Source organism: Mangrovibacter phragmitis, from assembly GCF_040429585.1.
GTDB classification, from domain to species: Bacteria; Pseudomonadota; Gammaproteobacteria; order Enterobacterales; family Enterobacteriaceae; genus Mangrovibacter; species Mangrovibacter phragmitis.
Map to the genome: position 1 here is coordinate 2,645,773 of NZ_CP134782.1, position 461,373 is coordinate 3,107,145.

Consider the following 461,373-nt stretch of genomic DNA (forward strand, 5'->3'; position numbering starts at 1 on the left):
AATTTGCCTTTGAAGCTCTGATGCATGATGCCGCTGAGGCCTACTGCTGTGATATTCCGGCACCACTGAAAGCACTGTTACCTGATTACCGGGAAATAGAGCGCTACGTGGACAGCGTTATCCGGGAAAAATACGGGATACCGGCAGAGCATAGTCAGGTCGTCAAATATGCAGACCTCATCATGCTGGCTACCGAACGCCGGGATCTCGATATTGATGATGGAACTCACTGGCCGTGCCTGGAAGGTATTTCACCTACAGATATGTTCACTGTTAATCCTCTTCGACCCGGCCAGGCATTCTCGCTTTTCATTAACCGGTTTAACGAACTGGAAGGGTTGACCGCATGAAAGCGAACACTGTTATTAAACATCCAGCAATTCGCTATCACGGCGGCAAATTCCGCCTGGCACCATGGATCATTGAGCAGATGCCAGAGCATATCTGCTATGTCGAGCCATTCGGTGGTGCTGCTGGCGTACTTTTACAAAAACCCCGCAGTTACTCAGAGGTTTATAACGACCTGGATAGCGAGGTAGTTAACCTGTTTCGGGTACTGCGTGATCCTGAATTCAGCCTGCGCCTGAGAGATGCCTGTGCCCTGACCCCCTATTCCCGAGACGAGTTTTGTACAGCTCAGCAATTAACTTCAGACCCGGTAGAGCGCGCCCGCCGCATGGTTGTACGCGCATGCATGGGATTCGGTTCTGCTGCAGGTATCGGTGGACAGTCAGGATTTCGCAGTGACAGCAAGCGTAAATATGCAACTGCTGCACATCTCTGGGAAAGGTATCCAGAAAATTTGGCCGCAGTCTGCCAGCGTCTGCAAGGTGTCATCATTGAAAACAAAGATGCTCTGGCAGTAATGCGCGCCCACGATGCAGATACCACCCTGCATTACATAGACCCGCCATATATTCAGGAGACTCGCGTTCAGGGCAACCGCTATTACAACCATGAAATGACAGTCGAAGGGCATGAGCAACTGCTTGCCGTGGCCAGAACGATGAAAGGAATGGTGATGATTAGTGGTTATGACCATGACATTTACAACGATGTGCTGACTGACTGGAAGAAAACAGAAAAAGAATCGCGTATCAGCGCAGGCCGGGGGACAAAAGTACGCACAGAATGCCTCTGGATTAACCCGGCAGCACAACAAAAACAGGAGGATGTAGCATGAATATGCCTCTGAACGATATGCCGATTGAAGAGCTGATCCGGACAGCCCGCAGTTATGCCACCAGCATGACACCAATCACTACGTATACCGAAATCATGCACGAACTGATTAACCGTATAGATGCACTGCGTGTGCGAGGGAAGGTTCTGGTTAACGAAAATGCGGCCATCAAATGCATGAATGACTGCCTTGCGGAAGAGTTGCGTGTCCACCAGCCCGCTGGTGCTGAAATGCATCTTATCTGGAAGCGATGCGAAACCCCGCTTACCGATGAAGCCATTACAGCGATCAGGGCTGAGGGTGTGGGGATGTTTGCAGAAGAAATGGCTGCACAACATACAAAATTGCAGTCTGGAGGTTATTTCGACAGGCAGGTTGCGATCTACGGGAAAGTATCAGAATTGGCGGAATCGTTCGCCACTCAACTCCGCCAGGGGGTGAAAGATGGCAGAGCTTATTGATGAAGCCAACGAACGCGCCGAATTTAATATCAGCATAGCAATAGCCAATGCCCGTATTAATCACAGTGCCGTTTCCGCAACTCACTGCAAAGGCTGTGGTGAACCTATTCCAGAAAAGCGCCGTGTAGCCGTTCCTGGCTGCACCATGTGTATTGAATGCCAGAACTTCACTGATAAACGTAAAAAGGCAGGTATCGCATGAGCCAACCTAAAACCCATACCGGCATTGTTATTACGAAAGAAGGTGAAAAGAAAGTCCAGTTGCGTGAAACACCTACCACCTGGTGTGTCGGGAAAAGTGAAACCTATGACAAATTCACTGGCCGCCGTTGTGGTGCACCACTGACAAAACGCCGACTGATTCTGTCCAGTATTAAGCCTATGGAGTCAAAAGCATGAACAGCCAGAAGATTACAGCGTTACCTGTCGAACGTACTGAGGATGGCTACTTTTGCCATCCGGCCTATTCGGATCTTTTTGGGGGTCGCGATGGTATCAGCCAGGAGGAATACGACAACTGGCTCAAAGAGAACAATCTGGAAGACTGCTGGGCTTATCTTGAAAACAGCGATGACGAAGTAACCCGTAAACGCTTTTTCGAAACTGGCGATCCTGATCTTTCCAGTTGGAATCCTGAAAGGCCAGAGGGCGATGGGTGGTTTATAGGATGTATTGCAGATCATGAAGATGGGCCGTTTTGCGTCTGGTTTAGAGATAAAGGGCCTGCAGCATGAAACAATTCATCGTAATAAACCAATACGCCTGGTGTAACGACAGCGGTTGTGGAATCACCTATGCATCTGACCATGAGGCATTTAATGACCGTGAAAATGCAATTAAACATGGTTTCGAAATTACCGGATCCGACGATTTTAATATCGGTGTAATCGAAGATGAAAAATTAATTTCTTTCGACTGGATGGATAAACCAGTAGGCGAATCGAAAGAAACGATAAATGAAATTGCCGAGGCTATCGGGCTGGATGGTGCCGCATGAGCATAGTAAAAGGCCAGCTTATTAGTAGCCAGCGCTATCTGGACCAGTCGAAGGTGCTCGATAGAGCATCACGATTTAAACGGTTTTTTGTGTCTGTTTACCCCATCGTTCTGCGTGGGGTTCAGTACACCATCCTGGTTGATGGGCATCACAACTATGCGGCAGCAAAACTGGCAGGTGTTACACCTGATTACCGTCCGGCCACTAAAAAGCTGATGAAAATTATCAGTGGTATGTCAGAGCATGAGCGTGAAGCTCTGTTTATCAACAACATCACAGATAGTAATTATTACTACGTTGATACAGGTGAGGTGGTTAAGGAACTGCTGTTGCCAGATACATCATGCAAATTTCAGGCTCATGCTGGTAATCAATGGGTGTTGGGTGGCTCGAAATGACAACCAAAACTACCGCTCGCCTAACTACTGGCGCAACAGTAAACCTGACCATCCAGATCCGTAATCTTGGCTCATGGGCACCTGACTGCCCGTTACACCAGGTGTATTCACAAGCTATTGCTGAGGCAAAGCATCGCGTGATTAAAGCGTTTGAAGGGAAAAATATCTCATTTGTTGGTGAGCCGGTCGTGCGTGCCATCACCACTGATATGGAGAAGAAATAATGGCTAAAGAAATGACTTTTGAAGAGGCAAAAAGCCAGTTACAGGCTGCCATATCAGGCCAGAATGCAAAATACTGGGTCTATACCGATGCAGTTAAAACTATTCTTGACGCTCTCAACCAGGAACCGTTTGGTTTTGTCACCGAAAGATGCGCCAAGGAAATGCATGCCAACGATCACGATGAAAATCACTGGATGTGGTCTATTTCAGCAGTAGTCATTGGATGCGATCCAAAACTCAAGCATGTGGTTCCTGTTTACCTGTGGCCCATCAGCACAGCTACAGCCACTAACTCTCCGGTAATTCCGGATGGTTGGAAGCTTGTGCCGATTGAACCAACAGAGAGCATGATTGTTGATGGTTTTGAATCTGAGCCTGATAGCTTCTTCAGTGCTCCAGATGTATGGAAGGAATACAGTGAAATGAGTGGATGCAGGCAGGCTGCGCACCGGGCGCGTCTTTGTTATAAAGCTATGCTCTCCGCCGCACCTCAACAACCAGTTTCAGACGGCTGGGTTAAGTGTAGCGACAGACTTCCAGAAGAAAATGGTCCTGTCCTGGTTCATCAGGAAGGTGGCATTATTTTCTGCGCTGAGTATGAAGAAGATGACTGGTTCTGTCCCGATGAATTCCCGAATGTTCCAAAACAGGGATGCGAAATCACTCACTGGATGCCATTACCTAACCCACCAGCACCGGAGGCCTGATATGCGATATTCACCAGGCGCTCTCATGTTCATGGGATTTATGGCGGTGGCGTTCTTCACGGCTATCGGTTATCTCACAGTGCTGGTTATGGAGTAAGTAATGCCAAAAATCACATTTGTTGTTGATTTTGAAGATGGTAAAGAACCTCCGGTACATTCAGGAATGAAGATATTTGGTGGAAGCATCGTTTCTGTTGCCTTCTCTGATTTAAACGAACGCATTGAAGATCTGGAATCAAGAACCCTTAAAGTCAGTTTGCCAGATCCAGGACATGCCATCTTCTGGCATCAGAGAGACTTTTTAAGCAACACATATAAACGCTTTGTTGTCGAAGCGATCCAAACAGCAGGTATTATCAACCGCATCGAAACTGAAGTTCGGTAACGGATTTAGAGAGACATAATGAACCACTTAATGATTGATATTGAAAGCATGGGCACTAAATCCAACGCTCCAGTAGTTTCCATTGGTGCCGTATTTTTCGACCCTGATTCCGGTGAGTCAGGGCCTGAGTTTTACCAGGTCATTGACCTTACCAGCGCCATGGCCAGCGGTGCCGTTCCTGATGGCGATACTATCTTGTGGTGGCTTAAGCAATCACCCGAAGCGAGGGCAGCAATTACCACCAGCGATAGCGTCTCTATTAATGCGGCGTTACTCGGCCTGAGCGCGTTTATTAAAGACAACACTAATGCTGACAGAGTCCAGATATGGAGCAATGGCGCGAACTTTGATGGCGTTATTCTTCGATCCAGTTATGAACGTGTTGATATTCCCTGTCCGTGGAAATTCTGGAATGAACTGGATGTACGGACCATTGTCGCTATGGGGCGTGCGGTTGGTTTCGATCCGAAGCGAGATTTACCCTTTGAGGGTGACCAGCACAACGCTCTGGCTGATGCCAGACACCAGGCAAAATACGTATCAGCTATTTGGCAACGCATCGTAAAACCTGAAATTGTTTAAACGCCGGGTGCAGCCGGCTAAGTAGTGGAGGACAGACCATGGCAAAACTAATGAAAGCGAGCGCCTGGGGAAAACGCGAGTTTGTTCCAGGATCAATCCCTGATAATCGAACTATAAAACGCTGGATTGAAGATGGGCTACTGCGTGGCCGGGTTGTTGACGGAGCCGCATGGGTTTGTTCATCCGAAAACTGGGGTGTTGATTCGATGGTAAGTCAGGCAGTTCGCCAGTTGATAAATGAGGATTGACCATGGCGGCAAGGCCAAGAAAAAGGGAGTACAGACACCTCCCTGATTACCTAATCTTTGATAAAGAAAGAGGTGTCTATAAATTTACTCTTATTACAGGGAAAAAGAAGAATCTCGGCAAAGATCGGGTGATGGCTATTGCCATTGCCCGTGAATATAACCAGAGGATGAGATCAGACAATATTCCTTCAATTGAGAAACTGATTCGTGATTCTGGCGGTATTAATGGTGAGGCGCAGCCATTTGCACTTCATGCTGATGCACTTTTAAAACGCGCTATAGAAGATGAAAAGCCAAAATCTGATACTGCCGCCATGTGGTATAACGATATTGAAAGAATCAAAGAATATTTCTCTGATATAGCTGCATGTGATATCGAATTAGAACACGTTAATGGTTACATAAAAAAATATCATCCTGACTCATCGGCAAATGTTCAAAATAGAAAGGTTTCATTTTTAAAAAAACTATTCAGTTATGCAGTTGATGAATCATTAATGTTTGATAACCCAGCGGCAAGAAAGAAGATGCGGCGTGTAGATGGTAAAACAAGGCGTCGTCTGACAATGGATCAATTCATGACTATCCGTCAATCAGCTGAGCCATGGTTAAGAACAGCTATGGACCTGGCACTACAAACAACACAGGCAAGGCTTGAGGTATCACGTATACGTTATTCAATTAAAGAACCTAAAGAGGGGGTTTGCGGATGTGTCTGGTTAGATAATGAGGAAAATGGGATATATGGAACGCTTTATATTCACCGGCAAAAGGTTCAACACAAAGAGGCTTCGCATGTGGCAATCCCTATTGGTGCAGCGTTGAAGATAATTATTGATAACAGTCGTGATAGCGTAGCAAGCCCTTATGTTGTGCATCGTCTACTTGAAAAGCGAAGTAATCCAATCAGCAAGGAAGTCACTCATCCAACACAAATAGCCCCTGACTATCTGAGTCGAGCATTTTCAGCACTCAGGGATAAAATAGGCGTAGCTGCTGAACTCCCTATAGAGGCACGCCCAACCTTTCACGAAATACGAGCGCTAGCGGCTCATTTATTCGAAATGCAGGGCATAGATCCTCAGGCCAGAATGGCCCACAGCGATGCTAAGTCGACAAAGATATACACACAGAATCACGTTGACTGGGTACATGTTCCACATGCTGAGATCGTCTACAAAGCAAGCTAAATCTATGGGGAAAAACTACCCGCTAAGTCATTGATGTATATAGCGTGAATTTTGTTAATTTTGCACTGTTTGTTTATACATGTAAATGCACTAAAAACCCTTTAGCCATGCGGGTTACAAGAGATTTAAAGCGTTGTCATGGGGTGTCGGGGGTCGGAGGTTCAAATCCTCTCGTGCCGACCAAATTCCCCAAGAAAACCAGCCTGTTAAGGCTGGTTTTTTTATGCCTGTGGTTTGGGTGGGGAATCATGGGAGAATAACCTTTGGCGTTACATCTCCAGCCAGTCATCCAACGCGACTTATCCCGGTTTGTTAATGATGCAGACCATTTCCCTGACCACCGGTCTCCCCCGGCTTCATTCACCAAACGCACTGAAGCAGTCGCTGCCACAAATCATCTTCCTTTACATACTATTGGCTGAAGTATCCGCAAATATTGACCAGAACAAAGTCTTCTGGCTATGCTGGCTTTTTAGCACAAATGGTCATTAACCGCTGTTCTGGCACGAAAAGTGTGAACTCTTGTTCTCAATTCGTGGAAAATGGAACCTGACGTGTTGATCCACACGGCGCATCACTTATTTCTTATTTCAGGTAACTCAACATAATGAATGCTAAAAATGCCCCACGTCTTTCTTCATGTGGACTGTTATTGAGCCTTTTACTCACCGGATGCGCAACATCAGAAGGACTTACCACACACAACAGCGTGCTTTCACCTGACTCACTTCAGGCACAAAAAAGCCTCGCTGGTGTTCATTTCAGCCCGGCTGCGTGGCCCCAGCAAGCATGGTGGAAAAACTTTAATGATCCACAGCTAAACCAGTTAATAGACCAGGCTCTCGCCAGCAGCCCTGACCTGCAAATTGTCAATGCCCAGGCAGCAAAAGCCAATGCTGCGGTCGTTGCAGCAGAAGCCGCGCGGATGCCAACCCTTGATGCTGATGGTAGCGTCACCCGTTCACGCATTGCCAGAGTGGATGATCCGTTACTGGAAGGCCACCGTTATTCAACTCTGCGCTCCGCCTACCTCAGCGCCAGCTATACGCTGGATTTGTGGGGTGGGCAGAAAGCCGCCTGGGAATCTGCGTTGGGCGCAGCCCGTGCCAGCGAAGTGGATAAACAAGGTGCCCGGTTGACTCTGGCCGCGAATGTCACTCGCGCCTATATCAACCTGAACCTGAATAAGGAGCTGGAGAAACTGGCAGAAGAGAACGTTAAACGTACTGAATCTATCAGCCAGTTGCAGCAGAAATATTTTGCTAACGGTTTATCCACCCGTTACCAGTACAACCAGGCGCGCGCCACAGCGAAAAGTGCTGAGCAGGCATTAACGGCCGCCAGACAAGCCACTGTGGATGCAGGTATCAAGCTCTCTATTTTGCTTGGGAAAGGGCCAGATGCATGGCGCAGCCTCAGGCAGGTTCAGTTAAGCGTACCGCAAAATATGACGCTTCCTTCCGATATCCCGGCTGAACTGGTTGGCCGCAGGCCTGACGTTGTGGCTGCACGCTGGCGGGTTGAATCCGCTGAAAAAAATATCGCCGCAGTTAAAACCGAGTTTTATCCCAACATTAACCTGGTGGCTGAAGCCGGTAGCCGTAATCTGTTAGGCGATGCGTTCTTTGGCGCACCCAGTCAGTTCTTTAATATTGGGCCAACATTGTCTTTGCCTATCTTCGATGGAGGCAAACGCCGTGCTGACCTCGCCACCAGCAATGCGGACTGGGATCTGGCCGTAGCGCACTATAACAGTACTGTTATCAGTGCGCTGGGTAACATCAGCGACAGTATTGTGTCGATGAAATCCCTCGGTGAGCAAACTGATCAGGCACAGCAGGCGAACCAACTGGTTCACAGTGCGTGGGATGACGTATCCAAAGAGTACAGTGCAGGCCTGAGACCTTTCCTTGATGTGTTATCACTGCAAAGTCAGTTGATTGAATCAGACCAGCAGGTTGCTGAGTTAAAAGCGCAACAACTGAACCAGGCTGTCTTGTTGATTGAACAACTGGGCGGTGGGTTTAAGGCCTGATTTGCTGAGCGATATCTAAATATAACGCCGCCAGTGGCAGAACCTGGCGGCGTTTTTTTATTTCCGAAATAAGGCAAATCAGGCAGGAATTTGCTGAGTGATGCAGTGAATGTTACCGCCACCCAGTAAAATTTCCCGGGCAGGCACACCAGTAACCTGGTAGCCCGGATACATCTCATGGAACAATGCCTGTGCGACGGGATCTGTTTTGGTATCCAGCAACGGGAAAATAATTTGTTGGTTACTTATCAGGTAATTCACATAGGAACCAGCCAGGCGATTCCCCTGCTGGCGTTCAATGGCGCTTCCTGCATGGACACTGGCTGTTTCTTCTTCGCTGGCAAATAACGGGCCTGGAGCTGGTAGTTTCCAGACCTTCAATTTACGGCCACGAGCATCCGTTGACTGTTCGAGCACCGCCAGTGCCGCCTGAGAGCGGGCATACTGTGGGTCCTGTTCATCGTCAGTCCAGTGCAGTGCCACTTCGCCCGGACGCACAAAACAGCACATGTTATCGATATGGCCGTCGGTCTCATCATTAAACACGCCCTCTGGCAGCCAAATGAAACGTTCAACACCCAGGTAGTCATGTAAATGCTGTTCAATTTCGGCTTGTGACAAATGCGGGTTACGATTCGGGTTCAGCAGGCACTCGGCGGTGGTCAGCAATGTGCCTTCGCCATCGACATGAACAGACCCCCCTTCCAGTACCAGTGAAGTCGGATAACCGGCAAAACCATGATATTGCAGCACCTGGCTGGCAACAGCCTGGTCTTTATCCCAGGGTGCATACAGGCCGCCCTGCTCGCCGCCCCAGGCATTGAAAGTCCAGTCCACGCCACGCCGTTCCCCTGCACTGTTGACGACAATGGTTGGCCCGGTATCACGCATCCAGGCATCATCACTTTCCATTTCCACCAGCGTGACACTGGCAGGCATAGTGCCCTGAGCTTTGCCAAGCTCACTCGCAGGCACAGCCATAAACACAGGCGTGGTTTGCGCAATGGCGCCGGCGACTGCGGCAAAAGCCTGCTGCGCTGGCTTACCTTCATTACGCCAGTTGTCTGTGCGGTAAGGCCAGATCATCCACACTGCCTGTTGTGGTGCCCACTCGGCAGGCATCATAAACCCATCACGGCGGGGGGTTGTCATCTCAGACATGGCTTATCTCCGGGTAGTGCCATCAGAAGTGGCAATCGCACCGTACATTTCCGGGCGACGGTCGCGGAACAGCCCCCAGGATGCACGTTGCGCAGCGATAGCGTCCAGGTCAAAGGTATGCACCAGAACAGTTTCATCCGTTTTGTTAGCCTGTTTAACCAGTTCGCCGGTCTGGTCAGCAATAAAAGAAGAACCATAGAATGTCATTTCCAGGCCTTCTATATATTTACTGGCTTCGGTTCCAATACGGTTGGAAGCGATAACCGGCACCAGGTTTGCTGCTGCATGGCCTTGCTGAACGCGAGTCCAGTGCGGCTGGCTGTCGATTTCCGGGTAAGCGGGTTCAGAACCAATTGCAGTTGGGTAGAAGATAACTTCAGCACCCTGCAATGCAAGGCTGCGGGCCGTTTCCGGGAACCACTGGTCCCAACAAATCCCCACTCCCACTTTGGCATAGCGCGTATTCCACACTTTAAAACCCGTGTCACCTGGGATGAAAAATTGTTTCTCCTGATAAGCCGGGCCATTAGGAATATGGGTTTTACGGTAAATGTCCATCACCGTGCCATCGGCATCAATCATGACCAGTGAGTTGTAATAGGCGTTGTTCGCTTTTTCAAAGAAGCTTAGTGGCAGCACCACTTCCAGCTCTTTTGCCAGTGCAGAAAAATGGCTGATTAGCGGGCTGTTCGCAACATCCTGCGCCAGCGCGTAATGTTCCGGGCTTTGATCAATGCAAAAGTAAGGCGCCGCGAAGAGTTCCTGAATCAGGATAATTTGCGCCCCCTGGGCATGGGCTTCACGCACCAGTCGCTCAGCATTGGCAATGTTGTTGTCCAGCTCCCAGCTACAGGCCATTTGAGTGGCAGCGACAGTTACATTTCTCATTAAAAAATCTCCTGATGTTAGAGAATAGTGCTTACCAGGCTGCTTTTGTCCCACAGCCTGCACCCGGTGCAGCATTTGCCCACCAGGCGATAAAAATTCTGTTCAATAGTAGCAGACTCCCCGGGCAGGCCGAAAATATTGCCATTGTGACCAGAGGTTATGCGCGCCTTTTAAACGCAAACCATCAGGTCTTCAGCACCAGCTGCAAGGGGTGAGACACTATACGGATCCCGGCACCCAGACTCAATCTGTCCCGCGGTAAATTCTGACGACTTGCCGTTTTACCCCACAATGCAATGGCACATATACTCAAGAACTTCTAAACAATAGTCACTACGCTAATGTGGCAATGTTGCTAATTTGTTGCACAAGAAAATTACTTACCTTCATGGCAATCAGGTGCATAAAATCTTCAGAAGTCATCTACGCTAATGATATCAGCATGATTTAATAAATTTTTTCTTTTCGAATAAACTTTATCGAAATAATACCTTAGAATTAATAATCGATTTGGAATTATTCCGAATCCATACATCTGAATAAATGTTATCCAGATGCTACAAACAAGAAGCCATCAATAGTCAAGGAGTGCAAATGAAAGCAGCCGTTGTGAACAGTCATCACCATGTTGATGTCGTCGATAAAAAACTTCGCCCACTGGAGCATGGTGAAGCGTTACTGTCGATGGAATGTTGTGGGGTTTGCCACACCGACTTGCATGTAAAGAATGGCGATTTCGGAGACAAAACCGGGGTTATTCTTGGTCATGAAGGGATTGGAGTAGTCAAAGAGATTGGGCCGGGGGTCAGTTCACTGAAAGTGGGCGACCGGGCAAGTGTTGCGTGGTTTTTTGAAGGCTGTGGGCACTGTGAATATTGCACCAGCGGTAACGAGACACTGTGCCGTAACGTGAAGAATGCGGGCTACACCGTTGATGGCGGCATGGCAGAAGAGTGCATTGTGGTGGCAGACTACGCGGTGAAAGTACCCGATGGCCTGGACTCAGCGGCAGCAAGCAGCGTGACCTGCGCGGGTGTGACCACTTACAAAGCGGTGAAAGTGTCAGAGATCAAACCGGGCCAGTGGATTGCCATTTATGGTCTGGGTGGCCTCGGCAACCTCGCATTGCAGTATGCAAAAAATGTTTTCAACGCCAAAGTCATTGCGGTGGATGTCAACGATAAACAACTGGCCTTCGCGAAAGAAATGGGCGCTGACCTGGTGATTAACTCCCGCACAGAAGACGCGGCGAAGTTCATTCAGGAAAAAACGGGGGGTGCACATGCAGCTGTTGTTACGGCGGTGGCTAAAGCAGCTTTTAACTCCGCTGTCGATGCCGTGCGCGCCGGTGCCCGCGTGGTTGCAGTAGGCTTACCGCCAGAATCAATGAGCCTGGACATTCCACGACTGGTGCTGGATGGCATCCAGGTTGTGGGTTCACTGGTTGGCACACGTAAAGACCTGACTGAAGCGTTCCAGTTTGCCGCTGAAGGTAAAGTCGTGCCTAAAGTAACCCGTCGCCCCATTGAAGATATCAACACCATTTTTGAAGAGATGGAACAGGGTAAAATTCAGGGCCGTATGGTAATTGATTTCGGGCAGAAATAACTCTGGTACACAAAGGCGCTGCGGCGCCTTTATTTTTTTAATAAATAGCACTGTATTAATCATTATTAATACGTTAAGAAAACTAAATAATAAATTTAGCGTCAATTAAGAGTTTATACATTAAAAGTCATAGCCTTAGAATTACCTCTTTTTGGGTAATCTTTTAGTAAAGTTCATTCACCATACACCGATAACCTCTTTACGCCTGTAAAAAAGAGGTTGCCACGTATGTCATGGATTTACCGAATATCAATAAGAAATAAGCTGTTACTCGTATTGTCGCCACTGCTTTTAGCATTATTAGGCGTAGCCGGAAATGGGTTTATTTCTCACTACGCTGTTGAACAGCAAATGAAAACTGTTTCCGGGCTTACACAAATTGCCGGAACACTCGGCGACACAATACATGAAATTCAAAAAGAACGCGGCCTCAGTGCCGGCTACCTCGGCAGCAAGGGCCAGCAATTTCGTTCTGAGTTAACCGCGCAGCAGCAACTCACTGACCAGGCGTTAAAAAAAGCCGAACATAGCCTGACACAACTTGCTCAGACTGAGCATTTAAGCAAATTGACTGAACTTGTTGACCAGTTTTCACAGCAACAGCAGACAATAAATACATTGCGAAGTGGTGTCAGTGACTTATCCATCGCAACACCGCAGGCGCTGGCCAGCTATACCAGAATGGTGAATACCCTGCTGGATATTGTCGGCAATATCAGCCACCTGCCCCAGCCAGGGGTAATTCTCAACGACCTGATGACCTATTACGCGCTATTAAACATCAAAGAACAGGCAGGCATTGAGCGCGCACTGCTCGCCAATACCTTCTCAGCCGGTAAATTTATGCCGGGCATGTTCCAGCGTTTCAGTGAGGTTGTCGGAAAACAAACCTCATGGATAACAGCTTACCAAACCTTTGCCACGGCTGATGACCTTAAACTCTGGCAGCAAACCCAAAACCTGCCCGCAACACAAAAAGCTCTTGCCATGCGCCAGCAGGCATTCATTCACGCAACAGATAATCAGTTTGGTATTCAGGGGCCAGACTGGTTCTCTGCCCAGACAGAACGAATTAATTTATTGAAAGAACTGGAAAATACCCTTTCCAGCCAGTTATCTGGCGATGCACAAAAAATTACTGACACTGCCCGTACAGACTGGATGAGTTACCTTGGTGCCACAGTACTCGCGCTGCTGGTTTCGCTGGGGTTCGCATTACTGATTACCCGCAGTATTGACCAGCAACTCAAAACAATTTTGCACAAAATTCACACCATGGGCAACGACCTCACCCAACGGTTACCTGTCCCGGGAACTGACGAACTGTCGCGTATCAGTGGAGCCTGGAACGCGATGACCGATAACCTCAGGTCTACAGTGATGGAAATAAAGCAAGGCGCTGACGTGCTGTTAAGTGCCAGCGATGATATCGCCCAGGGCAACCAGGATTTGGCACAGCGGACTGATGAACAGGCGGCTTCACTGGTAGAAACAGCGGCCAGCATGGAGCAGATATCGACCACCGTTAACCAAACCGCTGAAAGCGCCCGTCAGGCACAATTGCTGACAACGGAAATGGAAAATGAGGTGCAGGAAGCAGACAGTATTGCGATTGAAGCCAGCCGCAGTATTGAAGCCGTGCGTGAGTCCAGCGAACAAATTTCCCACATCATCAGCTCTATTGATGAAATCTCCTTCCAGACAAATTTGCTGGCACTGAATGCTGCCGTGGAGGCTGCGCGAGCAGGCGAATTGGGAAAAGGTTTCGCAGTTGTTGCAACCGAAGTTCGTAATCTGTCCCAGCGTTGCGCACGGGAAGCGGCATCCATAAGAGAGTTGGTAACGGTGACCATGGAGAAAATTAACGAAGGCGTTGAAAAGGTTAATGCTTCGGGCGAAACCCTGCACCTTGCAGCCGCCAATACCAGCAGGATGCGCCAATATGTTACCGATATTGCCCATGCCGCCAGTGAGCAGTCACTGGGCATTCAGCAAATTGATTTGGCTTTACATCAGCTTGAACAGGTGACGCAGCAAAATGCTGCCCGGGTTTCTGAGGCAGCCACCGCCAGCCAGACGCTGAACCAACAATCAGAAGCAATGACTTCACTGGTTAACCGTTTTACTCTGAATTGACCCGGTAACGGATGGCAGCAACAGGCTGCCATCCGCGTTAAAAAAACGTAAAAACTGGTAAATTTCTGGTATTCACTGTAGTATGCCCACCTTTCTCAGGCAGTGTTTGCCTGCCATCGCAGCCATTTCTGGCCCCCCGTCAAAACAACGAAACCTGCACAACAATGAAAACATTATCTGATAACCCGACAACGGCTGTGTCAGTTGCCGATGTCTTACGCTCACCAGGGCGTCTGTTTCGCGAATCCCTTGCCGGTGTACTGACTGCGCTGGCATTAATCCCCGAAGTTATCTCTTTCTCGGTGATTGCTGGTGTGGACCCCAAAGTCAGTCTGGTCGCCTCTATTGTATTATGCCTGTCCATGTCTGTACTGGGGGGACGCCCGGCAATGGTTACGGCGGCTGCGGGTTCTGTCGCGCTGGTGATTGGACCAATGGTGCGCGACCACGGTGTGGGCTATATCATGCCAGCGGTGATTCTTGCCGGTATCATCCAGATAATGTTTGGTACCCTGGGGCTGGCCCGCATGATGCGCTACATTCCCCGCTCGGTGATGACCGGTTTTGTTAATGCGTTAGGGATCCTGATTTTCTTCGCCCAGGTTCCTCATGTGTTAGGGCAAAGTACGCTGGTCTGGGCGCTGTTTGCCGCCACACTTGCCATTGTTATCTTTTTACCCAGAATCTTTAGCGCGATTCCGGCACCACTGGTCGCTGTGGTTCTGATTACCACGATATCGGTTTCTATGGGCCTGGCTTTACCCGTTGTGGGTGATGAAGGCCCAATGCATGCTGGCCTGCCATCCATTAACAGTCTGATGGTTCCCCTGAACCTTGAAACACTGAAAATTATCTGGCCCTGTGCGCTGAGTGTTGCATTTGTTGGCCTGATGGAGTCACTTCTCACTGCCCGCCTGGTGGATGACCTGACTGATACACCGTCCAGTAAACGCCGGGAAAGCTGGGGACTGGGCGTCGCCAACATTTTTGCCGCGTTTTATGGCGGAATAGCCGGTTGCGCCATGATAGGCCAGACAATTGTTAATGTTGAGCTGGGCAAAGCCCGTACCCGGGTTTCCACCATTGCTGCCGGGTTGTTTCTTCTCCTGATGGTGACCGGGCTCAGTGAGATCATGGCGAAAATCCCCATGGTGGTGCTGGCAGGCATCATGATGATTGTGGCGTACAAAACCGTTGACTGGCACAGCCTGCAACCCAAAACGTTACGCCGTATGCCGCTACCAGAAACACTGGTAATGCTTGTGACCGTGATTACCACTGTCTGGACCGGTAACCTGGCAATCGGCGTGGTTGGCGGTGTTATCTTCGCCACCCTGTTATTTGCCCGCCGTGTGGCCCATGTGATTCATGCAGAACGCCAACTGGATGAAGCAGGCCACACGGTGTATTACCAGGTTCGTGGCCCACTGTTTTTCGCGAGCAGTAACGACTTGTTTGAACATTTCAACTATGCGGATGATCCACAGAACGTGGTGATTGATTTAACTCATGCACAAATCTGGGATGCATCCACAGTGGCTGCACTGGATGCCATCGAACACCGTTACCAGAAGCACGGTTGCCAGGTTTCGTTTGAAGGGCTGGATATGCGCAGTAGCGAATTCCACGCACGTCTGTCCGGAAAGGTTTAAGGAAGCACTCAGTCACCGGGCGGGTTCCCTGCCCGGCTCTGATGTTACAACAGGAAAATGGTTGCCAGGCCAAGGAAAATAAAAAAACCGCCGGTATCAGTAATAGCAGTGATCATCACACTGGAACCGACTGCCGGATCACGTCCCAACCGGTACATCGTCAACGGGATCAACACGCCCATGATTGCCGCCACTAACAAGTTAAGCACCATAGCCAGCGTCATCACGCCACCCAGTTGCGGGTCTTGATACAAAAGCCAGGTCACCACGCCCATCAGACCACCCCAAATCAGGCCATTAATCAGCGCAACGCCCATTTCACGAAACAGCAAAAACATAAAGTTCGCTGGCTGAACCTGCTGCAAAGCAAGCGCCCGGACAATCATCGTGATAGTCTGGTTGCCGGTATTCCCGCCAATGCCCGCCACAATTGGCATCAGTGCGGCCAGTGCAACAAGCTGGGCAATCGTGTGCTCAAAGCCATCAATCACCCGGGAAGCGATAAACGCGGTACACAGGTTGATGGCAAGCCAGGCCCAACGGTTTTTTACCGCTTTGCCTACCGGGGCGAAAACATCTTCGCCACTACTTAAGCCCCCCATACGCCGCAGGTCTGAATCTGTTTCTTCGTAAACCACATCAACGATTTCATCAATGGTCAGGCGCCCCATCAGTTTTCCCTGGGCATCCACAACGGCGGCACTGATGAGGTTATCACGTTCGAAGGTGCGGGCTGCTGCTTCGTCGTTGTCCAGCGGAGAAAAGGTGGTTGGATCAGACACCATGACATCACACACCAACGCTTTTGGTGAATGCAATAAAATACTGGTAACGCCCAGCTCACCAATGAGAATACGATCCCGCCCCACCACAAACAGCTTATCGGTGTTTTCCGGCATTTTTCCCCGGCGGCGTAAATAGCGTTGTACGGCTTCCAGCGTGGTATCGGAACGGATGGTGATCACTTCAAACTCCATGATCGCCCCCACGCTGTGTTTATCGTAATCCATCACCTGGCGAACACGATCCCGCTCCTGAGCAGGTAAGGACGCCAGTAAACGGCCGGTAAGATCACGGGGAAGGTGTTGCACCAGATAGATCTGTTCGTCAATATCCAGTGTGCTGAGTGCGGTCATTAATGCCCGGTCACTCATTTCATCAATCAGATCGTCCCAAACACTGGCTGAGGCTTCAACCAGCACTTTACCGCGCTTTTGAACTGCAACCAGATGCCATAAAGCATGGCGTTCTTCAGCCGGTAAACCTTCCAGGGTATCCGCCAGATCAGGCGCAGGCAGGCGGGCCACCAGCTGGTTCATTTCACTGATATCGTCATTTAACCGACCCAGAGTATGCGGTTCACCCTGAGGGAGTTTGCCTAAAATGGCAGGTACCACCATTTTATTAGTGGAAAAGATAGATAAGATGCGCGCACGGTCTTCAGCGCGATGCCGGGCACTTTGATTGATAAGTAATGACATGAATAAGACTTTCCCTGCTGACAGTTATCACCAAATGCTCTCCGGGCAAGTGGCTAAGACATATCGCTGCAGATTAACGTTTTCCCGTTATATTCCGCAACGACAGGCTATAGTGTAACAGTCTGCCCCTCTTCCCCCTATAAACCCTTAACTTTTTCAGTAAAAAAAACCAGCCCTGAGACTGGTTTTTCGCAAAAAATTAATTTGCGGTACGGGCGACGGCATCGCGTGATGCCTGTTCCCGCTCAGTACCGGTTAGTTCACTGAGCCTCCCCTGGCGCATTTCAAGCAAGCGATCAGCATGGATAAAATAGTGATCATCGTGGCTGATGGCAAAAATGGTCTTTCCTTTTTCCTGAATTAAGGGCAGCAAAACCTGGTAAAACTCGCGGCGAAAGTGCGGATCCTGGTCTGCGGCCCACTCATCCAGTAAAAGAATATCGCGCTGCTCAGCCAGTGCCAGCAATAAAGCCACCCGTTTTTTTTGCCCTTTTGAAAGGTTCAGATTATTGATTTTGCCCTGGTCTGTTTGCAATTTCCCCGCCATCTTCAGGCGTTGTAACCACTCATCCACTAATGCCGGGTCGGCGGTTGTTCCCTCCGGCCCGAGCAGCGTGTCAAACAGCCACACATCAGTAAACACGGCTGAAAACAGCTGCCGGTAAGCATCCATATTGCTGTCATTAACCGGTTGCCCGTCCAGCAAAATTGTACCGGAAACCGGCGGGTAAAGCCCAGTTAACAACATTGCCAGCGTGGACTTCCCGCTCCCATTGCCACCAATCAAAAAAACCTTCTCACCACGCTTCAGAGTAAGATTTATCGGCCCGACATGAAACTGGTTATCCGGATAGTGGAACACCACATCCCGCAATTCCAGCGTTTGCCAGGGCTTGCTGCCTCCTGGTCGCGGGAAGCCTGGCTGGTAATCAGCAAGGGAGAACTGTTTTAGTTTATTGAAGGCAACCTGGGCACTCAGCAACGTGGGTAATGCCCCTACAGCAGAAAGCAATGGTGTGCGTAAAAAGAGCAGTGTCAGTGAGTAGGTGGCAGCCACATTGGTATTAGCCCAGCCCAGGCTGTTCGCCATCCAGAAAACCAGACCGATGGCGCCCAGCATCATGATATTCGACCAGTTAACAGCACTGAGGTGAAAGGTGTCTGCACGGATAATATTTTTGCGGTAATGAACGGCGTCCGGCAGATAAATTTGTTGGTAAATATACTCAGCGCGTTCGCGGTTAAGTGCCAGTTCTTTACGCCCTTCCAAAACCGTCTGGTAATCCTGATACAACCGGTCTTCGGTTTCACGCAACACAGCCATATGACGGTAAACCCGTGCAACCAGAACAAAACCGCCCAGAATAGTCACCACCAGCCATATAGCGGTAATCAGCAACATTTTCGCAGACAACCAGGCAAGCCATACGGCAGAGCCCAGGGTTAAAATAATACCCTGAACCAGTTCAGGCAGGCGCACAAACGCAATGGTGATATTGCGCACATCACTGGTCAGACCGGCAAGTAACGAGGCGCTCCCCATACTTTCAATATGTGCTATTGGAGTATCGAGCAAGCGTTTAATAAATTCACCGCGCAGGCGGAAAACGAAATGGTGGCCCAGTGTGGTTAACGCCAGTTGCGACCCTAAAGTCACCGCCATCAGTAACACCAGTAGCCCGAGGAACTCTGGCAACACACTCAAAGCGTTATCTGCCACTTCAATCAACCGCTGGTTAATAAACGCGATTAAACCAATCCCCAACGCCGCACTGGCAAAACTGAGCGCCATGACACCAATAAACGGCCAGCGATATTGCCGCCAGACAACACGTAGTAATTCCATAACGCCTCAAGCGCAATCTGTTAACCAGCGGGCAGTTTAAACGGATCACCTCTCAGGGCAAGAATAATTCTTATTTTAATTCGCTTTAACAGGTTTTGCGGAAGGTCAGATTGTAGCGAACAGCACCAGTATCCGGGTGAGCGCCTTCTTTGAGTGGCTGCACACCATGGTAAAACAGCCGTGATGGCCCACCCCAAACCACAACATCCCCGTGTTCGAGTAACACCCGTTGAACCGGAGACTGCCGGGTTGCCCCACCAAACTGGAATACGGCAGGTAACCCCAATGATACCGACACAATAGGCGCCGCTCTGTCCTGCTCATCTTTGTCCTGGTGCAGTGAAAGCCGTGCCCCTGGCACATAACGGTTAATCAGGCAGGCATCCGGGTGAAAATCGGGGTAACCCGCTTCTTGTGCGGCCCGCTGCGCCAGCAAACGCAAATTAGCAGGCATATCCGGCCAGGGTTTGCCAGATAATGGATCGTGCGTGGTATAGCGATAGCCATGAGCATCACTGTGCCAACCCTTTTGACCACAGTTGGTCATAGCAACTGACATCGTCAGGCCACCTGGAGTAACCAGGTGGCGAAAAGTTGCCTGCGACGCCACTGCCGTAATCGTTTCTAACAACCCTGAAGCCTCATGCAGGGCAAAGCGATGGAGCACCACTGCCCCCGGCACCAGGTCAAAACGCCAGGGGAGTTCATCGGCGAATAAGCTCATCAACAGAGTCCTCTTCCAGTAATGCCTTCTGGTTCTGGTTACGTTCCTTAGCCAGTAATGCCGCTTTGCGGGCAACCCCCCAGCGGTAACCAGCCAGAAGCCCGTCATGACGTACTACGCGATGGCAGGGTATAATCAGTGCCAGTTTATTCGCCGCACAGGCACTGGCAACCGCCCGGAAAGCGGCAGGACGCCCAATTTCCGCTGCTACTTGCTGGTAAGTACGGGTTTCACCATAGGGAATACGCTGTAACTGCTGCCAGACTTGTTGTTGAAATACCGTGCCGCGAATATCCAGCGGCAACTGTGCCAAAAGCGCGTCGCCATGAGATTGTGATTGCGCAACCAGTGCCAGCGCCTGACGAAGTAGTGAGTCCTCAGACAGGTCTGCTGCCAGGCACTGCATTGCCGGAAACATTCCCTGCAGTTGCTCCGCTAATGCGCTGTCGCTGTCACCCAACAATACCGCACATATCCCCCGTTCACTCCTGGCAACCAGGCAACGCCCCAATGGTGAATCTCCGGTAGCCCAGTACAAGGCCTGGCGAGCACTTTGCTGGCGAAACTGCCGCCCGGTCATGCCCAATGCAGTGGCCGCCTGCTGGTAATAAGGTGAGAACGAATTAAACCCGGCATCCAGCACAGCCCGGGTGACCGTTTTCCCTGATACCAGCCCTTCCCGCAAACGTTGGGCACGCAGCGCGCGTTGCCATGCGGCAGGCGTTAACCCGGTAACCGATTTAAACTGGCGGTGAAAATGATATGGGCTGAGTGAGACAGCCTGGGCAACAGCTGCCAAAGAGAGGGTTTTGTCACTTTCAGACATCATTCGGCAGGCCAGCGTGACACGCTCAACCACCGGTGTTGCATCATGCTTCGCTGGCTGGCAGCGCTTGCATGGCCGAAAGCCTTGTTCCTGCGCAGCACCCGCATCCGGGAAGAAACGCACATTTTCCCGCAGCGGGTGCCTTGCCGGGCAGGACGGGCGACAAAAAATGCCCGTGGTAATGACTGCAAAAACAAATTGCCCGTCCTGCCGGGTATCCCGGACCTGTACTGCCTGCCAGCGTTGTTCATCATTCAGTTGCATAATCACGCCTCCTGTATTCAGTACAGTTTGCCGCATGGGCTACAGGATACCTGCTGTTTCTTGCTGTTTAATTTTTCTCACTCAACAAGAACGTTTTGAACTGTGGCGACATCCAGGTTTTAAAACCCGAGCCCTCTTTATAGATAAGGTAGACTGCCAGCCCTTCTTTCTCTGCTACCACTTTCGCTTTTTCAGTACCGAGCACCATCAGCCCAGTATCCCAGCCATCTGCTTCCAGTGCCGTTGGGGAAATCACAGTCGCAGAAACCAGCTTGTGCTGAATAGGACGCCCGGTTGCCGGGTCTATTACATGGGAGATGCGTTTGCCGTCCAGCTCATAATAGTTACGGTAACTGCCAGACGTACTGATACCATGCCCATTCAAATCAACCACCGCCTGAACAGCATTTTCCTGGTCAGTGGGTTTTTGAATAGCAACGCGCCAGGGCTTGCCTTCAGCATTTGTCCCACGCGTCATCACCGCTCCGCCGACAGATACCAGATAGCGCCCGATGCCTTCCTGCTCCATCAACCGGGCAAGGTGATCAGCAGCATACCCTTCCCCCACGGTGGAAAGATCAACATACAAATCAGGGATATCTTTCTGGATCCACTGTTTATCCGCACGATTAATCACCGTCAGGTGTTGCAGGCCTGTTTTTGCTTTAGCGGCATCAATTTCTGCCTGCGTTGGCCATTTTACTGGTTGTTTATCCGGCCCAAATCCCCACAAATTTACCAATGGGCCAACTGTAATATCCATCGCCCCGTCTGTTTTCGCGCCAATACGCAGTGCACCAGTAATGATATCCGCCATCGCTTCACTAACCGGCCAGGGGGCAGTACTGGTGGACTGGTTGAATTTCGACAACGCTGAATCTGGCTTCCAGGTTGAAAGCATCTGGTCATCACCATCCAGTTGCGCCTGAATACGGGTGCGTAATTCAGCGCCCCGTTCAGGGTCTACGCCCGCAAGGCTTACCCGCCAGTAAGTACCCATGGTTTTGCCTTCCAGCACCAGGGCTTGTGAAGCATCAATCCGGCTGCTTTCATCGCAACCGCTCAGTAACAGTGCCGCAGCAAGCAAACCGCAACTTAACATCATCCGCATTTGATTATCTCCATTTAAACCCGCGCAAGAGTACAACAAAACAGACACCTGCGGGTTAAACATCAGGGCAATACAGTGCAAAAAGCATCAGCAGTAAAATTAAACAGGTAATGAGATGAATGGAGTGGGCACCAAATGGGCAGGCAGTGAAGAAGGCGCAAATTTTACTTATTTCGTAAAGCTTATTCCGTAAAAAAGGAGCCATCAGGCTCCTTTCGTAGGCATAACACGCTATTAGAACTGGTAAACTGCGCCCAGACCTACAACGTTATCAGTATTGGTACCAGATGCTCTGGTGAAGTCATTTTCATTGAGCAGGTTGATTTTGTAATCAACATAGGTAGAGAAGTTTTTGTTGAAGTAGTAGGTAGTGCCTACATCAATGTATTTCAGCAGATCCTGGTCGCCGTAGTTGGTCGTACCGTTGCTGATGTCTTTACCGCGAGACTGCAGGTAAGCAATGGACGGACGCAGACCGAAGTCGAACTGATACTGAGCAACCACTTCGAAGTTCTGTGCTTTATCAGCAAAGCCGTAAGCAGCCGAACTTGAGTCACCACCGAAACGAGTTGCGTTGTAAGTTTGGGTATACTGCGCGGCCAGGTAGATGTTGTTAGCATCATATTTCAGGCCACCAGTGTAAGCCTCTGCATGGTCACCGTTACCGTAGATACCGGCCATGTTGTTCTGGTCAGCGGTACGTTTGGAGCTTGCCATTGCACCACCGAGGCTGAAACCACCGCCGATATCATAGGTTGCAGACATTGCAAAGCCGTCACCATTCTGTTTCAACACAGAACGCCCGGTGCTGTCTTCACCACTTACACTACCGTTTTTACCCTGATACTGCAGGGCGAAATTCAGGCCATCAACCAGGCCAAAGAAGTCATTGTTACGATAAGTCAGCAGGCCGTTAGCACGTTGCATCATGAAGTTATCAGAACCGTAGGTATCACCACCGAATTCTGGCAGTACGTCGGTCCAGGATGCGACATCATAGATAGCGCCGTAGTTACGACCATAATCAAGAGAACCCGCATCGCCCACTTTCAAACCAGCGAATGCTACACGAGTCCATGACTGATTCTCGGACTCAGTAGTGTTACCCTGTACCTGATATTCCCACTGACCATAACCGACCAGTTGGTCATTAATTTGGGTTTCACCTTTAAAGCCCAGACGGATATAGGTCTGGTCGCCATCCTGGCTTGGATTGCTGGAAAAATAATGCAGGCCGTCAACTTTACCGTACAGATCCAATTTGTTGCCATCTTTATTATAGATTTCAGCCGCGTGAGCTGCGCCTGCTGCCAGCAGAGCCGGAACCAGCAGAGCCAGTACTTTAGCTTTCATGTTATTACCCTCTGTTATTTGCCTTTATTTATTATTGCCACTGCATACTGATTACGGAACCAGTCGGCAGATACCATTGTCTTAAACCAATACAGATTAATCCAATGGGATTTTGATACTAAAACTTTTGTGGTGTTTCATTACACTTTTCATATGTAACAAAATGTAAAAATGACGGAACTTTTTTTAGCACCAATAGCTAAAAATATTCGCATTAAAAATCAAAAAATATAAAAAAATAAATAAAATCAAATATTTAAACAAAAACAATGTTTGCCGCACTGAATGTTAAACACACCCTCTTAATTCATTCTAAAATTACCGACGCTATCATCATTAATTTTATTTATTACCGTCATTCAGTTCTGAATGTCTGTTTACCCCAATTTCTCGCCGAATGTCTTACATTCGGCTTTTTTTTTGCCTCACGCGGGTAATGCTATAAGATGATAATTAACATATAAAATTGTAACGACTATTAATTATTTGGTTTGATTTTTAGACAAATTGAATTTCGTGAACTATAATTTATTATCTTTTTGTGCTGTTAAATGCCTCTTGTTACATATCCTCGCAACCACCTTCCAAATTTTCAGATTATTCCTTAAAAACAAAACACGAAAAATGAGCTTTATCTGATGGTTAATTTCACAATACAAGGCAAGGTATTGCGCATATCTGATTGCTCGCACATCCGTGCGTCTCGGTATTTTGCGCTATACAATTAGAAGCGATATTCCGTAGCGGTAACCGATAATTGCATCGTCACGAGGCCAGACAACCTGGCTGAAAAAGCCGGATAAAGTTTTGCAAGCTCCAGTCAGTCCGGGTATACACCATGCTGGTATATGTGACAGTTGCCACGACAAAATCCCTTGTACCATGGGAAGGCGGGATATGTGATGATACGCTTTTCAGCCTGGTTTCACGCAATTGCGGTGGCTGGTCTTCACTAACTGATAATAAAGAAACACTCAGAGGCTATGAACCCCAATAAGTTTTCCTTAAAACCAGGCAGCATATCGCGCTACTTCATCCTGTTGATCGTTGTGTTACTGGTTACGCTTGGCGTAACGCTACAGAGTGCGGTCAATACCTGGCTGAAAGACAAGAGCCTGCAGGTTGTGGATGTGGCTCAGGCTATGCATAAACGCATTGAGACCTGGCGTTATGTGACCTGGCAAATTTATGACAATGTTGCCGCAGCCCCTGCCAGTGCCAGTAATGAGATCCAGGAAACGCGACTGCGCCAGGATGTGTATTACCTTGAAAAGCCACGCCGCAAAACCGAAGCGTTGATTTTTGGTTCCCACGACAGCAGTACGCTTGCCATGACGCAAAGGATTTCCAATTATCTGGATATTCTCTGGGGTGCCGAGTCTGCGCCATGGTCAATGTATTATCTGAACGGCCAGGATAACAGTATGGTGCTGGTGTCCACTTTGCCATTAAAGGATTTAACCTCCGGCTTTAAAGAGTCCAGTATCAGCAATATGGTTGATCAACGCCGGGCTGAGATGCTGCAACAGGCAAATGCACTGGATGAACGGGAAAGTTTCTCAGGCCTGCGGCAAATGGAGTGGCAAAACTACGATTACTTCACCGTGCGCACCACGTTTAACCAACCGGGTCATCTGGCGACTGTGGTTGCCTTTGATATGCCAGTCAACGATTTACTTCCCGCCAACATGTCGGTGGATAACTTTCGCCTGGATAACGATGAACAGGCACATTTAAAAACCACCAAGAACCAGTCAGAAAGCCTGGTGAGTATTGGCTTCAATGGTGGTCATATTGAAATCTCAGTACCTGTTGTCACAACAGGTATGAAACTGGTATGGGAAGTGCCCACCGGCACCATGATAATGGAGACATTGCAAAATGTCCTGTTGGGGGTATTGCTGACTATTGGCCTGATTGCACTGGCCATCTTTGGGCTGATTACCTTCCGCCAGCAACCTTCACGTCATGCATCGGATAATGCGCCAGCATCTAACGGGAAGGAATTACAAGCGCTCAGAGCGCTGAATGAAGAGATTCTGTCTGTCGTGCCGTTGGGTATTCTGGTTCAGGATATCGAGAACAATCGCACGGTTATCAGTAATAAAATGGCTGATAACCTGCTCCCCCACCTGAACCTGAAAAATATTATATCTATGGCGGACCAGCACCAGGGCGTTATTCAGGCAACAGTGAATAATGAGCTGTACGAAATTCGCCAGTACCGCAGCCAGATTGTTTCACGGGTACAAATTTTCATTATCCGCGATCAGGACAAAGAGATTCTGGTAACGAAGAAACTGCGCCAGGCACAGCGCCTGTATGAGAAAAACCAACAGGGTCGCAGCGCCTTCATGCAGCATATTTGCCATGCTCTAAAAGGCCCCATTGATGCTCTGGCAGAAAAAGCGTCAGGGCTGCAAACACCCGAGCACCTCGCACTGGCCGATGACGCAGACCGCCTGGCTCACCTGGTGGATGAAATGCAGTTACTGAACATGCTGGAAGATGACAGCTGGAAAAGCAGTACCTCCTGTTTCTCGTTGCAGTCTTTGCTTGATGATGTTGTGCCAGCGATTTTGCCAGTCATTAAGCGTAAGGGTTTGCAATTACTGGTGAATAACCCAATCCCTGCCACAGAAAACCGCCATGGTGACCGGGAAACGTTGCACCGTATGCTACTGATGTTGTTGCACTACGCTGCCACGACCACCGAAATTGGTAAAATAACCCTGGATATTACCCAGGATGAAGGTATGGATGACGGGCTGATTTTCCGTATCACCGATACCGGGAAAGGAATAAGTGATGACGAAGTGGATAATCTGCACTTCCCGTTCCTCAATGCCACCACCGAAGACCGTTATGCACAGGCGAATGGCCTGACATTTTTCTTGTGCAACCAGTTGGCCCGCAAAATGGGCGGCACTCTGAGCATTAAATCAAAAAATGAGCTGGGTACCCGTTATACCCTGCATTTGCAACTGCCACAGGAAGGCAAACAAGCGGTACAGGAACAGGAAGAACGCCTGCTGGATGGTGTTGTCGCCATGGTGGATATTGCTTCACGTGATGTCCGTAACATTGTCACCAGACAGTTAGAAAGCTGGGGTGCCAGCTGTGTTGCGCCTGATGAGCAATCATCAAGTCAAGCATTTGATATATTTTTAACAGATAATCCGTCTAATCTTACTGCATCGGGCTTGCTTTTAAGCGATGATGAGAACGGTTTACGGAAAATCGGAAATGCCCGTTATCGTGTAAACTTCAATATGAGTAATGCAATGCAGGACGCAATACTTCAGCTTATTGAAGCGCAAATGGCTGATGACGATACGCAAGCAAGTGGCTCAGGAGTGAGTGATGAAACGGCCCAACTTCATGCAAGTGGTTATTATGCGCTGTTTGTAGATACCGTGCCTGACGATGTAAAACGTCTGCAAAATGAGTCACAGGCAAACGACTTTTTAGCGCTGGCCCAAACGGCACACAGACTTAAAGGCGTTTTTGCTATGTTGAATCTGGTACCAGGGAAACAGTTGTGTGAAACGCTGGAGCATCACATTCGTGAAAAAGATGCACCTGCCATAGAAAAATACATCAGTGATATTGATACTTACGTCAATAGCTTACTGTAAAAAGGTAACCTAAAACATGAACAATATGAACGTAATTATTGCCGATGACCATCCGATCGTTTTGTTCGGGATTCGCAAATCTCTGGAGCAAATTGAGTGGGTTAATGTTGTTGGTGAATTCGAAGATTCCACAGCGCTTATTAACAATCTTCCAAAACTGGACGCGAATGTCCTGATTACCGACCTTTCCATGCCCGGGGACAAATACGGCGACGGGATCACGCTTATCAAATACATTAAGCGCCATTTCCCATCGATTTCCATTATTGTACTGACAATGAACAATAACCCGGCCATTCTGAGTGCTGTGCTGGACCTGGATATTGAAGGTATCGTACTGAAACAAGGGGCACCGACAGACCTGCCTAAAGCTCTGGCAGCTTTGCAGAAAGGCAAAAAATTCACACCGGAAAGTGTCTCCCGTCTGCTGGAAAAAATCAGCGCCGGTGGCTATGGCGACAAACGCCTGTCACCAAAAGAGAGCGAAGTATTACGCTTGTTTGCTGAAGGCTTCCTGGTGACTGAAATTGCCAAAAAGCTTAACCGCAGTATTAAAACTATCAGTAGCCAGAAGAAATCAGCCATGATGAAACTGGGTGTGGATAACGATATTGCTCTGTTGAATTACTTGTCGTCGGTGACATTAACACCAGCCGATAAAGAGTAAGTTTTTACTTTCCTCTTCACTAAAACAGCAGGGCTTCCCCTGCTGTTTTTCGTTGTACTTTGCCAGCATTCCGCACGGCTTTCCCCTTTCACGCCTTTAATACCTCAGCCAAAAACACACAAAGACTTATCAGGCACCAATCCCACAGCCACTCAGCACAACACAAAAGCCCCGCCACTTGCAGCGGGGACAGTTCGCGTAAGACCGGTGAACCGGAGAAAGGAAGACAAGGTTATTCCGCCCGGACGGCGGAATAAGGCGAAACGAGGCAGGACGCCGAGTCGAGCCGGCCGCAGGCTGACAGCCCGGAGGTGAACGCAGTGCGCAGCACCGGTCGCCCGCGAAAACGGGGATTGCAAAGGGGGCGAGCCCCCTTAGCCCGTTCACTGGCTGTGCAGCCACATTAGTCACCTCACTTCAGGTGAACGGAACTTTCACATCAGTCCAGGTGAATGGAAACAACCACACTGCAAGTGAACGGAACAGTCACCGCAGTAACAGTCATCTGCCAGTACTGAGCCAGTTGCGCGCCGTATCCATCACACTGCTTTCTCTCACCACCAGCGCCCGGCGCCCGCAGGGGGCACTGGCCCCCTGCACCCCCTTTTGTGGCCGGCAAAATCGCCGCTTCGCGGACATTCGGCTTACCCCGGCGGCCTGTTCGGGTACCGCTCCGAGTCGGCATCCTGCCTCCCGTCGCTCTGCCTGCGTCCTGCAGGCAGCCCCGGCCCGCCAGGCACGCCTCAACGATTTAGAGGCCACCCAAACCCACCCGTTTGTAAGCCAGCAGCAAAAAATAAATAAAGACATACCGGGCACAAATCCTCCAGCCACTCAGCACCACACAAAAAAACAGCTACTTGCAGCGAGGGACAGTTCGCGTAAGACCGGTGAACCGGAGAAAGGAAGACAAGGTTATTCCGCCCGGACGGCGGAATAAGGCGAAACGAGGCATGGATGCCGAGTCGAGCCGGCCGCAGGCTGACTGCCCGGAGGTGAACGCAGTGCGCAGCACCGGTCGCCCGCGAAAACGGGGATTGCAAAGGGGGCGAGCCCCCTTTAGCCCGTTCACTGGCTGTGTAGCCACATTAGTCACCTCACTTCAGGTGAACGGAACCCACTACACTGACACACTGCAAGTGAATGAAAACAACCACACCCGGTGAGCACCGGCCACCCGCGAAAACAGGAATAACAAAGGGGCAAGCCCCTTTACTCCCGATGATTCCTCACCCGCTCAGCAAACACCGCCAGCGTCTGCTTCAACACATCCAGCGTCACTGGCTTAGACAAACAACTATCCATCCCCGACTCAAAACAACGCTGCTTCTCTTCTGCCAGCGCATTCGCCGTCACACCAATAACAGGTAATGTCAAACCTAACTGGCGAATACGTTGTGTCAGGCGATAACCATCCATATTTGGCATGTTCACATCGCTCAGAATAATATCGATATGATGCTTGCTGAGCACCTCGAGCGCTTCCACACCATCACCCGCAGTCTTACACTGGTTATACCCAAGCGATGCAAGCTGGTCCGCCAGCAAACGGCGGTTTATCGGGTGATCGTCCACGATCAGAACCATAATGTCATCATTCTGTTCACTGATCTCCGAAGGCTCTGGTAAGTTCACCTCATTGCCGGGAACCTTGACATCCACCTGATAAATTTTCGCCAGCAACGCCACCAAATCATGTGGAGAAGCAACGCTGTGTAGCCAAATACCGGGTTCGCTTTCCAGAGGAATTCCAATATGCCGGCGACAGAACTGAACCACAGCACGCCCGGGCCAGGGGTTACTTAACACGTCATCAGTGATTAACACATCATCCGCGTCTGGCGTTTCTCCTTGCCAGAAACTGGCTTTGATACCTTTACTTGCCAGCAACTTCGCTAAAAAGTCACTCAGGAAAGCATTACTGACAGCCAGCCAGCAATGCTTATGGGTCAGTTCCGATGCCGCCATCACCGGAACCGGTTTAGCTTCATACAACGGAATACGGACCGTAAACTGGCTCCCCATACCGGGTTCGGAATCTACCGCAATATCGCCGTCCATCATGGTGATAAGCTTCTCGCATATTGCCAACCCCAGCCCGGTACCCTGGAAGTTGCGCTGGACCCCTGTTCCCACCTGGAAAAAAGGATCAAACAGGCGCACAACTTCTTTGGCAGCAATCCCTTCTCCGGTATCACGCACCCGGAAGCAGAGATAATCATCTGTACAGCGCACATCAAGAATAATGCAGCCGGTATCGGTGAACTTAATCGCGTTGCTCAGCAAGTTTGAAATCACCTGCTGTAAACGCATTGGGTCGCCACGTAAGGTTAACGGTACGGAAGGCGCGATAAAACAGTAGAGCCCCATTTGTTTACGCACCACCAGAGGTTGGTAGTTTGCAGTAACATGGGTCATCACTTCACGGGGAGAAAACTCACGCGGTTCAATTTTTAACTGCTCTGATTCAATTTTCGAGAAATCGAGAATATCGCTGATTATCTTCAGTAGCAGGCTGGATGAGTTGTTCATTGCTGTGACCAGCCGGTCAACACCATCGGGTAATTCACGGGTTTGCAACAAATCCAGGTTACCGATGATGCCATACAGTGGAGTACGTAATTCGTGGCTTACCGTTGCGAGGAACATCGATTTAGACTGGCTGGCCTGCTCTGCAGCATGGGCCATGTCCTGTAATGACTCTTCCATCTTCACACGAGCGCTGACATCCACCAGCACACAAATCGCCACATTCTCGTTACGATAACGTGAGTGTACAAAACTTATCTGCAGGTTCGTGTTGTCGCTGGTGAGCACGTCAACAAAGTTCACCTGCTGGCCGCAAATGATTTGCGTCAGGCGCTGACGGTCTTCATGGGTCAGCATGTTCAGGTAATTGTGCGCCAGTTCATTACTGAGAATATTGGTGCCATCCAGCGTGCGCAGAATACAAATACCTACTGGTGCTGAAGCCACAATTTTACGGTTAAACTGCTCGTGCTCTTCCAGGCGCTGAGCATCCGTCTCTGCCGGGATAAAAATACGCCGCTCATACATTCTTGCCAGGGTAAACAGCACCACGCCAACCAAAATATTCAGCAACACGGCATTCAGAATAAGAATACGGATTTCATCCAGCACTTTATCAACTGGCACGCTGTACACCACACTGAGCGATGACGGCATCAGGTTTTTTTTCAATGCCAGCTCTTTAAACCCACTGGTGTAACCAAACCAGGTGCGTGCCTGAAGCCAGTCTGGCTGCAGTGATAAATGCCCACTTTCCCCGGTCAGAGATACCAGCGAATGGCCATTTTCATCCATCAGCGTGATATCTACTGGCAAGTTACCCGGTAGCATAAAGTTTTCCTGGCGAATACTCTGTTCAACCCCGAGCAAGGCCTGAACCCGGTTAGCGAGAAACACTGGCGTTAATGTATAAAAATACCCGGTTCCCGGACGGCTACCAGGTGCCACCCAGTAAACGGTATTAATACGCTCATCCATAGGGGCATCACGGTAATGTTTTAACCGCTCATTAAGCACTGAAAGTGCTTTATCCTGGCCAGGCGAAGTATTACGTAATGAAAAATCAGCAATGCACTGGTTATCTCCAGCCACCAAAAATACCCGGTTCAAATCGTAGTTTGCCGAGAAATTATCGCGCCAGTAACGCAGAAAACCTGATAGCGACAGCATGGAGCCTTGCCATGACTGGTCAAGCGCACTGCAATCCACATTATTACCCAGAGGCAAAAATGCGGGTGCGCTACCTCCCCGGTTACTACCTGGCGTTGCGTTATCGGTCGGGCGATTTTCTGTTATGTACTTGAGTTCTTTCACCACATCGGTGGTGCGCTGAATATACCGCTGCGCCTGGTCAAAGCTCAGAGTGAGCTCCTGATGTATTTCCGCTTCTTTATCATGTAACGCGCCTGCGATGTAAAACACCGAAAACAGGGCTATCAGAAGCCATAGTAACAGTGCCAGCGCCCGAAAAAGATAGCGCGAGACTTTAAGCGTGCTGCGGAAAGAGACGGCGTATTTCAATGTAAGCCCGGTAAGAGTCAGTCAGTCAATAATAAAACGTTAACTTAGCGATAAAAGTGAGTGGTCGCAATGGCAAAGAAAAAGGGCCGGTTACCCGGCCCTTCATAATGTGATGATTTCAGATTAATCTTCACTGTCATCGGCAACATCATCATCCTGTTCCGCTTCCGGCGCAATGTCATCATCGCCTTCTGCTACAGAACCATCAATGCTGTCGAGTTCTTCGTCGTCTACTGGTTCAGCAACACGTTGCAGACCCACGACATGCTCATCTTCCGCCGTGCGAATCAGAATCACGCCCTGAGTATTACGGCCCACAACGCTGATTTCAGAAACGCGTGTACGCACCAGCGTACCGGCATCGGTGATCATCATAATCTGGTCAGCGTCATCAACCTGAACAGCACCAACGACTTCCCCATTACGTTCGGTCACTTTGATAGAGATAACCCCCTGAGTCGCACGGGACTTAGTCGGGTACTCTTTCTCACCGGTACGTTTACCGTAACCGTTTTGGGTAACTGTCAGAATGGCACCTTCACCGTGTGGCACAATCAGTGATACCACGCTGTCTTTGTCTGCCAGCTTGATACCACGCACACCGGTGGCAGTACGGCCCATGGCACGTACTGCGTCCTCTTTAAAGCGCACCACCTTGCCAAACGCAGAGAACAACATGACTTCGTCGTCTTTCTGAGTCAGGTTCACACCAATCAGTTCATCGCCTTCGTTAAGGTTCACGGCGATAATACCTGCACTACGTGGGCGACTGAACTCAGTCAGCGCGGTTTTCTTCACAGTACCACTCGCAGTCGCCATAAAGACATTCACGCCTTCTTCGTATTCGCGCACAGGCAAAATCGCGGTAATACGTTCGTCCTGCTCCAGTGGCAACAGGTTGACGATTGGCCTGCCACGCGCGCCACGGCTTGCTTCCGGCAATTGGTAGACTTTCATCCAGTACAGACGGCCCCGGCTGGAGAAGCACAGGATTGTGTCATGAGTATTGGCGACCAGCAGGCGGTCAATAAAGTCTTCTTCTTTAATTCGGGCAGCAGATTTACCCTTACCACCACGGCGCTGCGCTTCATAATCTGACAGCGGCTGGTATTTCACATATCCCTGATGCGACAGCGTAACGACAACATCTTCCTGATTAATAAGATCTTCAATGTTGATGTCGGCACTGTTGGCAGTGATTTCTGTGCGACGTTCGTCACCGAACTGGTCGCGAACGGCTTCCAGCTCTTCACGGATAACTTCCATCAGGCGCTCTGCGCTGGACAGGATATAGAGCAACTCAGCAATTTGATCCAGCAGCTCTTTGTACTCATCGAGCAGTTTTTCATGCTCAAGGCCAGTCAGTTTTTGCAGGCGCAAATCAAGAATTGCCTGAGCCTGTTGCTCGGTCAGGTAGTATTTCCCGTCATGCACCCCAAACTGCGGTTCCAGCCATTCCGGGCGGGCTGCGTCATCACCAGCACGTTCCAGCATCGCAGCCACATTACCCAGATCCCATGCATGCGCCACTAACGCCGCTTTCGCTTCAGCCGGTGTTGGAGCATGGCGAATCAACTCGATAACTGGGTCGATATTCGCCAGCGCAACAGCCAGTGCTTCAAGGATATGTGCACGGTCGCGCGCTTTACGCAGTTCATAGATGGTACGGCGAGTCACTACTTCACGGCGGTGACGCACAAAGGCTTCAAGAATATCTTTCAGCGGCATTATCTTCGGCTGGCCATGGTGCAATGCCACCATGTTGATCCCGAAAGACACCTGCAACTGGGTTTGTGAGTAAAGGTTGTTCAGCACCACTTCACCCACAGCATCGCGTTTGACTTCAATAACAATACGCATCCCGTCTTTATCAGACTCGTCGCGCAGTGCACTGATGCCTTCAACACGTTTCTCTTTCACCAGCTCGGCAATTTTTTCAATCAGGCGCGCTTTGTTCACCTGATAAGGAATTTCATGCACGATAATGGTTTCGCGGCCAGATTTTGCATCGGTTTCCACCTCTGCTTTGGCGCGAATATAAATTTTCCCGCGCCCTGTGCGATACGCTTCTTCAATACCGCGACGGCCATTAATAATTGCTGCGGTCGGGAAATCCGGACCGGGGATGTGTTCCATCAACCCTTCAACGGTGATGTTTTCATCCTCAATATACGCCAGACAGCCGTTAATCACTTCTGTCAGGTTATGGGGAGGTATGTTAGTTGCCATCCCCACCGCAATCCCGGAAGAACCGTTAACCAGCAGGTTCGGGATTTTGGTTGGCATAACATCGGGAATTTTTTCTGTTCCGTCATAGTTGTCCACGAAGTCGACTGTTTCTTTATCAAGATCAGCCATTAACTCATGGGCAATTTTCGCCAGACGAATTTCTGTATAACGCATGGCCGCGGCGGAATCGCCATCGATAGAACCAAAGTTCCCCTGGCCATCGACCAGCATATAACGCAACGAAAATGGCTGCGCCATACGAACAATGGTGTCATACACTGCAGAATCACCATGGGGATGGTATTTACCGATAACGTCACCGACGACACGGGCGGATTTTTTATAGGCTTTATTCCAGTCATTGCCCAACACGTTCATCGCGAACAATACGCGACGGTGTACAGGCTTGAGGCCATCACGGACATCTGGCAATGCGCGGCCGACAATAACCGACATGGCATAATCCAGATATGAGCTTTTCAGCTCTTCCTCAATATTGACCGGTGTAATTTCTCTGGCAAGGTCGCTCATCTGACCGCTATCCCTCTACTGTATCCCGGATTCAAAGGTCGCAAATTATAACACACTCCCGCAGTCTCAGGGAAACTTGTCTGACGGGCGTAGCGCTTTATTCATCTCGCCAGGCTGTTATACTCGGCAGCACCTATTGATGAGGAGTTCTGGCGTCCATGAATGACGAAAATACCCCGGTGTCGCTCAATGTTGACCACAACGAAATAGCTAAATTTGAAGCCATCGCTTCACGCTGGTGGGATCTGGAAGGCGAGTTCAAACCCCTTCACCGGATTAACCCTTTACGCCTGGGCTATATCAATGAACGCAGTGGCGGTGTGTTCGGTAAAAGAGTGCTGGATGTCGGGTGTGGTGGTGGCATTCTGGCAGAGAGCATGGCACGGGAAGGCGCAACAGTAACCGGGCTGGATATGGGGGGGGAACCGCTACAGGTTGCCCGACTGCACGCGCTGGAAAGCGGTATTCAGGTTGATTACCGCCAGGAAACCGTTGAAAACCATGCTGCCGCGAACCCTGGTGCTTATGATGTTGTCACCTGCATGGAGATGCTGGAACATGTGCCGGACCCACAATCTGTGGTGCAGGCCTGCGCGCGCCTCGTCAAACCGGGCGGCCATGTTTTCTTTTCCACTATTAACCGTAATGGTAAAGCCTGGCTGATGGCAGTGGTAGGTGCTGAATACGTGCTGCGCATGGTGCCCAAAGGCACCCACGATATTAAGAAATTTATCAAACCTGCAGAACTGATCCACTGGCTCAGTAACACCGGTTTGCGTGAACGCCATATGACCGGTTTGCATTACAACCCGTTGACGGATCATTTCCGCCTGGCACCGGGTGTTGATGTTAACTATATGTTGCATACAACCACCAGCAGCGCAGTCTGAGATAAGTTTTTGCTATTAAAAATTGCGCAACATCAAGTTGCGCAATTTACTTCACGAGCAAGAAACCAACATTCAGTCATTTTTTTAAAAAAAGTTACTCCAGCTTGACATCCCCTTCAGCCCTTACCATTCGGGCATTCTTACCTGTTCAGCGAAGATGAACCTCAATTTTTCGGCAAAATCAACTCTTGAGATTGAAAGATTCCTTACTAGAATACTCACCATATAGTGATTCAGTTATCCCATACCCCCAACATATAGTATTTATCCACAAAGTTAGCCACAAGGCTGCGTTGTGGATAAGCGGGGGATATTTTTATTTCACGGACAGGTAAACCCCACATGAATCAGAGTCTGCTGGTAACGAAACGTGATGGCCGTACAGAGCGCATCAATCTGGACAAAATTCATCGTGTCCTCGACTGGGCGGCAGAAGGCTTGCACAACGTTTCAGTTTCACAAGTTGAACTGCGTTCCCATATCCAGTTTTATGACGGTATCCGCACTTCAGATATCCATGAAACGATTATCAAAGCAGCCGCGGACCTGATTTCTCGCGACGCCCCGGACTACCAGTATCTCGCTGCCCGTCTGGCTATTTTCCACCTGCGTAAAAAAGCGTTTGGCCAGTTCGAACCGCCCAAACTCTACAACCATATAGTAAAAATGGTTGAAATGGGTAAATACGACACTCATCTGCTGGAAGACTACACGGAAGAAGAGTTCCAGCAGATGGACGGTTTTATCGACCACTGGCGCGATATGACCTTCTCTTACGCGGCTGTAAAACAGCTGGAAGGGAAATACCTGGTGCAAAACCGCGTTACCGGTGAAATTTATGAAAGCGCCCAGTTCTTGTACATTCTGGTTGCGGCCTGCCTGTTCTCACGTTATCCGCGCGCTACTCGCCTGGACTACGTAAAACGTTTCTATGACGCAGTCTCGACTTTCAAGATTTCACTGCCAACACCAATTATGTCTGGTGTGCGTACCCCTACACGTCAGTTCAGCTCCTGTGTGCTGATTGAGTGTGGTGACAGCCTCGACTCTATCAACGCAACATCCAGCGCCATTGTTAAGTATGTGTCTCAGCGTGCCGGTATTGGTATTAATGCGGGCCGCATTCGCGCACTGGGTAGCCCGATTCGTGGTGGTGAAGCATTCCATACCGGGTGCATCCCGTTCTATAAGCACTTCCAGACAGCCGTGAAATCCTGTTCTCAGGGTGGTGTGCGTGGTGGTGCAGCCACACTGTTTTACCCGATGTGGCACCTGGAAGTTGAAAGCCTGCTGGTGTTGAAAAACAACCGTGGTGTGGAAGGTAACCGTGTTCGCCACATGGACTATGGTGTTCAAATTAATAAACTGATGTACACCCGTTTGCTGAAAGGTGGCGATATCACTCTTTTCAGCCCGTCTGATGTGCCCGGGTTGTACGACGCCTTCTTTGCAGACCAGGATGAGTTCGAACGCCTGTACACCCAGTATGAGAACGACGACAGCATTCGCAAACAACGCGTTAAAGCGGCGGAACTGTTCTCTCTGATGATGCAGGAGCGTGCTTCCACTGGCCGTATCTACATCCAGAACGTCGACCACTGCAACACGCACAGCCCGTTTGATGCGACAGTTGCGCCAGTGCGCCAGTCTAACCTGTGTCTGGAAATTGCGCTGCCAACCAAACCGCTGAATGACGTCAATGACGAAAACGGCGAAATTGCGCTGTGTACACTGTCCGCGTTTAACCTGGGTGCAATCAACAGCCTGGATGATTTGGAAGAGTTGGCGGTTCTGGCAGTTCGTGCACTGGATGCCCTGCTGGATTACCAGGATTACCCCATCCCGGCAGCCAAACGTGGTGCCATGGGCCGTCGCACTCTGGGTATTGGCGTGATTAACTTCGCTTATTACCTGGCGAAACATGGCGTGCGCTACTCCGATGGCAGTGCCAACAATCTGACGCACAAAACCTTCGAAGCCATTCAGTATTACCTGCTGAAAGCATCAAATGAGCTGGCGAAAGAGCAAGGCGCATGCCCGTGGTTCAACGAAACCACCTACGCCAAAGGTATTCTGCCGGTTGACACCTACAAAAAAGACCTGGATGCGATTTGCAACGAACCACTGCATTATGACTGGGAAAGCCTGCGTGAATCGATTAAAACCCATGGTCTGCGTAACTCAACGTTGTCTGCTCTGATGCCGTCAGAAACGTCATCACAGATTTCCAATGCCACCAATGGTATTGAACCGCCACGCGGGCATATCAGTGTTAAAGCGTCGAAAGACGGTATTCTGCGCCAGGTGGTGCCAGATTATGAACAACTGAAAGACAAATACGAATTGCTGTGGGAAATGGCAGGTAACGATGGCTACCTGCAACTGGTTGGGCTAATGCAGAAATTTATCGACCAGTCTATTTCTGCCAATACCAATTATGACCCGTCACGTTTCCCGTCAGGAAAAGTGCCCATGCAGCAATTACTGAAGGATTTGCTCACCGCCTATAAATTTGGTGTCAAAACCCTTTACTATCAGAACACCCGTGACGGTGCTGAAGATGCCCAGGACGACCTGGCACCCAGCATTCAGGACGACGGTTGCGAAAGCGGCGCGTGTAAGATTTAACCCAGAGGCAGGCCGGCACCCCGGTCTGCCTGTTTCCCTTTTCACGCGGTAAAGGGCCCGTTTAGAACAGCGAAACGGCACTCAGACAATGGTGGCGTTTTACAGGACAATGTTTATGGCATACACCACATTTTCACAGAAGAAAAATAACCCGCTCAACGAACCCATGTTTTTTGGTCAGCCCGTTAACGTTGCACGCTATGACCAGCAGAAATATGACATTTTCGAAAAACTGATTGAGAAGCAATTGTCATTTTTCTGGCGGCCAGAAGAAGTGGATGTGTCACGCGACCGCATCGATTTCCAGGCGTTACCGGAACACGAAAAACACATATTTATCAGCAATCTGAAATACCAGACACTGCTGGATTCTATTCAGGGTCGCAGCCCTAACGTTGCGTTGCTGCCACTTATCTCAATTCCTGAACTGGAAACCTGGGTAGAAACCTGGGCATTTTCTGAAACGATCCATTCCCGTTCATACACTCACATCATTCGTAATATCGTCAATGACCCGGCGGTGGTGTTTGATGACATCGTAGAAAACGAAGAGATAATCAAACGCGCCAAAGACATCTCCACCTATTACGACGGGCTGATTGAGCTGACCAGCTACTGGCACTTGCTGGGCGAAGGCACTCACACTGTGAATGGTAAAACCGTTACGGTGAACCTGCGCGAATTGAAGAAAAAGCTTTATATGTGCCTGATGAGTGTGAACGCACTGGAAGCCATTCGCTTTTATGTCAGTTTTGCCTGCTCATTCGCCTTTGCTGAACGCGAACTGATGGAAGGCAACGCGAAGATCATTCGCCTGATTGCCCGCGACGAAGCACTGCACCTTACCGGGACTCAGCATATGCTGAACCTGATGCGTAGCGGCGAAGACGACCCGGAAATGGCTGAAATTGCCGAAGAGTGCCAGCAGGAAAGCTATGACCTGTTTGTTATGGCGGCGCAGCAGGAAAAAGACTGGGCGAACTACCTGTTCCGCGATGGCTCAATGATTGGCCTGAACAAAGACATTCTGTGCCAGTATGTTGAGTATATTACCAATATCCGTATGCAGGCTGTTGGGCTGGACTTGCCATTCCAGACACGCTCCAACCCGATCCCGTGGATCAACACATGGCTGGTGTCGGACAACGTACAGGTTGCGCCTCAGGAAGTTGAAGTCAGCTCTTATCTGGTTGGGCAGATAGATTCACAAATCGATGCTGATGACCTGAGTAACTTCCAGTTATAACTATGAGCAACCGTATTACCTTGCATCAGTCTGGCCGCCAGTTAGAGTGCCGTGACGACCACCCTTCACTGCTGGCCGCACTGGAATCGCATAAGGTGGCTGTAGAGTATCAGTGCCGGGAAGGGTATTGCGGCTCGTGTCGTATGCGCCTTCTGGCAGGACAGGTCAAATGGCTGACTCAACCGCTGGCGTTTATACAGCCTGGGGAAATTTTACCTTGTTGCTGCAAAGCACAAGGGGATGTGGAAGTGGATTGCTGAATCTCACCTGACTCACCGCCGTAACGGCGGCTGCGGCTGCATAACACGAAAGGGAAAACATTGTTTTCCCTTTTCTATTTCCACTTTCAGTTGCCAGAAACACTGCTCACAATGATGCTCAGGCTGGATGTGTCAGTTGCTCTTCAATATGGATCCAGCCATGTTCTGCGCTCACATCCCAGCCATTTAACCAGCGGCGCAGCATATTCATTGCCAGCATCGCACAGACAGCCTGGCGGGTTTCCACACTATGACGGCGCCCGGACCAGTTAACCCGCAACCCAACCGTTTTATCAGGTGTATGCAATGCCAGATTTTGCATATTGTCAGCATCAATTGCGCCAGTCACCAGCGCCAGAGAACTGCCCTGCTGTTCAGCCAGTTGCCGGGCACTCTGAACGCAGCCTGCCAGGCTCTCTGGTGCAGAAGAAGGTAAAACTTGCCCCTGAACCACCGCCACCCCGGCATTGGTCAACTGCCAGCACAGCATGCCGGCGGTAAACTGTTCACTCAGTGCCAGGGTCAGATGTTGCTCCTGTAACCGCATGGCAAGCTGTGCAGGTAATCCTTCGGTTCCTTCAAAAATCAGGCTTTCGCCCACCACATCACGAATTTTCTGCCAGGCCTGCTGCATGCCTGTACGCTGTGCAGAAGGGCCAGTCAACTTCAGTTCGATAATCGGCATTGAAGAGCGGTAACCCAGTACCACGCCTTCTGGTAATGGCAGGGGGTCCAGTTGCTGGGCGAGATCGCTTTCAGAACGGCCAAATGTGGTCATACGCAGGCACAACGGCATTTCAATGCTGGGGTAACGCTTGCGCAGGCGCGGTAAAATTTCCTGTTCAACCATCTGCTTAAATTCAGAAGGAACCCCTGGCGTGAAAAAAAACAGGCAACGGTTAAGCTGCATGGCAAACCCGCAGGCAGTCCCAACCGGGTTATCAATCATTTCGCTGCCCGCCGGGATCATCGCCTGCTTGCGGTTACTGGGTGCCATTGGCCTGCCGCGCTCTGCAAAGAAACGCGTCATATGCGCCAGCCACTCTTCATGGATAACCAACTCTGTACCTGCGGCTTTCGCGGCAGCTTCCGCACTCAGGTCGTCACTGGTTGGCCCCAGGCCACCGTTGACTATCAGGATATCCGCCTCGTGGCTGCGCGCCTGCAGTATCGCCACCAGGTCGGCAAATTTATCCCCGACAGTCTGGCGACGTGTCATAGGGAACCCCTGTTCAAATAAGAAATCAGCAAGCCAGGATGCATTGGTATCGACTATCTGCCCATACAGCACTTCATCGCCGGTAGAGAGCATTTCCACATTTAACATCGATATACTCCAGTGGGAGGGAAGCCACCACTATAGCGCAGTGGTTTGGCAAATACACAGATACACCAGTTTCACCTTACGCCGCGCACAAGTTGTTACGCGGCATAAGGTTTGTGGGGAAAGTGACTGAAGGGGGATTAAAACGCCGCACTGACACCCAGATACGGGCCATCAATAATCGTATTCCGGTTGTCGTTCCGGTCTTTCAGGCTCATATAGCGATAACCTGCTTCAACCGTTAACGGGCGGAACACCATCCAGCGGCCACCTGCCTGCACTTCCTGATAGGAATCAATACGTGAAGCAAAAGCATCTGGCGCGTAATAATACTGCCCGAAGACAGAGACGTGGCTCATGACCGGTACACTAAGACCGCCGCCAATTCCCAGCGCGTAACCTGTTTTCCCGTGGTCAGGCTTGATATACACCCCCTTGCCACCCAGAGTTACCATTGCCGGGCCAACGGGCAGGTTGTAGCCCAGCCCCAGGTCAGCGATATAACCATTGTCATTATGACGGGTCCAGTCACCACTGAGCGCCACGCCACTGGTGGAAGTCCCCATACCCACACCAATGCTGGTGTATTTATGCCCGGCCTGGCCGTAAATCCCTATGGCACTGGCTGAGCCAGATACTGCAAAAAGCCCACTGACTGCCAACAATAGATACTTATTCATTTTGTTTTCCTGAATTCAGATACCTGGCAAATTAACCTGTTGAAGCACAAAGCGGATTTTACCCGCTGGAAGGCGACATTCAAGACGGAAATTTGGTGCTTTCTCAACAGAATGTAACAAACACGCCCTGGTGCGTTTATTCTTGTTCTGCAACCCACTGCATCACGGCGTTACGGGCAATTTTAATGCCGCCCTGGCGTAATACATCTGGCAACAGTAACCACTGAACGGGTTGCTGGAAACGTGCCAGTTTATCCCGAACCCAGTCACTTAATGTTACCAGCGCGCTGGCATCAACCAGTTCCACAACAGCTACCGGACGATGCCCAAATTCTTCATCGGCACGGGGTACAACGATGACCTGCTGAACCTGTGGATGTGCCATGATAACCCGCTCAACTTCTTCCGGTTGAATGCTTTCTCCACCACTGAAAAAGAGATTATCGAGCCGCCCGTGTATGGTGAGCGTGTTATCGGTGTAAGTTCCCCGGTCACGGGTGGCAAACCACCCCGCAGAGTTCAACAGTGGCAGTAAATGGCCCTGATGCCAGTAACCGGCCGCCAGACTGTCACCCCGTAACCAGACTTCATTATCCACAATGCATACCTCGCGGCCTGCTAATGGTTGCCCGACATCCCCGCGGCCATTGGCACGTTTTGCTGTCACTGTTGAAGCCATTTCAGTCATGCCATAGCCGCACCAGCAGGCAATACCTCTCTGTTGCGCTTCATCGGTTAATGCGACAGGAATTGCAGCCCCGCCCAGTAGTACCGCTTTTAAATTACCCAATGAAACCGGATTATCGGCCAGTAAACGCCACAACTGAGTAGGAACCAGAGATGCATGCGTACACCCCTGCAATGCCTGGGGCAACGGCTGGTCAGGGCGCAGGGCCATGGCAGCCCCGGTTGCCAGCCAGCGCCATAAAATACCCTGGCCGGAGACATGAAACAGTGGCAGTGACAGTAACCAACAGTCATCACGCTCAAACGACATCAGTGCAGTTACGCCCCTGGCGCTGGCAAGTTGTGCGGTTGCCGTGTGTACAGCGGCCTTTGGTAGCCCGGTAGAGCCAGATGTCAGAGTCATGGAGACAAAGCGCTCTGGTTGCCACGGTTCTGCCCACTCCCCAGTCAGTGGCTGGTAATGTAAAACAACCGGGCCGGGCACCGCATCGCAGTCAAAACTCAGAGCAAAATGAATGGATAACGACGGGATAAGGGCTTCCAGCAAGGTATCCGGCAGTTGCGGGTTGAGCGGCAACACCCGGGCGCCACATTGCAACAGCGCCAGCCAGCTTAATAATAACGGCATACTGTTGCGACCACGCAGGGCAACGCCCATTCCGGCATTCACTCCCTGGTGATGAAAGCTGGTCGCCAGGTTATCCACAAGGTTTGCCAGTTGCTGCCAGCTTATTTCACCATGTTGAGTTTGCAACGCGACTTTTTGCGGCACAAAGCGCGCCCAGTGCCGCCAGGGGTAATTCGCCAGCGTCATTGCACCAACTCCAGCTCAGACGGGCTGACTAGCGGCAATGTGCTTCCCGGCCAGGGTCGTAATAACTGAGCCTGCATTAAAGAGAGCGTGTCCAGCCCCGGAGTCATTTGGGGCGTCAACCATGCAGCGATGCGCGCCAGTTGTGTTAGCCCAAGGCTTGATTCAATCGCCGAACTGATTATCACGTTCATACCACACGCATGAGCCTGATTAACCCATGCCTGTACCTGTTGCAGGCTGCCAGTTAGTGACGGTTTAATGACCACAGTGTTGACTTCCGGACACGGGCTTATCGCCACATGTCCGTCGCGCAGGCTTTCATCCCACGCCAGCTTAATGCCGGTTTCCCGGGCAAAGGCCAGTGATAACTCAGGGGTTTTACAAGGCTCTTCAAAAAAAGCAATTCGCGAGCGTAACGCTTCTGGCACATACCGGGCAAACTGTGCGGCTTTTTCCGCAGACCAGCTCCGGTTGGCATCCAGACGCAACCAGAGATCCGGAATAGCATCCAGCAATAAGCTGACCACCATACCATCGCGTACCGCTTCATAGAGGCCCACTTTTATTTTGGCTTCTTTACGGCCAGGTAACCCCTGCAACAGCGAAAATAACGCATCCGGGTCACCGGTACACAGTGGCACCGAGTGGTAATTTGCCTCCTCAGGCAGTTCACCAGACAACTCCGCCAGTGCGCAACTCAACCCAAAAGCAACCGAAGGTTGTGCCGGAAGTTCAGAAGCCTGCCCTGCCTGCCAGCCAGATAACCAGCGCAGCGCAGCAGCCTGCGCTTCTTCGAGGCTTTCTGTACTCAGGCCGGGCAATGGGGCAATTTCTCCCCATCCCCGTTGATTGCCTTCACACAGTTCAACCACAAACCCTTCACGCATTTTCAGCCTGCGGTCACGAATCACCACTCCAGTGTCCATGGGAATGGTGTAACGCCAGAGTTGTGCCTGTCGCATTTACGGGTTCCGTTTAAATTTCGTGAAATCAGGCTGGCGCTTCTGGTTGAATGCATTGCGCCCTTCCTGGCCTTCTTCCGTCATGTAAAACAGCATCGTGGCATTACCCGCCAGCTCCTGTAACCCGGCCTGACCATCGCAGTCAGCATTCAACGCTGCTTTCAGACAACGTAATGCCATCGGGCTGTTTTTCAACATTTCGCGGCACCAGCGCACTGTCTCTTTTTCAAGACTTTCCAGCGGAACAACTGTATTGACCAGCCCCATATCCAGCGCCTGCTGTGCATCGTACTGACGGCACAAAAACCAGATTTCGCGCGCTTTTTTCTGGCCGACAATGCGTGCCATATAAGATGCGCCCCAGCCGCCATCAAACGAACCAACTTTTGGCCCGGTCTGGCCAAAAACAGCATTTTCAGCCGCAATGGTGAGGTCGCACATCAGGTGTAACACATGCCCGCCACCAATGGAGTAACCAGCAACCATCGCCACGACAGGTTTCGGGCAGGTACGGATTTGGCGTTGAAAATCCAGCACATTCAGGTGGTGCACACCAGAGTCGTCTTTATAACCACCGTAATCGCCGCGCACTTTTTGGTCGCCACCCGAACAAAATGCTTTATCGCCTTCCCCGGTCAGCACAATAACACCAATATTATCGTCATAACGCGCATCAGCCAGGGCCTGAATCATCTCTTTAACGGTCTGTGGGCGAAAGGCGTTACGCACTTGCGGGCGGTTAATGGTGATTTTCGCTATCCCCTCTGCCGATTTGTGGTAGCGGATATCGTCGTAACCTTCAGAGCAGTCCTGCCAGGATATGGGGGCATACAGTTCTTGTTCATCGGGGTAAATCATGGCTGTTCCTCAGAATAGTGAGTCAAAATATCAATAACACACTGGCAATATGCCGCCGGGTTTTCCCGGTGGGCATTGTGCCCGGCATGTTCAATGAGATGAGAAGGCGCGCCCAATGCCCGGGCGATAGCCTGAAATTTTTGGTCTCTCGCGCCACACAGATAATGGAACGGAACGGGCAGTGCTGCTAATGCGTCGCCCAGCCAGGGCTGGCGCCCTAACGACAGGTTGCCAAGGACGCTGGCAAGCGCATCAGGCTTATTGCCAGCACGCTCCTGAATTAATTGCGCGCGAACTGTATCAGAAAGTGAAGCAAATACTGGCTGGCGATACCAGGCATCCAGTACCTTATCCAGAGGCTCAGACATAAACCGCAGAGCCCAGCGCTGGTCTGCTTCAATACGTTGCAACCGCGACGTCTGGTCTGCAAGCCCGGGGTTACCGCCTTCAACAATAATCCCTTCCAGGCCTGCGGGCCGCTGGCAGGCCGTGTACATAGCCAGCCTGCCCCCCAGTGAATACCCTATAAGCCAGTACCGCGTAATATTCCGCTCCGCCAGCGTATGGGTCAGTTGCGTGAAGAACTCAGCGAACCCTTGTGTGGTAATTCCCTGAGATGCGCCATGACCGGGTAAATCAAGGTAGAGTTGTGGCCAGCGAGTAAACGCATTACGGGTCGCCTGCCAGTCATATGCTGAACCAAGGAAACCATGCAGCCAGACCAGATACGTTCGCTGAGGCTGTTCTCCCGGTATAATCTGCCCGGCGAGCTTCATTGCTGGCTGGCCCTGGCAACCAGTTTTTGTAACATCGCGGCGCCTTCTGCTTCTGGTACCTTCAGTTCAATCACTGTTGCTACCGCTGGCCCGGACCAGCACTGTTTCAGGCACCCGGCTAACTCCTCAAGTGACTGCGGTGCAATATATGGCAGGCCAAATAACGCAGCAGCATGGCGAAAATCTACATTCTGCGGCATGGCATAGAATTCGCTTCTTACTTCTGCCGGGGTGGGAAGCAGAGAAAAAATTTGCCCACCGTTGTTATTTACCACCACCAGGGCAACCGGAGCCGGGCTGGCTCTTAACAACGCCAGTGAGTTAAGGTCATACAGTGCGGATAAATCCCCCAGCACAGCAAGCGTTGGCCTGCAGGTTGCCCGTGAAACCCCCGCAAGGGTTGCTACCAGGCCGTCAATACCGCTGGCTCCCCGGTTGCCGTAGACAGGGTAACCACAAGGGAGTTGTGCCAATGCATCCACCAGGCGCACCGATAAACTGTTACCAATAAACAACTGACCTTTTTCCGGTAATAGCCGGGGCAAACTCTTCGCCAGCCCCGCTTCGCCCGAAGCCGGAATTTCTTTATCCACGGCCACTGCCGCCTGCTGCACATAAGCCCGGAGCGCTTCTGCCCAGCCAACCTGCTTGTGTGCCGGGTGTAAATCAAGCCAGGCTTCAACAGTTGCCTGGATACGCCGCCCACGGTGATGCCCCGGGTCAAGCCGCCCGGGTAAAGGGTCCACCAGCCACCAGTTATCCTGATGACCGCTGGCCTGCCACTGGAGCAGGCGTTTACTGGTGAGGCTCGCGCCAAATTGCACAACGATACGCGCCTGTTCCAGTACCTGGAGCGCACCCGGGTTAGCAAGCCAGAGGTCAGCATGAGGCAACGGTTGCCCGGTGTGGGACTGGACATCACTAATCAACGGCCAGCCAAGCGTACTGGCCCAGTTAGCCACTCGCTCCCCTTCCTGAGCAGTCATCCTGCCCGCAATGACCACCCCTTTTTTCTGCCGCCAGCTATGCCAGTCAGGCTGTTGTGTGATACCGCCTGATGCGGTGTAGACTTGCCAGGGTTTTTCACCTTGCCACCAGTTTCCCAGTGCCTGCTGCCAGGTAAGGCCGGTATCGTCCATTTCGCCATATAAAGGCTCTGCAAATGGGCAGTTGATATGCAGCGCACCATGGCGCAATACGCCCATTTCGCTGTCAATGGCACTGGCTAACCAGCGTGCCGGAATGGATTCGGTGGGACGAGGTAAATTCAGCGTGGCGGCAGGGTGTGCGCCATAAATACCTGGCTGAACAATAGCCTGGTTGGCGCCACAATTAATTAATTCCGGCGGTCTGTCAGCGGTCAGTACCACCAGTTTTTCCCCCGTCAGGCCCGCTTCAATTACCGCAGGATAAATATTTGCTACCGCGGTTCCTGAAGTCACAATAACGGCGACTGGTGTGCCACTGGCTTTGGCAAGACCAAGCGCAAGGTGACCCAACCCACGTTCATCAAAATGGGTATGAAAAACAAACCCCGATGTTTGAGTGGCAGCCAGTGTCAGTGGTGTGGAACGGGAACCCGGAGCAATACACACATGCCGGACTCCATTATGGTGTAATGCCTGCAAAATGACGGCAGCCCAGCGCCGGTTGAACGTGCTTAACGACATAACTTGACCCACATTAGCATTTGCAAAAAAGTATAGCGTCAGCAAACCCGCAGACATTGATATACATCGGCTTATCCGCTTTCAGCTGAACAATGAACGTAATGCCGCCACTTTATTTTCAATTTCCTGCCATTCTTCAGCCGGGTCTGACTGCGCGACAATACCCGCACCAGCATAAAGCCTGACTTTATCGTACTGAACCAGCGCAGAGCGAAGTGCCACACAAAACCCAGCGCTTGCCAGGCTGAGATAACCAGCAGACCCGGCATACCAGCCCCGGTTGAAAGGTTCATGTGCATGAATAAAGGCCAGCGCATCTTTGCGTGGCAACCCAGCGACAGCCGCTGTGGGTTGTAGTTGCATCAGGCATGCAGTGTCATCTGCATGGTTGAGGGTGGCAGTGATGGCCCGGTGTAAGTGCTGTACTTTACGCAGGCGGATCACCTGCACAGGCTCCACATCAATCTGCCCGGCTACGGCCTGCAACCGCTGGCAAATATCTTCCACAACCAGCCAGTTTTCATGCTGATTCTTTTTATCTTTCAGCAACCACTGGCTTTGTTGATCTGCCTTACTGTCATCGGCATCACGGCCAACCGTTCCGGCCAGGGCTTCGGTTGATAACTGCCGCCCCGCCCTGTGCCACAGGCGTTCGGGTGAAGAGCCCAAAAAAGCCTTGTGGGAGTCAAAAGCCATATAAAAGTGATAACAGTGGCTATTATGCTTGCGGCTTGCATGCATTAGCCACGCGGGAGACATGGGCCGGGAGAGTTGCACATCTGTTGCCCGTGCCAGCACCACTTTGTCGAAGCGTTTTCGGCCAATCGCCTGTGTTGCCTCAGTTACAAGGCCAGTCCACTGATCTTTTTCAGGCAGATGCACCTGCTCACAGACTCGTGCCGCCAGTGCAGGGATTGCGGTTGCCGGGCATAAACCGGACAACCACGATTCAGCCTCTTGTGCGGCTTCACGCAGGCTGCTTTCACTGTATAAGTTAAGGATTAACCGGGTCTGTGTGCCCTGACGTTGCCAGGTCAGGCGTGGGAGAAACAACTGCCCTTGTTGCGGGTTAAATGCATTGAGCCCCCACAGGCGTAGTTCCGGGTATTCAGGAAAGCGGGAAAGAAAACTCTGCCCTTCAGCCAGAGAGGTGAAGGTGCGCAATGCATACAATACGGCGTATTCTTCATGGCCATCACGGTGCTGCCAGTAAAACTGTGGCCAGCAAGTCTGGCTATTCAGCCAGCATAGCGGGTCCTGGCTATCGGCAAGGCTCAGATGAACCGACAATATTCTTACACCGGGTGTGTCGGGAAGTTCTTCACATAACGCTCGCTGCAACGCCTTTACCGCCTGTGTCAGTTCCATTTTCTGTCCCGCCACGTAAAAACCCCAAATTATACGTGGTCGGAACAGAAAGAGAATGCTGTGAGGCAATTTGGCTACCCAAAAAATGCGGTTACAGAAATGGGGTTATCGCTATGTGAGTAAATGCCCTGGCAGGCTTTATACATAATGGCTGAATGACAGACTCTGTACATCCGGAGGAAGGGGAATCGCTTTGCGAATATGCAGTTGCCGTTGCAGGCGGCCAAGCTGAGCATCGGCCCGCACCAGTAGCAAAGCATATCCGGTTTCAGACCAGCTATCAGGGTAATTCAGCAAAGTCGTAATACACTGGCTCAGGCCTGTAATATTTTGCCGGGCACGGATAACCCGCCGTTGAAGATCGTCGCTCATATGGCGCGCTCACTTTATTTATTTTCCCAGAGTCTGTTTACTATAGTTAACCCTGGTCATTTTGTATATTTTTTATCCATACCATACCGCGATGGGGGATATCATCTTCAAGGTATACATCGGTGATCGGCTCAAAGCCAAATTGCTGGTAAAAATGCTGCAAGTGTGCCTGCGCACTGAGATAAGGGGCAACATCCGGCCAGTGTTGCTGGCATGAAACCATAACGTGTTCCAAAAGCTGGTTACCCAACTTTTGCCCCCGGCAGGCAGGGTCAACTATCACGCGCCCAATCACCAGCGGGTGATGCCTGTCGCTGGTAAGAATTCGGGCGTAAGCCACCAGCTTGCCACCCTGCCAGCCAAGAATATGGCGGTTTTCACCCGATAAATCTTCCCCGTCGACATCCAGGTACGGGCAGTTTTGCTCGACAACAAATACTGCGCAACGCAGATGAAGCAGCGCATATAACTGCGGTACAGTCAGTTCTGAATGGTGTAAGTCCTGCCAGGTTAGCATGCTGTTCTCCCACAATATTTCCGATAAAAAAACCGCCGTTGCCGGCGGTTTAATATTGATGAAAAAGAAGGAAAAAGCGTGGTTTTTCCTTCTTTTTAGTTAGCAGTCGAAAATCAATGAATTGATTTTCCTGGTTTTTTATTGGATGACATCCTCTCGTTCTGTGCGGACATGAGGTTTGTTATCAGACTCAAAAACCGCCGTTGCCGGCGGTTTAATACGGGTAGACCTGTTGTAATACAATGATTACATCAAAGGCTGGGCCAGTTGCACAAGACTAATCAGCGGTTGCGGCCAAATCCCTAACAGCAACACCAGAACAGCAGAGATCAGTACCACAATCCCCCCGGCAGTGAACGCCCAGTTAGATGGGGTATCACGAGCGGGTTGCTGCGGTTTGGACAAGTAGAGGCTGACAGTAACGCGCAGGTAGTAGTACAGGCCTATCGCACTCCCCACCACTACAGCGCCTGTCAGCCACCACAGGTGCGCATGCACACCCACAGCAAGGATATAGAACTTACCGATAAAGCCCAGAGTCATTGGGATCCCGGCCAGGGAAAGCATCATGACAGTCATCACTGCTGCCAGGACAGGACGGTGCCAAAACAGACCACGGTAGGAATACAGGGTATCCGCATCCGGGCCACGGTAAGGGCTGGACATCAGGCTGACAATACCAAACGCGCCCAGGCTGCTGAACAGGTAACCGGTCAGGTAGACACCTACAGCCTCCATGGAGACCTCGCCACTGTGCAGCGCAATCAATGCCACCAGCAAGTACCCCAGGTGGGAAATAGATGAATAACCGAGCAGGCGTTTAATATTGGTCTGACTAAGCGCCATCAGGTTACCGAACAGGATAGAGGCAAATGCGATTATCCCCAGAACAATACGCACCGCTTCGCTGTTACCCATTGGTGCATACAGGAACAGGCGCATCACCACACCAAAAATGGCAATTTTACTGGCGGTCGCCAGGAAGGTAGACACCGGCGCAGGCGCACCCTGATAAACATCAGGCGTCCACAAGTGGAACGGTACCAGCGACAATTTGAAACCTAACCCGACAATCATCAGGCCAAGCCCGGCCAACAACAGTGGTTCATGAAGCATGCTGTCATTGAGGCTCTTGCCAATACTGACAAAAGACAGGCTGCCAGACTCCGCATACAACAGCGCAATACCAAACAACAGGAAAGACGATGCCGCAGCAGACATAATGGTGTATTTGATACTGGCTTCAAGTGAGCGTTTTTGCCGGTATGCATAGCCAATCAGGCCAAATAATGGCAGAGAAATCAGCTCGATACCGATAAACAGTGAAGCCATATGATTAGCGCAGGACAGTAAAATCCCACCCATCGCGGCAATCAAAACCAGTAAGTAAAACTCTTCACGGTTATCCGGATAACCCTGCAACCAGGGATAAGCAAAGGTACAAGTCGCCAGACTTGCCGCCAGCACCAGCCCGGTGTAGAGCGCAGCGTAACCATCGACACGCAACAGTGGCGTGATATCCATCGCGCCGACCTGGGTAGAAAACCACAATGAGACCAGTGCGGCATTCAGCCCGATTACAGATAACGTGGCATTAAGAAAGTGGTCGCGTCGCCACGCAATGGAGAGCATCACAACCACCACTGTCAATCCGACGATCAACAGCGGCAGCAGCGCGATCAGTTGTTGAGCAGTTATTGTCATGGCGAATTACGGCCTTGTAGTTGAAATAGAACTGGTAAACCACTGCTGGATATTACTCACAGCAGCGTGTGAGGTATCCAGAACCGGTTGCGGGAAGAACCCAAGCAGCAGCAGGAGCGCGACCAGCAACAAAATAATAAATAATTCCCGCATCGACAGGCCAGGCATCGGCTTACGTGCCGCTTCACTTTTCGCCTGCCCAAAATAGGCACGGTGCAGCATCGCCAGCGAGTAAACTGATGCGAACACCAGGCCAAAGGTGGAGATAACCGTAATAACCGGCACCACATGGTAGCTACCGAACAGGATCATAAATTCGCCAACGAAGTTACCCGTTCCCGGTAACCCCAGAGTGGCGACAGCAAAGAACATAGACAACGCCGGCAACCAGCGAATGTTACTCCACAGCCCGCCCATCAAACGCATATCACGAGTGTGCATTCTCTCGTAAATCTGACCACACAGGATGAACAACCCGGCAGCAGACAAACCGTGGGCAATCATCTGCACCACAGCGCCCTGATAAGCCAACTGACTGCCGGAATAGATAGCAATCATCACGAAGCCCATATGGGACACCGAGGTGTAAGCGATAAGGCGTTTGATATCTGTCTGGGTGAATGCCATCCACGCACCGTAGAAAATACCAATCACCCCAAGCCACATGGCGACAGGCGCAAACTCAGCTGATGCGTTAGGGAACAATGGCAGAGAGAAACGCAATAAACCGTAAGCTGCGGTTTTCAGCAGGATCCCCGCAAGGTCAACAGAACCCGCAGTCGGTGCCTGAGAGTGGGCATCCGGTAGCCAGCCATGCAGTGGAACCACTGGCATTTTAACCGCAAAGGCAATGAAGAAGCCGAGCATCAACAGCCATTCCACGGTGTGCGACATCGGCGTGTGCAACAGTTCGGTGTAGTTGAACGTCCAGACACCGGTCGCATTGTAGTGCACCAGCACCAACGCCAGAATAGCTATCAGCATCACCAGGCCGCTTGCCTGGGTATAGATGAAGAATTTGGTGGCTGCGCTGATACGTGTCTTCCCGTCGGAGGCTTTATGGCCCCACAGAGCTATCAGGAAGTACATGGGAACCAGCATCATTTCCCAGAAGAAGAAGAACAGGAACATATCAATCGCCAGGAAGACGCCGATCACGCCGCCCAGTATCCACATCAGGTTGAGGTGGAAGAAGCCCTGATATTTTTCAATTTCATTCCAGGAACACAGTACCGCCAAAACACCCAGCAGCGAGGTCAGCACCACCATCAGCAATGACAGCCCATCCAGCGCAAGGTGAATGGAAATGCCAAAACGTGGGATCCACGGCATGGAAAATTCAGATTGCCACTGTGGCAACCCTGTTGCCTGAGTGAGTGAATAACCGCCCTGCAGCCAGAGTTGCAACGACAGCGCGAGTGTCAGCCCCATGGTAATCAACGCTATCCAGCGCGGTGTACGAACGCCAAAACGCTCGGTCTGCCAGCACAGGAAGCCGCCGATAAAGGGAATGAGTATTAGCCAGGGTAATAACATGGCAATTTATTTCCTTATTGATCTATCTGATGGTGAGACTGTGTTGCCACACACCATGCATTGCACGCAGTCACACCATAAGAACAGGAAAAACAGCACAACATAATTTTCAGGGAAACAGGTTTCTCCGCTCCCCTGATATCCATTAATGCAACACCATCAGCAGCGCCAGTACCACAACAGCACCGATGCTCATCGATGCAACATACCAACGTAAATGACCGCTTTCGCTTAACAGCAAACCTCTGCCTGCAAAACGCGACAATATTGCCGGGATGTTCATCAATGCGTTCAGTGGGTCTCGTTGCAGCAACCAGCCAATTGCTTTAAATGGCTTGACGAAAATGGCGTCATATAACCAGTCGAAGCCCCACGCATGGAACCACCATGTGCTGAAGAGACGCCCCGGTGCGCTTTTGGCAATCGCACTGACCAGCGTACGTTTACCCAACCACAGCCAGGCAGCAATCAGGATGCCGATAATCGCAACGGCCCCGGAGGCCATTTCCAGTGTTGTTTTTCCTGCATGCCCCAAATCGCTTTCCGGCAACACGCCAGCCAGCGGTGGCGTAATTAATGCTCCCACGAAAGTAGACAGCACCAGCAACACCAGCAACGGCAGGTGGTGGGTGATGCCTTTCCCGGCATGAGCATGAATTTTTTCTTCGCCATGGAACACGATGAAGATCATACGGAAGGTATAAATTGAGGTGAGGAATGCCCCAACCAGCCCGGCCAGCATCAGGTTCTGGTGACCACTGGCAAGAGCGCCCCACAGAATCTCATCTTTACTGTAGAAACCCGCGGTAATCACAGGCAACGCAGACAACGCCGCGCCACCAACCAGGAAGCAGACATAAACCAGTGGAATCGACTTACGTAAGCCGCCCATTTTGAAGATGTTCTGTTCGTGGTGACATGCCAGGATAACAGAGCCTGAAGACAGGAACAGTAACGCTTTAAAGAACGCGTGGGTCATCAGGTGGAAAATCGCCGCATCCCATGCCTGTACCCCAAGAGCCAGGAACATATAACCAATCTGACTCATGGTTGAATAAGCCAGCACACGTTTGATATCCGTCTGCACCAGGGCAGCAAACCCCGCCAGTACCAGAGTCACTGCACCAACGATACCCACCAGGTGAAGTACTTCTGGCGTCATCAGGAACAGCCCATGGGTACGGGCAATCAAATAAACCCCGGCGGTTACCATGGTTGCTGCGTGGATCAGCGCGGAAACTGGGGTTGGGCCCGCCATGGCATCAGCCAGCCATGTCTGCAACGGCAACTGTGCTGATTTACCCACAGCACCACCCAGCAGCATCAACGTTGCCCACTGCAACATCGTGTTGCCCGCGGCAAAGTGTTGCGGTGCCAGTTCCACCATTTCGCGGAAATTCAGCGTACCGAGTTCGTTATAGAGAATGAACAGCGCGAAAGCCAGGAATACGTCGCCCACGCGGGTAACGATAAAGGCTTTCATGGCTGCCGCTCCATTTTTCGGGTCGGTATAGTAGAAGCCAATCAGCAGGTAAGAGCACAGCCCCACCCCTTCCCAACCCAAATACATCAGCATCAGGTTATCGGCCAGAACCAGAATCACCATGCTGGCAATAAACAAGTTGGTATAGGCAAAAAAGCGTGAATAGCCTTCTTCACCACGCATATACCAGGAAGCGAACATATGGATAAGGAAGCCAACCCCGGTCACGACAGACAGCATCGTCAGTGACAGGCCATCCAGCACCAGGTTGAAAGCGACAGTAAAATTACCGACCGACATCCAGGTCCACAAAGGTAAAGTAAATGCCTGTTTGCCGTGGTTGAAGAAATCCATCCCCACCCAGGCGGTCACTAAAGCGGCAAGACCAACAGAGCCAACCCCTACCGTCGCCGACAGGTTTTCTGACCAGCGCCCACGAGAAAAGGCCAGTAATACATAGCCAAGCAGTGGCAGGAAAAAAGTTAACCAAAGCAGATTCATCCGCGCATCTCACTTACTGAATCGATATTCAGATTCTGGCGACGACGATGGAGCTGCAACAGCAGCGCCAGACCGATACTGGCTTCCGCCGCAGCAAGGGTAATTGCCAGGATGTACATGACCTGCCCTTCCGGCTGCCCCCAATAACTGCCTGCCACGACAAATGCCAGGGCGGCAGCGTTGATCATTACTTCAAGACTAATCAGCATGAACAGCAGGTTACGACGAATCATCAACCCGGTCAGGCCAAGGACAAAGAGAATGGCCGCGAGAATGAGCCCATGTTGTAGCGGTATCATGCGCGTTCCTCCGATTTTCTTGTTGCCATGTCACCAGAGCGGTTACTGAGTACTTCGCCCTGACGCTCTTCCCGGCCAATATGGAAGGCAACAACCAGTCCGGCCAGCAGCAACATGGATGCCAACTCAACAGCCAGAACATATGGGCCAAATAAAGCAATGCCGACCTGTTTGGCGTTAATAGCCACACCATTAATGCCTTGATCATTCAGGCCTGTAATGCCTTTTATGATGACAAACAACAGCACCGCGCTCAGAATGCCCGGGCCAATCCACAATTGAGGTTTGAGCCAGGCGCGTTCTTGTTCCACAACCGAGTTGCCGAGATTAAGCATCATCACCACGAATACGAACAACACCATAATGGCGCCCGCGTAAACGATGATTTCCAGTGCACCGGCAAAATAAGCGCCCATGGAGAAAAACACACCGGCAATAGATAACAACGACACAATCAGATACAGCAATGCGTGCACCGGATTGGTATGCGTGATCACCCTCAGGGTGGTCAGGATGGCCACAAGGGCACAAACATAAAATGAAAATTCCATTCCCGACTCCTTAAGGTAACAGGCTCTTGACGTCGATAGGTTTGGCTTCGTTTTCCGCCTGGCCTTTATCTTTTCCGTCAATTGCCATACCGGCCATACGATAGAAGTTATATTCCGGATATTTACCCGGCCCGGAAATCAACAAATCTTCTTTTTCGTACACCAGGTCCTGACGCTTGAATTCACCCAGCTCAAAATCCGGCGTCAACTGAATCGCGGTTGTAGGACAGGCCTCTTCACACAGGCCGCAAAAGATGCAGCGTGAAAAGTTGATACGGAAAAATTCCGGATACCAGCGACCATCTTTCATCTCTGCTTTTTGCAGCGAGATACAACCTACCGGGCAGGCTACCGCACATAAGTTACAGGCAACGCACCGCTCTTCACCATCCGGGTCACGGGTAAGCACAATGCGCCCACGGTAACGGGGTGGCAGATAAACCGGCTCTTCTGGATACATCCGGGTTTCACGCTTAGCAAAAGCATGCATCCCTATCATCCAGATACTGCGCAGTTGGGTGCCGAAACCAACCACTAATTCTTTCAATGTCATGGTTTTTTCACCCCTTAAGATGCCTGCCAGAGAATAACCGCAGCGGTTACCAACAAGTTAATCAAAGTCAGTGGCAGACACACTTTCCAGCCAAAGGCCATCACCTGGTCATAACGTGGACGCGGCAGTGCGGCACGAATCAGAATAAACATCATCATGAAGAACGCGGTTTTCAGTGCGAACCAGATGAATGGCGGTAACCAGGGACCATTCCAGCCGCCAAAGAACAGAGTGACAATCAACGCTGAGACCGTCACGATGCCGATGTATTCCCCCACAAAGAACAAACCGAATTTCATCCCGGAATATTCAATATGGTAACCATCTGCCAGTTCCTGTTCAGCTTCCGGTTGGTCAAACGGGTGACGGTGACACACCGCCACACCCGCAATCGCAAAGGTGATAAAGCCGAAGAACTGCGGCACGATATTCCACAAATGCGCCTGGCTGTTCACAATGTCGGTCATATTGAATGACCCCGCCTGTGCAACCACACCCATCAGGGACAAACCGAGAAACACTTCATAACTCAGCGTTTGTGCAGAAGCACGCATTGCGCCCAGCAGCGAGTATTTGTTGTTGCTGGACCAACCGGCAAATAACACAGCGTAAACCGCAAGCCCGGCCATCATCAGGAAAAACAGAATCCCGATATTGAGATCAGCCACCACCCATGTGGGGCTGACCGGCACAATCGCGAACGCCAGTAACAATGACGTGAACGCAATCATCGGTGCCAGAGTAAAAATAACCCGGTCGGAGAAGCGCGGGATCCAGTCCTCTTTAAAGAACATTTTGATCATATCGGCCGCTAACTGCAGCGACCCGCCCCACCCCACGCGGTTTGGCCCGTAACGATTCTGGAACAGGCCAAGCAAACGGCGTTCACCAAAACTCATGAAGGCACCGCACACCACTACAACCAAAATAATAACCACCGCTTTCAGCACACTGAAAATGACGGAGAGAACTTCAGGTGTCAGCCAGCTCATGCTTGTGCCTCCTGCAGATTACTCAGTTGCGCCCCGGCCAGAACCGGTGCAACGCCCGGCATCCCCATCGGCAGGCCAACCTGCCCGGCAGCCAGACCGTCACTCAACTGAACCGGCAAGCGCAGGGTTTGCCCGTCGACAGTGAAACTCGCCACCGCGCCTTCGTTAATACCAAGGCTTGCGGCATCCGCAGGGTTCAGGCGCAACACAGCAACCGGCATACGTTTCTGGAAAACCGGTGAACGCTGCGATAACTCATCGCTGCCAAACAGGTGGTAATAAGGGGCAACACGCCACTGACCAGCAACTGGAGCAAACGGCTGTGGCACACTGGTGAACCAGGCTGCCTGCTTGTCTGCTGGTTCAATCAGGCGCACACCCGGGTCGCCAAAGCGTAAGTGTCCGCCCACTTCGTCCTGGAATTTGTTCCAGGCTTGTGGTGAGTTCCATCCCGGAGCCCAGGCAAAAGGTACCTGCTGACGCTCTGCACCAGGTTGGTTGTTCCCTTCCATTGAGAAAGCGAACATGGTGTCCTGGTCTTGTGGCTGGCGAGGCTCATGCACACTGATATTGGCGCGCATCGCCGTGCGGCCACTGTAACGATGAGGTTCACGCGCCAGTTTTTGTCCACGGATACGGAAGCTGGCTTCCGGCGCGGCGTCTTTCATACCAGACAGTTGCGGGAACTTCGCGGTACAGGCATCAATGACGTGATCAAGCTGAGTCCAGTCCACCGCACGGTTTTCTACCATGCTGTGCAACGAATGCAGCCAGCGCCAGCTTTCCAGCATAACCCAGTCACTGTGATAGTAAGCCGGGTCGAATACCTGGAAGAAACGCTGTGCACGACCTTCGTTATTCACCACTGTGCCATCGCTTTCTGCAAAACTTGCCGCAGACAAGACCAAATGTGCGTGATCCATGATTTGGGTGCGCTGATGGTCAATCACCATCACCAGTGGTGCTTTACTGAGCGCGGCATCCACCCGGGATGCACTGGCGTGGCGGTGCAGGTCATTTTCCAGCACAATCACGGCATCTGCGTTGCCGCTTTCCAGCTCGCTGAGTGCGGTATCAAGTGAACCTCCACCCAGCAAACCAAGGCCAACACTGTTCACTGAGCGTGCTACCAGGGTAATACCAACATCGGCACCACGATTTTTCAGCGCTGTCGCCACATTACCTGCCGCTTCCAGCAATGCTTCACTACCGGCGTTAGTGCCGGAAATGATCAGTGGTTTTTTCGCACCAGCCAGTGCCTGAACAATAACATCCACTTTATTTTTCAGGTCATTGTCGGTGAGTTCAACCGCCGGCGCTGCGCTATCCAGCGCACTGGCAATAGCAAAACCGAGTCGCGCCTGGTCTTCAACCGGCGCACGGTAAGTCCATGCGGCAATATCATCCAGCCGGGTACTGTCAACATTGGTTACAAACAGCGGGTGTTTGGCATGCTGCCCAATATTGAGGATGGCGGCAATTTGCCAGTCAGCCACTTTTTGTGCCGCTGCCATTTCGCGCGCTTTGCCTTTTACTGCCTGGCGCACAGCCAGTGCTGCACGGGCTCCGGTTTGTGTGAGGTCTTCACCCAAAATCAGCACCGCGTCATAGCTTTCAATTTCGCGCAGTGACGGAGTGCGAACACCGCCTTCACGCAGAATACTCAACATGCGTTGCAGCCGGGACTGTTCACCCGCGGCAATACCAGTATAGAAGTTGCCTTCCCCCACCAGTTCACGCAGTGCGAAGTTGCTTTCCACACTGGCGCGCGGTGAGCCAATACCAATCACGCGTTTAGACTGGCGGAGAATATCTGCCGCGCCCTGCAAGGCCTGCTCTGCATTAACCGCGATAATATCGTCGCCACGGCGTTGCAGTGGTTGATGTGGACGGTCTTCACGGTTCACATAACCGTAGCCAAAGCGCCCACGGTCACACAGGAAGTAATGGTTCACCGAGCCATTGTAGCGGTTTTCGATGCGGCGCAACTCACCATAACGTTCACCCGGGCTGGTGTTGCACCCCAGGCTGCACTGCTGGCAAATACTCGGCGCAAACTGCATATCCCATTTACGGTTATAGCGCTCTGAGTGGGTTTTATCGGTAAATACACCGGTTGGGCACACTTCCACCAGGTTACCGGAAAATTCACTTTCCAGCGTACCGTCTTCCGGGCGGCCAAAGTAGACGTTGTCGTGCGCGCCATAAACCCCAAGGTCGGTGCCATCGGCATAATCTTTGTAGTAACGGACACAACGATAGCAGGCAATACAGCGGTTCATTTCATGGGAAATAAACGGCCCCAGATCCTGGTTTCTATGTGTACGTTTGGTAAAACGATAACGGCGGAAGCTGTGGCCGGTCATCACTGTCATATCCTGAAGATGGCAGTTCCCACCCTCTTCGCAAACAGGACAATCGTGCGGATGGTTGGTCATTAACCATTCCACCACGCTTTCACGAAATTGCTTCGCTTCTTCATCTGCAATTGAAATAAAGGTACCGTCTGACGCTGGTGTCATACAGGACATCACCAGGCGACCACGGGTATCTTCGGCATTTTGGTATTGCTTCACCGCACACTGGCGGCAGGCACCCACACTCCCCAGTGCCGGGTGCCAGCAAAAGTACGGAATATCAAGGCCGAGAGAGAGACACGCCTGCAACAGGTTGTCTGCACCATCTACCTCATACTCTTTGCCGTCTACATGAATCGTTGCCATAGTCAGCATGCTTCCATCAGGCCTGACGCTGTCAGGCGTTAATCAAAATTCGGTTCGCGGCGCTTACCCGCTTAGGGGTTGCGGCTTACCAGCGCGCTTTCAACAGGTTTGGCTGTATCCCGTTTATCAGTCGGGTATTGTTAAAATCCTGCTTAATACCTGCTTCAAATTCTTCGCGGAAGTATTTAATCGCGCTTTGTAAAGGCTCCACTGCCCCAGGTGCATGAGCGCAGAAGGTTTTGCCCGGGCCCAGTGAACGGCACAACTGCTCAAGCGTTTCGATATCGCCAGGCTGCCCTTCACCTTTTTCAATGGCACGCAAAATTTTTACGCTCCATGGCAAACCATCCCGGCATGGCGTACACCAGCCACAGGATTCTCGCGCGAAAAACTCTTCCAGGTTGCGCACCAGGGAAACCATGTTGATTTCGTGGTCAACCGCCATTGCCAGCGCTGTACCCAAACGACTTCCCGCTTTACCAATACTTTCAAATTCCATTGGTAAATCAAGATGAGCATCAGTAAGGAAGTCAGTACCTGCGCCACCTGGTTGCCAGGCTTTAAACTTCAGGCCATCACGCATGCCGCCGGCATAATCTTCAAGAATTTCACGGGCAGTGGTGCCAAACGGCAGTTCCCAAACGCCGGGGTTTTTTACACGCCCGGAAAAGCCCATCAATTTGGTGCCATTATCTTTGCTCTTGCCCGCCGATATGCCCTGATACCATTCAAGACCGTTAGCCAGAATGGCCGGGACATTACACAGGGTTTCGACATTGTTAACACAAGTCGGCTTACCCCAGACGCCAGCACTGGCTGGGAAAGGTGGCTTGGAACGTGGATTAGCCCTGCGGCCTTCCAGCGAGTTTATCAACGCCGTTTCTTCGCCGCAGATATAGCGCCCGGCACCAGTATGCACGAACAGCTCAAAATCAAAGCCAGAACCGAGAATGTTTTTCCCCAGTAACCCGGCTTCGGTAGCTTCCGCAATGGCACGGCGTAAATGCTGAGCGGCTTCAATATATTCGCCACGCAGGAAGATGTAGCCACGGTAAGCTTTCAGCGCAAATGCCGCAATAAGCATCCCTTCCACCAGCAGATGTGGTTGTTGCTCCATCAGCAACCGGTCTTTGTAGGTGCCAGGTTCCATTTCATCGGCGTTACACAGCAGGTAACGGATATTCATGGATTCGTCTTTCGGCATCAGGCTCCACTTGAGCCCGGTAAGAAAGCCTGCGCCACCACGGCCTTTTAGCCCGGAGTCTTTTACCAGACTGACAATTTCATCAGGTGCCATGCCAGACAAAGCTTTCCGCGCACCCTCGTACCCATTCTTGCTGCGGTATTCATCCAGCCAGACGGGTTGTTTATCATCCCGCATCCGCCAGGTCAGCGGATGGGTTTCGGCAGTACGAATAATCGTCTTCATTTATACTGCTCCAGAAGTTCCGGGATAGCCTCAGGCGTGAGATGGCTGTGGGTATCCTCATCGATCATCATGGTCGGCCCTTTGTCACAGTTACCCAGACAGCAGGTCGGCAGCAGTGTAAAACGGCCATCAAACGTAGTTTGACCCGGTTTGATTTCCAGGTGTTTTTCAATGGCTGACTGAATACCCTGGTAACCGGTGATATGGCACACCACACTGTCACAATAGCGAATCACATGGCGGCCAACAGGCTGACGGAAGATTTGGCTGTAGAATGTCGCCACACCTTCAACATCACTGGCGGGAATACCCAGCAGGTCTGCAATTTCACCAATTGCACCATCAGGCACCCAGCCACGTTGTTTCTGGACGATTTTCAGCGCTTCAATGGACGCCGCACGCGGGTCTTCATAATGATGCTTTTCGTGCTCAATCGCCTCACGCTCTGCGGCACTCAGTGCAAAGGCACCCGTTTGGGGTTGTTGATTATCGTGCATAATTAGCGGTCCACATCTGACATAACAAAATCGATACTCCCCAGATACACAATCAGGTCAGAAACCAGACTGCCGCGGATAACCGACGGGATCTGTTGCAGGTGAGCAAAACTTGGCGTGCGTACACGGGTACGGTAGCTCATCGTGCTGCCATCACTGGTCAGGTAGTAACTGTTTATCCCCTTCGTTGCTTCGATCATCTGGAAGGATTCATTGGCCGGCATTACCGGGCCCCAGGATACCTGCAGGAAGTGGGTGATCAGGGTTTCGATATGTTGCAACGTGCGCTCTTTTGGCGGCGGCGTTGTCAGCGGGTGATCCGCTTTAAACGGCCCTTCCGGCATATTGTTCAGGCACTGTTCCAGAATACGCAGACTCTGGCGCAACTCTTCAACCTTAAGCATGACACGGGTGTAGCAGTCGCTCACACCACCACCAACCGGAACTTCAAAATCGAAGTTTTCGTATCCGGAGTAAGGGCGGGCTTTACGGACGTCGAAATCAATCCCGGTGGCGCGTAACCCGGCACCTGTTGTGCCCCAGGCCAGCGCTTCTTTCGCGCCGTAGGCAGCAACCCCCTGCGAACGTCCTTTAAGAATGGTGTTACGCAGCGCGGCTTTTTCATAGCTGAGCAGGCGCTTTGGCATCCAGTCAAGGAATTCACGCAGTAAACGATCCCAGCCACGAGGCAGGTCATGCGCCACACCACCAATACGGAACCAGGCCGGGTGCATACGGAAACCGGTGATGGCTTCAACTAAATCGTAGATTTTCTGGCGGTCAGTAAAGGCGAAGAACACCGGCGTCATGGCGCCCACGTCCTGAATAAACGTGGAGATATACAGTAAGTGGCTGTTAATGCGGAACAGCTCAGACAGCATAACGCGAATCACGTTAACGCGATCAGGCACTGTTATACCGGCAAGTTTCTCCACTGCCAGCACATAAGGCATTTCGTTAACACAACCGCCCAGGTATTCAATACGGTCGGTGTAGGGAATGTAGCTGTGCCATGACTGGCGCTCACCCATTTTTTCCGCACCGCGGTGGTGGTAACCAATGTCAGGAACACAGTTAACAATTTCTTCGCCATCGAGTTGCAAAATAATGCGAAACGCACCATGCGCGGATGGATGGTTTGGCCCGAGGTTCAGAAACATGAAATCTTCATTTTCCGTGCCGCGCTTCATTCCCCAGTCTTCGGGTTTGAAAGTCAGCGCTTCCATTTCCAGGTCTTCTTTCTGTTTGGTCAGTTCAAACGGATCAAACTCGGTCGCACGGGCCGGGTAATCTTTACGCAGCGGGTGACCAGACCAGGTAGGCGGCATCAGGATACGGCGCAGGTTTGGGTGACCACTGAACGTTATGCCAAACATTTCCCAGGTTTCACGTTCATACCAGTTGGCATTCGGGAACAGGCTGGTGAATGTGGGTACCGTCATATCATTTTCCACCAGCGCCACCTTCAACATAATGTCGCGGTTACGGTCAATGGAAATTAAGTGATAGAAAACGGAGAAGTCCGCAGCAGGCAAACCTTCACGATGAGTTCTGAGGCGCTCATCCATGCCATGCAAGTCAAACAGCATGACATAAGGCTGAGGCAGTTTTTTCAGGAAATCGCCAACTTCGAGTAACTGTTCACGCTTCACCCAAACTACCGGTACACCGGTACGCGTTGCCTGCACAGTAAAGGCATCTGGCCCAAAACGGTTACGCAATTCGCCAATGACCGGATCATCCAAGTGATCCCTGGTTTGCCAGACGGGTAAAACCGCCTCTTGCGTGGTTAAATCGGTCATATTGTTCACCATTGCAAATGGTTTTTTGGTGACCGAAATGTGGCGTTGCGCTATTAATTATTGATATGCAAAAAAATGCCACATTTCGCTGTTCTTTTAAATTTCGTCCGGTGTACGCAGGTTTTTCACCGCAATACGCTCACCGCGTTTGCGTTCACGCTCGGATTGCATATTGGCGCGATAAACCCCCTGGTCACCAACAACCCAGGACAATGGGCGACGTTCTTTTCCGATGGACTCCTGCAACAGCATCAGCGCCTGCATATAGGCTTCAGGACGCGGCGGGCAACCCGGAATGTACACATCGACGGGCAAAAATTTATCCACGCCCTGCACTACTGAGTAAATATCGTACATGCCACCAGAGTTGGCACAAGCCCCCATGGAGATAACCCATTTAGGTTCGAGCATTTGGTCATACAGGCGTTGGATAACCGGTGCCATTTTGGTGAAGCAGGTACCAGCCACAACCATCAGATCCGCCTGACGAGGAGAAGCACGTAATACTTCCGCCCCGAAACGCGCGACATCATGCACGGCAGTGAAAGAGGTCACCATTTCTACATAACAGCAGGAAAGGCCAAAGTTATAAGGCCAAATTGAGTTTTTACGCCCCCAGTTGACCATGTCGTGCAATGCATTTTCCAGTTTGCCCAGATAAACACTGCGATGAACATGCTGCTCCAGGGGATCAGTAACAATCTCCTGTTTTTGAAGGGGGTAACGGTCGTTCTCACCGTTGGGATCTATGCGGGTGAGCGTATAATCCATCTTATTGCCTCGCAGTTAGCGTTGACTAGTGTGGCTGTCAGTTTCCGGGTTAATCATCTGGCGACGGGAACGTGCAGGCGTCCAGTCCAGTGCACCAATACGCACCAGATAAACCAGACCTGCCAGCAGCACTAAAATGAAAATGGCAGCCTCGACAAAACCTACCCATCCGCTTTCGCGAATCGAGGTTGACCAGGCATAAAGATAGAGTGCTTCAACATCAAAGATGACGAAGAACATGGCGACCAGATAGAACTTCGCTGAGAGGCGCAACCGGGCGGACCCAACGGAATCGATACCCGATTCGAACGGTGTGTTTTTGTAACGGGCCCGGGCTCTGCCGCCCAGTAACCAGCCACCAACCAGCATAAAAGCGCAAAGGCCCAATGCTACGATAAAGAAAATTGCAAATGCCCAGTGATGAGCGATGATTTCAGTGGATGTCGACATACTCATTGCTTACTCATCAAAAGTGGTAAACCGGCCTCTGCACAGGTTCACAGAGATTCACCACATCGATTCATGGGGAGGAACAGAAAACCTGACACAGGCTGCTATGATTTTCTTATGACCAGCCTGACGCTGTGGTTTTTTACTCCTTTTCATAACCTTTTGTCAACTTTAACAAAAGTATCATCACATTAGTTTACATTTAACTACGAGCCTTAACATTTAATGCTCAGGTCGTCGTCTTTCCCTGTCAACTGATGAATATTCATACTGTTGAATCGAGTCCGTTCATGGTATGGCCTGCGATGCCCCTTTATTCTGGCAGGAAATTACCGGGATTCCTCCCCCCCGGAACGGGAATTTTCTTGATCTGAGACACGCTTTTGTTAATTCAGCCAATAAATCAGCAACAATACCCCGCCAATATTTAACATAGCCACAGATTTTGCTACCTGCACGAAACTATCTTAATTGAGCAAAAAAATAAACAACAGCCCTGTTTTTATAATGGTTTTTTCCAGAGATTGCCTGGACAGGCAAAAATGATGGGTAAAAAAAAAGCTTTCAAAGCAGAATTTGCCTTAAAAGCTTTTTATTACAAAGTAAGAATTAGCCAGGAAGCGCGTTATCCTGCAACTGCTTTTCCCCATCAAGGGGTTGCGTGTAGTGCCACGAGCTCCGATAATCTTTGAGTGTGTGGAACAGTGTTTGCACTAATTCATTTTCTTTTTTGCCGTTATGGCAAACGCTGTATTCGGTATCTGGCAGTGTGGGCAACCCGTCAGTATCAACCAGCACGCGCAGCTCTGGCCCCATCATTTCCGCAGGCCTGGCGGTTACTCCCAACCCGGCTTTTACCGCTGCCCGCACTGCCGCCAGCGTTGAAGCAACATAAGCCACACGATAATCAACTTGTGCATGCTCCAGGTGTTTAAAAATCATATCCCTGTAAGAACCTGGCTCGTCGAGAACCACCAGCGGCACAGGCTCACCAGCCGGGAAAATAAAATCAGCCGAGCAATACCACAAAGTAGGGGAACGCCGTATAACAAAAGATTCAGCCCACTCTGGCGCAGAAGTAGTCAGAATAAGATCCAGTTCCTGGCTATTGAGCATTTCAACGATATAAGGATTGCGTTTTACACAGATATCCAGAGTAAGCTTTGGGTAAACAAGGCTTATTCTGTCCAGTAAAAATGCAAGCAACGTATCTGCAGACTCGTCTGACGCCCCCAGAGACAGTTTTCCCTGAATATTACTGAATAACAGTGACATACAGGCTTCATCATTAAAACGTAATATTTTACGGGCGTACCCCAGCAGTTGAATACCATGTTCGGTCAGGAGTTTATTACGCCCGTGGCGGACAAATAATTCTTTGCCAACCAATTGTTCCAGGCGCTGCATCTGTTGACTGACAGCAGATTGCGTACGCGAAACAGCCAGAGCGGCCGCAGCAAAAGTATTTAAATCCGCTACGGCAACAAACGTCCTGAGGAGATCGAGGTCAAGGTTTAGTATCGTGCGAGTAGAATTTATCATAATGATTCACTATCCGGGGCTCATAACTGAGTGCCCTTGTCTTTTGCTATGTGAGTGAAACAACAAAGCAATTCCATTTGAACTTGGCTTCCTGCCAGATAAAAACCCACCGAGTTTTCATTTCGTAGTTAATTATGTATTACGAATTTATGAAGCTTTCACACTCTATGGGCGGTAGTAAAGCTTTGCTTTGCCTTCAACAGGAGCTATTTGCTTTGCTTACCTTTAGGCTTTTACGCATTGGCTGCAAAATGTTCCGGGTAAAATGCCTGTTCACCGGGCAATGTACCTGGTACAAGATACCGAGAGTGCAGTCATCGTACCAGTGGAAATAATTAAATAAAGGTAATGTTTGTAAAGGCTGCGCGACATTTCTGGTGAAAGTACAACGGTACTGGCGAAACAAAGCAATAATACCAGTGTGACTAATCAAAGAATAGAAAAGGAACTCACCCAATTCTATTTAGATATCAATGCGCTTATAATAATAAGTATCAGTAATAATCAGATCCACCTCGTTAACCTGATTTTTCTTCAATAACCGTACCATACCCAGGCATTTTTGATACACAAGATTGAACGCATATTGATATCAATTAATTATAATGTGCAGGTCAATCAACGCTGATGAGATGTTTTTTTGGAGACTGTGATGCGCCTGGCTCGCCATTTATCCGTAAAGGCACTGCAATTAATTAAAACTTTTTAACCTTTTGTTTATCTGTTTTCTACCATTTATCTTTATTGACAAAGAAAAATCAACATTCATATCCCCGCCAATTTTCTATCGACAATCAATAACTCTTTTTATTTTAATAAAGTCAACATTAAATACCAATAAAATAGCCATAATCCAATTAATTAGACTACAACCCTTCTGGCAGCCACCATAAAAAACCGACCATGATTATTATTTATCAACGTGTTAGATAACAAAATCCATGCAGATGCCTCCTCCTGCCCTTCAAAAGTACAGCGCCGAAGAGTACATTGTCGCCAGCGGTCTTCCACGGCAGGAAGCGCCGAAAACAAAGTAAGGTGTACCATGTCCCCGATTATTGAAAAATCCAGCAAACTCGATAACGTCTGCTATGACATCCGTGGTCCTGTTCTGAAAGAAGCGAAACGCCTCGAAGAAGAAGGCAACAAAGTTCTCAAGCTCAACATCGGCAACCCAGCACCATTTGGTTTTGAAGCACCTGATGAAATTTTGGTGGATGTAATTCGTAATCTTCCCACATCTCAGGGTTACTCTGATTCCAAAGGGCTTTATTCTGCGCGCAAAGCGATTATGCAGCACTATCAGCAGCGTGGAATGCGGGATGTCACGGTTGAAGATATCTATATTGGTAATGGGGTGTCTGAGCTGATTGTTCAGTCTATGCAGGCCTTACTGAACAGCGGCGACGAAATGTTGGTTCCCGCACCTGACTACCCACTCTGGACTGCTGCTGTTTCCCTCTCCAGCGGTAAAGCGGTGCATTACCTGTGTGACGAATCCGCCGACTGGTTCCCGGATCTGGACGATATTCGCGCTAAAATCACACCGCGTACACGCGGCATTGTGATAATTAACCCCAATAATCCAACCGGTGCTGTGTATTCACTGGATGTGCTCAAAGAGATAGTTGAGATTGCCCGACAGCATAATCTGGTTATCTTCGCCGATGAGATTTACGACAAGATCCTCTACGACGATGCACAACACCACTCTATTGCCGCACTGGCTCCTGACTTGCTCACGGTCACCTTTAACGGGCTATCAAAAACCTACCGGGTTGCTGGTTTCCGCCAGGGCTGGATGGTACTGAATGGGCCGAAAAAGCACGCCAAAGGTTATATTGAAGGTCTGGAAATGCTGGCTTCAATGCGTCTGTGTGCCAATGTGCCGGCTCAACACGCCATTCAAACGGCACTGGGTGGCTACCAGAGTATCAGCGAATTTATCGTGCCGGGTGGGCGGTTGTATGAACAACGTAACCGGGCATGGGAATTAATTAACGACATTCCTGGCGTGAGTTGTGTTAAACCCAACGGGGCGTTATACATGTTCCCGAAAATTGACGCAAAACGCTTTAATATCCACGATGACCAAAAAATGGTGCTGGATTTTCTGTTACAGGAAAAAGTGCTGTTAGTTCAGGGAACGGCTTTTAACTGGCCCTGGCCGGACCATGTGCGCATCGTGACACTGCCACGAGTGGATGAACTGGAACAGGCTATCGAGAAATTTGGCCGTTTCCTTGGGCATTATCACCAGTAGTCTCCACAAGCCAAAAGCATTGCATCTTCGGGGGCGCGGCGACACAATGACCTTCTTTTGTACAGAAGGTCATTGTGAATCATGAGCCAGAGCCATTTTTTTGCCCACCTCTCCCGCCTTAAGTTAATTAACCGCTGGCCGCTGATGCGCAATGTTCGCACCGAAAATGTGTCAGAACACAGTTTACAGGTGGCGATGGTGGCCCATGCGCTGGCCGCTATCAAGAACCGTAAATTTGGCGGGACGCTGAATCAGGAACGTGTTGCTTTACTGGCAATGTACCACGATGCCAGCGAAGTGCTGACCGGTGACCTGCCAACACCCGTCAAATACTTCAATTCGCAAATTGCCCATGAATATAAAGCCATCGAAAAAATCGCCCAGCAAAAATTATTGCAGATGATCCCTGATGAGCTGCAGGATATTTTTACTCCTTTGCTGGATGAGCAGTACTATAGCGATGATGAAAAACACATTGTCAAACAGGCCGATGCGCTGTGTGCTTATCTGAAGTGTCTGGAAGAGCTTTCAGCCGGGAACAATGAATTTTTACTGGCGAAAGGCAGGCTTGAGAAGACGCTCAGTGAGCGCCACAGTGAAGAAATGGAATACTTTATGCGGGTATTTGTACCCAGTTTTCATTTATCCCTTGATGAAATTAGCCAGGACACCCCACTCTGAGTATTGAGTGGCTACGCCCGGCTAATCGCTGCCGGGCGCAAAATTGCCTGCTCATCAGAATGGGAATAACACCGGTACCAGCACCACACACACCACCATGACCAGTAGCGTAAAGGGAACCCCAATTTTTACAAAATCACTGAACTGGTAATTACCCGGCCCCAACACCAGCGTATTTACTGGGGATGAAACTGGCGTCATAAATGCAGCTGACGCGGCCATTGCCACAATCATGGCAAACGGATAAGGCGAAACCCCCATTGATTTGGCCGCAGCCAGCGCGATAGGCGCCATCAGTACTGCTGTTGCCGTATTGGAAATAAATAACCCAATTGCTGCGCACATGACAAACAGGCATACCAGCATAATATAAGGCCCATATCCACCACCGACTTCCATCAGGCCCTTCACAATTAAATCCACCCCGCCCGTTTTCTGTAAAGCAAGTGCGAATGGCATCATACCGACAATTAAAATAATACTGGGCCAGTGAATGGCTTTATAAGCACTTTGCGCATCAATACAACGAAATTTCCCCATCAACAGGCAGGCGATGAGTGCCGCAATCGTGTTAGGAATTTCATCAGTCAGCATCATGGCGACCATAAGCGCCAGGCAGAAAATGGCATGGGGAGCCTGGCTATGTGCAGGTGAAGCGACACTCTCTTCAACCGGTAAATTCAGTACCAGGAAATCACGTTTTTTCTGGCCAAGAATGCGAATCAGCTTCCAGTCTCCCACCACCAGCAGGATATCCCCCAACTGAATGGGCTCATCGAGAATGTTGCCATCCATCGCTTCACCACCGCGTCGCAAACCTACAACATTCAGGCCATAGCGTGAACGAAAGCCAATCTCACGCACGCTTTTCGCCGCCAGTTCAGATTCCGGTAACAACGATATTTCAGCCATGCCCACATCCTGCGCCTGGTCAGAAAAATACTCACCACGCAGAATCATGGGCTCCAGCATTTGTTCAGCACAAAACTGGCGCAAGTCGACATCTGAAGCAGACATATCAATCAGGAGTACATCACGGTCGCGCAGTTCTGTAACCCCATTCACATTCACAATAACCCGGCGGAATTTACGCCAGCGTTCAACACCAATAATATTCGCTCCATAATGCTCACGCAGTTTCAGGTCATCCAGGCGGCGCCCCATCAGCGGCGACCCAGGGCGAATAGCCAGGCGACGGGCGCGCCCACTCAGCCGGTAGTCTTTAATCAGGTCGCGAAAGGTGCGGCGTTTCCAGCGCTCTTTCGTGCCGTCATCACTTTCGCCACGAAACGCAAAACGCACCAGTAACATATAGAAGATACCCAGCACCAGTACGGCCAGACCAATGGGCGTTACACTGAAAAATTGAAAGCCCTGTAAGCCTTCGCGCAATAATTCACTGTTGATAACCAGGTTAGGCGGTGTGGCAACCAGCGTCATCATTCCGCTGATAAGGCCAGCAAATGCCAGTGGCATCATCAAACGGCCGGGAGGAATTTGCATGCGACCAGAAACACTCAGCACTACGGGGATGAAAATCGCGACCACACCGGTTGAACTCATAAAAGCCCCAAGCCCCGCCACGGTGAGCATCAGTAACACCAGCATTTTGGTTTCGCTACTGCCCGCCATTTTTACCAGCCATGCGCCCAGTGCAGTCGCCACACCGGTGCGCACCAGGCCATCGCCAATAATAAACAAAGCCGCTATCAGGACAACATTCGGGTCACTGAAGCCGGACAGTGCTTCATTCAGCGTCAACGTGCCACTCAGTACAAAAGCGACAATCACCAACAATGCCACCGCATCCATACGAATTTTCCCGGTGGCAAAGAAAAAAACAGCAAAGCCCAGTAAGCACACTACCCAAATCAGTTCGCTGTTCACAACTTATCCTTGTTTGCTGAAGAGATGCGGATATTGCCAGTCCGCTGACAACACATCAGTGTAAAAAAACGCCTGAAATAAGAGCTTCAGGCGTTTTAGTGTACAAAAGAAAAGTGTAATAAATAGCGGGCTAAATCAGTATTCGCGCTGTTTTAACACCACTTTGCCTGGAGCCACTACCTCAACAACCAGTTGTTCAAGGCTGGTCAGGCAGAAATCGACGCGGTCAAGCCCGGGAGCATCACCTGGAACGTTGACGGCTGCCACATGGCAACCCGCAGCCAGGCCAGACAACACCCCAGCCGCAGCATCTTCTACTACGAGGCATTCTGAGGCAGGCAAACCAAGTAATTTTGCGCCAAGCAGGTAAGGATCTGGCTCAGGCTTCCCTTTGCTGACCTGCTCTGCAGTAACAAACACTTTTGGTGTGGGCAAACCAGTAGCGCTATGGCGAGCGCTGGCAACGGGCACTGAGCCTGATGTGACGATGGCCCAGGGAATTTCGTTGGCATCTAAATAATTCAGCAATGCAATCGCCCCTGGCAGGGCTGTAATCCCTGTAGTGTCGGATGCTTCTAACGCTTCCAGCGCGTAAAATTCACGCTGGATATCCTCTTCAGAGGCCCCAGCCATAAAATGCCGCAGTGAAGTAATTGCCTGTTTTCCATGAATGAAATCAAGAATATCCTTATGCGGTATGACAAACCTGTCGCCCCAGCTACACCAGGCCCTTTCGACCGCAGGTAACGAGTCAACCAGCGTGCCATCCAAATCGAACAAAAATCCTTTACACTGCACTACAGTATCTCCTGTCAGGCATTAATAATTTGGTTGATTTCATTGCTGCTCAGGTGGTACTGGCGTGGGCAACTTTGCCAGGTTTTGAGCATACGCAGGTATTTTTCCCACATTGGCGTTTGGGCATTAAACCCATGTGTACCTGCATCAAAATGGGTATAACGCCCTTCAGTGTTCACCATGAAGCGAACATAACTCAGAAAACGGGCCTCAGTAGCGGCATCAAACCCGAGGAAAGTTACCCGGCGTTCATCAATGTTTTCGCCATCTTTCAGGTTGCCCCAGGAAACCTGCAACGCATGGTACATTTCCATGATATCGATAATCGTGCGGCAGGTTTCTTCCGTTAACTGGCCAAACTCCCGATCAAGTTCACGCATCTGCAGGCCAAAACCACGCTCAACAATGGTTTGCAGGCGGCGATAACGTTCTGCGTTATCCGGGTCCAGCAGGGTCATCATTTTGTATTGGTTAGAGAGAATAAGCCGTTGGGCATTGGTCATTTCCATTTCACAACTCCTGTATCAGGCTAACGCACTGAAATAACTCTGTTAAACCACAAAAAATACCTGCCTTCTTTATATGCGTAATTAACCGGGATTACAAATCATCAAGAAATGTTTTATCCAGTTGCCTGAAAGCACGCTTCAGGGTGTCAGCCAGTGCCTGGTAATCGGGTTTGCCTTCAACCGGGGCCAGTGCCTGGCCGGCTTCTTCAAGCTTGCTGCGCACTTCATAAAACCAGTTAAGAATGGAGGGTGGTAACGGTGTAACTGAACGTTTCCCCAACCACCATAAGCCCTGCATCGGCAAGCTAACGGCAAATAATGCTGTCGCCACAGCTGGCCCCAACTGGCCGCCGAGTGCGATTTGCCAGGTCAGAGTAAACACGGCAATCGGTGGCATAAAGCGGATAGCAAACCGGGTGGCGCGAATAATGCGATTCTCTACGAACACCGGTGCGAGGCGCTTTTCCATGGGCCACGTTTTCGCATAATGCTGCCCCTTACGAAATAAACTGAGGCCACTGACGGAACGTTTTTCGGGTGTGGACATGGTTTCACCTCAACTTCACATATAAAAATTCAAATTTTTGTGCAAAATACCAACTTATAATGACAAGGTTCAAAATATTTTTCATTTTTGGGTGCAATCAGTTATCCTGTCCGCGCCATGAGGCCGTAGTGGAAAACTGCCGGTTGCCACACTTTCATAAGCGCCAACTCAGGCGGCAAAAAAGTGAAAATGGCGTAAACTCATGAATATTTGTTCGTCGTGCCAAAAAACGTTTCAGGCATGACGTTAATCATAAATGTCAGCGTCATCTTGCGCTACGATGAGAGACTCACTGACGTTTTTTTAGCCACGTATCAAATATAGGTACTTCCATGTCGAGTAAGTTAGTACTGGTTCTGAACTGCGGTAGCTCCTCACTGAAATTCGCAATCATCGATGCAACTAATGGTGACGAGTACCTCTCTGGTTTAGCGGAATGTTTCCACCTGCCAGAAGCGCGCATCAAATGGAAAATGAGCGGTAATAAAGAAGAAGCAGCACTGGGTGCCGGCGCAGCGCACAGCGAAGCGTTGAACTTCATCGTTAATACCATTCTGGCACAAAAACCAGAGCTTTCTGCCCAGTTGGTCGCAATTGGTCACCGTATTGTTCACGGTGGTGAAAAATACACCAAATCAGTTGTCATTGACGATACTGTTGTTCAGGGTATCAAAGATGCGTCTTCTTTTGCACCTTTGCATAACCCGGCGCATCTGATTGGTATCGCAGAAGCCCTGAAATCATTCCCTGGTCTGGCAAACAAAAACGTAGCTGTTTTCGACACCGCGTTCCATCAGACCATGCCGCAGGAATCTTACCTGTACGCGCTGCCTTACAGCCTGTACAAAGAGCACGGCATTCGTCGTTATGGCGCACACGGTACCAGCCACTTCTATGTTACTCAGGAAGCGGCCAAAATGCTGAACAAACCGGTTGAAGAACTGAACATTATCACCTGCCATCTGGGCAATGGTGGTTCTGTTTCTGCAATCCGTAACGGGAAATGCGTTGATACCTCCATGGGTCTGACCCCGCTGGAAGGCCTGGTCATGGGCACACGTTCTGGTGATATCGACCCGGCTATCGTGTTCCATCTGCATGACACACTGGGTATGAGCATTGAACAGATCAACAAACTGCTGACTAAAGAATCTGGTCTGCTTGGTCTGACTGAAGTCACCAGTGACTGCCGTTATGTTGAAGATAACTACCAAACCAAAGATGACGCAAAACGCGCCATGGACGTTTACTGCCACCGTCTGGCGAAATACATCGGCGCGTACACCGCAATGATGGAAGGCCGTCTGGATGGCGTGGTGTTCACTGGTGGTATTGGTGAAAACGCAGCGATGGTTCGTGAACTGTCTCTGGCTAAACTGGGCGTTCTGGGCTTTGAAGTTGACCACGAGCGTAACCTGGCTGCCCGTTTTGGCAAATCTGGTTTCATCAACAAAGAAGGCACCACTCTCGCCATGGTCATTCCGACCAACGAAGAACTGGTTATCGCGCAAGACGCGCTTCGCCTGACTGCTTAATACCTTCACCGCCAGCCTCGCTGGCGGTGCTGTTTTAACGACACTCCCAATGCGCCTGCCTGCAGGTGCCAGTGTGAAAGAGGATTCAACGTGTCCCGTACTATTATGCTTATTCCTACCGGAACCAGCGTAGGTCTGACCAGCGTCAGCCTCGGTGTTATCCGTGCTATGGAACGTAAAGGCGTTCGTTTAAGCGTCTTCAAACCAATCGCTCAGCCTCGTACTGGCGGCAATACGCCGGATCAGACCACCACTATCGTGCGTGCCAACTCCAACGTGACTGCTGCTGAACCGCTGACTATGCACCATGTTGAATCTCTGCTGTCCAGCAACCAGAAAGATGTGCTGATGGAAGAGATTATCGCCCGCTACCACGAAAACACCAAAGATGCGGAAGTGGTGCTGGTTGAAGGTTTGGTGCCAACACGTAAACATCAGTTTGCGCAGTCACTGAACTATGAAATTGCCAAAACCCTGAACGCTGAGATAGTGTTTGTTATGTCTCAGGGTACCGATACCGTTGAGCAAATTCAGGAACGTATTGAACTGACCCACAACTCTTTTGGCGGCAGCAAAAATACCAATATCACTGGCGTGATTGTTAACAAACTGAATGCGCCGGTTGATGAACAAGGTCGTACCCGTCCTGACCTGTCTGAAATCTTCGATGACTCCAGCAAAGCCAAAGTGGTCAGCATCGATGCCAAAGTTCTGGCAGAGAAAAGCCCGCTGCCTGTTCTCGGCGGTATTCCGTGGAGCTTTGATCTGATTGCGACTCGCGCTATCGACATGGCGAAACACCTGAATGCCACCATTATCAACGAAGGTGACATCAATACCCGCCGTGTGAAATCCGTGACTTTCTGTGCCCGCAGCATTCCTCATATGCTGGAACATTTTCGTCCGGGTTCACTGCTGGTGACTTCTGCTGATCGCCCTGACGTTTTGGTTGCAGCCTGCCTGGCCGCCATGAATGGCGTTGAAATTGGCGCACTGCTGCTGACTGGCGGTTACGAAATGGACGAACGCATTGGCAAATTGTGTGAACGTGCTTTCGCCACTGGCCTGCCAGTATTCATGGTGAATACCAACACCTGGCAGACCTCTTTAAGCCTGCAGAGCTTCAACCTCGAAGTACCGGCAGACGACCATGAGCGTGTTGAGAAAGTTCAGGAATACGTTGCCAGCCACATCAGCAGCGACTGGATTGAGTCCCTGACTGCAACTTCTGAACGCAGCCGCCGCCTGTCTCCGCCAGCCTTCCGTTACCAGTTAACTGAACTGGCACGTAAAGCCGGTAAACGTATCGTGCTGCCGGAAGGTGATGAACCGCGTACCATTAAAGCGGCATCTATCTGTGCTGATCGTGGTATCGCCACCTGTATCCTGTTAGGTAACCCGGAAGAAGTGAACCGTGTTGCAGCCTCTCAGGGCGTTGAACTGGGCGCAGGTATCGAAATCGTTGACCCGGATGTAGTACGTGAAAGCTATGTACCGCGCCTGGTTGAACTGCGTAAAAACAAAGGTATGACCGAAGCTGTTGCCCGTGAACAACTGGAAGACAACGTTGTTCTGGGTACTCTGATGCTGGAACAGGATGAAGTTGATGGTCTGGTATCTGGTGCGGTTCACACCACTGCCAACACCATTCGCCCGCCGCTGCAGTTGATTAAAACAGCACCAGGCAGCTCACTGGTTTCTTCTGTTTTCTTCATGTTGCTGCCGGAACAGGTTTATGTTTACGGTGACTGCGCAATCAACCCGGATCCGACTGCCGAACAACTGGCTGAAATCGCAATTCAGTCTGCTGATTCTGCAATTGCTTTCGGTATTGAACCGCGCGTTGCAATGCTTTCCTACTCTACGGGTAACTCTGGTGCCGGTAGCGATGTTGAGAAAGTTCGTGAAGCAACTCGCCTGGCTCAGGAAAAACGCCCGGATCTGGTTATCGATGGGCCGCTGCAATACGACGCAGCTGTTATGGCTGATGTGGCGAAGTCCAAAGCACCGAACTCTCCGGTTGCTGGCCGTGCCACCGTGTTTATCTTCCCAGACCTGAACACGGGTAACACCACTTATAAAGCGGTTCAGCGTTCTGCCGACCTGATTTCTATTGGGCCGATGCTGCAGGGTATGCGCAAACCGGTTAACGACTTGTCCCGTGGCGCGCTGGTAGACGATATTGTTTACACTATCGCACTGACCGCCATTCAGTCTTCTCAACAAAATTAATGAGTTGTTGAAAGCCGTGTGAAAAGGCAGCCTGAAGGCTGCCTTTTTTTATTTGATAACCGCCTACTGTTACTCCAATAATTCACGCGCAGCAGCAACAATATCTGCGCAAGTCAGCCCGTAGGTACGCTGCAGATAGTCCTGAGTACCCACCTGACCATACTGGTCTTTTACTCCGACCCGCCGCAAAGATACCGGACACGTCTCGCTTAATACTTCCGCCACAGCCGAACCCAGCCCATTGTGAATATTATGGTTTTCACAAGTCACCACCCGCCCGGTTTTCTCCGCATAATTTTTTACCAGCATGCGGTCTATCGGCTTCAGGGTGAACATATCAATTACCGCTGCGTCCACGCCCTGGTGTGCCAGTATCGTTGCCGCATCCAGCGCCTCTGCAACCATAATCCCATTGGCTATCAGCGTAATATCACGCCCTTCCCGTAAAACATTTCCTTTGCCAATGGTAAATGTGGTGCCGGGCTCGTAAATGCGCCGGGCCTGTTTGCGAATAGTGCGCACCCAGTAAAACCCATCGAGCCCGATAAGCTGGTGCAGTATGTCATTGAACATCACGCTGTCTGTCACTTCCAGCACAACAGCATGCGCCAGGCCACGCACAATCCCCATATCTTCGAATGACATGTGCGTGCCCCCGTTGTGGCAGGCGGTAACACCGGCATCCGACGCTATCACCTTCACGTTATTGCGCTGGTAATCCAGAGCCATAAACAACTGGTCAAAACAGCGGCGGCTGGCGAACGCGGTAAAGGTATGCACAAAAGGCTTGCGCCCGGCCAGCGATAACCCTGCAGCGGTACCAATCACATTGGCTTCCATAATCCCACAGTTAATCACATCCTGGGGAAACTCAGCCTGCACAGTATCCATAGACATAGAGCTCATCAGGTCTGCTTCCAGCGCGATGATGCCACTATTCTGCTTTATTTGCTCACGGACAAAACCAGAATAGACTTTGCGCATTTCGATACTGTCTTGCTCACCCATAGGTGCCAGTTTAATCATGCATCACCTCCAGTTGCGCCAGCTCACGCTCAAGTGCTGCACGCATCTCAGGGGTTAACCGCAAATGATGTGAGTTCGGCAATGCTTCCAGATACGGTACCCCCTGGCCTTTTTTACTGTCCAGGATAACCACTCGCGGGGCATCGCCAGGTGAAGAAACCGGCGCAATGGCGGCCTGTAATCCGGCAATGTCGTCCCCTTTAACCTGAGTCACCACGAAACCAAATGCCCGAAATTTTGCGCTTAGATCTCCGGGACTAATGATTTCACTCAGCGGCCCGTCCAGTTGCTGCTTATTCCAGTCAACAAACAGCAACAAGTTATTGAGCTTATGGTGGGCAATAAACTGAAATGCTTCCCAGCACTGTCCTTCATTCAGTTCTCCATCGCCCACAATGCAGAACACCCGGTTAGTTTTCCCGGCCAGTTGATGTGCCAGTGCAATACCTCCGGCAATGGAAACGCCTTGCCCCAGTGAACCGGTAGTGGCATCAACGCCACGGGTTTTTAACCTGTCCGGGTGGCTGGGGAAATGGGTGCCGTTTTCATTGAGCGTCAGTAACTGCGAAACCGGGAAATACCCTTTAAGTGCCAGCGTACTGTAAAGTGCCGGCCCGGCATGTCCTTTAGATAACACAAAGTAATCCCGTTCCGGCCAGTCCGGGTGCTGTGGGTCTGTACGCATAACATCACCGTACAACACTGCCAGCGTCTCAACCACAGACATGCTCCCGCCATAATGCCCAAACCCTAAATGATTCAATGCCCGTAAGGTTTCAATGCGAATGCGCCGGGCAAACGTCGTGATTTCATTTACTGAAGCCATTCGAACCTCCACGGTTATCTACTGCGCTGTTTTCCTTGTGTTTGTTTTTCACCAGGTAATTGAAAACCACCAGCAGGGCAAACAACGCTACAACCAGGCCCATAATGATGCCCGGAGAAAAATAACGTGCCAGGTTACCCAGCAGAATACCAATCACGCCAAAGTCCGCATCGGAGAATGTGGTGTTGGCAAACCCCAGCGCCCCCAGAACTGGCAGCAGCAGAACCGGAAGAAAAGTAATCAACAGGCCGTTGGCAAACGCGCCCAACATGGCACCACGGCGCCCACCGGTAGCGTTACCAAAAACACCAGCTGTAGCACCGGTAAAGAAATGCGGCACGACTCCGGGCAGAATCAACACTAACTTGAACTGCCCCAGTAAAAATAACCCAACAAGGCCACCCAGGAAGCTGAACAGAAACCCTATCAGTACCGCATTAGGTGCATAGGGATAAACCACCGGGCAATCCAGTGCCGGGCGAGCATTGGGGACCAGTTTTTCGGAAAACCCGGTAAATGCGGGCACAATCTCCGCCAGAATCAGGCGTACCCCTTGCAAAATAATGAAAACACCTGCCGCGAAAGTAATGGCCTGAATGATGGAGTACACCAGGAAGTTCTGACCGCTACTGAGTTGCGTTTCGACATACCCTTGCCCGGCACAAATAGCGAGGATCATGTAAATAACAATCATGGTCAGAGAAATAGAGATGGAGCTGTCACGTAAGAAACTGAGGTTTTTCGGCAAATTCATCTCTTCCGTCGAGCGAGAGCCTTTACCACATTTGCTGCCAATCCACCCGGATAACACATAACCCAATGTGCCAAAATGACCGAAAGCGATTTCATCGTTTCCGGTGATCTTTTGCATATAACGTTGAGCCAGCGCCGGGAAAAAGGCCATGACCAACCCCAGTGTCAATGCGCCAGTAAATACCAGCCCCACACCTTCAAACCCGGCTACGGTGAGAATCACGCTTATCATACACGCCATATAAAATGTATGATGCCCAGTCAGAAAGATGTATTTCAGACGGGTAAAACGGGCGATGATAATGTTTGCCACCATACCAAACGCCATAATAAGTGCAGTGGAGGCACCATATTTTTCCAGAGCAATAGAGACAACCGCTTCATTGTTTGGGATTATCCCCTGAATATTGAATGCATGTTCAAACATACCGCCCAGTGGATTTAACGAGGTTAATAATACTGATGCACCTCCAGCCAGAACAATAAAACCAAGAATAGTTTTAATGGTACCTTTTACTGTATCTGAAAATGATTTTTTCTGTGCCAGCAAACCAATTAATGCCACGACACCAACCAGAATGGAAGGCACCTTGAGTATGTCGACAATAAAACTGAGTATTCCAGAAAGAAACATATATGCCTCACTTATACTGGTCAGTTAGCGATCTGAAAAATAAGCCGTGAGCTTTGTTTCAAGTTCGTTAATGTCAATAATATTGTTGATGACTAACAGTTGTTGTTCAGGCACACTGGCGCTGGCAGCAATATCTTTTGCCATGACAAATAAGTCTGCCGCACCCGGAGTAGCAGAGGATAAATCTGCATGTTCAACTTCTGCCTCAACATTAATTTTCTTGAGTACTTTTTTAATATTCATCTCAACCATAAAACTACTACCGAGACCTGAACCACATATTGCCATTATCTTCATTATATTTACCTTTCGTAGCGTACAGGAAAGCTGCCCTGATGAGACAGCAGCAGAGTAATACGTAATAAATCTTTTACTTCAAATTACATGCATACAGTTTTTCCAGTAATATTCAAATTATGTATCTCTGGTATATTTTCGTGACTATGTTATATTCCGCCCGCAATAAAAATTAAACCGAATAAACTTATAGTTATTACGTTAATAATGAGAAATAATATCCTGAATACCCTCCACTGAATTAGCATGATGTAGTCTCTGTAAATCTTCATCACAGGAAAACAATTCAGCCAGGGCAGATATCATATTGATATGGCTGTGGCTGTCTGGTGCTGCCAGCATAATAATGGTGGTAACCGGGTCAAAATCAGCTGAACCAAATGCCACACCCTGTTCAAGTTTCAGTAATGACAACCCCATTCCCTGTGCACCATCCTCTGGCCGTGTGTGCGGCATTGCCAGACCTGGGGCCAGTACATAATACGGTCCCAGTTTTTCGTGCTGGGTTATCACCGCCTGAACATATTCTGGGGTAATTACTCCTGCTTTAAGCAGAGGTTCAGCACTCAGAGCCAGTGCCTGTTGCCAGTTTTCTGCATGCTCGCGACACTGTATGGTCCCGGCATGTAACCACTGTGAAAGCATAATGTGCTCCTGTCCCTTCAGTTATGGGCAAACTTTAGGCAAGCCCGCGGGTTCTGACCGTGACAGACATCTCAAAGATAGCGCTATCAGAGTGAATATCGCCAATATGTGATAGCGCTATCAAAAAATGAAAGGTTGCACAAAAAAACAGTAACCGGGCAAGGTTACCCCCTATAATATCGGGGTAATAACCTACGGTTTTTATGCGAGAAGATGGTAAGTGCCACACCTTTGATACAGGAATACGCATGTCTTTAACCCGAAAAAGACGCAGCACCGGCAAAGTTACCCTGGTCGATGTCGCGCAGTTAGCCGGTGTCGGCACCATGACTGTTTCACGCGCACTGCGTACCCCCGATCAGGTTTCTGACAAATTACGGGAAAAAATCAACGCTGCGGTAAATGAACTTGGCTATTTACCCAACCTGGCGGCCAGCGCACTGGCATCTGCATCGTCCTATACCATCGCCATGGTGGTGCCAAATTTGGCTGAGTCTGGCTGTACAGAAATGTTCGCCGGGTTACAACAGGTGTTACAACCGGCAGGCTACCAAATCATGCTGGCGGAATCGCGCCACCGCCTGGAACAGGAAGAAAAACTACTGGAGACCCTGCTCGCTTCCAATCTGGCCGCAGCCATTCTTCTGAGTGTTGAACACAGCGACAATGTCCGCACCTGGCTGGGTAATGCCGGGATCCCGGTGATGGAGATAGGTGCCACGCGGGTTGATCCGGTAGATATGAATATCGGTATTGATAACGTTGCCGCTATGTTTGAACTGACCAGTATGCTGATTGAGCGCGGCTACCAGAATATTGGCCTGCTGTGCGCAAACCAGGAACAATGGATCTTCCAGCAGCATTTGCAGGGCTGGTATAAGGCCATGTTACGCCACCATATCTCACCCAACAGAGTCATTAATGCAGCCGCTCCGCCTACGTTTTCCACTGGTACAGCGCAATTACCTGAATTCCTTCTGGCCTGGCCTGAGCTGGATGCGCTGGTGTGTGTGTCAGATGAGCTGGCCTGCGGCGCATTATATGAATGCCAGCGCCGCAGAATTAAAGTCCCTGATGACCTGGCGATTGTGGGGTTTGGTGACAGCGATGTTGCGAAAGTTTGCCAGCCGCCACTGACTACGTTGTCAGTGCCGCACCGGGAGATAGGTATTGAGGCCGGTAAGGCATTACTGGCAAGGCTTAACGGAGAAAAGCAGCCAAACCAGAAGCCCATCAAATCAACACTGTGTATGCGCGAAAGTTGTTAACCAGGGCCTGATACAGGCCCACAGATTGATGAAAAAGAAGGAAAAAACGTGGTTTTTCCTTCTTTTTAGTTAGTAGCCGAAAATCAATGAATTGATTTTCCTGGTTTTTTATTCGGTGACATCCTCTCGTTTTGTGCGTACATGAGGTTTGTCATCAGCCTAAGGGCCTGATACAGGCCCTTAGGTTCACTGTGCAGCAGGTGAATCTTCTTCGCCAGAAGCTTCAGCCTGTGAAGGCTCAGCAGGTTCCATTTCCGCCGTTTTTCCGGCGGCTGGCTTGTTCTCTGCGCCGCCATTACGGCTCATCCACAATGCCAGCGCTTTGAGTGAATCTGGCGTGAATTCATCACAACGAGCGGTGATTTCTTCTGGCAGCATCCAGCACACTTCACTCACTTCTTCTTCCTGAAGGGCAAATGGCCCGTGAGAGACACAACTGAACAACCCGCCCCAAACCCGGCAATTCTCGTCTTCAAAGTAGAACTGCCCATGTTCAGCGAAAGGGACCCCCGCAATACCCAGCTCTTCCTCTGCTTCGCGGCGTGCGGAATCGAGCAGCACTTCGCCAGACTGCACCACTCCACCTGCTGTGGCATCCAGCATACCCGGCATAAAATCTTTAATTTCTGTACGCCGTTGCACCAGAATTTTTCCCATGCCGTCATGTACCACGATATAAGTGGCGCGATGCCGTAAGCGCTGCGCGCGCATTTGTGCGCGGCTGGCCTGAGCAATCACTTCATTGTCTTCATTGACAATATCCACCCACTCCGTCCCAGAATTTGAGTCCTGTTCCACCATCGGTAACCTTTTTGTTCAGGCGCTCTGTTGGCGCATTTGTTTTGTCAAAGTAAATTACGGTGTTATGCAAACCTGTGCAATAACATCGTGATTTTCCAGATTATGAACCCGCATCTGCTCCCCATCCAGCATGCCATAACTGGCCGGATATCCCCCCTTAGGAATACTCACTGAGCCAGGGTTGAACAGAAAAATATCTCCACGCTGCTCTGCGACCGGAATATGTGTGTGGCCAAATACCAGCACATCACTATGACCCAGCGGAGGTAGCTTCTCTGGATGATACAGGTGTCCGTGTGTCAGAAAAAGTCGTTGTTCAGGAAGCAGCACTTGCTGCCACGGCGCGGTTATCGGGAATGACAACAACATTTGGTCGACTTCACTGTCACAGTTACCGCGCACAGCAATCACCCGCGAGGCCACCGCATTCAGTTGCTCCGCAACCTGAGCAGGCGCATAGCCTTCAGGCAGTGCGTTACGCGGCCCATGGTTGAGCACATCGCCAAGAATAATCAGCCACTGCGCATCACTGGCAGCAAAAATATCCAGCACCTGCTGGCAGGCTGGCAACGCACCATGGATATCAGAGGCAAACATCAATTTCATTACACACTCCTGTGCTTATCATGCTCAGACAGGCTGAGTGGCACGCCATAGTGCCAACGCATCATGTGGATTGTCTGGCGGAAAGTGCGGCATATTGCTGAACGGATGATCGTTGCCACTGGAATGTGGCATATTCAACCAGATTCTCTGGTACAGAGTCACCATGCATGATCAGGCGATTAAGCATCAACGCCAAATCCGTATCGGCAATACACCATTCACCGAATAAATTATGTTGTGACGGCTTGAGCAAAGAGGATGCGAGGTGAATCAGGCGCTGTGCATCCGCTTCCCCCCGGGGAGTCAATGGAGCAAAGTGTTGCCCTGAAAAAATCACCTCCGTGGAGCGTTCCTGACGTAACGCAGCCAAATCGGAACGCAACCATGCCTGAATTTCACGCGCTTTGGCTCGCAGCTGTATATCAACCGGGTAAATTCGTTGCCGGACAGGCGGAGCAAATGCATCTTCCAGATACTCCGTAATGGCAGATGATTCCGCCAGTAAAAAACCGTCTACATCCAGCACGGGTACACGCCGCGTAATATCAAAACCAGCCCAACCGTTCTGATGATTCTGCCCGGAATCCAGGTCGATGGTTTTCAGGGTAAATGACAGCCCTTTTTCTTTTAAAGCAACAAATACGGACATGACATAAGGGCTGTGAAAGCGAGCATCGGACCACAGACAAATTGTTGGCTGACTCATAAGTTTCTCCATTGGCATTGACCCATGAGGAAAAATACAACGAATTTCAGTACCGTGCCAGCCAGCCTGCATGTAAAGCCAGATTTTCTACTCCTGCTCAGACTTGCAATATAACCCACTGCAAAGAAAAGAAATTTCCTGCGTTTATGCCAGCCAACATCTCAGATTTTGACCTCCCATGACCGTAAAAGCTCGTGTATTATGGGGCAATAAAGATAATCAGGAGACACACTTGCATGTCGTACCAGGATGCTATTATTCGAATTAAAAATCTCAGACTACGTACTTTCATTGGCATCAAAGAGGAAGAAATCGCCAACCGCCAGGATATCGTGATTAATATTACGCTGCATTATCCAGCCGATAATGCCCGGCACAGCGAAGATATTAAAGATGCGCTGAATTACCGGACTATTACCAAAGCGGTTATCCAGCACGTTGAGAACCATCGGTTTTCATTATTAGAAAAATTAACTCAGGATGTGCTTGATATCGCACGCCAGCATGACTGGGTCACTTATGCTGAAGTTGAGATAGATAAACTGCACGCTCTGCGTTACGCCGACTCAGTTTCCATGAGCATGAGCTGGCGGCGCGATGGCTGATTAATGCTCACTGGAGGGAATATGCAAATTTTGCTGACTGGTGGTACAGGTTTGATTGGGCGTCACCTCATTCCTCCTTTGATAGAGACAGGACACAGTATTACCGTGGTTACCCGTTCCCCTGAGCGGGCCAGGCAGTTGCTCGACCCCAGGGTTACGCTCTGGCAGAGCCTGGATGAACACCATTCACTGGATGGGTTTGACGCAGTGATTAATCTTGCCGGTGAGCCCATTGCCGATAAACGCTGGTCGGCGGCGCAAAAGCAGCGTTTATGCCAAAGCCGCTGGCGTATCACCCAGCGACTGGTTGAAATGATTCATGGCAGCAACCAGCCCCCGGCTATTTTTCTCTCCGGTTCCGCAGTGGGCTTCTACGGCGATACTGGCGATGAAGTGATAACAGAAGAAGACACTCCCCATAACGAGTTTACTCATGAGCTTTGTGCAAAATGGGAAGCCATTGCGCTACAGGCACAAAGCCCGCATACCCGCGTCTGCCTGCTGCGCACCGGTGTGGTTCTGGCCCCTGATGGCGGCATGCTAAGTAAATTGTTACCCCTGTTTCGCCTGGGGCTGGGGGGCCCGTTGGGTGATGGGCGCCAGTATCTGTCATGGATCCATATTGAAGATATGGTCAACGCTATCCTCTGGCTGCTGGATAACCCACTACAGGGGCCTTTTAACATGGTGGCACCCTATCCGGTCAGAAATGCCCGGTTTACCCAATTACTGGGAGAAGCGGTAAAACGCCCGGCAATTTTACGCGTACCTGCCCGGGTAATAAGCCTGATGATGGGGGAATCCGCCACACTGGTACTCGGTGGTCAGAATGTGCTTCCCCGTCGCCTTGAGCAGTCAGGTTTTGGCTTTCGCTGGTTTCAACTTGAAGATGCTTTACATAATGTGACCTGAGTGGCGCGCTTAAGGCTGTAGAGCACTAAGCGCGCCACGCCAGTTCGGGATTATTTCAGCGCACCACTAAGAAATTGCTGCAAACGGGGGCTTTGCGGGTTAGTAAACACATCTTCAGGCTTCCCTTCTTCCTCAATTTTCCCTTTATGCAGGAAGATAACATGGCTGGAAACATGGCGGGCAAATTCCATTTCGTGGGTAACAACCACCATGGTTTTCCCCTCTTCAGCCAGTTTCTGCATAATGCGCAGCACCTCGCCCACCAGTTCCGGATCCAGTGCAGAAGTCGGTTCATCAAACAGCAACACTTCCGGCTCCATCGCCAGGGCGCGGGCAATAGAGACACGTTGCTGCTGCCCACCAGATAAATGAACCGGATATTTCGCCTGCGCACGCTCATCAATACCCACTTTTTCCAGGTATTTGATAGCACGCTCTTTTGCCTCTGCTTTACTTAAGCCCAGTACCTGTACAGGTGCTTCCATGACGTTTTCCAACACTGTCATGTGCCCCCACAGGTTGAAGTGCTGAAACACCATGGTCAAACGGGTGCGCAGCAGGCGCAACTGATTTTTATCGGCAACTTTCAGTTGCCCGTCTTTGTCGCGTACTAAGGTAATATTCTCATTATTAACGACAATCGTGCCTTCACTGGGTTTTTCCAGGAAGTTAATGCAGCGCAGGAAAGTGCTTTTCCCTGAACCTGACGAGCCAATAATACTGATGACATCTCCGGCATTTGCCTTTAATGAGACCCCTTTCAGCACTTCATGCTCACCGTAATGTTTATGCAGATCAGATACGTTTAATTTATTTTCGGCCATGGCTATCACTTAGTGCGTTGAGGCGGGTTTAACATGCTGGAGCCAGCGTTTTTCAGCTTTGCGGAACAGGCTTATCAGGCAGAACGAAATTGCCAGATAAAGCACAGCGGCAATACCAAACGCAGTAAAAGGTTCGTAGGTTGCTGAGTTAATATCACGGGCTACTTTGAGTAGATCCGGCACCGTCGCAGTAAACGCCAGTGCGGTAGAGTGCAGCATCAGAATGACTTCATTGCTGTATGCCGGAAGCGCAATGCGCAGCGCAGAAGGCAAAATAATGCAGCGATACAACTTAACAGAAGAAAAACCATATGCCCGGGCGGCTTCGATTTCACCGTGTGGCACAGCGCGAATCGCACCAGCGAATATTTCCGTAGTATAAGCACAGGTATTCAGTGTCAGCGCCAGGATCGTACAGTTCAGGCCACTGCGGAAAAACTCATTGAGCAGCATATTGCCTTTCACAACTTCCAGCGTATACATGCCAGAATAGAACACCAGTAACTGTACATACAGCGGTGTACCACGAAAAATATAGGTAAACAGCCACACCGGAAACGCTACAAATTTATTGCTGGAAACACGGGCTATCGACAAAAACAGCGCCATGATGCCCCCCATGACTACCGAAGCGATGAGCAGCCATAAGGTAATGGCAACCCCGGTAAAACGATAGCCGTCAGTCCAGAGCAGTTGCTGCCAGTATTCGTGGATAATATCAATCACAAGTCTGCCCTCTTCACGCCCACTGAATAACGGCGCTCCAGCAAAAGCAGGACCCCATTTGATACCGTGGTGAATACTAAATAGATCAACCCGCAAACAATGGCAAAATAGAACGGTTGCCAGGTGCTTTTACCGGCAAGCTGCGTGGCTTTAACCACGTCTTCAAGGCCAAGCAGTGATACCAGCGCGGTTGCCTTCAAAATAACCTGCCAATTGTTACCAATGCCCGGCAGTGCAAAGCGCATCATCGAGGGGAACAGAATACGGTTGAATACCTGCCAGCTGGTAAAACCGAATGCAGTCGCCGCTTCAATCTGACCTTTGGGAACCGCCAAAAAAGCGCCACGAAAAGTTTCGGTAAAATACGCGCCATAAATGAAGCCCAATGTGATAATCCCGGCGACCATTGGATCGATATCTATCTGCGCCATACCAAAAGCATCAGTCACAGCATTAAGCGCAATTTGCAGACCATAGAAGATCAACAACATCAGGACCAGATCAGGAACACCACGAATCAATGTGGTATAGCACTCAAAGAAAAATGCCAGAGGCTTGCTGCCTGAAAGTTTTCCTCCAGCGCCAACCAACCCAATAATCACTGACAGGAGTACTGAAGTGATTGCCAGTTCAAGGGTGACAATCGCCCCCTGGAAAATAACGTGCGAAAAACCATACAACATGGTGTGTATCCTGCCGTCAGTGTCTTTCCGATACAACCAGCCCCCAATGGAGCTGGTTGTATCACTGGTGACCGTTAACCACCGTAGACATCAAAATCAAAATATTTCTTCGCCAGCTTGTCGTAAGTACCATCTTTACGCATGTCGGCGAAGGCTTTATTGAGCGCTTCCCGCAACTCGTTATCCTCCTTGCGGATCCCCATGCCCGTACCGACGCCAAACAATTTGTCATCTTTTACGGACGGGCCACCGAACTGGTAGTTTTTCCCTTCAGGTTGTTTCAGGAACCCTTCACTGGCAGCCACTTCATCCTGGAAAGCCGCATCAATACGCCCGGCCATCAGGTCTGCGTAAATGGAGTCCTGCCCCTGATACGAAACAATCTCAATGCCTTTTGGCGCCCAGTAAGTATTTCCGTAAGTTTCCTGAACAGTACCCTGCAACACACCAACACGCTTCCCTTTAAGGGATTCAACCGTTGGCTGGATGGGGGAACCTTTTGCCACCACCAAACGAGAATCAGCCGCATACAACTTGTCAGTAAAGGCAATCTGCTGTTGGCGTTTTTCTGTAATGGAGAGTGAAGACATTATGGCGTCTATCTTCTTCGCCTTGAGGGAAGGAATCAGTGCATCCAGCGGGCTTTCTACAAAGGTACACTTGGTATGGATTCGCTTACATAGCTCTTTCGCCAGGTCGATATCAAAACCGACCAGTTCTCCACTGGCATTTTTCGACTCAAAAGGAGCATAGGTTGGGTCGGTCCCAATACGTATGCTCTCAGGATATGCCGCGAATGCTGTGGAAACACTGGAGCACAATAATGCCAGTGAAAGGGCGAAAACCTTCTTATTCATACTCATCCTCAATAGACTGTACTTGTCCTGAATGACAATTTTTGTCAGGGGGTAATAGCAGATTCTGTGCCAGCATGGAAGAAAACAGTGAAGAATAATCTTAGATATCATAATAAGTTATTATTATGGTGACCTGACACCGTAATCCACATGCCACAGCATGGTGCAGACCGCGCACCAAAACCACACAGCAGGGTTTGTTTCTGCACCATAAAGGCACACACCTTACCCACATCCCCGGCCAGCCACCGTTGTGACTGGCCTGACGACAGACTATAGGGTTGGCTTACTCGCCGTAAACATTGAAATCAAAATATTTCTTAGCCAGCTTGTCGTAAGTACCGTCCTTACGAACTTCATCAAATGCTTTATCAAAAGCCGCTTTCAGGTCAGTATCTTCTTTACGCAGACCAACACCGGTGCCATCACCGAAGTATTTCTTATCTTTTACCGACGGGCCGGCAAAGGCAAAGGCTTTACCTGCGGGTTGTTTCAGGAAGCCTTCGCTGGCAGCCACTTCATCCTGGAATGCGGCATCCAGACGACCGGCAACCAGGTCTGAATAGATAAGATCCTGGGTCTGGTAAGAGATAACGTCCACCCCTTCCGGGCGCCATTTCTCGTTGGCATACGCTTCCTGAGTGGACCCTTGCAGCACACCCACATGCTTGCCTTTCAGTGACGCGAGTGTTGGTTTAATCGGTGAGCCTTTGGCAGCAATCAGGCGGGAATCCGCAGCGTAAAGCTTCTCAGAGAAAGCTATTTCCTGCTGGCGTTTTTCAGTGATGGAGAGAGAAGAAATAATAGCGTCGATTTTTTTGGCTTTCAGAGACGGAATAAGCGCATCGAAATCACTGCTAACCCAGGTGCATTTAGCATGCATTTTGGCACACATTGCATCGCCAAGATCGATATCAAAGCCCACAAGTTTACCGCTGGCATCCTTAGAAGAGAAAGGAGCATAAGTTGGGTCGGTACCAATGCGGATATCTTTAGGAATTGCTGCGAAAACACTGCTGGCTGCGGTCAGTCCTAACAGCAAAGACAGTGCAAGAACCTTCTTCTTCATACTTTACCCTCAAGAGTTCAGACGTTTTACGTGATGTGTTGTGTTTTGTAATGTTGTGTTTTGCATACTCAAGCTTGCACTTACCGTGCCACTTTTTTAACTCCCGGCAGATTTGCCAGCTTGTTAAAAAAACGTTGCATCAAAGCCTGCAAATGAAAGATAGCACTTGTGCTTGTGAGGAAAAGCTAATTTTGCGTGTTATCAAAGAGTAAATATCGAGGTTTTGATCGCGCCTGCAAAAACGCGCCATAAGTGTGCGTGAACTGAACTTTTGCACCCAATAAGGGCATGCAGGCCTTTTATGATAAGTACAGAAAACCGTCTTGCACTCATTTCGTACTTATTCGTTCTCTCTTTGCCATAAAAAAAGGCCCCAGTGCAGATTGCTGCACCGGGGCCCAGAAACAAGGGGCGAGTTATAATCAGCCTTCGTTATGCATCTCCAGGCTTTCTACTTCATTCTGGCGCTGCACAGCTTTGGCGTCGTCGTTACGCAATGATTCCAGGTATTCCAGGTAGTTGTGGTCAACATCTTTAGTGACATAAACCCCATTGAACACCGAACATTCAAATTGCTGAATATCCGGGTTCTCTGCGCGTACAGCCTCAATCAGATCATTGAGATCCTGGAAAATCAGCCCATCGGCACCAATTAGCTCGCGGATCTCATCTACTTCACGCCCATGGGCAATCAGCTCGTTTGCGCTCGGCATATCAATGCCGTACACATTTGGAAAACGAATCTCAGGTGCTGCGGATGCCAGATATACTTTTTTTGCCCCGGCTTCACGCGCCATTTCGATAATTTGTTCGGAAGTGGTTCCACGCACGATGGAGTCATCCACCAACAGGACATTTTTATCACGGAACTCAGCACGGTTGGCATTGAGCTTACGGCGTACTGATTTACGGCGTAACTGCTGCCCGGGCATGATAAAAGTACGACCTACATAGCGGTTTTTCACAAACCCTTGACGGTAAGGTTTATTCAGAATACGGGCAATTTCCAGTGCGATATCGCAGGAAGTTTCCGGAATTGGAATCACTACATCGATATCCAGATCTTCCCATTCACGGGCAATTTTCTCACCCAATTTCGTCCCCATACCCACGCGAGCGCTGTAAACGGAAATCTTATCGATGAAAGAGTCCGGACGGGCGAAATAAACATACTCAAACAGGCAAGGGTTGCTGGTAGGGTTATCAGCACACTGGCGGGTAAATAGCTGGCCTTTCTCAGTGATGTACACCGCTTCACCCGGCGCGACGTCACGGATGAAATCAAAACCCAGTGTATCCAGCGCGACGCTTTCCGAAGCAACCATGTACTCGATACGCCCGTCACTGACTTCGCGCTTACCCAGCACCAACGGACGGATACCGTGGGGGTCGCGGAAAGCCACCATACCATGCCCAATTATCATTGCCACACAAGCATACGCACCACGGATCTGGCGGTTAGTCGCGGCAATCGCAGAGAAGATATTATCGGCTTCAAGAGGGTAATGGCGGTAGTTATCCAGTTCGCTGGCAAAAATGTTCAGCAGAATTTCAGAATCTGAGGTGGTGTTGATGTGGCGACGTTTTTCTTCAAACAGCTTTTTACGTAACTCATGAGCATTCGTGAGGTTACCGTTATGCGCCAGGGTAATACCATAAGGAGAGTTCACATAGAACGGCTGTGCTTCAGATGCGCTTGAACTGCCTGCAGTCGGGTAACGAACATGACCGAGCCCCATATTGCCCTGCAAACGTTGCATATGCCGGGCCTCAAATACATCACTCACCAGGCCATTTGCTTTACGCAGGCGAAAACAGTTGTTTTCATCAATGGTGATGATGCCAGCGGCATCCTGCCCACGGTGTTGTAACACCGTTAACGCGTCATAAATCGACTGGTTTACCGGCATAACACCGGCGATACCGACAATACCGCACATGTTGTCTTTTCCTCATCATGAACACACTGCCGCCAGCCCACCTGAACATGACAGGCAAGGACACCGGGTGTGTTCTTTGCCACACCCCCCGATACAATTACCGGGGTAAGAAACTCGACGAGCTTTGCAGGTAGTCAAAAAACCACCTGATGATGAAACTGAACTGCGGAATCAATTGCGATTTTTGCCAGTCTTCACTTTTCGCCATACCGGTAAAGGTATCGAGGAAAAACAGGATAGCGGCAACAATGAGTACACCACGCAAAGCACCAAAACAGATACCCAACACCCGGTCTGTACCGGACAGGCCCGTTTTCTGAACCAGCGTAGCAATGACATAGTTGACAATAGCACCGACTATCAGTGTCGCGACAAACAAAATGCCAATCGCAATTCCATTTCGCACCAGCTCTTCTTCAAAGCCAGTGAACCAGACTGCCAGATACGTATAGTAATGGCTGGCAACAAAGAAAGCGCAGCCCCATGTCACCAACGATAACGCTTCACGTACAAAGCCACGGATCAGGCTGACCAGACAGGAAAAACCTATCACCGCAATAATGGCGTAATCTATCCAGACCATTTCAAGTCCCACGATTAACCGCCCTGACATCCAATTCGGGGCGCATTCTAACAGAAAAAGAAAACGTTTGCGTAGGGATTTCCTTCCCATGCACAAATAAAAATGGCGTTGAAAAAACACTCAACGCCACAACCCTGAGCCCGTGTGACGGGCACTTATCCAGGCAGCAAGCATAACGCTTGCCCCTGATATTCTTTACCGGTCAACGTGTTAATGAACGCTGTAATTCATCACCACACCGTTAAGCCCGGATAAACTGTGCAAATCGCCCAGTGAGGCTTTAAGTTTGTCTTTTGAAACTTCCGGGCCGACCAGAATCCGGGTGATTTTCCCCTGAACCGGGGTGGTTGGCGAGGTATACACCCGGTAACCTGAAGCTCGTAATTTACTGACTATTTCATTCACTTTATCAGCATTTTTCAACGCACCTAACTGCACCACATACGCCTTCCCCTGAGGTAGGGGTGGCGAATTCTCTTTCACCGGTGTTTTTGGTTGTGTGGCCGGTTGGGAAACAGGTTGCTGCGCCGTGGTTTTATCCGCACCGGGTTGGTGAGTGACCACCCGTGTATTGCGCCCGGATGCAGAGGAATCCCTTTCAACAGGAATGGCATCCAGCCCGGCACCAGTATTGGCTGGTAAATTTGCTGTATCTATTGACGAGTTAGACGCATTGCTCGCTCTTACCTCTTCAGCCGCACCCTCAGGTGGTTGAGCCGGAATAGGCTGGCTGGCTGGCGGCAGTAAGTCGTTTTCGTCTTTGTCGCCTGCTTTAGGTACCAGCGGAATTGCTGCAAACTCATCCTGATAGTGTTTTTTTTGACCGTCGAGTAACCCTGGCAGGACAATAACTGCCAGCGCAACCAGCACAACTGTTCCCACTAACCGGTTTTGAAACTTACTTGCCACCCGTCATCCCCGCGTCCATTTCTTCCATTACATGTGCCACAGTATGGAATGAGCCACATACCAGCACGGTATCTTCTGGGGCCGCATCCGCCATTGCCGCCCGCCAGGCGTGCGCAACATCAGGCCAGGTACTGGCTCCGGGGAGATGCGCCACCAGCGTTTCTGCCGAAGCACCACGCGGGCCTTCCAGAGGAGCACAATACCAGCTATCAACCTGTGGTGACAAACATGCCAGCGTCCCCGCGATATCTTTATCGTGCAACATCCCCACCACAGCAAGAACTCGCCCGCTTTTCGGCAGCGACGCTAACCGGCTGGCGAGATACCCTGCCGCGTGTGGATTATGTGCCACATCCAGAATCACCTGCGGCGAGTGAGCCACAACCTGGAAACGTCCTGGTAATGTGGCATTAGACAACCCGTCGCGAATATGCTGTTCAGTGACACTGAGCCCACTGGCGCGCAGTGCGGCCAACGCAGTGGCAGCATTAGGCTGCGGTACCTGGGGAAGCGGAAGGTTAACCAGTTCACCAAACTTATCACTGAAACACCAGTGCTGCCCGTTAACAGAATAGCGCCACTCCTGCCCTACCCGGCTCAATAGCGCGCCTTTATCCTGCACCACTTGCGCGATGGTCGTCGGCATATCAGGCTCGCCGACAATAGCGGGTTTACCGCTACGCAAAATACCGGCCTTTTCCCGGCCAATACTCTCACGATCAGGGCCAAGCCAGTCGGTATGATCCAGCGCAATACTGGTAATGACGCCAACATCGCAATCAACAATATTGGTCGCATCAAGGCGCCCACCCAGACCAACTTCCAGAATAGCGACATCGACGGCAGCCTGTTTAAACAGGTACAACGCCGATAGCGTACCAAATTCAAAATAAGTGAGAGATGTTTCCCCACGCGCTGAGTCTATCGCGGCAAATGAAGCAGTATGTTGCGCGGCATCCAGTTCCTGCCCCTGAATACGCACCCGTTCGGTATAGCGAATCAAATGTGGGGAACTGTAGACGCCAACCCGATACCCGGCGGCAATCAGCGTGGTTTCCAGCATGCGGCAAGTTGTGCCTTTGCCATTCGTTCCGGCAACGGTGAAAACAAAAGGCGCTGGTTTGCGAACACCCATCGTATCCGCGACTTTCGCAACACGCTCAAGCCCCAGATCAATGGTTTTGGTGTGGAGATTTTCCAGATAAGAAAGCCACGTTGCCAAAGGCGACGTGGCTTCAAGATGCAATTCGTGTTTCATAAACGCCGTTCTGCATAACTGTATTCATGAGTAGTACGGGCAGCGCATTACGTACTGCCCGTAAAGTTTTATCAGGCTTCATCGCCTTCTTCGGGAACTGCCGGCGTAATGACGGCGGCTTCATCCGGATTTGGCGCTGGCTGATTAGTCAGTTTCGCCAGAATTTGTGCCAGTTTCAGGCGCATTTCCGGGCGGCGAATAATCATATCAATCGCCCCTTTTTCAATCAGGAACTCACTGCGCTGGAAGCCCGGTGGCAGCTTCTCGCGCACAGTTTGCTCAATAACACGCGGACCAGCAAAGCCAATCAGTGCTTTTGGTTCAGCAATGTTCAAATCACCAAGCATTGCGAAGCTGGCTGATACTCCGCCCATCGTTGGGTCGGTTAATACAGAAATATACGGTAAGCCGCGTTCCTGCATTTTAGCCAGCGCAGCACTGGTTTTCGCCATTTGCATCAGCGACATCAGCGCTTCCTGCATACGTGCGCCCCCGGATGCAGAAAAACAAACCAGCGGACAGTTATCTTCCAGCGCCTGTTCAACAGCACGAATAAAGCGTGCGCCAACGACCGAGCCCATTGAGCCGCCCATAAAAGCAAACTCAAATGCAACCGCAACAACCGGCATGCCAAACAGCGTGCCTTTCATTACTACCAGTGCATCTTTCTCACCCGTTTCTTTCTGGGCGGTTGCCAGACGATCTTTGTATTTCTTGGAATCTTTGAACTTCAGCACATCTTTAGGCTCAAGTTCACTTCCCAACTCTACCAGCGAATCTTCATCTAACAGGGTATGCAGGCGTGCACGCGCAGACATGCGCATATGATGATCACACTTCGGACACACCTCAAGGTTGCGCTCCAGCTCAGCGCGGTACAGAACCTGGCCGCAACTGTCACATTTCGTCCACACCCCTTCCGGGATGTTAGCGCGGCGGGTTGGGGTAATGTTGCTCTTATTGAGAATTCGTTCAATCCAGCTCATTGATGACCTTTCTGCCTGAACCTGGTCGATGCCAGTTTTTCTGTGGGGGCGCATAATGCCATTTTCTCCGCCCACAGACCATAAATGTTGCTCATTAAACCATAACCGGGCCCGACTTTGGATAAAAAAGTGGTCGAACCCCTTCGCTTACTCTTTTATCTGGCGAGCCTGGCGTGCTGCTGCGCGTTTGTGGCGAATAATTTCCACAACACCCGGTAAAACCGACAGCACGATAATTGCCACAATCAACAATTTCAGGTTGTCCTGTACTACCGGCAGGTCTCCAAACCAATAACCGGCATAGCTGAACAGCAACACCCACAAGATTGCGCCAGTGACGTTAAACAATGCGAAATGCCGGTATGACATATGCCCCATGCCAGCAACAAAGGGAGCAAATGTCCGTACGATAGGCACAAAGCGCGCCAGAATTATCGTTTTACCGCCGTGACGTTCATAAAATGCATGGGTTTTATCAAGATAGCTGCGCCGAAAAATCTTTGAATTCGGGTTACTGAACAACCGCTCACCAAACACCCGTCCAATAGTATAGTTGACGGCATCGCCAATAATGGCAGCAGCGACCAACAGCACCACCATAATATGCACATTCAGGTCGTTACCCGGTAAAGCAGACAGCGCCCCGGCAACAAACAGTAACGAATCGCCAGGCAAGAATGGGGTCACAACTAACCCGGTTTCACAAAACAGGATAAGAAACAGTATCCCATAAACCCAGACACCATAGTTAGCGACCAGTTCAGCCAGGTGCACATCAATATGTAAAATAAAATCAATGATAAAGTGGACAAATTCCATAATACATCCTTAACAATCCAGGCTCAGAGATGGCAGGAACAAGGGCCCCATCACCGGTTTTGGTAACGAAAACTCAGCAGGATAATCTACCGCGACTAAATATAACCCTTCCGCTTTGGCTGTTGCCGCCGCCAGGGTTCTGTCTTTCGCCGCCAACAACCAGGCTATCCATTCTTCCGGCTGATTACCACACCCGACTTCCAGCAGACTACCCACTATATTTCGTACCATATGGTGCACAAAAGCGTTGGCTTTAATATCCACCACCACATACTCGCCATACCGGTTTACCCGAATATGGGACACATTACGCCAGGGAGTGCGCGACTGGCACTGTACTGCACGAAACGAGGTGAAGTCATTTTCACCCAACAAACTCTGGGCAGCACGCTGCATTTTTTCTGCATCAAGCGGTTGATAGTAATGCGATACGCCACGCTGCAAAATTGCCGGACGCAGGCGATTATTATAAATCACATAGCGATAACGGCGTGCCGTGGCACTGAAACGTGCATGAAAAGCCTCAGGCACCTGTTTCACCCATTTTACTGCAATGTCGCCAGGTAAATTGGCATTGACGCCCAAAGTCCATGCAGCATCTTTGCGTTGTGCCTGCGTTTCAAAATGCACCACCTGCCCGGTGGCATGCACCCCCGCATCCGTTCTGCCTGCACAGAATACATGGACAGGTTCGTTAGCAACCTGGCTTAATGCATTTTCCAGATTTTCCTGAACACTACGTACTTCCTGCTGACGTTGCCAGCCATAATACTGGCTGCCATCATACTCAATACCCAGCGCTATCTTGCTGCGGCTTGCTGCCATCACATCAGACATTACCAGAAGTACTCCTGCAGGAGTTTTTCTGCTGTTTTCAGTGCCATTAACGCACCACCAAAGCGAACGTTATCAGCAACAGACCAGAACTGGACCTGTTCAGGCAAACCGTAATCATTGCGCACACAACCAATCGACAAGTGCACACTGCCAGAGGCATCCGCCACCTGAGTTGGGAAGTCCTGCTCTTCTGACAAAGCAATATCTTCCTGGCGAGTAAATGCATCACGCGCTTCTTCTGCAGAGAGCGGGCGTAACGCCTCCATCCCTACCATTTGCGCGTGCCCATAAAATACCGGGCTCTGGATACAACTGACCGAAATCATCAGCCCTTCATCCTGCAAGACTTTACGCACCTGATCGACCACCTGGCGCTCCTCCCGCACACTGCCCTGCGCATCAGGCACCAGGGGCAACATATTAAATGCCAGTTGGCGCCCAAAATGGTCATCGCCTTCCAAAGGTAAGCCATTAAGCAGGCGGGCGCTCTGTCCGGCCAGAGCATCCACTGCAACTTTGCCATGAGCAGAGGCCGGTAACAGACTGGTCACCTGGAGGCGGGACAGACCACCTTCTTCAATCAAGGGTTTGACTGCTGAGAGTAACTGGCAAGTCAGGCTGTCTGCCACCGCAACCACGTTACGATTACGGTAATCCGCCAGAACAAACGGGTTTACATCTGGCACCACTAAAGGCACATCTGGCTCCAGTGCAAACAGGCTGCTGGAATCAATCACTACGCAACCCGCATTAGTGGCTTCTTCAACGTATGCAGCCGTTGCCTGTGCACCGGCGACAAAAAATGCCAGTTGAGCCTGCACCCAGTCAAACTCAGCGGCATCCTGTACCTTCAGCGTTTTGCCTGCGAAACGCACGGTGGTACCCGCGCTTTCTGCTGTCGCCAGCAAGTGAAGTTCACCAACAGGGAACTGACGCTCTCCAAGTAACTCAATCAGGGCTTCACCGACCGCGCCGGTCGCCCCGAGGATGGCGATATTCCAACCTTCTGACATAGTGGTTTACTCCAGACAAAATAAAAACACTCCCCGCCGTTTACAGCAGGGAGCGGTAATGACGATTATTGGTGAGGGGAAAATTGCGCGTTAAAACCTAACTGATTCAGCAAGGCCGCTGACGCCTGGTCATCACATTCAACAAGTAAGGAAGACCACTCTCTGCGTTCTTTGTAAAACTTACGCAGCTTATCAAACTCCCCGGCCTGCCCTGCTACTTTGCGCAAGGGGGCATCATCACGGCGCACATCATACACCAGATGCACCAGTCTTTTCAGCGCAGTTTGATCGAGTTTCCCATGCAGGGAAACCCGACTAAATTCCGGAGGTGGAAGCAGTGTATTCAACGACACCGTTTCAGGTTGCCCGATAAACGCACTGAAGGCTTCGAATACCTGTGTAGTACCGCGTGCTTTCCCTTCCAGGGTGTAACCCGCAATATGCGGTGTGCCAATATCCACACGCTCAAGCAGTGCCAGGTTCAGCTCCGGTTCGCCTTCCCATACATCCAGCACAGTAAAAAGCGCCTGGCCGTCGTTCAGGCAGGCCTGTAATGCAGCATTGTCCACTACCGGGCCCCGGCAGGCATTAATTAAAATGGTTCCTGGCTTCAACTGGCGCAATAATGCTTCATCTGCCAGGTGCAGGGTTTTGTAAGGCCCGTCTTTAAACAGTGGGGTGTGAAACGTCAGGATATCCGCTTCCTGCACCAGTGTTTCCAGCGGCAGGAAGGTCTCATCATCACCCTGGTCAGCACGCGGTGGGTCACACAATAATGTTTTAATACCCAGCGCCTCTAAACGTTTTTGTAACCGCCCACCGACATTACCTACCCCAACAATACCGACAGTCCGGTCCTGCAAAGCGAAACCTTCACGCTCAGCGAGCATCAGTAATGCGGAAAAGACATATTCAACCACCGCAATCGCATTACACCCCGGCGCGGCAGAGAAACCGATACCCGCGCTGGATAACCATGCGCTATCAACATGGTCGGTACCTGCGGTTGCAGTACCCACAAATTTTACTGGCGTACCAGCCAGTAACCCGGCGTTGACTTTGGTGACCGAACGCACCATTAACGCATCGGCACCCGTCAATTCACCCTGAGGAATTGGGCGACCGGGTACAGACTGAACTTCCCCCAGCCGGCTGAACAACGCCTGAGCATAGGGCATATTTTCATCAACGAGGATTTTCACGTTACAATACCTGTTATGTGCGGGAATTAACCCGTAAGTGTGCCATAATCCTGGCCTCAGGCCTATTGCTGTACATGCCGTCTGGCTGAACCGACCCGGAAAGATTAAGGATTTGTTATTATGCAACCCATTGTGGGCCATTCACCGCAACCTCCCGGCGAACCGCCAGGCACGCCCAAAACCACACCACCAGCAGGTGAAGCACCGCTGTCCACCATACAGCGTACGGTACTGGAACGCCTGATAACCCGCATCATTGCGCTGACTCAGCAGCAACCGGCGGAAGTGTGGGCCGCAATGAAACATGATCTTGGGTTGAAAAATTCAACGCCAATGCAGTCGCGCCACTTTCCGGCAGCAGAGCAAAACCTGAACCAACGCCTGTCAGGTGCCCAACAAACCCATGAAACACGCCAGGTTCTGCAACAACTGAATAATTTACTTTCGCAAGGCAATAACCGCCAGGCGGTGAGTAATTATATTCGCCAGGAGTTCGGCCATACGGCACTCAGCCAGCTCACGCCAGATCAGTTAAAAACGGTGTTAACGGTATTACAAAAAGGCGAAATAGTTGTTCCGCAGCCAACCACGCGCCCGGCGACAGAGCGGCCGTTGTTACCCGCAGAACACAGCACACTCAATCAACTGGTCAGCAAGCTTGCCGCCAGTTCGGGCGAATCTGTGAAAACCATTTGGCAGAATCTGGTCGAACTCAGTGGCGCCAAATCCAGCGAGCAAATTCCGGCACGCCAGTTCCCGCTGATGGTGACCTGGTTGCAGGCCAGAGAAACACTGGCTCATAACCCGGCGCCCACATTACAGGTTATTCAGGCGGCGTTGAAGCAGCCGATGGAGCCCCACGAATTACAGCGGGTAAGTGACACACTGCAACAACAGTGGCAGGCCACCCCGCAGACAGTTTTAACCGCTGCACAGGTTCAGGAAGTGCTTAGCCAAATTTTCTTTATGCGTGCCGAGCGTGGAGCTGTGCAACTGGATGTCCGTAGTGTTCAGCCAATTTATAACCCGTTTATTGCCTTCATATCCGAGCCGCTGAAAGTGATGTCAGCCCGCCCGGGGCTGACATTGTTCGCGCTGGTACTGGTTTTCTGTCTGGTGTTACTGTTGCTGTGATATTTTTCCTGGGAAGAACGCCTGCGCGGCAGGTAATGTTTTGCACGTTTAGCGCTGTTACTGCGGGTGAAAATGACTCCGGCACATATGTGAGGAAGGAATACCGCTGCCGGGACGTCCAGAAGCGGTATTGAGTGGCTTATCAGAACTGTTTGCGTACCTGCAAAATAACGGTCTGCCCCTGATACTGTTGGCCAAGTTGCACGTTATAGCGGGCATTCAGCGTTAGCGTGTCGGATTTAACCAGAGTGGCGCCAACAGATAAATCCGCGGTATCTTCAACCGGTGAAGCACCAAAGGTCGTGAAGTTGGTTTCCCCCGCTGTTGCCGCTATGTAGCTTGCCGTCGTGCTACTGCGTTGCGGGTTATACTGATGTGTCCAGACAGCCTGAATGAAGGGTACAACATCCCCAAAACCGGTCTGGAATGATTTATCCAGGCGGGCCCCCAGACCACTTCGAACCGCGTTATTGTGGCTGCCGCCTACTGACAGAGCTGAGCCGTTATCGCTACTTTCTTTATAACTCCCGGTGGTTTGATAACTGTAATTCAGGCTGGCGAGTGGTGTCAGTGTGGTATTATCCGCCACGAGCAGCGGGTAACCAAACTCGGCATTAGTAACATATTGCTGACCATTAAACTTGCCCGACGCCCTGTCAGAGTAACCCGTCATACTCACATTACGCGTTGTGTCGTAACGTTGTTGAGTGACACTGGCAGACAGGTTCACATACCACGGGTCACCTGTGTAACTGGCATAACCAATTACTCCCCATGAATCGACACCTGTCTTGTTACCGTAGAGATTGTCCTGGTTACGTACCGAGGTGTAGCTGTAAGTCAGTGCACCACCCATTCGCCAGGCCTCGCCAACAAGCCGGTCGCCCCCCAGAACCAGTCCGCCATAATTTGCTTTATAACCGCTGACATTATCCACCATTCCCTGATTAACATGGCCGCCAAATACCTGCCCCCATGCAGACCAGTCGTCAGGGGAATCACCCGCTGCCACACCGCTCATTCCATGTGATTGCGCCAGGCGTATTGAATCAACCCGCTGGCTAACCACGTTGACAGCGCCAAAAGTAGCCATTGAAGCTGCATGACTGGCCCCGCTGTTCTGTACGGGTGAGAGCTGTTCACCCACTCTGTTTGCTTCCTGGGTTGAATCTATAGCCAGTGAGGCGTTATATAAATCCAGCAGACCTGGCGCAATCCCCGTATAATTCTGCAGCCCCCGCAATGAGGATAACGCATTGGCGGTAGTAGCAAACCCATTACTGGTATTTCCCGGAGTGGAAGGATTGTCTCCTCCTCCTGGCGTTTGCGGTGTCGTGGGCGTTTGGTTACCAAGAGAAACCACCAGGTTACTGGTATTACCGGTATCAACCACCGAACCAGTCGTTTCACCATCATAAGCCGTTATTACATAATTTAGTGAACTGGCATTAAAATTAGTGCCGCTTTTCGCTGCCGATACCACCACGTACCGCTGGCCAGAGGCAAAGCGCCAGGTATTAAGCGACTTGAGTGACACCGTCGAACCACTGCCAATAGTAGCGGTGCCGCTGACAATCAAACGCCCATACCCTGTATCGGTCGTGACACCGTTACTCACCGCTGAATCGCCAACGCCAAGCAATAATGTTGTAGCTGAACTCTGCGCGTAATTTCCGGTGATACTAACAGGGTTGTTAACCTGCAATGTCTGCCCTGTATTTTGCAGGGTAAAGGTACCGACATTGACGTTATCATTGAGCAGTAAATTGCCAGAATTGAAATAGAGATCAGCGGCATTGTTTACGATAGTGCCCATACTGGCACTGTCAATGTTACCACTGGCACCAGTCAGGGTACCCTGGTTCGCACCACTTGCGCCGTTGATGGTCAATCCGGTGCTGCTCAGGTTCGAAATGTCGCCAGCAATAAGGCCATTGTTAGTGACCGGCCCTATGATGCCAGTTGAGGTGTTATAAATAGCATATCCACTGCCTGAGATGCTTCCATTGTTAACCAACGTCCCCAGGGTGCCGGTATTACTGATAGCATCCGCGGCTGTGATGGCGCTGTTGTTTATCAGGCTACTGGTGGTGCCACTATTTTGAATACCTGCCGTCGTACCAGTTATGCTTCCCGTATTGGACAACGTGCCAATATTGCCAGCATTGCCGATACCAACCCCCCCGGTGATGACACTGTTATTAATCAGCGATGTAATAGCAGTGTTGTTCTGAATCCCTGCCGTGGTCCCGGAAATTGTTCCAGTGGTATTATTCAGTGATGTAATCGTGCCGTTATTTTGCAGACCAACTGTCGTTCCGGTTATGCTTCCTGTATTGGACAAGGTGCCAATATCGCCGGTATTGCTGACACCAACTCCGCCGGTCATTATGCCACCATTACTGAGCGACATGATGTAAGTATTGTTTTGAATACCCGCAGTATTACCGGATATCGTACCCCCGGCATTATTGGTCAGTGATAAAATAGTACCGTTATTAAGAATCCCAACAGTGTCACTGAGCATCGCAGTATTATTAACCACGGCGAGACTATTGCTGGTGTTCTCCAGGGCGGCAAATGATGTACCGTAAAGTAGTCCACTGTTAGTTAATGTTTCGGCTAACGCGGATGCAGTTAAGGCCGCAGCACTTGATGAACTGAGCGTGCCATTACTGGTCAGTGTCATATTCCCACCAGACCAGTTAACGCACCCGGTGGAGCCGACTACAGTTACCGAACTACCAACATTTATACAAGCTGCATAGACTTCGGTGGTGGACATCAACGCAATAGCTGACCCAAGAGACACCCCCAAAACCTTACGTCTGTCAAGCTGTGTATCGGCAGATTTATTAATACATTGTCCCATTCCATACCTTATTATTATGTTATCTTTCTTAGTTTAGATGTATTGTATTTAACGCAAACTAATAACCACTTATTATTACATAATTCATCATAGCTGATATTCACGACAGCATGCGTAGTTTAAAGCACAGAACAAGTTTTTTCTCACTTCTCTCACTTCTCTCACTTCTCTCACTTAACTAAAATTTGCGATAAGATTTTTCCAACCATTGAACATAATTAGCCAAAAAACAATAATGACACATTATAATTATGGGTTTATTGCTATAGCCAATCTACCTGATTAATCTGTGGCAGAAGGATTAACCAGGTAAAAATAATCAAGACTACAAGTTCAGGGGGTTAGTGCTTTCCGCTCATGTTCATAGAGGAAGGTGCTGCCATATCAGACTTACCCTTCAATTCTTTTAAAGCAGCGGCAACATTTTGCAGAACGGTTTCCCATTGCCCGGGCACAGGCTGGCGGAACAAGCGCATTCCCGGATACCAGGGTGAATCGTCACGTTGTATTAGCCAGCGCCAGTCATTCAGGAAAGGTAGCAGTACCCAGGCCGGGCGCCCAAGCGCACCAGCCAGATGAACCGGCGATGAGTCTACAGACACCAGGGTATCCACGATGCTCAGGATGGCGGCTGTATCATCAAAATCATCAATTTCGCTACTCAACGACAACAGCGACATACCAGGTGGTGGTGTGGTGGCCTGCCCTGCCGCAGGCCCTTTCTGCAGTGCCAGAAAGGTAATCCCTTCCTGAGCTAATGGAGCCAGGTCAGCCAGTGCTATCGAGCGGCGCTTATCATTGGCATGCGTGGGGCTCCCGGCCCACACCAACCCCACTAACGGACGTGGCAGGCCTGCAAACCGCAATCGCCATTTTTCCACACGCTCAGGATCAGCAAATAAATAAGGTACTCTTCCCGGCAGATGCGACAGTTGCAAACCAAGCGCCGCAGGCAGACTCATCAGCTCACAGTGCAAGTCGAAAGGCGGAGGAAGCGTTCCCCTGACTATCAGCTGGTCATACCCACGGACACTTCGCGCCAGGTTAAAGGCTTCCGGGTTCACTTCCAGTACAATATGAGCACCACTGCGTTCCTGAGCCTGCTCAACCAGCCGCAAAAACTGGAAGGTATCGCCATAACCTTGCTCATCGTGGATCAACAATGTTTTTCCTTTGACAGGCTGCCCTTCCCAGCGCGGTTTTTGCATATGCCGTTCGAACATGCGGGTATGGTCAAGCTTGTAGCGAAAGCGGTATTCGCGCCAGCCACGCGTAAACTCGCCCTGTAGTAACAGCATCTCAGACAGGTCAAACCGTGCACTCATATCGCCCGGCACAACCTGTACAATCATGTCCATCACTTGAGTAGCTGCGACAAATTTACCCTGCTGGCGCAATGCCATGTACAACTGACGCCATAAGGCAACAGGAGCGGTGCCAGAAGACAGTGCCTGACACAACACCCTCTCTGCCTCGGCCCAGCATTCAGCTTTCAGGAGTACATCAACCTGCTGCCAGAGTGCGCTAAGATCTCTCTGTTCCGGGTTCATCTTTTTTCAACACCGAGCACATCCAGCAAAGGACCAAGGTGGGCAGCATGCCTGTGCCATCGCCCAATGGAAGAGGTGTAGATGGGCTGGCGCACCTGAGCCATACTTGCAGTACGTACAATACGCCGGGTTTTGTGGAAGTGCAGACAAGCGTCATTCCAGGGAAGATCGATGAAATCAATCAGACGCCGCGCCTGGCCATCCAGATCATCGACCACCGCTTCATAATCAACTTCGATAAAGCATTCAGGCGGTAATACCTGACAGAAGTGAGCCATCAGCGCCTGGTAGTCGAGATAAAACTGCCCCAGTTCATCCAGTTGGTAAGTAAATAACTGTTCCCCGGAAAAAAGCTTGCTGTAACAGGACAGGCACGTATCCACAGGATCACGACGGCAGTGAATGATACGTGCGCCAGGCATCAGTAGTGGAATCAGGCCGGCATAGAGGAAGTTTCCCGGCAGTTTGTCTACCACTCGCAGTGCATCTGGTGCCAGATGGCTGATCTGTTGAAGATAATCGGTGCCAATATTAAGAAAATGATTACGGCTCCAGTTACCCACATCCTCAGGGAAACGGCCTGCCTGTGCCACTACCCGCCCCAACACGCCTGACTCTCCTGCGCCGTAGACATCGGGGTGTGACGCAAGAATCTGTTCAACCAGGGTGGTGCCGGAGCGGGGCATGCCGATAATAAAAACAGGCCGCCCGGAAACCACGCCTGCGCCTCTGAACCGTGCCATTAATGCCGGGGTAAAAACCTCAGCAATACTTTTCATCCATACGCTAATCTGTTTGGCATCATAATTAAAAGTGGCACGCTTAAAAGTATTACCCTGGTCAAGATGGAAAAATGCACGATCGGAATCCTTGATATCCAGATACGCTTTGCCAAGCGAAAAATGCAGCAATATTTGTTCATGAATGGGCAGTACCGGCTCACGCGCCAACGCATTTTCCATAACCTCAATATCAGGGTCGCCTGCCTGGTAGAATTTATTATCGCAACACGCTGCCAGAACCCGCGGTGAATCAGGAAAACGCTTCAATGCCAGTTGAAACCCGGCAGACGCGGCATCCATGTCGCCAGTCTCCATCAGTAAAACTGCCCGCGCAACAAGCGCTTCTTCGGCAACCGTACCCGGTAACTCCGCCGCCTGGTTATAGGCCTGCTCAGCTTCTTCATACCGCCCAAGGCCCTGCAAGGCTGTCCCCAGAACCTTATGCGTATTCGCATTACCCGCTGCAATAGCCAGGGACTTGCGCGCAACTGCAACGGCTTCCTCATAACGCTCATCAACAATCAAAATTTGGGCAAGTGCGGTCAGCCCTCCCACATGTTGTGGCGCAAACTCCAGCAGTGAATTCACCCAGTGTCTGGCATCAGCGTAACGCATGCGCGATAACTCAATATTCGCCAGGTTTAAATACGCATCCGCCAGTTGCGGGTTGATATCTATCGCCCGCCGCGCAGAAGCCACAGCCTCATCAATACAACCAAGGTCACTCAACAATAAAGTGAGATTACTGTACACTTCCGCATACTCGGGACGCAGTGATAAAGCTCGCTGGTAACTTTCCTGAGCACGGTGCAAATAGCCCAGCCGCTGGCAGGTATTAGCCAGGTTATTGTGCGCTTGAGCATTATCCGGTTGCAAAGATGTAACGTATTCCAGGCACTCCAGGCTTTCCGTGAATTTCCCGGCCTCCTGCAAAATGATGCCAAGATTACTCCATGCCACAATCAGTTCAGGCTCTTGCTCTACTGCAATACGAGCAGCATGCTCGGCCTCTACCAGCAAACCTTTCTGGCGATAAAGCTCCGCCAGATTGCTAAATATTATTGCCGGAGCATCCGGTGAATGGCAGGCCTTATGTATATAATCAATAGCCTTATCCAGCATACCGTAGGCATGCATCATAAGCCCCAGCAGATTAAGGGCATCGTGTTGTAATGGTGCGACTTCCAGCACCCGCAGGCAAAGCTGCTCCGCCTGTGCGGCCTGACCGGCATTCCAGTGAGCATTCGCCAGTTCCAGAGCCTGAAGAACCGTCAACTGCTGCGAATCAAGAGGGTTGCTATTACTCAAAATATTCCTCGGACATAAAAGGCACAGTGGCTGGATTGTGTCTGCAAGCAGATCAGGCTTTTACCTGAAAGCTCCAACGTGGCACACAATCTGAATTGAATGCCATCCCGGATGGCATTCATTAATTATTAGTAATATCTTCGTCATCAGAATAGGTGACGCAAAAATGGAGTGCAACACCTGTTTATTTAGTTTGAAAGCCCGCAGGCAATCTCTTATTTACATGTATGAGAAATGCTTATAGCTGTTTAACTGGCTATTAATAATAGTTAAAGCAAAAGGCGGTATTTATCGCAGCCAGAATAAAAGGAGAGAAAATATTTTAGCGCGGAGCTGGTTGTTCAGTGGAAGGCAGGTGGTTGTGCGAGAGTATGTTGCAGAGAAAACAATACAGAGTATAAAAATAGCAAGACTGCAAAAAAATAAAGGGGCAGTCACCCGCCCCTTATGCAAAAGACATTAAAACGCCTTTATTTGCTGTATTTACGCATTACCAGTGTGGCGTTGGTGCCGCCGAACCCGAAGCTGTTGGACATCACTGTTGTCAGGTCACGTTCAGTCGGTTCAGTAACGATATTCATGCCTTCAGCCAGCGGATCACGCTCGTCAATGTTAATGCTTGGCGCGATAAAACCGTGTTCCAGCATCAGCAGGCTGTAAATTGCTTCCTGAACCCCGGCAGCACCCAGTGAGTGGCCGGTCATGGCTTTAGTTGCAGACAGCGCTGGCGTATTTTCGCCAAACACTTCACGGATCGCACCCAGTTCTTTTACATCACCCACTGGTGTAGACGTACCATGAGTATTCAGGTAATCGACAGGTGTATCCAGACCTTCCATTGCCATTCTCATGCAACGCGCGGCACCTTCACCAGATGGCGCAACCATATCTGCACCATCAGACGTTGCGCCATAACCAACGATTTCTGCATAAATATGAGCGCCACGAGCCAGAGCATGCTCCAGTTCTTCAACCACGACCATGCCGCCGCCGCCAGCGATAACAAAGCCGTCGCGATGTGCGTCATAAGTACGGGAAGCTTTTTCCGGGGTTTCATTGTATTTGGTAGACAGCGCGCCCATGGCATCAAACTCACAGGCCAGTTCCCAGCACAACTCTTCACCACCACCAGCGAACACGATATCTTGCTTACCAAGCTGAATTTGCTCAACCGCATTGCCAATACAGTGTGCTGATGTTGCACAGGCGGAGCTGATAGAGTAGTTCACGCCATGAATTTTAAATGGCGTAGCCAGGCAGGCAGAAACACCTGAGGCCATAGCTTTGGTAACAACGTAGGGGCCAACAGCTTTCAGACCACGAGGGCTGCGCATGGCATCTGCGCCAAAGACCTGAAATTTTGGCGAACCGCCACCAGAACCGGCAATCAGCCCAACGCGTGGGTTGTTCTGGTAAACTTCGTCAGCCAGTTTGGCATCTTTAATTGCCTCATCCATGGACAAGTAAGCATAAACAGAGGCGTCACTCATAAAGCGAACGACTTTGCGATCGATTAAGCCTGTGGTATCCAGCTTGACATTACCCCATACGTGGCTACGCATACCGGAATCTTTCAGTTCTTGAGAGAAAGTGATCCCTGAGCGCCCTTCACGCAGAGATGCCAGGACTTCCTGCTGGTTATTACCGATGCTGGAAACGATACCCAGGCCAGTAATCACTGCACGTTTCATTCAATACCTCTTTCACTGCATATTTTAGATTTCGTGTCGCACAATAGCGTACAGTTGTACGCCGAACAAGTCCGATCAGCCATTTTGTGCAGATAATTTGCGCCAGCTCAGACTAACCCTTAAGATCGTGGCACCCCGTGTTATACGAGCAACTTACGTGAAACAAAACTGCATACAAACTGCCACACTGGACTTCAATGCTGAGGGTACACCTGTTTCCCGACAATTTGATGACGTCTACTTTTCAAATGACAATGGGCTGGAAGAAACCCGCTATGTTTTCCTTGATGGAAACAGGCTGAAAGACCGGTTTTTCAACCACCAGGAAAGCGTGTTTGTGGTGGCTGAAAGCGGTTTTGGGACCGGGCTGAATTTTCTGGCGTTATGGGAACAATTCACCACCTTCCATACCGATAACCCGCAGGCAGCGCTACAGCGGTTGCACTTTATCAGTTTTGAAAAATTTCCGTTACGCCTGGATGACCTCACGAAAGCCCACCAGCAGTGGCCACAACTGGCTACATTCGCCACCCAATTGCAGGCGCAGTGGCCTGATGCGGTTGCCGGCTGCCACCGCCTGGTGCTGGATAATGGGCGCGTAACTGTAGATTTGTGGTTTGGCGATATTAATACCAGCCTCACCCAACTTGACTGCACCCTGAATCAGCAAATTGACGCCTGGTTTCTGGACGGTTTCGCCCCTTCGCGTAATCCAGACATGTGGAATCAGGCATTGTTTGACGGCATGGCTCGCCTGGCGAAACCTGGAGGGACCATGGCGACATTCACCTCCGCGGGTTTTGTTCGCCGTGGGTTACAGCAGGCTGGCTTTCAGGTTGAAAAACGTAAGGGGTTTGGCCGCAAGCGGGAAATGCTGACCGGTGTACTGGCTGAAGCCATCAGCACGCCACTCTCCACACCCTGGTATACCCGCCAGGCGGCAAGCTGCCGCGAGACGGCCATTATTGGTGGTGGTATTGCCAGTGCATTATTAAGCCTCGCGTTATTGCGCCGTGGCTGGGATGTAACCCTGTATTGCGCCGATAGCGCGCCAGCACAAGGCGCATCAGGAAACCGCCAGGGTGCGCTTTACCCATTGCTCAACCAACATGACCCGGCACTGGCCGCGTTTTTCCCTCACGCTTTTGGGTTCGCGCGACGGTTATATGACCGCCTGCCAGTGGCATTCGCCCACGACTGGTGTGGTGTCACTCAGTTAGCGTGGAATGATAAAAGCGCCGATAAACTGGCAAAAATGCTGGATATGCCACTGCCTGAAACACTGATTCATGCAGTCAGTAAAGAAGCGATGCAGGCAACCTGCGGTGTGGAAACAGGGGTTTCTGGTATTTGCTTCCCGCAGGGCGGCTGGCTTTGCCCACAAACCCTGACTCATCAGGTAATTGAGCTGGCTTGCCAGCAAGGCCTGAAAGTGCATTATAACCAGCAGGCTCTGAGTCTGAACCGTAGTGGCGCAGGCTGGGAAATTCACTTTACCGGGGGCCAGACCACGCAGCATAGCAGTCTGGTACTGGCGAATGGACACAACATTACCCAATTTGAACAAACGGCTCATCTCCCTGCCTACCCGGTTGCAGGCCAGGTGAGCCATATCCCCACAACGCCAGGGTTAGGCGCGCTGAAACAAGTTCTGTGTTATGACGGTTACCTGACACCGGTTGACTCTGCCCGCGGGCAACACTGTATTGGTGCCAGTTACCACCGGGGCCAGGCGGCGGCAAATTACAGCGAAGAAGACCAGGCTCAAAACCGGCAACGCCTGGTTGATTGCCTGCCACAGGCTCAATGGGCCAGGGAAGTCGACACCCGCGCAGGTGATGCCCGGTGTGGTGTGCGCTGTGCCACCCGTGATCATCTGCCTATGGTTGGGAATGTCCCGGATTACGCCGCGTTTATGGATGATTATGCCCAGAAGACCCCGGAAGAAATTGCCACAACTCAGCGCCAGCTCCCCGTTCATCCGAACTTATTTATGCTCGGTGCGCTGGGTTCACGTGGGTTATGCAGCGCGCCTCTGGTGGCTGAAATGCTGGCAGCACAAATGAGTGCGGAACCATTACCGTCCGACCAGAAAACACTGGCAGCAATGACACCGTCCAGGTTATGGGTGCGCAAGTGGCTGAAAGGCAGAAAAATAGAGAAGTAAACGCAAGGGTTATGCCCGGCCCTCAGGCCGGGTTGAGTGGATTATGCTTTGGCCTGGTTCCACAATTTGTCCCACATATCCAGAACCAGTACCTGGTCTGGTGGTGACAACTCCCCGGCGTTGATGGCGGTTTCAAGGCTTTGCCCAACATGCTGGTATACCCGCTCGAAGGAGTGGTCATCGCCCTGCTCCACCTCGGCAATAGCCAGAGTCAGGTGCCCACGCAAATACCCGCTGGCAAACAATTCATCGTCAGAGGCATGCTCGACCATATCGTCAATTAAACCCAGAATGCGTGCTTCAAACGCTTCAATCATCTTTCTCTCCTGGTTGGTATGGCGCTCAGCACAAATCTTCGGGCCATGGAAAAGATTCTGCCGTGAAGGGCGCAGAATGATAATACTGTTGTAAAGCGGCAATAAAACGAGCCGGACGGGCAGGAACACTTGCAGATAACCAGTGCATCACCTGCTGGTGAACCCGCCGCTGAAACACAATACGGTCGGGTTCAAAATCTCCACTGAGGTTGTCGCAACTGACATTAAAGGCAAACCCGGCAGCAACACAGAACATCCATTCCAGTGCCTGGGGTTTCACTTCCACATCTTCGAAATGATGCTGTGTTGCTTCATCGCGCCCGTCCGGGCAATACCAGTAACCGAAATCAACCAGCTTGCGCCGCGCTTCACCAGCAATACACCAGTGTGCGATTTCGTGCAGAGCACTGGCATAATAGCCATGAGCAAACACCACACGATGGTAAGAGACTTCACTGTCTGCAGGCAGATAAATCGGCTCGTCCGTGCCTTTGACCAGGCGAGTATTGTAGTCTTCGGCGAAACAACCATTAAAAATCTCAATCAGTTGTTCGTAGTGATGTGTTTCCATTACTTCCATTACTGCATACCTAACCAGTGAAGAATAGTTTGCCCGTGGCTGTCGAACAGTAATTTGGCGCTCATCACCGCCGATACCACCACTATCATAGGGCGAATCAGTTTGTGGCCTTTGCTCAGCACCAGACGGGACCCTATGCGGGCACCGCAAAACTGCCCGGCCATCATGACAAAGCCAGTACCCCATACCACTTTGCCGCCAATAATAAACAACAGTAGCCCGCCAAGGTTAGAAGTGGCATTGAGCAATTTCGCATGAGCCGTGGCTTTGGCAAGATTAAACCCGGCCAGTGCAACAAACGCCAACGCATAAAATGAGCCAGCCCCCGGGCCAAAAAATCCATCATAAAAGCCCACGCATCCCCCCGCGACCAGGGCAAATGGCAGCCCATGTAAACGGCGTTGCCTGTCGGCTTCGCCAAGGCGTGGCATTAACAAAAAATATAAGCCAATGGCGATGACCAGTATGGGCAGGATCTGGCGCAAAATGTCGGCATGCATATGCTGCACCAGTAATGCACCAGATGTAGCGCCAATGAACGTCATCAGCACATTCAGTTTTTGGTCTGCCAGGCTCACCACTTTGCGGCGAATGAAATAGAGCGATGAAGAAACTGAGCCACCGCAAGCCTGTAGTTTATTGGTGGCCAGTGCCTGAGCTGGAGGCAGGCCGGCTGCCAGTAGAGCCGGAACAGTCAACAACCCGCCACCACCAGCCAGAGAATCAATAAAACCAGCAAGCATTGCGACAAAAAATAACACCACCAGCACCAGTGGTGAAACCATGAACCACTCCATGCACTTGTCCCTTATAACAATTTTTTATCCAGTAATGCCTGGCAGGATGCCGGTATCGGTGGCGGTGTTTTTTTACCGGGTTTCACAGCACCAGGTTTAGGCGGCTCGAACCAACTTTGCAGCTCCGCACCACAGCCATCACCCGGTGGTGGTGGCGCCTGGTCAATGCACTCAAGGCTGGTTGCCGGGCAGTTCAGACGCACATGCATATGTGCCCGGTGAGCAAACCAGGGGCGCACTTTGCGCAACCAGGTGCGGTCAGTGCCAGCGGTTTCACACAGTTTTTCTTTGATTGCCGGGTTAACAAAAATCCTTGCGACATCGCTGTCTTCAGCAGCCAGTTTTATCAACTGGCCGATTTCTGGCTGCCAGAGCGATTCAACCACATGTTTTCCGCCCGGTGCGACCAAATCCAGAGCCTGAGGTTTTAACAATTGCGCGCTGGACCAGCGTACTTTGGGCAGTTGCAGGAAAATATCCACATCCAGGCCACTTTGGTGGCTGGCGTGACCGCTACTAAAACGCCCACCCGCTGCCATACCCATATCGCCAATCAACAGCGTTCCCATGCCGTGTTGGTGCACACTGGCAGACAAACGGCCAATAAACGCCAGCAAATCGGGGTGACCAAAGTAACGGTGCTGATCAGTACGCATCACCTGGTAATTATCGGACTGTAGCGGCAATGGCTCGGCACCAATAATACAACCATTGGCATACGCACCGATTGATTGCGGTGAACCGGCAACCGGATGCGTGATTTTCTGCCAGGGTGTCGCGGCCTGAGCAAGGCCGCACACTAACAAACCCGCTAACGCAAAAATGGTTCTGTTCATTCAGATTACCAGCGAGGAAGCGAGCTGGCGACATCCGCATTCTGCGCACGCTGGCGCAACGCGTGGTCCATCAGCACGATTGCCAGCATAGCTTCGGCGATCGGCACTGCACGAATACCTACACAAGGGTCATGACGACCGCGAGTGACCATCTCAACTTCTTCGCCTGCACGGTTAATAGTTTTTCCCGGCACCATAATGCTGGAAGTGGGTTTCAGTGCAATGTTAGCCACTATTTGCTGACCACTGCTGATACCACCCAACACGCCACCAGCATGGTTGCTGGTGAAGCCGGACTGGGTAATTTCATCGCGGTTTTCGCTGCCACGCAGCCCCACCACACCAAAACCATCGCCAATTTCAACACCTTTCACTGCATTAATGCTCATTAGTGCATGGGCGATATCCGCATCCAGTCGGTCGAAAACCGGCTCACCAAAACCAGGAGGGACGTTATCTGCAACAACCGTCACTTTCGCGCCGATTGAATCCCCTTCTTTCTTGAGTGCACGCATCAGTTCATCAAGTGCAGCCACTTTATCCGGATCCGGGCAGAAGAACGCATTTTGCTCAACTTGTTCCCAGTCAACGATATCCAGTGGGACATCGCCCATTTGCGAAAGGCATGCACGCACCACAATGCCGAATTTTTCAGCCAGATATTTCTTGGCAATTGCACCAGCGGCAACTCGCATTGCCGTTTCGCGAGCCGATGAACGGCCTCCGCCACGATAATCGCGCAGGCCATATTTTTGCTCGTAGGTGTAATCTGCATGACCCGGACGGAATACATCCTTAATGGCGCTATAATCCTGAGAGCGCTGATCGGTATTTTCGATAAGCAACCCAATGCTGGTACCGGTGGTGACACCTTCGAATACCCCGGATAAAATTTTTACCTGATCCGGTTCGCGGCGTTGAGTGGTGTAACGTGAAGTCCCCGGACGACGGCGGTCCAGGTCATGTTGCAAGTCCGCTTCAGTCAGCGCAATACCCGGTGGGACGCCATCAACAATGCAGCCCAACGCCAACCCATGAGACTCACCAAACGTGGTTACACGGAATACCTGTCCAATAGTGTTACCTGCCATCACGGCTCCTTACCGTTGTTATCGTTTAAAGGGGCAATTGTGGGCCAGGCGGCCCACAGCAGATTAATCTTTATAAATACTGAAATACTCATGCGCGGCAATAAGCTGCGCTTTGGTCAGCATAAAGACGCCATCACCGCCGTTATCAAATTCAAGCCAGGTGAAAGGGACATCGGGGTATTGTTCTGCCAGATGTACCATGCTGTTGCCGACTTCACAAATCAGGATGCCGCCATCAGCCAGGTAGTCCGGGGAACAGGCCAGTATCCGGCGGGCAAGTTTCAGGCCATCAGTGCCAGCAGCCAGCCCCAGTTCAGGTTCAAAGCGGTATTCACCCGGCAAATCCGCCATATCTTCTGCGTCTACATAGGGCGGGTTGGTCACAATAATGTCGTACTGTACTTTGGGCAAATCACGGAAAAGATCAGAACGAATCGGGGTGACCTGATGCTCCAGCCCATGTTCCGCAATATTGCGCTCCGCCACAGCCAGGGCATCCGGGGAGATATCCACTGCATCCACTTCAGCTTCCGGGAATGCATAAGCACAGGCAATAGCAATACACCCACTACCTGTACACATATCCAGAATATGTGCCGGCTCGCCATCCGCCAGCCCGGCAAAATGTGTGTTGATCAGTTCACCAATCGGGGAACGCGGCACCAGCACCCGTTCGTCAACATAAAACTCATGGCCGCAAAACCAGGCTTTGTTGGTCAGGTAGGCGACCGGTATACGCTCGTTCACACGGCGAATCACCCGTTCAACAATGCGGTGACGTTCGCTGGATGTCAGGCGGCACTGACGCATGTCTTCAGGGATATCCAGTGGCAGGTAGAGAGTGGGTAGCACCAATTGTACGGCTTCATCCCACGGGTTATCCGTACCGTGCCCATACCAAATATTTGCCGCGCTAAAACGGCTGACGGCCCAACGCAGCATATCCTGAATAGTGTGCAGTTCATTGACTGCCTCTTCGACAAAAATTTTATCCACATGCCCTCCGCAGGCCGTTAGCGCTGTTATTTCGGCCGCTAGTTTGCCACGAACCCGGCGATAAATCAGCATCAGGGCGCGCCACAGAGCTGAAATTGGCGGTTTTATTTAATTGCAACCATTAAAGCAGGTAAACTGGCAAGTATTGCATGACAGGAATGAAAAGATATGAAGAAAAAAGCGCAGTTGAGTACAGAAGACCAGGCGCTGTTTCGTGAATTAATGCGTGGCACCCGGAAACTGGCTCAGGACACGATTGTTCACAGACCGGTACGCAAGAAAGTCACTGAAATGCCGGTAAAACGCCTGGTTCAGGAGCAAGTTGACGCCAGCCACTATTTTTCCGATGAATTTCAACCTCTGCTTTCCAGTGAAGGGCCGGTGCGTTATGTCCGTGAAGATATCAGCCATTTTGAGCTGAAAAAACTGCGCCGTGGCGACTACACGCCAGATTTGATGCTGGATTTACATGGGTTAACACAACTGCAGGCCAAACAAGAGCTGGGAGCGCTAATTGCTGCCTGCCGCCGGGAACATGTGTATTGCGCCTGCGTAATGCATGGGCACGGAAAACATATCCTTAAGCAACAGACCCCATTATGGCTGGCCCAGCATCCGCACGTTATGGCGTTTCACCAGGCCCCCAAAGAGTGGGGTGGCGATGCGGCATTACTGGTATTGATTGAAGTGGATGAGTGGCAGCCACCTGAACTTCCCTGAACCCAGAAACACGCAGAGCCGGCAAGCGGCTCTTAAGTGTTCAGGCATTAAATTGCTTTTGCCACTTTTAAATTACACGGGCTGATTTGCCATTCAAATGCCCCTTTGCCCGTTTCCGGCGCAATAGTGACGGAGGCGATCGCCGATGTACAGAACATCGGAGGCGTTTCCTCCGGGCACAGTTCTGATACAAGGTACCCCACCAATGGCAAGTGAGAGATAACCAGCACAGACTTTTCACCCTGCTCTGCCAGTGCCTGGAGATAACACCCCACCAGACCCACATCGCCGCAAGGCATCAACTCAGGCATTGTTTCTTTCTCGCCTGGCAGAGAAAGTTGCTGACTCACAACATCCAGTGTCTGCTCCGCACGCAAAAATGGACTCACCAAAACACGTCCAATTTCTACCTGCTGACCTTTTAACCAGGTCGCCATCATCTGCGATTCGTCAATCCCCACCTGAGTGAGAGGACGAACCGCATCACTGGCGGCATCGAGCGCCGCGTCGCCATGACGCATGATAAAAACTTGCATATTGCACCGCTTTTGTTAACCAGAAACACCTGCTCACCCCGCACGAAACCAACCGCAATCCGTACGCGCTAACAGGGGGTCGGGCATTGTGCCTTATCCATACATCAAATTGAACGGTGTGTTTTACCGCATTGCTGTAAGGATAGTCAATATCCGTTTATAAAATAACCACACTGTCGTTATTTGCAGTCACTTTTACAAAAACTTAGAGTTCTCTGTCACTGGACAGGTTCATTTTTTCGCCAAAAAAACTCACCTTCTTTTGCCATTTGTTGCAAAAGCCCGCACGGCGTAAATCTTTCGCCATAACGTTCGGCAAGCTGGGTCAGACGAGTAGCGACTTCACTTGCCCCAAGGCTGTCCATATAGCGAAATGGTCCACCAAGAAAAGGCGGAAAACCAATACCAAACACCGCGCCAATATCGCCATCACGTACAGAACGCAGCACGTTTTCATCCAGACAACGGGCGGCTTCATTCAGCATCAAAAACAGACAGCGCTCCGCTATTTCTTCGCCAGGTTTACTCACCCGTGGCGTTACGCCCAGCACAGAATAAACCGATGTATCTGGTTGTTTTTTATTCGCTTTAAATGGATTTTTGGTTTTCGCCTGATACAGGTAGAAACCCCGTCCATTTTTACGCCCTTTGCGGTCATCACCTAAAATTGCCCTGACTGCCGACTGCGGCGCAGCAAAACGCTCACCATAAGCAGTTTCCAGTACTGGCATGATTTTCGTGCCAATATCAATACCCACTTCATCCAGCAACTGTAGTGGCCCAACCGGAAATCCTTTTTTAACCAGGGCATTATCAATATGTTCGATGGGCTCACCTTCAGCCAGGCAACGAATCGCCTCGTTAATATAGGGCGCGAGAATACGGTTCACGTAAAACCCGGCGCAGTCGCCCACAACAATCGGCGTTTTCCCTTGTTTTTTAGCCAGTGCCACCACTGTGGAAACCACTTCCGCATCGGTACCAGCATGGGGAATCACTTCCACCAACGGCATTTTATCTACCGGGCTGAAGTAGTGTAGACCGATAACCCTTCCCGGCGCATCAGCCCCGCGGGCTATCTCTGCAATGGGTAATGACGATGTATTTGAAGCAAAGATAGTGTCTGGCGCACAGTGTTCCTGGATTTCACTGACCATTTTTTGCTTCAGCGCCAAATCTTCAAATACCGCCTCTATAACCAACTGACACTGGCCAAATCCACGGTAATCAGTACCACCGGAAATGCGTGCCATTTGCAGATTACGCTCAGAAGCGGTCAGGTGGCGACGGCGAACTTTTTTATCCAGCATTGACCAGGCATATTGCAATGCGTGGTTAATCCCTTTGTCATTGATATCTTTAATGCGCACCGGCAGCCCGGCTTTAGTTGCGGTAACAGTGGCAATGCCACCGCCCATCAACCCACCACCCAACACCCCCACGCGCTTAACGCTGACAGGTGGCGTGGCGCTCCCCGGGTCTTTTTTCAGGTCAGTGCTGGCAAAAAACAGGCTGCGTAGTGCCGCTGATTCTGGCGTCATTGCCAGTTCACCGAATGCCTGAGCTTCCGCAGCAAGGCCATTTGTCATGCCAGATGACAACCCGGTTTCCATCACATCAAGAATGCGCTCTGCCGCCGGGTAGTTGCCCTGAGTCTTTGCCAGGGTCTTTTTACGGGCGGTATTAAAAATAAGCGTTCGTGCCAGCTTCCCCGCTAAGAAACGGGTTTTCAACGGTAGCGGTTGTGCAGGTTGTGAGCCTTTTTTTGCCAGGGAAACCGCCGTTGCCAACAAAATACTTTGTGGTACGACATCATCAACCAGACCACACTTTTTAGCCTGCCGTGGGCGTAACGATTTCCCTGTCAGGATCATGTCCAGTGCGCCAGGAAGCCCAATCAAACGCGGCAGGCGTTGTGTACCGCCCGACCCCGGCAATAAACCTAGTTGCACTTCAGGCAAACCTAACTGGGTTTGCGGGGAATCGGAACATACCCGGCTGTGGCAGGCCAGCGCCAGTTCCAGTCCACCGCCAAGGCAGGCCCCATGAATAGCCGCAACCACCGGAACCCGTAAGCTACTTAATTCCGCCATAACCTGCTGCCCGGCTCGGGCCAACTGGCTGGCCTCCCCGGCGGTCTGGCAGGCTTCAATCATGCGAATATCTGCCCCGGCGACAAAGTTATCTGGCTTACCGGAAATCAGAACCACACCTTCCAGTTCGTTCAGTGCGTTCAGTTCACCCAGCAAATTTTTTACTTCATTAACAAACTCCGCCCGCAGGGTATTCATTTTTTCGCCCGGGACATCAATAGTCACAATGGCAATATTGTCCGGGCTCACCGCCAGGTTAAATGCGGAAATCTGTTCCATTATTCGCTCTCCAGTACCATTGCCGCACCAAGCCCACCCGCGGCACAAGCCGTGACCAGCCCAAGCCCACCACCACGACGGCGTAATTCATTAAGTGTCTGCGTAATCATTCGTGTGCCTGTTGCTGCAAAGGGGTGCCCGTAGGCCAGTGAACCGCCCAGCACATTAAACTTGTCCATATCGACTTCGCCGGTTGCGCCACTCTGCCCCAGCACATCCCGGCCAAATTTATCGCTGGCGAGGCACTTCAGGTTCGTCAACGTTTGTGCGGCGAAGGCTTCGTGCATATCAAACAGCGTCAGGTCGGCAAGAGTTATTCCTGCCCTGGAGAGTGCCAGCGGCGTTGACCAGGCTGGCCCCAACAACATGTCCTGCCAAACATCAATTGCGGTAAACGCATAGCTGCGCAGGTAGCCTAATGGCTGCAAGCCCAGTGATTTTGCCTGTGACTCCGCCATCATAATGACAGCCGATGCTCCGTCAGTGAGCGGCGTACTATTTGCCGCAGTCACACTGCCATGCTTGCGATCAAAGGCCGGGCGCAGGCGGGCATAATCTGCCAGCGAAGTTTCCGGGCGAATATTATTATCCTGGTGAAAAGCGGCTGTATAAGGAGGAATAAAAGCGGTCATGACCTCATCATTCAATTTGCCTTCCTGCCAGGCAAGTGCTGCAAGCTGGTGTGAACGGTAAGCGAGGGCATCCTGATCTTCACGGGAAATACTGTGTGTTTTGGCCATTTGCTCCGCGGTGTCACCCATACGTAAACCCGTGGAGTATTCCGCGACAGCAGGAGGGACTGGCATCAGGTCGCGCAGGCGCAGGCGCGAGAAAAGTTTCAGGCGTTGCGCGACTGAGCGTGTTTTTGTGATGTCAACCAACGTTTTTGCCAGCTTACGGCTCACCCCTATTGGCAGAACAGAAGATGAATCCGCCCCGCCCGCAACTCCAGTATGAATGGTGCCAACCATAATACTTTCGGCAATATTAGCGACAGCCTGGAAACTGGTTGCACAAGCACGGCTGACGCTGTAAGCATCAGTATGCACTGACATCCCGGTTCCCAGGACAATTTCCCGGGCGATATTGGGTGCTTCCGGCATTTGAACCACCTGGCCGAATACCAACTGTTGAACCAGTTGCGGGTCTATTTCATTGCGAGTGAGTAGTTCACTCACCACCATTTTTCCCAGATCAACAGCGGGTATACCATGAAACGCAGTAGCCTGGCGTGCGAACGGTGTTCTTAACCCGGCAATAAATGCAACACGATCCCCCTGGCGAGTAACCAGTGGCAGCGACTGTTTCATAAAGCTCCCCAAATCGAATAATTAGCGCAAAGTGGTCTGACCTGATAAAAGTTTTAACCAAATTTTTACACTACGCCAACTGTAATGAGGGAAAAGTGCGAGGCAAAACACGAAATTGCGCCGGAGAGCAAGGAGTGAAGGACGAGCACATCACCTGCTTCATCTCCCATGGGTGAGGTTATCTGGCAAGATTCCGGCTCCACTTCTTGTTGGAGTCAAATACCCGACACATGGTGGCAACATAATCTGCGTTGTCCTTAATCGTACCCACATCAACACAACTGCATACTGGCATTTGTTGCGCTTTACTCTGGCTCATTACCCCCTCCCTGCGCTCTGGCTGGTGTAACTTAATACTGTTTAATCGTTTATGTAGCCATGAGTTCTTGTGTGCTTTGGTTACTGATAGTGATGAAAATCACACATCATTTCGATGCAAAACAACCCGGAGTTATTCACTTGACCGAATCTGACCTGTTTTTTGCTATGGAGTTCGCGTTTTATTAAACATATTTGAAAAATATTATAAACAAACTTGCAACATAGTGACTGGTCAGACCTATACTCACGCCACTGGTCTGATTTCTCTGTACATCGTCAGACCCTACACTTCGCGCTCCTGTTACCACATGTAACATTGTTTTAATAACAATAATCGATGAGAATGAGGTTTTGGGTATGAGTCAGAAACCCCGTTTTACCAAATGTGCTCTTGCTATTGCAGTGGCTGTCGTATCAACTCAGGCCTGGTCAGCTGGCTTCCAGTTAAATGAGTTTTCTTCTTCTGGCCTTGGCCGGGCTTATTCCGGCGAAGGTGCCATTGGTGATAATGCCGGTTCTGCCAGCCGTAACCCGGCAACTATCATGCTGTTTGACCGCCCGACTATGTCTTTGGGTGCTGTGTTTGTTGACCCGGGCGTTGATATTTCTGGTAAGTCCCCCAGCGGGCAGAGCCTTGATGCCAAAAATATCGCGCCAACAGCCTGGGTGCCCAATTTCCATTTCGTCGCACCTATTAATGACCAGTTCGGTTGGGGGGCATCAATTACCTCCAATTATGGTCTCGCAACCGAATACAGTAATAATTACGCTGCTGGCACCCTGGGCGGTAAAACAGACCTGGAAACCCTTAACCTGAATTTGAGCGGTGCCTACCGTCTGAACCAGCACTGGAGTTTCGGTTTAGGGTTTGACGCGGTATTTGCCAAAGCAAAAATTGAACGTTATGCCGGGGATGCGGGCCTGATGGCTGCAGCGCAATACCCGGCTTACGCACAGTATTTGAATGTTCCGGCAAATACCCAAATTGCCCACCTGAAAGGGGATGCCTGGGGCTTTGGCTGGAATGCCGGTATTTTGTACGAGCTGGATAAAAACAACCGCTACGGCTTTACATACCGCTCTGAAGTGAAAGTCGACTTCGACGGTGATTATAAAAGTTCTCTGCCGCCTTCCAGTGCGCTGCCCAGTAACCTGCAGGCTATCTACGCTGGTATGGGCTTACCTGCCGGAACCAACGGGCAAACTGTCGATGGTTCTTTAACACTGAACCTGCCGGAAATGTGGGAGCTTTCAGGTTATAACCGCGTTGCGCCGAAATGGGCAGTCCACTACAGCCTGACATACACCAGTTGGAGCCAGTTCCAGGAGCTGAAAGCCACAGGTAACGACGGCGGTGTCCTGTTCCAGAAAGACGAAAAATACAAAGATGCGTGGCGTATTGCTCTGGGGACAACCTACTACCTGAATGATACCTGGACGCTGCGTACTGGTATCGCCTTTGATGACAGCCCGGTACCCGCAGCCACCCGCTCCATCTCCATTCCTGACCAGGACCGTTTGTGGCTGAGCGCAGGGGCAACTTATGCCATCACGCCGGATGCGTCTGTTGATGTTGGTATGTCTTACATGCATGGTCAGCACGTTACAATTCAGGAAGGCCCTTACAAGTTTGAATCCAATGGTAAGGCCTGGTTGTACGGCGCTAACTTCAACTACCGCTTCTGATAGTTTTGCCAGACATAACCGCAAAAGGGTGAGCACAGGCTCACCCTTTTAATGTATATCACTTAAATCACGCCATCATGCTGGCAATTACGGTGAATCAATCTCTTTCAGGTCACCCTGAATGGCTGCGGCATTTGGGTTCACTTCAGGTTTCAGTTTGCCGCCACGGGCAATAAAGTCATAACGCTGGAAGTAGGCTTCACGCACCATCACGTAAGGATCGCTGGACTGGCGCAACAGGCCATCGGAATCCAGTAACTGAGCACGGGTTTCAATACCTTCAATAGTCCATTTACCAATAGACATCGGCCAGGTCAGCCAGGACAGAACCGGGTAGAGGTCATCAACAAACTGCCCGCCATCTTCACGTATGGTAAAGCTCCCGTAGAACGGCAATTCTACGTAAGGCCCGTAACCCACGCCATAGTGCCCAAGGGTGCTCCCGAAACGGTGTGGCACTTCACGCTGAAGTTTGGGGTTAGCCATACCCGCCACATCCATAAACCCGCCCATACCCAGCAAGGTGTTCAGGAAGAAACGCGTAAAATGCACGAAGCCTTTATACGGGTCGCCCTGCAGGAAGTAGTTCACCATGGTTGCCGGCTCTTCGAGGTTGCTGGTGAAGTTGCTTAACCCATTACGGGCAGGTTGTGGAACATAATCACGCCAGGCCACAGCGACTGGACGAACCACGTAAGGATCCAGCACATCGTAGTTGAAGGAAAACATCGTGCGGTTGAAACCTTCCAGTGGGTCTGAACGCCCCTGTTCATCAGGATGGCTGGCACACCCGGCCAGAACCGTAACCGCCATCGCCAGGCTGGTCAGGCGAAAATTCATAGGTGTCTCCCTGTTAAATAGCGCAACCACTTATAAGGTGGCAGTGTTGAGCCAAGGATTCTGGTTGTTGCATTATTAATAGTAGCCGTATAAGAAAAATCATACCGGGATTACGGAAAAGTAAAACAGCAAAAACTACACCTATTACTTTTTTTACGGATGTAACAGCCGTAATTCACACTCCGGGCATGTTTTTACTATTACCAGAATGAAAATACGCTGCGATTGTAACACTCTTACTCATTAAGTCTACGCACCGGGTGCTGCGTTTAGTCCGATTAATCTGCATTTTTGCGCCATTCAGGCGAACCCACTACGCTTATATTCTGAACGTTTTGAAGGGAGTACCAACGATGCAGGATAAGTCTTCCCAACCTGATGACGACCGTTTGCAGGTAGACAGTAAAGAACGGGCGCGCGGTTCAGATATTGTGGTGGATGAAGCAAACCTGCCCTCACGGGCGATGGCAACGCATGAAAGTATTCGCCAGGAAGGGGAAAAAGAGCTCGAACGGGAGCCTCTGGCCTTGTTCTGGTCTGGTGTTGCAGCAGGCTTATCCATGGGCGCATCTTTTTTGGCAAGGGGGTTATTCACCCGGTATCTGGAAGGCGTACCAGGGCATTTTTTACTGGAAAATCTGGGTTATTCCTTCGGCTTTATGATTGTTATTTTAGCCCGCCAGCAATTATTTACTGAAAATACCGTTACCGCGGTTTTACCCGTAATGCAACTGCCCACCCGCAGTAATATTTTGCTACTGTTACGCCTGTGGGGGGTTGTCCTTGCCGGGAATTTAATTGGTACCCTGGTGGTCGCCTTTACCTTTTCCGTTATGCCCGGTTTTGATGCCCCAACACAAGAAGCGTTTCTCACTTCTGGCCTGGAGGTGATGCAAAAATCACCCGGTGAAATGCTGGTGAGCGCCATGCTGGCAGGCTGGATTATCGCCACCATGGTATGGATGTTACCCGCCGCCGGTTCAGCCAAAATTGTGGTGATTATTTTGATGACATGGCTGATGGCCTTGAGCCATACCGCGCATATAGTGGTGGGTTCAGTGGAAATTCTCTACCTTGCCATGCGCGATGTCATTCCCTGGCATGACTTTTTCTGGCCATTTGCCCTGCCCACACTGGCTGGCAATATTCTGGGAGGTACTTTTATTTTTGCTTTGTTAAGCCATGTACAAATTCGCAACGACCGTGCGGCAATACCAGCCAGACACCCACAAGGGAAAGAGCCATGGCGGTTTAAAAAACCCCAACGCTGAACCGCTGAGTGGCGAGTTATTAAGCAAACAAACCGCTAAGCGCTTAACGTGGCGGCGAAAACGGGTATACTACTGCCGCCCGTCCCCATAGTTAAATGGATATAACGAGCCCCTCCTAAGGGCTAGTTGCAGGTTCGATTCCTGCTGGGGACGCCATATGTACCTCTTCTGAATCCTGTCACAATCCTCATTCCTTTATAAACAATATATTTTTTAAATTTGCGCGCCTGGTCCAGGCTGCAACGCCCAGAGACACTGCCGGTAAGATCTCAGATGGCAGAGCAGGGTTTGTTGAGCGGATTGCAGAAGAAATTTGAGTTGTTTGTCTAAAATGTATTCACAACAAAGCTTGCAACTAAAATCCCATCTGCTCCCAGTTATCTTCCCAGCCAGCAATACGTTTTACCGAAATGGCATGATGTGTTGACTCGTCGTTTTGAGCACGATGCCCACCATGCTTTTCCAGATAGACCTGATGAGCTTCATAAATATCATTCCTGATCCACGACAGAGGCGTGATATAGAAAGTATTCGGCTCTCGACCAAGATCTATAAACACCCAGAATTCATTGTCATTTTTATCCAATGCACATGGGGCACCGTAGTCCGTAGTGGTTTGCCAGGTCCCTGACGTTTTTGCTCTTGTCGCAACTTTGTACGTTTTACCGTTTGGGGCAATAAATGTGACAAACGTTTTATTGCCTTCTTTCTGAGCGACAATATTGCAGGCCCCAAGGCTCTTGAGTTTTTGCGCTACCGCCAACTGCCCTAGTATTGCTGTGGTCATGCTTTTCTCCGGTACGATTTACACATGCTTTTACTCACATAGCTCTGCGTTCCAGCGGGGGAAGCTACGCTTTAGCTTATCCACCGTATGGCGCCATTTCGGCGTGGTGGGCTTACAGACGGTATTTTGGTTACCGAAGAATCCGACCTCATTCACAGCCTGTTGTTCACTGCGGGTTTCAAGCCATTTCACAGGAACAAAATATTCTGATTTGTCGGGATCGTCAGCATTATCGCGATACAAGTCACCAAACTTGAGTACGTCCATCGCCAGCTTTTCACCGTTATCGGTGTCGACCGTAAAGCTACTGACTGGCTCAACGGCGCTCTGCACTATGCCGACACCGACATAACCTGTTGCCGGGATTTTTACCCACACACGATTACCTGGCTGCAACTGCTTTAATGTCTGGCTATACCAACTTCCGCCACCCGCACTGATAAATCCGTAGCGTCGTGCTTCTTCCCAAACCCGGCTTTGTGGATCACCAAACGAAACGTAAAATTCACCGTTCCAGGGTTCTTTGGCACTAGCGCCGGTGGCAGTAGCCTGTGCGGCATTGGTTTGTGTCTCACTCGGGTCGATAAGCCAGGCGCGACTTAAGAACTGCTCGTCTCCATGCTGGAACACCCTGAAGAACAGCACGTTAATCGAGATTCCGTACTTACTCAGATAATCGACGATACGTTCAGTGGAGGGATCCAGCTCTGCCGCGACGATGATTATCTGGTGTGACTTGTTGATAGCGTCGTCTTCGAGTTCAGCGTTGAAGCGCTGTCTGAATGCGTCGCCAAGATTGCCACCTGAGAATTTTTCATAGATCTGCGAGAGGCGATCGGCGGTTAAGTCATCCACCCAAGAGGCATAATCCAGTGCCTGTGCGACTACCTCACGCGGCGTTCGGTCACGTTTCAGTTCAATCAGGATCAACGAGGCATCCGGCGCGATAGCCAACAGGTCAATACGCCCACTATCGAGCGTATTGACCTCCTCACCGATAATCATCCACTGATCGGATAGTATGGACGGATCTTGAATAATCATCTTCTGCAGCAGTTTTTCACTGGCGAGCTTACTGATGGTTAACGGCTGAGGGTTCTCCCCTATCCGCCAGATTGCATGGTGTACCGGCATCGTCTGATCCTTAGTTTAATGCTGCGTCGGTAAGGGCATCTGCCAGGCGGAGCTGGGTTTGCTGGGCACACAGGAGGCGCGATTTGAGAATATCGCAGATTGAAAATAGTTCATTAACTCTCGAGACTATCCGCTCTTGTTCTAGCCTTGGGGGAAGAGAAACCAAAAAAGACCTGATCAAAGACAAATTTAAATTACCTTGAGATACGCCTTTTCCATATGTGTATTTTGAGGAAAACCCTCTCCCTATCGGAGAATTCAGCCACAACACTAAATAATTTGAATTAATATTTCTTTTCATTGGCTTTATCAATCCAGTACTGACATATATCGCAAATTCTAAATCTGAATCTATTACGGCACTCTCACCAATACCTGCACCAACTCGCGATAGTAAAATATCATTAAATTCTGGCTTTCTATTTTTGATGTATTGTTGATAATCGTCTTCAGAAACAAATCGACAATTCTCAGGCATAAATTTGAATGGTTTTACACATTGGGCAGAAACAAATGGTCTGCCGTTTTCTGTATATTTAGGCGTCTGGTGGGTGCCATCTGTTATTAACTCACTTATATCTTGCATATAAACTGTTTCCCACCCTTCCGGCAACTCAAAAGGTTTATCTCCATCACTCACTGGTGGCAACGATTTTTGCTTTTTAATTTTGCCTTCTTTCACCAGTTGCGCTTTTTCCTGCTCAATACGTTTAAGCAGTTCGGACGCAGGTTCATCGTTAGGATCTTGCGGCACCAGTTTTCCCATCACCGCCAGTTGCAGAATAGTTTGCTTAAGCGCATCGATACTCGCTTCGGTGGTAAATAATGTTTCGAAATGCTGACTAATTCGTGCCCAGTTTTCGGCGAGTTCCCCGGCATTTTGGCTCTCGGTCAGAGTTGACAGCAGGGTTTCCACCAGTTGCTGATGTGCATCCAGACTGGTTAGCGATTGTTGTTCCAGTTGGTCGCAGAGGGACATTAGGGAAGGTGCGAACAAGTCCCTGATATGAGATCATGTTTGTCATCTGGAGCCATGAAAAAGGGTTCATCATGAGTCATCAGCTCACCTTCGCCGACAGTGAATTCAGCAGTAAGCGCCGTCAGACCAGAAAAGAGATTTTCTTGTCCCGCATGGAGCAGATTCTGCCATGGCAAAACATGGTGGAAGTCATCGAGCCGTTTTATCCCAAGGCTGGTAATGGCCGGCGACCTTATCCGCTGGAAACCATGCTACGCATTCACTGCATGCAGCATTGGTACAACCTGAGCGATGGCGCGATGGAAGATGCTCTGTACGAAATCGCCTCCATGCGTCTGTTTGCCCGGTTATCCCTGGATAGCGCCTTGCCGGACCGCACCACCATCATGAATTTCCGCCACCTGCTGGAGCAGCATCAACTGGCCCGCCAATTGTTCAAGACCATCAATCGCTGGCTGGCCGAAGCAGGCGTCATGATGACTCAAGGCACCTTGGTCGATGCTACCATCATTGAGGCACCCAGCTCGACCAAGAACAAAGAGCAGCAACGCGATCCGCAGATGCATCAGACCAAGAAAGGCAATCAGTGGCACTTTGGCATGAAGGCCCACATTGGTGTCGATGCCAAGAGTGGCCTGACCCACAGCCTAGTCACCACCGCGGCCAACGAGCATGACCTCAATCAGCTGGGTAATCTGCTGCATGGAGAGGAGCAATTTGTCTCAGCCGATGCCGGCTACCAAGGGGCGCCACAGCGCGAGGAGCTGGCCGAGGTGGATGTGGACTGGCTGATCGCCGAGCGCCCCGGCAAGGTAAGAACCTTGAAACAGCATCCACGCAAGAACAAAACGGCCATCAACATCGAATACATGAAAGCCAGCATCCGGGCCAAGGTGGAGCACCCATTTCGCATCATCAAGCGACAGTTCGGCTTCGTGAAAGCCAGATACAAGGGGTTGCTGAAAAACGATAACCAACTGGCGATGTTATTCACGCTGGCCAACCTGTTTCGGGCGGACCAAATGATACGTCAGTGGGAGAGATCTCACTAAAAACTGGGAATAACGCCTTAAATGGCGAAGAAACGGTCTAAATAGGCTGATTCAAGGCATTTACGGGAGAAAAAACGGCTCAAACATGAAGAAATGAAATGACTGAGTCAGCCGAGAAGAATTTCCCCGCTTATTCGCACCTTCCTTAGCTCATCAACTTTATTCACAATCCTTGATTGTTCTGCAATTGCTGTTAATTCAACCACTGCATTAATAGCTTTATCGGTTCCTAACCTTGGTAAGTTCATTCCATGCGTTGATTCATTTGCGTAAGCAATAAACCTCGGAGATTTAAGTAAAAGGCGAAGGTAACATGGGAGAATATTACCATAGACTTTTATAGGAATAATTTCAGTTGTACATACACCACTATCATCAGCAACCAAAACTTTATCCAGATACGGTCGTAACTTCCCGTAGAGGACATCATTTTTATTAAATTTATTCTTTAAACTTTTAAATGGACGCTCAGAGAACGTAACTCGATTTATGAGTCTGGATGTACTCTTTTCGATATCTTCAAGTTCAACTATCCACGTATCTGCATCCGCATCTGTTGGTTCTGCTTTATCGCACTCGCCATAATTAGTAATAAAACCTAACCTCACCCACTCCCACCCTACCGGCAGCTCAAACGGTTTCTCATCCTCACTAATTTCTGGCAGCGGCTTCTGCTTTTTGATTTTACCCTGCTTTACCAGCTCCGCTTTCTCGGCAGCAATACGCTTTAACAACTCAGACGCTGGTTCATCATTCGGGTCCTGGGGCACCAGTTTACCGCGCACCGCCAGTTCCAAAATCAGCTCGCGCAGTTTCTTAATGCCATACAGGTCAATTTTACCATTACTGCCGCGCCCGGCTGTGGAGCGGGTTTGCAGCGCAGAGGACCAGATATCGATATGGCCGGTAATCAGTTTCTCAACGGTCATCAGTTCGCCTCCTTGCTGCCCGCCAGTGCCGCACCAAGAATATCGCGCAGTTGGTTACGCAGCTTGCTGATTTCCGCCTGCTGTGTCTGGTACTGCGCCAGTAAGTCGTCCGGATCGTGGCTGATGGTTTCGCCCTGGTATGGGTTTTTAATGTCGAGGTTAAAGTTGCGGGCAATGATGTCGTCGATGCCCACTTTCCACGCCTGGTTATTTTCTTCGCGGCTGGCAAAGCCGTCAGCTTCGTTGCCCCACCAGTCGATTTCCGCCTGGAACTCTTCAAACTTCATCGGCTTGGTTTTGCTGTAGTTCTTCACGCCGTCCGGGTACGGGTGCTCGTAGAACCACACCTCTTTAGTTGGCTTACCCTTGGTGAAGAACAGAATATTGGTTTTGATGCCGGTGTACGGGTTAAACACGCCGTTCGGCAACCGCACAATGGTGTGCAGGTTGCACTCTTCGGTGAGCAGTTTTTTGATTTTGGTTTTCACGCCTTCACCAAACAACGTGCCGTCTGGCAATACCACCGCCGCGCGGCCTTTATCGGCCAGCACTTCGATAATCAGTTGCAGGAACAAGTCAGCGGTTTCACGGGTCTGCATCTCTGCCGGGAAGTTTTTCTCAATACCGTCTTCTTCGGTGCCACCAAACGGTGGGTTGGTAATAATCACATCCAACTGCTCATCCCACGAGGAAAGCGGCTTGTTGAGGGTATTGTCATGGCGAATTTGCACCGGCACTTCAATACCGTGCAGCAGCATATTGGTGGTACACAGCAGGTGCGGAAGCTGTTTTTTCTCCACGCCGTGAATTTGCTGTTGCAGGGTTTTATGGTCTTCGGTGGTTTTAACGTAATGCTCTTTTACGTGATCAAACGCGCAGGCAAGGAAACCCCCGGTGCCGCACGCGGGGTCCATAATTGATTCGCCGAGTTTTGGATCTATACGGTTGACCATAAAACGCGTTACGGCACGCGGGGTATAGAACTCACCGGCATTACCGGCACTTTGCAGGTCGCGCAGGATCTGTTCGTAGATATCGCCAAACAGATGGCGTTCAGAACTGCTGCTAAAGTCGATTTCGTTGAGTTTGTTGATCACCTGGCGCAGCAGCGTGCCGTTTTTCATGTAGTTGTAGGCATCGCTGAACGCCTGTTTGACCACAAAGCCACGCGGGTTCTTATCTACTGGCGCGGTGAGGTTTTTCAACGCCGGGAACAGGTCATCATTCACAAATTCCAGCAACGCATCGCCGGTAATGCCTTCACTGTTCGCCGCCCAGCTACGCCATAAATAGCGCTGCGGGAGCGGGAACTGGTAGTCATCCTGCTCCAGTTCAAGCTCTTCTTCCTGGTTATCAAAAATCTTCAAAAACAACAGCCATGAAAGTTGCCCCAAACGCTGGGCATCGCCGTCCACACCGGCGTCTTTACGCATAATGTCCTGAAGGGATTTAATGACTGAGCTAATCGACATGTTTTCTTTCCATACTTAAAAAAGGATGCCACCGGTCGCAGATGCGGCCAGTGGCAATATATTTATAGGTTATCAGGCTGAGCGCGGCGGTAACTGGTAGATTTCGTTCTCCAGTTCGTTCACGGCTTGCTCATACGCTTTCTTATCACCAAAGCGGGTTTTAATAATTTCGATCGGGCGCCCCAGGGTATCGAATGGTTTCAGTTTGAGTACCTGCACGTCTTCAATTTCCTGTACGCCTTCATCGGCGTATTTGTCCAGCAGGGTATTAAGCACCTGCTGCGCCGGTTCGGCGTATTTCGTAAAATAGTTACGCTTACGCACATTCGCCGCGCGCTCCTGGCGGGTTAACGGCGGCTGACCGTACACCACATGGCAGAGCAAATCAAACGGGTCGAGATCTTTACCCACCTCTTCGGCCAGTACATCCCACAGAACCCCCAATTGCGCCAGTTCTTCAATAATGACCTGTTTTCGTGGCGCATTCTGCCATCTGCGCACGAATCCATCCAGCGAAGCGTAATCACTGTCTTTGAGCATCGTTTTGCGGGTGTAATCCTGGAAAGATTCGGTTACCAGCTTGCCGTCAGAATCGTAGTACTGAACGCGCTTAGCCAGCACTTTCACATCCACGCCGTTCACATAGAATTTGCGGGCTTTGTTTTCGTCATCGCCATGGAAGTGGCCGTTACCGGCGAACTTGTCGCGGTTAACCAGGTATTCGGCTCCATCTTCACGGGCCTGGTGAATGGCATTATCACTTTCATTAGCGCTATCGTCGGCATCCAGACGTTCATTAAAGTCAGAATCTTGATTCGAAATATCGTCGGGTTTTACCACCAACACTTTTTCCGGTACGCCATCAAAGCGCGGGTCGGCAAACAGTTCTGTCGCTTTTTTGAAGTCGAGGATAGTGAACCACAGCTTGCCGTGTTTTTCGTTGATACGCGTACCGCGCCCGATGATCTGTTTGAATTTGGTCATCGACTGAATATTTTGATCCAGCACCACCAGCTTGCAGGTCTGGGCATCAACGCCGGTGGTCATCAATTCTGACGTTGTCGCAATAACGGGGTAAGGTTTTTTAGGGTTAATAAAGTTATCCAGTTGCGCCTTGCCGATATCGTCATCGCCAGTGATTTTCATCACGTACTTTTCGTTTTTCAGCACTTCTTCCGGGTTAAGCACCACCAGCGCGTGGCGCATGCGGTCGGCGTGATCGATGTCGTTGCAAAAAACGATGGTTTTATCCATCGGGTTGGTTCGTTTCAGGTAATCGGTGATAGTCTGCGCCACCAGCATGGTACGCTCATCTATCACCAGCGTGCGGTCAAAATCTTTCAGGTTGTAGATACGGTCTTCAATCTCTTCACCGTATTTATCCAGTTGACCTTTAACAGGCCGCCAGCCCTGCACATCAACGTCGATATCAACGCGCACCACTTTGTAAGGCGCCAGGAAACCGTCTTCAATGCCCTCTTTCAGTGAGTAGGTGTAAACCGGCTCACCGAAGTAATCAATGTTGGACACCTCTTCGGTTTCTTTCGGCGTTGCCGTCAGGCCAATCTGGGTAGCGCTGCCGAAATACTCCAAAATTTCCCGCCAGGCAGAATCTTCAGACGCACTGCCACGGTGGCATTCGTCGATGACTATCAGGTCAAAAAAATCCGCTGCCACCTGCTTATAAGCTTTTTGATGTTCTTCTAGCCCGGTAATCGCCTGGTACAGCGCCAGATGCACTTCATACGCAGGATCAATAGTGCGCCCGGTGACCTTGGTCATCGCGGTGCCGAAAGGCTGGAAGTCATTATTTTTGGTCTGATCGACAAGGATATTGCGATCAGCAAGGAACAGAACGCGCTTTTTGTTTTTCGCTTTCCACAGCCGCCAAATTATCTGGAATGCGGTGTAGGTTTTGCCCGTACCGGTGGCCATGACCAGCAGAATACGATTCTTTCCTGCCGATACGGCATCCACTGTTCGGTTAATCGCCTGCATCTGATAGTAACGGGGAGCTTTTCCGCTGCCGTCGTCGTAATAGTCCTGGCTGATAACCGGCAACTGCTCCTGAGTGAACCCTTTCCATGCGCAATATTTTTGCCAGAGCTGTTCAGGTGTTGGGAAGTCGCTGAGGGCAATTTCGGATTCGAGCTGCTGCGGATTCGTTTTATCGTGGAAGATGAACCCATCACCGTTGGAGGCAAATACAAAGGGAACATCAAGCAGGCTGGCGTAGTCCAGCCCCTGCTGCATCCCTTTACTGATGGCGTGCTTGTTAGCCTTGGCTTCGATAACTGCCAATGGCAAGTTAGGCTTGTGATACAGCACGATATCGGCAGACTTAACTTTGATACGTGAGGCCAGTTTGCCACGCACCACAATTTTGCCATCACGCAGTTTCACTTCCTGACGAATCTGCGCCAAATCATCCCAGCCTGCCTCCTTAACCGCAGGGAGGATAAATTTGCTGATGATATCCGTTTCAGTCAGGTGCGTTTTGTTCACGCCAGCCATAGCAAGGCACTCCACGAAATTGGGTTAGCTCTGATTTTACACAGAATAGTGCGTTTCGTAATGACCTGAAACGAAGTTTTGGGCTGCGACTGGAAAACCATTATTCGTTAGAACCCCTGCGACTGCTAACCGATTCATGTATATGAACAGTTCAATGCCTCGTACGGCATAGAGTCAACCATATGCTATCCTGCCACTGACCCTTAGCTTTTGCTCTTTTCATCACAATAATATTCGTCTGGCATACTACTCAGGAATAGCATATTGATCCTGCGCATATATTGTGCTTTATTATAAAATATTCGTTATTTAACCGGAGCTTATTTTCTCCACACATCTATATTAAGCATTAAGATTCATCCTTTAAACAACCTTTCCGATAACGCATCATTTTTCATCCTTTAAAATTTTTTTCCAATACAGGATAATGTGATCCTCCACATTATCCATCATGCCGCAATACTATAAATTTGCCGCCATAAAAACGAAGTACATCTTTTTTCTTTACCTTATAAAAATTGGATAATTAATATCCAGAGAGGATTATTATGGATACAATTCAAACGGCGACAATTTATACAGATAAAAACCGCTCATGGCGAAAAACCGACACAATCTGGATGCTCGGCTTATACGGCACAGCAATTGGCGCAGGTGTACTTTTTCTGCCGATTAATGCCGGTATTGGCGGCCTTCTTCCACTGATATTTATGGCACTACTTGCTTTCCCGATGACATTTTTTGCTCACCGTGGTTTGTGTCGTTTTGTTTTATCCGGTAAAAATCCGGGTGAAGATATCACCGAGGTCGTTGAAGAACACTTTGGTAGCGGTGCCGGAAAAATCATCACGTTACTGTATTTCTTTGCGATTTACCCTATTTTATTAGTCTACAGTGTTGCCATCACAAATACGGTCGATAGCTTTATTGTTCACCAACTTCACTTACCTTCGCCACCGCGTGCCCTGCTTGCGCTGATATTAATTTTAGGGTTAATGACGATAGTGCGCCTGGGGGAAAAATTTATTGTTCGTGCCATGAGTATTCTGGTATTCCCGTTTGTGGCAACCTTGATGGTGCTGGCCCTTTATCTGGTTCCAGGCTGGAACGGAGCCATTTTCCATAGCATGACATCCAGTGTTTCCGGGCACGGTTTATGGATGACTATGTGGCTGGCGATTCCCGTTATGGTGTTCTCATTTAACCATTCGCCGATTATTTCCGCTTTTGCGGTCGCCAAACGTGAAGAATACGGTGATCAGGCTGAAAGTAAATGTGCCAAAATTCTCTGCTGTGCACATATTATGATGGTCATCACCGTGATGTTTTTTGTGTTCAGCTGTGTACTTAGCCTGAGCCCGGAAAACCTGGCACAAGCCAAAGCACAGAATATTTCTATCCTCTCTTATCTGGCGAACCATTTTAATAATCCGATTATTGCCTGGTCTGCGCCGGTTATTGCATTTGTCGCCATCACCAAATCTTTTTTAGGCCATTATATTGGTGCCAGTGAAGGCTTTAATGGCCTGGTAATTAAGCAATTACGCAGCCGTGGCCGCACTATTGAGCCAACACGCTTATCCCGTTTTACTGCCGTGTTTATGTTGCTGAGCACCTGGGCGGTTGCCACTCTGAACCCGAGTATTTTGGGCATGATAGAAACACTGGGTGGGCCGGTTATTGCCATGCTGCTGTTCCTGATGCCGATGTATGCCATTCATAAAGTACCGGCAATGCGCAAATACAGCGGGAAGCTGTCGAATATTTTCGTTGTACTGGTTGGGCTGATTGCGATGTCGGCTATTCTGTTTGACCTGGTGAAATAACTGGCTGGAGGCCCCTTATGATCAGTATTTTCAGTATATTCAAACCGGGTATTGGTCCTTCAAGTTCCCACACCGTTGGGCCAATGGTGGCAGGCAATTTGTTTATTGATGAAATAATCGAACAAGATTTAATGCCGCTGACACGCAAGATAGAGGTCGATATCTATGGGTCTTTATCGCTGACAGGGAAAGGTCACCATACGGATATCGCCATCATTATGGGGCTTGCCGGTAATAAACCAGAAACCGTGGATATTGATGCCATTCCAGTATTTATTCGTGGAGTGAATGAAACCGGAAAATTGCCAGTTACAGACAAAACGGGCATGCAGTTCACCCCGGAACTGGTTCTCAATTTTCATGACCGCCGCCTGCCACTGCACGAAAACGGGCTGACCTTCACGGCATGGGACGGTCCGCACAAGTTGTACTACAAAACCTGGTACTCGGTGGGCGGCGGTTTTGTGGTCAGTGAAGCGGAATTTGGCCAGCAACAACGGGATGAAGTGGTGGTGCCATTTCCGTTTTACTCAGCAAACCATTTGCTGGAAACCTGCCATACCAATGGCCTGTCTATTTCCGCCGTTATGATGCAAAACGAAAGCGCTTTATACGGGCGTACTGCTGTGGAAGAACGGGTGACACAGTTATGGGACACCATGCGCCAGGCGATTGAACGGGGAATACGCACCGAAGGCGTTTTGCCTGGGCCTCTGCGCGTACCTCGCCGCGCGTCGGCCTTACATCGTGTATTGTCGCCCGGTGAGAGTGCTCGCCCGGATGCTATCAGGGCAATGGACTGGGTGAATATGTTCGCCATGGCGGTGGGGGAGGAAAATGCCGCCGGTGGACGTGTTGTTACGGCACCAACCAATGGGGCCTGTGGCATTATCCCGGCCGTTCTGGCGTACTACGATCACTTTATTCAACCACTCACCCCAGAACTCACGCTGCGTTATTTTCTGGCCGCTGGCGCAGTCGGGATCTTGTACAAAATGAATGCGTCAATTTCTGGTGCAGAAGTAGGTTGCCAGGGGGAAATCGGTGTTGCCTGCTCTATGGCCTCTGCCGGTCTTGCCGAATTACTGGGTGGCAGCCCGGAAAAAGTTTGTAATGCCGCGGAAATAGGTATGGAGCATAACCTTGGGCTTACCTGCGACCCGGTTGCGGGTCAGGTGCAGGTTCCCTGTATTGAGCGTAACGCCATTGCTGCGGTAAAAGCGATTAATGCCGCCAGCATGGCAATGCTGCGCACCAGTGTTCCCCGCGTGTCGCTGGATAAAGTTATCGAAACCATGTACGAAACCGGTAAAGACATGAATGCGAAATACCGGGAAACAGCCCTCGGCGGGCTGGCAATAAAAGTTGCAATTTGCGAGGCGTAAACCACGAAGTTATTTCTTTTCGTCTGGCCAGTGCACCGGCCAGACGACACTATTTTCCATGGCAGTCGCATACCACTCATTCATTTTTTTCCCGCCATCTTTTTCTTTGCCGGACATATCTGGTTCAGCCGCAATTGCGGCTTTTTTGCGAATACGTTGTGGCGGACGAGCCTCGGCAGGATGCAGTTCTGCATTAAACCCGCGTACCTCTGAATCGAACAGGACGGACTCCAGTTGGTGAAGCCGGTCCAGTGCCCGCAAAATTCCTATCAATGTGGTCAAAGTGACCGCTCCCCCCTGCTCCACACGCTTAATTGTCGCAATCCCTACTTGCGCGCGACTGGCAAGCTCAATTTGCGACAAGCGTTGAGAAATACGGGTTTCCTTGATACGGCGGCAAAGTTCCGCCACCACTTCATCGTCTGACAGGGTTGTAAATTTCATTGATGCCTTCTGGGGAATACCGGGCTTTCCATCTGTTTAATAGGAATTTTCACAGAATTACCACGTCGCCAGTGGCTGGATGAAAAGCAAAAAATAAATATCAGGGAGTGACAATAGCAGATTATGCTGGTGCCCAGAAGCCAGCCTCACTCGGGATGTGAGGAGTGATACAGAATTTTCTTAAGAGAAACGGACAGGAGAGTAATAAGTTCCTCCCTCCCCTGTCACAATCAGGCTTAATGCTTATCAGAATGTTGTCCAGCCTTCGTCACTCGTCAGCACCGTTTCTGGACGAGCACTTTCCGGTGATGGCAGGCGGTTTGTACGCCTGCCGGGCAATGCATGAGGATGGGCAGGCTCATTTGTTTCCCCAAGACGGAAACTTGCCACCAGTTGCTCCAGCAGCACCGCCTGCTCTTCCAGCGCATTAGCTGCACTGGATGACTCCATCACCAAAGAGGCATTTTGCTGTGTGGTGGTATCCAACTCAGAAATCGCCTGAGCAATCTGGGCAATTCCACGGCTTTGCTCTTCAGACGCAGAGGAAATCTCGCCAATGATGTCATTCACCCGGCGTACCGATGTAACAATCTGCTCCATGTTTTCCCCAGCCTGCGCCACTAACGAACTACCGGTATTAATACGACTAACCGATTCATCAATCAGTGTGGCGATATCTTTTGCCGCCTGAGAACTGCGCTGAGACAGGCTACGCACTTCGCTGGCGACCACCGCAAATCCACGCCCCTGTTCACCTGCCCGTGCGGCCTCAACTGCCGCGTTCAGCGCCAGAATATTGGTCTGGAATGCAATACTGTTAATCACCGCGGTGATGTCAGAAATTTTCTTCGAGCTGGAGGAGATATCCGCCATCGTAGTGACCACATTACGCACCACTTCCCCGCCCTGTACCGCATTATTAGTTGCCTCAGCCGCAATCTGGCTGGCATGGCGAGCGTTGTCTGCGTTATTACGTACTGTTGAGGTCAACTGTTCCATACTGGCTGCTGTTTCTACTACCGCAGCAGACTGCTGTTCCGTGCGGGCAGACAAATCAGTATTCCCTTCCGCAATGGCGCTTGCTGAACGTGTCACCGACAACACACTATTACGCACTTCACTTATCATAGTGCGCAAGCGTGTGTTCATTTGCCCCATTGCACTGGTCAGTTTACCCAGTTCGTCATTACTGCCAGACTGAATGGTGGCACTGAGGTCCCCGCTGGCAATACGCTGAGCCAGTGACAGATTATGGACCACCGGGCGCGTTATCTGCCGGGTAATATACCAGGTCACAAAAATACCAATCAGAATAGCAATAAGGCCAATTACCACTGTAATACTGGCGGAGCCATATGCCAGTTCATCATTCTGAACTTTTACCGATGCAATTAGCTGTTTAATGATGGCACTACTTTTGTCACCGGACGTTTTAACATTATCTTCGGCCGTTTTCAGGCCATTAAATGCCGCTACGTAGTTATCGTTCACCACCTTATAATCGCTGGTGCTTTTCCATAAACGGGTGAAGGGGGCGAGTTGTTCCGGTGGCAGTACTCCTGATAATTGCTGGTATTTCTCACCAGCCTGCTTCCAGGTTTGCTCAAGTTTAGCCTGTGCGCTTTCAGTGCCACTCAGGCGTAATGCCAGCGACTGGTCATTCACACTGCCTGCCAGTAACAAGAAATCATAAATGGTGTATGCATCCTGAATATTACTGACGGGTGTACGAATCAATTGGGTAAATTCCCCCATCATATCTTTTGCATTGTAATTATCTAATTGTTGCTTCACTGAACGCAAAGCCTGCGTAGCCCGCCCCATCCGGGTAATATTATCCTGAAAACCCTGCAACTGAGTTCCCAGATCATCCACCATTACGGCTTCTTTTGCTGACCAGTGGCGGCCTTTGGCTTCCTGAACCAGTTCCTGGGCATGAGTGATGAACTTCGCCATAATATCCCGGGTTTTATCATCGCCTGAATAGAAATACTTCAGGCGGTTAATCTTCGCCTGGAAAACCTCAATATTGATGTTGTAGATAAGATTTGTTTTATCATAAATATTGGTGATATCCCGAAAGCGCATCGCGCTGAGGGCTGAAGCGATAGCCACCAGCAGCAATACCAGGCCAAACCCGGCATATAATTTTCTTGAAATTTTTATATTTTTTAATCCGCTAACCAAGCTCATACTCACCCCTGTGTGTTTTTTTTGCACTAATAGCCCGGTTATCGGTCAATACAAAGTAGTTATTTAGCAATACTTAAAAAAGAGTTAATAGATTGTGTGCTGAAACCATTTCAACCAGGCAAATGCCCGAAACATACCAGACAAATGCCTGGTAACGTCATATCTGAACCTGGGTGGCGGAACTCGCGCAAAAAAACAGTTAGTCACCTGGAAGAACTAAAAAGTGTCGCCAATAAGTAACACTTAACTTAATGATAAATATTAATTTTTTTATAATTACCCGCAATTATTTTGAGTGTACAAAAAACAACCAAAACGCACTTGCCCCCCATTATTTTACGCAGTACATTACTGGCGAATGGCAGGCCATACTGAAATTTTTTCGCCAAAGACAGCAAACAGAACCAACAAGAAAAATCTCATTATTCAGTCTGGCAACGAGAGCCTTTTATACTTTTACTAAGAGCGTTTTAACAACGTTGTTTAGCGTTACAACTACGCGGAGTGTCAACTGTGAAATACTTTTTTATGGGAATTTCAGTCATCATCCTGGTGTGGGCCGGAACCTTTGTCCTGATGGTGGAATAACACTCTCTATGTGTGTTACTGACAACAAAAAAGGCGCTGATGCGCCTTTTTTGTAATCAGGGTAAATTAACTTTTACTTTTCACCTTCAGCCGCCAGATTCCGGGTAGAAGGCAGCAACCCATCGGCACGAAACATCGCTTTAATGCCACGTACCGCCTGGCGAATCCTGTCGCTGTTTTCAATCAAGGCAAAACGCACATGGGTATCACCATAGTCACCAAACCCAATACCAGGCGACACACACACTTTGGCATCTGCCAGTAATTTCTTAGCAAACTCCAGTGACCCCATGCCGGCATAAGGTTCAGGGATTTTTGCCCAAACGTACATGGACGCTTTGGGGCACTCGACCATCCATCCGGCTTCATGCAGGCCCTTCACCAACACATCGCGGCGGCGCTTATATTCTTCGGCAATCTCATGTACACACGACTGATCCCCCTCAAGAGCGGCGATGGCTGCCACCTGAAGAGGTGTAAAGGTGCCATAGTCGTGATAGCTTTTAATCCTTGCCAGTGCATGTACCAGTTCCGGGTTGCCGACCATAAAGCCAATCCGCCAGCCCGCCATATTGTAGCTTTTGGAAAGTGTGAAAAATTCCACAGCCACTTCCCTGGCTCCAGGCACCTGCATTATTGATGGTGCTTTCCAGCCGTCATAAACAATATCGGCATAGGCCAGGTCGTGAACAACCAGAACATCATAACGGCGTGCCAGCGCCACCACTTTCTCGAAGAAATCCAGCTCAACGCATTGTGCTGTTGGGTTGGAAGGAAAGCCGAGGATAATCATCTTCGGTTTAGGGTAACTTTCCCGAATCGCTCGCTCCAGTTCATTGAAGAAGTCGACACCTTCCACCAGCGGTACCGAACGCACCTGCGCCCCGGCTATCACTGCACCATAAATATGAATGGGATAGCTCGGGTTTGGCACCAGCACCGTATCACCCAGATCCAGTGTTGCCATCATTAAGTGCGCCAGGCCCTCTTTCGAGCCAATAGTCACAATCGCTTCTGTTTCCGGGTCGATGTCCACCTGGTACCTGTCCTGGTACCAGCGCGAGATTGCACGACGTAAACGTGGTATTCCTTTTGAAGTGGAATAGCCGTGTGTATCCGGCCGCTGCGCTACCGTGCATAATTTTTCAACGATATGCGCAGGTGTTGCGCCATCAGGGTTGCCCATACTGAAATCAATAATATCTTCACCGCGCCGACGCGCAGCCATTTTCAGTTCAGCGGTAATGTTAAAAACGTAAGGGGGAAGCCTGTCGATACGCGCAAAACGGCGTTTTGGACTAAAATCAGCCATAGTGTCCTCTGAAATGACGTCAGCGCCCGGACCGTCCGAGCGACGTTGCCGCTGATGCGACCCTTTTACAATGCATCTCTCTTACAGGCATGTCGAGACATCACAGAAAAAAAACACTGTTTGTCTGTTCATAATTGGTTGTTCGCTATATATAACGCCAAAGTAAATCAATATTCAGATGATTAAACCAGATAACAAGAATAATAGTCTGGATTTATGTGGCATAAACTTAACGCAGCCCTCCTGCACTGGTTATTCCCGGCCAGGTTTTTTATCATGATGCCTTCCCCTGCTGGATTCCGGATTTTTACGTGCACGAAATATTCACTATGTTGCTGGCTGTCTTTGACCGGGCAGCACTGATGCTTATCTGCCTGTTTTTTCTGATTCGCCTGCGTTTATTCCGCGAGTTATTGCACAAAACAGCCCACACACCAAAAGAGCGCCTGGCACTGACAGCGCTGTTTTCAATGTTTGCATTGTTCAGTACCTGGTCCGGAGTTCCTGTTGAAGGCTCGCTGGTGAATGTGCGAATTATTGCGGTTATGTCCGGGGGGCTGCTCTTTGGCCCCTGGGTGGGGATAATTACCGGTATTATTGCCGGCGTTCACCGTTATCTGATTGATATTGGTGGTATTACTTCTGTTCCCTGTCTGGTAACCAGTATTCTTGCCGGGTTGATATCCAGCTGGATTAATGTGCGTTTCCCCAAGAAAAGCCACTGGCGCGTCGGGATTCTGGGAGGAATGTTGTGCGAAACACTGACCATGGTTTTGGTGGTCTTATGGGCTCCATCTGTATCTCTGGGGCTGGATATTGTTTCCAAAATAGGCATCCCGATGATTTTGGGGAATGTCTGTATCGGCTTTATTGTGTTACTGGTACAAAGCGTTGAGGGAGAAAAAGAGGCTGTTGCCGCACGCCAGGCAAAACTGGCACTGGAAATTGCCAACAAAACACTGCCATTGTTCCGCCATGTGAATGAGGCCTCATTGCGCAAAGTGTGTGAAATAATCCGGGCAGATATTAATGCTGATGCAGTCGCCATCACTAATAAAGAACAGGTACTGGCTTATGTTGGCGTGGGGGAAAATAACTATCATGAGCATGATGACCAGATCAGCCCGACCACAAGGCAGGCAATGCGCTATGGAAAAATAATAATAAAAAACAATGACGAAGCTTACCGCACGCCAGAGATTCACTCTATGCTGGTTATCCCCTTATGGGAGAAAGGAATTGTAACTGGCACGCTGAAAATCTATTACTGCCATGCTCACCAAATAACCTCATCATTACAGGAAATGGCGATAGGTTTATCGCAAATTATCTCAACACAACTGGAAGTTTCTCGCGCTGAACAATTACGTGAAATGGCAAATAAAGCGGAACTGCGTGCACTGCAGAGTAAAATTAACCCACACTTCTTATTCAATGCACTGAATGCTATTTCGTCATCAATTCGCCTGAATCCGGATACCGCCCGCCAGTTAATCATTAACTTATCCCGTTACCTGAGATATAACCTTGAATTAACGGATGACGAATTGATTGATATTAAAAAAGAGTTGTACCAAATCAAGGACTATATTGCTATTGAACAGGCCAGGTTTGGTGACAAATTAACGGTTATCTATGATATTGACGAAGAAGTCGAATGCCGCATTCCCAGTCTGTTAATTCAGCCGTTGGTAGAAAACGCCATTGTGCATGGTATCCAGCCCTGCCGGGGAAAAGGTGTGGTTACTATCAGTATCGTTGAGCAAGGTAACCAGGTACGTATTGCTGTGCGTGATACTGGCAATGGTATTGATCAGGCCGTTATTGACCGGGTAGAAGCAAATGAAATGCCTGGCAATAAAATTGGCTTACTGAATGTGCACCATCGGGTAAAATTGCTCTATGGCGAAGGGTTGCAAATTTGCCGCCTGGAGCCTGGTACAGAGATTGCGTTTTATGTGAATAGCGGTATCACCTCGTTGCCTGCATCTGTGGGTATTGGCCAGGTGGAGAGGGCGTAATGAAGGCTATTATTGTTGAAGATGAAATACTGGCACAGCAGGAACTGAGCTGGCTTATCAAGGAACACAGTAAAGTTGAGGTTGTCGCAACCTTTGAAGATGGCCTCGATGTATTAAAATACCTGCAGCACCATGATGTTGACGCTATTTTTTTGGATATCAATATTCCGTCACTGGATGGTGTGTTACTGGCACAAAACATCAGCAAGTTTGCCAACAGGCCTTTTATTATTTTCATCACCGCATGGAAAGAGCATGCCGTAGAAGCCTTTGAACTGGAAGCCTTCGACTATATTCTCAAGCCTTACCAGGAATCACGCATTATTGGGATGCTGCAAAAGTTAGAAGCTGCCGGGCAGCAACGCAATACATCCACTCCCGCTAGTTCGGCTGTGCGTGAGAATATCACCATTAACTTGATTAAAGACGAGCGCATTATCGTTACTGACATCAACGATATTTATTATGCAGAAGCCCATGAGAAAATGACGTTTGTCTACACCCGGCGTGAATCCTACGTGATGCCAATGAATATCACAGAATTTTGCAGCCGCCTGCCAGAAAGCTACTTTTTCCGCTGCCACCGTTCTTACTGCGTTAACCTGAATAAAATCCGCGAGATAGAACCCTGGTTTAACAATACCTATATTTTACGCCTGCGAGACCTCGACTTTGAAGTCCCGGTCAGCCGCAGTAAAGTTAAGGAGTTTCGGCAGTTAATGCGCCTGTAAAACCCAGGTAATTCACCCGGCGGCAGTGCAGGCCAACAGGCGCGGACACCACGCCTGCCAGCCAACATAACTATCAGATGATTTGCCCCAGAGTCTGGCGCAAATAGGCACCTGCGCCTAATAAGCCAGGCTGGTCATGAACAATCAAATAGACCGGAATATCTTCAACGTAAGATTTAAATCGCCCTTTGTCTTCAAAACCACCACGGAAACCAGAGGCTTTAAAGAAATCGAGGAAACGCGGCACAATGCCTCCGGCGATGTACACACCGCCAAAGGTCCCCAGGTTAAGCGCCAGGTTGCCACCGAAACGGCCCATAATCACACAAAACAGTGACAATGCACGGCGGCAATCAGTACAACTGTCATCCAGCGCTTTTTCCGTGACATCTTTGGGTTGTAAGTTTTCTGGCAACCGGCCATCTGCTTTCACAATAGCCCGGTAAAGGTTAACCAGCCCGGGGCCAGATAACACGCGCTCGGCGGAGACATGCCCCAGTTCTTCGCGCAGGTGCTCAAGAATAATGCCTTCTTCTTCACTATTGGGGGCGTAATCTACATGCCCGCCTTCACCCGGCAAACTCACCCAGCGTTTGTCTACATGGACCAGGTGCGCCACGCCTAACCCGGTGCCGGCACCGTAAACTGCTATAGGTTTGTTCTCCACCGGCTTATCGCCGCCAAACTGAATCAGATGTTCAGGTTTAAGCACCGGAATCGCCATCGACACAGCAGTGAAATCATTAATGATTTCAAGGTGGTCAAAGCCCAGACTGGCTTTAACTTCTTCAATAGAAAAAGCCCATGAATGGTTGGTCATAGCCACCCAGTCACCATTAATCGGGCAGGCGATGGCGATACAACCATCCGTGACACTGACATTATGTTCTTTCAGGTACACTTTTATGACCGATTCAAGACCGGGGTAATCCAGCCCTGAATACGTTTTCGCCTGCGAGATTTCACCTGTAGCGACATCACACAGAGCTAACCGCGCATTGGTGCCCCCAACATCTCCCACCAAAGCATATTTTGTCATTTGCCATTCGCTCCACTTAAGTCAGAAAAATTCCTGATAACAGAGTAAAATCAAGTCAGTGATATCAACAAACAACATAGCATACCCAGGGTGTGATTATTGAGCCATATCACATAATCTCATTCGCTTTTCCCCCAGGTGCCGGTGTTTCGTCTGGCAGGAGTGGGAAGCCAGCGCAGGGTTACCAGGCTCTGTCACTGGATTCACAACCTGAGGATTCATCTTCTGCTTCCAGTAACACATCAATACGCGTTATTTGACCGTCATCAGCACAATTATTCACCAGCCTGATTTAATTAAAATTCAAGAAATTTCCTTTGCAGTATCTGATAATCAGTTTACCGTTTCAGTTTATTGACCCAGTGTGCTTAGCAATCAGTCTGGAGAATCAGACCGACTTTTACGTAAGGATTTTCTTATGCTGCATCCGCGAGCCCGAACGCTCCTGGTTCTTTCCTGCCCCGCAATATTGATTGGCATTGCCACCAGTCTGGTACTGCACCTGGTTTTGAATGTCTCCTGGGTGATGGAAAAATTCCTGTGGATTGTGCTACCGCAAAGCATGGGTACCTCCGGGGATGCGCCATTTTGGATATTGAGTGTATTAACACTTACTGGCCTTGCTGTAGGGCTCATCATTCGCTATATGCCCGGTGAAGGTGGGCCAGACCCCGCACTTGAGCCGTTGATAAGCCCGCCAATCACCCTCTCAGCCCTGCCAGGATTACTGCTGGCAATGCTGCTGGGTCTGGCTGGTGGTGTCAGCCTTGGGCCTGAGCACCCTATTATGTCGGTTAATATTGCACTGACGGTAGCTCTTGGCGCGCGCGTGCTGCCTAAAGTCAGTGCATTCGACTGGACTATTCTGGCAGCGGCCGGAACCGTTGGCGCACTGTTTGGTGCGCCTGTTGCCGCAGCACTGATTTTTGCCCAGACACTCAATGCTGGCAATGATGCTCCGCTATGGGACCGCCTGTTTGCACCGTTGTTAGCCGCAGCCACTGGCGCAGTCTGTACCCAACTGATGTCTGGCTCACTGTTTATTATTCCCCTGGCCCCCTACCCTGGGTTGCATTTTATTGACCTGATAAGCGGCAGTGTGGTGGCGATAATAGCTATTGCTTTAGGCATGATGGCGGTTTGGGGGTTTCCAAAACTGCACTACCTGATGCGTCAGGTCAATAACCCAATCCTGATGCTAACCGCCGGGGGTTTTGTACTCGGTTTACTGGGTGTAATCGGTGGTGGCGTCACGTTATTCAGTGGGCTGCGCGAAGTGACAACACTGTTTACCGGGAAGTTTACCGTATCAGACTACCTGCTCTTTGTTATTGTAAAACTTCTGGCACTGGTTGTTGCCGCTGCCTGTGGTTTTCGTGGTGGGCGTATATTCCCGGCCATTTTCGTCGGTATTGCTTTGGGAATTATGCTCCACCAACATGTCACAGCTGTACCTCTCGCTGTGACATTATCCTGCTCTGTGCTGGGAATTATGCTGGTTGTTACCCGGGATGGCTGGCTGAGCCTGTTTATTGCGGCCTCAGTCGTGCCTGATTTGCGCCTGTTACCGCTATTGTGTGTGGTCATACTCCCGGCCTGGCTGATACTGACCGGGAGGCCATTAATGACTGCCGACCGCCGCAAACGCGAATAACTAATTAAGACGGGTTATTACGTTGTTCGAGAGAAGTGGTGACAGCACTGAGTAATGCCGGTAGATCATTTTCTGGCAACATCACTTCAATAAAGGATAACCGGTTAGCACAGGATGCGGTTTCCAGTACGCTTTGTAACTGTACAGCTTCACTTACCCGCCAACTTTGCGCCTGGCAGGATTCGCTCATCGCCTGGGCCAGGTGGGTCCAGTTCCATTGAGCAATATCATTATAAGGCTGCTCAGCACCGTGAATGGCCCGTTCAACCGTATAGCCGCGGTTATTGAGCAATAAGATAATGGGCTTCAGGCCATCACGCAGCATGGAACCCAGTTCCTGAATGGTGAGTTGCGCCGCACCATCACCAACAATGACTATCACCCTTCGCCCTGGTAACGCGGTTTGAACACCATATGCCGCAGGCAGAGCAAACCCAATTGAGCCCCATAACGGTTGAACTACCATTTTGGCTCCATGTGGCAACACTAACGAAGCTGCCCCAAATGATGCCGTACCCTGATCGGCAATAACAATATCACCCGGCTTCAGTGCATCCTGCACCACCCGCCATAATGCGTCCTGGTCGAGCAATCCTAACTGGCGCGGTACCCGCGGCTCAGGTGCCGGAATAACAGGTTGTCTGGGCAAGTCTGTGCGGCAAAGTTGTTGCAATATAGTCAGCGTGGTGCTCATGGGAATACCATGGAACCACTGCTCATCAATACGTACAGCATCGGGCTGGACATCCACGGTCTGTTCCAGTGTGAGGTTCTGGCTGAATCCGCAAGTAATTGTGTCAATAAACTTCACCCCTACACAAAACACCAGGTCTGCTTCTTCGATGGCATGTAACACCCGTAAAGTGCTCGATTTACCGCAATAAAGTCCAACAAAGCCGGGGTTGGTTTCATCGAACAGGCCTTTTCCCATTATCAGGCTGGCATGAGGTAATGGGTTTTCATCCATCCATGCCTGCAAAACTGGTTGAGCACCAAAGCGCTGAGCCAAAAAGTCCGCCAACAACGCAACCCGGTGGCTGCCACGAATTTTATCGCGTAATGCATTTCGCAACGCATCAAGCTGTTCGGGATGTGCGGGGGGCAGTGTTGGAGTGATAACGTTTACAGGAGGTTGTACAGAAATTTTTGCAACATCGGCAGGTAACTGCAAGTAACCGGGTTTACGTTGTGTGAGCATGTCATGCAATACCCGGTCAATTTCGCGGCAGGCATTTTCGGGTGTCAGTAACGCCTGACTACAAGTAATTTCCGCAGACATACGCTGAAAGCGCTGAAACTCACCATCTCCCAAAGTGTGATGCACCAGATCTCCGGCCCGTTGTGTTTTCAGACAAGGCGCTCCCACGATATGGATGACTGGCAAGTATTCTGCACAGCTTCCGGCAACCCCATTCAGCGCACTCAACTCACCAACACCAAAGGTGGTAACCAGTGCGGCGGCACCACGCGCCCGGGCATAACCATCTGCGGCATAAGCCGCGTTTAATTCATTTGCACACCCCACCCAGCTTAAATGGGGGTGCGCAACTATATGGTCAAGAAACTGCAAATTATAGTCGCCCGGCACCCCAAAAATATGCGCAATACCACACTCGCTGAGTCTGTCAACGAGGTAATCCGCAACAGTGTAAGAGCCCTGCATAGTAATGATCCTTATAACATTTACCTCCAGTAAGTATTGTGGATGTGTGATCGATGTCCAGAATAAAACTGGAAAAAGTCATGGAACGCGCGCTTTACAATGACTTCAGTTATGCTGGCTTGTGAATGTAAACGTATACACGAAGGATGGAACAATATGGTTTACCACCCGAATCCTGGCCGCTATGAAACAATGCGCTGGCGACGCTGTGGGCGTAGTGGCTTACAATTACCACTGGTTTCTCTGGGGTTGTGGCATAACTTCGGAGAAAACAGCCAGCCAGAGAATTGCCGTCGTTTATTGCGCCGGGCTTTTGATCTGGGTATTACTCATTTTGATTTAGCAAATAATTATGGGCCACCGCCGGGTTCAGCTGAAACCCAGTTTGGTGCTCTGTTGCACAGTGATTTTGCAGCATTACGCGATGAACTGGTCATTTCAACCAAGGCGGGCTACACCATGTGGCCGGGTCCCTATGGTGACTGGGGTTCACGCAAGTACCTTATCTCCAGTCTGAACCAGAGCCTGAAGCGCATGGGGCTGGACTATGTAGATATTTTTTATCATCATCGCCCGGACCCAAATACTCCACTGGAAGAAACAATGGGCGCACTTGACAGTATTGTCCGCCAGGGTAAAGCGCTGTACGTGGGTATTTCTAATTACCCGGCGGAGCTGGCGCGTAATGCCAGCCAGATATTGCGGAAAATGGGCACCCCGTGCCTTATTCATCAGCCACGTTATTCTATGTTTGAACGCACTCCAGAACAGGGGCTGCTGGATGTATTGGGTGAAGAAGGTGTCGGTTGTATTGCTTTTTCGCCGTTAGCTGGAGGGTTACTGACAGACCGTTACCTGAATGGTATTCCTGCAGATTCACGCATCGCCAGTGCCAGCCGTTTCCTGACTCCGGACAACCTTACCCCAGAAAAACTCGCCATTATTGGTCAGTTGAATGACCTGGCTCTGCGCCGGGGACAAAAACTGGCACAAATGGCGCTGGCATGGGTACTCAGAAATGAAAATGTGACCTCGGTTCTGATTGGTGCCAGTAAGACCAGTCAGCTTGATGATGCTGCGGGGATCATGAATAACCTGATTTTTTCTGAGGAAGAAAAAGCTGAGATTGAGACTATTCTTGGCGGTAACAGCCTGAAATAAAAAAAATTAGGTTTTCTCTTATCCCCTTGTCATGACATCTCCGTCATGATGCAGGTATGAGACCGTAAGGTCACGATAGTGAAGGAGTAAACCATGTTAAGGTCCCTGATACTTGCTGCTGCGATTATCACGGCAGTGCCGCTGGCAGCAAGCGCCGCCGAAATTACGCTTTTGCCGGCGATTAAATTACAAATTGGCGACCGCGATAGCTATGGCAACTACTGGGATGGCGGCCACTGGCGCGACCGCGATTACTGGCGCCGTAATTATGAATGGCGTGATGGACGCTGGCGCCATCATGATAATGGTCGCCACCGTGGTTGGGATAATGAGCGGGCCTATAAAGAAGGGTACCGGGACGGCTGGCATGACGGCGACGACCGACGTGGTCCTCCACACCATCACCACTGATCTTTATTCAACCTGTACACAAAGCGCCTGTATACAAAGCACCCGGAAAAACGTTGGCGGGTGCTTTTTTACTTAACAGGTTTACATCCCCGGGAATGCGCCCAGCAACAACCAGATATTTAATGCTACCACCACCAGCACAATCCCCCATCCCAACAGTTTAGTGTTACGGCTGTTCACCAGTTCGCCCATCAATCGTGAATCACTGGTGAATACCAACAACGGAATCAATGCCAGGGCTATACCAAAGCTCAACAGCACCTGGCTCATTACCAAAATCCGTGTAGGTTCCAGCCCCAGCAGGATAACCACAAATGACGGGATCATAGTCACTGCGCGCCGGACCCATAAGGGAATGCTGAAGCGGATAAAGCCTTGCATAACCACCTGCCCGGCCAGTGTGCCCACAACTGTAGAAGACAAACCGGCGGCAATCAGGCTCAAACCAAACACCGTGGCGGCACCGTGGCTGAGTAAGGGTTGCAGAGTGAGGTATGCCTGCTCAAGGTCCGCCACGCCTGCATGCCCATTGAAATGGAAGGCCGCCGCCGCAGTTGCCATCATTGCCAGGTTAACAAAACCTGCAATCGCCATGGCTATCCCGACATCCCACTTGGTAGCACAATAACGCTCTTGCTTACTGCCATCATGCAAGTACTGTGTCAGTGACGAGTGCAGGTAGATAACATGAGGCATAATCGTCGCACCTAACACACCAGCGGCAAGGAATACCGCTTCACCGGTTGGCAATGCAGGAATAATCATTCCTTTTGCGAGGTCTGCAATTCGTGGCTGAGAGAAGATGAGTTCCACAATATATGCAGCCGCTACGAATAGCAGCAACCCACCAATGACACGCTCAAGTGGTTTCTGGCCACGTCGCTGTAACATCAGGATGAGCCAGGTCGCAATGCCTGTCAGCACAGCCCCCTGTAATAAAGACACACCAAAAATCAATTTAAAGCCAATGGCGGCACCGATAAACTCAGCCAGGTCGGTCGCCATCGCAATGATTTCCGCCTGAATCCACCAGAACCAAACCAGCGGGCGTGGATAGTGATCACGAATATGCTCCGCCAGGTTTTTACCCGTTGCGATACCCAGTTTGGCTGAAAGGATCTGAATCAGCATCGCCATCAGGTTTGCCCAGACAACAACCCACAGCAACTGGTAGCCAAAACTGGCCCCTGCCTGAATATTGGTGGCAAAGTTACCCGGGTCGATATAACCAATTGCGGCTATAAAGGCAGGCCCCAGCAAGGTGAGCCTGAGTTTTCTCACACTCCGTCCTTTTGTTTGTACATTGCTGTTGGTCATAATCCGCCTCAAAATATAGCCTTTGCTATGTTTCATGCTAACAAAACGATAATGATTATCAAGTTCATTTGGAGTGATAATCATGATTGTTGTGATAGCCGGGAACAATGGAAAAAGGAAGGTTATACGCGTACTGTTACCTGACAGTACCGTGAGAGAAGGTTAACACAATGTAAATTTTTTGATTGATATACGCAACTTTTATCATCTTTACCTAACATAACATTTCTGTATCACAGCTCACGATTTGGCATTACCACCAAACAAGCGCCTAATAATGTGCTATATGTCTCGTTTTATTCTTTCCTGTTGCATAGAATGTGCACGGAAATTTAACCTGCCTCTAATTTGGAGCAAACATGTCCCGTGTTCTGCATTTTATTCTGGCGCTTGCCATTGTCGCGCTACTGGCTTTGCTGGTCAGCCATGACCGTAAAAGCATTCGGCTTCGATACATCGTTCAGTTACTGGTAATTGAAGTTTTACTGGCCTGGTTTTTCCTGCATTCAGAAGCCGGTCTGGGCTTCGTTAAAGGCTTTTCTGAACTGTTCGAAAAATTGCTCAGTTTTGCAAACCAGGGCACCGACTTTGTCTTTGGGAAAATGAATGATCAGGGACTGGCTTTCTTCTTCCTGAAAGTTCTGTGCCCTATTGTGTTCATCTCCGCATTGATCGGTATTTTGCAGCATATTCGTCTATTGCCGGTGATTATTCGCCTGGTAGGTACTTTGCTGTCCAAAGTTAACGGAATGGGGAAACTGGAATCTTTTAATGCTGTAAGCTCACTGATACTGGGACAATCAGAAAACTTTATTGCTTATAAGGATATCCTCGGCAAAATGTCACGCAATCGCATGTACACCATGGCAGCAACTGCAATGTCCACGGTGTCTATGTCAATTGTTGGCGCTTATATGACAATGCTCCAGCCCAAATATGTTGTTGCCGCACTGGTACTCAACATGTTCAGCACTTTTATTGTACTTTCGTTGATTAACCCTTACCGCGTTGATAAAAGCGAAGAAAACTTGCAAATGTCAAATTTGCACGAAGGACAAAGCTTCTTCGAGATGTTAGGAGAGTACATTCTGGCTGGCTTTAAAGTGGCCATTATTGTTGCAGCCATGCTGATTGGTTTTATCGCGCTGATTTCAGCACTGAATGCATTGTTTGCCACGCTGCTGGGTATCTCCTTCCAGGGCATTTTGGGTTATATCTTCTACCCTGTGGCCTGGGTAATGGGCGTACCTTCCAACGAAGCGCTTCAGGTTGGCAGTATTATGGCGACCAAACTGGTCTCTAATGAGTTTGTTGCCATGATGGATCTGCAAAAAATTGCCAGTTCACTGACACCACGAGCAGAGGGCATTCTGTCTGTCTTTTTGGTGTCTTTCGCCAACTTCTCTTCAATTGGGATTATTGCCGGGGCAATTAAAGGCCTGAATGAAGAGCAAGGAAACGTTGTTTCCCGCTTCGGGCTGAAACTGGTATACGGCTCAACGCTGGTAAGTGTGTTGTCTGCTTCTATTGCTGCACTGGTGCTGTAACCCCGCCTGAGCATGGCCTGACTATTCATGCCTGCTCGCCAAACAGGGAGAGTTGCTGCTTTCCCTGTTTGGCAAAGTGCCACTTCCCGGTACTGAAACTACCTTTGCTGCATCGCACCATCATGTCAGCAGCTCAGGCTTACCCACCAGATACCCTTGCAGGTAATCCACCCCTAGGTTGAACAACAATTCACGCTGTGCCGCTGTTTCAACAAATTCGGCTACAACATCCAGCCCGCGGAATTTTGCCAGTGCACAGATAGACTGAACAATAATCACATCCTCAGTACTGCGCGTGATGTTACGAATAAAACAACCGTCAATTTTGATAATATCGGCATCAAGACGTTTCAGGCGCTCATAGTTAGAATACCCCGTACCAAAGTCATCAATCGCTATCATAAACCCGGCCTGGCGGAGTAACTGAATATTACGCGCGGTATGTTCTGCAGTAGAAAAAGCCTGCTCTTCAGTTACCTCAATTACAATGCGGCTGGCATCCACCTCGCTTTCGGTAAACAGGCGCACAATACGTTGAGCTACGCCATTTTGCATGAGTGTTACGGGCATCAGGTTGACCGAAAAGCGCCGATTTTCTCCACGAGCCACAGAGGATGATAAATAGCTCAGTAACTTAGCCATGACCAGCATGTCAAAATGCACACTTAAATCACATTGTGTGATTATAGGTAAAAACGTATCCGGCATCATGATGCGCCCATCCACCATCAGGCGGCTGAGGATCTCGTCGTACCGTTCCCCTGAGCGCCCGACAATAGGCTGCCCTACCAGCAGCAGTTGCCCGTTATCCAGCGCCTGCTTTATCTTCTGAAACAGTTCAACTTGCCCGGATGTTGCTGACATGACACTTTCGGGTTGCGTATCCAGCCCAATCACTGGTTCAAGAGTATTCGTCTGCTCCGCCAGATAACTCAGTTGCCCCAACAAACGGTTCAGTTCACCGGGTACGGCCATTATCTTGCCCCACGCTGCCATATATTCAATGGTCAGTTGCTGTTCCTTCCAGGGAACCCGACGGGCATTCAGGATACTTACCATCTGACGCAAACGCTTCTCATGGTTTCCTTCGTGTAAATACAATAACACTTCACACCCGATGAACTGGAAAACCCGTTCATTCGCCCGCAAGTGAACCGACAATGTCTGGTCCAGTAACGATTTACAATGTGCCCGCATTAAAAAACCATAGTGGCGCCCGAGGAACTCTAAATTATTGAGCCGAATACAACAAAGTATGCCCCCCGGATGGGTTTTCATATGGGCATCCAGTGCACGCAGGTTGGGTAACCAGGTCATTGGGTCTGTCAGTGCATGGTTGTGCCACACTCGCTGTAACCTCGCACCACGGTTATAGATGCGTATCATGTAATACAGACATACAGTAAATGCGATAAAAATAGATAATGTAAATGCCAGTACCGGCCCATAATTGATGTTGTGAACAAAATTCTTATTGAACTGGATAAGGAAAAAAGCGGAGATCGCCCAAAGAATGGCAATAAAAATTGCTCCCGGGCTGCGAATCCCCACGGTAAAAATAAAAAATAACAACGGCAGCATATAAGCACTAAACAGCTCACTGCTTACCGGGGAGCAAAACACCCACATGAGAGAAGCCAGGGCTGTAAACCAGATAACTGTTTTTGTTCTGATTGCCGGTGAAAAATAAGGTTTAACCCGCACTAACCACATTGCCCGGCGAAATGCAGGACTTAACGACACTCTTAGTGAATAATAAACCGCAGGTGAAAATATTAAAGCAGAAATAATAAGACTTTGTACATCAATGACATTAAACAGATAAGATGTCATACCAAAGTAAGGTGACAGCCCATCAGGGAACGGCACAAACATTCCCGTCAGATACATCAGCGCTTTTATTAAGCACGGAGCAACAAACCCAAGCGCACAGATCAATACTGCGCCATTACGCCCCATCATATCGTGCCGCCAGCGCCGCCCGCCCCACCTTCTCAGTGCACCACAAACAGCGATGACAGGCACCAGCACACAGCCAATAAACAGCAAAATTAGCCAGGGCGATTCAGTGGAAAAAATCCACAAATAGACAGTAACCGTAGCAAAAGTAAGAGGAATGACAGCCATGCGCCCCCAGAGTAATAAAACAGAAATAATAACACTCAGGGGAAGCCAGCTCAGGTAGTTAGGCTCACCATCAATCCAGGTCAAAGGAGAAAAATGGCGGGATACAGCAATAAGAACCGTACTTATTATAAAAATGAACAATTGCTTCCGTATTTTATTAAAAAAAACATCCATATTCATTAACAACTCCCTTTGCCGTTTTAATTACCCTATACCGGCACACCGCTAATTAGTTGCTTAATTACGCTCCCTGTGAACCGTCAATACACCGAAACCGGGTTTAACATGACCTGACAAATCAGGTGTTGGTGATATATTATTTATATTTATAGTTCCGGGCAATAAATCATTTGCCACAATACATAATTAGCTGAATAATAATAAAACACCATAAAAAAAAGAGAAAAAAAGACACAAGAATACAAATAAAGAGATTTTGAATGAAAACGATAAATATTCACATAAGGAAAGTGTCATGACAAACTGGCTACAATAGTTACTATGCCTGCCACTGGTTTCTCATTACGCAGAACCGGGCAAAGTGAAGGAACAACAAAGTTTCCACGGCTTGCCATTTGGTGAATAAAAAAACACCTGTATCTCTAAGAGATACAGGTGTTTTATGTGCTCTGTTATACAGAGCCAAGGAATTTTGGTGGAGCTAAGCGGGATCGAACCGCTGACCTCTTGCATGCCATGCAAGCGCTCTCCCAGCTGAGCTATAGCCCCACGATTTCAGGAAACAACGAGTGTTATATCCGCCAAATTAAGCGTAATACCAACATAAGTTGGTGGAGCTAAGCGGGATCGAACCGCTGACCTCTTGCATGCCATGCAAGCGCTCTCCCAGCTGAGCTATAGCCCCAATCCTGAACACGTTTCCGTGTTGACGGGCGGCATGATATGCAACCCCTTGTCTGGTGTCAACGATGAAAAGGGGCATCCTGAATCAACCGCTGAAAAAGCCAGCAAATCAGACTTTTTTTTCGAGGTCGCCCCTGTTACAGGAATTCGAATCACAGAATCACGTTAAAGGATGCTATAAAATATTCATGTAATGCCAGGTTAACAGAAAAAACAAGGACATTGAGATGCTCAAGGAACAGATAACGCCAGATAAGCTGGCTGTTGTGACCAGCTTTAACCGCCATATAATCAATACATCGGTAACTTCCTGTACGTGGCAAACCACTGCCTACCGGGCTGCGCAAAGCAGCAAGGGGGGTGTAGGCTGCACACAGCAACAGATACGGATTTTTTTGTTTAAACCCTCTCATCAATTCTCACTTTCTTCACTCGCGCGAGTGGTTAAAAACATCAGTGCAGTATTACTCCATAATGTTGTCAGGTATCTCTCTCCGCCAAAGCAACTTCCTCGCCGTACCTTATTGTTATCCAAAGTCCTTCATGATGTTGGGTGCCATTTCGCAACAGGTGAGCAGGTGAGCCGATAATGAATATATTTAAAAGCAAAATGACACCGGCAGAATTAGCGCAAATTGTAGGTTACCAGCCCCAGACCATTAATAAATGGATCAAAAAGCATGGCTGGCAAACGTCACAAATTAAAGGAGTTAAAGGCGGGAAAGCACATGCGATACATATGACTCAGGAGGTACGTCGCTTTATGCTCAGCACCCGTAATTTGCGCCAGGCGGCAGAGCAACCGGAAGCGATTCCTTTGTCACTTATTTCTGCAGAATCCCCACTGATGGATGATGATTTTTTCAGTTCACAACTGATGTCAGTACTGCTTCAAATGTGTGAAGAAGAAAGGCGTTGTTTACTGTCCTTACTGGCGCGAGAAGGTATTTCTGGCATGCTGTCACGCCTGGCAATCCGGTAATTCCCCAATGGCCGGTTTGTTCAGGGGGGCAGTTTAACTCTCTGGCTTACTTTTTTGTTGAAAGGCCGGACTACGCTTAAAGCAGCCCAGTAAAACATGTAAAACAAAAAAACCGGCTCTGTGAGCCGGTTTTCACTAACCTGACCAGTGATTACTGCTGCGCTTCACGCTGTGCAATAAATTCCAGCGCTTGCTGAATACGCGCCAGACTACGGGTTTTACCAATAGCATGCACAGTCACGTCCAGTGCCGGAGATTGCCCCGCACCAGTGACTGCTACACGCAAAGGCATCCCCACTTTCCCCATCCCCACTTCCAGTTCATCTGCCGTTGACTGAATAGCATGGTGAATATTTTCCGCAGTCCAGTCAGTAATTGCAGACAGTTTATCGCTAACCACTTCGAGTGGCTGGCGGGCAACCGGGCGCAGATGTTTCTTCGCAGCATCAGCATCAAATTCACTGAAATCTTCATAGAAGTAACGGCAGCTTTCAGCAATTTCTTTCAGCGTTTTGCAACGCTCGCCCAGTAATTTCACCAGGTCAGCCAGTTGAGGACCAGTCTGAGTATTAATATTTTGCTGTTCAATGTGCCATTGCAAGTGTGTGGCAACATATTCAGCCGGTAACGTATTAATATAGTGGTGATTCAGCCACAACAATTTGTCAGTGTTGAACGCACTGGCAGATTTACTTACCGCTTCCAGCGTGAACAGTTGTTTCATTTCATCAATAGTGAAAATCTCCTGATCACCGTGCGCCCAGCCCAGGCGAACCAGGTAGTTCAACAACGCTTCTGGCAGGTAGCCTTCATCGCGGTACTGCATAACACTGACCGCGCCATGGCGTTTAGATAATTTTTTACCGTCATCACCCAGAATCATAGAAACATGAGCGTACTCCGGCACGGGTGCTTTTAACGCTTTCAGGATGTTTATTTGACGTGGCGTATTGTTGATATGGTCTTCACCACGAATAACATGTGTAATCCCCATATCCCAGTCATCCACCACAACACAGAAGTTATAGGTCGGAGAACCATCGGTGCGGCGGATTATCAGATCATCAAGTTCCTGGTTGCTGAACTCGATAGGGCCACGAATTTTATCATTAAAGATAACGGAGCCTTCCTGCGGGTTAGCAAAACGCACGACATGGGGTTCATTTGCATCATGGTGGGTGTGATCATGGCGGCAGCGCCCGTCATAACGTGGTTTATCACCATTTGCCATCTGTTCTTCGCGCAGTTTTTCCAGGCGCTCTTTAGAGCAATAGCATTTATATGCTGTCCCTTCTTCCAGCATTTCATCAATGACCTGGTTGTAACGGTCAAAACGTTTGGTCTGGTAGTACGGGCCTTCATCCCAGTCCAGGCTCAGCCAGTTCATTGCATCCATAATTGCATCGATAGCGGGCTGAGTGGAGCGTTCAAGGTCGGTATCTTCAATGCGCAGGACGAACTCGCCCCCCAGATTACGGGCATAAAGCCAGGAATATAAGGCAGTACGGGCACCACCAACATGCAGGTAACCAGTTGGGCTTGGCGCAAAGCGGGTTTTGATTTTCATTAAGTGGCCTTAATACGTAAATATGCCGAAACACGGCAAATGCCGGGAAAACAAAGTGGGCAATATTCTACCACTGTATGCTGATTCCTCAATCCAGAGTCTGTCTGTGTGAACAGAAAGGTGACTTTTTGCTGGTTAATCTTATAAAAACGGGCATTTCGTCACCATGATGGCTAAATTTACGACGAACAAATAAAAACTTTAGAAAAGGCGTTGACTCATTTTGTTCTCTCCCTATAATGCGACTCCACACAGCGGGGGTGATTAGCTCAGCTGGGAGAGCACCTCCCTTACAAGGAGGGGGTCGGCGGTTCGATCCCGTCATCACCCACCACTTTTGATGTGGTTCCCGCAGTGTAAAGCAAGAAATTGAGATTGGGTGATTAGCTCAGCTGGGAGAGCACCTCCCTTACAAGGAGGGGGTCGGCGGTTCGATCCCGTCATCACCCACCAATCTCACCAGCTGAATTTCTTGCAATGAAGTATGCAGTACCGAAGTGGGTGATTAGCTCAGCTGGGAGAGCACCTCCCTTACAAGGAGGGGGTCGGCGGTTCGATCCCGTCATCACCCACCACTTCGGGTCGTTAGCTCAGTTGGTAGAGCAGTTGACTTTTAATCAATTGGTCGCAGGTTCGAATCCTGCACGACCCACCAATGTAGAAAGGCGCCCTAAAGGCGCCTTTTTGCTATGCGCAAAAAGTGCAGGATGAGAACCTGCTGCAGGTTCGAGCCGAGCGAAGCGTAGTCGCTGAAATGTTCGCTGCCAGCTCCTGGTTTATTACTCCCCGGACTCATCCCATATCATCCTGTCAGTACAATCCGTATTATCATCAATAAAAAGGATTCAGTCTGTCAGGAAAAACCATGAGTAAATCCATAATCACGCTTAACGGGCTAAAAATTGTCATCATGCTGGGAATGATGGTTATCATCCTCGCCGGCGTGAGAATTGCCGCAGAAATAATTGTACCGTTCGTTCTGGCAATATTTATCGCCGTTATTCTTAACCCCGTCATCCAGTATATGGTGCGCTTACGGGTTCCAAGAGCGCTGGCTATTTTCACACTGATTTCGTTGATAATTTTTTTCGTCGTTGTGCTTCTGGCTTATTTGGGTACCACACTTAATGATTTGGCGCGCACCCTGCCCCGGTACCGCACTTCATTAGTGATACCTCTGCAAACCATTGAACCCTGGTTGCAGCGAGCCGGGATAAAAGTCTCTGTTGAGCAACTTATCAAATACATTGACCCTAATTCCGCCATGACATTTATTTCAACGTTGTTAACTCAGCTATCCAGTGCCATGACCAGTATATTTCTACTGTTACTGACAGTGGTGTTTATGCTGCTCGAAGCACCTCAGTTACCAACAAAACTGCAATATACCTTGTCGCGCCCCAGTGCTGGCATGGCTGCCATGCAACGCGCTATCGACAGCGTGTCTCATTATCTGGTGTTGAAAACAGCCATCAGCCTGCTGACCGGGTTAATCGTCTGGATTATGCTACTGGTGCTTGGTGTACAGTTCTCCTTTATTTGGGGTTTGCTGGCGATGGCGCTGAATTTCATTCCCAATATTGGCTCTGTGCTGGCAGCCATTCCGGCTATTTTGCAAGTACTGGTCTTCCAGGGAGTGTACGATGCACTGACGGTTTTGGCAGGCTATATGGTGATTAACCTGGTTATCGGCAATATTCTCGAGCCGCGCATGATGGGGCGAGGGTTAGGTTTATCCACTTTGGTAGTATTTATGTCGTTGATCTTTTGGGGATGGTTACTGGGAGCTGTGGGGATGCTGCTCTCCGTGCCACTGACTATCGTGGTGAAAATTGCGCTGGAACAGTCTGAAGGGGGCAAGCGCATTGCCATGCTGCTGAATGACGTACCGGACTATAAGTAAAATATGCCCCCTGGAGCAGAGCTTCAGGGGGTTATATATGGGATTACGGGCGGTATACTTTTACGTTCATAAAACCTTGTTCACGCAGATAAAGTGCCTGCAACCGGCTCATCACTCCGCGCTCGCACCACAACAAATAGTTTTTGCTCTGGTCGAGGTCACCGAATTTGGTGCTCAGTTTATAAAACGGCAGCGAAGCCACCTGTACGCCATCCACTGCGAAAGGTTTATCCTCCTGCTCATCAACTGACCGAATATCCAGTAACACATCGTTTGGCCCAAAACCACTTACGGTCTCGACTTCAACCACGACTTCATCGGTTTGCGTGGCGATATCGCGAATATCCATATTCACTGCATTCTCTACCACCTGGTCGAGGATGCTGAAATCAAAATGAGCTTCTTCCGCCTCAATTTTCGCTTTCACGGCTTTTACTGTGGGGCTTTTGGAGATAACACCGCAGTATTCAGGCATGGTACGGGCAAAATCTTCAGTACCAATTTCACGCGCCAAATCGATAATGTGTTCTTTATCCCAGGAGATAAGCGGGCGCAGTACCAGCGTGTCGCTTACATTGTCGATAAGCCGCAAGTTAGTCAGGGTCTGGCTCGATACCTGCCCCAGCGCTTCACCTGTTACAATCGCCTGAACACCGTAGCGCTCCGCGACTTTGGATGCGGCGCGCACCATCATACGTTTCAGTACCACGCCCATCTGGCCGTCATCCACTTTTTCAAGGATTTCGCCCACAACCGGCTCAAAGTTAATCGCGACAAAACGTACACGGTGCGAACTGCCGAAGCGGTTCCACAAGTAGTGCGCTACCTGGCGAACCCCAATTTCATGGGCCGCGCCACCAAGGTTAAAGAAGCAGTAATGCACCCGGCAACCACGGCGCATCAGCATATAGCTGGATACACCTGAATCAAAACCACCTGAAATCAGTGACAACACATCTTCCTGGGTACCAATGGGGAAGCCGCCAATCCCTTCATAGCGCCCTTCAACAACCAACAGCCTGTCGTCTTCAATTTCCAGGTTGACCGTCACATCGGGGTTCGTCAACTTCACTTTAGCTGATTCGATGTGCTGATTCAGCCCACCGCCAACATAGCGCTCAACCTCAATAGAGCTGAACGAATGTTTGCCACGACGTTTAACCCGAACACAAAATGTTTTATTTTCCAGTTGGGAGCGGTAACGTTCGAGAGTCTGCTCGAAAATATTGTGCATGTCGGTGAACGGCAGGTCTTCCACTTCAAGAATATGGTGGATACCAGGAATACGGGTCAGCGCATCACGAATTGTTTCGCGTTGTGTTTCGTCTTTCGCGCGAACAATGATGTGGTCCCAGTGGCGGACAACAGCAAGGTCTTCATCATAATGCTTGAGAACGTTACGGATGTTTCCGGTCAGAATCTTAATGAAGCGCAACCGCACAGATTGGCTTTTGATGGTGATTTCCGGGAACAATTTAATGATAAACTTCATGGCGGCAAGGATTCGTTGGTCAGCCTGCATACGCGGGCAGGAAAATGAAGTACTGCTGGCGAAAGGCCAGCATCCGAAAGCGCGACAGTATATCACCATCATTGTGAAACTGCGCACATAACCTGGCCTGGATACATTATTTGCTTATCATTTTTACTCCGCTACCATGTGGCGTAGTAAAGATGACTTAATCAGGAAGCTGTATTCGTTATGCCGAAGAAAAATGAACAACCCGCCAGTTTTGAAACGGCGCTACAAGAACTGGAAACCATTGTTTCTCGCCTGGAAAATGGCGAACTGCCACTGGAAGACGCGCTCAACGAGTTTGAGCGTGGTGTACAACTTGCCCGCCAGGGCCAGCAAAAATTACAGCAGGCTGAGCAGCGCGTACAAATTTTACTCTCGGAAAGTGAAAACGCACCGTTAACTCCTTTCAAGCCGGATGCCGAATAACAATGGATTTTAATCAGCTGTTAACTGTGTATGCATCCCGGGCAAATACGGCAATAGCCGGTTTTATCAGCACACTGCCTTTTCAGGACTCTGCGCTGGTTGGCGCTATGGAATATGGCGCACTGCTCGGGGGTAAGCGCCTGCGCCCTTTCCTGGTTTATGCCACCGGGCAGATGCTGGGGATGCCACTCAGTGTTCTGGATACGCCTGCTGCAGCCATTGAATGTATCCACGCTTACTCATTGATCCATGATGATCTGCCAGCCATGGATGATGACGATCTGCGCCGTGGGCAACCAACCTGCCATATTCGCTTTGGTGAGGCAACAGCCATTCTCGCGGGTGATGCCCTGCAAACCCTGGCTTTTGCTATCCTGAGTGATACCGCTATGCCCGGTGTTTCTGATGCTTCCCGGGTGGCAATGCTCCGTGAACTGGCCGGAGCCAGTGGCGCGGCAGGAATGTGCGCAGGCCAGGCACTGGATCTTGAAGCAGAAGGTAAACATGTTGATTTAGCTGCACTTGAGTGCATTCATCGCCATAAAACTGGGGCGCTGATTCGCGCGGCGGTGCGCCTTGGTGCGCTGAGTGCCGGTGAAAAAGGGGTTGCGGCATTACCTTTACTGAGCCAGTTTTCAGACAATATCGGGCTTGCTTTCCAGGTCCAGGATGACATTCTGGATGTCATAGGTGATACCGCAACGCTTGGAAAACGCCAGGGTGCAGATATACACCTGGGTAAAAGCACCTACCCGGCTTTACTTGGGCTTGAGCAGGCGCAGGCCCGGGCACATGAATTGTGTACTCAGGCACTTGAGGCCCTGGACGGGTTACGTGAACAACACCTGGATACACAGCCGCTGGAAGCACTTGCACATTTTATCATTCAAAGGGATAAGTAAACACCGGGTTAGCATGATGTAAACCCATGCTGGATGCGGGATAATATCTCTTACCGGGAGGATACCGCCAGGCGGCATCCTGTTTCCCATTATTACCATACGAGTCTCTGATGAGTTTTGATATTGCCAAATACCCGACCCTGGCGCTGGTTGACTCCCCGCAAGAGTTACGGCTGTTACCACGCGAAAGTCTGCCCAAAGTGTGCGATGAATTACGCCGTTACCTGTTGGATAGTGTCAGCCGCTCCAGTGGGCACTTTGCTTCGGGCCTGGGTACCATTGAGCTGACAGTGGCCCTGCACTATGTCTATAACACACCGTTTGATCAGTTGATTTGGGATGTCGGGCACCAGGCATATCCACATAAAATTATCACTGGCCGCCGGGATAATATTGGCACCATTCGTCAGAAAGATGGGCTGCACCCTTTCCCGTGGCGCGAAGAGAGTGAATACGATGTGTTAAGTGTCGGGCATTCATCCACTTCTATTAGTGCCGGGCTGGGCGTTGCTGTCGCCGCAGAGAAAGAAGGCAAAGGTCGCCGTACTGTGTGTGTTATTGGCGATGGCGCCATCACCGCGGGTATGGCGTTTGAAGCGATGAACCACGCGGGTGACATCAAATCCGACATGCTGGTTATTCTCAATGATAACGAAATGTCGATTTCAGAAAACGTCGGCGCGCTGAATAACCACCTTGCACAGTTGCTGTCTGGCAAGCTCTACTCCAGCCTGCGAGAAGGCGGTAAGAAAGTGTTCTCTGGTGTACCACCGATTAAAGAATTACTGAAACGCACTGAAGAACATATTAAAGGCATGGTGGTTCCCGGGACGTTGTTTGAAGAACTGGGCTTTAACTATATTGGCCCGGTTGACGGCCATGATGTGGCAGGGTTGGTGAGTACCCTGAAAAATATGCGCAGCCTGAAAGGGCCGCAATTTCTGCATATCATGACCAAGAAAGGTCGGGGTTACGCACCGGCTGAAAAAGATCCCATTTCATTTCATGCGGTACCTAAATTCGATCCGCAAAGCGGCACCCTGCCGAAAGCAACAGCCGCGCAGCCCAGCTATTCGAAAATCTTTGGTAACTGGTTGTGCGAAACAGCCAAACAGGATGACAAGCTGATGGCGATTACGCCAGCTATGCGGGAGGGTTCCGGTATGGTCGAATTCTCTCGCCAGTATCCTGACCAGTATTTTGATGTCGCCATTGCTGAACAGCACGCCGTGACTTTTGCGGCAGGCCTGGCAATTGGTGGTTATAACCCGGTCGTCGCCATTTACTCGACATTTTTACAGCGCGCTTACGACCAGTTGATTCATGATGTCGCCATTCAGAAACTGCCGGTACTGTTCGCTATAGACCGGGCCGGTATTGTTGGGGCAGATGGCCCAACGCATCAGGGTGCATTTGACCTCAGTTTCCTGCGCTGTATTCCGGGCATGGTTATTATGGCGCCGAGTGATGAAAACGAATGCCGCCTGATGCTGCACACGGGCTACCACTACAAAGACGGGCCGTCTGCGGTGCGCTATCCGCGTGGTAATGCGCGGGGTGTCCCACTTACACCGCTGGAAGTGCTGCCTTTAGGTAAAGGCCGCCTGTTACAGGAAGGCCAGGATATTGCGATTCTGAACTTTGGCACACTGTTGCCAGAGGCTGAACAGGCTGCGCAGGCGTTGAATGCCACCCTGGTGGATATGCGCTTTGTGAAACCCCTGGACGAAAGCCTGATTCTGGAAATGGCAAGCCGCCATTCCGCACTGGTTACACTGGAGGAAAACGCGGTGATGGGTGGTGCCGGGAGTGGGGTTAATGACGTTCTGATGGCACACCGCAAACCAATTCCAGTTCTGAACCTGGGGCTGCCAGATACTTTTATTCCCCAGGCGACACAGGATGAAGCCCGTAGTGCTCTTGGCCTTGATGGCCCGGGAATCACGCAGCGCATCCGTGAATGGCTCGGATAAAACTATCTTTTACTTCTCCTCTTTCCTCTCCTGCTATGCTTAAAGCAAACTTTTTTCTCATTGCAGGAGAGGAGTCATGGAATATACCACGCTGGGTAAAACCCACCTTCGCATTTCCCGTTTGTGTCTTGGTTGTATGACATTTGGTGAGCCAGAGCGTGGGCGACACGCCTGGACCTTACCGGAAGAAAGCAGCCGCGACCTGATTCAGTATGCCCTCGGCAGGGGCATTAATTTTTTCGATACTGCCAACAGTTACTCCGACGGCAGCAGTGAAGAAATCGTTGGCCGGGCATTGCGTGACTTTGCCCGCCGGGAAGATGTGGTGGTGGCAACCAAGGTCTACTTCCCTGTGGGGGATTTAACCGAAGGCCTGTCACGCAAGCAAATTATGCGGTCCATTGATGACAGCCTGAAACGCCTTGGAATGGAGTATGTCGACCTGCTGCAGATCCACCGCTGGGACTACAACACACCACTGGAAGAAACGCTTGAAGCGCTGCATGATGTCGTTCAGTCCGGCAAAGCTCGCTTTATTGGCGCATCATCCATGCATGCCTGGCAATTTGCTAAAGCACTGTTCACCCAACGCCAGCATGGCTGGAATGAGTTTGTTACTATGCAGGACCAGTACAATCTTATTCAGCGTGAAGAAGAACGGGATATGCTGCCATTGTGCTACGACCAGGGGATTGCCGTTATTCCATGGAGCCCGCTGGCTCGTGGGCGTTTAACCCGCCCCTGGGGGGAAACCACAGCCCGTTCAGTGTCAGATGAGTTCGGTAAAAGTCTGTATCAGTCCAGTGAAGCGAATGACGAACAAATTGCGCAGAGAGTGGCCGCAATCGCTCGCGATAAAGAAGTCAGCCGTGCCCAGGTGGCTCTGGCATGGTTGTTAAGTAAACGAGGTATTGCGGCACCAATTATTGGCTCATCACGCAAAGAGCAGCTTGAAGACTTACTGAATGCTGTCGATTTGAAACTCAGTGATGAAGATATTGCCGAGCTGGAAACGCCTTACCAGCCGCATCACGTAGTTGGCTTTCGTTAACTATCGGCACAACCTCATGTCCGCACAGAACGAGAGGATGGCACCCAATAAAAAACCAGGAAAATCAATTCATTGATTTTCGGCTGCTAACTAAAAAGAAGGAAAAATCACGCTTTTTCCTTCTTTTTCACCAATATGAAGCAACCCTGTAAGGGGCTGTTTCATGGCTCAGCTCAGTAAACCAATGGGCCAGTAATGGCCACATAAATACAGGGCTGCTGCAGCGATAACCCCGGCGACAATGTCATCCACCATAATGCCCATACCACCATGCACATTTTTGTCAAACCAGCGGATGGGCCAGGGTTTCCACATATCGAAAATACGGAATAGTACAAACCCTACAGCCACCCAGCGCCAGTCATTGGTGGGCAGTGCCATCAGGGTTATCCACATGCCGATAAATTCATCCCACACAATACTTCCGTGGTCATGGACTCCCATGTCACGGGCTGTTATATGGCATAAATAGACGCCAATGCAGATTCCCAACATCAGCACCAGTACATACAGTTGCCAGGGCAGGAAGCTCAGTAAATACCAGAAAGGAATAGCTGCCAGGGATCCCATCGTGCCGGGGACTATCGGGCTTAAACCACTGCCAAACCCGGTCGCCAACAAATGCCATGGGTTAGATAGCCTAAGCCGGCGTTTGGCCGCGGCTTTTTCAGACGGTCGCAAAGTGGTCATATCCTTGTAACTCCAGTTTTACCGGCTTTCCTTGTTGCATCAGTATCAGCCCGTCATTGGCCACGGTCATTTGCCCCACACAAGTCCAGGGAATACCTAAATGGCCAATCGCTACGTCCAGCGCTCCACGGTTAACTTCCGGCACCGTAAAGCAGAGTTCGTAATCTTCCCCTCCGGCCAGAGCCCACTCCAGCGCCTGCTCCATTGATGTACTGGCCTTGAGCGCGTCGGAAAGCGGCAGGTTATCCAGCTCAAGGCGGGCACCACAACCACTGGCTTTCAGGATGTGGCCCAGGTCAGAGATCAGGCCGTCGGAAAGATCAATAGCACTGCTTGCCAGATCCCGTAACGCCTGGCCGTGGAGAATCCGTGGTTTAGGGCGTAAATGACGGCTTACCAGCCAGTCAGCATGGACCTTATCTTCCACCAGCAAACGTTTCTGAAGAATCGCCAGCCCGGCTGCACTGTCACCGGGTGTCCCGGTCACGTAAATCCAGTCTCCCGGACGTGCACCACTACGCTTCAACGCTCTGCCATGAGGAACAAAACCATGAATACCCAGAGTCATCGACAGTGGACCTTTCGTGGTATCCCCGCCGATTAACTGCATATCATAGTAACTGAGCTGCTCGAACAGGCTGTCACTAAAGGCGGCAAGCCAGCTCTCATCCACATTTGGCAAGGTTAATGCCAGTGTAAGCCAGGCGGGGTCTGCCCCCATCGCCGCAAGATCACTAATATTTACCGCCAGCGCCTTACAGGCAATATCGGCAGGCGCCATATCAGGAAGAAAATGAATACCACTCACCAGCGTATCAGTGCTGATCGCGAGGGTCTGGCGTTCAGGAACAACCAGTAAGGCACAGTCATCGCCAATACCTGTTTCCACATCCCGCCGCGAACTGCTGACACGATTGAAATAGCGGTCTATTAACGAAAATTCACCGCAAGCCATACAAAAAGCCTCAACAGATAAAAAAACAAAGGCCGGGAAACCCGGCCAATGACAACAATGCTGGTGCTGCCTTACAAGACAACACGCCATGTATCAAACTTATTTCCGGTGTGGGCGCACCTGAGGCGCGACTTTGTCGAGAACACCGTTAACAAACTTATGGCTATCTTCTGCACCAAACGTTTTAGCCAGTTCAATCGCTTCATTGATGGCCACTTTATATGGGACATCATCACGTTTAGACAGTTCAAACAACGCAATACGCAATACCGCTTTTTCCACCTGGCCTAACTCTTCAAGCTGGCGAGATAATACAGGCTTCATAAGCTCATCGAGATATGCGCTGTTATTCGCCACCCCGGCCAGCAGTTCACGGAAGTACATGACGTCGACATCTTTCACGTCCTGTTCCGCCAGGAACTGGTATTCAACATCAGCGATGTCGTTCTGGGACAACTGCCAGGAGTAAAGCGCCTGGACGGCACACTCACGGGCGCGGTGACGAGCAGCAGGTTTCACGGAATTCCCCTTACTAAAAAATCAGGCCTTAATGGCTTTCAATACATTAATCATTTCGAGCGCGGTCAGGGCAGCTTCTGCACCTTTATTACCGGCTTTAGTACCAGCACGCTCAATTGCCTGCTCAATACTTTCGGTTGTCAGAACACCGAAGGCTACTGGAATTTCGCTACTCTGGGCGACATGAGACAAACCAGTGCTTGCACCACCTGCGACATATTCGAAATGGGCAGTACCGCCACGAATAACAGTACCCAGCGCAACCACCGCGTCATAACGGCCAGTTTTCGCCAGTGCGCCAGCAGCCAGTGGCAGCTCATACGCACCCGGAACCCAAACCACGGTGATATTTTCATCTTTTACCTGACCAATACGTTTCAGGGCGTCAATCGCACCGTCCAGCAGGCTGTCATTGATGAAGTTATTAAAACGCGCGATTGTGATGGCGACGCGAGCGTCCGGGGTAGCAACGGTAGCTTCAATAATGTTCATACTCTTCCTTACGAGTTTTGTTGTGGCCCCCGCAGGGGGGCGGATTTTATCATAATCTTTCAGGCACTGCTTACTTTTATACACCTTACGCGCTGAATGCCTTCTCTCCTCCGGCATTCCGGTTATGTGCATCCGTTCTGACTCAGTGGCTGGTATCAGGTACCAAATGCAGGCAGAGATCTGGCCCAACCTGGCGAACCTGGCTGAAAACCAGTTGTGGCGCATCAGCCAGCATGGTCAGCCCCGGCAAAGCACACAGCCCACGGGCATCATTACCCAGCAGTTTTGGCGCCATATAGACAATCAGTTCATCCACCAGGCCTGCCTGTAATAATGCGCCGGACAGTTGCGCGCCAGCTTCCACCCATACACTATTAATCTGGCGCTGGCCCAGTTGCATCATCAACGCCACTAAATCCAGATGCCCGTTATGTTCGGGTAGCACTAACTGTTCCACAGCCTCCGGCCATAGCTGTGTATCTGCTATTGTTCTGGCAAGCCAGGTTTGCCCTGGCTGGCTGATAAGCCGGTGAGCCGGCGTCACGCGGTTATGACTGTCGATGATAACCCGGACGGGCTGGCGTAAAGCTGACTGGGGATAATATTGTTGTGTATCAGCGTCGAGCTCCTGCCAGCGTACAGTCAGTGAAGGATCATCGGCCAGAACAGTCGCACTGCTGGAAAGAATTGCGGCACTCTGCGCACGCAAACGCTGCACATCGCGGCGTGATTGCGGTGAAGTAATCCACTGGCTTTCGCCGCTGGACATCGCTGTGCGCCCGTCCAGCGAAGCCCCCAGTTTCACCTGTATCCAGGGAAAACCGGTACGCATACGTTTTAAAAAACCCCGGTTAAGGCTTTCTGCTTCGCTATTCATTAGCCCATGGCTGACATCCACACCAGCCTGCTGCAAATGATACAGCCCGCGCCCGGCAACTTGCGGGTTTGGATCCTGCATCGCCGTCACCACCCGGCTGACACCGGCAGCAACCAGGGCTTCACAACAAGGCGGAGTTCGCCCGTAATGGCTACATGGTTCAAGGGTTACATAGGCTGTCGCACCACGAGCTTTATCGCCTGCCATACGCAATGCATGCACTTCGGCATGAGGTTCACCCGCACGGTAGTGAAAACCTTCACCGACGATTTCACCATCACGCACAAGCACACAGCCAACATTAGGGTTAGGATGAGTGGTAAAACGACCACGGCGCGCCAGCTCTAACGCTCTGGCCATGTAGCCTTCATCGTGCATTATTTAATCCTGTAAACGGGCAATCTCTTCGCCAAATTCGCGAATATCTTCAAAGCTACGGTAGACAGAAGCAAAACGAATATAAGCGACTTTATCAAGCTTACGTAACTGCTCCATTACCAGGTTACCAATCATTTTACTTGGGACTTCACGCTCCCCTGTAGCCCGGAGTTGTGACTTAATATGATTCAGCGCCATTTCAATGTCGTCAGAGCTCACCGGGCGTTTTTCCAGCGCTTTTTGCATACCGCTGCGCAACTTATCTTCGTTGAAGGGCTCACGCACATTGTCACTTTTCACTACGCGCGGCATAACCAGCTCTGCCACCTCAAAGGTGGTGAAGCGTTCATTGCATACCAGACACTGCCGCCGACGCCGAACAGATGAGCCTTCACTCACCAGGCGTGAGTCGATAACTTTAGTATCCACTGCAGAACAAAATGGGCAATGCATAAGGCTTCCTGATTGATTGTTGCAATAGTTGCATAGTTTACCCTGGAGTTTTCAGACGACAAACCCGGATGATTTGAGATAAAGGCGCTATGCCTTTCATTACACGCACGCTACTCTGAACATAATCCCGTAATTATGGATCATTTTTCTATGAAAACCTGTTACCAGTCAGGGCTATTTATGTTGTTCACCACATTGATAGTAAGTGGTTGCACACCACAGGCCGAAGTAACCAGTGTGCATCAGGACGTACAAACCCTGAGCCACGAAATGCGCACACTACAGACAGAAACCCGGGATGTCGCCTGGCAGAACGCACTGAATGCCCGTTCAACTGAAGGCGCCTGGTTAATTCCTGGAGCAAACACACCGGTACGGCTTACCAGCCAGTTGGGGTTATTAACCTTCACGCTTACCCGTACTGAACCAACAGGAAATGGAGTGACTGTTTATATTCATGTCCACCGGGACGGTGATAAAGGTGTACCGGCATTTAACGGTAACCTTGTATGGGGAAAACTCTCTGGCACATTTGAACATTACCAGCAAGTGAATACCCACTCACTGCAATTTCAGTCACCTGCCGCACCGTCAGGACCGGTTGACATTGATCTCGCCATTCACCTGCCGGATACCCAACTCAGCGATGCAGGCTTTATCCGTATTCATGGGCTGGTGCCATCTGATGCCAGTAAAGTCACACCTGGCACAGCACAATAAACCACTGTTACTTATCTGCAGCCACGACGCCGGTTATCCAGCTGGCTGCAACTTCTCCTGGGGTCAGTTCTCCCCCGAACTAAAAATGAGATTTAAATCACATTTTTTACGCAAACATTTAAGCTGATTGCAAAAATGCTTCAGCAAAAAGTATTTTGTATTGGACTGTAAAATTAAACCAGATAGAATTTCGCTGTTTTATTGGCACAAACGTGAACGCAATCGATTTCGCTTATGCAAGTTATATTAACTGAACATATATTTGTGAGGCAGAATAAGAATTGTGACGTGCTAAAAACCAATATATCTGGCAATAGCAACTGCCTTCTCATGCATTTGCGACATCTAAAACAGTGACTACTACATGAAAAAAACACTTTTAGCGGCAGGCGCAGCTGTCGCACTTTCTTACACTGTATCTGCACAGGCTGCAGACAACAGTGGTGAATACCTCTCAGACTGGTGGCATCAGAGTGTTAACGTGGTGGGCAGTTACCACACACGCTTTGGACCACAACTCCGTAATGACACATACCTGGAATACGAAGCTTTTGCCAAAAAAGACTTTTTTGATTTCTATGGTTATGTGGATTTACCCCGCTTCTTTGGCGGCAACTCTACTTCTACGGGTATCTGGAACCACGGCTCCCCGCTGTTTATGGAAATCGAACCACGCTTTTCCATTGATAAGCTGACCGGAACAGACCTGAGTTTTGGGCCGTTCAAAGAGTGGTATTTTGCCAATAACTACATCTACGATATGGGCCGGAATAAATCTGGTCGTCAGAGCACCTGGTATATGGGTTTAGGTACCGATATCGATACCGGCCTGCCAATGGGACTGTCTCTGAATATTTATGCCAAATACCAATGGCAGAACTATCTGGCAGCGAATGAGAACGAATGGGATGGTTATCGCTTCAAAGTGAAATACTTTGTTCCGATTACTGACCTGTGGGGTGGTAAGTTGACTTATATCGGTTTCACCAACTTTGACTGGGGTTCCGATTTAGGCGATCAACCGAACCGCACCAGCAACTCAATTGCTTCCAGCCACATTTTGGCGCTGAACTATGACCACTGGCATTACTCTGTTGTTGCCCGTTATTTCCATAATGGCGGTCAATGGGAGGATGGTGCAGGTTTGAACTTCGGTAAAGGTGATTTCAATGTGAAATCAACTGGCTGGGGTTATTACCTGGTAGTGGGTTATAACTTCTGATAACAGAATGTGATTCCCCTCACCCCATGCCAGCCTGGCTGGTATGGGGTGAGATTTTCCTCTGGCGTTTTAACTTCCATTCACGCTCCCCCCTTATTTTCTTTACCTGTTCTGCTGTTTACCAACAGCCTGCTGATGAAGAGTGTTTTCTACATTGCCTGTGCTCATCAGGTATCTGTTGTTGCTTACTCCCCTTGTAACCCCCTGTGTAACAGGCAAAAAAAACCACGGTGTTTAACCACCGTGGTTTTTATCAGCCAACAACAAAACAGAATTAAGGCAGAATGCGCGGTTGATCCGCCCCTTCTTTCTCAACTTTCTGTTGCAGCATATGCTCACGACGCATGCCCAGTTTCAGGGCCAGCGCAGAAGCCACATAGATTGATGATGCCGTACCGATGGTGACACCAATCAACATGGTCAGCGAGAAGCCTTTCAGCACCGGGCCGCCAAAGAGATACAGCATCAAAATAACCATCAAAGTGGTACCGGACGTAATCAAAGTACGGTGCAGCGTCTGGGTCAATGACACGTTAAAAATTTCGTAAGGTGTACCGCGGCGGATCTTGCGGAAGTTTTCACGAATACGGTCAGAAACCACGATGCTATCGTTCAGTGAATAACCGATAACCGACATCAACGAGGCCACAATAGTCAGGTCTATCTCAATATGAAACAGAGACAGAACCCCCATGGTGATAATCACGTCGTGCGCCAGCGCCAGAACAACCCCAGCTGCCAGACGCCATTCAAAACGGAAACCCACGTAGATAAGGATACAGATAAGCGCAGCAAACAACGCCATACCACCTTTCTGCGCCAAATCAGCACCTACGCTTGGGCCAACAAACTCAATACGTTTTACCGTTGCCTGTTGGTGAGTGGTTTCATTAATTACACTAACCACTTTATTACCCAGTTCCTGGCTGCCATTAGCATTATGCACTGGCGGCATACGAACCATGATGTCTCGGCTGCTACCAAAGTTTTGCAATAGCGGGTCAACGAACCCCGCTTTTTGCAATGCAGAGCGCATCAGATCCATATCGGCAGGTTTTTCGAGGTTAATTTCAATCACCGTACCACCGGTGAAATCCAGCCCCCAGTTAAACCCACGAACCCCCATTACAACCAGGGAAATAACCAGCAGCAAACCAGAGATGCCGAAGGCCAGGTAATCCCAGCGCATAAAGTCCCAGACTTTACGGCCGTGGTTCAATTGTTCAACAGTATATTCCTGTGCCACAACGCACTCCTCAGATAGACAGCTTTTTGACGCGTTTGCCGCCATACAGCAGGTTCACGATGGCGCGGGTACCGACAATTGCGGTAAACATTGACGTTGCCACACCAATACCGGTGGTAATTGCAAAGCCCTTGATTGCCCCGGTGCCCACAGCGTACAGGATAATGACCTTGATAAGGGTGGTAATGTTCGCATCGAAAATCGAGCTGAACGCCCCTCTGTAACCTTCATCAATGGACTGTTGTATTGTACGGCCGTTACTCATTTCTTCTTTGATACGCTCGTTAATCAGCACGTTCGCATCAACGGCCACCGCAAGGGTTAACACTATCCCCGCAATACCAGGCATTGTCAGTGTTGCGCCAGGCAACAAGGACATAATCCCGACAACCAACACCAGGTTAGCCAGCAGTGCAGACGTCGCAATCAGGCCAAATTTCTTGTAGAAGAAGATCATAAAGATGATGGAAATTGCCAAACCTGCCAGGCATGCTTCCAGACCCTGTTGGATGTTTTGCATCCCAAGGGTTGGCCCAATGGTTCTTTCTTCGACAATCTGGATTGGCGCAATCAGCGCACCTGCACGCAACAGCAGTGAAAGCTGACGGGCTTCGGTCGGGTTGCTAATCCCGGTAATACGGAAACTGTTGCCCAGGCGTGACTGAATGTTCGCCACGTTGATAACTTCTTCCTGTTTCACCAGAATGGCGCGACCATGTGCATCTTTCTTACCACTGTCTTTATATTCCACAAACAGCGTCGCCATAGGGCGTCCAATGTTATCTTTTGTGAAATTAGACATAATGCTCCCGCCCGCGCTATCCAGTGAAATATTCACCTGCGGTTGGTTGTATTCGTCCATGCTCGACGTGGAATCAGTGATATGGTCACCAGTGAGAATGACGCGTTTGTACAGCACAATTGGCTGACCATCACGGGTGTATTTCACTTCAGAATCACCCGGTATACGCCCGGCAGCCACCGCTGCCGGATCCACACTGGTATTCACCAGACGGAATTCCAGCGTTGCTGTCGCACCCAGAATTTCTTTCGCACGCGCGGTATCCTGAATCCCGGGTAACTCAACCACAATGCGGTCTGAACCCTGGCGTTGAACCAACGGCTCTGCAACACCCAGCTGGTTTACACGGTTACGCAGAATATTGATGTTCTGCTGCACAGCATATTCCCGGGCTTCACGCAGACGGTCATCGCTCATTACTGCACGTAACCCGTTGTCGCCCTGGCTGGAAATCACCAGATCACGGTGGCGCGGAGAGAGATAAGAGATGGCTTCATCGCGTGCAGATGAATTCGGGAAGGTAATACTGAGCCCGTAGTTATCAGTTTTGCGTACACTGGAGTAAGGAATATTTTTGGTACGCAGATCACTACGCAGTGTATCAATATTCTGTTCCTGCAGTTTGCTCAACGCAGTATCCATATCCACTTCCATCAGGAAGTGCACACCACCACGTAAATCAAGACCGAGTTTCATCGGCTCCGCAGAAATAGCAGACAACCAGCGCGGTGTGGCTGGCGCAAGGTTCAGCGCAACAACATATTGATCGCCTAATGCACTTACCAGTGCTTCCCTGGCGCGTAACTGAGTATCTGTTGAATCAAAGCGGGCAAGAATTGCGCCTTTTTCCAACGCCACAGATTTCGCGGTGATATTATCTTTTTTAAATTCAGACAGGACCTGGTCCAGCGTTTTCTCACTGGCGGCGGCACCGCGCGCACCAGTGATCTGAACAGCCGGATCCTCGCCATAAAGGTTGGGAAGCGCATACAGCAGGCCGACGATAAGTACGACGACCAGCATAATATACTTCCACAAAGGATAACGGTTTAACACGGCAGTTCCCTTTGGGAAAACAGAAGATTACAGCGCCTTCATAGTGCCTTTCGGCAGGACAGCTGCGACAAAGTCACGTTTGATAACGACTTCAGTGGTATCGTTCAGCGCAATGGAAATATAGCCATTTTCGCCTACTTTGTTAACACGACCTACCAGCCCGCCATTAGTCAGCACTTCATCGCCTTTCGCGATAGAGTCCATCAGTTTTTTATGGTCTTTAGTACGTTTTTGCTGTGGGCGCAGAATCATGAAATAGAAAATCAGGCCGAATACCACCAGCATCAGAATCAGTGACATCGGGCTGCCCTGAGCAGGCGCACCAGTTGCCGCTACCGCATCAGAAATAAAAAAGCTCATTAAAAATCCCTCATTTATTTAATTAATCAACATTCAAAGGTGGAACGGGCTTACCCTGACGTTGGTAAAAATCCACAACGAAGTGCTCTAATTTACCCTCTTCGATAGCCTGCCGTAAACCAGCCATTAAACGCTGATAGTACCGCAGGTTATGAATGGTATTGAGACGAGCACCCAGTATTTCGTTGCAACGGTCAAGATGATGCAAGTACGCGCGTGAATAATTGCGACAGGTGTAGCAATCACACTCTTCATCTAACGGGCCAGTATCACTCTTGTACTTCGCGTTACGGATTTTCACCACACCATTAGTCACAAACAGGTGACCGTTACGTGCATTACGTGTAGGCATGACACAGTCGAACATATCAATACCGCGACGAACGCCTTCCACCAAATCTTCCGGTTTCCCGACACCCATCAGGTAGCGAGGTTTATCCGCAGGAATTTGTGGGCAAACATGTTCCAGGATACGGTGCATATCTGCTTTTGGCTCCCCCACAGCCAAACCGCCGACAGCGTAGCCATCAAAACCTATATCTACCAGTCCTTTAACGGAGATATCTCGTAAATCTTCGTAAACACTGCCCTGAATGATGCCAAATAACGCGTTTTTATTCCCGAGGGAATCAAAACGGTCACGGCTACGCTTCGCCCAGCGCAGTGACATTTCCATGGAACGTTTCGCATAATCCCAGTCGGCCGGGTAAGGCGTACATTCATCAAAGATCATCACAATATCAGAACCGAGATCATACTGAATTTCCATCGATTTTTCAGGATCGAGGAAAATAGGATCGCCGTTGATCGGGTTACGGAAATGCACACCGTCTTCAGTTATCTTACGAATGTCGCCGAGGCTAAATACCTGGAAACCACCGGAATCCGTCAGGATCGGGCCTTTCCACTGCATAAAATCGTGCAAATCACCATGCAGTTTCATAATTTCCTGGCCTGGACGCAGCCACAGGTGAAAGGTATTGCCCAAAATAATTTGCGCACCCGTGGCCTCAACTTCTTCCGGAGTCATACCTTTTACGGTGCCATAAGTGCCAACAGGCATAAATGCGGGGGTTTCCACTACCCCACGTTCGAACACCAATTTACCGCGGCGGGCACGGCCATCGGTATTTTTTAATTCAAATTTCACATATCCTCCGCATCAGAGACACAATCTGATGGTTAATCCACCACAAGCAGTAGTGCTGCTTGTGGGCTGTCATTTTTGCCAGGCAACAGGCAAAGGGCTGCCAGAGACAAAAACGCTCCGCATAGCACTACGCGAAGCGTCTGGCTGGCAAAACACCAGGAGAACCTTGCTACAGGTTATTCCCCCGGGCGCTCATTAATGGCCTGAGGATTGTACGTGATAAACATCGCATCCCCATAGCTAAAAAAGCGATACTCAGATTTTACAGCCTCATGGTAGGCATGCATGGTGTGTTGGTAACCGGCAAATGCAGAGACCAGCATAATCAGCGTGGATTCGGGCAAGTGGAAGTTGGTAATCAGCGCATCAATCACCTGATACTGGTAGCCCGGATAAATAAAGATTTGAGTGTCGCCGAAGAAAGGCGCTATCAGCGCCTCTTTTGCTGCCGTGGCCGCACTTTCCAGTGAGCGCACAGAGGTGGTACCTACGGCAATCACCCGGTTACCACGCGCTTTAGCGGCCATAACGGCATCAACGACTTCTTGCGGCACTTCGGCATATTCGGAATGCATAATGTGGTCTTCGATGCTGTCCACCCGCACTGGCTGGAAAGTCCCTGCACCAACATGTAACGTGACAAAGGCCATTTCCACGCCTTTCTCACGCAACGCCGCCAACAAAGGCTCATCAAAGTGCAGGCCTGCGGTAGGCGCCGCGACAGCCCCAGGACGCTCACTGTATACCGTCTGATAAAGCTCTTTATCTGCTTCTTCGTCTGGCCGGTCGATATACGGCGGCAACGGCATATGGCCAATCTGGTTTAATATATCCAGTACCGGACGGCTTTCTTCAAATACCACTTCGAATAATGCATCATGGCGTGCCACCATGGTTGCTTTAATGCTCTCGTCATCTCCCAGCAACAGCTCTGCGCCAGGTTTCGGGGCTTTGGATGCCCGAATATGTGCCAGCACACGGTGCTCATCCAGCATCCGTTCAACCAGCAATTCAATTTTGCCGCCACTGGCTTTTTTGCCAAATAAACGAGCCGGGATCACGCGGGTGTTATTGAACACCAGTAAATCTCCGGGGTTGAGTTTATCGAGCAAGTCGGTGAAAGTACCGTGCGTGAGAGCACCCGTCGGCCCGTCCAGGGACAGTAACCGGCAGGCACTGCGCTGAGCTTGTGGGTAGTGGGCAATTAAGGATTCGGGTAATTCAAAAGAAAAATCGGCAACACGCATGGCTCTTCACTTAGACTTAAAAACAGGCGGCTTAGTCTAGTGCCAGGGGCGTTTCCCTGCAACCACCAGCCGCAAATCCGTTACAGAGTGGTGTTATGAATTTTCTTGCACATTTACACCTGGCGCACCTCGCCGAGAGTTCGCTGCCCGGTAATTTAATGGCTGATTTTGTTCGCGGTAAGCCAGAAGGTATCTACCCACAGGCTTTGTCAGACGGTATTCACCTGCACCGGCGTATTGATGTGTTTACCGATAACTTGCCTGAAGTGAAGCTGGCCTGTACCTGGTTTCGCCCACAAACCCGCCGGGTTGCGCCCATCAGCCTGGATGTCATGTGGGATCACTTCCTTTCCCGCCACTGGGCTCAGCTATCGCCCCAATTTGCACTGAGTGATTTTATTGATCACGCACGGGAAACCATTACCCCTGTATTGCCAGATTCACCAGAGCGTTTTGTTAACCTTAACCAGTATCTTTGGGCTGAGCGCTGGCTGGAACGCTACAGTGATATGGGGTTTATTGCTTCAGTGCTGAATGGGATGGCTAACCGCCGCCCGCGCCTGGCGAGTTTGCGTGACTCCTGGCAGGATTTGGATACCTGTTACCCGCAACTGGAAACCTTGTTCTGGCAGTTTTACCCGGCCATGATGGAAAAAGCCCGGAATAAGCAGCTGTAAAAGCGACGCAGCCATATTGGTGGCAGGTTGTCCTCCTTCACCACGCAGTTTCTGAAACATACCGTTCAAGATCAGGCAAAAAATGCCGATATTGATTCTGGTTATTGCGAAAAAAAGGAGAAAATAATGTCAACCATCAGCTCATCTGTGACATCAGCTGCGCAGAGTAGCTACAGTTCATCGGGTTCATCCGCAAGCAGTTTATCCGGGCAGATAAACCAGATTCGCCAGCAAATCATCCAACTGACCCAGCAACTTAAGGAGTTACCGAACTCTAATACAGATGCTGAACTCAATAAAAAGCAGCAGCAGATTCTTCAGTCCGAAATTGAAATGTTGCAGGCGCAACTGGCACAGCTTGAGCAACAACAGGCTCAAAAAGCCCAGGACAGCCAAACTCAGGCTCAGCAGCAAACCCAGGCCGAATCGGAGAAAAAGCCTGAAGGCGTTAATAATCCATCCTCAGCAAACAAGATTGATCTTTACGTATAACGCATTCCAGACTGATACAAGGGATCGTTTTCCCGGGCCTGGTCAAGCTGACAGGCCTGTTCTGCAATCACCGACCAAATTGCCTCAGCGGCAGCTGATAATGAGCGATTTTTACGCCGAATCAGCATAATTTTGCGCTCAACAACTGGTCTGAGTTGCCTGACAACCAGTGAGTCGCCACCCGGAAGTGGCAGGGCCAGCGCAGGCAAAATACTGATACCAATACCCGCCTCAACCATTGGGAAAAGTGTTGCCGGGTGCCCTATTTGCTGAACAATATGTGGTTCAATATTTTGCCCGGCAAACGCCGCGTCAATGAGCGGCCGGCTACCGGAAGCATAGTCTTGCAAAACCAGTGACTGTCCGGCCAGATCCTGCCAGGAAATATTGGCTTTCTGGTTGAGCGCGTTGTCGCGACGGCACAATAAAAAAAACGGTTCAGATAACACTGTGGTACACAACAAATCAGTGACTGGCCCGGGATCAATCACAATACCAAAATCGACCTCGCCCTGGCGCACACTTTCCAGCACCCACTGTTGTGGGCGGTCATGCAGCATGAAGGTGATGTCAGGAAATTGCCGCTGGCTTTGTGCGATAGACTGCGGCATAAGGTGTGCTGAAATGGTCTGGCTGGCAGCCACTCTGACAATACCGCTTAATGTGTAACTGTGAGCACGGCTGTCGAGTAATACGCTGTGCAGTTCATCCAGCACGCGGGACAGGCGCATCGCCATTTGTTGCCCGGCCTCAGTCAGGACCACTTCGCGGGTGGTTCGGTCCAGCAATTTTACTTCCAGAGCCAGTTCGAGTTCTTTAACACTATGGCTGACAGCCGACTGGCTCAGGCCAATGTCTTCCCCGGCACGGCTAAAACTCTGGGTACGGGCAACTGCCACGAAGATACGTAACTGGCGCAGTGTATAATTCATTTAACTTCCTCATGAATTCATGAAACCAATCAATTTTATTTCTTAAAGATAACCCGGCACAATCCTGACTGTTAGCTTTGCGTTCTCACTGTTTTGCCACTATGTGCAAGGCATTAAATATTAAGAAGGTTATCCTGATGAAATTACTGCGCATACTCGACCCTTTTACACTGACACTGGTATGTACAGTGCTGTTAGCCACCTTTTTGCCTGCACAAGGGCACTATGTGGGCTTTTTCGATGGGCTGACTAATGCGGCAATTGCCCTGCTGTTTTTTATGCATGGTGCCAAGCTTTCCCGCGAAGCGATTATGGCCGGTGGCAGCCACTGGCGTTTGCACCTGTGGGTGATGTGCAGCACGTTCGTCTTATTCCCAATACTGGGCGTGTTATTTGCCTGGTGGGCTCCCTTTCCAGTCAGCCCGGAGTTGTATAACGGTTTTCTCTACCTGTGTATTCTTCCCGCCACAGTACAATCCGCTATCGCGTTTACTTCGCTGGCTGGCGGTAATGTGGCTGCAGCAGTCTGTTCCGCTTCGGCATCCAGTTTACTGGGGATATTCCTGTCGCCGTTACTGGTCGGTTTGGTGATGAACGTACACGGCTCAAGTGGCTCCACCCTGCACCAGGTGGGCATGATTATGCTGCAATTGTTACTGCCTTTTGTTCTGGGGCACTTGTCACGCCCACTAACAGCGGGCTTTGTTACCCGCCATAAAAAATGGATTGGTAAAACAGACCAGACTTCCATATTACTGGTGGTTTACACCGCATTCAGCGAAGCCGTGACCCATGGGATCTGGCATCAGGTTGGGCTGGGCAGCCTGCTGTTTATTATCGGCAGCAGCCTGGTATTACTGGCTATTGTTATCTGCGTGAATATTCAGGTTGCCCGCCGTGCCGGGTTTAATAAAGCAGATGAAATCACCATTGTGTTCTGTGGTTCGAAAAAGAGCCTGGCCAATGGTATTCCCATGGCGAATATTCTGTTTCCGGCAGCAACTGTTGGGATCATGGTGCTGCCACTGATGTTGTTTCACCAAATCCAGCTAATGACATGCGCTATGCTGGCACGCCGGTATAAACGCAAAGCAGAACAGGAAGCCAGTCAGGCAAGCCACAAAGCAGCCCGCCCGGTAATGGAAGGTTAATGAGAGCGGCGTAAGGGCTGCACCAGAGAAGTCAGCCCTTCGGTTTTAATCAACAGCGCCAGCGACATCAGTTCGCCCAGTTGCCCGGCAGGAAACGCTTCCTTGCGGGCAAACCACAACAATTACTCCTCGGGCAGGTCAATCAGAACCCGCCCTTTGTATTTGCCAAACGGCATCACCGTATTGGCAACCTCAATCAGTTGGGCCTTATCCATTGTTATACACCCAATAAACGGAGCATTTCGGCTTCATCAATGACTTCAATACCGAGCTCCTGCGCTTTCTGCAACTTAGAACCTGCCGCCTCACCGGCAATCACCAGGTCAGTTTTCTTCGAAACACTGCCACTGACTTTAGCCCCCAGTGCCGCCAGGCGAGCTTTGGCATCATCACGGGACATCTGGCTTAACGAGCCAGTAAGCACGACGGTTTTCCCGGCGAAGGGGCTGTCTATCTCTTCAGGCTTAACCACCACCGGGTCAGGCCAGCTAATACCCGCTTTATGAACCAGTTGTTCAATGACATCCCGGTTGCGCTGTTCCAGGAAAAAGTTGTGCACATGTGTGGCAACCACAATGCCGACATCCGGAACTTGCTGTAACTGCTCAACCGAAGCCGCCATTAACGCCTCCAGTGTGCCGAAATGAGCCGCAAGACCTGCCGCTGTTGCTTCACCAACTTCGCGAATCCCCAACGCATACAGAAAGCGGGCAAAGGTGGTTTGCTTAGCGTTCTCCAGTGCGTTAATCACATTTTGCGCCGATTTCGGCCCCATACGGTCAAGACCGGTAAGTTTTCCGGCAGTCAGCGTGAACAGGTCAGCCGGATTATCGATGTACTCTTTTTCCACCAACTGGTCGATAATTTTATCGCCCATACCATCAACATCCAGTGCGCGACGTGAGACGAAATGTTTCAGCGCTTCTTTACGCTGTGCTGCGCAAATTAAGCCTCCAGTGCAACGAGCTACGGCTTCACCTTCAACCCGCTCCACATCGGAACCACATACCGGGCAGTGCGCCGGGAACTGGACTTCGCGGGTTTCTTCCGGGCGCTCAGAGAGCACTACGTTCACAACCTGTGGAATTACATCGCCTGCACGGCGAATCACCACTGTATCGCCAATTCGCAGGCCAAGGCGTTCGATTTCATCGGCATTATGCAGCGTGGCATTGCTAACCAACACCCCGGCAACCTGTACCGGCTCAAGGCGAGCCACCGGGGTGATAGCCCCTGTACGCCCTACCTGAAACTCGACATCACGCACCGTCGTCATCTGTTCCTGAGCCGGAAATTTAAAAGCCACAGCCCAGCGTGGAGCGCGTGCCACAAACCCCAGTTGTTCTTGCTGCACTAAAGAATCCACTTTAATCACCACGCCATCGATATCAAAACCGAGGCGGGGGCGAATATCTTCGACGTGACGATAAAACGCCAGCACCGCTTCCGGTGAGTCACACAAACGAATGCGATCACTGACTGGCAGCCCCCAGGCTTTGAATTGCTGCAAACGCGCCATATGGCTCGCAGGAAGCTCACCACCTTCAAGTACACCCACACCGTAGCAGAAGAATGTGAGTGGCCGCTTCGCGGTAATACGGGAATCAAGCTGGCGCAATGAACCTGCAGCTGCATTGCGCGGGTTAGCAAACACTTTCCCGCCAGTGCGGCGGGCTTCATCATTAATTTTCTCGAAACCAGCCTGTGGCAAGAAGACTTCACCGCGCACTTCCACGCGCGCAGGAATGTTGTCGCCCTGTAAGCGCAACGGAATGGCCCGGATAGTTTTAACATTCGCGGTAATGTTTTCCCCGGTAGTTCCATCACCACGGGTCGCCGCCTGAACCAGCACACCATTTTCGTACAGCAAACTGACAGCCAGACCATCCAGTTTGAGTTCACAGCAGTACACCACATCCTGGGTATCACTCAGGCGGTCACGGATACGTTTATTGAAAGCCAGAAAGCTCTCTTCATCGAAGACGTTATCCAGTGAAAGCATGGGAACTTCATGAGTAACCTGAGTAAAAGCAGTTAACGGCGCAGCCCCGACTCGCTGGGTAGGTGAATCAGGTGTTATTTTTTCAGGGTGAGCGCTTTCCAGTTCACGTAATTCACGCATCAGCCTGTCATATTCAGCATCCGGAATTTCCGGTGCATCCATAACATGATAAAGGTATTCGTGATGGCGAAGAGTGGTTCGCAGTTGATTGAGTTTTTGTTCGATAGGTTCCATAACACACCATCAATATAAAAAACCCCCGACTAGCGGGGGCCTTGTTAAGAAAAGCGAAAAAGTTACGCGTTGGCCTCTTTCACTTCGCGAATCAGGTCCTGATACTCGCGCAGTTTCTGTGGCGTCATCATGCGGCGCTGGTCATCCATTACCACGCCACCCATTTCATCAGCAATGTGTTGCGCAGACTGAAGCATCAGTTTGAAGTTTTGCGATGCATCCCCGTAAGAAGGGATCTGCATAAAAATCGTCACACCCGGAGTCATGAACGTGGACATTTCATCAAGGCTGAATGAGCCGGGTTTTACCATGTTTGCCAGGCTAAACAAAACAGGGCCACTACCATCCGGGCTGAGATGCCGGTGGAAAATATTCATTTCACCAAACTGGAAGCCTGCCTGCTGAATGCTGTTGAGCAATGCTTCACCATTGAACTGCCCCCCGGTATGGGAAGAGACGTTCATGATAATGACAGCTTCTTTCGTTTGCGATTTAGTTTCAGGCTGTGGCGCACTGTGTGCCTGAGGTACCGGTTGCGATGCTGGTTCTGCCTGAGGCGCCGGTTCCGGCTCACGATGAGCAGGAGCAGGTTCACGGTAATGTGACACTTCCACGTCAACCGGCTTCTGCGGTTGCGGATGGCGAACAGGTTCCGGCGCTGGTTGCGCATGGCGCACAACTGGCTCGCGGGTTTCAGGTTCCTTCTCTGCCTGAGGCGCAGGTGGCTGCTGCGCTGTCGGCTGGCGACGCGGTTGTGCCGACTCATAAGGCGGCTGATAATTATGCTGAGGTGTGGGTGGAGCTACAGGCTCATTATGGCGCTCAGGGGTTACCCGGTGAACGCGAACCTCGCCGACACCTTCTTCTTCCTCGTCGTCGTAATCTTCACTGTCATCGTCGTCCTGCAACGACTTCATCCGTTTTAAAGGGCGATCGCGAAACACGGAAGAGCGCTCTTTACGGCTGGTCCATAACCCATGGATCAGTAACGCAATAATCGCAATCGCACCAACAATGATTAATATCAGACGCAAATCCTGCATCATTATATTCTCGGTTGTTCTAACACCTTGCCACAGCGGCAAACATTTACTCACTAAGAGTATTTGTCCATCACAACAAGTGCAAGTGCAGGCGTGTTTTTCCAGACAGAAAGATGAAATAAAACGTGTTTTTTGCTGTTTTTTCGACCGTTTTCAGATTCATCTCGCTACCCTGTGCGCAAATTTTTCAGCGTAATCCATACCACCTTAGGAATGAGACGGCTTGAAGTCTGAGCCGGTTTCAGGGTTATGATACACAGGCGATATAATCCGGATGACTCAAGGAGTACCAACCAACATGGTTTCATCATCCCCTGCGGCTTCACGTAGCGGCATTTTTTACTTCTCTCAAGGATGGAAACTCATCACTGCACCAGGCATTCGCCGGTTTGTTTTTCTACCATTACTGGTAAATATTGTGCTGATGGGCACAGCATTTGGCTGGCTATTTACCCGGCTTGACCAGTGGATACCTGCCCTGCTGAGCCATGTTCCCAACTGGTTACAGTGGCTGAGCTATTTACTCTGGCCGTTAGCAGTCATCTCTATTTTACTTATTTTTGGCTACTTTTTTTCAACTATAGCCAACTGGATAGCCGCACCTTTTAATGGATTGCTGGCTGAACAACTGGAAGCACGCCTGACGGGCAATACCCCGCCTGATACTGGCCTTATAGGTATTGCAAAAGATATCCCGCGCATCATGAAACGTGAATGGCAAAAACTGGCATGGTATTTACCAAGAGCATTAGTGCTGCTTCTGCTTTACCTGATCCCGGGTATAGGGCAAACCATTGCGCCGGTGCTGTGGTTCTTGTTCAGTGCCTGGATGCTTTCAATTCAGTACTGTGACTACCCATTTGATAACCACAAAGTGCCTTTTAAAGATATGCGCGTGGCTCTGCGCACCCGCAAAGTAATGAATATGCAATTTGGTGCGCTGGTCAGCCTTTGTACCCTGATTCCGGTGCTTAACCTGGTCATCATGCCGGTTGCAGTATGTGGTGCAACGGCTATGTGGGTGGATCAGTATCGCACTAAACATGGCCGCTGGCCTTCAGCTCAATAAACCGGTTTTCATGGCCCACGGTGGTGTGGGCCAGTTTCTCTGCAACCTGAATCGCTTCGAGGCGCGTTTGCACTCAGGGCAACTTATGCCATCATTTATTTCATTCTGCTTGTTATTATTTCTCATCTGAATATAGATATGCGAAATCCGTCCTTCACCCGCGATGCTGAGCAGGTATGCTGGAACGGTTCCCAAATTTCATACAGTTAAGGACTGGCTATGAGTAAGATTTATGAAGACAACTCACTGACGATTGGTCATACGCCGTTAGTTCGCCTCAACCGCATCGGTAACGGTAAGATTCTGGCTAAAGTCGAATCCCGTAACCCGAGCTTTAGCGTGAAATGCCGTATCGGTGCCAACATGATTTGGGATGCCGAAAAACGTGGCGCACTGAAGCCTGGCGTTGAACTGGTTGAACCTACCAGTGGTAACACAGGTATTGCTCTGGCTTACGTCGCTGCAGCCCGTGGTTACAAGTTAACGCTGACGATGCCTGAAAGCATGAGTATTGAACGACGTAAACTGCTCAAAGCGCTTGGCGCAAACCTGGTGCTGACCGAAGGCCCTAAAGGGATGAAAGGTGCCATTCAGAAAGCAGAAGAAATTGTTGCCAGTAACCCGGAAAAATACCTGCTTTTACAGCAGTTCAGTAACCCGGCAAACCCGGAAATCCATGAAAAAACAACAGGCCCGGAAATCTGGGAAGATACCGATGGCCAGGTGGATGTGTTCATCGCAGGTGTGGGCACTGGCGGTACACTAACTGGTGTGACACGTTACATCAAAAACACCAAAGGCAAGAAAGACCTTATCAGCGTGGCGGTAGAGCCAACTGATTCCCCGGTTATTACTCAGGCGCTGGCTGGGGATGAAATCAAACCGGGTCCGCATAAAATCCAGGGTATTGGCGCAGGCTTTATTCCAGGCAACCTCGACCTGAAACTGGTCGATAAAGTGGTAACTATTACTAACGATGAGGCTATCTCCACCGCACGTCGTCTGATGGAAGAAGAAGGTATCCTTGCCGGGATCTCTTCCGGTGCGGCTGTTGCAGCCGCATTGAAGCTCCAGCAAGATGAAGCCTTTATCAACAAGAATATTGTTGTTATTCTTCCTTCTTCCGGCGAGCGTTATCTCAGCACAGCATTGTTTGCAGACTTGTTCACTGAGAAAGAACTGCAACAGTGATGCCAGACCTGGCAAAATGAGCAAAAAAGCACCCGAATGGGTGCTTTTTTGTGGAGTAGTTCAAATTTTTACGCTACCCGCCATTGCTTCATTTGCCTGGGTCTGGTATTTAACCTGCAACTTTATTTCGAGGCTCGAAATTAATCGCTGATTCGTGATCCCGCCTGCTGAATCGATTTACTGATTTGTTACAGGTTACACATTCGCGGCATAATACATAATGTTTCAGACGAGCGATGTGCAGGGCAGCCAGCCAGCGCTATTTAGCGCTTTTCTGCTTTTGACACGGTTTGTCTACGCGTAAGCGACAGATACAAGCTAAAGTTAAGCCACACGGCTCTACTCTAGATCCAGACACTAAACCTATAAGTTGGGGAAAAACAATGTTCCAGCAAGAAGTTACTATTACCGCTCCGAACGGTCTTCACACCCGCCCTGCCGCCCAGTTTGTGAAAGAAGCAAAAAGCTTTAACGCCGAAATCACTGTGACTTCCAATGGTAAAAGCGCCAGCGCCAAAAGCCTGTTCAAACTGCAGACTCTGGGTCTGACTCAGGGCACCGTTGTTACCATCTCTGCTGAAGGCGACGACGAACAAAAAGCAGTTGAACATCTGGTTAAACTGATGGCGGAACTCGAATAAGTTTTTGTTATTCGAGCGAATTCTCTATATCAGTCACAAGTAAGGTAGGGTTATGATTTCAGGCATTTTAGCATCCCCGGGTATTGCTTTTGGTAAAGCGCTGCTTCTGAAAGAAGATGAGATTGTCATCGACCGGAAAAAGATTTCTGCCGACAAAGTCGACCAGGAGGTTGAGCGCTTTCTGAATGGCCGTGCGCAAGCTGCGGCACAGTTAGAAGCCATCAAAATCAAGGCTGGCGAAACGTTTGGTGAAGAAAAAGAAGCCATCTTCGAAGGCCACATTATGTTGCTGGAAGATGAGGAGCTGGAGCAGGAAATCATAGCCCTGATTAAAGATAAGCTGGTTACTGCTGATGCAGCAGCTAACGAAATTATCGAAGGTCAGGCTACCGCACTGGAAGAGCTGGACGACGAATACCTCAAAGAACGTGCCGCTGACGTTCGTGATATCGGTAAGCGTTTGCTGCGTAACATTCTTGGCCTGGCTATCATCGATTTAAGTGCAATTCAGGACGAAGTTATCCTGGTTGCCGCTGATCTGACTCCTTCAGAAACCGCACAGCTGAACCTGAAAAAAGTTCTCGGTTTTATCACCGATTTAGGTGGCCGTACTTCCCATACCTCCATCATGGCGCGTTCTCTGGAACTGCCTGCTATTGTAGGTACTGGCGATGTGACCTCTCAGGTTAAAAATGGCGATTATCTGGTCCTGGATGCGGTTAACAACAAAGTTTACGTTAACCCGGACAACGACGAGATAGAAGCATTGCGCGCCGCGCAAGCTCAGGTTGCAGAAGAAAAAGCTGAGCTGGCTAAACTGAAAGACCTGCCTGCGATTACCCTTGACGGGCACCAGGTAGAAGTCTGCGCTAATATCGGTACTGTGCGTGATGTCGCAGGTGCTGAACGTAATGGTGCGGAAGGGGTTGGTCTGTACCGTACTGAATTCTTGTTCATGGACCGTGACGCACTGCCCACTGAAGACGAACAATTTGAAGCCTATAAAGCAGTTGCCCAGGCATGCGGTGATCAGGCTGTAATTGTCCGTACCATGGACATTGGCGGCGACAAAGAGCTGCCTTACATGAACTTCCCGAAAGAAGATAACCCGTTCCTTGGGTGGCGTGCGGTACGTATCGCGCTGGATCGCCGCGAAATTCTGCGTGACCAGTTGCGTGCCATTCTGCGTGCATCTGCTTTCGGTAAACTGCGCATCATGTTCCCGATGATTATTTCCGTTGAGGAAGTGCGCGAACTGCGTGCCGCTCTGGAGTCTTACAAAGACGAGCTGCGTGCTGAAGACAAAGCATTTAATGAAAATATTGAAATCGGCGTAATGGTGGAAACACCTGCTGCGGCAACCATTGCCCGCCATCTGGCGAAAGAAGTCGATTTCTTTAGTATCGGTACCAACGATTTAACGCAGTATACGCTGGCGGTTGACCGTGGTAATGATATGATTTCACATCTTTACCAGCCGATGTCACCGTCTGTACTGAACCTGATCAAGCAAGTTATTGATGCATCTCATGCAGAAGGTAAGTGGACAGGTATGTGTGGCGAGCTTGCTGGCGATGAACGTGCTACACTTCTGTTGCTGGGGATGGGCCTCGACGAATTCAGTATGAGTTCCATTTCTATCCCGCGCATTAAGAAGATTATTCGTAACACGAACTTCGAAGATGCCAAGGTTTTAGCAGAGCAGGCTCTTGCTCAACCGACTACGGACGAGTTAATGAAGCTGGTTAACAAGTTCATTGAAGAAAAAACTATCTGCTAATCCACGAGATGCGGCCCAATTACTGCTTAGGAGAAGATCATGGGTTTGTTTGATAAACTGAAATCTCTGGTTTCCGATGATAAAAAAGATACCGGAACTATTGAGATTGTTGCTCCGCTGTCTGGTGAAATCGTTAATATCGAAGACGTACCGGATGTGGTATTTGCTGAAAAAATTGTGGGTGATGGTATTGCTATCAAACCGAATGGCAACAAAATGGTTGCTCCGGTTGACGGCACTATCGGAAAAATTTTTGAAACTAACCATGCCTTCTCTATTGAATCTGACTCTGGCATCGAACTGTTCGTTCACTTCGGTATTGACACAGTCGAACTGAAAGGTGAAGGTTTCAAACGTATTGCTGAAGAAGGTCAGCGCGTGAAAGCCGGTGACGTTGTCATCGAATTCGATCTGCCGCTGCTGGAAGAAAAAGCAAAATCTACTCTGACGCCGGTTGTCATCTCCAATATGGATGAAATCAAAGAGTTGGTGAAACTGACTGGTTCTGTAACTGTGGGCGAAACCCCGGTTATCCGCATCAAAAAATAACCAGGCCTGTTCTGTAAAAACGGCACCTCATGCTTCATGGGTGCCGTTTTTTTATGCCCAAAAGTGAAGCTTTAAATCCCTGCGCCTTGTGTATAGTGCTCTTCACCAAATACACCAGTAGACAAGTAACGGTCTCCCCGGTCACAAATAATGGCCACTACCAGCGCATTGGGGTTTTCTCTGGCCACACGCAATGCGCCGGCCACCGCGCCACCTGAGCTGACACCACAGAACAGGCCCTCTGTTGCGGCCAGTTTACGCATGGTGTTTTCCGCGTCAATCTGGTTTATATCCAGCACCTGGTCAACCAGAGATGCATCAAAAATGCCAGGCATCCAGGCTGCAGGCCAGCGGCGAATACCGGGAATACTACTCCCGTCCTCCGGTTGCAGGCCAACAATACGCACAGTACCAGACTGGCTTTTTAAATAACGGGCCGTGCCTGTAATAGTACCTGTGGTTCCCATACTGGAAACAAAATGGGTTATTCTGCCCTGTGTTTGCTGCCAAATTTCCGGCCCGGTAGTGGTGAAATGCGCCAGTGGGTTATCCGGGTTATTAAACTGGTCGAGAATTTTCCCCTCGCCATTGTCTGCCATGCTCTGAGCCAGTTCCCGCGCGCCTTCCATACCCTGTTCCCGGCTGACCAGAATCAGCTCGGCCCCATAAGCCTGCATGGCGGCTTTACGCTCCTGACTCATATTGGCTGGCATCAGCAGCTTCATTTTGTAGCCTTTCATGGCAGCAATCATCGCCAGCGCAATCCCCGTGTTGCCGCTGGTTGCCTCAATCAGTGTATCGCCAGGCGCGATATCACCGCGCTTTTCAGCCTGAGTAACCATAAACAACGCAGCACGATCTTTTACGGAGCCTGCCGGATTATTGCCTTCCAGTTTTACCCAAATTTCACTGCCATTATTCAGCCCGGTGTGCTGCAAACGCACCAACGGTGTATGACCAATAGTCTGTTCAAGTATCATTAAGCGACTTTTCCCAACAAAAAAGCGGCCTTACGGCCGCTTACAGGTGCTTATAAAACTATCAGGCTGATTGCGCAAGAGCAAGACTCTCAATGCGCAAATCACCGTGATAGATGCGCGCATGCTGGAGCCCCACAAATAAACGCTCACCCCGTTGCGGCACGGTGTCATCACGCATAACAACGGTCAGAGGGTCTGTATACCAACCAACCGGCTGCACAACCAATTGCATATAGTGCCCTTTCGGGCTGACTTCCAGTACCTGAACGGGTAACGGAGAATCCAGGCTGGTTGTGCGGCTTACGTCCACTTCCCAGGGGCGCAGGAACAAGTCTACCGGCCCCTGATAACCAGGGGTAAAACCAAGTGGCCAGCGGTGAGCGCCAACGTGAAACTGGCTACCCTGCACAGATCCTTTTAACCGATTCACTTCACCCAGGAACTCAAGCACAAACCGGGTAGCGGGTTCGTGCCAGACTTGTTGTGGGGCGTCAGCCTGTTCAATATTGCCCTGGCTCATTACGACAACCCGGTCAGCAATTTCCATCGCTTCTTCCTGGTCGTGAGTTACAAAGACGCTGGTAAATTGCAGTTCTTCATGTAACTGGCGCAACCAACGCCGCAACTCCATACGCACCTGGGCATCCAGCGCGCCAAAAGGTTCATCAAGCAGCAGAATTTGCGGCTCTACCGCCAGCGCACGAGCCAGAGCAACACGTTGCTTTTGCCCGCCGGAAAGCTGAGCAGGGAAACGGTCGGCCAGATGTGAAAGCTGGACCATTTCCAGTAAATTAGTCACTTTCTGTTTGATAACCGCCGCAGACGGGCGCTCACGACGTGGCAATACCGATAAACCGAAGGCGATGTTGTCGAACACGGTCATATGGCGAAACAGCGCATAGTGCTGGAACACAAAACCAACCCGCCGGTCGCGCGCATGCAGCTTACTGACATCTTTACCATGAAAGCTGATGCGACCACTGGACTGATGTTCAAGGCCCGCGATTATCCGCAACAGTGTGGTTTTCCCAGAACCGGAAGGACCAAGCAGTGCCACCATTTGCCCCGCAGGAATATCCAGCGAGATATCATTCAGCACCTGAGTCCGGCCAAAAGATTTTTTGATGTTGTTTATCTCAATGCTCACTATTACCTTCCTGTTGCTGGTGCTTTTCCTGGCTGTTCAGGCGCCACTGCACTGCACTTTTCAAAAACAGAGTCAAAATTGCAATTAATGTCAGTAATGCGGCGGCGGTAAAAGCCCCCACCGTATTGTAATCCTGCTCCAGCATTTCTATTTGCAGTGGCAAAGACAGCGTTTCGCCACGAATAGACCCGGAAACCACCGATACCGCGCCGAATTCACCAATTGCGCGCGCATTAGTCAATACCACGCCGTACAGCAATGCCCAACGAATGTTTGGCAGTGTCACCCGACGGAACATTTGCCAGCCAGATGCACCTAACAGAATTGCAGCTTCATCTTCCTGGCTGCCCTGGCTCATCATTACAGGTACCAGCTCACGCACCACAAATGGGCAGGTAACGAACACAGTCACCATAATCATGCCGGGCCAGGCAAACATCAATTGCAGGTTATGTGCCTCAAGCCAGCTACCGGCAATACCGTTCGCACCGTAGAACAACAAGTAAACCAGACCCGCAACCACTGGCGACACCGCAAAGGGTATATCCAGCAGTGTCAGCATCAACTGGCGGCCAGGGAAAGTAAAACGCGTTACCAGCCAGGCAAGCAACGTACCGAACACCAGGTTGACCGGAACAGTGATAACGGCAATCAGCAGCGTTAACCAGATAGCATTACGCATATCGGGATCAACCAAATTTTGCAGCACCGGCATAATGCCTTTAGAAAAGGCGATGGCGAAAATCGATGCCATAGGCACAACAAGAATAAAGGCTGAGATCACCACACCCAGGCCAATCAACGACCACTTGCCCCAGTTAACGGGTTCACGCCGGGGGCGTAATTGTGAAATATTTGCCATTAATGCCCTACCACACGCCGACCAAAGCGACTCTGTAACGTATTAATCCCAAACAATAAAATCAGTGATGCAGCCAGAATAACGGAAGCAATTGCACTGGCTGCCGGGTAATCGAACTCTTGTAAGCGCACAAAAATCATTAATGATGTCACTTCTGTTTTCCAGGCAATGTTCCCGGCAATAAAAATGACTGCGCCAAATTCCCCCAGGCTACGGGTAAACGATAATGCGACCCCGGCAATTAATGCTGGTGATAATTCCGGCATCACTACACGACGGAAAGTCTGCCAGCGGGTGGCGCCCAGGGTTTCTGCCGCTTCTTCATACTCTGGCCCCAACTCTTCCAGCACAGGCTGCACTGTACGCACCACAAAAGGAATACTGGTAAAGGCCATAGCCACAGCAATGCCCAGCCAGGTATAAGTAACTTTGATGCCAAAATGCCCCAGCCATTCGCCATAGATACCATTGACTGAGAACAGCGATGCCAGGGTTAGCCCCGCAACGGCGGTGGGTAACGCAAAAGGTAAATCCATTAAAGCATCCAGCAGGCTGCGCCCGGGAAACTGGTAGCGGGTTAGCACCCAGGCCATCAACAAGCCAAACACACCATTAAACAGGGCTGCAACACCGGCAGACAGCACTGTCACTTTATACGCGGCAACCATCTGCGGGTTTGAAATAACCTGCCAGTACTGCGCCAGTGTCATCTGGCTTAACTGCATCACAAGTGCACTCAGCGGTAATAACAACACCAGGCAAATAAAAAGCAGGCTGGTACCCATACTGAGTGTAAAACCCGGCAAAACACGCCGGGAAGAGATGGCAAACATTAGCTACGCCCTGCTGCTAACAACTGATCCAGTTCACCGCCACTGGCAAAATGCTTGCTCATGGCTTCTTTCCACGAACCAAATTTGTCTTCTACGCGAAACAGTTTGGTTTCTGGAAATTTATCTTTCATTTTGCCCATCAGCTCAGGGTTATTTACCCGGTAGTAATAGCTGGTGATAATTTCCTGCGCTTGTGGGCTATAGAGATAATTCAGGTACGCTTTAGCGGCTTTTTCTGTGCCATTGGCTTTCACGTTACGGTCAACCCAGGTCACCGGGAATTCAGCAAGAATATCCACTTTAGGTACCACAACTTCGAACTGCTCGTTCGGGTACTGTTTACGGATATTGTTCACTTCAGATTCAAAGCTAATCAGCACATCGCCGAGGCCTCGTTCAGCAAATGAAGTCGTTGCCCCACGGCCTCCGGTATCAAATACCTGAACATTTTTCAGAAACTGGGTCATGAACGCTTTGGTTTTGGCTTCATCGCCGCCGTCAGCCTGGTCGGCTGCGCCCCAGGCGGCAAGATAGGTGTAACGGCCATTGCCTGAGGTTTTCGGGTTCGGGAACACCAGTTTTACATCACTACGGGCCAGGTCGCTCCAGTTGTGAATGTTTTTCGGGTTACCTTTGCGCACCAGAAAGGCCATGGTGGAGTAAAACGGTGAGCTGTGGTTTGGCAGGCGGCTTTGCCAGTCTGCGGGGATCAGATTGCCTTTGTCATGCAGGATCTGAACGTCAGTTACCTGGTTATAAGTGACAACATCCGCTTTCAGGCCCTGCAAAATAGCCAGCGCCTGGCGTGATGAACCGGCATGGGATTGTTTGATAGTCAGTTTGTCGCCGTTGTTATCCTGAGCCCATTGTTTCTCAAATGGTGGGTTCAATGAGGCGAATAACTCGCGCGCGACATCATAGGAACTGTTCAGCAGCTCCGTCGCGTGCGCACTGCCCGCCAGGACCAGAGACAGCGCCATTGCACTCAAGACACGTTTTACTGACTTACCCGCCATTTTTGCACCTTCACTCAGACCTTATGGAATAGAGGTTCAGTGTATTGAGAAGCGGGTCAAAAGTTATAACGGTTTTATATACCGTTTCGTGATTTTCAAGCGCAAAAGGGAATAAGAAGAGGGTGAAGAAAACAGCGCATGCGCTGTTTTCTTCAAGGGAATGGAGGGCCAGACCAGGCCCATTCGGTTACGTATCACAACAGTGATTCAGTCTGTTCTGAAGCACTATGCACAAGTGGTCTGGCAACACTGAAGGTGTTTTTCAGGAGAGTAACTGTAAGCAGTAAAACTGCCACTGGGTGTTTCATACAGCAACCAGAACTGGGCTGGGTATCAGTCACCTTTTATGCCCCTCAGGACCAACTGATTATTACCTGCTTCAATAATTCGGAATTTATCCGGGTGAAGGTCATTACGGCTCAACACAACTCGCCAGGTATTATTCACCTGATCGGGCGAGAGAAACATTCCTGCCACCGCCACATATTGGGTACTTTCATTTATTGGCATACTTACCATCACTGTGCCGCCAGGTTGCAGGCGCACCTCTTTTTCTGCCAACAAATCAGTTTTAAGTACCTGACCGCTATGGGTGAACAATGACAAATAATCCGTGCGGTCAAATGCTGTACGGTCTTTAAGCTGGTAGATACGCACTACCGTGGGCAATGCCACACCGCTATCATTAGGGTTGACCGCCTCACGGGCACGAATATCAAGGCGCAGGGTTTTAACCTGCTTATAAAAAATAGATTTTGTCACTGCGGCTGAGCCATTCGAAACGTTCTGCGCCAGCCCACATCCCGCCAGTAATACCGTGATACCTACAACCAGCACAAACCGGGAAACGTTATCCACGATAATCGCCATTTTCGTCGCTCTCCTTACGCTGAATATTCTCCTGAAGCCGCGCATAACGGCCCAGATTAATGGTTATTATTTGTGGCTGTTGGCCTGCCGACCGCTTATGAAAGCGCATAATGGCAGTACGGCCCAGTTGCCCTGCCCCCACATTGGGTTTACAGCTGATAATCGCTTGTGGAAGCTGGTTACTGCCCACGCATAGCTGCAACCGCACATCAAGGCGTGAGCCCAGATAAACATGCAGCAACGCCATTAAGTCCGCATAAAGCTCCCCACCAGGAAGCCAGCCCTGCACTTCCTCCGGGTCAGATGTAGAAAGCTGCATCAGCACCTGGCTGTTCACATCCGTTGCGTAATTCCCCATTACAGGGCGATTTGCCAATGTCACTGGCTGGCTGGCACTCAGAGTAAGGGGCGCTCTGAGCTGCATGCGCTTTTTATCGTGGTGCCAAATTTTTGCCTGCGTCCCTGGTGCCAGCAAGCTCACCAGAGAAACCATTCCTTCTGCTGTTCGGCCAGGTAGCAACATCACCGGTAACAGCGCCAGAAAGCGCGATAACGGTGCAGCCACACTGGCAGTACAGCCATCCACCCCCAGCCCGATAAGGCCCAAAAGGTACTGTGATGTTTTGTCACGCCCACCCGCTTCAAAGGTGGCCGGATAACTGTATTTACGCCATATACGGTAGTACTGCGTAATCAGCCGGTGATTGAAGATATCAAGAAAATCAGCTGTTACTTCATGCCCTTCCCGCTGCTGTGCGATGTCATTGACATAGTGTGTTGGCAACGGAGACGTTACCCCGTACAGCCCCATAAAAGTAATGCGAACTGTTGCGGGTAAATGCGGCTGCTCCGCAGGTTCAAACGCTTTTATTTCTGAGGCAGGAAACCCCATTCCCGGGTGAGGGCGAAAACGCACCGGCTCCTGGCGAACCTGCCAGGTACTGCCCATCACCGGGTTATCTGGCTGGCTTTGCTCCAGCAACTGACAAAGGCGGTAAAAATTAACTAAAGGTAACCTGTCACCGAGGCTTTTTATCAACCTGGCAGACGCGGATTGTGATTCTCTTTCCACCGGATGCACTTTCCTTCTGGCTGAACGATGAGGGTAAGCTGGTTAAACTGATTCATATCGGCATAGAGTGCGAAGAAACGGTTGAGTAATTCCCCAAACAAATGAATGTCCCCTTCTCCGGTAAAACCGTTACTGTCGAGAGTCACTTCAATATCCACCCCACGCAGCAGATAGCCCTGCTCAAAACGCTGCAGGCGGTGATACGCCACATGCTGTATAGCTTCCAGACGGCGGGTATTGCATTCATCTTCCTGCCAGTTATAGAGCGCCAGAGCCCCACGCAGCACTTCTGCGCTCTCCATCATGTTGAGAAAACTTGTTCCCAGGTGACTCATTACTCGCCAGTGAAACCGATCTTCTACAGGGGGATAGACTGGCAGCGTTGGTTTGCACAGGTTAGTGACTGGTAATGGCGTCTGTACCACCTGCTCGCAACGCTCAAGCAGCGTACTTTGCAAGGCCCGGCGCGGTAACTGACCATTGGTACCCGTAATTTGCAGTGATATCGTCTCATGCTCTATGCGCTGTTCTTCCTCCCACTGATGCCCGCCAAGAATCAGCCAGGTGTCATACAGCCCTGTCACGCTGCGTTTCACACGCGTATGGTAATAACGTGGTGGAGCGTGACGCCTCATCATGCCGCCTTTATGGCGAAAACCAGAAAATGGCACATACTCCGTCTGGTTGGTTCGGTTTGAACCTGCCACCTTATCGACAGAATAGATCTCAGTATGCCCATCCTGCAGGCGTTTAGGGCGCAACAGGTATTCTTGTTCAAGCCCAGAGACAGTGAGCGGATCAGCTTCCAGTGTGAACAGATTAATCACCGGTACACAATGCAGCCGGACCGCCTCATGAGTGACAGGCAGGTCTGCCGGCCAGAGGCTACTGAATACCACGTCGATATCAATATATTCAGTTCCCTCCTGTAGTGGCAGAGAATCAAGCCCATGGAGATGGACAAACATAAACTTGTCGCGAAAGACAAAATATTCCAGCAGTAACTGATAGCCACTGAATGCGCTATCTGTTTTTGGCAGCAGACTGTCTTCTGCGCGAAAACCACCAGGCGAGAAATAACCATCCAGCTCTTTACGTTCATGCTCGCCAGACAAACGCACATACATAGCAGCCAGGCGTTTTGTGAGCATCAGGTGCAACTGACTGCCAACAGGTGCATCCGCACCAAGGTACAGGCTCAACCGGCTGAGATCCGCATTTGACCAGTCGGCCTGCTGGCTACAGGTAAAGCGCATGCGCAATACAGAACGGCCGTCAGGCTCAGTTGCCATAGAGACAGAAGAGATACTGAGGGGATTGAGCATCACATCACGGGTAGTGCGATAGCGGCAGATTGTGTTCTTCGGCCCCACCGGGCGGGAATAAATCGCCAGCCCCGCCGGTACATTCTCAGCCATTTTCACGGTATGCACATCTGGAGTGAATGCCACAATGGCGAGAGACGGAATGGTACGCAAATAATGGGGCCAGAGCATACTGACCAGCCCTTCGGTCAGCTCTGGCAAGTCATCATCAATCTTTTCGCGCAAACGCCCCATTGAAAAAGCGAAACCCTCGAACAGGCGTTCAACATAAGGGTCTGGTGTACCTGCTTTATCCAAATCAAGCATGGCAGCTCTGTCGGGATGCGCTTGTGCAAATTCTTTTGCGGCTTCGCGCAGGTAGCGTATTTCCGCCTCATAGTAGCGCAGGGTTAAATCATCCATAACAAACTGAATCCTGAAAATTAAGTGATTGCCCCTGAAACGGATAAACAATCCGCTGCCACAGGGGAAAAAATAAGAACTAATTAAAAAAGATGAGCATCAGGCCTTTTCAGGAAAACCAGAAATATCCACATAGTATTTATTTACGTTATTATGTGCCACATACACCGTAATATTTTCCTCTTTAATATACGGTGAAGGGTCATAATAAAAGTTAGCACTGTTAAACAAAAACACTCTCCCGGATTGGGGGTCCAGCCACTGACACACGATCCTCCAGGGCGAGCGACCATTAATTTGGATAGCCTCATTTAATTCCACACTCACAATAGTGGCCGCCAATGGTTTACCATTGTGGATTAATCGCTGATGACGTTTTCCACTGTTCATCAACCATAAACCAGCCCCCCCAATCAGCAGGAAGACCAGCGCAATACCACCGCAAATGAAAGCACCTAAATAAAGCCCGACAGTGTCATTAATTTTGGCACTCGTCACATCATTCTGGTTATAAATAACATCAATGGTATCTCCCATACGGTCACGATAACTGGAACGTCCGGTAGTGGACTCAAAAACAATACGTTTTCCGGTATTATCGGTAAAGGTAATTTCAGGAAACCAGACTTCAGAAGATGAGTCAGCGTTATAGCTGTAGCGTAGATGGGTTATTTGTCCTTTGGCGTGAATGGCATCACGCTGAAACTGGTGATTAGAATAAGCAAGGTAACCGGCAATGAAAAACAGAACCAGGCTTACAGAAAACATCAGGCCAAAAATTTTTTTCATCTTACTTCCTTTTTACGTTATGACAAAACATCACAATACAGCTGGCGGTATTTCCTCACCGCCAGCCTTAGAACCTATCCCGGTAGAGGTTATTGTTACAGTGATTTTAGCTGCGGACAGCGCGCAAAAGTCGCAGCGTACACGGAGTACGTAAGGATGCTGAGCACTGTCCTGGGCTGAAATAGCAAATAAAATAGCCTCATGGGATAGCGTTTAATTTCTCCAGAAGAGAGACAATGCGTTTATTGCTAACGCGCTGCCTTACAAAACCACACAGAACCCCACTTTGTGAGCAAATACGCAGAGTGATATTCCGGGTCGAAACTCGTTTTCTTAAGCACATCAGTGAAGGCAACCCGTCTGGCGTCTTAGTCTACAATCATGGTGCTACCACTATCATGAATGCCCGGTGCAGATGACGCGCCCTCAGTAATAAAAATCGTTTCCGGCAACCGGAAGCCACGCAGTTTCAGCAGGGCCAGCGGGCCTTCTCCGGCTTCGGTACGCAGGGTGTAGTTCAGCGCCCGCCCGTCCTGAGCCTGCCAGCTCAGGCTGTAGCTGCTGCCAACACCCGGGTACGCACTCACCGTTGCCTGCTCCAGCAGGCGTATCCAGCCCCAGGCTCCCGGTATATCCGCATACAACCGGGTTCCGGCTGGGGTGCTCATCCAGCTTAAACGGGCACCGGCGGCTTCTGTATCCGCAGGCCAGGCGAAACGTTGCCAGACCGGCATCTGGTTCATATACACCAGCGACTGATTGTCAATCACCATGTCGGTCTGCATCACGCCCCCGGCCGTACCCGGACGCAGCTCAAAATGCATACCGGCCTCCCCTTCAGTAAAGGCCACATCAGCGATATGGCTCAGGGTATTGATGGCCCGGAGGAACGCCGGGTTGAACACCAGCCCCTGTGAACCGGCGCTGTCCGGCACCCACTGGCTTCCTTCGCGGTTCAGCACCCCCTGCAGGCGGGTTTGCAGAAACTGCGTGATGCGCCCGGAATCCGTATTCAGGTATTTTGCCAGCAACGGCAGTGACACATCGCTGCCGGTGTTGTTGAACGGATAGCGGCCGCCAAAGGCGCGGTACCACTCACTGACCACCGCCTGCTGCCACTGTGCATTGAGGCTGTCTGCCGCCGGGGCCAGCACCTGCTGCCAGGCCTGCTCCAGCGGGCTGACAAACAGGGTTTCCCCCAACCCCCGCCACTCCTGCCCCAGGCCTGCGGCGAGCAGGCTGCCGTAGTCGCGGGTTTGGGTGAGGTCCACGGTTTTGCCCTGAAAAACGGCCTGCGCAAGGCCCTGCGCCATTGCCTGCGGGTCGGCCGCGTGGGTCACCTGCTGAAGGCGCAGCCGCACCCGGGTGACCCGGGTCAGATACGCCTGCAGGCTGTGTTCCTGCTGCCCGGTGCGGGAGCTGTCCGTCAGCGCCAGTAACGGGCCGAAGGTGTTGTCCAGTGGGCCGGTAACCCCTGTACTCTGGTCAGTAACCCCCTGGCTGCCACTGTTCAGCAGGTTTCGGGCCGATTTCACCAGCGAATCAGAGATGGCTTCCCGGGCCTGCCCGGTACGCCCCTGCACGTTCAGGGTGTTCATCAGGGCAACCAGGGGCGACTGGCGTATATCCGCCATCAGCGTTAACTGGTCAGTGGCATCCGACAGTGTGGCCGGGCGTTGCCAGCGCAGGCTGTTAAGAAACGCCAGCCAGGCACCACTGAAATCCGCAAAGTAGCGGTCCGTCAGTTGTTGTTTCAGTACTTCAGGCGCCATGGCCTCCTGCAACGACACGGACTGCTGGCTGTCTGCCAGTACCCAGTCATGCTCATCACGTCGTGCCGCCACCACGCTGTCAATGGCTGGCTGCACCGCCTGCTCCCAGGCCTGGCGGGTGAACACGCCCGGTACGGTTTCGCCGGTAGTGAACAGCCGTGACACCTCCGTATCGCCGGTCATGTCTTCCAGGCGCATGTCGGCGTACAGGTGCGCCACCTGCGCCAGCATACTCTGGTACAGGGAGGTTTCGCTGTTACGCTGCCCTGTCAGGCGAATAAGCAGGGTGCGCACCTGGCTGACCAGTTGTTTATCCTCTGGTAACGCCCCCTCCGGGTGGGCGGCAAGTTGTGCGCCATAAAACGCCAGCAGTGACGGTGCCATCCCCTGCCAGACCGGGTCTTTAACTCCCTCACGCCCCGGCCAGCGCTGCAACAGGGTGTGCGCGAACCAGTCCGCATCCATATGTTGCGGGCGGGTCAGCATCAGGTAGAGCTTCAGCTGGTCACGGGCGGCTCCGGCCTGCCGCTCACGCTGCGGGCTGCCGGGCGGCTGTGCCGTAAAAGCCTGAAGCTGCGAGCGCAGATGTTCCGCCGCGGCATCCCGCAACAGGGTGTGTGCACTGGCCTGGTAATGGGGCAACAGCGCAGCCAGCAGGGCATCATTCTGGCTGAGGCCGGCGCGTGTATACCAGGGCGCGCCCTGTGCAGCCCGGTACTGTAAACGGTCCAGTGTTTTCTGCAATTCAGCAAGCGCCTGCAGGCGGGCCGCCAGCGGCAGGGTTTGTTGTGCGCTCACCACCACCCGGGCATGGGCATCCGTGATATGGCTGCGGTTACTGACATACGCCAGGCCGGACCACGCTCCCCACGCCAGCAGCAGTCCGCATGCCGCGGGGAATAACACCTTCTGCCGGGGTGTCCCTGTTTTGTGGGGGCGCAGCGGTGGCGGTAATGCCCGGACACCGGCCGGTAACACGTCCCAGCTGTTGTCCATAACCCAGCGGGACGGCGCAGACGGCTGCGGCGGGGAACAGGGCTGGCTGAAGACCACTCCGGCCAGGGGAAACGGACGGTAAGGGCCTGTCATTGCCGACAGCGGCCCGGTGATACTGGCAGGCTGGCGTGTCAGCTGGTCGGCCAGCGCCAGCAGAAAGGGGTGCGGCACCCGGCAGCACACCTGCTGTACGCCCCGGGAAACCAGCTCCGGTACCATGGACGCCAGTGTCTGTGCCAGTGTGTCCAAATCACACCCGGCAGGCAACAGGCAGCCGGTGGCCTGCACGGTGCGGCCTGCCGGCTTCCCGGCCCGCGGGTGCAGCGACCAGACATACACCGGCAGTTGCCAGCCCGCCACCGCCAGGCGTTCACGCAGGGCATGCACCAGCGCGTTCATCTCACTGCCTGAAGGTAGCGGGCGCGGGGGTTCCGGGTTGGTCGTGGCAAGCTGGTCGAAAGCGGAAGTCACCCACACCAGGCCATCTGCCGGGCGGTAACGCAGCTTACCCAGCGCCGCCAGCCAGGCGTTATCGGCAGGCTCAGACGGGTCACCGCCCCACAACAGCAGGGTACCGCCGTCTTCCAGCCAGCGCTCACGGGTGAGGCCCGGCGCCAGTTGCTCCACATCAGAAACCGTCCCGGTTACCAGCAGCATGCGGATTTTGTGCTGCCAGAAACGGCCGTGGAGGTGGTGAAGATACTCACGGATTTGTTTTGCTTTAACGCAGCTTCTGTCGTTTTTCTGCTCGCCCAGATCTGCCTGCGGTCTTTTGCCTGTAAGCAATATATACTTCTGAATAAAATGAGAGGAAACCAGCCATTCCAGTAGCCGTACAAATATTTCATCAAATAGCAGAATCACCAGGCAAATCACAACAACAATAAGTGATACAAACAGTTTCTTTTCCTGATGAATAATTTTAAAAAATGGATTATTCAGCCAAATCAGCCCGGCACTTATCAATAAAATTATCGCAATAATAATCCATGTGCTAATGCGTTTATTCTTTGCCACGCCATTTTCCTTCAATAATCGACTTTGCGTACAATTAGCTGATGCATTGTTTTATTTTCTGCCATTATCCACTGGGGTATGGCGGATGTAACAGCATGTTCACTGGCGCAAATTAAGCTAATATTCCCTGCTGCTGCTCCGGGGTTGCCGAATAAATCATCCAAACTATATTCCTCACGTTTTCCTGGTGAGTACCCCATACTTTCAACCTGTTTGATAACCCGGCTGAGTGTGTTCTGGTTCACCTGAACCCGCCAAATTCCATAGGGCTCTTTTGCAGACAAACCTCCCCAAAGCAGCATATTTCTGGTGGTAGAAATATCTTCCGTTGACACAACCGGGCGATGGATAGCTACTTCAGGTTTAATATCATATCGAGCAAGCCATTCAGGTGAAGCCAGTAACAGAGCGGATACAGATTCCGCCTGATAATCCAGAGGCGTACTGAACAGGTTGATTTCAACAGAGAGCGTCACCCTGGCTTCACCATTATCCAGCCAGGGATCAAGCCAGATTAAACCATCGCACTCAGTCTCAACAATAAGCGAGTTTGTGTGATACTTGTCTGGAAACATACCCTGCCAAATATCTTCAATCACTTTATTATCCAGCGCTCCGTCATGGTGAATACGCACAGAAAAATCACCACCAGGGATCATTAACAAATCTGGCTCCAGCATACGGAGTAGCTGAGACAGGTATCCTGACAGCCTCGATTTGTAACTTGTATTTGAAGGCTTATCCAGGCAGGCAACCGTCTGAACGCGTTGAAAGTCCACAAAGTAGTGTGACTGTAACTGGCTGCCAAATTTCACAAGAGCAGAGGCCAGCTTGTTACATGCTATTGGGGTAATATAAGCTTTTCCCACCAACCCTGCGAAACGTTGCCCCGTATTCACCAGTCTGTCATATTGCTCCTGGTGGAGATTATTCCAATAAGCAATACTGTCACGCGAATTTTCATAAATTCGTAGCCGAATACCATAACAGGCAAAACCGGTAGTAAAAGGTATGACAAGGGTACAAAACCAGAACCATGCTGAGTGAGTTGCCATACCGCCAGGCCATAAATAAAGCGAAAACATCGCACCCACACAGGTAAACAGAATAATAACCAGCGTCCATCGCAATATTTTCGGGTGCTCAGGTGCGGCTTGTTTGTCAGGAATGCTATTAAGATCAATAGGCATAAGCTACCGCCGACCAGCAACAGGCAATGAGGTAATTAACGTACAACCACAGCCACAACGGTGCCCATGAAGCGCTATGGGTTTTCCTTTAATTTTGGAACCTTCATCACCTTCTGCAATAGCGGTTTCTCCGTGTACAGGGCATAACACTTTGTCTCCTTTACAGGAAATAGCCCTCCCCTGAAATATAACACCTGTACTGCCTTGCAAAACCTTCCCACCACTGGATGTCGTGTCACCAATGCGAATAACACCAGGCATAATAAAGCCCTCTTAGCTTTGTTGAATATTCGGATGCAATACTGTTAAAAAAACCAGCCAAATAGCGAAAAACAAATACCATCTGGCTACCTGGTTAAATAAAATATCAAACAGAAAATAATAAGCGTGCAACCACACTTATTTAAAACACAACGCACACCAATATAAATAGCCTGCAAAAGCCACCAATTAGTTATTGCATACCAATAGCAGCAGAAAAGTCCTTTTGTTCATTATTGACTCCGTTACGGTTTTACGGGATTCGGGCTGTTGACCACACAACGAACGGTTGTTGTCAAAAGAACCCCCGTGTCCGGTTTTCTTTTAGACCGGACAATGGTTAGCCCTTCAAATGGACCAGAGAAACCCGCCCCACGGAGTACTTTGGTATACTGGGGCTCCGTATCATCAATCCCATCAAGACTCTTATAGACCGGTTTTTCCGGCCCCCGGGGGTTAACCGCCGGGGAGTGCTGGTAGTAATCCGGGTCATACCAGTCCTGCATCCACTCATAGCCATTCCCTGCCATATCGTAAAGCCCCAGCGGGTTGGGCGGGTAACGGTCTACGGGCATCGCCGCCATGGTGCCACCTTTCAGCCCCATTTGCCGGGCAAACTCCTCACGGTCGAATGCGCCGGAAATATTAATTCCGCGATTGATCCCCTCCATTTCCAGCACGCCACTGTTGGTGCCGACAATAAAAAACTGCCCCCGGCTGCGGGCGGCATATTCCCACTGTGCTTCCGTTGGCAGGGCAAAAGGCAGGCCACTGACTTCCCCCAGCCAGGCACAGTATTGTTCGGCTTCATACCAGTCCACATGCGCCGGGGTGTTGGGTAATTGATTCAGCGAGTCCATCCACTCCTGAAAAAGCCCGCCATCAAACTGTCTTAATGGCAGGTTATGTAATTTAAGGTAGAGCTGGTATTCCTGGTTGGTGGTTTTAAACCGGCTGATGGAGTAACTGCTCAGCGTGACTTTATGCAGCGGTTTGCTGTCTTTATTAACGTCATAGCGCAGTTTTTCCGGCCCATATTCCCGGCCAAAATCCCCCATCAGAAAGTCACCGCCCTCCACAAACACCAGGTTCTGTTTTACCTGGTGCAGCATATTTTGCAGTTCGGGGCTGGACTGTTGATTTTGCGCGGCAGTGGCAGCAGAAGTTGTGGCCGGATGGTTATCGCAGGCACTCAGAAATAAAGGGGCCAGCAACAGAAAAGTCCTTTTGTTCATTATTGACTCCGTTACGGTTTTACGGGATTCGGGCTGTTGACCACACAACGAACGGTTTTATCATCTATTATTTTTGTTCCCGGACTTTGATTAGACCGGACAATGGTTAACCCTTCAAATGGACCAGAGAAACCCGCCCCGCGGAGTACTTTGGTATACTGAGGCTCCGTATCATCAATGTCTACTAAACGCTTGTAGATCGGTTTTTCCGGCCCCCGGGGGTTAACTGCCGGGGAGTGCTGGTAATAGTCCGGGTCATACCAGTCCTGCATCCACTCATAGCCATTCCCTGCCATATCGTAAAGCCCCAGCGGGTTGGGCGGGTAACGGTCTACAGGCATCGCCACCATAATCCCTCCCTTCAGCCCCATTTGCTGGGCAAACTCCTCACGGTCCGATGAACCTGAAATATTAATTCCCCGGTGAATGCTGTCCATTTCCAGCACGCCGCTGTTGGTGCCGACAATAAAAAACTGCCCCCGGCTGCGGGCGGCGTACTCCCACTGTGCTTCCGTTGGCAGGGCAAAAGGCAGGCCACTGACTTCCCCCAGCCAGGCACAGTATTGTTCGGCTTCATACCAGTCCACATGCGCCGGGGTGTTGGGTAATTGATTCAGTGAATCTCTTCGCTCCTGAGTCAGCTCATTATCAACTTTCCTTAATGACAGATTATTTAATTTAAGGTAGAGCTGGTATTCCTGGTTGGTGGTTTTAAACCGGCTGATGGAGTAACTGCTCAGCGTGACTTTATGCAGCGGCTTGCTGTCTTTATTAACGTCATAGCGCAGTTTTTCCGGCCCATATTCCCGGCCAAAATCCCCCATCAAAAAATCACCGCCTTCCACAAACACCAGGTTCTGTTTTACCTGGTGCAGCATATTTTGCAGTTCGGGGCTGGATTGTTGATTTTGCGCGGCAGTGGCAGCAGAAGTTGTGGCCGGATGGTTATCGCAGGCACTCAGAAATAAAAGGGCCAGCAACAGAAAAGTCCTTTTGTTCATTATTGACTCCGTTACGGTTTTACGGGATTCGGGCTGTTGACCACACAACGAACGGTTTTATCATCTATCAGTTTTGTTCCCGGACTTTGTTTAGACCGGACAATGGTTAACCCTTCAAATGGACCAGAATACCCCGCCCCGCGGAGTACTTTGGTATACTGAGGCTCCGTATCATAAATCCCTTCCAAACGCTTATAGATCGGTTTTTCCGGCCCCCGGGGGTTAACTGCCGGGGAGTGCTGGTAGTAGTCCGGGTCATACCAGTCCTGCATCCATTCATAGCCATTCCCTGCCATATCGTAAAGCCCTAGCGGGTTGGGCGGGTAACGGTCTACGGGCATCGCCGCCATGGTGCCACCTTTCAGCCCCATTTGCTGGGCAAACTCTTTCCGGTCCGATGAACCTGAAATATTAATTCCCCGGTGAATGCTGTCCATTTCCAGCACGCCACTGTTAGTGCCGACAATAAAAAACTGCCCCCGGCTGCGGGCGGCGTACTCCCACTGTGCTTCCGTTGGCAGGGCAAAAGGCAGGCCACTGACTTCCCCCAGCCAGGCACAGTATTGTTCGGCTTCATACCAGTCCACATGCGCCGGGGTGTTGGGTAATTTATTCAGTGAATCCCAGATCTCCTGAGTAAGAAAATTTTTTGATTTTTTTAAATGTAACTTTTTAATATTCAGATAAAATTGGTATTCTTGGTTGGTGGTTTTAAACTGGCTGATGGAGTAACTGCTCAGCGTGACTTTATGCAGCGGCTTGCTGTCTTTATTGGCGTCATAGCGCAGTTTTTCCGGCCCATATTCCCGGCCAAAATCCCCCATCAGAAAATCACCGCCTTCCACAAACACCAGGTTCTGTTTTACCTGGTGCAGCATATTTTGCAGTTCGGGGCTGGATTGTTGATTTTGTGCGGCAGTGGCAGCCGAAGTTGTGGCCGGATGGTTATCGCAGGCACTCAGAAATAAAGGGGCCAGCAGCCCAATGGTATATTTATTCATTGCTATATCCTTATAGTTACACTATTAATGCCCCGGTTGATTCACAGGGGCCAAATACACAGCGTTGCGGGAAGTGGGGGTTCGGCATGCGGTTCAGGTTATACCAGGGGGTATTATTCATTGCCAGTGCATAGCCCCAGGAAAGCTCATTCCCGGTTTTCAGGCGGTTATAGATTGTGGTTAACTCCTGCGCCGCCAGCTCTGCTGCATGGCGCTTCATATCCTGGTCGCGGTTAAAGCCCTCCTGCAGGAATTCACGCAACTGGCGCGCCTGTATTTCCACTGCCGCTGCTTCGTCTCCATTTTGTACCAGGCTGGAGCCATCCCGGGTACGGTGGCACATAACTTTGCGCCACTCACGGCGGGTCTGAATGCTGTACAGCACCTGAATAACCGCTTCTTTGCGCTCAGAGTAGATATCCAGTAACAACCGGCCACGGTTAGCCAAATCCACATGGTCCCACTTGCCGTGGCGGGTTAACAGATATAATAAAATACCTTTAGCTTCTGGCGTGAAGGTTAATAACTGCTGGGGGTTACTAATAATATTTTTGGCTAACTGATTTCTTTTTTTAGAGGCTTCGATAATATTTTGACTTTCATCAAGTATACGGATGATGAACGATCTGAATTCATCCGCAACAGATAACAGACTCGATTCAACTTTGTTATACGTCTGGTAGATATCTTTCGTTATATCCGCAATCTGCATAACACATATACGGGTAAATGTTTCAAATGCCGGTTCAGCAACCAGTTCAAAAAAACGGTAATCCAGAGCAAAGAGTTGATAGGCCAGCCAGGCACCAAATTCCACCAGGGTTTTACCTGCCACCTCGCAAATAAACGCCCCTTTGGCCCCTACACCACAACACAGGCTGGCGGCAACTTTAAAGCAAAACTTTCCGTTAATGAAAGTACAATGAAATTTCGCCCCGGCACCGATACCAGCCAGCCCGGCAATACTGGCGCCAATGGTGGCGAAATCCGTAAATTCGCCCACTGTTTTGGCCACTGTGGTGGCGGTTAATGAAGGCGGTGCCGTGGGTTTCAGCCACTGAACTGCCCCCTGAAGCGAATATTCTGCCCGGGCACCGGCAAACAGCTCAGCCGTGACCGAGGCCCCTTCCTCCTCTTGCTTCATTTGTTTATAAAATTGCCCGCTCCTGCCGCCCTGACGCTCCTGGAAACGCGGCAGCCTGCCCTGTGGCAGACCGGCAACAATCTGTTGTTCATCATCTTTAACCATAACCTGAAGCTGGGCTGCCAGTTGTGCGGACGCCCCCACAAAACCAATCAGCTGATTTTCAATATAAAGGCGGATGACCCCCATATTCAGGCCCACCAGTAGCGGTGTGGTCTCTTCTTCACCAGGCACATAGCGCAAATCCCAGCCCAGCCGGTCCGGAATATAGAACACAGCCCGGCCAATACCGGAAGCCACAGAGAGGGAGGCCGTCGCTTCGCCTTTAATACTGACATGCCCTTCACCAGGGTTAAATTCTGCCGCAGCACCAACATTGGAAATAAAACGCATAAACTGGGCAGCGCCAGATACTTCAATACCGTTATCAAAGGTATGTGACCCTGTCAGGCTTTCATTCCAGCTTTCTGCCCAGCCAAATAATGTTTCATCCAGGTTGTAATCATCCAGATTCACATAATCTTTAAGTTCGATTTTTATTTTTGGCAATATTCCCTGAGAAAATTGCTCTTTCATTTTTTTCGTATCTATTGTTCGCCGGCCTTTGCTGTCAACAGAATAAATGCTACCCTGCCCTGTTGCGGTATCTTTATTTTTCAGGGTAACGCTATGCCACTTTTTCTTAGCCCCGCTCTGCGAACGGCCAGCGGAACGTTCAGAGAAATAGCGCTGGCTGGCGTAAACATAACGTTTTCCCAGGTGCTTCCCGCCACCCCGTTTACGGGTGTCGAGTAAGGGAAGTAATTCCACAACATCCTGGTACCCCATATTACTGGTTTCACCATCTTTAAGTTTATCCAGCAAGGCTGCACGCTTGTTTTCCAGCAGAAGCTCTGCGGCAATAACTTCAGCTGCCTGTGGTTCAGTACTGACACCAGGTAACTGCCTTTGCTGGCCATATTTTTCAATTGCAGTTGAATAAGCGTGGCTGGCTTGATGATACTCATCAACACGGCCTAACATATCCAGACAATGGGTTTCAAAATCCCCTGCGTCCAGCGCAGGAACAACAATAATTTCTTCTGTTTCCGGGCGAAAATAAAGCACCCCGGATTCATGGCACACCTGAACAATATTGTTCTCAGATTTATTCAGCTGGCATTCAGCGTCAGCGTTATTTTGAGCATCCATACCCAGTTCACCTTATTATTCAAAAAATAATTTAATATTTTTAGGGTCAATACCATAATGTTGCTGCGTACAGCCATTTTCATCCGTTATGCCGCGCAACACTTTCCCCTCCGGGGTTTCGATACGATAAGCAATCCAGGCTTTCGGTTGCCGGTTTTCCCGATCCACCACCTGAAACCCACCACTCACAGGAAACTGATATTGCGGATCTGCCGCTACAGCAGGCATCAGCGCCCGCTCCAGCGAAGCCGGGCCGCCCCAGTCAAGCATGGGGCTGTTCAGGCTGATTTTACCTGGCGCGCCTATTTCAACCGCGCCATCCTTAATTTTGATATAAGCGCCTCCGGTACTGGTCAGCGTGATACCTTGTGCAGCATTGAGTACTATTTCGCCTTTGGCACTGTTAATTAACATCTGTTGGTCAGACTGAAGCTGCATGGCACCTGACTGCGCCTGGATATCCACCCGGCCACGGGCGGCAAAGATCTTCAACCCCAACTTGTGCGCAAATAAACTGATTGCCTCACCTGCGGCGACAGTGAATCTTTTGAATACGGTCACATCCGCATTTTCACCGGCTGTCGCTGTGAAGGTTTTCCCTGCGGAAAGCTGAATACTCTCCGGCGTAACGGCCGCCACCCCAGCCGGAGCAGACAGCAACAACCCCGCTTCTTTTAGCTGATTCAAAACCCGCGCAAGGTGTTGCTGCGCAGCAATATCTGCATCCAGTGCACCAGATGTACCGGCGCTCTGAGCAAGGGCGGTGACCAGTTGTAATGCATTTTGTAATTGTGCAACTGCAGCATTCATATCCAGCATGTCGCCCTGGGCTTTCGGCTGCTTATCTGCCGTAATAAACACCCCGGCGCCACCGCGGATGGCAACATGCCTGTCGGTACGCAACTCCGCCCCTTCGCCACGCCGTTTTCTTTCAGCATTCACATTGTGGCCCAGGTTCAGCTGGGTCTTGCCGCCGTATTCAGTGCTGAGTTTGACGTGTTCCGCTCCGCGCTTGTCTTCCATGCGCAGCTTATTCCGCCCTGCGGTTCTCACCACATTGCGGGTGCTGTTCAGTTCTGTAACCGGGTCAATATGCCGGGAGTCATGCAGGGCGTGGGCGATATACGGCCGGTCCGGGTCGCCTTCGTGAAAGGCTATCGCCACTTCGGTGCCCTGAACCAGCGGGAAGTGGAAACCATATTTGTGCCCGCTATAAGGTTTCGCCAGACGCACCGGCATACTTTCCATACCTTTGCGTTTGTCGTCGCGGTCGGCATCAAACTTTACCCGGTACAGGCCCGAGGCATCCTGCCAGGCGTAGATGTCGTCGGGTTTGGCGCTGGTCACCCGCGCCATCAGGGTGCCACTGACCACCGGGCGAGGCCTCGCCGCCGGGCGCCAGCAGCGGTTCTCAAAGAAAGGCATGGCTGACCACGCCACCTGCAGGGCGTTCTGGCGGCTGGCGGTGTAAACCGTGCTGATAATCACCACGCCGTTTTCTGTTTCCCGGGGCAGTGTGGGTGGCATGGCCGCCTCAGTGATAACCAGAACCTGCGCCGGGCTGAGTGTATGGTCGGTGCTGCGGCCCGTTACCCGGGTCTGGTCTGATAAAAAGCGTTCATGCTCCAGGCGCGCCCAGAAGTGGCCGGTTTCAGGCGCCGGGTTAATGTTATCTCCGCGCGCCTGGTGCCGTGGCCGGTGGTGGTAGACATCCCCCCAGGTGACACCCTCGCCGTCGCCCCGGGTCATGTCGGCGGGCTCCGAGAGCAACACCCGTTGTGCTTCACGGTGGTTGTAGTCACCGGCGGTAACCGAGCGCACCGCCACATTCTGCGTAACATGAACATCCCATACCGAGTCTGCGCCATTATCGTTAGCGCCGGACGGGCTGTTTAACGGCAGTTTTTTCCCGAAGAACCAGGCGCCCGGCCTGTCGGCAAAGTTCACCACTTCGGTTTGTGTTTCCGGGTGCAGGGTGAAGAAGTAAAAAATCCCCAGTTCAGCCAGCAGGCGCTCAATAAACGCCAGGTCGTTTTCCTGGTACTGGTTAATCTGTTCACGTTTCGGGTAGTCGTGGCTGAGGATAAACTCATATTCCCAGCCATTCAGGCGGTGCTCCCGCAGGACCTCTGCCACCACTTCCGGCACCGATTTGTTGACGAAAAAGCGGTGAGTACGGAACTGGTTAGCCAGCAGTGCAATAAAAGGTTCCAGTACAATGCTGTACTTCGCTTCATCTGCAGAGCCGCCGGTGCGGGTGAAATGCGTGATAACCCCGTGCACCACTTTGCGGTCTGCCAGGGAAAGCAGGTTGCCTGCGCCCATCGTCAGTGTTGCGGGTTTGGCCAGGAGCTGGCGGGCATCAATGTTTTTGTCGGTACTGGTAAACCTGATGGTGTAGCGGTAAAGCGCGCTCATCGCCTCTTCGCCACGGAAATCTTCCACATCGGTGTCAGCGCTGCAGGAAGGTATGGTGAGGCGGTAGCGGTTCAGGGTGTTGCGGGTGAGCGTGTTGCGCATCCCTGTCAGATTCATGGTGTTAACTCCCTTTATATCAGTAAGGTTGCTCTTGATGCGGGCCGCTACCCAGCCGCCGGGCCGGGTAAGTAGCAGGAGCGGGCATCTGAACGTTTCATTTGTGCGGCGCCCCTGCAGGCACGCTACCGCCCGTTGCTTTCCCCTTCACTGGGAGCCAAAGCACATCAGGCGTGGTTTCCGGGTTGTGAGCCCCACATGGCAGCTGTTGGGGATGTTGGGTAGTGCGTTATGCTGCTGTATTTATGTTTGAACCCGGTATCTGGCAGGCATTAGCCCCGGGTAACAGCGTGATTTCAACCCGGCGGTTGCGTGCCCGCCCTTCCGGTGTGCCGTTCGGTGCGACAGGGCGGCTTTCACCATAGCCCTGCACTGCAAAGCAGCTTTCCGGCACCCCACCGGTATCGCGCATCCAGTCACGCACTGCTTCGGCACGCTTCAGCGAGAGCAACTGGTTATGCGCTGGATTGCCGGTGTTATCCGTGTGCCCGGCAATAACAACCAACCCGCCAGGTCTTTCCCGAATAGCAACCAGCGCACTCACCAGCACAGAAGTGGAGCCAGGTTTGAGTTTGTATTTCCCGGAATCGAACAGCGACAGGCTGTCCAGGTTCAGAGTCTCTGGCTCAGGAATAGTGGTTGTGACAACAGGATGAGGTAATGGCAGTGGAGCTTTGTCGGTAAGCGCCGCTTCCAGTAGCGGTAACAGGCGCTCGCCTTGATAAAGGCCCAGGCTATAACGCTGTGGCACACCCTGGCGCTGCCAGGTGCCCAATTGAGCGGCATCAGCCTGCAGGCGTTGCTGTGCGCGTAACACGGGCTCAGCCCATTCACCAGAAGTGCGTTGGTACAGGGCGAGGTGGTCCCCAATATCACGGATAAATTGCTGGTTGTTCACCCAGGATGCCAGCATCGCCAGGGCAAGAAAAGCGCCGCCCAGTAACCCGGCATAACGCCAGAAAACCGATTGCGGTGTAATACCCGGGCGGTGTGGTAACTCAGGCAAAAACAAGTCCGGTAAAGGTAATGAAGATTCAGTGGCAGCAGCACCTGGCGGCAGTGTGGTGTATGAAGCGATATGCTGCTGCCACAGATTACTCTGCTCACCTTGCACTGGTGCCACGCAAACGCCCTGCTGGCAGAATTCCAGAGCGGGTAAATCCCCTGCTGGCACCGACAATACCGGCTGGATGGTGCGTTCGCGCCAGGCCAACAGGCTGCCCAGCCACAGCGCCATGCTCACGCATGGTTGGCGTGAACGGCCGTGTGCATCATTCACCCACTGAGATAACGGCAGGTTCACCTGGCCGGGCTGGTGCACCTGCATTTCCGGATGGTGGTTGAGGGCTGAAAACCAGACTGGCTCTGCCCACGTACCAGCCACTGGCGGCGACACCCAGGTGACACCCCATAAAGGAAGTGCGCAGCCCAGGGGTAAATGGCACTGCCCCACCGCGCGCTGCCACCCGCGCAGGCGGTGGATGAAATCGCCTTCGCAGCAATGGTGCTCTGGAAAGGTTGCCAGCAAAATAGAGAGTTGTGGTACCAGTGCAGGGCGGTACTGATTGAAGAGTTGTACCAACAATGGTAATTGTGGCGCATCCTCCACACGCAAATACCAGCCGTGGCAGGTTTCACGCTGCCAGGAATCAGGGGCGAACAAGGCCGTATTATCGCCACAAACCAGAATGACAGCGCCCTGGTAGCCTTCCGGCGGTAAGTGTTCCTGCCTGGTGCCCTTAACCCTGGTTGCCAGTGCCCGGTTAGTTCCCTGCTGGCGCCAGAGCATGACACCACACACCAGCACAACCAACAGACTAAGCACAGCCTTGCTGGCTTCGGAAAGCGGCCAAAAGCCCAGAATAAGCCACAATGCAAGCACTGCGCCGAGTGCGGTTAACAGCCGCGGGTAAAGATCACGCATCGTTTACCCCGGCAGGATTATCTGGTTAACCAGTTTAGTGAGAGAGGAGGAAAGCACAAACCACAATGCAGCCAGCACCCCGGCCCCGGCTACCCAGAACAACCAGTAGCTATGCCTGTTGCTGTGCTGTTGAGAAGGCATGACCACAATGGGTGCATCCTGAGCCTGGGTGAACCCGGGAACCCGCTCGCCAAGTGCTTTGACTACGTCCTCGCGCTGTTCATCATCTTGCGAGCGATAGTGCCCGACAAACCCAAGTTGTAATGTGCGATACAGACAGGTGAGGACTGCGGTATCTGGCTCGGGATCATTGCGCTTTTCACGAATAAGCGCCCACACCGCCTCACCCGCATTCAGTGAGCCAAAGAAATGTGCCTGTAACGGGTCGTGGTACCAGGCCTGGTAGCCGTCATCAGTTGTTCCCCTGTTCATCACACTCTCATCAAGCAGTGCGCACAGGGCATAGACCATATGGTCACGTCGGGTATCACTGTAACCCGCTTCAGTAAGCGCTGTTCGCGCCTCTTCTACCACCTGGCATGCCCGGCGATAGAGACCTTTGCCATCATGCACCACCTGACCACTACGTAGCTGGCTGGCCATCAGCCACCCCGGGTAGAAGATACGTTCGAGCTCGCGTTGTTCAGTTTTATTCATGTGCGCAGTACCGCGTAAAGTTCAAGTTGCACATCTCCCAGTGAAGCCGGGGTGTAAAAAGAGCAGTTGCCTGTTACCAGCATTTCTCTTGCGGCATCCGAGTGCAGATCCAGCGCGAAATACTGATTCTCCAGGCGTAATGGAATAGCGGCGGGAACATGGGAAAGCGGAATGATGACGATGCCACTCAGCGCCACATTCACTACATCAGACACATCACCAAAACTGCCTGCCTTACACAGTTGTGGGAATTTCACCTGTAACTCATGATTGGGCACAGACGCGCGTACAGAGAGGTAAAAATCTGCCCCCTCTCGCAGGCGGGCATCATGCAGGGAGCCTTTCCAGATTTGGTCGGCATGCTCAAGTTGAATACTGATAACCCGCGATGGCAGGCTGGCTTCCAGCAGTTTGTCGAGCAGTGCCAGTAACGGGGGAAACACCTGTTCAGGCACATCATGCTGATATGCGGGAATATCGGCGGCTTCATGCGCCAGTGAGAAGGTGAGCAGACTGCCCGCGAGGCGCACCAGTTCACGGTAGAACAACTCCGGATGGTGCGATGGCGCCTGTAGCAACGCAGCCAGTACAGGCTCAGCACTGTTCAGGGCATTAAGCAACCAAAACAGGGACACATCCGCCACCGCAAAATCGGCCATACGTGCATTGCTCTCACGACGCATTGCCATCAGGCGACGGCGGCGGGCCTGCAAACGTACCAGCAGTTCATTCAGGGCTGAAACCAGGATGGGGCTTGCTGCAACAGAGAGTAATGGTGGGATAAATGCGCTGTCACGGCACCACTGCCCCTGGGCGTTGCGCACCAGACGGGCAACCGGACAGGTCAGGTATGCGGTATTTTCCTGGCCAGACAACCGCAGGGTGATGGCATGGCGCAATACGGCCAGTTCTGTGCGCTCATGGCCTGCCAGGTCCTGTACCACAACCCGCTCGGACTTCCAGCGCTGTGGACGATCACTGCCCTGCCCGGCTGCCAGATTACCCCCACTGGCACTTAATAACGGTAACGCTGCGACTACCTCAATGGCTTCGATTCCGGTTACAGAAGGTATCTCGCAAACTGGCGGCAGATTGTCTGCAAGACCTGTATCCACAAGAGTACCATCCTGAAACCGCACCACCAGGCGTGTCATATTCAGGCGCGACACCTCCAGCGCAGAGTCATCAAATTCAGCAGCCACTACGCCCCACGGGTGCGAAACCCCCATACGGGCCTGCGAATCAACCAGATACTCTTGCCAGTTAGCCTGCTGCTGAAACTGCTGTGGTGCCAGTATGGCCCCGTCTTCCCAAAGCGGGCGATAAATCTTCATCCCTGTTCTCCTTCACCTTACTGTCACGCCTGATTTCTGTTGACCAGACGCGGCCGGAAGCTGTGTATAGGTTTCACACAGCGACAGTGATAATAGAGCAACATTATATTTTTGATCAAATATTTAGATCTTTGTATTGTAAATAAGGAATTCCTTAGACTTAAACACCAAAAAAATCTTATGCAAAAAACGGAGATAAGAAAAATAGGTAACGCAAAACCATAACCACTGGCTTAGAAAATGCACACAAGTGTTTTAGCGGGGGATTACAGGAACGTGGAACCTAAAAGTGGTCAGCTTTGAGAAGGGCTATTTTCAGGTGAGGAGGGACTTTACCAGGTGAAAACCGTAAGCACAGGTTCAGCAGGCTGATTTACCGGATCACAACCCTGAGCACCAGGTTAGTGATTCAGGCTTATTTTTACCAGAGCACGGAAAAGAAAAATCTTTTTTTGGTGTGTGTATTTGAGCGTTCGCTTATTCCACACCGGCTTTTCACACGCCGGTGTGTTATGCAATGTCAATTACAGGTTAGCCAGGCGCTCACGCGAAGGCGCGAAATAGTAGCCCCCGGTAACAGGCCGGGTAAAACGCAACATCGCATCGCGTTTTCCGTCTGCCTCGCCAAACATACTCAACAGTTGTGCTTCAATGTTGTGTAGCCGTGCGCAGTAAGCACAAAAATAGAGGCCATGAGTACCACTGGCGGTGCCATAAGGCAGGCTCTGGCGCACAATTTTCATGCTTTTGCCGTCTTCTTTCAAATCAACACGGGTCAGGTGCGAAGTCACCGGGCGCTCATCCGGGTCAATTTCTTCATTAGCGACTTTGGTTCGCCCAAACACCATTTCCTGCTCAGAAACCGCCATGTGGTTCAGTTGTTCCAGGTTGTGCTCCCAACGTTGCACCAGAACATAGCTGCCACCCGCATCAATGCCGCTATTGATAACAGCGACTTCACGGCGAAGCGCGTCACCTGCCGGGTTTTCTGTACCATCGACAAAGCCGCTCAGGTCACGGTCTTCAACCCAACGAAAGCCATGAGTTTCTTCGACAAAATTCACCACAGGGCTGAACAATGACACCACAGCCTGCGCCACAGTAAAATTCACGTCATGGCGCAATGACATAATATGAATCATTACATCGTGCTGAGTTGCGGGTGCCAGCCCTTTGCCTAAAGGGGTAAAGTTTTTCAGCTCTTCTGCGCCTTTGCCGCCACTTAATTCACGCCAGGTGTCATGCCCAAATGCCACAACCGCGCCCAAATGCGCATCCGGGAACTGTGCTTCCAGTTCACCCAATTTTTCGCTGAAGCGTTTGCTCGCTTCGCGTAATGCGCCAACCTCTCCCTGAACCCGGCCTTCCAGCCAGATTGCGGCCCGACAATGTTCAGGCAAAATACCACTTTGTGCCTCAGACATAACGCCTCCTGAATAAAATTGCGCCGCCTGATGCGGCACTTTTGGGCATGATTATATTCTTTTTTGAGTAACACTTTTTGCGACTGCGCAAATCAGGGTTTCATCGCGCCCATACAATTTGCGAAACAGTCCAGTTCCTGAGTGTCTCATCCGGTGGAATAAGCCCTTCCGGCCCCTGCCATTCACCACTGAAGATATAATGAATATGCTGGCTGCCGGGAGCCTGGCAATCTACATTTCCCCGTTCATCTCCGGTTCCGGCCAGACAGTGCCCCTGTGCTTTGTCAAAAATTTTACTAAAGGGAGAACCTATCTCCACCCCGGTGTCACTGGTGATTGAAGGGTCGGTAACCACAATACGCGCCAGAGCACCTTTGTCGCCACTAATGACTAACATCACCTTGCTATCTTTGAGCGCTTCAAAGTAGCGCACCACTTCGCCACTTTGCATTTTCATTCCTTCACGCAAGTGGTAGCCACTACCAATAGCAGCACTGATCCTTTCACTGGTTAATGGCGTACTGGCGGTCAGTGTGCCAAGCCCTTGCTCTGTTACAGATAAATCACTGCCAAACCAGTTCCATGGGGCAAGAGAAGACCACTGAAAGGAGGAGAAAGAGGCACAACCACTCAACAACAGCGGTATTGCACAAATCAGAATGCGTTGTTTATTCATTTACAAGGTTCCTTATCCTGCTTGTATTGCTGTACTTCAGGCTTTACTCCATGGGTGCAAAAAAGCACCGCCGTAAGCGGGGGTTTGTCACCCACCAGAAAAGCGCAACCGAGTCAGCAACACAAAACAGCAACGATACCAGTGAACTGGCATCGTCCTGAAAAAAATGGCGCGCCGTCTGGCACATGATAACCACCTGAGCCACCAGCAAAACCCAGTATGCATGGTGCCAAAGCCTCAGAAAATGCTGGCGCCATGCACATAAGAAAAAACCCGCGAGCGCAGGCAGCCCCATTAATAAGCCGCCCCAGAATGCCTGATGATCGGGGTAAAAAAGCGTAAGTAAGGTATCACCTTGCTGGCGGGAGGCGCCAGCCATAATAAACAATACCCAGGTTCGGGCCTGTAGCAGTAACACGCCCCAAAATAATACAGGTAAGCGCAAACGCCCTGCAGCATCGTAATCATCGGGCGTAACCTGAGTATATTTACTTTTCATGGTACTCAACTTGGGGCCAAAGGGATAAATAAGCACCGTGACCAACGGGCTTTACCCTTATTAAAACAAAGGATAAAAGAGTGATTCACCTGCTAACAGATGTAAGAAAACGCCACGAAATATAACAATATTCAGCACGAACAGGCTTAATATTCCTGGTCTTCAATCAGACGTTTCCCCATGCTAATAGAATCCTGCACTTCGTAACCTAAATGTTCATACATTGCCAGCACACTGTCATTTTCTTCACGCACCATCAGATTAATTTTTGGGCAGCCTCGGGCAATTAACTTTTTCTCCAGGCGATTCAATAATGCATTGGCAATACCGCGCCCACGGAATTCAGGGTGAACCCCCAGATAATAGGCTGCGCCGCGATGGCCGTCATAACCCCCCATGACAGAACCGACGATTTCACCACCCACTTCGGCTACCAAAAAAAGCTCCGGGTCGTGATTCATCTTGCGTTCAATATCCATTTCCGGATCATTCCATGGGCGCAAAAGATCACAACGTTCCCACAGGGTGATCACCTCTTCGAAGTCGTCCTGGCGAAAAACGCGTATCTCCATGGTTATCCTCACTAAGTTAACCCAAAGAGATGATTATGAACGTTAGCGCAGCAATAGCCAATATCAGACACATCTATGTTGTAAAAATGGCATAATGCCCGGCCGTCATCCATTGAAATGAAAAGTAAAACTTTTTTAATGCGGCGATTGTCGTTCATGTGTTGACGATACGATATAACAATAATTCAGGAATCCACTTAGCATATATTTCAGGCCGCATGAGTAAATTAAAACTGCTTAAACAACTTACTTCCCGCCGCCAGTTACTTCTGACGGGCCTGGCGGCGCTGACCGTAGCAAGCACTACAAAAGCACTTGCAAAAGAAACGGCTCAGCCACTGAAAACACACAATGCCCACAGCAAGGCAAAAACCAGCCATATACGCGCCCGGCGCATTGTTATGATTGACCCGGGGCACGGTGGTATTGATTCAGGAGCCATTGGCCATCATGGTTCGGAAGAAAAACATGTCGTGCTGGCTATCGCCAAATATGTGCGGGGTATGTTGCGCCAGAAAGGTTTCGATGCCCGTCTGACCCGGACTACCGATACGTTTATTCCGCTGTATGACCGGGTTGAGATAGCGCACAAACATGGCGCTGACCTGTTTTTATCCATTCACGCCGATGGGTTTACCAGCCCACAGGCTTCCGGTGCTTCGGTGTTTGCACTTTCCAACCGTGGTGCCAGTAGTGCCATGGCGAAATATCTTTCCGACCGTGAAAACGCTGCAGATGATGTCGCCGGTAAGCAAGTAAAAGACCGCGACCACTATTTACAGCAGGTGCTGTTTGACCTGGTGCAGACAGATACGATTAAAAACAGTCTGACGCTCGGCTCACATATCATTCGCCAGATAAAACCAATCCACCACCTGCACAGTAACCATACTGAGCAGGCCGCGTTTGTCGTGTTAAAATCACCATCTATTCCTTCAGTTCTGGTTGAAACGTCGTTTATCACCAACCCGGCTGAAGAGCGCCAGCTTGGTACCACAGCGTTTCGCAAAAAGATAGCCACCGCCATTTCCGATGGTGTTGACAGCTACTTTAACTGGTTTGATAACCACAAAGCCCATACGCGGCACGGATAACTTATGGAACAGCCTGATTTCAATGCCGTTAAAAACTGGCTGCTGGGGTTACAGGACCACCTGTGCCAGCAATTAAGCGCCCAGGACACAGCAGAGTTTAGTGAAGATAACTGGGTTCGTGAGGGCGGCGGCGGTGGGCGGAGCCGTGTGCTGCGCGGCACTGTGTTTGAACAGGCTGGTGTGAATTTCTCTCATGTTCATGGCGACACAATGCCTGGCTCGGCTACAGCGCACCGGCCAGAACTGGCCGGGCGGAGCTTTGAAGCTATGGGGGTTTCGCTGGTTGTTCATCCTCACAACCCTTACGTGCCCACCAGCCATGCCAATGTGCGCTTTTTTATGGCAGAAAAACCGGGAGCAGACCCGGTATGGTGGTTTGGTGGCGGGTTTGACCTCACGCCGTTCTATGGTTTTAAAGAAGACGCCGTGCACTGGCATCGCACTGCATACGACTTATGTGCGCCATTTGGCAGTGAGGTGTATCCACGTTATAAAAAATGGTGCGATGAGTACTTCTGGCTGCGCCACCGTAACGAAGCCCGGGGAATTGGCGGCTTATTTTTTGATGACCTGAACACCCCCAACTTCGGGCAGTGTTTTCGCTTTACTCAGGCGGTAGGTGAAGGCTTCTCTCAGGCTTACCTGCCCATTGTTGAACGGCGTAAAGGTATTCCCTTTGGTGAACGTGAACGCCAGTTCCAGTTGTACCGCCGCGGGCGTTATGTTGAATTTAACCTGGTCTGGGACCGTGGCACGTTATTTGGTTTGCAAAGTGGCGGGCGCACGGAGTCAATTTTAATGTCCATGCCACCATTAGTGCGCTGGGAATATGACTGGTCACCAGAAGAAGGTAGCCCGGAGGCCGCGCTGTATACGGATTTTCTGCCCGTCAGGGAGTGGCTGTAATAACACCAAAAAAGCCCCACTACAAAGTGGGGCAAACAGACATCAACGTTGTAAAACGTAAAGCGCGTTATAAAACCTGGCTGTGCCAGTTCAGTAACAGGGATACGCTACGGATTACCGAGTTACAGGCAACCACAGCAAAGTATCCCCGGGTTGGTTAAATAGGTGACGTTTGCGCCTCCACCACAGCCAGTGCCACCATATTCACAATACGCCGTACAGAGGCAATAGGTGTCAGCACATGCACCGGTTTGGCTATGCCCATCAGTACCGGCCCAACGGTGACGCCTTCTGAGCTGGATACCCGCAACAGGTTGTAGCTGATACGTGCAGCCTCCATGTTCGGCATGATGAGAATATTGGCCGCACCTTTCAGTGGGCTGTCTGGCATCCGCTCATGGCGGATACTTTCCGTCAACGCCGCATCGCCATGCATCTCACCATCAATCATCAGGTCAGGTGCCCGCTCGCGTACTCGTTTCAGGGTCTCACGCATTTTCATCGCGGCAGGCGCATCAGAAGATCCGTAATTTGAGTGCGACAGCAGCGCCACGCGTGGTTCAATCCCAAACCGGCGTACTGTTTCAGCCGCCAGCAAAGTGATTTCTGTTAGTTGTTCCGGGTTGGGATCATCATTGACGTAAGTGTCAGCAATAAAGGTGTTACCGCTGGGCAGCAACAACGCATTCATCGCCCCAGCTGCTTTCACTTCATCACGGTAGCCAAACAATTTTTCCAGAATGGTGAAATGTTCGTGGTATTCCCCTACTGTGCCACAAATCAGTCCATCTGCTTCACCACGATGTACCATAATCGCACCAATCACAGTGGTGTTGCTGATAACGGTACGCTGAGCCTGTTCCTGAGTCACGCCACGGCGTTTCATCAGGTTGTAGTATTCTGTCCAGTAGGCTTTAAACCGCGGGTCGGATTCATTGTTAACAATATCGAAATCCTTACCCAGTTCAATTTGCAGGCCCAGTTTTTTGATACGCATGTCGATAACGCCCGGGCGACCAATCAGAATCGGGCGGGCCAGACCAAGGGTGACCAGCTCCTGTGTAGCATGCAGAACGCGTGGTTCTTCCCCTTCAGCCAGCACAATACGTTTTGGGTCTTTACGCGCCTGAGAGAAAATAGGCTTCATGAACAAGTTTGTTTTATAGACAAACTCAGTCAGTTTTTCCCGGTAAGCGTCCATGTCTTCAATAGGGCGTGTAGCCACACCAGAATCCATCGCGGCTTTCGCCACCGCTGGGGCAATCTTAACAATCAGGCGGGGATCAAAAGGTTTCGGGATCAGGTAATCCGGGCCAAAACTCAGCTCCTGGTCGCCATAAGCCGATGCCACAACTTCGCTTTGCTCTGCATGAGCAAGTTCAGCAATAGCACGCACCGCAGCCAGTTTCATCTCTTCGTTAATGGCCGTGGCCCCCACATCCAGCGCACCGCGGAAAATAAACGGGAAACACAAAACATTGTTCACCTGGTTGGGGTAATCGGAGCGGCCTGTACAAATAATGGCATCGGCGCGAACTTCTTTAGCCAGTGGTGGGAGAATTTCTGGCTCCGGGTTCGCCAGGGCAAGAATCAATGGCGCTTCAGCCATTTTTTTCACCATGTCCTGTGTCAGAACTTTCGGGCCAGAACATCCCAGGAAAATATCAGCACCGGCAATGACATCATCCAGTGTACGACGGCCATCATCCACCACAGCGTAGGCTGCTTTAGTTTCCACCATATTCGCATCACGCCCCTGGTAGATAACGCCTTTGGAATCACACACCACAATATTGTGTTTCTGCATGCCCAGCGCCACCAGCAGGTTCATACAGGCAATCGCGGAGGCTCCAGCCCCGGAAACCACCAGACGAACATCGCCAATATTCTTTTTCACTACCCGCAAACCATTTAATACCGCCGCGGTGCAGATGATAGCCGTACCGTGCTGATCATCATGAAAGACAGGGATCTTCATGCGTTCGCGAAGTTTCTTCTCAATGTAGAAACACTCAGGCGCTTTAATATCTTCCAGGTTGATCCCGCCAAACGTTGGCTCCAGGGCCGCTACCACGTCGATCAATTTATCCGGGTCGTGTTCGTCCACTTCAATATCGAACACATCAATACCGGCAAATTTTTTAAACAGAACGCCTTTACCTTCCATTACGGGTTTTCCGGCCAGTGCACCGATATTCCCCAACCCCAGAACGGCTGTACCGTTAGAAACTACTGCCACCAGGTTGCCACGCGCAGTATATTTATGCGCAGCAAGTGGATTTTCGGCAATTTCCAGACAGGGTGCTGCCACTCCAGGTGAATAAGCCAGCGCGAGGTCTCGTTGGGTTGCCAGTGGTTTGGTTGGCGAAACCTGAATTTTCCCCGGAACAGGGAATTCATGAAAATCGAGAGCACTTTGCTTTAGTTGTTCGTCCATTTTGTAATCCTGTTAGTTTCAAGCAGGCGATGAAAAGAAGCGGTACGATATAACCCGCCAGGCCCGACAAGTATTACCTGGCGGTGCAACCTAAACTTTGAAGGCAGTTAGATTCCTGAAAATAGTCAAAGATTTGTTAGCTAATTATAAATCGTATGTTACCCGGCTGCAGAGCCACTGCATGGGTTGTTTGCTACTCTTTTTGTAAACCAGGTCTCGCTTTTTTACCTGGCGTGTGGAGAAAGCGTCGGTTCTGAATACAGGAGAAGTCAACATGAACCAACTTGATGCAATTAAACAGTTTACGACCGTCGTCGCCGACAGTGGCGACATCTCATCTATCCTGCACTACCAGCCGCAGGATGCAACCACCAACCCTTCTTTGTTGCTCAAGGCTGCCAGCTTGCCGCAATATCAACATTTGATTGAAGATGCGCTGGCCTGGGGCAATCAGCAAGGTACAACCCAGGAAGTTCAAATTAAGGCCGCCTGCGACAAACTGGCAGTTAATGTTGGTGCGGAAATTCTGAAAAATATCCCGGGCCGGGTTTCTACCGAAGTGGACGCGCACCTCTCTTTCGATACACAAAAAAGCATTCGTAAGGCACATGAGTTAGTGGAAATGTATGCCGCTCAGGGATTCGATACGTCGCGTATTCTTATCAAGCTGGCGGCAACCTGGGAAGGCATTCTCGCGGCAGAACACCTGGAGCGAGATGGTATTCACTGTAATCTCACTTTGTTGTTTTCACTGGCTCAGGCCAGGGCCTGCGCTGAGGCAGGGGTTTTTCTTATCTCGCCTTTTGTCGGGCGTATTTATGACTGGTTCCAGGCCCGTACACCGTTATCGCCTTACATCGTGGAAGAAGACCCGGGTGTGAAATCGGTGCGTAATATTTATGATTACATGAAACGCCACCGTTACCCGACCATTATCATGGGTGCCAGCTTCCGTCGTGTTGAACAAATTCTGGCCCTGGCCGGTTGCGACCGGTTAACCATTTCACCGGCATTGCTGGAAGAATTGCAGAATAGTGATGAACCGGTTATCCGTAAATTGATCCCGTCTTCTGAAACTTTCTCAACATCACAACCGTTGAGTGAAGCTGCATTCCGCTGGGAACAAAACCAGGATGAAATGGCAACGGATAAACTGGCGGAGGGAATAAGATTATTCGCCGCTGACCAGCGCAAACTGGAAGATTTACTGGCAGCCAAAAACCAGCAGTAACAGGTTCAACAGGTGGCGGGGCCGTTATTCTGTCCGGCCTCAGCCACCTTGCCAGCTCAGGTTTTAGTTTGCCACCCACAGCGTCGGCCAGGCATCTGCGGTTTCCTGCCCGTCACACACCGGCTGGGAAGCCAGGCGCACCAGCCTGAACTGCTCATCAGTATAGCGCCAACGAGTTGTCACCCCGCAATCAGCAAACCCGCGCCCTTTATTCAGGGTAACAAACACCTGGTCATGATCATCAAAACGGGTGTTCATCAGTTCCACATCCCTGTCGTGGCCTTCCCAGTTAAAAGGCAGGCGCAGACGGATACGCCGTGCATGGAACGGTTTTTCACGGTTGAGTATCCAGACCAGATCAACCACGTTATAGGCGCCGGATTCACAACTCACCATCAGAATGGCTTTATTACCGGACAGCGGAGCAACACGAACTTCACGTTGTGAAGGATCCATTGAACAATGGCTGTTTGCCATGCGCCAGGATCCATAATCAAGCAGGCCGTTGAGCTCAGTCGCGCTGAGTGGGGCTACGGGAAGTTCAGGTTTATCGATAGTCACTAACCCTGGTGCAGGGGGAGTTTTCTGTGGCGGTAAGTCACCGGGATCAATCCAGGCGCTTTGGTTACCCTGGCGTTTCTGCGTGGTATCGATAAATTCCAGAGCACGTTTCAGGCCATCAAGGGAAACCGAACCCTGAGCATGAGCAAGCGTGATGGGGGAATTATCCGTGTCTGCCGCCAGTTTGCGTAGCAGAGCCGTTATTACCCCCGGATTGGTGGTTTTTAACCGATGAGGGGTAATTTGCCAGGATTTTTTATCCAGTTGTAAGGGCTTTCCTCGCCATAACAGGCGACCATTAATCGCCGGGAGCTTTGTTGGTGGCGCATAAAGCGAACCCAGCTCGATACGTAAAGACATATCGTCTTTGGCACCAGCACTGCGCGATAGCGCCATTATCAACCCGTGATGGTGGCTGACATTACGCGCCTGGCAAAAATTTTGGTTATTACAGGTGACCAGCCAGTCAGCAAATTGCTGCTGCACGGGGCCAGCCAAAGCGAGCCCCGGCAACATGCCGGATAATAAAATACCCAGAAAAAAGAGATGACCGGATGATAAGCGCACAGACAATCCTGTAAACCAGAAAAGCAAAATAATGTCGCCGTATCTTCGTTCCCCTTGTGGGCTGGCTCAATAAGATTTGTCGGATTGAAAAAAAACGAATCTCAAAATGAAGGTGACCGTTAATCCATATAGCCGCTTAATTTAAGATGTTGCAGTAAAATCACTGTCTTGCCATCGCGAATCTCGCCGTTACGTACTTTTTCCATCGCATCATCAAAAGCCATTTCAATAACATCAATAGCTTCATCATCAACGCCGCCCCCGGCACTTTTCTTCAGTTGCGCGTTATAGGGTGCAATGAAGAAATAAACCACTTCCGTTACCCCACCAGGAGACATATACAGTTCAAAGACTTTTTCGACCTCGCCTACCTGGTAACCGGTTTCTTCCATCGCTTCTTTACGGGCGCAGGCTTCAGGTGCATCGTTGTCCAGTAACCCGGCACAGGCTTCAATCAGCCGTCCATCCTCGTTGCCATTCACCCAGGTTGCCACACGAAACTGGCGGGTCAACACCACACTGCGCTGGTCGCGGTTATACAGCAAGATTGTTGCACCGTTTCCCCGGTCATAGACTTCGCGTTTTTGGCGAATAACTTCACCATTATTACGGGTCAGTTCGTAGGTGATATTACGCAGAATAAAATAATTATCAGAGAGGACTTTGTCTTTGATGATAGTAATTTTTGGCGGCATAGCGGCTCCCGAAATCAGACAAGAGTCACCATACTACGCCGCCAGAGGCAATTTGTCGTTGCCGTTTTATTACCGTTAAAGCGCGATTACAGCCATGACTGCTGGGGTACAATACTGAGGTAATTCATAATCCCCTGCGCCGCATGACGCCCTTCCGCCATTGCTGTTACTACCAGATCGGCTCCGCGTACTGCATCACCACCGGCAAAGATTTTCGGATGGCTGGTCTGGTAACGGTAAGTGCTGGTGACATGTGCCAGAATACGCCCCCGGTTATCCAGAGAAACACCTTGTTCTTCCAGCCACGGTAAACTGTGTGGATGAAACCCAAATGCCATTAACACGGCGTCAGCTGGCAACACGAACTCACTATCTTCAATGGGTACGGGACGCCGCCGCCCGGCACTGTCTGGCTCGCCCATGCAGGTACGCTGCATGCGAATGCCTGCAACACCACCTTGCTCATTAAGCACAATTTCCAGTGGCTGAACGTTAAACTCAAAAGCCGCGCCTTCTTCCCGTGCATTTTTCACCTCTTTTTTCGAACCAGGCATATTGGCTTCATCACGCCGGTAGGCACAGGTGACACTGGCCGCATTCTGCCGCAAAGCAGTGCGCACACAATCCATTGCGGTATCCCCGCCCCCCAGTACCACGACATCTTTCCCGGCCAGATTCGCATATGGCGCATTAGGTGATTCGGGCAGCCCCATAACATTACGCGTGCTGGCAATTAAGTACGGCAGTGCATCATGGACGCCTGGCGCATCTTCATTTGCCAACCCAGCCTTCATTGAGCGATAGGTTCCTACACCAACAAAAACCGCATCGTACTCATCGAGAATATGTTGTAGCGTAATATCCGCCCCCACCTCGCAATTCAGATGAAATGTCACCCCCATTTCAGTGAAGATCTCCCGGCGGCGTTGTAACAACGCTTTATCCAGTTTAAACGCCGGAATACCAAATGTGAGCAACCCACCAATTTCAGGATGGCGATCAAACACAGTTACCGAGACACCGTTGCGAGTCAGAACATCCGCGCAGGCAAGCCCTGCCGGGCCTGCGCCAATCACAGCGACAGATTTATTAGCGGGTGAAATATTACCCAGCTGAGGTTTCCAGCCCGCGGAGAAGGCCTGATCGGTAATATAACGCTCGATGTTACCAATGGTGACGGCTCCGGATTTGTCACGCAGTGTGCACTGGCTTTCGCACAGGCGGTCTTGCGGGCATACACGCCCGGTAATTTCAGGCAGGCTGTTGGTCTGGTGTGAGAGTTCAACGGCTTCCATCACCCTGCCTTCTCTGACCAACTCTATCCACTGTGGAATAGAGTTATGTAACGGGCAGGTCCACTCACAGATGCTATGTTCGCCACAAGTCAGGCAACGACGAGCCGCATTGCTGGCCTGGTTGCGGTCATAAGTCAGGTAAATTTCATCAAAGCAGCGTTTACGCCGCTCTGCATCAAGTTTGGCAGCTTCTTCACGGTGGGCAGTAGTGCGCATTTGCTGAACTTTGGTATTCACACCCGCTTTCATCGGAACACCGCCACCGGCTTCACGCCCGGCAGCTTGCTGGCGGCGTTGTCTGGTAAGGGATGTAAGCGTTTGTGGAGTAATCAGCTTTAATGCCCCGCTTGGGCAATTTTCCACACAGGCGGGGCCAGACTCCCGCCCCGCACATAAATCACATTTCTGAGCAATACCCCGGCCTGCGGCTTCCGGTGCATCAACCACAATGTCCATCGCCCCGAACGGACAGGCGACAACACAAGACTTGCAACCAATACATCTCTGGTTACGCAACTGGATAGTGCCAGCTTCACGATAAATTGCGTCGTTTGGGCAGCTTTGCAGGCAGGGGGCATCTTCGCAGTGGCGGCAGGTTACTGCACTGCGCTGCTCACCTTGCGCAATTACATGAATTCGCGGCAAAAACTGTTCCGGCGCGGCAACATGGCGTTCATTATTATGGGACATCACGCAGGCGACTTCACAGGCATGGCATCCCAGGCAATCCTGGGTGTTGGCAATAACAAAACGATTCATCATTTATTCTGGCCATTATTAACAGGTACAGTTTTTATAAGCGCCCGCACTTCAGCAGAAGAACCACCAGCAGACCAGACTGCCACCTTCCCCTTGCAGGTCACGGTACCCTTCACGAAAAGCCATAAGGGTATAAACTCATTTAATTACCCGACCTGTTTGTGGTAAGGCAATGTTCAGTTGTCCAGGTTTATCTGGAAAATGCAGTTATACTGTGTTGGATCAAATAATTGTCATTTTTTATAAAACATAGTTTTATTTAATATGGAATTTTATGAGGGTACCTCTGTATCACTGGATGCAGCGATATCAAAAAAGATCCTGCAAAAGTGGCGATTCTTCCGACATAATTACTTTCAGGTAACGCTTTACTGATACGTTTGTTAAAAGGACGGCATGTGATCGTTAAGCAATCAGTATCTTCAACCCTTGCCCGTGCATTCCTGTATATTGTTCTGGTTTCACTGCTGTCCACTGGTCTGGCACTGGTAACGCTTTCCAGTAGTCTGCGAGATGCGCAAGCTGTGAATATTGCCGGTTCATTACGCATGCAAAGTTACCGGATGGGCTATGATTTGCAGGCTGCGCCCGACATGCTGCCTGAGCACCAGAAGAAATATACTGCTTCTCTTAACTCCCCTGTTTTTCACGCGCTGGACCATTGGTATGTTCCCACCAATGTACGCAAACAGTATGCTCAAATTCAGGCTGCGTGGAAGGAAATGCAACGCCAGCTTCAGGCGGGAAACCACGACTGGTATCACCAAAATATTGCCAACTATGTTAGCAACATCAACGAATTCGTTTTTGCTCTGCAACTGTATGCGGAAAAGAAAGTGATGCTGGTGGCAATCTTTGCCGCACTCGGTTTTATGACCATCTTACTGGTTATCTTTTTTACGCTGGAACGCATCCGCCTGCATGTCGTGTCTCCGCTTGAGTCACTGGTTACTGCCAGTAAAAAAATTCAGAGTGGCGTGTTCCACATTCCTCCACTGCGTACCGACTTACCGAATGAACTGGGTATGCTGTCGCGCAGTTTTACTGCCATGACAGATGAGTTAAATAAGTTTTACCGTTCGCTGGAAGAAAAGGTCACGGAGAAGACACTGGATTTACAGCAAGCCAACCGTATGCTGGAAGTGTTGTACAACTGCTCCCAGGCAATGAACACCAGCTCGATGGACCCGCTGAGCTTTCGCCACATTTTGCAAATAATCCGCCAGCATGAACATGTTGAGTGTATTGAAATGCTGGTAGGGGAAAACTGGTCCATACGTGAAGGTAGCGAAGTACCAGATTGCGACTGGCAGACCATTCCGGTCACCATGCAGGATACAGTGTTTGGCCAGTTACGCTGGCAGGCTGAGCCCAAAACCCCACCTGCACAGATGATGGAAAGTATCGCTAATATGTTAGGCCGGGGGCTGTTTTTCAACCAGGCGCAAAAACACTATCAGCAACTGTTGTTAATGGAGGAACGAGCTACTATTGCCCGCGAATTGCATGATTCCCTGGCTCAGGTGCTTTCTTACCTGCGCATTCAGATGGCGCTGCTCAACCGGAGTGTTCCTCAGGAAAACCCGATGGCGCGACAAATCATTGAGGATTTTTCTAAAGCGCTGAATGATGCCTACCGGCAATTGCGCGAACTGTTGTCAACATTCCGCCTGACACTGCAACAGGCCGATCTGTCTGCTGCCCTGCATGAAATGATTGAACCTTTACGAGCACAAACTACGGCACAAATCCACCTGGACTGCCGGATGCCCACCCAGGCCCTGGACGCACAGCAACAAGTACACTTACTGCAACTGATACGGGAGGCGGTACTCAATGCCATTAAACACGCCAATGCCAGTGAAATATCGGTAAGTTGTATTTCTTCTCCCGACGGCGGCCACGCTGTTTATGTTCGTGATAATGGCCGGGGGATTCAAAGCCTTGAAGAACCTGCCGGGCATTACGGCTTAAATATTATGCATGAACGGGCACAACGTCTTGGTGGCAAACTGGCTATCTCATGCCCGGTAACGGGTGGGACGCTGGTAAGCCTGAGTTTTTCAACCGATGCCGGCAACACAACCGGTGCTACAACATCGTGATTATCGCAGGGGGAATTATGCCACACACAGATCCATGCCGTATTTTAGTTGTTGATGATCATCCATTAATTCGCAAAGGGGTTCGCCAGCTTATCGAACTGGAAGACGATCTGGTTATCATTGGTGAAGCAGAAGACGGGCAACAGACACTGGATCAGGTTGCTGCGCTGATGCCGGATTTAATCATTCTTGATTTGAATATGAGTGGTATGAGTGGGCTGGAAGCTTTACGCATTTTGCGCGCTCAGCAAACTATTGCCCATGTATTGATTCTTACTATCTCAGATGCTCCGGAAGATATGCAGGCAGCGCTGGCTGCAGGTGCTGATGATTACCTGGTTAAAGATAACGACCCGGAACTATTGCTTTCTGCAATTAAAACAGGTGCGCAAAGAGGGCGGGAGCGCCGCCATCACCAGCAAAAATAACAAACATCACTTTGTGAAAAATCGCACTTTTATCACTTTTTGCTTTTTTGCAAATATGTTATTTAATTGCTCCAGGAAAATAATTGTAAAAATAAAACGTTATTTCTAAAAAACACATACACTGATTCCCTGTTTTCTGCATGCTGTGACTCCAGTATGAAGTTGGCATGCACAGGTAACTGATAATAATGAATTATCTTCTTTGAGGATTCCGCCAACATGGCGAACTTTTTTATTAATCGCCCAATTTTTGCCTGGGTTATCGCCATTCTGTTGTGCCTGACAGGGTTAATGGCCATCATTTCCCTTCCCGTTGAACAATATCCCAGTTTAGCCCCGCCAAATGTTCGTATCACTGCGAATTACCCGGGCGCTTCTGCGCAAACCATGGAAAACACCGTCACGCAGATTATTGAGCAGAACTTAACGGGTATCGATAACCTGATGTATATGTCTTCGCAGAGTACCAGTTCTGGTCAGGCGATTATTACCCTCAGTTTTGAGGCCGGAACCAATCCGGATGAAGCCGTGCAACAGGTCCAGAACCAGTTGCAAACTGCAATGCGTAAATTACCTCAGGCCGTCCAGAACCAGGGAGTAACCGTACGTAAAACAGGTGATACCAATATTCTGACTATCGCATTTGTTTCAACCGATGGCAGTATGGGTAAACAGGATATTGCCGATTACGTCGCCAGTAATATTCAGGACCCGATCAGCCGTATTGATGGCGTGGGTGATATTGATGCCTATGGTTCCCAATACTCCATGCGCATCTGGCTCAACCCGGTAAAACTCAACAGTTACCAGCTCACTACCGCTGATGTGGTCAGTGCAATTACTTCCCAGAACAGCCAGATTGCAGTCGGGCAATTGGGGGGGTTACCTTCCCTCGACACACAGGCGCTGAACGCCACAATTAATGCACAGTCGTTGTTACAAACCCCGGCACAGTTCAGAGCCATCACGCTGAAAGTTAACCAGGATGGTTCGATGGTCACGCTCGGTGATGTCGCCAAAGTGGAACTGGGTGCGGAAAGTTATGACTACTTAAGCCGTTACAATGGGCAGCCGGCATCTGGTCTGGGAATTAAACTGGCATCCGGTGCCAATGAAATGGAAACGGCGAAACGCGTGCTGGCTAAACTTGATGAACTCTCTCCTTATTTCCCGCACGGCCTGGAATACCGGGTTGCTTACGAAACGTCATCATTTGTTAAAGCATCGATTACCGATGTTGTGAAAACCCTGGTCGAAGCGGTTTTCCTGGTATTTTTAGTCATGTACCTGTTTTTGCAAAACTTCAGGGCAACGTTAATCCCCACCATTGCTGTTCCTGTTGTGTTGTCCGGTACGTTTGCGGTGTTGTACACCCTTGGTTACAGCATCAACACACTCACTATGTTTGCGATGGTGCTGGCAATTGGGCTATTGGTTGATGATGCCATTGTGGTGGTGGAAAACGTCGAACGTATTATGGCGGAAGAAGGGCTCTCTCCCAGAGCCGCCACCCGTAAATCGATGAAACAAATCCAAAGTGCGCTGGTCGGGATAACCATGGTGCTTAGCGCGGTGTTTATTCCCATGGCGTTTTTTGGTGGTACCACCGGTGCTATTTACCGGCAGTTTTCCGTTACTATCGTTACCGCCATGGTGCTGTCGGTTCTGGTTGCGATGATTCTTACGCCCGCACTGTGTGCAACGCTGCTTAAGCCACATTCTCAAGGGCATTCCCAAGGGAAGAAAGGTTTCTTTGGCTGGTTCAACCGCACATTTACCAAAAGCACGTTACGCTATGAGCGCGCCGTTGGTCACATTCTGCAACGCAGCCTGCGCTGGATGCTGCTTTATGTGCTACTGATTGGCGCAATGGCTGTCCTGTTTTTACGCTTACCCACTTCGTTTTTACCCACAGAAGACCGGGGGATGTTCCTGGCTTCAGTACAGCTCCCCAGTGGCTCCACGCAACACCAGACTCTGAAGGTGGTTGAAAAAATAGAGCACTACTTCCTGCAAGACGAGAAGAAGAATGTCGTTTCTGTTTTTGCCACAGTTGGCGCAGGGCCGGGGGGGAACGGGCAAAATGTCGCACGGTTGTTTATTCGCCTGAAAGACTGGAGTGAGCGGGAATCTAAAACGGACACCGCATCTGCCATCATTCAACGCGCGACAAAAGCGCTGTCACATATTCGTGAAGCGCGTATTTTTGTGAATAACCCCGCCCCTATCAGTGGGCTGGGGAGCGCTGCCGGGTTCGATATGGAGCTACAGGATCACGCTGGCGCCGGGCACGATGCACTGATGCAGGCCAGAGACCAGCTTCTTGCCATGGCTGCCAACAATCCCGATTTGGTGCGAGTGCGCCACAATGGGCTGGACGACAGCCCGCAACTACGTATTGATGTTGACCAGCGTAAAGCTCAGGCTTTAGGTGTTTCAGTCAATGACATCAACAGTATTTTGCAAACTGCCTGGGGTTCCAGCTATGTGAATGACTTTATGGATCGTGGGCGCGTGAAAAAAGTTTATGTGCAGGGCGAAGCCCGGTATCGCATGCTGCCTGATGACATCAACCAGTGGTATGTTCGTAACAGTAGTGGCGGTATGGTGCCGTTTTCTGCTTTTGCCTCTTCTCACTGGGAAACCGGCTCACCAAGGCTTGAACGTTACAATGGTTATTCTGCGGTGGAGATCCTCGGCGAAGCGGCACCGGGCGTCAGTAGCGGGACGGCCATGAATATCATGGAAGACCTGGTGAGAAAACTACCGGGTAATTTTGGTTTTGAATGGACAGCCTTGTCGTATCAGGAGCGCCTGTCTGGTGCGCAGGCACCAGCATTATATGGTTTATCCTTACTGGTTATCTTCCTGTGCCTAGCAGCACTCTACGAAAGTTGGTCAGTGCCCTTCTCAGTCATGCTGGTGGTTCCACTTGGGGTAATTGGCGCACTGGTTGCCACCTGGTTACGCGGGCTGGAGAACGATGTTTACTTCCAGGTCGGGCTGTTGACTGTGATTGGGATATCCGCGAAGAATGCCATCCTGATTGTGGAGTTTGCCAATGAGCGCAACGCCAGTGGGGCAACATTGCTGGACGCCACTCTGGAAGCCTGTCGCCAGCGCCTGCGCCCTATTCTAATGACCTCACTGGCCTTTGTATTCGGGGTATTACCCATGGCAATGAGTTCTGGCGCGGGCTCTGCCAGCCAGCATGCAGTTGGCACCGGGGTGATGGGAGGGATGATTTCCGCCACTATTCTGGCTATTTTCTTTGTCCCGCTGTTCTTTACGCTTATTCGGCGCCGCTTCCCGCTGCCACCGTCTTATGACGACTGACAGATAACTGGCGCAGTTCGGGCAGAAAACAAAAAGGCGACATTCACGTCGCCTTTTTCATTTCATTGTTTGACCGTTTGTTCGCTATAGCAGCGATGGACGATCACCACACTGCTTCTTCTTTAAAAACAGAAAGATTATTTACGCAACATGCCTGCGATAAAATCTTTCCAGTTCCCCAGTTCGCGTTCAATCATAACAACCTCTCTTATAATTGACTTAATAATACAAAAAATTATCAATGATGTGAAGAAAATTTATCCAATGGTTGTGATAAGTTTTTTCAGTGTTCGCTGGTGATTACCTTTGCGTCTTGCTAATAATATCGGCTTATGATGGAAAACATTATGTGACGCAACGCAATAATTACGCTATGAAATGAAAAAAAAGGTGATCCAGATATGATTATTTTAACCGATAAAAATGATGCCAAAATTAATTGGCAAGAAGTGGCAAACCTTATTGAGTCAGGAGGGTTAAATAAACGTAACCCTTGTGAGGTAGAGCACGCATTTATGCACAGCACCTTTACCTGGTTTGGCTTTGAAGCAGGGGAACTGGTCGCTACTGCCCGTGCAATCAGTGACTTAACCTGGGCGAGTTATTTGGCTGATGTCGTTGTTTCCCCCGCCTTTCAGGGTACCGGACTGGGAAAGCAACTGATGCTTATGATTAAAGAAACCTTGTCACCTTACGGCAAAACTTTCATTTATGCAGTACCAGATAAAATACCCTTTTATGAAAAGCACGGCTTTTGTGTATTGTTAACTGGAATGGTATGCGATAAGAGTGAAAACTTATTCACTCTACGGAAAAACGGATATATTCGATGAAAAGTTTGTCATGTTATTTGAACGGCATGGTTAATTATTTTGATGATGATTTCAGGTGCAAGTATTTCCGCCTCATTTATCGTTGTCATTCTCAGCCAATAATATGAGAAAACATGTAATAACAATATATATAAAGTGGTTATTAGTTTGCGCTCGCACCAGGTTCTTCCTCACATGGTAAGTGCTAACTGGCTGCTTTCACAGGCAACTGACCCTGTGAATACCCTACTGTGGCGGCAAACAGCCGGGGATTATTTAATCAATCTATCGTTCAGTTATGGATCTGCCGCGGTGTGTACGGCATTATCAACGGTCAGGTTTTTACCTATGAGATAAAGACAAAGCACAAACATCCTATATAACAGGTGACACAGATTCATGGTAACCCCGGCAAACTCGACAACATTAATACTTTACGGCATTAAAAATTGCGACACGATTAAAAAAGCCCGCCGCTGGCTGGACGCACATCAGGTGACTTATCAGTTTCATGATTACCGTGCTGATGGTCTGGACGATGTGCTGTTGGATAGCTTTATAGCAGAATTGGGATGGGAAGCGCTGCTCAATACCCGTGGCACAACCTGGCGCAAGCTGGATGAAACGCATCGGGCGTCAATCACATCCGCTGAACCTGCGAAACAATTGATGAAAGAAATGCCAGCCATCATTAAACGCCCATTGCTCTGTGCCCCCGGTAAGCCTATGCTGCTGGGCTTTAGTGAAGAAAAATATCAGCAGTTTGTGAGTGAGGTGTAGTGTATGTCCTGCCCGGTTATTGAACTGACTCAGCAACTTATTCGTCGCCCTTCCCTGAGCCCGGATGATGCCGGTTGCCAGGCACTACTGGCAGAAAGGTTGCGGGCAATTGGTTTTACAGTTGAGCCGATGAATTTTGGCGATACCGAGAATTTTTGGGCCTGGCGTGGCAAAGGTGAAACACTGGCTTTTGCAGGGCACACTGATGTAGTACCGGCTGGCGATTATGACCGCTGGATTAACCCGCCTTTCGAACCAACCATTCGTGATGGCATGCTATTTGGCCGTGGTGCGGCTGATATGAAAGGCTCACTGGCGGCAATGGTTGTTGCAGCTGAACGTTTTGTCGCCCACCACCCCAATCATAAAGGCCGTCTGGCATTTATGATTACGTCCGATGAAGAAGCCAGTGCCACAAATGGCACAGTAAAAGTTGTTGAGGCATTGATGGCGCGCAATGAGCGTCTGGATTACTGCCTGGTTGGTGAACCCTCAAGTAGCGAAGTGGTCGGCGATGTAGTCAAAAATGGCCGTCGGGGTTCTCTGACCTGTAACCTGACAATCCATGGTGTCCAGGGCCATGTTGCGTATCCGCATCTGGCGGACAACCCGGTGCACCGCGCAGCGCCCATGCTCAATGAGCTGGTGAACATCAACTGGGATGATGGCAATGCGTTCTTCCCGCCCACCAGTATGCAGATTGCCAATATTCAGGCTGGCACAGACAGCAACAATGTTATTCCCGGTGATTTGTTCGTGCAGTTTAACTTTCGTTTCAGTACTGAACTGACAGATGAAGACATCAAAAACCAGGTAACAGCACTGCTGGATAAACACCAGTTGCGCTACACCATGGAATGGTGGTTATCCGGGCAGCCTTTTCTTACTTCACGCGGTAAACTGGTGGATGCGGTAGTTAATGCTGTCGAACATTATAATGAAATTAAACCGCAGTTGCTGACTAATGGCGGTACATCTGACGGGCGTTTTATTGCGCGTATGGGTGCCCAGGTAGTTGAACTGGGGCCGGTTAACGCGACCATTCATAAAATTAATGAATGCGTAAAAGCTTCTGACCTGCAGCTCCTTGCCCGCATGTATCAGCGTATTATGGAACACCTGGTTGCGTAACAGCTTCCACTGAAAGAGGAACAAACAATGGAATGGTTATCAAAATACTGGTGGATTATTGTACTGGTGTTTTTACTTGGAGTGTTCATCAACGTTATCAAAGATTTGATGCGCGTTGATCACAAAAAATTCCTCGCCAATAAACCTGATTTGCCACCACATCGTGATTGTAATGATAAGTGGGACGATGACGATAACTGGCCGGATAAAAAAAGCAAATAGAGCAAATAAGGTTTGTAGCCCCTGTTCAGACAGGGGCTACAGCTATGGCAGGCAACAAAACATCTCGTTAACGCAAACCAATCACATCATCTTTACCGGGCGAAACGCTTAACGCGTCGTCAAAGTAACGGCGGGGGATGGTATAACGCAGATGATCCAGCGCAAACTTCATCCCTCGCTCGTCAATAGCGTGGCCAAGATCATCAACAATATCCAGCGTCACATCGCCACCGGCATGCAGCAATGCGACATAGCCTTGCTGCGCCGTGCGAACTTCAACCACATCATCATATTCCCCATGAATAAGGTGGATGGTGGTCTGCGTCGAGGCATGCTCAGGAAGTAAAGCGAAACGGCCACTGAAGCTGATAACCCGACTGGCAAGCCCCGGGCTCGCCTTGATAGCTTCCAGTGCTATTGTCGCGCCCTGGGAAAAACCAATCAGGGCCGTTGCCCCCGCATCCACACCACTTTCACGTTGCCAGTACTTCACCTCGTCAACCACACCAGGCATCACTGCATCAATTTTCTCCTGTAATGCCTGTTCATCAGGTTCATTTAGCTCACCCGTTGGCGCAAACCATGCCCTGCCAGGCGCAGGGCCACTGGCTAATGGCCCGGCAAGGCAGACAACCATGGCGTCAGGAAAGACCGGCGCAAACCAGCGGCCTATTTCTGCCATGGAAACCGGGTTATCACCCGCCGTGTGAAACAACAGCAACAGTTGTTTTGCCGGGAACACAGGGCTTTGTACAACGACATGTTGGTGTTTCATCGGGTCCTCCTTCATCAATATGCTAAGTTTACGACACCTTCCGGCGATAACCATGGCTCTCTCTTGAAGGAGTTAATCGAAAAATTGCAATTGCGCCAGCCAGGTTTTCAGGGTGTGGGCCTGGTTTTCGTCATGCCAGAATAGTATTTGCGCGGCTTCCTGCCGTTGTTGTAATAGCAAAGCTTTACGACCGGACAACCCCAAATTACGACAAAGAACGGCAACTGGCAGACGTGACTGCAATTCACCACGCAAAGCAGGCAATGCTGACGGGCAGATAGCAAGCACCCGCACCAGGCTCGCAAGGCAGGACATTAACGGCCGGTATCCCCAGGCAAAACCGGCAAGCTCCCGCCAGTCACCGGGTAACAGGTTGCGACCGGTATCCGGCTCACCGGGTAGTGGAAATGGCAGCCAGGGCTGCAAACAGGCCAAATTGCGCGACAAGTGCCGGGCTTCACTTGTGGCCAGTGCTTCTCCTTCCGGTGTGAGCGGCAAAAGCGCCATTGCCGTATAACACCCACTACTGGCTTCAAGACTGGTTCCCATCCGCACCAGCCGGAAACCACAGCGTTCCCAAAAGCGCCACAACGCCTGGGTATACCCAAAGCTGACAGAGAGATAATCACAACCGGTTGGTGCCCGGCGTTTTACTTCAGCAATCAATGCCTGGCCCACACCTTTACGCTGAACTCCGGGATACACGGCAATACGAGATACCCGCCAGCCCGTTAACATTGCCGCCTGGGGAGAGCCACCATGGGCAGCCAGAGACTGAGCGACCAGGTTTCCTCGCGGGCGGCGAAATCCGGCCCATACAGCTTCACTTAGCTGTTGAGATAACCCGCCTTCTTTAACCAGCCAGGCTGCCCCAACGGGCTTACCGCCAACTTTCGCGGCAATTACATGCTGGCCCGGCGCATCCAGTAACCGGCGTAAATCCAGAGGAGACGTGCGGTAATGCGCACTGGACAATAACCGGTATACGTCTGTCAGTTCGCCGGGTGAAACAGTGCAAAAATCGGGCGCAGGAAGCGCACCACCATAAACTGGCGTTGTATCCGCGCCTGATTCATCAAACAACAACAGACTGGAGACAAACGTTTCAAGGGGGCAATCAGGAGCCCAGCGTACTGGCGTATTTAGCACATAGCGGCGAGATACCGGCAACTGGCTACAAAGTTTGAGAATAAACCCCTGCCCGGTTCCTTCGTATCCCTGAACCGTACTGATTAGTAATACCCGTGAAAAACCGTCAATCATGGCGGCCAGTTGTGGCAAGGGAATGGCGGCGGCTTCATCCACCACCAGCCAGTCGGCATGCGGAGTTTTACCGGAATGTATTTGTTCCAGCAAAGCATCCGGAGCAATAAACGCCAGTGGTTTATGAGCGTGTTCAGCCATGACATCTGTTGCAACTCGTGCAGGGGCAGTCACTAAAACCGTCCCCGGCCAGGCACGAATCAACATACCGGCAAGTGCTGATTTTCCCCGCCCTCGCCCGGCAGTTACCACAGCAATACCGGATGCCATCGCCAGTAACTCATCGCGAACAGCTGCCTGCTCCTGTAGAGGCTCTCCTTGCACGGGGTGCCAGCAAGCCAGCGGGTGCTGCGCCGGGAATTCGGGTGCCTGCCCCTGCTGCCACACCAGCATCACAGCCGACTGTTTTTTCAGCACAGCAAGAAAGCGGGCAACAAACTGTGGTGAAGTGGTGGGTTGTTGTTGATCGTTCCAGCGCAGGCTGTCACAGTCAGGCTGGTTTGGCCAACCCGCAAACGGTGGAGTCAGCATCACCAGCCAACTGCCTGCACGCAAGGTACCGGCAAGAATGGCGAATGCTTCAGCATCAAACCCTAAACGGGCGTCAAAAACCGCGTGGTGAAATTCCCGCCCTAATAACGTCCGGGCATTGCGTGGGGAACAGGCCCGTGCCTGATTAACTTTATCACTCACCCATAGCCAGTCACCCGGCAGGTGATGTTGCAGGTGCGCGGCCTGTTTTTCACTCCAGGCGTCATCCCCGGCCAGCACCAGTAAGCGGCGCTGACCAGCCAGTGCCATTTGTTGTGTCAAAGCGAGCCAGTTGCCGGTGGGGAAAAGATGTGCCACGAAAAATTATATCCGGGTGTTGCCGAATGTATTACATACAGCCGGATCACCGCTTTGGAAACCACGGCTGAACCAGGTATAACGCTGCTCAGAAGTACCATGAGTGAAACTGTCAGGGATCACCCTTCCCTGGCTTTGCTGCTGCAGGCGATCATCGCCAATAGCTTCGGCAGCGTTCAGCGCTTCCTGAAGGTCACCAGCTTCCAGTACACCTTCTTTTTGCATCGCATGGCCCCAAACGCCTGCAAAGCAGTCTGCCTGCAATTCCATTTTCACTGACAGCCGGTTTGCCTCAACTTTTGTAGCGTGCTGCTGCAACTGGCGCACTTTCGCTTCCACACCCAGCAGTTTCTGCACATGGTGCCCTACTTCATGAGCGATAACATACCCCTGAGCAAAATCCCCTGCGGCACCCAGTTTATGTTTCATATCGTCATAAAATGAGAGGTCAATATAAACCGTGGCATCTGCCGGGCAATAAAACGGCCCCATCACAGACTGCCCGGTACCACAACCGGTATGTGTGGATCCCCGGTACATTACCAGGCGTGGTGGTTGCCAGTTTTTGCCCATTTTTTTGAACAGGCCTTGCCATGTATCTTCCGTGGTAGCCAGAATAACCGAAGTGAATTTCGCAGCTTCATCCTGTTTGGCGCTGGGTCGTGTTGTTTGCTGATGAGCCGGTGAATACACCGGTTCACCGGTTATCAATGCCGTAAGATCGACACCGTAGTACCCCGCCACCGCAACCAGAGCCAAAATAACCAGGCCGCTTTTCCCCCGAGGTAAAGGCAGGCCCCGGCCCCTTCCCTGATACGGCGAGCTGCGTTGTTGATTGCGCCTGTCTTCTACGTTATCGCTCTCGCGACGCCCTTGCCAACGCATAACATCCCCTTTTGGTGCGTATGAGATAACAAGATCCTGGATTATTTGGCCGGTGATTACCACTGAAAATAGACCAGGAAAAGGAAATGAACTTAGGAGAAAGCGAAGGCGGCAAGCCAGGCCAGCACAAAACAGTGTGCCGGCCTGCAACGAAAACGATTGCGTTGTTAGTCTAAATTAACACCCAGACGGTGTGCGACTTCTTCATACGCTTCAATCAAACCACCAAGGCTTTGGCGGAAACGGTCTTTATCCATTTTGTCGAGAGTGTTTTTATCCCACAGACGGCTACCATCCGGTGAAAACTCATCACCCAGTACAACCTGGCCTTTGAACAACCCAAATTCCAGTTTGAAATCCACCAGAATCAGCCCGGCGTCATCAAACAGCTTTTTCAGTACGTCATTGGCTTTGTAGGTCAGTGCCTTCATCTGAGCCAGATGTTCTTTGCTCACCCAACCGAAGGTTTCACAGTAAGATTCGTTCACCATCGGGTCATGCATGGCGTCATTCTTAAGAAACATGTCAAACAGCGGCGGGTTCAGTTCAATGCCTTCTTCAATACCAAGGCGTTTTACCAGAGAGCCAGCGGCACGGTTACGCACAACGCATTCAACAGGAACCATATCCAGTTTTTTCACTAAACACTCAGTGTCGGACAACAGCGCTTCCATCTGGGTTGGAATGCCCGCTTCTGCCAGTTTGGTCATAATGAAATGGTTGAATTTATTATTCACCATACCTTTACGATCAAACTGTTCAATACGCGCGCCATCCCCTGCTGACGTATCATTGCGGAACTCGAGTACCAACAGATCCGGATTCTCGGTGCTGTATACGGTCTTCGCTTTGCCACGATACAACTCAGCTTGCTTTTGCATCTTTAATTACTCCAGGTTTAACGACCACTGAGTGGCCTGATGATGTTGAGCCAGGTAGCCAGACTCTTAACGCGAAATCAAGATACAAAGGGCCGGATAAACCGGCCCTGTGAATTACTTATTAAATGCGGCCTGGAAAACCGCCACCAACGCATCGTTTTGCGACTGCGTAAGTATGTGCCCTTTCGGGTCAGTAAACTGCAGGCTGCTGCGGTTATCTAAATCACCCACCTGGAGTTTGTAATCCCCGGAAGGCAAGTTTGGATCCCGGGCACCCAGTTCACGCCATGCGCTATCAGAAACAGGTTTATACGTCACAGACAGGCTCCCCTGGGAACGTGTTCTGTCTGTTACTTTCATGCCCATTTTTTCCAGTGCGGCTGGCAGTTTATCCCAGACCATATTGAATGGCGCACGCACCACCAACATTGGTAACCCGGTATCATCCGCGCCACTCTGGACATCGATTTCCCGAATCCCATGGTTATTGGCATTCAATTGCGCATTCTGAGATTTATCAATACCCGCAGCAATGTTGTTCAGCATTTCAGTGCTGTAACGCTGCATAGATGCGGCATCTGCCACCGGCTTTTCATTTTGCTCAAGGTTAAGCAGGCGGACAACAACAGCTTGTTGGTAACCTTGAGGTTTCACACTGATTTGATAGCGACCACGATATTGTTCGTCTTCATCGGCACGATGCCACTGAACCCAGTCAGTCGTCAGGGTTTTACCTGCATCATCACGCTTCATTATCGGGTAATTTTGTGCCTGAACCGCACTGACAACCTGCGCCCACAGTGCGTTATCGCTACCACGTTCCACTAATAATGTGGCTGTATCGCCCGTAAACTGAGTACGCGCACCATTGACCAGCGCCAGAGGCTGTGCAGGCGGGCGGATATCCAGAGCCAGACCAACAGAGCCTTTGCTGGCAGCTGGCGGAATGGTGTAATCACCGCTTTCAATCGGTAAAATCATGCCCGATGGCGCGTGCAATTCAGCAAGCGGTGTGGCAGAGAGGTAAGCCTCATTGCCATTTACCTGGCGTTTATAACGGGAATCGGAACTACAGGCTGCCAACAGCATAACCAGCGAAAGGCTGACAACTTTGGCGACCTGCGATTTCTGTACTGAATAAGCCATCAAATCTCCCTAACGTTACAGCAAACCGGCATGTTTGAGTGCGTTGGTAATGACCGGTACACTGGCATCTGTCAGTGGTGTCATTGGCAAACGCATCGTGTCGGTTGCTACAAGACCCAACGCCTTACAGGCCCATTTCACCGGGATTGGATTGGGTTCTACAAATAATTTATGGTGCAACGGCATTAAACGTTTATTGATTTCGCGCGCCTGCGCAAAATGACCTTCGGCAGCCAGACGGCAAACTTCAGCCATCTCACGCGCCGCAACGTTAGCTGTTACGGAAATCACACCATCACCACCAAGTTGCATAAAATCCAGTGCGCTGGCGTCATCACCACTTAACAGGATGAAATCATCCTGAACCAGCTCTTTGATCTGGTTAACGCGACTTAAGTTCCCGGTTGCTTCTTTAATCCCGATTATATTTTTTATTTCAGACAAACGCGCTACTGTCTCTGGCAACATATCGCACCCGGTTCGGGACGGCACATTATACAGAATTTGCGGCAAACTCGTATTTTCTGCGATAGCTTTAAAATGCTGGTATACACCTTCCTGGGTAGGACGGTTGTAATAAGGCGTGACTGTCAGGCAGCCAACAACGCCAGAATCGTTAAAGCGTTGCGTTAAAGAGATGGCCTCGGAAGTGGCATTGGCACCCGTACCTGCAATAACCGGTATACGGCCATCAGCCAGTTCCAGTGTCAACATGACGACATCACCATGCTCATCATGACTCAGTGTGGCAGATTCGCCAGTTGTCCCTACTGAAACAATCGCCGACGTTCCGTTATCGACATGATAATCAACCAGTTTTTTCAGGCTTGACCGACAGACATTACCTTTAGCATCCATCGGTGTAATAAGCGCAACAAGACTTCCCGTGAACATTGCCCATCCTCTCCGCAAACAAGTGCGTCAATGGTACGTTTTGTAATGTCAGAAAAGCAAGCGCACAAAGGCTTATGCGCGGTTGTACACAGGTTTTTTTTGTGCTTTCCTTATGTAACTCCATCGTTTCGCAGGAAGATTTCGTTTGACGCCTTCATCACAACACTATCTGGTCATCACAGCTTTGGGCACAGACCGCCCAGGGATCGTGAACACAATTACCCGCCATGTCAGTAGTTGCGGCTGTAATATTGAAGACAGCCGGCTGGCAATGCTGGGAGAAGAGTTCACTTTCATCATGCTGCTTTCTGGCTCCTGGAATGCCATTACGCTGATTGAGTCAACTCTGCCGCTGAAAGGGGCCGAACTGGATTTACTGATTGTAATGAAGCGCACGGTTGCTCACGACCGCGAAGCGATGCCATCAACCGTGTGGGTTCAGGTGGAAGTTGAAGACTCACCGCATATCATTGAGCGCTTCACCGCTTTATTTGATGAGTGGCACATGAATATTGCTGAACTGGTCTCCCGCACCCAACCTGCACAGGATAATTTGCCGCCACAGTTATATATTCAAATTACGGCGCACAGTCCGGCGTCGCAAAATGCATCAGAAATCGAGCAGGCATTCAAAGACCTGTGTACAGAACTCGATGCACAAGGCACTATTAACGTGGTGAATTACCAACAGCAAGATGAATAAAGACGGAGAGTCGTAATGAACCCACTGAAAGCCGGTGATACCGCACCGAAATTTAGTTTGCCTGATCAGGATGGTGAACAAGTAAATTTGACCGACTTCCAGGGACAGCGTGTTCTGGTCTACTTCTACCCCAAAGCAATGACGCCAGGATGCACCGTACAGGCCTGTGGCTTGCGCGATAACATGGATGAATTAAAACAATTCAATGTTGAAATTTTGGGCATCAGTACAGATAAGCCAGAGAAGCTTTCACGCTTCGCAGAGAAAGAACTTCTGAACTTTACGCTGCTCTCTGATGAAGACCACCAGGTTTGTGAACAATTTGGCATCTGGGGGGAAAAGAGTTTCATGGGGAAAACCTATGACGGTATACACCGCATTAGTTTTCTGGTTAATGCCGACGGTATTATTGAGCATGTCTTTGATGATTTTAAAACCAGCAATCACCACGACATCGTGCTGGGATGGCTGAAAGCAAATAGCTGATTCCTGCCTTCTGGCACTGGGCACTGAATAAATATAAAGCCGGCTGTATGCCGGCTTTTGTCTTACGCATTCACGCCTTTTCAGGACAAGTGTTCTTCACGGCTTACACTCTCCGGCCATGCGTGGACAACGGCTTTTATTAATGTTGCCAGAGGAATCGCGAAAAAAACGCCCCAGAAGCCCCACAGCCCACCAAAAATGACCACCGAAAGAATAATCACCAGTGGATGTAAGTTTACCGCTTCAGAGAATAATACCGGCACCAGCAAGTTACCATCGAGAGCCTGAATAATCAGATAGGCAACAAAACAGGTCCAGAACTCGGTACCGAGGCCAAACTGGAACATTGCCACCCCAACCACAGGCACAGTTACCACAAAAGCGCCAATATAAGGGATCAGTACTGACACCCCAACCAGCACAGCGAGGAGCAACGAATAATTCAGGCCAAATAGCAGGAAGCAGATATACGACACGACCCCTACTATCACCATTTCTACCACTTTACCGCGAATATAATTGGTGATTTGTTGGTTCATTTCTATCCACACCTGGCCTGCCAGACCACGATTTTTGGGTAGCACACGGCGTACCGCGTTAATCATCTGGTCTTTATCTTTCAACAGGAAAAAGACCATCAACGGCACCAACACCAGATAAATGGATAATGTGAGTAACCCCACTAATGAAGCCAGCGAAAATTTCACGACAGAATCGCCCACCGTTATCATCCGGGCACGTAAGTTTTCCGCCATCGCATCAATAATACCGGCATCCATTAATGCCGGATAACGCTTGGGCAGTGTCGCCGCATAGTCCGACAACTTATTGAGCATACCTGGCATGTCGCGAATCAGGTTTATACCTTGCTGCCACGCCACCGGGCCGACAAAAAAGACCATCAACAGCAGAATACCGGCAAAGAGAATCAGCACCACCGAGGTTGCCAAACGGCGTGAACACCCCATGCGTTCAAGGCGTGTTGTGGGCCATTCCAGTAAGTAGGCGAGCACAATGGCAACCAGTAGCGGTGCCAGCAAACTATGGAAAAAGAATAAGATCCCAAAACCACAAACCAGAATTACCAACAATGCAATCGCTTCCGGGTCACTGAACCGGCGACGATACCACTGCATTAACATTTCGAGCATAGCTTTCTTCCCTGTTCTCATTAGCAAGGCATCTGACGAATTGTATCTAAATGTCTCAAAAAAGACTTCGTTTTTTGTTTCTTTGCGCCACGCGATATTCTTTATATATCGATACAGTAGTGTTATGTAATTGCTCTTGTTACCCTGGACGACTGTGCCATACTGCTGGCGCTATCTGTAAAGTGGCATAGCCAGAGTAGAAGACCTGATTACACCATAACAACAGGAAGAAAGTTATGTTCAGTGTGTTAAAAAAATCATTGGTTGCATCGCTGATGCTGAGCACGCTTGCCGGGCAGGTCGCTCCGGCATTTGCCAGTGGTACCGATGATTTACCAGATATGGGCACCTCAGCGGGCAGCACATTATCAATCGGCCAGGAAATGGAGATGGGGGATTACTATGTCCGCCAGTTGCGAGGCAGTGCGCCGCTTATCAATGATCCACTATTAAGCCAGTACATTAACAAGTTGGGTATGCGCCTGGTTTCACATGCCAACTCAGTAAGAACACCGTTCCACTTCTACTTAATTAACAGCGATGAACTCAACGCTTTCGCATTTTTCGGCGGCAACGTTGTTCTGCATTCTGCCTTATTTCGTTTTACAGATAACGAAAGCCAGTTAGCCTCAGTTATGGCGCATGAAATTTCTCACGTCACACAGCGCCACCTGGCCCGTGCCATGGAAGACCAGAAACGCAATGCTCCTCTCACCTGGGTGGGTGCGTTGGGTTCTATTCTGCTGGCAATGGCGAACCCTCAGGCCGGGATGGCAGCACTGACCGGAACCCTGGCGGGCGCGCAACAAGGTATTATCAGCTTCACACAACAAAATGAACAGGAAGCTGACCGTATCGGTATTCAGGTGCTGCAACGCGCAGGCTTTGATCCTCAGGCAATGCCCGCTTTTATGGAAAAATTGCTCGACCAGTCGCGTTATGCATCGCGCCCACCAGAAATTTTACTGACTCACCCATTGCCCGAAAGCCGCCTGGCTGATGCGCGTAACCGGGCTAACCAAATGCCCCATGTCGTGGTGCACTCGTCTGAAGATTTCTACATGGCGAAAGCCCGCGTGCTGGGCATGTATAATTCGGGGCAAAACCAACTGACCAGTGACCTGTTGGATAGCTGGTCAAAAGGGAATATTCGCCAGCAACATGCTGCTCAGTATGGCCGGGCAATTCTGGCACTGGAAGCTAACAAATATGCTGATGCCAATAAACTTCTGCAACCACTACTGTCTGCTCAACCAAACGATCCCTGGTATCTCGATCTCGCGACCGATATAGATCTTGGACTGAAAAAAAACGCCGAAGCCATAGCCAGGTTACAAAAAGCACCCGATTTACGTAACGACCCGGTACTTCAGCTCAACCTGGCTAACGCGCTGATTCAGTCCGGCCAGAATGAGCAGGCAGCACAAATGTTAAACCGCTACACCTTCAGCAACCCCAACGACACCAATGGCTGGGATTTGCTGGCCCAGGCAGAAGCAGCCCTTGGGCATCGTGACCAGGAACTGGCTGCACGGGCGGAAAACCTGGCGCTCACCGGTAAAATAGACCAGGCCATCACAACGCTCAGTTCAGCAAGTTCACAAGTAAAACTGGGTAGCCTGCAACAACAACGCTATGACGCACGCATTGACCAGTTGCGCCAGTTACAGCAGCGTTTTCGGACATATGAAAAGAGGTAACACAGCACAATGAAACCGGCAGTCACTATTTATCACAACCCGCGTTGCTCCAAAAGCCGTGAAACTCTGGCATTGCTGAAAGAAAAACAGGTTGAACCAGAAGTGGTGCTTTATCTGGATACGCCACCTTCTGCCAGCACAATAAAAGAGCTGCTAAGCCAGTTAGGTATGAGCAGTGCCCGTCAGTTAATGCGCACGAAAGAAACGCTGTATAAAGAACTGAGTCTTGCAGATGAAACCAGTGAAGATGCGCTGATTGACGCAATGACCAAACACCCGAAGTTAATTGAGCGTCCAATTGTAATCAGCAACGGGAAAGCCCGGCTGGGCAGGCCGCCTGAACAAGTACTGGATATTATTTAACAGAGATTAACGCAGCGCCTGGCGCTGCGTTTTCATACAGGCATAGCTGTTCAGCGTACTACAGATTGAGAATTTCTTTAACGAAAGGGATTGTCAGTTTTCGCTGTGCAGTAATCGAGGCTTTATCCAAATGATCCAGCGTCTGGAACAGGGTTCGCATTTCCCGGTCAAGGCGTTTAAGCAGAAAACGGCCTACGTCTTCGGGTAATTCAAAACCACGCAACCGGGCCCGCAATTGCAAAGCCTGCAGTTTATCTTCATCAGAAAGTGGCTGAAGCTTGTAGATTTGCCCCCAGTCCAGGCGCGAGGCAAGGTCAGCCAGTTGCAGGTTAAGCTGGCGTGGAGGGCGGTCGCCCGTAATAAATAAGCGCGTTTTACCTGATTCCAGAATGCGGTTATACAGGTTAAAAATCGCCATTTCCCACAATGCATCACCAGCTATACACTCAATATTATCAATGCAGACCAGCGATAGTTGCTCCATGCCATCCAGTACTTCCGGTACAAACCAGGTGCGTTTATCCAGCGGGACATACCCAACCGCTTCACCTCGCTGAGAAAGCTCCGCACATGCAGCGTGCAGCAAGTGGCTGCGCCCACCACCTTCTCGTGACCAAAAATAGATATACCCGCTATGTTCCTGCCGCAGAACATTTTGTACTGCTGCTAACAAAGAAGGGTTATCGCCCGGCCAGAAACTCGCGAAAGTTTCATCGTCAGGCAGATAAAGAGGCAAAGAGAGCTGTGCCGGCGTGTTCAGAAGGACCTCAGTTTGGGCTTACCAAAAAACAGACGCAGTGTAACACAGAATCACATGGCGAATGAACCGGGCAGATCCGGGCTGCCCGTTATCTTATCAGGACTTCGCCGGGGCGTTATCATCACCACTTTCGTCTTCGATAACGTCTTCCGGGCGGAATACAGAAATTACTTTGAAAATCAGACTCAGGCAGACACCAACAATCGTTGCCAGCGCCATCCCTTTTAACTCTGCCGCACCGATATGCACTTTCGCGCCACTCACCCCGATAATCAAAATTACCGCTGTCAGGATAAGGTTTTGCGCTTTACTGTAATCCACTTTAGATTCAATCAGCACCCGGATACCGGATGCACCGATTACGCCGTACAACAGCAGTGAAACGCCCCCCATTACAGGAACAGGTATAATTTGAATCGCTGCGGCCAGTTTACCCACGCAGGACAGCAGAATCGCAAACACTGCTGCACCGCCAATAACCCAGGTGCTGTAAACACGGGTAATAGCCATCACACCAATGTTTTCCCCATAAGTGGTGTTAGGCGTGGAGCCAAAGAACCCGGAAAGTATTGTGGATAGCCCATTCGCCAGCATAGAACGGTGCAGGCCCGGATCACGAATCAAATCTTTTTTAACGATATTCGCAGTCACGACCAGGTGCCCGACATGCTCCGCAATAACCACCAGCGCCGCAGGTAAAATAGTGAAAATCGCAAACCATTCAAAACGCGGAGTATAAAAAGTTGGTAAGGCAAACCAGTGAGCCTCACGAATGGCTGTGGTATCCACCACGCCCATGGCAAATGAAAGTGCGTACCCGGCCAGAACCCCAATCAGAATGGGGATAATGGCAAGAAAACCCCGAAACAGCACTGACCCGAGGATAGTTATAGCTAAAGTCGAGACAGAAATAATCACGGTGGTGCTGTCTGCAGGCTTACCATCTGCCGGTAATAACCCGGCCATATTTGCCGCCACACCGGCAAGCTCCAGCCCGATAACGGCAACAATTGCCCCCATCGCCGCGGGTGGGAACATCACATCCAGCCACCCTGTTCCGGCTTGTTTCACAATCAGCGCGACAATACAAAACAACACGCCGCACATAATGAAACCACCCAGAGCCACTTCATAACCTAAAGGCAACAGCAACAGCACCGGTGAAATAAACGCAAAGCTTGACCCAAGGTATGCCGGAATTTTGCCCTTACAGATAAATAAATAGAGCAATGTCCCCACGCCATTGAACAGCAAAACGGTTGCCGGATTAATATGAAACAGAATAGGCACCAGCACGGTTGCGCCAAACATGGCAAACAAGTGCTGTAAACTAAGGGGGATGGTCTGCAACAACGGTGGTCTTTCGCTCACCCCGATAGCACGGCGCGTCATAGTGTGTTCCTCAGTGAAGTTATGTTGTGTAATAGCGTGGTGATTTCACCAAAAAAAAGCCGACTCATTAGTCGGCTTATTGAATAATTATTTCGTTCCAAAAATCTTATCGCCCGCGTCGCCAAGACCGGGAATAATGTAACCGTGCTCGTTGAGCCCCTGGTCAATAGATGCGGTGTAAAGCTCAACATCCGGATGGGCTTTCTCCAGTGCCGCAAGGCCTTCTGGCGCAGCAACCAGCACCAGCACTTTAATACTGTGGCAGCCTGCTTTCTTCAACAGGTCTATAGTGGCAATCATCGAACCACCCGTTGCAAGCATCGGGTCAACCACCAGCGCCATACGTTCGTCAATGTTAGACACCAGCTTCTGGAAATAAGGAACCGGCTCCAGTGTTTCTTCATTACGGTAGATACCGACAACACTGATTCGGGCACTGGGCACATGCTCAAGCACGCCTTCCATCATGCCAAGGCCTGCACGCAAAATGGGTACAACGGTGATTTTCTTTCCTTTGATTTGCTCAACAGCCACCGGGCCATTCCAGCCTTCAATGGTAACTTTCTCTGTCTCTAAATCGGCTGTTGCTTCGTAAGTCAGCAAACTACCCACCTCAGAGGCCAACTCCCGAAAGCGCTTGGTGCTAATATCATGCTCACGCATCAGACCCAGCTTATGTTTGACGAGTGGGTGTTTCACTTCCACAATCTTCATACTCTTTCTCCCCCAGACAGGTAGCAGCCACAAAAAAAATCGCCGGATTATACCGCTTTTTGTGAACGGTTCCACCTTTCACTCCCGGTTAAGGCTTGATCGGGATCAACTGCGGTGGAATTGGTCAGTAGCAAAGATTTCTGCGTTCAGGTTTCAGAATAGGCTCGCAAACGTTTGCCTGCACTGTTAGAATTGCCGCGATTTTTAGCGCACTACCCGGAACACGCCACATTTGTACGCGCAAGCTTGCCTGAATGCTGGCCTGGGTAGCGCACCAACCGCAACCGCGTGGGGACTTAGCAGTGACCGACAAAACCTCTCTCAGCTATAAAGATGCCGGTGTTGATATTGACGCAGGTAACGCTCTGGTCGACCGAATCAAAGGTGTCGTAAAAAAAACCCGCCGTCCTGAAGTTATGGGTGGTTTGGGCGGATTCGGCGCACTGTGCGCTTTGCCACAGAAATATCGTGAGCCTGTACTGGTTTCCGGGACTGATGGTGTTGGCACCAAACTGCGTCTGGCGATGGATCTTAAACGCCACGATGCCATTGGTATCGATTTGGTTGCTATGTGTGTGAATGACCTGGTGGTGCAAGGTGCTGAACCGCTATTTTTCCTTGATTACTACGCTACAGGTAAGCTGGATGTGGATACAGCCTCTTCTGTTATCACAGGTATCGCTGAAGGTTGTCTGCAATCGGGTTGTGCACTGGTTGGTGGCGAAACGGCAGAAATGCCAGGTATGTACCACGGTGAAGATTATGATGTCGCTGGTTTCTGTGTTGGTGTGGTAGAAAAATCAGAAATCATTGATGGCAGTAAAGTGGCTGACGGTGATGTACTGATAGCGTTGGGTTCAAGCGGCCCGCACTCCAATGGCTACTCACTGGTACGCAAAATTGTTGAAGTGAGTGGTTGCGACCCGTTAACCACTCAACTGGAAGGCAAACCTCTGGCCGACCATTTACTGGAACCTACGCGCATCTACGTTAAACAGGTACTGGAATTAATCAGCAAAGTTGATGTGCATGCGATTGCCCACTTAACGGGTGGCGGGTTCTGGGAAAATATCCCACGCGTGCTACCGGACAACACTCAGGCGGTTATCAATGAAGCCTCCTGGCAGTGGCCTGCTGTTTTCGGCTGGCTACAACAGGCAGGCAATGTCAGCCGTCATGAAATGTATCGCACCTTTAACTGTGGTGTGGGAATGGTGATTGCCGTTGCTGCCTCAGATGCCGCAAAATCCCTGGAGCTGCTACGCAACCTTGGCGAAAATGCCTGGGAGATTGGCACGATTAAAGCATCCAGTGATGAACAGCGTGTGGTTATTGCATAATGAAAAAGATTGTGGTGCTGATTTCAGGTAATGGCAGCAACTTGCAGGCCATTATTGATGCCTGTGACCAGAAAAAAATCAATGGCACCCTTTCTGCTGTTTTCAGTAATAAAGCCAGTGCGTATGGGCTAACCCGTGCCAGCGAGGCAGGTATTCCGGCCTTTTCTCTCGACCCAAAGTCGTTTGAAAGCAGGGAAGCTTTTGATAACGCGTTGATGGAGCAGATTGATGCTTACCAGCCTGATGTCGTTGTGCTGGCTGGGTACATGCGTATTTTAAGCCCGGCCTTTGTCAGCCACTACCTGGGCAAAATGATCAACATCCATCCGTCATTACTGCCTAAGTACCCGGGGCTGCACACGCACCGCCAGGTACTGGAGAATGGAGATAAAGAACACGGAACTTCCGTGCATTTTGTCACTGAGCAGCTTGATGGTGGGCCGGTCATTTTGCAGGCGAAAGTACCTGTTTTCGATGGTGATGATGAGGAGATTATCACCGCACGGGTTCAGGTTCAGGAACATGCCATTTACCCACTGGTCATTAACTGGTTTCTTTCAGAACGTCTGGTGATGCACAGTAACCATGCCTGGCTCGACGGTCAGCGCCTGCCTGCTCATGGCTACGCAGGTGACGAATAATTAAATTACTGGCAGAGGTGCAGCTTTTGCCCTCTGCTTAATTTGCGAAAGCACGCCAGTTACTCTCTTTCTTCTTATCGTCACCCACTCTGCCGGTTCTTTTTTGCGCTTTTATTAGTCAATCAAATCGCTCGCTTTCTTGTCATACTGTTATGACATTATTGGACATTCCCGGACAAAGCTCGCCATAATAGTTGTTGCAGGATGGTCTGGCGTGTCCTCTGTTTTATTTACCGGAGTTGAAGGATTCATGGGTCTGGATAAGTTATATATTGATAAAGAACTGAGCTGGCTGGCTTTCAATGAACGCGTACTCCAGGAAGCCGCAGACAAAAACAACCCACTCATTGAGCGTATGCGCTTTTTAGGCATCTACTCCAACAACCTCGACGAATTTTACAAAGTACGTTTCGCGGAGTTAAAACGGCGCATTCTTATCAGTGAAGAGCAAGGCAGCAATGCTCACTATCGCCACCTGATGGGCAAGATTCAGTCCAGGGTATTAAAGACCGATCAGGAGTTTGATGGGTTGTACAATGAACTGCTGCTGGAGCTGGCGCGCAACCAAATATTTCTCATTAACGAACGTCAGTTGTCAGATAACCAGCAAGTCTGGTTAAGAGAATACTTCAGGCAACATTTGCGCCCCTATATCGCGCCTATTCTTATCACCCGCGAAACCGACCTGGTGCAATTTCTTAAAGATGACTTCACCTATCTTGCAATCGAAATAATTAATGGCGATGTGGTGAACTATGCGCTGCTGGAGATCCCTTCAGATAAAGCGCCACGGTTCGTCAACCTGCCACCAGAAACACCTCGTCGGCGCAAGCCAATGATCTTACTTGATAACATTCTTCGTTATTGTCTGGATGATATTTTTAAAGGCTTTTTTGATTATGACGAACTGAATGCTTACTCCATGAAGATGACCCGTGATGCAGAATATGACCTGGTCACAGAAATGGAATCCAGCTTGCTGGAACTGATGTCCTCCAGCCTGAAGCAACGCTTAACCGCAGAACCTGTGCGTTTTGTTTACCAGCGCGATATGCCAGCAGAAATGGTGGAGTTATTGCGCGAAAAACTCTCTATCTCGCGTTACGACTCCATTATTCCTGGTGGGCGCTACCACAACTTTAAAGACTTTATTGGTTTCCCGAATATTGGCAAACCCAACCTGCTCAATAAACCTTTACCTCGCCTGCGCCATTTGTGGTTCGATAAATTCCGCAATGGGTTTGATGCCATCCGTGAGCGGGATGTATTGCTGTACTACCCTTACCACACTTTTGAACATGTGCTTGAACTGTTCCGCCAGGCCTCGTTTGACCCCAATGTACTGGCTATCAAGATAAACATTTACCGGGTTGCCAAAGATTCGCGCCTGATTGACTCCATGATTCACGCGGCGCACAACGGCAAAAAAGTCACAGTGGTAGTGGAATTGCAGGCGCGGTTTGACGAAGCTGCGAATATTCACTGGGCAAAAAGGCTTACTGAAGCCGGTGTGCATGTTATTTTCTCGGCGCCAGGGTTAAAAATTCACTCCAAACTGTTCCTGATTTCTCGCCGTGAAGGTGATGAAGTGGTGCGCTATGCCCATATCGGTACAGGTAACTTCAACGAAAAAACTGCCCGATTGTATACCGATTATGCTTTGCTTACCGCTGACCAGCGGATAACCAATGAAGTACGGCGCGTATTTAATTTCATTGAAAACCCCTACCGACCGGTAAATTTCGACTACCTGATTGTGTCACCGCAAAACTCCAGGAACATGCTCTACAAACTGGTTGACCAGGAAATTGCTAACGCGCAGCAAGGTATACCTGCAGCCATTACTCTGAAAATCAACAACCTGGTTGATAAAGGTCTGGTGGACCGGCTGTATGCAGCGTCCTCTGCCGGGGTGAAAGTCAACCTGCTTATTCGCGGCATGTGTTCATTAATCCCTGACCTGGAAGGGATTAGCGAAAATATTCGCGTTATCAGTATTGTTGACCGCTACCTTGAGCACGACAGGGTCTATATTTTTGAGAATGGTGGTGACAAAAAAGTCTATTTGTCTTCTGCCGACTGGATGACGCGCAATATTGACTACCGTATCGAAGTGGCTGTCGCGTTACTGGACCCGGTGTTGAAACAGCGCGTTCTGGATATTATTGAGATACTATTTAGTGATACAGTGAAAGCGCGTTTTATTGATAAAGAACTGAGCAATCGCTATGTGCCCCGCGGTAACCGCCGCAAGGTGCAGGCGCAACTGGCGATTTACGATTATCTCAAATCCCTGGAACAACCTGATTAATCTATGCCAATAACCAAACATACTCCCCGCCCTGAAGAATTTGCGGCGGTCGACCTTGGCTCCAACAGCTTCCATATGGTTATCGCGCGTGTGGTCGATGGTGCGATGCAAATCATCGGCCGGCTAAAACAACGTGTACATCTGGCAGATGGCCTGGATGATAACAGCATGCTGAACGAAGAAGCGATGGAGCGTGGTTTATCCTGCCTGGCGCTGTTCGCCGAGCGCCTGCAAGGGTTCAGCCCTGATAATGTTTGTATTGTCGGCACGCATACCTTGCGTCAGGCACGCAATGCCACGGAATTTCTCAAACGTGCGGAAAAAGTGATTCCCTTCCCGATTGAAATTATTCCAGGTAATGAAGAAGCCCGTTTAATATTTATGGGTGTGGAACATACGCAACCGGAAAAAGGCCGCAAGCTGGTTGTGGATATCGGTGGCGGGTCAACTGAACTGGTTATTGGTGAAAACTTCGACCCGGTTCTGGTGGAAAGCCGACGGATGGGATGTGTGAGCTTTGGTCAAACCTTCTTTCCTAACGGAGTTATCAGCCCGGCAGCATTTAACCGGGCAAGGCTCGCCGCAGTGCAGAAACTGGAAACGCTGGCGTGGCAGTACCGCCTGAAAGGTTGGGATGTGGCGATGGGAGCATCAGGCACAATTAAAGCGGCCTGCGAAGTCTTACTCGCCATGGGGGAAAAAGACGGCATGATAACCCCGGAGCGCCTGGACCGACTGACCACTGAAGTGCTGAAGTATAACCATGTACTCAGCCTTTCATTGCCAGGTCTTTCTGATGAACGTCGGGAAGTCTTCCTGCCAGGCCTCGCCATTCTGTGCGGGGTGTTTGATGCACTGAAAATTAAAGAACTACGTTTATCTGATGGGGCGCTGCGCGAAGGTGTTCTGTATGAAATGGAAGGCCGTTTCCGCCACCAGGATATTCGTATTCGCACGGCCCAGAGCCTGGCGAATCAGTACAATATTGACGATGATCAGGCCCGGCGAGTACTGGAAACAACCACATATTTGTTTGATCAATGGCAGGCTGCTAACCCGAAACTCTCCAACCCTCAACTGGCAGCACTCTTGAAATGGGCCGCCATGTTACATGAGATAGGGCTCAATATTAACCATAGTGGTATGCACCGCCATTCTGCCTATATCCTGCAAAACAGCAACCTGCCTGGTTTTAACCAGGAGCAACAAACGCTGATGGCGCTGTTGGTGCGTTTTCATCGTAAAGCCATCAAACTGGATGAGCTACCACGATTTACGCTGTTTAAAAAGAAACAGTACCTGCCATTGATTCAGTTACTGCGCCTGGGCGTATTACTGAATAACCAGCGCCAGGCAACCACCACGCCTCCGTCGCTGGTGCTGACAACAGACGAGAACCACTGGACACTGTGCTTCCCGCATGACTGGTTCAGCCAGAATGCGCTGGTATTACTGGATCTGGAAAAAGAACAGCAATATTGGGAAGCCGTGACGGGCTGGAAACTGACCATTGAAGAAGCACAACCAGAAGAAGCTTCCGCGGCCTGACCCGCACTGGTTACAGTTGTTACTTAATGGTGGGCAATATGTTCTTTGCCCGCCATTATTTTTGCCCAGTGTATTATGTATTACACAGGCTCCGCTACACCGCAGTGAGCCCGTTTATCATGGCCAAATAATTTTTCAATAGGCTCCGGGTGGCCAATATAATACCCTTGCAGGTAATCGACCCCCATCTGTTTGACCGCCTCGCAAATTGCTTCGTTTTCAATATATTCCGCAACGACTTTCATTCGCTTTACCCGTGCTAACTGGCAAATAGACTCAACGATTTGGTAGTCCAGGCTACTGGTTAGTATGTTACGCACAAAGCTGCCGTCAATTTTAAGAATATCGGCGTTCATTTTTTTCAGACGCGCATAGCTTGCATACCCTGAACCGAAATCATCAATCGCGACACTGCACCCCAGGGCCTGTAACCCGGAAAGATTATGCCTTGCCTGTTCCACATTGGTTAATTCATCTGTCTCCGTCACTTCAAGCACCAGTTGCCACGGCTCCACATCAAAACGAGTCAGTTGACGGGAAACTTCTCGCACCAAACCATTATGGCAAACTGATGCAGGTGATAAATTGACAGATAACCGTATGCCGCGCTGGCGGTCTTTATGGCACTGTATAAATGCCAGGCTATGTTCCAGTACCCAGAAGTCCAGGCGAGAAGACAGGCCAAATTCGCAGGCTACCGGGAAAAATACCTCCGGAGATATCACTTTGCCACCTGGCCCCGACATACGCAGAAGCACTTCATACCAGGTATCCCCGCGTACCCCCTGAATGGGCTGCACCAGTAAACGGAAATGATCATGTTCCAGCGCTTCCTGTAGCATATTCATCATGGCCACTTTTTTTCGCATATCTTCCTGCAATGGGTGCAGTTGGCTGTCCAGTAAACCTTCCACACGGTGCGTGGTGAGCGAAAATTCGGCCATGGTGCTCAACTCCCCCAGTAACAAAGGCAGATGATTTACTGGCGGTAAAGCAACACAATAACTAATACCGGTTTGCGGTTGAAAAACCATGCCATCCCATAAGAAGCGAAATTGTTGAATTGCTTCACTCAGGTGATTAAGGCGCTGCTCATCACCATCACTGTTATTCAAACGCAATACCAGGTCATGCCCGGAGAGGTTATACAGGTTTTCGTTTTCCCTCAGGCTTTGGCGTAAATACATTCCCAAATGCTGTTTATAGTGGATGCGAAACAGCAGACCATAGTTGCGCCCCAGAATTTCCAGTTCCGGTATGCGGATAAAGCACAACAGAGAGCTGGCATATTTACTGGTATCGCGTGTCAGAGCCCGTAAATTATGGAGCTGAAAAACGGGGTCAATTAATGCTAACTGGCGCACATGAAAAAATACCGTACGCTGGCGAGTGGTCATCGCCGCCATTAGCGCAATAGTGAAAGAAAAGACCATCCAGCAGGAAGAGGTAATCGCCAGTTGCAGAGCAAAATCTTCGCCAGCAGGTACATAGTTGCCAAAATAGCGGCACAACACTATCAGGGAAATACCCCATACAGTAGTGATAAACAAATAACCAAAACGCATAGCCGCCCACAGCATCAGTGGTAATAACAACGTAAAGGTATAGCTGGTATTAAAAATCGTGCTGGAAGGCCCCGGTTTGGAAATCATCAATGCCATCAGCACGCCGGTGAGAAAAAACCAGGTCAGTATTTCAGGCAGATGCACATGTGGATGAAACTGTTTTTTTAGCCGCCACCAAAAAATTCGGCAAAAGGACGGGTTACGAATGGCACGAATAATGAAATAGCATAAGGGCATCCCGGAGAGTGTGCCCACCATTAATGACTGGAAATTAATCAGCGTGCGAATGTTCAGCGGCTCCGCACCGTTAAGGCTGTAATAACCATCCAGAAAACCGAGGAAAACAGCCAACTGATACCAGACCAGAAAGGTGGAGGAATAAATTAACACCAGCCACATGCAACGCGAAAAAGTAAGGCTCAGCGAGCCAAATATGACCCGGTATCGCCGCCAGACAAACACCCGGTAACCAAACCAGCACAACGCCAGAGGAACCACCATTAACATAATGGCGTTCAGAGTATAGGTAAGACCATAGCCGGGGAAATAACGCACAAAGATAGCCAGCGCTATACCCGGCAGCGCAGCCCAGTCAAAAATCAGCATCAGTGCCATGAACAATGCATGTGGCAGGTAATAGAGCACAGTGCGCCCATCATCAAGAATGGTGAAAGTATTGCACCATGCTGCGAGTGGTAAAAAAAACAATGGCAGAAAACCCGGTAGCGCCCACCACTGGTTTTTATTACGTTGATACCAACTCTTCATATTACCCGCTTAATCTTACCCAAAAATCTGTGATGGCCAGGGCTTCCTTTGTTGCGCCAGGAGCCTGACTGAAATGGCGTGCAATTCTAGTGCCCTCTCCCCCATTTAATTTGATGCAGATCAATTCATGCTGGATTGTTAACCAGCGCAGGCGCTGAATGCACGGTTTTGGCGAAAATACAGATATTTCCCTTTCGAATTATCTGAACTGCACACCACATATCGGGCGCGTGAGATGTCTTTTTAGTGATTAAGAATTGACCTTATAACAGAGCTGTGCCTAAATAAGCATATCGCCCGTTTGGGTTTACTACAGGTTCCATTTCGTGACAAACGCCACCACTATGCGCAGACGACACCGATTTAACAGCCGAATAGCACGAACTGTGTTGTTAATCAGCTTTTTATTCTTCTTTGGTCGTTTTGTTTATTCAGCTATTGGCGCATGGTATCACCACCAAAACAAAATTCAGTCTCAGCAATCAAGCCTGAGTATTGATGCCACTTCCCAGCAACAATCACAGCAGTAGCACGCAATGATTTGAAAATGCTTCAGGGTAAAGACCCGGTTCACAGATATTGGCTGGCTGCCTAATCAAGCAAGAGTGCCATGACACTCAGTCAGTGGAATGAAGCCTGCTGAGTCATACCGCCCGGTAAACTACACCAGCCAGTATAGCTCTGGTTTTAGTGTTGTCCGGGCTTCATTCCACAGTTAGCAATGGTTCCAGATGTACTTCAGGCGTTTCAGGTGACGTTTGCTGAATCCTGGTACGCAGTACAGGGCCAGTAGAAAATTCTGTTTTCTGAATACGCTTATCCAGAACATGGCAACAAACTGTGTTGTAGCGCAGAAAAAACCATCGTAGAGATAATATTGTTATTCAGCGTTAATATGTTGAATTGCTGAAGAAACTTAATTTAAAAATAACACAGCATGCTAATAAACCAGGTAATACAATAGCCTGGCATTGTCTGGTCAGGCAGAAGGGTAAGTAACCACTGGCAGAAAGGTACAGTAAAAATAACCCGCTAAATATAGTTAACTTAAAGTCAAATTAAAGAAGAAAACGAAAACTGAGTATCATTCTTTATGACTAAAATCATGATGAAGTGAACATTAAAGGTTCTTCATGAGCAGATTAAGACACACCGTTCATTTGATTATTGTGCCATCCACTCCTAATCTTTTAGAAAACAATAATCAGGCAGTCACTCAGTAAGGTGTATGCCCGTTTATTATCTACCCAACATTCTGTTACCCGGGGAGATGAGAGTGAAGATACAGCCTGAATATGCCTGTAGCGAATTGATGGACCCTACACTGGCGGTTAGCGAGTTTGCTAATAAAATTGGCAGTAAAGATATTGATCTGGTTATCTTTTTCTGCTCGCCAGATTATGACCTTGATATATTAGGGAAAGCATTAAAAAACACATTTGACTGCCCATGTATTGGTTGTACCGCATCAGGGCAGATAGGTACCAATGGTTTTCAGCACTCAGGTATTGTGGGGCTTGGACTCACAGGCGGTTTTCAGACACATTCATTCCTCATTCAACCACTGACTGACTATAGCGAAGCTATTGCTCACATTGCTGAGGCACTGAGAGTTGACAGTGAGGTCCACCCTGATTTGCATCGTTTTGGACTTTTACTCATAGATGGGCTTTCTATGGCCGAGGAGCGGTTGGTCGCTAACCTGTACCAGCAAATTGGCGATGTACCCATTATTGGTGGTTCTGCAGGTGATGACCTGCGCTTTGAACAAACCATGATTTATGACGGAAATGGTCGGTTTATTCCCAATGCAGCCATATTTTCTGTTATTTCAACTAAGTCACAGATTACGACATTCAAAGTTCAACACTTTATTCCTGGTGAGACAGAGCTGGTTATTACTGAAGCTGACCCGGAAAAACGGCTTATTATAGAGATTAATGGCGAACCGGCGGCACAAGCTTATGCAGAAGCGCTTGGGCTCACCGTACAGGATCTGACACCTGTTGTTTTTTCGCGTAATCCATTAGTACTGACATTTGGAGATGAGCCTTATGTCCGTTCAATTCAAAAAGTAAACGATGATTTCTCACTGACCTGCTATTGCGCAATTGAAGAAGGATTAATCGTCGCCATTGGTGTGGCCGAAGACCCAGTCGATACATTACATCAGGCGTTTGAACACGTTAAAGAAACAATAGACAACCCATGCGTAATTATTGGTTGTGACTGTATTCTGCGAAGACTGCAGTTTGAACAGGAAGGGATTGACCAGGAAATTGGCAAGGTAATGGTTCAAAACCGCGTTATTGGGTTTTCTACCTATGGGGAGCAGTTCAACGGATTACATGTGAATCAGACCTTCACGGGAATCGCGATTGGGGAGTAATATGTCTGAAAACAGAGTTGATGCAGAACCAGTAAGCGCGATTCTATCCGGTGAATTCGCCAGAAAACTCGCTGCCCGCGACAAAACGATTGAAGTGCTTAAACGGCGAATAGCACGGGAATCCCATCTAAGTAATACCACGCCTTTTGCTATCCTTGAGCAAAATGTAGGTTTGGAAAAAGTTGTGGCCCTCAAGACGCAGGAGCTTGAAAAGAAACGTCGAGAACTGGAAACAGCGCTGGATGAATTACGTATTACTCAGTCTCAGCTACTCCAGGCACAAAAAATGGAATCTATTGGCCAACTTGCCGCAGGGATTGCCCATGAAATTAATACACCTGCTCAATATGTCTCAGACAATGTTGGTTTCGTAAAATCAGCCTCAGATTCTCTGTTACACCTACTCGATGCTGCGTTAATACTGGCAGATTCAGTTCGTGAGCAAATGACAGAAATGCCTGCATTACAGGCATTTGATACTGCGTTAAAAAAAACTAAAGTTGATTTTTTTCGCCAACAAGTTCCAAATGCACTGGATGAATCACTCGAAGGACTGGGGCGTATTACTAAAATTGTTTCTGCGATGAAAGAGTTTTCCCATCCATCACAAAATGAAAAAGAATATGCAGACATCCGTGAAATTATTAATACTACAATAACGGTAGCACGTAATGAGTGGAAATATGTTGCCACTCTCAATACTTATTTCGCAGATAATCTACCACAAGTCCCTTGCCTGCGAGATATGATTGGCCAGGTCATTCTTAATCTGGTTATCAACGCTGCTCATGCCATCGCAGATAAAGTACAAGCAGGAGTCAAAGAAAAAGGAAATATTGAGATTTCAGTTATACCGAAAAATGATTATCTTGAAGTAAAAGTTAAGGATGATGGCACTGGTATTCCTGAAAATATTCGTAACCGTATTTTCGAACCTTTCTTTACTACCAAAGCAGTCGGAAAAGGCACAGGCCAGGGGTTGGCTATTGTGTATTCAACCATTGTTGATAAACATAACGGGCAAATCCGTTGTGAATCTGAACCTGGTATTGGTACTACCTTCATAATTGAGCTTCCCTTGCACTACATTGCGGAGGGTAATGAGGCATGCAAGTAATGTTTGTCGATGATGAAAGCCGTGTGCTTTCAGGAATTGAACGAGCACTCATGATGCAGGATACGGGGTGGTTTTACCGTTTTGCCACCAGTGGTCAGGATGCGCTTGCCATGCTAGAAGAACACCCTGCAGATGTAGTGGTATCTGATATGCGCATGCCATTTATGGATGGAGCAGAATTGCTGGCACAAGTGCGGGAACGCTGGCCCAGAGCTATTCGAATCATACTTTCCGGCTATTCGGATGCCGAAGCGACATTGAGAATGCTGGATGTTGCTCACCGTTTTGTGGCGAAGCCCTGCGACAGTAAAACGCTCCTGGCAACAGTTGAGAATGCGCTCGCGCTACGCAATATGTTTCTGGATCCGAAGGTCGCTGAAATCGTAGGCCGCATCAACTATCTTCCCCCGGCACCAAAACTGTTTCTTGAAATATCTCGGCACATCAACAACCCTGGGGCAGATACCCGGAAGATTATTGACTTACTGAGTAGCGACCCGGCCCTGACTGCCAGAATCATGCAACTGGCAAATTCAGCCTGGTTTTCCCGTGGAAACCAGGTTAGTGACATTGGAAAAGCGATAACGAACCTTGGTCTGGAACAAGTAAAGCTACTTGTGCTCGCCTCGCATGTTTTTACTGAGGCAAAAACTGATCCTTATGTTGAACAACTTCAGCAAAAGGCAATGCTTGCTTCAGGGCTTGCCACTCGCATTGCTGGCAAACAAGGGCCAGAACAAACCGCATCCTTGCTTGCTAATACAGGGTTGCTTATCCCTGAATTACGCACACCTGAGTATGTGAAAGAAACGACCGCGTGCAATACCCCATTAAGTGCTGCGATCAGCGCATATCTTTTAACCCTGTGGGGGTTGCCCGCAGAAATTACTGATGCCGTTGCTCATCACCAGCACCCTGCCCGCCTGGAAAATGAAACATTTGGTATCACTGGCGTGGTTCATGTCGCCGTTATGCTCGCAAATGATTGCTCCCCAGACCTGAGTTATCTGGAACAAACAGGCATGCTGAATAAACTGCCACAGTGGCAGGCAATGCTAACTGAATTACAGGAAACGACTAATGACTGAAACCACTTTGCCCAGAGTACTCTGCGTGGATGATGAACCTAATGTACTGGCAGCAATGGAACGCAATCTTTTTGGTGAGTTTGATGTGGTGACAGCCAACAGTGGTGAAGAGGGTTTGGCCCTGCTCGGCCGTGGAGAGGTTTTCTCAGTAATAATGTCTGACATGCGCATGCCTGGTATGGATGGCGCCACTTTTCTTTCACGAGCGAAAGCCATTTGCCCTGACAGCGTTCGGCTACTTTTGACCGGGCAGGCAGATCTTGCTTCATCAATTGCCGCAATCAATAAAGGGGCTATTTTCCGCTATCTCTGTAAACCCTGCCCCAAAGATGAACTGGTTTCTGTATTAAGTGAAGCTGTCAATCAATACCGGCTCATTTGTGCGGAAAAAACATTGCTGGCGACCACGCTCACAGCCTCCGTGAAGACGCTCACTGAAGTCCTTGCCATGGTTGCGCCCTGGGCCTTTCAGCGGGCAGCCTATGCACAGGCTTGTGTTCAGTTCGCGTTACCTAAACTGGGTTGGCCAGATGAATGGATTTACACCATTGCTGCATCATTAAGCCAAATTGGTTGTGTTGGTATTCCCGCAGATATTGTCCAGGCTGACGCGGCGCAGCGTAAACTTAGTGAAGATGAACAGCGACTTCTTCATGATCACCCTGAAATTGCCGCCCGGTTGACTGAGCAAATCCCTCGCCTTGAGCAGGTTGCGGAAATTATACGCTATCAGAATAAATGTGCTCCGCCGGATAGTGCCATTGAAGTTAGCCGGGGAGCACATTTATTGCGTGCCGCACTGGAACTGGAACGCCATGTTTCCAGAGGTCATACCAAGGATAACCAATGGAATATCTTACGTGCAGTGCGCCCTGCTCTGCCTGAATATATCATTAAAGTGCTGGGTGATTTTCGTATTAATGCTGTTGTTACGCGCAGTGCGAACATCCATGAATTAATGCCAGGCTGGGTAGTGGATGAAGACATCCGAACAACAAATGGTTTGATGGTACTGACTAAAGGCCATGAGCTGACAGACACAGCAATATCAGCGCTGAAAAGGCTACTGGACCTTGGTGCTGTTCAGGAACCCGTTCGGGTACGTGGTTTAGTTGAGAATCAGGTCTTATAATAAGACGCCCATAGCAGGAAAGTCCGTTATGAGGCGAGATAAAGCGAGGTGAGTTATCTTCCGTGTGATTTCAATGGCGGCGTAATACACCGCCAAATATATATCTGTGCAATAATCAGGGAACAGCAAGCACCGCGCAATTACACAGGTCATCGCTTTCAAACTGAGTAATATCACCGGCCTGTAACCCGGGAACCGGAAATACGCGCACAGTAAGTGGCTTGTTTAAACGAAAAGCCATTGTCCCGGTATCTCTCATTAAAGCAGCGAGTTTTTCAACAGAGACATCACCAGGGACGGGAACAGTATCCAGGCCAATTCCACAAACAGCGCTGTATGTCAGCAAAGCACGAATATCAAAGTTTGATTTTACAGAGCCATCCGCTAATCCCTTATCTTCAGTTAACGCAAGCATTAACCCGGAAAAACCCACTAAATCGGTTTCCTTGATTGATTTAAATACCTTTGTTAATAAGCCAGAAACTTCAACGGTACCTGCTGCACCAAAGTATTCCACGCCCATTTGTTCATAGACTTCAGCCATACTGGCGCAATTTTTTGATGGCGCAGCTGAGCTATCAAAACCTGAAAATTTGAAAGGTAACTCTATTTCGGCATCAGTAATAATTTGTTGAATTGCAGAGATATGATACTGAAGAGCGGTATGCAGTATTTTATAATAACTACTGAACCTTTCGTTATGGCTGGTGGCTTTTGTTTCTGCATTAAAAGCTTTCAGTGTGCTGACCAGCAAGTCTGGTGTTTCAAGGCCAATGACAAAACAATCGCCTGACTCACTCTGATGATACCCTGCCGGGGAATAAGGAATGAGCGGTTTACAGTTGAAGTTAACGGTGAAATTAAAATTACCTTCCCCACGGGGCGTTATCGCACTGATTTCTTTCACGCACAGAGCAGCCGCGCTTATGAGCTCATTATCGAGAATGCCAGACTCATCAAGAGGAACATTCACGCACGCATTGCATAAATCACCAAATTCATTAATAAGCGCCGGAAGCAACTCAATTTCTCTTGCTGTCTTAGCTTCACCAACAGCAAATCTGACCCGTATTCCTGACTGGCTATGCTCAGCCAGTAACTCACTAATATAACGTAAATCAGTCCGGGCGCTCTCTAAACTGCTTAAATTGAGATACTCCCCAAATGGATTTGTCACAATACGAACAGATTGTACTGTATAGTGATGACTTTGAAACTCAGCAGTTAACTCTGATAAAAACCTCGATGCTTTGCTAATTTCATTTTTCCAGCTTTCTTTATCCTTATTTAAAGATAAAAATGCCGTTATCGTCCGTATGTTACATAGTGTTTTATCTTTATAATCCACCCGACACTCCCTATACATTTTCGCCATAACTGAAAGGGCAACCCAAACAATGGCTGCGATACAAAACCATATCATACTTGTAGCAATCAGGACGAAGATACACTGATAACAACGGGCTTTGCATTCTCCTGGCCAGTAGATTAATACAAATACAGTGGCTTTTCGCATTCTGGCGATATGTGTTACCTGGTTGATACCAATAATGTGGTGGCCCGGTAATGGAGCAGTTATCCGTTATCTGTGCACACTTGCGGAATAACGGATAACAGGCCCCGGATTATCATATTGTAAAACGCCAGCTATTATCTCCTCTTCTGCAATTAGCTATTTCAGCGTTCTATTCCCGATGGATACTGGATTCGGCCATCCACTGTTCAGCATCTTCGCCAGCAGGGATATACAGTGGAGCGGTGCTATCTGTTGCAGCCTGCCAAACAGCTTCAGCCACATCAGATGCATGAGTCACCGGACCGTTATCTTGCTGTACATTCTTTACGAATTGCTCAAACACCGGAGCATAATCAGGGTCATCTATACCACGTATATGTGGACGGGCATTGTCACCGAAACGGGTTTCGGGAGAACGACCAGGCAAAACAATATGCACCCGGACACCGAAAGGTTTCACTTCCATTGCCAGAGATTCAGTAAACGCATTTACCGCTGCTTTACTTGCCCGGTAAACACCAACAATCGGCAATGTTTTCAGGGTTACCGTAGATGTCACGTTAATAACAACCCCAGAGCGACGATGGCGCATTTGTGGAACAAAAGCCTGTATCATAGCCAGTGTTCCAACCGCGTTAGTCTGAAACAAAGCATAAATTGTTTCAGGGTCAGTCAATTCAACCGGAGCTGGGGCCCCGAACCCCGCGTTATTTACCAGCACATCGACAGCCCCTGCGGCCTCCGCTGCCTGTGCAATACTTGCCGGGTCAGTTATGTCGAGTTTTATCAAGCGAAGCCTGTCAGATAAGGGTAATAAACCTTCACGCGGCGTTCGCATCGTTGCAATAACATCCCAGCCTTTTTCAATAAACAACTTCGCTGTTTCCAGGCCAAAACCTGATGAGCAACCTGTAATCAATACCTTAGGCATAATCGTCTCCACTAGAAGTTAACACTGACAGAGTAGTACTTAATGATTGGACGTTATATAATCAAGAATCGCCATTACTTTAGAAATAGTCTCGATAATGACTACAGATCCTCTTGCTCAAATTGTCACTTTGCTACAGCCTGCTGCACGTTTTACAAAACTGGTGGAATGTAGCAGCCTGTGGCGAATTCACCGTGAGGAAACCGGTGAGCCTTTATATTGCGCAATTCTTGAGGGTAGTTGCCGTATGACCTTCGGTGGGGATCAACAATTCACCCTGCATGCCGGAGACTTTATACTCGCGCCGGCAATGAAGGATATGGTCAGTGCCAGCCTTGACGCCCCTGAAAGCATGCCTTTTACCCACCCAATACAAATAAGCGAAGGGTATTTCCGCGTGGGAAGCCAGGATGGCCCGGCTGATCTACGCATGCTGGTTGGGCATTGTAGTTTCGGCGCGCTGGATGCTGCACTGCTTGTTTCGTTATTACCTGAGGTCGTTGTGGTACACAATCAGCCCCGGCTCACCACACTCATGCAGCTCATCAACGAGGAAATGCGTGCACAATGGGCAGCAAAAGAACCCGTCCTGGAACGGTTGCTGGAGGTACTGTTGATTGAGGCGTTACGATCCAGAACGGAAACCACATCTGCACCAGGGCTGATTCGTGGACTGGGTGACGAACGGCTTGCTGCCGCGCTGCGTTCAATGCATTCCCACCCGCAACGGACCTGGACTATTGCAGAACTTGCTACCGAGGCCGCTTTATCCCGTTCAGCCTTCTTCGCGAGGTTTAACCGTATCGTCGGCTTGCCGCCAATGGAATATTTACTGGCCTGGCGTATGACACTCGCTAAGCAGTATTTGCGGGAGCAGCAACTGAACGTTGAACAAGTTGCCATACAGGTGGGTTACCGCTCGGCAAGCAGCTTTAGTGTTGCCTTTGCCAGGTATGTTGGCCTGCCTCCCGCACGCTATGCACGGGGGGCAACACTTTCACCGCAGACAACCCCCGGCAGCCTTGCGCATGGTTAAACCCCAGGTACTTCGTACAGCCTATTTTCAGCAGTTCAGGACAAATCTGGCACTCCAACGGAAACTGACCAGGGGGTACTCGCAAACTGAGTGAGAATATATGCGATAACCGGGTGTGCCCCTACAACAGCACACCGCAGATAGCCCGCGATAGTGTCAATTCTGATTTATCTTTCTCAGAGAGGGTGAGTAGCTTAACAAAGCGATGTATTTTCGCGTTCCTGCCGCAGTATGGGAGAATTGGTTATGGTGGTTCCTCACGAGTGAAAAACAACCCAAAGGCTCATACAATATAAGTAAAGATATCAAGATTGTAAAAATGGGATAATATCATTTTACGTCTGATATCTTTTCTCGGAAAAACACATTAAACCATCTCTTTAATCCATTTTAAAAATGCGTGAATCTTTGGTCTGGTTTCATCACTTTTACGGCAGATAAGATCATATCCAAAACCAGAAGACACATGCTCAAAAGGTGCAACAAGTTCACCCGATTCTACATATGGTTTGATAATATGATATCTACCTAATGCCACCCCCATGGAGTTTCTGGCTGCAACCATTGTAAGCTCCTCATGATTGAAAACGTATTTGTGTTTTAATATATTTGGGTTTCTATTTGTCGATATCAACCAATGTTGCCACTCGTTAAGGGGTGACAAAAACTCCAACGATTCAGTGCAGTGAAGAAAAGTTACATCTTTGAGGTGATTATCGTTTTCAAGTAAGTGAAAACGTTTAGCATATTCAGGTGTACAAACAGGAGTTAGAAACTCATCAAATAAACGCACATGATAGAAATCAGGATGTTTTTCATTTCCATAATAAATAGCAATATCTACAGGTTGATTTTGAAAATCCAGTTTACTGGCCTTAACTCTAATTTTAACATCAAGGTGTGGATATAAGCATTGAAAGGTGGATAATCTGGGAACCAGCCACAAATGTGCAAATGTTGGAGCCACTCCAATATATAACTCACCTCTTAATTCGTTAAATCTAATATCATCTATTTCAGAAAAAATAGCTGAAACAGATTTTGTTAAGATTCTCAACATCCGTTCACCTTCTGCTGTCAATTCAAGTTTCCTTGTCAAACGTATAAAAAGTGCAAAACCGAGATCTACTTCAAGTTTTTTCACTCTTTGACTTACAGCACTCTGCGTTAAACACAATTCTTCTGCAGCAAGGGTAAAACTAAGAAATTTAGCTACCACACTGAAAGTATACAGATTTGCTAAAACATTCTCTTTGTTGGCCATAGGTATTCGCTTCCATGTATAAGCTATTTTAATGCATAAGCTACGCGATGTTGTTTGTCGATATTGGTTGTTTTATGAAAGATTAACATAACAATCTATCTAAGGAATAACCATAATGAGTAATAACTTAAAAGTTGTCGTTATTGGAGGAGGCTCCAGCTATACACCAGAACTGATTGATGGCCTAATAAGTCGTCATACTGAGTTTCCAGTCAGTGAATTATGGCTAGTAGATATAGAAGAAGGAAGAGAAAAAGTTAATATCATTTCTGAACTTGCAAAGCGAATGATAAAACATAAAGGGTTACATATCGATATTAAAGTTACCCTTGATCGCCGCCTTGCTCTCAAAGATGCCGACTTTGTTTGTTCTCAATTTAGAGCAGGTTGTCTGGATGGCCGTATTCGAGATGAACGCATCTCTCTTAAGTACGGAATGATTGGCCAGGAAACTAATGGTTTGGGTGGTTTTGCCAATGCATGTCGTACTATTCCTGTAACACTTGAAATCTGTCGAGAAATGGAAGAACTTTGTCCAGATGCCTGGTTTCTTAACTTCACGAACCCTTCAGGAATGGTCACCGAGGCAATTCTGAAGTACACAAAAATAAAAGCCATTGGATTATGTAATGTACCAGTAATTATGGAGAAAGGAATTTCTCAACTAATTAATGCCCGAGAAGGTGAGTTTATTATGCAAGTGGCTGGCCTTAATCATTTGATATGGGCGCGTAAAGTACTATACCAAGGCGATGATAAGTTAGATTTTGTCATGGATGAAATACTTAAAGGTAATGATCCTCTGGTTCCTTCCAATATTCCTCCGTTTGAATGGCCTGACGATCTCCTGAGGAAAATGGGAATGATCCCATGTGCATATCTACGATATTATTACATGAGTGATGACATTATGAAGCAGGAGCAAATTGAGGCAAATGGTGAAGGAACTCGTGGTGAAGTAGTTAAAGAAATAGAGAAAAAACTTTTTGATATTTATAAGAACCCAGCACTTGAAGAAAAACCTAAGGAACTCGAGAAAAGAGGTGGACAGTATTATTCCGAGGCCGCATGTGAGCTAATGGCCTCCATATATAATGATAAACGAAAAATCATGCATGTTAATACTCGAAACAATGGCGCAATCAGCGGATTGCCCAACGACTGTGTCGTTGAAGTCAGCTCAATCATCACTAAAAATGGTCCATTGCCTCTTAATGTCGAGCCATTTCCTGATGATACACTACGGCTTATCCAGCTTATGAAAGAATTCGAAACGCTGACAGTTGAAGCCGCAGTAAAGGGCGATCTTGTTGCAGCAAAACGAGGTCTAATTCTAAATCCAATCGTAAATACTGGTACGATATTGGATGAGGCTCTCAAAGAAACGGTATTTGAAAACCAAGAATACATGCCTCAATTTCTCTGGATGTTTGACAAAAGTTAAATTTTAATTAATTAGGAACCAATAACACTTTATTTAATTTACATATAAATATTTCAGTGTTGTTAAGAATTGAATGATAGCTTGCTTTTAAATCTAAAGGTTCAAACATGACAAGAGTTATGAATAAATTAACATCATTTCTGGATCGGCATTTTGTCCCATATGCGGCAAAAATTGCTAATCAAAGACATCTACAAGCTATCAGAGATGGCTTAGTTATGTCTATGTCGTTAGTTATCGTTGGTTCAATTTTTTTAATTATCGGTAATATACCGATTCCTAGATATGCCAACCTAATGGCATCTATCTTCGGCAATGGCTGGAAAGAGGCGCTATCTATACCTGTAGGTGCTACCTTTGGCCTGCTCGGTTTATTTGTTAGTTTTGGGGTTGCTTACAGATTGGCTGAGAAATATTCTTTGGATGCCGTTACCTCTGCTCTTGCTTCGGTAACTGCCTTCATGATTGTTTCACCATACGAAATTTCTGTTTTTATTAAGGAGTTAGGTAAAAACATAGATGTATCTGGAATTAATCTAAATTACATGGGTGCCAAAGGAATGTTTGTATCTATTCTGATGGCTATATTTTCCGTTGAAATAATGCGATTCTTTGTTAGAAAAAATCTGGTAATCAAAATGCCAGATAGTGTTCCCTCTGCTGTCTCTAAATCATTCACAGCATTAGTACCCATATTCTTTATAGTTCTATTCGCTCTTGCTTTACGTATTGGAATCCAAAATACCAGCTGGAAAAATATACATATACTCATTCAAACATTCGTATCACAACCACTTTTACATGCTGGTGGTTCCTATTGGGGTGCAATGCTCACTACTTTTTTTATTAGTATACTATGGGCGGTAGGTCTTCATGGCTCAACTATCGTTCAGGCGGTAATGATGCCGATTTGGTTAACCCTGATGGATCAAAACAGGATTGCTTTCGAATCAGGTAAAGAAATACCCAATATAGTTACCTTTGATTTCTTTTACTTCTCAACAAAAATGGGAGGAGCTGGTTCGACATTAGTACTGGTGTTATTTATGGCATTTCTGGCGAAATCTCAACACTTGAAAGAAATTGGTAAATTATCGATAGTACCAGGAATATTCAATATTAACGAACCTGTTATTTTTGGTGTTCCAATTGTACTTAATCCATTACTACTTATCCCTTTTATTATTGCACCGCTTATTGCTACAACGACTACCTATTTTGCTATGGCAACAGATATTGTCCCTAGATTGACCGGGGTCACCCTCCCCTGGACGACTCCAATAGGAGTGTATGGTTTTTTAGCTACTAATGGTAGTGTTGCTGCTGTTATATTGACGGCTGTTAACTTACTGATTGTTGGTGTTATTTATTATCCTTTTTTCGAAGTCTTCGACAGACAAAAATGTCAAGAAGAACTCAAAAAAGAACAAGATATTGCAGTTTAACAATAGAAAATTTATGTGAACTTAATCACCGATGAGGTTATACGATGAAAAAGATAATTTTATGCTGTATGGCAGGTATGTCCACGAGTATGTTGGTTGCTAAAATGCAGCGTGCAGCTAATGAAGCAAACATAGAATGTGAAATATATGCAGTAGCTGCTGACCAACTAAAATCAAATCTAGATGGTGCAAACGCTGTTTTGTTAGGACCACAGATTAGCTATAAATTACCTGAGATAAAACAATTATGTAATAAAGTTAATGTACCATGTGATGTCATAAATATGCTGGATTATGGTTCAATGAATGGTGCCAGGGTTTTAAATTTTGCCATGAAAATGTTTCTTGAGCCTGCTGATTAATTTTTATTAATTGCTATTCTAATTTTTAATTCCGATTATATAAAATATAAGAAGGTGAAAGATGAAAATTAAAGATATAGAAATTTTTTGCGCGGATTTTGAACCGTCCTCACCAAACGAACCTGTTTTTATTAGAATTAATACGGACGAAGGAATTAGCGGTTTTGGTGAAGCAGGCGTTGCCTATGGTAATGCAAAACTCGGTGCCATTGGGCAACTGCAGGACTTTGGCAAGTTGATCATCGGACAAGATCCTTTTGCAATAGAAAAAATTTGGGATCAACTTTACAGAGATACTTTCTGGGGACAAGGTGGAGGTACAATAATTTTTTCAGCCATTAGTGCTATTGATATTGCCCTTTGGGATATCAAAGGTAAGGCATTAAATGTGCCCGTATATGAATTATTAGGAGGGAAAAGTCGAGACAAAGTTAGAGCCTACGCCAGCCAAATTCAATTTGGTTGGGATAATAAAGAAGTACCGTTACCAGGAATTACACAATTATCAGATGCTGCAAAGAAGGCAGTAAGTGAAGGTTATACAGCTATTAAAGTCGATCCTTTACAAAGAGATATTCATGGAAATAAAAATAAGAGAAATGATGGTTTTTTAATTCATGAAAAGTTGAAACTTTGCAGGGATAGACTAGTTGCTATTCGCGAAGCGATTGGCGACGATGTAGATATTATACTGGAGTTACATGCCAAGACAGATTTCAACTCGGCTTTGCAAATTAATAAACTTATTAAGGATCTTAATATCCTTTATATGGAAGAACCATGCGTATCGCTAAATGCAGCACTATTTAAAGAGCTACGTAATAACGTTGATGTTCCACTTGCAGCTGGTGAAAGAATATTCTCTCGATATGGTTTTCGGCCATTTTTAGAGAATCGTTCTCTTGATGTCATTCAACCAGATATTGCTACTTGTGGTGGTATTTCGGAAGCCAAAAAAATCTGTGACATGGCGAGAATATATGATGTGTTAGTTCAGCCACATATTTGTGGTGGCCCAATTTCAGTTGCGGCAGCTTTACAGATAGAAGCAACAATTCCTAATTTCTGCATTCATGAACACCATATAGGAAATTTAAGTAACTTCAGTAGAAACCTGGGGGAATATGATATCCAACCGATTGATGGCTATATCACTATTCCAGACAGACCAGGCATCGGCCAAAACATTCCGGAATTAATCATTAATAAATGCAACAGTATAAAGATAAGTTAATAACTTTCAATTAGTTTGAGGGGGTATTTTGTATAATCATATGAATTTAGAGTCTGCGATCATGGAACTCATTATAAATGCGGGGCAATCGAAGTCCTATGCTTTTGAGGCCTTATCATATGCAAAGAGAGGAGAGTTTGAGAAAGCAAAAGAGTTAATAGAAAAATCAAAGCAAGCTGCTAATAAAGCGCATGTGGTCCAAACTGAATTTATAGGTCTGGATGAAGGCTGTGGAAAATTACCTATAACTCTTATTATGGTTCATGCACAAGACCATATTATGACATCCATTCTGGCTCGTGAGTTAATAGAGGAATTAATAGATGTATATAAAAATAAAAACTAGCAAACTGTTCTAATGATATTCATTTTTTTAAAATGATAATATCCCCCAGAGCAAGTTTAAAAGATAAGCGTAGAATGATGTTTCCTAATTCTCTTTAAGATTCGCAATTTATATGTGTTTAATAATTACTACGCTTACGTACCACTCAGGTCCACTTCTGACACAGGGTAGTCGGCCTAATTAGATTTGGCTATGTACCTGAATGTGCCAGTTTATCTTTGGGTATAAGATTGCGTAGTCTGGTATCAGTCAGCATTTTTCGACCGATTATTACCATACACCATCAAAAACACTCAACATGATAGCGGACGTAATCCATGGCATTACCGATGAATCATCCCCATCAAAATACCACGGTCAAACCGTACCTGGCGTTGCCAGACATTGCTAAAAATGACTAAGCCAAAAACAATAAATATCCTCCGGCATAGCCGGAGGTTTTTCATATGCGCCTGTAAGGCTCTGTTACCAGCCGCGCCCTAACAGGCGCACCGCGATCTGACATTTGCATCTAACGATTACTTACTGCCCGTGAACGGGCTGCCCGGATAAGGGATTGACAGCTGTTCCCCCATTTTATCCTCTGCAAGCTGGTGCTTTATGTATTCTTGTATCCTGGCCGTATTTTTCCCTACCATATCAACGTAATATCCTCGGCACCAAAACTCCCTGTTTCGGTATTTGAACTTCAAATCCCCAAACTGCTCATAAAGCATCAGGCTGCTTTTTCCTTTCAGGTATCCCATAAATCCCGAGACACTCATCTTGGGTGGGATTTCCAGAAGCATATGGATATGATCCACACAGCATTCCGCTTCCAGAATATTCACGTTTTTCCATTCACACAGCTTTCTTAAAATACTGCCAATTACTCGCCGTTTTTCCCCGTAGAACACCTGTCTTCGGTACTTCGGCGCAAAAACCATATGATATTTACAGTTCCATCGCGTGTGCGCTAAGCTCTTTTCGTCCCTCATTGGGACCCCCTTTTGATTTCTTGTTGAACGTTTGCAGTTGCCAGACCGCAACCTGTTTTAACAAATCAAAAGGGGTTTTTATAACTGGCCCAAAGCTGAAAGCTTTACTGAACCCCCAGCCTAGCTGGGGGTTTTCTGTGCACAACAAAAAAAGCCCGCAGTTACGCGGGCTTAAGCTTGATTTAGTGCCTGTGAGCGCCAGACGTTTCTGGTTGGAAACTCATTCCCACTCAATCGTAGCTGGCGGTTTACCGGAAATATCATAAACCACGCGGGAAATACCGTTCACTTCGTTAATAATCCGGTTGGAAACGCGGCCAAGGAAGTCATACGGCAGGTGCGCCCAGTGTGCTGTCATGAAATCGATAGTTTCAACAGCGCGCAGAGAAACCACCCAGTCGTACTTACGGCCATCGCCCATCACACCAACAGAACGTACCGGCAGGAATACAGTGAACGCCTGGCTAACTTTATCGTAGAGATCGGCTTTACGCAGTTCTTCAATAAAGATGGCATCGGCACTACGCAGCAGATCGCAGTATTCTTTCTTCACTTCCCCCAGCACGCGAACACCAAGGCCCGGCCCCGGGAACGGGTGGCGATAGAGCATATCGTATTGCAGACCAAGCTCCAGACCAATTTTGCGGACTTCATCTTTAAAGAGTTCTTTGAGCGGTTCAACCAGGCCCATTTTCATCTCTTTCGGCAAGCCGCCCACATTGTGGTGTGATTTAATCACATGTGCTTTACCGGTTGCAGAAGCAGCCGACTCGATAACATCAGGGTAGATAGTGCCCTGGGCCAGCCACTTCACGTCTTCCAGGCGCAGTGCTTCTTCGTCAAAAACTTCAACAAACACGCGACCAATGGTTTTACGTTTGGCTTCAGGGTCATCAATCCCAGCCAGAGCAGTCAGGAAGCGCTCTTCTGCATTCACATGAACAATGTTGAGACCAAAACGGTCACCGAACATTTCCATCACCTGGCTGGCTTCGTTAAGTCGCAGCAGGCCATTATCTACAAACACGCAAGTCAGGTTCTCACCAATAGCGCGATGCAGCAGCATAGCCGTTACAGATGAATCCACCCCGCCAGACAGGCCAAGGATCACTTTATCTGAACCTACCTGCTCGCGAATGCGGGATACCGCGTCATCAATAATTCGCGCAGGCGTCCACAGAGCTTCACATTGGCAAATATCGCGTACAAAACGGTCCAGAATACGCTGCCCCTGGCGGGTGTGCGTTACTTCCGGATGGAACTGTACACCATAAAAACGTTTTTCTTCGTTAGCCATAATGGCAAACGGGCAACTCTCTGTGCTGGCGACAGTCACAAAGTCAGACGGAATTGCAGTGACTTTATCGCCATGGCTCATCCAGACATCAAGCAACGGGCGGTTTTCGCCGCTCAGGCTGTCTTCGATGCCGTGAATCAGGGCAGAATCCGTCATCACTTCAACCTGAGCATAACCAAACTCACGCTGATTAGAACCTTCTACATGGCCGCCTAACTGCATTGCCATGGTTTGCATGCCGTAGCATACACCCAGTACCGGTACGCCTGCCGTGAAGACATATTCCGGCGCACGAGGGCTGTTTTCTTCTGTGGTGCTCTCCGGGCCGCCAGACAGGATTATCCCGTTCGGATTAAAGGCGCGGATTTGTTCTTCTGTTACATCCCAGGCCCACAGTTCACAATAAACGCCCAGTTCACGCACGCGGCGCGCAACCAACTGAGTGTACTGAGAACCGAAATCAAGAATGAGGATGCGATGGTTATGGATATTTTCCGTCATTGACGCTAATTCCGAGGCAGAGAATAAAGAATCGCCCGGCACAATTGCCGGGCGTGAATAATCATGAGCCCAGACGGTAGTTCGGAGACTCTTTGGTGATGGTCACATCATGAACGTGACTTTCCTGAATCCCGGCACCGCTGATACGTACAAATTCCGCTTTAGTGCGTAATTCATCAATAGTACCACAGCCGGTCAGGCCCATACATGAACGCAGGCCACCCATTTGCTGATGAACGATTTCTTTCAGCCGACCTTTATAGGCAACACGGCCTTCAATTCCTTCTGGTACCAGTTTGTCCGCTGCGTTATCACTCTGGAAATAGCGGTCTGAAGAACCTTTGGACATAGCGCCCAGAGAACCCATCCCACGGTAGGATTTAAAAGAACGGCCCTGATAGAGTTCAATTTCACCCGGAGATTCTTCAGTACCTGCCAGCATGGAACCAACCATAACCGCACTTGCACCAGCAGCCAGCGCTTTCGCTATGTCGCCAGAGAAGCGAATACCGCCATCAGCGATAACCGGAATACCAGTGCCTTCCAGCGCTTCTACTGCGTCGGAAACAGCCGTAATTTGCGGTACACCCACACCGGTTACGATACGGGTAGTACAGATGGAACCTGGGCCAATCCCTACTTTCACTGCGCTGCAACCGGCATCTGCCAGTGCACGAGCACCCGCAGCCGTTGCCACGTTACCACCAATGATTTGCAGGTTAGGATATTTAGCGCGAGTTTCACGAATACGCTGCAGCACACCTTCAGAATGACCATGAGAAGAGTCAATCAGCAGAATATCAACGCCAGCTGCAACCAGTGCATCTACACGCTCTTCGTTGCCGGCACCAGCACCTACCGCCGCACCGACACGCAGACGGCCATGTTCGTCTTTACAGGCGTTCGGTTTACGTTCAGCTTTCTGGAAATCTTTAACGGTTATCATGCCGCGCAAATGGAAGCTTTCGTCCACCACCAGCGCTTTCTCAACACGTTTTTCATGCATTTTAGACAACACAACATCGCGTGACTCGCCTTCACGAACCGTAACCAGTCGTTCTTTCGGCGTCATATAAACGCTGACAGCCTGGTTCAGGTCAGTCACAAAGCGGACATCACGCCCGGTGATGATCCCGACCAGTTCATTATCGGCCGCCACAACCGGGTAGCCCGCGAAACCATTGCGTTCGGTCAGTTCTTTTACTTCACGCAAGGTGGTGGTTGGCAGAACGGTTTGTGGGTCAGTAACAATGCCGCTTTCGTGTTTTTTCACCCGGCGAACTTCTTCTGCCTGGCGTTCAATGGACATGTTCTTGTGGATAAAGCCAATCCCACCTTCCTGAGCCAGTGCAATAGCAAGGCGCGCTTCTGTCACGGTGTCCATGGCAGCAGACAGCATAGGAATATTCAGGCGAATGGTTTTCGTCAATTGAGTACTGAGATCTGCAGTATTCGGCAGGACAGTAGAATGAGCGGGAACAAGGAGAACGTCGTCAAACGTCAGTGCTTCTTTAGCGATACGTAGCATGGCAATATCTCAACCTGGGATGAATGAGAACAGATAAAATATTGCCGCGGCATTATACAGAGCATAAAGGGTGGCGGCTACATTTTTTTACTAAAAAGTCTTGCCTTCACCGACAGGCGGGTTACTATCGACTGAATAACTTGCTGATTTAGAATTTGATCCAGGTCACATGTCACAGTTTAATTCTCCATCAATTTTTTCTGTTAGCCGGCTGAATCAGGCAGTGCGCACGTTGCTGGAGCAAGACCTTGGGCAAATTTGGGTCAGCGGTGAAATATCCAACCTTTCGCAGCCCTCTTCCGGGCACTGGTACTTCACTCTCAAAGATGACAATGCCCAAGTGCGTTGCGCTATGTTTCGCAACAGCAACCGTCGTGTCACTTTCCGCCCACAACACGGGCAACAAGTATTAGTGCGAGCCAGTGTCACTCTCTATGAACCCCGTGGGGACTACCAGCTTATTGCAGAAAGCATACAACCTGCTGGTGAAGGTTTGCTGCAGCAAAAATTTGCTCAGCTCAAGCAACGTCTGGCTGATGAAGGCTTGTTTGACCCGGCTCTCAAGAAACCGCTTCCTGCGCCGGCAACCTGTGTTGGTATCGTGACCTCAGCCACCGGGGCGGCCTTGCAGGATATTCTGCACATTCTCAAACGGCGGGACCCGGCATTGCCGGTGGTTATTTACCCCACAGCCGTTCAGGGGGCAGATGCCACCGGGCAAATAGTGCGGATGATAGAACTGGCCAATAAACGGGCCGAATGTGATGTTCTGATTGTTGGCCGTGGCGGTGGTTCACTGGAAGATTTATGGTGTTTTAACGAAGAAGCGGTGGCGCGGGCTATTGTGGCAAGCAGCATCCCGGTCGTTAGTGCAGTCGGCCATGAAACCGACATCACCATTGCCGATTTCGTTGCCGATTTACGCGCCCCTACCCCTTCCGCAGCCGCCGAAGTTGTCAGCCGTAACCAACAAGAACTGGTGCGCCAGCTCACCAGCCAGCAACAGCGGCTGGAAATGGCAATGGATTATTATATTGCGCAGCGCCAGCAGCATTTCAGCCAGTTGCGTCACCGCCTGGAGCAACAGCACCCACAGTTGCGCCTGGCTCGCCAGCAAACACGGTTACTGGCTCTGCGCCAGCGCCTGTCTTCCGCGCTGGAAACTCGCCTGAAACGCGGCCAGTTGCAACAACAACGCCTTAATCAGCGTTTACAGCAGCAGCACCCCGGCATGCGGATCCAGCGCGCCAGCGCTACACTGCAGCAGGCAAACTTCCGTATGACCCAGGCAATTCGCAGCCAGTTAGGGCAAACCCGTGAGCGCTTTGGTCTGGCGGTTACTCATCTGGAGGCTGTCAGCCCGTTAGCAACGCTTGCCCGCGGTTACAGCGTGACTGTCACCGGGACAGGTGAAGTGGTTAAAGCGGTTACCCAAATTCAGGCTGGCGAGACCTTAACGACCCGGCTCAAAGATGGCGTGGTACAAAGCCAGGTTACTGCGATTTCCCCGGTCAAGAAAGGCCGCCAGCGGGCACGTAAAACACCGCAGGATTAACCGGCTGCAGGTTGCCACTCCACGCGCTTTTTGGAAATCAGCCCGTGGCCGTTCTGGCAGAAATAATCTATTGCACCGCAGGCTTTCAGGACTTCAAGCGGTTTATGGCATTCAGGGCACAACGGCTGTAACACCATAGTTTTATGGCATTTCTCACACACCCAGTGTTCACCCTGTTGGGTGCATTCACCCTGGCATTCGGGGCAACGATACTCCATTTATACTCCCTGGTTATTCTGTATTTCTGGTGGTAGTTTACGCGCCCTGGCCTGCCTGTTCAGTAACATTTTGCGCTGCAAAAGCTTAAAAAAATACAGCACCCACAGGCACTGTATTTTCTGGTTCAATAAACAATATTCGACTGCTTATTTGCTTTTCTTAATGTGCTGAATCAGACGCTTACGCTTACGCATTTGTGTTGGGGTCAGCGTATTGCGCTTATTCGCATACGGGTTATCGCCTTCTTTAAACTGAATACGAATCGGCGTGCCCATGACTTCCAGTGACTTGCGGAAGTAGTTCATCAGGTAGCGTTTGTAGGAATCCGGCAGGTCTTTCACCTGGTTGCCGTGAATTACCACAATAGGTGGGTTGTAACCACCTGCGTGGGCATATTTCAGTTTCACACGGCGACCACGCACCAGAGGTGGCTGATGATCGTCTACTGCCATCGTCATAATACGGGTCAGCATGGCGGTGCTCACACGTTTTGTGGCGCTGTCATAGGCTTCGCGTACTGATTCAAACAAGTTACCCACACCACTACCATGCAGGGCGGAAATAAAGTGAACCCGGGCGAAGTCAATAAAGCCCAGGCGGTAATCCAGAGTTTCTTTTACCTGCTCACGTACTTCCTGACTCAGACCATCCCACTTGTTCACGACAATAACCAGTGAACGCCCACTATTGAGGATAAAGCCCAGCAGGGAAAGATCCTGGTCTGAAATCCCTTCGCGGGCATCAATAACCAGCAGCACTACGTTCGCGTCTTCAATCGCCTGCAGAGTTTTAATCACCGAGAATTTCTCAACGGTGTCGGTGATTTTGCCGCGTTTACGCACACCCGCGGTATCTATCAACACGTATTCACGCTCGTCACGTTGCATCGGGATATAAATACTGTCACGCGTGGTGCCTGGCATGTCGTAAACCACAACCCGGTCTTCACCGAGAATACGGTTAGTTAGTGTTGACTTACCCACATTAGGGCGGCCCACAATGGCCAGTTTGATAGGTAAAGACTGCGGGTCAAAATCATCCTCTGGCTCTTCTTCCGGTTCACCGGCTTCTTTTGCCGCCAGAGCAGCCCAATACTCCGCATCTTCATCAACAGGCTCAGATGGGCTGACATCTTCCATCCAGGGCAGGAGAACCTGTTCGAGCAGGCTGGTAACACCACGGCCATGGGCTGCAGCAATAGGGACAATTTCCCCCATGCCCAAAGCATAGAAATCCGTAACAGCCTGGTCCGGATCAATACCGTCAGTTTTGTTTGCGACGACAAAAGTAGGCTTCTCACGGCTACGCAGGTGTTTGGCGATGGCTTTATCGGCAGGCATCAACCCCGCGCGAGCATCCACCATAAATAACACCACATCCGCTTCTTCAATTGCCAGAAGTGATTGTTCTGCCATCAGCGTTTCTACGCCGTCTTCAGTGCCGTCGATGCCGCCAGTATCAATTACAATGTACTCGCGGCCTTCAATTTCAGCGCGACCATATTTACGGTCCCGGGTTAATCCAGGGAAATCCGCCACCAGTGCATCGCGGGTGCGCGTTAAACGGTTAAATAATGTGGATTTACCCACATTCGGGCGCCCGACCAGCGCGACCACAGGTATCATTTTCAAAGCCTCATAACTTAAAAAAAACCAGCCAGGCACCACCCAAAAAGTGCGCCTGACTATAAACAGGAAACGGCCCCTGGCGAAATCAGGAGCCGTTTAGCTGATATCACACCCGGATAGTTTAGCGGGTTATGGCATATAACGTGCCATCTTTAGCCTGAATCAGCAATTTACCATCCGCGACAATCGGATTGGTCAGGAAGCCTGAGCTGTCCACTTTCTGTTGTGCGACGAAGTGGCCATTGTCAGGGTCTATCCAGTGCATATACCCTTCGCTATCGCCCACAACCAGGTAGCCATTATACAACACTGGCGCAGTCAACAGGCGATGCAGTAAATCACTCTGTGTCCACTGGGTAACGCCACCATCAGTGCTCAAAGCCAGTACACGGTCATTCTGGTCAACCATGTAGATACGACCAGCGTCAACAACTATGTTATTCACTGAACCCAGGTCGCGTTTCCAGATTATCTGGCCGGAACGCAGGTCAAGTGCTGTCAGGTTACCGTTGTATGCCAGCGCATAGATAACTCCGTTAACGATAACTGGCGTGGTATCGACGTCACTCAGGCGATCGATCTCAGTCGGCCCGGTAGCCTGCGAAATGCGTTGTTGCCAAATCATCTGACCTGGTTGCAGTAATACCGCGGTAACACGGCCATTATCGCCACCAACAATCGCAGCACCGTAAGCTGTAGCAGGTGCAGACTCGCCACGCAGTGTCAGCGAAGGCATATCCAGGTTTACAGTCCATTTGATGGCACCACTGTTTTCATCCAGTGCCTGCAACATACCGTTACCTGTGTGAATCAGTACTACGCCATCACTCACAACCGGACTGGATAGTGCTTCACCAGCCACTGTCGTCTGCCAGGCAACGCTGCCGTCGGAAGTATTCAGCGCATAAACTTTCGCTTTTTCACTCCCCACATAAACATGACCACCTGCCACAGTCAGGCCACCAGAAAGCAGAGCGGGCAGGTTACTGGAGAAAAAGCCTGTTTTTTCTGACAAGTCAACCGACCAGACTTCTTTGCCGTCAGATTCACTGAGCGCTTTTACACGACCATGACGGTCTGCGGCATAAACCACGCCCGCATCTGCTGTCGGGTGAAGGTTTGAATAATACTTGCCAATACCGCTTCCAACAGAAACATCCCACACAGTAGAGGGTGTGAACTGATTTTCAACGGTGGGCAGTGGGGACATTTTCACTACGTCTTCCTCACCGTTAAACAGTGAGCACCCACTCAGCAAAGTAACAGACAGCAGCCCTGGCAAAACTAATTTACGCAATTGCATCGGTGCCCTCTCAGCTGGACAAATTATTCATTTTCATTTGCATTATATTACGCAGTGCTGGCGAAGCATCTGCAATGCCCACACCTTTGCTCCACGCTTCGCGGGCAGATTTGGTATCGCCTTTACTTAACAGTGCATCGCCTTTGATGTCAGCAACCATGGCACTCCAGCCAGCACCTTTAATGCTGCCAAGTGTTGCCAGCGCATCATCAGCCTGTTTTAACTCCACCTGAATACGCGCCAGACGCAAGCCAATCAGTGCCTTAAGGTTTTCATCAGAGGTATCAGCCAGCCCTGCCTTCAGTTGTGCGGCAGCATTGGCAAAATCCTTTTTGTTGACGAGTTGTTCTGCTACATCCAGTGATGCCAGAGCACCATAAGTGCCTTTATTATCAGCGACAAATTTTTCCGCAGCAGCAAGGCTGCCAGGTTTATCCGCTTTCAATGCCTGAACCGTGTTCTGATACACCATAGATGACTCACGGGCGGAGTCCACCTGGTGGCTTGCCCAGTAACGCCAGCCTACCAGTGCACCAATACCTAACACAACGCCGACAGCCAGCGCTTTGCCGTTCTCGATGAAGAAGCGTTTGACTGCTTCAACTTGTTCGTTCTCGTTGTCGTAAATCTCCACGCAATCCTTCTCCTTAACGATAAGTTACCGGGATTAGCCCAGCAGCGTTTTCAAATGGCCAGCCACGTCACGTTGAGAAACGGTTTCCTGCTCGCCTGAACGCAAATCTTTCACCACGACTTGCTGGTTTGCGACTTCATTTTCACCCAGAACCAGCGCAACCTGTGCGCCCCATTTATCTGCCCGGGCAAATTGCTTTTTGAAGTTCCCGCCACCGTAGTTGGTCATCAGTTTACAGCCAGGCAAGCTGTCACGTACCTGCTCCGCCAGTTGCATTGCAGGAGACTGGGTACCATTGCCAGATGCCACCAGGTAAATATCGACAACAGAATCTGCAGTAAATTCCGGGTTAACTGCCTGAACCAGCAAAACAAGACGTTCCAGCCCCATAGCGAAGCCAACAGCAGGCGTCGCACGCCCACCCAGTTGTTCAACCAGGCCATCGTAACGCCCACCGGCACAGACAGTCCCCTGGGCTCCAAGACTGTTGGTTACCCATTCAAAGACAGTGCGGTTGTAGTAATCAAGGCCGCGCACCAGGCGCTGATTGACGGTATAGCCGATACCGGCGTCGTCCAGGAAAGCACACAAACCGGCGAAATGTTCACGAGATTCTTCATCCAGATAGTCGCCCAGCGCAGGCGCATCGTTTAACAGAGCCTGAACTTCCGGGTTTTTTGAATCAAGAACGCGCAACGGGTTGGTATACATACGGCGCTTGCAGTCTTCATCCAGCTTATCTTTATACTGTTCCAGATAAGCAATCAGTGCATCACGGTAATTTGCCCGGGCTTCCAGCGAACCAATGGAGTTCAGCTCAAGGCTGACATGCTGGTCGATACCCAGTGCACGCCACCAGCGCGCCGTCAGCATAATCAGCTCAGCGTCAATATCCGGCCCCTGAAGACCAAACACCTCGGCACCTAACTGATGAAACTGGCGATAACGCCCTTTTTGTGGACGCTCATGGCGGAACATCGGCCCGATGTACCACAAGCGCTGTTCCTGATTGTACAGCAGACCATGCTCGATACCGGCACGCACACAGCCCGCCGTACCTTCCGGACGCAGTGTCAGGCTGTCGCCATTACGATCCTCGAAGGTATACATCTCTTTTTCAACCACGTCGGTCACTTCGCCAATCGCGCGTTTGAATAGCGGTGTCTGCTCTACAATCGGCAAACGGATTTCACTATAACCGTAGCTGCCGAGCACCTGCTTTAATGTGCGTTCAATACGCTGCCAGATGGCCGTTTCGCCAGGCAGATAATCGTTCATGCCGCGAATGGCTTGAATATTCTTTGCCACGTTATCTCAGTTCCTGAATACAAAAAAATGAACCCGAACAACCCGGTTATACGTTGCCAGGCTGCTTTGTGGGTTCAATCATACACGGGAAGCATCAGGCTTCCCATGTTTTGTTATTTCTCAACTTGCTGCACGTCAATACGACGGCTTTCGTCCAGTACCGATGCTCTGGCGCGAATTTTCGCTTCGAGCTGGTCTATCATATTGTCGTTATCCAGACGGTCTTTTCGGACACCATCTTCGTAGAAACCACTTTTGCGGTTACCACCTGCGACACCCAGTGTTGAAGCCAGCGCTTCACCGGGCCCGTTCACCACACAGCCAATAATAGAAACATCCATTGGCGTGATGATATCTTCCAGGCGTTGTTCCAGCGCATTCACAGTGCCAATAACATCAAACTCCTGGCGTGAACAGGTTGGACAGGCAATAAAGTTGATCCCACGCGAGCGAATACGCAGGGATTTCAGTATATCGAAGCCAACTTTGATCTCTTCGACCGGATCCGCTGCCAGCGAAACACGCAGTGTGTCGCCAATCCCTTCAGACAACAGCAGGCCAAGCCCGATTGCTGATTTAACTGCGCCGCTTCTTGCTCCGCCTGCTTCGGTTATCCCAAGGTGCAGAGGTTGATCAATGGCCTTTGCCAGCAAACGATAAGCTTCTACAGCCAGAAAAACATCTGAGGCTTTCACACTGACTTTGAACTGATCAAAATTGAGCCTGTCCAGGTAATCAACATGACGCATAGCAGATTCAAGCAACGCCTGTGGTGTTGGCTCACCGTATTTTTCCTGCAGATCTTTTTCAAGGGATCCGGCATTCACACCAATGCGAATAGGAATGTTTTTGTCTTTAGCGCAATCCACCACCTGGCGAATACGCTCTTCATTGCCAATATTGCCGGGGTTAATGCGCAGACAATCCACACCATACTCGGCAACTTTCAGCGCAATGCGGTAATCAAAATGAATATCAGCAACCAGAGGAACGGCAACCTGTTGCTTGATGAGCCGGAAGGCTTCTGCGGCATCCATCGTGGGAACAGATACGCGGACGATATCCGCGCCAACACGCTCCAGCGCCTTAATTTGCTGTACTGTGGCGTCAACATCTGTGGTGCGGGTATTTGTCATAGACTGAACGGCGATGGGCGCACCATCGCCGACTGGCACATTCCCTACGTAAATCCGTTTTGATTTACGGCGCTGAATGGGCGCTTCGTTATGCATAAAAATCTCCGAAAACGCGACGTTACTGCACCTGAGTTGCAGAAGGTTCTGCATTAAGCGTCAGGCGGGCAACCTGGTTGGACCGGATATAGCGGCTCATATCAACGGGTTTACCCTGGAACTGAATAGTGACCGCACGGGGTGCGCCAATTTTCAGTTTATAGGGTGCCTTACCTGCCAGGTTTAAGGTGCTGTCTTTGTGTTGCAAGCCGCTGAACAATTTTTTGCCCGTTGCATCGGACACTTCCAGCCAGCAGTCAGCAGTGAAATTCATTACCAAATCACCACTGGCCGCAGGAGACGTGGTTGCCTGAGCTGCAGGTAATGAGCCGGAATCCTGGCTGGTTGTAGCAGGTGCGGTATTGGTTAAAGAATCGGTGTTCGCCTGCCCAGGAGAAACCACCGCCGCCGTATTATCGGCTGGCGCGGCACTGTTATCTGGCGCAGAAGCTGGCGTATTCGCCTGTGCCGGATCTGTGCCGGTGTTATCAGAAGATGGCGCCGGATTACCCTGCGCGGCAGCAGAGTTTCCATCGCTCCCTGCATTATGCAAAGGCACAAACTGCCCATTATCAGCAGGCGTATCACCCGGCGCAGCTGACTGATCGGCCATTGAATTAATTTCTGCCTGCTGTGCTTTATGGTTTTGCCACCACCAGGCGCCCGTCAGGCCAATAACAACCAGTAATACCAGCCAGGTAAAGCCCATCAGCCAGCCATCGCGCTTTTTACGGCTCTTCCCGATGGCATAACCTTTCATTGGCTGAACTTTAGCGGTTCTGATGGGGGCTTGTTTTGCCAGCGCAGGCAAGAGTTCTTCTTCCGGAACGTGGACGAGGCGGGCATAGGAGCGGATATAGCCACGGAGAAAGGTCGCAGCCAGATCCGAAGGCGCTTTATCGTCCTCGATATCCCGAACTGTAGAAACTTTCAAACACAGGCGTTCAGCCACAATTTGCTGGCTGAGTCCAAGTTGCTCACGTGCGGCCCGGAGGCGTTCGCCCGTGGTTTGTGCGATATTTTGTTCGTGAGTGGCTTCAGTATTCATTAGCTACAACTGCTGGTACTGTTTGAATGAAAAAATTGGCTCCGGCCAGCACTGTCACCAATAGCGACCTCACTGACCCGCGCCGCGAAATTACCTGTTGCGAAGTGTTACACCCCGCTCGCCCGAAACACCCAGCATACCCAGCGCCAGATAACTCTCTGGCTCATTACAACGGTTCCGGGCATATGCCCGCACCTTATCTGGATACTTTCTCACCAAATAACGCCTGCCTGGTGAGCTACGAGGCTAAACTGTTGTTGTGCCGCTACATACTGCCTCAAAGTGCAAAAAAACGCACCGTAATTATTGCGCCAACAGAGACTTTCGTTGTCACAATTGATGACACCCCACAAGCGGTGAACGAAAACCTGAATATTCAGGCCTTCGCCCACAGGTCTGCCTGTCAGACACTTTTCACTGCAATCGGTTCACCCTGCATGCGTTTCCGCATTGTACGCTTGGTCCGGTCAATAACATCACCGGCTAACTGACCACAGGCGGCATCAATATCATCGCCACGCGTTTTACGCACGATGGTGGTAAAACCATACTCCATTAGCACCTTGGAAAAACGGTCAATGCGGCTGTTGGAGCTACGGCCATAAGGTGCCCCAGGGAACGGGTTCCAGGGAATAAGGTTAATTTTACATGGCGTATCTTTCAAACATTCCGCCAATTGATGTGCATGTTCAGTACCGTCATTAACATGATCGAGCATGACATATTCAACTGTGACACGCCCCTGGTTGGCATTTGATTTTTCCAGGTAACGGCGCACACCTGCCAGAAATGTCTCAATATTGTACTTTTTATTAATCGGGACAATTTCATCACGGATTTCATCTGTTGGCGCATGCAGCGATATTGCCAGCGCTACATCAATCATATCGCCCAGCTTATCCAGTGCAGGCACCACACCTGATGTGGATAACGTTACCCGGCGCTTGGATAAGCCAAAGCCAAAATCATCCAGCATGATTTCCATGGCAGGAACCACGTTGGTCAGGTTGAGCAGTGGCTCGCCCATTCCCATCATTACCACGTTAGTAATTGGGCGCTGGCCCGTGACTTTCGCCGCACCAATAATTTTAGCGGCACGCCACACCTGTCCGATAATTTCAGATACCCGTAAATTACGGTTAAAGCCTTGCTGAGCGGTGGAACAGAATTTACATTCCAGTGCGCACCCAACCTGTGAGGAAACACACAGTGTAGCCCGGTCATCTTCAGGGATATACACGGTCTCAACACGCTGGCTGCCAACCTGAATTGCCCATTTAATTGTGCCATCAGAAGAGCGTTGTTCTTCAGCAACTTCTGGTGCGCGAATTTCAGCGACAGCTTTAAGCCGGCCACGTAACACTTTGTTGATGTCGGTCATTTCGTCAAAATCATCACAGCAATAGTGATAGATCCACTTCATGACTTGATCCGCGCGAAACGGTTTTTCACCCATTTCAGTGAAGAAAGCACGCATTTGTTGGCGGTTGAGATCCAGCAGATTGATTTTGCCGGTATTTGAATTTGACAAGTCAGAAACGGTGACGGTTTCAGGTACGGTAATCTGTTGTGACATAAAGTTTTCCGGCCTCGTTGTTACACGTTATGGCCCCAGGTAAATGAGTAAATAGATACGCCCCGGGTGAGCAGGCTCGCTCATCCGGGGCGCAGCATTGTACAAATTCTCTGCCAGTGATGCTACGCCTTAACGCATCACAGCACAAATAAAGGCAGTAATTAACGAGTGCGCGGGCACACTTCGCCTTCGGCAAAGAAAAATGCAATTTCGCGGGCAGCAGACTCAACAGAATCTGAACCGTGAGTACCGTTTTCAGTCAGGCTGTCCGCGTAATCAGCACGCAGTGTACCTGCCAGTGCGTTTGCCGGGTTAGTGGCACCCAGAATTTCACGGTGACGGCGTACTGCGTCTTCACCTTCCAGTGCAGAAACAACAATAGGGCCAGAAGTCATAAACTCAACCAGGCCATCAAAGAACGGCTTACCATCATGCTCAGCATAGAAACCGCGCGCCTGCTCTTGAGTCAGGTGCACCATTTTAGTGGCAACAATTTTCAGCCCGGCGGTTTCAAAACGCGCAAAAATACTGCCAATCACATTCTTTGCAACAGCGTTTGGTTTGATGATAGAAAAAGTACGTTCAATTGCCATGCTTACCTCTGTTTGTTCTCTAAAAATGCCAGGGAAACCCGGCAACAAAGTGGCGCAGATTATAATGACCTGTTACCGCCTTGCCTATGGATAAAGGTAACATTTTTTTAAAATAAGCTGCGTTTTAGCAACAAACCCACACAACCTGATGACCTTGCCATTCATTTGGGCAGCAAAGTAAAGTGCGCTGCCGCAATTTGCCCGCTGTCATCCATTACCAGCACCTGGTATTCCCCTGAATGCTTCAAGGACAAAGTCACATGATTACCCTGTTGTGGCAGGGCATCACCATTCAAAAACCACCACTGTTCATGCCCGCCGCCCTGCGTGGAGAGTGGCATACTCAGCATCGTCTGCCCTGCAGGTGGTTTCACCATAGCGCCATCACGGACACCGAGCAATAACAGTGGGCTGAGGTTTGTCTGCATTACTGGCGGGCACTGGGTGGATACTGCTGGCAAACGCATGTCACGCCGCTCCCTTGCCGGTAACCAGGGCTCCAGTGGCAACGGCCACAACAGCAATGTTGCCGGATGTGCATCTTTGCAATCTGCCCCAACACGTAACCCTTTTGAGTTCAGCCAAAGGCGCTGCACTATACCTGAAGGCCCTTCCTGGCCGGGAGCCAGTAAGGTTGGTGGTTGGCTGTCATTCAGTAACCAGGTGAACACCCGCCGACGGCAATTACTGTCACCTTCAGGCAGGCTCTGGCCGCCAGGCCAACAAATAGTACCGGATGTCACACTACCTGGTCTTGGGTCTGCAGGCTCACGGTTTTGTGCCAGGCCTGTGTTTGCCCTGAGCAGAGTGTTAACCTGGTTCATCACGGGTACGGCACTGGCAAAGCCATACTGCCCGGCAACCGGCGTCGCATCCGGACGCCCGGTCCAGACACCAATCAGGTAACGGGGCGAAATACCAATTGCCCAGGCATCGCGGTAGCCATAACTGGTGCCCGTTTTCCAGGCAAAAGGCGCAACGGCAGGAAGTGCGGCATCTGGCAAGGGTTGTTCTTCTCCGCCCAGGATGCGGCGAATTATCCAGGCTGAACCGGGTGACAATAACCTCCGTTCAACCAACGGCTGCTGTGGCTGCAGGCGCAACCTGGCAACCTTCCCTTCACGGGCGAACGCGCTGTAAGCAGAGACCAGTTCATCCAGCCGGGTTCCTGCCCCACCTAAAATTAATGACAAATTCGGTTCCGCGGCGGCGGGAAGGCGCAGATTTAACCCTATGTTACGCAAATGACCAGCAAAGTTTTTCGGCCCCAGAGCATCCAGAACCTGCACTGCGGGCAGGTTAAGCGAGCGAACCAACGCTTCACTCATGCTTACCGGCCCATTAAAGTCGCTGTCAAAATTTCCCGGGCGATAATCGCCAAAGCGCCGGGGTACATCCTGAAGTAATGAACCGGGGTGTATTAACCCTTCATCCAACGCCAGGCCATACAGAAAAGGTTTCAGTAATGAGCCCGGAGACCTGACTGCCCGTACCATATCAACATGGCCAAACCGACTGTCATCGTTTAAATCGACCGAGCCCACCCAACCGCGCACTTTCATGGTCTGGTGGTCAACCACCAGAATCGCCAACGATGTTTTCGGTGGCAGGCGGTGTTTCCAGTTGAGAGCCAGGGTTTCCAGTTGGCTCTGCAATGTGGCATCAATCGTGGTGACAATCCGCTGGTGATTGTCCTGGGTCAGCAAGTAACGCGCCAATAATGGTGCAAGTTGCGGGCTTTGCCGGGGCGCAAGCCATACAGGTTCCTGCATAGCTTCACGCACCCGTTTGGCAGACCAGATATGCTCTGACTGCATTCGCGCCAACACTTTATCGCGCGCTTTTTGTGCGCGTTCAGACCAACGGTCCGGGCGTAACCGGCTGGGAGCCTGTGGCAACACAGCCAGTAATGCGGCCTCTGCATCTGTCAGATGTGCTGGCGATTTGCCAAGGTATGCCCAACTGGCTGCGCCCACCCCTTCCAGCGTGCCACCAAAAGGTGCACGGTTGAGGTAAAGTGCCAGTATCTGCTTTTTGGAAAGATGCCATTCCAGTTGCAACGCACGGGCAGTTTGAATCAGTTTACCAGTGATTGTACGGGGTTGCGGGTCTATCAGGCGTGCCACCTGCATGGTCAGCGTACTTCCCCCTGACACCACTTCACCATTGCGAACCCATTGCCAGGCTGCGCGAACCAGGCTGAGCGGATTCACGCCAGGATGATGCCAGAACCAGCGGTCTTCATAATTGATTAACGCTTCCAGATAACGGGGGGAAACTTCATCGGGCTCTACCGGATAACGCCAGACTCCGTTTTCATCCGCAAAACGCCACAGCGGGGTGCCGTCTTCTGTCACCACAATACGGGCAGGGCGAACATTGTGTAATGGCAAAGGACAAAGCCTGTCCGCAAGCAACAAACCAGCAATTAGCAAGAAAAAGGCGGCCAGGCAGCCGCCCCACAGTTTCCAGCAAGTTTTATATTTTCCTGGTGGCATCAATCAGGGCACCACATGCAACAGGCCCATCGTATTTCCTGTACTGCGCCACTGCGGCACATACATAGATTCAACCTGAGGCACTGGTACCTGGTAAACACCTGGTGTCACCGCACGGGCAAGGTAGACCAGTGTTGAATGTTGCCCTTCACTAAGGGCCATTGCCGCAACAAAACGGTCATCACGGAACTCAATATGCTGAATATCTTCCTGTTGCATCTGGTTAATCAGGTTTTGCACCTGTGAACCATTCTCACTGAGCGAGGCCGAACTGCTTGCCAGGTTTTGGTTTTCCAGCTCCAGCCCGGCGGGGAGTAAATCAACCACCAGTGCATCAGGAACACGTTTATCCGCCCAGACATCAAGCCATACCAGCACTAATTCACCACTGTGCAAATTACTGAGTGAGCGGGTGTTGCCCTGCGTATCCAGGTAATGGTGCTCAATGTGTACCACATTACTGTAAGGTGCAGGTGATTGTTCAGGGTAACCAGTGCTGTCCATACGCACCCACAGTGGCGCGGTTCCCGTGTTAGTAAGATTCAGAGCAGATTGCTGGGCCGCCGACAGCACAGAAACCTGGTCAGTTTTGCCTGACAGGGTATCACCGTTCTGGTTTTGTACCTTCCAGCCTGCTCCTTGCTGTGCGGTATTATGGGCTGCCAGGAACAGCGCATTATTTTCCTGAGTTGACAACCAGGATTCGCCCCATGCCGCCTGAGAAAGAGCTGACAGTAAGGCAGGCTGCTGGTTTTGCATCAGGTTATTTTCTTCCAGCAGGCTTAATACCAGCGCTGCATCACGCACCGGGCTACCGTAATCACCTAACCAGGCATGCGTCTTACGGGGCATAGCTATACCACTTAACAGTGCCTGCTCACCACGCTCTGTATCCCCCATGCGTTTGAGCGCAATGCCCAACTGCACCAGTGACAAACCAGATGGCGCTGCAGCACGTTTATCCCACAGAGTCCGCAGAGCACCCAACGGTGCTTTCTGCTGGCGGGACAACACCAGAGCCGCATAGCTTTGTACCACGAAACGGCTGGCTGCCAGGTTATCACTGTAGCGCACACTAATCATGCCAGGGTCTTGCAGGTAACGTAATAACCGGTTATTGGCTTTCTCCAGAGCGGCAACTGGCACACTGTAACCTTGCTCACTGGCGCGAATCAGGAAATCAGTGGCGTAAGCGGTAAGCCAGTATTCTTCCGCACTGTCTTTGCTCCACAGACCAAAGCCGCCATTTTCTAGTTGCATTTCAATCAGATGAGCGATACCGCTTTCTACTGCCTCCCGACGTTTTTCATCACTTGACGTTTTGATGCCCAGTGACTGTAACTGCGCCCGGTTGGTATACAGCGACGGGAACAATCCACTGGTGGTTTGTTCAAGGCAGCCATAAGGCCAGGCATACAGTTCGCTGATATAACGGGCCAGATTCAGCGGCGGCTTTCCACTTATCAATAATTTACCTTCCAGTGTTGATGCCGATAATCCGTCCAGCCAGCCTGCAGGCAAGCGCCACTGTTCACCCGGCATCAACTGGGTTCCGGCACTGATAGTTTGTGCAGGAAAAGCAGGACGCACACCAATTTTCCACTGTTTGCTCAGCGGATTGAACGTTTCGCCGGGCAGAGAAATACCGCTAATCGTCACATCCAGCACACCATCGCCATAGCCCTGTCCGGCCTGAACCGGAACAGACAACGCGGTACGTTGCTGTGGTGCCAGCGCCACACTTTGTGTGTTCCCGGCATCCAGGCTGAGCAACCCACTGGCTGCAAAATTGATATTTAAATGCTGGGGCTTGTCGGTCAGGTTGGTGAGATCCAGCATCAGGCGGGAGTGATCGCCTCCGGCCAGAAAGCGCGGAGTACTGAGCTCAGCCACCAGCGGTGCGGCAACAACGACTTTACTTTCGCTACTGCCAAAGCGGTCAGCAGACCACACCTGCGCCATCAGACGCAGTTCACCATTAAAATCTCCGATGGGTAAAGTGACCGTACCTTCCCCTTGTGCATTCAGCGCCACCGGTTGGGCCTGCATGGCAATAATGTTGACGTGATTCACTGGCGGCTTACCACCACGCTTCAGGTCGTCACCGTCACCACCGAACTTCAGTGCCGCCATGCGGCCCTGGCCTTCAATCACATTGCCGTAGATATCATAAATATCGGCGCCATACCGTTTACGGCCCAGGAAGGCCTGCCATGGGTCTGGCGTAACATAGTCAGTGATATTCAGCACACCACTGTCTACAGCGGAGAGCAAAACGTAGATTTTATCCGGCAAAGCACCGTTGGCAGATTTGGCCTGTACCTTCACAGTAAGCGGCTGGTTGGGGCGCATTTTAACCGGTGCCTGCAACGCCACATCCAGGCGACGGCTTTGGTCACCCAGTGGCAAATGAAGCAGGCCAACTGCACGTTTTGGGGTAAGTGCCTGTGTTTTGTCGCCAGGACGGACGACCAGAGCACTGAGATAGAGGTCGTGGCGATGCCAGGTTTTGTCTACCGGAATACTCAGATCCATGCCATCGGCGGGAACATCAATGGCCTGCCACCATAGTGGGCCATCACTGGACTCCACCATAATATATCCCTTCCCGGCTTGTGGCGCTGCCAGATGCAACTGAATAGTGTCGCCAGGTTGATAAGAGGGTTTATCGATTTTCATCGTCACGCGGTCCGGGCGCTGGGCACCGGTGCCGTCACTGTTATCCTGCCAACTGTAACCGGCCCAGAAACGCACGCTACTGAGGTTCCCCTCCGGGTCTTTCACTTCAAGACGGTAAGATCCCCAGCTTACCGGGAAGCTCACTTTGCCGGTTTCACCAGCAGCAAGGTTCAGGGTTTGCTCCCCTTCCACCAGGTCTTTCTGATCGTAGCGCGATGTCCAGCCATCGTCTTCGGACCAGTTCCAGTAATAATCCCGGCGCTCGCGAATAAGGCGCACTGCCAGCCCATTCACTGCCACACGCGTGCCATCAGGGCGGGCATAAACAATATCGAACCCGGCCTGACTGTTCTCATCAACTACCGCCTGGCTGGATTCAGTGCCAGTGCGGTAATCGTAAGTGCTTTTTTTAGCGAACTGCGGGCGAATACCCGGTAACACATCTGCCGGCCAGACAGCCTGTTCACGCTGGCGCGTAACCGGGCGGCCACCTGATTCCAGCAGGCTTGCCTGGAAAATCACTTTTACTGGCGAAGTGGTATCACTCCACTGGCTGGTTTCAGAAATATCTACCCGGCCAGTGTTATCCAGTGTGGTCTGGACTTCATCAAGGCTGCGGCTGAGGTTTGCTTCACTAATGTTGCCAAATTCAAAACCGGGCAACGCAGGAACGGCATCCCGTAATGGGCGCAAGAAGAGTTTCCCTTGCAGGGTGTTACCCGAAGCCGGAGCACCATACAAATAGCGCCCCTGAACACGGAATACCGCATCAGCTCCCGGAGCCAGAGGCTGTGGCTGGACATCCACACGCAACGCCATGCGTTCAGGCATAAAATCTTCAACCTGAAAATCCCAGCTTCGTGCCTGGTTATCGCCCACATTGGCGCGCAGATGCCACTGGCCGGTTAATGCATTTTTATCCAGAGTGACACGGTACTGGTACAGGCCGTTTTGCGGCTGCAAAACAGTGGTGCGCGCTACCTGCCCGTCAGGACGCACGATGTCCAGTTTTATGGGCTGGTCTGCCACAGGTTTACCATCACTGTCACGCAGTAACCCATTGATGACAACAGTCTCTCCTGGGCGGTAAAGGTCCCGCGGGCCAAACATGAAAAACTGTTTGCTGTAACCCGGTTTGCCACCAATGTTGAACTCGGCAAGATCCAGCGCTGGCTGGCTCAAATCGAGCATTGTGGTTTGCCCGTCATGTTTTGCCAGTAACAGTGCAGCACCGTCCGGGGTTTTCAGGCTGGCGTGGCCCTGACTGTCCGTAGTGGCATTCGCCAGTACCTGGCCTTTTTCATTGAGCAACTGAATATCAACGGACTGTTGCCCGCTGCCGTTTTCCAGGCTTTGCGTGAAAATGTCCATTTGCTGGTGATAACGGTGCAGTGACAGCCCGATATCACTCAGGGTAAATAATGTTGCCGGGTTACTGTAGTTGTAATGCCCCGCCGGGTTCATAACTGCAAGGTAAACACCGGGCTGCTGTAACGGAGTGATATCCCCAAGCGGCAGCAGCAGTTTTTCCCGGGTATTGGCTGCCGGGTTGAGTTCAAACCGCCCGGTATACACCAGGTCTGCCATTTTCAGCAGCGTGTCTGATTCCCAGTTACTCAGGCTGTTACGGTATTCCCACTGGCTGATAAATGCCGCCAGAGACTCCGGTTTTACCCGGTAGAAATTAACGTCAACCTGACTGATATTAAGTGCCATTACTGGCAGGCCTTTTACCACTTTTGTCGGGAGCAGTGAGCCACGGCTGGCAAAACCCACAACCGGTTCAATATCACGCGTGGTTAGTGAAGATTGCCAGCGTTTCCCAAAAGCCTGGCCATTAATGTCTTTCAGACCTGGATCGAGAGTAATGGTTAATTCACGGCGTGGCTCAAGGTGACGCAGGCGTAGTTCAGTTAAGTTATCTGATAACTCCCAGGCACCGTCCACTTTCCCTTTTTCTTTATCCACTACATGTGCAAACCGGGAAAAATCCTGGTCAGGGTCGAGTGGAACGGAGAATGTCAAAGCCAGAGTGCTGGCTCCGTCGAGCTGAATTTCAGAGGAATCCTGGAGTGTAAACGGCTTTCCGGCACTCGCTTTCGCCAGTTTTTCCCGTTGCGCAGCATCCGCTTTTTGTTCCTGAGGGGCAGAAACGTGTGACTGCGGCACTGAACCTGACGCAGGCGTTGTATTATCATCGCAACCACTTAGGGCGCTGAGGGCGCAGAATAAGGCGGCCACACAAGCATAGCGGACATATTTCATGAGGATATCCCTGGCCGAAAAAGGCCGGTAAAAAAGATAAACCAGTATTATGCTAAAGATTCGCTTTTTGCCATATCCCTGGATTCGGTATGTTAGCCCGGTCAATGTCATGCGCATGTTGGTTGTAATTACGCACGTAAACGCCGAGAATTAACCGATAAATGATTAAAGGAGGCCAACATGAGTACTGTTTTTTTTGTCACCCCTGAGTGGCTTCTTGAGCACCTGGACGACCCGGAAGTCCAGGTCATTGATGCCCGCATGGCAGCCGTGGGCAATGAAAAGTGCGATATACAGCAAGAGTATCTGGCAGGCCATCTCCCCAACGCGCCTTTTTTTGATATTGAGGCATTATCTGACCACAACAGCCCGTTGCCTCACACTATGCCACGCCCGGAAACCTTTGCGGTTGCGATGCGTGAACTGGGTATTCATCAGGATAAACACCTGGTCGTTTATGATGATGGCAGCCTGTTCTCTGCACCGCGGGCCTGGTGGATGTTGCGGGCATTTGGCGTGGAAACTATTTCGATTCTGTCCGGTGGTCTGGCCGCATGGCGCAAACAAAATTTGCCACTGGAAACGGGCGTAGCGTCTCTTCCAGAAAGCGATTTTGATGTCCATTTCGACCCGGAGGTCATGAAAAACGTCACGGATGTGTTGCTGGCAAGCCACGAAGGCACCGCCCAAATTGTTGATGCCCGGGCAGCTGCGCGTTTCAACGCAGAAGTTGATGAACCCCGTGCAGGTTTACGCCGCGGGCATATACCGGGCTCGTTAAATGTGCCCTGGGGGACTCTGGTTGAGGATGGCAAATTAAAAGCGCCGGAAGAGTTAGCCGCAATATTCACTCGCGCAGGTGTGGATTTTGGCAAGCCGATTATTGCCAGTTGTGGCTCTGGCGTCACTGCCGCGGTGATTGTGCTGGCACTGACTTCACTGGATGTGAATGGTGTATCACTGTATGACGGTTCATGGAGTGAATGGGGCAGCCGAACAGATTTACCGGTTGAACCCTGAGTTAACAGATTCCCCCGGCGGTTTGTACCGGAAACCCTGCCGGGGTGATTTTGCGCAGTGATTTACAGAATACGCTGTGTCTTCAAATCACGCAGGAAACTGCCCCAACGCCGCTCATAAAAAGGCGTCAGGTGGGCCAGCATAAAGTGGCTGATTCCCGCTTCGCCTTCAGCGACCAGGCAAATGTCTACCGGCTCATCGCCCGTAAGCGTATCGGCAGCCACATCCCCGGCTTCATAGATGATAGGTTCAATATCCCCTTCTGCTTCAATACCAATCAGGTAATTACCCGCCTCTTCAGGTGACTCTTTCAGCGTGCACAGAAACGCGCGTTTAACCTGGTTATGGTTTTTAAATAACGTAGTCAGCGATTCAACTAACTGTGCCGGTGGGTTTTCCACAGCAGAAAGTTGCAACTGGCTGCCACCTTCCAGCACCGTGTGCTCTGCCAGTGGTGAGCCTTGCTCACTTAACAAGTGGCGGATTTCGCCGGGCAGGAACTCTTTCCCGGTTGGTAAACGAGCATTCAAAAACAGGGTTTCTCCCAGGGTCATCTCAAACAGCACTCTGGCAGGCATAACAATGAAAGCCTGCTCGTGAGCCACTACCTGTTCGAGCGCCTGTACAGAAGTAAAAAACGGAATCACGGATGTGCCGTCTTCTTTTTCCCAGTGCTGCAGATCGACTACAGAATCTGCCGTAATCACGGCTTCATCAGGCGAAGAGCCCGGCACCCAAACGCTGGCATCAAGTAATTCACGGAAAAATGCCGGACGCCATGCTGGTTCGGTCGCAGCCTGTTCCAGCAATGTTTCCAGTTGATTTTGAGAAGTAGGTTGAGATTGGTTATCGGCCATCGTGCTTTTCATCAAGTACAGGGAAGAAAGGAGCCAGGGAGAATACCCTCAGGCTCCGGATTACACAGGCAGCTCAGTCGTTGGTCAGCAGATTAGCCAGTGTGCGCACACCAATCCCGGTCGCACCAGCAGACCACAGATCAACGGCAGACTTACGGTATGTCGCCGAGCAGTCGATATGCAACCACCCCTGTTGGTAGTTTTCGACAAAATGCGACAGGAAGCCCGCAGCCGTGCTGGCACCCGCTGGGGAAACGGCTCCGGCAGTGTTATTCAGCTCGGCAAAGTTGGATGGCAACTGATGGCGGTGGATCTCCGCAAGCGGCAAACGCCAGAAAGCTTCATTTTCCGCAGTTGCACTGGTCATCAGTTTACTGACCAGTGCATCGTCAAAGCTCAGCAGTGCATGGTAGTCGTTACCCAACGCAGTTTTCGCCGCACCGGTTAATGTCGCGCAATCAATAATCAGCTCTGGCTTTAATGCGCTGGCATCAATCAGGCCATCGGCCAGCACCAGACGGCCTTCGGCGTCAGTATTCATCACTTCAACCGTTTTACCGTTGCGGTAGCGAATGATGTCACCCAGTTTAAACGCGTTACCACTCACCATATTGTCTGCGCAACATAACAGCAGTTTGACGCGTTTTTGCAGGCCACGAGTAATTGCGAAAGCGAGTGAGCCCGCCACCAGCGCGGCACCACCCATGTCAGACTTCATGGAATCCATAAAGCTGCTTTGTTTCAGGCTGTAGCCACCAGAATCAAAGGTGATGCCTTTACCCACCAGGCAGGCATATACCGGAGCGTCTGCATTTCCTGTCGGGTTAAAATCAAGAGTCAGTAACACAGGTGAACGCGAAGAACCACGGCCAACTGTGTGGATACCGGCATAGTTCTGTTCACGTAAATCTTCACCTTTAGTAATACGGTAGCTCACCTGGTCACCCGCCACATCCACTAATAAATCAATAGCACGGGTTGCCAGTTGTTCCGGGCTCAGGTCTTCTGCTGGCAGGTTAATGGTGTCACGCACCCAGTCAATAATCTTGAGGCGATTATTAAGCTCCTGCTGCTCTGCTTCAGGAAGCACCGGCCATGCAACATTGTGCACACCTTTTGGCGCACGGTAGCCCATCCAGAACGCCCAGCTTTTTTCAACATCCCAACCTTCGCCAGCCAGAGCGACCTGTTTAAATCCAAGGCCATCAATTTTGCGACCAGCGCGTTGGATCAACGCATTATCATTGTTGCCGGTTAAATGCAGGGTGATTCCTTCATTATTGATGCTGTACAGTGCTTTTTCGCCCCAGCGCGCATCGGCGGGTGTGCCGGACAGCGTGATGTTCATCACTTCAGTTGTCATTGTTGGTATCCTTAACACTTTGTGTAACGATTCACACAAAAAATTGGCCGCGAACAGACGCAAAAACGGGCCGCTAGCTGCAGCCCGTACCTGGTATCAATCCGCTTCATCCAGCCAAACCAGCAGAATGGCTTCAAGAATTTTTTCATTGGATGCACTGGGATCATCGTCGAATTCATCCAGTTCGCAAATCCACTGATGCATATCGGTAAAGCGTACCGTCTTCGGGTCAACATCCGGGCGGCTGTCGTACAGTGCTTCACCAATTTCACGGCTATCGGTCCATTTTAACCCCATGTCGTTCTCCTGTTAGTGTTCACGAGCATGGTTAATGGTATAGCGCGGGATCTCAACCACCAGGTCTTCATCCGTTACTTTCGCCTGGCAACCCAGGCGGCTTTCTGGTTCCAGACCCCAGGCCTTATCCAGCATATCGTCTTCATCTTCACTGCTTTCTTGCAGGGAATCAAAACCTTCGCGCACAATGCAGTGGCATGTAGTGCAGGCGCAGGATTTCTCACAGGCATGTTCGATTTCGATGCCGTTGCGCAAGGCAACGTCAAGAATCGTCTCACCCGTCTGTGCTTCCAGAACTGCACCATCCGGGCAAAGATCCTGATGAGGCAGAAAAACAATCTTAGGCATATTAAACCTCGTCGACGGAATGGCCTTTCAACGCCCGACGAATGGAGGCATCCATCCGGCGCGCAGCGAATTCCTGGGTTTGCTTATCAACATTTTTTATCGCATTTTCAATGGCGTCAGGGGAATTTCCCTGAGCGGCATCCTGCAGTTGTGCTGCTGCAGCATCTATCGCCTGGCGCTCTTCTTCATCCAGCAAGGCACCATCTGCATCAAGAGCTCCGGCCAGGCTTTCCAGAACACGGGCAGCTTCAACCTTTTGTTCTGCCAGCATGCGGGCGCTGACATCCTGCTCAGCAAAGCTGATGGAATCCTGGATCATGGACGCAATTTCACCATCAGACAGGCCGTAAGAAGGCTTGACCTGAATCGACGCTTCTACTCCGGTCGATTTTTCCATTGCGGTTACACTCAGCAGGCCGTCAGCGTCTACCTGGAAAGTGACGCGAATATGCGCACCACCAGCCGGCATTGCCGGGATACCCCGCAAGGTGAAACGAGCCAGTGAACGGCAATCACTTACCAGCTCACGTTCCCCCTGCAAGACATGAATCGCCATTGCTGTCTGGCCGTCTTTAAAGGTGGTGAACTCCTGGGCGCGGGCCACAGGGATTGTGGTGTTACGCGGAATGACTTTTTCCACCAGGCCGCCCATCGTTTCCAGACCCAGCGACAAGGGGATGACATCCAGCAACAGCATTTCGCTGTCAGGTTTGTTACCCACCAGAATATCTGCCTGAATCGCTGCGCCAACTGCCACAACTTTATCCGGGTCGATTGAAGTCAGCGGGGTTCGGCCAAAAAACTCACCTACCCGTTCACGCACCAGTGGTACACGAGTGGAGCCCCCCACCATCACGACTTCCAGCACTTCACTGGCATCGATACCGGCATCTTTCAACGTGCGGCGGCATGAGAGTAAAGTCCGTTTAACCAGTGCGCTAATCAGTTCGTTAAATTGTGAACGCGTAACTGTGCCCTGCCAGTCGCCAATACGCACATCAGTTTGTTGCGCGTCGCTCAGGGCTATTTTAGTGGCAATCGCCGTATCCAGCACCTGGCGTTGCAGGCGGCTATCCAGCGGAGTATTCAGACCAGCCTGCTCACAGAGCCAGTCTGCCAGCAAATGGTCGAAGTCATCACCACCCAGCGCGGAATCCCCACCGGTTGCCAGCACCTCAAACACGCCGCGATTCAGGCGCAGAACAGAAATATCAAAAGTACCACCGCCCAGGTCATATACGGCAATTACACCTTCCTGGCCGGAATCCAGACCATACGCAATCGCCGCAGCTGTAGGTTCATTCAGCAGACGCAGTACATGCAAACCCGCAAGGCGGGCTGCGTCTTTGGTTGCCTGACGCTGAGCGTCATCAAAATAAGCCGGTACAGTAATAACCACACCATCCAGCTCGCCATTAAGCGTTTCAACCGCCCGTGCCGCCAGTGCTTTGAGAATATCAGCAGAAACCCGTACCGGGTTCAGTGCGCCTGCCGGAGTAACGATTAGCGGCAGGCTATTTTCACTGGACTGGAATTGATAAGGTAAATGCGGGTAGCGAGTCTGAATATCACTCAATGAACGGCCCATAAGGCGTTTTACTGAGCTGATGGTATTGGCAGGGTCTTGTGCGGCATTTGCACGCGCTTCCCAGCCAACCAAATGTTGTGTGGCGCTATAGTGCACCACTGATGGCAGCAAATGACGCCCTTCATGGTCAGCCAGGGTTTCGGTTTGCCCACTACGGACCGTCGCCACCAGCGAGTTTGTGGTCCCCAGGTCAATCCCCGCAGCCAGCTTACGCTGATGCGGCGCAGCACTCATGCCGGGCTCACTGATTTGTAATAAGGCCATGTTAAGCTTCCAAATTCATCACCAGGGTTACCAGGTGGTTGATGGTTGCCGGAAAACACCAGCATCAAATATCGAGCAATTTTTCTTCGAGTTGTTCGGCCTGCGAGCGCAGTTTATCGAGAAAACGCAACTTACGCACACTGTCTGCAGCGTTATCCCACTGCCCGGCATCCAGTAACGCCACCATCTCTTTATGGCGCAAATTATACATTTGCGTAGCGCGTGCTAAAAACGCTTCCAGACGAACCTCATCACGTTTTTGCTCAATGTCATCCAGTTCTTCACGTAATTCCAGTTGCTCCATCAGAAACGCGGTATCACGCACCGTATGTTGTTCACTTGCCAGGTCAAAGCCATGCAAGGACAAAATATATTCTGCCCGGGAAAGAGGATGACGCAGGGTCTGCCACGCCTGATTGATGTTGGCGGACTGCTGAACAGCCAGTAATTGTTCCGCTTGTGGGCGGCTGGCGAATTTATCGGGATGAAACTGACGCTGCAGTTCCTGGTACCGGTCCGCCAGTTGACTGCTGTCGAGCGAATAACTTACCGGCACCCCAAACAGGGTAAAGTAATCCATAAACGTTCCGGAGTTTGCAGACTAAAAGCAATACCCCACAGCAAACATGTCGCTATGGGGTCGGTGGAAGGTGCGCTGTCAGACGTTAAAACTTTCGCCGCAGCCACACTCATTTTTCACGTTAGGGTTAGTGAATTTAAACCCTTCGTTCAGGCCTTCTTTTACGAAGTCCAACTGAGTGCCATCAAGAAAACGCAGGCTTTTCTCGTCGACAACCACTTTGACGCCTTTGTCTTCGAATACCACATCTTCTGCGGCCGCCTCGTCAACAAACTCCAGTACATAAGCCATGCCGGAGCAACCCGAGGTACGCACCCCAAGGCGCAAGCCAAACCCTTTTCCGCGGTTAGCTAAAAAAGTGTTAACTCGAGCAGCAGCACTGTCGCTAAGGGTAATCGACATACAACAACCTCAATAAGCTTTCAAATTTCCGGGTAAGCCCGGAAGACATTATTTTGATTCGCGTTTACTTTTATAATCAGCAATTGCGGCTTTAATGGCATCTTCAGCCAGAATTGAGCAGTGAATTTTCACTGGTGGCAACTCAAGCTCTTCAGCGATGTCAGTATTTTTAATCGCCTGTGCTTCATCCAGGGATTTCCCTTTTACCCACTCAGTAACCAGTGAGCTGGATGCAATTGCGGAGCCGCAGCCATAGGTTTTAAAACGTGCGTCTTCAATCACGCCGTTATCATTTACTTTGATTTGCAGCTTCATGACGTCGCCACATGCCGGGGCGCCAACCATACCACTACCAACGTTTTCGTCGTTGTTATCAAAGGAACCCACGTTACGGGGATTCTCGTAGTGATCAATCACTTTTTCGCTATATGCCATGGTGAATTCTCCTTATGTCCTGCTTATTGATTAATGTTCAGCCCATTCGATGGTGGTCAGATCGATACCTTGTTTAAACATTTCCCACAGCGGAGAAAGTTCACGCAGGCGACCGATAGACTTACGAACCAGTTCGATGGTGTAATCAATTTCTTCTTCTGTCGTAAAACGCCCTAATGAGAAACGAATCGAGCTGTGAGCCAGCTCATCGCTCATACCAAGAGCACGCAGCACATAAGAAGGTTCAAGGCTTGCTGACGTACAGGCGGAACCGGAAGAAACCGCAAGATCTTTCAGTGCCATAATCAGTGACTCACCTTCAACATAGTTAAAGCTGACGTTCAGGATGTTTGGTGCGGTGTGTTCCGGACTGCCATTGAGATAGACTTCTTCAATGTCTTTAATGCCATTCCACAGACGTTCACGCAGTGCGCTAAGGCGCGCAGATTCACTTGCCATTTCTTGTTTAGCAATGTGATACGCTTCACCCATACCAACAATCTGGTGAACCGGCAAAGTACCAGAACGCATACCACGCTCGTGACCACCACCATGCATTTGTGCTTCAATACGCACACGGGGTTTACGGCGAACATACAGTGCGCCAATACCTTTCGGGCCATAGATTTTGTGGCCAGAGAAAGACATCAGGTCAACTTTCAGGTTGCTCAGATCAATAGGTAATTTACCTACACTTTGGGTCGCATCCACATGGTAGATAATGCCACGCGCACGGCACAATTCGCCGATAGCTTCAATATCCTGAACTACGCCGATTTCATTATTCACATGCATAATAGAAACCAGAATGGTGTCATCGCGCATTGCTGCTTCAAGTGCTTTTAAGTCAATAATACCGTTGCTTTGCGGTGCCAGGTAAGTTACTTCAAAACCTTCACGCTCTAACTGGCGGCAGGTATCCAGAACGGCTTTGTGTTCTGTTTTACTGGTAATAATGTGCTTGCCTTTTTTCTGATAGAAGTTTGCAGCACCTTTAATTGCCAGGTTGTCAGATTCTGTTGCACCAGAGGTAAAGACGATTTCGCGTGGGTCTGCACCAACCAGTTCAGCAATCTGGTTACGTGCCACATCCACAGCTTCTTCTGCCTGCCAGCCAAAACGGTGAGAACGGGAAGCCGGGTTGCCGAAAGTCCCATCCATTGTCATAAACTGCATCATCTTCTCAGCAACACGCGGGTCAACCGGCGTTGTGGCTGAGTAATCAAGATAAATCGGTAATTTCATCGCTCTTAAGCTCCGTACATCACTTCAATGCGGCGAATCAGGCCAATATCGGCGTAATATCAGCGGCCAGGTAACCCTGGCCTGATTCGAAATAACTATATTATTACGTTTTTATGCGCGTAATTTAACATTGATGGCGTCTTGCGGACGCGAACTGCGAAGGGTGTTATCGCCATGCTGGCGGTCAGCAACATCCAGCACTTCCTGGTTATTTACCAGTTCACCCAGCGTAATACCGTTGAGGAATTCACTCAGGCGGTCACTCAGATCACGCCATAAAGCATGAGTGAGGCATTTATCTCCGCCCTGGCAGCCGCCTTTACCCTGACAACGGGTGGCATCTACCGATTCGTCTACTGCACTAATCACTTCACCCACAGCGATGGATGTGGCATCTTTACCCAGCAGATACCCACCGCCCGGGCCACGTACACTGGAGACCAGGCCATTTTTACGCAGGCGGGAGAATAACTGCTCCAGATAAGAGAGCGAAATTCCCTGGCGTTCAGAGATATCAGCCAACGGAACGGGGCCCGCTTCGGAGTTAAGTGCAACGTCCAGCATTGCGGTGACGGCATAGCGCCCTTTTGATGTCAGTCTCATGTCTTACTTAACCTCAAAAATGCCCCTCGAACCGGGGGTTTATCCTAGAATAGTTTTGCACAGCGGAGACAAGTCTGACATTCCTGAGTAAATTGGTCAACTATTTACCTGAGTATTTTAGTCAACTATTTTTCGTGCGGATGTTCACCCTGTTCAATCGACGCCAGAATACCACGCAGAATGTTCAATTCCTGGCTTTCCGGGCGCGCCCGGGTAAACAAACGGCGCAGCTTGTTCATTACCTGGCCGGGGTGGTTAGCGCGAATAAACCCAGTATTGAGCAACACCTGTTCCAGGTGCGTATAAAAACGTTCCAGGTCATCCACGAGAGGGTAAGGAGTGGGTTCGGATTCACTTTTATGGGCATCATTCTGCCCCAAAAATGCCATACGCACTTCATAAGCAATAACCTGCACCGCCATAGCCAGGTTAAGGGAGCTGTAATCCGGATTTGCCGCGATAGCAACATGGTAGTGGCATTTTTGCAGTTCATCGTTAGTGAGACCAACGCGCTCACGGCCAAACACGATAGCAACAGGCGCATGTTGCGCTTCCTCTGTAGCCTTCAGACCACATTCGCGTGGGTCCAGCATTGGCCAGGGAAGGGTTCTTGAGCGGGCGCTGGTGCCTACCACCAGGCTGCATCCTGCCAGGGCTTCATCCAGAGTATCCACAATCTGTGCATCACCGATGACATCACTGGCACCCGCAGCAAGTGCAATGGCCTGAGAGTCAGGTTTTACCAATGGATTCACCAGCCAAAGATTGGTTAACCCCATGGTTTTCATGGCACGGGCAACTGAACCCATGTTGCCGGTGTGAGACGTTTCAACCAGTACTACGCGTATGTTTTGCAGCATAATGTTCACAGCAGATTAAGAATATCAGGCCATATTAGCATAAACCTGAGACATATTCCGAACCCTCTGCTATACTCCGCCCGTTTTCCTGTTCTTTAACATCCAGCGAGAGAAACCTGATGCATCCAATGCTCAATATCGCCGTGCGCGCTGCACGCAAGGCGGGTAACCTAATTGCCAAAAATTACGAAACCCCTGATAGCGTTGAAACCAGCCAGAAAGGCACCAACGACTTCGTGACTAACGTGGACAAAGCCGCCGAAAGTCTGATTATTGAGGTTATTCAAAAGTCTTACCCTCAGCACACCATTATTACTGAAGAAAGTGGTGAACTTGCCGGTACTGACGAGGATGTACAATGGGTTATCGATCCGCTGGATGGTACAACCAACTTCGTTAAGCGTTTACCGCACTTCTCCGTTTCTATTGCTGTTCGTATCAAAGGCCGCACTGAAGTGGCTGTTGTTTACGACCCAATGCGCAATGAACTTTTCACTGCCGTTCGTGGCCAGGGCGCACAGCTCAATGGTTACCGTCTGCGTGGCAGCACTGCCCGTGATCTGGACGGAACCATTCTGGCAACCGGCTTCCCGTTCAAGGCCAAACAGTATGCCACCACCTATATGAATATTATGGGTAAACTGTTCATTGAATGTGCTGATTTCCGTCGTACCGGTTCTGCTGCACTGGATCTCGCATACGTTGCCGCTGGCCGCGTAGATGGCTACTTTGAAATTGGCCTGCGCCCGTGGGATTTCGCGGCTGGTGAATTGCTGGTGCGTGAAGCTGGTGGCCTGGTTTGCGACTTTGTTGGAGGTCACAACTACCTGACCACCGGTAACATCGTTGCTGGTAACCCGCGTGTAGTGAAAAACATGCTGTCTACCATGCGCGATGAGCTGAGCGAAGCGCTGAAACGCTAAGTTACGCCGGTCCCTTCCCTGCCATGCAGAGAAGGGACCGTGGATTTTCCCCCAGCCCCGCTCCTTTGGCTGCGTGGAGTGAAGATCAAGGGCATGTCACCTCCACTTTTTTGGCAAAATGCTCACCTGAAGCCAGGTCTTCATCTGGTGCAGACCAGGTTAACTCATGTTGCTGACGAATAGTATCCATGACTTCCTGCGCCAGTTTCTGCCATACAGCTCCACCTTCTGTCGCCTGGACGGCCTCGTCTGGCAAGTCGGCCGCTATTACTTCATTTATCTCCATCTCCCTGCGCATTTGCAGACTGGATAGCTGTGTGTTGCCCACCACATGAGTTTAAATATCAGTAAAACTGTGGGGATGCGCCAGAAGCAGGCCTGTACAGGCCAACGTCACAAGCAAAATCCATTTATATTTCATGACGTTTCTCAAAGCAGCTTTCCTCAACATAAAATTTTGTGAGCCAGTCAAAATTCCGCGGATAAAAACGTATCTGGCTGCCTGACAGCGTATATGCTTAAGTTTACTTAATGTATCTTCAGGAGAGGCAGCATGACAACGACGACGCCAGCGCCAGCAAAAACAGTGCTTACGCGTCAGCAACGCCAGTGCCACTTGTTGTTATTGCTACTGCTCTCAGAACAACATTTCACCGCAGAATTACTTAGCACCATTAATGATACTGATTTAGAAACACTGCATAGCGATATTGCTGATACACATGAAGAAATTCATGCCTGCCACCGGCTGGCTATCCGCCCGCAAGCCACTGGCGGCTACATTATTGAAGGAACCAGTCTCGACAAACAATTGTGCCTGTTTCACTGGTTAAGGCGTGCATTGCGTATCTCACCAGACTTCGTCGAAAACCAGATTATTCCCCGCGTTAAAGCAGGCCTCAAACAGCGAGGCATCGCTCGCGCTTTATATGATGAAATGAATCTGCATGCATTAGTCTCTTTAAGTGCCCGCCGCCTGAACCGGCAGTTTAGCGAGCGTGATGCGCGTTTTTTGCGATTCTGGCTACTCTACAGCCTGCATCACCAGTTGGCAGCCTGTTTACCTGAATTTAATCGCCTCCAGCGAGAATGGATTGAATGCCGTTGCGAGTTTTCAGCAGCCAGTGAAGTTTTCGAACATATCAGTCGGCAATTATCGGTGCCGATGCACAGCGGACATTCTCACCTGCTGGGTTTTATCTTTTCATTACTGAAAATCCCCGATCCAGTCAGCACATCAGGCCGGCATGAAGAGCAATTACATTTCGCAATTCGGCGGATGATCCATGATTTTCGCACACAAACGGGGCTGCACTTTAGTGATGAAGAAGGCCTGCACCGGCAGTTGTATATTCACCTGTTTCAGGCGCTGGAACGGGTGATACTGGGAATTGGTATTGAAACCAACCTGCCTGATGAGATTGTACGCCTGTACCCGCGGTTAATTGGTACAACACAACAAGTGCTGCAACCTTTATCCGGGCAGTACCAGTTGCATTTCTCCGCTCAGGAAACAGGGCTGATTGCCGTGATTTTTGGAGCATGGCTCATGCAGGCTGATGCATTACATGAGAAACAAGTACTGTTACTGACGGGTGATAATCCACCACGAGAAAAAGAACTGGAAAAACAGGTGCGGGAATTAACGCTATTACCATTAAATATCCAGTACCAGACCGTTCAGGCCTTTCACCACGAGGGCACATCAGGGGAAATTGACCTGGTGATTAGCCCCTATGAAACACATTTCCCACTGGTATCACCCCCGCTGATTCACGCGGTGGAGCCTTTAACACTCCACCAGCAACAACGTATCCGCGCTATTCTCGAAGGTTAAGACTGGTTAGCTACCGGGCGCGCCGGACGAATGAATATTGCCGGAAAGGCGACGGCCGCCATCACCCAGAACATCCCCGCGCCCAGATGCTGGTACAGGAAACCGGCAAACAACGTCATTAGCGCGATACTTCCTCCCATCGCAACAGCCGAGTAAACAGCCTGCAGGCGAATGACCTCAGCACCCTGGCGGGCAGAAATATACCGCATCGCTGCCAGATGACAGACTGTAAAGCTGCCGCAATGCAGCACCTGCGCCACCAGTAAAAAAGGCAAAGCGGTAGTTTCAGCAATAATTGACCAGCGAATGACACCACTGAATGCCGAAAGTAATAACAGCTGGCTGGCACTCCAGCGGCGAAACAGGCGGTTACTGAGTGCAAATATGACAATTTCCGCCACCACACCCAGCGACCACAAATACCCGACAGTCGCGGCAGAATAACCGGCATCTTTCCAGTAAATAGCGCTGAAACCGTAATATGCGGCATGCGCGCCCTGCAACAGTGACACACAGGCAATAAAACGCCATGAGCGTACAACCAGCGCCCACCACCCGGCAAAGCCAGTATGATCCTGCTGACGTAACGCCCCTTGAGGCATGACAGACGGGCGGAGCATCATCCCTGCTACCATTGCTCCCGTCCCCAGCATCAGCATAATAAGAATCACATCGGACTGATACAGGCTAACCAGTTTCCCCGTCAGTGCGGAGCCAATAACAAATGCCAGCGATCCCCAAAGGCGTACCCGGCCATAATCCAGAGGGAACTGCCGTTGCCATGTTCCGGCGAGAGAGTCAGTCAGGGGAACCAGTGGCGAGAAGAAAACGTTAAATCCCAGCATGACCAGCAACAACCAAACCACCTGATTCCCGGCCCAAAAACCAAGTGCACAGAAGAAGGTCAGTGAGGCCAGCAGGCGCAGAGCAAAAACCAGACGGGAAGGATCGTTAACACGCGGAGCCAGCAACAGGCTTCCCAGAAAGCGGGCAACCAGCCCACAGCCCAATAATAAACCTATGGTATCGGGCTTAAGCCCACGGCCTTCAAGCCAGACACTCCAGAAAGGCAGGAAAATACCGTAACTGAAAAAATAGGTGAAATAACTGAGCGCCAGCCAGCGCGTAGACTGCATAACCATTTTGCCTCCCTGTGCAAGGGCGATAGTTTCGCTGAGGGGCAACGGGCATGCAAGTAGTAATTAACAGCGTGATAATACATAAAAAAACAGGCCGACTGTGCGACCTGTTGTATGCGTTTTAACAAGCGAAAACGGAATTATGCGTAAACCGGGAAACGAGCGCAGATTGCCAGTACGTTTTGTTTGATACGCTCAATGGTAGCTTCATCATTGAGGTTATCCAGCACATCACACATCCAGCCAGCCAGTTCACGCACTTCAGCTTCTTTAAAGCCACGACGAGTCACCGCAGGTGTACCAACACGGATACCGGAAGTCACAAATGGGCTCTTCGGATCGTTAGGCACGCTGTTTTTGTTTACAGTGATGTTGGCACGCCCCAGAGCGGCATCGGCATCTTTACCAGTGATCTCTTTATCAACCAGATCCAGCAGGAACAAATGGTTATCTGTGCCGCCAGAAACCACTTTATAGCCACGAGACAGGAATACAGACACCATCTCTTTCGCGTTTTTAGCAACCTGTTGCTGGTAAGTTTTGAACGCAGGTTCCATGGCTTCTTTCAGTGCCACCGCTTTACCGGCAATCACATGCATCAACGGACCGCCCTGCCCACCAGGGAACACAGCAGAGTTGAGTTTTTTATACAGCTCTTCGCTGCCGCCTTTCGCCAGAATCAAACCACCACGCGGCCCAGCCAGCGTTTTGTGGGTAGTGGTTGTTACAACGTGAGCGTGAGGAACCGGGTTCGGGTAAACACCTGCAGCAACCAGGCCGGCTACGTGCGCCATATCAACAAACAGATAAGCACCAATGCTGTCAGCGATTTCACGCATTTTCGCCCAGTCAACCACACCGGAGTATGCGGAGAAGCCACCGATGATCATTTTGGGTTTATGGGTTTCTGCCTGTTTGGCTAAATCAGCGTAGTCAATATGACCGGTTTCATCGATACCATAAGGCACGATGTTGTACAGTTTGCCGGAGAAGTTAACCGGCGAACCGTGAGTCAGGTGACCACCATGAGCCAGGTTCATACCCAGCACAGTGTCGCCCGGTTGCAGCAATGCGGTGTAAACGGCAAAGTTTGCCTGAGAACCTGAATGAGGCTGAACGTTAGCGTAGTCTGCGCCGAACAATTCTTTAGCACGGTCAATAGCCAGTTGTTCTACGATATCTACGTATTCACAGCCACCGTAATAACGTTTGCCAGGGTAGCCTTCTGCATATTTGTTGGTTAACTGGGAACCTTGTGCCTGCATAACGCGCGGGCTGGTGTAGTTTTCGGAGGCGATCAGCTCAATGTGTTCTTCCTGACGTACTTTCTCTTGCTCCATGGCCTGCCAAAGTTCGGCATCATAATCGGCAATGTTCATTTCTCGCTTTAACATCCGCATCTCCTGACTCAGCTAACGGTAAAAAATATACTGCTTTAGGGGACCCTTGTGGGCAACGGGCAACAGTTTAAACCGATTCACAAAGGGAAGATAGAGGTTGGCGGAGGTTTTTACGCAAACGTTTGGCATCACGCCACACAAGGCTTTCAACAAAACAATTACAGGCATAAAGAACAGGATATTTTCTCAACATGCCATGCATGTTATTTCATCTTCACCCTCTCTATGTCCAGCAAAAAATAGTCATTTACAACATTGCGGCTTATTCTATAAGATGCATATAAAATACATGTTATAGAATAGAGACAATCTGATGATCGACGCAAAAACCATCGCCATTGTGAAATCCACCATTCCCGCTGTTGTTGAAACCGGACCGGCACTGACTGCACACTTTTACCAGCGCATGTTCAACCATAACCCTGAGCTCAAGGAAATATTCAATATGAGCAATCAGCGTAATGGAGACCAGCGTGAAGCGCTGTTCAATGCGATTTGTGCCTGGGCAAGCCACCTGGAAACACCGGAGGTTCTAACCAACGCCGTTGAGAAAATCGCCCAAAAACACACCAGCTTCAGTATCCAGCCAGCGCAATATGACATTGTTGGTTATCACTTACTGGCAACACTCAAGGAGATGCTCAACCCGGGGCAGGATGTGCTGGATGCATGGGGAAAGGCTTACCAGGTGCTGGCCGGGATATTTATTCGCCGGGAAGCTGAAATCTACCAAAGTAACCAGAATCAGGATGGCGGGTGGCAAGGTACACGCCCTTTTCGCCTTGTCGCCAAAACACGCGAAAGTGAAACCATTACCGGTTTTAGATTTGCCGCAGCAGACGGTGGCCCTGTAATGCCTTACCAGCCAGGCCAGTATACTGCTGTATGGATCAAACCTGTTGGTTTTGAGAACCAGGAAATTCGCCAGTATTCCCTCACCCACCAACCTGACGGGCAACACTACAGCATTGCTGTTAAACGTGACAATAAAGGGCTGGTTTCTCGCTGGCTACATGATTGCGCTGAACCCGGTGATATTATCCATCTGGCTCCTCCGGCTGGCGATTTTTACCTGGATGTTACACCAAAGACACCGGTGAGCTTAATTTCAGCAGGTACCGGGCAAACGCCATTACTCGCCATGCTGGGCTCACTGGCACGACACGAACACCAGGCCCAGGTTAACTGGTTCCATGCTGCGGAAAATGGGCTCCGGCATGCATTTGCTGACCATGTAAACAATACAGGGGGACAACTGCGCCACTTTACACAGCAAGTATGGTACAGCAAGCCAGGCCCGGCAGATATTACCGGGACGGGCAGCATTAAAGCAGGCCATATGGACCTGACTCCTTACATTTCCAGCCTGAATGACTCGCAAATGACCTGGTGGTTGTGCGGCCCGGTTGGATTTATGCAGTTTATTGCCCGGCAGTTAGTGGATAACGGTGTGAATGCCGAACGCATTCGCTACGAATGCTTTGGCCCGCATAAGGTGCTGTAAATACAAAAAGCCCTCGCATATTGCGAGGGCTGGAAAAATGATGATTCAGTAAACGCCAGCGTTGATTATCAGATTGCAGCGTCGTCTTCTTCACCGGTACGAATACGCACCACGCGAGCCACGTCAAAGACAAAAATCTTGCCATCACCAATTTTACCGGTCTGAGCTGTGCGTGTAATGGTATCAACACACATATCAACCAGGTCGTCAGTCACGACAATTTCAATTTTAACTTTCGGCAGGAAATCCACCATGTATTCAGCGCCACGGTAGAGTTCTGTGTGGCCTTTTTGGCGGCCAAAACCTTTCACTTCGGTGACCGTCATCCCTGTGATGCCCACTTCAGCCAGAGCTTCACGCACATCATCCAGTTTGAACGGTTTAATAATCGCATCAATCTTTTTCATGGTGGTTCCTTAAAACGCCACGCAGGGAGGCAACAACGAACAGCATAAGCGGGCGCTAACGGTACCACATACCGGGTGGGCAGCGGTACGTAAATGCGCCAAAAAAAATCATGTACCTTTAAAATCGCTGGCGTCCAGTTCATGGCGGGCCAGTAACTTATAAAACTCAGTACGGTTACGCCCGGCCATTCGCGCGGCCTGAGTAACATTCCCTTTAGTTATTTGTAGTAACTTGCGCAGGTAATTGAGTTCAAACTGGCTGCGGGCATCTGCAAACGTTGGTAATGCCGTGTTTTCCCCTTCCAGCGCCTGAGCGACAAGTGCCTCGTTAATAACCGGTGCGGCAGTCAGCGCCACACACTGCTCAATCACATTCACCAACTGACGCACATTCCCCGGCCAGGCAGCCGCGACGAGCAATTTCATGGCCTCAGTTGAGAAACGGCGAACAAAAGGTTTATTGCGGCCAGCAGCCTGACGCAACAGGTGGTTTGCCAACAAAGGAATATCTTCAGGGCGGGCCTGTAAGGGCGGTATTTTCAGGCTGACAACATTCAGCCGATAGAATAAATCTTCCCGGAATTCACCCAGTTCCATCGCTTTGGGCAGGTCACGGTGCGTGGCAGAAATAATACGCACATCTACAGCAATATCGCTGTTACTCCCTAACGGACGCACCTGACGCTCCTGGAGCACTCGCAGTAACTTAACCTGCAATGCCAGTGGCATATCGCCTATTTCATCGAGAAACAGTGAACCACCCTGAGCCGCCTGGAATAACCCTTCACGAGAACTGACTGCCCCTGTGAAAGCACCTCTGGCATGACCAAACAGTTCCGACTCAAGGAGTTGTTCAGGTAACGCACCACAGTTGATAGCGACAAAGGGCTTGCCTGCCCGTGGACTGGCCGCATGAATGGCCCGGGCAAGCACTTCTTTACCAGTACCACTTTGCCCCTGAATCAAAATACTAACGTCAGACTGCGCAACCATTCGGGCTTGTTCCAGCAGACGTTGCATTAGTGGGCTGCGGGTAACAATGTTTTCCCGCCACGCTTCATCAACCGCACTTCCACTCTGGGATAACGCTTCGTCAATTGCTTTATACAGTGCTTCTCTGTCAACCGGTTTGGTCAGAAAACTGAAGACGCCCTGGCGGGTAGCGGAAACGGCATCGGGTATCGATCCGTGAGCGGTCAGAATGATCACGGGCATACCCGGGCTGCGTTTCTGGATCTCACTGAATAATTGCAGTCCATCCATTTCATCCATGCGCAAGTCGCTGATTACCAGATCAATCTTCTCGCGAGACAGAACCCGCAACCCTTCCTGACCGCTTTCTGCTGTCGAAACCTGGTAACCTTCGCTGGCAAGCCGCATTCCCAGGAGTTTCAATAATCCTGGATCATCATCCACTAATAATAAATGTGCGTTGACCACTAATGTCATGGTGTTTCCTCTCCATCAGAACCTGCCGGCCCTGATGTACTGCCTGATGAGTGCGTAGTACCTGAATGGCCTGAGCCTGTATCAGGGGTATAGGCACCTCCCGCTTTACGTGTTGAAAGCTGGCGCTCAATATCCGTTAAATTTTCCAGCTTGCGTGTTGTAGTTTCCAGTTGCTGGTGCAGGAGTTGCTGCTGCTGGCGCAACGTTTCAAGCTCCTGGTCGGTGTTGCTTTTCAACAGAGCATACTGGCTTTGTTGTTCTGCCAGTTTAAAAGCCAGTTGCTCATTGTCCCACCACATGTTGAATAAAGGAGTGACACTGGCAGGAATCTGTTCATGTACCAGCGATACCTGGTTAAGGTAATTCTGGCGTACTGTGTTTTCCGGCAAAGAGCGGGACAACACAATAGCGGTACGCAAAGTGTTATACCACCCAGACTCAGCCCAGCGGTTTGCAATAACACGGGCTGTATCAGGCTCTGTCTGGCGAGCACAGGAAATAAAAGCCATCCAATAGAGTGGGTTCTCAATGACATTTGTATCCTGGGTACGCATTTGCAGCAAATCAGAGCAACGCATGGCCAGGTAATCTGTCAGTTCGGTTCGCGGTACTGGTGGCGCTTTGAATATGCCGGATGATGAAGTATTTTCTCCACCAGACTGGCAACCGGCCAGCACCAGCAAGATACCTCCCGATAAAACCCGGTATAACATAGCCCGCAAAGGGAACCTGCATACAGGTGAACGACAGGTACTAAAAGAATTAGGCATTTTTTAAGTGTTCCGTCTCAACTTCCGTTTTAACTACAGGCAACGTAATGCGAAAACAGACATCACCTTTTTCGTGTTCCACTATGGTCAGTTCTCCCTGCATACGATGTACACAGTCGCGAGCAATACTGAGGCCAAGCCCACTGCCTTTCACGGCACCTTTGCGTTGCTGACGGCCCTGAAAAAAGGGCTCGAAAATCATATTCTTTTCAGAATCAGGAATGGGCGTACCGGTATTCACTATATCAATACTGATGTACTGACCAGAGCGGGCTGAATGCAGGTAAATACTACCGGATTCATTACCATAGTGCACGGCGTTGGAGTAGAGATTGTCCAGCGCAGTGGTGAGCTGAACAGGATCAGCCAGGCAGTAAGGCGCATCAAGTTCAATTGTGGTATGCATCATTTTCGCTCTTGCAGGCAATGCATTAGCACTGACAACCTGGTTGATTAATACCCCCAAATCGACAGGCATAAGTTCGACCGTGCTTTCTGCTATTTTTCGGTTGTAATCCAGTAATTGCTCAATCAACTTTTGTAACTGGATACTACTTGAATCCAGTATTTGTACGATATCCTGCTGGTCTGCGTTGAGCGGCCCGGCAATTTCATCGGCAAGTAATTCAGTCCCTTCACGCAGGCTGGCAAGAGGCGTTTTTAACTCATGAGAAATATGCCGCAAAAACTCATGGCGCTGAGATTCCAGCCAGGCCAGGCGCTCACTTAACCAGACTATACGCTGGCTTATAACCTGGAGTTCTTTCGGCCCTTTGACACTTTCTTCACTGGAAAGAAATTGCCCTTCACCCAGCCGGTTGATCATTGCTTCTATCGCTTTTACCGGCCCGATGATAGTGCGGGTAAACAGCATCACCAGCACCAGAGTGACAATAAATAAAATTAAGGCTTGCCAGCCAAAGAATTGACCCCGCTCAGCAATTTCTTGCTGGAGTTGCTGACCGCGGGAATAAACCATTGCCCTTGTCGCCTGAACCAGTAAGGCATTGTTATCGGCAAAGGTCTCCAGATTCCGGGCTGACCGCTTCTCCGGCACACTGTTGGTACACTGCAGGTGTGAAAGAGCATCCAGATTCCCCCGCAGTTGCTGCAAAATTGTGCTATCTGGCAACCCACTGTTCCACGCATCCAGCAACGCCAGATATCGGTTGTGCTGTGTCTGGTAAACATTGCGCAATGTCTCATCGTCCAGTACGCAAAACTGGCGGTAACTGCGTTCCATTTCCAGTGCCAGGCTGGTCATCGCTTCACTTCGGCGGGCATCCACCAGAGTATTGCGGTTGGTTTGTGCGGCCTGGTCGCTCAAAGCATTCAGACTCTGCCAGGCTTGCCAGGCCAGAACCAACAAGGGGACCAATACTAACAAGAACGCCATAATAACCAGTTGGCGTAGTGAGCGGGGAGTAAGCTGGCGGGGTAGTAACATGGTTGTCTCACATCATCCTGAATCATTCGATGCTAACTGACCAGTAAGCCAGTGAAAAGCGCCAGGCGGAGAAACAGCAAAGGCAGGGAATAAAACCCCTGCCTTTGTTCAGAATTCAGGCGGTGCCTAACTCAACGTTTCGCCCTGAGCCTGATAAAGCAATGCAATAATCAGTAGTTGGACGGCAGGCACCTTTTTGTGCGTCATTCGAGTTTTATGTAGCGCGGCCAACTAAATGGGGCTGACATAAACAGGTGAATGAGCCACTGGCTTTATTTATGCATATACCATGCCATGTTCAAAAAAACAGCCTAATATACTGATTGTTATCAGATTAATGTCAGAAAAGCGATAAGAAACATCATAGCCGACGGGACGAGGTGTCGCCAAAAAGAGACGGTTTATAATAAAAACCATAAAAATAATTATAATCAATAAGTTAAACGTCTCCAAATGGAGACACTACAATATTCATTCTGTTGGCAAAAAGAGACACACCAGCGACACAGCAAACCAGACTGTACCAGCAAAACAAAAAGAAGCCCTCCCTACGGAAGGCTTCAGACAAATAACAAACCGGCTGACATCACCGGAATACCATTTGGCTACCTGAAACGATATTACCCTAACTGCTTACGGGCATTACGGAAAATCCTCATCCAGGGGCTGTCTTCTCCCCAGTTATCCGGATGCCATGAGTTACTGACAGTACGGAATACGCGCTCCGGGTGTGGCATCATGATAGTCGCACGGCCACTTTCACTGGTAACGGCTGTAATACCATTAGGAGAACCATTCGGGTTAGCCGGGTAGTTTTCAGTTACGCTGCCTGCGTTATCAATAAAGCGCAACGCCACCAGCCCTTTACTTTCCAGCGCGGCCAGGTGTGCGGCATCACGCACTTCCACACGGCCTTCGCCATGGGAAACGGCAACTGGCATATGCGAACCCACCATACCTTCAAGCAACAATGACGGGCTCTGCGCCACTTCAACCAGGCTGAAACGTGCTTCAAAACGATCTGAGTGGTTACGAACAAAGCGCGGCCACAATTCACTGCCAGGAATTAATTCCCGCAGGTTGGACATCATCTGGCAACCGTTACACACCCCCAAAGCCAGGGTTTGTGGACGGTGGAAGAAAGCCTGAAAAGTGTCACGAACGCGTTCGTTAAACAGAATGGATTTTGCCCAGCCTTCCCCGGCGCCTAACACATCACCATAAGAGAAACCGCCACAGGCAACCAGCGCCTGGAAAGCTTCCAGGTCTCGCTTGCCAGACAGTAAGTCGCTCATATGGACATCGATAGCGTCAAAACCTGCACGATGGAATGCTGCGGCCATTTCCACATGTGAGTTGACCCCCTGCTCACGCAGTACTGCCACTTTTGGACGAGCGCCAGTAGCAATATATGGGGCGGCGATATCTTCATTAATATCGAAGGTCAACGCTACATTCAGGCCAGGGTCCTGCTCGTTGGCTTTCGCGTTATGTTCCTGGTCAGCGCAATCCGGGTTATCACGCAGGCGCTGCATCTGCCAGGTTGTTTCCGCCCACCACATGCGCAGTTGAGAGCGTTTTTCGCTATAGACAGTGTCACCGTTGGCGGTCAGGGTAAAGTTGTCCCCTTCCACAGCCTGGCCGAGGTAGTGAACGCAGGTTCCAAGGCCATGGCTTTGCAAACATTGCTCAACAACAGCGCGGTCGGCTTCGGCAACCTGAATAACCGCACCCAGCTCTTCAGTGAACAGGGCTGGCAATGTGTCACCCAGCCCAGAAATATCCGCCTGAACACCGCAGTGCCCTGTAAAGGCCATCTCCGCCAGCGTTACCAGCAGGCCACCATCTGAACGGTCGTGGTAGGCCAGTAATTTACCCTCAGCCACCAGAGCCTGCATGGCATCGTAAAAGCCTTTCAGCTTAGCGGCATCGCGGACATCAGCCGGTTTATCTCCCAGGCCGCGGTAAACCTGCGCCAGTGCCGTTGCGCCCAGGGTGTTTGCCCCTTCACCCAGGTCAACCAGATACAGTGCGTTGGCACCAGTGCGCAATTGTGGCGTTACGGTACTGCGCACGTCTTCCACACGCGCAAAAGCGGAAATAACCAGCGACAGCGGAGAAGTCATTTCGCGCTGTTCGTTGCCCTCCTGCCAGCGGGTCTTCATTGACATGGAGTCTTTACCCACCGGAATGGTCAGCCCTAATTGCGGGCACAGCGTTTCGCCAACGGCTTTCACTGCTTCGTATAACCCGGCGTCTTCGCCCGGGTGCCCGGCTGCGGCCATCCAGTTTGCTGACAATTTAATACGCTTGATATCACCAATGTGCGTAGCGGCGATATTAGTCAGCGCTTCGCCAACAGCCAGACGAGCAGATGCGCCGAAGTCCAGCAGTGCTACCGGAGCACGCTCGCCCATGGACATTGCTTCACCATAGTAGCTGTCCAGACTGGCGGTGGTAACAGCACAGTTTGCCACCGGAACCTGCCACGGACCCACCATCTGATCCCGCGCAACCATTCCGGTTACAGTACGGTCACCAATCGTGACCAGGAAGGTTTTCTCCGCAACCACCGGCAAATGCATTACGCGTTTTACTGCATCGGCAAGATTAATCGCTGAACATGCCAGTGCCTTACCTTCGGCTTTAAGACGGGTTACATTGCGGGTCATCTTCGGTGTTTTGCCCAACAACACATCCAGCGGCATATCAATTGGCTGGTTATCAAAGTGCCGGTCATTCAGGGTCAGATGTTGTTCCTGAGTGGCTTCGCCAATGACTGCATAAGGCGCACGCTCACGGCGGCATAATTCATCAAACAAGGCCAGTTGTTCTGGAGCCACGGCCAGGACATAACGCTCCTGGGACTCGTTACACCATACTTCCAGCGGGCTCATACCGGGTTCATCATTCAGAATATCGCGCAATTCAAAGCGCCCGCCACGCCCGCCGTCACTGACCAGCTCAGGCATCGCATTTGACAGACCACCCGCGCCAACATCGTGAATAAACAGAATCGGGTTGTCAGAGCCCAGTTGCCAGCAGCGGTCAATAACCTCCTGGCAACGGCGTTCCATTTCCGGGTTATCACGCTGAACAGAGGCAAAATCCAGGTCCGCATCAGACTGGCCGGAAGTCATGGAAGATGCAGCGCCACCACCCAGACCAATGTTCATCGCCGGGCCACCCAATACAATCAGTTTGGCCCCCGGAGGAATTTCCCCTTTCTGAACATGATCGGCACGAATATTACCAATACCACCTGCCAGCATAATTGGCTTGTGGTAACCACGCAGTTCTTCACCGTTGTGGCTGGTTACCCGCTCTTCATAAGTACGGAAATAACCATTTAATGCCGGGCGACCAAATTCATTGTTAAACGCAGCGCCACCGAGTGGGCCTTCCAGCATGATATCCAGAGCGGAAACAATGCGATCAGGTTTACCGAAGTCTTCTTCCCACGGCTGTTCAAAACCGGGAATACGCAAATTGGATACTGAGAATCCGACCAGCCCAGCTTTAGGTTTTGCACCACGGCCTGTGGCACCTTCATCACGAATTTCCCCACCGGAACCCGTTGCAGCACCCGGCCATGGCGAAATTGCAGTTGGGTGGTTATGAGTCTCAACTTTCATCAGGATATGCGCTTCTTCCTGGTGAAAATCATAATGGTCAGAACCGCGCTCAGCGAAGAAACGCCCAACCGTTGAACCTTCCATAACCGCTGCGTTGTCTTTGTAAGCTGACAACACATGGTCTGGCGTGGTTTCGAATGTATTCTTGATCATTTTAAACAGCGATTTAGGCTGCTCTTCACCATCAATAACCCAGTCAGCGTTAAAGATTTTATGGCGGCAGTGTTCTGAGTTCGCCTGCGCGAACATATACAGTTCGATGTCGTTCGGGTTGCGGCCTAGCTGAGTAAACGCATCCTGCAGATAATCAATTTCATCTTCAGCTAAAGCAAGGCCAAGACGGATATTGGCATCAACCAACGCCTGACGCCCCTGACTAAGGATATCGACCGACTGAACGGGTGCGGGTTCGTGGTGAGCAAACAGCCGCTCAGCATCGTTCATATTGCTGAATACGGTTTCCATCATTCGGTCATGCAGCAACTCAGACACTTGCTGCCACTGTTGCTCTGTCAGTGAACCCTGAACATAGTAAGCAACACCACGTTCCAGACGACTGACCTGAACCAGAGCGCAGTTATGCGCGATATCGGTCGCTTTAGAAGACCACGGAGAAATAGTGCCAGGACGTGGAGTGACAAGGATTAACTGCCCAACCGGTGCGTTTTCTGTCAGGGTCGGGCCATATTTCAGCAAGCGTTGCAGGCGGGCGAGTTCATCGGCACTGAGTGGTGCTTTGAGGTCAGCAAAGTGAACATACTCGGCGTAAATATTGCTCACTGGCAGATGAGCATCCTTAAAGCGGGACAGCAGTTTGTTAATACGAAATGCCGACAATGCAGGCGAACCACGCAGAATTTCCATCATTAAATCTCTCGTCTTCGAAGGGCCAATAGACGCTTAGCCAGGTATTTCGGGGGAAAACGGGCGTCATTATAGAGAATACCAGCCGCTGACGAAACCGTTTGCGCAGAAATAAAATCCCGCAGCAGTGATGTCTGTTATTGTGGCAATTTGTGCGGACGGGTTGCCAACTGGCGTTTTGTTAAGCAAAATGCCGCTCAGTTCCTCACTGGATACCACTACTGAATGACTATTGTTAGCTGACTGTTTTACACCGTAAAGATTTAACTAATTGAAAAAGTTAAAGATTAATTATCTTCTCATCGGTGTCGTAACCTTGTTGCTTGCAGTGGCATTGTGGCCCTCAATTTCCTGGTTAGGCAAAGCCGAAAATGAAATCGCCGGAATTCAGTCCCGGGGAGTTTTACGCGTCAGCACAATTAGCTCACCACTTACCTGGAACTCCGTCAATGGCAAACCCGATGGACTGGATTACCAGCTTGCCAGCGCGTTTGCCGATTACCTGGGCGTTAAACTTGAAGTAACCGTTCGCCAGAATGTGAATCAACTGTTCGATGACCTGGACAGTGGTAAAGCAGACATTCTTGCTGCCGGGCTTATCTACAGCCCACAGCGCACTAAAAATTACCAGGCAGGGCCAACCTACTATTCAGTTTCACAGCAAATGGTGTATCGCATGGGTAGCCCACACCCACGTTCTCTGGGTGGTGTCAAACCCGGTGAACTGGTGCTCTCCCCAGGCCAGGCAGTAATTGATGACTTGAAGGCGCTGAAGGAAACCCACTACCCGGATCTGACCTGGCAAACCGATGCCCGGCACAACATGACAACGTTGATGGAACAAGTGGTTGAGGGGAAAATTAACTTTACTATTGCCGATTCCGTCGCAATCAGTGTATTTCAGCGGGTGCATCCACAACTGGCGATTGTGCAGGATGTCACCGATGAACAACCTGTCACCTGGTTCAGCCGCAAAGAAAATGATGGCAGCCTTCCTGCCGCTATGCTGGATTTCTTTAACCAAATTGGCGAAGACGGTACCCTTGCGCGCCTGGAAGAAAAATACCTGGGCCACGTAGGTGATTTTGATTATGTTGATACGCGAACTTTTTTGCGCGCGATTGACAATGTATTACCCGATTTACGCCCCCTGTTTGAGAAATATGCCACAGGTATGAACTGGGAATTACTGGCAGCGATTTCCTACCAGGAATCCCACTGGGATCCACTGGCGACGTCGCCAACCGGTGTGCGTGGGTTGATGATGTTAACCCGCAACACAGCACAAAGCATGGGGCTGTCAGACCGGCTAGACCCGGAGCAGAGTATCAGTGGTGGCGCACGTTATCTGACCAAACTGATGGACAAAATTCCGCAAACTATTCCGGAAGATGAGCGGATTTGGTTTGCGCTGGCCGCATACAATATGGGGTATGCGCATATGATGGATGCCAGAGCCCTTACAGCCCGCCAGAAAGGAGACCCTGACAGTTGGTCTGATGTTAAGCAGCGTTTGCCACTACTTAGCCAGAAGCGTTATTACAGTAAAACGACATACGGCTATGCGCGTGGTGATGAAGCTTATAAGTATGTTGAAAATATCCGGCGTTATCAGTTGAGCCTTGCCGGATATCTGCGTGAAAAAGAGAAAGTGGCACAGAGCAACCAGGACAAAACGCAACTGGCAGAATTGATGCCTGAGATAAGGTTGCGTTGATAATCACTGGTCTTCGGATGGTTGCCGGGCTGCCTGTTTATTAGCCTTGTGCACCTGGCGGCGCATACGAAAGAAATCACTCAGTAAACCAGCACACTCTTGCGCCAGCACCCCGCCAGCCACTGATACTTTATGATTCATGCCCGGATGCCCGAGTACATCCATCAGCGAGCCCGCAGCCCCCGTTTTGACATCACTGGCGCCATATATTAATTGCCCTATTCTGCTGTGTACCATAGCCCCTGCACACATCACACAAGGTTCGAGCGTAACATATAGCGTGGTATCAAGCAGACGGTAGTTTTGCAGCACAATTCCGCCCTGGCGCAGGGCCATCATTTCAGCATGGGCTGTTGGGTCATGGTGACCAATCGGCCGGTTCCAGCCCTCGCCAATCACCTGTCCCTGGTAAACCAGCACTGCCCCAACCGGAACCTCACCTTCATCCCAGGCGCGCTGAGCAAGGCTAAGCGCATGGCGCATCCAGCGAATATGGTCGGTTTCACTTTCGGTCACAGTTCTCTCCAGTGAGTAGCAAAAAGATTGGCATGGCAGGTGCCTCCACATGATGGTTCTGGCGGGCAGAACTAAACAAGCAGCCTGATACCCGGCTTCGGGACACCAGCCTGGTACATGGACAACAACGCGGTTACTCCCGCGATGCAAGAATCAAGGCTAAATTTACCAGGCGCCGCGCATTATACACAGGCAGCGCATAAGATGAAGCAGGCAAGCTCAACGCCATTGCTCCAGTTCACCACCAGGTGTAACACGCCAGCGATGCTGGCAAAAAGCCAACAAAGGGTTATCCTGGACACTGTCACTGTAACCACTGTATAGCGCCAGAGGTTCGCCAATACGCAACCTGAGCTGGGTCACTTTTTCTTTACCAAAACAGCGCCGGGACAAGCACCAGGCACCACACTCCCGGGTTATTTTGCTGCCTATCAGGTTAACGGATGCAAACCAGGGTGCCTGCCCATACACTTTGCGTACCAGGCTTTCCGGTGAACCAGTAATTAACCAGATGTCGACATCTTCCTGACGGGCGTAATCTTCGAGCCTTGCCTGAACTTGCTCAAATATTGTCGCCCGTTCGCGAAACGCCAGCGTGAACTGTTGTTCCAGCGCTAACAACCGCGACTGCCTGCGACCAAAAGTTAAACTCCATAGCAGCAGGCTCACTGGCCAGCGCACAGCCCGGCCCTGCAACAAAAAACCAGCCGCCGCCAGCGGCAACACCACGAGTAATAAAAGGGCATTCAATGGCTGGCGGCGGAGTAAAAAAAACATAAATTCACCGAATAGATCTTCCCGGTGCAATGTACCGTCCAGGTCAAAAAAGACAATACGCCGCGCTGCAGATTGTGGTGTTACCACTGGCTGATTTTCCTCAGGTTTTATCATTCAGCGCCTCACGCAGAAAACCGTTATGGAGAGCCAGCCTGTCTTTTGCCGCTGGAGCATTGAGCCCGGAGAGCGCCATCAGAATAGCGGGCTTTGCTTCATACCCTGTTTGTTCCAGTAAGGCTTTTGCCGCCTCATAACTCAGGCCTGTCGCCTCGGTAACAATGCGGCAGGTACGGTCAACCAGTTTCACGTTAGTGGCTTTCACATCCACCATTAAGTTTTGCCAGACCTTGCCAAACCGCACCATCGCACCGGTAGAGATCATGTTCAGTACCAGTTTCTGCGCGGTGCCGGATTTCAGGCGAGTCGACCCGGTAAGTGCTTCTGGACCAACGACAGGTGAAATAGCGATGTCCGCCACCTGCGCAATAGGGGAGTCCGGGTTGCATGAAATGGCCACCGTGCAACACCCCAGGAGACGGGCATACTTCAGGCCGCCAATCACGTAAGGTGTGCGGCCGGAAGCCGCCAGCCCGATAACAATGTCGTTTTCAGTCAAATTAAGGTTTTTCAGGTCAGTTTCGCCCAGCTCCGGAGAGTCTTCTGCACCTTCTACCGCTTTCAGTAACGCAGAGGGGCCACCCGCAATCAGGCCAATAACCAAACCGTGAGGTACCCCAAAAGTTGGCGGGCATTCAGATGCATCCAGCACGCCCAGGCGGCCACTTGTTCCCGCCCCCATGTAGATGATTCGCCCACCGGACTTTAATGCTGCCGCCGCAGCATCAACCGCCTTCGCCACTTCTGGCAATGTAAGCCGGACTGCTGCCGCAACACGCTCATCCTGTTGATTAAAGCGTGTCACCATCTCCAGCGTAGTGAGTGCGTCTAAATCCATGGTTTCGGGATTGCGACTTTCTGATACCAGAGCACCAAGATTCATTTCTTTTCCTCAGAATATTTAATTCACAACAATCGCGTTATAATGGAATATTAAATTCTTTTCTGCGAGATTACTGGCCGCATGCTAAACAACCGGCCCGCATACTGACAAATGGAATGACCATGAATTGCCTGATTCGCATTCGCCAGCGTTACCCAGTACTGGCTCAGAGTGACCGTAAACTTGCTGATTTCATCCTGGCTAATCCTGATCATGCCCGCCATTTAAGCTCACAGCAACTGGCGCAAGAATCCGGTGTCAGCCAGTCCAGTGTGGTAAAGTTTGCGCAGAAGCTCGGATATAAAGGTTTTCCCGCCCTGAAACTGGCAATCAGTGATGCGCTTGCCAATTCGCCTAACCCACATTCTGTGCCAGTTCATAACCAAATTCTGGGCGATGACCCTTTACGCCTGGTGGGTGAAAAACTCATAAAAGATAACGTTGCGGCGATGCATGCCTCGCTGGATGTCAACACCGAAGAAAAACTGACCAGCAGTGTGACTTTATTGCGTCATGCCCGGCAAATCATTCTTACCGGGATTGGCGCATCAGGGTTAGTGGCACAGAATATGGCCTGGAAGATGATGAAAATCGGTTTACGGGCGGCTCCCGTATTAGATACCCACGCATTATTATCCAGCGTGCAGGCAATGAACCAGGAAGATGTGTTTCTGGCTATTTCCTATACGGGAGAGCGGCGTGAGATTAATCTTGCCGCAGATGAAGCATTACGGGTGGGTGCGAAAGTGCTGGCGATTACCGGTTTTACACCGAATAGCCTGCAACAACGGGCAACACACTGCCTGTATACCATTGCCGAAGAACAGGCGACACGCAGTGCGTCGATATCCGCAAATTCCGCTCAAATGATGCTGGCCGATCTCTTATTCATGGGGTTAGTGCAGCAGGACATCGATAATGCCCCAAATCGCATCCGCCACAGTGAGGAACTGGTAAAAAAACTCAGTTAAAGCGTATAATACCAGCCCTTTTTTTCTGCGTTACCGAGACTGCATTATGGCACTACTGATCACTAAAAAATGTATTAACTGCGATATGTGTGAGCCAGAGTGCCCGAATCAGGCTATCTCCATGGGCGCGGATATCTACCAGATTGACGCAGACCGATGCACAGAGTGTATCGGCCACTACGAAACACCAACCTGCCAGAAAGTGTGCCCCATCCCCAATACAATTATTATTAACCCGGCACACCAGGAAAGTGAGGAGCAGTTATGGGATAAATTCGTCCTGCTCCATCATGCGGATAAAATCTAACGCTCAAATATCACTGAAGCACAGGCGTAATGCCGTTCGTCGGCAATAGTGACATGGATGGAACTCACCCCCAACCTTTCAGCCAGTGCTGCTGCTTCACCATGTAAGCAAAGTTGTGGTTTGCCAAGCGCATCGTTAACCACCTCAAACTGCTCAAACGCCAGGCCATTGCGAATACCTGTCCCCATGGCTTTCGATGCGGCTTCTTTCACTGCAAAGCGCTTTGCCAGAAAGCGTGCTGGCTGCTGGTGAGCAGCAAACTGTTGCCATTCATTTGCATGAAGAATTCGCTTTGCAAAACGTTCACCAGTGCGCGCCATCACAGCTTCGATACGCGCGATTTCAACGATATCCGTACCAATACCAACAATAGCCATCAGCCACGGGCTTCCAGCATCAGGCGTTTCATTTCGCTGACAGCGTCTTTCAGACCGGACATCACCGCACGGCCAATAATCGCATGGCCAATGTTCAGTTCATGCATTTCAGGAATGGCCGCTATCGCCTGGACATTGTGGTAAGTCAGCCCGTGCCCGGCATTCACTTTCAGGCCTTTGCTTGCTGCGTACTGAGCAGCCTCTTTAATACGGGCCAGCTCTTTCGCCTGCGTGACTTCATCTTCTGCATCAGCATAGCAACCCGTATGCAGTTCAATATAAGGGGCACCTGCCGCCACTGCGGCATCAATTTGGGCATGCTCAGGGTCGATAAACAAAGAAACCTGAATGCCTGCAGCAGCCAGACGTTTGCAGGCATCTGCCAGTTTCTCAGGTTGCCCGGCGACATCCAGCCCCCCTTCCGTTGTTACTTCCTGGCGTTTCTCTGGCACCAGGCAGCAAAAATGTGGGCGGGTTTCACAGGCAATGCCAACCATCTCTTCTGTTACCGCCATTTCAAGATTCATTCGGGTATGCAGTGTCTGGCGTAAAATACGCACATCGCGATCGGTAATATGGCGGCGATCCTCACGCAAATGCACCGTGATACCATCGGCTCCTGCCTGCTCAGCAATAAATGCGGCCTGAACTGGATCCGGGTATGCGGTTCCGCGTGCATTACGCAACGTTGCAATGTGATCAATGTTAACGCCTAACAACAAATCAGCCATGACAGCTCTCCGTTATGAATACGATATTAGCGGAGTGTACACCGCGCAACGAAAGCCTGGCTACGTTCGCTTAATCTTCACCACTGCCATCGGGAGTAAGCGGCGATTTTTTCGGCAGGAACTGGCGGAAAAGTTCCCGGCTTTTCAGCGGTTTTCCACCCAAATAAGGTTTGAGAGCAATACGGGTAAACCGTTTGGCGGCACGAAGGGTATCAGCATCAGGAAACTCACGGCTGGCGAGCGCCTTGAGTTGCCGGCCTGTAAAACTGGTGTTATCAATGACCAGGCTGGCAATAAAGCCTTTTTCTTCGCGGTAACGGTAAGTCATGGTGTCATCCACCTGTGCTCCTGAACCGGCACAGTGCAGAAAATCGACGCCATAACCCAGGCAAGACAACAGCGCCAGTTCAAACTGGCGTAATGCAGGCTCCGGGGAACCGGTTGCACCGGCCAGATTCTGAATACAGTGCAAATAGTCGAAAAATAGTGCGGAATAACGGGTCTCTTGCTCAAGTACCCGTGAAAGCAGTTCATTGATATATAAACCGCTGTACAGCGCGATGCCGGTAAGAGGTAATGCCAGTGAGACGGCTTCAGCACTGCGCAGGGTTTTCACCTCACCCCGCCCTCCCCAGCGAACCAGAAGCGGCGTGAAGGGCTGGAGAGTGCCTTTAAGGTGGGAACGGCGGGAACGGGCACCTTTGGCAATGACACGTATGCGCCCTTGTTCTTCAGTGAACAAATCAAGAAGAAGGCTGGTTTCGCTCCAGGGGCGACCATGCAAAACAAAAGCCCGCTGCCAGCCTTCCACTGTATCAGACCTTAAAGATCATCGACATAACCCAGGCTACGCAGCGCCCGCTCGTCATCAGCCCAGCCTGATTTCACTTTCACCCACAGTTCAAGATGCACTTTGGCTTCGAACATGTCTTCCATGTCTTTGCGGGCTTCAATACCAATGGTTTTTATTTTGGCACCTTTGTTACCAATAACCATTTTTTTCTGACCTTCTCTCTCCACCAGAATCAGGCCATTGATATCGTATCCACCCCGTTCGTTAGTAACAAAACGCTCAATTTCAACGGTAACGGAATACGGTAATTCAGCCCCCAGGAAACGCATCAGTTTTTCACGAATGATTTCTGAGGCCATAAAGCGCTGGGAGCGATCTGTAATATAGTCTTCCGGGAAATGGTGAATAGCCTCCGGCAGATGTTTACGAACAATGCTCGCGATGGTGTCAACATTGGTCCCGTCTTCTGCGGAAATCGGCACAATATCGAGGAAGTTCATCTGCTGGCCCAGGAACTGTAAATGAGGTAACAGGTCAGCTTTGTCTGCCACGTTATCCACTTTATTAACAGCCAGAATTACCGGCGCTTTGCCATCTTTTAGCTTGTTGAGCACCATTTCGTCATCTGGCGTCCAGCGGGTACCTTCAACAACGAAAATAACCAGTTCAACATCGCCAATCGAGCTGCTTGCAGCACGGTTCATCAGGCGGTTAATCGCCCGTTTTTCTTCCATATGTAAGCCTGGGGTATCAACATAAATTGCCTGATACAGGCCTTCGGTATGGATGCCGACGATACGGTGACGTGTCGTCTGCGCTTTGCGCGAGGTGATGGAAATCTTTTGCCCCAGCAGTTTGTTCAACAACGTGGATTTACCCACGTTCGGACGCCCTACTATTGCAATAAACCCGCAGTAAGTATTTTCTTCGCTCATTCCAGCTCCAGCTGTTTTAGCGCCTGTTCAGCGGCTGCCTGCTCCGCTTTGCGGCGGCTGGAACCAGTGCCAACCACGGGCTCGCTCAGGCCACTAACCTGGCAGTGAATCGTAAATTCCTGGTCATGGGCTTCGCCCCGTACCTGAACAACCAGATAACCAGGCAATGGTAAATGGCGCCCTTGCAGAAATTCTTGTAAACGTGTTTTCGGATCTTTTTGTTTATCGCCCGGGCTGATTTCATCAAGGCGTGTTTGATACCAACTGAGGATCAAACGTTCCACCGTCTGAATATCACTGTCGAGAAAAACACCGCCAATCAGTGCTTCTACTGTGTCCGCCAGAATAGACTCCCGACGGAACCCCCCACTTTTCAATTCGCCCGGCCCTAAACGCAGGCATTCGCCCAACTCAAATTCACGGGCAATTTCCGCCAGAGTATTACCCCGTACCAATGTGGCTCGCATACGGCTCATATCGCCTTCGTCCACCCGAGGAAAGCGGTGATAGAGCGCATTAGCAATAACATAACTAAGAATAGAATCACCAAGGAATTCCAGACGTTCATTATGCTTGCTACTGGCACTACGGTGGGTTAATGCCTGCTGCAAAAGATCCTGATGATGAAAAGTGTAGCCCAGCTTCCGCTGAAGCCGATTAATTAAGATGGGGTTCATGTGATACCAATTAATGAATGCGTCAACAATTCAGCACACGGAACAGAGCTGATTTCCAAACCTGTTTCGTGTGCTGTGGCTCCCATTTAAGGGAGCCAACCTAAAAACTCGGGGGGATATTCTATACACAACAACAAGGGATGTCGTTATCTGATTAATCTTTTAATTAATGAATACCACCTATTCGACTAAATCTAATGCCAGTCGGCCACTGACCTTCCTGTTTTTCGAAGCTCATCCAGATTGCAGTCGCTTTACCAACCAAATTAGCCTCAGGTACAAACCCCCAATAACGGCTGTCTGCGCTGTTATCACGGTTATCACCCATCATGAAATATTCACCCGGCGGCACAACCCAGGTAGCCAGTGGTTGGCCCGGTTGCTGGTAATACATACCCAGTTGATCCTGAGCAATAGGCACCGTAAGAATACGGTGTGTTACGTTACCCAGGCTCTCTTTACGCTCAGCAAGACGGATACCGCCATCTTTTGTCTGGTTTTGCGGCAATTGCCAGAAACCACTTGATGCCTCACCACCGCTGGTCCGTTCAAATGTCTGAACGAAATCACTGGCTTCAACGTTCGAATAAGTAATCGGCAACGCACTGCCACATGCCTGGCCTGAACTGCAATTCGGCTGAATAGTCAGTTCTTTGGTTGATGGATCATAAGTAATGCGATCACCAGGCAGGCCAATAACACGTTTAATGTAATCAAGACTCGGGTCTTTGGGATATTTGAATACTGCAATATCGCCACGTTTAGGGTGCCCGGTTTCAATCAGTGTTTTTTGGAAAATAGGATCTTTAATACCATAGGCGAATTTTTCTACCAGAATAAAATCGCCTATCAGTAACGTCGGCATCATAGAACCCGATGGAATTTGGAAGGGTTCGAAGATAAATGAACGCACAATCAAAACAATAGCAAGAACCGGAAAAATTGATGCGCCAGTTTCCAACCAGCCGGGCTTAGGCCCAACTTTCTTCAATGTTTTCGTATCCAGCGCACCATCTGTGGCCGCCTGTGCGGCGGCCTGCTTCTCACGTCGCTTTGGTGCAAAGATAAACTTGTCAATGCACCATAATACGCCCGTCACCAGTGTTGCAATGACAAGGACCAGGGCAAACATATTTGCCATGCCAACTCCTTATTATTTGCTATCTTTACCCACATGCAGAATTGCAAGAAAGGCTTCCTGAGGCAGTTCTACGTTACCGATCTGCTTCATGCGTTTTTTACCTTCTTTCTGTTTCTGTAGTAGTTTCTTCTTACGGCTGACGTCACCACCATAACATTTTGCCAGTACGTTTTTACGTAACTGTTTCACCGTCGAACGGGCAATAATGTGGTTACCAATCGCGGCCTGAATTGCAATGTCAAATTGCTGACGCGGAATCAACTCTTTCATTTTCTCAACCAGGTCGCGGCCACGATAAGGGGCGTTATCCCGGTGAGTAATGATTGCCAGAGCATCCACGCGCTCACCATTGATTAATACATCCACACGCACCATGTCGGAAGTCTGGAAACGTTTGAAGTTGTAATCAAGCGAAGCATAACCACGCGAGGTTGATTTCAGGCGGTCGAAGAAATCCAGAACCACTTCGGCCATTGGAATTTCGTAAGTCAGCGCGACCTGGTTGCCGTGGTAGACCATGTTCGTCTGCACACCACGCTTCTCAATGCACAGCGTGATCACATTACCCAGATATTCCTGCGGCAGCAGCATGTTACATTCAGCAATAGGTTCGCGTAATTCTGCAATATTATTGATAGCAGGTAACTTGGAGGGGCTGTCAACATACAGCTCTTCACCTGCCGTGGTTTCAATTTGATACACCACAGTTGGCGCTGTTGTTATCAGATCCAGATCATACTCACGCTCCAGACGCTCCTGGATAATCTCCATGTGGAGCAGGCCAAGGAACCCACAGCGGAAACCGAAGCCCAGTGCACTGGACGTCTCTGGTTCATAGAACAAAGATGCATCGTTCAGGCTGAGTTTACCCAGCGCATCACGAAACGCTTCATAGTCATCGGAACTGACCGGGAATAGCCCTGCGTATACCTGTGGCTTCACTTTTTTGAAACCAGGCAAAGCTTTGTCCGCTGGTGCCCGGGCCAAAGTAAGCGTATCGCCCACTGGCGCACCATGGATATCTTTAATCGCGCAAACTAACCAACCTACTTCGCCGCAATTAAGGACATCGCGATCAACCTGTTTTGGCGTAAAGATACCCAAACGGTCTGCATTGTAGGTCTGCCCGGTGCTCATCACCTTGATTTTATCGCCTTTGCGCAGGCTACCGTTTTTAATACGAATCAAAGAGACAACACCCAGGTAGTTATCGAACCATGAGTCGATAATCAAAGCCTGCAGTGGTGCTTCCGGGCTGCCTTCCGGAGCCGGAATATCCCGAACCAGGCGCTCCAGCACTTCGGGCACACCCACACCGGTTTTAGCCGAGCAGCGAACAGCATCAGCGGCATCAATACCGACAATGTCTTCAATTTCTTCTGCGACACGCTCAGGGTCTGCAGCCGGTAAGTCAATTTTGTTCAGTACGGGCACCACTTCAAGATTCATCTCGATAGCGGTGTAGCAGTTTGCCAGAGTCTGCGCTTCAACTCCCTGCCCGGCGTCAACCACCAGCAGGGCTCCTTCACAAGCGGCCAAAGAGCGTGACACCTCATAGGAGAAGTCAACATGGCCTGGAGTATCGATAAAATTTAACTGGTAAACCTGGCCGTCGGTTGCTTTGTAGTCGAGTGTCACGCTTTGCGCTTTAATGGTAATACCGCGCTCACGTTCAAGATCCATGGAATCCAGCACCTGCGCGGCCATTTCCCGGTCACTCAAACCGCCACAAATCTGGATAATTCGGTCCGACAGCGTCGACTTACCGTGGTCGATATGGGCGATGATAGAAAAGTTGCGTATGTTCTTCATATGTGGAGATTTATGCCTTTCAAATCCTGGGGGGCTACGCGTTATGCGCTGTATAAGCCTGCTATCTTTATGGCCGACTGGTGCCTGAAACGCTGCATTCTACACTACAACCAGAAAGCGAGGAAATGCTCATGCACTCCTGCGCCGCGGTTACTTCATTTATTGAGAGGCGGCAGCAGGCACCTGTTGTTTTTGGGAGGGATTACCTGGAAGTGGCAGAAGAGGAATCAACAGTACGCCAGGCGTCAGGCGGCAACCCAATGCTCAAAATCACCGGGTGCATTGAAGCGCGTGCACTCAGCCGGGAGGCTCCCCAACGCGCAACACAAAAGCCCAGCAGTCCACCCGCCAGCGCGCCAATGCCAGTCCACAGGTTGCTGGCAAATGCACCCTGGCAAATACCGGCCACCATAAACAAGCCAATGAGTGGCACCATATAAACCAGTAAAGCAGAACCCAGCAAACTGCTTTCAGCAATACCCAGTTCAACTTTCTGCCCGGCACGGAGTGGCTCTTTCGAGTGAACTGAAATTTGGTGTACCGTTTCTGGCCCAAGTTTGTTTAATACCCGGCTACCACAACCTTTGCGTGATGAACACTGGCTACAACCACTCTGCACATCACACTGAACTGTCGCTGTACCATTTTGCCAGGAAATTACGGTTGCCCACTCTTTAATCATTGTGTAGCCCTGAATTTCACGCTGTCTGCAATACGTTTTGCTGTTTGTGGTGGCAACTCACCCACAACAGTAATTTCCATGCTGTTACGCACTTCACTGCTGACTGTTCGCCGGCCAGTCCGTAATAACTGATCACCGGTAACACCTTCAGCACGGTTAATATTTATCGAAAAACTGAACAGACCATCAGAATAGAGGCGAGACTCAACAGGAACATCAAGAGTCGGTATAGGACGACGGCTGCTGGATACTTCAGTAAAACCTTGTGGTAGCCAGGTCGGTGCCCAGGTAAAGTTGTTTTTTTCCGTGTCAGGCATTGAAAGCAAGGGCGGTAAACTGGCCTTTTCAAGTTTCTTTATTTTATCCGGGACTTGCGCTTCAACTGTAAAGGATATAACCCGGAACTGCTCCAGTGTTTCTCCATCACGGTCAAGTAAGTCAACCCGCAGCGGAAGATGTGTTTCGCTATCCAGCCAGACAATATAGCTGTAGCGCGTGCCATCTCGGGCAACAATACGCACAACCTCGCACAACCTGTCAGCAACCCGGGTTCGGCCAACCGGAATAAAATCATAATAAGGCGCGAGGCGCTTGAAATCGCTGTAGACCAGGGAAGGTAACGAATCGACAATATAATCGCCGTTAAGCGTGAAAGGATCCAGACCTGGCTCAAAATAGCTGATTTCATTGCCGCGCTGAACGACTTCACGGCGAGGGCCATCCATCTGAAGGAGTTGAGCCAGAGTTTCATTGTTCAGCCGGGCATGAGAATAACGTAGCGATTCCACACCCTGTTTATTGATGCTGATAAAAGAAAGCTCATAGTTCAGGGACTGGCTGGCATGGTTCATTTCCTGCAACAACGCCCCGGGCGATGTAGTATCTGCCGAGGCGTTCTGCGTAAAAAAAACACTACCAGCCAGTAAAGAGACAATGCACAAAAGCTGCTTCATTACTGCGATTGCGTTCCTAAAGTTTGATTGCCGGGAACTTCAATACCCGCCTGCCTGGTTTGCGCCTGTTCAAATTGCAGTTTTTCTGCGTGCAACCGGCGCTGCAGTTCGTAGTCCTGTAGCATGGCATTAATGCGACGACGTTGTTCCTGCATTTGTTGCTGGCCGCCATCCACACTCATGCTGTCAGACGGCACACCAAGGCTAACCGGGCTGGCTTTACCCATCATGGGTAAAGTATTGAACACCGGAGTTTCAGGCTGAGCAACAGAATCAGTTGCCCTGCCACCGGTATTATATTGCTGCACGCCAACTATCACGGCAAGCGATACGCACGCGGCCACACCAATTTGGGTGAGCTGACTCGCCCAGGGGCGAAGCTTTTTCCAAAACGGCATTTTTTGCCATTGGTGAGGCGTTGGCTGAGATTCTGTAATAAGAGGCGACGGGTTACGTGCGGGCTCTTTTTCTATGGCTTCCATAACACGGGCGGAAATATCCAAATCCAGGACTGTTCCTGTATCGCCACGGAGAGTGTCACGGATAAGGTGATAGCTTTCCCACGTCTGTAATAGTGATTTATCGCGCGATAACTCGCTGATAGTTTCACTGTCCAGAGTTTCACCATCCATAAGAGCGGAAAGTTTTTCTTTCTGCATGCCTAGATACCTTTTTCCAGTATGCCGCTATCGTCAACGCCGGATAAGCGGTTGAACTTTATTATCAATTGCTTCCCTGGCCCGGAAGATACGTGAACGAACAGTACCCACAGGGCAGTCCATGATGGCTGAGATCTCTTCATAACTCAGCCCTTCAATCTCCCGCAATGTAATAGCCATACGCAAATCTTCCGGGAGGGACTCAATTGTCCGGAAAACAATCTGTCTCAGTTCCTCAGACAACATTAAGTTCTCAGGGTTCGAAATTTCTTTTAATGCCCCACCCGTTTCGAAATTTTCAGCATCATTTGCATCAACATCGCTGGATGGTGGGCGACGCCCCTGAGCAACCAGGTAATTTTTCGCGGTATTCACCGCAATACGATACAGCCAGGTATAAAAAGCACTTTCACCCCGGAAAGAATCCAGCGCGCGATATGCCTTAATGAAAGATTCCTGAACCACATCAGGTACATCACCTGAAGGAACATAACGGGAAACCAAACTCGCAACCTTATGCTGGTAGCGAACAACCAGTAAGTTGAATGATTTTTGATCTCCCTTCTGGACCCGTTCGACAAGAACCTGATCCGCTAACTGCTCGCTCATCCGAGGTAATTTCTCCCCAAACCCAAATTCCTACGCGTAACCAAACTGCCACTCTGTCTTCGCACAATGAGCAAGCACCAGCTAAGACACGCAGAAACAACCAGAGTTCCATTACGCTATTGTTTTTGTTCATCGATTACGGACAAATATCATTTTCATTCTTTTTTGCCGCAGCTAAACGCAAATTCTGGAAACAGATAGTTGCATTCAGGCTTGTGCAGGGTATCTCATGCATCATGTTTTTTCACCTTAAAATCACTGACTAAGAGTAAGCCTCGCAAATATTTACTTAAATTTGCTTTTCCTCTGGCTGACGCCACCCCGCTTGTTTAGTCTTTGCTACTAAAATAAAAAAAATATGCATTTTTTCACAACCAGGTGCTATGCTCAGCAAATCTTGTTTAGTAAATTAAACACAATATCATGACAACTTCATCTGATTATATTAGTGACGTGCTGATTATAGGGAGTGGTGCTGCGGGCTTGTCTTTGGCGTTACGCCTTGCCAGCAACCATAAGGTGATTGTACTGAGCAAAGGCCCCATCAGCGAAGGCTCCACTTTTTATGCACAAGGCGGAATTGCTGCTGTTTTTGATGAAACAGACAGTGTTACAGCGCATGTGGAAGATACGCTGATAGCCGGAGCGGGTATTTGCGAACAGAGTGCTGTGGAGTTTGTTGCCAGCAATGCCCGACATTGTGTGCAATGGTTGATAGACCAGGGCGTGATGTTCGATACGGAAACTCAGCCCAATGGTGAAGCTGGTTATCACCTGACTCGTGAAGGTGGGCACAGCCATCGCCGAATTCTTCACTCAGCCGATGCCACAGGTAAAGCAGTCGAAACCACCCTTGTCAGCCAGGCGTTAAGCCACCCTAATATTCGCGTTCTCGAACGGTTTAATGCCGTCGACCTGATCATTTCAGACAAGATTGGCTTATCCGGCACCCGGCGAGTTGTCGGCGCATGGATTTGGAACCGTGAAAAAGAAAAAGTAGAAACCTGCAAGGCACGTTCTGTGGTACTGGCAACCGGAGGGGCATCAAAGGTCTACCAGTATACGACAAACCCGGATATTGCTTCTGGTGATGGTGTAGCTATGGCCTGGCGCGCAGGTTGCCGGGTGGCAAACCTTGAATTTAACCAGTTCCATCCCACTGCGTTATTTCACCCACAGGCACGCAATTTCTTATTAACGGAAGCACTCCGGGGCGAAGGCGCCTATCTTACTCGCGCAGATGGTTCCCGTTTTATGCCAGAGATTGATGCGCGTGCAGAACTGGCTCCCCGGGATGTGGTTGCCAGGGCAATTGACCATGAAATGAAACGCCTTGGCGCAGATTGCATGTACCTCAATATTAGCCACAAACCCGCACCTTTCATTCGCCAGCACTTCCCCATGATTTACGAGAAGCTGTTAACGCTGGGTATTGATTTAACGACCGACCCTGTTCCTGTAGTTCCCGCAGCGCATTACACTTGCGGCGGTGTGATGATTGATGAACACGGAAGAACCGATATTGACGGGTTATATGCCATTGGTGAAGTAAGCTATACCGGTCTGCATGGCGCCAACCGCATGGCATCGAATTCACTGTTGGAATGCCTGGTGTATGGCTGGTCAGCGGCAGAAGATATCAACAAGCGACTGCCGGCAACCAAACATGCCCAATACCTGCCAGTATGGGATGAAAGCCGGGTTGATGATGCCGATGAACGAGTGGTCATTCAGCATAACTGGCATGAGCTTCGCCTGTTGATGTGGGATTACGTGGGGATTGTACGAACCAATAAACGTCTTGAGCGGGCGTTACGGCGTATCATGATGCTTCAGCAAGAAATTCATGAATATTATGCCAATTTCCGCGTTTCTAATAATCTACTGGAACTGCGTAACCTGGTTCAGGTTGCTGAATTAATTGTCCGTTGCGCCCTGATGCGTAAAGAGAGCCGTGGGCTGCATTACACACTGGATTACCCGGATATGTTGCCTGAATCCGGGCCAACGATTCTTTCACCCACCAGCTACATAAATAAATAGAAGTCCTGGGTCAGGCCAGTGTAAGCCTCTGAGTAACGCTGGTCTGACCCACGGATAACAATTTGCTCTGCAAAGAATTCCCCGGCGCTGGGCGACAAACCGAGCAACACGCGGTGTGGCGGTTTACCTTCATGCTCAGTGATATTCGCACGAAAACGGCAATGCCAGCCTTGTTGTTCTGCCTGCAACACAAAAGCCTGCCCTATTGATTCTGGCAAAACGACACAAAAAAAACCCTGTTCAGTAATGCGGTCTGCCGCGCATTGCAACAGAGAGCTATGATCGAGTTGCGTAGTGTAACGAGCATGTTCACGCTCAGGTGTTGCGCAGGATACACCTTTGTCGAAGTACGGCGGGTTACTGACAATAAGTTCATAACGTTCAGTATGCTGCAAATGCCACTGTTTAATATCAGACTGGTAAACCGTAATTTTATCTGCCCATGGCGAAGCTGCGACATTTTCCCGTGCCTGAATAGCGGCTGCATTATCAATCTCAACAGCATCAATGAACGCATGCCCATGGGTGCGCTGAGCCAGCATCAATGCCAGTAAGCCACTTCCCGTGCCAATATCCAGAATGCGCTTCACGCCGGCTACAGGTGCCCAGGCCCCCAGGAGTACACCATCAGTTCCGACTTTCATCGCACAACGGTCGTGAGCCACAAAAAATTGTTTGAAGGTGAACCCACCCCGACGAAGTACTGCTTTATGCCCGGTCATACTTGCTACCTTTACCTGAATCCGTTGTAGCATAGGAGAAAGGGCGTTACGGGGAAAGGGGTTCATGATATTAGAGATGAACATATTAGCCTAAACGTCTATAATCGCCCCCCCACTCAGAGGTAGATGATGACTGTAACCACTTTTTCCGAACTCGAACTTGATGAAAGCCTGCTGGATGCACTCCAGGATAAAGGCTTTACTCGCCCGACAGCTATTCAGGCTGAGGCAATTCCTCCTGCACTGGAGGGGCGCGATATCCTGGGCTCTGCACCAACTGGAACCGGGAAGACTGCGGCTTACTTACTGCCGGTGATGCAACATCTGCTCGATTTTCCGCGTAAAAAGTCCGGGCCTCCTCGGGTGTTGATCCTCACTCCGACTCGCGAGCTGGCTATGCAGGTTGCAGAGCATGCCAAAGAGCTGGCTGCCCATACAAAGCTGGATATTGCCACCATTACTGGCGGCGTCGCTTACATGAACCACGCAGAAGTATTCAGTGAAAACCAGGACATTGTTGTCGCAACGACTGGCCGCCTGCTGCAATACATTAAAGAAGAGAATTTCGACTGTCGCGCCGTTGAAATGCTGATTCTCGATGAAGCAGACCGGATGCTGGATATGGGGTTTGCCCAGGATATTGAGCATATATCAGGTGAAACTCGCTGGCGTAAACAAACCATGTTGTTTTCCGCCACCCTTGAAGGGCAGGCGATAAAAGATTTTGCTGAACGTTTACTTGAAGACCCGGCCGAAGTGTCTGCCACCCCATCCGTTCGTGAGCGTAAAAAAATACACCAGTGGTATTACCGCGCTGACAACGTTGAGCATAAAACTGCGTTGCTGGTAAACCTGCTGGGTCAGCCTGATGTTACACGTTCTATTGTTTTTGTGCGTAAGCGTGAGCGTGTGCATGAGTTAGCCGGGTGGCTGCGTGATGCCGGAATTCAAACCTGTTATCTCGAGGGAGAAATGGTTCAGGCTAAACGTAATGAAGCAATCAAACGCCTGACCGATGGCCGGGTTAATGTGCTTATTGCTACGGATGTTGCCGCTCGCGGTATTGATATTCCTGATGTCAGCCATGTATTTAACTTCGACTTACCGCGAGGGAGCGACACTTATCTTCACCGCATTGGCAGAACCGGCCGCGCCGGGCGCAAAGGGACAGCTATTTCGTTAGTTGAAGCGCACGACCATTTATTGCTGGGCAAAATTGAGCGTTATATTCAGGAGCCACTCAAATCGCGCATTATTGAGGAGCTCAGGCCGACCACGCGAACCCCGAGTGACAAACTGAAAGGGAAACCGTCCAAAAAGGTTAAAGCTCGCCGTGAAGAGAAGAAAAAAGAGCAGGATAAAACAAAAGGGCGAGTGAAGCAGCGCCACCGTGACACCAAAAATGTGGGTAAAAGGCGCAAGCCAGCCGCTGCTGCTAAACAGGCTTCACCGGAAGCAGAAGGCACTGACAAACAGTCATAATTGATCCTGGACACGTTATTCCACACGACAGGCCTGTGCTCATGTACGGGCCTTATTATTTGTTTTGACCAGCCATGAATACAAAAAAAAACGCCACACCCGCAGGTATGGCGCTGAAAAAACGGTTGGCGTGCTATTACAGACTTTCAGTGAAAGTACGGGCAATAACATCACGCTGCTGTTCTGGCGTTAGTGAGTTAAAACGCACTGCATAACCAGAAACACGAATAGTCAGTTGCGGGTATTTTTCCGGGTGTTTTACTGCGTCTTCCAGTGTTTCACGACGCAGCACATTCACGTTCAGGTGCTGACCACCTTCAACACGAACTTCTGGTTTAACTTCCATTGGGATTTCACGATATTCGATTTCACCCAGTTTGCTAACTGAAACCACTTCATCTTCGGCAAAGCCTGCTTTAGCACAAACACAACGTGCTTCACCTTTTTCGCTGTCCAGCAGCCAGAAAGAGTTCATCAAATCGTCATTTGCAGCTTTTGTAATCTGAATACCAGTAATCATGCTATGTCTCCCTAAGAGCAGTTCTTCGTGATTTTAATGGCCAGCGCCTGGCCAATTGGTAAAACCATTGTTGCGATATTGTTTGTATACCAGTCACCAGGCCTGCATTCTTTGATTTTAATCAAAGAAAACCATGCGACTAAAAAGGTCATTAATAGTTCTATTTGTTTTACATCAACTTATGCGTTTCATTGATGGATAAAAGTTTTGTAAATTTTCAAAAAAAATTGAATGAAATAAACAAAAATGAAGGTGCTATTTTGCTTCGTAGGGGGAACAGGGTAAGCTAGCTCCAGAAAAATTGTGGGAGAGAGGCATGGCAGGAAAACTAACCTGGCACGATGTGCTGGCTGAGGAAAAACAGCAACCTTATTTCATCGAAACACTGCAAAGAGTGGCTGATGTTCGCCGGTCTGGTATTACCGTCTACCCACCAGCAAAAGATGTGTTTAATGCATTTCGTTATACAGAATTAGGTGATATCAAAGTCGTGATTCTGGGTCAGGACCCTTATCACGGCCCGGGGCAAGCCCATGGTCTGGCTTTCTCTGTGCTGCCAGGCATTACACCACCGCCATCACTAGTGAATATGTATAAAGAGCTGGAAGGTTCGTTACCCGGTTTTCAACGCCCGAACCATGGCTATCTTGAAAGCTGGGCACGGCAGGGAGTATTGCTGCTCAACACAGTGCTAACCGTTGAGGCAGGGAAAGCGCATTCTCACGCCAGTTTTGGCTGGGAAACATTCACAGATAAAGTGATTTCATTGATTAATGCGCACTGTGAAGGTGTCGTTTTTCTGTTATGGGGCGCCCATGCCCAGAAAAAAGGCAGTATAATCGACCGGCAAAGACATGTCGTTTTACAGGCTCCTCACCCGTCACCGCTATCTGCTCACCGTGGTTTCTTTGGATGTGGGCATTTTATTAAGGCCAATGAGTATTTAGCTGAACGTGGCCTGCCACCCATTGATTGGGTACCTCATTTACCTGAAGCACCACAAGTGTAACGCCTGTAAAAAAGCCGGCGCAAAATCAATGCCCCGGCTTGTTCATTACGCCTGAAAATACTTAGTGATTCTGGCGCCACCATTCAGCAAGAATAATCCCGCTGGCTACGGAGACGTTCAGGCTACTGGCACTGCCGGTTCCATCAATTGAGACATGCAAATCGGAATTGAGCAGAGCTTCATGCTTCTCATCACTGCCTTCACGGCCAATCAGCAAAACAACCTTTTTCGGCAACTCTGCTGAAAATAAAGGTGTACCACCTTTCCCAGAGGTGCCAACAATGGTGTAGCCTGCAGCCCTGAACTGACGCAGCGCTTCCTCAACACTACTGGAGGTAATCGCGCTAACATGCTCGGCTCCGCCTTCTGCTGTTCTCACCGCAGCACCAGATTCCAGTAACCCGGCATCATTCACCAAAACCCCGTTCACACCAAAGTGTGCGCAGGAGCGAACGATCCCCCCCAGGTTATGAGGATTACTGACATCTTCAAGCGCGAGAACACAATCAGTTTCGCCAGCCTGGCTTACCCAGGTATCTACTTCAATACCACGGCGCTTTTTAATCAGGAAACACACACCACCATGATGTTCAGTACCTGACGCTTTCGTCAGTTCTTCATCATCAACCACATGGTATGCTTTGCGGTTAGCGGCCATCCAGCGCAAGGCCTCTTTGAAGCGCGGGGTTACGCTCTGAACAAACCAACCACGGACAATCGCTTCAGGACGATTCTGGAATAATGCCAGGCAGGCATTGACGCCATATACGCGCGTTTCTTCTGCCCGTTGCCGACGTAAAACTTCCGGGTCGATAAAGCTTTTACCACTAATACCACCATGATCCACTTCAGGCTGTTCTGTTTCACCGGGCGCTCTGGACACAGTACGCCATGGAGAACGTTCGCGCGACGCCTTGCCGTCAGTGTCTTTACGTGGACCTTTCCCTTGTCCCCGGGATGGTTTATCCGGACGTCCGCCGCCTTTGCCTGTGCGGGGATTACGCCCACGTTCACTTGAGGCATCATCCGAACGAACATACATCACCTTCACTTTACCGCTCTTACCTTTCATCTCGTCGCTCATTCTCTTTCTCCACCAGCGCTGCGCGAAGCGCGAAGATTACCTGATGTAGCAAGCGTTATCTATTTCCTTTACGCAAAAGCTAACAACTATTGTACCCATCGAATAAATCGCATTGCTGTTAGCAACCTTAACAATAATAATACGCAACATATATTAAACATTTATCCGTAACTTCACAGTGACGAATTATCGTTGAGGTTAACTATGAAAACAGTATGTACCGCCTGCCAGTCCATCAATCGCCTTCCCGAAGAACGCCTCCAGGATGGCGCAAAATGTGGCCGGTGCGGTCACGCACTGTTTGATGGCAGTATCGTCAATGCTACCAGTAAAACACTGGACACAATCCTCAAAGATGACCTGCCTGTTGTTATTGATTTTTGGGCTCCCTGGTGCGGCCCGTGCCGTAACTTCGCGCCTGTTTTTGAAGAAGTCGCGGAGGAACGCCGCGAACATACACGTTTCGTGAAAATCAACACCGAAGCCGAACAAGAATTAAGTGCGCGTTTTCGTATCCGCAGTATTCCCACCATCATGATGTTTAAACAAGGCGAACTGGTGGATATGCTCAATGGTGCTATGCCAAAAGCTCCGTTTGATGAATGGTTGAATGAAAGCCTGGAAACACAATCCTGAATCACTTGTTCCAATATCTCCACTCTGAGAGAATGGCGTTTTTCTTGTAAGCCACTTCCATGCACGATAACGCCGTTCTCCGCTTACGCGAGGCAAGACTCGCCCGGTCCACTCGCCCATTTCTTGCCCGTGGCAACAAGGTTCGTCGCTGCCAGCGCTGCCTGCTTGCACTGACGCAGTGCTTATGTGACACCCTGGTTACAGCACCCTCACGCAGCCAGTTCAGTTTACTCATGTACGATACTGAGCCATTGAAGCCGAGTAATACAGGCCGCCTGATTGCAGATATTCTGCCGGGAACAACCGCATTTCAGTGGTCACGCACCGAACCACCAGAACCGCTATTATCATTAATTTCATCAGGTGACTGGCAACCTATGGTCGTGTTTCCGGCCAGTGATACGGGTGAATCACGCAAGGTATATCATCGGCCCCCGACTACCGGGAAACCGCTACTGTTTATTATGCTGGATGGGACATGGAGCGAAGCCCGAAAAATGTTTCGTAAAAGCCCCTGGCTGGACACGCTACCGGTCATTTCTGTCGATTTGAATGCCACTTCCGCCTACCAGTTACGTGAAGCTCACGGTGAAGGGCAGTATTGCACAGCTGAAGTGGCTATTGCCTTGCTGGAACTGTCTGGTGATGTTGTTGCATCCCGGCAATTAACCCGGCATTTCACGCTGTTCCGCGAACGTTATCTTGCCGGAAAAGCTCATCATTCACACAAGGTCACAGCAAAACTGGAAGAAAGCATTTAAACTCAGCGAGTCATATCTCTTAGGGAGAGGAAGATGAGCCAGAGAGGACTGGAAGCACTATTACGCCCGGCATCGATTGCCGTTATTGGTGCCTCAATGAAACCCGGGCGTGCAGGTTTTCTGATGATGCAAAACTTACTGGCCGGTGGGTTCAAAGGCCCTGTATTGCCCGTAACACCTGCATGGAAAGCAGTTTGTGGTGTTCTGGCATGGCCTGAAGTAAGTGCATTACCTTTTTCGCCAGATCTCGCCGTACTTTGTACCCATGCCAAACGCAACATTGAGTTACTAACAGCACTGGGTAAAAAAGGCTGCAAAACATGTATTGTGCTTTCTTCTCCCCCAGAGCAACAGGCTGAGCTGCTCTCCTGTGCCCAACAATGGCAAATGCGCATTCTTGGCCCTAACAGCCTCGGGTTACTTGCTCCCTGGCAAGGGCTGAATGCCAGTTTTTCTCCTGTTCCTATACGCAAAGGAAAACTGGCATTTATTTCCCAATCAGCTGCTGTATCCAACACTATCCTTGACTGGGCTCAACAGCGTGAAATGGGTTTTTCTTATTTTGTCGCGCTTGGCGACAGCCTGGATATCAGCGTAGATGAACTGCTCGACTTTTTAGCCCGGGATAGCAAGACCAGCGCTATTCTGCTGTATCTTGAACACCTTTCCGATGCCCGCCGTTTTGTGTCTGCCGGGAGAAGTGCCTCCCGTAACAAACCTGTTGTTGTCATCAAAAGCGGGCGTAGTGAGCAAGCCTGGAAGTTACTCAAAACCCACGGTGGGCTGGATATTGCATGGGATGCGGCTATTCAGCGCGCAGGTATGTTGCGTGTTCAGGATACTCATGATCTCTTCTCCGCAGTAGAAACCCTCAGCCACATGCGCCCGCTAAAGGGCGAGAAGATTATGATCATGAGTAACGGGGCAGCACCTGCCGCACTGGCAATTGATGCTTTGTGGTTAAGAAACGGCAAACTAAGTGAACTAACAGAAGAAACCTGTAGGCAACTGGCAAAGTTGCTTCCTGCCAGTGTGGAGGCCAGCAACCCGCTCGATTTACGGGATGATGCCACTCCTGAACATTATTGCCAGGCATTAAGCTGTATGCTTGATGACAGTAACATCGATACGTTGCTGATTATTCACGCCCCCAGTGCAGCAGCCCCGGCAACAGAATGCGCTCAGGCGATTATCCAGCAATTGAAACAGCACCCGCGCGGCAGACGCCTGACCATCCTGACAAACTGGTGTGGTGAGCATTCTTCGATTGAGGCCCGGCGGTTATTCAGTGACGCAGCTATCCCTACTTACCGGACACCAGAAGGTGCTATCACCGCGTTTATGCATATGGTTGAATACCGGCGCAACCAAAAGCAATTGCGTGAAACCCCTGCACTACCCGCCAACCTGCAACAAAATACAACAGAAGCCCACCGGAGATTACAGCAAGCATTAGAGCAAGGCGTCACCACACTGGATACCCATGAGGTTCGCCCAATTCTGGAAGCTTATGGCCTGAAAACACTACCAACATGGATTGCTGGTGACAGCGCTGAAGCTGTGCATATTGCAGAGCAAATTGGCTACCCGGTTGCCCTGAAATTACGTTCCCCGGATATTCCTCATAAGTCCGAAGTTCAGGGGGTGATGTTGTACCTCAGAACCCCTGCTGAAGTTGAGCATGCAGCAGAAGCAATTATTGACCGTGTCAGGCTGACCTGGCCTCAGGCAAGTATTCATGGTTTGTTGGTCCAAAGCATGGCTAACCGGGCTGGAGCTCAGGAACTCCGTATCCAGGTGGATAACGATCCTCTTTTTGGTCCGCTGATCATGTTGGGTGAAGGTGGCCGGGACTGGCAACCAGATAAACAAGCTGTTGTTGCCTTACCTCCCCTGAATATGAACCTTGCGCGCTATTTGATCATTCAGGCAATTAAATTAGGGAAGATCCGTGGCCAAAGTGCGTTATCACCACTTGATATTACCGGGCTGAGCCACATTCTGGTGCAAGTATCTAACCTGATTATTGATTGCCCGGAAATCAGTAAGCTGGATATTCATCCACTGCTGGTTTCTGGCAGTGATTTCAGTTTGCTGGATGTGACACTGCAACTGGTTCCTCAAGAAAATACAGTACAACGCCAGCTTGTTATTCGCCCTTATCCTCATGAATTCGAAGAGCAAGTCGTACTGAAAAGTGGTGCCAGCTGTTTATTTCGCCCTATTCTTCCTGAGGATGAACCCTTGCTGCAACTGTTTATCAGCCAGGTAACTAAAGAAGATCTCTATTACCGTTATTTCAGCGAAATCAATGAATTTACCCATGACGATTTAGCTAACATGACGCAGATAGACTACGATCGAGAAATGGCTTTTGTGGCCGTTCGTTCAACACCTGGAGGGGATGAAATTATCGGTGTATCACGGGCAATATCAGATCCTGATAATGTCGATGCCGAATTTGCCGTATTGGTTCGCTCTGATCTTAAAGGGTTGGGATTAGGGAGAAAGTTGATGGAAAAACTTATCAACTATACCCGTGAACATGGGCTCAATAATTTAAACGGCATCACCATGCCTGGAAATCAGGGGATGATAACGCTCGCCAAAAAACTGGGGTTTCATATTGAGACGATGCTGGAAGATGGCATTGTCAGTCTGTCTCTGCCACTATCAACAGAGTCTGAATTATGAATATGTTAGCTACATTCATGCCTTGTAGTGGTATCATCGACAGATTCTGTCGCCAGGCTCAAGCGTCTGGCAGCCCTAAATAGAGAGAAGATTAGCACTGTGATGTTGTCCAGACTTAAGCGAAATAAACATCAACAACACCTTGCCCAGTTACCCAAGCTTCCTCAGTCAGTTGATGATGTTGAGTTCTTTTTTTCCCCTGCAGATTTCAGGGAAACACTGCTGGAAAAAATAGCGACGGCGACAAGGCGCATCTGTATTGTTGCGCTATATTTGGAGCAGGATGATGGCGGACAGGCAGTGCTTGCAGCCCTGTATCAGGCTAAAAAGCTCCGCCCGGAATTAGAGGTAACTGTACTGGTTGACTGGCACCGTGCACAACGCGGGCGCATAGGTGCTGCAGCATCGGACACAAACGCAGACTGGTATGCCAGAATGGCTTCTGAACATCCAGGTACGGTTATTCCCGTCTATGGCGTTCCTGTCAATACGCGTGAAGCATTGGGTGTACTGCATTTTAAAGGTTTCATTATTGATAACGCTGTTTTGTACAGCGGTGCCAGTTTGAACGATGTATACCTTCATCAACATGATAAATACCGCTACGATCGCTACCACTTAATCCGCAACAGCGCTCTGGCAGATACGCTGTATGTTTGGGTAAAACAAAATTTGGTAGCTGGCATGGCTGTAAACCGGCTCGATGCCCCTGAGCGGCCAAAAAGTCAGGATATCAAAAATGATATTCGCTTATACCGGCAGAAACTACGGGAAAGTAGCTACCATTATACCGGGCGGTCAGATAACGAAACACTATCGGTGACACCACTGGTTGGTCTTGGTAAATCCAGTTTACTGAACCGAACCATTTGCCACCTGATTCCATGCACTGAACACAAGTTGACCATCTGCACCCCCTATTTTAATTTACCCGCTATTTTAGTCCGTAATATCATTGGGCTACTACGAGCCGGGAAACAAGTCGAAATTATTGTGGGCGATAAAACCGCCAATGATTTCTATATTCCTGAAGATCAGCCGTTTAAAATTATTGGTGCCTTACCATATCTTTATGAGATCAATTTGCGCAGGTTTATTAGCCGGTTGCAATATTATGTCAACAGTGGTCAGTTAATTGTTCGTTTATGGAAAGATGCTGACAATAGCTACCACCTGAAAGGTATGTGGGTAGATACTGAATGGATGCTGCTAACGGGCAACAACCTGAATCCTCGTGCATGGCGGCTTGATCTTGAAAATGCCATTCTGGTACATGATCCACTTAATGAACTGGAAGCTCCACGAGAGCATGAACTCCAGCTAATTCGCCAGCACACAACCATCGTTCAGCATTATCGTGACCTGCAAAGTATTGCAGACTACCCGATTAAAGTTCGTAAACTCATTCGCCGTTTACGCCGGATTCGTATCGATAAGTTGATTAGTAGAATGTTATAACTTACCTTTATTTCCTTGTCTGGTTTCGCCAGGCAAGGTTTTCTTCTCTCCTGTTATTTCTTCCTTATTAAGCCAGTTATCTCACTTTCTTATTTGATGTCAGCTTATGTTTGTTATCTATTGCGGCATAACACATTTGTGGTGATATCTGAGTTAGCTCTGCGCACGTCAGTTGTCTTCTGATTAGCCGTTAATTTTCTGAAGACACAAAAGCAAAAAACCCCCAGCTTTCGCTGAGGGTTCTTCTTAATTAAAGCCTGGCAGTTCCCTACTCTCGCATGGGGAGACCCCACACTACCATCGGCGCTACGGCGTTTCACTTCTGAGTTCGGCATGGGGTCAGGTGGGACCACCGCGCTCTTGCCGCCAGGCAGATTCTGTTTTATTCACCGCCTCACGGCCATGAATCTTAATCCGTCAACAGGCTGAAAATTTCGTCTCTCTCACACCAAAACATCTTTGGCGTTGTAAGGTTAAGCCTCACGGTTCATTAGTACCGGTTAGCTCAACGCATCGCTGCGCTTACACACCCGGCCTATCAACGTCGTCGTCTTCAACGTTCCTTCAGGACTCTTAAAGAGTCAGGGAGAACTCATCTCGGGGCAAGTTTCGTGCTTAGATGCTTTCAGCACTTATCTCTTCCGCATGTAGCTACCGGGCAGTGCCATTGGCATGACAACCCGAACACCAGTGATGCGTCCACTCCGGTCCTCTCGTACTAGGAGCAGCCCCCCTCAATTCTCCAGCGCCCACGGCAGATAGGGACCGAACTGTCTCACGACGTTCTAAACCCAGCTCGCGTACCACTTTAAATGGCGAACAGCCATACCCTTGGGACCTACTTCAGCCCCAGGATGTGATGAGCCGACATCGAGGTGCCAAACACCGCCGTCGATATGAACTCTTGGGCGGTATCAGCCTGTTATCCCCGGAGTACCTTTTATCCGTTGAGCGATGGCCCTTCCATTCAGAACCACCGGATCACTATGACCTGCTTTCGCACCTGCTCGCGCCGTCACGCTCGCAGTCAAGCTGGCTTATGCCATTGCACTAACCTCCTGATGTCCGACCAGGATTAGCCAACCTTCGTGCTCCTCCGTTACACTTTAGGAGGAGACCGCCCCAGTCAAACTACCCACCAGACACTGTCCCCACGCCAGATTATGGCGCCAGGTTAGAACATCAAACATTAAAGGGTGGTATTTCAAGGTTGGCTCCATGCAGACTGGCGTCCACACTTCAAAGCCTCCCACCTATCCTACACATCAAGGCTCAATGTTCAGTGTCAAGCTATAGTAAAGGTTCACGGGGTCTTTCCGTCTTGCCGCGGGTACACCGCATCTTCACGGCGAGTTCAATTTCACTGAGTCCCGGGTGGAGACAGCCTGGCCATCATTACGCCATTCGTGCAGGTCGGAACTTACCCGACAAGGAATTTCGCTACCTTAGGACCGTTATAGTTACGGCCGCCGTTTACCGGGGCTTCGATCAGGAGCTTCGCTTGCGCTGACCCCATCAATTAACCTTCCGGCACCGGGCAGGCGTCACACCGTATACGTCCACTTTCGTGTTTGCACAGTGCTGTGTTTTTAATAAACAGTTGCAGCCAGCTGGTATCTTCGACTGACTTCAGCTCCATCCGCGGGGGACTTCACCTACATGTCAGCGTGCCTTCTCCCGAAGTTACGGCACCATTTTGCCTAGTTCCTTCACCCGAGTTCTCTCAAGCGCCTTGGTATTCTCTACCTGACCACCTGTGTCGGTTTGGGGTACGATTTCGTGTTACCTGGAGCTTAGAGGCTTTTCCTGGAAGCAGGGCATCTGTCACTTCAGCACCGTAGTGCCTCGTCATCACGCCTCAGTGTTAATGAGCAACCGGATTTGCCTGGTCACTCCACCTTCACGCTTAAACCGGGACAACCGTCGCCCGGATGACACAGCCTTCTCCGTCCCCCCTTCGCAGTAACACCAAGTACAGGAATATTAACCTGTTTCCCATCGACTACGCCTTTCGGCCTCGCCTTAGGGGTCGACTCACCCTGCCCCGATTAACGTTGGACAGGAACCCTTGGTCTTCCGGCGTGCGGGTTTTTCACCCGCATTATCGTTACTTATGTCAGCATTCGCACTTCTGATACCTCCAGCATGCCTCACAGCACACCTTCACCGGCTTACAGAACACTCCCCTACCCAACAACACTCAGTGTCGCTGCCGCAGCTTCGGTGCATGGTTTAGCCCCGTTACATCTTCCGCGCAGGCCGACTCGACCAGTGAGCTATTACGCTTTCTTTAAATGATGGCTGCTTCTAAGCCAACATCCTGGCTGTCTGGGCCTTCCCACATCGTTTCCCACTTAACCATGACTTTGGGACCTTAGCTGGCGGTCTGGGTTGTTTCCCTCTTCACGACGGACGTTAGCACCCGCCGTGTGTCTCCCGTGATAACATTCTCCGGTATTCGTAGTTTGCATCGGGTTGGTAAGCCGGGATGGCCCCCTAGCCGAAACAGTGCTCTACCCCCGGAGATGAATTCACGAGGCGCTACCTAAATAGCTTTCGGGGAGAACCAGCTATCTCCCGGTTTGATTGGCCTTTCACCCCCAGCCACAGGTCATCCGCTAATTTTTCAACATTAGTCGGTTCGGTCCTCCAGTTAGTGTTACCCAACCTTCAACCTGCCCATGGCTAGATCACCGGGTTTCGGGTCTATACCCTGCAACTGGACGCCCGGTTAAGACTCGGTTTCCCTGCGGCTCCCCTATACGGTTAACCTTGCTACAGAATATAAGTCGCTGACCCATTATACAAAAGGTACGCAGTCACCCCATTAAGAGGCTCCCACTGCTTGTACGTACACGGTTTCAGGTTCTTTTTCACTCCCCTCGCCGGGGTTCTTTTCGCCTTTCCCTCACGGTACTGGTTCACTATCGGTCAGTCAGGAGTATTTAGCCTTGGAGGATGGTCCCCCCATATTCAGACAGGATACCACGTGTCCCGCCCTACTCATCGAGCTCACAACAGGTGCGCTTTCGTGTACGGGGCTTTCACCCTGTATCGCCGGCCATTCCGGACCGTTCCACTAACACACCTGCTGATTCAGACTCTGGGCTCTTCCCCGTTCGCTCGCCGCTACTTGGGGAATCTCGGTTGATTTCTTTTCCTCGGGGTACTTAGATGTTTCAGTTCTCCCGGTTCGCCTCATTAACCTATGGATTCAGTTAATGATAGTGTGACGAGTCACACTGGGTTTCCCCATTCGGACATCGCCGGTTATAACGGTTCATATCACCTCACCGGCGCTTTTCGCAGATTAGCACGTCCTTCATCGCCTCTGACTGCCAGGGCATCCACCGTGTACGCTTAGTCGCTTAACCTCACAACCCGAAGATGTCTTCGTGCTGTAAGTTTTGAGAGACTCACGAACAACTTGCGTTGTTCTGTGTTTCAATTTTCAGCTTGTTCCGGATTTTTAAAGAGCATAATACTTCACAGCATACTGATTCAGTACACTCTGAACTATTTTAACGGACAGGGATGGTGGAGCTATGCGGGATCGAACCGCAGACCTCCTGCGTGCAAAGCAGGCGCTCTCCCAGCTGAGCTATAGCCCCATCGAGTCATACAACGTTCTGTTACCCGTAATTTTCACTGAGACAAGGCGCAGAATGACGAAGCATACTTTTCAGTATGTGAGTCATTTTGCAACACCGTATCAGGGAAAATTTGGTAGGCCTGAGTGGACTTGAACCACCGACCTCACCCTTATCAGGGGTGCGCTCTAACCACCTGAGCTACAAGCCTGCAGAAGTTTTACTGCCCGTTTTTCTTTTCATCAGACAATCTGTGTGAGCACTGCAAAAGACCGTATCTCTAAGGTAAGGAGGTGATCCAACCGCAGGTTCCCCTACGGTTACCTTGTTACGACTTCACCCCAGTCATGAATCACAAAGTGGTAAGCGCCCTCCCGAAGGTTAAGCTACCTACTTCTTTTGCAACCCACTCCCATGGTGTGACGGGCGGTGTGTACAAGGCCCGGGAACGTATTCACCGCGGCATTCTGATCCGCGATTACTAGCGATTCCGACTTCATGGAGTCGAGTTGCAGACTCCAATCCGGACTACGACGCACTTTATGAGGTCCGCTTACTCTCGCAAGTTCGCTTCTCTTTGTATGCGCCATTGTAGCACGTGTGTAGCCCTGGTCGTAAGGGCCATGATGACTTGACGTCATCCCCACCTTCCTCCAGTTTATCACTGGCAGTCTCCTTTGAGTTCCCGGCCTAACCGCTGGCAACAAAGGATAAGGGTTGCGCTCGTTGCGGGACTTAACCCAACATTTCACAACACGAGCTGACGACAGCCATGCAGCACCTGTCTCAGAGCTCCCGAAGGCACTCCCGCATCTCTGCAGGATTCTCTGGATGTCAAGACCAGGTAAGGTTCTTCGCGTTGCATCGAATTAAACCACATGCTCCACCGCTTGTGCGGGCCCCCGTCAATTCATTTGAGTTTTAACCTTGCGGCCGTACTCCCCAGGCGGTCGACTTAACGCGTTAGCTCCGGAAGCCACGCCTCAAGGGCACAGCCTCCAAGTCGACATCGTTTACGGCGTGGACTACCAGGGTATCTAATCCTGTTTGCTCCCCACGCTTTCGCACCTGAGCGTCAGTCTTCGTCCAGGAGGCCGCCTTCGCCACCGGTATTCCTCCAGATCTCTACGCATTTCACCGCTACACCTGGAATTCTACCTCCCTCTACGAGACTCCAGCCTGCCAGTTTCGAATGCAGTTCCCAGGTTGAGCCCGGGGATTTCACATCCGACTTGACAGACCGCCTGCGTGCGCTTTACGCCCAGTAATTCCGATTAACGCTTGCACCCTCCGTATTACCGCGGCTGCTGGCACGGAGTTAGCCGGTGCTTCTTCTGTCAGTAACGTCAATTGATGAGCGTATTAAGCTCACCACCTTCCTCCTGACTGAAAGTACTTTACAACCCGAAGGCCTTCTTCATACACGCGGCATGGCTGCATCAGGCTTGCGCCCATTGTGCAATATTCCCCACTGCTGCCTCCCGTAGGAGTCTGGACCGTGTCTCAGTTCCAGTGTGGCTGGTCATCCTCTCAGACCAGCTAGGGATCGTCGCCTTGGTGAGCCGTTACCTCACCAACAAGCTAATCCCATCTGGGCACATCTGATGGCAAGAGGCCCGAAGGTCCCCCTCTTTGGTCTTGCGACGTTATGCGGTATTAGCCACCGTTTCCAGTAGTTATCCCCCTCCATCAGGCAGTTTCCCAGACATTACTCACCCGTCCGCCGCTCGCCGGCAAAGAAGCAAGCTTCTTCCCGCTGCCGCTCGACTTGCATGTGTTAGGCCTGCCGCCAGCGTTCAATCTGAGCCATGATCAAACTCTTCAATTTAAAGTTTGATGCTCAAAGAATTAAACTGTTTATTCGTAATGAATTAACTGTTAGTCACTCTTTAAGACTTGATAATTTTTAGCGTCTTGCGACGTTAAGATATCAGTGCTTATGAGTGCCCACACAGATTGTCTGATAAATTGTTAAAGAGCAGTGCCACCGTATTTCCGGGTGGCGCGGGCTGCGTATATTACGCTTTCCCGCTACAGAGTCAAGCATTTATTTTTACTTAACTTTGCCTGACAGGCCGGTTTGTTTGCCGTTGTGCCGTGTCAGTGGTGGCGCATTATAGGGACTAATCTCTCGCTGGCAAGTGTTTAATACAAAAAAATTATCGTTCGATTATTTTCCAGGCAAATCACATCTTAAACTGTGATTTTTGGATATTTATTATACAAAAACAGGCCGCACAGGGCCTGTTTTTGTTATTTTTGTGATTTACTGCACTGCGACAATCGAACCATCTTTAACTTTCAGCTCAATTGTTTTTCCCGGAATTAACTCGCCCGACAAAATTTGCTGGGCCAGTGGGTTCTCAACCTGTTGCTGAATGGCTCGTTTCAACGGCCGCGCACCATAAACCGGGTCGTAGCCATTTTCACCAAGCATTACCAAAGCTTCATCTGTGATATGAAGTTCATAACCACGTTCTTCCAGGCGTTTATACAACCGCTGCAACTGAATATTCGCAATAGAAGCAATATGGCGCTCTGAAAGTGGGTGGAAAACAACTACCTCATCAATACGGTTGATAAACTCAGGCCTGAAGCTATGAGTCACTACGCCCATTACCAACTCTTTCATATTGCCATAATCAAGTTCCCCAAACCGTTCCTGGATTAAATCAGAGCCCAGGTTTGAAGTCATGATGACTACAGTATTCCTGAAATCGACCGTTCTCCCCTGGCCGTCAGTAAGGCGCCCATCGTCTAATACCTGTAGTAAGATATTGAATACATCAGGATGTGCCTTTTCAACTTCATCCAGCAAAATGACCGAATATGGGCGGCGACGCACGGCTTCCGTCAAATAGCCCCCTTCCTCATAACCGACATATCCTGGAGGTGCCCCGACTAAACGGGAAACCGAGTGCTTTTCCATAAACTCCGACATGTCGATACGAACCATGGCGTCATCGCTGTCAAACATAAAATTCGCCAGGGATTTACACAATTCCGTTTTCCCAACCCCCGTAGGACCGAGGAACAAGAAAGAACCAATTGGACGATTAGGATCAGAAAGCCCCGCACGGCTACGGCGAATAGCATTCGAAACAGCCTGAACCGCCTCATCCTGGCCAATCACACGCTGATGCAATTGATCTTCCATACGTAATAACTTATCCCGTTCGCTTTCCAACATGCGGGACACAGGGATCCCCGTCCAGCGAGCCAGCACCTCAGCAATTTCTGCATCTGTCACTTTATTACGCAACAAGCGCATCGTTTTACCTTCAGACTGCGTAGCTGCCGCCAGCTGTTTCTCCAACTCGGGAATTTTGCCGTACTGCAGTTCAGACATTCTTGCCAGGTCTCCAGCACGACGCGCCTGGTCGATGGCAATTTTAGCCTGTTCTAATTCCGCCTTAATAGTTTGAGTACCGGATAACGACGCTTTTTCAGCTTTCCATTCTTCTTCCAGCTCAGCGTAGTCACGCTCTTTCTGAGATAACTCATCATTAAGCATTTCCAGACGCTTTTTACTGGCATCATCGGATTCTTTCAGTAGCGCCTGTTGTTCCAGTTTCAGTTGAATGATTCTGCGGTCAAGACGATCCAACTCTTCAGGTTTTGAGTCAATCTGCATTCGAATGCTGGAAGCAGCTTCATCTATCAGGTCAATCGCTTTATCCGGTAATTGCCGGTCTGCAATATAGCGATGTGACAGCGTTGCCGCAGCAACAATAGCCGGGTCAGTTATTTGCACATGGTGATGCAATTCATACCGCTCTTTTAAACCACGCAAAATAGCGATGGTGTCTTCAACACTGGGTTGTGCGACAAATACTTTCTGGAAACGACGCTCCAGCGCAGCGTCTTTTTCAATGTACTGACGATATTCATCCAGTGTGGTAGCCCCAACGCAATGCAACTCACCACGAGCAAGTGCCGGTTTCAGCATATTGCCCGCGTCCATTGCGCCATCGGCCTTACCAGCCCCTACCATAGTGTGTAATTCATCAATAAACAGAATGACGTTGCCTTCCTGTTTGGACAGATCATTCAGTACTGCTTTCAGTCGTTCTTCAAACTCGCCGCGGTATTTAGCGCCAGCCACCAGCGCCCCCATATCCAGAGCCAGAACACGGCGGCCTTTCAAGCCTTCAGGCACCTCGCCGTTGATAATACGTTGGGCAAGCCCTTCCACAATGGCGGTTTTACCCACACCAGGCTCACCAATCAGTACTGGATTATTTTTAGTACGGCGCTGCAATACCTGAATGGTTCGGCGAATTTCTTCATCACGGCCAATAACCGGATCAAGTTTGCCTTGTTCCGCCCGCTCAGTCAGGTCAAGCGTATATTTTTTTAATGCTTGCCGTTGGTCCTCGGCACCCTGATCATTCACGTTTTCCCCTCCGCGAATTTGCTCAATCGCTTGTGTTATATTGGCGATTGTTGCTCCAGCAGATTTCAGAATATCTGCCAGTGAACCGCGCGATTCAAGCGCAGCCAGAACGAACAGTTCAGACGAAATAAAGTTATCGCCACGTTTTTGCGCCAGTTTGTCGCACATGTTCAATACTCGCACCAGATCCTGCGAAGGTTGAACATCGCCCCCGGTACCTTCAACCTGAGGTAGCCGGGATAACGCATTTTCCATGGCGCTTTTAAGCTGAGTAGTATTAACGCCAGCAGAAGTCAGTAAAGGACGTACAGAGCCCCCCTCCTGATTGAATAAAGCACTCATCAGGTGAAGCGGTTCGATAAATTGGTTGTCGTGCCCGAGAGCAAGAGACTGGGCATCAGCGAGAGCAAGCTGGAATTTGTTAGTAAGACGATCCAGACGCATAATTCCTCCCATAACAGGTCAAATTTGCTACTGGAGATTAAATGAGGTCATCCCTCAATTTATTCAAGGTTAATGACCATAATTATGTTTGGGAAAAAATACACGTACCGGATCGCCTTGATTTAATAGGTTATATCAGCCAGATAAAACTTGCCATACGCCCGGTTGTTCTGTCACGGCGATAAGAGAAGAACGTACTGGACTCACTGAATGTGCAATGGTCACCGCCATACACCTGGTTAATACCCAGCTTTGCCAGGCGCTGGCGAGCCAGTTGGTAAATATTGGCGAAATATTTCTCACCCACAGGCCTGAATGCCTGCTGTGCTTCCGGGGCCTTTTCCATAAATGCGGCCCGCACTTCCGGGCCAACTTCAAAGGCCTCAGGACCAATCGCCGGGCCTAACCATGCGAGTAAATTAGCTGGTTCATCTTCAAAACAAGCAACGGTTGCTTCAATAACACCTTCACACAGCCCACGCCAGCCAGCATGTACAGCAGCCACTTCCGTACCTACATTGTTACATAATAAAACCGGCAAACAGTCTGCCGTCATAACAGCACACACTTTCCCTTTTTGCCGGGTATATACCGCATCTGCACGCTTATTCTCCCAGGGAGAATCCAGATTAAGTACATGCGTGCCATGAACTTGCTCAAGCCACTCTGGCTGAGCTGGCAAACCAGCTGCCGTATAAAAAATTTGCCTGTTTTGTTCAACATGGGCGGCATCATCACCACAGTGGGCGCCCAGATTCAGGCCCCCCCAGGGTGGCTGACTCACCCCGCCAATTCGGGTACTACTGCACGCCATTACACCTTCAGGTAATGGCCACTGCGGGGTGATCATTTTTGTCATAACCAGTCCACTTGATCTTTATAGGTTTCGAAATCGTCACGCATTACGGCAATAAGATCAATCATGTCTTGTGGAATAGGCGCATGCCATTCCATTTCTATACCGGAAATGGGGTGATATAAGCGCAGCATAGTGGCATGCAACGCCTGCCTGTCAAATTTACGCAGAGTGTCAATAAACGCTTCAGAGGCACCTTTTGGTGGACGAGGGCGGCCGCCATACAATGGGTCGCCCACCAGCGGGTGGCTGATATGTGCCATATGAACGCGAATCTGGTGCGTACGGCCAGTTTCCAGGCGCAGGCGCAGGCGGGTATGCACCCGGAACTGTTCCATAATCCGGTAGTGCGTCACAGCATGCTTGCCCATTGGGTGCACAGCCATATGAGTGCGCTTAGTAGGATGCCGGCTGATAGGTTCATTAACCAGACCACCGGCGGTCATATGCCCGATTGCCACTGCTTCATACTCACGGGTGATTTCTCTGCGCTGCAAAGACTCAACCAGGCGCGTTTGTGCCGGGACAGTTTTTGCCACCACCATCAACCCGGTGGTGTCTTTATCCAGGCGGTGCACAATCCCAGCCCGAGGAACATCCACAATCGGCGGGTAATAATGCAGTAATGCGTTTAGAATAGTGCCATCCGGGTTACCAGCACCCGGGTGAACCACTAAATCGCGCGGTTTATTAATAACGATGATGTCTTCATCTTCGTACACGATATCCAGCGGGATATCCTGCGGTTCGAAACGCACTTCTTCTTCAATTTCCGCATTGATGGAAACCTGTTCCCCACCAAGCACTTTTTCTTTAGGCTTATCGCAAAGCAGACCATTAATCTGAACGCGGCCCTGCAAAATCCACTCTTTTATTCGAGAACGGGAATAATCCGGGAACAATTCAGCCAAAGCCTGATCTAAGCGTTGACCGAGTTGAGTTTCGGATACCGTTGCAGTGAGTTGTACTAGTTGTGCCATATACAGCTTCTTTGTTTAACGTTGGGTTTTTACGGCTTTGCCGTTTAATATAGTGTGCTATTGTAGCTGGTCTTGACCGGAAGCTTCACGGAAAGTCTCCCGGAATAACATTTTGAGGAAAGCCAAAACGTCATGATGCGTATGAAATATCTGCTGGCAGCCGCCACACTGAGCCTTGCTCTGGCTGGTTGTTCCAGCTCCAAAGATGAGGTGCCTGATAATCCGCCTTCTGAAATTTACGCGACTGCTCAGCAAAAGCTGCAGGACGGTAACTGGAAAGCGGCGATAAAGCAACTTGAAGCGCTGGATAACCGTTATCCGTTTGGCCCATATTCGCAACAAGTTCAGTTGGATCTTATCTACGCCTATTATAAAAACGCAGACTTGCCGCTGGCACAGGCAGCCATTGACCGCTTCCTGCGCCTGAACCCCACGCATCCTAACATCGATTATGTGCTTTACATGCGTGGCCTGACCAACATGGCGCTCGACGACAGCGCACTGCAAGGTTTCTTCGGTGTGGATCGTTCAGACCGTGACCCACAGCATGCGCGTGATGCGTTCAACGATTTCTCAAAACTGGTACGTGGTTACCCGCACAGCGAGTATGCGAACGATGCAGAGAAACGGATGCTGTTCCTGAAAGACCGCCTGGCAAAATACGAGCTCTCCGTGGCGCAATATTACACCAGACGTGGCGCCTGGGTTGCAGTTGTTAACCGTGTGGAAGGTATGCTGAAAAACTACCAGGATACGCAGGCTACTCGTGATGCCCTGCCTCTGATGGAAAATGCCTACCGCAAAATGCAACTGGATGCGCAGGCAGAGAAAGTAGCCAAAATTATCGCATCAAACAGCCCGAACACCTGATTGGTGCCTCACACAAAAAAACGGTAGCCACAGGCTGCCGTTTTTTATGCCACTCACACACAAACTGTCACTTTTTCAGTTGTGTTATCCAGTCAACTATGGCGCTTTTTAGCGTATTCGACAAGGCCTAAATGGCCTCATCCTGTCCTGCCTCACAAAACACGTTAGATTGACAAAAAGTGACAAAATTACGTGATTTTACTCACGCATTTTGACATTAAGCGCGGTATGCTGAAATCACCAAGACGGAAAGACAAGAGGTAAATTTATGACAATGAACATTACCAGCAAACAAATGGAAATCACCCCAGCTATTCGCCAGCATGTCACCGAACGTCTCTCCAAACTGGACAAATGGCAAACGCATCTTATTAATCCGCATATTATTTTGTCCAAAGAACCTAAGGGTTTTGTTGCAGATGCAACCATCAACACACCGAATGGGCATCTGGTGGCCAGCGCAAAACATGAAGATATGTACGCCGCCATTAATGAACTGATAACGAAACTGGAGCGCCAACTGAATAAGCTACAACATAAAAGTGAAGCCCGCCGGGCCGATGCTTCAGTAAAAGATGTGATCAGTGCTGAAGAAGCGTGATACATCGCAGGTATATTTCCTAACGCGCCTTCGGGCGCGTTTTTTATTGACAGAATGAAAACTCTGCGGGTACTTTACTGGTATCACTTTCAGAGAAACGTACATGAAACAACGTCTGTTCTTCTTCGCATTCTTCTTTATCTTCCCCATTTCGGGGGGGCGATTCGTCATATAAGAAGCACGCGAAGACGAATAAGCAGGCCTCCCCAAACGGGGAGGCCTTTTTTATGGCTAACAAAAAGGTTGAGTTATGACTCCGGAAAATCCATTACTGGCCCTGCGGGACAAAATCAGCGCAGTTGATAAAAAGCTGCTGGATCTCCTGTCTGAGCGTAAAGCGCTGGCGGTGGAAGTAGGTAAAGCGAAACTGGCAACGCACCGGCCTGTGCGCGATATTGACAGAGAAAAAGATTTGCTTGAGCGCCTGATTATTCTGGGTAAACAAAAGCAACTCGACGCACACTATATTACCCGCCTGTTTCAATTAATTATTGAAGACTCCGTTCTTACCCAGCAAGCCCTTCTGCAACAAAACCTGAATAAAACAAACCCCCACACCGCACGTATCTCTTTCCTCGGTCCAAAAGGCTCCTGGTCTCATCTGGCTTCCCGCCAGTATGCCGCACGCCATTTTGAAGAATTTGTTGAGTGTGGGTGCAATAAGTTTCAGGATATTTTCAGCCAGGTCGAAACAGGTCAGGCAGACTACGCAGTTGTTCCACTGGAAAACACCAGCTCAGGCGCAATCAATGATGTTTATGATTTACTGCAACACACTAACCTGTCTATTGTGGGAGAACTGACACTGCCAATTGACCATTGTGTACTGGTATCCACAACAACGGACCTTGATACAATCAAAACCGTTTACAGCCATCCACAACCCTTTCAGCAATGCAGCCAATTCATTAACCGCTACCCGCACTGGAATATTGAATACTGTGAGAGCACTGCGGCGGCAATGGAAAAAGTGGCCCAGTCTTCAGACCCTTCTGTCGCAGCACTGGGAAGTGAACCTGGCGGCGCTTTATACGGGCTGCAAGTACTTGAACGCAATCTGGCGAACCAGAAACAAAATATTACCCGCTTTGTAGTACTGGCCCGCAAACCTGTAAACGTTTCTGACCAGGTTCCGGCCAAAACCACACTGCTTATGGCTACCGGGCAACAGGCAGGCGCGCTGGTTGAAGCACTGTTGGTGCTGCGCAACCACAACCTGATCATGACCAGGCTGGAATCCCGTCCGATTCATGGTAACCCGTGGGAAGAAATGTTTTACCTGGATATTCAGGCCAACCTGCAATCTAGCGCCATGCAACATGCGCTGGCTGAACTGGAGAGCATCACCCGTTACCTGAAGGTACTGGGCTGCTACCCCAGCGAAAATGTGATTCCAGTTGAACCAGCATAACAGTCGTTCACCAGTGGAACTGTACGCTACTAGCCCGCAAAACGGGTCGCAGCTATACCCTCCACATCAACAGACAGAGTGAAGATAGCGCCAGATAAGGGGTACTGAGCCTGCCCCTCGTCACTCATATTTTCCCGGGTGGTGGTAATAAACAACGTGCGCATATCCTCACCGCCAAAACAGACCATAGTAGGCATAGGTACTGGCAGTCGCACTTCCAGTAACTGTTCCCCTTGTGATGAAAATCGGGCAATACGGCTGCCGCCATGAAATGCACTCCAGTAACACCCTTCGGCATCCACTGCAGCGCCATCTGGCAGTCCCTCTTCTGGTGTGAAATTGCGAAACACCCGGCGCACACCTTGTTCGCCCTGCTCATCTATTCTGCTCTGGTAAATCACACGGTTGGGGGAATCTGAGTTATACATGTATTCACCCGATGGACTGAACGCCAGCCCATTAGCTCCCTGCAGATCACACTGAATAACCTGGGGCTGCAAAGTGCTGCCAACACGCACCAGTAACGCACCATTGAAATCACCTGGAGCCCAAAAGGTTCCGGCATAAAAGTTGCCCTGGCGGTCTGTTCCCCCGTCGTTGAAGCGTGCGAGCTGAGGGTTATTAGGGTTATCACACACTTTATGCAGCAAAATGCCATTTGCGTTACACAGCCAAATACCGCTACGCATTGCCACAATGAACCCACCAGACTGACGTAAAGCAAAACACCCAACCTCTTCCGGAAAGCGAATAACACGATGCTGGCGTGAGGCTAACTGGAAACTATGAATTTCTTGTTCCAGAATATCGCTCCAGTACAGTGTACCTTCCTGTTCATCCCACACCGGGCTTTCCGGCAAGTGCCCGATATAATCCAGTAACAGCTCTGGCGTCCCCATGATTTTCCCCCAAAATAAAAAACCAGCAGATTTACCCTGCTGGTTTTCAAGTATAAAACCTGTTTTGCTTATTGGCGGCTATCGTTAGCCTGACGTAATAAATTTCGGCTTTCTTCCTGAAAATGTTTCGCGTAATCACCAAACCAGTGTTCAACTCTGCGGAAACTGTCGATAAAGGCCTGTTTGTTGCCATGCTCTATCAGGCTCAACGCCTCACCAAAGCGCTGATAATAACGCTTGATGAGTGCCAGGTTATTTCCAGAAGACATAATAATATCGGCATATAACTGCGGGTCCTGGGCAAACAAGCGCCCGACCATTGCCAGCTCAAGCCGGTATATAGGCGAAGACAGCGCCAGCAGTTGATCAAGCTGAACATTCTCTTCAGCCAGATGCAGGCCATAAGCAAACGTGGCGAAATGACGCAACGCCTGAATAAAAGCCATATTCTGATCATGCTCAACCGCGCTAATACGGTGTATGCGCGCGCCCCAAACCTGGATTTGTTCAAGAAACCATTGATACGCTTCCGGTTGGCGCCCATCACACCACACAACAACTTGTTTAGCGAGGCTGCCAGTATCCGGACCAAACATAGGATGCAGCCCCAAAACAGGCCCGGAGTGAGCAGCCAGCATCGCCTGTAACGGAGAATTCTTCACCGAAGCAAGGTCAACCAGAATACAATCCTGTGGCAGAGGCGGAAGCTGGTTAATCACCTGCTCAGTCAAATGGATGGGTACGCTGACAATAACCATTCCGGCATCATGCAACAGCGTTTCGGCCTGCGACCAGTCTCCTTGTTCCAGAATTCTCACCTGGTAACCGGACAACACCAGCAGTTTTTCAAATAACCGCCCCATTTGCCCTGCGCCACCGATAATCACCACAGGGCGCAACCCCGGCATCAGTGTTTTAAAGCCTTTATCATTCTCACTGGAATAAGACTCGCGCATCACCCGACGTAACACATCCTCGATAAGATCCGGTGGTACACCAAGCATTTCAGCTTCATGGCGACGCGAAGCCAGCATTGACGCCTCTCGCTCTGGAACATAAATCGGTAACCCATAACGGCTCTTTACTTCTCCGACTTCAGCGACCAGTTCAAGGCGACGTGCCAGTAATCCGAGTAACGCTTTATCCACCTCATCAATTTGATCGCGCAGTGCAGTCAGTTCAGCAACCATTCATTCTTCCTCTTAAGCCTGGCGCGCAGCAATATGCTCACGAAGATCTTCATGGATATCACACAACAGCGCCTCGGTCGCTTCCCAACTGATACAGGCATCAGTTACAGAAACCCCGTATTTCATTTCGTTGCGGGGTTGTTCTGATGACTGGTTGCCTTCGAATAAGTTACTTTCAATCATCAGGCCAATAATAGAACGGTTGCCATCCTTTATCTGAGCAACAGCCGATTCCGCAACCCCGGTTTGACGACGGAAATCTTTGTTTGAGTTGCCATGGCTGCAATCTATCATCAGAGATGGACGGAGTCCCGCCTTCTGCATCTCTTTTTCACATTGAGCAACATCTTCAGGGCCGTAGTTGGGTGCTTTTCCGCCCCGCAAAATAACATGCCCATCCGGGTTACCCTGGGTCTGCAACAGGCAAACCTGGCCTGCCTGGTTAATCCCCATAAACCGGTGCTGCATAGATGCGGCACGCATTGCATTGATTGCGGTAGCCAGGCTGCCATCTGTCCCATTTTTAAAGCCAACAGGCATAGACAGCCCGGAAGCCATTTCACGGTGGGTCTGCGACTCAGTTGTACGGGCACCAATAGCAGACCAACTGAACAGATCACCCAGGTATTGCGGGCTGTTTGGATCCAGTGCTTCTGTTGCCAGTGGCAAGCCCATACCAACCAGTTCCACCAGCAAGTGACGGGCAATTTTCAGACCAGCTTCCACGTCAAATGAACCATCCATATGCGGATCATTGATTAAGCCTTTCCAGCCAACAGTAGTACGCGGTTTTTCAAAATAGACACGCATCACCAGATACAAGCTATCGCCGACTTGTTCTGAGAGTGTTTTAAAACGACGGGCATATTCAATTGCTGCTTCGGGATCATGAATAGAGCAAGGGCCACACACCACTAACAAGCGCGGATCGCGCCCGGCAATAATATCTGCAATGGTCTTGCGAGACTCAGACACTTGAGCTTCCTGTTGTGCAGTAAGCGGAAACTGCGCTTTGAGTTGTTCAGGTGTAATCAAGATTTGTTCATCAGCGATGTTGATATTATTCAGCGTGTCTTTTTGCATGGTGGAAGTCCTGTTAAAACGAAGTTTGCGATATTTTCCCCGAGAGGCGCATTAACCTTACCACAGCAGGTAAAGATTTCAATCCAAAATACGTAAACTTTAGTTTACAACATCAATTTAATTGCCATTAAAGCGGAAAAATCACCATAAAAATGTAAACTTATAATTACACCATGAAAGACACTTCACTAAGATACTTATCTCACGTCACTCAGCATGACGCGTATTTACTACAGAAAAACAGCTTCCTTGTCTGGCAAACCAGGGAAAAACCATATGGAGAATCAACACGCTATTTCCGGACTGACGAAATGATAACAAAATGTTATTATCATCAGATTATTCGCATATTGTAAGCACGAGCCAGAAAACTCACATGCCCCGACTCGTCTCAATGCTATTCCTGATTTTTGCATGTTCTATTTCTGCAAAGGCCAGCGCCTCTGACGCAGGGTCTCAGCCATACCTGTCCGGCACCGCTCAAAATGTAAAAAGAATAGTTTATGGCATTGTCAGCTATACCCGGTGGCCTGCTTTGACCACCAGGCCCCGTATGTGCTTTTCGCACAGCACACCATACCTGGACGCACTGACATCGCCGAATAACGCGGAAAGTATGCCTTATCAGCCAGTCATATTAACTGAGATTAACAGTACAACCGCAGCGCAGTGTGATGGCATCTATTTCGGTCAGGAATCAGCACAAACACAACAGACCGTTATTCAGCAACTCCCAGCTGGGGCGCGTCTGTTCATTTCAGAAAATAATCCACAATGTGTAACAGGCAGCGCTTTTTGCCTTGCCATAACATCTGATTCGGTAAAATTTTCCGTCAATCTGGATTCGTTGACACGCAGCGGTGTGCACGTTTCGCCTGATGTTTTGTTGCTCGCAAGAAAAACGGAGAAGTGATGGTAAAGGACACCCGGTTTTGCTCACGACCAACATTCAAAAATACGTTACGACGCATCAGCCTGATTAGCGTCATTGTGGCGATGATTGCATCATGGATCCTTATTTCTCTGACATCTATGGTGGCTCTCAAGCAGTATGCACAGACAAATTTAGCGTTATTGAGTAGCACCATCAGCCACAGCCTTGAAGCCGCCACGGTATTTCATGATTCGCAGGCTGCGCTGAACACACTGCAAACACTGGGGGAACAAGGGCAATTCTCTGCCGCCATTGTTTATGATACTCAGCAGCAGGAAATGACGCGCTGGAACAGCCCCAAAATTCGCCATCAGACCATGATAGAAAGTCTGGTCAGTAAGTGGGTTTACCCGGAACCTGTCTATAAAACAATTGAACACAATGGCCAGGTGGTAGGTACACTTGTGCTGACTGGCACCGATGGCATCGTCACACATTTTGTCTGGCTCTCGCTGGCTGTTTTGGGCGGCTGTTTGTTCCTGGCTGCATTGTTGTCGCTGCTTATCAGTAACTATCTGCATCGCGACCTGAATAAAGCCCTGCATGCAATGACAAGCGTGGTGCACGACGTGCGTGAAAACCGTGATTTCTCGCGACGAGCCACGCCAACCCACATTGATGAGTTCTACCATTTTGCCAAAGACTTTAACAGCCTGCTTGATGACATGGAGACCTGGCAAATCCAGCTCCAGCAACGCAATGCCTCTTTACTGAAGAGTACGCTGCATGACCCGCTGACCGGGCTGGGTAACCGTAATGCATTTCGCCAGGCGCTGGATAAACTGTACAGCGCACCAGAGGCCAGAACCGGTGCCGTGTTGCTGTATATGGACGGTAATCATTTCAAGACCATTAACGACACATGGGGGCACAACGCAGGAGACCTGGTACTGATTGAGACAGCCCACAGACTGGCGACATTCGCTGGCGAAACCTGCCCGGCCTTTCGGTTAGGTGGGGACGAATTTGCTATCTTGTTGGCCGGCATACAGCATGAGGCTGATATCACGCAGAAAATCAGTGAAATAACGCAACGCCTGTCTTCTTCTATTGCAATCTCACCAGAAAAAAGTGTGGTGATGTCATTAAGCATTGGCTATGCATGGGCACACACTTGCAGTACCCCTGAAGAACTCATTGATAGTGCAGACACCAGCATGTACCAGGTGAAGCGCTCAACACGCAGATAAGCAGCATAAGACACAGCAATCGGGAATGATAATTATGAGAAACGTTTTCGCTCCAGTACTGTTAACAGCGACTGTATTACTGACTGCCTGCCAGACGAATACTGGCGCGTTCACCCATCAGCAGGTTGCGGCCATGCAGTCTTATGGTTTTAAACAGACAAATTCAGGCTGGTCCCTGGGGATGTCGGATAAAATTCTGTTCGACACCGATCAATTTCGCCTGAAACCCGCCAGCAAACAAAAAATACAGGGCATGGCCCATCACCTGGCGCAGGTGGGCATTACTCACGCGCATTTTAATGGTTACACCGATAATTACGGTGACAGGCAGTACAACCTCGCATTGTCACTGAAACGTGCAAATGCTGTTGCTGATGCGTGGGCAGATGGAACAGGCGTTTCCAGAGACAACCTCACTGCTGAAGGCCTGGGAGACAAATACCCGGTAGCCAGTAACGCAACACGCGAAGGGCGAGCGGAAAACCGCCATGTAGCTGTGGTGATTACCACACCTTAACGGCCTTTGGTTTGATTAAACATTCGTAAATGGGTGAATCGTTTCAAATTCTGGCTGTCTAAACACCATATTCCAAGTACAACTGGCTGATTAACGGTTTGTTTTCTCTTTGCTCACCACACCGTTTCATGTCACTGGAGAATGCATGTTTTCAGGCTTTAAGAAATCCTTCCTTCACCCAAGAAACTGGTTAACCTGGCTGGGTCTGGGTATTTTATGGGCCATGGTTCAGCTTCCGTATCCCGTTATAGCCTGCATTGGTCGTGGGCTGGGTAAAGCATCTCGCCCATTTCTGAAACGCCGTGAGAAAATAGCAAGGCGTAATATTGAATTGTGCTTTCCTGAAATGAGCACCGCCGAAAAAGAAAAGCTTGTTGACGACAACTTTATTTCCCTCGGCATGGGGTTGCTTGAAACAGGCATGGCGTGGTTTTGGCGCGATTCGCGAGTGCGAAAGTGGTTCGATGTTGAAGGTTGCACACACCTTGATCAGGCAATGAGCACCAAAAAGGGCGTAATAGCAATCGGTGTTCACTTCATGTCACTTGAGTTGGGCGGCAGAGTGATGGGTTTGTGCCAGCCAATGATGGCGACATACAGGCCTCATAACAGCCCATTAATGGAGTGGGTTCAAACAAAGGGCCGCCTGCGGTCAAATAAAGCAATGATAGACCGGAGAAACCTGAAAGGTCTGGTCAACGCACTGAAAAGCGGGGAAGCGGTATGGTTTGCTCCAGACCAGGATTATGGGCCGAGAGGCAGTGTCTTCGCCCCTTTTTTCTCAGTACCGGATGCCGCTACCACCAATGGTACCTATGCCGTTTCGCAACTTTCCCGTTCACAGATGCTGACTATCACCATGGTTCGTAAACCCGGCAATGCCGGTTACCGTTTGCATATCAGTAAAGCCTTTGAAGACTACCCGGACAGCAAGATACAGGCAGCCAGGTACATCAACAAAGTTATAGAGAAAGAGATCCTGCGTGCACCCGGGCAGTATTTATGGGTACACCGGCGTTTTAAAACTCGCCCGGAAGGTGCCGCTCAGCTCTATTCATAACCTGCGGAGCAACGGCAGGATTATGCCAAATCCGGCTATTGAAAGCCATTTGACAACACAATGCTTTCCTGAGAGCACTGGCAATAAACATGGCAAAGAAAAAGGGGGTGGCATAATGCCAACCCCTTGTTTTCTATTAACTTTAAGATGACGCTTGCGCGTGTACTTAGTTAAGACGCTCTTTAATACGAGCCGCTTTACCAGTACGCTCACGCAGGTAGTACAGTTTAGCTTTACGAACGGCACCACGGCGTTTGACGTTGATAGAATCAACAACCGGTGAGTGAGTCTGGAATACACGCTCAACACCTTCGCCGTTGGAAATTTTACGAACAGTGAATGCAGAGTGCAGACCGCGGTTACGAATAGCGATAACCACGCCCTCGAATGCCTGCAGACGTTTTTTAGAACCTTCAACAACCCATACTTTCACTTCCACGGTATCGCCCGGACGGAAGGAAGGTACGTCCTGCTTCATCTGCTCTTGTTCAATTTGCTTGATAATGTTGCTCATAATTTAATCTCTTATCCTGGGTAAACTGATGTTTCGGGTGGCAGCCTATGCTTCGCCATTCCCATCATGTTTATGTTGCTGCTTATGTTCCCGCTGGAACTCCGCCAGCAACTTTGCTTGCTCTTCAGTCAGAGCCAGGTTTTCCAGAAGTTCAGGTCTTCTAAGCCAGGTGCGGCCCAGCGACTGTTTCAAACGCCAGCGGCGAATCTCAGCATGATTACCCGACAGTAACACTGGCGGTACTTCCATGCCTTCCAGAACCTCAGGCCGGGTATAATGTGGACAATCCAGCAACCCATCCACAAATGAATCTTCATTTGCTGACGCCTCATGACCCAGTACACCGGGAACAAACCGGGCAACAGAATCAATTAACGTCATGGCGGGTAACTCACCACCACTGAGCACGTAATCCCCGATAGACCATTCTTCGTCAATCTCGGTTTGTATAACGCGCTCATCAATACCTTCGTACCGGCCACAAACCAGAATCAGCTTCTCATTTGTTGCCAGTTCACTGACGCCAGCTTGATCAAGCTTGCGCCCCTGAGGTGACAAATAGATCACCTTAGCGCCTTCACCTGCCGCGGTTTTGGCTGCATTGATGGCATCCCGCAAAGGTTGAACCATCATCAGCATCCCAGGCCCGCCACCATAAGGACGATCGTCCACAGTACGGTGCCTGTCATGCGTGAAGTCACGGGGACTCCAGCTTTCGATGCTGAGCAGGCCATTTTTTACAGCCCGACCAGTTACCCCGAAATCGGTAATCGCGCGAAACATCTCGGGAAACAGGCTAATTATGCCAATCCACATAGCGCTGTTATTACCGTATTATCCGGTGGTTAAAAACCAGGATCCCAATCTACTTCAATAGTTTGAGTAGTGAGATCGACTTTCTTGATAACCTGCCCGTCCAGGAACGGAACCAACCGCTCCTTGACACCAAATGCATCTTTCAGGTTTGCCTTAATGACGAGAACGTCATTCGACCCGGTTTCCATCATATCAATGACTTTACCCAGGTTATAACCATCAGTTGTGACTACCTGGCAACCCATCAGGTCTTTCCAGTAGTAATCACCATCTTCAAGTTGCGGCAACTGCGACGAATCCACAACAATTTCGCAATTAGTCAGTAAATTCGCGGCATCACGGTCATCAACACCTTTCAGTTTAATGACAACATCCTGATTGTGGTAGCGCCAGCTTTCCAGCTCAACAACTTGCCACTGACCCGCCTTCTGGATAAACCAGGGCTGATAGTCAAAAATGCTTTCGGTCTCTTCAGTGGAAGAAAACATTCTGAGCCAACCACGAATACCGTAGGGAGACCCCATTTTCCCCAGAACTATGGGTTCAACGGGCGTTGATACGGTTTGTTGCTTGCTCATCATGACCACCGCGACAGATTAAGCTGCTTGTTTTACTGATTTGATCAGCGCAGCAACGCGATCAGATACAGTTGCGCCCTGGCCAACCCAGTGAGCGATACGATCCAGATCCAGGCGTGAGCCTTCTTCTTTTTCGCTGGCCAGCGGGTTGAAGAAACCAACGCGCTCAATGAAGCGACCGTTGCGCGCATTACGGCTGTCAGCAACGACAACCTGGTAGAACGGACGCTTTTTAGCGCCGTGACGTGCTAAACGAATAGTTACCATAACATCCTCTTGAGTTAATAAAACAACCGGGCTCCATCGAGGAACGGAGCCCGGTGTCATATAAAAAGCCCGAAAATTTTACTCATTTCTGCGTAAAAATCAATTCAATTTACGGGTTGTGTGGCCGCAGTGCAGTACAATTCCAGCTACACCGGCGTTCAGCTTACACCCTGGCAACACAATGCCAGCCAGCCAAACGTTGTTGACTAACAGGCATCAACGCCCCGGGAAGCCCGGTGGCATCATGCCTTTCATACCACGCATCATTTTCATCATCCCGCCCTTCTTCATTTTCTTCATCATGCGTTGCATGTCGTCGAACTGTTTCAGAAGACGGTTAACATCCTGAACCTGCATACCGCAACCGGCGGCAATACGGCGTTTACGGGATCCTTTGATGATATCTGGCTGAGCACGTTCTTTGAGGGTCATTGAATTAATGATAGCCTCCATCCGCACCAGCACTTTGTCGTCCATCTGGGATTTCACGTTATCTGGTATTTGGCCCATACCCGGCAATTTACCCATCAGGCTCGCCATACCGCCCATATTGCGCATTTGCTTCAGTTGCTCAAGAAAATCGGTCAGATCAAAACCATCGCCTTTCTTCAGCTTGGTTGCCAGTTTCTCGGCCTGAGCACGGTCAACTTTGCTTTCGATATCTTCAATCAGCGACAGCACATCGCCCATACCGAGAATACGTGAAGCGATACGGTCCGGATGGAAAGGCTCAAGCGCTTCTGTTTTTTCGCCCACACCCAGGAACTTAATAGGTTTCCCGGTGATATGGCGAATGGACAACGCCGCACCGCCACGGGCATCACCATCAACTTTGGTAAGGATAACCCCCGTCAATGGCAGCGCTTCGTTAAACGCTTTTGCGGTATTCGCGGCATCCTGCCCGGTCATGGCATCAACCACGAACAGCGTTTCCACCGGGTTAATAGCCTGATGGACTTGCTTGATTTCATCCATCATTGCTTCATCAACGTGCAAACGGCCGGCTGTATCCACCAGCAGCACATCGTAGAATTTCAGTTTCGCGTGTTGCAGCGCGCTGTTAACAATATCCACAGGCTTTTGCTGAACATCAGAAGGGAAGAAATCGACCTCAACCTGTTGCGCCAGGGTTTCCAGCTGTTTGATAGCAGCCGGGCGATACACGTCGGCAGACACCACCAGCACTTTCTTTTTATGTTTCTCGCGCAGGAATTTCCCCAGTTTCCCCACACTGGTGGTTTTACCGGCCCCCTGCAACCCCGCCATCAAAACAACAGCCGGGGGTTGTGCCGCCAGGTTGAGTGCCGTGTTTTCTTCACCCATCGCCGCAACCAGTTCTGTGCGGACAATTTTCACGAACTCCTGGCCAGGCGTCAGGCTTTTGTTCACTTCATGACCAACCGCACTTTCTTTAACGCGGTTGATAAACTCACGCACCACTGGCAGAGCGACATCTGCTTCCAGCAGCGCCATGCGCACTTCGCGCAGTGTATCTTTAATATTGTCTTCGGTAAGCCGCCCACGGCCGCTGATATTGCGCAGCGTGCGCGACAAACGGTCTGTTAAATTATCAAACATTGTCTTCTTACCCGAATGGTAACTTAGGCCGCAAGCGCGACAGTGATTCATGAATTGGCGCAGTATAACATGAAGCAGTCATTGATGTTATGCAACGGTTGGAGCCGGGAGCGTGTAACGTTATACTGCGTCTTCTGATTCTGGCTAACACCGACATCCTATATGCCTGTTTTTTCTATTCTTGCGCTGGCGGCCTACTCTGTCAGCCTCGCGCTCATCATTCCTGGTCTGTTAAAACAACAGAGCGGTTGGCGCCGTATGGCGATTTTGTCGGCCATTATCGCCCTGGTTTGCCATGCTCTGGCGCTTGAATCCCGTATTTTTATCAATGGCGGGCAAAACCTCAGTTTGCTTAACGTCGGCTCGCTGGTCAGCCTGATGATTTGTATCGTGATGACCATTGTCGCGACAAAAAACCGTGGCTGGCTGCTGTTGCCGATTGTGTATGCGTTTGCCCTCATTAATCTGGCTTTCGCCTCATTTATGCCAAATGAGTTTATTACTCACCTGGAAACCACCCCGGGTATGATGGTGCATATTGGGTTGTCTCTCTTCTCTTATGCTACGCTGATTATCGCAGCGCTTTATGCCCTGCAGTTAGCCTGGATTGACTACCAACTGAAGAACAAACGCCTGGCGTTCAGCGCAGATATGCCGCCACTTATGGGCATTGAACGCAAAATGTTTCACATCACGCAAATTGGTGTGGTGCTGCTCACGCTAACCCTGGCAACAGGCCTGTTCTACATGCACAACATGTTTACCATGGAGAACATTGATAAAGCCGTGCTGTCTATTCTGGCATGGTTTGTCTATATCATCCTGCTGTGGGGGCATTATCATGAAGGGTGGCGTGGTCGCCGCGTTGTCTGGTTCAATATGGCCGGTGCGCTGTTACTCACTCTCGCTTACTTTGGAAGCCGTGTACTGCAACAACTCCTCGGCTAATTTTCTTATTAATAAAGGACGATTTTTTTGGAAGACATTTCCACCACCACGTTGATTATCACCCTGGTGATCATGGTGTTGATTTCCGCCTACTTCTCCGGTTCGGAAACCGGAATGATGACACTTAACCGTTATCGCCTGCGCCATCTTGCAAAGCAGGGAAATAAATCTGCGCGGCGTGTCGAAAAACTTCTGCGTACACCGGACCGCCTGATAAGCCTGGTGCTGATTGGCAATAACCTGGTCAATATCCTTGCTTCTGCACTGGCAACCATTGTTGGTATGCGCCTGTATGGCGATGCCGGGGTTGCTATTGCCACAGGTGTTCTCACCTTCGTGGTACTGATTTTTGCTGAAGTGCTGCCTAAAACTGTCGCTGCACTCTACCCTGAAAAAGTCGCGTTCCCCAGCAGTGTGTTATTAGCGCCGCTCCAGGTCATCATGATGCCACTGGTATGGTTGCTGAACATGATAACCCGCATCTTAATGCGCACTGTGGGGATAAGAACCGACGCTGTGGTGAGTGCCGCGCTCACCAAAGATGAACTGCGCACTATTGTTAATGAATCCAAATCCAAAATCTCCCAGCGTAACCAGGACATGCTGCTTTCTGTGCTGGACCTGGAGAAAGTAAGTGTTAACGACATCATGGTGCCGCGCAATGAAATCGTGGGTATTGATATCAACGACGACTGGAAATCCATTGTTCGCCAGCTGACTCACTCACCGCACGGGCGTATCGTTCTCTACCGTGAATCGCTGGATGATGCCATCAGCATGCTGCGTGTCCGTGAAGCCTACCGGCTAATGACGGAGAAAAAAGAGTTCACGAAAGAAGTGATGCTGCGCGCCGCCGATGAAATTTATTTTGTTCCCGAAGGCACGCCGCTCAGCACCCAGCTCATCAAATTCCAGCGCAATAAAAAGAAAGTGGGTCTGGTGGTAGATGAATACGGCGATATTCAGGGGCTGATTACCGTTGAAGATATCCTTGAAGAAATTGTCGGGGATTTTACTACCTCTATGTCGCCTTCTCTGGCGGAAGAAGTCACACCGCAAAATGATGGCTCGGTCATTATTGAAGGGAGCGCCAACATTCGTGACCTCAATAAAGCCTTTAACTGGCATTTCCCGGAAGAAGAAGCGCGTACCGTAAATGGGATGTTGCTTGAGGCGCTGGAAGAGATACCTGCGGCAGGTACGCGAGTGAATATAGGCCAGTACGATATAGATATTCTCGATGTGCAGGACAACATGATTAAGCAGGTAAAGGTGACCCCGGTTACCCCGCTTAAAACCAGTATTCAGAGCGCAGAATAATTACCGCCATTTACTCACCAAAAAACCTCTGCCTGGCCCGGCAGAGGTTTTTTCTACCAAAGAAAAGTATCAGGCTTTTGCTTTAGCAACGGTTACCATAGCGGCACGAATAGTGCGGCCATTCAGGGTGTAACCTTTTTGCATAACGTGAAGCACGTTACCAGCCGCCACCTCTTCAGATTCCACCATAGCAATAGCCTGGTGAACATTCGGGTCCAGCGGTACATTCACATCACTGATGACATCGACACCAAACTTGCGTACTACATCCAGCATGGATTTCAGGGTCAGTTCAATCCCTTCAACCATGGATGCCATATCCGCATTTTCTTTATCCGCCACTTCCAGAGCGCGGTCCAGGCTATCGATTACGGGCAGTAATTCGTTAACGAATTTTTCCAGCGCAAATTTATGCGCTTTTTCGACATCCTGCTCAGTACGGCGACGCAGGTTTTCCATTTCCGCCCGTGCGCGCAGCACATTGTCTTGTTCGCGCTGCTGAACTTCAGCTAACTGTTTCTCCAGGTTAGCAATCTGTTCATCGCGCGGATCCACCTGGTCCGCTGTGTCCGCAGCGTCTACTTCATCATGTTGTTCCATAACGATTTCATCCGGCTGATGCTCTTCAGGTGTTTTCTGATCTTTACTGCTCATGAAATTCTCCGCGTTTTTTCGCATTTGTCTCGCTGGTTCGCTTATTATGGGGATCAGTTTCCGTGTTTCAAGGGAACAGGGCAGATTGTCGTGATCCAACCCCATGTAAGGACTCCGTAATAATGAACAAACAGTTTAACTGCATCGGCATTGTTGGGCACCCTCGTCATCCTGGCGCGCTCAGCACCCATGAAATGTTATGGCGCTGGCTGTGCAGTAAAGGTTATGACGTCATTATGGAACAGCAAATTGCACATGAACTGGGCCTGAAGCAAGCCCGCACCGGTACGCTGGCGGATATAGGCCAGCAGGCGGACCTGGCTGTTGTGGTCGGCGGTGACGGTAACATGCTCGGGGCCGCAAGGGTTCTTGCCCGTTATGGCATTAAAGTGATTGGCATTAACAGAGGGAACCTGGGGTTCCTGACGGACCTTGACCCGGATAACGCTCACCAGCAACTTGCCGATGTACTCGAAGGCCATTATATCAGTGAACAACGCTTTTTACTGGAAGCACAGGTTTGCCAGAAAGACAGCCCAAAACGGCTGAGCACGGCAATTAATGAAGTTGTGCTGCACCCGGGTAAAGTGGCACACATGATAGAATTTGAAGTCTATATTGACGAAAAATTTGCCTTCTCTCAGCGTTCCGACGGCCTGATTATTTCCACGCCGACAGGCTCCACCGCCTACTCCCTTTCTGCCGGCGGCCCAATTCTCACCCCGTCGCTGGACGCCATTACGCTGGTACCGATGTTCCCCCATACGCTCTCAGCGCGGCCACTGGTTATCAATGGCAGCAGCACCATTCGCCTGCGGTTTTCCCACCGGCGCAATGACCTTGAAATCAGTTGCGACAGCCAGATTGCGCTTCCTATTCAGGAAGGCGAAGACGTATTCATTCGCCGGTGCGACTACCAGCTAAACTTGATACACCCTATCGATTACAGCTATTTCAACACATTAAGCTCTAAACTCGGCTGGTCAAAAAAATTATTCTAAAATTCGCGTTTGCCACTTTACTGTATATAAAACCAGTTTATACTGTATGAAAACACAGCTCTGTTATTTTATACAGGAAGGTGGCTATGCTGTCACAACTCACAATCAGTAACTTCGCTATCGTTCGTGAACTGGAAATTGATTTTCACGCAGGAATGACTGCCATTACCGGTGAAACGGGCGCGGGGAAATCAATTGCCATTGATGCTCTGGGCTTATGCCTGGGTGGCCGTGCAGAAGGTGACAGCGTGCGAGCGGGCGCAGCCCGGGCAGATTTATGCGCCCGTTTTCAGTTAAAAGACACACCAGCGGCACAACAGTGGCTGGAAGAAAACCAGCTGGAAGACGGCAACGAATGCCTGCTTCGCCGGGTAATCAGCGCAGATGGCCGCTCCCGTGGCTTTATCAACGGCACCGCTGTTCCCCTGTCTCAGTTACGTGAATTGGGGCAGTTACTTATTCAAATCCACGGGCAACACGCCCACCAGTTACTGCTCAAACCAGAACATCAAAAAGCCCTGTTGGATGGCTTTGCAGGTGAGTATGCACTTACTCAGGAAATGAAGCTGTGCTGGCAAAACTGGAACCAAAGCTGCCGTGCACTGGCGCAGCACCAGCAGCAAAGCCAGGAACGCACAGCCCGCCTGGAACTGCTGCATTACCAGCTAAAAGAACTCAATGAATTTGCGCCTCAGGCTGGCGAGTTCGAACAAATAGATGAAGAGTACAAACGCCTGGCAAACAGTGGGCAACTGTTGTCCACCAGCCAGCAGGCATTAGCCATATTATCCGATACAGAATCAGCCGACGTACAAAGCCTGCTGTACACCGCTCGCCAGCAGGTGAGTGAATTGGTGAGCATGGACAGCAAACTCTCCAGCGTGCTGGACATGCTGGAGGAAGCCGCCATACAGGTTAGTGAGGCCAGCGATGAACTACGCCATTACTGCGAAAGCACGGAACTTGATCCTAACCGCCTGTTTGAACTGGAACAGCGTATTTCCCGCCAAATTTCTCTGGCGCGCAAACACCATATTTCCCCGGAAGAACTGCCCGGGCTACACCAGGCTCTGCTCCAGGAACAAATGGAACTGGAAGAGCAAGGCGAAGCACAAGACACACTGAGCGATACCGTTACACAACATCATATGCGTGCGCTTTCGGTAGCCCGAACCCTGCATGAAAAACGCGAAATACGCGCCGCAGAACTTAGCCAACTGGTTACTGATAGTATGCACTCACTATCCATGCCTCATGGTCAGTTCACTATTGATGTCACCTTTGATGAAAACCACCTGACACCAGAAGGCGCAGACCGCATTGAGTTTCGGGTATGCACTAACCCGGGCCAGTCTTTACAGCCTTTAGGTAAAGTTGCCTCTGGGGGTGAACTGTCGCGTATCGCCCTGGCCATTCAGGTGATTACCGCACGTAAAATGGATACCCCGGCACTGATTTTTGATGAAGTGGACGTGGGTATCAGCGGGCCAACAGCCGCAGTGGTTGGTAAGTTGCTCCGCGCACTGGGCGAATCCACCCAGGTTATGTGTGTCACGCACCTGCCTCAGGTTGCTGGTTGTGCCCACCAGCATTTCTTTGTCAGCAAAGAAACCGATGGCACCGTTACTGAAACCCATATGCAGGCACTGAATAAACGCGCCCGCCTGAATGAACTCGCCCGCCTGTTAGGTGGCAGTGAAGTCACCCGTAACACGCTGGCGAATGCCAGGGAATTACTGGCTGCCTGATTCGCAATAATTACCCTCTGCTTCTGCGCCGTGCTGTGTTTGTATAAAAAACAAACACAGCACGTTTTTTATGCCCTGTTTTTCCACTTACACTCAACTTTTTTTCAACTCTAAGGTCATACTGAAGCGCCTTAAGGTTTTAAACTGGCTGAAGGTTTATTATCATCGGCTACATGACACATGAGCCAGGCACAACTCGGGCCCAAAAAGGAATCTAAAAACTATGCGCTGTAAAACGCTGACTGCTGCCACAGCGGTTCTTCTGATGTTAACTGCTGGCTGCTCCACCATGGAGCGAGTGGTGTACCGCCCTGATATCAACCAGGGGAATTACCTCACCAGTACTGATATTGCCCAGGTCCATAACGGTATGACCCAACAGCAGGTTGCTTACGCGCTGGGTACGCCAATGATGACCGACCCGTTCGGCAGTAATACATGGATTTATGTTTTCCGCCGCCAGCCAGGCCATGAAAAAGTGACTCAGCAAACCCTGACTCTCACTTTTAACAGCAGCGGCATTCTTACCAATATCGATAATAAGCCAGCCTTAACCGGTAGCGAAGGTTAAGTGCTCGCCCGCTTTCCAGGCATTACGCCTGGCGCAGCCAATAAAAAAGGTGCCAGTGGCACCTTTTTTATTGGCTGGCTTGCTACAGGCTAACCTGCGGCAATATTACTTCTTCTGCGCCGACTGCTCCGCCCGCATGCGCCGTAACGCTTTCGGGTCTGCAGTTAATGGCCGGTAGATTTCCACCCTGTCGCCATCCTGCACGGTATCGTTCAACTTAGCCGGGCGGCTGTAGATGCCAACTTTGTTCTTCTCAAGGTTAATATCGGTGCGCAATGCCAGTAACCCGGAAGCCTCAATCGCCTGTTGCAGGGTTGCCCCTTCGGTAAGCGTTACTTTGCGCAAATACTGTTTTTCCGGCAGGGCATATACCACTTCCACCGTGATTTCAGGCAACACGATAAACCTCTTTCGCCCGGCTGGTGAACGCATTCACCATATTTGCCGCTAACTCTTTAAAGATACGCCCAAATGCCAGCTCAATCAGCTTGTTGGTAAACTCAAAATCAAGCTGGAACTCAATACGGCAGGCTTCCGGCGTGAGCGGTGTAAACTTCCAGCCGCCCATTAATTTTTTAAATGGGCCATCCACCAGGTGCATTAAAATGCTCTGGTTACTGGTCAGTTCGTTACGCGTGGTAAACGTTTTACTGATCCCCGCCTTTGAAACATCAACGGCAGCGGTCATATGTTGTGAAGAACTTTCAATCACCCGGCTGCCCACGCAACCGGGCAGGAAGTCCGGATACGATTTTACATCGTTAACTAACTGGTACATCTGCTCGGCACTGTATGGCACAAGGGCAGAACGATTGATCTGCGGCATAGTGTTTCCCGTGTTACATAAATCGCATAAATAATATCATTTATCGACGAGTAAAGAAAAACACTGAACGCAGCCATGGTAAGATGATATGTTTCTCACACTGGATGGGATGCATTTACGACAGGAATCCGTATACTGAGCAGCATTATGACGAAGAAAAAAACACACAAACCAGGCTCAGCCACCATTGCGTTAAATAAACGTGCCCGCCACGAGTTCTTTATCGAAGATGAGTTTGAAGCTGGCCTGTCCCTGCAGGGGTGGGAAGTGAAATCCATGCGTGCAGGTAAAGCAAACATTGGCGACAGTTACGTTCTGCTTAAGGATGGCGAAGCCTATTTATTTGGGGCTAATATCACCCCGCTTCAGGTCGCTTCCAGCCATGTGGTGTGCGACCCAACCCGTACCCGTAAACTGTTACTGAACCAGCGCGAGCTCGATAACCTGTACGGGCGGGTAAACCGCGAAGGTTATACCGTGGTCGCTCTGTCTCTCTACTGGAAAAATGCCTGGGCAAAAGTCAAAATTGGCGTTGCCAAAGGTAAAAAACAGCACGACAAGCGTACAGATATTAAAGACCGCGAATGGCAGGTTGATAAAGCCCGCATCATGAAACACGCGGGGCGTTAAAAGTGAATGTGCTGTTTTATTCAGCACTTAGGTAAAATGGATTCAGCCAACGCTGGTGTGCAGCAACTGAATTCTGTTATACTTTCACGAATACTTTGGGGCTGATTCTGGATTCGACGGGATTCGCGAAACCCAAGGTGCATGCCGAGGGGCGGTTGGCCTCGTAAAAAGCCGCAAAAAAATAGTCGCAAACGACGAAAACTACGCTTTAGCAGCTTAATAACCTGCTTAGAGCCCTCTCTCCCTAGCCTCCGCTCTTAGGACGGGGATCAAGAGAGGTCAAACCTAAAAGAGATCGCGTGGATGCCCTGCCTGGGGTTGAAGCGTTAAATCTAATCAGGCTAGTTTGTTAGTGGCGTGTCCGTCCGCAGCTGGCAAGCGAATGTAAAGACCGGACTAAGCATGTAGTACCGAGGATGTAGGAATTTCGGACGCGGGTTCAACTCCCGCCAGCTCCACCATTTAGAAAAGACAAACCCGTCTCTCTGGGGTCATTCTCCGGGGTGACGGGTTTTCTTTTTCCCCTTGTTTCTAAAGGGTTTGCGCCCGTTTCACATCTTTCCAAAGCACCTCTCCACACCATCGATTCTCCCCATCCTCCAGCCTTTCTTTCTCTGTTTGGCCCCTGATTCTCTGTTTTCTCCGGACCAAGTCCGAAGCTCGTCCGGAAAGCTACATCCTTGATTGATATGGGTTTGCGGCTGGTTGCCGTTTTTGGCGGTTGTCTTAGGTCATCGCCCGATGCCGCAACCGGACGTTTTTTTCGAAATCACCCGCTTTGCCCATGAAAAGAAACGTGGTCAACTCCGGTTTCCTGCCCCCCAAAGTAGAAAAGCCGACGCTGATGGTCGGCTCTCTGGGGTGGTCTCAGGTCCGGTCGTCAGTCGGTGGCGAAGCCGAACTGGCGGCGCTGCTCGGTCCAGTCCTCGGGAAAGGTCTGGGTAAGCTTCGCCAGCGAGAGCCCGTTGGGTTCCTCGCCGTTGATCAGGGCTTCGACGATGTCGGGGGCCAGGGTCGTCAGCTTGAGGATGCGGGCCACATACGAGCCATCGACGTCGAGGGTACGGGCAAGCTCGCTGATGGACTTGATCTGGCCAGATTCGAGGATGTCGGCCCAGGAAAAGGCCCTTCCCAGTGCCTGGAGGATTGCGGACTGCACCGGTTCCTGCGCTCCGGTGATTTCACCATCCAGGGCCTGGGGAGCGATGACCGTCTTGCGGCCGCGCATGCGCCGGATCAGCATCGGGATGTGGATCTGCAGGTTGCCGTTGTCGGCAACGGTAATGGTCGGCTTCATTTTCATCGGCTTGGCCTCCGTTCGGTGACTTCGCATGCCAGACCGGCCAGCTCGGCGATGAGCGTTGTCAGCCCGTTGGTGCGCAGCTCCATGTCGATCCCGGTCTCGCGGATCTCGACCTTATCCACCAGGAGGCGGATGAGCCGGTTTCGCTCCACCGGGAAAAGGTCTTCCCAGAAGCCTTCGACATTCTGGAAGGCCTCCGAGACGTCCTGTTCCGTGATGCTGTTCCCCCGGTAGGCTCTGCATCGCTCGCTCACGTGCGTCAGTTGTTTCGAGAGCTCGACCGCCTGGCGGTTGACGGTCGTCAGCATCTCGGTCTTGCCCGGCTGATCGTTGCCGGGTTTCATAAGTTCGATGGCTTGCTCCCGCGCCTGCGACAGCTCCATTTCGAGTTGGGCTTTCTGCTTGAACAGCCGCTCCCGCTCCGCCTGCTCTATGTCCCGGGCCGCGAAGTAGGTTTTGGCCACCAGCGTCGGCGTGCGGAACACCGCGCTCAACTGCTCGACCACGGCCTGCTCGATGTCCCCGGCGGGAATCCGTTTGAGGGGGCACCGGCTCACGGTCCGCTTGCTGTCCTTCTGGCAGATGTAATAGGTGTAGTGGCGGCCGTTCTTGCGGGCGTAGGTCGGTCCCATCGAGCATCCGCAGTGGCCGCAGCGGATGACGCCTTTCAGCGGGGCGACCATTTTGGTTCTGGCCATGGATACCTTGACCGGTTTGTTGTCCTCCAGGATGGCCTGAACCTTGTCCCAGGTCGCCCGGTCGATGATCCCTTCGTGCTCGCCGGGGTAGCTGCGGTCCTTGTGGGCGATCTCGCCGATATAGATCCGGTTGTTGAGCAGCCGGTAGATATGGGCGGTGTTCCATTCGGAGCCCTCGCGCACCTTGCCTTTCTTGGTGGTCCAGGCCTTGGTGCGGTAACCCTGTTCGTTCAGCTCCTGGCCCAGCTTCTTGGCCGAGCCGATCTGGATGAAGCGGCGGAAGATGTACTGCACCGTCCTGGCTTCATCCGGGTTGACCAGCAGCTTCTTGTTATCCCGGTCGACGTCGTATCCGAGGATGGGCACGCCGCCGCAGTATTTTCCCCGGCGCTTGGCTGCCGCCACCTTGTCCCGGATACGTTCGGCGATGACCTCCCGCTCGTACTGGGCGAAGGTAATCAGGATGCCGAGAAACATCCGGCCGGTTGGGTCGGTGGTGCTGAAGTGCTGGGTAACCGAGACGAAGCTGACGCCCTTTTCGTTGAAGAGGTCGATCATCTTCATGAAGTCCAGCAGCGAGCGGGACAGGCGGTCGACCTTGTAGACGACGATCACATCGATCTTCCCGGCGTCGATATCCGCCAGCAGGCGGCGTAGCCCCGGACGCTCCATGTTCCCGCCCGAGAAACCACCATCGTCGTAGCGATCCGGCAGAGCCGTCCAGCCACGCATTCTCTGGGCTTCGATATAGTGTTCCGCCGATTCCCGTTGCGCATCCAACGAGTTGAATTCCTGTTCGAGTCCTTCCTCGTGGCTCTTGCGGGTGTAGATGGCACAGCGCAGCGTCTTGTTCTTTCCCGGCGCGACATTGCTGTTATCAAGCATCCGAACCTCCCTCGGCTTTTCTGCCGTAAACCTTCTTCAGCCCGAAAAAGACCTTGCCGTTCCAGCGCGTCCCGGTGATCTCCCTGGCCACCGCGCTGAGCGACCGGAAGGTGCGGCCTTCGAACTCGTAGCCATCGGCAAGGACGGTCACCTCATATCGCCGGTCGTTCCAGACCCGCACCAGTCTGGTCCCGGGCAGGATGGCCTCGTTCGATTTCCGCTCTTCTGGGATGCGTCGATTGACAGTGGCTACCGGGTCCTCCTTGGCGGCCTGCTGGAGATGGACCTTGGCCTGCTCGGACAGCCCGCCGTAGAAAAGCTCCTGGATGCGATAGGCCAGCCGCTTGATGAGGAATTGCTTTTTGTACTGGGGCGGCTCTTCGCCGTAGAGGTCGAGCCATTTTTCCCGGAGCTGCTCCAGGGACATGGATTGCAGCAGGGCCATCTGCCGAAGGACTGAGTTTCGGGTTCGGTCCTGGATCTTGCCGCCGGTGGCGGCGTTCTGTAACTCATTCATTTTCAACTCCTTATTTTGGTTTCCGGACGAGTTGTCATGAATGAATGCTCTGTTCCGGCAATGAATCAAGTCCTTCTCCGAGCACAGGGGAAGAATCTTCGAAAACCTCTAACTCATTGCCCACACATGCGTTTTTTGCCATTCGGCGCAGGATCGCCGTGGCCAGAATGGAGGCGGCTGACTGGAGCCTCGCCTCACCCGACAGGCGGCAGGGTTTGCCGTTTTTGTCAAGGTCATCCGTCCCTGGCCCATCATTCATTTCCTGTACATCCAACATCGAACACCTCCGGTGGGACCGGGGGACTGGATGGTGTGGATGCCAGAAAACGGTGGCGGTCGGGATGCGCGTTCGATGGCACCCACAACCGCCTCAGCTCCGCCTCTGGTCGGTTATCTGGTTTCTAACTGCTCGTCCGGTTTCAAACCGGCTTTCTTCAGGCCTTACCTACCGAGGGGCTCATGGAAGTGTCGGAAATCAGGTGTGAGATTATTTCTTGACCTGATATGCATCAGGTTTATATTATTAGGGTTTGCTGGCGCATTGCGCCTTTTTGTCTTTCAACAGAAATGGAGACGCCATGGGCAAAGCGAAGACGGATGAGATAACGCCGTTGCAGCGGAAAACGCTCGAAGCGATATGTCGTTTTGTCGATGCCAAGGGCTTCCCTCCAACGATGAAGGAACTGAGCGAGATCTTTGAAATCAGCCCGGCGAGTGCCCACGACCGGATCAATCAACTGGTGCGCAAGGGATACCTGAAGCGAGAGGACGGTAAGTCTCGCGGCATTGCCGTCGCCCGCCGTCCCAGCGAGATGGCTGCCTCCCTGGTTTCAATCCCTGTTGTGGGTATGGTGGCGGCTGGCTGCCCCATCCTGGCGGAAGAGAACATCATCGGCCAAGTACTGGTCGAATCGGACGTCGTTCGTTCCGGTCAGCACTTTGCACTCCGTGCGGTGGGTGACAGCATGGTCGGTGCCGGTATCAACGATGGTGATTTGATCATCGTGCGGCAGCAGCCCATCGCCGAGGACGGAGACATCGTTGTCGCGCTGCTCAACAACGAGGCGACCGTCAAGCGGCTGAAAATCAAAGACGAGCTCATCGAATTGGTGCCCGAGAACCCGGAGGTAAGAAAGATCCGGATCAGGCCGGAGGATGACCTTCGAGTTTTAGGCAAGGTCGTTGGATGGAAACGGAATTAACCGAGACAGACATGGACGAATAACGACAAAACGACAGGAGTATTTGATGGCAACTTTTAACCTACGCCGCTTTTCGAAGCCGGAGATGCTCCGGCGAATCGACAGGAAGCATCTCATTGCCTTTCTGGAGCCTCATGCCGCCTATTTTTCAGCTCGCGGCGTAGAGTTGCCACCAGTCCAGCAGGAAGATGGCCTGGACTACAACGCCCTCAGCCACCTTTTGCTGACGCCGGACAGTACGACCCCGGATGATCTCGCCGAGGCGCTGTTTTATGTCAATGAAGTCTCGACCCCCGAGGGTTTTGATTCCATTCAGGATGAGATCGCCGGAACGGACATCGACGTGGAAATCGGGGAGAACGCCGCACCGGCAGACTTGGCGATCCAGGTCTGGATGGCTGACCGGGAAATCATCGAGAAGGTACACGCCGAACAGTTCTTCATGAACGTCAGGTCCTTCGAGTATTTCAAGACCAAGAAAAACCCGCTGCCGGATTTCGTGCTGCCATCCGAGGAAACCCTCGCGGCCCTCGAAGCCGATCTCGACGAATGGTTTTCCAAGAAACGTCGCGGTAAGTATTCCAAGGTGTTCGTCTATCCCAAAGAGGGCCACACATGGTTCCTCGTGCGCCATGGCAAGCCCTATGCCCGTGAGGCGGTCATTGAGGCCGGTGAGTCCACCAGCCAGTACTTCCGTCCTGAAAAATTCGACGTGCTTGCCTACAACCCCGTGATCGGGGAAATCCGCATGAACGCTGAAACCAAGGGTGAGAAGGAGCTCTACCGCAAGAAATTCGGATTCCACCTGTTCGGAGACGAAGAGTTTTTCAACGAGCGCAGCCGATTTGATCTGGAACCTTTGCGGCAAATTGGTGAGGACGCGCTTCTATGTGACGATGTCGATGGCATCGAGTATGTCAGGCTCAAGGAAGTTCAGGTCTTTTGGGGCGGCGCTCATAAGGACGTTGAGATTCGTCGGTCCGAGGATCTGTTTGCCTCCCTTCGTGATCGCGAAAAATCCCTTCCCGCAGGCGGAAAGATCGTGAAGGCAAGCTTCCAGATTAAATTCGACGGTTCGAAGACGCCCAGGTCGGTCACCTTGAGTTCAGGTAACCGAGCGCAATTCAAGCGGGATGGTGATGCCGAGGTTATCGAGCGCTGGCTCGGACTCAGGGGCTTTATTGTCGGAGCCGGAGGGACATCGGATGAGTGATCCCTTCTGGGCATATCTGGAGAGATTGCCTGGAAATTCGGCGGCGCTGTTCGATTGGGATAAGGCGCTCTCCGGTTGGGACCGATACCCGTTGTTTCGGGATCACTTCCTTCAACTGACCAAGAATCACGCGACCGCCGTGGATTGCCCAACGGAATGTGGCCTCGGATGCCCACGGAGTGTTGTCACCCATGTGAAGACCAACATCCGGGCCATCTGCAATGAAAAGGAATATCCAGCCGTCCAACTCACCACAAGGCAGACCTTGATCTACCGGCTCAAGCAGTCAGCCATCAATGGTGCTATCTGCGCGGCCTTGGGAATAGAACACCGAGAATCGAAATTCGATGGACTGCCCCATACATGGAGACTGGGCGATTTCATACCCACGGCGGGGATGGACTTCCCGGTTGTTCTGACGATGCAGGACAGCAAGGATGCGCTGGCAGAGGTCGTTCGATCATTATGTCTCTCGATCCCCAAACCCTTTGTCCTGATCGCGCCCACGCGCCTTCATCTGAGTCCTACAGTTGAAACACTGCTGGCGCAGAGAAGCAGCCCCTTCATTGCGCTGAACGAAGATCTGTACCTGGGTGATGCTCCACGATTCCTGACCCGTCGGGACAAGACTGAGATATTCGCGCCCCTTATCGGCCAGGTGCCTGAGCCGGATTCAGGCGGCACGGTGTTTTTCCCGACACCGCCGGGCACCACATGGCTACAAATCAAGATTCAGTTCCGTGATGGTCATACCGTCACAATATGGGCGGGCGACCAGAGCGGTCGATACACCTATACGCAAATGGGAATGGCGAGCAGGAAGAATGGCAACCCTACCGAGCAATGGAAATTGCTTGAAGGGTTTGCCAACTCCCGTGGCGAGATCGACTGGCACAGCCGATACGCCTCGGACAAACTGAAGAAACAAAAGCAAGAGTTGTCGAAGCACCTGCGTGAATTCTTCCGGCTCGATGACGATCCCATCGAATGGGTCAAGGATACAAAGACCTACCGCTGCAAGTTTCGCATCCTCCCGGAAGGTGCCGAGGTTTACTGACCACCCTTTATAGCGCCCGACAAATCTATAGCCCCGATTCAGGATTCTGGATCGGGGCTTTTTGCGTCTTGGAGGCCCGCCCGGTGAAATTTCACTGGGGCCGGGCAAAAAAAGTTAAAAAAGTTTTCCTCTGTAAACCCACCATCAATCAAGGCTTTACGGGCTTTCCTCCTCCTTGAGCCAGGGCGTTTTTCGGGGTCGCAACGAAAATTCGCCAAAGCAGGGTGACAGGTCTGGTGAACACAAAAAGTTCACGACCGCCACCCGGGAAATTCATGCCGGACCTGTCTCCCGGTCGGTCCAGAAATGAAGGAGGTTCGGCATGAACCAGACAAGCAAAGCACACCTCACCCCACCGAAGCGGCGACTCATCGAGTTGATGCAGGACATCAACTTCGGCCGCATCACCAACATTCCGGTCCGCGACGGCGAGCCGGAACTCACCCCTGACACGGTCATCGAGCGCGAGATCAAGCTGGGCGGACAAAGCGGTCCCCGGCCCGAGCGCGACCAGGATGACTTCATCCTCAAGCAAGAGGTCGTGGCGCTGCTGGAGCACCTCACGCAGATGGGCAGCGGAAAAGTCTGCCTGCTCGAGATCAAGCACGGTCTCCCGTTCCTGATGCGCATCGAGGAACGGGCAGCCTGAACACGTAACGACCTGAACCCTTAGACACTGGACAACAAGCTGGACGCATGGCGGAGGCTGTTGTGGGTGTCGCCGAGCCGAATACGGCAATTGGCGGCGTACCTGCGACCCCTTCGCCCACGCGACAGCTTTGTCCTGTGATCTGGCCCGTGCCGACACCCACGCGGACCTCCTCCTCGCTCCGAGGAGGCCCCGATGGTTTCACAGAATTCTTACGACGGCATCGACAAGTATGCCGCCGACCTCATTCGGCACAAAGCACGTCAACTCGTAGGCAAAGCCGGATTCACCGAGGACGACAGACCCGACCTCGAACAGGAACTGATGATCGATCTGCTGCAGCGGATGCGGCATTTCAATCCCGCCAAAGCCAAGAAGACCACCTTCATGGCCCGGATCGTCGAACGTCACATCTCCACCATTCTGGAGGCTCGGTTCGCCCAATGCCGGGACTGGCGGCTCTGCCAAACCTCGCTCAACGAACCCCTCGACAACGGCGAAGGCGACACCACCGAGCGGATCGACTTCCTGGACAGCGAGGGCTCCCTGGGAGGCGGCACCCGCGAAACAAGGGAGCGCCTCGCCCATGAGATCCGCATGGACCTCGACCGGGCCATCGCCTCGCTGCCGGAAGAGCTCCGGGATCTGTGCGTGCGCCTGCACGACAGCACCATGGCAGAAATAGCCAGGGAGATGGGCATTCCCAGAACCACCCTCTACGACCGGCTGAGCAAGCTGCGGGACGCGTTCAGCGAGGCTGGCCTTACCGACTACCTGTGATCTCCGACGCATCGGCTCCGGCTCCGGTAAGTAAGCACCGTGCCGCATGGTGCGGCTATCCGGGGCCTCGGAAATCAGAACCTGAACAAAAGAGGAGTTCAACCATGACTCACGACACTTACAAGTACCGTTTTGACGAGTCGGTCCCGGCCAAGGAACTGGAAGACACTTTCATGCTGGCGATGCTGGCCGTCGAAAGCCTGCATGGCCGTTCCCGTGTGCGGATGGAGAGCCGGTTCAATTTGGACAAGGCTCGCCGCACCTGCGTGATCGACGCCTCCACCGATGTCGGCAGCGACCTTGCCCGCATCTTCACTGGCTTCGCCACCAAAGAATACGGCGAACGCTCGGTCCTGATCGAACGTATCCAGCCGTCGGGTTGCGCCTGTGCCTCCAAGCATCGCGCAGCGCCCGCCGCCGAAGCGGGGGTGGCGGTATGAGCGAGCTGATGACCACCACCTATTCCATGTGGCGGCTGTTCCGCAACTGCCGCATGGCCTGCAAGTGGCGCTACATCGACGAGCTGGTGCCGCTCGAACGCGACCCCAATCTGGCCTTCGGCTCGGTCATCCACGACTGCCTGGAGTGCTGGCACGGCGAGCGGGATCTGGCCAAGGTCCTCGACCACATCGACCGGATCTATCCGAACCGGGCGCAGGACGACCATCAACAGGCCGACTGGCATCTCGCCAGGGCCATGATGAGCGCCTATGCGGAACACTACCCGGCCGAAGCGTTCGAGGTCGTCGCGCTCGAAAAGACCTTCGAAGGTCCCATCGTCAACCCGGCGACCGGGGCGACCTCGCGCAGTTTCATTCTCGCCGGGAAGGTGGACGGCATCGTCCGTCAGGATGGCCAGTATTTCCTGCTGGAACACAAAACCGCCTCGCAGATCGACGCCAGCTATCTGGAGCGGCTGTGGACCGATTTCCAGATCATCCTCTACGCCTGGTACCTGGAGCAGACCCTCGGCATCACGGTCAGCGGCATCATCTACAACGTCCTGGTCAAGGCCAAGTTGCGCCAGGGCAAGGGTGAAACCGAAGCCGAGTTCGAGGCCCGCCGGGTGGAGCTGATCGCCAAGTCGAAAACCGGCAAGAGCAGCGCCAAGCGCAAGCTGCCGGAGGACGACGAAACCTTCCAGCAACGGCTCCAGGAGAAGTACCTCGAGCCGGGCATGTTCCACCGCGAGGTGCTCTACATCTCCCGCGACCAGTTCGAGGAACTGCGGGCGGAGCTGTGGGAACTCTCCAAGGCCATGCTCGACGCCCGTCGGCGCGACACCTTCTACCGCAACACAAGCTACTGCTTCCAGTACGGAAGGCCCTGCGCCTACTTCCAGCTCTGCCGCTCGGGCGGCAACCCCAACGTCATCGAAAACCATTTCCAACGGATCGCCCCGCACGAAGAGCTGCGGGACGGAGCCGGTGAAGACGCCGCTCCGGTGTTTTGAAATCCCAACCATAAGGAGACGAAGCCATGCTTCCCAAGACCAAAAGCAAACCCAAACACACGCTCTCGGACCTCACCGCTCTGGTGTACGGCCCGAGCAAGATCGGCAAGAGCACCTGGTGCTCCAAGGCCGATGACGCACTGTTCCTGGCGACCGAGCCGGGCCTGAACGCCCTGGAGGTGTTCCAGACCCCGATCACCTGCTGGGACGACCTCCTGCAGGCCTGCGCGGAAATCGCCGAGGGCAAGCACGAGTTCAAGACCATCGTCGTCGACACGGTGGATAACGCCTACAAGATGTGCTCGGACTACGTCTGCAAGAAATTCAAGATCGAGCACGAATCCGACCTGGGCTACGGCAAGGGCTACGCGCTGATCAACAACGAGTTCCAGCGCGTCATCAACAAGCTCGCCTTCCTGCCCTATGGGCTGATCCTGATCTCCCACTCCCAGGAGCGGGACATCGAAACCCGGACCGGCAAACACACCCGCATCGTGCCGACGCTTCCGGAAAAGGCGCGGAAGCTGGTCACCGGCCTGGTGGACCTGATCCTGTTCTGCGACCTGGACATGAAAACCGGCGAGGACGGCAAGCCGGTCTGGCAGCGCGTGATGCGCACCAAACCCAGTCCCAACTACGACGCCGGTGACCGCACCGGCCGACTCCCCGAAGTCATCCCCCTTGATTTTCCGAGCTTCATGAAAGCGTTCAACAACACGGCAGCCGGAGCTGCGGCGAGTGCCGCCCGGCCGAAGCCGGAGCCGACCGCGAGTGCGGCGGCGAAACCCCAACAGTAAGGAGATCCGACCATGGAACACTACGAAAACCAATCCAACAGCAACCTCGACCTGGCGCAGTTCGACGACGCCTTCGAAACCGCCGAAGTCGAGGAGCGTGAGTTCGAGGCCGTCCCCGACGGCAAGTACCAGGTCAACGTCGACCGGGTCGAACTGACTCGCGCCCAGACCTCGGGCAATCCCATGCTCAAGTGGACCCTGCGCATTCTCGCGCCGACCCACAAGGGTCGTCTGCTCTGGCGCAACAACGTCATGGCCAGCAACGAGAACATCAAGTGGCTCAAGCAGGACCTCTACACCTGCGGGCTGCAGCTCCAGAAGCTCTCCGACCTGCCGGGCCACCTCGAGCAGCTTCTCAACATCAAGCTGGAGGTGACCAAGCGCACTCGCGGTGAAAACGAGAACATCTACTTCAACCGTCGCATTGTCATGGCCGACGATGCCGGGGCTCCCGGCGCGGCGATGGACGACATGATCCCGTTCTGATGATGGACCGGATCACCGTTGTCGTCGACACCCGCGAACAGGAGCCCTACAGCTTCGATAGTGACAAGGTTTCGGCGGTTCGCAAGGCGCTGCCCGCCGGTGATTACTCACTGGTCGGCCTCGAGGAACGGGTGGCGGTGGAGCGCAAATCCCTGACGGATTTCGTCTCCACCGTCATCCGGGGGAGAAAGCGATTCCACCGCGAGTTGGAAAAGCTCTCCGCCTACGAATCCGCCTGCGTGGTTGTCGAGTGCAACTTTCGCGATCTGGTCGATGGCCGCTACCGCAGCGATGCCCACCCGCATGCGCTGATCGGAACGGTCGCCTCCATCGTCGTCGACTTCGGTGTCCCCGTCTACTTCTGCTCGGACCGGCAGGCCGCCTGCCGTTTTGTCGAGGAGTACCTGACACGTTTTCACCGGAGGATCGCGAGATGCCAAAAAGAAATGAGAGTAACCCGGCGCGACTCCGGGGAAGAATAGAGCGCGTTTACTATGCCGGACCCAAGTTCTCCGCAGGCCGACTGCTCACCCCGACCGGTGAGGAAGTCCAGTTCGCGGGCAATTTGTTCGCCCGGGAAAATCAGCCTGTGGTCCTGCTCGGGTCGTGGGCCACCCATCCCAAATACGGCCGTCAGTTCAAGGTCGACGGGATGGAGCACGACCTCGAACTCGATCCGGAGGGGCTGATCCACTATCTGGCCAACCATCCGGAGATCAAGGGCATTGGTCCGGCCAAGGCCAGATTGATCGTCGAGAGTTTCGGCGACGCCTTTGAAGAAACCCTTCTGAATGACCCCGAGCGCATCGCGCTCAAAGCTCGGCTGCCCTTGGATGCTGCCCGGCGGCTGCGTGACGAATGGTTGAAGAACCGCAGCGTCAACGCCGTCATGGCCTGGTTGTCGGCATTCGGACTGACCCATCATCAGGTCACCACTCTGGTCGAAAGACTCGGCGGCAACTGCCTCGATATTCTGAAGGAAGACCCGTACATCCTCATTCGGGAGATCCGGGGATTCGGCTTCAAGAAGGTCGATAAGATCGCCCGCAAGCTTGGCACCCCCAAGGACCACACCCCTCGTATCCGCGCTGGGTTGAATTTCTGCGTCCGTGAAGCCCTGGACAATGGTCACTGCTGGATCGAATACGAGGATCTGGTGGACCAGGCCAATCTGCTGCTGGTCATGGATGCCCTGGACAGCCGGGTCCGCATCGAGAGCGCCCTCGACGCGCTCATCGAAGAACAGGCGCTTGCCTGCGATTCCCACGGCGGACGTTTCGTGGTCGCTCTGCCGGAGATCGTCCGCATGGAGCGGGAGCTGGCCTTGTTGTTCGGCCAGGCCGAAACACCGAATCCTCATTTCCAGTCCGTCAAGAAACTCGATGCCCTGATTCGGCGCTGCGCATCAACGCTGAACGAGAAGCAGCTCGACGCGGTCCGCTCGGCCCTCCAGCACAGCATCAGCCTGATTTCGGGTGGAGCCGGTTCGGGCAAGAGCTACACCATTTCGGTCATCAACACCATCTGCGAGGAGAGCGACCTGGAGGTCGTGCTCGCCGCGCCGACCGGCAAGGCCGCCAAGCGCCTGGAGGAAGTCAGCGGTCGCAGCGGCACCACCATTCACCGTCTGCTCGGCTATGACGGCAAGGGTTTCTCGCGCAGCAAGGAGAATCCCATCGATGCCGACGTCTTGGTGGTCGACGAGTTTTCGATGGTCGACGTGCCGCTGGCCTGGCACCTGTTCGAGGCGGTCGATTTGTCGCGGACCACGGTGCTGCTGGTCGGGGACCACAACCAGCTTCCGCCGGTGGGACCCGGAAACATACTGCGCGATCTGATCCAGACACGCGCCATCCCCACGGTCATCCTCGACAAGGTCGTGCGCCAGGCTGGCGTCCTCAAGGAGAACTGCACCGCCGTTCTCAAGGGCGAGGTGCGCAAGACCAGCGAGGCGTCGGTATCCGGATGCCGGGATTGGTACCTGGTAGATCAGTTCACCGATCCGATGGCTGCACGCTCGTTCCTGCTGGAGCTGTTTCAGGAGCGGCTCGACACCCTGGGATTCGACATCATCAAGGACGTGCAGGTGCTGACGCCGACCCACAAGGGACCGCTCGGCACCAAGGAACTGAACGAGGAACTGCAGCGGCTCATCCAGCGCAAGCTCTGGAACACCGAGGTGCCGCCGGTCGCCATGGGCCGCCGCGCCCCGTTTCTCAAGCACGACAAGGTCATCCAGACCCGGAACAACTACGATCTGAACGTGATGAACGGGGCCATCGGCTATGTGGTCGATGTCCTCGCGAACGGCACCCTGGTCATCGACTTCGACGGCATGCCGGTGGAGCTGGAGAAGGGTTCGCCCGACCTGCAGGATCTGCAGCTCGCCTATGCGCTCACCATCCACAAAACCCAGGGTTCCGAGTTCCCCTGCGCCGTCGTGGTGATCCACAAGGCGCATTCCTTCATGCATCACCGCAACCTGCTCTACACCGGGGTGACCCGCGCCCGGCGCACCGCCATTGTCCTGGGCGACCATTGGGGCATCCAGAACTGCGCCAAGCGTTGCCAGGTGGATGACCGCCGGACCTTCCTGCCCCTGTTTCTGGACGCCGCCCAGCACGCGGATGCCGATTCCGCCCGTGTCGCGGAGGCCGAATGAGCATGGGCGGAACGGATAACGTCAGGGAGTATTACCGGCTCGTCACCGAGATGGACATCGGTGACGTGGCCCGGGAACTCCTGCCGGGACGGATCACCCAGGAAACCGGTCAGCGTTTGATGTGCGACTGCCCCAACCATCAGAGCCAGTCGCGCCTGGCGCTGCACGTGATGCTCGACAAGCAGGGCTGGTACTGCTTCGGCTGCGGAGTCGGCGGTGACGTGCTGCAACTCGTGGAGTTCATTCAGACGGGCTCGGTCACCGCCGGGCAATCCGGTCCGATGCCGGACAGCCACCGTCAGGCCCGGGACTATCTCGCCAAGAAGGCGGGCTTGCCGCCGCTGTCGCGCTATGGCCTCAGCCAGGAGCGTCTCGCCCAGACGGAGGCCGACCGTGCCTTCGAACTGCGGGTCAAGGACGCGCTGACCTCGCTGGCCAGGCTTTACCACGCCAGACTCAAAGAGTCGCCGGAGGTCCTCGACTGGCTGAAATCCAAATACGCCCTGAGCGAGGAGACCATCGACGATCTCCTGATCGGCTACGCGGACAACGCGTCCGGCGCGGTCGCCCAACTGACCGGGGGTGAGGACGGTTTTTCCAAGCGGGAGCTCGCCGCCACCGGCGCTTTCCGTCCCACCAGCCAGGACGGCCTGACGCCATTTTTCGAGCGCCGCATCGTCTTTCCCTACTGGAGCCGTGGCCGGGTAGTGTTCATGATCGGCCGCAAGACGCCGTGGACCCCGGACGTGGGCTGGGAGCAAGGGAAATACAAGAAACTGCCGGTTCATGACGAGCACCAGCGGCCCTACGTCGCAGACTTCATCAACAACGCGCTGCTGTTCAACGAGGACTGTCTGCTGGCCCGGCCCGGCAAGGTGATCATCACCGAGGGGGTGACCGATTGCCTGGCGCTGATGCAACTGGGCCTGCCAACTGTATCGCCGGTCACCGTCCGCATCCGGGCAGCCGATTGGGAGCGCCTGATCCCCAAGCTGCGCGGCGTCGAAACCGTCTACATCTGCCAGGACAACGAGCTCTCCCAGGCCGGTCTCAAGGGGGCGCTGCAAACCGCCCGCACCCTGGCCGAACACAAGATCGACACTCGCCTGGTGACGCTGCCCTTGTCGGAGACACAGCTCTCGGCCCGGCAGGAGCTGGCCGAACGCTTCGGCCTGACGGCGAGCGTGGGGCCGAAGGAGTTGGCCAAGCTGCTTGCAGGACGACCCGCCGATGAAATTCAGGCGGCCGAGGCTCTTCTCAACACCGCCAAGATCGACGTCAACGATTACATCGCCGCCGGACATACCCGGGAGGATTTCGAGCGCCTTCTTGTGGAGGCCAGCACGCCCATCGAGTTTGGCGTGCGCTCATTACCAGCAGACATCCCGGAGGAGGATCGCAATCGCCTGCTTGAACCGATACTGGGAGAGATTTCCGAACAGTCGCCTTTGGAACAAAGCCGTCTCCTGAAGTTGGTGCAGGAACGCATCGGCGGTGGTGTCTCCATGGCCACGCTCAAAGAGCAGATTCGTTCCATCCAGAAAGACCGCAAGGTCGAGTTCAAGAACGAGAAGAAAAAGGCCAAGCGGATGTCTGGCGCGATGCCCGGATCATGCCGCGCCCGGGTCGACGAGGTACTGATCGACACGGAACTGGAGAACGGCGCTCCCGACTACACCCTGGCGGCCGAAGCCGCCTACGACTGGTTCAACGCCAATGGTGCCCAGTTCTTTCACACCCTGCAGGGCGAGCCGTTCATGTATTTCGACAACGCCATCTACTGGATGGATTCGCCGGACCGAGGCCGCAAGCGCCATTACGCGGCCATGCTCTACAAGCACACGGGCATGGTGCCGACCACGGGTGGCGGCCGGACATTTTTCGAGGTGCTGCCCAGCCTGGCGATGATCCGTGGACAGGTGCGCGACCATTTCTCCTGGCTGCACACCGATGTGGCTTCCTACACCGTCTATTTCAACCTGAACAATCCGGAACACGAGATCGCCAAGATCACCCCGGACGAAATCCGGATCATGAAGAATGGCGGGAACGAAGACGGCATCATCCTGGACGGCTCGCGGAAGATGAAGCCGCTGAAGTTTCTGCCCGACGCCGACCTCGAAGAGGCGGACCGGCTCCTGGTCGATCTACTGGTGGGCAACATGACCTGCCCGCAGGGAGATCGCTTTCTCATCCTTTCCTGGCTCTCCTGTTTCCTGCTGATCGACTTTGCCGGAACGCGTCCCATGACCCGCTTCGAGGGTTCGGCCGGTTCAGGCAAGACCACCGCCAGCAAGATCACTTCGGCTTTGCTCTACGGTGAACCCCAGCACAAAAAAGCCACCGACGCGGCGAACTACACTGACGGTTCCCAAAACCCGCTCATCGTCCTCGACAACATCGAGGTCAAGCAGATGACCGAGGATCTGACCACCTTCATGCTCACCAGCATCACCGGCATCGCCAAGGAGAAACGCAAGAGCGGCACCGACAGCGAGACCATCACCGAGCGGACCAAGTGCCTGCTGAACACCACCGGCATCGAGCCGCTGTGCGGGGAGCTTTCGGAGATCCAATCACGCAGTTTTGTGATCAACTTCGATGTCGCCAACCAGGGCAATGACTGTTTCATCGAATCCGAGGTCGTCGCAGGCATCCAGCAGCATCGCGACCTCATCATTTCGGCCATCATTAAGCGGACCCGGGTGGTGCTGGCGATGATGCGAGACGGCATGAGACGCCATGCCATGAAGCTTTTGCACGAGGCACTGGGGAGCCACGACAAGCGCCGCTGCAACGAATATCTCAGCTTGATGTACCTGATGATGCTGGCCGGATCGAGCCGTGAAGAGATGGAACAGGGGTTGGGAGAGCTGGCACCGGCATTCGCCCGGCAGATCGAGTCGCTCAACCGGACCAGCCGGGATACGGCCCGGGATTCAAATCATACGGCGACGGCGCTGGCGACCTTGTTCAACGCGTGGCGCACCGCGACCGAAACCAATGCGCGGGATGTTTACGGAGACCGCCGGACGGACCCTCTTCAGGAGTTCGTCCAACGGTATCAGATCCGCTTTGAAGACGATGGAAGTTTGCGGGAGGTTCTTTCCCGGGACCTGTTCGTGGCCCTCAAGCGAGTTGCTCGGGATTTCGGTCTGCGTTTCGAGATGGACTCATCCCGGCAATTCGCACAGCGGCTGGTGAATGATCTGGAGACCATCCGGGGGGCAGGGTTCGAGATTGAAATAGGGCAGAACCATCGCGGAACCAAACTCTATACGATTCAATCAGCAAAATAGATCGCATCACCCATATCATCACCCAAGCCCGGCCCGTGGATTCATTTCTGCGGGCTTTTCTTGTTTATATCCACGCGGTCCTTTGGCAAAACAGTTATCCGGCTTGAAAAACGATTACAAAACGGCCTTTGGCTGGAAAAATCGTTACGAAATCGGAGATACCGAAAGGGGTTTCGGCATTGCCGAAAGTCCCAAGGGTACCTTTCGGCAGTGCAACTATATGTTTTTGTTGGATTTGTGATGCAAGCGCCGAAAGTGCCGAAAGGTTTCAGAGATTACTCCCCCTCCTTTGTATTTTTTTCAATACTCCTCTCGGAACAGGGTATAGAAAATTTTGGCCCATGCGAGAGTAATATTCTCATATCTTTCTACTCTTTCGGAAAAATATATATAACTAACTGATACTTCTATTGTTTAGTGATGCCGAAAGGGGATGCCGAAAGGTCGTCGAGCGCCGAAACCCCTTTCGGCGCTTTCGGCTATCCGACACCCATGGTCAGGCTCCGGTAAGTAACGGGAAACGATGACTACCAACGTTTCCGGAGATTTACCATGAGCCTGTTGACCACCATGATCCGTCACCTCTGCACGGATGCCGCCCAATCCGCAAATCGAACAAGCCCAGACATCCTTTCGTCACCAGAATCCTGCCATGTGGTCTTCGTCGCCACAGATCTTGAAATCAAAGAACTCGCCTGGGTTCGAACCAAAGAGACTGACTTCGAGCGCGACGGCAAAGTGTTCCGCCGTCTGTCGCCTGAATACTTCGCCTGGCTACGTTCCCGCATGGTCACCGCCCAAGCCGCGCACAAGGCCGGAAAGCTCCCCGAGGCTGCCTGGAACACGCTGCGGCAGCGATTCAACGCCCTGCAGGAGCTGGCCATCCGGGAGTTCGGCAAGGAAAGCCTCCAGGATGTACTGCAGTCCTTTTCCCCGAAGAACTACCGGCCACCCGCGCTTCGTCCCGAACCCCAGAAGAAACCCGTCGAAGTTCCCAGAAAGGTCTGGATTTACCCTCAACACGCAGCCGGACGCCATAGGCAGCCGGTGACTTCCCAGGCTGTCGCCAAGGTCGACACCATCCGTGAGGAGGCCATGGCCAAGGGTTGGTCCGAGGCACGCCTCTATCAGAACCAGGGCCGGTTCCGGTTTCCCTGCGGCGAGGACTACGGTCTGGTCTGCTTCGTCGATGGCGATCAGGAGATTGGCGAGGTCACCGAGCGTTCTATCGAAATTATCCACGGGCCGAAGTCCGGGCGTCCCAGCACGCTGCGGTTCTACAACCCGGACGTGCCGCAGCCGTGGATGAAGAAAGTGGAGGATTGAGCCGTGAAGAAAAAGAAACGCTACGCCAACGCCAAGGATGTCCTGCCCGAGGAACTGTTCGAGCAGATCCAGAAGCACTACACCGGAATTCTCTGGGTCCCGGCACCGAGCCGCTTCTACCAGGAGCGCCGCGACCTGGTGCTTGCCCTTCATCTGCAGGGGATCAGCAGCCAGGAGATCTCCAACCTCGCTGGAGTGACCACCCACCGGGTCAACCAGATCATCGCCGCCGAACGAAAACAGGACCGGGACCGACAGTTGGCCGCCGCTTCCGGTAAGTAACCCATGAACCGGCGGGAGCGCGTTTGGAGGCTAAATCGGCCTCCCGCCCCGCAAACCGGCATAAAAAAACAGTTTTGGCAGGACATCGACATGCCTTTGAGCAAACCCGACAAAGCTATTCTGGATCGATGGCACCGCAACGAGGGCAAGACCGAACCGCCCAAGCGCGGTGCTGGTGCGCCCGAGGGAAACCAGTACCGGTTGACGCACGGCATCTTCGCCGACCGCTGTCTGACGCCGGAAGAGAAGGTCATGTTCGACGTGATCATCGAGCGCCTCAACCAGGATTTCGTGTTCAACAAGTCCAGCGACTTCTTGCAGGTTGAGCTGGTGGGCGTCTATTCGGTGAAGCTGGTCCGCGCCCAGATCGAAGGAAACACCCAGGCTGCCGAAAGTCTTGACCGCATGATCCGCTGCCACATGAAGGATCTCAAGACCACCAAGATCGCCCGTGAGGGTGAGGAACCGAAAGGCCCGCAGACCTCTCCGGCGGAATGGGCGGCGGCGCTGCTCGAGAAAGTGGCCGAGGCCGCCAACGCCCCGGGCGCGAAACCCTCCGGCCGCAAGAAACGCGGAAAGAATTGCGGATAACACCATGGAGGGCTTTTCCGATGACCCCGGCACACGGCGACTTGCAGCAGACAACTTCACGTGGAATTGCGGATAAGACGTGTTCTATTCAATCCGCAATCATGGGGATCGGGCACAGATGCACCGGCAGAAGGCAGAGATACACGCTCGACGGAAAAGTGTTCAGAAACTTTCAGCTCTTTCTGGAATCGGTATTCAACAAACCGCTGGCAGAGATTATCCACGCCCTCTACATCGAAAACCAAATGAGCTCCCTGGATATCCACAAGGAATTTTCAGTCGCCTTTGGATTTGAGGTCAGCCAGCGGACCATCTCTACTGTCATCAAAAACTCTGGTGTGAAAATCCGGGACCGCACCGAAACGAAAGCACTCGCCTGGAAGCAGGGGAAAATGGCCGGGTCCATGGCTCGCTCACGTCAAAGCCGCAAGCAGGCATATCTTTTCGGATCACGGGCGGAACAGAAGATTCGCTATCTGCTCCGCGAGGCTTTGATGGCATTGGACGTGAAATGGGATGTGGTGATCGGCGACAACCTTCAGCATATTCACGAGCGCTTCGAAATCGATATTCCGGTGGTACTCATCGACAGAGAGACGGGAAGGGCGAGCCGGATCGCCATCGAAGTGGACAGCGCGTACACCCATTCATCCACGGAGGTTCGCGACCGGGACAGACGAAAAGACAACGCGTTGAGGGAGGCGGGTTGGCAGGTTGTCAGGGTCGATGGAGATTGCTTGCGAAAGAAATCCGTCATTATAGAAGCCGTTGCGGACCTCGCGCTGACTGTTGAGCGGATCGCTAATGAAAAACTGGTTGACGTTTTTTCCGCCGGGGGCCGCTCATGACGAAGGGTATGAACGGCTTACAGCGACTGGCTCCAGCGGCGTATGAACACCGCGACCTCGGCCTTGTCAATTTCACCACGGGCGACGGCCAGCACCATCTCGGCGAAATCATCCTCCGGCGCATCGAAGTCGTAGCCGTTCAGAACGAGGAACACCAACGCCGCCACCGCGCCGACCCGTTTGTTTCCGTCCACGAAGGGATGGTTTTTGACCAGATGAAAGAGGTAGGCGGCCGCCATCTCGTACACATCGGTGTGCAGGTACTCGCCGCCATAGGTTGCCGCTGGCATGCCGAGAGCGGACTTGAGCAGCTCGATATCCCGGATTCCCGATCCGCCGCCGTAACGCACCAGCTGATCCTGGTGGATGTCAAGGACCTCGGTCAGGCTGAGAAACTTCGGCTCCATGGCTTACTCCGCGAGCTTCTTCAGCGCCTTGGGGTAACGGGCGTTGACTTTGTCGAGGGCGGACTTGAAAGCATCTCGGCGACCGGCATCCTTCACGGGGGAAAGAATCAGCACCTGGCCGTCGGTAGTGACGTCGAAGGGGGTTTCCGCATCGGCCCCGAGCAATTCCAGAACCGGCTTCTCGATCACAAGCGCCAGGCTGTTTCCGTGTTTGGTCAGAGTTTTGATCATGATGGCCTCCTTTATGTTTCGTTCTCACAATGTCAATACGAAGATATAACCGAAGGGCGATTTTGTCAAGATCCGAGCCGCATAAGCCAAGTAGATATTGGCATGTTCACGCCGGGGCTCTTTCACACAACCCAAGTAAATATGGGCATGCCGAGCCCCAGGCAGAACCGGCCAAGCCTCGCACACAGCCATTCCTTCGGCAGCGGCCCTCGCACATGCCAAGCAGATATTGTCATGTGTGTTCCGCGCCCGGAGCGCACAAGCCAAGCAGTTATAGCGATGTGCGGCCGACAGACAGCGAAGGAGAAATTTCGGTCAATCGATATTTCCCGCTCCGCCTGGGAGACTGAGAACCATCGTCATGATCAATCATCATCGGCGGATGTGTTCTTTTGCGGGCACTGTCATTCACTGTCTTCGACACTGTCTCGCCCAACGAAAACAGGAGCAGCCGGGGCCGCTCCCATCGTCGGGTTCGGAAGGATCAGAGGCGTTCGAGGGCTTCCTCGAGCTGGCCGTCCACGAGGTGGGTGTAGATCTGGGTGGTGGACACGTCCCGGTGCCCCAAGGCCCGCTGCACCACGAGCAGGTCGTTGGTCGCGCCGTAGAGGTGGGTGGCGAAGGTATGCCGCAGCCCGTGCGGCGTCAGTTCCTTTTCGATCCCGGCCTTCCGCAGCCAGTGGGCGAGCCGGTTGGCTATCTGCCGCTGGCAGAGTCTGCCGTCCCGGTTCGACAGGAACAAGGCTTCCATTTCCGGGCGGCCGTGTCGACGGCGCTCGGCCAGGTAACGGCGCAGCAATGTGCGGAGGTCGGTCTTGATGAACTTGACCTGCGGCACATTCCCCTTGGCCCGCACCCGCAGATGCTTGGCGTCGAGGTCGATGTCATCCATGTCGAGCGCGGCCAGCTCGCCAAGCCTGATCCCGGTGCCCAGCAGCACCTCGATCATGGCGCGGTCGCGCAGCGCGGAGAAGTCGGTCCGTCCTTTGAGCTCCTTGAGCAGACGTTTCTTTTCGGCGGTGGTCAGGAAGACCGGCAGCTTTCTCGGCAGCCGATGCATGCGGATGGACCGGGCCGGATTGTCATCGACCACGCCCGCCTCGGCGGCCCAGGCGAAAAACGCCCGCACCGCCGCCTTCATCCGATGGAGCGAGGCCGCCGAGCGTGGGCCTCGCTCACTCTCGGTGACCGCCCCGGCGGAAAACACCTGGTCGAGGAGCCCGGCCGTGACTTCCCGGCAGACGATGCCCGGGGCCAGCTCATCGGCAACGCGGGCCACCAGGGCGAGGTCTCGGCGGTATGCGGCTATGGTCGCAGGGGAGCGACCTTCGGCCGACAGGCGGGCACAGAACGCCTCTGTCGCGCCCGTCAGGTCGAGGTCAGCCGTTCGGTTGCTCATCGCTGGACTCCTTCACCCGGCTGTGGCCCATGGGTGTGCTCTTGGGCAGCGGCAGCTCCTCGATGCGCCCAGATTCCATGGCCCATACCATCATCATGCGGAACACCCGGACGGTCTTGGCGACGGTGCGTTCGGCTCGCTCCTTGCCGTCGGGGAGTTTGAGCAGCAGGTCGGACTTGTAGAACTTGCCGACCTGGGGAAGCCGGATCTCTGCGAGCTGGCGATCCGCGCCGAAGAAGGACTCAACCACGTCGAGGTCCTTCCGGTAGGTGTAGAGGGTCCGCTCTTTCTTTCCGGATTCCCGCAGGTGGCCGATGAAAGCCTCGGCGGCTTGATGCACTGTGCATTCAGTCATGTCGATGTCTCCTTTGTTGGTGGCCCGGTGTGTTCAGGACAGGAAGTCGTCCAGCTCCCGCAGCAGTTCCTCGACGTGGCCGAGGGAGCCGACGCTCGCCCAAGTGATGTCCGTCTGCTTCGCGTCCGCTTCGAGCTTGCCGCGAATGCCCTCGATCAACCGGGTGATGTTCTCCTGCTTTTCTCGGTACGCCTTGAGTGCCTGCTGGCGGTTTCTGTCGTAGGTCATGACCTGCCTCCGGTTCCGGTTTTCGTGGATGCGGGACCATCCCGCGTCACATCCAATGACGCTTCTATTTCGTTGGAAATCAAGTGTTTGCAGAGATCTTTCTGCATGTGCCCCAAACCCATAACCCAAAGGAGATCAACATGTTGAAGAAGACCCTCGAATGGACCATCCCACTGGCCCTGGCCGGGATCATGACCGGCTGCGCCACCTACCGGCCACCGGCCCAAATCCAGTCGGCGGTGGCCACCGTCAACCGCCACACACCCGAGTATGTGACCGAGGCCAACAAGGCGCTGCGCGAGGTCGGCCACCCGGACGCCGAGCGCCTGACCGGTGTCGGCCTGCGCCTGCAGACCGCCGTAGAAGCCCTTGACCAGTGGGCCAACGGATCGAACCAGGAGGCAGGCCAATGAAAGAGATCCTTCAGGAAAACAGCGATGCCGTCCGCCAGGCCGGTGAGGCCCTGGTTGAAATCGGCACCGAGCTGGCGGCGGGACGGATCGAGAACGCCCTCGGCCGTCTGGAAGCGGCCCAGCAGCAGTACCTGGCCTGGGCGGAGTTGGACCAGGCCATCATCGATATTCAGGAAGCTGTCCACGACCGGAAGAACACCCTGGCCGTGCGGCAGATCCTGACGGAACTGGTGAGCACCATCCTCGGCAACGCCTTGAGGACAGGAATGCACTGATGGCGGTAACCGACAAGGAGCGCAAACTCGCGGCGACCCTGAGCGATCCCGTGTTGTGGGGGCAAGCCTACCTCTACAACCGGGATGGCTCAGGCCGCGACTACTGGCCGCACCAGGTGGAGGACCTGCGCTGCCCGGCCAAGAACATCATCCACCTCGACGGCCGGGACGTGGGCAAGTCCATCGTGCTCTCGACCGACGCGCTCCATTACGCCTTCACCACGCGAGGCGGCCAGGGCCTCATCGCGGCTCCGCACCAGGGGCACCTCGACACCATCATCGAGGAGATCGAGTTCCAGCTCGACACCAACCCGGATCTGATGAACAGCATCGCCCTGACTAAGTACGGCAAGCCCAAGATCCACCGCAAACCCTACTTCCGGCTGGAGTTCACCAACGGTTCGGTGCTCTATTTCCGCCCGGCCGGGGCTTATGGCGACGCCTTCCGGTCCCTGCACGTGGGCCGCGTCTGGGTCGATGAAGGAGCCTGGCTGACCGAACGGGCCTGGAAGGCGCTGCGCCAGTGCCTCAAAGCCGGGGGGACGCTACGCATCTACTCCACGCCCAACGGCCTGCGCGACACCACCTATTACCGGCTCACCTCGTCGGATCAGTTCCATGTGTTCCGCTGGCCGTCCTGGCTCAATCCTCTGTGGACCGAAGATCGCGAGGCCGAACTGCTGGAGTTCTACGGCGGCCGCGACAGCTCCGGCTGGCAGCACGAGGTGGCCGGTGAACACGGCAAGCCCTCCTATGGGGCCTTCAATGTCGAACAGTTCAACCTCTGTCGGCAGGATCTGCTGGAGTATCAGAAGATCGTCATCACCGATTCCGAGCTGCGCGATTGCGACACCGAGGAAGCGACCCACGACCGGCTGGAGATGCTGCTCAACCTCACGCCCCGCAGCGGTCAGTTCTGGGTCGGCGGCGACCTGGGCTACACCAACGACCCCACCGAGATCGTTGTATTTCAGGAGACGGAGATCGGCGAGCGGACGCTGCTGAAGATGATCTTGCGCGTGCATCTTGAACACGTTTCCTATCCGCATATCGCCCAGATCATCGCGTTGCTGGAGCGTTACTACACCCCGGCGGGCATCGGCGTGGACAACGGCGGAAACGGTCTGGCGGTGGTTCAGGAATTGCTCACCCTGGACAAGTACAAAGGGCTGGAGCTGGAAGGCAGGCTCAAGGGATACGACTTCGGCGGCATGACCCGGCTGGCGGTCCGTGACGGCAAGGAAGTCAAGAAGCGGACCAAGGAGCTGATGACCAGCCTCATCAACGGAGCCCTGCAGCGCAAGCAGCTCATTTTCCCCTCGGACGACCTGGAGGTGGAAGACCAGTTCACCACCCACACCTACACCCTGCGTGACGGCAAGATCATCTATTCCAAGGGCAACGACCACATCATCGACGCGGTGCGCTGCGCCATGCTGATCCGGGAGGAAGGCAACCTCGACCCGGTCGGCGAAGAGGTGGTCTCACTCAAGCCGGTGCTCACCAACCCGATTTTTATCTGAACCAGACAAATCGTTACCAGTTTTGTGGAAGTGGCAACAATAGGTCTGATGCCCGAGGGCCAGGGAATGGCCGTGGCTTGGATGTCAGGCGTTTTCCGGCATGTTCAGCAGAAACCGCCAGGCGGGCACCACGTCAATTTTTCCGGAATCTACCTGTATCTGCTCTTCCTCGTTACGCGTCACGATAATGCCATGCGACAGTTTCAGTTCGGTCATGGCTTCGGCAAGCGCGGTGGTTTCCCGCTTGCGGGTTTGCTGGTCGGCCATCGATTCACAAACCTGAACAAGCATGCGGGACGGGCCTTGTCGTCCGGCGATGAAATCAACCTCCCGGCCCGCCTTGGTCTTGTAGTAAAAGATATCCGGCGTGACCCGACGCAGCGCGGTGAACACCAGGTTCTCCAGAAGATGGCCCGAGTTGACCAGAATGCCGGAGCTGATCGACGTCACCAGCGCGTGATCGACGCAGTAAATCTTCTTGGGGTTGGTGTTGGCCCGGGCCAGCGAGGCGTCAAAGATGCGCACCGTGAACAGAACGTAGGCATCCTCGAACCATTCGAGATAATCGGAGACGGCGGGTTTCGGCGCTTTGTGCCCCAGGGATTTCAGGTAGCCGGTCAGGTTGTTGATGGAATAGAGGGAACCCGTATTGTCCACCAGCCAATGCGCCAGATCCGTGACCGCCTTGGGGTGAGAGATATCATGGCGTTCAACAAGGTCCCGGAACAGCATTGCGTTGAAATACTCTTGGTGGGTCTTGATTCGCAGCATACGGTTAAGGCCTGCAACCTCGGGGAAGCCACCGGTTTCCCAGTACTCCTCGAATGCCTTCTGGACAGTCAGACGTTTTTTGGTCGAGAGTGGACCGTCGCTCTCGATCCCCTTGTAGTCGAGAAACTCCCGGAATGAAAACGGGAACATTTCCCAGGAGAGTGCCCGGCCGCGCATCTGGGTCGCTATCTCTCGTGAGAGCATCTGAGCCGACGACCCGGTAATGTACACCTCGCACTTTTCCATGCGCATCAAGCGGTCAACGAAGGGCTCCCAGCCAGGTACGACCTGGATCTCATCGAAAAAGCAATAAACCTTCTCGGCATTCTTTTTTTCCGGATAGAGCGAAAAGTAGGCTTCCAGAATCACACCCAGATTGTCGTGTTGCAGACTATGCAGACGATCATCGAAGAAGTTCAGATAGAGGATGTTCTGACGGGCAACGCCAGTGTCCTGCAGCTTCTTCATAAGCTGGAACATGAAAGTCGATTTACCGCTGCGGCGCACACCGATGCAAACCGTGGCTTTTCCCGGCACTGGCGAAACAGCAACCCGCCTGGGCACACCCGTCGGAAGGTCAATCTCCTGAAAATCGAGGATTATTTCTTTAAGCATGTCAATCATCGCGAAAACCTCCGGCTATCAATTTTTCCGGTCAATATAACAACCGGAAATAATTATTGCCAGTTTAGGCTTGAAATGGCAAGGTAAATTTCTGGTTTCGGCCTCGGCCGCCTCAATGCAGTCTGATGCAAAACCTCTTTACTTCTTCTCAAATGAAGAGGTTTTGCATATTGACCACCCGCCAAACTCATCCTCCGACGCTTTCCACCCATCTCCGGTAAGTAACCGGCATCGAGCCGGGTTCGGCCCACACGGGCCGGATGTGCGGCTGTCATGGCCGAAACTACCGAGAGGATCACGTGGAAAGTACCGCCCATCAGGACGAACAACCCGAAAGCCTGGACACCACCGGCTTTGTCATCGCGCCGCTGGCAGCAGCGGCCGCGCTCGACTCGGCCGCCTTCGCCAAGGTGAACGCCGCCGAAGCGATTCCGGCCACCTGGGAAGAACGCGCCCGTAAGGCCTGGGAATACTACGTCGAGGAGCCGCTGGTGAAGAACTGCGTCAACTCCTGGCGCACCTTCGCCGTGGGCGACGAGATCAAAATCACCAGCGATGACGAGACCCTCAAGGAGCAAGCCCTGGAGGCCGCCTGGCGGCTGAACGTCTCGCAGTTCATCAAGGACATGGTTCTTCAGCTCCTGGTGAAAGGCGACGCCATCGGCTTCAAGCGCTTCACCAAGTCCGGCCAGGACATCGAGGAGCTGGTCTGCGTCAACCCGGTCTCGGTCAAGGTCAAATACGCCCAGGGCGAGCTGATCGAGGCCCGGCAATTTCCCGAGGACACACCCGGCGGCGGGGAATCCATCCCGCTGCCCGTCGAGCAGGTGGTCCACCTCAAATGGGACGCACCGGCCTTCTCGCCCCGGGGCAACTCCCTCGTGCTTCCAGCTTTCCAAGCCATCGAACTGCTGCGCGACTACCGCCGGGCCGAACAGGCCATCGCCAAGCGCTGGGCCACGCCGTTCCGCCTGCTCAAGGTGGGCGGCGCGTTCGGCCAGAAGATGGTGATGCCGGACCAGCGGATGCTCGAACAGGTCCGCGACATGGTCAACAAGATGGACATGAAAAGCGGCCTGGTGGTCCCGTTCTACGTCAATGTCGAAACCCACGGCACCGACGGCCAGGTCCTCAACGTCGAGGACAAGGTCAAGGAGGTGAAGGAAGACATTGTGGTGGCCTTGGGTCTGTCACGCTCGCTGGTGACCGGTGACGGCCCGAACTTCGCCACCGCCTCGGTGAGCATGCAGAAGATGATGGTCATGATCCGCGAGATCAAACAGGCCGCACGCAAGCTCCTCGATTGGGTGTTCGACGACTGGATGGAGCTGAACGGCCATGGCGACAAGAGCATCCAGTTCATCTTCAACGACCTCGACCCGAGCGATGCGGTCGATTTCAAGAAGCTCCTCATCGAACTCTACGACCGTAAACTCATCAGCCGCTCCAGCCTCCAGCTCAAGATGGACCTGGACCCGGATATCGAGGCCGCCAACCGCGAGACCGAACGCAAGCAGATCGACCTGATGGACGAGAAGCAGGTGAAGCCGGTGGTGGATATGGTCGTCTCCGGCATTCTCAGCGTGCCTCGCGCCCGGAAGATGCTCGGGATTCCGGCCGAGGACGATGAACCCACGGCGGAGGCGGCATTGGTCTGGTCGGGCGACCTGGAGTCCACCGGCGATGCGGCCGTGTGTGACGAGTGCAGCCACTTCATTGCTGACACCAACCACTGCCGGGTCCACAACAGCGAGCGCACTTTCGACGCCCCGGCCTGTCGTTTCATAGACCGCCGGGAGACCCGCTGATGCCTTCGGACCTCAAGCAGCGCATCCAGGCGGCCACCCTAAATAGCCTGACGGCCCGCAACCGCTACAACGACCAGGTTACGGCCCAGCTCACCCAGGCGCTGAAACAGGCCGAAGACGAGGTCGCCCGCGCCATCCTCCAGTACCGCTCCCTCGGCTCCCTGCCGGACAACAAGCTCGCCGCGCTCAAGGGGCTGGAAAAGCTCCAGCTCGAACTCGACGACACCATGAAGCGGCTCAAGCGGGAGCAGACCCTGGTCTTTCGCAAGACGACCAAGGACTCCTTCAAGCTCGGCATCCAGCAGGGAATCGGAGAGCTCGCCGACGCGGCGCTTCCGTTCTACGCCGACCTCAAGCCAGAAGGCATCGATAAGCTGGCCACCAAGGTGTTCACCATCGTCGACACCAATGCCCTCGACTTCATGGCGCAGTACAACCTCACACTCGCCGGTGACGTTCACCGCGAACTCGCAGGCGGCATCAAGCGCACCATCCTGAACGGCATCGCCACGGGCAAGGGAGCCGACGACATCGTCCGGGACATGGGCAAGGTGATCGTCGACAAGGATTCCTTTCGTCAGGCCGGAAGCCGGGTGTTCAGCAAGGCGCAGTACCGCATGGAGATGATCGCCCGCACCGAGGTCCTCCGCGCCCACAACATGGGCAGGCTCAAGTTCCACGAGCGGGTCGGCATCCAGAAGCTGGAATGGCTGGCCATGGAGGACGAGCGCATGTGCCCGGTCTGCGGCGGCCTGGACGGCAAGACCTTTCCCATCGACAAGTTTCCTCAGCAACCCGCGCATCCGCACTGCCGCTGCACCAACATCGTGGCCTGGCCGATGACCGTCTGCGGCAGCGAGATGGCCGCCCAGGCAGACGCCCAGGCATCGCAGGGGGACGCCTGCATTCTCCCGCCCCATGTGCTGGAAGGCATGGCCGACGCCCAGGCCAAGGAGAACGCCAAGATCAAGAGCGCCTTTGAAAACGGCGACATCGCCGACCTCGGTTCGCTGACGGTCAAACAGCTCCAGACCCTGGCGAAACAGAACGGCGTGGCCATCGCCCGGACCAAGGCCGATTTCATCAAGCTGCTCGATCTGGCCGAACCCGGGATCGATCACGGCGACCTGGCCGGAGCGGCGCTCAGCGCCAAGCTCAAGGAACACAAGATCGGTCTGCTGCGGACCAAGGAAGAACTGGTCGATCTGCTCGGACTGAAGCAGGCGGAACTCAAACAGGCCAAGCTGCTCGCCGCCCAGATGACGAAGATCCCTCCCGCCGAGGGGCTGGAGGGCATGACCGCCCAGCAGCTCAAGGAGATGGCGAAAGAGAACGGCATCTCCCTCAATATGACCAAACAGGAGACCATCGAGCTGCTCGACAAGCTGGAGCCCGGCGTGGATCACAGCGGCCTGATGGGCAAGGAACTCGCGGCGGCCAAACAGAAGCACGGCATCGGCATCCTCAAAAACAAGCAGCAGCTCGTCGAGGCGCTGCAGAAGAAGGCCGGTGCCGACATGGCCGAGTCGGTCAAGAAAAAGGCGGTCGACGAGGCCAAACAAAAGCTGATCCTGAAACAGAAAACGGCTCTCGAAGACGCCGCCAAGGCCGTGGTCGTTCCCGACACGCCGACCGGCTACAAGGATTTCCTCGACGCGATTGCCAAGGCGGAACAGGCGGTTTCCGGCGGCACCGATCTACCCCAGGATCTGCTGGCGGCCCACAGCAAGGAAATCGCCCTCAAGAAACAGCTCTTCCAGGACCAGGTCGGCAAGCTGAAATCGACGGAGCTCAAGACGCTCGCCAAGGAGACCAAGGTTCAGTATTGGCAGTGGGCCAACAAAGACGAGCTGACCACGCTCTTCACCGAGACCGATCCCGCGAAAATCAAAGCGGTTCAGGCCAGCATCGACACCAAGCACGCGGCCTGGGCCGAAAAGCATGGAGGCAAGAAGAAAACCGCACCGGCCAAGCTCACCACGCCGAAGACGGAACCGCCGAAACCGGCTCCGCAGCCTATCCCGGTCAAGCCGCCCGAGCCCAAGATCGGCAAGAAAGGCGCGGAGTTCACCACTGTCGATACCGCGTGGCAGCAGAAAGGTCTGCCGTCTAAATTCAAAAAATCCGGCAAGGCCGCTGTCGGCGGCGCACACGAAAAGGAGTTCTGGACCGATAAAAACGGCGACAAATGGCTGTTCAAGCCCATTAGCCGCAAGGACGATGAGTTCATCGCCTTCGGAGAGGAAGCCGCCTACAAGATCGGCCGCTTGATCGACCCCCATTCCATCGAGGTGCGCACCATCCAACTGAACGGCCGCACCGGCTCCATCCAGAAATGGCGCACCGATCTGCGGGAAGACTTCGATTTTCGCAACATCCTGCCCCAGGATCTGACCACCATCGAACTGGAGCAGATCCAGCGCGAGCATGTGGTCGACTGGCTGATCGCCAATCACGACGGACATTCCAAGCAGTTCATCCGTGCCCGGGACGGTCGCGTCTACGGAATCGACAAAGGCCAGGCCTTCAAGTTTCTGGGCCAGGACAAGCTCTCGCTCGACTATCACCCCAACGGCGTCTGCGGCGAGGAAGAGCCGTTTTACAACAAGGTCTTCCGGGCGGCCAAGGAAGGGAAGGTACGGGTCGATCCGAACGCGACCCTTCGCTACATCCAGGAAGTCGAAAAGATCGCCGACGAGGATTACCTCGATCTGTTGCGGCCCTACGCCGAGGGACGGTTCGCCAAGGACCCGGCCGGGCTGCGGCATTTCTACGACCTGGCCCTGGAGCGAAAACACAATCTCCGGCGGGACTTCGAGGGCTATTACGCCGATGTGCTGGGGGATCGGGGTTTCCGTTTCGACAAGCTGAGCGCCGCCACCGGGAAGAAAAAGTTACTCTCCTCCGCCGAAGAGACCCTGGTCGAGGAGGCCCGCAAGCTCGGCTGGCAGGGCAAGACGCTGCCCTTCGACAGCGGCGACGTGGAAGACCAGAACGCGCTGATCTTCACCGAGAGCTTCAAGGGGAAGAAGCGCACCGTGGTCAAGATGAAGATCCGGCCGGATACCGACCGCCGCATCGACGAGGTGCTGCGCAGGTATGTGCAGACGGCGGCCGGGGAAAAGGGACAGCCGCTGGTCGAAGACAGCTTCTTTCCGACGATTCTGGACGCCGTCAAAAACGTCAATTTCCACGTGGGCGACGGCAAGTACAACCGGACCAAGATCGACAAGGCCCTGCGCCTGCGCAAGAAACTGGAGACCCTGCAGAAGAGCGCCGACCCCAAGGTCAAGGAGATGGCGGACCACTATCTGAAATGGGTCAAGGAGATTGAGGAGTCCGTCGATTGGGACCGGGCCACCAATGGCGTTTTCGAGCAGTATCTGCCCAAGCTCGACGCGCAGAGACCCAAGGAGAAACCGCCGTTTAAGGTGGAACGCGGCAAGGTGACCCACACCAAGCGCAGGATCGGTTCCGGCACCATCACTGTAGAGGCCGACGACATCGACAATCGGGCGCTGTTCAATCACAACTCCCGCATGCAGGACGGACACCAGTACACCGTCACCTTCGAGGACGGCACCCGGGTCCGCTATCGCCCCTGGTCGGACACCAACCTCTATGCCCAGCGCGGCGAGCTGGAAATGATCCTGGATGGCGACGCCACTCCCGGACGGGTCGAGGCGATGCTGGAAAAGCTCGAACAGCTTGGGATCGACACCCGGGTGGCCACGGCGGAAAACGCGGAGCAGATGTACCTCGAAAAGCTCGCCTACATCCGCAAGACCGACAAAAGCGCCGACTTCAAACGGCTGCAGAAATCCCTCGATGACCGCAACGCCACCACCACCGAGCGGGTCCAGGCCCTGCGCGGCTATTGGCAAAAGGAACTGGGCGTCCAGGACATCACCCAGCTTTCCGGATACAACCCGCTGGGCGAATACCAGGCGGGCTTTCTGGACCGCGACGCCAAGGGCGGATACCGACACCAGTTCCGGTTCGACATCACCGAGGAGGACCTTGAAAAACAGATGAAGGGCTACTCGCTGGTCCACGATCTGACCAACGGCGAGAGCATGTCCGGCTTTATCGACTTGATCATGGAAAACAATGGAGCCATGGTCAGCACGGTCGAGAAGATGCGCATGGGCGTGGCTCCGGGAGGAATGTCCCCGGTGGCCGACATGCAGACCGGCGGCGCGAGCTATTTCTTCACCCGAATCAAGAAGCAACCGGCCAGCGACGCCTCACCGGCCCTCTACTTCAAGAAACAGATGCTGCGGCGCATGGACGCCATCAGCTATGACCATGACGCCTACGGCAAGGTGATCGACGACTACGTGCAGCGCAACCGGGGAGCCAGCATCGATGATTGGAAGCGGTTCTCGCAACGCCATGGCAACGAAACCATCTTCAAATACTCGGTGACGCTGCTGGACAACATCGAGTTCATCGTGGCCAGAAGCGACAACGAACGCCGGGAGATCATCCAGAGTTTCACCCGGCGCGGCATCAAGAAACTGCCCGACGGGCGCAAGGTGGAGGACATCGTCCATACCTCGCAAAGCTGGAGCAAACGCAAACAATGACCATGAAGGACTTTATCGAACAGGAGAAACGGCGGCTGCAGGAATCGCTGCACTGGTTCAACAGCCGGGGCAGCCGCATGACGGTCAGAGAATCCCGGGATCTCTTTCTGGATATCCTGGTGGACAGCTTCACCGTCACCCGGATCGCACCCCATTTCGACGCTGCTGGCAACCATCTGCGCACCGATTTCTGGCTGTTGTGGAAGGCGCTCGGTTACGACGAGGGCTTCCAGCACGCCCACACCATCAAGGTGGTGGATGTCCGGGTGGAAGACACCCTGACGGCCGAACATGACGGTAAGAAGGCCGAAGGGTGGCTGATTGTCGATATGACCGACGACCTGGGCCGCATTCACCATGTCGAAATGATCGAGCCGGTCTCGGAGCCCGAACTCGCGGCGGACTGGCAACGCTGGATCTCCTACAGGAAGAAAAACGCCGAGAGATTCCGCCGGATCGACGACCAGCTTCTGGCCGAACATCTCCTGATCGCGGAGGACTGGTCATGAAACTGCGCTATATGATCGACTCGATAATGGCCGACCGGCAAGCCACCGTCCCGGAATACTTGCCCGTGGGCGTCTGGGTTCAGGGGCCGGGTCCCGGTCTGGATGTGGAGATGTACTACCTCGACCGGGGACCGAACGGGCTTGCCGACCGCAAGGATGAGGCTGCCTGGGTGGTCAACCGTCTGGTCGAGGTCGGGGCCACCTCGCTTCCGGCGGATTTTCTCGAATACCACCGGCTGTCCCGCTCTCCCTACGACGGGGTCTTTTCCGAGATCACCGAGACCGGCGAATACCCCTCCCTCGACGCCTGCGGCAAGGCCGTTCTGGCCCGGGTATAAATATAGGTTACTGGATTGGGCCAACCGGGCAGTTGTCAGGTCGCGTCCGATTCCATGCCGCAACCAAAGTACCACGGTTATTGAAGTGCCATTTACAGATGTTGCGGAAATATTGTTTCAGTCCGTTGTTTGGATAAAGAGGTGTCCCATCTTCGATGCTGAAGCTATTGTTTTCGCCGTTATATTCGACATGAAAATGGGGTGGGGGGTGTTCGTCGGCGCGTATGGTCACTCTAAGCCCACCGATGCGGCCGACTACCTCTTCATTGAGGCTGCGAAGCTCCTTCCCCTGATAAAGTACGATAGGTCCTTGATCCAGGCAGGATTGCAGCTCCGAAATACAATCATTGACAAACTCTATTTCGATCATTGCTGTTCATCTAATCGTGAAAGAATATCGTCAATTCTAGATTTCCAGTCCTCCAAATCGGCCTGGATCGTGAAGGTAGCTAGAATGTCTGGACTTGCATTTACGTATTCCCTCTGAATGATGATTCTGCCACCAGCATTTAGGATTTCTGACGCATGAGTAAACACGGCCTCAATGAGTCGGCCGTTTTTGAGAGTTATTGCGTCTTCAACATCAGTTATATTTATTATTAAAAACATATTGCTACCTTGCTGTAAGTTATCTGATTAAAACCATAGCGGTGCCATTCTCTAATGCACTGCTGACCGAAACGTCAGATAATGTTACAGTGAAAGACCCATTTCCTTTAGATGTTAGGTCGCCATAAACGTATGGCTGATTTTCAACATAGGCAGCAATTACTTTGAAAGGGAACTCTTTTCCCGTATCGTTGTTGACTTTAATGTTTACCTTTAAATCAAATGTGCTCGTTCCAAAGCTATTATTTTTCACACGCTCCATGTTTGCCTTAATGCTCTGAGGAATGCCCACCATCAAAAGAGAGTCTGCGTTAGAAATGATGTTCAGGTGTGATTCTGATGCTAGTTTTCCGTCTTTGTCCTTGTCTAGAACCACCGGGATAGTAAAGCGCGCATAGGAGTCAAACTCTTTCCTAAAACACTCAACATATTTTGCATCTTGGAATATGCTCGGAATGGTTTGTTGTACCTTCACAAGAGAGGATGATGGCTGTCTGGAATCTTTGTAATCGTTGCAACCTGCAACCTCCACAAAAAGATCACCAGCAATAGTTTTCGTCTTTGATTCAAGGATGTCCTTCAGGCTAACTTCTGTCTCTACCGTAGCCTTGCACCCAGACAGTGCTAAAACAGTTATGATAATCAGTGATATCTTTTTCATGCTAATACCTCGCAAAACAAAAAAGCCCTGAATAACATCGCGGTGAGGTGTAATTCAGGGCTAGTGGATATGATATTGAGCTTTATGCTTTTGGCCGGGTAAAGAGCACAAAAAGGCCAAGGATAATATCTCCAATCACCCAGATGCCGAGAATCAACATCGCACCGATGCCAGTTCCAATTGCGGCACCAGCTTGCTCAGCACCAGAAAGAGCCTGCATTCCTTCAGAAGCCGAGTTCATGCCGCCTATAAGCCATATTGCCATGAGGATATTGAAGCCGACAAAGCCCCATTTGACTAATTTTCCGAAAAAACCGCGCTTAGGCTTTCTCAATTGTACCCCACATTTAGGGCACTTTAATGCAGTATCGCTTACTTCTGTTGAGCATTCTGGGCAATTGATGAGTGGCATATCCCTCTCCTTCTAGTTGATGGTTAATTTACTGCTTCTACGCTTCTGAATTTAAAAAGAAATTCTGGATTCTTCATTGATCCGTCTATCGTCATACTTGTTTCTTCAAAGAAGTCTTCCCCTGATGGGAAGAAGCTCCCTGAAAATTTAACTCGCTGGCCAACGGATAACTCCAAAAGCCGGTTATATAAATCTGATCCCTTTTCGATCAGTGTATAGGAGTTTATATCCGAAATTGCATTGTTCCAGGTCTTTATTTCGATGTTCGGTGATATCCGTATCGACAAAATCGCTTTACCCTCAGTGTTCGTTTCCAGGGCATTTATAGTGCCGAACCAACCCGAAACAGAATGTCCGATTTGAGATTTAGACAGAAGGGTTTTTCGTTCGTCTTTAAGCACAGACTGTTGCAATTCATTTTTTGCACCTGTGAATTTGTTTGCAGACGAAGAGACGATCTCTATGAATTTTGCTTGATCAGAAGGTTGGAACGATTCGAGTGTAGGTGCGGACTTTTTAGCAGCGGGGGTAGTGCTGGAGCCGTTATTATTCGATGAGTCTGGCGAGTTAAAAAGACCAATGACAATCAAGACGCCGAAGACTATACCTATCCAGTGAAGCACCGAGAGCTTTTTTTGTTTACTCCCACATTGTGGACAGGTCTTTGCAGATTTTGAGATATCCTTTCCGCAAGTCTTGCATTTTACGAACAAACTATCACTACCCATTAGCCCCTCCCTTTTGATCAGCTACCGGAAATTTTTTCGCCTTATCTGTTCTAATCCAGACATTGAGTTCCTCAGGATCAAAGCGCCAAGTTCTTCCGACTTTGTGCGCTGGCAATTTTCCTTCCCGCAACAATCTGTAAACCGTAGACCGGCCTAACCTTAAGAACTCTGCTGCCTCTGCGACCGTAAGCCAATGTTTTTCCATTATATTCCTTCGCATAAGCGTAGAAATTGAATCTTGAGCAATGCTGAGCAATGCTGAGCAATGCTGAGCAATGCTGAGCAATGCTGAGCAATGCTGAGCATACATTTCAGCGCGTGTTTATGTCAATAAGAAATTCTCATTTCGTCACCCTCCGACACATCGCCGACGCTTCCGGTAAGTAACCGCTGAACGCTCCCCGCAGGTCGCGGAGAGCACAGCAAACTGACCGGAGACGTTGATGGAACTGTTCGCCACAGACCTGGAAAGGCTGGCGTTTCTACTGGAGGCCGATGCGGCGCTGACTCTCGATCCCGACACGCTCGGGACCGAGGCCGCCGAACAGTCCGCTCCTGAAGAGCTCCCTCCCGAGAAGCGCCCCAAGTACATCACCAACTACATCGGCAGTAAGCAGAAGCTCGTCGACTGGATCTGGAAGCATACCCCGGAGGGCACTGGCACCGTGCTGGATGCCTTTTCGGGGTCTGCGGTCGTGGCCTACATGTACAAGACCAAGGGCCTGCAGGTCATCGCCAACGACCGGCTCCGCTACTGCCACCATGCCGCCAAGGCGATCATCGAGAACAACTCGGTTCGCCTGAGCGAGGACGAGATCGAGGCGCTCCTGGCCGACAACGCCAAGGCGGGCAGCTTCGTTCAGGACAACTTCAAGGGCATTTTTTTCGCCAAGGGCGTCCATGCGCTGATCGACACCATCCGCGCCAACTGCGACAAGCTCTCCGGCTTCAAGAAAGACATCGCCCTGTTCGGCCTGGGCAAAAGCTGCATGAGCGGCAAGGGCGGCTTCGGCCACTTCTCGTCGTCTACCGATTATGGCCGCCGCCAGGACACCCCCGACGAGTTCAAGGATCGCTTGCGCAAGAACCTGCAGCGTATCAACGCCCTGGTTTTCGACAACGACAAGGAGAACAAGGCATACCGGCAGGACATCAACGACCTGCTGCCGAAAGCCAAGGCGGATCTGGCCTACTTCGATCCGCCCTACGCCACCGAGTTTTCGACCACCAACTACGAGCGGGCCTACCACTTCGTGGAGGGGCTCATGACCTATTGGGAAGGGCTCGAAATCAAGGCCGACACCAAGGTCAAGTATTACGAGACCGACCACAAGACCGTCACCAAGGCCAACGCCAGCGAATTCTTCCAGACCTTTCTCGGCAACGCCAAGCACATCCCGCACTGGCTGATCTCCTACCGCGATCACGCCTATCCCAACGAGCAGGAGATGAAGCGGATCATCGGCTCCTTCGGCAAACAGAGCCGGATGAAGTCCAAGGATCACCACTACGCCATCACCTCCAAGCACGGCGAGGCATCCAACGCCAAGGAGCGTCTGTTCGTCTGCGCTCCCGGGGCCAAGGCCAGCGCCGAGCGGGAGGAAAAACCCGTTCCGATGGCCGCCGCCGCGAACTTCCACACCAGCATCCCCGTGGATATCCGGCTGGGCGAAGGCGAACGTCTCGCGACCGAGGCCATGGATGTCGGCTCGGCGGGCGACCCCCAGTTCAGTTTCGTGCTCTGCCGCACCGGCACCAACAAGAACGGCGACCACTTCACCGCCGAGGAGTTGTCCGGTCGGCACATGACGGCCGTGAACAAGAAGGTCGATCTGCAGCATTCGCAGGAGTTCAACGACATCGTGGGCGGCATCGTCGCCGCCGATTACCTGGAGGACGACAACGGCGGCCGCGTGGAATGCGTCGGCGAGCTGTACGTCCACGACACTCCGGCCGCCCGGCTGGCCTACAAGCTGATGAAGCGCGGGATCATCTCCCAGGTCTCCATGGAATGCGACTACCAGGAGGGCGAATGTTCGGTCTGCCACAAGCGATTCCAGAACAAGGCCGACTACTGCACCCACCTGCGCAAATTCAAGGGCCGTGATGTGGGCGGCCAACCCGTTTTCGAGATTCTGCACGGCGTCACTTTCACCGGACTGGGACTGCTCGACCGCAAAGGCGCGGACGAGAACGCCAGGATTCTGCAGGTGGCGTCCCTTCAGAGCCAGCCCGACCAATCCCAACCCGAAGGAGATTCCACGATGGAAGACAAAACCAAACCCACCGATGACCAGGCCGCCAAGACTGAATCTGACGCGGCCAAGAAGAAACCGGCCCAGCAGGAAAGCGATCCCGCCCGCGTTACCGACCTGGAAAAGGAAAACCGGCAGCTCAAGGCCCAGGTCGCCGAGCTGCAGAAACGCGTCCAGGAACTGGAAGCCGAACAAAAGGCGGTCGCCTGCCGCTCCCGGGCCAAGAAGCTGCTCACCCGTCTGGAGAAGCAGGGACTCTCCTTCGCTTCCGAGGAGGACCGGGAAGCCGAACTGAAACGCCTGGCCGAACTGTCCGACGAAGCCTTCGCCGCGACCGAAGCCGCTTACGAACGCCTGCCCAAATCGGCAAAAGCGGACAAGGACAAGGAAGAGAAACCCGCCGACAGCGACCAGGGCGGCAAGCCCGCCGCCAAGGCATCGACGGAAACCCCGCTGCGCAGCGACGCCGGTGTCCGGCCCCACGATGTGGACGACCGCAAGGTGTCGCTCGAGGACCGCCTGCGCGACGGGTTCATGGCCGCTTACCGCAACCGTGTCGGCGAGGACTCTCCCGAACACTCGGAAATCAACGCATAAGGAGGAAACACCATGTCATTCATCAATCCGTGTCACCGCAGCCTCGCCTATGGCGACGGCCACATCCAGGGCGACGGTCAGCTCGGCCAGGTGGTCCGCGTGGTCGGCGACGACCTGTTCGCCGTCAACACCGATCCCACCAAGCGCTCCTTCGGCATCCTGATCAAGGACTACGCCGGTGGCGAAATGCCCGGTATCTACTGCGATGGCGGCGTCTACGAGACCGACGCCTTCGAAGGGACCGTCGTCGCCGGAGACGACCTGAAAGTTTCGGCGGGCGGTCGCCTGACCAACGGCGTCGCGGCCGGAGAGCATGTCGTCGCCCACGCCATTTCCGTACAGAGCGGCGTCCTCAAATTTCGCCTGCTCGTCTAACCCAAGGAGCCAACGCACATGAAAACCAATCAGTTGAAGATTCACTCCCAGGAGTACATGGAAACCATGGCGCGGCTCATGAGCGAGGCTCTCGAGTCGCCCGAAGGCATGCGGGCGCTCGCCGCCGCCATTGCCGCGCCCATCGAACAGGAGATCAAGCGCAAGGAGATCTCCTCGCTGCTGCTCACCAAGCACACGCTGCCCAAGGGCGAACGTCCGGTTTACCAGAAGAAACCGACCGTCAAGGCCCACTGGATCAGCAAGGACGGCGACGCCCAGGAGCAGGAGGTGGGCAAGGACGAAGTCGAGTTCCCCACCAACCGCATCCACTCCAATCCGATGGTGGACGTGTCCGTCCTCAAGAACGGCAACATCGGCACGCTGATGGACATCCAGACCAGCGCCGCCGACGCCATCCGCAAGGAGATGGACCGCCGCACCATCTCGGTGCTCTCCTCGGCCATCCCGGCGACCAACACCATCGAGGTCACCGGCGACCTGCTCACCGAGGATGCGCTGAACGAAGCCATCTCGATCATCGAGGACCTGGAGCTGTCGGTGAAGTACATCGTCATGCGCGGCCGCCGGTTCAACGACATGCGCGGCTGGAACCTCGATCCCCAGACCAAGCTCGAGCTGCGCCAGAAGGGTGTCATCAAGAACTACGGCACCGGCGGCATTCTGCTGACCGCCTCCATGCCGCTGGACGAGATCATCATCGTCCCGGATGAAGAGGTCGGGAAGATGCCGGTGCGCGAAAACCTGAAGACGGAGTCCATCGATCAGAAGACCCGCTTCAAGACCGGCTGGCTGGTGTGGTCCGAAATCGGCCAGGGCATTACCCGCCCTGACATCATGGCCAAGGTCAAACTGGTTCCGTAATCTTAGGAGGTGACGTGAGATGAATCGAATCAAGAACATCCGTCCCGGCGTTCTGGTGATCCCCGACGCCGGGCTGAAACTCAAGCCCGGCCAGGTAGTCGAGGTGGAACGCCTCACCAAGCAGATCCAGGCGGCGCTCAAGAACGGCCGCCTGGCCATGGCCGACAAACCGAAGCAGGAACCGCTCGCCCCTCCAGAGCCCGACCAGGACGCGGAACCGGTGGACCTGAGCAAGCTCTCCGCCACCGACGCCATCTCCAGGGTCAACGAGGAGGCCAATCCTGAGACCCTCAAAGGCTACATGGACACAGAGAAACGCCGCACGGTGATCGACGCGCTCAAGAGCCGTCTGGAGGGCCTGCAAGGTGCTGCTGAGTGACCTGATCGCCGACCTGCGGCTCGACCTGTCCGACCCGGGCGCATCTCTCTTCGAGGACCAGACTCTGGAGAGATGCGTCCGGAAGGCCGTTTTCCGGGTCGGCCGAGACCTCGACCAATCGCTGACCGTCACGGCCGGAGAGATTATCCCAGAGCCGTCCGGAGAGGTTCGCGAGCTCCTGGTGATCATGGCGCAGATCCACGCGTGCCAGGTTATGCGCTCGGCCACCGCCAACGCCTTTTCCTTTTCCAGCGGCGACAAGCGGGTGGACAAAACCGGCCAGCCCGGCCACTGGGCCAAGCTCGAGGCCGATCTGCTCGCGGACTACCGGCAACGCATCGCCGAACTGTTACCCAACGCGCAGGTCGATCCTGAATCCTACATCCTGACCCCGAGCGGACTCACTCCAGTCATCTACGAACAAGGGATCGATCTCGATGTTGTTGAATGACCGGGAACGCGCTGAAGCCGTGGCCGACGTCGCCCGGCTGATCCTCTCCTCGGGCCAGACCGCACGCATCCTGCGCGTGGTTCCCGGCGAGCGGCTCTACGGCACCGACGATGCCGAATACACGGAAATCTCCGTCATCCCCCTCGAACTGAACGAAACCCCGCCGGAGGAGCTGAGCGGCAAGATCGACGCGCTCGCCTGTGTCCTTCCGGATGCCGATGTCCGGGGTGAAGACCGCCTGGCCTCAGACAGGGAAACCTATCGCATACAGAGTGTGGAAGAAGAACACTTCTTCGGCACCGTCACTCATAAGAACCTGCAACTGGTGAAGCTCAATGGGCGTTAGGCGGACCGGTGACTGGGACAAGGCCCGCGCCAAGCTGACCACCGGCATGGGGCCACGTCTGGCCACGGCCCTGCGACAGGCCACGATCCGCAACGCCCTTTTTCTGGTGCGCGAGATCCAGCGGGGGATTCGCTCCCAGGCCCCGGGCGGACAGGCCTTCGTGAAACTCGCCGAGAGCACCATCGAGCGCAAAGGCTCAAGCAAGGCGCTCATCGACACCGGCTTTCTCGTCAACGCCATCACCCAGAAGATCATGGCCGACAAGGCGTTCGTCGGCCTGCTGCGCGGCACCGTCAACAAGGACGGGGAAGACATGGTGAACATCGGTGCCGTCATGGAGTACGGGGCCACCATCAAACATCCGAACGGCGCGACCATCATCATCCCCGCCAGACCCTTTCTGCATCCGGTGATGGATAAGTACCGCGAGCAGATCCTCCAGAACTATCGCGAGGCGATCCGCTCCGCGCTTTGAGCCTCCGACACATCGCCAGCGCTTCCGGTAAGTAACCAGGCAGAAACCGGAGGCGTCCCTTGAGCACGATACAGACCGTCACAGAAACCCTGATCCGCCTGGCCAAACAGGCCATCCACCCGGACACCGTGCTGGTGTTCCCGGATGACCTGTTCGAGGTCCAGCGTACCCCCAGCGTCATCCTCCAGGGGCCGAAGCTGGCGGAAGACCGTTTCCGCCGCAGCCAGAGCCGCCTGTTCGAGAAGAATGTCGCGGAGCTGAGTTTCGAGGAGTGCCGGTTTCCCCGGCTCTATCACCTCGATTTCGACCTGGTGGTAACCGTGGATCGGGAGGCCGAACTGCTCGGTTTTCACGAGTCGGTGTCGCGGTTCCTCCAGCTTCACCCGGAGATCGCCATCGCCGACCAGGGCAACCTGAACCTTACCGAACTGGTTCCTCTGGGCGGCCTGGCCCGGGTGAACCTCTCCAATCTTCGGCAGAGCTCCGGACGCATCCGCATCGAATCCTGCCCGGTGTACGACGGCGACCTGCGCGACGGTCGGCTGATCCGGGACCGGACCTTCCAGTTTCACGGCGACGTGACAGAGCAACGAACCATTCAACCGTAAAGGAGAACAACCGTGATCGAGATCAGAAACCTGCAGTTCCAACCCCTGACGTTAAACCTCTCCGGCCAGGGAACCCTTCACCTCGGGCCGCGAGAACGCAAGAGCATCGCCCGCAAGGACCTCTCCGCCGAGATCAAGACCGCCGGAAAACGCGGCCTGGTGCGCATCACCGACCTGACCGGCGGCGTGGAACCGGAACCGGAAAAGCCCACGGCAACCGATGACGCCGCAGCCGATGAGGCCAAGACCACCAGCAAGCGGAGGAAATAACCATGCCGACCTATCTATCCCCCGGGATTTACACCCGGGAAACGGACTTCAGTTTCTATGTGAAGCAGATCTCGACCTCGTCGGCCGCCATGGTCGGAGTGGCCGAGAAAGGCCCGATCAACAAGCCCGTGCTGGTGACGAGCTGGGAGCAGTTCATCAACCGTTTCGGCTCCTATATCAACGAGAGCTATCTGGCCTACGCCGCCCGGGCGTTTTTCGACAACGGCGGCTCGGTCCTCTATGTCACCCGCATCGCCCATCTCACCGACCCCACCGACCGGGACACCCTGACGGCGCTGAAGTCTTCCATCGTGCTGCAGAACCGGGAGGCGACGCCCGCCGACGCCCTGCGGATCGAGGCCGTGAACGAAGGCGTCTGGGGCGACCGAATCTCCGTCTCCATCGAGGATGGCTCTCTAGATCCGGCCAACCATTTCAACCTGGTGGTCCGGCACAAAGGCGATGTGGTCGAGGTGTTCAAGGATCTGAGCATGGACGAGACGCTGCCGAACCATGTGGAGCTGGCGATCAACGACCGTTCGGATTTCATCCTGGTCCAGGATCTGGCAGCCGCGTCGGGAACGCCCGGCAACCGTCCGGCATTGGGCGTGTTCGCGCTCAGCGGCGGCGACAACGGACTGACCGATCTGGCCGATGCGGACTTCATCGGCGATCCCTCGCAGCATACCGGCCTCTATGGCTTTGACGAGATCGACGCCCTGAACCTGCTGATGGTTCCCGGCGTCACCACGGTGCCGGTCATCAACGCCGGAATCACCTATGCCGAAGGGCGCAAGGATCTGCTGTTCATCGCCGACACGCCCATGCATCTGGAGCCGCTCGAAGCGGTCGACTTCCGCAAGGGGCAAGGGATGTACAGCCACGCGGCCTTCAACTCCTCCTACGCGGCGCTCTACTACCCCTGGCTGGAGATCAGTGATCCGGTCAACTCGCGCAAGAAGCTGATGCCGCCCTGCGGCGCGGTGGCGGGCTGCATCGCCCGCAGCGACCAGAAGACCAACGTCTGGAACGCGCCCGCCGGTATCGACCGTGGCCGCATCTTCAACACGCTCTCCCTGGCCTACAAGACCAGCCGTGGCGAGCGAGATGTGCTCTATCCGGAGGGGATCAACGTCATCGCCGTGTTCCCCGACACCGGCATCAACATCTGGGGCCAAAAGACACTGCAGAGCCAGCCCTCGGCCGTGGACCGCATCAACGTCCGCCGCCTGATGATGTACATGGAGGAAGCCATCTCGGAATCCTCCCGCTTCGTGGTGTTCGAGCCGAACCATCCCCAGACCTGGCGTGCCCTCGGCCGCCTGATCAACCCCTTCCTGCAGGACATCAAGGACAAGGGCGGCCTCTACGACTTCGCTTTCCAGTGCGACGAGGAGACCAACACCCCGGCGGTCATCGACCGCAACGAAATGGTGGCCCGCGTGTTCGTCAAGCCGACCAAGACGGCGGAGTTCATCGAGCTGAACTTCATCCTGACCAGCACCGGCGCGGACTTCAAAGAAATCATCTAACGGGAGAACACGGCTATGAGAAGCGGAAACATGCCCAAGAGCCTTTACCAGAACTGGCAGTTCGCCATCGAGGTAAACGGCTTCGACGTGGCCCTGTTCCACAAGGGACAGGAGCCCAAAACCGAATTCGAGGAAGTGGCCTTTGCCCCGGCTGGTTCGATGTTCGACCAGAAGGTGGCGGGCCGGGTCAAGTTCGAGGACATCACCCTCGAGAAAGGCAACCTGCAGGACGGCTCCGACGAGGCGGCCCGCGAATGGATCAAGAAACAGGTGGACGTGAACGCCGTCACCGGCGGCCTTCCGGCCGACTACATGCGCGACATCGACGTTGTCCGCTACGACCGCACCGGCAACGAGACCCGCCGCTGGACCCTGCACGGGGCCTGGGTGAAGGCGCTCGAATACGACGAGCTCGAAGGCGGCAACACCGAAAACACCATCGAGAAGCTCACCATCTGCTTCCAGTACTGGACCTAAACCGGAGGATCGACCATGTACAGCTTTGAACTGCCAAGCGGCACTGAACTCGAGCTCCGGGAAATGACCGGGGCCGAGGAAGAACTGCTCACCAACCAGCGCCTGATCCGCTCCGGAGAGGCGATCAACCAGGTGCTCCGCAACTGTTTCGTCCGGCTGGGCGAGAAGACCGACCCCGATCTTTCCGAGGTGATGAACCTGCTCTCGGGTGACCGGCTGTTCGCCTTGGTCCGCCTGCGCCAGATTTCCCTCGGCGACGAGGTGGAGCTGGAGCTGAGCTGCCCGAACAGCGCCTGCCGCATGACCAACTTCGTGACCGTCAATCTCGAGGATCTCAAGGTTACTCCCTACGGCGAGGAGCGGGAGTTCGCCTTCAAGCTGCCCGGCTCCAAGAAAACCGTGCGCTTCGGATATCTCGACGGCCACAAGGAAAAGCGTCTGGCCAGCCTGCGCGAGCCCAACATCAGCTCGGCCATGCTGATCCGCATCCTCGACATCGACGGCAAGGCCCCTTCCAAGAAGAGCCTGGCGGAAATGTCGATGCGCGACCGCAACGCCCTGCGGCAGGAGATGTCGCGGGTCGACGCGGGAATCGACACCTCGGTCGAAACCGAATGCGATGGCTGCGGCACCAAGATCCGCACCCGTCTGGAGGCCGAACCGGCTTTTTTGTTCCCAGGAGTTCGCTTGTAAGCGACGCATTCTTTCTCGCTTACGGCGGACTGCACTGGGGCTGGTCGGAAACCCGCTCGCTGCCGCTCAGGGTCCGGCGTCAGTTCGTCGAGGCCCTCGAGCGGCAGCTTGATTTTGAACGTGAGCAAACGGAACGGCGATAGATGAACGGCGATCTCGGACTGGGCATAGTGGTATCGATGAAGGATGCGTTCTCGCAGAACGCGCAGCGCATCCGTGGTTCCATGATGGACCTCGATTCCACCGTGGCGGATGCCAGCGAGCGGATGACCCGCAACCTGGACCGTATCCAGCAAGGCACCATGATGCTGGGGGCGGGACTGGCCCTGATGGCAGCGCCCGCCGCCCTGGTCGCCTCCACCGCCGCGACCCAGAAGGCCTTGGGCGAGCTGGCGTCCCTTGGCGTGCAAGACCTCCGGGCCATCGAGGACGCCGCAGAATCTTTCACCAACCAGTGGTCCGGTGCCGACAAGGCGGCGTTCATCACCGCCACCTACGACGTGAAATCGGCCCTGTCCAACCTCAGCGACGAGGCGGTGGGCGTCTTCACCTCCATGGCCGCCATGACCGCCAAGGCGACCAAGGCCACCACCCAGGAGATGGTCGGCACCTTCACCACGGCCTACGGGATCTTCAAGCCCATCATGGCCGACATGAACGACATGGAATGGGCGACCGCCTTTTCCGGAGCCATGGCGCAGACCGTGGCCTCGTTCAAGACCAACGGCACCCAGATGGCCGACGCCATCAAGAACATCGGCGCGGTGGCGGCCGCGAGCAACATTCCCCTGAACGAGCAGCTCGCCGTGCTCGGCCAGCTCCAGACCACCATGCCGGGCTCCGAGGCGGGCACGCTGTACAAGGCGTTCATCATGAAGGCGGCCGAGGCCGGTGACGAGCTTGGCCTGTCCTTCACCGACACCAGCGGCCGTCTCAAGGGCGTGGTTCCCATCCTGCAGGAGATCAAGCGCCAGTTCCCCGATCTCTCCAACGCCGCCGCCCAGGTGAAACTGAAGAAGGCCTTCGGCTCGGACGAGGCGGTCAAGTTCCTGCTGCAGATGTCGGCGGGCATGGAGAGCCTCGAAGGCAATATCCAGTCGGTGGGCCGAGCCATGAAGACCGGCACGGCGGTCACCGAACAGATGGCCGACGCCATGAACCAGGACATCGGAGCCCGGTTCCTGCTCCTGCGCCAGCAGGTGGCCAACCTCAGCGAAATCCTGGGACGCACTCTGCTACCGGTGGTCACGCCGGTGATCAACGGCGTCTCCGGCTTCATTCTGTTCCTACAACGCATGGCCAAATCGATGCCGGGCGTGACCCGGGTAGTCCTTGGATTATCCATGGCCCTCGGCACCATTCTGGTCGTGGCCGGAGCCGTCACCGCCGCCGTGGGCATGGTGGGACTCATGCTTCCAGCCATCAAGGCCGGGTTCGTGGCCATCAGCGCCGCGCTCGCCGGGGTGGGTTCGGCGGTCGCGACCTATTTTCTGCCTGTTACCGCGATCATCGCGGGCGTGATCCTGTCGGTGTATCTGCTCAAACGCGCCTGGGAAACCAACTTCGGCGGCATTCAGGAGATCATCACCGGGGCCTGGAACAAGGTCTCGCTGGTCTTCCAGGGGATCAGAGAGCTGGTGGGTTCGCTCAGCGGCGGCGTCGGGCAGATGTCGGCCGAACTGGCCCAGAAGCTCGAATCCGCCGGGCTGTTGGGCTTCGTGGTCACCGTTTTCAAGGCCTATTACCGGGTTCGTGAGGCCATGGCCGGATTGTGGGGCGCTTTTTCCCATGCCTTTGACCGCATCCGCGCCATCCTCGAACCCACCGTCCGCACCCTGATGAGTGCCTATGCGGCGCTGGCCAGCGCAGTCTTTTCGGTGGTGGAGATCTTCGGCGTGGCCGCCAGCGCCACCGATGGGTCGTCCTGGCGCACCTTCGGCACGGTTATCGGCACCGTCGCCGGTGTGCTTCTGCAGGGGTTGGCGTTCGCGCTGAAGATCGTGGCCTGGAACCTGTCGCTCATCGTGCGAGCCCTGGCGGTGGTGGTGCGCAGCGTGGGCTGGGTCGGCAAGGCCATCGTCGGATCACTGATCGGAGCGACCAAGTTCATCTACAAGTTCCTGTTGCCTGTGCGCATGATCGGCGAGGCCTTCATGGCCGCCGGGAAGATCGTCTATGCGGTCTGGCAGGTGCTGAGCGGCGACATCTCCCTGCTGGACGGTCTCAAGGCCATCGGCGGCGCGGTCTACGATTTTCTTGCCACCCCGTTCCGCTGGGCGCGGGATGTGGTGGTCGGTGTCTGGAATTTCATTTCCGGGATATTCACCTCCATCGGACGCCTGGTGGCCGACGCCGCTGGACAGATCGGCCAGGCGATTCTGAATCTGCCGATTATCAGCACCCTGCGTGAGCTGTTTGCCACCGTGCGCTCCTTCTTCGCCGGGGACACCACCTTCTTCGAGGCGGGCAAAAAGCTGCTGATCACCCTGGGCGAAGGGATCTGGTCGGCGGTGACCTATCCCTTCACCATGCTCAAGAACGCCCTGGGCAAGCTGCGCAATCTGCTGCCGTTCTCCGATGCCCGCGAGGGACCACTCGCCAGCCTGACCGCCTCCGGTTCCGCGCTGCTCAAGACCCTTGCCGACGGCATGAGCCTTACCCAGTCGCTGCCCGCGAAAGTGTTCGGCTTCGCCACTCGCGGGATTCTCACAGCCGCTGCGGGAGCCTGGCAGCAGATCAAAACGGCAGGCGGCAACCTCATGGACGCCGCCTCGGCTCCCTTCCGCATGGCTGGAAAACTCTGGGATGGGTTGACCTCCGGGGCTCAAACCGTCGCGGCCAAGGCCGGTGCCATCTTCGGCGGTCTCAAACAATCCCTGTTTGGCGACACGCCCGTATTGGCGCTCAAACCGCCCCAGGTCAATGCTTGGGACGCGCTGGCCACGGGAGCCGTCAATCTCCGCAACCGGATCGTTGCCACGCTGTCGGCCGTCCCCGGCGCTGTCGGTCGAATCTTTGCCAACGCCGGTGCCGAGGGGCAAACCCTCTGGCAGAGGCTTTCCAGTGGCGCGAGCGCGGGCATTCAGGCGATCAAGGATCGCAGTGCCGGGATCGCCAACGGTTTGCTCTCATCCGCTCGCGCCATGCTGGGAGTCCAGACCCCGATTCCGCAGGTGGCCGAGCAGAAGCAACCGCTCGAGACCGTGCAGCCCGCTGAATCGATTGGGCAACGCATCATCGAAAGCGTGCTGAGTCTCGTGCCGCGTCTGGACGAGCGCCTGGTGCCCAAGGCCCTGAGCGCCATGCTGATGCTCCAGCCGGTCATGGCCACTGCCGCGCCGCCTCCGCAACCGATGAACGGCATCGTGCAGACCGTCGCGGCGGCCGTCGAGCCGGTAAGTAAGAGCTATATCCAGCCGTTCGCGGTGGAACCGGCACTGGAAAACGGAGATGCCTCTCTGGCTCCGGCCGGGATCGAGCGGCCCAAGACAACCGCGCCGACTCCGATAGCGAAGCCCTTGCAACCGGGACTCGCCGAGACGGTGCCTTCCGAGCGGTTGATCGCTCCGGCTCGCACCGCTCCCGCGACACCCATGCACGGAGAGGACGCCGGTCCGGGGCTGCGCGAACTGCTGGAATCGCTGCTCTCGCGCCTCAATGGCTTGGCCGACCGACCGGTGGAACTGAGCGTGACCACCAACATCGATGGCCGGAAGGTGGCCGAGGCCGTCTACAAGGATCTTCGGGAGCGGAAGATCAGAAACTACGAAACCCTTTGAGAGAACCGATGAAACGCATCTTTGTCTGCAGCCCGTTCGCGGGCGACATAGCCCGAAACGTCAGGGTCGCCGAGGCACTTTGCCGTCGGGTCATGAGAAGCGGTCACGCGCCGTTCGCGCCGCATCTGCTGTATCCGACCTTCACCGACGACAGCGTTCCCGAGCAGCGGGAGACGGGCATCGCCTGCGGCCTGGCCTACATGGAATGTTGCGACGAGGTGTGGGCGTTCACCGGCAACGGCATTTCCAACGGCATGCGGCGGGAACTCGACCGGGCCGGACAACTGGGCAAACCGATCATCGAGATCGTCGAGGTGTAAGCAATGGCCTGGGATCAACAACCCATCAAGGGATATCTGGTGGACGCCGACACGGGGGAGCGGCTCGAATTCCAGTACAACCCCAACTCCATCAGCGACGAGAAGTCGACCGACTACGCGACGATCAAGATCCCCGGTATGAGCCACCCGCGCTACCAGTACGTCGCCGGGGAACCGCGCCGGATCGCCTTCAAGGTCGAGCTGTTCAAGGGGCCGGTGAAACAGAAGGTCGACTGGCTCCGCTCGCTGCAATATCCGGAACACGCCGGAACCATGCTCAAGAACGCGCCGCACCGCGTACTGCTGATTTTCGGCGATCTCTACCCGGGCGTGACCTGCATCGTCCGTCAGGTGAAGGCGCGGTTCTTCGGCCTGTTCGACCGGGACAACCTGCTGCCGCAACGGGCTGAGGTGGACATCGTCCTCGAGGAATACGTGGACCGTTCCATCAACTGGTCGGAGGTACGTTCATGATCGGCCGCGATTCCCGATACGCCCGCTGCGTTCTCTACCGGGACAGCGACGGCACCTCCCTCGGCATGCGCCAGCGCATCGACACCACCCCCAGACACGACGACCGCCTGCACACCGTGGTCGAGGGCGACCGCCTGGATCTGCTCGCGCACCGCTATCTGGGTGACGCCAGGCTCTGGTGGATCATCTGCGACTACAACGACCTCTTTTTCCCGTTGGCGCTCGAGCCGGGTCTGGCGCTGCGCATTCCCTCCCGCGAACACGTCCAGATGCGCCTGCTCGACTGAAGCGTCCGACACCTCGCCATGCCTTCCGGTAAGTAAGCAGGGAACTGCGAACTACCGGAGAGACGCATGGATCTGGATACCTTCAAGCCGACATTTCTGATTCAGATCGAGGGGCAAGACCTCTCGAAGGACATCACCCAGGAGATCACCTCGTTCGTTTTCACCGACAACGAGGAGGAGTTGGATGTCCTCGAACTGTCGGTGACCGACCGCAACCTGCAGTTCGTCGACGATCCGCTGTTCCAGGAAGGCAACGAGATCGTGGCCCGCTTCGGCTACGTGGGGAACCTCTCTCCGCGCAAGAAAGCGGTCATCAAGGACATCGATTACGACTTCCCGGAAAACGGCGATCCGACCATCCGCATCAAGGCCTACGACAAGGGCTTCAAACTCGCGGGCAAGGAAAACCAGAAGGTCTGGCAAAAACCTGCTCCCGGCATCCTCTATTCGGAAATCGCCGAACAAGTCGCCGCCGCCAACGGCCTCACGCCGGTGGTCACGGCCACCAAGGGGACCCATCTCCGCGTCACCCAGAGCAACATCTCGGACGCCCAGTTCCTCAAGGAGCTGGCGGAAAAGGCCCGCGACCGCGATGGCGACGGCGTCAGCGGCTATGTCTTCTACATCCAGGACGACGAACTCCATTTCCATCCCCGCGAACTCGACCAAACGCCGCTGCTGACCCTCGAATATTTCACCGACACCAAGGGCCTGCTGCGCTCGTTCCGCCCCAGCACCCAATCCCAGGGAGCCAAGGGCGCGGGTGTCGAGACCAAGACGGTCGGCGTCGACCCGCGCAAGAAGGACGTAGTCGAGCACAAGGCCAACAACGCCACCACGCCCGAGCGGACGGCCCTGGGCAAGCAGACCTATCTGGTCGACGGCAACACCGGCGAAGGCAGCTTCAAGGAACAGGAGACGGGGCAGATCGTGCCCTGCTTCGACCGTTCCGAAGGCTTTCACGAAGAGCCGCGCCAGGAGCCCGCCCAGGACAGCGCCGAAGGCAAGTTCCGCGAGGCCGAGCTGCGCCAGGTCGAGGCGGACGCCGCCACCATTGGCATTCCCCAGCTACGCGCCAAGAAAAACGTCGAGATCAAGGGCGTGGGCCAGAAGTTTTCCGGCATCTACTACTGCCACTCGGTGCGCCACAGCATCAGCAGCGCAGGCTATCTCTGCGAACTCAAACTCAAGAAGAACGCCCTCGGCAAGGGCGCGGGCGACAAGTCCGCCGAGTCCCAGGGCAAACCCAACGACAAGGAGGCCCCGCCCACGCCGCAAAACGAGCCGCCAGCCATGGTGACCATCGACGCGGACTCCGGCGCGGTCACACAAGGAGGCGGCAATGGGTGATCTCAGCAAGAATTTCAACCGTTCGGAATTCGCCTGCAAGGGCAAAAACTGCTGCGGCCATTCGGCTGCGGTCCATCCCGACCTGGTCGACGCCCTGCAGACCCTGCGCGACCGCATCGGCAAACCGCTGTCCATCACCAGCGGCTTTCGCTGCAACCGACACAACAAGGCGGTGGGCGGCGCGGAACAGAGTTTCCACACGCTGGGCATGGCGGCCGACGTGAGCTGTCCCGCTGGCGTTTCGCCTGAAGCACTGGCGGTCATCGCCGAGGAGATCCCTCTCTTCCGCGAGGGCGGCATCGGGGTCTACGCCTCCTGGGTTCATCTCGACGTGCGCCAGTCGGGCAAGGCGAGGTGGCGGTCATGAGCGCCCAAACCAAGACCCTGTTTTCCGGCACCGCGCTGGGTCTCTCCGGACCGCTTCGGGTGGAGATCCTGCCCAATGGAATGACCGCGAGGCTGACCCAGCCGTTCCGTGTCCGCACCGGCGCTGGCCGCATCATCGAAGTGCCCGCCGGGTTCGAGACCGACTTCGCCTCGGTGCCGCGCCTGTTCTGGCGCGTGGTGCCGCCCTGGGGACGATATTCCCCGGCGGCCGTCGTTCACGACTATCTCTACCACACCGGCAAGGTCTCGCGGCTTGCTGCCGACCGCCTCTTTCTCGAACTGATGGCGGCCCTGGGCGTGCCTCTGTGGAAAAGGCAGGTCATGTATTGGGCGGTTCGTCTGGGCGGCTGGCTGGCCTGGGACGCCAGTCGAAAGCGGGAGGCGGAGCATGCTTGAAACCCGCGACCGTCAATCCGAGGAACGCTACCGCAACCGCTGGTACGGCAAGTACCGGGCCTTCGTGCGCGACAACAACGACCCCGAACGCCTTGGCCGGGTCCGTCTGGAAATCCCAGCCGTGCTCGGTAGCGGGCGGGAGAACTGGTCCGAATGGGCCGCGCCCTGTTTTCCCTACGGCGGCAACGACGACACCGGTATGTTCCTGATCCCAGAAGAAGGAGCTTCGGTCTGGGCAGAGTTCGAGGGAGGCGTAGTCCAGTATCCGATCTGGACTGGGGTCTGGCTGGCCAAGAGCAATCCCGGCGAGCAACCCGAGGAATCGAAACGCACCTGCGCGAATGCCTTCTGCCATGACTGCGAGGACAAGGTCGAGCATCAGGCCAACCGGCACGACGATCTCGAACACAAGAAATACCACGGCCATCCGCCGTATTACTGCCCGCGCCTCAAGGTCCTGCTCAAGACCGAAACCGGCCACACCATCCTGGCCGATGACCGCGACGGCGACGAGCTGCTGAGGATTATCGACCGCGCCGGACAGATCCTCACCATGGAAGGGAAGGTGAAGCCGGAGATGCAGAGCGGCAACGCCCTGCGCCGAGGCACGAAGGACGCCGAGAAAGGCGACCAGCTCGACATCGCCTCGCAGATCGTCGGCTCCCGCGCCCGCATCCAGCTCACCGACCTCTGCCGCCAGCAGGTGATCCTCGAAGCCTGGCAGGATAAGGAGAAGGTCCACATCCTTTCGTGCGACAAGGGCCGTTCCCGCTGGCAGAAGATCCTCATCGACACCACCAAGGGCCGGGAAAAGGTTCACATCTGGGGACTCAACGGCACCCAGGAAATCCTCGTCGATTCCACCGCCGCCGCCGAACAGATCCGGCTCACCGACAAGGCCGGTCAGGTGGTGCGCATGAACGCCGCGCCCGGCCAGGAGAGCATCAGCGCCACCGACAAGTCCGGCAGCCTCGTGTTCATGGATGGGGTGGCCGGAAACATCATCATTCGCTCGACGAACACCGTCTTGATCAACACATGAAGGAAGCATCGCATGGGAGAAAGAACAACAACGCCCTCCGGACTTTCGGCCAGCGAGGAATTGCTGGCCCGGACCTTCGATCATTGGCGGGAGGAATTCCGCAGCATCCTCGAAAACCACCGCCGGGAAATCCAGGACCGACTCGAGAAGATCGAGCGTGAAATCGAGAAGAAATCGGACAAGGAAAACGTCGAGGTACTGGTCCGCTCGATCTATTCCGATCTGCACCGGCACGCCGAGGAGATCGACCGGCTGCACGCCCGGGTCGGCTCCAAGATGGGGACCGAGACCATGTGGAAGATCGTCGGCCTGGTGCTGACCATCGGCAGCACCATCGGCGGACTCGTCGGCTTTCTGATCCATCTGCTGCTGAAGGTAAACCCATGAGCTCCCAGGCGCGACTCGGCGACATCAGCAGTCACGGCGGCGTCATCATCACCGGAGCGAGCCGGACGCTGGACAACGGCATGCCGGTGGCCCGCATGGGGGATCTGCACGTCTGTCCCATCCCGGGGCATGGCGTGACGCCCATCGTGACCGGCAGCTTCGATACCATCACCGAAGGATTGCCCAACGCCCGCATCGGCGACATCACCGCCTGCGGAGCCATCATCGTCACCGGCAGTCCCGACACCATCGACAACTGAGGAGGCCGCCATGAACACTCTCGAACAGCCGCAGGAACCGCACTACTGGGATGTCTTCCCGAAGCTGATCCGCGTCTCGCGATCCCCATTCGTCCAGCGCATTCCGCTCTCGATCCGTGGCCTACCCGAAACACCGGTGTTCGAATCGTCCAATCCCGACGTGGCCAGTGTCGATGAAGACGGCAATGTCGAATGCGGCTTCGTTCCCGGAGCGGCCATGATTCTGGTCTGGGATTCGCCCGAGCGGCTCAGCCTGCGGCACGTTCAGGTCGAGGTCTATGGCGGCGGCGTCTCCGCACCGGTGGAGGTCCCTTCATGACGGATGCCCCGCCAACCTTTTGCCACTGGGAGGTACAGCCTCGCTCCATCCGCCTCTCCGCTGGCGAGTTCGAGCAACGGATTCCGCTCTCACTGCGCGGCGACGTGGACGCCCCGGTCTTTGCCACCAGCAATCCGGAGGTCGCGGAGATCGGGCCGGACGGTGTCATTCGCTGCGGCTGGACCATCGGCAACGCCGTGCTCATGGTCTGGCGATCCTCGGCCCGGGACAGCCTTCGCCATGTTCTGCTGGAGGTCCGCGATCCGTCCTGGTTCGCCGACCACCCGGACTTTGCCAGCGGAGCCACGGTCTTCCTCAGCGGCATGGTGGTCAACGCCCTCAACACCAGCGGCGTCGGCAACGCGCTGATCGAATTCCGCCGCTCGGAAACCGGCCCGACGGCGTTCCAGACCTTCGCCAACGCCTATGGCGGGTTCGAGCTGTCCGTACCTGAAGGGTTCTATTACATAGAGGTCACCGCGCCGGGATACATCGCCTGGCATGGCTGGGTGAATGCCGACCCCAACACATCCGGCGACATCCAGATCGTTCTCTCGCCCGAACTCGACGGCCAGGTCGCCCGCATCGTGTTGCAGTGGGGCCTGAACCCCCGGGATCTCGATTCCCATCTCACCGGACCGACGCCATCCGGCGGCAGGTTCCATGTGTTCTATTCCCACACCATCGAAAACGAGGCGGCGGAATTGGACGTGGACGACACCAGTTCCTACGGGCCGGAGACCATCACCATCCATCGGCTCATCCCCGGTGTCTACCGCTACGCAGTCCACGACTACACCAACCGCAACGCCAATCCGAGCACCGGCCTGGCGCAGTCCGGAGCATCGGTGAAGGTGTTCTTGAGCGATGGCCGTGAGCAGACCTTCAACGTTCCCAACGCCCCCGGCACGGTCTGGACCGTGTTCGAAATCGACGGCGCGACCGGAACAGTGACGGCGGTCAACGCCATGAGCTATCAATCCCAACCCGCCAATGTCGGCATGTAATGGAGGTTATCCATGATTTCCGAAGAACCCTCCGAATTGCAGGCCACTATCGAGCAGACCGATTCCGGCGAGCAGCAGTATGTGCTGCGGGCGCTCTGCGATCACCTGTCCGGCATCCGTGAAGAGCTTTCCGGCATCCGCACGCTGCTGGAAGCCGGTCACGCCGCTTCGGAGGCGATGCGCGGCCAGGCCCAGGCCTATCTGGAGGCCCAGCAGGCCAGGACCCAGGAGTACCTGGACCAGGTTCAGATCGAGCCGGAGCCCGATTTCTATCCCTTCGTCGAACTGCCTGTGGGCACCGAACCCCGGGATCTGCCGGACGGCAACCGGCTCTTCACCTTGCCCGACGGCATGATCCTGCGGACCACTGACGACCAGCGAATCTGCGTCATCGACGCCGGGGAGCAGCAGGTCGTCACCCCCGGACCCGGCACGGCCGTCGAGGTCGCCCCGGGACGCCTTTACACCCTGGTCGAGTCCTATCTGAGCGCGACCCGGGAGGCAGCCGGTATCAGCGGACTGCCCGCCGGGATCGATCCGACCGCCATGGGCGCGGAACGCTTCGCGGTGGATCTGCCCGAGGGCATCCGTCTCGACGTCGATCACCGGGAGCGGTTCATCACCCTGATCAACCCGGCCGGACCAATCGACATCATCGGCATCGGCCGCATCGAGGGCATCGGCGAGACCATCACCGTTCGTCTGCTTTCCGGGGGAGCCAAGGGATTCCAGTGCGGCAAGTCCGGCCACGGCGGGCTGATCGAGGCGGACGGAACCATTCACCTGGGGCTCAAGAGCGGCCTGGATCTGGTGATCCGTTTCCAGGGAGAAGCTATCGACGACGACACTTCGGAAAGCGGCTGCTCGGGACAGTGCGGCATCGACTGCGAGGAGCGTACCTGATGAGCTATGACTTTCTCGGCAAGGGATTGCGCTACCCGTTCCGGTTTCAGTCGGTATCCGGCGGCACCCAGATCTCGGCCGCCACCTCGCGGGAGCACGAACATATCCGCGAAAGCATCCTGCAGATCCTCGGCACCCGGATCGGCGAACGGTTCATGAATCCGGAGTTCGGCTCCAGGCTGAAGGATCTGGTGTTCGAACAGAACGACGAGGTGCTCAAGGGTCTGCTGCGCCATTACGTGATCGACGCCATCAAGCGCTGGGAAAAGCGGGTGATCATCACGGAGGTGCGCTTCGACGACCGGCCGCTGAACATCGACTGCAACCTGCTGCTGGTGCATATCGCCTACCGGGTGATCCAGAGCCAGGTGGACGGCAACCTGGTCTATCCCTTCTACAGAGAAGACCCGAACAATCCCGCGCCCAGCTATCCCCAGCCGGAGCCCGAGCCGGAACCGCAGCCGGTGCGCAGCGTGCGCCTGTCGCCGGACGTGCGCTCGCTGTTCAATCTGCTCTGGTTCGACGCGGCCGAGATGAGCCCCGATCCGGACGATTCCTTCACCTGGCCAGCCGGGGAATACGAAGTCGCCTACATCGAGGGAGCCTTTCAGGACCGCAACGGCAAGTGGATCGTCAGCGACCCGGGTGACAACCACGGCCATTACCTGGTCTTCGAGGGAGCGCCTGAAACCGAAGCGCCCCAGGCCGAGCACGCCCTTTATCTGGCCGCGAGCGGTCTGGGTTTCGACACCCAGAGCCAGGCGGAAGACAACGCCGCTGGCACCATTCACCGGATCACCACGTTGGAGCCGGGCCGCATCGGCCTGTTCTATTTCGAGGGCAAAAAGGAATCCCACTATCTCAACAACACCTCCGGGCAGCCCAATCCCGTCTGGCAACTGCGCGGCCCGCTCTGAGGCATCCCGCCTCCGACACATCCAGGCCCCTTCCGGTAAGTAACCGGCGTGGCGAGAGCATCAGGCGCTCTCGCATAACCGCCGAAAACCGGAGAGACCATGGGCCGCGCAAGCATCGGATACATCAACAAGGATTACGAATCGATCCGCCAGGAGCTGTTGGCGAAGATCCCGCAGCTCACCGACCGCTGGACCGATTTCAACCACTCCGATCTCGGCGTCGTCCTGCTCGATCTGTTCTGCGGCGTGGGCGACATGCTGGCCTACTACCTGGACGCCCAGGCGGCTGAGGCCTTTCTGCCCACGGCCCGCCAGCGGCAGAACGTCATCAACCTCTGCAAGCTCATCGGCTACCGGCTGGACTCGCCGGTGGCCTCCACCACCACGCTGCGCTTCCGGCTCTCCGCCCCGCTCGGCAAGGATCTGACCATTCCGGCGGGGACGGCCTGCCGCGCCTTGCTGAGTGACGGCGAGGCGGATTTCGAGACGGTCGAGGACGGCTTGATCCCGCGAGGCGTACTCTCGGTGGACATCCCGGGTCGGCAAGGCGTGCGCCGCACCGAGACCTTCACGTCAACGGGGCTGCCATTCCAGCGCATCCGCCTGACCGGCGACGTCATCGCCCAGGGCACCATCACCGTTACGGTGGGGGACGACGCCTGGAGCGAGGTCGATCACTTCCAGGACAGCCTGGCCGACAGCCGCCATTTCATGGCCGACCTGGACGCCCTCGACATCTCCACCCTGATTTTCGGCGACGGGCAAAGCGGCGCTGTACCCGCTCAGGGAAGCGCCATCACCGTCAGCTATCTGCAGACCATCGGAGACCAGGGAAATCTCGGCCCTAACCGGATCACCCAACTGCTGAGCCCGGTCTACCGCGACGGCGGCCAAGTCTCCCTGACCGTCACCAACCCGGTGCCCGCCACCGGAGGAGCGTCGCGGGAAGCCCTCGAACACGCCCGCCGACAGGCACCGGCGGAGCTGCGCAGTCTCTGGAAGGCCGTCACCCTGGAGGATTACCAGGCCCTCGCCGAAGGTTACCCAGGCGTCGCCAAGGCCAAGGTGCTCGACACCAATGCCTGCCAGAACATCCGCTATTACAACGTCCAACTGGCCATCGCCCCCAACGGCGGCGGCATGCCCTCGGCGCTGCTCAAGCGGGACCTCGCGGAGTTTCTCGAACGCCGCAAGGTCATCACGGTCGAGATCAACCTGTTCGATCCGATCTACCGCCCCGTTTCCATCGACGCCGAGGTCTACATCTGGCCCGGTGAACCGCTGGAAAACGTGCGCAGCCGCATTGAAGCCGCGCTCACCGATTTCTTTTCCTTCGACCGGGTCTCCTTCGGCCAGACCATTCACTTCTCCGACCTCGTCGCCCTGATCGACGGAGTGCGCGGGGTCAGCCACATGCACCTCTACGCACCCCAGCAGGACATCGAGTTGCGCCACGGTGAAATCCCGGTTCTCGGCAGTGTCAACCTCGATCTGCGGAGGGCCGGTTGATGTCGGATTGGTTCAAGGACAATCTGCTCGGCCTGCTGCCGCCGCTTTACGAGCACAACGACGAGGCCGGTGACCTGCGCACCTTTCTGAGCCTTCCCGCCGGAACGCTCGACGAGCTCAAGCAGGCCATCGACGATTTCCCGACCATTTTCGACGTCGATCATTGCGACGAGCGCTTCCTGCCGTTGCTGGCGAGACTCGTCGGCCTCGAAGTGGACGGCACCTGTTCGCCGGACTGCCAGCGCCGCCGCGTGCGGGAAGCTGTCGAAATCTATCGCCGCAAGGGCACCATTCCGGCCATCGAACGCGACTTTAACGCGCTCGGTTGGCAGGGGGAACTCCAGGAAACCTTCCGCTCGGCTCTGCGTCTCAATGCCCGCTCCAGACTCAGCAGCGCCAAGCTACCAGGGCTGGTGTTCAGCCTCGGCGTGTTTCGTGTGCTGTGTCTCAACCAGACCGAGGGACTGCGCGACGCCCTGGTGTTTCACCACCCGGCGGGCACTCGCTGTTTCTGGCTCCAGTTTCTGCTCGAATGGATCGAAGGCGGCGCGATGCTCGACTTCGGGCACGCCAACGCCGTGCGCCGGATCGTATTGGCGTTTCTCGACGAAACCTTCGTCCTCGGACGTTCCTCGCTCGGTTCCTGCCGACACCTGACCAACAAGCAGAGAGTCTGGGAGCTGCTGCAGCTCACCAGTACCACGGAGATGATCCCGGAGATCGACCGGGCCGCCGTGAAGGTCTCCCGTTTTCACGGCCGCCAGAACCGGATGCGCCTGAACCACAAGGCCCTCAACGACTGGCGGCTGCCGTACACCCGCGTCGGAGAGGATCGGGTTTCCTTCTGCACACCCATCTACACCGGCCGTAATTTCGAAGGCGATGTGCTGGAAAGCGGCTTCGGGCTGGGTGAGAGCCATCTCAACCGCAAGCCGCTGACCCATGGTGAGACCGAGCTGCGCTACTGCTTCCGGCAGAAGGATTTCTTCTTCGACACGCAGGCGGAACCGGTTGAACGGGCGGAAGCCAAGTACGACCTGCGCCTGCCCCTGGAATCCCGGCACCGCCTCTGCTTCCAGCTTGGCCGCGCCAGGCTCAACGAAGGTCTCGATCTCACCGCCAACCAGGGCGGCATCAGCAATCTGCTGCTCGCCTCCACCGCTGGCTGCGACGCGGACGTCACCCTGGCCGTGGACCGGATCGACCGATGGCGGCGGAGAGGGCCTGTGTTCCGGCTCAACGCGAACACCCTGAACACCCGGTATCTGAGCAATGCGAATCTGACCGGCGAACGGGCCTCGCTTGAAGTCTACGTGGACACAGGCTCTCTCCAGCGCCATCGGGTCGAGACCATGAAGTTGGGCGCAAGTCCGCTCAACACCACCGGCCTGCGTCTCTCCGTGGATCGGACCCGCCCGATGCGCGTCAGCCGCATGCGCCTCAACCAGGCCGGATTCCGCTGGTCGCGGCCGTCCTACCGTTGGCTGTTCCGTCAACAGGACCTGCACGCACCGACGCAGGCCGGGTTCGAGGCCGCCACCAACAACTATCGCGCCACCCAGTGGCCCACCTGAAGGAGAACCCATGGCGATACATCTATATCTTGACGAAGCGCTGACTCAGCAGATTTCCGAGGGGGATTTCAGCCGTCCCGAGGCCGAGAGCTACAACGGCACCGACGGCGACATCAAGGATCGGCAACTCTACGTCGCCAACGAGCAGACGAGCCTCGCCTCGGCCATCGACGCGGCGCAGACCGCCATCCCCCTGGCCGAACCGCGCTTTGCCGACGGCGAACTCATCATCATCGACGGCGAGCAGATGCTCGTCGAAAGCGGCGGCGGCACCGCCAATCTCACCGTGCAGCGGGGCGTGGCCAACACCGCTGCGGCCGCGCACGACGCCGGGACGACCATCTATTCCGGCTACGACTACACCGGGCTGGTGCTCGATCCCATCGACGAAACCGGCACCAACGAATCGGTCTGGTACCGCCTGGCCCTGACCCAGGCCGGTCTCGACACCGCCACCCAGGGCGCACCGCTCCATCTCGGCGACAAGGTCTTCCAGCAGACGCTGTCATTCTGGCGGCGCTGCACCGTGCTCCCGGGCACCCCGGTGCAAAACAAACTCGACATCAAGCTGCGCCTGACCGGCACGGAAAACCCGATTCTCTAAGGAGGCCGCCATGGCATACCACAGTATTCAAGGACTCGCCCACGGTCGGCTCGACCTGCTCAATCAACTGCGGACCTTCCTGGTGACCACCACCGGCTGGACCCTGCACGACGACCAGTCGGCCGACCCGCAGCCGTATTTCGTCTTCAAGTCTCACGGGGAATCCGGGGCCGAGGACATCTATCTGCAGTTCCGTATCAGCACCACCTCTGGGCGGATTCATGTCGCGGCATTCCAGTATTGGGACGCGGCCACCCACACCGGCGTCAACGAGGCTTCGCACACCAGTTACACCTACCTACGGGTGGAGGACAGCGCCGACTTCATCTTCTGGCTGTTCGCCGACCTGGACCACGTCTTCGTGGTCACCAAGCTCGTCTCCACCTACTACGGCCATTACAGCGGATTGCTGAAACGGTTCTGGTCCGGGGCCGTCGCGCTCACGCAGGCGGCGGTCACTGCAGGAAGCGGCGTGGTGCTTCAGGTCAACGACGCCACCGTGGTCACGCCCGGACAGGACTATGTGATCAAGGACGACGCGGGCATCGAACGCGTGCGGGTGAGCGCCATCGACACCGCTGCCACGCCGAACACCATCACCGTCGAAACCCTCGTTCGGGATTACGCCTCGGGAGCCAAGATCGGAGAGGACCCGCAGCCGGTCGTAAACAGCTACTACAACGCGCCGGGTACCTTCTACGCCGTGAACAAGTTCGACGGCTGGACTTCCGCGTCCGGCCAGCAGGGCCGCTGCGGCGCGGCAAATGGCGGGCTCCAGGGCGAAACCGATCCGGAGATGCGTTACGGCACCACCATCCTCTTTCCCTGGCTCGCCTCGATGTCCGGCTCCGCCGTCTACCAGGAACTGCGCGGCGAACTCATCGAGATCTTCTCCGTGGGTGGCGGCAATGTCGCCTCGGAAGACACCATTCAAATCGGAACGGACAGCTACCGCGTGTTCAACCTGACCACCGGCGGCTGGTGCGCGGTGAAGGAGTAACGCCATGGCAACGCATAGCGGAATTCTCAAAACCGTCACCACGATCACCGGCCAGCGTCGTCCGGAAACCCTCTTGTCCATGAACCGTGGTCAGGCGCTCAAGCTCAGCGGGAGGATTCGCCGTGGCCGTGCATAAGGGACAACTGGCATCCATCACCACCCGCAGAGGCATCCGGCGGCCGGAACTGCTCGCCATCGGCGCAGCGCAACCCGGAGCGCTCTTCGAGCTGTTTTCCGGGGCACCGGCCAGGCGCACGGTGATGGTCCGGGCCGACAGCGCAGTACGGGTCGCCCATCGGATCGAACGTCGATCCGACCTCGCGCTTCGCGTGAACAACCGCCTGAACCGGAGCGCTGACCTGTGGCTCGTCGTTCATGGCCGTCTGGGCGTCGATGCCGACGCGGCGGTGCGGGTGACGCGCCCCTGGCTGCGGAGCATCGATACCAGCGTCCGGACATCCGGCTCACACATCAGCCGATCCGACACCGTTCAGCGCATCGCGATCCCGGCCGGACTGCTGGCCGACACGCGCCAGATCCTGTTCGCGGTGCTCATCGATCAAGACCACGAAATTCAGACCTAAAGGAGAACAGCAATGGCACTGGGACTCATCGTTAAAACCGGCCGGATACTGACGGCCAAACTCCTCCTCGGCCAGGCCGTGGACGGCATCACCCACTGCGCCATCGGCGACGGGGATGCCAGCTTTACCGACCCGCAGAATCCGCCCGCGCCGGACATCGGCCAGACCGGGCTCAGAAACGAACGCGCCCGCAAGCGCTACTACAAAAGGACCTTCCTCAAGGAGGACGCCGAAGGGGCGCTCCTGGTCAATGGCGTGCGCTACCTGGAAACTGGCGAGGAGACCAACACCATCGGCGTCTTCTTCCGCTTCGACGAGGCGGAGGCCAACGGCATCACCATCCGCGAATACGGCTTCTTCGGCGGCGACGTGCAGTACACGCAAAGCATCACCGGGGATCTCGCCATGGGCGGCGTGTTCCATCAGGACACCAACCCGACCGGCGAGGTGCTGCGCCCGGGCTACCTGTACGAGGTGAAGAACATTCCCGACTTCAACAAGATTTCCGACACCCGCGTGGAGCTGGTCGGGATCATCAAGATCTAACTGGAGGATTCAAACATGAGCATCTCACGCGAGACATTCGACCCGACCAAGAACTACAAGCGCATCCGTTACCATCAGGATCGCGACCTGCTGGATTCCGAACTCAACGAGCAGCAGGACATCATCAACCTGGAGCGGCGCAAGATCGCCGATATCCTGTTCAAGGAAGGCTCCATCATCATGGGTCTCGAGGTCAGTGCGGCCGCCAACGTCCTGACCCTGGCCCCGGGCGTGGTCTACATCGACGGCCATCTGGAACAGGTGAGCGGCGCGACCCTGACCTATGACCCGGCCACCACCAGCGGGGCCGATTACGTTTACGTGGAGCTGCTGAAGTACAACTACGGCTATACCCAGGACCCGGCCCTGATCAATCCGGCCACCGGCGAGCCCACCGCAGAGCGGGAAAAATGGGTTCTCTCCCTCAAGGCGACGGACACCAGCGGCCAGACGCTGCCCAACAACGTGGCCGAGCGCCGGGTGATACCGATCTACAAGTTCGACCGCGAGAGCGGCGACGTCACGCCCACGGTGCAGGAGAAATCCAACCTCTACCTGCGGGATCTGCTGGGCACGCTGCCGGGCAGCCGGATCACCGTCTCCTCGATCACCGAGGACCAGCTCTCCTTCGCCGCCGCCGAGGGGCTCAACTCACTGATTCAGAACCTGGCCGAGCGCACCTTCGACCAGGCCGGAAGCTATCTGGTGCGGGGCTTCGACACCTTCATCGGCGGCGTCGACGACGACAGTGTGGAGGCGATCACCAACGCCGGACGCGCCTACATCCAGGGCTTCCGGCATCAGCGCGATCTACCCACCTCGACCCTGGTGCCCAAATCCATCGCCACCAAATCGGTGCGCGGCGAGCAGAAGACCTTCGACATCAACAAGCGCCGCTATCCGGTCAACTCCACGCCGCTCAAGGAGACGACCCAGGTGGAGGCCATCGTCGAGATCACCCGCAACGTCACTCGTGGCTCGGTGGGCGGCGGCGAAGACCTGCTCGACCCCAATCCCGTGGTGGACATCCTCGAGGTCAGCCAGGGGGCGACCATCTTCCAGGAGGGCGTGGACTGGCAGCAGTCGGGCAACCATGTCGACTGGCTCGGCTCCGGCAACGAACCGGCCATCGGCACGACCTACACGGTGCGCTGGACCTACACCAAGCAGATGATCAAGGGCACCGACTACGTGGACAGCGGCTGGTTCGGACAGGCCAACCATCCGGCGGCCGGAAACTATTTCTATCTGGTGACCGCCTACAACGCCACCGGCGAGACGGCCTTCAACGCCGCTGCGGTCATTGCCCGGGCCACCGCCGCCGGGGAGATGAACAAGCTCTCCTGGCTGCCGGTCAGCGGCGCAACCGGCTATCGCGTCTACCGGGCCGCCACCAACGGCGCACGCACCGACTACAAGCGCCTGATGGAACTGGGCAGCGAGGCCCTCTCCTACGTCGATGACGGCGTCGAGGAGATCGGCACCGCTTCGCCTCCGGCCACAAACACCGCCGGACTCACCATGTCGCCGGTGCAGCTCGAGCTGGGCAACCTCAACGTGATCAACTTCGGGCGCGGCAGCCTCGGCGACCAGCCGGTGAACGGCTCCAACTGCAGCCTGGACTACGACTATTACCTCGGCCGCCGCGACATCGTTTACGCCACCACCACCGAGATCAAGCGGCTCGAAGGGGCTCCGGCGGATTTCCCGAAGCTGCCCATCGTCCCGGAAAACGCCCTGGGACTGTGCAGCATCGACTGTCCGCCCAACTCCACCGACATGGAGATCCGCAACTTCGGCCTGACACGCATCACCATGGACCAGATCCACGACATCATCCAGGACGTCGAGGATCTGAAGTACAACGATGCCCAGTACCAGATGAACAACGAGCTGCAGAACCGGGACGCCCAGACCAAGAAAGGCATCTACTCGGACGACTTTTCGAACACCGCTCAGTCGGACATCTACCACGCCGAATGGGACGCCCGGGTGAACGAGATCGCCCGCTTTGTCGCGCCGGACCGCATTCCGCACTCCACCGTGCTCTCGGTCGATCAGTCGGGCAGCAGCGCGAGCTTCTTCGGCAGCCTGGCGCTGCTGCCGGGCAACGAGACCGTGCTGGTGGAACAGAACGACTGGTCCGAGGAGCGCAACATCAACCCCTACGCGGTGTTCGACAAGCCCCCGGCCATGCTGCAGATCACGCCCAACCTCGGGCGGCGCGGCCAGACCGGCATCGCCGTCACCGGCATCAACTTCACCCCGAGCAAATCCGGCATCGTGCTGCGCTGCGACGGCCAGGTAATGGCCAGTAACCTGATCAGCGACGAGGCCGGTCGGGTCAGCGCCTCCTTCACCATTCCGACCAACGCCCGCAACGGCAACCGCATCGTGGAGATGGCCGACGGCGTCTACTCGGCCCGGGCCAGCCTGCAGATTAACGATCCGCTGGTCATTACCCGCATCGAGCGCATCATCGAGAACCGCATCATCCGCGTGCCCGTGGTGCAGGTGGTCTGGCGCACCCAGACCATCTTCGTGCCCCGCGATCCGCTGGCCCAAACCTTCAGCTTCACCCAGAACCAGGTGATCTCCAGCATCGGTCTGCAGTTCACCGCCAGGGACCCGAGCATCCCGGTCACGGTGCAGATTCGCGGCGTTACCACCGGTCTGCCCAACGGCGTGGTGTTCGCCGAGAAGGTGCTGGCCCCGAACGAGATCAGCCTGAGCGGCGAGACCCGCATTCGCTTCGACGACCCGTTCTACGCCGAGGCCAACACCAGCTACGCCGTGGTGCTGCTGACCAACAGCACCAACTACAAGGTCCGCACCGCCACCCTTGGCAAGATGGGCCGCTGGGGCATCATCACCCGGCAGACCTACATGGAGGGCGTGCTGCTGGAGAGCTCCAACGCCGAGACCTGGACGCCCCTCAACGGCTCCGACCTGGCGATGAAGATCTACGGCTACAACTTCCAATCCGAGGGGATGATCCGCTTCCAGCCGATCACCGGCGTGCAGTTCTCCGACATCAACCTCGACGAATACTCGGCCATCCCCCAGGGCACCGGTCTCGACTGGGAATACTCCACCGACGGCGGCGTGACCTGGGACGCCATGGTTCCCGCCGAGGAGGAACGGCTGCCTAACCTCGCTACCCGTGTCCAGATCCGCGTGCGCCTGAGCAGCTCGCTTGTCAACGACACCCCGGCCATCAACTTCCGCGACGTCAACCTGGTGGGCTACCTCAACAAGACCACCGGGGCCTACCTGACCCGCGAGAACGAGCTGACCCAGGGCGTGGAATCAACCAAGGCCTATGTGCAGATGCAAATCCCCAGCGGCACCACCCTGCAATGGTTCGCCAGCAACGATGGCGGCCTGACCTGGGAGGCGATGACCATCCAGGACACCCGGCCCATCGACGAGAACTGGACCGAGTACACCCTGGTGCGCACCTTCACCGACAACACCGGCAACAAGGTCCGCTACAAGGCCGAGATGACCGGCACGCCGCTGATCTACCCGCGCATCCATTCGCTGGGCGCGACCCTGAGCTAAGGAGGCACGGCCATGATCGTTCGATGCAAAGGCGGCCTGACCGAGTTCATCCCTTCGCCGCAGGAGAAGCGCGACGGCCTGATCCGCGACCACGCCCTGGGCCTGCTGGAAAATCTGCACCAGCGCCTGGCGCGGCTGGAACGGGCATCAAAGCTCCCGGCCGCCGAAGCGGAGGCCTTCACGGCGCTGCTGGCGCGGATGCGGGCCGACGAGTCGCGCAACCTCGAGCTGCACGCCAGCCTGATCACCTCTGATACCGCCTCCGGCTGACCCGCTCACTGCCACCGCCAACCCAGAAACCCCGGATACGGCCAGCCCGTTCCGGGGTTTCTGCCGCCCGTGCGCCGCCCAATCCGGCCAAGCTCGCAAGTTATTGAAAATGAACGTGTTAAATGTCGTCTTCGGCTGTTCTTCTACTTGATTTGTGTCCGGAAAGAAGCATTCATTCATGGTGTAAGCGGAGGCTAAAAAGCCCTGCCAGACAACGACTTAGAAGCACCATGAACGACGGAGGCACGCATGAACCTGAAAGAGATCCACTACGGGATCGAGATCGAGACCGTAAAACGCACCCGGGAACAGATCGCCTGGGCCATCCACTCGGTGGTGGGCGGCACGGTCCGCCATGTCGGCATCCCCAGCAGCTACGACCCCTGGGAGGTCGAGGACCTGCGCGGCCGCGTCTGGAAGGTGGTGGGGGACGCCTCCCTGACCAGCGTCCCGGCCCATCTGCGGGCCGAGGTGGTCAGCCCGGTGCTCGGCTACGACGACATCCCGCAACTGCAGGAGGTGGTCCGGGCCATCCGCCGCGCCGGAGGCAAGATCAACAGCCAGTGCGGCATCCACATCCATATCGATGCCGCTCCCTTCGACGGCAGGCACCTGGGGAACCTGGCCAAGATCATTTACAAGCAGGAGCCGCTGATCCTCCACGCCCTCGGCATCAGCCGCGACCGGCTCAACCGCTACACCCGGCCAGTCAGCGACGAGCTGATCCAGCGCATCGAACAGCATCGTCCCCGCACCAAGGACCAGCTCAACCGCATCTGGTACGGCTACCACAACCGCCAGCCCCAGCACTACGACAACAGCCGCTACCACGGGGTCAACCTGCACAACGTCTGGTACCGGGGCACGGTGGAGTTCCGCTGGTTCGAGGCGACCCTCCACGCGGGACGGATCAAGGCCTACCTGCAGTTCTGCCTCGCGGTTGCCGCCAAGGCGCTCAATGGGCGGGCCGCCTCCAGCCGCAAGCGGGATTTCGATCCTCAGAGCGCCAAGTACGACTTCCGGGTCTTCCTGCTCCACCTCGGCCTGATCGGCGACGAGTTCAAGACCGCCCGCAAGCATCTGATGGCCAACATGCCCGGCGACGCCGCCTTCAAGAACGGACGGCCCAAACCGGAGGACGTCCTCCCGGACGAAACAACCACCACTCTCACCAACGAGGCCGGGCAAGTTCCCGGCCTCACTGTTTAAGGAGGTGCCCCATGAAGATTCTGATCCGCTCCACCACGCTGGACGGCGAACCGATCCCCGGCAGCGGAGAAACCATCCAGGCCGCTGACTGCCTCGATGTTGTCGAGCTGATGCGCGGCCAGACGCCGTTTACCGCCAGCCGAGCGCCCCGGGACTACATGACCGAGGTGCTCTCCGGCATCGAAGGCGGGCCGACCCAGCCGTTGCCGGAGGACGCCGCCGCTGCGGCCGCCGAGTTTCTCACCCGTCTGGCCCGGCACGGCCTGATCGAGTTTCTTCCCGACGACAAGGCCAGCGATCCCTGGCCGGAGCGATTCCTCGAAGCCCTGGAGACGGTGCGGCTCTCCGGGCGCACCAACATGCTCGATCACCCGGAGGTGACCCGGCTGACCGCCGAGATGGGTTACCCGGAGGTGGCCGAGTGGCTGGCGGACCACCGGCGCGAATACGCGGCCTTCGTCCTCGAAGGGACGAGACCGCTCGGCAAGAACTTCAGCGGCAAGGAGGACCCGGCTCCATGTGCGGACAAGTAGGCATCATCTTCGGCCGCAAGCGCAGACGGCCCGACGAGCGGGATTACCTGCGCGAGGTCTTCATACGCATGCTGCTGCACAGCGAGGAGCGCGGCCCGCACGCCTCCGGTCTGGCCTGGCTCAAGACCGACGGCAGCCACCGCATCTTCAAGCGGCCGATGCGGGCGCACGAGCTGGTCTACGAGAAGCCGTTTCAGGAGCTGCTCGGGCAGGTCGACAACGAGACCACCATCCTCATGGGCCACACCCGTTGGCGCACCCGGGGCAACGAGTTCAACAACCGCAACAACCATCCCATCCGGGCCGGGATCGTCATCGGCACCCACAACGGCACCATCTACAACGCCGATTATCTGTTCCGCCGACTCGGGCTGCCGCGCTACGCCGAAGTGGACAGCGAGCTGATCTTCCGCCTGGCCGACCGTTTCGCGCCCGAAGGCCCCATCGACCAGGAGGGGCTAAAGAAGGCGCTTGCCCTCTGTCGCGGCCAGATGAGCGCCGTGCTGGCCTCGCGGCTCGACCCCGGCACCATCACCGTGTTCAAGGGCAACAAGCCGCTCTGCCTGCGCATCCACCGCCAGCACCGGGTGGTGCTCTACGCCTCGGACGACGCCTTTATCGACTTTGCCGTGAACAACGAGACAAAACCGCAGGACAGCGGTTTTGGACGTGTCGAAGGCACGCCCGAAGGGCGAGCCCCAGGGAAGGGGCGAGTCAACGGCTGGCGCGAGTTGGAGGTGCCGCCCATGACCATGCTCACCATCCGCCACGAGGATGTGCGGGCCATCGAAAACACCGAATTCCGCTTCATACCCCAGGAGCGCAAAGGGACACTGCCCGAAGGAGTGAATGCATGAACATTGGAGACACCGCGAAGCTGAACACAAACCCGGAAGACATTCCCGAGACCATCCTCCGGCTCTTCGTCTATGGCACACTGAAACGGGGCTACTGGAACCATCAATGCTTCTGCGCCCAGGCCCGCAACATCGAACCGGCCGTGGTCTGGGGCAGGCTCTACCACCTCCACGCTGGTTTCCCGGCCCTCGAAGTGCCGGAGGGTCTGATCCTGGCCCGAGGCACCGCCGATCCACTGACCGACGCCCGCAGGCAGCAGAAGATCGGCACGCCTCGCTTCGGCCGCCCGACTGGAGACTGGGACCTGATCCATGGGGAACTGGTGACCTTCACCGATCCGCAACGGGACCTGCCGCCCATCGACCGGCTGGAAGGATTTCGGCCTGGCGGGCACAGCATGTATCAGCGGGTGATGGTGGCGGTGCTATGCGGGCGCACCTCGATTCCCGCCTGGACCTATTGGATGCCCCGTGTTGATAACGGCACCCGGATCGGCACCGGCGTCTGGCATCGAGCGTGATAGAAAATAATCGTCTCAAATCGGCAAAGATCGTTTGACATAGCACTGAGTGCCTTTGTATATTGATGGAGTTTTTTAACCTGGGAGAGGTGCGTCCAGTCTCTCCCGTTTCGCCTCTGGCGGACGTGGCAAACAACCAAAACGCCCGTGGAGCAAGAGAATGAACGAGATGGAAGACCGCTGGTTATCAATAACCGAGATCTGCAAGTACCTCGGGGTCAGCAACGACACCGTTTACAAATGGATCGACAAGCATGGCATGCCCACCCACCGCATGGGTCGTCTTTGGAAGTTCAAGAAAGATGAGGTGGACGAGTGGGTCAAGGCTGGAGGCGCGGCCGAGCCTGTAGAAACCGACAAGAAGCGCAAGGAGTAACGACGGGCCATGAACCATGTGATCCATAACAGCATCGTGAATTTTATCTGGAGCATTGCCGACGATGTGCTGCGCGATGTTTATGTGCGCGGCAAGTACCGTGACGTGATCCTGCCGATGACGGTCATCCGCCGCCTCGATGCGCTCTTGGAGCCGAGCAAGGAAAAAGTCCTCGGCATGAAGAAGCAGCTCGACGGGGCCGGGATCGCCAACCAGCACGCCGCCCTCTGCCAGGCCGCAGGCGAGGCCTTTTACAACGTCTCGCCCTTTACCCTGCGCGACCTGAAGAACCGCGCCAAGCAGCAACAGCTCAAGGCCGATTTCGAGGCTTATCTGGACGGCTTTTCACCCAACGTCCAGGAGATCCTCGACAAGTTCAAGTTTCGCAACCAGATCCCCACGTTGATCGAGGCCGATATCCTCGGCCACCTGATCGAGAAATTCCTCGACGGCCGCGTCAATCTCAGCCCCAAGCCGGTGCGGGACGTGGACGGCAACGAGATTCTTCCGGCGCTCGACAACCACGCCATGGGTACCATCTTCGAGGAGCTGATCCGCCGTTTCAACGAAGAGAACAACGAAGAGGCCGGGGAGCACTTCACGCCCCGCGACGTGGTCAAGCTCATGGCCGACCTGATCTTCCTGCCGGTGGCCGACGATATCGAGTCGGGCACCTACCTTGTCTATGACGGAGCCTGCGGCACCGGCGGAATGCTGACAGTTGCTGAAGAGCGCTTGGCCGAATTGGCCGAAAGCCACGGCAAGGACGTCTCCATTCACCTGTTCGGCCAGGAGGTGCAGCCGGAAACCTACGCCATCGCCAAGGCCGACCTGCTGCTCAAAGGCGAAGGGGCCGAAGCGGAGAACATGAAGTACGGTTCCACGCTCTCCAGCGATGCCTTCCCGTCGCAGGAATTCGACTTCATGCTCTCCAATCCGCCCTACGGCAAGAGCTGGAAGACCGACCTGGAGCGCCTGGGCGGCAAGGGGGACATCAAGGACCCGCGCTTTGTCACTCAGCACGCAAACGACTCGGAATACAAGATGATCACCCGCTCCTCGGACGGGCAGCTCATGTTCCTGGTCAACAAGCTCTCCAAGATGAAGCACAGCACCAAACTCGGCAGCCGCATCGCCGAGGTCCACAACGGCTCGTCGCTCTTCACCGGCGACGCCGGTCAGGGCGAGAGCAACATCCGCCGCTGGATCATCGAGAACGACTGGCTGGAGGCCATCATCGCCCTGCCGGAGAACATGTTCTACAACACCGGCATCGCCACCTACATCTGGGTGCTAACCAACCGCAAGTCTGATACGCGGAAAGGCAAGGTCCAGCTCATCGACGCCAGCGAATGGTACGTGCCGCTGCGCCGCAATCTCGGCAAGAAAAATTGCGAACTCTCCGAAGAGCAGATTCAAACCATTGTCGATCTGGTGGTCAATCCCCGCGAGACCGAAAAATCCAAGATCTTCCCCAACGAGGCCTTCGGCTACTGGAAGGTGATTGTGGAACGGCCACTGCGCCTTGCCGTCGACCTGAGCCCGGCCCGGCTGGAACGGTTCGATCGGGCCTGCGCCCAGGCCAAGGAAGAACCGCTGGCCAAGCTGGCCCGCCGCGTGGCCGAGGCTCTTGGAGCCGGGCCGCACATCGATTTCAACGCCTTCATGGACGTCGCCCATGCCGATGCCGACAAGCACGGTGTCAAGCTCACTGCCAAGCGCAAGAAGCTGCTGCAGGGCGAACTTTGCGACACCCGCGAGGACGCCGCGCCGGTGCTGAAGAAGGTCCACAAGCCGGGTAAGGCCACGCCCGACCCCATCCACGGCCTGTTCGAGGCCGAACTGGGCGGCAAGCCCTGCGTGGTCGAATACGAGCCGGATACCGCCCTGCGCGACAGCGAACAGGTGCCGCTGCTGGAAGACGGCGGCATCGAGGCCTTCTTCCGGCGCGAGGTGCTGCCCTACACCTCGGATGCCTGGATCGACCCGGGCAAGACGCTGGTGGGCTACGAAATCTCCTTCACCCGCCATTTCTACCGGCCCGCGCCCATGCGCACCCTCGATGAGATCAAGGCCGATATCTACGCCCTGGAGCAGGAGACGGAAGGCCTTCTGGAACAGATTGTTGGGGAGGCGGAATGATGAAGCTGGCTCCTTATCCAGAATACAGGGAAACCGGAGAAACATGGTTCAAAAATGTTCCGGCGCACTGGAAAACGTTACCACTGTGTGCCGTTGCTAGAACAAAATCGATCACAAACTGCGTTGATCGTGAACTTTTGTCGGTCTATCTGGATTTGGGTGTCATTCGCTTTTCAGATGTTAAGGAAAAGCGAACAAACGCAACAAGCGAGGATCTATCCAAATACCAAGCCGTTGACCCTGGCGATTTCGTTCTTAATAACCAACAAGCCTGGCGTGGTTCCGTAGGTGTCTCAAAATATTCTGGAATCGTAAGTCCTGCGTATTTAGTCTTGGAGGTTCATTCTGAACTATATCCAGATTATGCCAATGTTCTATTCCGTGACCGAAAAATGGTTAACCAGTACCTGGTTAGTTCGAAAGGGGTTGGTTCAATACAACGAAATCTGTATTGGCCGCATTTAAAACGGGCGACAGTAGCTATACCACCCGTCGATGAGCAGGTTCGTATAGCGAAGGTTGTAAAGTCGAAAGCAGCCCAGATCAACAAATTCATCCGCAACAAGCGGCGGCTCATCGAACTGCTCAAGGAGCAGAAGCAGAACGTCATCAACCAGGCCGTGACCCGGGGGCTTGATCCCAAGGTCAATTTCAAGCCCAGCGGCGTGGAATGGATCGGAGATATTCCGGAGCATTGGGACGCCAGACGGCTCCGCACGCTGGCGGCGGTCAGGGCCAGTGGCGTCGACAAGAACACGAACGAGGACGAAGTCCCGGTCATGCTCTGCAACTACGTGGACGTTTACAAGAACGACCGCATCACCGCCGCCATCGATTTCATGAAGGCCACGGCCACGCCGGAAGAGATTCGCGCTTTTGAGCTGAAAGCGGGTGACGTGATCATCACCAAGGATTCCGAAAGTTGGGACGACATCGCCATTCCCACTTTCGTGCCCGAGACAATTCCGGGCGTCGTTTGTGCCTATCACTTGGCCTTGATCAGACCGTTCTCAGGTGAAATCGAAGGCGAGTTTCTGTTCAGGGCATTCTCTTCCGACCCGGTGGCTGACCAGTTCCGGATTGCCGCTACCGGCGTGACCCGCTTTGGCTTGGCGCAAGGTGCAATCAAGGGGGCGTTCTTCCCGCTCCCGCCGTTGGAGGAACAGCGGGCGATTATTGCTCACATCAATGAGAAGTGCGCCGAGATAAGCCAGGCGATTTCAAGGGCCGAGCGTGAGATCGAGCTGATGCGCGAATACCGCACCCGGCTGATTTCCGATGTGGTCACCGGGCAGGTGGATGTCCGCGGAATCGAGGTGCCGGAGGTTGCCGATGAAGAGCTGCTGGCGCTGGAAGAGGACACCGCCGATGCCGATGACGTGATCGATGATGAGGGGGACATGGATGAAACCGACTGACACCAGCGAAAAGGGCCTGGAATCGATTATCGTCGCCTCCCTTGTGGAGGATGCCGGATACGTTCAGGGTGATCCGCAGGACTACGACCGGGAACACGCTGTCGACCTGGCCAAACTACTGCAATTCCTCGCCGCCACCCAACCAGATACCTATGAGGCTCTCGGCATCGACGAGGAAGGCCCCAAGCGCACCCAGTTTCTGCACCGCCTGCAGGGCGAGATCGCCAAACGCGGCGTGGTAGACGTGCTGCGCGGCGGCATCAAGCACGGCCCGGCCCATGTGGACCTTTTCTACGGCACGCCGACGCCGGGCAACGTGAAGGCGGCCGAACGGTTCGCGGCCAACATCTTCAGCGTCACCCGCCAGCTTCGCTACAGCCGCAACGAGACCGCGCTCTCCCTCGACATGGCCGTGTTCATCAACGGCCTGCCCATCGCCACCTTCGAACTCAAGAACAAACTCACCAAGCAGACGGTGCTCGATGCCGTGCAACAGTACCAGCGCGACCGCGACCCGAAGGAGCTGCTGTTCCAGTTCGGCCGCTGCGCCGTGCATTTTGCCGTGGACGATCACGAGGTGCGTTTCTGTACCCACCTCAAGGGCAAGGGCTCGTGGTTTCTGCCCTTCGACAAGGGCTACAACGATGGCGCGGGCAATCCGCCCAACCCGGCCGGGCTCGCCACCGACTACCTTTGGAAGGAGACCCTCTCCAAGGAGGGTCTGACCGACATCCTGGAAAACTACGCTCAGGTGGTGGAGGAAAAAGACGAGAAGACCGGCAAAAAGAGGTACAAGCAGATATTCCCTCGCTACCACCAGTTGAAGGTGGTGCGCATGCTGCTGGCCAATGCCGCTGAGAGCGGCATCGGCAGGCGCTACCTGATCCAGCACTCGGCGGGCAGCGGCAAAAGTAACTCCATCGCCTGGCTGGCGCACCAGCTTGTGGGGCTGGAACACGAGAGCAAGGCGTTGTTCGACTCGGTGATCGTGGTCACCGACCGACGGGTGCTCGACAAACAGATCCGCGACACCATCAAGCAGTTCGCCCAGGTCTCCGCCACAGTCGGCCATGCCGAACACTCCGGCGACCTACGCAAATTCCTCAAGGCCGGGAAGAAAATCATCATCACCACCGTGCAGAAGTTTCCGTTCATCCTCGACGAGATCGGTGACGAACACCGCAAGAGCAAATTCGCCATCATCATCGACGAGGCCCATTCCAGCCAGGGCGGCAAAACCACCGCTGCCATGAACCGCGTGCTGGAGGAGACCGCGCCCTATGGCGGCTCTGATGACGAGGAGGAAGAGACGGTCGAGGACAAGATCAACAAGATCATGGAAGGCCGGAAGATGGTGACCAACGCCAGCTACTTCGCCTTCACCGCGACCCCCAAGAACAAGACCCTGGAGATCTTCGGCGAGCCGGACCCGCAGCCGGACGGCACCGTGAAGCATCACCCGTTCCACAGCTACACCATGAAGCAGGCCATCCAGGAGGGTTTCATCCTCGATGTGCTGAAGAACTACACCCCGGTGGAGAGCTATTACCGCCTGGCCAAGACCGTGGAGGACGACCCGCTCTTCGACGCCAACAAGGCCCAGAAAAAGCTGCGCCGCTATGTGGAGTCCCACGAGCACGCCATCCGCGAGAAGGCGGAGATTATGGTGGACCATTTCCACGCCCAGGTGATCGGCCACCGCAAGATCGGCGGCCATGCCCGAGCCATGGTCATCACCAATGGTATCGAGCGGGCCATCGAGTATTTCCACGCCTTCAAGGATTATCTCAGGGAGCGCAAGAGCCCGTATGCGCCCATCGTGGCCTTTTCCGGCGAACACGAGTTTGGCGGCAAGAAGGTCACGGAGGCAACGCTGAACGGCTTTCCCAGCAGCCAGATCCCGGACAAGGTTCAGCAGGACCCGTACCGCTTCCTGATCGTCGCCGACAAGTTCCAGACCGGCTACGACGAGCCGCTGCTGCACACCATGTACGTGGACAAGGCGCTCTCCGGCATCAAGGCGGTGCAGACCCTCTCACGGCTCAATCGCGCCCACCCGCAGAAGCACGACACCTTTGTGCTCGATTTCTACAACGACTCGGAGACCATCCAGAAGTCGTTCGAGCCCTATTACCGCACCACCATCCTCAGCGACGAGACCGACCCCAACAAGCTGCACGACCTGAAATCGGATCTGGACGGCTACCAGGTCTATTCGCAGGCGCAAATCGACGAGCTGGTGGGGCTCTACCTGAACGGTGCGGACCGCGACAAGCTCGACCCGATCCTGGACGCCTGCGTGGCCACCTACAACGCCGATCTCGACGAAGATGGCCAGGTGGACTTCAAGGGCAAGGCCAAGGCCTTCGTGCGCACCTACGGCTTCCTGGCCTCGATTCTCCCGTACTCGAATGCCGACTGGGAAAAGCTGTCGATCTTCCTGAACTTCCTGATTCCGAAGCTCCCCGCGCCCAAGGAAGAGGACCTGTCCCGGGGCATCCTGGAGGCCATCGACATGGACAGCTACCGTGTCGAGGTGAAAACCAGCCTGAAGATCGGTCTTCCGGATCAGGATGCCGAAATCGGACCGGTGCCGACCAGCGGAGGTGGCCGCAAACCGGAACCGGAGCTGGACCAACTGAGCAACATCATCAAGGCGTTCAATGACCAGTTCGGCAATATCGAGTGGAAGGACGGCGACAAGATCCGCAAGGTCATCGCCGAGGAGATCCCGGCCAAGGTGGCGGCGGACGCGGCCTACCAGAACGCCATGAAGAACAACGACAAGAAGACCGCCCGGATCGAACACGACGCCGCGCTGCAGCGCGTCATGATCGACCTCTTGTCCGACCACACCGAGCTGTTCAAGCAGTTCAGCGACAACCCGTCGTTCAAGAAATGGCTGGGCGACACCATCTTCGGCGTGACCTATCAGCAACAGGCCGAACAATCCGCAACGGGGGCGAGCCATGGACGTTAAAACGGCCGCCATTCAGGTTTTGCAGCAGGCCGGAACGGAACTGCACGCCAAGGATATCGCCGAGCAGATCATGGCTGCCGGTCTCTGGCAATCCGGAGGGAAAACCCCAGACGCCACTGTCAGCGCCCGGCTCTACTCCGACATCAAGAACAACGGAGACAAGTCACCCTTTGTAAAGGTCGGCCCTCAGACCTTCGCGCTTCGGGATTCCGCTGAAATACCGAGCGGCGCTGAACCGGTTCCTGCGTTCGTCGAGGACACTCCAAAACCGCCTTCTGTAAATGCAGGTTTCTCCTTCACCGATTGCGCTCAGAAGGTGCTCGAGGAGTTCGGTGGCAAGAAGCCGATGCACTACAAGGAAATCACCGAGAAGGCCCTGCAAAAAGGCTGGCTGGTGACAGGCGGCAAAACGCCCGAGGCCACCATGTACGCCCAGGTGATCACCGAGATCAAGCGCCAGCAGAAACGCGGTGAGCGGCCCCGCTTCGTTCAGCACGGTCGTGGCTATGTGGGCCTGAGCCAATGGATGGGGCGCGGCCTGGCATTCCAAATCGAGCAGCACAACCACCAGGTCCGCAAGGTCCTGCGCGAGCGCTTGCTGGCCATGAAGCCCGGTGAGTTCGAGGAGCTCATCTCTCAGTTACTGGCGGAGATGGGTTTCGAGATGGTCGAGGTAACCAAACTCAGCGGCGACGGCGGCATCGATGTCCGGGGCACCTTGGTGGTCGGTGACGTGGTCCGCATCAAGATGGCCGTCCAGGTCAAGAAATGGAAGCTCAAGAACAACATCCAGGCTCCGGTCGTGCAGCAGGTGCGCGGCAGCCTGGGGGCGCACGAGCAAGGCCTGATCATCACCACAAGCGACTTCAGCGCCGGAGCCATCAAGGAAGCCGCCCAGACAGACAAAACCCCCATTGCCCTAATGAACGGGGACCAGCTTGTAATGCTGCTGATGGAACACGGCATCGGCGTCCATCGCTCGACGCCTGATCTTTTTGAAATTGATGAAGAATTCGGAACGGTGATGAAATGACGGTGAAGCACGTTTTTAGAATACAAAAGGGAGATGCATATGGCGGACTCTGAACAAACCACAACGACCCCCGAGGCCATGAGGGATGCGGTGATCAGCATGGCGGTTGAATCCTGGCGCTTTGGCCGGGTGTTCGACCGTCTACTCACGAAGCTCGATGCCGGAGAACAGAACCGATACAAAAGCCAGTTCCGGTGGTTCATCAAAAAGGTCGAAGAGGCTTTGGAGCAGGCGGAACTGAGGATCGTCAACGTCGAGGGGCATCCTTTCGATCCCGGCATGGCCGCCACCCCGTTGAATATCGAAGAATTCGATGCTAAGGATGCCTTGATGGTCGATCAGATGCTCGAGCCGATCATTATGGGGAAAGAAGGTTTGGTTAAGACAGGAACCGTCACTTTGAGGAAGGTGGAACTATGAAAAATTTCGTCGGCATTGACCTGGGCACAACAAACAGCGCGATCTGTTCCTATGACGGTTCCGAAACCCGCATCTGGAAGAGTCCTGAACAGAATGATGTGACGCCATCGGCGATCTATATCGACCGACGCGGCAATAAATACGTGGGCAAGCGAGCCTACGATTCGGCTCCGCACAGCCCGGATAACTCCGCGATGCTGTTCAAACGGCTCATGGGAACGAGCACGCCCGTTCAGCTTTCTGCGGTGAACCTCACAAAGACCCCCGAGGAATGCTCCGCAGAGGTGTTGAAAGTTCTGTTCGGCTACATGCCGGAAGAAATCAGGAATGATCCCGATACCGGAACCGTCATCACCGTTCCTGCGGCGTTTAACCAGATGCAGAAGGACGCCACCATGCAGGCCGCCAGCATGGCAGGTCTCGGCAAGGTCGCGCTTATGCAGGAGCCGGTCGCGGCGGTCATGAGTGTCATGCGTGCCCGCAATACCGACGGCATGTTCCTGATCTATGACTTGGGTGGCGGCACCTTGGATATCGCCATTGCCGAAAGCATTGGTGGGCGGGTCAACCTCCTCGCCCACGGTGGTATCGCCATGTGTGGCGGCCGGGATTTCGACCGCGTCCTTGTCGATAACGTTGTCCGCCCCTGGTTGCTGGAAAACTTCGACCTCCCAGAAGACTTTTCTGTGAATCCGAGCTTCAAGTCGCTGCTTCGCCTGGCCA

Annotated in this window: 416 protein-coding genes, 9 tRNA genes, 3 rRNA genes, 1 other RNA gene, 5 pseudogenes and 1 other annotated feature (2 of these 435 cut by a window edge); of the genes and pseudogenes, 196 read left to right on the forward strand and 238 right to left on the reverse strand. The window is 51.9% G+C overall.

Annotated features, from left to right (window positions below):
• The 15 genes from MPHASIOC01_RS12830 to MPHASIOC01_RS12900 all read left to right on the forward strand — a co-directional run.
• Positions 1-350, forward strand: the 3' portion of a protein-coding gene (locus MPHASIOC01_RS12830; RefSeq protein WP_353614806.1) for an HD family hydrolase. It extends 181 nt beyond the left edge of the window; only the last 350 of its 531 coding nucleotides appear in the window; its start codon lies off the left edge, out of view; it ends in the stop codon at positions 348-350.
• Positions 347-1,183 carry a DNA adenine methylase gene (locus MPHASIOC01_RS12835; RefSeq protein WP_353614807.1) on the forward strand — a complete coding sequence of 279 codons (837 nt, stop codon included), beginning with the start codon at positions 347-349 and terminating at the stop codon, positions 1,181-1,183. The genes MPHASIOC01_RS12830 and MPHASIOC01_RS12835 overlap by 4 nt, the downstream gene beginning before the upstream one ends.
• Positions 1,180-1,644: a hypothetical protein gene (locus tag MPHASIOC01_RS12840; RefSeq protein WP_353614808.1), complete on the forward strand. Its 465-nt coding sequence runs from the start codon at positions 1,180-1,182 to the stop codon at positions 1,642-1,644. The genes MPHASIOC01_RS12835 and MPHASIOC01_RS12840 overlap by 4 nt, the downstream gene beginning before the upstream one ends.
• Positions 1,628-1,846, forward strand: a complete 219-nt coding sequence (locus MPHASIOC01_RS12845; protein ID WP_353614809.1) for a TraR/DksA family transcriptional regulator — start codon at positions 1,628-1,630, stop codon at positions 1,844-1,846. Before MPHASIOC01_RS12840 ends, MPHASIOC01_RS12845 begins: the two co-directional genes overlap by 17 nt.
• Positions 1,843-2,043: a hypothetical protein gene (locus MPHASIOC01_RS12850; protein ID WP_353614810.1), complete on the forward strand. Its 201-nt coding sequence runs from the start codon at positions 1,843-1,845 to the stop codon at positions 2,041-2,043. Before MPHASIOC01_RS12845 ends, MPHASIOC01_RS12850 begins: the two co-directional genes overlap by 4 nt.
• Positions 2,040-2,378 (forward strand): hypothetical protein, encoded by a 339-nt coding sequence (locus tag MPHASIOC01_RS12855; protein ID WP_353614811.1) that lies wholly within the window; start codon positions 2,040-2,042, stop codon positions 2,376-2,378. The genes MPHASIOC01_RS12850 and MPHASIOC01_RS12855 overlap by 4 nt, the downstream gene beginning before the upstream one ends.
• Complete coding sequence (locus tag MPHASIOC01_RS12860) at positions 2,375-2,641, forward strand: antitoxin (RefSeq protein ID WP_353614812.1); 267 nt, start codon at positions 2,375-2,377, stop codon at positions 2,639-2,641. The genes MPHASIOC01_RS12855 and MPHASIOC01_RS12860 overlap by 4 nt, the downstream gene beginning before the upstream one ends.
• Positions 2,638-3,039: a ParB/RepB/Spo0J family partition protein gene (locus tag MPHASIOC01_RS12865; protein WP_353614813.1), complete on the forward strand. Its 402-nt coding sequence runs from the start codon at positions 2,638-2,640 to the stop codon at positions 3,037-3,039. The genes MPHASIOC01_RS12860 and MPHASIOC01_RS12865 overlap by 4 nt, the downstream gene beginning before the upstream one ends.
• Positions 3,036-3,263: a hypothetical protein gene (locus MPHASIOC01_RS12870; RefSeq protein ID WP_353614814.1), complete on the forward strand. Its 228-nt coding sequence runs from the start codon at positions 3,036-3,038 to the stop codon at positions 3,261-3,263. Before MPHASIOC01_RS12865 ends, MPHASIOC01_RS12870 begins: the two co-directional genes overlap by 4 nt.
• Complete coding sequence (locus tag MPHASIOC01_RS12875; RefSeq protein WP_353614815.1) at positions 3,263-3,970, forward strand: DUF551 domain-containing protein; 708 nt, start codon at positions 3,263-3,265, stop codon at positions 3,968-3,970. The genes MPHASIOC01_RS12870 and MPHASIOC01_RS12875 overlap by 1 nt, the downstream gene beginning before the upstream one ends.
• A gap of 100 nt (positions 3,971-4,070) precedes the next feature.
• The gene (locus MPHASIOC01_RS12880; protein ID WP_353614816.1) at positions 4,071-4,355 is read left to right on the forward strand and encodes a hypothetical protein; all 285 of its coding nucleotides are present in this window, start codon (positions 4,071-4,073) and stop codon (positions 4,353-4,355) included.
• An 18-nt stretch (positions 4,356-4,373) separates the two neighbouring features.
• Positions 4,374-4,937 carry a 3'-5' exonuclease gene (locus tag MPHASIOC01_RS12885; RefSeq protein WP_353614817.1) on the forward strand — a complete coding sequence of 188 codons (564 nt, stop codon included), beginning with the start codon at positions 4,374-4,376 and terminating at the stop codon, positions 4,935-4,937.
• A gap of 38 nt (positions 4,938-4,975) precedes the next feature.
• Positions 4,976-5,185, forward strand: a complete 210-nt coding sequence (locus tag MPHASIOC01_RS12890) for a hypothetical protein (RefSeq protein ID WP_353614818.1) — start codon at positions 4,976-4,978, stop codon at positions 5,183-5,185.
• A 2-nt stretch (positions 5,186-5,187) separates the two neighbouring features.
• Entirely contained in the window at positions 5,188-6,375 is a 1,188-nt protein-coding gene (locus MPHASIOC01_RS12895) for a phage integrase Arm DNA-binding domain-containing protein (RefSeq protein ID WP_353614819.1), read from the forward strand.
• Positions 6,376-7,027: 652 nt separating this feature from the next.
• Entirely contained in the window at positions 7,028-8,410 is a 1,383-nt protein-coding gene (locus MPHASIOC01_RS12900) for an efflux transporter outer membrane subunit (protein ID WP_231889150.1), read from the forward strand.
• 78 nt (positions 8,411-8,488) lie between these two features.
• On the opposite strand, the gene aguA is transcribed toward MPHASIOC01_RS12900, so the two are convergent.
• Complete coding sequence (gene aguA, locus MPHASIOC01_RS12905) at positions 8,489-9,571, reverse strand: agmatine deiminase (protein ID WP_064595116.1); 1,083 nt, start codon at positions 9,569-9,571, stop codon at positions 8,489-8,491.
• Positions 9,572-9,574: 3 nt separating this feature from the next.
• Positions 9,575-10,459 carry an N-carbamoylputrescine amidase gene (aguB, locus tag MPHASIOC01_RS12910; protein ID WP_064595118.1) on the reverse strand — a complete coding sequence of 295 codons (885 nt, stop codon included), beginning with the start codon at positions 10,457-10,459 and terminating at the stop codon, positions 9,575-9,577.
• A gap of 594 nt (positions 10,460-11,053) precedes the next feature.
• Between aguB and adhP the strand changes: the two genes are divergently transcribed.
• The 3 genes from adhP (at position 11,054) to MPHASIOC01_RS12925 (ending at position 15,855) form a co-directional block, all read left to right on the forward strand.
• Positions 11,054-12,067 carry an alcohol dehydrogenase AdhP gene (gene adhP / locus MPHASIOC01_RS12915; protein WP_064595122.1) on the forward strand — a complete coding sequence of 338 codons (1,014 nt, stop codon included), beginning with the start codon at positions 11,054-11,056 and terminating at the stop codon, positions 12,065-12,067.
• A 228-nt stretch (positions 12,068-12,295) separates the two neighbouring features.
• Positions 12,296-14,203 (forward strand): methyl-accepting chemotaxis protein, encoded by a 1,908-nt coding sequence (locus tag MPHASIOC01_RS12920; RefSeq protein ID WP_064595124.1) that lies wholly within the window; start codon positions 12,296-12,298, stop codon positions 14,201-14,203.
• Positions 14,204-14,367: 164 nt separating this feature from the next.
• Positions 14,368-15,855 (forward strand): SulP family inorganic anion transporter, encoded by a 1,488-nt coding sequence (locus MPHASIOC01_RS12925; protein ID WP_353614820.1) that lies wholly within the window; start codon positions 14,368-14,370, stop codon positions 15,853-15,855.
• Between the two features lie 44 nt (positions 15,856-15,899).
• Here MPHASIOC01_RS12925 and mgtE read toward each other — a convergent pair whose 3' ends face one another.
• From mgtE to ompC, 6 genes are all read right to left on the reverse strand, one after another.
• A complete protein-coding gene (gene mgtE / locus MPHASIOC01_RS12930; RefSeq protein WP_064595128.1) occupies positions 15,900-17,336 on the reverse strand; it encodes a magnesium transporter in 1,437 nt (478 codons plus the stop codon).
• 199 nt (positions 17,337-17,535) lie between these two features.
• Entirely contained in the window at positions 17,536-19,182 is a 1,647-nt protein-coding gene (locus MPHASIOC01_RS12935) for a multidrug ABC transporter permease/ATP-binding protein (protein WP_353614821.1), read from the reverse strand.
• 85 nt (positions 19,183-19,267) lie between these two features.
• Positions 19,268-19,909: a DNA oxidative demethylase AlkB gene (gene alkB / locus MPHASIOC01_RS12940; protein WP_064595132.1), complete on the reverse strand. Its 642-nt coding sequence runs from the start codon at positions 19,907-19,909 to the stop codon at positions 19,268-19,270.
• A complete protein-coding gene (gene ada / locus MPHASIOC01_RS12945) occupies positions 19,887-20,996 on the reverse strand; it encodes a bifunctional DNA-binding transcriptional regulator/O6-methylguanine-DNA methyltransferase Ada (RefSeq protein WP_353614822.1) in 1,110 nt (369 codons plus the stop codon). The genes alkB and ada overlap by 23 nt, the downstream gene beginning before the upstream one ends.
• Before the next feature lie 67 nt (positions 20,997-21,063).
• Positions 21,064-22,107, reverse strand: a complete 1,044-nt coding sequence (gene apbE / locus MPHASIOC01_RS12950) for an FAD:protein FMN transferase ApbE (RefSeq protein WP_064595134.1) — start codon at positions 22,105-22,107, stop codon at positions 21,064-21,066.
• A gap of 234 nt (positions 22,108-22,341) precedes the next feature.
• Positions 22,342-23,460, reverse strand: coding sequence for a porin OmpC (gene ompC / locus MPHASIOC01_RS12955; protein ID WP_353614823.1), 1,119 nt, complete (start codon positions 23,458-23,460; stop codon positions 22,342-22,344).
• Positions 23,461-24,443: 983 nt separating this feature from the next.
• Here ompC and rcsD point away from each other — a divergent pair.
• Positions 24,444-27,098 carry a phosphotransferase RcsD gene (gene rcsD / locus MPHASIOC01_RS12960; RefSeq protein ID WP_064595138.1) on the forward strand — a complete coding sequence of 885 codons (2,655 nt, stop codon included), beginning with the start codon at positions 24,444-24,446 and terminating at the stop codon, positions 27,096-27,098.
• 16 nt (positions 27,099-27,114) lie between these two features.
• Positions 27,115-27,765 (forward strand): response regulator transcription factor RcsB, encoded by a 651-nt coding sequence (gene rcsB, locus MPHASIOC01_RS12965; protein ID WP_036111472.1) that lies wholly within the window; start codon positions 27,115-27,117, stop codon positions 27,763-27,765.
• Positions 27,766-28,204: 439 nt separating this feature from the next.
• Here the strand turns inward: rcsB and MPHASIOC01_RS12970 are convergent, their stop codons facing one another.
• From MPHASIOC01_RS12970 to gyrA, 3 genes are all read right to left on the reverse strand, one after another.
• Positions 28,205-28,450 (reverse strand): hypothetical protein, encoded by a 246-nt coding sequence (locus MPHASIOC01_RS12970; protein WP_353614824.1) that lies wholly within the window; start codon positions 28,448-28,450, stop codon positions 28,205-28,207.
• Between the two features lie 527 nt (positions 28,451-28,977).
• Positions 28,978-31,815 (reverse strand): two-component system sensor histidine kinase RcsC, encoded by a 2,838-nt coding sequence (gene rcsC / locus MPHASIOC01_RS12975; RefSeq protein WP_064595143.1) that lies wholly within the window; start codon positions 31,813-31,815, stop codon positions 28,978-28,980.
• Positions 31,816-31,938: 123 nt separating this feature from the next.
• A complete protein-coding gene (gene gyrA, locus MPHASIOC01_RS12980) occupies positions 31,939-34,575 on the reverse strand; it encodes a DNA topoisomerase (ATP-hydrolyzing) subunit A (RefSeq protein ID WP_064595145.1) in 2,637 nt (878 codons plus the stop codon).
• Between the two features lie 158 nt (positions 34,576-34,733).
• Here gyrA and ubiG point away from each other — a divergent pair, with 158 nt between their 5' ends.
• The 4 genes from ubiG to yfaE all read left to right on the forward strand — a co-directional run bounded on the left by ubiG (position 34,734) and on the right by yfaE (position 39,599).
• The gene (gene ubiG, locus MPHASIOC01_RS12985; protein WP_064595147.1) at positions 34,734-35,465 is read left to right on the forward strand and encodes a bifunctional 2-polyprenyl-6-hydroxyphenol methylase/3-demethylubiquinol 3-O-methyltransferase UbiG; all 732 of its coding nucleotides are present in this window, start codon (positions 34,734-34,736) and stop codon (positions 35,463-35,465) included.
• A 342-nt stretch (positions 35,466-35,807) separates the two neighbouring features.
• Entirely contained in the window at positions 35,808-38,093 is a 2,286-nt protein-coding gene (gene nrdA / locus MPHASIOC01_RS12990; RefSeq protein WP_353614825.1) for a class 1a ribonucleoside-diphosphate reductase subunit alpha, read from the forward strand.
• Between the two features lie 115 nt (positions 38,094-38,208).
• Positions 38,209-39,339, forward strand: a complete 1,131-nt coding sequence (gene nrdB, locus MPHASIOC01_RS12995; protein ID WP_036115937.1) for a class Ia ribonucleoside-diphosphate reductase subunit beta — start codon at positions 38,209-38,211, stop codon at positions 39,337-39,339.
• Between the two features lie 2 nt (positions 39,340-39,341).
• Entirely contained in the window at positions 39,342-39,599 is a 258-nt protein-coding gene (gene yfaE / locus MPHASIOC01_RS13000) for a class I ribonucleotide reductase maintenance protein YfaE (protein WP_064595151.1), read from the forward strand.
• Between the two features lie 118 nt (positions 39,600-39,717).
• Here the strand turns inward: yfaE and MPHASIOC01_RS13005 are convergent, their stop codons facing one another.
• The 24 genes from MPHASIOC01_RS13005 to MPHASIOC01_RS13120 form a co-directional block, all read right to left on the reverse strand.
• Positions 39,718-40,926, reverse strand: coding sequence for a nicotinamide mononucleotide deamidase-related protein YfaY (locus MPHASIOC01_RS13005; protein ID WP_353614826.1), 1,209 nt, complete (start codon positions 40,924-40,926; stop codon positions 39,718-39,720).
• Between the two features lie 137 nt (positions 40,927-41,063).
• Positions 41,064-41,603 carry a YfaZ family outer membrane protein gene (locus tag MPHASIOC01_RS13010; RefSeq protein ID WP_353614827.1) on the reverse strand — a complete coding sequence of 180 codons (540 nt, stop codon included), beginning with the start codon at positions 41,601-41,603 and terminating at the stop codon, positions 41,064-41,066.
• A gap of 136 nt (positions 41,604-41,739) precedes the next feature.
• Entirely contained in the window at positions 41,740-43,104 is a 1,365-nt protein-coding gene (gene menE, locus MPHASIOC01_RS13015; RefSeq protein ID WP_353614828.1) for an o-succinylbenzoate--CoA ligase, read from the reverse strand.
• Complete coding sequence (gene menC, locus MPHASIOC01_RS13020; RefSeq protein ID WP_064595159.1) at positions 43,101-44,066, reverse strand: o-succinylbenzoate synthase; 966 nt, start codon at positions 44,064-44,066, stop codon at positions 43,101-43,103. Before menC ends, menE begins: the two co-directional genes overlap by 4 nt.
• The gene (menB, locus tag MPHASIOC01_RS13025) at positions 44,067-44,924 is read right to left on the reverse strand and encodes a 1,4-dihydroxy-2-naphthoyl-CoA synthase (protein ID WP_064595161.1); all 858 of its coding nucleotides are present in this window, start codon (positions 44,922-44,924) and stop codon (positions 44,067-44,069) included.
• Positions 44,921-45,700 carry a 2-succinyl-6-hydroxy-2,4-cyclohexadiene-1-carboxylate synthase gene (gene menH, locus MPHASIOC01_RS13030; RefSeq protein WP_353614829.1) on the reverse strand — a complete coding sequence of 260 codons (780 nt, stop codon included), beginning with the start codon at positions 45,698-45,700 and terminating at the stop codon, positions 44,921-44,923. Before menH ends, menB begins: the two co-directional genes overlap by 4 nt.
• A complete protein-coding gene (gene menD / locus MPHASIOC01_RS13035; RefSeq protein ID WP_353614830.1) occupies positions 45,697-47,370 on the reverse strand; it encodes a 2-succinyl-5-enolpyruvyl-6-hydroxy-3-cyclohexene-1-carboxylic-acid synthase in 1,674 nt (557 codons plus the stop codon). Before menD ends, menH begins: the two co-directional genes overlap by 4 nt.
• Positions 47,371-47,451: 81 nt before the next feature.
• Positions 47,452-48,738 carry an isochorismate synthase MenF gene (menF, locus tag MPHASIOC01_RS13040; RefSeq protein WP_353614831.1) on the reverse strand — a complete coding sequence of 429 codons (1,287 nt, stop codon included), beginning with the start codon at positions 48,736-48,738 and terminating at the stop codon, positions 47,452-47,454.
• A gap of 138 nt (positions 48,739-48,876) precedes the next feature.
• Positions 48,877-49,110, reverse strand: coding sequence for a hypothetical protein (locus tag MPHASIOC01_RS13045; RefSeq protein ID WP_064595166.1), 234 nt, complete (start codon positions 49,108-49,110; stop codon positions 48,877-48,879).
• 46 nt (positions 49,111-49,156) lie between these two features.
• A complete protein-coding gene (locus MPHASIOC01_RS13050; RefSeq protein ID WP_064595168.1) occupies positions 49,157-49,627 on the reverse strand; it encodes a GNAT family N-acetyltransferase in 471 nt (156 codons plus the stop codon).
• A 246-nt stretch (positions 49,628-49,873) separates the two neighbouring features.
• Positions 49,874-51,331, reverse strand: a complete 1,458-nt coding sequence (nuoN, locus tag MPHASIOC01_RS13055) for an NADH-quinone oxidoreductase subunit NuoN (protein WP_064595170.1) — start codon at positions 51,329-51,331, stop codon at positions 49,874-49,876.
• A gap of 6 nt (positions 51,332-51,337) precedes the next feature.
• The gene (gene nuoM, locus MPHASIOC01_RS13060) at positions 51,338-52,867 is read right to left on the reverse strand and encodes an NADH-quinone oxidoreductase subunit M (protein ID WP_064595172.1); all 1,530 of its coding nucleotides are present in this window, start codon (positions 52,865-52,867) and stop codon (positions 51,338-51,340) included.
• A 145-nt stretch (positions 52,868-53,012) separates the two neighbouring features.
• The gene (gene nuoL, locus MPHASIOC01_RS13065) at positions 53,013-54,851 is read right to left on the reverse strand and encodes an NADH-quinone oxidoreductase subunit L (RefSeq protein ID WP_064595174.1); all 1,839 of its coding nucleotides are present in this window, start codon (positions 54,849-54,851) and stop codon (positions 53,013-53,015) included.
• Complete coding sequence (gene nuoK / locus MPHASIOC01_RS13070) at positions 54,848-55,150, reverse strand: NADH-quinone oxidoreductase subunit NuoK (RefSeq protein WP_036115971.1); 303 nt, start codon at positions 55,148-55,150, stop codon at positions 54,848-54,850. The genes nuoL and nuoK overlap by 4 nt, the downstream gene beginning before the upstream one ends.
• A complete protein-coding gene (gene nuoJ, locus MPHASIOC01_RS13075; RefSeq protein ID WP_064595176.1) occupies positions 55,147-55,701 on the reverse strand; it encodes an NADH-quinone oxidoreductase subunit J in 555 nt (184 codons plus the stop codon). Before nuoJ ends, nuoK begins: the two co-directional genes overlap by 4 nt.
• 10 nt (positions 55,702-55,711) lie before the next feature.
• Positions 55,712-56,254: an NADH-quinone oxidoreductase subunit NuoI gene (gene nuoI / locus MPHASIOC01_RS13080; RefSeq protein WP_064595178.1), complete on the reverse strand. Its 543-nt coding sequence runs from the start codon at positions 56,252-56,254 to the stop codon at positions 55,712-55,714.
• Between the two features lie 14 nt (positions 56,255-56,268).
• The gene (gene nuoH, locus MPHASIOC01_RS13085; protein WP_353614832.1) at positions 56,269-57,246 is read right to left on the reverse strand and encodes an NADH-quinone oxidoreductase subunit NuoH; all 978 of its coding nucleotides are present in this window, start codon (positions 57,244-57,246) and stop codon (positions 56,269-56,271) included.
• A complete protein-coding gene (nuoG, locus tag MPHASIOC01_RS13090; protein ID WP_353614833.1) occupies positions 57,243-59,969 on the reverse strand; it encodes an NADH-quinone oxidoreductase subunit NuoG in 2,727 nt (908 codons plus the stop codon). The genes nuoH and nuoG overlap by 4 nt, the downstream gene beginning before the upstream one ends.
• 85 nt (positions 59,970-60,054) lie before the next feature.
• The gene (gene nuoF, locus MPHASIOC01_RS13095) at positions 60,055-61,398 is read right to left on the reverse strand and encodes an NADH-quinone oxidoreductase subunit NuoF (protein WP_064595182.1); all 1,344 of its coding nucleotides are present in this window, start codon (positions 61,396-61,398) and stop codon (positions 60,055-60,057) included.
• The gene (nuoE, locus tag MPHASIOC01_RS13100; RefSeq protein WP_064595184.1) at positions 61,395-61,895 is read right to left on the reverse strand and encodes an NADH-quinone oxidoreductase subunit NuoE; all 501 of its coding nucleotides are present in this window, start codon (positions 61,893-61,895) and stop codon (positions 61,395-61,397) included. The genes nuoF and nuoE overlap by 4 nt, the downstream gene beginning before the upstream one ends.
• Before the next feature lie 2 nt (positions 61,896-61,897).
• Positions 61,898-63,709 (reverse strand): NADH-quinone oxidoreductase subunit C/D, encoded by a 1,812-nt coding sequence (gene nuoC / locus MPHASIOC01_RS13105; protein WP_156518985.1) that lies wholly within the window; start codon positions 63,707-63,709, stop codon positions 61,898-61,900.
• A gap of 84 nt (positions 63,710-63,793) precedes the next feature.
• Positions 63,794-64,468: an NADH-quinone oxidoreductase subunit NuoB gene (gene nuoB / locus MPHASIOC01_RS13110; RefSeq protein ID WP_036115987.1), complete on the reverse strand. Its 675-nt coding sequence runs from the start codon at positions 64,466-64,468 to the stop codon at positions 63,794-63,796.
• A gap of 15 nt (positions 64,469-64,483) precedes the next feature.
• Positions 64,484-64,924 (reverse strand): NADH-quinone oxidoreductase subunit NuoA, encoded by a 441-nt coding sequence (gene nuoA / locus MPHASIOC01_RS13115; RefSeq protein WP_064595190.1) that lies wholly within the window; start codon positions 64,922-64,924, stop codon positions 64,484-64,486.
• 603 nt (positions 64,925-65,527) lie between these two features.
• On the reverse strand, positions 65,528-66,460 hold the full coding sequence (locus MPHASIOC01_RS13120; RefSeq protein ID WP_064595194.1) for a LysR family transcriptional regulator: 933 nt from the start codon (positions 66,458-66,460) through the stop codon (positions 65,528-65,530).
• Positions 66,461-67,505: 1,045 nt separating this feature from the next.
• Between MPHASIOC01_RS13120 and MPHASIOC01_RS13125 the strand changes: the two genes are divergently transcribed.
• Together MPHASIOC01_RS13125 and yfbR are read left to right on the forward strand one after the other, a co-directional pair.
• The gene (locus MPHASIOC01_RS13125) at positions 67,506-68,723 is read left to right on the forward strand and encodes a pyridoxal phosphate-dependent aminotransferase (protein WP_064595196.1); all 1,218 of its coding nucleotides are present in this window, start codon (positions 67,506-67,508) and stop codon (positions 68,721-68,723) included.
• Between the two features lie 81 nt (positions 68,724-68,804).
• Positions 68,805-69,404 carry a 5'-deoxynucleotidase gene (gene yfbR, locus MPHASIOC01_RS13130; protein WP_036115998.1) on the forward strand — a complete coding sequence of 200 codons (600 nt, stop codon included), beginning with the start codon at positions 68,805-68,807 and terminating at the stop codon, positions 69,402-69,404.
• A 54-nt stretch (positions 69,405-69,458) separates the two neighbouring features.
• Here yfbR and MPHASIOC01_RS13135 read toward each other — a convergent pair whose 3' ends face one another.
• The 4 genes from MPHASIOC01_RS13135 to yfbV form a co-directional block, all read right to left on the reverse strand.
• Positions 69,459-71,291: an SLC13 family permease gene (locus MPHASIOC01_RS13135; RefSeq protein ID WP_064595201.1), complete on the reverse strand. Its 1,833-nt coding sequence runs from the start codon at positions 71,289-71,291 to the stop codon at positions 69,459-69,461.
• Positions 71,292-71,426: 135 nt separating this feature from the next.
• Positions 71,427-72,089 (reverse strand): sugar phosphatase, encoded by a 663-nt coding sequence (locus MPHASIOC01_RS13140; RefSeq protein ID WP_353614834.1) that lies wholly within the window; start codon positions 72,087-72,089, stop codon positions 71,427-71,429.
• A gap of 14 nt (positions 72,090-72,103) precedes the next feature.
• A complete protein-coding gene (locus tag MPHASIOC01_RS13145; RefSeq protein ID WP_036116005.1) occupies positions 72,104-72,598 on the reverse strand; it encodes a YfbU family protein in 495 nt (164 codons plus the stop codon).
• A 91-nt stretch (positions 72,599-72,689) separates the two neighbouring features.
• On the reverse strand, positions 72,690-73,145 hold the full coding sequence (gene yfbV, locus MPHASIOC01_RS13150; protein ID WP_036116007.1) for a terminus macrodomain insulation protein YfbV: 456 nt from the start codon (positions 73,143-73,145) through the stop codon (positions 72,690-72,692).
• Positions 73,146-73,477: 332 nt separating this feature from the next.
• On the opposite strand from yfbV, the gene ackA reads away from it, so the two are divergent.
• Complete coding sequence (ackA, locus tag MPHASIOC01_RS13155) at positions 73,478-74,680, forward strand: acetate kinase (protein ID WP_064595207.1); 1,203 nt, start codon at positions 73,478-73,480, stop codon at positions 74,678-74,680.
• Positions 74,681-74,770: 90 nt separating this feature from the next.
• Positions 74,771-76,912 carry a phosphate acetyltransferase gene (gene pta, locus MPHASIOC01_RS13160; RefSeq protein WP_353614835.1) on the forward strand — a complete coding sequence of 714 codons (2,142 nt, stop codon included), beginning with the start codon at positions 74,771-74,773 and terminating at the stop codon, positions 76,910-76,912.
• A gap of 69 nt (positions 76,913-76,981) precedes the next feature.
• On the opposite strand, the gene MPHASIOC01_RS13165 is transcribed toward pta, so the two are convergent.
• The 5 genes from MPHASIOC01_RS13165 to MPHASIOC01_RS13185 form a co-directional block, all read right to left on the reverse strand.
• Entirely contained in the window at positions 76,982-77,938 is a 957-nt protein-coding gene (locus tag MPHASIOC01_RS13165; protein WP_064595212.1) for a transketolase family protein, read from the reverse strand.
• Positions 77,931-78,764 (reverse strand): transketolase, encoded by an 834-nt coding sequence (locus tag MPHASIOC01_RS13170; protein ID WP_064595214.1) that lies wholly within the window; start codon positions 78,762-78,764, stop codon positions 77,931-77,933. Before MPHASIOC01_RS13170 ends, MPHASIOC01_RS13165 begins: the two co-directional genes overlap by 8 nt.
• Complete coding sequence (locus MPHASIOC01_RS13175) at positions 78,748-80,151, reverse strand: PTS ascorbate transporter subunit IIC (protein ID WP_064595217.1); 1,404 nt, start codon at positions 80,149-80,151, stop codon at positions 78,748-78,750. Before MPHASIOC01_RS13175 ends, MPHASIOC01_RS13170 begins: the two co-directional genes overlap by 17 nt.
• A gap of 24 nt (positions 80,152-80,175) precedes the next feature.
• Complete coding sequence (locus MPHASIOC01_RS13180) at positions 80,176-80,448, reverse strand: PTS sugar transporter subunit IIB (protein WP_064595219.1); 273 nt, start codon at positions 80,446-80,448, stop codon at positions 80,176-80,178.
• A gap of 201 nt (positions 80,449-80,649) precedes the next feature.
• The gene (locus MPHASIOC01_RS13185) at positions 80,650-81,093 is read right to left on the reverse strand and encodes a PTS sugar transporter subunit IIA (RefSeq protein ID WP_064595222.1); all 444 of its coding nucleotides are present in this window, start codon (positions 81,091-81,093) and stop codon (positions 80,650-80,652) included.
• 248 nt (positions 81,094-81,341) lie between these two features.
• On the opposite strand from MPHASIOC01_RS13185, the gene MPHASIOC01_RS13190 reads away from it, so the two are divergent.
• Positions 81,342-82,361: a LacI family DNA-binding transcriptional regulator gene (locus MPHASIOC01_RS13190; RefSeq protein ID WP_353614836.1), complete on the forward strand. Its 1,020-nt coding sequence runs from the start codon at positions 81,342-81,344 to the stop codon at positions 82,359-82,361.
• Positions 82,362-82,547: 186 nt separating this feature from the next.
• Here the strand turns inward: MPHASIOC01_RS13190 and yfcD are convergent, their stop codons facing one another.
• The 3 genes from yfcD to yfcF form a co-directional block, all read right to left on the reverse strand.
• Positions 82,548-83,162, reverse strand: a complete 615-nt coding sequence (gene yfcD, locus MPHASIOC01_RS13195; protein ID WP_064595225.1) for an NUDIX hydrolase YfcD — start codon at positions 83,160-83,162, stop codon at positions 82,548-82,550.
• A 54-nt stretch (positions 83,163-83,216) separates the two neighbouring features.
• Positions 83,217-83,768 carry a phosphodiesterase gene (gene yfcE / locus MPHASIOC01_RS13200; RefSeq protein WP_064595228.1) on the reverse strand — a complete coding sequence of 184 codons (552 nt, stop codon included), beginning with the start codon at positions 83,766-83,768 and terminating at the stop codon, positions 83,217-83,219.
• Positions 83,769-83,829: 61 nt separating this feature from the next.
• Positions 83,830-84,474 carry a glutathione transferase gene (gene yfcF, locus MPHASIOC01_RS13205; protein WP_064595562.1) on the reverse strand — a complete coding sequence of 215 codons (645 nt, stop codon included), beginning with the start codon at positions 84,472-84,474 and terminating at the stop codon, positions 83,830-83,832.
• Positions 84,475-84,710: 236 nt separating this feature from the next.
• On the opposite strand from yfcF, the gene folX reads away from it, so the two are divergent.
• Complete coding sequence (folX, locus tag MPHASIOC01_RS13210; protein ID WP_064595230.1) at positions 84,711-85,079, forward strand: dihydroneopterin triphosphate 2'-epimerase; 369 nt, start codon at positions 84,711-84,713, stop codon at positions 85,077-85,079.
• Between the two features lie 21 nt (positions 85,080-85,100).
• Positions 85,101-85,991, forward strand: a complete 891-nt coding sequence (locus tag MPHASIOC01_RS13215) for a TIGR01777 family oxidoreductase (protein ID WP_064595231.1) — start codon at positions 85,101-85,103, stop codon at positions 85,989-85,991.
• 50 nt (positions 85,992-86,041) lie between these two features.
• Here the strand turns inward: MPHASIOC01_RS13215 and hisP are convergent, their stop codons facing one another.
• From hisP to pdxB, 14 genes are all read right to left on the reverse strand, one after another.
• Positions 86,042-86,815, reverse strand: a complete 774-nt coding sequence (gene hisP / locus MPHASIOC01_RS13220; RefSeq protein WP_064595234.1) for a histidine ABC transporter ATP-binding protein HisP — start codon at positions 86,813-86,815, stop codon at positions 86,042-86,044.
• 9 nt (positions 86,816-86,824) lie between these two features.
• Positions 86,825-87,541 carry an ABC transporter permease gene (locus MPHASIOC01_RS13225; protein WP_353614837.1) on the reverse strand — a complete coding sequence of 239 codons (717 nt, stop codon included), beginning with the start codon at positions 87,539-87,541 and terminating at the stop codon, positions 86,825-86,827.
• Positions 87,538-88,224, reverse strand: a complete 687-nt coding sequence (locus tag MPHASIOC01_RS13230; RefSeq protein ID WP_064595238.1) for a histidine ABC transporter permease HisQ — start codon at positions 88,222-88,224, stop codon at positions 87,538-87,540. Before MPHASIOC01_RS13230 ends, MPHASIOC01_RS13225 begins: the two co-directional genes overlap by 4 nt.
• Positions 88,225-88,298: 74 nt before the next feature.
• Complete coding sequence (gene hisJ, locus MPHASIOC01_RS13235; RefSeq protein WP_064595240.1) at positions 88,299-89,081, reverse strand: histidine ABC transporter substrate-binding protein HisJ; 783 nt, start codon at positions 89,079-89,081, stop codon at positions 88,299-88,301.
• Between the two features lie 286 nt (positions 89,082-89,367).
• Entirely contained in the window at positions 89,368-90,150 is a 783-nt protein-coding gene (gene argT / locus MPHASIOC01_RS13240) for a lysine/arginine/ornithine ABC transporter substrate-binding protein ArgT (protein ID WP_064595242.1), read from the reverse strand.
• A gap of 422 nt (positions 90,151-90,572) precedes the next feature.
• Complete coding sequence (purF, locus tag MPHASIOC01_RS13245; RefSeq protein WP_064595243.1) at positions 90,573-92,090, reverse strand: amidophosphoribosyltransferase; 1,518 nt, start codon at positions 92,088-92,090, stop codon at positions 90,573-90,575.
• A gap of 97 nt (positions 92,091-92,187) precedes the next feature.
• A complete protein-coding gene (gene cvpA, locus MPHASIOC01_RS13250; RefSeq protein ID WP_064595244.1) occupies positions 92,188-92,673 on the reverse strand; it encodes a colicin V production protein in 486 nt (161 codons plus the stop codon).
• Positions 92,674-92,883: 210 nt separating this feature from the next.
• On the reverse strand, positions 92,884-93,582 hold the full coding sequence (gene dedD, locus MPHASIOC01_RS13255) for a cell division protein DedD (protein ID WP_353614838.1): 699 nt from the start codon (positions 93,580-93,582) through the stop codon (positions 92,884-92,886).
• On the reverse strand, positions 93,572-94,840 hold the full coding sequence (gene folC, locus MPHASIOC01_RS13260) for a bifunctional tetrahydrofolate synthase/dihydrofolate synthase (protein ID WP_353614839.1): 1,269 nt from the start codon (positions 94,838-94,840) through the stop codon (positions 93,572-93,574). Before folC ends, dedD begins: the two co-directional genes overlap by 11 nt.
• A gap of 71 nt (positions 94,841-94,911) precedes the next feature.
• Positions 94,912-95,826, reverse strand: a complete 915-nt coding sequence (accD, locus tag MPHASIOC01_RS13265) for an acetyl-CoA carboxylase, carboxyltransferase subunit beta (protein ID WP_353614840.1) — start codon at positions 95,824-95,826, stop codon at positions 94,912-94,914.
• A 147-nt stretch (positions 95,827-95,973) separates the two neighbouring features.
• Complete coding sequence (locus tag MPHASIOC01_RS13270; RefSeq protein ID WP_064595249.1) at positions 95,974-96,645, reverse strand: DedA family protein; 672 nt, start codon at positions 96,643-96,645, stop codon at positions 95,974-95,976.
• Positions 96,646-96,654: 9 nt separating this feature from the next.
• Complete coding sequence (gene truA / locus MPHASIOC01_RS13275; protein ID WP_064595251.1) at positions 96,655-97,482, reverse strand: tRNA pseudouridine(38-40) synthase TruA; 828 nt, start codon at positions 97,480-97,482, stop codon at positions 96,655-96,657.
• The gene (locus tag MPHASIOC01_RS13280) at positions 97,482-98,495 is read right to left on the reverse strand and encodes an aspartate-semialdehyde dehydrogenase (protein ID WP_064595253.1); all 1,014 of its coding nucleotides are present in this window, start codon (positions 98,493-98,495) and stop codon (positions 97,482-97,484) included. The genes truA and MPHASIOC01_RS13280 overlap by 1 nt, the downstream gene beginning before the upstream one ends.
• 65 nt (positions 98,496-98,560) lie before the next feature.
• Positions 98,561-99,697 (reverse strand): 4-phosphoerythronate dehydrogenase PdxB, encoded by a 1,137-nt coding sequence (pdxB, locus tag MPHASIOC01_RS13285; RefSeq protein WP_353614841.1) that lies wholly within the window; start codon positions 99,695-99,697, stop codon positions 98,561-98,563.
• Positions 99,698-99,817: 120 nt separating this feature from the next.
• Between pdxB and flk the strand changes: the two genes are divergently transcribed.
• On the forward strand, positions 99,818-100,831 hold the full coding sequence (gene flk, locus MPHASIOC01_RS13290; protein WP_353614842.1) for a flagella biosynthesis regulator Flk: 1,014 nt from the start codon (positions 99,818-99,820) through the stop codon (positions 100,829-100,831).
• Positions 100,832-100,973: 142 nt separating this feature from the next.
• On the opposite strand, the gene MPHASIOC01_RS13295 is transcribed toward flk, so the two are convergent.
• The 4 genes from MPHASIOC01_RS13295 to fabB form a co-directional block, all read right to left on the reverse strand.
• Entirely contained in the window at positions 100,974-103,703 is a 2,730-nt protein-coding gene (locus tag MPHASIOC01_RS13295; protein ID WP_353614843.1) for an autotransporter domain-containing protein, read from the reverse strand.
• Positions 103,704-104,044: 341 nt separating this feature from the next.
• On the reverse strand, positions 104,045-105,253 hold the full coding sequence (locus tag MPHASIOC01_RS13300; protein ID WP_353614844.1) for a glycosyl transferase family 8: 1,209 nt from the start codon (positions 105,251-105,253) through the stop codon (positions 104,045-104,047).
• Positions 105,250-107,343 carry a sulfotransferase gene (locus tag MPHASIOC01_RS13305; RefSeq protein ID WP_353614845.1) on the reverse strand — a complete coding sequence of 698 codons (2,094 nt, stop codon included), beginning with the start codon at positions 107,341-107,343 and terminating at the stop codon, positions 105,250-105,252. Before MPHASIOC01_RS13305 ends, MPHASIOC01_RS13300 begins: the two co-directional genes overlap by 4 nt.
• Before the next feature lie 470 nt (positions 107,344-107,813).
• Positions 107,814-109,034, reverse strand: a complete 1,221-nt coding sequence (gene fabB, locus MPHASIOC01_RS13310; RefSeq protein ID WP_064595267.1) for a beta-ketoacyl-ACP synthase I — start codon at positions 109,032-109,034, stop codon at positions 107,814-107,816.
• A 157-nt stretch (positions 109,035-109,191) separates the two neighbouring features.
• Between fabB and mnmC the strand changes: the two genes are divergently transcribed.
• A complete protein-coding gene (gene mnmC / locus MPHASIOC01_RS13315) occupies positions 109,192-111,201 on the forward strand; it encodes a bifunctional tRNA (5-methylaminomethyl-2-thiouridine)(34)-methyltransferase MnmD/FAD-dependent 5-carboxymethylaminomethyl-2-thiouridine(34) oxidoreductase MnmC (protein WP_353614846.1) in 2,010 nt (669 codons plus the stop codon).
• 41 nt (positions 111,202-111,242) lie between these two features.
• On the opposite strand, the gene MPHASIOC01_RS13320 is transcribed toward mnmC, so the two are convergent.
• The 6 genes from MPHASIOC01_RS13320 to prmB all read right to left on the reverse strand — a co-directional run bounded on the left by MPHASIOC01_RS13320 (position 111,243) and on the right by prmB (position 115,818).
• Positions 111,243-111,518 (reverse strand): YfcL family protein, encoded by a 276-nt coding sequence (locus MPHASIOC01_RS13320; protein WP_064595272.1) that lies wholly within the window; start codon positions 111,516-111,518, stop codon positions 111,243-111,245.
• A 25-nt stretch (positions 111,519-111,543) separates the two neighbouring features.
• A complete protein-coding gene (locus MPHASIOC01_RS13325; protein ID WP_369936567.1) occupies positions 111,544-112,089 on the reverse strand; it encodes an elongation factor P hydroxylase in 546 nt (181 codons plus the stop codon).
• Between the two features lie 8 nt (positions 112,090-112,097).
• Positions 112,098-112,895, reverse strand: a complete 798-nt coding sequence (locus tag MPHASIOC01_RS13330; RefSeq protein WP_064595274.1) for a sulfite exporter TauE/SafE family protein — start codon at positions 112,893-112,895, stop codon at positions 112,098-112,100.
• 11 nt (positions 112,896-112,906) lie between these two features.
• A complete protein-coding gene (gene mepA / locus MPHASIOC01_RS13335; protein WP_353614848.1) occupies positions 112,907-113,731 on the reverse strand; it encodes a penicillin-insensitive murein endopeptidase in 825 nt (274 codons plus the stop codon).
• A gap of 5 nt (positions 113,732-113,736) precedes the next feature.
• Entirely contained in the window at positions 113,737-114,822 is a 1,086-nt protein-coding gene (aroC, locus tag MPHASIOC01_RS13340) for a chorismate synthase (RefSeq protein ID WP_064595278.1), read from the reverse strand.
• A gap of 63 nt (positions 114,823-114,885) precedes the next feature.
• On the reverse strand, positions 114,886-115,818 hold the full coding sequence (gene prmB, locus MPHASIOC01_RS13345; RefSeq protein ID WP_353614849.1) for a 50S ribosomal protein L3 N(5)-glutamine methyltransferase: 933 nt from the start codon (positions 115,816-115,818) through the stop codon (positions 114,886-114,888).
• 168 nt (positions 115,819-115,986) lie between these two features.
• Between prmB and smrB the strand changes: the two genes are divergently transcribed.
• Positions 115,987-116,538: an endonuclease SmrB gene (gene smrB, locus MPHASIOC01_RS13350; protein ID WP_064595280.1), complete on the forward strand. Its 552-nt coding sequence runs from the start codon at positions 115,987-115,989 to the stop codon at positions 116,536-116,538.
• A 47-nt stretch (positions 116,539-116,585) separates the two neighbouring features.
• Here smrB and sixA read toward each other — a convergent pair whose 3' ends face one another.
• The 4 genes from sixA to MPHASIOC01_RS13370 form a co-directional block, all read right to left on the reverse strand.
• Positions 116,586-117,074 carry a phosphohistidine phosphatase SixA gene (sixA, locus tag MPHASIOC01_RS13355; RefSeq protein WP_064595282.1) on the reverse strand — a complete coding sequence of 163 codons (489 nt, stop codon included), beginning with the start codon at positions 117,072-117,074 and terminating at the stop codon, positions 116,586-116,588.
• A 218-nt stretch (positions 117,075-117,292) separates the two neighbouring features.
• On the reverse strand, positions 117,293-119,446 hold the full coding sequence (gene fadJ, locus MPHASIOC01_RS13360) for a fatty acid oxidation complex subunit alpha FadJ (RefSeq protein WP_353614850.1): 2,154 nt from the start codon (positions 119,444-119,446) through the stop codon (positions 117,293-117,295).
• Positions 119,446-120,756, reverse strand: a complete 1,311-nt coding sequence (gene fadI, locus MPHASIOC01_RS13365) for an acetyl-CoA C-acyltransferase FadI (protein WP_353614851.1) — start codon at positions 120,754-120,756, stop codon at positions 119,446-119,448. The genes fadJ and fadI overlap by 1 nt, the downstream gene beginning before the upstream one ends.
• 178 nt (positions 120,757-120,934) lie before the next feature.
• Positions 120,935-121,075 (reverse strand): DUF406 family protein, encoded by a 141-nt coding sequence (locus tag MPHASIOC01_RS13370; protein WP_156518986.1) that lies wholly within the window; start codon positions 121,073-121,075, stop codon positions 120,935-120,937.
• 359 nt (positions 121,076-121,434) lie between these two features.
• On the opposite strand from MPHASIOC01_RS13370, the gene fadL reads away from it, so the two are divergent.
• Entirely contained in the window at positions 121,435-122,763 is a 1,329-nt protein-coding gene (fadL, locus tag MPHASIOC01_RS13375; protein WP_064595288.1) for a long-chain fatty acid transporter FadL, read from the forward strand.
• An 87-nt stretch (positions 122,764-122,850) separates the two neighbouring features.
• Here the strand turns inward: fadL and mlaA are convergent, their stop codons facing one another.
• A complete protein-coding gene (gene mlaA / locus MPHASIOC01_RS13380; protein WP_064595290.1) occupies positions 122,851-123,603 on the reverse strand; it encodes a phospholipid-binding lipoprotein MlaA in 753 nt (250 codons plus the stop codon).
• 353 nt (positions 123,604-123,956) lie between these two features.
• On the opposite strand from mlaA, the gene MPHASIOC01_RS13385 reads away from it, so the two are divergent.
• Together MPHASIOC01_RS13385 and MPHASIOC01_RS13390 are read left to right on the forward strand one after the other, a co-directional pair.
• Positions 123,957-124,874 carry a formate/nitrite transporter family protein gene (locus MPHASIOC01_RS13385; protein ID WP_064595291.1) on the forward strand — a complete coding sequence of 306 codons (918 nt, stop codon included), beginning with the start codon at positions 123,957-123,959 and terminating at the stop codon, positions 124,872-124,874.
• 81 nt (positions 124,875-124,955) lie between these two features.
• Positions 124,956-125,030: transfer RNA gene (locus MPHASIOC01_RS13390), tRNA-Arg, on the forward strand.
• A gap of 199 nt (positions 125,031-125,229) precedes the next feature.
• On the opposite strand, the gene MPHASIOC01_RS13395 is transcribed toward MPHASIOC01_RS13390, so the two are convergent.
• From MPHASIOC01_RS13395 to MPHASIOC01_RS13405, 3 genes and pseudogenes are all read right to left on the reverse strand, one after another.
• The gene (locus MPHASIOC01_RS13395) at positions 125,230-125,661 is read right to left on the reverse strand and encodes a hypothetical protein (protein ID WP_353614852.1); all 432 of its coding nucleotides are present in this window, start codon (positions 125,659-125,661) and stop codon (positions 125,230-125,232) included.
• Positions 125,662-125,691: 30 nt separating this feature from the next.
• Positions 125,692-126,795 (reverse strand): nuclease, encoded by a 1,104-nt coding sequence (locus tag MPHASIOC01_RS13400; protein WP_353614853.1) that lies wholly within the window; start codon positions 126,793-126,795, stop codon positions 125,692-125,694.
• Positions 126,796-126,805: 10 nt separating this feature from the next.
• Positions 126,806-127,777: pseudogene (locus MPHASIOC01_RS13405) on the reverse strand (restriction endonuclease subunit S); the annotation flags it as partial.
• A gap of 68 nt (positions 127,778-127,845) precedes the next feature.
• Here MPHASIOC01_RS13405 and MPHASIOC01_RS13410 point away from each other — a divergent pair.
• Complete coding sequence (locus MPHASIOC01_RS13410; RefSeq protein WP_026141915.1) at positions 127,846-128,826, forward strand: IS5-like element IS5 family transposase; 981 nt, start codon at positions 127,846-127,848, stop codon at positions 128,824-128,826.
• A 595-nt stretch (positions 128,827-129,421) separates the two neighbouring features.
• Here the strand turns inward: MPHASIOC01_RS13410 and MPHASIOC01_RS13415 are convergent.
• The 3 genes and pseudogenes from MPHASIOC01_RS13415 to hsdR form a co-directional block, all read right to left on the reverse strand.
• Positions 129,422-129,755: pseudogene (locus tag MPHASIOC01_RS13415) on the reverse strand (restriction endonuclease subunit S); the annotation flags it as partial.
• A complete protein-coding gene (locus tag MPHASIOC01_RS13420; protein WP_353614855.1) occupies positions 129,755-131,227 on the reverse strand; it encodes an N-6 DNA methylase in 1,473 nt (490 codons plus the stop codon). The gene MPHASIOC01_RS13420 and the pseudogene MPHASIOC01_RS13415, both read right to left, overlap by 1 nt.
• 72 nt (positions 131,228-131,299) lie before the next feature.
• A complete protein-coding gene (hsdR, locus tag MPHASIOC01_RS13425) occupies positions 131,300-133,741 on the reverse strand; it encodes an EcoAI/FtnUII family type I restriction enzme subunit R (RefSeq protein WP_353614856.1) in 2,442 nt (813 codons plus the stop codon).
• A 548-nt stretch (positions 133,742-134,289) separates the two neighbouring features.
• Between hsdR and MPHASIOC01_RS13430 the strand changes: the two genes are divergently transcribed.
• Both MPHASIOC01_RS13430 and MPHASIOC01_RS13435 read left to right on the forward strand, forming a co-directional pair.
• Complete coding sequence (locus MPHASIOC01_RS13430; protein WP_353614857.1) at positions 134,290-135,567, forward strand: HAAAP family serine/threonine permease; 1,278 nt, start codon at positions 134,290-134,292, stop codon at positions 135,565-135,567.
• 17 nt (positions 135,568-135,584) lie between these two features.
• Entirely contained in the window at positions 135,585-136,952 is a 1,368-nt protein-coding gene (locus MPHASIOC01_RS13435; RefSeq protein WP_064595302.1) for an L-serine ammonia-lyase, read from the forward strand.
• A gap of 9 nt (positions 136,953-136,961) precedes the next feature.
• On the opposite strand, the gene MPHASIOC01_RS13440 is transcribed toward MPHASIOC01_RS13435, so the two are convergent.
• Together MPHASIOC01_RS13440 and MPHASIOC01_RS13445 are read right to left on the reverse strand one after the other, a co-directional pair.
• Positions 136,962-137,396 (reverse strand): helix-turn-helix domain-containing protein, encoded by a 435-nt coding sequence (locus MPHASIOC01_RS13440; protein ID WP_064595304.1) that lies wholly within the window; start codon positions 137,394-137,396, stop codon positions 136,962-136,964.
• Between the two features lie 246 nt (positions 137,397-137,642).
• Positions 137,643-139,589, reverse strand: a complete 1,947-nt coding sequence (locus tag MPHASIOC01_RS13445; RefSeq protein WP_353614858.1) for a methyl-accepting chemotaxis protein — start codon at positions 139,587-139,589, stop codon at positions 137,643-137,645.
• A gap of 528 nt (positions 139,590-140,117) precedes the next feature.
• Here MPHASIOC01_RS13445 and ypdK point away from each other — a divergent pair.
• Complete coding sequence (gene ypdK, locus MPHASIOC01_RS13450) at positions 140,118-140,177, forward strand: membrane protein YpdK (RefSeq protein ID WP_197499254.1); 60 nt, start codon at positions 140,118-140,120, stop codon at positions 140,175-140,177.
• 73 nt (positions 140,178-140,250) lie between these two features.
• Here ypdK and alaC read toward each other — a convergent pair whose 3' ends face one another.
• Positions 140,251-141,489, reverse strand: coding sequence for an alanine transaminase (gene alaC / locus MPHASIOC01_RS13455; RefSeq protein ID WP_064595306.1), 1,239 nt, complete (start codon positions 141,487-141,489; stop codon positions 140,251-140,253).
• A 311-nt stretch (positions 141,490-141,800) separates the two neighbouring features.
• Here alaC and MPHASIOC01_RS13460 point away from each other — a divergent pair, with 311 nt between their 5' ends.
• On the forward strand, positions 141,801-143,510 hold the full coding sequence (locus MPHASIOC01_RS13460) for a sensor histidine kinase (RefSeq protein ID WP_353614859.1): 1,710 nt from the start codon (positions 141,801-141,803) through the stop codon (positions 143,508-143,510).
• Positions 143,510-144,241, forward strand: coding sequence for a LytTR family DNA-binding domain-containing protein (locus MPHASIOC01_RS13465; protein ID WP_064595308.1), 732 nt, complete (start codon positions 143,510-143,512; stop codon positions 144,239-144,241). The genes MPHASIOC01_RS13460 and MPHASIOC01_RS13465 overlap by 1 nt, the downstream gene beginning before the upstream one ends.
• A gap of 73 nt (positions 144,242-144,314) precedes the next feature.
• On the opposite strand, the gene glk is transcribed toward MPHASIOC01_RS13465, so the two are convergent.
• Positions 144,315-145,280, reverse strand: a complete 966-nt coding sequence (gene glk, locus MPHASIOC01_RS13470) for a glucokinase (RefSeq protein WP_064595310.1) — start codon at positions 145,278-145,280, stop codon at positions 144,315-144,317.
• A 418-nt stretch (positions 145,281-145,698) separates the two neighbouring features.
• Here glk and MPHASIOC01_RS13475 point away from each other — a divergent pair, with 418 nt between their 5' ends.
• Positions 145,699-146,934 (forward strand): ion channel protein, encoded by a 1,236-nt coding sequence (locus MPHASIOC01_RS13475; RefSeq protein ID WP_064595312.1) that lies wholly within the window; start codon positions 145,699-145,701, stop codon positions 146,932-146,934.
• A gap of 4 nt (positions 146,935-146,938) precedes the next feature.
• Here the strand turns inward: MPHASIOC01_RS13475 and MPHASIOC01_RS13480 are convergent, their stop codons facing one another.
• Complete coding sequence (locus MPHASIOC01_RS13480; RefSeq protein WP_353614860.1) at positions 146,939-148,597, reverse strand: thiamine pyrophosphate-binding protein; 1,659 nt, start codon at positions 148,595-148,597, stop codon at positions 146,939-146,941.
• 156 nt (positions 148,598-148,753) lie between these two features.
• Between MPHASIOC01_RS13480 and mgrA the strand changes: the two genes are divergently transcribed.
• Together mgrA and MPHASIOC01_RS13490 are read left to right on the forward strand one after the other, a co-directional pair.
• Positions 148,754-149,758 carry an L-glyceraldehyde 3-phosphate reductase gene (gene mgrA / locus MPHASIOC01_RS13485; protein ID WP_353614861.1) on the forward strand — a complete coding sequence of 335 codons (1,005 nt, stop codon included), beginning with the start codon at positions 148,754-148,756 and terminating at the stop codon, positions 149,756-149,758.
• Between the two features lie 93 nt (positions 149,759-149,851).
• Entirely contained in the window at positions 149,852-150,169 is a 318-nt protein-coding gene (locus MPHASIOC01_RS13490; protein WP_064595316.1) for a DUF2502 domain-containing protein, read from the forward strand.
• 81 nt (positions 150,170-150,250) lie between these two features.
• Here the strand turns inward: MPHASIOC01_RS13490 and MPHASIOC01_RS13495 are convergent, their stop codons facing one another.
• The gene (locus MPHASIOC01_RS13495) at positions 150,251-151,486 is read right to left on the reverse strand and encodes an Nramp family divalent metal transporter (protein ID WP_353614862.1); all 1,236 of its coding nucleotides are present in this window, start codon (positions 151,484-151,486) and stop codon (positions 150,251-150,253) included.
• 359 nt (positions 151,487-151,845) lie between these two features.
• Here MPHASIOC01_RS13495 and MPHASIOC01_RS13500 point away from each other — a divergent pair, with 359 nt between their 5' ends.
• Positions 151,846-153,033, forward strand: coding sequence for a NupC/NupG family nucleoside CNT transporter (locus tag MPHASIOC01_RS13500; protein WP_064595320.1), 1,188 nt, complete (start codon positions 151,846-151,848; stop codon positions 153,031-153,033).
• 120 nt (positions 153,034-153,153) lie between these two features.
• On the opposite strand, the gene MPHASIOC01_RS13505 is transcribed toward MPHASIOC01_RS13500, so the two are convergent.
• The 4 genes from MPHASIOC01_RS13505 to MPHASIOC01_RS13520 form a co-directional block, all read right to left on the reverse strand.
• Positions 153,154-155,340 carry an EAL domain-containing protein gene (locus MPHASIOC01_RS13505; RefSeq protein ID WP_064595322.1) on the reverse strand — a complete coding sequence of 729 codons (2,187 nt, stop codon included), beginning with the start codon at positions 155,338-155,340 and terminating at the stop codon, positions 153,154-153,156.
• A gap of 473 nt (positions 155,341-155,813) precedes the next feature.
• Positions 155,814-155,889: transfer RNA gene (locus MPHASIOC01_RS13510), tRNA-Ala, on the reverse strand.
• A gap of 60 nt (positions 155,890-155,949) precedes the next feature.
• A tRNA-Ala gene (locus MPHASIOC01_RS13515) sits at positions 155,950-156,025 on the reverse strand.
• A 151-nt stretch (positions 156,026-156,176) separates the two neighbouring features.
• A complete protein-coding gene (locus MPHASIOC01_RS13520; RefSeq protein WP_064595325.1) occupies positions 156,177-156,437 on the reverse strand; it encodes a hypothetical protein in 261 nt (86 codons plus the stop codon).
• A 176-nt stretch (positions 156,438-156,613) separates the two neighbouring features.
• On the opposite strand from MPHASIOC01_RS13520, the gene MPHASIOC01_RS13525 reads away from it, so the two are divergent.
• Positions 156,614-157,006, forward strand: coding sequence for a YfeC-like transcriptional regulator (locus tag MPHASIOC01_RS13525; RefSeq protein ID WP_369936539.1), 393 nt, complete (start codon positions 156,614-156,616; stop codon positions 157,004-157,006).
• A 151-nt stretch (positions 157,007-157,157) separates the two neighbouring features.
• Here the strand turns inward: MPHASIOC01_RS13525 and gltX are convergent, their stop codons facing one another.
• On the reverse strand, positions 157,158-158,573 hold the full coding sequence (gltX, locus tag MPHASIOC01_RS13530) for a glutamate--tRNA ligase (RefSeq protein ID WP_353614863.1): 1,416 nt from the start codon (positions 158,571-158,573) through the stop codon (positions 157,158-157,160).
• A 258-nt stretch (positions 158,574-158,831) separates the two neighbouring features.
• Between gltX and MPHASIOC01_RS13535 the strand changes: the two genes are divergently transcribed.
• The 5 genes from MPHASIOC01_RS13535 (at position 158,832) to MPHASIOC01_RS13555 (ending at position 160,476) form a co-directional block, all read left to right on the forward strand.
• Positions 158,832-158,907: transfer RNA gene (locus MPHASIOC01_RS13535), tRNA-Val, on the forward strand.
• 43 nt (positions 158,908-158,950) lie between these two features.
• Positions 158,951-159,026: transfer RNA gene (locus tag MPHASIOC01_RS13540), tRNA-Val, on the forward strand.
• Positions 159,027-159,072: 46 nt separating this feature from the next.
• Positions 159,073-159,148, forward strand: a tRNA-Val gene (locus MPHASIOC01_RS13545).
• 4 nt (positions 159,149-159,152) lie between these two features.
• A tRNA-Lys gene (locus MPHASIOC01_RS13550) sits at positions 159,153-159,228 on the forward strand.
• Positions 159,229-159,438: 210 nt separating this feature from the next.
• Positions 159,439-160,476 carry an AI-2E family transporter gene (locus MPHASIOC01_RS13555; RefSeq protein WP_064595330.1) on the forward strand — a complete coding sequence of 346 codons (1,038 nt, stop codon included), beginning with the start codon at positions 159,439-159,441 and terminating at the stop codon, positions 160,474-160,476.
• 43 nt (positions 160,477-160,519) lie between these two features.
• Here MPHASIOC01_RS13555 and thiI read toward each other — a convergent pair whose 3' ends face one another.
• Positions 160,520-161,968 (reverse strand): tRNA uracil 4-sulfurtransferase ThiI, encoded by a 1,449-nt coding sequence (gene thiI, locus MPHASIOC01_RS13560; RefSeq protein ID WP_064595332.1) that lies wholly within the window; start codon positions 161,966-161,968, stop codon positions 160,520-160,522.
• On the opposite strand from thiI, the gene MPHASIOC01_RS13565 reads away from it, so the two are divergent.
• The 5 genes from MPHASIOC01_RS13565 (at position 161,955) to MPHASIOC01_RS13585 (ending at position 166,347) form a co-directional block, all read left to right on the forward strand.
• Positions 161,955-162,089: a hypothetical protein gene (locus tag MPHASIOC01_RS13565; protein ID WP_269448054.1), complete on the forward strand. Its 135-nt coding sequence runs from the start codon at positions 161,955-161,957 to the stop codon at positions 162,087-162,089. The genes thiI and MPHASIOC01_RS13565 overlap by 14 nt on opposite strands.
• Positions 162,090-162,178: 89 nt before the next feature.
• Complete coding sequence (gene xseB, locus MPHASIOC01_RS13570) at positions 162,179-162,421, forward strand: exodeoxyribonuclease VII small subunit (protein WP_064595334.1); 243 nt, start codon at positions 162,179-162,181, stop codon at positions 162,419-162,421.
• A 2-nt stretch (positions 162,422-162,423) separates the two neighbouring features.
• Positions 162,424-163,323, forward strand: a complete 900-nt coding sequence (ispA, locus tag MPHASIOC01_RS13575; protein WP_064595336.1) for a (2E,6E)-farnesyl diphosphate synthase — start codon at positions 162,424-162,426, stop codon at positions 163,321-163,323.
• A 110-nt stretch (positions 163,324-163,433) separates the two neighbouring features.
• Positions 163,434-165,296: a 1-deoxy-D-xylulose-5-phosphate synthase gene (gene dxs / locus MPHASIOC01_RS13580; protein WP_353614864.1), complete on the forward strand. Its 1,863-nt coding sequence runs from the start codon at positions 163,434-163,436 to the stop codon at positions 165,294-165,296.
• Between the two features lie 76 nt (positions 165,297-165,372).
• Positions 165,373-166,347 (forward strand): aldo/keto reductase, encoded by a 975-nt coding sequence (locus tag MPHASIOC01_RS13585; RefSeq protein WP_064595340.1) that lies wholly within the window; start codon positions 165,373-165,375, stop codon positions 166,345-166,347.
• A 168-nt stretch (positions 166,348-166,515) separates the two neighbouring features.
• Here the strand turns inward: MPHASIOC01_RS13585 and pgpA are convergent, their stop codons facing one another.
• From pgpA to nrdR, 6 genes are all read right to left on the reverse strand, one after another.
• The gene (gene pgpA / locus MPHASIOC01_RS13590; RefSeq protein ID WP_064595342.1) at positions 166,516-167,037 is read right to left on the reverse strand and encodes a phosphatidylglycerophosphatase A; all 522 of its coding nucleotides are present in this window, start codon (positions 167,035-167,037) and stop codon (positions 166,516-166,518) included.
• Complete coding sequence (gene thiL, locus MPHASIOC01_RS13595) at positions 167,015-167,992, reverse strand: thiamine-phosphate kinase (protein ID WP_353614865.1); 978 nt, start codon at positions 167,990-167,992, stop codon at positions 167,015-167,017. Before thiL ends, pgpA begins: the two co-directional genes overlap by 23 nt.
• Positions 167,993-168,091: 99 nt before the next feature.
• The gene (nusB, locus tag MPHASIOC01_RS13600; protein WP_036116178.1) at positions 168,092-168,511 is read right to left on the reverse strand and encodes a transcription antitermination factor NusB; all 420 of its coding nucleotides are present in this window, start codon (positions 168,509-168,511) and stop codon (positions 168,092-168,094) included.
• 21 nt (positions 168,512-168,532) lie between these two features.
• Complete coding sequence (gene ribE, locus MPHASIOC01_RS13605; protein ID WP_064595346.1) at positions 168,533-169,003, reverse strand: 6,7-dimethyl-8-ribityllumazine synthase; 471 nt, start codon at positions 169,001-169,003, stop codon at positions 168,533-168,535.
• Between the two features lie 142 nt (positions 169,004-169,145).
• On the reverse strand, positions 169,146-170,258 hold the full coding sequence (gene ribD, locus MPHASIOC01_RS13610; RefSeq protein WP_353614866.1) for a bifunctional diaminohydroxyphosphoribosylaminopyrimidine deaminase/5-amino-6-(5-phosphoribosylamino)uracil reductase RibD: 1,113 nt from the start codon (positions 170,256-170,258) through the stop codon (positions 169,146-169,148).
• 3 nt (positions 170,259-170,261) lie between these two features.
• Positions 170,262-170,711, reverse strand: coding sequence for a transcriptional regulator NrdR (nrdR, locus tag MPHASIOC01_RS13615; RefSeq protein ID WP_064595350.1), 450 nt, complete (start codon positions 170,709-170,711; stop codon positions 170,262-170,264).
• Between the two features lie 150 nt (positions 170,712-170,861).
• Here nrdR and MPHASIOC01_RS13620 point away from each other — a divergent pair, with 150 nt between their 5' ends.
• A complete protein-coding gene (locus MPHASIOC01_RS13620; RefSeq protein WP_353614867.1) occupies positions 170,862-171,431 on the forward strand; it encodes a DUF3251 domain-containing protein in 570 nt (189 codons plus the stop codon).
• A 364-nt stretch (positions 171,432-171,795) separates the two neighbouring features.
• Positions 171,796-172,653 (forward strand): nucleoside-specific channel-forming protein Tsx, encoded by an 858-nt coding sequence (locus MPHASIOC01_RS13625; protein ID WP_064595352.1) that lies wholly within the window; start codon positions 171,796-171,798, stop codon positions 172,651-172,653.
• Between the two features lie 274 nt (positions 172,654-172,927).
• On the opposite strand, the gene secF is transcribed toward MPHASIOC01_RS13625, so the two are convergent.
• From secF to queA, 5 genes are all read right to left on the reverse strand, one after another.
• Complete coding sequence (secF, locus tag MPHASIOC01_RS13630) at positions 172,928-173,899, reverse strand: protein translocase subunit SecF (protein WP_064595354.1); 972 nt, start codon at positions 173,897-173,899, stop codon at positions 172,928-172,930.
• 10 nt (positions 173,900-173,909) lie between these two features.
• Complete coding sequence (secD, locus tag MPHASIOC01_RS13635; RefSeq protein ID WP_074388766.1) at positions 173,910-175,757, reverse strand: protein translocase subunit SecD; 1,848 nt, start codon at positions 175,755-175,757, stop codon at positions 173,910-173,912.
• 27 nt (positions 175,758-175,784) lie between these two features.
• Positions 175,785-176,117: a preprotein translocase subunit YajC gene (gene yajC / locus MPHASIOC01_RS13640; RefSeq protein WP_036116194.1), complete on the reverse strand. Its 333-nt coding sequence runs from the start codon at positions 176,115-176,117 to the stop codon at positions 175,785-175,787.
• Positions 176,118-176,139: 22 nt separating this feature from the next.
• Positions 176,140-177,267 (reverse strand): tRNA guanosine(34) transglycosylase Tgt, encoded by a 1,128-nt coding sequence (gene tgt, locus MPHASIOC01_RS13645; protein ID WP_064595358.1) that lies wholly within the window; start codon positions 177,265-177,267, stop codon positions 176,140-176,142.
• A gap of 176 nt (positions 177,268-177,443) precedes the next feature.
• On the reverse strand, positions 177,444-178,514 hold the full coding sequence (queA, locus tag MPHASIOC01_RS13650; protein WP_064595359.1) for a tRNA preQ1(34) S-adenosylmethionine ribosyltransferase-isomerase QueA: 1,071 nt from the start codon (positions 178,512-178,514) through the stop codon (positions 177,444-177,446).
• A 95-nt stretch (positions 178,515-178,609) separates the two neighbouring features.
• Between queA and acpH the strand changes: the two genes are divergently transcribed.
• Positions 178,610-179,191, forward strand: coding sequence for an ACP phosphodiesterase (acpH, locus tag MPHASIOC01_RS13655; RefSeq protein ID WP_064595361.1), 582 nt, complete (start codon positions 178,610-178,612; stop codon positions 179,189-179,191).
• A gap of 126 nt (positions 179,192-179,317) precedes the next feature.
• The gene (locus MPHASIOC01_RS13660) at positions 179,318-179,683 is read left to right on the forward strand and encodes a FlxA-like family protein (protein WP_064595363.1); all 366 of its coding nucleotides are present in this window, start codon (positions 179,318-179,320) and stop codon (positions 179,681-179,683) included.
• Here MPHASIOC01_RS13660 and MPHASIOC01_RS13665 read toward each other — a convergent pair.
• Positions 179,674-180,615, reverse strand: a complete 942-nt coding sequence (locus tag MPHASIOC01_RS13665) for a LysR family transcriptional regulator (RefSeq protein WP_064595365.1) — start codon at positions 180,613-180,615, stop codon at positions 179,674-179,676. The two genes, MPHASIOC01_RS13660 and MPHASIOC01_RS13665, sit on opposite strands and share 10 nt — an antisense overlap.
• 137 nt (positions 180,616-180,752) lie before the next feature.
• Between MPHASIOC01_RS13665 and MPHASIOC01_RS13670 the strand changes: the two genes are divergently transcribed.
• On the forward strand, positions 180,753-181,766 hold the full coding sequence (locus MPHASIOC01_RS13670) for a bile acid:sodium symporter family protein (RefSeq protein WP_064595367.1): 1,014 nt from the start codon (positions 180,753-180,755) through the stop codon (positions 181,764-181,766).
• On the opposite strand, the pseudogene MPHASIOC01_RS13675 reads toward MPHASIOC01_RS13670, so the two are convergent.
• From MPHASIOC01_RS13675 to zipA, 3 genes and pseudogenes are all read right to left on the reverse strand, one after another.
• Positions 181,763-181,981 (reverse strand): annotated as a pseudogene (locus MPHASIOC01_RS13675) (DUF3820 family protein). The gene MPHASIOC01_RS13670 and the pseudogene MPHASIOC01_RS13675 sit on opposite strands and share 4 nt — an antisense overlap.
• 2 nt (positions 181,982-181,983) lie before the next feature.
• Positions 181,984-184,002 carry an NAD-dependent DNA ligase LigA gene (gene ligA / locus MPHASIOC01_RS13680; RefSeq protein WP_353614868.1) on the reverse strand — a complete coding sequence of 673 codons (2,019 nt, stop codon included), beginning with the start codon at positions 184,000-184,002 and terminating at the stop codon, positions 181,984-181,986.
• 62 nt (positions 184,003-184,064) lie between these two features.
• Positions 184,065-185,048, reverse strand: a complete 984-nt coding sequence (gene zipA, locus MPHASIOC01_RS13685) for a cell division protein ZipA (protein ID WP_353614869.1) — start codon at positions 185,046-185,048, stop codon at positions 184,065-184,067.
• 295 nt (positions 185,049-185,343) lie between these two features.
• Between zipA and cysZ the strand changes: the two genes are divergently transcribed.
• The 5 genes from cysZ (at position 185,344) to crr (ending at position 190,275) form a co-directional block, all read left to right on the forward strand.
• Entirely contained in the window at positions 185,344-186,114 is a 771-nt protein-coding gene (cysZ, locus tag MPHASIOC01_RS13690) for a sulfate transporter CysZ (protein WP_064595373.1), read from the forward strand.
• A gap of 219 nt (positions 186,115-186,333) precedes the next feature.
• Positions 186,334-187,305 (forward strand): cysteine synthase A, encoded by a 972-nt coding sequence (cysK, locus tag MPHASIOC01_RS13695; RefSeq protein WP_353614870.1) that lies wholly within the window; start codon positions 186,334-186,336, stop codon positions 187,303-187,305.
• Between the two features lie 383 nt (positions 187,306-187,688).
• Positions 187,689-187,946: a phosphocarrier protein Hpr gene (gene ptsH, locus MPHASIOC01_RS13700; protein ID WP_036116227.1), complete on the forward strand. Its 258-nt coding sequence runs from the start codon at positions 187,689-187,691 to the stop codon at positions 187,944-187,946.
• Between the two features lie 52 nt (positions 187,947-187,998).
• Positions 187,999-189,726 carry a phosphoenolpyruvate-protein phosphotransferase PtsI gene (gene ptsI, locus MPHASIOC01_RS13705; protein ID WP_064595377.1) on the forward strand — a complete coding sequence of 576 codons (1,728 nt, stop codon included), beginning with the start codon at positions 187,999-188,001 and terminating at the stop codon, positions 189,724-189,726.
• A gap of 39 nt (positions 189,727-189,765) precedes the next feature.
• On the forward strand, positions 189,766-190,275 hold the full coding sequence (crr, locus tag MPHASIOC01_RS13710) for a PTS glucose transporter subunit IIA (protein WP_064595379.1): 510 nt from the start codon (positions 189,766-189,768) through the stop codon (positions 190,273-190,275).
• Positions 190,276-190,346: 71 nt separating this feature from the next.
• On the opposite strand, the gene cysM is transcribed toward crr, so the two are convergent.
• The 24 genes from cysM to MPHASIOC01_RS13830 form a co-directional block, all read right to left on the reverse strand.
• Positions 190,347-191,255, reverse strand: a complete 909-nt coding sequence (gene cysM / locus MPHASIOC01_RS13715) for a cysteine synthase CysM (RefSeq protein ID WP_064595381.1) — start codon at positions 191,253-191,255, stop codon at positions 190,347-190,349.
• 61 nt (positions 191,256-191,316) lie between these two features.
• Positions 191,317-192,402, reverse strand: a complete 1,086-nt coding sequence (gene cysA / locus MPHASIOC01_RS13720; RefSeq protein WP_064595384.1) for a sulfate/thiosulfate ABC transporter ATP-binding protein CysA — start codon at positions 192,400-192,402, stop codon at positions 191,317-191,319.
• A complete protein-coding gene (gene cysW / locus MPHASIOC01_RS13725; protein WP_064595386.1) occupies positions 192,392-193,264 on the reverse strand; it encodes a sulfate/thiosulfate ABC transporter permease CysW in 873 nt (290 codons plus the stop codon). The genes cysA and cysW overlap by 11 nt, the downstream gene beginning before the upstream one ends.
• Positions 193,264-194,097: a sulfate/thiosulfate ABC transporter permease CysT gene (gene cysT / locus MPHASIOC01_RS13730; RefSeq protein WP_064595388.1), complete on the reverse strand. Its 834-nt coding sequence runs from the start codon at positions 194,095-194,097 to the stop codon at positions 193,264-193,266. The genes cysW and cysT overlap by 1 nt, the downstream gene beginning before the upstream one ends.
• Positions 194,097-195,113, reverse strand: a complete 1,017-nt coding sequence (locus MPHASIOC01_RS13735) for a sulfate ABC transporter substrate-binding protein (RefSeq protein WP_064595390.1) — start codon at positions 195,111-195,113, stop codon at positions 194,097-194,099. The genes cysT and MPHASIOC01_RS13735 overlap by 1 nt, the downstream gene beginning before the upstream one ends.
• 333 nt (positions 195,114-195,446) lie before the next feature.
• Positions 195,447-195,983 (reverse strand): type VI secretion system lipoprotein TssJ, encoded by a 537-nt coding sequence (tssJ, locus tag MPHASIOC01_RS13740; RefSeq protein ID WP_064595392.1) that lies wholly within the window; start codon positions 195,981-195,983, stop codon positions 195,447-195,449.
• Positions 195,964-197,055, reverse strand: coding sequence for a type VI secretion system baseplate subunit TssG (gene tssG / locus MPHASIOC01_RS13745; protein WP_353614871.1), 1,092 nt, complete (start codon positions 197,053-197,055; stop codon positions 195,964-195,966). Before tssG ends, tssJ begins: the two co-directional genes overlap by 20 nt.
• The gene (gene tssF / locus MPHASIOC01_RS13750; RefSeq protein ID WP_353614872.1) at positions 197,019-198,782 is read right to left on the reverse strand and encodes a type VI secretion system baseplate subunit TssF; all 1,764 of its coding nucleotides are present in this window, start codon (positions 198,780-198,782) and stop codon (positions 197,019-197,021) included. Before tssF ends, tssG begins: the two co-directional genes overlap by 37 nt.
• Positions 198,783-198,881: 99 nt before the next feature.
• Complete coding sequence (locus MPHASIOC01_RS13755; RefSeq protein WP_353614873.1) at positions 198,882-199,571, reverse strand: DUF3592 domain-containing protein; 690 nt, start codon at positions 199,569-199,571, stop codon at positions 198,882-198,884.
• Between the two features lie 368 nt (positions 199,572-199,939).
• A complete protein-coding gene (locus MPHASIOC01_RS13760) occupies positions 199,940-203,356 on the reverse strand; it encodes an ImcF-related family protein (RefSeq protein ID WP_353614874.1) in 3,417 nt (1,138 codons plus the stop codon).
• A gap of 11 nt (positions 203,357-203,367) precedes the next feature.
• Positions 203,368-204,546 carry a hypothetical protein gene (locus MPHASIOC01_RS13765; RefSeq protein ID WP_353614875.1) on the reverse strand — a complete coding sequence of 393 codons (1,179 nt, stop codon included), beginning with the start codon at positions 204,544-204,546 and terminating at the stop codon, positions 203,368-203,370.
• 3 nt (positions 204,547-204,549) lie between these two features.
• Positions 204,550-204,807, reverse strand: a complete 258-nt coding sequence (locus tag MPHASIOC01_RS13770; protein WP_110025636.1) for a PAAR domain-containing protein — start codon at positions 204,805-204,807, stop codon at positions 204,550-204,552.
• Between the two features lie 245 nt (positions 204,808-205,052).
• A complete protein-coding gene (locus tag MPHASIOC01_RS13775; RefSeq protein WP_353614876.1) occupies positions 205,053-206,042 on the reverse strand; it encodes an SUMF1/EgtB/PvdO family nonheme iron enzyme in 990 nt (329 codons plus the stop codon).
• Positions 206,043-206,053: 11 nt separating this feature from the next.
• Positions 206,054-207,043 carry an SUMF1/EgtB/PvdO family nonheme iron enzyme gene (locus tag MPHASIOC01_RS13780; RefSeq protein ID WP_353614877.1) on the reverse strand — a complete coding sequence of 330 codons (990 nt, stop codon included), beginning with the start codon at positions 207,041-207,043 and terminating at the stop codon, positions 206,054-206,056.
• Positions 207,044-207,054: 11 nt separating this feature from the next.
• The gene (locus MPHASIOC01_RS13785; RefSeq protein WP_353614878.1) at positions 207,055-208,044 is read right to left on the reverse strand and encodes an SUMF1/EgtB/PvdO family nonheme iron enzyme; all 990 of its coding nucleotides are present in this window, start codon (positions 208,042-208,044) and stop codon (positions 207,055-207,057) included.
• 16 nt (positions 208,045-208,060) lie between these two features.
• The gene (locus MPHASIOC01_RS13790) at positions 208,061-210,379 is read right to left on the reverse strand and encodes an ATPase (protein ID WP_353614879.1); all 2,319 of its coding nucleotides are present in this window, start codon (positions 210,377-210,379) and stop codon (positions 208,061-208,063) included.
• Positions 210,380-210,394: 15 nt separating this feature from the next.
• Positions 210,395-212,914: a type VI secretion system tip protein VgrG gene (locus tag MPHASIOC01_RS13795; RefSeq protein WP_353614880.1), complete on the reverse strand. Its 2,520-nt coding sequence runs from the start codon at positions 212,912-212,914 to the stop codon at positions 210,395-210,397.
• Positions 212,915-213,143: 229 nt separating this feature from the next.
• On the reverse strand, positions 213,144-214,838 hold the full coding sequence (locus MPHASIOC01_RS13800) for an OmpA family protein (protein ID WP_064595829.1): 1,695 nt from the start codon (positions 214,836-214,838) through the stop codon (positions 213,144-213,146).
• A gap of 3 nt (positions 214,839-214,841) precedes the next feature.
• Entirely contained in the window at positions 214,842-215,495 is a 654-nt protein-coding gene (gene tssL, locus MPHASIOC01_RS13805) for a type VI secretion system protein TssL, short form (protein ID WP_064595831.1), read from the reverse strand.
• Positions 215,492-216,829, reverse strand: a complete 1,338-nt coding sequence (gene tssK, locus MPHASIOC01_RS13810; protein ID WP_353614881.1) for a type VI secretion system baseplate subunit TssK — start codon at positions 216,827-216,829, stop codon at positions 215,492-215,494. The genes tssL and tssK overlap by 4 nt, the downstream gene beginning before the upstream one ends.
• Positions 216,830-217,353: 524 nt before the next feature.
• On the reverse strand, positions 217,354-218,253 hold the full coding sequence (locus MPHASIOC01_RS13815) for a Dyp-type peroxidase (RefSeq protein WP_064595835.1): 900 nt from the start codon (positions 218,251-218,253) through the stop codon (positions 217,354-217,356).
• Between the two features lie 100 nt (positions 218,254-218,353).
• On the reverse strand, positions 218,354-218,929 hold the full coding sequence (locus tag MPHASIOC01_RS13820) for an RpoE-regulated lipoprotein (protein ID WP_064595837.1): 576 nt from the start codon (positions 218,927-218,929) through the stop codon (positions 218,354-218,356).
• Between the two features lie 43 nt (positions 218,930-218,972).
• The gene (locus tag MPHASIOC01_RS13825) at positions 218,973-219,428 is read right to left on the reverse strand and encodes a DUF2919 domain-containing protein (protein WP_353614882.1); all 456 of its coding nucleotides are present in this window, start codon (positions 219,426-219,428) and stop codon (positions 218,973-218,975) included.
• A 146-nt stretch (positions 219,429-219,574) separates the two neighbouring features.
• The gene (locus tag MPHASIOC01_RS13830; protein WP_064595839.1) at positions 219,575-220,000 is read right to left on the reverse strand and encodes a GNAT family acetyltransferase; all 426 of its coding nucleotides are present in this window, start codon (positions 219,998-220,000) and stop codon (positions 219,575-219,577) included.
• Between the two features lie 218 nt (positions 220,001-220,218).
• Between MPHASIOC01_RS13830 and amiA the strand changes: the two genes are divergently transcribed.
• Entirely contained in the window at positions 220,219-221,094 is an 876-nt protein-coding gene (amiA, locus tag MPHASIOC01_RS13835; protein WP_064595840.1) for an N-acetylmuramoyl-L-alanine amidase AmiA, read from the forward strand.
• 3 nt (positions 221,095-221,097) lie between these two features.
• The gene (gene hemF, locus MPHASIOC01_RS13840; protein WP_353614883.1) at positions 221,098-222,000 is read left to right on the forward strand and encodes an oxygen-dependent coproporphyrinogen oxidase; all 903 of its coding nucleotides are present in this window, start codon (positions 221,098-221,100) and stop codon (positions 221,998-222,000) included.
• A gap of 157 nt (positions 222,001-222,157) precedes the next feature.
• Here the strand turns inward: hemF and maeB are convergent, their stop codons facing one another.
• A complete protein-coding gene (gene maeB / locus MPHASIOC01_RS13845; RefSeq protein ID WP_064595843.1) occupies positions 222,158-224,437 on the reverse strand; it encodes an NADP-dependent oxaloacetate-decarboxylating malate dehydrogenase in 2,280 nt (759 codons plus the stop codon).
• Positions 224,438-224,711: 274 nt separating this feature from the next.
• Between maeB and tal the strand changes: the two genes are divergently transcribed.
• A complete protein-coding gene (gene tal / locus MPHASIOC01_RS13850) occupies positions 224,712-225,668 on the forward strand; it encodes a transaldolase (RefSeq protein ID WP_064595852.1) in 957 nt (318 codons plus the stop codon).
• 63 nt (positions 225,669-225,731) lie between these two features.
• On the opposite strand, the gene MPHASIOC01_RS13855 is transcribed toward tal, so the two are convergent.
• The 3 genes from MPHASIOC01_RS13855 to aegA all read right to left on the reverse strand — a co-directional run bounded on the left by MPHASIOC01_RS13855 (position 225,732) and on the right by aegA (position 229,545).
• Positions 225,732-226,745 carry a DUF1176 domain-containing protein gene (locus MPHASIOC01_RS13855; protein ID WP_064596083.1) on the reverse strand — a complete coding sequence of 338 codons (1,014 nt, stop codon included), beginning with the start codon at positions 226,743-226,745 and terminating at the stop codon, positions 225,732-225,734.
• Positions 226,746-226,915: 170 nt separating this feature from the next.
• Positions 226,916-227,491, reverse strand: coding sequence for a GDP-mannose pyrophosphatase NudK (gene nudK, locus MPHASIOC01_RS13860; RefSeq protein ID WP_064595855.1), 576 nt, complete (start codon positions 227,489-227,491; stop codon positions 226,916-226,918).
• A gap of 86 nt (positions 227,492-227,577) precedes the next feature.
• The gene (aegA, locus tag MPHASIOC01_RS13865) at positions 227,578-229,545 is read right to left on the reverse strand and encodes a formate-dependent uric acid utilization protein AegA (protein ID WP_064595857.1); all 1,968 of its coding nucleotides are present in this window, start codon (positions 229,543-229,545) and stop codon (positions 227,578-227,580) included.
• Between the two features lie 398 nt (positions 229,546-229,943).
• On the opposite strand from aegA, the gene narQ reads away from it, so the two are divergent.
• The 3 genes from narQ to acrD all read left to right on the forward strand — a co-directional run bounded on the left by narQ (position 229,944) and on the right by acrD (position 235,414).
• Positions 229,944-231,650 carry a nitrate/nitrite two-component system sensor histidine kinase NarQ gene (narQ, locus tag MPHASIOC01_RS13870; protein WP_156519012.1) on the forward strand — a complete coding sequence of 569 codons (1,707 nt, stop codon included), beginning with the start codon at positions 229,944-229,946 and terminating at the stop codon, positions 231,648-231,650.
• Between the two features lie 17 nt (positions 231,651-231,667).
• Positions 231,668-232,078 (forward strand): response regulator, encoded by a 411-nt coding sequence (locus tag MPHASIOC01_RS13875; RefSeq protein WP_353614884.1) that lies wholly within the window; start codon positions 231,668-231,670, stop codon positions 232,076-232,078.
• Positions 232,079-232,297: 219 nt separating this feature from the next.
• Complete coding sequence (acrD, locus tag MPHASIOC01_RS13880) at positions 232,298-235,414, forward strand: multidrug efflux RND transporter permease AcrD (protein WP_353614885.1); 3,117 nt, start codon at positions 232,298-232,300, stop codon at positions 235,412-235,414.
• 137 nt (positions 235,415-235,551) lie between these two features.
• Here acrD and ypfM read toward each other — a convergent pair whose 3' ends face one another.
• On the reverse strand, positions 235,552-235,611 hold the full coding sequence (gene ypfM, locus MPHASIOC01_RS13885) for a protein YpfM (protein WP_110025756.1): 60 nt from the start codon (positions 235,609-235,611) through the stop codon (positions 235,552-235,554).
• Positions 235,612-235,815: 204 nt separating this feature from the next.
• On the opposite strand from ypfM, the gene MPHASIOC01_RS13890 reads away from it, so the two are divergent.
• From MPHASIOC01_RS13890 to MPHASIOC01_RS13905, 4 genes are all read left to right on the forward strand, one after another.
• Complete coding sequence (locus tag MPHASIOC01_RS13890; protein WP_064595862.1) at positions 235,816-236,247, forward strand: GNAT family N-acetyltransferase; 432 nt, start codon at positions 235,816-235,818, stop codon at positions 236,245-236,247.
• A 378-nt stretch (positions 236,248-236,625) separates the two neighbouring features.
• Positions 236,626-237,006 carry an ArsC family reductase gene (locus MPHASIOC01_RS13895; RefSeq protein WP_064595865.1) on the forward strand — a complete coding sequence of 127 codons (381 nt, stop codon included), beginning with the start codon at positions 236,626-236,628 and terminating at the stop codon, positions 237,004-237,006.
• Between the two features lie 3 nt (positions 237,007-237,009).
• On the forward strand, positions 237,010-238,137 hold the full coding sequence (dapE, locus tag MPHASIOC01_RS13900; protein WP_353612776.1) for a succinyl-diaminopimelate desuccinylase: 1,128 nt from the start codon (positions 237,010-237,012) through the stop codon (positions 238,135-238,137).
• 27 nt (positions 238,138-238,164) lie between these two features.
• Positions 238,165-238,359, forward strand: coding sequence for a YpfN family protein (locus MPHASIOC01_RS13905; RefSeq protein ID WP_064595870.1), 195 nt, complete (start codon positions 238,165-238,167; stop codon positions 238,357-238,359).
• Positions 238,360-238,426: 67 nt separating this feature from the next.
• On the opposite strand, the gene ypfH is transcribed toward MPHASIOC01_RS13905, so the two are convergent.
• From ypfH to dapA, 6 genes are all read right to left on the reverse strand, one after another.
• Positions 238,427-239,134 carry an esterase gene (ypfH, locus tag MPHASIOC01_RS13910; RefSeq protein ID WP_353612777.1) on the reverse strand — a complete coding sequence of 236 codons (708 nt, stop codon included), beginning with the start codon at positions 239,132-239,134 and terminating at the stop codon, positions 238,427-238,429.
• Between the two features lie 72 nt (positions 239,135-239,206).
• A complete protein-coding gene (locus tag MPHASIOC01_RS13915) occupies positions 239,207-241,198 on the reverse strand; it encodes a tRNA(Met) cytidine acetyltransferase TmcA (protein ID WP_405027775.1) in 1,992 nt (663 codons plus the stop codon).
• 54 nt (positions 241,199-241,252) lie between these two features.
• The gene (locus tag MPHASIOC01_RS13920) at positions 241,253-242,131 is read right to left on the reverse strand and encodes a neutral zinc metallopeptidase (protein WP_064595877.1); all 879 of its coding nucleotides are present in this window, start codon (positions 242,129-242,131) and stop codon (positions 241,253-241,255) included.
• A 167-nt stretch (positions 242,132-242,298) separates the two neighbouring features.
• The gene (purC, locus tag MPHASIOC01_RS13925; protein ID WP_036116295.1) at positions 242,299-243,012 is read right to left on the reverse strand and encodes a phosphoribosylaminoimidazolesuccinocarboxamide synthase; all 714 of its coding nucleotides are present in this window, start codon (positions 243,010-243,012) and stop codon (positions 242,299-242,301) included.
• 114 nt (positions 243,013-243,126) lie between these two features.
• Positions 243,127-244,158: an outer membrane protein assembly factor BamC gene (gene bamC / locus MPHASIOC01_RS13930; protein ID WP_353612779.1), complete on the reverse strand. Its 1,032-nt coding sequence runs from the start codon at positions 244,156-244,158 to the stop codon at positions 243,127-243,129.
• 15 nt (positions 244,159-244,173) lie between these two features.
• Entirely contained in the window at positions 244,174-245,052 is an 879-nt protein-coding gene (gene dapA / locus MPHASIOC01_RS13935; protein ID WP_064595883.1) for a 4-hydroxy-tetrahydrodipicolinate synthase, read from the reverse strand.
• Between the two features lie 145 nt (positions 245,053-245,197).
• On the opposite strand from dapA, the gene MPHASIOC01_RS13940 reads away from it, so the two are divergent.
• Entirely contained in the window at positions 245,198-245,755 is a 558-nt protein-coding gene (locus MPHASIOC01_RS13940; protein WP_036116300.1) for a glycine cleavage system transcriptional repressor, read from the forward strand.
• Between the two features lie 15 nt (positions 245,756-245,770).
• Positions 245,771-246,241: a thioredoxin-dependent thiol peroxidase gene (gene bcp / locus MPHASIOC01_RS13945; RefSeq protein WP_064595886.1), complete on the forward strand. Its 471-nt coding sequence runs from the start codon at positions 245,771-245,773 to the stop codon at positions 246,239-246,241.
• Between the two features lie 80 nt (positions 246,242-246,321).
• On the opposite strand, the gene MPHASIOC01_RS13950 is transcribed toward bcp, so the two are convergent.
• Positions 246,322-247,392 carry an AI-2E family transporter gene (locus tag MPHASIOC01_RS13950; RefSeq protein ID WP_064595889.1) on the reverse strand — a complete coding sequence of 357 codons (1,071 nt, stop codon included), beginning with the start codon at positions 247,390-247,392 and terminating at the stop codon, positions 246,322-246,324.
• Between the two features lie 236 nt (positions 247,393-247,628).
• Between MPHASIOC01_RS13950 and bepA the strand changes: the two genes are divergently transcribed.
• Positions 247,629-249,092, forward strand: coding sequence for a beta-barrel assembly-enhancing protease (bepA, locus tag MPHASIOC01_RS13955; protein WP_064595892.1), 1,464 nt, complete (start codon positions 247,629-247,631; stop codon positions 249,090-249,092).
• A gap of 9 nt (positions 249,093-249,101) precedes the next feature.
• Positions 249,102-249,455, forward strand: a complete 354-nt coding sequence (arsC, locus tag MPHASIOC01_RS13960; protein ID WP_064595895.1) for an arsenate reductase (glutaredoxin) — start codon at positions 249,102-249,104, stop codon at positions 249,453-249,455.
• A gap of 58 nt (positions 249,456-249,513) precedes the next feature.
• Here arsC and MPHASIOC01_RS13965 read toward each other — a convergent pair whose 3' ends face one another.
• The 3 genes from MPHASIOC01_RS13965 to upp form a co-directional block, all read right to left on the reverse strand.
• Complete coding sequence (locus tag MPHASIOC01_RS13965; RefSeq protein WP_072007010.1) at positions 249,514-250,215, reverse strand: DnaA inactivator Hda; 702 nt, start codon at positions 250,213-250,215, stop codon at positions 249,514-249,516.
• A gap of 96 nt (positions 250,216-250,311) precedes the next feature.
• Complete coding sequence (gene uraA, locus MPHASIOC01_RS13970) at positions 250,312-251,607, reverse strand: uracil permease (RefSeq protein WP_064595898.1); 1,296 nt, start codon at positions 251,605-251,607, stop codon at positions 250,312-250,314.
• An 87-nt stretch (positions 251,608-251,694) separates the two neighbouring features.
• Complete coding sequence (upp, locus tag MPHASIOC01_RS13975) at positions 251,695-252,321, reverse strand: uracil phosphoribosyltransferase (protein WP_064595901.1); 627 nt, start codon at positions 252,319-252,321, stop codon at positions 251,695-251,697.
• 302 nt (positions 252,322-252,623) lie between these two features.
• Between upp and purM the strand changes: the two genes are divergently transcribed.
• The 4 genes from purM to ppx all read left to right on the forward strand — a co-directional run bounded on the left by purM (position 252,624) and on the right by ppx (position 258,161).
• Positions 252,624-253,661, forward strand: coding sequence for a phosphoribosylformylglycinamidine cyclo-ligase (purM, locus tag MPHASIOC01_RS13980; protein ID WP_064596088.1), 1,038 nt, complete (start codon positions 252,624-252,626; stop codon positions 253,659-253,661).
• On the forward strand, positions 253,661-254,302 hold the full coding sequence (purN, locus tag MPHASIOC01_RS13985; RefSeq protein ID WP_064595904.1) for a phosphoribosylglycinamide formyltransferase: 642 nt from the start codon (positions 253,661-253,663) through the stop codon (positions 254,300-254,302). Before purM ends, purN begins: the two co-directional genes overlap by 1 nt.
• Positions 254,303-254,552: 250 nt before the next feature.
• A complete protein-coding gene (ppk1, locus tag MPHASIOC01_RS13990; RefSeq protein WP_064596090.1) occupies positions 254,553-256,613 on the forward strand; it encodes a polyphosphate kinase 1 in 2,061 nt (686 codons plus the stop codon).
• Between the two features lie 3 nt (positions 256,614-256,616).
• Entirely contained in the window at positions 256,617-258,161 is a 1,545-nt protein-coding gene (gene ppx, locus MPHASIOC01_RS13995; protein ID WP_064595907.1) for an exopolyphosphatase, read from the forward strand.
• An 80-nt stretch (positions 258,162-258,241) separates the two neighbouring features.
• Here ppx and MPHASIOC01_RS14000 read toward each other — a convergent pair whose 3' ends face one another.
• Positions 258,242-260,494: an EAL domain-containing protein gene (locus MPHASIOC01_RS14000; RefSeq protein ID WP_064595910.1), complete on the reverse strand. Its 2,253-nt coding sequence runs from the start codon at positions 260,492-260,494 to the stop codon at positions 258,242-258,244.
• Between the two features lie 344 nt (positions 260,495-260,838).
• On the opposite strand from MPHASIOC01_RS14000, the gene MPHASIOC01_RS14005 reads away from it, so the two are divergent.
• The 5 genes from MPHASIOC01_RS14005 to MPHASIOC01_RS14025 all read left to right on the forward strand — a co-directional run bounded on the left by MPHASIOC01_RS14005 (position 260,839) and on the right by MPHASIOC01_RS14025 (position 266,220).
• Entirely contained in the window at positions 260,839-261,024 is a 186-nt protein-coding gene (locus tag MPHASIOC01_RS14005; protein WP_369792679.1) for a YfgG family protein, read from the forward strand.
• A gap of 746 nt (positions 261,025-261,770) precedes the next feature.
• Positions 261,771-262,883: an FIST N-terminal domain-containing protein gene (locus MPHASIOC01_RS14010; protein ID WP_156519013.1), complete on the forward strand. Its 1,113-nt coding sequence runs from the start codon at positions 261,771-261,773 to the stop codon at positions 262,881-262,883.
• 1 nt (position 262,884) lies between these two features.
• The gene (locus tag MPHASIOC01_RS14015) at positions 262,885-264,000 is read left to right on the forward strand and encodes a HAMP domain-containing sensor histidine kinase (RefSeq protein ID WP_353612780.1); all 1,116 of its coding nucleotides are present in this window, start codon (positions 262,885-262,887) and stop codon (positions 263,998-264,000) included.
• Positions 263,991-265,088 (forward strand): HDOD domain-containing protein, encoded by a 1,098-nt coding sequence (locus MPHASIOC01_RS14020; RefSeq protein ID WP_064595918.1) that lies wholly within the window; start codon positions 263,991-263,993, stop codon positions 265,086-265,088. The genes MPHASIOC01_RS14015 and MPHASIOC01_RS14020 overlap by 10 nt, the downstream gene beginning before the upstream one ends.
• On the forward strand, positions 265,081-266,220 hold the full coding sequence (locus MPHASIOC01_RS14025) for an HD domain-containing phosphohydrolase (protein ID WP_064595920.1): 1,140 nt from the start codon (positions 265,081-265,083) through the stop codon (positions 266,218-266,220). The genes MPHASIOC01_RS14020 and MPHASIOC01_RS14025 overlap by 8 nt, the downstream gene beginning before the upstream one ends.
• A 115-nt stretch (positions 266,221-266,335) precedes the next feature.
• Here the strand turns inward: MPHASIOC01_RS14025 and MPHASIOC01_RS14030 are convergent, their stop codons facing one another.
• Entirely contained in the window at positions 266,336-267,568 is a 1,233-nt protein-coding gene (locus tag MPHASIOC01_RS14030; RefSeq protein ID WP_353612781.1) for a DUF711 family protein, read from the reverse strand.
• 337 nt (positions 267,569-267,905) lie between these two features.
• A complete protein-coding gene (locus tag MPHASIOC01_RS14035) occupies positions 267,906-268,667 on the reverse strand; it encodes an SDR family oxidoreductase (protein WP_353612782.1) in 762 nt (253 codons plus the stop codon).
• A gap of 97 nt (positions 268,668-268,764) precedes the next feature.
• Here MPHASIOC01_RS14035 and MPHASIOC01_RS14040 point away from each other — a divergent pair, with 97 nt between their 5' ends.
• On the forward strand, positions 268,765-269,703 hold the full coding sequence (locus tag MPHASIOC01_RS14040; RefSeq protein ID WP_064595931.1) for an AraC family transcriptional regulator: 939 nt from the start codon (positions 268,765-268,767) through the stop codon (positions 269,701-269,703).
• Here MPHASIOC01_RS14040 and MPHASIOC01_RS14045 read toward each other — a convergent pair.
• Positions 269,600-269,870 (reverse strand): annotated as a pseudogene (locus tag MPHASIOC01_RS14045) (hypothetical protein). The gene MPHASIOC01_RS14040 and the pseudogene MPHASIOC01_RS14045 overlap by 104 nt on opposite strands.
• Positions 269,871-270,070: 200 nt before the next feature.
• The gene (locus MPHASIOC01_RS14050) at positions 270,071-270,967 is read right to left on the reverse strand and encodes a LysR substrate-binding domain-containing protein (protein ID WP_064595934.1); all 897 of its coding nucleotides are present in this window, start codon (positions 270,965-270,967) and stop codon (positions 270,071-270,073) included.
• A 115-nt stretch (positions 270,968-271,082) separates the two neighbouring features.
• Between MPHASIOC01_RS14050 and MPHASIOC01_RS14055 the strand changes: the two genes are divergently transcribed.
• The 5 genes from MPHASIOC01_RS14055 (at position 271,083) to MPHASIOC01_RS14075 (ending at position 275,798) form a co-directional block, all read left to right on the forward strand.
• On the forward strand, positions 271,083-272,411 hold the full coding sequence (locus tag MPHASIOC01_RS14055; RefSeq protein ID WP_064595935.1) for a 6-phospho-beta-glucosidase: 1,329 nt from the start codon (positions 271,083-271,085) through the stop codon (positions 272,409-272,411).
• A gap of 107 nt (positions 272,412-272,518) precedes the next feature.
• Complete coding sequence (gene celB / locus MPHASIOC01_RS14060; RefSeq protein ID WP_353612783.1) at positions 272,519-273,856, forward strand: PTS cellobiose transporter subunit IIC; 1,338 nt, start codon at positions 272,519-272,521, stop codon at positions 273,854-273,856.
• A gap of 44 nt (positions 273,857-273,900) precedes the next feature.
• Positions 273,901-274,218, forward strand: a complete 318-nt coding sequence (locus MPHASIOC01_RS14065; protein WP_064595938.1) for a PTS sugar transporter subunit IIB — start codon at positions 273,901-273,903, stop codon at positions 274,216-274,218.
• Positions 274,219-274,279: 61 nt separating this feature from the next.
• Positions 274,280-275,452, forward strand: a complete 1,173-nt coding sequence (locus MPHASIOC01_RS14070; RefSeq protein WP_353612784.1) for a mandelate racemase/muconate lactonizing enzyme family protein — start codon at positions 274,280-274,282, stop codon at positions 275,450-275,452.
• A 40-nt stretch (positions 275,453-275,492) separates the two neighbouring features.
• The gene (locus MPHASIOC01_RS14075) at positions 275,493-275,798 is read left to right on the forward strand and encodes a PTS lactose/cellobiose transporter subunit IIA (protein WP_064595944.1); all 306 of its coding nucleotides are present in this window, start codon (positions 275,493-275,495) and stop codon (positions 275,796-275,798) included.
• 518 nt (positions 275,799-276,316) lie between these two features.
• Here MPHASIOC01_RS14075 and tnpA read toward each other — a convergent pair.
• From tnpA to guaB, 3 genes are all read right to left on the reverse strand, one after another.
• Entirely contained in the window at positions 276,317-276,775 is a 459-nt protein-coding gene (gene tnpA, locus MPHASIOC01_RS14080; RefSeq protein WP_064595947.1) for an IS200/IS605 family transposase, read from the reverse strand.
• Between the two features lie 220 nt (positions 276,776-276,995).
• The gene (gene guaA, locus MPHASIOC01_RS14085; protein ID WP_353612785.1) at positions 276,996-278,573 is read right to left on the reverse strand and encodes a glutamine-hydrolyzing GMP synthase; all 1,578 of its coding nucleotides are present in this window, start codon (positions 278,571-278,573) and stop codon (positions 276,996-276,998) included.
• 61 nt (positions 278,574-278,634) lie between these two features.
• On the reverse strand, positions 278,635-280,101 hold the full coding sequence (gene guaB / locus MPHASIOC01_RS14090; RefSeq protein ID WP_064595953.1) for an IMP dehydrogenase: 1,467 nt from the start codon (positions 280,099-280,101) through the stop codon (positions 278,635-278,637).
• 169 nt (positions 280,102-280,270) lie between these two features.
• Here guaB and xseA point away from each other — a divergent pair, with 169 nt between their 5' ends.
• Complete coding sequence (gene xseA, locus MPHASIOC01_RS14095) at positions 280,271-281,656, forward strand: exodeoxyribonuclease VII large subunit (protein WP_353612786.1); 1,386 nt, start codon at positions 280,271-280,273, stop codon at positions 281,654-281,656.
• Here xseA and MPHASIOC01_RS14100 read toward each other — a convergent pair.
• From MPHASIOC01_RS14100 to MPHASIOC01_RS14150, 11 genes are all read right to left on the reverse strand, one after another.
• Positions 281,653-281,874, reverse strand: coding sequence for a zinc ribbon domain-containing protein (locus MPHASIOC01_RS14100; RefSeq protein WP_064595959.1), 222 nt, complete (start codon positions 281,872-281,874; stop codon positions 281,653-281,655). The two genes, xseA and MPHASIOC01_RS14100, sit on opposite strands and share 4 nt — an antisense overlap.
• A 147-nt stretch (positions 281,875-282,021) precedes the next feature.
• Positions 282,022-283,500 (reverse strand): ribosome biogenesis GTPase Der, encoded by a 1,479-nt coding sequence (der, locus tag MPHASIOC01_RS14105; protein ID WP_064596096.1) that lies wholly within the window; start codon positions 283,498-283,500, stop codon positions 282,022-282,024.
• 124 nt (positions 283,501-283,624) lie between these two features.
• The gene (gene bamB, locus MPHASIOC01_RS14110; RefSeq protein ID WP_353612787.1) at positions 283,625-284,806 is read right to left on the reverse strand and encodes an outer membrane protein assembly factor BamB; all 1,182 of its coding nucleotides are present in this window, start codon (positions 284,804-284,806) and stop codon (positions 283,625-283,627) included.
• Between the two features lie 10 nt (positions 284,807-284,816).
• Positions 284,817-285,440, reverse strand: a complete 624-nt coding sequence (locus tag MPHASIOC01_RS14115; RefSeq protein WP_064595965.1) for a YfgM family protein — start codon at positions 285,438-285,440, stop codon at positions 284,817-284,819.
• Between the two features lie 33 nt (positions 285,441-285,473).
• On the reverse strand, positions 285,474-286,748 hold the full coding sequence (gene hisS / locus MPHASIOC01_RS14120) for a histidine--tRNA ligase (RefSeq protein WP_353612788.1): 1,275 nt from the start codon (positions 286,746-286,748) through the stop codon (positions 285,474-285,476).
• Positions 286,749-286,861: 113 nt separating this feature from the next.
• Positions 286,862-287,980 (reverse strand): flavodoxin-dependent (E)-4-hydroxy-3-methylbut-2-enyl-diphosphate synthase, encoded by a 1,119-nt coding sequence (gene ispG, locus MPHASIOC01_RS14125; RefSeq protein WP_064595971.1) that lies wholly within the window; start codon positions 287,978-287,980, stop codon positions 286,862-286,864.
• Positions 287,981-288,002: 22 nt separating this feature from the next.
• Positions 288,003-289,028, reverse strand: a complete 1,026-nt coding sequence (gene rodZ / locus MPHASIOC01_RS14130; protein ID WP_353612789.1) for a cytoskeleton protein RodZ — start codon at positions 289,026-289,028, stop codon at positions 288,003-288,005.
• Between the two features lie 403 nt (positions 289,029-289,431).
• Positions 289,432-290,604: a bifunctional tRNA (adenosine(37)-C2)-methyltransferase TrmG/ribosomal RNA large subunit methyltransferase RlmN gene (locus MPHASIOC01_RS14135; protein ID WP_064595980.1), complete on the reverse strand. Its 1,173-nt coding sequence runs from the start codon at positions 290,602-290,604 to the stop codon at positions 289,432-289,434.
• Between the two features lie 161 nt (positions 290,605-290,765).
• Positions 290,766-291,197, reverse strand: a complete 432-nt coding sequence (gene ndk, locus MPHASIOC01_RS14140; RefSeq protein WP_036116345.1) for a nucleoside-diphosphate kinase — start codon at positions 291,195-291,197, stop codon at positions 290,766-290,768.
• A gap of 161 nt (positions 291,198-291,358) precedes the next feature.
• Positions 291,359-293,695, reverse strand: coding sequence for a peptidoglycan glycosyltransferase PbpC (gene pbpC / locus MPHASIOC01_RS14145; RefSeq protein ID WP_353612790.1), 2,337 nt, complete (start codon positions 293,693-293,695; stop codon positions 291,359-291,361).
• A gap of 3 nt (positions 293,696-293,698) precedes the next feature.
• Entirely contained in the window at positions 293,699-298,639 is a 4,941-nt protein-coding gene (locus tag MPHASIOC01_RS14150; RefSeq protein ID WP_353612791.1) for an alpha-2-macroglobulin, read from the reverse strand.
• 180 nt (positions 298,640-298,819) lie between these two features.
• Here MPHASIOC01_RS14150 and sseA point away from each other — a divergent pair, with 180 nt between their 5' ends.
• On the forward strand, positions 298,820-299,659 hold the full coding sequence (gene sseA, locus MPHASIOC01_RS14155; RefSeq protein WP_353612792.1) for a 3-mercaptopyruvate sulfurtransferase: 840 nt from the start codon (positions 298,820-298,822) through the stop codon (positions 299,657-299,659).
• Between the two features lie 62 nt (positions 299,660-299,721).
• On the opposite strand, the gene sseB is transcribed toward sseA, so the two are convergent.
• The 11 genes from sseB to trmJ form a co-directional block, all read right to left on the reverse strand.
• Positions 299,722-300,516, reverse strand: a complete 795-nt coding sequence (sseB, locus tag MPHASIOC01_RS14160) for an enhanced serine sensitivity protein SseB (RefSeq protein WP_156519014.1) — start codon at positions 300,514-300,516, stop codon at positions 299,722-299,724.
• A 73-nt stretch (positions 300,517-300,589) separates the two neighbouring features.
• Complete coding sequence (pepB, locus tag MPHASIOC01_RS14165; RefSeq protein ID WP_064595995.1) at positions 300,590-301,879, reverse strand: aminopeptidase PepB; 1,290 nt, start codon at positions 301,877-301,879, stop codon at positions 300,590-300,592.
• A 96-nt stretch (positions 301,880-301,975) separates the two neighbouring features.
• Positions 301,976-302,176, reverse strand: coding sequence for a Fe-S cluster assembly protein IscX (iscX, locus tag MPHASIOC01_RS14170; RefSeq protein ID WP_036116357.1), 201 nt, complete (start codon positions 302,174-302,176; stop codon positions 301,976-301,978).
• A 12-nt stretch (positions 302,177-302,188) separates the two neighbouring features.
• Entirely contained in the window at positions 302,189-302,524 is a 336-nt protein-coding gene (fdx, locus tag MPHASIOC01_RS14175) for an ISC system 2Fe-2S type ferredoxin (RefSeq protein WP_036116360.1), read from the reverse strand.
• Position 302,525: 1 nt separating this feature from the next.
• Positions 302,526-304,376, reverse strand: a complete 1,851-nt coding sequence (gene hscA, locus MPHASIOC01_RS14180; RefSeq protein WP_064595998.1) for a Fe-S protein assembly chaperone HscA — start codon at positions 304,374-304,376, stop codon at positions 302,526-302,528.
• Between the two features lie 64 nt (positions 304,377-304,440).
• Positions 304,441-304,956: a co-chaperone HscB gene (gene hscB, locus MPHASIOC01_RS14185; protein WP_064596000.1), complete on the reverse strand. Its 516-nt coding sequence runs from the start codon at positions 304,954-304,956 to the stop codon at positions 304,441-304,443.
• Between the two features lie 78 nt (positions 304,957-305,034).
• Positions 305,035-305,358: an iron-sulfur cluster assembly protein IscA gene (gene iscA / locus MPHASIOC01_RS14190; protein WP_064596003.1), complete on the reverse strand. Its 324-nt coding sequence runs from the start codon at positions 305,356-305,358 to the stop codon at positions 305,035-305,037.
• Positions 305,359-305,406: 48 nt separating this feature from the next.
• Positions 305,407-305,793 carry a Fe-S cluster assembly scaffold IscU gene (gene iscU / locus MPHASIOC01_RS14195; RefSeq protein WP_036116369.1) on the reverse strand — a complete coding sequence of 129 codons (387 nt, stop codon included), beginning with the start codon at positions 305,791-305,793 and terminating at the stop codon, positions 305,407-305,409.
• Between the two features lie 30 nt (positions 305,794-305,823).
• The gene (locus MPHASIOC01_RS14200; RefSeq protein ID WP_064596006.1) at positions 305,824-307,038 is read right to left on the reverse strand and encodes an IscS subfamily cysteine desulfurase; all 1,215 of its coding nucleotides are present in this window, start codon (positions 307,036-307,038) and stop codon (positions 305,824-305,826) included.
• A 111-nt stretch (positions 307,039-307,149) separates the two neighbouring features.
• Positions 307,150-307,641, reverse strand: a complete 492-nt coding sequence (gene iscR / locus MPHASIOC01_RS14205; RefSeq protein WP_036116374.1) for a Fe-S cluster assembly transcriptional regulator IscR — start codon at positions 307,639-307,641, stop codon at positions 307,150-307,152.
• Between the two features lie 125 nt (positions 307,642-307,766).
• The gene (gene trmJ / locus MPHASIOC01_RS14210; RefSeq protein ID WP_064596098.1) at positions 307,767-308,501 is read right to left on the reverse strand and encodes a tRNA (cytosine(32)/uridine(32)-2'-O)-methyltransferase TrmJ; all 735 of its coding nucleotides are present in this window, start codon (positions 308,499-308,501) and stop codon (positions 307,767-307,769) included.
• Positions 308,502-308,620: 119 nt separating this feature from the next.
• Here trmJ and suhB point away from each other — a divergent pair, with 119 nt between their 5' ends.
• The gene (gene suhB, locus MPHASIOC01_RS14215; RefSeq protein WP_064596009.1) at positions 308,621-309,424 is read left to right on the forward strand and encodes an inositol-1-monophosphatase; all 804 of its coding nucleotides are present in this window, start codon (positions 308,621-308,623) and stop codon (positions 309,422-309,424) included.
• Positions 309,425-309,509: 85 nt separating this feature from the next.
• Here suhB and MPHASIOC01_RS14220 read toward each other — a convergent pair whose 3' ends face one another.
• On the reverse strand, positions 309,510-309,710 hold the full coding sequence (locus MPHASIOC01_RS14220) for a hypothetical protein (RefSeq protein ID WP_064596012.1): 201 nt from the start codon (positions 309,708-309,710) through the stop codon (positions 309,510-309,512).
• A gap of 267 nt (positions 309,711-309,977) precedes the next feature.
• On the opposite strand from MPHASIOC01_RS14220, the gene csiE reads away from it, so the two are divergent.
• On the forward strand, positions 309,978-311,261 hold the full coding sequence (gene csiE, locus MPHASIOC01_RS14225) for a stationary phase inducible protein CsiE (protein ID WP_064596016.1): 1,284 nt from the start codon (positions 309,978-309,980) through the stop codon (positions 311,259-311,261).
• On the opposite strand, the gene MPHASIOC01_RS14230 is transcribed toward csiE, so the two are convergent.
• Together MPHASIOC01_RS14230 and glyA are read right to left on the reverse strand one after the other, a co-directional pair.
• Positions 311,258-312,403 (reverse strand): 3-phenylpropionate MFS transporter, encoded by a 1,146-nt coding sequence (locus MPHASIOC01_RS14230; protein ID WP_064596019.1) that lies wholly within the window; start codon positions 312,401-312,403, stop codon positions 311,258-311,260. The two genes, csiE and MPHASIOC01_RS14230, sit on opposite strands and share 4 nt — an antisense overlap.
• A gap of 137 nt (positions 312,404-312,540) precedes the next feature.
• On the reverse strand, positions 312,541-313,794 hold the full coding sequence (gene glyA, locus MPHASIOC01_RS14235) for a serine hydroxymethyltransferase (protein ID WP_064596022.1): 1,254 nt from the start codon (positions 313,792-313,794) through the stop codon (positions 312,541-312,543).
• Between the two features lie 319 nt (positions 313,795-314,113).
• Here glyA and hmpA point away from each other — a divergent pair, with 319 nt between their 5' ends.
• Positions 314,114-315,304, forward strand: coding sequence for an NO-inducible flavohemoprotein (gene hmpA, locus MPHASIOC01_RS14240; protein WP_353612793.1), 1,191 nt, complete (start codon positions 314,114-314,116; stop codon positions 315,302-315,304).
• A gap of 68 nt (positions 315,305-315,372) precedes the next feature.
• Here the strand turns inward: hmpA and glnB are convergent, their stop codons facing one another.
• The 6 genes from glnB to purL all read right to left on the reverse strand — a co-directional run bounded on the left by glnB (position 315,373) and on the right by purL (position 323,879).
• The gene (gene glnB / locus MPHASIOC01_RS14245; protein ID WP_036116390.1) at positions 315,373-315,711 is read right to left on the reverse strand and encodes a nitrogen regulatory protein P-II; all 339 of its coding nucleotides are present in this window, start codon (positions 315,709-315,711) and stop codon (positions 315,373-315,375) included.
• Positions 315,712-315,819: 108 nt separating this feature from the next.
• Positions 315,820-317,160, reverse strand: a complete 1,341-nt coding sequence (gene glrR / locus MPHASIOC01_RS14250) for a two-component system response regulator GlrR (RefSeq protein WP_064596027.1) — start codon at positions 317,158-317,160, stop codon at positions 315,820-315,822.
• Positions 317,157-317,873, reverse strand: coding sequence for a two-component system QseEF-associated lipoprotein QseG (locus MPHASIOC01_RS14255; RefSeq protein WP_353612794.1), 717 nt, complete (start codon positions 317,871-317,873; stop codon positions 317,157-317,159). Before MPHASIOC01_RS14255 ends, glrR begins: the two co-directional genes overlap by 4 nt.
• Before the next feature lie 49 nt (positions 317,874-317,922).
• Positions 317,923-319,377: a HAMP domain-containing sensor histidine kinase gene (locus MPHASIOC01_RS14260; RefSeq protein ID WP_064596031.1), complete on the reverse strand. Its 1,455-nt coding sequence runs from the start codon at positions 319,375-319,377 to the stop codon at positions 317,923-317,925.
• Positions 319,378-319,591: 214 nt separating this feature from the next.
• The gene (locus MPHASIOC01_RS14265) at positions 319,592-319,663 is read right to left on the reverse strand and encodes a hypothetical protein (RefSeq protein WP_353614942.1); all 72 of its coding nucleotides are present in this window, start codon (positions 319,661-319,663) and stop codon (positions 319,592-319,594) included.
• Between the two features lie 334 nt (positions 319,664-319,997).
• Positions 319,998-323,879: a phosphoribosylformylglycinamidine synthase gene (gene purL / locus MPHASIOC01_RS14270; protein WP_353612795.1), complete on the reverse strand. Its 3,882-nt coding sequence runs from the start codon at positions 323,877-323,879 to the stop codon at positions 319,998-320,000.
• Positions 323,880-324,147: 268 nt separating this feature from the next.
• On the opposite strand from purL, the gene mltF reads away from it, so the two are divergent.
• Positions 324,148-325,593: a membrane-bound lytic murein transglycosylase MltF gene (gene mltF / locus MPHASIOC01_RS14275; protein ID WP_082917835.1), complete on the forward strand. Its 1,446-nt coding sequence runs from the start codon at positions 324,148-324,150 to the stop codon at positions 325,591-325,593.
• 3 nt (positions 325,594-325,596) lie between these two features.
• Here mltF and tadA read toward each other — a convergent pair whose 3' ends face one another.
• From tadA to murQ, 3 genes are all read right to left on the reverse strand, one after another.
• The gene (gene tadA, locus MPHASIOC01_RS14280) at positions 325,597-326,076 is read right to left on the reverse strand and encodes a tRNA adenosine(34) deaminase TadA (RefSeq protein ID WP_405027776.1); all 480 of its coding nucleotides are present in this window, start codon (positions 326,074-326,076) and stop codon (positions 325,597-325,599) included.
• Positions 326,077-326,328: 252 nt separating this feature from the next.
• A complete protein-coding gene (gene yfhb / locus MPHASIOC01_RS14285; protein ID WP_064596037.1) occupies positions 326,329-327,000 on the reverse strand; it encodes a phosphatidylglycerophosphatase C in 672 nt (223 codons plus the stop codon).
• Positions 326,987-327,886, reverse strand: coding sequence for an N-acetylmuramic acid 6-phosphate etherase (gene murQ / locus MPHASIOC01_RS14290; protein WP_064596039.1), 900 nt, complete (start codon positions 327,884-327,886; stop codon positions 326,987-326,989). Before murQ ends, yfhb begins: the two co-directional genes overlap by 14 nt.
• Positions 327,887-328,008: 122 nt before the next feature.
• Between murQ and MPHASIOC01_RS14295 the strand changes: the two genes are divergently transcribed.
• Both MPHASIOC01_RS14295 and MPHASIOC01_RS14300 read left to right on the forward strand, forming a co-directional pair.
• The gene (locus tag MPHASIOC01_RS14295; protein ID WP_064596041.1) at positions 328,009-328,857 is read left to right on the forward strand and encodes a MurR/RpiR family transcriptional regulator; all 849 of its coding nucleotides are present in this window, start codon (positions 328,009-328,011) and stop codon (positions 328,855-328,857) included.
• Between the two features lie 46 nt (positions 328,858-328,903).
• The gene (locus MPHASIOC01_RS14300; RefSeq protein ID WP_064596043.1) at positions 328,904-329,164 is read left to right on the forward strand and encodes a YfhL family 4Fe-4S dicluster ferredoxin; all 261 of its coding nucleotides are present in this window, start codon (positions 328,904-328,906) and stop codon (positions 329,162-329,164) included.
• On the opposite strand, the gene acpS is transcribed toward MPHASIOC01_RS14300, so the two are convergent.
• The 11 genes from acpS to rpoE form a co-directional block, all read right to left on the reverse strand.
• Positions 329,161-329,541 (reverse strand): holo-ACP synthase, encoded by a 381-nt coding sequence (gene acpS, locus MPHASIOC01_RS14305; protein ID WP_064596045.1) that lies wholly within the window; start codon positions 329,539-329,541, stop codon positions 329,161-329,163. The two genes, MPHASIOC01_RS14300 and acpS, sit on opposite strands and share 4 nt — an antisense overlap.
• Complete coding sequence (pdxJ, locus tag MPHASIOC01_RS14310) at positions 329,541-330,272, reverse strand: pyridoxine 5'-phosphate synthase (RefSeq protein WP_064596047.1); 732 nt, start codon at positions 330,270-330,272, stop codon at positions 329,541-329,543. The genes acpS and pdxJ overlap by 1 nt, the downstream gene beginning before the upstream one ends.
• A gap of 70 nt (positions 330,273-330,342) precedes the next feature.
• A complete protein-coding gene (recO, locus tag MPHASIOC01_RS14315) occupies positions 330,343-331,083 on the reverse strand; it encodes a DNA repair protein RecO (RefSeq protein WP_064596049.1) in 741 nt (246 codons plus the stop codon).
• A gap of 11 nt (positions 331,084-331,094) precedes the next feature.
• The gene (era, locus tag MPHASIOC01_RS14320; RefSeq protein WP_064596050.1) at positions 331,095-332,000 is read right to left on the reverse strand and encodes a GTPase Era; all 906 of its coding nucleotides are present in this window, start codon (positions 331,998-332,000) and stop codon (positions 331,095-331,097) included.
• Positions 331,997-332,677, reverse strand: a complete 681-nt coding sequence (gene rnc / locus MPHASIOC01_RS14325) for a ribonuclease III (RefSeq protein WP_064596052.1) — start codon at positions 332,675-332,677, stop codon at positions 331,997-331,999. The genes era and rnc overlap by 4 nt, the downstream gene beginning before the upstream one ends.
• A 166-nt stretch (positions 332,678-332,843) precedes the next feature.
• The gene (gene lepB / locus MPHASIOC01_RS14330) at positions 332,844-333,818 is read right to left on the reverse strand and encodes a signal peptidase I (protein WP_064596054.1); all 975 of its coding nucleotides are present in this window, start codon (positions 333,816-333,818) and stop codon (positions 332,844-332,846) included.
• Between the two features lie 12 nt (positions 333,819-333,830).
• The gene (lepA, locus tag MPHASIOC01_RS14335) at positions 333,831-335,630 is read right to left on the reverse strand and encodes a translation elongation factor 4 (RefSeq protein ID WP_064596056.1); all 1,800 of its coding nucleotides are present in this window, start codon (positions 335,628-335,630) and stop codon (positions 333,831-333,833) included.
• A 202-nt stretch (positions 335,631-335,832) separates the two neighbouring features.
• Entirely contained in the window at positions 335,833-336,312 is a 480-nt protein-coding gene (gene rseC / locus MPHASIOC01_RS14340) for a SoxR-reducing system protein RseC (RefSeq protein WP_064596058.1), read from the reverse strand.
• Positions 336,309-337,265 (reverse strand): sigma-E factor regulatory protein RseB, encoded by a 957-nt coding sequence (rseB, locus tag MPHASIOC01_RS14345; RefSeq protein ID WP_064596060.1) that lies wholly within the window; start codon positions 337,263-337,265, stop codon positions 336,309-336,311. The genes rseC and rseB overlap by 4 nt, the downstream gene beginning before the upstream one ends.
• Positions 337,265-337,924, reverse strand: coding sequence for an anti-sigma-E factor RseA (rseA, locus tag MPHASIOC01_RS14350; RefSeq protein WP_064596062.1), 660 nt, complete (start codon positions 337,922-337,924; stop codon positions 337,265-337,267). Before rseA ends, rseB begins: the two co-directional genes overlap by 1 nt.
• A gap of 33 nt (positions 337,925-337,957) precedes the next feature.
• Positions 337,958-338,533, reverse strand: coding sequence for an RNA polymerase sigma factor RpoE (gene rpoE / locus MPHASIOC01_RS14355; protein ID WP_064596063.1), 576 nt, complete (start codon positions 338,531-338,533; stop codon positions 337,958-337,960).
• Positions 338,534-338,956: 423 nt separating this feature from the next.
• On the opposite strand from rpoE, the gene nadB reads away from it, so the two are divergent.
• Positions 338,957-340,576, forward strand: coding sequence for an L-aspartate oxidase (nadB, locus tag MPHASIOC01_RS14360; protein WP_064596065.1), 1,620 nt, complete (start codon positions 338,957-338,959; stop codon positions 340,574-340,576).
• On the opposite strand, the gene MPHASIOC01_RS14365 is transcribed toward nadB, so the two are convergent.
• Positions 340,561-341,298: a tRNA(1)(Val) (adenine(37)-N(6))-methyltransferase TrmN gene (locus MPHASIOC01_RS14365; RefSeq protein WP_064596068.1), complete on the reverse strand. Its 738-nt coding sequence runs from the start codon at positions 341,296-341,298 to the stop codon at positions 340,561-340,563. The genes nadB and MPHASIOC01_RS14365 overlap by 16 nt on opposite strands.
• Before the next feature lie 129 nt (positions 341,299-341,427).
• Between MPHASIOC01_RS14365 and srmB the strand changes: the two genes are divergently transcribed.
• The gene (gene srmB, locus MPHASIOC01_RS14370) at positions 341,428-342,780 is read left to right on the forward strand and encodes an ATP-dependent RNA helicase SrmB (protein WP_353614943.1); all 1,353 of its coding nucleotides are present in this window, start codon (positions 341,428-341,430) and stop codon (positions 342,778-342,780) included.
• A gap of 136 nt (positions 342,781-342,916) precedes the next feature.
• Here srmB and grcA read toward each other — a convergent pair whose 3' ends face one another.
• Positions 342,917-343,300: an autonomous glycyl radical cofactor GrcA gene (gene grcA / locus MPHASIOC01_RS14375; protein WP_036116431.1), complete on the reverse strand. Its 384-nt coding sequence runs from the start codon at positions 343,298-343,300 to the stop codon at positions 342,917-342,919.
• 316 nt (positions 343,301-343,616) lie between these two features.
• On the opposite strand from grcA, the gene ung reads away from it, so the two are divergent.
• Entirely contained in the window at positions 343,617-344,309 is a 693-nt protein-coding gene (ung, locus tag MPHASIOC01_RS14380) for a uracil-DNA glycosylase (protein WP_353612796.1), read from the forward strand.
• Between the two features lie 61 nt (positions 344,310-344,370).
• Here ung and MPHASIOC01_RS14385 read toward each other — a convergent pair whose 3' ends face one another.
• On the reverse strand, positions 344,371-345,393 hold the full coding sequence (locus MPHASIOC01_RS14385; RefSeq protein WP_353612797.1) for a tRNA/rRNA methyltransferase: 1,023 nt from the start codon (positions 345,391-345,393) through the stop codon (positions 344,371-344,373).
• A gap of 204 nt (positions 345,394-345,597) precedes the next feature.
• On the opposite strand from MPHASIOC01_RS14385, the gene trxC reads away from it, so the two are divergent.
• From trxC to pssA, 4 genes are all read left to right on the forward strand, one after another.
• Positions 345,598-346,029, forward strand: a complete 432-nt coding sequence (trxC, locus tag MPHASIOC01_RS14390; RefSeq protein WP_353612798.1) for a thioredoxin TrxC — start codon at positions 345,598-345,600, stop codon at positions 346,027-346,029.
• Between the two features lie 59 nt (positions 346,030-346,088).
• Complete coding sequence (locus MPHASIOC01_RS14395) at positions 346,089-346,790, forward strand: tRNA-uridine aminocarboxypropyltransferase (protein ID WP_353612799.1); 702 nt, start codon at positions 346,089-346,091, stop codon at positions 346,788-346,790.
• 33 nt (positions 346,791-346,823) lie between these two features.
• Positions 346,824-349,484, forward strand: a complete 2,661-nt coding sequence (locus MPHASIOC01_RS14400; RefSeq protein ID WP_064596080.1) for a bifunctional acetate--CoA ligase family protein/GNAT family N-acetyltransferase — start codon at positions 346,824-346,826, stop codon at positions 349,482-349,484.
• Between the two features lie 102 nt (positions 349,485-349,586).
• The gene (pssA, locus tag MPHASIOC01_RS14405; RefSeq protein WP_064596081.1) at positions 349,587-350,942 is read left to right on the forward strand and encodes a CDP-diacylglycerol--serine O-phosphatidyltransferase; all 1,356 of its coding nucleotides are present in this window, start codon (positions 349,587-349,589) and stop codon (positions 350,940-350,942) included.
• A 255-nt stretch (positions 350,943-351,197) separates the two neighbouring features.
• Here the strand turns inward: pssA and rrf are convergent.
• The 8 genes from rrf to rluD all read right to left on the reverse strand — a co-directional run bounded on the left by rrf (position 351,198) and on the right by rluD (position 361,208).
• Positions 351,198-351,313 (reverse strand): 5S ribosomal RNA (rrf, locus tag MPHASIOC01_RS14410).
• 98 nt (positions 351,314-351,411) lie between these two features.
• A 23S ribosomal RNA gene (locus MPHASIOC01_RS14415) occupies positions 351,412-354,316 on the reverse strand.
• A 161-nt stretch (positions 354,317-354,477) separates the two neighbouring features.
• Positions 354,478-354,553, reverse strand: a tRNA-Ala gene (locus MPHASIOC01_RS14420).
• Positions 354,554-354,666: 113 nt separating this feature from the next.
• Positions 354,667-354,743, reverse strand: a tRNA-Ile gene (locus MPHASIOC01_RS14425).
• 75 nt (positions 354,744-354,818) lie between these two features.
• Positions 354,819-356,360, reverse strand: a 16S ribosomal RNA gene (locus MPHASIOC01_RS14430).
• The 16S, 23S and 5S rRNA genes sit together here with 2 tRNA genes alongside, the layout of an rRNA operon.
• Positions 356,361-356,798: 438 nt before the next feature.
• Complete coding sequence (gene clpB, locus MPHASIOC01_RS14435; RefSeq protein WP_064600747.1) at positions 356,799-359,372, reverse strand: ATP-dependent chaperone ClpB; 2,574 nt, start codon at positions 359,370-359,372, stop codon at positions 356,799-356,801.
• A gap of 130 nt (positions 359,373-359,502) precedes the next feature.
• Positions 359,503-360,231 (reverse strand): purine nucleoside phosphorylase YfiH, encoded by a 729-nt coding sequence (gene yfiH, locus MPHASIOC01_RS14440; protein WP_064600749.1) that lies wholly within the window; start codon positions 360,229-360,231, stop codon positions 359,503-359,505.
• Entirely contained in the window at positions 360,228-361,208 is a 981-nt protein-coding gene (gene rluD / locus MPHASIOC01_RS14445; RefSeq protein WP_064600751.1) for a 23S rRNA pseudouridine(1911/1915/1917) synthase RluD, read from the reverse strand. The genes yfiH and rluD overlap by 4 nt, the downstream gene beginning before the upstream one ends.
• A 132-nt stretch (positions 361,209-361,340) precedes the next feature.
• Here rluD and bamD point away from each other — a divergent pair, with 132 nt between their 5' ends.
• The 4 genes from bamD to pheA all read left to right on the forward strand — a co-directional run bounded on the left by bamD (position 361,341) and on the right by pheA (position 364,090).
• Complete coding sequence (gene bamD, locus MPHASIOC01_RS14450; protein WP_064600753.1) at positions 361,341-362,078, forward strand: outer membrane protein assembly factor BamD; 738 nt, start codon at positions 361,341-361,343, stop codon at positions 362,076-362,078.
• A gap of 268 nt (positions 362,079-362,346) precedes the next feature.
• Positions 362,347-362,679, forward strand: coding sequence for a ribosome-associated translation inhibitor RaiA (gene raiA, locus MPHASIOC01_RS14455; protein ID WP_064600754.1), 333 nt, complete (start codon positions 362,347-362,349; stop codon positions 362,677-362,679).
• Between the two features lie 102 nt (positions 362,680-362,781).
• Positions 362,782-362,908 (forward strand) — a sequence feature (Phe leader region).
• Positions 362,783-362,854: a pheA operon leader peptide PheL gene (gene pheL, locus MPHASIOC01_RS14460; protein WP_197499305.1), complete on the forward strand. Its 72-nt coding sequence runs from the start codon at positions 362,783-362,785 to the stop codon at positions 362,852-362,854. It overlaps the preceding feature by 72 nt.
• 21 nt (positions 362,909-362,929) lie before the next feature.
• Complete coding sequence (gene pheA, locus MPHASIOC01_RS14465) at positions 362,930-364,090, forward strand: bifunctional chorismate mutase/prephenate dehydratase (protein ID WP_064600755.1); 1,161 nt, start codon at positions 362,930-362,932, stop codon at positions 364,088-364,090.
• 29 nt (positions 364,091-364,119) lie between these two features.
• Here the strand turns inward: pheA and MPHASIOC01_RS14470 are convergent, their stop codons facing one another.
• The 3 genes from MPHASIOC01_RS14470 to aroF form a co-directional block, all read right to left on the reverse strand.
• Positions 364,120-364,989: an SMP-30/gluconolactonase/LRE family protein gene (locus tag MPHASIOC01_RS14470; protein ID WP_064600756.1), complete on the reverse strand. Its 870-nt coding sequence runs from the start codon at positions 364,987-364,989 to the stop codon at positions 364,120-364,122.
• Positions 364,990-365,057: 68 nt separating this feature from the next.
• Complete coding sequence (tyrA, locus tag MPHASIOC01_RS14475; protein ID WP_353612800.1) at positions 365,058-366,179, reverse strand: bifunctional chorismate mutase/prephenate dehydrogenase; 1,122 nt, start codon at positions 366,177-366,179, stop codon at positions 365,058-365,060.
• Between the two features lie 12 nt (positions 366,180-366,191).
• Complete coding sequence (gene aroF / locus MPHASIOC01_RS14480) at positions 366,192-367,262, reverse strand: 3-deoxy-7-phosphoheptulonate synthase AroF (protein ID WP_064600760.1); 1,071 nt, start codon at positions 367,260-367,262, stop codon at positions 366,192-366,194.
• 322 nt (positions 367,263-367,584) lie between these two features.
• On the opposite strand from aroF, the gene MPHASIOC01_RS14485 reads away from it, so the two are divergent.
• From MPHASIOC01_RS14485 to lpxP, 4 genes are all read left to right on the forward strand, one after another.
• Entirely contained in the window at positions 367,585-368,175 is a 591-nt protein-coding gene (locus tag MPHASIOC01_RS14485) for a YfiR family protein (RefSeq protein WP_353612801.1), read from the forward strand.
• A complete protein-coding gene (gene dgcN / locus MPHASIOC01_RS14490) occupies positions 368,175-369,386 on the forward strand; it encodes a diguanylate cyclase DgcN (RefSeq protein WP_064600762.1) in 1,212 nt (403 codons plus the stop codon). Before MPHASIOC01_RS14485 ends, dgcN begins: the two co-directional genes overlap by 1 nt.
• Positions 369,387-369,420: 34 nt before the next feature.
• Positions 369,421-369,903, forward strand: coding sequence for an OmpA family protein (locus MPHASIOC01_RS14495; protein ID WP_405027735.1), 483 nt, complete (start codon positions 369,421-369,423; stop codon positions 369,901-369,903).
• 145 nt (positions 369,904-370,048) lie between these two features.
• Positions 370,049-370,963 (forward strand): kdo(2)-lipid IV(A) palmitoleoyltransferase, encoded by a 915-nt coding sequence (gene lpxP / locus MPHASIOC01_RS14500; protein WP_064600764.1) that lies wholly within the window; start codon positions 370,049-370,051, stop codon positions 370,961-370,963.
• Between the two features lie 166 nt (positions 370,964-371,129).
• On the opposite strand, the gene rplS is transcribed toward lpxP, so the two are convergent.
• The 5 genes from rplS to ffh form a co-directional block, all read right to left on the reverse strand.
• Positions 371,130-371,477, reverse strand: a complete 348-nt coding sequence (gene rplS / locus MPHASIOC01_RS14505; protein WP_064600766.1) for a 50S ribosomal protein L19 — start codon at positions 371,475-371,477, stop codon at positions 371,130-371,132.
• Positions 371,478-371,522: 45 nt separating this feature from the next.
• Entirely contained in the window at positions 371,523-372,293 is a 771-nt protein-coding gene (gene trmD, locus MPHASIOC01_RS14510) for a tRNA (guanosine(37)-N1)-methyltransferase TrmD (RefSeq protein WP_064600768.1), read from the reverse strand.
• 29 nt (positions 372,294-372,322) lie between these two features.
• Positions 372,323-372,871, reverse strand: coding sequence for a ribosome maturation factor RimM (gene rimM / locus MPHASIOC01_RS14515; RefSeq protein WP_064600769.1), 549 nt, complete (start codon positions 372,869-372,871; stop codon positions 372,323-372,325).
• A gap of 18 nt (positions 372,872-372,889) precedes the next feature.
• A complete protein-coding gene (gene rpsP / locus MPHASIOC01_RS14520; protein WP_036104040.1) occupies positions 372,890-373,138 on the reverse strand; it encodes a 30S ribosomal protein S16 in 249 nt (82 codons plus the stop codon).
• 216 nt (positions 373,139-373,354) lie between these two features.
• Positions 373,355-374,716, reverse strand: coding sequence for a signal recognition particle protein (gene ffh, locus MPHASIOC01_RS14525; protein ID WP_064600770.1), 1,362 nt, complete (start codon positions 374,714-374,716; stop codon positions 373,355-373,357).
• 162 nt (positions 374,717-374,878) lie between these two features.
• Here ffh and MPHASIOC01_RS14530 point away from each other — a divergent pair, with 162 nt between their 5' ends.
• Both MPHASIOC01_RS14530 and MPHASIOC01_RS14535 read left to right on the forward strand, forming a co-directional pair.
• A complete protein-coding gene (locus tag MPHASIOC01_RS14530) occupies positions 374,879-375,664 on the forward strand; it encodes an inner membrane protein YpjD (protein ID WP_064600771.1) in 786 nt (261 codons plus the stop codon).
• 27 nt (positions 375,665-375,691) lie between these two features.
• Positions 375,692-376,984, forward strand: a complete 1,293-nt coding sequence (locus MPHASIOC01_RS14535) for an HlyC/CorC family transporter (protein ID WP_064600772.1) — start codon at positions 375,692-375,694, stop codon at positions 376,982-376,984.
• Between the two features lie 69 nt (positions 376,985-377,053).
• Here the strand turns inward: MPHASIOC01_RS14535 and grpE are convergent, their stop codons facing one another.
• Positions 377,054-377,638 (reverse strand): nucleotide exchange factor GrpE, encoded by a 585-nt coding sequence (grpE, locus tag MPHASIOC01_RS14540; RefSeq protein WP_156519111.1) that lies wholly within the window; start codon positions 377,636-377,638, stop codon positions 377,054-377,056.
• Positions 377,639-377,760: 122 nt separating this feature from the next.
• Here grpE and nadK point away from each other — a divergent pair, with 122 nt between their 5' ends.
• The 3 genes from nadK to bamE all read left to right on the forward strand — a co-directional run bounded on the left by nadK (position 377,761) and on the right by bamE (position 380,958).
• Complete coding sequence (gene nadK / locus MPHASIOC01_RS14545) at positions 377,761-378,639, forward strand: NAD(+) kinase (RefSeq protein ID WP_036104029.1); 879 nt, start codon at positions 377,761-377,763, stop codon at positions 378,637-378,639.
• A gap of 86 nt (positions 378,640-378,725) precedes the next feature.
• Positions 378,726-380,387, forward strand: a complete 1,662-nt coding sequence (recN, locus tag MPHASIOC01_RS14550; protein WP_064600775.1) for a DNA repair protein RecN — start codon at positions 378,726-378,728, stop codon at positions 380,385-380,387.
• Positions 380,388-380,610: 223 nt separating this feature from the next.
• On the forward strand, positions 380,611-380,958 hold the full coding sequence (gene bamE / locus MPHASIOC01_RS14555; RefSeq protein ID WP_064600776.1) for an outer membrane protein assembly factor BamE: 348 nt from the start codon (positions 380,611-380,613) through the stop codon (positions 380,956-380,958).
• A gap of 105 nt (positions 380,959-381,063) precedes the next feature.
• On the opposite strand, the gene MPHASIOC01_RS14560 is transcribed toward bamE, so the two are convergent.
• Both MPHASIOC01_RS14560 and MPHASIOC01_RS14565 read right to left on the reverse strand, forming a co-directional pair.
• On the reverse strand, positions 381,064-381,357 hold the full coding sequence (locus MPHASIOC01_RS14560; RefSeq protein ID WP_405027736.1) for an RnfH family protein: 294 nt from the start codon (positions 381,355-381,357) through the stop codon (positions 381,064-381,066).
• Positions 381,347-381,784: a type II toxin-antitoxin system RatA family toxin gene (locus tag MPHASIOC01_RS14565; protein ID WP_036104016.1), complete on the reverse strand. Its 438-nt coding sequence runs from the start codon at positions 381,782-381,784 to the stop codon at positions 381,347-381,349. Before MPHASIOC01_RS14565 ends, MPHASIOC01_RS14560 begins: the two co-directional genes overlap by 11 nt.
• 147 nt (positions 381,785-381,931) lie before the next feature.
• Here MPHASIOC01_RS14565 and smpB point away from each other — a divergent pair, with 147 nt between their 5' ends.
• Positions 381,932-382,414, forward strand: a complete 483-nt coding sequence (smpB, locus tag MPHASIOC01_RS14570; RefSeq protein ID WP_036104014.1) for an SsrA-binding protein SmpB — start codon at positions 381,932-381,934, stop codon at positions 382,412-382,414.
• 97 nt (positions 382,415-382,511) lie between these two features.
• Positions 382,512-382,875: a transfer-messenger RNA gene (gene ssrA / locus MPHASIOC01_RS14575) on the forward strand.
• Between the two features lie 419 nt (positions 382,876-383,294).
• Here the strand turns inward: ssrA and MPHASIOC01_RS14580 are convergent.
• Genes MPHASIOC01_RS14580 through MPHASIOC01_RS14595 form a run of 4 tightly spaced genes read right to left on the reverse strand, consistent with a single transcriptional unit; the run spans position 383,295 to position 386,094 of the window.
• The gene (locus tag MPHASIOC01_RS14580) at positions 383,295-383,717 is read right to left on the reverse strand and encodes a hypothetical protein (RefSeq protein WP_114607973.1); all 423 of its coding nucleotides are present in this window, start codon (positions 383,715-383,717) and stop codon (positions 383,295-383,297) included.
• The gene (locus MPHASIOC01_RS14585; protein WP_353612802.1) at positions 383,714-385,300 is read right to left on the reverse strand and encodes a recombinase family protein; all 1,587 of its coding nucleotides are present in this window, start codon (positions 385,298-385,300) and stop codon (positions 383,714-383,716) included. Before MPHASIOC01_RS14585 ends, MPHASIOC01_RS14580 begins: the two co-directional genes overlap by 4 nt.
• Positions 385,293-385,817 carry a DUF2924 domain-containing protein gene (locus MPHASIOC01_RS14590; protein ID WP_353612803.1) on the reverse strand — a complete coding sequence of 175 codons (525 nt, stop codon included), beginning with the start codon at positions 385,815-385,817 and terminating at the stop codon, positions 385,293-385,295. The genes MPHASIOC01_RS14585 and MPHASIOC01_RS14590 overlap by 8 nt, the downstream gene beginning before the upstream one ends.
• A 34-nt stretch (positions 385,818-385,851) precedes the next feature.
• The gene (locus MPHASIOC01_RS14595) at positions 385,852-386,094 is read right to left on the reverse strand and encodes a hypothetical protein (RefSeq protein WP_353612804.1); all 243 of its coding nucleotides are present in this window, start codon (positions 386,092-386,094) and stop codon (positions 385,852-385,854) included.
• A 301-nt stretch (positions 386,095-386,395) separates the two neighbouring features.
• Between MPHASIOC01_RS14595 and lexA the strand changes: the two genes are divergently transcribed.
• The 16 genes from lexA to MPHASIOC01_RS14675 all read left to right on the forward strand — a co-directional run bounded on the left by lexA (position 386,396) and on the right by MPHASIOC01_RS14675 (position 402,462).
• Positions 386,396-387,019 (forward strand): transcriptional repressor LexA, encoded by a 624-nt coding sequence (gene lexA / locus MPHASIOC01_RS14600; protein WP_353612805.1) that lies wholly within the window; start codon positions 386,396-386,398, stop codon positions 387,017-387,019.
• A 46-nt stretch (positions 387,020-387,065) separates the two neighbouring features.
• On the forward strand, positions 387,066-388,232 hold the full coding sequence (locus MPHASIOC01_RS14605; RefSeq protein WP_199263706.1) for a hypothetical protein: 1,167 nt from the start codon (positions 387,066-387,068) through the stop codon (positions 388,230-388,232).
• Entirely contained in the window at positions 388,225-389,289 is a 1,065-nt protein-coding gene (locus MPHASIOC01_RS14610) for a hypothetical protein (RefSeq protein WP_353612806.1), read from the forward strand. The genes MPHASIOC01_RS14605 and MPHASIOC01_RS14610 overlap by 8 nt, the downstream gene beginning before the upstream one ends.
• Positions 389,290-389,611: 322 nt before the next feature.
• The gene (locus MPHASIOC01_RS14615) at positions 389,612-389,938 is read left to right on the forward strand and encodes a hypothetical protein (protein WP_353612807.1); all 327 of its coding nucleotides are present in this window, start codon (positions 389,612-389,614) and stop codon (positions 389,936-389,938) included.
• A 195-nt stretch (positions 389,939-390,133) separates the two neighbouring features.
• On the forward strand, positions 390,134-390,718 hold the full coding sequence (locus MPHASIOC01_RS14620; RefSeq protein ID WP_353612808.1) for a sigma-70 family RNA polymerase sigma factor: 585 nt from the start codon (positions 390,134-390,136) through the stop codon (positions 390,716-390,718).
• 104 nt (positions 390,719-390,822) lie between these two features.
• Positions 390,823-391,158 carry a hypothetical protein gene (locus MPHASIOC01_RS14625; RefSeq protein WP_353612809.1) on the forward strand — a complete coding sequence of 112 codons (336 nt, stop codon included), beginning with the start codon at positions 390,823-390,825 and terminating at the stop codon, positions 391,156-391,158.
• A complete protein-coding gene (locus tag MPHASIOC01_RS14630) occupies positions 391,155-392,171 on the forward strand; it encodes a PD-(D/E)XK nuclease family protein (RefSeq protein WP_353612810.1) in 1,017 nt (338 codons plus the stop codon). Before MPHASIOC01_RS14625 ends, MPHASIOC01_RS14630 begins: the two co-directional genes overlap by 4 nt.
• Positions 392,172-392,197: 26 nt before the next feature.
• Positions 392,198-392,968: an ATP-binding protein gene (locus tag MPHASIOC01_RS14635; RefSeq protein ID WP_011700579.1), complete on the forward strand. Its 771-nt coding sequence runs from the start codon at positions 392,198-392,200 to the stop codon at positions 392,966-392,968.
• Between the two features lie 12 nt (positions 392,969-392,980).
• Positions 392,981-393,454 (forward strand): DUF669 domain-containing protein, encoded by a 474-nt coding sequence (locus tag MPHASIOC01_RS14640; RefSeq protein WP_011367844.1) that lies wholly within the window; start codon positions 392,981-392,983, stop codon positions 393,452-393,454.
• Entirely contained in the window at positions 393,454-393,936 is a 483-nt protein-coding gene (locus MPHASIOC01_RS14645) for an ERCC4 domain-containing protein (protein WP_013258639.1), read from the forward strand. Before MPHASIOC01_RS14640 ends, MPHASIOC01_RS14645 begins: the two co-directional genes overlap by 1 nt.
• Complete coding sequence (locus tag MPHASIOC01_RS14650; protein ID WP_011367842.1) at positions 393,888-396,116, forward strand: AAA family ATPase; 2,229 nt, start codon at positions 393,888-393,890, stop codon at positions 396,114-396,116. Before MPHASIOC01_RS14645 ends, MPHASIOC01_RS14650 begins: the two co-directional genes overlap by 49 nt.
• Positions 396,113-399,415: a CHC2 zinc finger domain-containing protein gene (locus tag MPHASIOC01_RS14655; protein WP_353612811.1), complete on the forward strand. Its 3,303-nt coding sequence runs from the start codon at positions 396,113-396,115 to the stop codon at positions 399,413-399,415. The genes MPHASIOC01_RS14650 and MPHASIOC01_RS14655 overlap by 4 nt, the downstream gene beginning before the upstream one ends.
• Positions 399,416-399,967: 552 nt before the next feature.
• Positions 399,968-400,741 (forward strand): hypothetical protein, encoded by a 774-nt coding sequence (locus MPHASIOC01_RS14660; protein WP_353612812.1) that lies wholly within the window; start codon positions 399,968-399,970, stop codon positions 400,739-400,741.
• 3 nt (positions 400,742-400,744) lie between these two features.
• Positions 400,745-401,023 carry a hypothetical protein gene (locus MPHASIOC01_RS14665; RefSeq protein ID WP_353612813.1) on the forward strand — a complete coding sequence of 93 codons (279 nt, stop codon included), beginning with the start codon at positions 400,745-400,747 and terminating at the stop codon, positions 401,021-401,023.
• Between the two features lie 90 nt (positions 401,024-401,113).
• Positions 401,114-401,614: a hypothetical protein gene (locus tag MPHASIOC01_RS14670; protein WP_353612814.1), complete on the forward strand. Its 501-nt coding sequence runs from the start codon at positions 401,114-401,116 to the stop codon at positions 401,612-401,614.
• A gap of 20 nt (positions 401,615-401,634) precedes the next feature.
• The gene (locus MPHASIOC01_RS14675) at positions 401,635-402,462 is read left to right on the forward strand and encodes a hypothetical protein (protein WP_353612815.1); all 828 of its coding nucleotides are present in this window, start codon (positions 401,635-401,637) and stop codon (positions 402,460-402,462) included.
• Between the two features lie 17 nt (positions 402,463-402,479).
• Here the strand turns inward: MPHASIOC01_RS14675 and MPHASIOC01_RS14680 are convergent, their stop codons facing one another.
• The 5 genes from MPHASIOC01_RS14680 to MPHASIOC01_RS14700 all read right to left on the reverse strand — a co-directional run bounded on the left by MPHASIOC01_RS14680 (position 402,480) and on the right by MPHASIOC01_RS14700 (position 405,082).
• Positions 402,480-402,869: a type II toxin-antitoxin system death-on-curing family toxin gene (locus MPHASIOC01_RS14680; RefSeq protein ID WP_353612816.1), complete on the reverse strand. Its 390-nt coding sequence runs from the start codon at positions 402,867-402,869 to the stop codon at positions 402,480-402,482.
• Between the two features lie 3 nt (positions 402,870-402,872).
• The gene (locus MPHASIOC01_RS14685) at positions 402,873-403,100 is read right to left on the reverse strand and encodes a hypothetical protein (protein WP_353612817.1); all 228 of its coding nucleotides are present in this window, start codon (positions 403,098-403,100) and stop codon (positions 402,873-402,875) included.
• A 484-nt stretch (positions 403,101-403,584) separates the two neighbouring features.
• Positions 403,585-404,499: a tyrosine-type recombinase/integrase gene (locus MPHASIOC01_RS14690; protein ID WP_028577527.1), complete on the reverse strand. Its 915-nt coding sequence runs from the start codon at positions 404,497-404,499 to the stop codon at positions 403,585-403,587.
• Positions 404,480-404,854 (reverse strand): hypothetical protein, encoded by a 375-nt coding sequence (locus MPHASIOC01_RS14695; RefSeq protein ID WP_353612818.1) that lies wholly within the window; start codon positions 404,852-404,854, stop codon positions 404,480-404,482. Before MPHASIOC01_RS14695 ends, MPHASIOC01_RS14690 begins: the two co-directional genes overlap by 20 nt.
• Before the next feature lie 33 nt (positions 404,855-404,887).
• Positions 404,888-405,082, reverse strand: a complete 195-nt coding sequence (locus tag MPHASIOC01_RS14700; RefSeq protein ID WP_092193118.1) for a hypothetical protein — start codon at positions 405,080-405,082, stop codon at positions 404,888-404,890.
• 140 nt (positions 405,083-405,222) lie between these two features.
• Here MPHASIOC01_RS14700 and MPHASIOC01_RS14705 point away from each other — a divergent pair, with 140 nt between their 5' ends.
• The 3 genes from MPHASIOC01_RS14705 to MPHASIOC01_RS14715 are packed head-to-tail and all read left to right on the forward strand — an operon-like array spanning position 405,223 to position 407,293.
• Positions 405,223-405,495, forward strand: a complete 273-nt coding sequence (locus MPHASIOC01_RS14705; protein WP_092193116.1) for a hypothetical protein — start codon at positions 405,223-405,225, stop codon at positions 405,493-405,495.
• A complete protein-coding gene (locus tag MPHASIOC01_RS14710; RefSeq protein WP_353612819.1) occupies positions 405,492-405,770 on the forward strand; it encodes a hypothetical protein in 279 nt (92 codons plus the stop codon). Before MPHASIOC01_RS14705 ends, MPHASIOC01_RS14710 begins: the two co-directional genes overlap by 4 nt.
• Complete coding sequence (locus tag MPHASIOC01_RS14715; RefSeq protein ID WP_353612820.1) at positions 405,770-407,293, forward strand: terminase large subunit domain-containing protein; 1,524 nt, start codon at positions 405,770-405,772, stop codon at positions 407,291-407,293. The genes MPHASIOC01_RS14710 and MPHASIOC01_RS14715 overlap by 1 nt, the downstream gene beginning before the upstream one ends.
• 84 nt (positions 407,294-407,377) lie before the next feature.
• On the opposite strand, the gene MPHASIOC01_RS14720 is transcribed toward MPHASIOC01_RS14715, so the two are convergent.
• Positions 407,378-408,688, reverse strand: a complete 1,311-nt coding sequence (locus tag MPHASIOC01_RS14720) for an ATP-binding protein (protein WP_205228842.1) — start codon at positions 408,686-408,688, stop codon at positions 407,378-407,380.
• A 299-nt stretch (positions 408,689-408,987) separates the two neighbouring features.
• On the opposite strand from MPHASIOC01_RS14720, the gene MPHASIOC01_RS14725 reads away from it, so the two are divergent.
• From MPHASIOC01_RS14725 to MPHASIOC01_RS14740, 4 genes are read left to right on the forward strand one after another with little or no spacing between them, the layout of a single operon-like run.
• Positions 408,988-410,496, forward strand: a complete 1,509-nt coding sequence (locus tag MPHASIOC01_RS14725) for a phage portal protein (protein WP_353612821.1) — start codon at positions 408,988-408,990, stop codon at positions 410,494-410,496.
• On the forward strand, positions 410,496-415,085 hold the full coding sequence (locus MPHASIOC01_RS14730) for a minor capsid protein (protein WP_353612822.1): 4,590 nt from the start codon (positions 410,496-410,498) through the stop codon (positions 415,083-415,085). The genes MPHASIOC01_RS14725 and MPHASIOC01_RS14730 overlap by 1 nt, the downstream gene beginning before the upstream one ends.
• On the forward strand, positions 415,082-415,594 hold the full coding sequence (locus MPHASIOC01_RS14735) for a hypothetical protein (protein ID WP_353612823.1): 513 nt from the start codon (positions 415,082-415,084) through the stop codon (positions 415,592-415,594). The genes MPHASIOC01_RS14730 and MPHASIOC01_RS14735 overlap by 4 nt, the downstream gene beginning before the upstream one ends.
• Positions 415,591-415,932: a hypothetical protein gene (locus tag MPHASIOC01_RS14740; RefSeq protein WP_353612824.1), complete on the forward strand. Its 342-nt coding sequence runs from the start codon at positions 415,591-415,593 to the stop codon at positions 415,930-415,932. Before MPHASIOC01_RS14735 ends, MPHASIOC01_RS14740 begins: the two co-directional genes overlap by 4 nt.
• A 7-nt stretch (positions 415,933-415,939) precedes the next feature.
• Here the strand turns inward: MPHASIOC01_RS14740 and MPHASIOC01_RS14745 are convergent, their stop codons facing one another.
• The 5 genes from MPHASIOC01_RS14745 to MPHASIOC01_RS14765 all read right to left on the reverse strand — a co-directional run bounded on the left by MPHASIOC01_RS14745 (position 415,940) and on the right by MPHASIOC01_RS14765 (position 418,652).
• Positions 415,940-416,302 (reverse strand): DUF4160 domain-containing protein, encoded by a 363-nt coding sequence (locus MPHASIOC01_RS14745; RefSeq protein ID WP_353612825.1) that lies wholly within the window; start codon positions 416,300-416,302, stop codon positions 415,940-415,942.
• Positions 416,303-416,560: 258 nt separating this feature from the next.
• Complete coding sequence (locus MPHASIOC01_RS14750) at positions 416,561-417,202, reverse strand: hypothetical protein (RefSeq protein ID WP_353612826.1); 642 nt, start codon at positions 417,200-417,202, stop codon at positions 416,561-416,563.
• Positions 417,203-417,284: 82 nt separating this feature from the next.
• Entirely contained in the window at positions 417,285-417,614 is a 330-nt protein-coding gene (locus MPHASIOC01_RS14755) for a zinc ribbon domain-containing protein (protein ID WP_353612827.1), read from the reverse strand.
• A gap of 23 nt (positions 417,615-417,637) precedes the next feature.
• On the reverse strand, positions 417,638-418,342 hold the full coding sequence (locus MPHASIOC01_RS14760) for a zinc ribbon domain-containing protein (RefSeq protein ID WP_353612828.1): 705 nt from the start codon (positions 418,340-418,342) through the stop codon (positions 417,638-417,640).
• The gene (locus MPHASIOC01_RS14765; protein ID WP_353612829.1) at positions 418,335-418,652 is read right to left on the reverse strand and encodes a helix-turn-helix domain-containing protein; all 318 of its coding nucleotides are present in this window, start codon (positions 418,650-418,652) and stop codon (positions 418,335-418,337) included. Before MPHASIOC01_RS14765 ends, MPHASIOC01_RS14760 begins: the two co-directional genes overlap by 8 nt.
• Positions 418,653-418,785: 133 nt before the next feature.
• Between MPHASIOC01_RS14765 and MPHASIOC01_RS14770 the strand changes: the two genes are divergently transcribed.
• The 46 genes and pseudogenes from MPHASIOC01_RS14770 to MPHASIOC01_RS14995 all read left to right on the forward strand — a co-directional run.
• A complete protein-coding gene (locus tag MPHASIOC01_RS14770; RefSeq protein WP_353612830.1) occupies positions 418,786-421,194 on the forward strand; it encodes a DNA adenine methylase in 2,409 nt (802 codons plus the stop codon).
• 12 nt (positions 421,195-421,206) lie between these two features.
• On the forward strand, positions 421,207-421,569 hold the full coding sequence (locus tag MPHASIOC01_RS14775) for a hypothetical protein (protein ID WP_013219066.1): 363 nt from the start codon (positions 421,207-421,209) through the stop codon (positions 421,567-421,569).
• An 18-nt stretch (positions 421,570-421,587) separates the two neighbouring features.
• On the forward strand, positions 421,588-422,451 hold the full coding sequence (locus MPHASIOC01_RS14780) for an HK97-fold major capsid protein (RefSeq protein ID WP_011700596.1): 864 nt from the start codon (positions 421,588-421,590) through the stop codon (positions 422,449-422,451).
• A gap of 19 nt (positions 422,452-422,470) precedes the next feature.
• Entirely contained in the window at positions 422,471-422,830 is a 360-nt protein-coding gene (locus MPHASIOC01_RS14785; protein WP_013258624.1) for a hypothetical protein, read from the forward strand.
• On the forward strand, positions 422,817-423,281 hold the full coding sequence (locus MPHASIOC01_RS14790; protein WP_092193102.1) for a hypothetical protein: 465 nt from the start codon (positions 422,817-422,819) through the stop codon (positions 423,279-423,281). Before MPHASIOC01_RS14785 ends, MPHASIOC01_RS14790 begins: the two co-directional genes overlap by 14 nt.
• On the forward strand, positions 423,268-423,627 hold the full coding sequence (locus tag MPHASIOC01_RS14795) for a hypothetical protein (RefSeq protein ID WP_028320580.1): 360 nt from the start codon (positions 423,268-423,270) through the stop codon (positions 423,625-423,627). Before MPHASIOC01_RS14790 ends, MPHASIOC01_RS14795 begins: the two co-directional genes overlap by 14 nt.
• Entirely contained in the window at positions 423,617-424,102 is a 486-nt protein-coding gene (locus MPHASIOC01_RS14800; RefSeq protein ID WP_092193098.1) for a hypothetical protein, read from the forward strand. The genes MPHASIOC01_RS14795 and MPHASIOC01_RS14800 overlap by 11 nt, the downstream gene beginning before the upstream one ends.
• 59 nt (positions 424,103-424,161) lie before the next feature.
• On the forward strand, positions 424,162-424,710 hold the full coding sequence (locus tag MPHASIOC01_RS14805; protein WP_092193096.1) for a hypothetical protein: 549 nt from the start codon (positions 424,162-424,164) through the stop codon (positions 424,708-424,710).
• Between the two features lie 12 nt (positions 424,711-424,722).
• Positions 424,723-424,980, forward strand: a complete 258-nt coding sequence (locus tag MPHASIOC01_RS14810) for a hypothetical protein (protein ID WP_092193094.1) — start codon at positions 424,723-424,725, stop codon at positions 424,978-424,980.
• A gap of 2 nt (positions 424,981-424,982) precedes the next feature.
• Entirely contained in the window at positions 424,983-426,512 is a 1,530-nt protein-coding gene (locus tag MPHASIOC01_RS14815; RefSeq protein WP_092193092.1) for a phage tail sheath C-terminal domain-containing protein, read from the forward strand.
• Positions 426,513-426,542: 30 nt separating this feature from the next.
• The gene (locus MPHASIOC01_RS14820) at positions 426,543-426,989 is read left to right on the forward strand and encodes a phage tail protein (RefSeq protein ID WP_225940361.1); all 447 of its coding nucleotides are present in this window, start codon (positions 426,543-426,545) and stop codon (positions 426,987-426,989) included.
• A 15-nt stretch (positions 426,990-427,004) separates the two neighbouring features.
• The gene (locus MPHASIOC01_RS14825; RefSeq protein WP_029895034.1) at positions 427,005-427,682 is read left to right on the forward strand and encodes a hypothetical protein; all 678 of its coding nucleotides are present in this window, start codon (positions 427,005-427,007) and stop codon (positions 427,680-427,682) included.
• 329 nt (positions 427,683-428,011) lie between these two features.
• A pseudogene (locus MPHASIOC01_RS27675) lies at positions 428,012-428,650 on the forward strand (phage tail tape measure protein); the annotation flags it as partial.
• Positions 428,651-431,469: 2,819 nt separating this feature from the next.
• Entirely contained in the window at positions 431,470-431,781 is a 312-nt protein-coding gene (locus tag MPHASIOC01_RS14835) for a DUF4406 domain-containing protein (RefSeq protein WP_353612832.1), read from the forward strand.
• Positions 431,782-431,784: 3 nt separating this feature from the next.
• Positions 431,785-432,255, forward strand: coding sequence for a hypothetical protein (locus MPHASIOC01_RS14840; RefSeq protein ID WP_011366981.1), 471 nt, complete (start codon positions 431,785-431,787; stop codon positions 432,253-432,255).
• Positions 432,252-432,542 (forward strand): LysM peptidoglycan-binding domain-containing protein, encoded by a 291-nt coding sequence (locus MPHASIOC01_RS14845; RefSeq protein ID WP_022661714.1) that lies wholly within the window; start codon positions 432,252-432,254, stop codon positions 432,540-432,542. The genes MPHASIOC01_RS14840 and MPHASIOC01_RS14845 overlap by 4 nt, the downstream gene beginning before the upstream one ends.
• Positions 432,543-432,608: 66 nt before the next feature.
• Positions 432,609-433,892: a phage late control D family protein gene (locus MPHASIOC01_RS14850; protein ID WP_022661715.1), complete on the forward strand. Its 1,284-nt coding sequence runs from the start codon at positions 432,609-432,611 to the stop codon at positions 433,890-433,892.
• The gene (locus tag MPHASIOC01_RS14855; protein ID WP_015721235.1) at positions 433,885-434,259 is read left to right on the forward strand and encodes a D-Ala-D-Ala carboxypeptidase family metallohydrolase; all 375 of its coding nucleotides are present in this window, start codon (positions 433,885-433,887) and stop codon (positions 434,257-434,259) included. Before MPHASIOC01_RS14850 ends, MPHASIOC01_RS14855 begins: the two co-directional genes overlap by 8 nt.
• Positions 434,256-434,675, forward strand: a complete 420-nt coding sequence (locus tag MPHASIOC01_RS14860; RefSeq protein WP_133039028.1) for a DUF1353 domain-containing protein — start codon at positions 434,256-434,258, stop codon at positions 434,673-434,675. Before MPHASIOC01_RS14855 ends, MPHASIOC01_RS14860 begins: the two co-directional genes overlap by 4 nt.
• Complete coding sequence (locus MPHASIOC01_RS14865; protein WP_097010656.1) at positions 434,668-435,717, forward strand: phage baseplate assembly protein V; 1,050 nt, start codon at positions 434,668-434,670, stop codon at positions 435,715-435,717. The genes MPHASIOC01_RS14860 and MPHASIOC01_RS14865 overlap by 8 nt, the downstream gene beginning before the upstream one ends.
• A 12-nt stretch (positions 435,718-435,729) precedes the next feature.
• Entirely contained in the window at positions 435,730-436,104 is a 375-nt protein-coding gene (locus MPHASIOC01_RS14870; protein WP_011700612.1) for a hypothetical protein, read from the forward strand.
• The gene (locus MPHASIOC01_RS14875; RefSeq protein ID WP_011366988.1) at positions 436,101-436,364 is read left to right on the forward strand and encodes a PAAR domain-containing protein; all 264 of its coding nucleotides are present in this window, start codon (positions 436,101-436,103) and stop codon (positions 436,362-436,364) included. The genes MPHASIOC01_RS14870 and MPHASIOC01_RS14875 overlap by 4 nt, the downstream gene beginning before the upstream one ends.
• Before the next feature lie 10 nt (positions 436,365-436,374).
• Entirely contained in the window at positions 436,375-436,683 is a 309-nt protein-coding gene (locus tag MPHASIOC01_RS14880; RefSeq protein ID WP_022661719.1) for a hypothetical protein, read from the forward strand.
• Entirely contained in the window at positions 436,680-437,690 is a 1,011-nt protein-coding gene (locus MPHASIOC01_RS14885) for a hypothetical protein (RefSeq protein ID WP_353612833.1), read from the forward strand. The genes MPHASIOC01_RS14880 and MPHASIOC01_RS14885 overlap by 4 nt, the downstream gene beginning before the upstream one ends.
• 12 nt (positions 437,691-437,702) lie before the next feature.
• A complete protein-coding gene (locus MPHASIOC01_RS14890) occupies positions 437,703-438,593 on the forward strand; it encodes a hypothetical protein (RefSeq protein ID WP_022661721.1) in 891 nt (296 codons plus the stop codon).
• Positions 438,593-439,510, forward strand: a complete 918-nt coding sequence (locus MPHASIOC01_RS14895) for a GPW/gp25 family protein (protein WP_353612834.1) — start codon at positions 438,593-438,595, stop codon at positions 439,508-439,510. The genes MPHASIOC01_RS14890 and MPHASIOC01_RS14895 overlap by 1 nt, the downstream gene beginning before the upstream one ends.
• A gap of 99 nt (positions 439,511-439,609) precedes the next feature.
• Complete coding sequence (locus MPHASIOC01_RS14900) at positions 439,610-441,019, forward strand: baseplate J/gp47 family protein (RefSeq protein ID WP_353612835.1); 1,410 nt, start codon at positions 439,610-439,612, stop codon at positions 441,017-441,019.
• Entirely contained in the window at positions 441,019-442,593 is a 1,575-nt protein-coding gene (locus MPHASIOC01_RS14905; protein WP_353612836.1) for a phage tail protein, read from the forward strand. The genes MPHASIOC01_RS14900 and MPHASIOC01_RS14905 overlap by 1 nt, the downstream gene beginning before the upstream one ends.
• Positions 442,594-442,603: 10 nt before the next feature.
• Entirely contained in the window at positions 442,604-443,197 is a 594-nt protein-coding gene (locus MPHASIOC01_RS14910; RefSeq protein WP_353612837.1) for a hypothetical protein, read from the forward strand.
• 10 nt (positions 443,198-443,207) lie between these two features.
• Positions 443,208-444,197, forward strand: coding sequence for a hypothetical protein (locus MPHASIOC01_RS14915; RefSeq protein ID WP_353612838.1), 990 nt, complete (start codon positions 443,208-443,210; stop codon positions 444,195-444,197).
• Positions 444,198-444,201: 4 nt separating this feature from the next.
• Positions 444,202-444,333 (forward strand): hypothetical protein, encoded by a 132-nt coding sequence (locus MPHASIOC01_RS14920; RefSeq protein ID WP_353612839.1) that lies wholly within the window; start codon positions 444,202-444,204, stop codon positions 444,331-444,333.
• Positions 444,320-444,781: a hypothetical protein gene (locus MPHASIOC01_RS14925; protein ID WP_353612840.1), complete on the forward strand. Its 462-nt coding sequence runs from the start codon at positions 444,320-444,322 to the stop codon at positions 444,779-444,781. Before MPHASIOC01_RS14920 ends, MPHASIOC01_RS14925 begins: the two co-directional genes overlap by 14 nt.
• 12 nt (positions 444,782-444,793) lie before the next feature.
• Positions 444,794-445,327, forward strand: a complete 534-nt coding sequence (locus MPHASIOC01_RS14930) for a hypothetical protein (RefSeq protein WP_353612841.1) — start codon at positions 444,794-444,796, stop codon at positions 445,325-445,327.
• Between the two features lie 15 nt (positions 445,328-445,342).
• On the forward strand, positions 445,343-448,891 hold the full coding sequence (locus tag MPHASIOC01_RS14935) for a DUF4815 domain-containing protein (protein ID WP_353612842.1): 3,549 nt from the start codon (positions 445,343-445,345) through the stop codon (positions 448,889-448,891).
• A gap of 12 nt (positions 448,892-448,903) precedes the next feature.
• Complete coding sequence (locus MPHASIOC01_RS14940; RefSeq protein WP_353612843.1) at positions 448,904-449,161, forward strand: VrlD; 258 nt, start codon at positions 448,904-448,906, stop codon at positions 449,159-449,161.
• Positions 449,162-449,410: 249 nt separating this feature from the next.
• Positions 449,411-450,370, forward strand: coding sequence for an amidoligase family protein (locus tag MPHASIOC01_RS14945; RefSeq protein ID WP_097010731.1), 960 nt, complete (start codon positions 449,411-449,413; stop codon positions 450,368-450,370).
• A gap of 11 nt (positions 450,371-450,381) precedes the next feature.
• Positions 450,382-450,903, forward strand: coding sequence for a DUF5049 domain-containing protein (locus MPHASIOC01_RS14950; protein WP_353612844.1), 522 nt, complete (start codon positions 450,382-450,384; stop codon positions 450,901-450,903).
• Entirely contained in the window at positions 450,888-451,760 is an 873-nt protein-coding gene (locus tag MPHASIOC01_RS14955) for a glucosamine 6-phosphate synthetase (protein WP_353612845.1), read from the forward strand. Before MPHASIOC01_RS14950 ends, MPHASIOC01_RS14955 begins: the two co-directional genes overlap by 16 nt.
• Positions 451,757-452,281 carry a gamma-glutamylcyclotransferase family protein gene (locus MPHASIOC01_RS14960; RefSeq protein ID WP_353612846.1) on the forward strand — a complete coding sequence of 175 codons (525 nt, stop codon included), beginning with the start codon at positions 451,757-451,759 and terminating at the stop codon, positions 452,279-452,281. Before MPHASIOC01_RS14955 ends, MPHASIOC01_RS14960 begins: the two co-directional genes overlap by 4 nt.
• Positions 452,282-452,441: 160 nt before the next feature.
• Positions 452,442-452,657, forward strand: coding sequence for a helix-turn-helix domain-containing protein (locus MPHASIOC01_RS14965; protein WP_353612847.1), 216 nt, complete (start codon positions 452,442-452,444; stop codon positions 452,655-452,657).
• 9 nt (positions 452,658-452,666) lie between these two features.
• A complete protein-coding gene (locus MPHASIOC01_RS14970; RefSeq protein WP_353612848.1) occupies positions 452,667-454,799 on the forward strand; it encodes a class I SAM-dependent DNA methyltransferase in 2,133 nt (710 codons plus the stop codon).
• On the forward strand, positions 454,796-456,217 hold the full coding sequence (locus MPHASIOC01_RS14975; protein ID WP_353612849.1) for a hypothetical protein: 1,422 nt from the start codon (positions 454,796-454,798) through the stop codon (positions 456,215-456,217). Before MPHASIOC01_RS14970 ends, MPHASIOC01_RS14975 begins: the two co-directional genes overlap by 4 nt.
• Complete coding sequence (locus tag MPHASIOC01_RS14980; protein ID WP_353612850.1) at positions 456,204-459,197, forward strand: type I restriction endonuclease subunit R; 2,994 nt, start codon at positions 456,204-456,206, stop codon at positions 459,195-459,197. The genes MPHASIOC01_RS14975 and MPHASIOC01_RS14980 overlap by 14 nt, the downstream gene beginning before the upstream one ends.
• Positions 459,187-460,230 (forward strand): HTH domain-containing protein, encoded by a 1,044-nt coding sequence (locus MPHASIOC01_RS14985; protein ID WP_353612851.1) that lies wholly within the window; start codon positions 459,187-459,189, stop codon positions 460,228-460,230. The genes MPHASIOC01_RS14980 and MPHASIOC01_RS14985 overlap by 11 nt, the downstream gene beginning before the upstream one ends.
• A gap of 39 nt (positions 460,231-460,269) precedes the next feature.
• On the forward strand, positions 460,270-460,650 hold the full coding sequence (locus tag MPHASIOC01_RS14990; RefSeq protein ID WP_353612852.1) for a hypothetical protein: 381 nt from the start codon (positions 460,270-460,272) through the stop codon (positions 460,648-460,650).
• On the forward strand, positions 460,647-461,373 hold the start of the coding sequence (locus MPHASIOC01_RS14995; RefSeq protein ID WP_353612853.1) for an Hsp70 family protein. Its footprint extends 1,769 nt past the window's final position; 727 of the gene's 2,496 nt are visible here — the first part of the coding sequence; its start codon is at positions 460,647-460,649; its stop codon lies off the right edge, out of view. The genes MPHASIOC01_RS14990 and MPHASIOC01_RS14995 overlap by 4 nt, the downstream gene beginning before the upstream one ends.

What these genes read in the sequence shown, in the direction of transcription:
- MPHASIOC01_RS12835 (WP_353614807.1), top strand. Translation starts at nt 347, where the DNA reads ATGAAAGCGAACACTGTTATTAAACATCCAGCAATTCGCTATCACGGC.
- MPHASIOC01_RS12840 (WP_353614808.1), top strand. Translation starts at nt 1,180, where the DNA reads ATGAATATGCCTCTGAACGATATGCCGATTGAAGAGCTGATCCGGACA.
- MPHASIOC01_RS12845 (WP_353614809.1), top strand. Translation starts at nt 1,628, where the DNA reads ATGGCAGAGCTTATTGATGAAGCCAACGAACGCGCCGAATTTAATATC.
- MPHASIOC01_RS12850 (WP_353614810.1), top strand. Translation starts at nt 1,843, where the DNA reads ATGAGCCAACCTAAAACCCATACCGGCATTGTTATTACGAAAGAAGGT.
- MPHASIOC01_RS12855 (WP_353614811.1), top strand. Translation starts at nt 2,040, where the DNA reads ATGAACAGCCAGAAGATTACAGCGTTACCTGTCGAACGTACTGAGGAT.
- MPHASIOC01_RS12860 (WP_353614812.1), top strand. Translation starts at nt 2,375, where the DNA reads ATGAAACAATTCATCGTAATAAACCAATACGCCTGGTGTAACGACAGC.
- MPHASIOC01_RS12865 (WP_353614813.1), top strand. Translation starts at nt 2,638, where the DNA reads ATGAGCATAGTAAAAGGCCAGCTTATTAGTAGCCAGCGCTATCTGGAC.
- MPHASIOC01_RS12870 (WP_353614814.1), top strand. Translation starts at nt 3,036, where the DNA reads ATGACAACCAAAACTACCGCTCGCCTAACTACTGGCGCAACAGTAAAC.
- MPHASIOC01_RS12875 (WP_353614815.1), top strand. Translation starts at nt 3,263, where the DNA reads ATGGCTAAAGAAATGACTTTTGAAGAGGCAAAAAGCCAGTTACAGGCT.
- MPHASIOC01_RS12880 (WP_353614816.1), top strand. Translation starts at nt 4,071, where the DNA reads ATGCCAAAAATCACATTTGTTGTTGATTTTGAAGATGGTAAAGAACCT.
- MPHASIOC01_RS12885 (WP_353614817.1), top strand. Translation starts at nt 4,374, where the DNA reads ATGAACCACTTAATGATTGATATTGAAAGCATGGGCACTAAATCCAAC.
- MPHASIOC01_RS12890 (WP_353614818.1), top strand. Translation starts at nt 4,976, where the DNA reads ATGGCAAAACTAATGAAAGCGAGCGCCTGGGGAAAACGCGAGTTTGTT.
- MPHASIOC01_RS12895 (WP_353614819.1), top strand. Translation starts at nt 5,188, where the DNA reads ATGGCGGCAAGGCCAAGAAAAAGGGAGTACAGACACCTCCCTGATTAC.
- aguA (WP_064595116.1), bottom strand. Translation starts at nt 9,571, where the DNA reads ATGTCTGAGATGACAACCCCCCGCCGTGATGGGTTTATGATGCCTGCC.
- aguB (WP_064595118.1), bottom strand. Translation starts at nt 10,459, where the DNA reads ATGAGAAATGTAACTGTCGCTGCCACTCAAATGGCCTGTAGCTGGGAG.
- adhP (WP_064595122.1), top strand. Translation starts at nt 11,054, where the DNA reads ATGAAAGCAGCCGTTGTGAACAGTCATCACCATGTTGATGTCGTCGAT.
- MPHASIOC01_RS12920 (WP_064595124.1), top strand. Translation starts at nt 12,296, where the DNA reads ATGTCATGGATTTACCGAATATCAATAAGAAATAAGCTGTTACTCGTA.
- MPHASIOC01_RS12925 (WP_353614820.1), top strand. Translation starts at nt 14,368, where the DNA reads ATGAAAACATTATCTGATAACCCGACAACGGCTGTGTCAGTTGCCGAT.
- mgtE (WP_064595128.1), bottom strand. Translation starts at nt 17,336, where the DNA reads ATGTCATTACTTATCAATCAAAGTGCCCGGCATCGCGCTGAAGACCGT.
- MPHASIOC01_RS12935 (WP_353614821.1), bottom strand. Translation starts at nt 19,182, where the DNA reads ATGGAATTACTACGTGTTGTCTGGCGGCAATATCGCTGGCCGTTTATT.
- ada (WP_353614822.1), bottom strand. Translation starts at nt 20,996, where the DNA reads ATGCAACTGAATGATGAACAACGCTGGCAGGCAGTACAGGTCCGGGAT.
- apbE (WP_064595134.1), bottom strand. Translation starts at nt 22,107, where the DNA reads ATGCGGATGATGTTAAGTTGCGGTTTGCTTGCTGCGGCACTGTTACTG.
- ompC (WP_353614823.1), bottom strand. Translation starts at nt 23,460, where the DNA reads ATGAAAGCTAAAGTACTGGCTCTGCTGGTTCCGGCTCTGCTGGCAGCA.
- rcsD (WP_064595138.1), top strand. Translation starts at nt 24,444, where the DNA reads ATGAACCCCAATAAGTTTTCCTTAAAACCAGGCAGCATATCGCGCTAC.
- rcsB (WP_036111472.1), top strand. Translation starts at nt 27,115, where the DNA reads ATGAACAATATGAACGTAATTATTGCCGATGACCATCCGATCGTTTTG.
- MPHASIOC01_RS12970 (WP_353614824.1), bottom strand. Translation starts at nt 28,450, where the DNA reads ATGCCGACTCGGAGCGGTACCCGAACAGGCCGCCGGGGTAAGCCGAAT.
- gyrA (WP_064595145.1), bottom strand. Translation starts at nt 34,575, where the DNA reads ATGAGCGACCTTGCCAGAGAAATTACACCGGTCAATATTGAGGAAGAG.
- ubiG (WP_064595147.1), top strand. Translation starts at nt 34,734, where the DNA reads ATGAATGACGAAAATACCCCGGTGTCGCTCAATGTTGACCACAACGAA.
- nrdA (WP_353614825.1), top strand. Translation starts at nt 35,808, where the DNA reads ATGAATCAGAGTCTGCTGGTAACGAAACGTGATGGCCGTACAGAGCGC.
- nrdB (WP_036115937.1), top strand. Translation starts at nt 38,209, where the DNA reads ATGGCATACACCACATTTTCACAGAAGAAAAATAACCCGCTCAACGAA.
- yfaE (WP_064595151.1), top strand. Translation starts at nt 39,342, where the DNA reads ATGAGCAACCGTATTACCTTGCATCAGTCTGGCCGCCAGTTAGAGTGC.
- MPHASIOC01_RS13005 (WP_353614826.1), bottom strand. Translation starts at nt 40,926, where the DNA reads ATGTTAAATGTGGAAATGCTCTCTACCGGCGATGAAGTGCTGTATGGG.
- MPHASIOC01_RS13010 (WP_353614827.1), bottom strand. Translation starts at nt 41,603, where the DNA reads ATGAATAAGTATCTATTGTTGGCAGTCAGTGGGCTTTTTGCAGTATCT.
- menE (WP_353614828.1), bottom strand. Translation starts at nt 43,104, where the DNA reads ATGACGCTGGCGAATTACCCCTGGCGGCACTGGGCGCGCTTTGTGCCG.
- menC (WP_064595159.1), bottom strand. Translation starts at nt 44,066, where the DNA reads ATGCGACAGGCACAACTCTGGCGTTACACCATTCCCATGGACACTGGA.
- menB (WP_064595161.1), bottom strand. Translation starts at nt 44,924, where the DNA reads ATGATTTACCCCGATGAACAAGAACTGTATGCCCCCATATCCTGGCAG.
- menH (WP_353614829.1), bottom strand. Translation starts at nt 45,700, where the DNA reads ATGAAGCTCGCCGGGCAGATTATACCGGGAGAACAGCCTCAGCGAACG.
- menD (WP_353614830.1), bottom strand. Translation starts at nt 47,370, where the DNA reads ATGTCGTTAAGCACGTTCAACCGGCGCTGGGCTGCCGTCATTTTGCAG.
- menF (WP_353614831.1), bottom strand. Translation starts at nt 48,738, where the DNA reads ATGGAACTGACACAGGCGGTAAAGGCGTTGCAGCGAGCGTTATGTGAA.
- MPHASIOC01_RS13045 (WP_064595166.1), bottom strand. Translation starts at nt 49,110, where the DNA reads ATGAGCGACGATCTTCAACGGCGGGTTATCCGTGCCCGGCAAAATATT.
- MPHASIOC01_RS13050 (WP_064595168.1), bottom strand. Translation starts at nt 49,627, where the DNA reads ATGCTAACCTGGCAGGACTTACACCATTCAGAACTGACTGTACCGCAG.
- nuoN (WP_064595170.1), bottom strand. Translation starts at nt 51,331, where the DNA reads ATGACAATAACTGCTCAACAACTGATCGCGCTGCTGCCGCTGTTGATC.
- nuoM (WP_064595172.1), bottom strand. Translation starts at nt 52,867, where the DNA reads ATGTTATTACCCTGGCTAATACTCATTCCCTTTATCGGCGGCTTCCTG.
- nuoL (WP_064595174.1), bottom strand. Translation starts at nt 54,851, where the DNA reads ATGAATCTGCTTTGGTTAACTTTTTTCCTGCCACTGCTTGGCTATGTA.
- nuoK (WP_036115971.1), bottom strand. Translation starts at nt 55,150, where the DNA reads ATGATACCGCTACAACATGGGCTCATTCTCGCGGCCATTCTCTTTGTC.
- nuoJ (WP_064595176.1), bottom strand. Translation starts at nt 55,701, where the DNA reads ATGGAATTTTCATTTTATGTTTGTGCCCTTGTGGCCATCCTGACCACC.
- nuoI (WP_064595178.1), bottom strand. Translation starts at nt 56,254, where the DNA reads ATGACATTGAAAGAATTAGTGGTTGGTTTCGGCACCCAACTGCGCAGT.
- nuoH (WP_353614832.1), bottom strand. Translation starts at nt 57,246, where the DNA reads ATGAGCTGGCTGACACCTGAAGTTCTCTCCGTCATTTTCAGTGTGCTG.
- nuoG (WP_353614833.1), bottom strand. Translation starts at nt 59,969, where the DNA reads ATGGCAACGATTCATGTAGACGGCAAAGAGTATGAGGTAGATGGTGCA.
- nuoF (WP_064595182.1), bottom strand. Translation starts at nt 61,398, where the DNA reads ATGAAGACGATTATTCGTACTGCCGAAACCCATCCGCTGACCTGGCGG.
- nuoE (WP_064595184.1), bottom strand. Translation starts at nt 61,895, where the DNA reads ATGCACGATAATCAACAACCCCAAACGGGTGCCTTTGCACTGAGTGCC.
- nuoC (WP_156518985.1), bottom strand. Translation starts at nt 63,709, where the DNA reads ATGGTGAACAATATGACCGATTTAACCACGCAAGAGGCGGTTTTACCC.
- nuoB (WP_036115987.1), bottom strand. Translation starts at nt 64,468, where the DNA reads ATGGATTATACGCTCACCCGCATAGATCCCAACGGTGAGAACGACCGT.
- nuoA (WP_064595190.1), bottom strand. Translation starts at nt 64,924, where the DNA reads ATGAGTATGTCGACATCCACTGAAATCATCGCTCATCACTGGGCATTT.
- MPHASIOC01_RS13120 (WP_064595194.1), bottom strand. Translation starts at nt 66,460, where the DNA reads ATGATAAATTCTACTCGCACGATACTAAACCTTGACCTCGATCTCCTC.
- MPHASIOC01_RS13125 (WP_064595196.1), top strand. Translation starts at nt 67,506, where the DNA reads ATGTCCCCGATTATTGAAAAATCCAGCAAACTCGATAACGTCTGCTAT.
- yfbR (WP_036115998.1), top strand. Translation starts at nt 68,805, where the DNA reads ATGAGCCAGAGCCATTTTTTTGCCCACCTCTCCCGCCTTAAGTTAATT.
- MPHASIOC01_RS13145 (WP_036116005.1), bottom strand. Translation starts at nt 72,598, where the DNA reads ATGGAAATGACCAATGCCCAACGGCTTATTCTCTCTAACCAATACAAA.
- yfbV (WP_036116007.1), bottom strand. Translation starts at nt 73,145, where the DNA reads ATGTCCACACCCGAAAAACGTTCCGTCAGTGGCCTCAGTTTATTTCGT.
- ackA (WP_064595207.1), top strand. Translation starts at nt 73,478, where the DNA reads ATGTCGAGTAAGTTAGTACTGGTTCTGAACTGCGGTAGCTCCTCACTG.
- MPHASIOC01_RS13165 (WP_064595212.1), bottom strand. Translation starts at nt 77,938, where the DNA reads ATGATTAAACTGGCACCTATGGGTGAGCAAGACAGTATCGAAATGCGC.
- MPHASIOC01_RS13170 (WP_064595214.1), bottom strand. Translation starts at nt 78,764, where the DNA reads ATGGCTTCAGTAAATGAAATCACGACGTTTGCCCGGCGCATTCGCATT.
- MPHASIOC01_RS13175 (WP_064595217.1), bottom strand. Translation starts at nt 80,151, where the DNA reads ATGTTTCTTTCTGGAATACTCAGTTTTATTGTCGACATACTCAAGGTG.
- MPHASIOC01_RS13180 (WP_064595219.1), bottom strand. Translation starts at nt 80,448, where the DNA reads ATGAAGATAATGGCAATATGTGGTTCAGGTCTCGGTAGTAGTTTTATG.
- MPHASIOC01_RS13185 (WP_064595222.1), bottom strand. Translation starts at nt 81,093, where the DNA reads ATGCTTTCACAGTGGTTACATGCCGGGACCATACAGTGTCGCGAGCAT.
- MPHASIOC01_RS13190 (WP_353614836.1), top strand. Translation starts at nt 81,342, where the DNA reads ATGTCTTTAACCCGAAAAAGACGCAGCACCGGCAAAGTTACCCTGGTC.
- yfcD (WP_064595225.1), bottom strand. Translation starts at nt 83,162, where the DNA reads ATGGTGGAACAGGACTCAAATTCTGGGACGGAGTGGGTGGATATTGTC.
- yfcE (WP_064595228.1), bottom strand. Translation starts at nt 83,768, where the DNA reads ATGAAATTGATGTTTGCCTCTGATATCCATGGTGCGTTGCCAGCCTGC.
- yfcF (WP_064595562.1), bottom strand. Translation starts at nt 84,474, where the DNA reads ATGAGTCAGCCAACAATTTGTCTGTGGTCCGATGCTCGCTTTCACAGC.
- folX (WP_064595230.1), top strand. Translation starts at nt 84,711, where the DNA reads ATGTCGTACCAGGATGCTATTATTCGAATTAAAAATCTCAGACTACGT.
- MPHASIOC01_RS13215 (WP_064595231.1), top strand. Translation starts at nt 85,101, where the DNA reads ATGCAAATTTTGCTGACTGGTGGTACAGGTTTGATTGGGCGTCACCTC.
- hisP (WP_064595234.1), bottom strand. Translation starts at nt 86,815, where the DNA reads ATGGCCGAAAATAAATTAAACGTATCTGATCTGCATAAACATTACGGT.
- MPHASIOC01_RS13230 (WP_064595238.1), bottom strand. Translation starts at nt 88,224, where the DNA reads ATGTTGTATGGTTTTTCGCACGTTATTTTCCAGGGGGCGATTGTCACC.
- hisJ (WP_064595240.1), bottom strand. Translation starts at nt 89,081, where the DNA reads ATGAATAAGAAGGTTTTCGCCCTTTCACTGGCATTATTGTGCTCCAGT.
- argT (WP_064595242.1), bottom strand. Translation starts at nt 90,150, where the DNA reads ATGAAGAAGAAGGTTCTTGCACTGTCTTTGCTGTTAGGACTGACCGCA.
- purF (WP_064595243.1), bottom strand. Translation starts at nt 92,090, where the DNA reads ATGTGCGGTATTGTCGGTATCGCCGGTGTTATGCCGGTAAACCAGTCG.
- cvpA (WP_064595244.1), bottom strand. Translation starts at nt 92,673, where the DNA reads ATGGTCTGGATAGATTACGCCATTATTGCGGTGATAGGTTTTTCCTGT.
- folC (WP_353614839.1), bottom strand. Translation starts at nt 94,840, where the DNA reads ATGAAACACGAATTGCATCTTGAAGCCACGTCGCCTTTGGCAACGTGG.
- accD (WP_353614840.1), bottom strand. Translation starts at nt 95,826, where the DNA reads ATGAGCTGGATTGAACGAATTCTCAATAAGAGCAACATTACCCCAACC.
- MPHASIOC01_RS13270 (WP_064595249.1), bottom strand. Translation starts at nt 96,645, where the DNA reads ATGGAATTTGTCCACTTTATCATTGATTTTATTTTACATATTGATGTG.
- truA (WP_064595251.1), bottom strand. Translation starts at nt 97,482, where the DNA reads ATGTCTGATGTGATGGCAGCAAGCCGCAGCAAGATAGCGCTGGGTATT.
- MPHASIOC01_RS13280 (WP_064595253.1), bottom strand. Translation starts at nt 98,495, where the DNA reads ATGTCAGAAGGTTGGAATATCGCCATCCTCGGGGCGACCGGCGCGGTC.
- flk (WP_353614842.1), top strand. Translation starts at nt 99,818, where the DNA reads ATGCAACCCATTGTGGGCCATTCACCGCAACCTCCCGGCGAACCGCCA.
- MPHASIOC01_RS13295 (WP_353614843.1), bottom strand. Translation starts at nt 103,703, where the DNA reads ATGGGACAATGTATTAATAAATCTGCCGATACACAGCTTGACAGACGT.
- MPHASIOC01_RS13300 (WP_353614844.1), bottom strand. Translation starts at nt 105,253, where the DNA reads ATGAACCCGGAACAGAGAGATCTTAGCGCACTCTGGCAGCAGGTTGAT.
- fabB (WP_064595267.1), bottom strand. Translation starts at nt 109,034, where the DNA reads ATGAAACGTGCAGTGATTACTGGCCTGGGTATCGTTTCCAGCATCGGT.
- MPHASIOC01_RS13320 (WP_064595272.1), bottom strand. Translation starts at nt 111,518, where the DNA reads ATGATTGAAGCGTTTGAAGCACGCATTCTGGGTTTAATTGACGATATG.
- MPHASIOC01_RS13325 (WP_369936567.1), bottom strand. Translation starts at nt 112,089, where the DNA reads ATGGAAACACATCACTACGAACAACTGATTGAGATTTTTAATGGTTGT.
- MPHASIOC01_RS13330 (WP_064595274.1), bottom strand. Translation starts at nt 112,895, where the DNA reads ATGGAGTGGTTCATGGTTTCACCACTGGTGCTGGTGGTGTTATTTTTT.
- mepA (WP_353614848.1), bottom strand. Translation starts at nt 113,731, where the DNA reads ATGAACAGAACCATTTTTGCGTTAGCGGGTTTGTTAGTGTGCGGCCTT.
- aroC (WP_064595278.1), bottom strand. Translation starts at nt 114,822, where the DNA reads ATGGCAGGTAACACTATTGGACAGGTATTCCGTGTAACCACGTTTGGT.
- smrB (WP_064595280.1), top strand. Translation starts at nt 115,987, where the DNA reads ATGAAGAAAAAAGCGCAGTTGAGTACAGAAGACCAGGCGCTGTTTCGT.
- sixA (WP_064595282.1), bottom strand. Translation starts at nt 117,074, where the DNA reads ATGCAAGTTTTTATCATGCGTCATGGCGACGCGGCGCTCGATGCCGCC.
- fadJ (WP_353614850.1), bottom strand. Translation starts at nt 119,446, where the DNA reads ATGGAACAGATTTCCGCATTTAACCTGGCGGTGAGCCCGGACAATATT.
- fadI (WP_353614851.1), bottom strand. Translation starts at nt 120,756, where the DNA reads ATGAAACAGTCGCTGCCACTGGTTACTCGCCAGGGGGATCGTGTTGCA.
- MPHASIOC01_RS13370 (WP_156518986.1), bottom strand. Translation starts at nt 121,075, where the DNA reads ATGAGCCAGAGTAAAGCGCAACAAATGCCAGTATGCAGTTGTGTTGAT.
- fadL (WP_064595288.1), top strand. Translation starts at nt 121,435, where the DNA reads ATGAGTCAGAAACCCCGTTTTACCAAATGTGCTCTTGCTATTGCAGTG.
- mlaA (WP_064595290.1), bottom strand. Translation starts at nt 123,603, where the DNA reads ATGAATTTTCGCCTGACCAGCCTGGCGATGGCGGTTACGGTTCTGGCC.
- MPHASIOC01_RS13385 (WP_064595291.1), top strand. Translation starts at nt 123,957, where the DNA reads ATGCAGGATAAGTCTTCCCAACCTGATGACGACCGTTTGCAGGTAGAC.
- MPHASIOC01_RS13395 (WP_353614852.1), bottom strand. Translation starts at nt 125,661, where the DNA reads ATGACCACAGCAATACTAGGGCAGTTGGCGGTAGCGCAAAAACTCAAG.
- MPHASIOC01_RS13400 (WP_353614853.1), bottom strand. Translation starts at nt 126,795, where the DNA reads ATGCCGGTACACCATGCAATCTGGCGGATAGGGGAGAACCCTCAGCCG.
- MPHASIOC01_RS13410 (WP_026141915.1), top strand. Translation starts at nt 127,846, where the DNA reads ATGAGTCATCAGCTCACCTTCGCCGACAGTGAATTCAGCAGTAAGCGC.
- MPHASIOC01_RS13420 (WP_353614855.1), bottom strand. Translation starts at nt 131,227, where the DNA reads ATGTCGATTAGCTCAGTCATTAAATCCCTTCAGGACATTATGCGTAAA.
- hsdR (WP_353614856.1), bottom strand. Translation starts at nt 133,741, where the DNA reads ATGGCTGGCGTGAACAAAACGCACCTGACTGAAACGGATATCATCAGC.
- MPHASIOC01_RS13430 (WP_353614857.1), top strand. Translation starts at nt 134,290, where the DNA reads ATGGATACAATTCAAACGGCGACAATTTATACAGATAAAAACCGCTCA.
- MPHASIOC01_RS13435 (WP_064595302.1), top strand. Translation starts at nt 135,585, where the DNA reads ATGATCAGTATTTTCAGTATATTCAAACCGGGTATTGGTCCTTCAAGT.
- MPHASIOC01_RS13440 (WP_064595304.1), bottom strand. Translation starts at nt 137,396, where the DNA reads ATGAAATTTACAACCCTGTCAGACGATGAAGTGGTGGCGGAACTTTGC.
- MPHASIOC01_RS13445 (WP_353614858.1), bottom strand. Translation starts at nt 139,589, where the DNA reads ATGAGCTTGGTTAGCGGATTAAAAAATATAAAAATTTCAAGAAAATTA.
- alaC (WP_064595306.1), bottom strand. Translation starts at nt 141,489, where the DNA reads ATGGCTGATTTTAGTCCAAAACGCCGTTTTGCGCGTATCGACAGGCTT.
- MPHASIOC01_RS13465 (WP_064595308.1), top strand. Translation starts at nt 143,510, where the DNA reads ATGAAGGCTATTATTGTTGAAGATGAAATACTGGCACAGCAGGAACTG.
- glk (WP_064595310.1), bottom strand. Translation starts at nt 145,280, where the DNA reads ATGACAAAATATGCTTTGGTGGGAGATGTTGGGGGCACCAATGCGCGG.
- MPHASIOC01_RS13475 (WP_064595312.1), top strand. Translation starts at nt 145,699, where the DNA reads ATGCTGCATCCGCGAGCCCGAACGCTCCTGGTTCTTTCCTGCCCCGCA.
- MPHASIOC01_RS13480 (WP_353614860.1), bottom strand. Translation starts at nt 148,597, where the DNA reads ATGCAGGGCTCTTACACTGTTGCGGATTACCTCGTTGACAGACTCAGC.
- mgrA (WP_353614861.1), top strand. Translation starts at nt 148,754, where the DNA reads ATGGTTTACCACCCGAATCCTGGCCGCTATGAAACAATGCGCTGGCGA.
- MPHASIOC01_RS13490 (WP_064595316.1), top strand. Translation starts at nt 149,852, where the DNA reads ATGTTAAGGTCCCTGATACTTGCTGCTGCGATTATCACGGCAGTGCCG.
- MPHASIOC01_RS13495 (WP_353614862.1), bottom strand. Translation starts at nt 151,486, where the DNA reads ATGACCAACAGCAATGTACAAACAAAAGGACGGAGTGTGAGAAAACTC.
- MPHASIOC01_RS13500 (WP_064595320.1), top strand. Translation starts at nt 151,846, where the DNA reads ATGTCCCGTGTTCTGCATTTTATTCTGGCGCTTGCCATTGTCGCGCTA.
- MPHASIOC01_RS13505 (WP_064595322.1), bottom strand. Translation starts at nt 155,340, where the DNA reads ATGAATATGGATGTTTTTTTTAATAAAATACGGAAGCAATTGTTCATT.
- MPHASIOC01_RS13520 (WP_064595325.1), bottom strand. Translation starts at nt 156,437, where the DNA reads ATGAGAGGGTTTAAACAAAAAAATCCGTATCTGTTGCTGTGTGCAGCC.
- MPHASIOC01_RS13525 (WP_369936539.1), top strand. Translation starts at nt 156,614, where the DNA reads ATGAATATATTTAAAAGCAAAATGACACCGGCAGAATTAGCGCAAATT.
- gltX (WP_353614863.1), bottom strand. Translation starts at nt 158,573, where the DNA reads ATGAAAATCAAAACCCGCTTTGCGCCAAGCCCAACTGGTTACCTGCAT.
- MPHASIOC01_RS13555 (WP_064595330.1), top strand. Translation starts at nt 159,439, where the DNA reads ATGAGTAAATCCATAATCACGCTTAACGGGCTAAAAATTGTCATCATG.
- MPHASIOC01_RS13565 (WP_269448054.1), top strand. Translation starts at nt 161,955, where the DNA reads ATGATAAACTTCATGGCGGCAAGGATTCGTTGGTCAGCCTGCATACGC.
- thiI (WP_064595332.1), bottom strand. Translation starts at nt 161,968, where the DNA reads ATGAAGTTTATCATTAAATTGTTCCCGGAAATCACCATCAAAAGCCAA.
- xseB (WP_064595334.1), top strand. Translation starts at nt 162,179, where the DNA reads ATGCCGAAGAAAAATGAACAACCCGCCAGTTTTGAAACGGCGCTACAA.
- ispA (WP_064595336.1), top strand. Translation starts at nt 162,424, where the DNA reads ATGGATTTTAATCAGCTGTTAACTGTGTATGCATCCCGGGCAAATACG.
- dxs (WP_353614864.1), top strand. Translation starts at nt 163,434, where the DNA reads ATGAGTTTTGATATTGCCAAATACCCGACCCTGGCGCTGGTTGACTCC.
- MPHASIOC01_RS13585 (WP_064595340.1), top strand. Translation starts at nt 165,373, where the DNA reads ATGGAATATACCACGCTGGGTAAAACCCACCTTCGCATTTCCCGTTTG.
- pgpA (WP_064595342.1), bottom strand. Translation starts at nt 167,037, where the DNA reads ATGACCACTTTGCGACCGTCTGAAAAAGCCGCGGCCAAACGCCGGCTT.
- thiL (WP_353614865.1), bottom strand. Translation starts at nt 167,992, where the DNA reads ATGGCTTGCGGTGAATTTTCGTTAATAGACCGCTATTTCAATCGTGTC.
- ribE (WP_064595346.1), bottom strand. Translation starts at nt 169,003, where the DNA reads ATGAACATTATTGAAGCTACCGTTGCTACCCCGGACGCTCGCGTCGCC.
- ribD (WP_353614866.1), bottom strand. Translation starts at nt 170,258, where the DNA reads ATGCACGATGAAGGCTACATGGCCAGAGCGTTAGAGCTGGCGCGCCGT.
- nrdR (WP_064595350.1), bottom strand. Translation starts at nt 170,711, where the DNA reads ATGCATTGCCCATTTTGTTCTGCAGTGGATACTAAAGTTATCGACTCA.
- MPHASIOC01_RS13620 (WP_353614867.1), top strand. Translation starts at nt 170,862, where the DNA reads ATGAAAACCTGTTACCAGTCAGGGCTATTTATGTTGTTCACCACATTG.
- MPHASIOC01_RS13625 (WP_064595352.1), top strand. Translation starts at nt 171,796, where the DNA reads ATGAAAAAAACACTTTTAGCGGCAGGCGCAGCTGTCGCACTTTCTTAC.
- yajC (WP_036116194.1), bottom strand. Translation starts at nt 176,117, where the DNA reads ATGAGCTTTTTTATTTCTGATGCGGTAGCGGCAACTGGTGCGCCTGCT.
- queA (WP_064595359.1), bottom strand. Translation starts at nt 178,514, where the DNA reads ATGCGTGTTGCCGATTTTTCTTTTGAATTACCCGAATCCTTAATTGCC.
- acpH (WP_064595361.1), top strand. Translation starts at nt 178,610, where the DNA reads ATGAATTTTCTTGCACATTTACACCTGGCGCACCTCGCCGAGAGTTCG.
- MPHASIOC01_RS13660 (WP_064595363.1), top strand. Translation starts at nt 179,318, where the DNA reads ATGTCAACCATCAGCTCATCTGTGACATCAGCTGCGCAGAGTAGCTAC.
- MPHASIOC01_RS13665 (WP_064595365.1), bottom strand. Translation starts at nt 180,615, where the DNA reads ATGAATTATACACTGCGCCAGTTACGTATCTTCGTGGCAGTTGCCCGT.
- MPHASIOC01_RS13670 (WP_064595367.1), top strand. Translation starts at nt 180,753, where the DNA reads ATGAAATTACTGCGCATACTCGACCCTTTTACACTGACACTGGTATGT.
- ligA (WP_353614868.1), bottom strand. Translation starts at nt 184,002, where the DNA reads ATGGAACCTATCGAACAAAAACTCAATCAACTGCGAACCACTCTTCGC.
- zipA (WP_353614869.1), bottom strand. Translation starts at nt 185,048, where the DNA reads ATGATGCAGGATTTGCGTCTGATATTAATCATTGTTGGTGCGATTGCG.
- cysZ (WP_064595373.1), top strand. Translation starts at nt 185,344, where the DNA reads ATGGTTTCATCATCCCCTGCGGCTTCACGTAGCGGCATTTTTTACTTC.
- cysK (WP_353614870.1), top strand. Translation starts at nt 186,334, where the DNA reads ATGAGTAAGATTTATGAAGACAACTCACTGACGATTGGTCATACGCCG.
- ptsH (WP_036116227.1), top strand. Translation starts at nt 187,689, where the DNA reads ATGTTCCAGCAAGAAGTTACTATTACCGCTCCGAACGGTCTTCACACC.
- ptsI (WP_064595377.1), top strand. Translation starts at nt 187,999, where the DNA reads ATGATTTCAGGCATTTTAGCATCCCCGGGTATTGCTTTTGGTAAAGCG.
- crr (WP_064595379.1), top strand. Translation starts at nt 189,766, where the DNA reads ATGGGTTTGTTTGATAAACTGAAATCTCTGGTTTCCGATGATAAAAAA.
- cysM (WP_064595381.1), bottom strand. Translation starts at nt 191,255, where the DNA reads ATGATACTTGAACAGACTATTGGTCATACACCGTTGGTGCGTTTGCAG.
- cysW (WP_064595386.1), bottom strand. Translation starts at nt 193,264, where the DNA reads ATGGCAAATATTTCACAATTACGCCCCCGGCGTGAACCCGTTAACTGG.
- cysT (WP_064595388.1), bottom strand. Translation starts at nt 194,097, where the DNA reads ATGTTTGCCATCTCTTCCCGGCGTGTTTTGCCGGGTTTTACACTCAGT.
- MPHASIOC01_RS13735 (WP_064595390.1), bottom strand. Translation starts at nt 195,113, where the DNA reads ATGGCGGGTAAGTCAGTAAAACGTGTCTTGAGTGCAATGGCGCTGTCT.
- tssJ (WP_064595392.1), bottom strand. Translation starts at nt 195,983, where the DNA reads ATGGCGATTATCGTGGATAACGTTTCCCGGTTTGTGCTGGTTGTAGGT.
- tssF (WP_353614872.1), bottom strand. Translation starts at nt 198,782, where the DNA reads ATGGATGATTTAACCCTGCGCTACTATGAGGCGGAAATACGCTACCTG.
- MPHASIOC01_RS13755 (WP_353614873.1), bottom strand. Translation starts at nt 199,571, where the DNA reads ATGAAAAAAATTTTTGGCCTGATGTTTTCTGTAAGCCTGGTTCTGTTT.
- MPHASIOC01_RS13765 (WP_353614875.1), bottom strand. Translation starts at nt 204,546, where the DNA reads ATGCCTATTGATCTTAATAGCATTCCTGACAAACAAGCCGCACCTGAG.
- MPHASIOC01_RS13770 (WP_110025636.1), bottom strand. Translation starts at nt 204,807, where the DNA reads ATGCCTGGTGTTATTCGCATTGGTGACACGACATCCAGTGGTGGGAAG.
- MPHASIOC01_RS13775 (WP_353614876.1), bottom strand. Translation starts at nt 206,042, where the DNA reads ATGAACAAAAGGACTTTTCTGTTGCTGGCCCCTTTATTTCTGAGTGCC.
- MPHASIOC01_RS13780 (WP_353614877.1), bottom strand. Translation starts at nt 207,043, where the DNA reads ATGAACAAAAGGACTTTTCTGTTGCTGGCCCTTTTATTTCTGAGTGCC.
- MPHASIOC01_RS13785 (WP_353614878.1), bottom strand. Translation starts at nt 208,044, where the DNA reads ATGAATAAATATACCATTGGGCTGCTGGCCCCTTTATTTCTGAGTGCC.
- MPHASIOC01_RS13790 (WP_353614879.1), bottom strand. Translation starts at nt 210,379, where the DNA reads ATGGATGCTCAAAATAACGCTGACGCTGAATGCCAGCTGAATAAATCT.
- MPHASIOC01_RS13795 (WP_353614880.1), bottom strand. Translation starts at nt 212,914, where the DNA reads ATGAATCTGACAGGGATGCGCAACACGCTCACCCGCAACACCCTGAAC.
- MPHASIOC01_RS13800 (WP_064595829.1), bottom strand. Translation starts at nt 214,838, where the DNA reads ATGCGTGATCTTTACCCGCGGCTGTTAACCGCACTCGGCGCAGTGCTT.
- tssL (WP_064595831.1), bottom strand. Translation starts at nt 215,495, where the DNA reads ATGAATAAAACTGAACAACGCGAGCTCGAACGTATCTTCTACCCGGGG.
- tssK (WP_353614881.1), bottom strand. Translation starts at nt 216,829, where the DNA reads ATGAAGATTTATCGCCCGCTTTGGGAAGACGGGGCCATACTGGCACCA.
- MPHASIOC01_RS13815 (WP_064595835.1), bottom strand. Translation starts at nt 218,253, where the DNA reads ATGTCTGAGGCACAAAGTGGTATTTTGCCTGAACATTGTCGGGCCGCA.
- MPHASIOC01_RS13820 (WP_064595837.1), bottom strand. Translation starts at nt 218,929, where the DNA reads ATGAATAAACAACGCATTCTGATTTGTGCAATACCGCTGTTGTTGAGT.
- MPHASIOC01_RS13825 (WP_353614882.1), bottom strand. Translation starts at nt 219,428, where the DNA reads ATGAAAAGTAAATATACTCAGGTTACGCCCGATGATTACGATGCTGCA.
- MPHASIOC01_RS13830 (WP_064595839.1), bottom strand. Translation starts at nt 220,000, where the DNA reads ATGGAGATACGCGTTTTTCGCCAGGACGACTTCGAAGAGGTGATCACC.
- amiA (WP_064595840.1), top strand. Translation starts at nt 220,219, where the DNA reads ATGAGTAAATTAAAACTGCTTAAACAACTTACTTCCCGCCGCCAGTTA.
- hemF (WP_353614883.1), top strand. Translation starts at nt 221,098, where the DNA reads ATGGAACAGCCTGATTTCAATGCCGTTAAAAACTGGCTGCTGGGGTTA.
- maeB (WP_064595843.1), bottom strand. Translation starts at nt 224,437, where the DNA reads ATGGACGAACAACTAAAGCAAAGTGCTCTCGATTTTCATGAATTCCCT.
- tal (WP_064595852.1), top strand. Translation starts at nt 224,712, where the DNA reads ATGAACCAACTTGATGCAATTAAACAGTTTACGACCGTCGTCGCCGAC.
- MPHASIOC01_RS13855 (WP_064596083.1), bottom strand. Translation starts at nt 226,745, where the DNA reads ATGTTGCCGGGGCTCGCTTTGGCTGGCCCCGTGCAGCAGCAATTTGCT.
- nudK (WP_064595855.1), bottom strand. Translation starts at nt 227,491, where the DNA reads ATGCCGCCAAAAATTACTATCATCAAAGACAAAGTCCTCTCTGATAAT.
- aegA (WP_064595857.1), bottom strand. Translation starts at nt 229,545, where the DNA reads ATGAATCGTTTTGTTATTGCCAACACCCAGGATTGCCTGGGATGCCAT.
- MPHASIOC01_RS13875 (WP_353614884.1), top strand. Translation starts at nt 231,668, where the DNA reads ATGCCACACACAGATCCATGCCGTATTTTAGTTGTTGATGATCATCCA.
- acrD (WP_353614885.1), top strand. Translation starts at nt 232,298, where the DNA reads ATGGCGAACTTTTTTATTAATCGCCCAATTTTTGCCTGGGTTATCGCC.
- MPHASIOC01_RS13890 (WP_064595862.1), top strand. Translation starts at nt 235,816, where the DNA reads ATGATTATTTTAACCGATAAAAATGATGCCAAAATTAATTGGCAAGAA.
- MPHASIOC01_RS13895 (WP_064595865.1), top strand. Translation starts at nt 236,626, where the DNA reads ATGGTAACCCCGGCAAACTCGACAACATTAATACTTTACGGCATTAAA.
- dapE (WP_353612776.1), top strand. Translation starts at nt 237,010, where the DNA reads ATGTCCTGCCCGGTTATTGAACTGACTCAGCAACTTATTCGTCGCCCT.
- MPHASIOC01_RS13905 (WP_064595870.1), top strand. Translation starts at nt 238,165, where the DNA reads ATGGAATGGTTATCAAAATACTGGTGGATTATTGTACTGGTGTTTTTA.
- ypfH (WP_353612777.1), bottom strand. Translation starts at nt 239,134, where the DNA reads ATGAAACACCAACATGTCGTTGTACAAAGCCCTGTGTTCCCGGCAAAA.
- MPHASIOC01_RS13915 (WP_405027775.1), bottom strand. Translation starts at nt 241,198, where the DNA reads ATGGCACTGGCTGGTCAGCGCCGCTTACTGGTGCTGGCCGGGGATGAC.
- MPHASIOC01_RS13920 (WP_064595877.1), bottom strand. Translation starts at nt 242,131, where the DNA reads ATGCGTTGGCAAGGGCGTCGCGAGAGCGATAACGTAGAAGACAGGCGC.
- purC (WP_036116295.1), bottom strand. Translation starts at nt 243,012, where the DNA reads ATGCAAAAGCAAGCTGAGTTGTATCGTGGCAAAGCGAAGACCGTATAC.
- bamC (WP_353612779.1), bottom strand. Translation starts at nt 244,158, where the DNA reads ATGGCTTATTCAGTACAGAAATCGCAGGTCGCCAAAGTTGTCAGCCTT.
- dapA (WP_064595883.1), bottom strand. Translation starts at nt 245,052, where the DNA reads ATGTTCACGGGAAGTCTTGTTGCGCTTATTACACCGATGGATGCTAAA.
- bcp (WP_064595886.1), top strand. Translation starts at nt 245,771, where the DNA reads ATGAACCCACTGAAAGCCGGTGATACCGCACCGAAATTTAGTTTGCCT.
- MPHASIOC01_RS13950 (WP_064595889.1), bottom strand. Translation starts at nt 247,392, where the DNA reads ATGCTCGAAATGTTAATGCAGTGGTATCGTCGCCGGTTCAGTGACCCG.
- bepA (WP_064595892.1), top strand. Translation starts at nt 247,629, where the DNA reads ATGTTCAGTGTGTTAAAAAAATCATTGGTTGCATCGCTGATGCTGAGC.
- arsC (WP_064595895.1), top strand. Translation starts at nt 249,102, where the DNA reads ATGAAACCGGCAGTCACTATTTATCACAACCCGCGTTGCTCCAAAAGC.
- uraA (WP_064595898.1), bottom strand. Translation starts at nt 251,607, where the DNA reads ATGACGCGCCGTGCTATCGGGGTGAGCGAAAGACCACCGTTGTTGCAG.
- upp (WP_064595901.1), bottom strand. Translation starts at nt 252,321, where the DNA reads ATGAAGATTGTGGAAGTGAAACACCCACTCGTCAAACATAAGCTGGGT.
- purN (WP_064595904.1), top strand. Translation starts at nt 253,661, where the DNA reads ATGAAAAAGATTGTGGTGCTGATTTCAGGTAATGGCAGCAACTTGCAG.
- ppk1 (WP_064596090.1), top strand. Translation starts at nt 254,553, where the DNA reads ATGGGTCTGGATAAGTTATATATTGATAAAGAACTGAGCTGGCTGGCT.
- ppx (WP_064595907.1), top strand. Translation starts at nt 256,617, where the DNA reads ATGCCAATAACCAAACATACTCCCCGCCCTGAAGAATTTGCGGCGGTC.
- MPHASIOC01_RS14000 (WP_064595910.1), bottom strand. Translation starts at nt 260,494, where the DNA reads ATGAAGAGTTGGTATCAACGTAATAAAAACCAGTGGTGGGCGCTACCG.
- MPHASIOC01_RS14005 (WP_369792679.1), top strand. Translation starts at nt 260,839, where the DNA reads ATGCGCAGACGACACCGATTTAACAGCCGAATAGCACGAACTGTGTTG.
- MPHASIOC01_RS14015 (WP_353612780.1), top strand. Translation starts at nt 262,885, where the DNA reads ATGTCTGAAAACAGAGTTGATGCAGAACCAGTAAGCGCGATTCTATCC.
- MPHASIOC01_RS14020 (WP_064595918.1), top strand. Translation starts at nt 263,991, where the DNA reads ATGCAAGTAATGTTTGTCGATGATGAAAGCCGTGTGCTTTCAGGAATT.
- MPHASIOC01_RS14025 (WP_064595920.1), top strand. Translation starts at nt 265,081, where the DNA reads ATGACTGAAACCACTTTGCCCAGAGTACTCTGCGTGGATGATGAACCT.
- MPHASIOC01_RS14035 (WP_353612782.1), bottom strand. Translation starts at nt 268,667, where the DNA reads ATGCCTAAGGTATTGATTACAGGTTGCTCATCAGGTTTTGGCCTGGAA.
- MPHASIOC01_RS14040 (WP_064595931.1), top strand. Translation starts at nt 268,765, where the DNA reads ATGACTACAGATCCTCTTGCTCAAATTGTCACTTTGCTACAGCCTGCT.
- MPHASIOC01_RS14050 (WP_064595934.1), bottom strand. Translation starts at nt 270,967, where the DNA reads ATGGCCAACAAAGAGAATGTTTTAGCAAATCTGTATACTTTCAGTGTG.
- MPHASIOC01_RS14055 (WP_064595935.1), top strand. Translation starts at nt 271,083, where the DNA reads ATGAGTAATAACTTAAAAGTTGTCGTTATTGGAGGAGGCTCCAGCTAT.
- celB (WP_353612783.1), top strand. Translation starts at nt 272,519, where the DNA reads ATGACAAGAGTTATGAATAAATTAACATCATTTCTGGATCGGCATTTT.
- MPHASIOC01_RS14065 (WP_064595938.1), top strand. Translation starts at nt 273,901, where the DNA reads ATGAAAAAGATAATTTTATGCTGTATGGCAGGTATGTCCACGAGTATG.
- MPHASIOC01_RS14070 (WP_353612784.1), top strand. Translation starts at nt 274,280, where the DNA reads ATGAAAATTAAAGATATAGAAATTTTTTGCGCGGATTTTGAACCGTCC.
- MPHASIOC01_RS14075 (WP_064595944.1), top strand. Translation starts at nt 275,493, where the DNA reads ATGAATTTAGAGTCTGCGATCATGGAACTCATTATAAATGCGGGGCAA.
- tnpA (WP_064595947.1), bottom strand. Translation starts at nt 276,775, where the DNA reads ATGAGGGACGAAAAGAGCTTAGCGCACACGCGATGGAACTGTAAATAT.
- guaA (WP_353612785.1), bottom strand. Translation starts at nt 278,573, where the DNA reads ATGACGGAAAATATCCATAACCATCGCATCCTCATTCTTGATTTCGGT.
- guaB (WP_064595953.1), bottom strand. Translation starts at nt 280,101, where the DNA reads ATGCTACGTATCGCTAAAGAAGCACTGACGTTTGACGACGTTCTCCTT.
- xseA (WP_353612786.1), top strand. Translation starts at nt 280,271, where the DNA reads ATGTCACAGTTTAATTCTCCATCAATTTTTTCTGTTAGCCGGCTGAAT.
- MPHASIOC01_RS14100 (WP_064595959.1), bottom strand. Translation starts at nt 281,874, where the DNA reads ATGGAGTATCGTTGCCCCGAATGCCAGGGTGAATGCACCCAACAGGGT.
- der (WP_064596096.1), bottom strand. Translation starts at nt 283,500, where the DNA reads ATGATACCTGTGGTCGCGCTGGTCGGGCGCCCGAATGTGGGTAAATCC.
- bamB (WP_353612787.1), bottom strand. Translation starts at nt 284,806, where the DNA reads ATGCAATTGCGTAAATTAGTTTTGCCAGGGCTGCTGTCTGTTACTTTG.
- ispG (WP_064595971.1), bottom strand. Translation starts at nt 287,980, where the DNA reads ATGCATAACGAAGCGCCCATTCAGCGCCGTAAATCAAAACGGATTTAC.
- rodZ (WP_353612789.1), bottom strand. Translation starts at nt 289,028, where the DNA reads ATGAATACTGAAGCCACTCACGAACAAAATATCGCACAAACCACGGGC.
- MPHASIOC01_RS14135 (WP_064595980.1), bottom strand. Translation starts at nt 290,604, where the DNA reads ATGTCACAACAGATTACCGTACCTGAAACCGTCACCGTTTCTGACTTG.
- ndk (WP_036116345.1), bottom strand. Translation starts at nt 291,197, where the DNA reads ATGGCAATTGAACGTACTTTTTCTATCATCAAACCAAACGCTGTTGCA.
- pbpC (WP_353612790.1), bottom strand. Translation starts at nt 293,695, where the DNA reads ATGCCACCAGGAAAATATAAAACTTGCTGGAAACTGTGGGGCGGCTGC.
- MPHASIOC01_RS14150 (WP_353612791.1), bottom strand. Translation starts at nt 298,639, where the DNA reads ATGAAATATGTCCGCTATGCTTGTGTGGCCGCCTTATTCTGCGCCCTC.
- sseA (WP_353612792.1), top strand. Translation starts at nt 298,820, where the DNA reads ATGAGTACTGTTTTTTTTGTCACCCCTGAGTGGCTTCTTGAGCACCTG.
- sseB (WP_156519014.1), bottom strand. Translation starts at nt 300,516, where the DNA reads ATGGCCGATAACCAATCTCAACCTACTTCTCAAAATCAACTGGAAACA.
- pepB (WP_064595995.1), bottom strand. Translation starts at nt 301,879, where the DNA reads ATGACAACTGAAGTGATGAACATCACGCTGTCCGGCACACCCGCCGAT.
- iscX (WP_036116357.1), bottom strand. Translation starts at nt 302,176, where the DNA reads ATGGGGTTAAAATGGACCGATAGCCGTGAAATTGGTGAAGCACTGTAC.
- fdx (WP_036116360.1), bottom strand. Translation starts at nt 302,524, where the DNA reads ATGCCTAAGATTGTTTTTCTGCCTCATCAGGATCTTTGCCCGGATGGT.
- hscA (WP_064595998.1), bottom strand. Translation starts at nt 304,376, where the DNA reads ATGGCCTTATTACAAATCAGTGAGCCCGGCATGAGTGCTGCGCCGCAT.
- hscB (WP_064596000.1), bottom strand. Translation starts at nt 304,956, where the DNA reads ATGGATTACTTTACCCTGTTTGGGGTGCCGGTAAGTTATTCGCTCGAC.
- iscA (WP_064596003.1), bottom strand. Translation starts at nt 305,358, where the DNA reads ATGTCGATTACCCTTAGCGACAGTGCTGCTGCTCGAGTTAACACTTTT.
- iscU (WP_036116369.1), bottom strand. Translation starts at nt 305,793, where the DNA reads ATGGCATATAGCGAAAAAGTGATTGATCACTACGAGAATCCCCGTAAC.
- MPHASIOC01_RS14200 (WP_064596006.1), bottom strand. Translation starts at nt 307,038, where the DNA reads ATGAAATTACCGATTTATCTTGATTACTCAGCCACAACGCCGGTTGAC.
- iscR (WP_036116374.1), bottom strand. Translation starts at nt 307,641, where the DNA reads ATGAGACTGACATCAAAAGGGCGCTATGCCGTCACCGCAATGCTGGAC.
- trmJ (WP_064596098.1), bottom strand. Translation starts at nt 308,501, where the DNA reads ATGCTGCAAAACATACGCGTAGTACTGGTTGAAACGTCTCACACCGGC.
- suhB (WP_064596009.1), top strand. Translation starts at nt 308,621, where the DNA reads ATGCATCCAATGCTCAATATCGCCGTGCGCGCTGCACGCAAGGCGGGT.
- MPHASIOC01_RS14220 (WP_064596012.1), bottom strand. Translation starts at nt 309,710, where the DNA reads ATGGAGATAAATGAAGTAATAGCGGCCGACTTGCCAGACGAGGCCGTC.
- csiE (WP_064596016.1), top strand. Translation starts at nt 309,978, where the DNA reads ATGACAACGACGACGCCAGCGCCAGCAAAAACAGTGCTTACGCGTCAG.
- MPHASIOC01_RS14230 (WP_064596019.1), bottom strand. Translation starts at nt 312,403, where the DNA reads ATGGTTATGCAGTCTACGCGCTGGCTGGCGCTCAGTTATTTCACCTAT.
- glyA (WP_064596022.1), bottom strand. Translation starts at nt 313,794, where the DNA reads ATGTTAAAGCGAGAAATGAACATTGCCGATTATGATGCCGAACTTTGG.
- hmpA (WP_353612793.1), top strand. Translation starts at nt 314,114, where the DNA reads ATGATCGACGCAAAAACCATCGCCATTGTGAAATCCACCATTCCCGCT.
- glnB (WP_036116390.1), bottom strand. Translation starts at nt 315,711, where the DNA reads ATGAAAAAGATTGATGCGATTATTAAACCGTTCAAACTGGATGATGTG.
- glrR (WP_064596027.1), bottom strand. Translation starts at nt 317,160, where the DNA reads ATGACATTAGTGGTCAACGCACATTTATTATTAGTGGATGATGATCCA.
- MPHASIOC01_RS14255 (WP_353612794.1), bottom strand. Translation starts at nt 317,873, where the DNA reads ATGTTATACCGGGTTTTATCGGGAGGTATCTTGCTGGTGCTGGCCGGT.
- MPHASIOC01_RS14260 (WP_064596031.1), bottom strand. Translation starts at nt 319,377, where the DNA reads ATGTTACTACCCCGCCAGCTTACTCCCCGCTCACTACGCCAACTGGTT.
- purL (WP_353612795.1), bottom strand. Translation starts at nt 323,879, where the DNA reads ATGATGGAAATTCTGCGTGGTTCGCCTGCATTGTCGGCATTTCGTATT.
- tadA (WP_405027776.1), bottom strand. Translation starts at nt 326,076, where the DNA reads ATGCGCCATGCGCTTAGCCTTGCTCAGCGCGCCTGGGATGAAGGTGAG.
- yfhb (WP_064596037.1), bottom strand. Translation starts at nt 327,000, where the DNA reads ATGATAAAACCTGAGGAAAATCAGCCAGTGGTAACACCACAATCTGCA.
- murQ (WP_064596039.1), bottom strand. Translation starts at nt 327,886, where the DNA reads ATGAATCTTGGTGCTCTGGTATCAGAAAGTCGCAATCCCGAAACCATG.
- MPHASIOC01_RS14295 (WP_064596041.1), top strand. Translation starts at nt 328,009, where the DNA reads ATGAATTGCCTGATTCGCATTCGCCAGCGTTACCCAGTACTGGCTCAG.
- MPHASIOC01_RS14300 (WP_064596043.1), top strand. Translation starts at nt 328,904, where the DNA reads ATGGCACTACTGATCACTAAAAAATGTATTAACTGCGATATGTGTGAG.
- acpS (WP_064596045.1), bottom strand. Translation starts at nt 329,541, where the DNA reads ATGGCTATTGTTGGTATTGGTACGGATATCGTTGAAATCGCGCGTATC.
- pdxJ (WP_064596047.1), bottom strand. Translation starts at nt 330,272, where the DNA reads ATGGCTGATTTGTTGTTAGGCGTTAACATTGATCACATTGCAACGTTG.
- era (WP_064596050.1), bottom strand. Translation starts at nt 332,000, where the DNA reads ATGAGCGAAGAAAATACTTACTGCGGGTTTATTGCAATAGTAGGGCGT.
- rnc (WP_064596052.1), bottom strand. Translation starts at nt 332,677, where the DNA reads ATGAACCCCATCTTAATTAATCGGCTTCAGCGGAAGCTGGGCTACACT.
- lepB (WP_064596054.1), bottom strand. Translation starts at nt 333,818, where the DNA reads ATGGCAAATATGTTTGCCCTGGTCCTTGTCATTGCAACACTGGTGACG.
- lepA (WP_064596056.1), bottom strand. Translation starts at nt 335,630, where the DNA reads ATGAAGAACATACGCAACTTTTCTATCATCGCCCATATCGACCACGGT.
- rseC (WP_064596058.1), bottom strand. Translation starts at nt 336,312, where the DNA reads ATGATTAAAGAGTGGGCAACCGTAATTTCCTGGCAAAATGGTACAGCG.
- rseB (WP_064596060.1), bottom strand. Translation starts at nt 337,265, where the DNA reads ATGAAGCAGCTTTTGTGCATTGTCTCTTTACTGGCTGGTAGTGTTTTT.
- rseA (WP_064596062.1), bottom strand. Translation starts at nt 337,924, where the DNA reads ATGCAGAAAGAAAAACTTTCCGCTCTTATGGATGGTGAAACTCTGGAC.
- rpoE (WP_064596063.1), bottom strand. Translation starts at nt 338,533, where the DNA reads ATGAGCGAGCAGTTAGCGGATCAGGTTCTTGTCGAACGGGTCCAGAAG.
- nadB (WP_064596065.1), top strand. Translation starts at nt 338,957, where the DNA reads ATGACAACTTCATCTGATTATATTAGTGACGTGCTGATTATAGGGAGT.
- MPHASIOC01_RS14365 (WP_064596068.1), bottom strand. Translation starts at nt 341,298, where the DNA reads ATGACCGGGCATAAAGCAGTACTTCGTCGGGGTGGGTTCACCTTCAAA.
- srmB (WP_353614943.1), top strand. Translation starts at nt 341,428, where the DNA reads ATGACTGTAACCACTTTTTCCGAACTCGAACTTGATGAAAGCCTGCTG.
- grcA (WP_036116431.1), bottom strand. Translation starts at nt 343,300, where the DNA reads ATGATTACTGGTATTCAGATTACAAAAGCTGCAAATGACGATTTGATG.
- ung (WP_353612796.1), top strand. Translation starts at nt 343,617, where the DNA reads ATGGCAGGAAAACTAACCTGGCACGATGTGCTGGCTGAGGAAAAACAG.
- MPHASIOC01_RS14385 (WP_353612797.1), bottom strand. Translation starts at nt 345,393, where the DNA reads ATGAGCGACGAGATGAAAGGTAAGAGCGGTAAAGTGAAGGTGATGTAT.
- trxC (WP_353612798.1), top strand. Translation starts at nt 345,598, where the DNA reads ATGAAAACAGTATGTACCGCCTGCCAGTCCATCAATCGCCTTCCCGAA.
- MPHASIOC01_RS14395 (WP_353612799.1), top strand. Translation starts at nt 346,089, where the DNA reads ATGCACGATAACGCCGTTCTCCGCTTACGCGAGGCAAGACTCGCCCGG.
- MPHASIOC01_RS14400 (WP_064596080.1), top strand. Translation starts at nt 346,824, where the DNA reads ATGAGCCAGAGAGGACTGGAAGCACTATTACGCCCGGCATCGATTGCC.
- pssA (WP_064596081.1), top strand. Translation starts at nt 349,587, where the DNA reads ATGTTGTCCAGACTTAAGCGAAATAAACATCAACAACACCTTGCCCAG.
- clpB (WP_064600747.1), bottom strand. Translation starts at nt 359,372, where the DNA reads ATGCGTCTGGATCGTCTTACTAACAAATTCCAGCTTGCTCTCGCTGAT.
- yfiH (WP_064600749.1), bottom strand. Translation starts at nt 360,231, where the DNA reads ATGACAAAAATGATCACCCCGCAGTGGCCATTACCTGAAGGTGTAATG.
- rluD (WP_064600751.1), bottom strand. Translation starts at nt 361,208, where the DNA reads ATGGCACAACTAGTACAACTCACTGCAACGGTATCCGAAACTCAACTC.
- bamD (WP_064600753.1), top strand. Translation starts at nt 361,341, where the DNA reads ATGATGCGTATGAAATATCTGCTGGCAGCCGCCACACTGAGCCTTGCT.
- raiA (WP_064600754.1), top strand. Translation starts at nt 362,347, where the DNA reads ATGACAATGAACATTACCAGCAAACAAATGGAAATCACCCCAGCTATT.
- pheA (WP_064600755.1), top strand. Translation starts at nt 362,930, where the DNA reads ATGACTCCGGAAAATCCATTACTGGCCCTGCGGGACAAAATCAGCGCA.
- MPHASIOC01_RS14470 (WP_064600756.1), bottom strand. Translation starts at nt 364,989, where the DNA reads ATGGGGACGCCAGAGCTGTTACTGGATTATATCGGGCACTTGCCGGAA.
- tyrA (WP_353612800.1), bottom strand. Translation starts at nt 366,179, where the DNA reads ATGGTTGCTGAACTGACTGCACTGCGCGATCAAATTGATGAGGTGGAT.
- aroF (WP_064600760.1), bottom strand. Translation starts at nt 367,262, where the DNA reads ATGCAAAAAGACACGCTGAATAATATCAACATCGCTGATGAACAAATC.
- MPHASIOC01_RS14485 (WP_353612801.1), top strand. Translation starts at nt 367,585, where the DNA reads ATGTTATTATCATCAGATTATTCGCATATTGTAAGCACGAGCCAGAAA.
- dgcN (WP_064600762.1), top strand. Translation starts at nt 368,175, where the DNA reads ATGGTAAAGGACACCCGGTTTTGCTCACGACCAACATTCAAAAATACG.
- MPHASIOC01_RS14495 (WP_405027735.1), top strand. Translation starts at nt 369,421, where the DNA reads ATGAGAAACGTTTTCGCTCCAGTACTGTTAACAGCGACTGTATTACTG.
- lpxP (WP_064600764.1), top strand. Translation starts at nt 370,049, where the DNA reads ATGTTTTCAGGCTTTAAGAAATCCTTCCTTCACCCAAGAAACTGGTTA.
- rplS (WP_064600766.1), bottom strand. Translation starts at nt 371,477, where the DNA reads ATGAGCAACATTATCAAGCAAATTGAACAAGAGCAGATGAAGCAGGAC.
- trmD (WP_064600768.1), bottom strand. Translation starts at nt 372,293, where the DNA reads ATGTGGATTGGCATAATTAGCCTGTTTCCCGAGATGTTTCGCGCGATT.
- rimM (WP_064600769.1), bottom strand. Translation starts at nt 372,871, where the DNA reads ATGAGCAAGCAACAAACCGTATCAACGCCCGTTGAACCCATAGTTCTG.
- rpsP (WP_036104040.1), bottom strand. Translation starts at nt 373,138, where the DNA reads ATGGTAACTATTCGTTTAGCACGTCACGGCGCTAAAAAGCGTCCGTTC.
- ffh (WP_064600770.1), bottom strand. Translation starts at nt 374,716, where the DNA reads ATGTTTGATAATTTAACAGACCGTTTGTCGCGCACGCTGCGCAATATC.
- MPHASIOC01_RS14530 (WP_064600771.1), top strand. Translation starts at nt 374,879, where the DNA reads ATGCCTGTTTTTTCTATTCTTGCGCTGGCGGCCTACTCTGTCAGCCTC.
- grpE (WP_156519111.1), bottom strand. Translation starts at nt 377,638, where the DNA reads ATGAGCAGTAAAGATCAGAAAACACCTGAAGAGCATCAGCCGGATGAA.
- nadK (WP_036104029.1), top strand. Translation starts at nt 377,761, where the DNA reads ATGAACAAACAGTTTAACTGCATCGGCATTGTTGGGCACCCTCGTCAT.
- recN (WP_064600775.1), top strand. Translation starts at nt 378,726, where the DNA reads ATGCTGTCACAACTCACAATCAGTAACTTCGCTATCGTTCGTGAACTG.
- bamE (WP_064600776.1), top strand. Translation starts at nt 380,611, where the DNA reads ATGCGCTGTAAAACGCTGACTGCTGCCACAGCGGTTCTTCTGATGTTA.
- MPHASIOC01_RS14565 (WP_036104016.1), bottom strand. Translation starts at nt 381,784, where the DNA reads ATGCCGCAGATCAATCGTTCTGCCCTTGTGCCATACAGTGCCGAGCAG.
- smpB (WP_036104014.1), top strand. Translation starts at nt 381,932, where the DNA reads ATGACGAAGAAAAAAACACACAAACCAGGCTCAGCCACCATTGCGTTA.
- MPHASIOC01_RS14580 (WP_114607973.1), bottom strand. Translation starts at nt 383,717, where the DNA reads ATGAAAATGAAGCCGACCATTACCGTTGCCGACAACGGCAACCTGCAG.
- MPHASIOC01_RS14585 (WP_353612802.1), bottom strand. Translation starts at nt 385,300, where the DNA reads ATGCTTGATAACAGCAATGTCGCGCCGGGAAAGAACAAGACGCTGCGC.
- MPHASIOC01_RS14590 (WP_353612803.1), bottom strand. Translation starts at nt 385,817, where the DNA reads ATGAATGAGTTACAGAACGCCGCCACCGGCGGCAAGATCCAGGACCGA.
- MPHASIOC01_RS14595 (WP_353612804.1), bottom strand. Translation starts at nt 386,094, where the DNA reads ATGTTGGATGTACAGGAAATGAATGATGGGCCAGGGACGGATGACCTT.
- lexA (WP_353612805.1), top strand. Translation starts at nt 386,396, where the DNA reads ATGGGCAAAGCGAAGACGGATGAGATAACGCCGTTGCAGCGGAAAACG.
- MPHASIOC01_RS14605 (WP_199263706.1), top strand. Translation starts at nt 387,066, where the DNA reads ATGGCAACTTTTAACCTACGCCGCTTTTCGAAGCCGGAGATGCTCCGG.
- MPHASIOC01_RS14610 (WP_353612806.1), top strand. Translation starts at nt 388,225, where the DNA reads ATGAGTGATCCCTTCTGGGCATATCTGGAGAGATTGCCTGGAAATTCG.
- MPHASIOC01_RS14615 (WP_353612807.1), top strand. Translation starts at nt 389,612, where the DNA reads ATGAACCAGACAAGCAAAGCACACCTCACCCCACCGAAGCGGCGACTC.
- MPHASIOC01_RS14620 (WP_353612808.1), top strand. Translation starts at nt 390,134, where the DNA reads ATGGTTTCACAGAATTCTTACGACGGCATCGACAAGTATGCCGCCGAC.
- MPHASIOC01_RS14625 (WP_353612809.1), top strand. Translation starts at nt 390,823, where the DNA reads ATGACTCACGACACTTACAAGTACCGTTTTGACGAGTCGGTCCCGGCC.
- MPHASIOC01_RS14630 (WP_353612810.1), top strand. Translation starts at nt 391,155, where the DNA reads ATGAGCGAGCTGATGACCACCACCTATTCCATGTGGCGGCTGTTCCGC.
- MPHASIOC01_RS14635 (WP_011700579.1), top strand. Translation starts at nt 392,198, where the DNA reads ATGCTTCCCAAGACCAAAAGCAAACCCAAACACACGCTCTCGGACCTC.
- MPHASIOC01_RS14640 (WP_011367844.1), top strand. Translation starts at nt 392,981, where the DNA reads ATGGAACACTACGAAAACCAATCCAACAGCAACCTCGACCTGGCGCAG.
- MPHASIOC01_RS14645 (WP_013258639.1), top strand. Translation starts at nt 393,454, where the DNA reads ATGATGGACCGGATCACCGTTGTCGTCGACACCCGCGAACAGGAGCCC.
- MPHASIOC01_RS14650 (WP_011367842.1), top strand. Translation starts at nt 393,888, where the DNA reads ATGCCAAAAAGAAATGAGAGTAACCCGGCGCGACTCCGGGGAAGAATA.
- MPHASIOC01_RS14655 (WP_353612811.1), top strand. Translation starts at nt 396,113, where the DNA reads ATGAGCATGGGCGGAACGGATAACGTCAGGGAGTATTACCGGCTCGTC.
- MPHASIOC01_RS14660 (WP_353612812.1), top strand. Translation starts at nt 399,968, where the DNA reads ATGAGCCTGTTGACCACCATGATCCGTCACCTCTGCACGGATGCCGCC.
- MPHASIOC01_RS14670 (WP_353612814.1), top strand. Translation starts at nt 401,114, where the DNA reads ATGCCTTTGAGCAAACCCGACAAAGCTATTCTGGATCGATGGCACCGC.
- MPHASIOC01_RS14675 (WP_353612815.1), top strand. Translation starts at nt 401,635, where the DNA reads ATGACCCCGGCACACGGCGACTTGCAGCAGACAACTTCACGTGGAATT.
- MPHASIOC01_RS14680 (WP_353612816.1), bottom strand. Translation starts at nt 402,869, where the DNA reads ATGGAGCCGAAGTTTCTCAGCCTGACCGAGGTCCTTGACATCCACCAG.
- MPHASIOC01_RS14685 (WP_353612817.1), bottom strand. Translation starts at nt 403,100, where the DNA reads ATGATCAAAACTCTGACCAAACACGGAAACAGCCTGGCGCTTGTGATC.
- MPHASIOC01_RS14690 (WP_028577527.1), bottom strand. Translation starts at nt 404,499, where the DNA reads ATGAGCAACCGAACGGCTGACCTCGACCTGACGGGCGCGACAGAGGCG.
- MPHASIOC01_RS14695 (WP_353612818.1), bottom strand. Translation starts at nt 404,854, where the DNA reads ATGACTGAATGCACAGTGCATCAAGCCGCCGAGGCTTTCATCGGCCAC.
- MPHASIOC01_RS14700 (WP_092193118.1), bottom strand. Translation starts at nt 405,082, where the DNA reads ATGACCTACGACAGAAACCGCCAGCAGGCACTCAAGGCGTACCGAGAA.
- MPHASIOC01_RS14705 (WP_092193116.1), top strand. Translation starts at nt 405,223, where the DNA reads ATGTTGAAGAAGACCCTCGAATGGACCATCCCACTGGCCCTGGCCGGG.
- MPHASIOC01_RS14710 (WP_353612819.1), top strand. Translation starts at nt 405,492, where the DNA reads ATGAAAGAGATCCTTCAGGAAAACAGCGATGCCGTCCGCCAGGCCGGT.
- MPHASIOC01_RS14715 (WP_353612820.1), top strand. Translation starts at nt 405,770, where the DNA reads ATGGCGGTAACCGACAAGGAGCGCAAACTCGCGGCGACCCTGAGCGAT.
- MPHASIOC01_RS14720 (WP_205228842.1), bottom strand. Translation starts at nt 408,688, where the DNA reads ATGATTGACATGCTTAAAGAAATAATCCTCGATTTTCAGGAGATTGAC.
- MPHASIOC01_RS14730 (WP_353612822.1), top strand. Translation starts at nt 410,496, where the DNA reads ATGCCTTCGGACCTCAAGCAGCGCATCCAGGCGGCCACCCTAAATAGC.
- MPHASIOC01_RS14735 (WP_353612823.1), top strand. Translation starts at nt 415,082, where the DNA reads ATGACCATGAAGGACTTTATCGAACAGGAGAAACGGCGGCTGCAGGAA.
- MPHASIOC01_RS14740 (WP_353612824.1), top strand. Translation starts at nt 415,591, where the DNA reads ATGAAACTGCGCTATATGATCGACTCGATAATGGCCGACCGGCAAGCC.
- MPHASIOC01_RS14745 (WP_353612825.1), bottom strand. Translation starts at nt 416,302, where the DNA reads ATGATCGAAATAGAGTTTGTCAATGATTGTATTTCGGAGCTGCAATCC.
- MPHASIOC01_RS14750 (WP_353612826.1), bottom strand. Translation starts at nt 417,202, where the DNA reads ATGAAAAAGATATCACTGATTATCATAACTGTTTTAGCACTGTCTGGG.
- MPHASIOC01_RS14755 (WP_353612827.1), bottom strand. Translation starts at nt 417,614, where the DNA reads ATGCCACTCATCAATTGCCCAGAATGCTCAACAGAAGTAAGCGATACT.
- MPHASIOC01_RS14760 (WP_353612828.1), bottom strand. Translation starts at nt 418,342, where the DNA reads ATGGGTAGTGATAGTTTGTTCGTAAAATGCAAGACTTGCGGAAAGGAT.
- MPHASIOC01_RS14765 (WP_353612829.1), bottom strand. Translation starts at nt 418,652, where the DNA reads ATGTATGCTCAGCATTGCTCAGCATTGCTCAGCATTGCTCAGCATTGC.
- MPHASIOC01_RS14770 (WP_353612830.1), top strand. Translation starts at nt 418,786, where the DNA reads ATGGAACTGTTCGCCACAGACCTGGAAAGGCTGGCGTTTCTACTGGAG.
- MPHASIOC01_RS14775 (WP_013219066.1), top strand. Translation starts at nt 421,207, where the DNA reads ATGTCATTCATCAATCCGTGTCACCGCAGCCTCGCCTATGGCGACGGC.
- MPHASIOC01_RS14780 (WP_011700596.1), top strand. Translation starts at nt 421,588, where the DNA reads ATGAAAACCAATCAGTTGAAGATTCACTCCCAGGAGTACATGGAAACC.
- MPHASIOC01_RS14785 (WP_013258624.1), top strand. Translation starts at nt 422,471, where the DNA reads ATGAATCGAATCAAGAACATCCGTCCCGGCGTTCTGGTGATCCCCGAC.
- MPHASIOC01_RS14795 (WP_028320580.1), top strand. Translation starts at nt 423,268, where the DNA reads ATGTTGTTGAATGACCGGGAACGCGCTGAAGCCGTGGCCGACGTCGCC.
- MPHASIOC01_RS14800 (WP_092193098.1), top strand. Translation starts at nt 423,617, where the DNA reads ATGGGCGTTAGGCGGACCGGTGACTGGGACAAGGCCCGCGCCAAGCTG.
- MPHASIOC01_RS14815 (WP_092193092.1), top strand. Translation starts at nt 424,983, where the DNA reads ATGCCGACCTATCTATCCCCCGGGATTTACACCCGGGAAACGGACTTC.
- MPHASIOC01_RS14820 (WP_225940361.1), top strand. Translation starts at nt 426,543, where the DNA reads ATGCCCAAGAGCCTTTACCAGAACTGGCAGTTCGCCATCGAGGTAAAC.
- MPHASIOC01_RS14825 (WP_029895034.1), top strand. Translation starts at nt 427,005, where the DNA reads ATGTACAGCTTTGAACTGCCAAGCGGCACTGAACTCGAGCTCCGGGAA.
- MPHASIOC01_RS14835 (WP_353612832.1), top strand. Translation starts at nt 431,470, where the DNA reads ATGAAACGCATCTTTGTCTGCAGCCCGTTCGCGGGCGACATAGCCCGA.
- MPHASIOC01_RS14840 (WP_011366981.1), top strand. Translation starts at nt 431,785, where the DNA reads ATGGCCTGGGATCAACAACCCATCAAGGGATATCTGGTGGACGCCGAC.
- MPHASIOC01_RS14845 (WP_022661714.1), top strand. Translation starts at nt 432,252, where the DNA reads ATGATCGGCCGCGATTCCCGATACGCCCGCTGCGTTCTCTACCGGGAC.
- MPHASIOC01_RS14850 (WP_022661715.1), top strand. Translation starts at nt 432,609, where the DNA reads ATGGATCTGGATACCTTCAAGCCGACATTTCTGATTCAGATCGAGGGG.
- MPHASIOC01_RS14855 (WP_015721235.1), top strand. Translation starts at nt 433,885, where the DNA reads ATGGGTGATCTCAGCAAGAATTTCAACCGTTCGGAATTCGCCTGCAAG.
- MPHASIOC01_RS14860 (WP_133039028.1), top strand. Translation starts at nt 434,256, where the DNA reads ATGAGCGCCCAAACCAAGACCCTGTTTTCCGGCACCGCGCTGGGTCTC.
- MPHASIOC01_RS14865 (WP_097010656.1), top strand. Translation starts at nt 434,668, where the DNA reads ATGCTTGAAACCCGCGACCGTCAATCCGAGGAACGCTACCGCAACCGC.
- MPHASIOC01_RS14870 (WP_011700612.1), top strand. Translation starts at nt 435,730, where the DNA reads ATGGGAGAAAGAACAACAACGCCCTCCGGACTTTCGGCCAGCGAGGAA.
- MPHASIOC01_RS14875 (WP_011366988.1), top strand. Translation starts at nt 436,101, where the DNA reads ATGAGCTCCCAGGCGCGACTCGGCGACATCAGCAGTCACGGCGGCGTC.
- MPHASIOC01_RS14880 (WP_022661719.1), top strand. Translation starts at nt 436,375, where the DNA reads ATGAACACTCTCGAACAGCCGCAGGAACCGCACTACTGGGATGTCTTC.
- MPHASIOC01_RS14885 (WP_353612833.1), top strand. Translation starts at nt 436,680, where the DNA reads ATGACGGATGCCCCGCCAACCTTTTGCCACTGGGAGGTACAGCCTCGC.
- MPHASIOC01_RS14890 (WP_022661721.1), top strand. Translation starts at nt 437,703, where the DNA reads ATGATTTCCGAAGAACCCTCCGAATTGCAGGCCACTATCGAGCAGACC.
- MPHASIOC01_RS14895 (WP_353612834.1), top strand. Translation starts at nt 438,593, where the DNA reads ATGAGCTATGACTTTCTCGGCAAGGGATTGCGCTACCCGTTCCGGTTT.
- MPHASIOC01_RS14900 (WP_353612835.1), top strand. Translation starts at nt 439,610, where the DNA reads ATGGGCCGCGCAAGCATCGGATACATCAACAAGGATTACGAATCGATC.
- MPHASIOC01_RS14905 (WP_353612836.1), top strand. Translation starts at nt 441,019, where the DNA reads ATGTCGGATTGGTTCAAGGACAATCTGCTCGGCCTGCTGCCGCCGCTT.
- MPHASIOC01_RS14910 (WP_353612837.1), top strand. Translation starts at nt 442,604, where the DNA reads ATGGCGATACATCTATATCTTGACGAAGCGCTGACTCAGCAGATTTCC.
- MPHASIOC01_RS14915 (WP_353612838.1), top strand. Translation starts at nt 443,208, where the DNA reads ATGGCATACCACAGTATTCAAGGACTCGCCCACGGTCGGCTCGACCTG.
- MPHASIOC01_RS14920 (WP_353612839.1), top strand. Translation starts at nt 444,202, where the DNA reads ATGGCAACGCATAGCGGAATTCTCAAAACCGTCACCACGATCACCGGC.
- MPHASIOC01_RS14930 (WP_353612841.1), top strand. Translation starts at nt 444,794, where the DNA reads ATGGCACTGGGACTCATCGTTAAAACCGGCCGGATACTGACGGCCAAA.
- MPHASIOC01_RS14935 (WP_353612842.1), top strand. Translation starts at nt 445,343, where the DNA reads ATGAGCATCTCACGCGAGACATTCGACCCGACCAAGAACTACAAGCGC.
- MPHASIOC01_RS14940 (WP_353612843.1), top strand. Translation starts at nt 448,904, where the DNA reads ATGATCGTTCGATGCAAAGGCGGCCTGACCGAGTTCATCCCTTCGCCG.
- MPHASIOC01_RS14945 (WP_097010731.1), top strand. Translation starts at nt 449,411, where the DNA reads ATGAACCTGAAAGAGATCCACTACGGGATCGAGATCGAGACCGTAAAA.
- MPHASIOC01_RS14950 (WP_353612844.1), top strand. Translation starts at nt 450,382, where the DNA reads ATGAAGATTCTGATCCGCTCCACCACGCTGGACGGCGAACCGATCCCC.
- MPHASIOC01_RS14955 (WP_353612845.1), top strand. Translation starts at nt 450,888, where the DNA reads ATGTGCGGACAAGTAGGCATCATCTTCGGCCGCAAGCGCAGACGGCCC.
- MPHASIOC01_RS14960 (WP_353612846.1), top strand. Translation starts at nt 451,757, where the DNA reads ATGAACATTGGAGACACCGCGAAGCTGAACACAAACCCGGAAGACATT.
- MPHASIOC01_RS14965 (WP_353612847.1), top strand. Translation starts at nt 452,442, where the DNA reads ATGAACGAGATGGAAGACCGCTGGTTATCAATAACCGAGATCTGCAAG.
- MPHASIOC01_RS14970 (WP_353612848.1), top strand. Translation starts at nt 452,667, where the DNA reads ATGAACCATGTGATCCATAACAGCATCGTGAATTTTATCTGGAGCATT.
- MPHASIOC01_RS14975 (WP_353612849.1), top strand. Translation starts at nt 454,796, where the DNA reads ATGATGAAGCTGGCTCCTTATCCAGAATACAGGGAAACCGGAGAAACA.
- MPHASIOC01_RS14980 (WP_353612850.1), top strand. Translation starts at nt 456,204, where the DNA reads ATGAAACCGACTGACACCAGCGAAAAGGGCCTGGAATCGATTATCGTC.
- MPHASIOC01_RS14985 (WP_353612851.1), top strand. Translation starts at nt 459,187, where the DNA reads ATGGACGTTAAAACGGCCGCCATTCAGGTTTTGCAGCAGGCCGGAACG.
- MPHASIOC01_RS14990 (WP_353612852.1), top strand. Translation starts at nt 460,270, where the DNA reads ATGGCGGACTCTGAACAAACCACAACGACCCCCGAGGCCATGAGGGAT.